375 protein-coding genes, 1 tRNA gene, 1 other RNA gene and 7 pseudogenes (1 of these 384 only partly in view) are annotated in these 461373 nt (G+C 71.5%); 171 read left to right on the top strand and 213 right to left on the bottom strand.

Translation table 11 applies throughout. The features are described from left to right. Positions 1 to 186 precede the first annotated feature (186 nt). Together WMF44_RS35030 and WMF44_RS35025 are read right to left on the bottom strand one after the other, a co-directional pair. Complete coding sequence (locus WMF44_RS35030) at positions 187 to 798, bottom strand: TonB family protein (RefSeq protein WP_437294389.1); 612 nt, start codon at positions 796 to 798, stop codon at positions 187 to 189. Positions 799 to 853: 55 nt separating this feature from the next. Further along, positions 854 to 3166, bottom strand: coding sequence for an ArnT family glycosyltransferase (locus WMF44_RS35025; protein WP_437294388.1), 2313 nt, complete (start codon positions 3164 to 3166; stop codon positions 854 to 856). Between the two features lie 120 nt (positions 3167 to 3286). On the opposite strand from WMF44_RS35025, the gene WMF44_RS35020 reads away from it, so the two are divergent. Further along, positions 3287 to 4090 carry a Uma2 family endonuclease gene (locus tag WMF44_RS35020; RefSeq protein ID WP_437294387.1) on the top strand — a complete coding sequence of 268 codons (804 nt, stop codon included), beginning with the start codon at positions 3287 to 3289 and terminating at the stop codon, positions 4088 to 4090. 22 nt (positions 4091 to 4112) lie between these two features. On the opposite strand, the gene WMF44_RS35015 is transcribed toward WMF44_RS35020, so the two are convergent. After that, a complete protein-coding gene (locus WMF44_RS35015) occupies positions 4113 to 5693 on the bottom strand; it encodes an ATP-binding protein (RefSeq protein WP_437294386.1) in 1581 nt (526 codons plus the stop codon). Positions 5694 to 5781: 88 nt separating this feature from the next. Next, complete coding sequence (locus tag WMF44_RS35010) at positions 5782 to 7302, bottom strand: serine/threonine-protein kinase (RefSeq protein ID WP_437294385.1); 1521 nt, start codon at positions 7300 to 7302, stop codon at positions 5782 to 5784. A 395-nt stretch (positions 7303 to 7697) separates the two neighbouring features. Between WMF44_RS35010 and WMF44_RS35005 the strand changes: the two genes are divergently transcribed. The 6 genes from WMF44_RS35005 to WMF44_RS34980 all read left to right on the top strand — a co-directional run bounded on the left by WMF44_RS35005 (position 7698) and on the right by WMF44_RS34980 (position 13582). Beyond that, positions 7698 to 9458, top strand: a complete 1761-nt coding sequence (locus tag WMF44_RS35005; protein WP_437294384.1) for a hypothetical protein — start codon at positions 7698 to 7700, stop codon at positions 9456 to 9458. A gap of 39 nt (positions 9459 to 9497) precedes the next feature. After that, complete coding sequence (locus WMF44_RS35000; RefSeq protein ID WP_437294383.1) at positions 9498 to 10274, top strand: HmuY family protein; 777 nt, start codon at positions 9498 to 9500, stop codon at positions 10272 to 10274. Beyond that, complete coding sequence (locus WMF44_RS34995; protein WP_437294382.1) at positions 10256 to 11914, top strand: MXAN_6640 family putative metalloprotease; 1659 nt, start codon at positions 10256 to 10258, stop codon at positions 11912 to 11914. Before WMF44_RS35000 ends, WMF44_RS34995 begins: the two co-directional genes overlap by 19 nt. A gap of 150 nt (positions 11915 to 12064) precedes the next feature. After that, complete coding sequence (locus WMF44_RS34990; RefSeq protein ID WP_437294381.1) at positions 12065 to 12490, top strand: STAS/SEC14 domain-containing protein; 426 nt, start codon at positions 12065 to 12067, stop codon at positions 12488 to 12490. Between the two features lie 85 nt (positions 12491 to 12575). Next, positions 12576 to 13001: an STAS/SEC14 domain-containing protein gene (locus WMF44_RS34985; RefSeq protein WP_437294380.1), complete on the top strand. Its 426-nt coding sequence runs from the start codon at positions 12576 to 12578 to the stop codon at positions 12999 to 13001. Between the two features lie 155 nt (positions 13002 to 13156). After that, positions 13157 to 13582, top strand: coding sequence for an STAS/SEC14 domain-containing protein (locus tag WMF44_RS34980; protein WP_437294379.1), 426 nt, complete (start codon positions 13157 to 13159; stop codon positions 13580 to 13582). Between the two features lie 7 nt (positions 13583 to 13589). On the opposite strand, the gene WMF44_RS34975 is transcribed toward WMF44_RS34980, so the two are convergent. Further along, positions 13590 to 15194, bottom strand: coding sequence for a S8 family peptidase (locus WMF44_RS34975; protein WP_437294378.1), 1605 nt, complete (start codon positions 15192 to 15194; stop codon positions 13590 to 13592). Positions 15195 to 15507: 313 nt separating this feature from the next. Here WMF44_RS34975 and WMF44_RS34970 point away from each other — a divergent pair, with 313 nt between their 5' ends. Then, entirely contained in the window at positions 15508 to 16101 is a 594-nt protein-coding gene (locus WMF44_RS34970) for a hypothetical protein (RefSeq protein ID WP_437294377.1), read from the top strand. 140 nt (positions 16102 to 16241) lie between these two features. Here WMF44_RS34970 and WMF44_RS34965 read toward each other — a convergent pair whose 3' ends face one another. The 8 genes from WMF44_RS34965 to WMF44_RS34930 form a co-directional block, all read right to left on the bottom strand. Next, a complete protein-coding gene (locus tag WMF44_RS34965; RefSeq protein ID WP_437294376.1) occupies positions 16242 to 16889 on the bottom strand; it encodes a hypothetical protein in 648 nt (215 codons plus the stop codon). 476 nt (positions 16890 to 17365) lie between these two features. Next, positions 17366 to 17845: a hemerythrin domain-containing protein gene (locus tag WMF44_RS34960; RefSeq protein ID WP_437294375.1), complete on the bottom strand. Its 480-nt coding sequence runs from the start codon at positions 17843 to 17845 to the stop codon at positions 17366 to 17368. 313 nt (positions 17846 to 18158) lie between these two features. Then, positions 18159 to 18872, bottom strand: coding sequence for a pirin family protein (locus WMF44_RS34955; protein ID WP_437301651.1), 714 nt, complete (start codon positions 18870 to 18872; stop codon positions 18159 to 18161). Positions 18873 to 18990: 118 nt separating this feature from the next. Further along, positions 18991 to 19950, bottom strand: a complete 960-nt coding sequence (locus WMF44_RS34950) for a GNAT family N-acetyltransferase (protein WP_437294374.1) — start codon at positions 19948 to 19950, stop codon at positions 18991 to 18993. A gap of 70 nt (positions 19951 to 20020) precedes the next feature. After that, positions 20021 to 21196, bottom strand: a complete 1176-nt coding sequence (locus tag WMF44_RS34945) for a hypothetical protein (protein WP_437294373.1) — start codon at positions 21194 to 21196, stop codon at positions 20021 to 20023. Next, the gene (locus tag WMF44_RS34940; RefSeq protein ID WP_437294372.1) at positions 21193 to 21423 is read right to left on the bottom strand and encodes an acyl carrier protein; all 231 of its coding nucleotides are present in this window, start codon (positions 21421 to 21423) and stop codon (positions 21193 to 21195) included. The genes WMF44_RS34945 and WMF44_RS34940 overlap by 4 nt, the downstream gene beginning before the upstream one ends. Before the next feature lie 15 nt (positions 21424 to 21438). Further along, positions 21439 to 22248: an acyltransferase gene (locus WMF44_RS34935; protein WP_437294371.1), complete on the bottom strand. Its 810-nt coding sequence runs from the start codon at positions 22246 to 22248 to the stop codon at positions 21439 to 21441. Between the two features lie 342 nt (positions 22249 to 22590). Then, positions 22591 to 23625 carry a lysylphosphatidylglycerol synthase domain-containing protein gene (locus tag WMF44_RS34930; protein WP_437294370.1) on the bottom strand — a complete coding sequence of 345 codons (1035 nt, stop codon included), beginning with the start codon at positions 23623 to 23625 and terminating at the stop codon, positions 22591 to 22593. Positions 23626 to 23748: 123 nt separating this feature from the next. Here WMF44_RS34930 and gor point away from each other — a divergent pair, with 123 nt between their 5' ends. Continuing rightward, positions 23749 to 25173 carry a glutathione-disulfide reductase gene (gene gor, locus WMF44_RS34925; protein WP_437294369.1) on the top strand — a complete coding sequence of 475 codons (1425 nt, stop codon included), beginning with the start codon at positions 23749 to 23751 and terminating at the stop codon, positions 25171 to 25173. A 168-nt stretch (positions 25174 to 25341) separates the two neighbouring features. Then, a complete protein-coding gene (locus WMF44_RS34920; protein WP_012239178.1) occupies positions 25342 to 25932 on the top strand; it encodes a DUF420 domain-containing protein in 591 nt (196 codons plus the stop codon). Between the two features lie 33 nt (positions 25933 to 25965). On the opposite strand, the gene WMF44_RS34915 is transcribed toward WMF44_RS34920, so the two are convergent. The 13 genes from WMF44_RS34915 to WMF44_RS34855 all read right to left on the bottom strand — a co-directional run bounded on the left by WMF44_RS34915 (position 25966) and on the right by WMF44_RS34855 (position 40378). Continuing rightward, positions 25966 to 26748 (bottom strand): hypothetical protein, encoded by a 783-nt coding sequence (locus WMF44_RS34915; RefSeq protein ID WP_437294368.1) that lies wholly within the window; start codon positions 26746 to 26748, stop codon positions 25966 to 25968. A 217-nt stretch (positions 26749 to 26965) separates the two neighbouring features. Next, complete coding sequence (locus WMF44_RS34910; RefSeq protein ID WP_437301650.1) at positions 26966 to 27625, bottom strand: sulfite oxidase heme-binding subunit YedZ; 660 nt, start codon at positions 27623 to 27625, stop codon at positions 26966 to 26968. Between the two features lie 2 nt (positions 27626 to 27627). Next, entirely contained in the window at positions 27628 to 28683 is a 1056-nt protein-coding gene (gene msrP / locus WMF44_RS34905) for a protein-methionine-sulfoxide reductase catalytic subunit MsrP (protein WP_437294367.1), read from the bottom strand. Between the two features lie 47 nt (positions 28684 to 28730). After that, on the bottom strand, positions 28731 to 29513 hold the full coding sequence (locus WMF44_RS34900) for a DUF5995 family protein (protein ID WP_437294366.1): 783 nt from the start codon (positions 29511 to 29513) through the stop codon (positions 28731 to 28733). A 1157-nt stretch (positions 29514 to 30670) separates the two neighbouring features. After that, positions 30671 to 31444, bottom strand: coding sequence for a succinate dehydrogenase/fumarate reductase iron-sulfur subunit (locus tag WMF44_RS34895; RefSeq protein WP_437294365.1), 774 nt, complete (start codon positions 31442 to 31444; stop codon positions 30671 to 30673). Further along, positions 31444 to 33357 carry a fumarate reductase/succinate dehydrogenase flavoprotein subunit gene (locus tag WMF44_RS34890; RefSeq protein ID WP_437294364.1) on the bottom strand — a complete coding sequence of 638 codons (1914 nt, stop codon included), beginning with the start codon at positions 33355 to 33357 and terminating at the stop codon, positions 31444 to 31446. Before WMF44_RS34890 ends, WMF44_RS34895 begins: the two co-directional genes overlap by 1 nt. Positions 33358 to 33376: 19 nt before the next feature. Further along, positions 33377 to 34072 carry a succinate dehydrogenase cytochrome b subunit gene (locus WMF44_RS34885; protein ID WP_437294363.1) on the bottom strand — a complete coding sequence of 232 codons (696 nt, stop codon included), beginning with the start codon at positions 34070 to 34072 and terminating at the stop codon, positions 33377 to 33379. Positions 34073 to 34211: 139 nt separating this feature from the next. Then, positions 34212 to 35072, bottom strand: coding sequence for a response regulator (locus WMF44_RS34880; RefSeq protein WP_437294362.1), 861 nt, complete (start codon positions 35070 to 35072; stop codon positions 34212 to 34214). Positions 35073 to 35390: 318 nt separating this feature from the next. Next, positions 35391 to 36251 (bottom strand): urease accessory protein UreG, encoded by an 861-nt coding sequence (ureG, locus tag WMF44_RS34875; protein WP_437294361.1) that lies wholly within the window; start codon positions 36249 to 36251, stop codon positions 35391 to 35393. Between the two features lie 9 nt (positions 36252 to 36260). Then, complete coding sequence (locus WMF44_RS34870) at positions 36261 to 36923, bottom strand: urease accessory protein UreF (protein WP_437294360.1); 663 nt, start codon at positions 36921 to 36923, stop codon at positions 36261 to 36263. Positions 36924 to 37046: 123 nt separating this feature from the next. Beyond that, complete coding sequence (ureC, locus tag WMF44_RS34865; protein ID WP_437294359.1) at positions 37047 to 38762, bottom strand: urease subunit alpha; 1716 nt, start codon at positions 38760 to 38762, stop codon at positions 37047 to 37049. Then, positions 38759 to 39460 (bottom strand): urease subunit gamma, encoded by a 702-nt coding sequence (gene ureA, locus WMF44_RS34860; RefSeq protein WP_437294358.1) that lies wholly within the window; start codon positions 39458 to 39460, stop codon positions 38759 to 38761. The genes ureC and ureA overlap by 4 nt, the downstream gene beginning before the upstream one ends. Before the next feature lie 54 nt (positions 39461 to 39514). Continuing rightward, a complete protein-coding gene (locus tag WMF44_RS34855) occupies positions 39515 to 40378 on the bottom strand; it encodes an urease accessory protein UreD (protein WP_437294357.1) in 864 nt (287 codons plus the stop codon). 421 nt (positions 40379 to 40799) lie between these two features. On the opposite strand from WMF44_RS34855, the gene WMF44_RS34850 reads away from it, so the two are divergent. Continuing rightward, a complete protein-coding gene (locus WMF44_RS34850) occupies positions 40800 to 42146 on the top strand; it encodes a class I SAM-dependent methyltransferase (protein ID WP_437294356.1) in 1347 nt (448 codons plus the stop codon). A 99-nt stretch (positions 42147 to 42245) separates the two neighbouring features. After that, positions 42246 to 43361: an aminopeptidase gene (locus WMF44_RS34845; RefSeq protein WP_437294355.1), complete on the top strand. Its 1116-nt coding sequence runs from the start codon at positions 42246 to 42248 to the stop codon at positions 43359 to 43361. A gap of 1289 nt (positions 43362 to 44650) precedes the next feature. On the opposite strand, the gene WMF44_RS34840 is transcribed toward WMF44_RS34845, so the two are convergent. The 3 genes and pseudogenes from WMF44_RS34840 to WMF44_RS34830 all read right to left on the bottom strand — a co-directional run bounded on the left by WMF44_RS34840 (position 44651) and on the right by WMF44_RS34830 (position 46741). Further along, positions 44651 to 45169, bottom strand: coding sequence for a nuclear transport factor 2 family protein (locus WMF44_RS34840; protein ID WP_437301649.1), 519 nt, complete (start codon positions 45167 to 45169; stop codon positions 44651 to 44653). 45 nt (positions 45170 to 45214) lie between these two features. Beyond that, positions 45215 to 45361, bottom strand: a pseudogene (locus WMF44_RS34835) (AIR synthase-related protein); the annotation flags it as partial. Between the two features lie 105 nt (positions 45362 to 45466). After that, the gene (locus WMF44_RS34830; protein ID WP_437294354.1) at positions 45467 to 46741 is read right to left on the bottom strand and encodes a SpoIIE family protein phosphatase; all 1275 of its coding nucleotides are present in this window, start codon (positions 46739 to 46741) and stop codon (positions 45467 to 45469) included. 299 nt (positions 46742 to 47040) lie between these two features. On the opposite strand from WMF44_RS34830, the gene WMF44_RS34825 reads away from it, so the two are divergent. The 6 genes from WMF44_RS34825 (at position 47041) to WMF44_RS34800 (ending at position 53276) form a co-directional block, all read left to right on the top strand. Further along, positions 47041 to 48066 (top strand): LolA family protein, encoded by a 1026-nt coding sequence (locus tag WMF44_RS34825; protein ID WP_437294353.1) that lies wholly within the window; start codon positions 47041 to 47043, stop codon positions 48064 to 48066. Positions 48067 to 48074: 8 nt separating this feature from the next. Next, positions 48075 to 50102 (top strand): class I SAM-dependent methyltransferase, encoded by a 2028-nt coding sequence (locus tag WMF44_RS34820; RefSeq protein ID WP_437294352.1) that lies wholly within the window; start codon positions 48075 to 48077, stop codon positions 50100 to 50102. After that, positions 50099 to 51022 carry a ribose-phosphate diphosphokinase gene (prs, locus tag WMF44_RS34815; RefSeq protein WP_437294351.1) on the top strand — a complete coding sequence of 308 codons (924 nt, stop codon included), beginning with the start codon at positions 50099 to 50101 and terminating at the stop codon, positions 51020 to 51022. The genes WMF44_RS34820 and prs overlap by 4 nt, the downstream gene beginning before the upstream one ends. A gap of 237 nt (positions 51023 to 51259) precedes the next feature. Further along, a complete protein-coding gene (locus WMF44_RS34810; protein ID WP_044969688.1) occupies positions 51260 to 51478 on the top strand; it encodes a hypothetical protein in 219 nt (72 codons plus the stop codon). A gap of 481 nt (positions 51479 to 51959) precedes the next feature. Then, the gene (locus WMF44_RS34805; protein WP_012239155.1) at positions 51960 to 52430 is read left to right on the top strand and encodes a ferritin-like domain-containing protein; all 471 of its coding nucleotides are present in this window, start codon (positions 51960 to 51962) and stop codon (positions 52428 to 52430) included. A gap of 60 nt (positions 52431 to 52490) precedes the next feature. After that, a complete protein-coding gene (locus tag WMF44_RS34800) occupies positions 52491 to 53276 on the top strand; it encodes a leucine-rich repeat domain-containing protein (protein ID WP_012239154.1) in 786 nt (261 codons plus the stop codon). Here the strand turns inward: WMF44_RS34800 and WMF44_RS34795 are convergent. The 7 genes from WMF44_RS34795 to WMF44_RS34765 form a co-directional block, all read right to left on the bottom strand. Then, on the bottom strand, positions 53257 to 54987 hold the full coding sequence (locus WMF44_RS34795; protein ID WP_437294350.1) for a M23 family metallopeptidase: 1731 nt from the start codon (positions 54985 to 54987) through the stop codon (positions 53257 to 53259). The genes WMF44_RS34800 and WMF44_RS34795 overlap by 20 nt on opposite strands. Next, entirely contained in the window at positions 54984 to 55460 is a 477-nt protein-coding gene (locus tag WMF44_RS34790) for a hypothetical protein (protein ID WP_437294349.1), read from the bottom strand. Before WMF44_RS34790 ends, WMF44_RS34795 begins: the two co-directional genes overlap by 4 nt. A gap of 301 nt (positions 55461 to 55761) precedes the next feature. Then, entirely contained in the window at positions 55762 to 56379 is a 618-nt protein-coding gene (locus WMF44_RS34785; protein ID WP_437294348.1) for a DUF4276 family protein, read from the bottom strand. Further along, on the bottom strand, positions 56376 to 57569 hold the full coding sequence (locus WMF44_RS34780; protein ID WP_437294347.1) for an AAA family ATPase: 1194 nt from the start codon (positions 57567 to 57569) through the stop codon (positions 56376 to 56378). The genes WMF44_RS34785 and WMF44_RS34780 overlap by 4 nt, the downstream gene beginning before the upstream one ends. Before the next feature lie 163 nt (positions 57570 to 57732). Continuing rightward, positions 57733 to 58500 carry a glutaredoxin domain-containing protein gene (locus WMF44_RS34775; RefSeq protein ID WP_437294346.1) on the bottom strand — a complete coding sequence of 256 codons (768 nt, stop codon included), beginning with the start codon at positions 58498 to 58500 and terminating at the stop codon, positions 57733 to 57735. After that, a complete protein-coding gene (locus WMF44_RS34770; protein ID WP_437294345.1) occupies positions 58497 to 60596 on the bottom strand; it encodes an ABC-F family ATP-binding cassette domain-containing protein in 2100 nt (699 codons plus the stop codon). The genes WMF44_RS34775 and WMF44_RS34770 overlap by 4 nt, the downstream gene beginning before the upstream one ends. 158 nt (positions 60597 to 60754) lie before the next feature. Next, positions 60755 to 61381 carry a glutathione S-transferase family protein gene (locus WMF44_RS34765; RefSeq protein ID WP_437294344.1) on the bottom strand — a complete coding sequence of 209 codons (627 nt, stop codon included), beginning with the start codon at positions 61379 to 61381 and terminating at the stop codon, positions 60755 to 60757. Positions 61382 to 61889: 508 nt separating this feature from the next. Here WMF44_RS34765 and WMF44_RS34760 point away from each other — a divergent pair. After that, a complete protein-coding gene (locus WMF44_RS34760; RefSeq protein ID WP_437294343.1) occupies positions 61890 to 64184 on the top strand; it encodes a DUF3160 domain-containing protein in 2295 nt (764 codons plus the stop codon). Between the two features lie 501 nt (positions 64185 to 64685). Here WMF44_RS34760 and WMF44_RS34755 read toward each other — a convergent pair. The 4 genes from WMF44_RS34755 to WMF44_RS34740 form a co-directional block, all read right to left on the bottom strand. Further along, a complete protein-coding gene (locus tag WMF44_RS34755; protein WP_437294342.1) occupies positions 64686 to 66959 on the bottom strand; it encodes an ATP-binding protein in 2274 nt (757 codons plus the stop codon). Beyond that, a complete protein-coding gene (locus WMF44_RS34750; RefSeq protein WP_437294341.1) occupies positions 66956 to 68833 on the bottom strand; it encodes an ATP-binding protein in 1878 nt (625 codons plus the stop codon). Before WMF44_RS34750 ends, WMF44_RS34755 begins: the two co-directional genes overlap by 4 nt. 205 nt (positions 68834 to 69038) lie before the next feature. Next, the gene (locus WMF44_RS34745) at positions 69039 to 70145 is read right to left on the bottom strand and encodes a YihY/virulence factor BrkB family protein (RefSeq protein WP_437294340.1); all 1107 of its coding nucleotides are present in this window, start codon (positions 70143 to 70145) and stop codon (positions 69039 to 69041) included. A 121-nt stretch (positions 70146 to 70266) separates the two neighbouring features. Then, positions 70267 to 70608 (bottom strand): hypothetical protein, encoded by a 342-nt coding sequence (locus WMF44_RS34740; RefSeq protein WP_437294339.1) that lies wholly within the window; start codon positions 70606 to 70608, stop codon positions 70267 to 70269. A 125-nt stretch (positions 70609 to 70733) separates the two neighbouring features. Here WMF44_RS34740 and WMF44_RS34735 point away from each other — a divergent pair, with 125 nt between their 5' ends. The 3 genes from WMF44_RS34735 to WMF44_RS34725 all read left to right on the top strand — a co-directional run bounded on the left by WMF44_RS34735 (position 70734) and on the right by WMF44_RS34725 (position 75348). Then, entirely contained in the window at positions 70734 to 73616 is a 2883-nt protein-coding gene (locus WMF44_RS34735) for a TIGR03960 family B12-binding radical SAM protein (RefSeq protein ID WP_437294338.1), read from the top strand. A 120-nt stretch (positions 73617 to 73736) separates the two neighbouring features. After that, positions 73737 to 74426, top strand: a complete 690-nt coding sequence (locus WMF44_RS34730) for a sensor histidine kinase (protein WP_437294337.1) — start codon at positions 73737 to 73739, stop codon at positions 74424 to 74426. Positions 74427 to 74484: 58 nt separating this feature from the next. After that, on the top strand, positions 74485 to 75348 hold the full coding sequence (locus WMF44_RS34725; protein WP_437294336.1) for a Uma2 family endonuclease: 864 nt from the start codon (positions 74485 to 74487) through the stop codon (positions 75346 to 75348). A 23-nt stretch (positions 75349 to 75371) separates the two neighbouring features. Here WMF44_RS34725 and WMF44_RS34720 read toward each other — a convergent pair whose 3' ends face one another. The 5 genes from WMF44_RS34720 to WMF44_RS34700 form a co-directional block, all read right to left on the bottom strand. Next, a complete protein-coding gene (locus tag WMF44_RS34720; RefSeq protein ID WP_437294335.1) occupies positions 75372 to 76574 on the bottom strand; it encodes a vWA domain-containing protein in 1203 nt (400 codons plus the stop codon). Positions 76575 to 76576: 2 nt separating this feature from the next. Beyond that, a complete protein-coding gene (locus tag WMF44_RS34715) occupies positions 76577 to 77416 on the bottom strand; it encodes an AAA family ATPase (RefSeq protein WP_437294334.1) in 840 nt (279 codons plus the stop codon). A gap of 46 nt (positions 77417 to 77462) precedes the next feature. After that, positions 77463 to 78602, bottom strand: a complete 1140-nt coding sequence (gene clsB / locus WMF44_RS34710; protein ID WP_437294333.1) for a cardiolipin synthase ClsB — start codon at positions 78600 to 78602, stop codon at positions 77463 to 77465. 110 nt (positions 78603 to 78712) lie between these two features. After that, the gene (locus tag WMF44_RS34705) at positions 78713 to 79186 is read right to left on the bottom strand and encodes a helix-turn-helix domain-containing protein (protein WP_437294332.1); all 474 of its coding nucleotides are present in this window, start codon (positions 79184 to 79186) and stop codon (positions 78713 to 78715) included. Then, positions 79183 to 79578, bottom strand: a complete 396-nt coding sequence (locus tag WMF44_RS34700) for a hypothetical protein (RefSeq protein ID WP_437294331.1) — start codon at positions 79576 to 79578, stop codon at positions 79183 to 79185. The genes WMF44_RS34705 and WMF44_RS34700 overlap by 4 nt, the downstream gene beginning before the upstream one ends. Before the next feature lie 686 nt (positions 79579 to 80264). Between WMF44_RS34700 and WMF44_RS34695 the strand changes: the two genes are divergently transcribed. Next, positions 80265 to 80828, top strand: coding sequence for an ExbD/TolR family protein (locus WMF44_RS34695; RefSeq protein ID WP_437294330.1), 564 nt, complete (start codon positions 80265 to 80267; stop codon positions 80826 to 80828). A 30-nt stretch (positions 80829 to 80858) separates the two neighbouring features. On the opposite strand, the gene WMF44_RS34690 is transcribed toward WMF44_RS34695, so the two are convergent. The 10 genes from WMF44_RS34690 to WMF44_RS34645 form a co-directional block, all read right to left on the bottom strand. Beyond that, positions 80859 to 81440 carry a hypothetical protein gene (locus tag WMF44_RS34690; RefSeq protein ID WP_012239127.1) on the bottom strand — a complete coding sequence of 194 codons (582 nt, stop codon included), beginning with the start codon at positions 81438 to 81440 and terminating at the stop codon, positions 80859 to 80861. A 29-nt stretch (positions 81441 to 81469) separates the two neighbouring features. Then, the gene (locus tag WMF44_RS34685; protein WP_437294329.1) at positions 81470 to 82306 is read right to left on the bottom strand and encodes a hypothetical protein; all 837 of its coding nucleotides are present in this window, start codon (positions 82304 to 82306) and stop codon (positions 81470 to 81472) included. Beyond that, entirely contained in the window at positions 82303 to 84246 is a 1944-nt protein-coding gene (locus WMF44_RS34680) for a BatD family protein (RefSeq protein ID WP_437294328.1), read from the bottom strand. Before WMF44_RS34680 ends, WMF44_RS34685 begins: the two co-directional genes overlap by 4 nt. After that, the gene (locus tag WMF44_RS34675) at positions 84243 to 85343 is read right to left on the bottom strand and encodes a tetratricopeptide repeat protein (RefSeq protein ID WP_437294327.1); all 1101 of its coding nucleotides are present in this window, start codon (positions 85341 to 85343) and stop codon (positions 84243 to 84245) included. Before WMF44_RS34675 ends, WMF44_RS34680 begins: the two co-directional genes overlap by 4 nt. Continuing rightward, positions 85330 to 86484, bottom strand: a complete 1155-nt coding sequence (locus tag WMF44_RS34670; protein WP_437294326.1) for a vWA domain-containing protein — start codon at positions 86482 to 86484, stop codon at positions 85330 to 85332. The genes WMF44_RS34675 and WMF44_RS34670 overlap by 14 nt, the downstream gene beginning before the upstream one ends. Further along, positions 86481 to 87626 carry a VWA domain-containing protein gene (locus WMF44_RS34665; RefSeq protein ID WP_437294325.1) on the bottom strand — a complete coding sequence of 382 codons (1146 nt, stop codon included), beginning with the start codon at positions 87624 to 87626 and terminating at the stop codon, positions 86481 to 86483. Before WMF44_RS34665 ends, WMF44_RS34670 begins: the two co-directional genes overlap by 4 nt. Further along, positions 87623 to 88876 carry a hypothetical protein gene (locus tag WMF44_RS34660; protein WP_437294324.1) on the bottom strand — a complete coding sequence of 418 codons (1254 nt, stop codon included), beginning with the start codon at positions 88874 to 88876 and terminating at the stop codon, positions 87623 to 87625. Before WMF44_RS34660 ends, WMF44_RS34665 begins: the two co-directional genes overlap by 4 nt. Then, positions 88873 to 89781 carry a DUF58 domain-containing protein gene (locus WMF44_RS34655; RefSeq protein ID WP_012239120.1) on the bottom strand — a complete coding sequence of 303 codons (909 nt, stop codon included), beginning with the start codon at positions 89779 to 89781 and terminating at the stop codon, positions 88873 to 88875. Before WMF44_RS34655 ends, WMF44_RS34660 begins: the two co-directional genes overlap by 4 nt. After that, positions 89778 to 90764: an AAA family ATPase gene (locus WMF44_RS34650; protein WP_437294323.1), complete on the bottom strand. Its 987-nt coding sequence runs from the start codon at positions 90762 to 90764 to the stop codon at positions 89778 to 89780. Before WMF44_RS34650 ends, WMF44_RS34655 begins: the two co-directional genes overlap by 4 nt. Positions 90765 to 90874: 110 nt before the next feature. Beyond that, a complete protein-coding gene (locus WMF44_RS34645; protein ID WP_437294322.1) occupies positions 90875 to 92221 on the bottom strand; it encodes a serine/threonine-protein kinase in 1347 nt (448 codons plus the stop codon). 223 nt (positions 92222 to 92444) lie between these two features. On the opposite strand from WMF44_RS34645, the gene WMF44_RS34640 reads away from it, so the two are divergent. Continuing rightward, positions 92445 to 93554, top strand: coding sequence for a hypothetical protein (locus WMF44_RS34640; RefSeq protein WP_437294321.1), 1110 nt, complete (start codon positions 92445 to 92447; stop codon positions 93552 to 93554). Then, on the top strand, positions 93551 to 95248 hold the full coding sequence (locus tag WMF44_RS34635; protein ID WP_437294320.1) for a hypothetical protein: 1698 nt from the start codon (positions 93551 to 93553) through the stop codon (positions 95246 to 95248). Before WMF44_RS34640 ends, WMF44_RS34635 begins: the two co-directional genes overlap by 4 nt. Positions 95249 to 95295: 47 nt before the next feature. Here WMF44_RS34635 and WMF44_RS34630 read toward each other — a convergent pair whose 3' ends face one another. The 4 genes from WMF44_RS34630 to WMF44_RS34615 form a co-directional block, all read right to left on the bottom strand. Further along, complete coding sequence (locus WMF44_RS34630; RefSeq protein WP_437294319.1) at positions 95296 to 96861, bottom strand: dipeptidyl-peptidase 3 family protein; 1566 nt, start codon at positions 96859 to 96861, stop codon at positions 95296 to 95298. Between the two features lie 36 nt (positions 96862 to 96897). Continuing rightward, positions 96898 to 97833, bottom strand: a complete 936-nt coding sequence (locus tag WMF44_RS34625) for an SDR family oxidoreductase (protein WP_437294318.1) — start codon at positions 97831 to 97833, stop codon at positions 96898 to 96900. Beyond that, positions 97830 to 98693: a lysophospholipid acyltransferase family protein gene (locus tag WMF44_RS34620; RefSeq protein ID WP_437294317.1), complete on the bottom strand. Its 864-nt coding sequence runs from the start codon at positions 98691 to 98693 to the stop codon at positions 97830 to 97832. The genes WMF44_RS34625 and WMF44_RS34620 overlap by 4 nt, the downstream gene beginning before the upstream one ends. Positions 98694 to 98884: 191 nt before the next feature. Continuing rightward, positions 98885 to 99019 (bottom strand): hypothetical protein, encoded by a 135-nt coding sequence (locus tag WMF44_RS34615; protein ID WP_437294316.1) that lies wholly within the window; start codon positions 99017 to 99019, stop codon positions 98885 to 98887. A gap of 81 nt (positions 99020 to 99100) precedes the next feature. On the opposite strand from WMF44_RS34615, the gene WMF44_RS34610 reads away from it, so the two are divergent. Further along, complete coding sequence (locus WMF44_RS34610) at positions 99101 to 99571, top strand: GNAT family N-acetyltransferase (RefSeq protein ID WP_012239112.1); 471 nt, start codon at positions 99101 to 99103, stop codon at positions 99569 to 99571. Here WMF44_RS34610 and WMF44_RS34605 read toward each other — a convergent pair. From WMF44_RS34605 to WMF44_RS34595, 3 genes are all read right to left on the bottom strand, one after another. Beyond that, complete coding sequence (locus WMF44_RS34605; protein WP_437294315.1) at positions 99538 to 99858, bottom strand: hypothetical protein; 321 nt, start codon at positions 99856 to 99858, stop codon at positions 99538 to 99540. The two genes, WMF44_RS34610 and WMF44_RS34605, sit on opposite strands and share 34 nt — an antisense overlap. 380 nt (positions 99859 to 100238) lie before the next feature. Then, positions 100239 to 101987 (bottom strand): protein kinase domain-containing protein, encoded by a 1749-nt coding sequence (locus tag WMF44_RS34600; RefSeq protein ID WP_437294314.1) that lies wholly within the window; start codon positions 101985 to 101987, stop codon positions 100239 to 100241. A 206-nt stretch (positions 101988 to 102193) separates the two neighbouring features. Then, positions 102194 to 104092, bottom strand: coding sequence for a radical SAM protein (locus tag WMF44_RS34595; RefSeq protein WP_437294313.1), 1899 nt, complete (start codon positions 104090 to 104092; stop codon positions 102194 to 102196). 153 nt (positions 104093 to 104245) lie between these two features. Here WMF44_RS34595 and WMF44_RS34590 point away from each other — a divergent pair, with 153 nt between their 5' ends. The 4 genes from WMF44_RS34590 to radC all read left to right on the top strand — a co-directional run bounded on the left by WMF44_RS34590 (position 104246) and on the right by radC (position 108637). Further along, complete coding sequence (locus WMF44_RS34590) at positions 104246 to 106543, top strand: HEAT repeat domain-containing protein (protein WP_437294312.1); 2298 nt, start codon at positions 104246 to 104248, stop codon at positions 106541 to 106543. Further along, positions 106540 to 106962, top strand: coding sequence for an exodeoxyribonuclease VII small subunit (xseB, locus tag WMF44_RS34585; protein WP_437294311.1), 423 nt, complete (start codon positions 106540 to 106542; stop codon positions 106960 to 106962). The genes WMF44_RS34590 and xseB overlap by 4 nt, the downstream gene beginning before the upstream one ends. A 16-nt stretch (positions 106963 to 106978) precedes the next feature. Continuing rightward, complete coding sequence (locus WMF44_RS34580) at positions 106979 to 107707, top strand: competence/damage-inducible protein A (RefSeq protein ID WP_437294310.1); 729 nt, start codon at positions 106979 to 106981, stop codon at positions 107705 to 107707. A 150-nt stretch (positions 107708 to 107857) separates the two neighbouring features. Then, on the top strand, positions 107858 to 108637 hold the full coding sequence (radC, locus tag WMF44_RS34575; protein ID WP_437294309.1) for a RadC family protein: 780 nt from the start codon (positions 107858 to 107860) through the stop codon (positions 108635 to 108637). Here radC and WMF44_RS34570 read toward each other — a convergent pair. Both WMF44_RS34570 and WMF44_RS34565 read right to left on the bottom strand, forming a co-directional pair. Next, positions 108634 to 109842, bottom strand: coding sequence for a tetratricopeptide repeat protein (locus WMF44_RS34570; RefSeq protein WP_437294308.1), 1209 nt, complete (start codon positions 109840 to 109842; stop codon positions 108634 to 108636). The two genes, radC and WMF44_RS34570, sit on opposite strands and share 4 nt — an antisense overlap. A 91-nt stretch (positions 109843 to 109933) precedes the next feature. Continuing rightward, entirely contained in the window at positions 109934 to 110680 is a 747-nt protein-coding gene (locus WMF44_RS34565; RefSeq protein ID WP_437294307.1) for a hypothetical protein, read from the bottom strand. 285 nt (positions 110681 to 110965) lie between these two features. Here WMF44_RS34565 and WMF44_RS34560 point away from each other — a divergent pair, with 285 nt between their 5' ends. The 4 genes from WMF44_RS34560 to WMF44_RS34545 all read left to right on the top strand — a co-directional run bounded on the left by WMF44_RS34560 (position 110966) and on the right by WMF44_RS34545 (position 116536). Continuing rightward, positions 110966 to 112303: a Stp1/IreP family PP2C-type Ser/Thr phosphatase gene (locus tag WMF44_RS34560; RefSeq protein ID WP_012239102.1), complete on the top strand. Its 1338-nt coding sequence runs from the start codon at positions 110966 to 110968 to the stop codon at positions 112301 to 112303. Positions 112304 to 112476: 173 nt separating this feature from the next. Beyond that, positions 112477 to 114057, top strand: coding sequence for a hypothetical protein (locus WMF44_RS34555; protein WP_437294306.1), 1581 nt, complete (start codon positions 112477 to 112479; stop codon positions 114055 to 114057). 62 nt (positions 114058 to 114119) lie between these two features. After that, positions 114120 to 115586: a hypothetical protein gene (locus tag WMF44_RS34550; RefSeq protein ID WP_437294305.1), complete on the top strand. Its 1467-nt coding sequence runs from the start codon at positions 114120 to 114122 to the stop codon at positions 115584 to 115586. Positions 115587 to 115591: 5 nt separating this feature from the next. Further along, entirely contained in the window at positions 115592 to 116536 is a 945-nt protein-coding gene (locus tag WMF44_RS34545; RefSeq protein ID WP_437294304.1) for an RluA family pseudouridine synthase, read from the top strand. 23 nt (positions 116537 to 116559) lie between these two features. Here WMF44_RS34545 and WMF44_RS34540 read toward each other — a convergent pair whose 3' ends face one another. The 5 genes from WMF44_RS34540 to WMF44_RS34520 all read right to left on the bottom strand — a co-directional run bounded on the left by WMF44_RS34540 (position 116560) and on the right by WMF44_RS34520 (position 124194). Further along, positions 116560 to 117468 (bottom strand): M23 family metallopeptidase, encoded by a 909-nt coding sequence (locus WMF44_RS34540; RefSeq protein WP_437294303.1) that lies wholly within the window; start codon positions 117466 to 117468, stop codon positions 116560 to 116562. A gap of 129 nt (positions 117469 to 117597) precedes the next feature. After that, on the bottom strand, positions 117598 to 119898 hold the full coding sequence (locus tag WMF44_RS34535; protein ID WP_437294302.1) for a CapA family protein: 2301 nt from the start codon (positions 119896 to 119898) through the stop codon (positions 117598 to 117600). Positions 119899 to 120381: 483 nt separating this feature from the next. After that, positions 120382 to 121491 (bottom strand): HPP family protein, encoded by a 1110-nt coding sequence (locus WMF44_RS34530; protein WP_437294301.1) that lies wholly within the window; start codon positions 121489 to 121491, stop codon positions 120382 to 120384. Between the two features lie 118 nt (positions 121492 to 121609). Beyond that, positions 121610 to 123520 (bottom strand): hypothetical protein, encoded by a 1911-nt coding sequence (locus tag WMF44_RS34525; protein WP_437294300.1) that lies wholly within the window; start codon positions 123518 to 123520, stop codon positions 121610 to 121612. 131 nt (positions 123521 to 123651) lie between these two features. Continuing rightward, a complete protein-coding gene (locus WMF44_RS34520) occupies positions 123652 to 124194 on the bottom strand; it encodes a hypothetical protein (protein ID WP_437294299.1) in 543 nt (180 codons plus the stop codon). Between the two features lie 30 nt (positions 124195 to 124224). On the opposite strand from WMF44_RS34520, the gene WMF44_RS34515 reads away from it, so the two are divergent. Next, on the top strand, positions 124225 to 124824 hold the full coding sequence (locus tag WMF44_RS34515; protein ID WP_437294298.1) for a hypothetical protein: 600 nt from the start codon (positions 124225 to 124227) through the stop codon (positions 124822 to 124824). Between the two features lie 11 nt (positions 124825 to 124835). Beyond that, entirely contained in the window at positions 124836 to 126695 is a 1860-nt protein-coding gene (locus WMF44_RS34510; protein ID WP_437294297.1) for a hypothetical protein, read from the top strand. Between the two features lie 79 nt (positions 126696 to 126774). Here the strand turns inward: WMF44_RS34510 and WMF44_RS34505 are convergent, their stop codons facing one another. The 6 genes from WMF44_RS34505 to WMF44_RS34480 all read right to left on the bottom strand — a co-directional run bounded on the left by WMF44_RS34505 (position 126775) and on the right by WMF44_RS34480 (position 131460). Further along, positions 126775 to 127023, bottom strand: coding sequence for a hypothetical protein (locus WMF44_RS34505; RefSeq protein WP_012239092.1), 249 nt, complete (start codon positions 127021 to 127023; stop codon positions 126775 to 126777). Positions 127024 to 127249: 226 nt separating this feature from the next. Further along, positions 127250 to 127732, bottom strand: a complete 483-nt coding sequence (gene rraA, locus WMF44_RS34500; protein ID WP_012239091.1) for a ribonuclease E activity regulator RraA — start codon at positions 127730 to 127732, stop codon at positions 127250 to 127252. Positions 127733 to 127796: 64 nt separating this feature from the next. Then, a complete protein-coding gene (locus WMF44_RS34495; RefSeq protein WP_437294296.1) occupies positions 127797 to 129188 on the bottom strand; it encodes a sigma 54-interacting transcriptional regulator in 1392 nt (463 codons plus the stop codon). Positions 129189 to 129316: 128 nt separating this feature from the next. After that, positions 129317 to 130243 (bottom strand): Grx4 family monothiol glutaredoxin, encoded by a 927-nt coding sequence (grxD, locus tag WMF44_RS34490; RefSeq protein ID WP_437294295.1) that lies wholly within the window; start codon positions 130241 to 130243, stop codon positions 129317 to 129319. 153 nt (positions 130244 to 130396) lie between these two features. Then, positions 130397 to 130915 (bottom strand): hypothetical protein, encoded by a 519-nt coding sequence (locus tag WMF44_RS34485; protein WP_437294294.1) that lies wholly within the window; start codon positions 130913 to 130915, stop codon positions 130397 to 130399. A 143-nt stretch (positions 130916 to 131058) separates the two neighbouring features. Continuing rightward, the gene (locus tag WMF44_RS34480; protein ID WP_272095406.1) at positions 131059 to 131460 is read right to left on the bottom strand and encodes a hypothetical protein; all 402 of its coding nucleotides are present in this window, start codon (positions 131458 to 131460) and stop codon (positions 131059 to 131061) included. Between the two features lie 152 nt (positions 131461 to 131612). On the opposite strand from WMF44_RS34480, the gene WMF44_RS34475 reads away from it, so the two are divergent. Both WMF44_RS34475 and WMF44_RS34470 read left to right on the top strand, forming a co-directional pair. Beyond that, the gene (locus WMF44_RS34475) at positions 131613 to 132254 is read left to right on the top strand and encodes an RNA polymerase sigma factor (protein ID WP_437294293.1); all 642 of its coding nucleotides are present in this window, start codon (positions 131613 to 131615) and stop codon (positions 132252 to 132254) included. Further along, complete coding sequence (locus tag WMF44_RS34470; protein WP_437294292.1) at positions 132251 to 132511, top strand: hypothetical protein; 261 nt, start codon at positions 132251 to 132253, stop codon at positions 132509 to 132511. The genes WMF44_RS34475 and WMF44_RS34470 overlap by 4 nt, the downstream gene beginning before the upstream one ends. 67 nt (positions 132512 to 132578) lie before the next feature. Here WMF44_RS34470 and WMF44_RS34465 read toward each other — a convergent pair whose 3' ends face one another. Next, entirely contained in the window at positions 132579 to 135596 is a 3018-nt protein-coding gene (locus WMF44_RS34465; RefSeq protein ID WP_437294291.1) for a beta-propeller domain-containing protein, read from the bottom strand. A gap of 485 nt (positions 135597 to 136081) precedes the next feature. Here WMF44_RS34465 and WMF44_RS34460 point away from each other — a divergent pair, with 485 nt between their 5' ends. Further along, positions 136082 to 136951, top strand: a complete 870-nt coding sequence (locus WMF44_RS34460; RefSeq protein WP_437294290.1) for a hypothetical protein — start codon at positions 136082 to 136084, stop codon at positions 136949 to 136951. A 196-nt stretch (positions 136952 to 137147) separates the two neighbouring features. Here the strand turns inward: WMF44_RS34460 and WMF44_RS34455 are convergent, their stop codons facing one another. After that, entirely contained in the window at positions 137148 to 140009 is a 2862-nt protein-coding gene (locus tag WMF44_RS34455) for an Hsp70 family protein (RefSeq protein ID WP_437294289.1), read from the bottom strand. Between the two features lie 201 nt (positions 140010 to 140210). Between WMF44_RS34455 and WMF44_RS34450 the strand changes: the two genes are divergently transcribed. The 4 genes from WMF44_RS34450 (at position 140211) to WMF44_RS34435 (ending at position 145831) form a co-directional block, all read left to right on the top strand. Beyond that, a complete protein-coding gene (locus WMF44_RS34450; RefSeq protein ID WP_080599074.1) occupies positions 140211 to 140720 on the top strand; it encodes an OmpA family protein in 510 nt (169 codons plus the stop codon). Positions 140721 to 141179: 459 nt separating this feature from the next. Next, complete coding sequence (locus WMF44_RS34445) at positions 141180 to 141833, top strand: hypothetical protein (protein WP_437294288.1); 654 nt, start codon at positions 141180 to 141182, stop codon at positions 141831 to 141833. 218 nt (positions 141834 to 142051) lie between these two features. Next, entirely contained in the window at positions 142052 to 143023 is a 972-nt protein-coding gene (locus WMF44_RS34440; RefSeq protein ID WP_437294287.1) for an aldo/keto reductase, read from the top strand. Between the two features lie 366 nt (positions 143024 to 143389). Then, entirely contained in the window at positions 143390 to 145831 is a 2442-nt protein-coding gene (locus WMF44_RS34435) for a GH36-type glycosyl hydrolase domain-containing protein (RefSeq protein WP_437294286.1), read from the top strand. A 119-nt stretch (positions 145832 to 145950) separates the two neighbouring features. Here the strand turns inward: WMF44_RS34435 and WMF44_RS34430 are convergent, their stop codons facing one another. Beyond that, positions 145951 to 147327: an amidohydrolase family protein gene (locus tag WMF44_RS34430; RefSeq protein WP_437294285.1), complete on the bottom strand. Its 1377-nt coding sequence runs from the start codon at positions 147325 to 147327 to the stop codon at positions 145951 to 145953. Positions 147328 to 148099: 772 nt separating this feature from the next. Here WMF44_RS34430 and WMF44_RS34425 point away from each other — a divergent pair. Then, positions 148100 to 148552, top strand: coding sequence for a hypothetical protein (locus tag WMF44_RS34425; RefSeq protein WP_437294284.1), 453 nt, complete (start codon positions 148100 to 148102; stop codon positions 148550 to 148552). 178 nt (positions 148553 to 148730) lie between these two features. Here the strand turns inward: WMF44_RS34425 and WMF44_RS34420 are convergent, their stop codons facing one another. From WMF44_RS34420 to WMF44_RS34405, 4 genes are all read right to left on the bottom strand, one after another. Then, on the bottom strand, positions 148731 to 149609 hold the full coding sequence (locus WMF44_RS34420) for a transglutaminase family protein (RefSeq protein WP_437294283.1): 879 nt from the start codon (positions 149607 to 149609) through the stop codon (positions 148731 to 148733). A gap of 17 nt (positions 149610 to 149626) precedes the next feature. Further along, complete coding sequence (locus WMF44_RS34415; RefSeq protein WP_437294282.1) at positions 149627 to 151504, bottom strand: Hsp70 family protein; 1878 nt, start codon at positions 151502 to 151504, stop codon at positions 149627 to 149629. Further along, the gene (locus tag WMF44_RS34410; RefSeq protein WP_437294281.1) at positions 151501 to 152145 is read right to left on the bottom strand and encodes a DUF2760 domain-containing protein; all 645 of its coding nucleotides are present in this window, start codon (positions 152143 to 152145) and stop codon (positions 151501 to 151503) included. The genes WMF44_RS34415 and WMF44_RS34410 overlap by 4 nt, the downstream gene beginning before the upstream one ends. 101 nt (positions 152146 to 152246) lie before the next feature. Beyond that, positions 152247 to 152858: a hypothetical protein gene (locus tag WMF44_RS34405; protein WP_437294280.1), complete on the bottom strand. Its 612-nt coding sequence runs from the start codon at positions 152856 to 152858 to the stop codon at positions 152247 to 152249. A 390-nt stretch (positions 152859 to 153248) separates the two neighbouring features. Here WMF44_RS34405 and WMF44_RS34400 point away from each other — a divergent pair, with 390 nt between their 5' ends. From WMF44_RS34400 to WMF44_RS34390, 3 genes are all read left to right on the top strand, one after another. Further along, positions 153249 to 153461, top strand: a complete 213-nt coding sequence (locus WMF44_RS34400) for a twin-arginine translocase TatA/TatE family subunit (protein ID WP_044966375.1) — start codon at positions 153249 to 153251, stop codon at positions 153459 to 153461. Positions 153462 to 153557: 96 nt separating this feature from the next. Next, positions 153558 to 156704, top strand: coding sequence for an MXAN_5808 family serine peptidase (locus WMF44_RS34395; protein ID WP_437294279.1), 3147 nt, complete (start codon positions 153558 to 153560; stop codon positions 156702 to 156704). 122 nt (positions 156705 to 156826) lie between these two features. Continuing rightward, positions 156827 to 157381, top strand: coding sequence for a TerB family tellurite resistance protein (locus WMF44_RS34390; protein ID WP_437294278.1), 555 nt, complete (start codon positions 156827 to 156829; stop codon positions 157379 to 157381). A 75-nt stretch (positions 157382 to 157456) separates the two neighbouring features. Here the strand turns inward: WMF44_RS34390 and WMF44_RS34385 are convergent, their stop codons facing one another. Further along, entirely contained in the window at positions 157457 to 157762 is a 306-nt protein-coding gene (locus WMF44_RS34385; RefSeq protein ID WP_437294277.1) for a hypothetical protein, read from the bottom strand. Positions 157763 to 157844: 82 nt separating this feature from the next. On the opposite strand from WMF44_RS34385, the gene WMF44_RS34380 reads away from it, so the two are divergent. Further along, a complete protein-coding gene (locus WMF44_RS34380) occupies positions 157845 to 158816 on the top strand; it encodes a uroporphyrinogen-III synthase (RefSeq protein ID WP_437294276.1) in 972 nt (323 codons plus the stop codon). On the opposite strand, the gene WMF44_RS34375 is transcribed toward WMF44_RS34380, so the two are convergent. Then, a complete protein-coding gene (locus tag WMF44_RS34375; RefSeq protein ID WP_437294275.1) occupies positions 158804 to 159619 on the bottom strand; it encodes a hypothetical protein in 816 nt (271 codons plus the stop codon). The two genes, WMF44_RS34380 and WMF44_RS34375, sit on opposite strands and share 13 nt — an antisense overlap. A 93-nt stretch (positions 159620 to 159712) precedes the next feature. Then, positions 159713 to 162478: a tetratricopeptide repeat protein gene (locus WMF44_RS34370; RefSeq protein WP_437294274.1), complete on the bottom strand. Its 2766-nt coding sequence runs from the start codon at positions 162476 to 162478 to the stop codon at positions 159713 to 159715. 634 nt (positions 162479 to 163112) lie between these two features. On the opposite strand from WMF44_RS34370, the gene WMF44_RS34365 reads away from it, so the two are divergent. The 3 genes from WMF44_RS34365 to pdxA all read left to right on the top strand — a co-directional run bounded on the left by WMF44_RS34365 (position 163113) and on the right by pdxA (position 166716). Beyond that, entirely contained in the window at positions 163113 to 164558 is a 1446-nt protein-coding gene (locus WMF44_RS34365) for a TldD/PmbA family protein (RefSeq protein ID WP_437294273.1), read from the top strand. Positions 164559 to 164761: 203 nt separating this feature from the next. After that, positions 164762 to 165616, top strand: coding sequence for a winged helix-turn-helix domain-containing protein (locus WMF44_RS34360; RefSeq protein ID WP_437294272.1), 855 nt, complete (start codon positions 164762 to 164764; stop codon positions 165614 to 165616). Further along, entirely contained in the window at positions 165613 to 166716 is a 1104-nt protein-coding gene (pdxA, locus tag WMF44_RS34355) for a 4-hydroxythreonine-4-phosphate dehydrogenase PdxA (protein WP_437294271.1), read from the top strand. Before WMF44_RS34360 ends, pdxA begins: the two co-directional genes overlap by 4 nt. Before the next feature lie 42 nt (positions 166717 to 166758). Here pdxA and WMF44_RS34350 read toward each other — a convergent pair whose 3' ends face one another. The 4 genes from WMF44_RS34350 to WMF44_RS34335 are packed head-to-tail and all read right to left on the bottom strand — an operon-like array spanning position 166759 to position 169420. After that, on the bottom strand, positions 166759 to 167751 hold the full coding sequence (locus tag WMF44_RS34350) for a ketopantoate reductase family protein (protein WP_437294270.1): 993 nt from the start codon (positions 167749 to 167751) through the stop codon (positions 166759 to 166761). A 60-nt stretch (positions 167752 to 167811) separates the two neighbouring features. Continuing rightward, entirely contained in the window at positions 167812 to 168264 is a 453-nt protein-coding gene (dtd, locus tag WMF44_RS34345; protein WP_437294269.1) for a D-aminoacyl-tRNA deacylase, read from the bottom strand. Positions 168265 to 168266: 2 nt separating this feature from the next. Continuing rightward, entirely contained in the window at positions 168267 to 168740 is a 474-nt protein-coding gene (locus tag WMF44_RS34340) for a hypothetical protein (protein ID WP_437294268.1), read from the bottom strand. Continuing rightward, a complete protein-coding gene (locus tag WMF44_RS34335) occupies positions 168737 to 169420 on the bottom strand; it encodes a hypothetical protein (protein ID WP_437294267.1) in 684 nt (227 codons plus the stop codon). Before WMF44_RS34335 ends, WMF44_RS34340 begins: the two co-directional genes overlap by 4 nt. Before the next feature lie 795 nt (positions 169421 to 170215). Here WMF44_RS34335 and WMF44_RS34330 point away from each other — a divergent pair. From WMF44_RS34330 to WMF44_RS34300, 7 genes are all read left to right on the top strand, one after another. Next, a complete protein-coding gene (locus WMF44_RS34330) occupies positions 170216 to 171661 on the top strand; it encodes a DUF882 domain-containing protein (RefSeq protein WP_437294266.1) in 1446 nt (481 codons plus the stop codon). A gap of 12 nt (positions 171662 to 171673) precedes the next feature. Next, a complete protein-coding gene (locus WMF44_RS34325; protein ID WP_437294265.1) occupies positions 171674 to 172246 on the top strand; it encodes an NUDIX hydrolase in 573 nt (190 codons plus the stop codon). A gap of 175 nt (positions 172247 to 172421) precedes the next feature. Beyond that, positions 172422 to 173630: a serine hydrolase domain-containing protein gene (locus WMF44_RS34320; protein ID WP_437294264.1), complete on the top strand. Its 1209-nt coding sequence runs from the start codon at positions 172422 to 172424 to the stop codon at positions 173628 to 173630. Positions 173631 to 173880: 250 nt separating this feature from the next. Then, on the top strand, positions 173881 to 174279 hold the full coding sequence (locus WMF44_RS34315) for a hypothetical protein (protein ID WP_437294263.1): 399 nt from the start codon (positions 173881 to 173883) through the stop codon (positions 174277 to 174279). 87 nt (positions 174280 to 174366) lie between these two features. Continuing rightward, the gene (locus WMF44_RS34310; protein ID WP_437294262.1) at positions 174367 to 174741 is read left to right on the top strand and encodes a hypothetical protein; all 375 of its coding nucleotides are present in this window, start codon (positions 174367 to 174369) and stop codon (positions 174739 to 174741) included. Then, the gene (locus tag WMF44_RS34305; RefSeq protein ID WP_437294261.1) at positions 174734 to 175522 is read left to right on the top strand and encodes a Smr/MutS family protein; all 789 of its coding nucleotides are present in this window, start codon (positions 174734 to 174736) and stop codon (positions 175520 to 175522) included. The genes WMF44_RS34310 and WMF44_RS34305 overlap by 8 nt, the downstream gene beginning before the upstream one ends. Beyond that, a complete protein-coding gene (locus WMF44_RS34300; protein ID WP_437294260.1) occupies positions 175519 to 176235 on the top strand; it encodes a hypothetical protein in 717 nt (238 codons plus the stop codon). Before WMF44_RS34305 ends, WMF44_RS34300 begins: the two co-directional genes overlap by 4 nt. 22 nt (positions 176236 to 176257) lie before the next feature. On the opposite strand, the gene WMF44_RS34295 is transcribed toward WMF44_RS34300, so the two are convergent. Together WMF44_RS34295 and WMF44_RS34290 are read right to left on the bottom strand one after the other, a co-directional pair. Next, entirely contained in the window at positions 176258 to 177094 is an 837-nt protein-coding gene (locus tag WMF44_RS34295; RefSeq protein ID WP_437294259.1) for a hypothetical protein, read from the bottom strand. A gap of 25 nt (positions 177095 to 177119) precedes the next feature. Then, a complete protein-coding gene (locus tag WMF44_RS34290; RefSeq protein ID WP_437294258.1) occupies positions 177120 to 178136 on the bottom strand; it encodes an isocitrate/isopropylmalate dehydrogenase family protein in 1017 nt (338 codons plus the stop codon). A gap of 317 nt (positions 178137 to 178453) precedes the next feature. Here WMF44_RS34290 and WMF44_RS34285 point away from each other — a divergent pair, with 317 nt between their 5' ends. Continuing rightward, the gene (locus tag WMF44_RS34285) at positions 178454 to 179320 is read left to right on the top strand and encodes an OmpA family protein (protein ID WP_437294257.1); all 867 of its coding nucleotides are present in this window, start codon (positions 178454 to 178456) and stop codon (positions 179318 to 179320) included. A 78-nt stretch (positions 179321 to 179398) separates the two neighbouring features. Here the strand turns inward: WMF44_RS34285 and WMF44_RS34280 are convergent, their stop codons facing one another. Next, positions 179399 to 180235 carry an AraC family transcriptional regulator gene (locus WMF44_RS34280; RefSeq protein WP_437294256.1) on the bottom strand — a complete coding sequence of 279 codons (837 nt, stop codon included), beginning with the start codon at positions 180233 to 180235 and terminating at the stop codon, positions 179399 to 179401. A gap of 76 nt (positions 180236 to 180311) precedes the next feature. Here WMF44_RS34280 and WMF44_RS34275 point away from each other — a divergent pair, with 76 nt between their 5' ends. Then, the gene (locus tag WMF44_RS34275) at positions 180312 to 181094 is read left to right on the top strand and encodes a class I SAM-dependent methyltransferase (protein WP_437294255.1); all 783 of its coding nucleotides are present in this window, start codon (positions 180312 to 180314) and stop codon (positions 181092 to 181094) included. Between the two features lie 50 nt (positions 181095 to 181144). Here WMF44_RS34275 and WMF44_RS34270 read toward each other — a convergent pair whose 3' ends face one another. Further along, positions 181145 to 182878 (bottom strand): hypothetical protein, encoded by a 1734-nt coding sequence (locus tag WMF44_RS34270; RefSeq protein ID WP_437294254.1) that lies wholly within the window; start codon positions 182876 to 182878, stop codon positions 181145 to 181147. A gap of 402 nt (positions 182879 to 183280) precedes the next feature. Next, the gene (locus WMF44_RS34265) at positions 183281 to 185830 is read right to left on the bottom strand and encodes an alpha/beta fold hydrolase (protein ID WP_437294253.1); all 2550 of its coding nucleotides are present in this window, start codon (positions 185828 to 185830) and stop codon (positions 183281 to 183283) included. Between the two features lie 219 nt (positions 185831 to 186049). Here WMF44_RS34265 and WMF44_RS34260 point away from each other — a divergent pair, with 219 nt between their 5' ends. Beyond that, on the top strand, positions 186050 to 186382 hold the full coding sequence (locus WMF44_RS34260; RefSeq protein ID WP_437294252.1) for a transcriptional regulator: 333 nt from the start codon (positions 186050 to 186052) through the stop codon (positions 186380 to 186382). A gap of 25 nt (positions 186383 to 186407) precedes the next feature. Here WMF44_RS34260 and WMF44_RS34255 read toward each other — a convergent pair whose 3' ends face one another. Further along, positions 186408 to 187406, bottom strand: coding sequence for a hypothetical protein (locus tag WMF44_RS34255; RefSeq protein ID WP_437294251.1), 999 nt, complete (start codon positions 187404 to 187406; stop codon positions 186408 to 186410). A 344-nt stretch (positions 187407 to 187750) separates the two neighbouring features. On the opposite strand from WMF44_RS34255, the gene WMF44_RS34250 reads away from it, so the two are divergent. Next, the gene (locus WMF44_RS34250) at positions 187751 to 188341 is read left to right on the top strand and encodes a hypothetical protein (RefSeq protein ID WP_437294250.1); all 591 of its coding nucleotides are present in this window, start codon (positions 187751 to 187753) and stop codon (positions 188339 to 188341) included. Positions 188342 to 188478: 137 nt separating this feature from the next. Beyond that, positions 188479 to 189912, top strand: coding sequence for a cytochrome P450 (locus tag WMF44_RS34245; protein WP_437294249.1), 1434 nt, complete (start codon positions 188479 to 188481; stop codon positions 189910 to 189912). Positions 189913 to 189966: 54 nt separating this feature from the next. On the opposite strand, the gene WMF44_RS34240 is transcribed toward WMF44_RS34245, so the two are convergent. The 5 genes and pseudogenes from WMF44_RS34240 to WMF44_RS34220 all read right to left on the bottom strand — a co-directional run bounded on the left by WMF44_RS34240 (position 189967) and on the right by WMF44_RS34220 (position 193140). Then, positions 189967 to 191283, bottom strand: coding sequence for a cytochrome P450 (locus WMF44_RS34240; RefSeq protein WP_437294248.1), 1317 nt, complete (start codon positions 191281 to 191283; stop codon positions 189967 to 189969). A 124-nt stretch (positions 191284 to 191407) separates the two neighbouring features. Beyond that, on the bottom strand, positions 191408 to 191839 hold the full coding sequence (locus WMF44_RS34235; RefSeq protein WP_437294247.1) for a Nif11-like leader peptide family RiPP precursor: 432 nt from the start codon (positions 191837 to 191839) through the stop codon (positions 191408 to 191410). 217 nt (positions 191840 to 192056) lie between these two features. Beyond that, positions 192057 to 192272, bottom strand: coding sequence for a hypothetical protein (locus WMF44_RS34230; RefSeq protein WP_437294246.1), 216 nt, complete (start codon positions 192270 to 192272; stop codon positions 192057 to 192059). Continuing rightward, a pseudogene (locus WMF44_RS34225) lies at positions 192269 to 192583 on the bottom strand (ArsR/SmtB family transcription factor); the annotation flags it as partial. The gene WMF44_RS34230 and the pseudogene WMF44_RS34225, both read right to left, overlap by 4 nt. Positions 192584 to 192660: 77 nt before the next feature. After that, a complete protein-coding gene (locus WMF44_RS34220) occupies positions 192661 to 193140 on the bottom strand; it encodes a VOC family protein (protein WP_437294245.1) in 480 nt (159 codons plus the stop codon). Between the two features lie 238 nt (positions 193141 to 193378). Between WMF44_RS34220 and WMF44_RS34215 the strand changes: the two genes are divergently transcribed. Beyond that, positions 193379 to 194710, top strand: coding sequence for an aminotransferase family protein (locus tag WMF44_RS34215; RefSeq protein ID WP_012239035.1), 1332 nt, complete (start codon positions 193379 to 193381; stop codon positions 194708 to 194710). A gap of 107 nt (positions 194711 to 194817) precedes the next feature. Then, positions 194818 to 195645 carry a Uma2 family endonuclease gene (locus tag WMF44_RS34210; RefSeq protein ID WP_437294244.1) on the top strand — a complete coding sequence of 276 codons (828 nt, stop codon included), beginning with the start codon at positions 194818 to 194820 and terminating at the stop codon, positions 195643 to 195645. A 116-nt stretch (positions 195646 to 195761) separates the two neighbouring features. Here the strand turns inward: WMF44_RS34210 and WMF44_RS34205 are convergent, their stop codons facing one another. From WMF44_RS34205 to WMF44_RS34180, 6 genes are all read right to left on the bottom strand, one after another. Continuing rightward, complete coding sequence (locus WMF44_RS34205; protein ID WP_437294243.1) at positions 195762 to 197045, bottom strand: RNA polymerase sigma factor; 1284 nt, start codon at positions 197043 to 197045, stop codon at positions 195762 to 195764. Between the two features lie 95 nt (positions 197046 to 197140). Continuing rightward, a complete protein-coding gene (locus tag WMF44_RS34200; RefSeq protein ID WP_437294242.1) occupies positions 197141 to 197566 on the bottom strand; it encodes a YciI family protein in 426 nt (141 codons plus the stop codon). Positions 197567 to 197764: 198 nt separating this feature from the next. Next, positions 197765 to 198739 carry a tetratricopeptide repeat protein gene (locus WMF44_RS34195; protein WP_437294241.1) on the bottom strand — a complete coding sequence of 325 codons (975 nt, stop codon included), beginning with the start codon at positions 198737 to 198739 and terminating at the stop codon, positions 197765 to 197767. 23 nt (positions 198740 to 198762) lie between these two features. Beyond that, positions 198763 to 200367, bottom strand: coding sequence for a serine/threonine-protein kinase (locus WMF44_RS34190; protein ID WP_437294240.1), 1605 nt, complete (start codon positions 200365 to 200367; stop codon positions 198763 to 198765). Between the two features lie 143 nt (positions 200368 to 200510). After that, positions 200511 to 201203: a VTT domain-containing protein gene (locus WMF44_RS34185; protein ID WP_012239029.1), complete on the bottom strand. Its 693-nt coding sequence runs from the start codon at positions 201201 to 201203 to the stop codon at positions 200511 to 200513. Between the two features lie 224 nt (positions 201204 to 201427). Beyond that, a complete protein-coding gene (locus tag WMF44_RS34180; protein WP_437294239.1) occupies positions 201428 to 202954 on the bottom strand; it encodes a deoxyribodipyrimidine photolyase in 1527 nt (508 codons plus the stop codon). A 441-nt stretch (positions 202955 to 203395) separates the two neighbouring features. Between WMF44_RS34180 and WMF44_RS34175 the strand changes: the two genes are divergently transcribed. The 3 genes from WMF44_RS34175 (at position 203396) to WMF44_RS34165 (ending at position 207655) form a co-directional block, all read left to right on the top strand. Continuing rightward, a complete protein-coding gene (locus WMF44_RS34175; protein WP_437294238.1) occupies positions 203396 to 204595 on the top strand; it encodes a hypothetical protein in 1200 nt (399 codons plus the stop codon). Then, positions 204592 to 205350: a ferritin-like domain-containing protein gene (locus tag WMF44_RS34170; protein ID WP_437294237.1), complete on the top strand. Its 759-nt coding sequence runs from the start codon at positions 204592 to 204594 to the stop codon at positions 205348 to 205350. The genes WMF44_RS34175 and WMF44_RS34170 overlap by 4 nt, the downstream gene beginning before the upstream one ends. Positions 205351 to 205516: 166 nt before the next feature. Continuing rightward, entirely contained in the window at positions 205517 to 207655 is a 2139-nt protein-coding gene (locus tag WMF44_RS34165) for a S9 family peptidase (RefSeq protein ID WP_437294236.1), read from the top strand. 8 nt (positions 207656 to 207663) lie between these two features. Here the strand turns inward: WMF44_RS34165 and WMF44_RS34160 are convergent, their stop codons facing one another. Next, entirely contained in the window at positions 207664 to 208131 is a 468-nt protein-coding gene (locus tag WMF44_RS34160) for a response regulator (protein WP_437294235.1), read from the bottom strand. 176 nt (positions 208132 to 208307) lie between these two features. Next, the gene (locus WMF44_RS34155; protein ID WP_437294234.1) at positions 208308 to 209108 is read right to left on the bottom strand and encodes a TerC family protein; all 801 of its coding nucleotides are present in this window, start codon (positions 209106 to 209108) and stop codon (positions 208308 to 208310) included. Between the two features lie 434 nt (positions 209109 to 209542). Here WMF44_RS34155 and WMF44_RS34150 point away from each other — a divergent pair, with 434 nt between their 5' ends. Together WMF44_RS34150 and WMF44_RS34145 are read left to right on the top strand one after the other, a co-directional pair. Then, complete coding sequence (locus WMF44_RS34150; protein ID WP_437294233.1) at positions 209543 to 211684, top strand: hypothetical protein; 2142 nt, start codon at positions 209543 to 209545, stop codon at positions 211682 to 211684. Between the two features lie 76 nt (positions 211685 to 211760). Further along, positions 211761 to 212141, top strand: coding sequence for an STAS/SEC14 domain-containing protein (locus WMF44_RS34145; protein WP_437294232.1), 381 nt, complete (start codon positions 211761 to 211763; stop codon positions 212139 to 212141). Between the two features lie 48 nt (positions 212142 to 212189). On the opposite strand, the gene WMF44_RS34140 is transcribed toward WMF44_RS34145, so the two are convergent. Together WMF44_RS34140 and WMF44_RS34135 are read right to left on the bottom strand one after the other, a co-directional pair. Next, the gene (locus tag WMF44_RS34140) at positions 212190 to 214496 is read right to left on the bottom strand and encodes an Rv1355c family protein (RefSeq protein WP_437294231.1); all 2307 of its coding nucleotides are present in this window, start codon (positions 214494 to 214496) and stop codon (positions 212190 to 212192) included. A gap of 84 nt (positions 214497 to 214580) precedes the next feature. Continuing rightward, positions 214581 to 215009, bottom strand: coding sequence for a hypothetical protein (locus tag WMF44_RS34135; RefSeq protein WP_437294230.1), 429 nt, complete (start codon positions 215007 to 215009; stop codon positions 214581 to 214583). Positions 215010 to 215662: 653 nt separating this feature from the next. On the opposite strand from WMF44_RS34135, the gene WMF44_RS34130 reads away from it, so the two are divergent. The 5 genes from WMF44_RS34130 to preA all read left to right on the top strand — a co-directional run bounded on the left by WMF44_RS34130 (position 215663) and on the right by preA (position 222297). Further along, positions 215663 to 217111 (top strand): CoA-acylating methylmalonate-semialdehyde dehydrogenase, encoded by a 1449-nt coding sequence (locus WMF44_RS34130; RefSeq protein ID WP_437294229.1) that lies wholly within the window; start codon positions 215663 to 215665, stop codon positions 217109 to 217111. Further along, positions 217111 to 217983 (top strand): nitrilase-related carbon-nitrogen hydrolase, encoded by an 873-nt coding sequence (locus WMF44_RS34125; protein WP_012239016.1) that lies wholly within the window; start codon positions 217111 to 217113, stop codon positions 217981 to 217983. The genes WMF44_RS34130 and WMF44_RS34125 overlap by 1 nt, the downstream gene beginning before the upstream one ends. 76 nt (positions 217984 to 218059) lie before the next feature. Then, the gene (hydA, locus tag WMF44_RS34120) at positions 218060 to 219463 is read left to right on the top strand and encodes a dihydropyrimidinase (RefSeq protein WP_437294228.1); all 1404 of its coding nucleotides are present in this window, start codon (positions 218060 to 218062) and stop codon (positions 219461 to 219463) included. A gap of 47 nt (positions 219464 to 219510) precedes the next feature. Then, a complete protein-coding gene (locus tag WMF44_RS34115) occupies positions 219511 to 220905 on the top strand; it encodes an FAD-dependent oxidoreductase (protein ID WP_437294227.1) in 1395 nt (464 codons plus the stop codon). A 3-nt stretch (positions 220906 to 220908) separates the two neighbouring features. Continuing rightward, entirely contained in the window at positions 220909 to 222297 is a 1389-nt protein-coding gene (gene preA / locus WMF44_RS34110) for an NAD-dependent dihydropyrimidine dehydrogenase subunit PreA (protein WP_437294226.1), read from the top strand. Between the two features lie 67 nt (positions 222298 to 222364). On the opposite strand, the gene WMF44_RS34105 is transcribed toward preA, so the two are convergent. Continuing rightward, positions 222365 to 225982 (bottom strand): DNRLRE domain-containing protein, encoded by a 3618-nt coding sequence (locus WMF44_RS34105; protein ID WP_437301648.1) that lies wholly within the window; start codon positions 225980 to 225982, stop codon positions 222365 to 222367. 391 nt (positions 225983 to 226373) lie between these two features. Between WMF44_RS34105 and WMF44_RS34100 the strand changes: the two genes are divergently transcribed. Next, positions 226374 to 226808, top strand: a complete 435-nt coding sequence (locus WMF44_RS34100) for a hypothetical protein (RefSeq protein WP_437294225.1) — start codon at positions 226374 to 226376, stop codon at positions 226806 to 226808. 21 nt (positions 226809 to 226829) lie between these two features. Here the strand turns inward: WMF44_RS34100 and WMF44_RS34095 are convergent, their stop codons facing one another. Further along, positions 226830 to 228053 carry a hydroxymethylglutaryl-CoA synthase family protein gene (locus WMF44_RS34095; protein WP_437294224.1) on the bottom strand — a complete coding sequence of 408 codons (1224 nt, stop codon included), beginning with the start codon at positions 228051 to 228053 and terminating at the stop codon, positions 226830 to 226832. 358 nt (positions 228054 to 228411) lie between these two features. Here WMF44_RS34095 and WMF44_RS34090 point away from each other — a divergent pair, with 358 nt between their 5' ends. Beyond that, positions 228412 to 229755, top strand: coding sequence for a hypothetical protein (locus tag WMF44_RS34090; RefSeq protein WP_437294223.1), 1344 nt, complete (start codon positions 228412 to 228414; stop codon positions 229753 to 229755). A gap of 63 nt (positions 229756 to 229818) precedes the next feature. On the opposite strand, the gene WMF44_RS34085 is transcribed toward WMF44_RS34090, so the two are convergent. From WMF44_RS34085 to WMF44_RS34070, 4 genes are all read right to left on the bottom strand, one after another. After that, positions 229819 to 231504, bottom strand: coding sequence for an SUMF1/EgtB/PvdO family nonheme iron enzyme (locus WMF44_RS34085; protein WP_437294222.1), 1686 nt, complete (start codon positions 231502 to 231504; stop codon positions 229819 to 229821). A 170-nt stretch (positions 231505 to 231674) separates the two neighbouring features. Then, positions 231675 to 235598 carry a serine/threonine-protein kinase gene (locus WMF44_RS34080; RefSeq protein ID WP_437294221.1) on the bottom strand — a complete coding sequence of 1308 codons (3924 nt, stop codon included), beginning with the start codon at positions 235596 to 235598 and terminating at the stop codon, positions 231675 to 231677. Positions 235599 to 235818: 220 nt separating this feature from the next. Beyond that, on the bottom strand, positions 235819 to 239598 hold the full coding sequence (hrpA, locus tag WMF44_RS34075) for an ATP-dependent RNA helicase HrpA (protein ID WP_437294220.1): 3780 nt from the start codon (positions 239596 to 239598) through the stop codon (positions 235819 to 235821). A gap of 58 nt (positions 239599 to 239656) precedes the next feature. Next, positions 239657 to 240697, bottom strand: a complete 1041-nt coding sequence (locus tag WMF44_RS34070) for a LysR family transcriptional regulator (RefSeq protein WP_437294219.1) — start codon at positions 240695 to 240697, stop codon at positions 239657 to 239659. Here WMF44_RS34070 and WMF44_RS34065 point away from each other — a divergent pair. Together WMF44_RS34065 and WMF44_RS34060 are read left to right on the top strand one after the other, a co-directional pair. Continuing rightward, positions 240660 to 241622, top strand: a complete 963-nt coding sequence (locus WMF44_RS34065; RefSeq protein ID WP_437294218.1) for an NAD(P)H-binding protein — start codon at positions 240660 to 240662, stop codon at positions 241620 to 241622. The genes WMF44_RS34070 and WMF44_RS34065 overlap by 38 nt on opposite strands. Positions 241623 to 241695: 73 nt before the next feature. After that, complete coding sequence (locus WMF44_RS34060) at positions 241696 to 242493, top strand: DUF1566 domain-containing protein (protein WP_437294217.1); 798 nt, start codon at positions 241696 to 241698, stop codon at positions 242491 to 242493. Positions 242494 to 242632: 139 nt separating this feature from the next. Here the strand turns inward: WMF44_RS34060 and WMF44_RS34055 are convergent, their stop codons facing one another. After that, on the bottom strand, positions 242633 to 242869 hold the full coding sequence (locus tag WMF44_RS34055; protein WP_437294216.1) for a hypothetical protein: 237 nt from the start codon (positions 242867 to 242869) through the stop codon (positions 242633 to 242635). 383 nt (positions 242870 to 243252) lie between these two features. On the opposite strand from WMF44_RS34055, the gene WMF44_RS34050 reads away from it, so the two are divergent. Further along, a complete protein-coding gene (locus WMF44_RS34050; RefSeq protein ID WP_437294215.1) occupies positions 243253 to 244821 on the top strand; it encodes a hypothetical protein in 1569 nt (522 codons plus the stop codon). Between the two features lie 106 nt (positions 244822 to 244927). Here WMF44_RS34050 and WMF44_RS34045 read toward each other — a convergent pair whose 3' ends face one another. The 4 genes from WMF44_RS34045 to WMF44_RS34030 form a co-directional block, all read right to left on the bottom strand. Further along, a complete protein-coding gene (locus tag WMF44_RS34045; RefSeq protein ID WP_437294214.1) occupies positions 244928 to 245950 on the bottom strand; it encodes an alpha/beta hydrolase family protein in 1023 nt (340 codons plus the stop codon). 618 nt (positions 245951 to 246568) lie between these two features. Then, positions 246569 to 248377, bottom strand: a complete 1809-nt coding sequence (locus WMF44_RS34040; protein ID WP_437294213.1) for a glycosyl hydrolase family 28 protein — start codon at positions 248375 to 248377, stop codon at positions 246569 to 246571. Positions 248378 to 248739: 362 nt separating this feature from the next. Then, complete coding sequence (locus tag WMF44_RS34035) at positions 248740 to 248979, bottom strand: hypothetical protein (RefSeq protein WP_437294212.1); 240 nt, start codon at positions 248977 to 248979, stop codon at positions 248740 to 248742. A gap of 54 nt (positions 248980 to 249033) precedes the next feature. Next, a complete protein-coding gene (locus WMF44_RS34030; RefSeq protein ID WP_437294211.1) occupies positions 249034 to 249888 on the bottom strand; it encodes a Kelch repeat-containing protein in 855 nt (284 codons plus the stop codon). A gap of 386 nt (positions 249889 to 250274) precedes the next feature. Between WMF44_RS34030 and WMF44_RS34025 the strand changes: the two genes are divergently transcribed. After that, positions 250275 to 251183: an alpha/beta hydrolase gene (locus WMF44_RS34025; RefSeq protein ID WP_437294210.1), complete on the top strand. Its 909-nt coding sequence runs from the start codon at positions 250275 to 250277 to the stop codon at positions 251181 to 251183. On the opposite strand, the gene WMF44_RS34020 is transcribed toward WMF44_RS34025, so the two are convergent. Beyond that, the gene (locus WMF44_RS34020) at positions 251131 to 251739 is read right to left on the bottom strand and encodes a terpene synthase family protein (RefSeq protein ID WP_437294209.1); all 609 of its coding nucleotides are present in this window, start codon (positions 251737 to 251739) and stop codon (positions 251131 to 251133) included. The two genes, WMF44_RS34025 and WMF44_RS34020, sit on opposite strands and share 53 nt — an antisense overlap. A gap of 614 nt (positions 251740 to 252353) precedes the next feature. Here WMF44_RS34020 and WMF44_RS34015 point away from each other — a divergent pair. Continuing rightward, entirely contained in the window at positions 252354 to 252533 is a 180-nt protein-coding gene (locus WMF44_RS34015; RefSeq protein WP_437294208.1) for a hypothetical protein, read from the top strand. Positions 252534 to 253194: 661 nt separating this feature from the next. Next, positions 253195 to 253986, top strand: coding sequence for a hypothetical protein (locus WMF44_RS34010; RefSeq protein ID WP_437294207.1), 792 nt, complete (start codon positions 253195 to 253197; stop codon positions 253984 to 253986). 153 nt (positions 253987 to 254139) lie between these two features. On the opposite strand, the gene WMF44_RS34005 is transcribed toward WMF44_RS34010, so the two are convergent. The 3 genes and pseudogenes from WMF44_RS34005 to WMF44_RS33995 form a co-directional block, all read right to left on the bottom strand. After that, positions 254140 to 256341 carry a hypothetical protein gene (locus WMF44_RS34005; RefSeq protein ID WP_437294206.1) on the bottom strand — a complete coding sequence of 734 codons (2202 nt, stop codon included), beginning with the start codon at positions 256339 to 256341 and terminating at the stop codon, positions 254140 to 254142. Between the two features lie 177 nt (positions 256342 to 256518). Next, positions 256519 to 256875 (bottom strand): annotated as a pseudogene (locus tag WMF44_RS34000) (LLM class flavin-dependent oxidoreductase); the annotation flags it as partial. Positions 256876 to 257452: 577 nt separating this feature from the next. After that, on the bottom strand, positions 257453 to 258658 hold the full coding sequence (locus tag WMF44_RS33995; protein WP_437294205.1) for a hypothetical protein: 1206 nt from the start codon (positions 258656 to 258658) through the stop codon (positions 257453 to 257455). Positions 258659 to 259062: 404 nt separating this feature from the next. Between WMF44_RS33995 and WMF44_RS33990 the strand changes: the two genes are divergently transcribed. Next, positions 259063 to 259212: a hypothetical protein gene (locus WMF44_RS33990; protein WP_437294204.1), complete on the top strand. Its 150-nt coding sequence runs from the start codon at positions 259063 to 259065 to the stop codon at positions 259210 to 259212. A gap of 3 nt (positions 259213 to 259215) precedes the next feature. Here the strand turns inward: WMF44_RS33990 and WMF44_RS33985 are convergent, their stop codons facing one another. Then, positions 259216 to 259983: an SDR family oxidoreductase gene (locus WMF44_RS33985; RefSeq protein WP_437294203.1), complete on the bottom strand. Its 768-nt coding sequence runs from the start codon at positions 259981 to 259983 to the stop codon at positions 259216 to 259218. 138 nt (positions 259984 to 260121) lie between these two features. Here WMF44_RS33985 and WMF44_RS33980 point away from each other — a divergent pair, with 138 nt between their 5' ends. Continuing rightward, complete coding sequence (locus WMF44_RS33980) at positions 260122 to 261105, top strand: AraC family transcriptional regulator (RefSeq protein WP_437294202.1); 984 nt, start codon at positions 260122 to 260124, stop codon at positions 261103 to 261105. Between the two features lie 169 nt (positions 261106 to 261274). Here WMF44_RS33980 and WMF44_RS33975 read toward each other — a convergent pair whose 3' ends face one another. Continuing rightward, positions 261275 to 262348, bottom strand: coding sequence for a ferritin-like domain-containing protein (locus tag WMF44_RS33975; protein WP_437294201.1), 1074 nt, complete (start codon positions 262346 to 262348; stop codon positions 261275 to 261277). 598 nt (positions 262349 to 262946) lie between these two features. Between WMF44_RS33975 and WMF44_RS33970 the strand changes: the two genes are divergently transcribed. Continuing rightward, a complete protein-coding gene (locus WMF44_RS33970) occupies positions 262947 to 265466 on the top strand; it encodes a Kelch repeat-containing protein (protein WP_437294200.1) in 2520 nt (839 codons plus the stop codon). Positions 265467 to 265660: 194 nt separating this feature from the next. Here WMF44_RS33970 and WMF44_RS33965 read toward each other — a convergent pair whose 3' ends face one another. Next, positions 265661 to 266182 carry a tetratricopeptide repeat protein gene (locus WMF44_RS33965; protein WP_437294199.1) on the bottom strand — a complete coding sequence of 174 codons (522 nt, stop codon included), beginning with the start codon at positions 266180 to 266182 and terminating at the stop codon, positions 265661 to 265663. Between the two features lie 412 nt (positions 266183 to 266594). Here WMF44_RS33965 and WMF44_RS33960 point away from each other — a divergent pair, with 412 nt between their 5' ends. Further along, complete coding sequence (locus tag WMF44_RS33960) at positions 266595 to 266969, top strand: tyrosine-type recombinase/integrase (RefSeq protein WP_437294198.1); 375 nt, start codon at positions 266595 to 266597, stop codon at positions 266967 to 266969. A gap of 624 nt (positions 266970 to 267593) precedes the next feature. Continuing rightward, on the top strand, positions 267594 to 268166 hold the full coding sequence (locus WMF44_RS33955) for a CAP domain-containing protein (protein WP_437294197.1): 573 nt from the start codon (positions 267594 to 267596) through the stop codon (positions 268164 to 268166). Positions 268167 to 268410: 244 nt separating this feature from the next. Here the strand turns inward: WMF44_RS33955 and WMF44_RS33950 are convergent, their stop codons facing one another. Continuing rightward, the gene (locus WMF44_RS33950; RefSeq protein ID WP_437294196.1) at positions 268411 to 268566 is read right to left on the bottom strand and encodes a hypothetical protein; all 156 of its coding nucleotides are present in this window, start codon (positions 268564 to 268566) and stop codon (positions 268411 to 268413) included. 291 nt (positions 268567 to 268857) lie between these two features. After that, positions 268858 to 269076, bottom strand: a complete 219-nt coding sequence (locus WMF44_RS33945; protein ID WP_437294195.1) for a hypothetical protein — start codon at positions 269074 to 269076, stop codon at positions 268858 to 268860. A 171-nt stretch (positions 269077 to 269247) separates the two neighbouring features. On the opposite strand from WMF44_RS33945, the gene WMF44_RS33940 reads away from it, so the two are divergent. The 3 genes from WMF44_RS33940 to WMF44_RS33930 all read left to right on the top strand — a co-directional run bounded on the left by WMF44_RS33940 (position 269248) and on the right by WMF44_RS33930 (position 275356). Then, on the top strand, positions 269248 to 274275 hold the full coding sequence (locus WMF44_RS33940; protein WP_437294194.1) for an AAA family ATPase: 5028 nt from the start codon (positions 269248 to 269250) through the stop codon (positions 274273 to 274275). Between the two features lie 134 nt (positions 274276 to 274409). Continuing rightward, complete coding sequence (locus WMF44_RS33935; protein WP_437294193.1) at positions 274410 to 274679, top strand: hypothetical protein; 270 nt, start codon at positions 274410 to 274412, stop codon at positions 274677 to 274679. Between the two features lie 77 nt (positions 274680 to 274756). Then, positions 274757 to 275356, top strand: a complete 600-nt coding sequence (locus WMF44_RS33930; RefSeq protein ID WP_437294192.1) for a hypothetical protein — start codon at positions 274757 to 274759, stop codon at positions 275354 to 275356. A 285-nt stretch (positions 275357 to 275641) separates the two neighbouring features. Here WMF44_RS33930 and WMF44_RS33925 read toward each other — a convergent pair whose 3' ends face one another. From WMF44_RS33925 to WMF44_RS33915, 3 genes are all read right to left on the bottom strand, one after another. Next, complete coding sequence (locus WMF44_RS33925) at positions 275642 to 277117, bottom strand: hypothetical protein (protein ID WP_437294191.1); 1476 nt, start codon at positions 277115 to 277117, stop codon at positions 275642 to 275644. Beyond that, positions 277117 to 278349, bottom strand: coding sequence for a KGGVGR-motif variant AAA ATPase (locus WMF44_RS33920; protein WP_437294190.1), 1233 nt, complete (start codon positions 278347 to 278349; stop codon positions 277117 to 277119). Before WMF44_RS33920 ends, WMF44_RS33925 begins: the two co-directional genes overlap by 1 nt. Positions 278350 to 278441: 92 nt before the next feature. Further along, the gene (locus tag WMF44_RS33915; protein ID WP_437294189.1) at positions 278442 to 278888 is read right to left on the bottom strand and encodes a hypothetical protein; all 447 of its coding nucleotides are present in this window, start codon (positions 278886 to 278888) and stop codon (positions 278442 to 278444) included. A 567-nt stretch (positions 278889 to 279455) separates the two neighbouring features. Here WMF44_RS33915 and WMF44_RS33910 point away from each other — a divergent pair. Together WMF44_RS33910 and WMF44_RS33905 are read left to right on the top strand one after the other, a co-directional pair. Further along, entirely contained in the window at positions 279456 to 279803 is a 348-nt protein-coding gene (locus WMF44_RS33910; RefSeq protein ID WP_437294188.1) for a transcriptional regulator, read from the top strand. Further along, complete coding sequence (locus WMF44_RS33905) at positions 279800 to 280348, top strand: RNA polymerase sigma factor (protein ID WP_437294187.1); 549 nt, start codon at positions 279800 to 279802, stop codon at positions 280346 to 280348. The genes WMF44_RS33910 and WMF44_RS33905 overlap by 4 nt, the downstream gene beginning before the upstream one ends. A 465-nt stretch (positions 280349 to 280813) precedes the next feature. Here WMF44_RS33905 and WMF44_RS33900 read toward each other — a convergent pair whose 3' ends face one another. After that, positions 280814 to 281446: a hypothetical protein gene (locus WMF44_RS33900; RefSeq protein WP_437294186.1), complete on the bottom strand. Its 633-nt coding sequence runs from the start codon at positions 281444 to 281446 to the stop codon at positions 280814 to 280816. Between the two features lie 253 nt (positions 281447 to 281699). Beyond that, a pseudogene (locus WMF44_RS33895) lies at positions 281700 to 281880 on the bottom strand (IS1 family transposase); the annotation flags it as partial. A 95-nt stretch (positions 281881 to 281975) separates the two neighbouring features. Between WMF44_RS33895 and WMF44_RS33890 the strand changes: the two are divergent. The 6 genes from WMF44_RS33890 to WMF44_RS33865 all read left to right on the top strand — a co-directional run bounded on the left by WMF44_RS33890 (position 281976) and on the right by WMF44_RS33865 (position 288656). Continuing rightward, a complete protein-coding gene (locus WMF44_RS33890) occupies positions 281976 to 282737 on the top strand; it encodes a hypothetical protein (RefSeq protein ID WP_437294185.1) in 762 nt (253 codons plus the stop codon). A gap of 240 nt (positions 282738 to 282977) precedes the next feature. After that, positions 282978 to 284111 carry an IS1 family transposase gene (locus tag WMF44_RS33885; protein ID WP_437294184.1) on the top strand — a complete coding sequence of 378 codons (1134 nt, stop codon included), beginning with the start codon at positions 282978 to 282980 and terminating at the stop codon, positions 284109 to 284111. Between the two features lie 665 nt (positions 284112 to 284776). Continuing rightward, entirely contained in the window at positions 284777 to 285721 is a 945-nt protein-coding gene (locus WMF44_RS33880) for a hypothetical protein (RefSeq protein WP_437294183.1), read from the top strand. A gap of 418 nt (positions 285722 to 286139) precedes the next feature. Further along, complete coding sequence (locus WMF44_RS33875; RefSeq protein WP_437294182.1) at positions 286140 to 287615, top strand: DUF4041 domain-containing protein; 1476 nt, start codon at positions 286140 to 286142, stop codon at positions 287613 to 287615. Between the two features lie 95 nt (positions 287616 to 287710). Further along, the gene (locus WMF44_RS33870; protein WP_437294181.1) at positions 287711 to 287923 is read left to right on the top strand and encodes a hypothetical protein; all 213 of its coding nucleotides are present in this window, start codon (positions 287711 to 287713) and stop codon (positions 287921 to 287923) included. A 205-nt stretch (positions 287924 to 288128) separates the two neighbouring features. Continuing rightward, positions 288129 to 288656 carry a hypothetical protein gene (locus tag WMF44_RS33865; protein WP_437294180.1) on the top strand — a complete coding sequence of 176 codons (528 nt, stop codon included), beginning with the start codon at positions 288129 to 288131 and terminating at the stop codon, positions 288654 to 288656. 357 nt (positions 288657 to 289013) lie between these two features. Here WMF44_RS33865 and WMF44_RS33860 read toward each other — a convergent pair whose 3' ends face one another. Genes WMF44_RS33860 through WMF44_RS33850 form a run of 3 tightly spaced genes read right to left on the bottom strand, consistent with a single transcriptional unit; the run spans position 289014 to position 292108 of the window. After that, positions 289014 to 289691, bottom strand: coding sequence for a hypothetical protein (locus WMF44_RS33860; RefSeq protein ID WP_437294179.1), 678 nt, complete (start codon positions 289689 to 289691; stop codon positions 289014 to 289016). After that, on the bottom strand, positions 289688 to 290623 hold the full coding sequence (locus WMF44_RS33855) for a PEGA domain-containing protein (RefSeq protein WP_437294178.1): 936 nt from the start codon (positions 290621 to 290623) through the stop codon (positions 289688 to 289690). Before WMF44_RS33855 ends, WMF44_RS33860 begins: the two co-directional genes overlap by 4 nt. A gap of 15 nt (positions 290624 to 290638) precedes the next feature. Next, on the bottom strand, positions 290639 to 292108 hold the full coding sequence (locus WMF44_RS33850; RefSeq protein ID WP_437294177.1) for a serine/threonine-protein kinase: 1470 nt from the start codon (positions 292106 to 292108) through the stop codon (positions 290639 to 290641). 457 nt (positions 292109 to 292565) lie between these two features. On the opposite strand from WMF44_RS33850, the gene WMF44_RS33845 reads away from it, so the two are divergent. From WMF44_RS33845 to WMF44_RS33835, 3 genes are read left to right on the top strand one after another with little or no spacing between them, the layout of a single operon-like run. Beyond that, positions 292566 to 293216: an Isoquinoline 1-oxidoreductase subunit gene (locus tag WMF44_RS33845; protein ID WP_437294176.1), complete on the top strand. Its 651-nt coding sequence runs from the start codon at positions 292566 to 292568 to the stop codon at positions 293214 to 293216. Next, positions 293213 to 293671 (top strand): (2Fe-2S)-binding protein, encoded by a 459-nt coding sequence (locus WMF44_RS33840; RefSeq protein WP_437294175.1) that lies wholly within the window; start codon positions 293213 to 293215, stop codon positions 293669 to 293671. The genes WMF44_RS33845 and WMF44_RS33840 overlap by 4 nt, the downstream gene beginning before the upstream one ends. A gap of 2 nt (positions 293672 to 293673) precedes the next feature. After that, a complete protein-coding gene (locus tag WMF44_RS33835) occupies positions 293674 to 295953 on the top strand; it encodes a molybdopterin cofactor-binding domain-containing protein (protein ID WP_437294174.1) in 2280 nt (759 codons plus the stop codon). Positions 295954 to 296311: 358 nt separating this feature from the next. On the opposite strand, the gene WMF44_RS33830 is transcribed toward WMF44_RS33835, so the two are convergent. Next, positions 296312 to 297382 carry a hypothetical protein gene (locus WMF44_RS33830; RefSeq protein WP_437294173.1) on the bottom strand — a complete coding sequence of 357 codons (1071 nt, stop codon included), beginning with the start codon at positions 297380 to 297382 and terminating at the stop codon, positions 296312 to 296314. Positions 297383 to 297999: 617 nt separating this feature from the next. Between WMF44_RS33830 and WMF44_RS33825 the strand changes: the two genes are divergently transcribed. After that, a complete protein-coding gene (locus WMF44_RS33825; protein ID WP_437294172.1) occupies positions 298000 to 300621 on the top strand; it encodes a transglutaminase-like domain-containing protein in 2622 nt (873 codons plus the stop codon). 90 nt (positions 300622 to 300711) lie between these two features. On the opposite strand, the gene WMF44_RS33820 is transcribed toward WMF44_RS33825, so the two are convergent. After that, on the bottom strand, positions 300712 to 301134 hold the full coding sequence (locus tag WMF44_RS33820) for a LytR/AlgR family response regulator transcription factor (protein ID WP_437294171.1): 423 nt from the start codon (positions 301132 to 301134) through the stop codon (positions 300712 to 300714). Positions 301135 to 301449: 315 nt separating this feature from the next. Next, a complete protein-coding gene (locus WMF44_RS33815; RefSeq protein ID WP_437294170.1) occupies positions 301450 to 301929 on the bottom strand; it encodes a hypothetical protein in 480 nt (159 codons plus the stop codon). 1813 nt (positions 301930 to 303742) lie between these two features. Here WMF44_RS33815 and WMF44_RS33810 point away from each other — a divergent pair. Then, positions 303743 to 303922: pseudogene (locus tag WMF44_RS33810) on the top strand (hypothetical protein); the annotation flags it as partial. Between the two features lie 52 nt (positions 303923 to 303974). Here WMF44_RS33810 and WMF44_RS33805 read toward each other — a convergent pair. Further along, entirely contained in the window at positions 303975 to 304412 is a 438-nt protein-coding gene (locus WMF44_RS33805) for a GNAT family N-acetyltransferase (protein ID WP_044966307.1), read from the bottom strand. A gap of 204 nt (positions 304413 to 304616) precedes the next feature. Here WMF44_RS33805 and WMF44_RS33800 point away from each other — a divergent pair, with 204 nt between their 5' ends. The 3 genes from WMF44_RS33800 to WMF44_RS33790 are packed head-to-tail and all read left to right on the top strand — an operon-like array spanning position 304617 to position 307294. Beyond that, on the top strand, positions 304617 to 305309 hold the full coding sequence (locus WMF44_RS33800) for a DUF969 domain-containing protein (protein WP_437294169.1): 693 nt from the start codon (positions 304617 to 304619) through the stop codon (positions 305307 to 305309). Next, entirely contained in the window at positions 305306 to 306262 is a 957-nt protein-coding gene (locus tag WMF44_RS33795) for a DUF979 domain-containing protein (RefSeq protein ID WP_437294168.1), read from the top strand. Before WMF44_RS33800 ends, WMF44_RS33795 begins: the two co-directional genes overlap by 4 nt. Before the next feature lie 12 nt (positions 306263 to 306274). Then, entirely contained in the window at positions 306275 to 307294 is a 1020-nt protein-coding gene (locus tag WMF44_RS33790; RefSeq protein ID WP_437294167.1) for a DUF2891 domain-containing protein, read from the top strand. Positions 307295 to 307354: 60 nt separating this feature from the next. Here WMF44_RS33790 and WMF44_RS33785 read toward each other — a convergent pair. Next, positions 307355 to 307429 (bottom strand) — tRNA-Gly (locus WMF44_RS33785). A gap of 250 nt (positions 307430 to 307679) precedes the next feature. After that, positions 307680 to 309314, bottom strand: a complete 1635-nt coding sequence (locus tag WMF44_RS33780; RefSeq protein WP_437294166.1) for a sigma 54-interacting transcriptional regulator — start codon at positions 309312 to 309314, stop codon at positions 307680 to 307682. Between the two features lie 150 nt (positions 309315 to 309464). Here WMF44_RS33780 and WMF44_RS33775 point away from each other — a divergent pair, with 150 nt between their 5' ends. The 3 genes from WMF44_RS33775 (at position 309465) to WMF44_RS33765 (ending at position 313075) form a co-directional block, all read left to right on the top strand. Further along, a complete protein-coding gene (locus WMF44_RS33775; RefSeq protein WP_437294165.1) occupies positions 309465 to 310637 on the top strand; it encodes a cytochrome P450 in 1173 nt (390 codons plus the stop codon). A gap of 54 nt (positions 310638 to 310691) precedes the next feature. Next, positions 310692 to 311945, top strand: coding sequence for a hypothetical protein (locus WMF44_RS33770; protein ID WP_437294164.1), 1254 nt, complete (start codon positions 310692 to 310694; stop codon positions 311943 to 311945). Between the two features lie 341 nt (positions 311946 to 312286). Further along, positions 312287 to 313075, top strand: a complete 789-nt coding sequence (locus tag WMF44_RS33765) for an ATP-grasp domain-containing protein (RefSeq protein WP_437294163.1) — start codon at positions 312287 to 312289, stop codon at positions 313073 to 313075. 155 nt (positions 313076 to 313230) lie between these two features. Here WMF44_RS33765 and WMF44_RS33760 read toward each other — a convergent pair whose 3' ends face one another. Further along, positions 313231 to 314283, bottom strand: a complete 1053-nt coding sequence (locus WMF44_RS33760) for a peptidase dimerization domain-containing protein (protein WP_437294162.1) — start codon at positions 314281 to 314283, stop codon at positions 313231 to 313233. Positions 314284 to 314838: 555 nt separating this feature from the next. Between WMF44_RS33760 and WMF44_RS33755 the strand changes: the two are divergent. Together WMF44_RS33755 and WMF44_RS33750 are read left to right on the top strand one after the other, a co-directional pair. Beyond that, positions 314839 to 315699, top strand: a pseudogene (locus tag WMF44_RS33755) (serine/threonine-protein kinase); the annotation flags it as partial. A 247-nt stretch (positions 315700 to 315946) separates the two neighbouring features. Continuing rightward, complete coding sequence (locus WMF44_RS33750) at positions 315947 to 317647, top strand: nSTAND1 domain-containing NTPase (RefSeq protein ID WP_437294161.1); 1701 nt, start codon at positions 315947 to 315949, stop codon at positions 317645 to 317647. A gap of 159 nt (positions 317648 to 317806) precedes the next feature. Here the strand turns inward: WMF44_RS33750 and WMF44_RS33745 are convergent, their stop codons facing one another. From WMF44_RS33745 to WMF44_RS33710, 8 genes are all read right to left on the bottom strand, one after another. Continuing rightward, the gene (locus WMF44_RS33745; protein ID WP_437294160.1) at positions 317807 to 318451 is read right to left on the bottom strand and encodes a hypothetical protein; all 645 of its coding nucleotides are present in this window, start codon (positions 318449 to 318451) and stop codon (positions 317807 to 317809) included. A gap of 3 nt (positions 318452 to 318454) precedes the next feature. Continuing rightward, on the bottom strand, positions 318455 to 318937 hold the full coding sequence (locus tag WMF44_RS33740) for a hypothetical protein (protein ID WP_437294159.1): 483 nt from the start codon (positions 318935 to 318937) through the stop codon (positions 318455 to 318457). A gap of 47 nt (positions 318938 to 318984) precedes the next feature. After that, positions 318985 to 321402, bottom strand: a complete 2418-nt coding sequence (locus WMF44_RS33735) for an ATP-binding cassette domain-containing protein (RefSeq protein ID WP_437294158.1) — start codon at positions 321400 to 321402, stop codon at positions 318985 to 318987. Positions 321403 to 321410: 8 nt separating this feature from the next. Beyond that, complete coding sequence (locus WMF44_RS33730) at positions 321411 to 321830, bottom strand: DoxX family protein (protein WP_437294157.1); 420 nt, start codon at positions 321828 to 321830, stop codon at positions 321411 to 321413. After that, entirely contained in the window at positions 321827 to 322267 is a 441-nt protein-coding gene (locus WMF44_RS33725) for an SRPBCC family protein (protein ID WP_437294156.1), read from the bottom strand. The genes WMF44_RS33730 and WMF44_RS33725 overlap by 4 nt, the downstream gene beginning before the upstream one ends. Next, positions 322264 to 322593 (bottom strand): ArsR/SmtB family transcription factor, encoded by a 330-nt coding sequence (locus tag WMF44_RS33720; RefSeq protein WP_437294155.1) that lies wholly within the window; start codon positions 322591 to 322593, stop codon positions 322264 to 322266. The genes WMF44_RS33725 and WMF44_RS33720 overlap by 4 nt, the downstream gene beginning before the upstream one ends. A 166-nt stretch (positions 322594 to 322759) precedes the next feature. Further along, entirely contained in the window at positions 322760 to 323161 is a 402-nt protein-coding gene (locus WMF44_RS33715; RefSeq protein WP_437294154.1) for a VOC family protein, read from the bottom strand. Positions 323162 to 323290: 129 nt separating this feature from the next. Then, positions 323291 to 324517: a serine hydrolase domain-containing protein gene (locus tag WMF44_RS33710; RefSeq protein WP_437294153.1), complete on the bottom strand. Its 1227-nt coding sequence runs from the start codon at positions 324515 to 324517 to the stop codon at positions 323291 to 323293. Between the two features lie 189 nt (positions 324518 to 324706). Here WMF44_RS33710 and WMF44_RS33705 point away from each other — a divergent pair, with 189 nt between their 5' ends. Then, on the top strand, positions 324707 to 325333 hold the full coding sequence (locus tag WMF44_RS33705; RefSeq protein WP_437294152.1) for an acyl-CoA-like ligand-binding transcription factor: 627 nt from the start codon (positions 324707 to 324709) through the stop codon (positions 325331 to 325333). 132 nt (positions 325334 to 325465) lie between these two features. Next, entirely contained in the window at positions 325466 to 325870 is a 405-nt protein-coding gene (locus WMF44_RS33700; RefSeq protein ID WP_437294151.1) for a RidA family protein, read from the top strand. Between the two features lie 42 nt (positions 325871 to 325912). Here the strand turns inward: WMF44_RS33700 and WMF44_RS33695 are convergent, their stop codons facing one another. The 4 genes from WMF44_RS33695 to WMF44_RS33680 all read right to left on the bottom strand — a co-directional run bounded on the left by WMF44_RS33695 (position 325913) and on the right by WMF44_RS33680 (position 327944). Further along, on the bottom strand, positions 325913 to 326791 hold the full coding sequence (locus WMF44_RS33695) for a hypothetical protein (RefSeq protein ID WP_437294150.1): 879 nt from the start codon (positions 326789 to 326791) through the stop codon (positions 325913 to 325915). Positions 326792 to 326963: 172 nt separating this feature from the next. After that, positions 326964 to 327122, bottom strand: coding sequence for a hypothetical protein (locus WMF44_RS33690; protein WP_437294149.1), 159 nt, complete (start codon positions 327120 to 327122; stop codon positions 326964 to 326966). 142 nt (positions 327123 to 327264) lie between these two features. Then, on the bottom strand, positions 327265 to 327579 hold the full coding sequence (locus WMF44_RS33685; RefSeq protein WP_437294148.1) for a DUF3817 domain-containing protein: 315 nt from the start codon (positions 327577 to 327579) through the stop codon (positions 327265 to 327267). Next, complete coding sequence (locus WMF44_RS33680; RefSeq protein WP_437294147.1) at positions 327576 to 327944, bottom strand: hypothetical protein; 369 nt, start codon at positions 327942 to 327944, stop codon at positions 327576 to 327578. Before WMF44_RS33680 ends, WMF44_RS33685 begins: the two co-directional genes overlap by 4 nt. A 301-nt stretch (positions 327945 to 328245) precedes the next feature. Between WMF44_RS33680 and WMF44_RS33675 the strand changes: the two genes are divergently transcribed. Then, on the top strand, positions 328246 to 329280 hold the full coding sequence (locus WMF44_RS33675) for a GlxA family transcriptional regulator (RefSeq protein ID WP_437294146.1): 1035 nt from the start codon (positions 328246 to 328248) through the stop codon (positions 329278 to 329280). On the opposite strand, the gene WMF44_RS33670 is transcribed toward WMF44_RS33675, so the two are convergent. The 3 genes and pseudogenes from WMF44_RS33670 to WMF44_RS33660 all read right to left on the bottom strand — a co-directional run. Then, positions 329214 to 330338 (bottom strand): hypothetical protein, encoded by a 1125-nt coding sequence (locus WMF44_RS33670; protein WP_437294145.1) that lies wholly within the window; start codon positions 330336 to 330338, stop codon positions 329214 to 329216. The genes WMF44_RS33675 and WMF44_RS33670 overlap by 67 nt on opposite strands. A 351-nt stretch (positions 330339 to 330689) precedes the next feature. Continuing rightward, a complete protein-coding gene (locus WMF44_RS33665) occupies positions 330690 to 331247 on the bottom strand; it encodes a hypothetical protein (protein WP_437294144.1) in 558 nt (185 codons plus the stop codon). Positions 331248 to 331368: 121 nt separating this feature from the next. Further along, positions 331369 to 331734 (bottom strand): annotated as a pseudogene (locus WMF44_RS33660) (RNA polymerase sigma factor); the annotation flags it as partial. A gap of 281 nt (positions 331735 to 332015) precedes the next feature. Between WMF44_RS33660 and WMF44_RS33655 the strand changes: the two are divergent. The 3 genes from WMF44_RS33655 to WMF44_RS33645 are packed head-to-tail and all read left to right on the top strand — an operon-like array spanning position 332016 to position 336358. Further along, positions 332016 to 333095, top strand: a complete 1080-nt coding sequence (locus WMF44_RS33655; protein WP_437294143.1) for a hypothetical protein — start codon at positions 332016 to 332018, stop codon at positions 333093 to 333095. Next, positions 333089 to 334750, top strand: coding sequence for a hypothetical protein (locus tag WMF44_RS33650; protein WP_437294142.1), 1662 nt, complete (start codon positions 333089 to 333091; stop codon positions 334748 to 334750). Before WMF44_RS33655 ends, WMF44_RS33650 begins: the two co-directional genes overlap by 7 nt. Positions 334751 to 334774: 24 nt before the next feature. Beyond that, complete coding sequence (locus WMF44_RS33645) at positions 334775 to 336358, top strand: hypothetical protein (RefSeq protein ID WP_437294141.1); 1584 nt, start codon at positions 334775 to 334777, stop codon at positions 336356 to 336358. Between the two features lie 256 nt (positions 336359 to 336614). On the opposite strand, the gene WMF44_RS33640 is transcribed toward WMF44_RS33645, so the two are convergent. After that, on the bottom strand, positions 336615 to 337082 hold the full coding sequence (locus WMF44_RS33640) for a hypothetical protein (RefSeq protein WP_437294140.1): 468 nt from the start codon (positions 337080 to 337082) through the stop codon (positions 336615 to 336617). Between the two features lie 1490 nt (positions 337083 to 338572). On the opposite strand from WMF44_RS33640, the gene WMF44_RS33635 reads away from it, so the two are divergent. Then, on the top strand, positions 338573 to 338806 hold the full coding sequence (locus WMF44_RS33635) for a hypothetical protein (protein ID WP_437294139.1): 234 nt from the start codon (positions 338573 to 338575) through the stop codon (positions 338804 to 338806). Positions 338807 to 338900: 94 nt separating this feature from the next. Here the strand turns inward: WMF44_RS33635 and WMF44_RS33630 are convergent, their stop codons facing one another. Beyond that, positions 338901 to 339644 carry a hypothetical protein gene (locus tag WMF44_RS33630; RefSeq protein ID WP_437294138.1) on the bottom strand — a complete coding sequence of 248 codons (744 nt, stop codon included), beginning with the start codon at positions 339642 to 339644 and terminating at the stop codon, positions 338901 to 338903. A gap of 1109 nt (positions 339645 to 340753) precedes the next feature. Next, positions 340754 to 341098, bottom strand: a transfer-messenger RNA (tmRNA) gene (gene ssrA, locus WMF44_RS33625). Between the two features lie 347 nt (positions 341099 to 341445). Here ssrA and WMF44_RS33620 point away from each other — a divergent pair. Next, positions 341446 to 341736 carry an oxidative damage protection protein gene (locus WMF44_RS33620; RefSeq protein ID WP_272095228.1) on the top strand — a complete coding sequence of 97 codons (291 nt, stop codon included), beginning with the start codon at positions 341446 to 341448 and terminating at the stop codon, positions 341734 to 341736. 108 nt (positions 341737 to 341844) lie between these two features. On the opposite strand, the gene WMF44_RS33615 is transcribed toward WMF44_RS33620, so the two are convergent. Further along, positions 341845 to 342627: a hypothetical protein gene (locus tag WMF44_RS33615; RefSeq protein WP_437294137.1), complete on the bottom strand. Its 783-nt coding sequence runs from the start codon at positions 342625 to 342627 to the stop codon at positions 341845 to 341847. Positions 342628 to 342960: 333 nt separating this feature from the next. Between WMF44_RS33615 and WMF44_RS33610 the strand changes: the two genes are divergently transcribed. Together WMF44_RS33610 and WMF44_RS33605 are read left to right on the top strand one after the other, a co-directional pair. Next, positions 342961 to 344061, top strand: a complete 1101-nt coding sequence (locus WMF44_RS33610; RefSeq protein ID WP_437294136.1) for an esterase/lipase family protein — start codon at positions 342961 to 342963, stop codon at positions 344059 to 344061. Positions 344062 to 344147: 86 nt separating this feature from the next. After that, positions 344148 to 345923, top strand: a complete 1776-nt coding sequence (locus WMF44_RS33605; RefSeq protein ID WP_437294135.1) for a hypothetical protein — start codon at positions 344148 to 344150, stop codon at positions 345921 to 345923. 169 nt (positions 345924 to 346092) lie between these two features. On the opposite strand, the gene WMF44_RS33600 is transcribed toward WMF44_RS33605, so the two are convergent. Next, entirely contained in the window at positions 346093 to 347367 is a 1275-nt protein-coding gene (locus tag WMF44_RS33600; protein WP_437294134.1) for a BamA/TamA family outer membrane protein, read from the bottom strand. A gap of 510 nt (positions 347368 to 347877) precedes the next feature. Here WMF44_RS33600 and WMF44_RS33595 point away from each other — a divergent pair. After that, positions 347878 to 349494, top strand: a complete 1617-nt coding sequence (locus tag WMF44_RS33595; RefSeq protein WP_437294133.1) for an NTP/NDP exchange transporter — start codon at positions 347878 to 347880, stop codon at positions 349492 to 349494. 2 nt (positions 349495 to 349496) lie between these two features. On the opposite strand, the gene WMF44_RS33590 is transcribed toward WMF44_RS33595, so the two are convergent. From WMF44_RS33590 to WMF44_RS33570, 5 genes are all read right to left on the bottom strand, one after another. Then, the gene (locus tag WMF44_RS33590) at positions 349497 to 351083 is read right to left on the bottom strand and encodes a GDSL-type esterase/lipase family protein (RefSeq protein ID WP_437294132.1); all 1587 of its coding nucleotides are present in this window, start codon (positions 351081 to 351083) and stop codon (positions 349497 to 349499) included. A gap of 33 nt (positions 351084 to 351116) precedes the next feature. Further along, positions 351117 to 352634: an FHA domain-containing protein gene (locus tag WMF44_RS33585; RefSeq protein ID WP_437294131.1), complete on the bottom strand. Its 1518-nt coding sequence runs from the start codon at positions 352632 to 352634 to the stop codon at positions 351117 to 351119. Positions 352635 to 352937: 303 nt separating this feature from the next. After that, the gene (locus WMF44_RS33580; RefSeq protein WP_437294130.1) at positions 352938 to 353624 is read right to left on the bottom strand and encodes a TIGR00266 family protein; all 687 of its coding nucleotides are present in this window, start codon (positions 353622 to 353624) and stop codon (positions 352938 to 352940) included. A 15-nt stretch (positions 353625 to 353639) separates the two neighbouring features. Then, the gene (locus tag WMF44_RS33575; RefSeq protein WP_437294129.1) at positions 353640 to 354308 is read right to left on the bottom strand and encodes a TIGR00266 family protein; all 669 of its coding nucleotides are present in this window, start codon (positions 354306 to 354308) and stop codon (positions 353640 to 353642) included. Positions 354309 to 354328: 20 nt separating this feature from the next. Continuing rightward, positions 354329 to 355024 carry a TIGR00266 family protein gene (locus WMF44_RS33570; protein WP_437294128.1) on the bottom strand — a complete coding sequence of 232 codons (696 nt, stop codon included), beginning with the start codon at positions 355022 to 355024 and terminating at the stop codon, positions 354329 to 354331. A 159-nt stretch (positions 355025 to 355183) separates the two neighbouring features. Between WMF44_RS33570 and WMF44_RS33565 the strand changes: the two genes are divergently transcribed. After that, the gene (locus WMF44_RS33565) at positions 355184 to 357754 is read left to right on the top strand and encodes a protein kinase domain-containing protein (RefSeq protein ID WP_437294127.1); all 2571 of its coding nucleotides are present in this window, start codon (positions 355184 to 355186) and stop codon (positions 357752 to 357754) included. A 63-nt stretch (positions 357755 to 357817) separates the two neighbouring features. Here the strand turns inward: WMF44_RS33565 and WMF44_RS33560 are convergent, their stop codons facing one another. The 3 genes from WMF44_RS33560 to WMF44_RS33550 all read right to left on the bottom strand — a co-directional run bounded on the left by WMF44_RS33560 (position 357818) and on the right by WMF44_RS33550 (position 361458). Then, a complete protein-coding gene (locus WMF44_RS33560) occupies positions 357818 to 358339 on the bottom strand; it encodes a hypothetical protein (RefSeq protein ID WP_437294126.1) in 522 nt (173 codons plus the stop codon). Positions 358340 to 358348: 9 nt separating this feature from the next. After that, complete coding sequence (locus WMF44_RS33555) at positions 358349 to 360241, bottom strand: ABC1 kinase family protein (RefSeq protein WP_437294125.1); 1893 nt, start codon at positions 360239 to 360241, stop codon at positions 358349 to 358351. Positions 360242 to 360315: 74 nt separating this feature from the next. Continuing rightward, entirely contained in the window at positions 360316 to 361458 is a 1143-nt protein-coding gene (locus tag WMF44_RS33550; protein WP_437294124.1) for a serine hydrolase domain-containing protein, read from the bottom strand. A gap of 152 nt (positions 361459 to 361610) precedes the next feature. On the opposite strand from WMF44_RS33550, the gene WMF44_RS33545 reads away from it, so the two are divergent. The 6 genes from WMF44_RS33545 to WMF44_RS33520 all read left to right on the top strand — a co-directional run bounded on the left by WMF44_RS33545 (position 361611) and on the right by WMF44_RS33520 (position 371023). Further along, complete coding sequence (locus WMF44_RS33545; protein ID WP_437294123.1) at positions 361611 to 362474, top strand: protein-L-isoaspartate O-methyltransferase family protein; 864 nt, start codon at positions 361611 to 361613, stop codon at positions 362472 to 362474. 855 nt (positions 362475 to 363329) lie between these two features. Next, a complete protein-coding gene (locus WMF44_RS33540) occupies positions 363330 to 364547 on the top strand; it encodes a type II secretion system F family protein (protein WP_437294122.1) in 1218 nt (405 codons plus the stop codon). Further along, positions 364547 to 366010 carry a sensor histidine kinase gene (locus tag WMF44_RS33535; RefSeq protein WP_437294121.1) on the top strand — a complete coding sequence of 488 codons (1464 nt, stop codon included), beginning with the start codon at positions 364547 to 364549 and terminating at the stop codon, positions 366008 to 366010. Before WMF44_RS33540 ends, WMF44_RS33535 begins: the two co-directional genes overlap by 1 nt. A gap of 377 nt (positions 366011 to 366387) precedes the next feature. Further along, positions 366388 to 366981: an MlaC/ttg2D family ABC transporter substrate-binding protein gene (locus tag WMF44_RS33530; protein ID WP_437294120.1), complete on the top strand. Its 594-nt coding sequence runs from the start codon at positions 366388 to 366390 to the stop codon at positions 366979 to 366981. Positions 366982 to 367059: 78 nt separating this feature from the next. Next, positions 367060 to 369603: a tetratricopeptide repeat protein gene (locus tag WMF44_RS33525; RefSeq protein ID WP_437294119.1), complete on the top strand. Its 2544-nt coding sequence runs from the start codon at positions 367060 to 367062 to the stop codon at positions 369601 to 369603. A 139-nt stretch (positions 369604 to 369742) separates the two neighbouring features. Beyond that, positions 369743 to 371023 carry an aspartate kinase gene (locus WMF44_RS33520; RefSeq protein ID WP_437294118.1) on the top strand — a complete coding sequence of 427 codons (1281 nt, stop codon included), beginning with the start codon at positions 369743 to 369745 and terminating at the stop codon, positions 371021 to 371023. A gap of 80 nt (positions 371024 to 371103) precedes the next feature. Here WMF44_RS33520 and WMF44_RS33515 read toward each other — a convergent pair whose 3' ends face one another. After that, the gene (locus WMF44_RS33515; RefSeq protein ID WP_437294117.1) at positions 371104 to 372804 is read right to left on the bottom strand and encodes a hypothetical protein; all 1701 of its coding nucleotides are present in this window, start codon (positions 372802 to 372804) and stop codon (positions 371104 to 371106) included. 369 nt (positions 372805 to 373173) lie between these two features. On the opposite strand from WMF44_RS33515, the gene WMF44_RS33510 reads away from it, so the two are divergent. The 4 genes from WMF44_RS33510 (at position 373174) to WMF44_RS33495 (ending at position 375429) form a co-directional block, all read left to right on the top strand. Next, positions 373174 to 373512 carry a hypothetical protein gene (locus tag WMF44_RS33510; protein ID WP_437294116.1) on the top strand — a complete coding sequence of 113 codons (339 nt, stop codon included), beginning with the start codon at positions 373174 to 373176 and terminating at the stop codon, positions 373510 to 373512. Positions 373513 to 373519: 7 nt separating this feature from the next. Then, positions 373520 to 374242 carry a hypothetical protein gene (locus WMF44_RS33505; RefSeq protein WP_437294115.1) on the top strand — a complete coding sequence of 241 codons (723 nt, stop codon included), beginning with the start codon at positions 373520 to 373522 and terminating at the stop codon, positions 374240 to 374242. After that, positions 374239 to 374802, top strand: coding sequence for a TlpA family protein disulfide reductase (locus tag WMF44_RS33500; protein ID WP_437294114.1), 564 nt, complete (start codon positions 374239 to 374241; stop codon positions 374800 to 374802). Before WMF44_RS33505 ends, WMF44_RS33500 begins: the two co-directional genes overlap by 4 nt. Positions 374803 to 375042: 240 nt before the next feature. Then, on the top strand, positions 375043 to 375429 hold the full coding sequence (locus tag WMF44_RS33495) for a VOC family protein (RefSeq protein ID WP_437301647.1): 387 nt from the start codon (positions 375043 to 375045) through the stop codon (positions 375427 to 375429). A gap of 84 nt (positions 375430 to 375513) precedes the next feature. Here the strand turns inward: WMF44_RS33495 and WMF44_RS33490 are convergent, their stop codons facing one another. From WMF44_RS33490 to WMF44_RS33475, 4 genes are all read right to left on the bottom strand, one after another. Then, positions 375514 to 376350 carry an SHOCT domain-containing protein gene (locus tag WMF44_RS33490; RefSeq protein WP_437294113.1) on the bottom strand — a complete coding sequence of 279 codons (837 nt, stop codon included), beginning with the start codon at positions 376348 to 376350 and terminating at the stop codon, positions 375514 to 375516. 89 nt (positions 376351 to 376439) lie between these two features. Next, positions 376440 to 377717 (bottom strand): aminotransferase class I/II-fold pyridoxal phosphate-dependent enzyme, encoded by a 1278-nt coding sequence (locus tag WMF44_RS33485; protein ID WP_437294112.1) that lies wholly within the window; start codon positions 377715 to 377717, stop codon positions 376440 to 376442. Between the two features lie 159 nt (positions 377718 to 377876). Beyond that, positions 377877 to 379832, bottom strand: a complete 1956-nt coding sequence (locus WMF44_RS33480; RefSeq protein ID WP_437294111.1) for a 2-hydroxyglutaryl-CoA dehydratase — start codon at positions 379830 to 379832, stop codon at positions 377877 to 377879. A gap of 71 nt (positions 379833 to 379903) precedes the next feature. Continuing rightward, positions 379904 to 383512, bottom strand: a complete 3609-nt coding sequence (locus tag WMF44_RS33475) for a BadF/BadG/BcrA/BcrD ATPase family protein (protein WP_437294110.1) — start codon at positions 383510 to 383512, stop codon at positions 379904 to 379906. A 275-nt stretch (positions 383513 to 383787) separates the two neighbouring features. Between WMF44_RS33475 and WMF44_RS33470 the strand changes: the two genes are divergently transcribed. Continuing rightward, positions 383788 to 384495 carry a TetR/AcrR family transcriptional regulator gene (locus WMF44_RS33470; RefSeq protein WP_437294109.1) on the top strand — a complete coding sequence of 236 codons (708 nt, stop codon included), beginning with the start codon at positions 383788 to 383790 and terminating at the stop codon, positions 384493 to 384495. A gap of 53 nt (positions 384496 to 384548) precedes the next feature. Here WMF44_RS33470 and WMF44_RS33465 read toward each other — a convergent pair whose 3' ends face one another. Then, positions 384549 to 385277 carry a glutamine amidotransferase gene (locus WMF44_RS33465; protein WP_437294108.1) on the bottom strand — a complete coding sequence of 243 codons (729 nt, stop codon included), beginning with the start codon at positions 385275 to 385277 and terminating at the stop codon, positions 384549 to 384551. An 80-nt stretch (positions 385278 to 385357) separates the two neighbouring features. On the opposite strand from WMF44_RS33465, the gene WMF44_RS33460 reads away from it, so the two are divergent. Next, complete coding sequence (locus WMF44_RS33460; protein ID WP_437294107.1) at positions 385358 to 386005, top strand: YkgJ family cysteine cluster protein; 648 nt, start codon at positions 385358 to 385360, stop codon at positions 386003 to 386005. Positions 386006 to 386012: 7 nt separating this feature from the next. Here the strand turns inward: WMF44_RS33460 and WMF44_RS33455 are convergent, their stop codons facing one another. After that, complete coding sequence (locus tag WMF44_RS33455) at positions 386013 to 386378, bottom strand: hypothetical protein (protein WP_437294106.1); 366 nt, start codon at positions 386376 to 386378, stop codon at positions 386013 to 386015. A gap of 119 nt (positions 386379 to 386497) precedes the next feature. Continuing rightward, positions 386498 to 387079, bottom strand: coding sequence for a hypothetical protein (locus tag WMF44_RS33450; protein ID WP_437294105.1), 582 nt, complete (start codon positions 387077 to 387079; stop codon positions 386498 to 386500). Between the two features lie 196 nt (positions 387080 to 387275). Between WMF44_RS33450 and WMF44_RS33445 the strand changes: the two genes are divergently transcribed. From WMF44_RS33445 to WMF44_RS33435, 3 genes are all read left to right on the top strand, one after another. Further along, positions 387276 to 387533: a hypothetical protein gene (locus WMF44_RS33445; RefSeq protein ID WP_437301646.1), complete on the top strand. Its 258-nt coding sequence runs from the start codon at positions 387276 to 387278 to the stop codon at positions 387531 to 387533. 63 nt (positions 387534 to 387596) lie between these two features. Continuing rightward, positions 387597 to 387830 (top strand): hypothetical protein, encoded by a 234-nt coding sequence (locus WMF44_RS33440; protein WP_437294104.1) that lies wholly within the window; start codon positions 387597 to 387599, stop codon positions 387828 to 387830. Between the two features lie 386 nt (positions 387831 to 388216). Beyond that, entirely contained in the window at positions 388217 to 388531 is a 315-nt protein-coding gene (locus WMF44_RS33435; protein ID WP_437294103.1) for a hypothetical protein, read from the top strand. Positions 388532 to 388610: 79 nt separating this feature from the next. Here WMF44_RS33435 and WMF44_RS33430 read toward each other — a convergent pair whose 3' ends face one another. From WMF44_RS33430 to WMF44_RS33420, 3 genes are all read right to left on the bottom strand, one after another. Next, on the bottom strand, positions 388611 to 389045 hold the full coding sequence (locus WMF44_RS33430) for a hypothetical protein (protein WP_437294102.1): 435 nt from the start codon (positions 389043 to 389045) through the stop codon (positions 388611 to 388613). Further along, a complete protein-coding gene (locus tag WMF44_RS33425) occupies positions 389045 to 390631 on the bottom strand; it encodes a S1C family serine protease (protein WP_437294101.1) in 1587 nt (528 codons plus the stop codon). The genes WMF44_RS33430 and WMF44_RS33425 overlap by 1 nt, the downstream gene beginning before the upstream one ends. 268 nt (positions 390632 to 390899) lie before the next feature. Next, the gene (locus WMF44_RS33420) at positions 390900 to 392222 is read right to left on the bottom strand and encodes an ADP-ribosylation family protein (protein ID WP_437294100.1); all 1323 of its coding nucleotides are present in this window, start codon (positions 392220 to 392222) and stop codon (positions 390900 to 390902) included. Between the two features lie 175 nt (positions 392223 to 392397). On the opposite strand from WMF44_RS33420, the gene WMF44_RS33415 reads away from it, so the two are divergent. The 7 genes from WMF44_RS33415 (at position 392398) to WMF44_RS33385 (ending at position 399358) form a co-directional block, all read left to right on the top strand. Then, positions 392398 to 393300, top strand: coding sequence for a JmjC domain-containing protein (locus WMF44_RS33415; RefSeq protein ID WP_437294099.1), 903 nt, complete (start codon positions 392398 to 392400; stop codon positions 393298 to 393300). A 149-nt stretch (positions 393301 to 393449) separates the two neighbouring features. Further along, positions 393450 to 393623, top strand: a complete 174-nt coding sequence (locus WMF44_RS33410; RefSeq protein ID WP_437294098.1) for a hypothetical protein — start codon at positions 393450 to 393452, stop codon at positions 393621 to 393623. 234 nt (positions 393624 to 393857) lie between these two features. Further along, a complete protein-coding gene (locus WMF44_RS33405; protein WP_437294097.1) occupies positions 393858 to 394670 on the top strand; it encodes a multinuclear nonheme iron-dependent oxidase in 813 nt (270 codons plus the stop codon). Continuing rightward, on the top strand, positions 394667 to 395311 hold the full coding sequence (locus tag WMF44_RS33400; protein WP_437294096.1) for a hypothetical protein: 645 nt from the start codon (positions 394667 to 394669) through the stop codon (positions 395309 to 395311). Before WMF44_RS33405 ends, WMF44_RS33400 begins: the two co-directional genes overlap by 4 nt. A gap of 46 nt (positions 395312 to 395357) precedes the next feature. Then, complete coding sequence (locus WMF44_RS33395) at positions 395358 to 396641, top strand: glycosyltransferase (protein WP_437294095.1); 1284 nt, start codon at positions 395358 to 395360, stop codon at positions 396639 to 396641. 59 nt (positions 396642 to 396700) lie between these two features. Then, complete coding sequence (locus WMF44_RS33390; RefSeq protein WP_437294094.1) at positions 396701 to 397300, top strand: 2OG-Fe(II) oxygenase; 600 nt, start codon at positions 396701 to 396703, stop codon at positions 397298 to 397300. A 75-nt stretch (positions 397301 to 397375) separates the two neighbouring features. After that, positions 397376 to 399358: a radical SAM protein gene (locus tag WMF44_RS33385; protein WP_437294093.1), complete on the top strand. Its 1983-nt coding sequence runs from the start codon at positions 397376 to 397378 to the stop codon at positions 399356 to 399358. Positions 399359 to 399509: 151 nt separating this feature from the next. On the opposite strand, the gene WMF44_RS33380 is transcribed toward WMF44_RS33385, so the two are convergent. Genes WMF44_RS33380 through WMF44_RS33370 form a run of 3 tightly spaced genes read right to left on the bottom strand, consistent with a single transcriptional unit; the run spans position 399510 to position 401723 of the window. Beyond that, complete coding sequence (locus WMF44_RS33380) at positions 399510 to 399731, bottom strand: helix-hairpin-helix domain-containing protein (RefSeq protein WP_437294092.1); 222 nt, start codon at positions 399729 to 399731, stop codon at positions 399510 to 399512. 50 nt (positions 399732 to 399781) lie between these two features. Next, entirely contained in the window at positions 399782 to 400741 is a 960-nt protein-coding gene (locus tag WMF44_RS33375; RefSeq protein WP_437294091.1) for a helix-turn-helix domain-containing protein, read from the bottom strand. A 13-nt stretch (positions 400742 to 400754) separates the two neighbouring features. Further along, positions 400755 to 401723 carry an NAD(P)-dependent alcohol dehydrogenase gene (locus WMF44_RS33370; RefSeq protein ID WP_437301645.1) on the bottom strand — a complete coding sequence of 323 codons (969 nt, stop codon included), beginning with the start codon at positions 401721 to 401723 and terminating at the stop codon, positions 400755 to 400757. 213 nt (positions 401724 to 401936) lie between these two features. On the opposite strand from WMF44_RS33370, the gene WMF44_RS33365 reads away from it, so the two are divergent. The 3 genes from WMF44_RS33365 (at position 401937) to WMF44_RS33355 (ending at position 404502) form a co-directional block, all read left to right on the top strand. Next, positions 401937 to 402257 carry a hypothetical protein gene (locus tag WMF44_RS33365; RefSeq protein WP_437294090.1) on the top strand — a complete coding sequence of 107 codons (321 nt, stop codon included), beginning with the start codon at positions 401937 to 401939 and terminating at the stop codon, positions 402255 to 402257. Positions 402258 to 402698: 441 nt separating this feature from the next. Then, positions 402699 to 403844, top strand: a complete 1146-nt coding sequence (locus tag WMF44_RS33360) for a hypothetical protein (protein ID WP_437294089.1) — start codon at positions 402699 to 402701, stop codon at positions 403842 to 403844. A gap of 67 nt (positions 403845 to 403911) precedes the next feature. After that, positions 403912 to 404502 carry a Uma2 family endonuclease gene (locus WMF44_RS33355; protein ID WP_437294088.1) on the top strand — a complete coding sequence of 197 codons (591 nt, stop codon included), beginning with the start codon at positions 403912 to 403914 and terminating at the stop codon, positions 404500 to 404502. Between the two features lie 420 nt (positions 404503 to 404922). Here WMF44_RS33355 and WMF44_RS33350 read toward each other — a convergent pair whose 3' ends face one another. Then, on the bottom strand, positions 404923 to 407379 hold the full coding sequence (locus WMF44_RS33350; protein WP_437294087.1) for an SUMF1/EgtB/PvdO family nonheme iron enzyme: 2457 nt from the start codon (positions 407377 to 407379) through the stop codon (positions 404923 to 404925). Positions 407380 to 407634: 255 nt separating this feature from the next. Here WMF44_RS33350 and WMF44_RS33345 point away from each other — a divergent pair, with 255 nt between their 5' ends. Together WMF44_RS33345 and WMF44_RS33340 are read left to right on the top strand one after the other, a co-directional pair. Beyond that, a complete protein-coding gene (locus WMF44_RS33345; RefSeq protein ID WP_437294086.1) occupies positions 407635 to 408192 on the top strand; it encodes a DJ-1 family glyoxalase III in 558 nt (185 codons plus the stop codon). 82 nt (positions 408193 to 408274) lie between these two features. Next, the gene (locus tag WMF44_RS33340) at positions 408275 to 409078 is read left to right on the top strand and encodes an SDR family NAD(P)-dependent oxidoreductase (protein ID WP_437294085.1); all 804 of its coding nucleotides are present in this window, start codon (positions 408275 to 408277) and stop codon (positions 409076 to 409078) included. Between the two features lie 42 nt (positions 409079 to 409120). On the opposite strand, the gene WMF44_RS33335 is transcribed toward WMF44_RS33340, so the two are convergent. After that, positions 409121 to 409693: a Uma2 family endonuclease gene (locus tag WMF44_RS33335; RefSeq protein ID WP_437294084.1), complete on the bottom strand. Its 573-nt coding sequence runs from the start codon at positions 409691 to 409693 to the stop codon at positions 409121 to 409123. 231 nt (positions 409694 to 409924) lie between these two features. Between WMF44_RS33335 and WMF44_RS33330 the strand changes: the two genes are divergently transcribed. Continuing rightward, a complete protein-coding gene (locus tag WMF44_RS33330) occupies positions 409925 to 411673 on the top strand; it encodes a carbon starvation CstA family protein (RefSeq protein WP_437294083.1) in 1749 nt (582 codons plus the stop codon). A gap of 3 nt (positions 411674 to 411676) precedes the next feature. Here the strand turns inward: WMF44_RS33330 and WMF44_RS33325 are convergent, their stop codons facing one another. The 4 genes from WMF44_RS33325 to WMF44_RS33310 all read right to left on the bottom strand — a co-directional run bounded on the left by WMF44_RS33325 (position 411677) and on the right by WMF44_RS33310 (position 415402). Then, positions 411677 to 412723, bottom strand: a complete 1047-nt coding sequence (locus WMF44_RS33325) for a Glu/Leu/Phe/Val dehydrogenase dimerization domain-containing protein (protein WP_437294082.1) — start codon at positions 412721 to 412723, stop codon at positions 411677 to 411679. Positions 412724 to 412842: 119 nt separating this feature from the next. Further along, positions 412843 to 413952, bottom strand: coding sequence for a hypothetical protein (locus WMF44_RS33320; RefSeq protein WP_437294081.1), 1110 nt, complete (start codon positions 413950 to 413952; stop codon positions 412843 to 412845). Positions 413953 to 413969: 17 nt separating this feature from the next. After that, positions 413970 to 414623, bottom strand: coding sequence for a metallophosphoesterase family protein (locus WMF44_RS33315; protein ID WP_437294080.1), 654 nt, complete (start codon positions 414621 to 414623; stop codon positions 413970 to 413972). Next, positions 414620 to 415402 carry a hypothetical protein gene (locus WMF44_RS33310; protein ID WP_437294079.1) on the bottom strand — a complete coding sequence of 261 codons (783 nt, stop codon included), beginning with the start codon at positions 415400 to 415402 and terminating at the stop codon, positions 414620 to 414622. Before WMF44_RS33310 ends, WMF44_RS33315 begins: the two co-directional genes overlap by 4 nt. A gap of 160 nt (positions 415403 to 415562) precedes the next feature. Here WMF44_RS33310 and WMF44_RS33305 point away from each other — a divergent pair, with 160 nt between their 5' ends. Together WMF44_RS33305 and WMF44_RS33300 are read left to right on the top strand one after the other, a co-directional pair. Next, positions 415563 to 417086, top strand: a complete 1524-nt coding sequence (locus tag WMF44_RS33305; RefSeq protein ID WP_437294078.1) for an AlkA N-terminal domain-containing protein — start codon at positions 415563 to 415565, stop codon at positions 417084 to 417086. Beyond that, entirely contained in the window at positions 417067 to 417594 is a 528-nt protein-coding gene (locus WMF44_RS33300; RefSeq protein WP_437294077.1) for a methylated-DNA--[protein]-cysteine S-methyltransferase, read from the top strand. Before WMF44_RS33305 ends, WMF44_RS33300 begins: the two co-directional genes overlap by 20 nt. On the opposite strand, the gene WMF44_RS33295 is transcribed toward WMF44_RS33300, so the two are convergent. From WMF44_RS33295 to WMF44_RS33280, 4 genes are all read right to left on the bottom strand, one after another. Continuing rightward, positions 417559 to 418869 carry a MopE-related protein gene (locus WMF44_RS33295; RefSeq protein ID WP_437294076.1) on the bottom strand — a complete coding sequence of 437 codons (1311 nt, stop codon included), beginning with the start codon at positions 418867 to 418869 and terminating at the stop codon, positions 417559 to 417561. The two genes, WMF44_RS33300 and WMF44_RS33295, sit on opposite strands and share 36 nt — an antisense overlap. 90 nt (positions 418870 to 418959) lie before the next feature. Then, positions 418960 to 419679, bottom strand: a complete 720-nt coding sequence (locus tag WMF44_RS33290) for a thioredoxin-like domain-containing protein (protein ID WP_437294075.1) — start codon at positions 419677 to 419679, stop codon at positions 418960 to 418962. Continuing rightward, positions 419676 to 420374 carry a hypothetical protein gene (locus WMF44_RS33285; RefSeq protein ID WP_437294074.1) on the bottom strand — a complete coding sequence of 233 codons (699 nt, stop codon included), beginning with the start codon at positions 420372 to 420374 and terminating at the stop codon, positions 419676 to 419678. The genes WMF44_RS33290 and WMF44_RS33285 overlap by 4 nt, the downstream gene beginning before the upstream one ends. Positions 420375 to 420381: 7 nt before the next feature. Further along, on the bottom strand, positions 420382 to 421728 hold the full coding sequence (locus WMF44_RS33280; RefSeq protein WP_437294073.1) for a vitamin K epoxide reductase family protein: 1347 nt from the start codon (positions 421726 to 421728) through the stop codon (positions 420382 to 420384). Between the two features lie 264 nt (positions 421729 to 421992). Here WMF44_RS33280 and WMF44_RS33275 point away from each other — a divergent pair, with 264 nt between their 5' ends. The 4 genes from WMF44_RS33275 (at position 421993) to WMF44_RS33260 (ending at position 425380) form a co-directional block, all read left to right on the top strand. Beyond that, positions 421993 to 422571 carry a hypothetical protein gene (locus WMF44_RS33275; protein WP_437294072.1) on the top strand — a complete coding sequence of 193 codons (579 nt, stop codon included), beginning with the start codon at positions 421993 to 421995 and terminating at the stop codon, positions 422569 to 422571. A 33-nt stretch (positions 422572 to 422604) separates the two neighbouring features. After that, positions 422605 to 423234, top strand: a complete 630-nt coding sequence (locus WMF44_RS33270; protein WP_437294071.1) for a hypothetical protein — start codon at positions 422605 to 422607, stop codon at positions 423232 to 423234. Positions 423235 to 423295: 61 nt separating this feature from the next. Further along, positions 423296 to 424330 carry a CAF17-like 4Fe-4S cluster assembly/insertion protein YgfZ gene (gene ygfZ / locus WMF44_RS33265; RefSeq protein ID WP_437294070.1) on the top strand — a complete coding sequence of 345 codons (1035 nt, stop codon included), beginning with the start codon at positions 423296 to 423298 and terminating at the stop codon, positions 424328 to 424330. Positions 424331 to 424423: 93 nt separating this feature from the next. Next, positions 424424 to 425380: a hypothetical protein gene (locus WMF44_RS33260; protein ID WP_437294069.1), complete on the top strand. Its 957-nt coding sequence runs from the start codon at positions 424424 to 424426 to the stop codon at positions 425378 to 425380. Between the two features lie 93 nt (positions 425381 to 425473). Here WMF44_RS33260 and WMF44_RS33255 read toward each other — a convergent pair whose 3' ends face one another. From WMF44_RS33255 to WMF44_RS33215, 9 genes are all read right to left on the bottom strand, one after another. Next, positions 425474 to 426250: a PP2C family protein-serine/threonine phosphatase gene (locus WMF44_RS33255; protein WP_437294068.1), complete on the bottom strand. Its 777-nt coding sequence runs from the start codon at positions 426248 to 426250 to the stop codon at positions 425474 to 425476. Positions 426251 to 426558: 308 nt separating this feature from the next. Then, a complete protein-coding gene (locus WMF44_RS33250) occupies positions 426559 to 426912 on the bottom strand; it encodes a hypothetical protein (protein ID WP_437294067.1) in 354 nt (117 codons plus the stop codon). A gap of 659 nt (positions 426913 to 427571) precedes the next feature. Then, entirely contained in the window at positions 427572 to 428432 is an 861-nt protein-coding gene (locus WMF44_RS33245; protein ID WP_437294066.1) for a helix-turn-helix transcriptional regulator, read from the bottom strand. Positions 428433 to 428498: 66 nt separating this feature from the next. Then, entirely contained in the window at positions 428499 to 428690 is a 192-nt protein-coding gene (locus tag WMF44_RS33240) for a hypothetical protein (protein WP_437294065.1), read from the bottom strand. 1186 nt (positions 428691 to 429876) lie between these two features. Further along, entirely contained in the window at positions 429877 to 430671 is a 795-nt protein-coding gene (locus WMF44_RS33235; RefSeq protein WP_437294064.1) for a PP2C family protein-serine/threonine phosphatase, read from the bottom strand. Positions 430672 to 430877: 206 nt separating this feature from the next. Further along, positions 430878 to 432449: a PGRS family protein gene (locus tag WMF44_RS33230; RefSeq protein ID WP_437294063.1), complete on the bottom strand. Its 1572-nt coding sequence runs from the start codon at positions 432447 to 432449 to the stop codon at positions 430878 to 430880. Between the two features lie 19 nt (positions 432450 to 432468). After that, entirely contained in the window at positions 432469 to 433626 is a 1158-nt protein-coding gene (locus tag WMF44_RS33225; RefSeq protein ID WP_437294062.1) for a PEGA domain-containing protein, read from the bottom strand. A gap of 52 nt (positions 433627 to 433678) precedes the next feature. Then, a complete protein-coding gene (locus tag WMF44_RS33220) occupies positions 433679 to 434497 on the bottom strand; it encodes a hypothetical protein (protein ID WP_437294061.1) in 819 nt (272 codons plus the stop codon). Beyond that, complete coding sequence (locus WMF44_RS33215; RefSeq protein ID WP_437294060.1) at positions 434498 to 436615, bottom strand: protein kinase domain-containing protein; 2118 nt, start codon at positions 436613 to 436615, stop codon at positions 434498 to 434500. It lies immediately after the preceding gene. Between the two features lie 404 nt (positions 436616 to 437019). Here WMF44_RS33215 and WMF44_RS33210 point away from each other — a divergent pair, with 404 nt between their 5' ends. Both WMF44_RS33210 and WMF44_RS33205 read left to right on the top strand, forming a co-directional pair. Then, positions 437020 to 437322 (top strand): hypothetical protein, encoded by a 303-nt coding sequence (locus WMF44_RS33210; RefSeq protein WP_437294059.1) that lies wholly within the window; start codon positions 437020 to 437022, stop codon positions 437320 to 437322. Continuing rightward, on the top strand, positions 437319 to 438011 hold the full coding sequence (locus WMF44_RS33205; protein ID WP_437294058.1) for a sigma-70 family RNA polymerase sigma factor: 693 nt from the start codon (positions 437319 to 437321) through the stop codon (positions 438009 to 438011). The genes WMF44_RS33210 and WMF44_RS33205 overlap by 4 nt, the downstream gene beginning before the upstream one ends. A 6-nt stretch (positions 438012 to 438017) precedes the next feature. On the opposite strand, the gene WMF44_RS33200 is transcribed toward WMF44_RS33205, so the two are convergent. The 3 genes from WMF44_RS33200 to uppS all read right to left on the bottom strand — a co-directional run bounded on the left by WMF44_RS33200 (position 438018) and on the right by uppS (position 441281). Continuing rightward, a complete protein-coding gene (locus WMF44_RS33200) occupies positions 438018 to 439343 on the bottom strand; it encodes a Glu/Leu/Phe/Val family dehydrogenase (protein ID WP_437294057.1) in 1326 nt (441 codons plus the stop codon). A 253-nt stretch (positions 439344 to 439596) separates the two neighbouring features. Next, positions 439597 to 440418 (bottom strand): phosphatidate cytidylyltransferase, encoded by an 822-nt coding sequence (locus WMF44_RS33195; protein WP_437294056.1) that lies wholly within the window; start codon positions 440416 to 440418, stop codon positions 439597 to 439599. A gap of 2 nt (positions 440419 to 440420) precedes the next feature. Beyond that, positions 440421 to 441281 (bottom strand): polyprenyl diphosphate synthase, encoded by an 861-nt coding sequence (gene uppS / locus WMF44_RS33190; protein WP_437301644.1) that lies wholly within the window; start codon positions 441279 to 441281, stop codon positions 440421 to 440423. A gap of 58 nt (positions 441282 to 441339) precedes the next feature. On the opposite strand from uppS, the gene WMF44_RS33185 reads away from it, so the two are divergent. Further along, positions 441340 to 442722 carry a 3-keto-5-aminohexanoate cleavage protein gene (locus tag WMF44_RS33185; RefSeq protein ID WP_437294055.1) on the top strand — a complete coding sequence of 461 codons (1383 nt, stop codon included), beginning with the start codon at positions 441340 to 441342 and terminating at the stop codon, positions 442720 to 442722. After that, entirely contained in the window at positions 442719 to 445445 is a 2727-nt protein-coding gene (locus WMF44_RS33180; RefSeq protein WP_437294054.1) for a hypothetical protein, read from the top strand. Before WMF44_RS33185 ends, WMF44_RS33180 begins: the two co-directional genes overlap by 4 nt. 48 nt (positions 445446 to 445493) lie before the next feature. Here the strand turns inward: WMF44_RS33180 and WMF44_RS33175 are convergent, their stop codons facing one another. Both WMF44_RS33175 and WMF44_RS33170 read right to left on the bottom strand, forming a co-directional pair. Next, positions 445494 to 446231, bottom strand: coding sequence for a sigma-70 family RNA polymerase sigma factor (locus WMF44_RS33175; protein ID WP_437294053.1), 738 nt, complete (start codon positions 446229 to 446231; stop codon positions 445494 to 445496). A 380-nt stretch (positions 446232 to 446611) separates the two neighbouring features. Then, positions 446612 to 447784, bottom strand: a complete 1173-nt coding sequence (locus tag WMF44_RS33170) for a DUF882 domain-containing protein (protein WP_437294052.1) — start codon at positions 447782 to 447784, stop codon at positions 446612 to 446614. A 294-nt stretch (positions 447785 to 448078) separates the two neighbouring features. On the opposite strand from WMF44_RS33170, the gene pilM reads away from it, so the two are divergent. From pilM to WMF44_RS33145, 5 genes are all read left to right on the top strand, one after another. Further along, entirely contained in the window at positions 448079 to 449140 is a 1062-nt protein-coding gene (pilM, locus tag WMF44_RS33165) for a type IV pilus assembly protein PilM (RefSeq protein WP_012238809.1), read from the top strand. Next, positions 449137 to 449781, top strand: a complete 645-nt coding sequence (locus tag WMF44_RS33160) for a PilN domain-containing protein (protein WP_012238808.1) — start codon at positions 449137 to 449139, stop codon at positions 449779 to 449781. The genes pilM and WMF44_RS33160 overlap by 4 nt, the downstream gene beginning before the upstream one ends. After that, positions 449781 to 450419 carry a type 4a pilus biogenesis protein PilO gene (locus tag WMF44_RS33155; protein WP_437294051.1) on the top strand — a complete coding sequence of 213 codons (639 nt, stop codon included), beginning with the start codon at positions 449781 to 449783 and terminating at the stop codon, positions 450417 to 450419. The genes WMF44_RS33160 and WMF44_RS33155 overlap by 1 nt, the downstream gene beginning before the upstream one ends. Beyond that, entirely contained in the window at positions 450416 to 451069 is a 654-nt protein-coding gene (locus tag WMF44_RS33150) for a pilus assembly protein PilP (protein ID WP_437294050.1), read from the top strand. Before WMF44_RS33155 ends, WMF44_RS33150 begins: the two co-directional genes overlap by 4 nt. 154 nt (positions 451070 to 451223) lie before the next feature. Then, positions 451224 to 453536, top strand: a complete 2313-nt coding sequence (locus tag WMF44_RS33145; protein ID WP_437301643.1) for a type IV pilus secretin PilQ — start codon at positions 451224 to 451226, stop codon at positions 453534 to 453536. A 39-nt stretch (positions 453537 to 453575) separates the two neighbouring features. Here WMF44_RS33145 and WMF44_RS33140 read toward each other — a convergent pair whose 3' ends face one another. Then, entirely contained in the window at positions 453576 to 454514 is a 939-nt protein-coding gene (locus WMF44_RS33140; protein WP_437294049.1) for a LysR family transcriptional regulator, read from the bottom strand. 179 nt (positions 454515 to 454693) lie between these two features. Between WMF44_RS33140 and WMF44_RS33135 the strand changes: the two genes are divergently transcribed. The 4 genes from WMF44_RS33135 to WMF44_RS33120 all read left to right on the top strand — a co-directional run bounded on the left by WMF44_RS33135 (position 454694) and on the right by WMF44_RS33120 (position 460683). Next, entirely contained in the window at positions 454694 to 456031 is a 1338-nt protein-coding gene (locus WMF44_RS33135; protein WP_437294048.1) for a wax ester/triacylglycerol synthase domain-containing protein, read from the top strand. A gap of 11 nt (positions 456032 to 456042) precedes the next feature. Then, positions 456043 to 457872 carry an NAD(P)/FAD-dependent oxidoreductase gene (locus tag WMF44_RS33130; RefSeq protein ID WP_437294047.1) on the top strand — a complete coding sequence of 610 codons (1830 nt, stop codon included), beginning with the start codon at positions 456043 to 456045 and terminating at the stop codon, positions 457870 to 457872. 185 nt (positions 457873 to 458057) lie between these two features. After that, positions 458058 to 458726, top strand: coding sequence for a hypothetical protein (locus WMF44_RS33125; RefSeq protein ID WP_437294046.1), 669 nt, complete (start codon positions 458058 to 458060; stop codon positions 458724 to 458726). A gap of 364 nt (positions 458727 to 459090) precedes the next feature. Continuing rightward, complete coding sequence (locus WMF44_RS33120) at positions 459091 to 460683, top strand: peptide chain release factor 3 (RefSeq protein ID WP_437294045.1); 1593 nt, start codon at positions 459091 to 459093, stop codon at positions 460681 to 460683. 42 nt (positions 460684 to 460725) lie between these two features. Here the strand turns inward: WMF44_RS33120 and WMF44_RS33115 are convergent, their stop codons facing one another. Then, positions 460726 to 461373: the 3' end of a DUF885 domain-containing protein gene (locus WMF44_RS33115; RefSeq protein ID WP_437294044.1), read on the bottom strand. It continues 1212 nt past the right edge of the window; 648 of the gene's 1860 nt are visible here — the last part of the coding sequence; its start codon lies beyond the right edge, outside the window; the stop codon is at positions 460726 to 460728.

Below are 461373 nucleotides of genomic sequence, written 5' to 3'. Positions count from 1 at the left end.
GCGGACCCCTGGCGAGCCGCCGAAAGCACCAGAGCGAGGCGCCATGGTGTCTTCCGGGCGGGGCTTTTCGCAACGCGAAATAGCGGTTCTCATGACAGACATCGGGGTCGACCGTGCATGCCATGGCCTCGTGGTGTGACGTCGCACCGTGAGGCGCTGTAAATTTCGAGCCTGACGCGACCTTCCTCAGGGCTGCACGAGCTCGACGCCGCTGAACTCGATGGGAAAGGTGATGACGGTCGTCACCCCGCCTTGCGGCGAGGGGAACTGCATCTTCTCGAAGGCATCGGCCACGCAGCGATCGACCTGCTGATTCTTCGCCGTCGACCTCACCACGTCGGCCCTGTTCACCCTGCCGGTCGGACCGATGGTCGCCTTGACGGTCACCTTCCCCGTGAACTTCGGCGAGCTCTTGACGCCGATCTTGTAGCACTCGTCGAACAGCTCGCCGTGCTTCTCCACGACGTCGCGGACCTGCATCTCGGAGATGTTGCCCCCCAGCGTGCCGGTCGCGGTGGCCGCGCCGGGCCTCACGTTGCCGTCCGGTCTCGCGGTGGCCCGCGGCGGCGGGGGCGCCTCGACCGGCGTCGCCGCCGCGGGGGCCTGCGCGTCCGGCGGGGGCGCCGCGGGCTTCGGCTCCGGGGGGGCCGAGGTCGTCGAGGTCGTCGGTTCCGGGGACGCCGAGCCGGTCGGCCCCTCCGACGCGGGCTGCGCCGGCGACTGGGCGGCTGGCGGCGGGGCGCCGCAGCCCGCCGCGAGCGCGAGGATCAGAACCAACCCTGTTCGGCGAGAGCTCATGCCCGAAGGTAAAACCCGAACGCGGGGCCGTGTCCACGGGGATAGCGGCGCTCGCTCAGCGCAGCCGCAGGACCTCGACCTCCGACGCGCCGCCGCGATCCACGAGCTTCGGCGCGCGGCCGCGCTCGCGCGCCGTCATGGACGCCCAGAACACCTCCGTCCCTGGCCGCTTCCGGATCGGCACCGGATCGGCATAGAGGAAGCCCGTCCTCCAGCGCTGCGGCGAGATCGCCGTCGGCAGGCCGACCTCGCGGACGACCGGGTCCGCCATCGTCGTGGACAGCGGGGCGCGCTCGACGACCCGGGAGCGCACCGCGAGCACAACGTCGCTCGCCGCCGGGCCCCCCGCGCGCACGAAGATCGTGAGGAGCGAGCGGGCGCCTTCGTGAAATGTCGTCCCGAGCAGCTCCGTGCCGTCGTCGAACCGCGCCCCGATCGGCGCGAGCGCGGCGCTGATCTCGGCGAAGAGCGCCGCCGCGCGCGCGCCGTCGCCCGCGCCGAGCGCCATGTTGTGCGCGATCCGCTTCTGATCCAGCGTCTCCGGCGGCGTGGCCGGCGGCTCCGCCGGCTGTCCGAAGTGCGCGCGGAGCTCCCACGTGAGGAACGGATCCGGCACGATCTCGCGCTCGGGCTCGGTGCCCGAGACGAAATACCAGGCGAGGAGCCCCGGCTCTCGCTCGCGGAACGAGAACGCCTCGATGCCGCTCGCGCCGCTTGCCGAGAGCGTGCGCGCCCCGGCGCCCGCGCCGAGCGCCCAGAACGGGCCCACCGCCGTCACGTCGAAGCGCTGCGCGAGGCTCGCCTGATCCCGGTCGAGCAGGAACCGCGTGTCCACGAGGTAGGCGCCGCGCGGCGGCGCTTCCTTCGGCGGGGGTCGGTTGGGCGTCACGACGCGCCCGCCGAGCGCCCAGACCTGGGCCCAGGTGGCCTTCATGCTCTCGTGCATCGCGACGGGCGCGCCGGTCGGCGTCCCCGGCAGCCTCGGCGCGAGCCATCGCAGGAACGCCGTCTTCGCCCCGTCGGAGTCGATGAGGTGCCCCCGCTCGTTGAAGCGCCCGCCTGTCTCGCGCGCATAACGCAGCGCCGGGAGCCCGTCGCGCAGGATGGCGGCGAGCGGCACGAGCCACAGCGCGAGCGCCGCGAGCGCCGGCCCGCCCGACGGCGCGTCGAGCGCCCGCCCGCCCGACGGCGTCGCGACCCGGGCGGCTCGCCGCGCGGCGGCGGCGCGCTCCACGAGCGCCGCGCCGGTGTCGACAAGGGCGGCGGCGGCGAGGGCGAAGTAGGCCGCGAAGTAGTGCGGCCAGAAGATGTGGATGTCGGCGCCTTGCCGGAAGACGACGTACTGCACCGCCGCGGTCGCGAGGTAGAGCAGCGGCAGCGCGTCGTGCTCGCGCCGGAGCAGGACGAGCCGCGCCGCGCAGACGATCGCGGCGAGCTTTCCGGCGGCGATGGCGATCGGCGTGAACGAGAGCTCGAGCCAGTACCGCCGGCTCTCGAGCACCTTGCCGAGCGGCTCGGCGTTCCCCGAGGAGCGGAGCCCGTAGCTCGTCAGCAGGTCGCCGAGCTTGCCGGCATGGTGGAAGAGGGCCAGGTAGAGCGCGGCCGTCAGCGCGGCGATCGAGGCCGTGAGCACCCACCACGCGGCGTAGCGCCGCTCGGGGAGCGGGCCGAAGACGCGCCTCGGGAGCAGGTAGGCCCGGATCGCGCCGAACGCGAGCAGCCCGCCCGTGAGCACGAACGCGGGCCAGTCGGCGTGCATGCCGAGCGCGAGCCCGAGCGCGCTCACCGCGAGGTAACGGCGCCTGGATGTCTGTAACAGGCGGACGTAGCCGAAGAGCCCGAGCAGCGTCCAGGCCATGACCGGGACCTCGAGCGCGTTGAAGTTCGCGAACGAGAGCGTGATCGGCAGGACGACGAACGACGCCGCCGCGGCGGCCCCTGCGGCGGGGCGGTAGACGCTCCGGCCGAGGGCGTAGAGCAGGGGCGGCGTCGCGGCGCTCAGCAGGACGGCGGGCAGGCGGCAGATGACGTCGTGCCGCCCGAAGACCTTCATGAACGCGGCCGTCGTCCAGAAGATCCCCCACGGGTGGTGGCAGTAGTACATCCCGGGCGCCGGCCGGCTCGCTGTGTACTCCCACACGGGTCCGGGGATCTTCCAGCGGAGCATGTTCTCCGCGATGATCCCGACGCTCGCCGACGACGCGTAATGTCCGGCGAGGACGGGTCCGAACATCTCCCACGCCGCCGCGAGCGCGAACCACGCCGTGGCGAGCGCGGTGACGGCGAGCGCCGCGCGGGTCTCGCGGCGGGACGCGGCGGGGAGGCCGCGCAGGTCGGTCGGATGGGGGGCGAGGCGCGGGGGCAGCAACGTGGGCGCAGCCTATCTCGTCGGCGGCGTCGCGCGGCCAGGAGGCGCGCCGAGGAGCGGGCGCCGCGCGCCGCTGCGGCGCGGGTCGATGCGCGCGCCCCCGTCGGGTAGGATGGGGGCATGTCGACCGAGGCGCACAGGCAGGTCCATCGGCGGGCGCACCGTGACGGCAAGGAGCGTGATCCGACGTTCTATCCCGTGGAGAAGAAGATGGGGGAGGACTCCCTTCAGACGTGGATCGTGGAGCTCCTCCGTCCTCTCATCGAGCGCTGGTACGAGGCGCTCGGTCGGCCGAGGTTCGTGGGGGCGGACCAGTTCATCTATTATCGGCAGTTCAATCCTTCCAAGGTCGTGGCCCCGGACGTGTACGTGCTCCCTGGCGTGCCGCCAGGCCGGCGCGTGCGGAGCTGGAAGGTGTGGGAGACGGGCATCGCCCCGAGCTTCGCGCTCGAGGTCGTCTCGTCCGACGAGCCTTACAAGGACTACGTGGACGCGCCCGAGCGCTACCGGGAGCTCGGGGTGAAGGAGCTCGTGATCTTCGATCCCGACTGGGAGCGGGGCCGCGATCGGGTGCGGTGGCAGCGCTACCGGAGGCTGAAGACGCGCGGCTTCGTCCGGGTGGAGACGACGAACGTCGACCGGATCCACGCGCGCGTGCTCGGCTGCTGGCTGCGGGTGATCGGCGCGGGCGAGGAGGCGCGCCTCCGGCTGGCCACGGGGCCCGACGGCGAGGAGCTCTTCCCGACCGCCGCGGAGGCGGAGCGCGCGGCGAAGGAGGCCGAGCGCGCGGCGAAGGAGGCGGAGCGCGCGGCGAAGGAGGCGGAGCGCGCGGCGAAGGAGGCGGCGCTGGAGCGCGTGGCGGCGCTGGAGGCCCAGATCGCGAGCGCCGCGGGGGCGAGGGGCAAGGGACCCGGGGCGCCGTGAGCCTCGCGCGGCCCGCGGCCGTTCAGGCCCGGAGCAGCGTCACCCGCCGCCCCGACGGCGTCCGGGCCTCCTCGATCCGCGTGCGCGCCTCGACGTCCCCGGCCGCGGCGCGGCGGTCGAACAGCACGAGCACGCCCTCGTCGAGGCCGAGCTGGGCGAGGTAGCCGTCGAGCTGCGCGAGCCCCTTCGGCGTGGGATCCTTCTCTCCCTCGCGCCAGACCTTGAGCTCCAGCGCCGCGCGCTGCACGGCGCGTGACCCGTCCGGCGCGCGGCAGGGCCACCGGATCAGGAGGTCGATCCTCCCCCGGCCGAGGCCGTACTCCCGCTCGATCAGCCCGCCTCCGTTCACCACCCGCTGCAGGAAGGCCATCAGCACGAGCTGCGGCGCGACCTCGTGGTAGCCGAGGTTGCCGGAGAGCGCCTCGCCGTGCTCCCTCCAGAAGGCGGCGAACTCCCGGAGCAGGCGCGCGACGTCGAGCTGGCCGTCGGGCAGCACGAAGCTCCTCGGCTCGGCCAGGATGACGGGCTCCACGTCGCCGGCGAGCACGCGGGCGATGACCTCGCGGTAGATCGGGTTCGCGATGCGCGCGGGGTTGTCCGGCGCGATCAGCCCGAGATCGCGGGCGTACTGGAGATCGTCCTGGTAGGCGTCGCCGACGATCGCGAGCGTGCCCGAGAGGATCGGCTCGAGCACGCGCCGGACGCGCGGCTCGTGCAGGCGGGCGACGAGCGAGTCGAGGTGGGTGGCGCGCGCCAGGATGAGGCGCTCCTTGGCCGTCTCGACGTGCGCCGCGGTGATCGGCTCGCTCGCGGGCACCGCGAGCTTATCCACGATCTCGCGGGCGAGCGCGTTGACCAGCCACGGCTGCCCGGCCGTGAGCGCGATGGCCCGCTCGACTGCTCCTTCAGCAAAGACCTGGCCGGTGTCGGCCGTGTGCTGGGCGTAGAGCTCGCGCACCTCGTCAGGGTCGAAATCGCCGAGCTTGAGGGACTCGAGCTTGACGTTGAACGGGCTGGCCGTGCCGAGGCGGCTCGGGTCGCCGCCGCTCGCCGCCTTGTACTCGCGCACGTCGCGCAGCCCGCAGAGCACCACCGCGGCGGGAAAGTCGGCGGGTCGATCGGGAAAGCCGGCGCGCAGCTGGCGCAGCACGCTGAGGAGGCTCTGGCCTCGCAGGGCGTCGATCTCGTCGAAGAGCAGCGCCAGCGGCCGCGGGCAGGCGCGGGCCCAGGCGCGCAGCGCGATCTCGACGCGGTGGCCCTCCGGGGCGTCGGGGAAGGCAGGCGGATGCAGCGCGGGGGGGAGGGTGAGCTCGGCGCGCGCCCGGAGCGAGCTGAGCAGGATGCGCTCGGCCGCGCCGTAGTCGTCGCCCGCCGCCTCACCCGCCTCGCAGGAGAAGTGCAGCGCCGCCCAGCGGCCGGCGGCGGTGAGCTGATCGGCGAGCGCGCGGAGCGCCGTGGTCTTCCCCGTTTGCCGTGGCGCGTGGACCACGAAATAGGCGCCTTGCTCCACGAGGCCACGCGCCTCCGGCAGGCGCCGTTCGGCCGGGATCATGTAGTGCAAATCGGGGCGGCAGGGGCCGGCCGTGTTGAAGCGGCGTGCCATGCGCGCAGCTTGCGTCCCGGAGCCGGGGGGCCGCAAGGGCCGCGTGCGGGGCGCCTGCTCCTCTCTGCTCCTCTCCGCCTGGGCCCTCTCAGGCCGAAACTTCCTGGGTCGGCGCCTCCATCCTCGCCAGCTGCGTGACGTGATCGCGCCAGAACCGCTCCGCGTCCCGCGCGCTCCACCCGGCGTCGTCGGCGAGCTCCCGCACGGCGCTGGCGAGCTCTTGCATCGACTGGAAGCGCGCCGTCGGATCCTTCTCGAGGCAGCGGAGGACGACGGCCTCGAGCTGCGCAGGGAGCGGCTCCTTGCGGCGGGCTGACGGCCGCGTCGGCCGCTGCGAGAGCTGCGCCGCGATCACCTGCGCCAGCGAGCTGCCTTCGAACGGCGGACCACCTGTGAGCAGCGTGTAGAACGTCACGCCGAGCCCGTAGATGTCGCTGCGCGCGTCCGCCTGCTCACCGCAGAACAGCTCGGGCGCCATGTACTCGGGGGTCCCGCGGAGCACGCCCGTGCTGGTGCCGGAGACGGGCTCCCCCCTCGGGACGACCCGCGCGATCCCGAAGTCGAGCAGCTTGACGAAGTCGTGATCGTCGCCGACGCGCGTCACGAACAGGTTCTGCGGCTTGATGTCCCGATGGATGACCCCTGCGTCGTGCGCCTCGATGAGCGACTCGCACGCCTGCGCGATGAAGCGCACCGCGCGCTGCGCCGGCATCGGGCCGTACGCGGCGAGCAATGCGCCGAGATCCGCGCCCGGGAGATACTCCATGGCGATGTAATAGATCCCATCGTCGCTCGCGCCGAAGTCGAAGATGCGAATGGTGTGAGGATTGCTCAGCACGCTGGCGGCGTGAGCTTCGCGCTGGAACCGCCTCAGATCGGCGGGCTCCGGCGCTTCTTGCGTGCGGAGCAGCTTGAGCGCCACCTTGCGGCCCAGCGTCTCGTCCCACGCGAGCCAGACCTCGCCCATGCCTCCCTGGCCAATCCGCGCCTCCAGCCGGTACCGGCCGAGCTTGCGGGCCTGGTAGACCTGCTGCTGCGCTGACCAGACAAGGTGGCCCGAGAGCGCTCCCACGAGGGCCGATGCGAGCACGAAGACGTAATGTCCGGCGACGCCCGCCAGCTCCGGCACGTCGAGCAGCGACGCGCGGATCGACACGGAGAACACGGCGGCGATGCCCATCACCAGCGGGTACGTGAGCGCGAGGAGCGCCAGAGACCGCAGCGCCGACCACCAGGGGGCCGGCACGATGACGCAGCGGACCAGCATGAGGACGGAGAGCCCATCCATGTAAATGCTGCGGATCCCGCCCAGGTCGAGCGCCATCGCCGAGATGAACAGGGCGGCTCCCAGAAAGAGCAGGTCCCCGGCGCCGGCGATGCGCCGGAGCGAGACGTCTCTCCTGAGCGACATCCGGTAGACGGCGACGATGGCGGCCTGCTCCGCGAGCCGGAGCGCGGCGAAATGCCAGAGGGGCGCGCTGGGATAAACCCACGTCGCCATGTACAGATCCAACAGGAAGAAGCCAGGCCATACCCACAGGCCGATGTACGCCGCGCGCTGGACCGCGCGGCGCTGGCTCTCGCCGTGCACGGCGCGCTCCGGACGCATGGCGCGGCGTATGGCGTTCCTGTCCAGCACCGCCCTGTGAGCCGCTGACGTCGGCGTGCCGTCGAGAGCCTTCACGGTCGGTGCGGTCCCTATGCCCATCGTCGTCCCCTGTCTCGCGGCGCGCTGGAGGCTCCTCGATTACTCTCCCGGGTGGAGGCGGGGGGCAAGACGCCGCGCGCGGCGCGCAGACTCCGTACCAGGGCGCTTCATCCCGTCAGGGCTGTGCCATTCGAGGAAGCCTCCAGAGGTTTACCGGGAGGACGGCGCGACATGCGGGGCAGCCCGCGATCGTCGCTTGCCTTCGCGATCGTCGCCGTGCTCGACGACGAGGACGAGCCGCCGCTCCGGAGGCCCGCGCGGTCCGTGGCGATGCCCGGTGGTAGGCTCGCCGCACCTTGGACACCCGGTCTTCCACGACGGCGCCCGCTCCCGCGCGCCGCGCGCTCTCCGGCCTGCTCCGCCGCGGCGTGGGCGCCGCGCGCCGCGCGCCCCTCAGCGCGGCGCTCGCCCTCGTCGTCGTCGCCGCGTCCGTCTATGTGATCGCCGTCCCGCTCGCGGTCGTCCGCTATCCGCCGATGACCGATCTCCCGTTCCACGCGGCCGAGACGGCGGCGTTCAGGCACTACCTCGACCCGGCGTGGCACTTCCGCGAGCAGTTCACGCTCCAGCCGCTCGCCGTCCCGTACATGTCCATGTACGCGCTCGGCGCCCTGCTGATGCTCGTCCTCCCGCCCGTGGCCGCGGTGAAGGTCGCGGCGGCGGCGATGCTCGCGCTCCTGCCCGCGGGCCTCGCCGTCCTCTTCCACGGCCTGAAGCGGAGCCCGCTCCTCGGCGTCCTCGGCCTGCACCTCGTCTGGTGCAACCTCACCCACTGGGGCTTCCTCAACCACATGGGCGCGCTCGGCCTCTTCGCGATGGTCGTCGGCCTGACGCTCCTGCTCCTCGAACGCCCCTCGCGCGGCCGGCAGATCGCGCTCGCGCTCGCGCTCGTCGCGCTGTTCTTCACGCACATCTTCCGCTTCCCGTTCGCGCTCGCCGCCGTCGTCGGCACGGCGATCGTCGTCTTCCCGGCGACGCGGCGGCTCCGCCCCATCGCGCTCCCGCTGGCGCCCTCGCTGGCCCTCTTCGCGGCGTGGCTCGTGGTCCGGACCGACACGCTGCACGCAGCGCCCATCGCGCCCGCGCTCCACTGGGAGCGGCTCCGCGAGGTCCCGTCGCTCCTCTTCACGAGCTTCACCGACCCCGCCGAGGCGGCGGCGGCCGGCAGGGCAGCGCGCTTCGTGCTCGCCGCGCTGCTCGTCTGCGCCGCCGGCGCCGCCGCACGGCTCGCCGGCGCCGGCGGCGATGCGGCGCGCTCACCCGAAGGCGCCGGCGGCGATGCGGCGCGCTCACCCGAAGGCGCCGGCGCCGATGCTGCGTGCTCAGCCGAAGGCGCCGGCGCCGGCGCGGCGCCCTCGCCCGCGGCGGGCGCGCCGCGGTGGTCCTTCGCGCGCCTCGCCGCCCTCGTCCCGGTCGCCTGCGCGATCGTGTTCCTGGGCCTGTTCCTGAGCCTGCCGCTGCAGATCGGCCTCTGGTGGTACGTCTACCCGCGCGAGATCGTCGCCGCGCTGTTCCTGGCCCTCGGCGCCTTCCCGGACCTGCCGCGATCGCCCTGGCTCAAGGTGCCGGCCGTGCTCGCGCTGTCGGCCGCCGCGGTCTTCCTCGGCGCCGTGGCCCGCGACAACTACCGCCGGTTCGACCAGAGCACGCGGGACTTCGACGCCATCATCGCCCGCATCCCGCGGGCGCCGAGGCTGCTCTACCTCGTCTTCGATCACGGCGGATCGACCCGGACGACGACGCCGTTCATCCATCTCCCCGCCTGGGTGCAGGCCACGCGAGGCGGCTGGCTCAGCTTCCACTTCGCCGTCTGGGATGCCTCGCCCGTCGCCTACAGGCCCCGCGAGGAGCCGGGCGCCGTCGTCCCGCCGCCCACGCCGCTCCGGTGGGAGTGGACGCCTTCGGTATTCGACGTGCGCCGCCACGGCGCCTTCTTCGACTGGTTCCTCGTCCGCCGGCGGGCAGGGGCGAATCACCTCTTCGCGAAGGATCCGAGCATCGTCGCCGTCGACCACGTCGGAGACTGGTGGCTCTACCGGCGCAGCGGCGCGCCCTAGCGGGCACGTCGGCTCCGACTTTTTGTTACCATGTCGCCCATGCGCACCTCGCCTGCGTCTCCCCTCGTCGCCGCCGGCTTCGCCCTCCTCGCCGTGTGCGCCTGCGGCTCCGAGGACCCCGTGGACCCTGGCGGCGCGCTCCCCGCCGGGCCCGTCTGCACGGAGCCCACGCCGGTGCCCTGCGAGGACGAGGTCTTCCAGCAGATGAACCTCCAGGACACCGTGGCGCCCGGGGAGATCGTCAACGAGCAGGACGGCGCTGGCATCCGCTCCCTCGTCGACGCCACCGCGGGCGGCCCCTTCGCCGCCGAGCCCGACGCCTACGTCTATGCCCGGTTCACGGACGCCGGCCTCGAGAAGGTCGAGATCTCCGACGAGGCATCGCTCCAGTCCATGGACTGGGACATCGCCTTCCGGCGCTACATCGTGCGCATCAACAGCGGCCACTCCGGTCCGTCCTGCGTCACGGCGGCGCGGCTCCCGGGCACCCCGGACTACGATGGGATCACCGAGGCGCCCGCCGAGCCGAGGCTCCGCAGCGACGAGTATTTCACCGAGAGCTGCAAGCTCATCCCCGACGGCTCCGGGCTGGACTCCCCGGCGACGGCGCTCTCCGGCTACTGGACCTACCCCGGGTGCGTGAAGATGACCGGCCTCGTCTACGTGCTCCAGCTCGCCGACGGCCGGCGCCTCAAGCTGACCGTCACGCACTTCTACAACGAGCAGACGCAGGCGCAGTGCCAGGAGGCAGGGACGGTCCCGATGGAGGACACCGGCTCCGCCAACTTCCAGATCCGGTGGGCGTTCCTGCCGTGACGCGGACCGCCGGCGCGGTGCCCGCGTGGCGCGGCGGCCTGGCCCGCGCCGCGGCCCCGTGGCGCCGCCTGGGCCGCGCGGCGGCCTGGCTCGCGCCGACGCTCGCGGCCTCGCTCGCGACGGCGCTCGCCGGCTGCGGCGCGGACGACACGGCCGCGCCGCCGCTCGACGGGCCCGCCGCGGCGCCGCTCGAGCGGCCCGATTCGCGCGGCACGAGCCTCCAGTTCCGGTTCGATCCGGACGACGTCGTCGAGACCTTCGCGTCGGCGTCCGGGAGCTTCCTCGTCCATTTCGCGCGCGAGGGGCGCTGCGCGGTGCCCGCCGAGGACGGCGACGCGACGGGCGTCCCCGACTTCGTCGAGGAGGTCGCCGCCGTCTACGACGAGGTCATCGTCCACTACCGAGACGTCCTCGGCTTCCGGCCGCCGAGGAGCGACGAGGACCTGCCCGACAACGGCGGCGACGGCCGCTTCGACGTCTACCTCGTCGACTTCGCCGGCGTCGGCGACGGGGCGTTCCGCGTCGACGCCTGCGCCGAGGACGCCGGGGACCGCTGCGCCGGCTTCATGACCCAGGAGAACGACTACAGCGGCTACGGCTATCCGTCGACGCTGACGGCGAACCGGATCCTCGGGAGCCACGAGCTCTTTCACGCGGTGCAGGCGGGCTACGACCACGGCCAGGACACGCTGATCACGGAGGGGACCGCGGTCTGGGCGACCGAGTCGTTCGACCCCTCGCTGAAGGACTTCGAGGGTTTCGTCGACGGCTACCTCGCGAACACGGATCGGTCGCTCGACGTGCCCTTCACCGGCCCCGTGGACCCCTTCAGCTACGGGAGCGCGCTCTTCTTCCAGTTCCTCGAGGAGCGCTTCGGAGACGGCACGGTCCGCGCGCTCTGGGAGCGCCTCGAGGACGGCGCGAACGGCGAGGCGGATCCGGTGTGGTTCGAGCAGCTCGACCCCTTGCTCTCGTCGCGGGCGCAGACGACGTTCGCCGAGGCGTTCGTGGAGTTCGCCGCCTGGAACCTGCTCACCGGATCGGCCGCGGATCCCGGGCGCTCCTACGCCGCCGGGGCCGGCTACCGCGGGCTCGCCCCGGAGGAGGTCGCCGCGCCCTACGCGGACGGGCTGCGCGTCTTCCACGCGTCGGCGCAGTACTTCAGCGTCTCCCCCGCCGGGCGCGCGACCATGACGGCCGCGCTCGCGGCGCCCTCGGGCGATCCGGCGCAGCTCTCCGGCCTCGCGCTGCTGCTCGCGCCGCGGCGCGGCCGCGTGTACGGCGAGGTGGTGCGCGCCGGCGACGTCGCCTCCGGCGCGGCGCTGATCGATACGGCGGGCGCCGACGACCTCGCCGTGATCGTGGTGAACGGCCTGCAAGAAGGCGAATCGCGCAAGCCGACGCTGTGCATCGGCGCGCCGGACGAGGTCGCCGCGTGCCGGGCCGCCGCGGAGGCCACCGGTGGAGGCGGCGGCGGCGGCGAGGCGCCCGCCGAGGGCGCAGCGGGCGGCGTCGACGACGACGGGTGCGGCTGCCGCGTCGTGGCGCCGGCCGCCGCGGCCGCGCGCTCCGCCGCGTCCTTCGGCTGCGCGCTGGGCGCCTCGCTGCTCGCGCTGGCCGCGCGCCGGCGCCGGCGCTGAGCGGGGGCTCACGCGCCGCGCCACGCGCCGCCGCTCGGCGGCGGCGCGTGGCGCGGCGCTCGGTGAGGTGCGTCACCCGCCAAGCGCTCTCCCGCGTCGGCCCCGCGAGCGCTCGTCGTGCCGTGAGCCGGATGCGCTAGCCTGCGGGAGATGAGCGAGCCCCGTTCCGAGGACGCATGCCCTTTCCTCCGCGAGGACGCCGACGGCATTCTTTGCTTCGCCATCGAGGGCGATATCTCGGAAGAGATCGCGCGCTCTCTCTGCGCCGTGTTCCGGCGCGTGTCGGAGAGTGGTCGCGAGGTCTTCGTGCTCTCCGACTCCCGCCGCGTCGGGACCCTGACGCCGGCGGCGCGCAGCGCGCTCGCGGAAGAGCTGCGCGGCGTGCGCTTCGGCGGGGTCGCGGTCTTCGGGGCGAGCTTCTCCCTGCGCGTCGTGACAACGCTCGCCTCGAGGAGCGTGCAATTCTTCACGGGCGAGGTCTATCCGCTGGCGTTCTTCGACACGGAGGGCGAGGCGCGCGCGTGGCTGCTCGCCCAGCCAGACGCGCTCCGGACCACGCCGCGGCAGGGCGCATGACGCCCGCCGCCCTCCGGGGCGCGCGCCATCGGCGCAGCGCCGGGGCGCAGAACGCGCGTCGCGGGGACGCGCTACCATGCCTGCCATGAGCGATCCCCGTCCGGCGGGCGCGCGCTTTGAGCTCCGCGAAGAGCCCGATGGCCTCCTGGTCATCGCGACCGACGGCGATGTCCTGGAGGACAACGCGCGCGCGCTCGTGGACGCCTTCCAGCGCCTGACGGACAGCGGCCGCGAGGTCCTGGTGCTCGCCGACGCGCGTCGCTGCGGGGCGGTCGCGCCGGCGGCGCGGAAGGTGTACCTGGACGGGCTGCGCTCGGCGCGCCTCGACGGGATCGCGGTCTTCGGAGCGAGCTTCTCCATCCGCGTCATGGCGACGCTCATCGTGAAGAGCATCAACCTCCTCACGAAGCGGCTCCCCTTGCTCGTGTTCTTCGAGACGGAAGCCGAAGCGCGCGCGTGGCTCCTCAAGCAGCGGGGAGCGCTCCGGGCCGGGCGGCGGATCCAGGCGTGACGTCACCCTCGGCGGCGAGCGGGCGACCCGGCGCATGCGCGGCCCCGGGCCGCGACCCACGCGCTCGATCGGCCGCTTCGCCGTTCATCGCGCGGGTGGCGTCCGTGATCGAGCGAACGTCGTACCGCCGCGCAAACGAGCTACCGTGCAACGCCATGAGCGACCCCCGCATCGACGACGCAAGCATGGCCCTCCGCGAGGACGCCGAGGGGATCCTGTGCACCGCCATCGAGGGCGATATCTCGGACGACACGGCGCGCGCGATCGCCGCCGCGTGCAGGCGCCTGTCGGAGAGCGGCCGCGCGGTCCTCGTGCTCTCCGACGCGCGCCGCACCGGCACCATCTCGGCGTCGGCGCGCAAAGTGATGGCGGAGGAGCTCCGCGGCGTGCGCTTCGACGCGATCGCGCTGTTCGGCGCGAGCTTCGCCGTGCGCGTCGTCTCCACGCTCGCCGCGAAGAGCGTGCAGCTCCTGACGAGGCAATCCTACCCGGTCGAGTTCTTCGAGACGGAGGGCGAGGCGCGCGCGTGGCTGCTCGCCCGGCGGGACGCGCTCCGGGCCGGGCGGCGGCCTGGAGCGTGACGTCCCCTCAGCGGCGCGCGCGGGCCGCCCCGCGCCGGCGCGCCGCAGCGGCCAGGCCGAGGAGCGCCGCCGCCGCGAGGCCTCGCCGCTCGCCTGAGCCCGCGCCGGCCGAAGCGCACGCGCAGCCGGCGCGCTGGTCGCCGGCGCCCTCGCCGCCTCCCGAAAGCGGCGGCGGCTCGTCCCCGAGCACCTCCGTGAGCGCCGCGACAGGGTCGATGATCCCGTGCCCGAAGATGGGATCGTGCCCGCTCTCGTCGGGGACCGCGTAGGGCGCCAGCCGCGCCGTCCGGATCATGACGTCGTAGAGCTCGCCCGCCGTCCGCTCGGGGGCGGCGCTCACCAGCAGCCCCGCGACGCCGGCGGCGACAGGGCACGCCGACGAGGTGCCGCCGAACCGGTCGGTGTAGTCGCTCGCGTCGTCCCCCTCGCTCCCGGCGATGTCGGTGCTCAGCGTCCCCGTGGGCGCGACGAGGTCGATGGATCTCCCGCGGTTCGTGAACGACGTCGCGTCTTCCAGGTGGTTGACGGCGCCCACGGTAAGGACGCCCCGCACGGCCTGGAGCTCGTCGTCGAGGATCTCCCTGTCGTCGTTGCCGGCGGCGAACAGGACGAGCGCCCCCTTGCCGTTGCGCCCGGCGTCGAACAGGCGGTTGATCGCGGCCTCGACCACCCTGGGGACGGGCATCGGGTCGGCGTACCCCCAGCTGTTCGACACGACGGCGGCGTTCACCTGCAGGGCGAACTCGAAGGCATCGACCGAGGCGGAGATAGGCCTCGGCTCGTCGTCGATCAGCCGCACGCACCGCAGCCTGCAGGCGGGGCAGCCGCCCGCGATGCCCACGCCGTTGTTGGTGTCGGCGGCGATCAGGCCCGCGCAAGCCGTCCCGTGGTTCACGCTCCGCTCGCCCGGCTGGTAGGTGGGGTCGTCGTCGTCGTCGATGACGTCCAGGCCTGGATCCATCTTCGCGGCGAGGTCGGGGTGATCGAGGTCGCAGCCGGTGTCGATGACGACGATGGACGTGGCCGCGTCGCCCTGCGTGCGCCCCCAGGCCTCTTGCATCCGGAGGTCGTCGAAGTACCACTGGTCGGGCAGGCGCGGGTCGTCCGGCGCGAACGGCGCGCCGTGCGCCTTGAGGCGCACGTGGAGGTCCGGGATCGCCTCGCGCACGGAGGCCGGCCGCGCCGCGCCCTGGAGGCGCTGGGCGAGGTCGAGGCCGTCGCCGCCGCCGGCGTCCCTGACGAGCCACAGCCCGATCGAGGGCATCAGCGGCCTCACCACCTTCACGCCCGCGGCGCCGAGCGCGTCGAACGCGTCCAGCGCTCCAGGCTCGACCTCCACGATCGCGGTCTCGCCGACGCTCGCCTCGACCGTCCGGCCGCCTGGATAGCGGAGCCGCACCGGCGCGAGCGCGCGCGGCGTCGAGGACGCGCCCAGCGCGGCCGGACCGAGCCGCTCGACCGCGACGCGGCGCCCGCCGTCCATGAACCACGCGTCGCGCGCCTCCTCCGCTTCCTCGCGCACGGCCGCGCGCGGGCTGGCGAGGCCGTCGCCCGCCATGGCGGCGAGGAGGAGCGCCGCCCGGGAGAGCACGATCGAGGGCTTGTGTCGCATCGCTCTCCTGGATCTACCGGAGCGCGCGGCGTCCTACCAGGGCCGCCCCGGAGCGGCGCTCGGGCGAGGAAGATGCAGGCCGTCAACCGGCGCTCGGACAAGGAGGATACAGACCGCCAAGACGCCAGAAGACGCCAGGAAGAGAGGTGTTTCCGGGGTCTCTTCGTGTCCTTGCCGACTCGGCAGTCTCTCGCTTCGAGCGCCGGGGACTCGATCCCTCATTCAGGTCCGCAGCGCGTACGGGGTCGCTCCGGTCGTCGCGAACGTGCCGCTGTATTCTCCAGAACGGCGGCCGTCTGATAGGCATGATTTCATGCGGATCAGGCTTCATCGATTGATGTTCGGTACGGTGCTCGGCGTCTCGCTCGGATGCGGCGGGGGCAACGGCGAGCCCGCTGGAGATAGCGGCGGCGCACCGCTCGGCGAGTTCGAGTGTCGGGTCGGGGCGGATTGCAACAACAACACGTGCAACCGGCTCAGCGATGCCGCCTGTTATGAGGTGCGAGGCGCCGGCTGCGCATCCGACGAGGACTGCGCCGGCATCGACGGCCAAAGCGGCGGCGGGGGAGCGGGAGGCGGGGGAGCGGGAGGCGGCGGCGCAGGCGCGCCGATCATCTGCGAGACGCTGCATTTCACGTGCCCCCTGGCTATCCAGCGGCGGCTGATGCCCACCTGCGTCCGCGGCTGCGAGACGGACGCCGACTGCCCTTCGACGCTGGCGTGCGCGCCGGATCATCGGTGTCGGGCGAGGGCGTGCGCCGCTGAAGCGGACTGTCCGAAGAACCACGTGTGCGACACGACGGGCGGCGCGTGTACCCGCACGGCGTGCTCGAGTGACGCCGATTGCGAGGGCTTCTGCGTGCTCGGGAGGTGTGAAGAGAAGCCGGGGATGTGCTTCCTGTTCTGACCCGCTTCGACATGGGCCCGCGGCGGCGGAGCTCCCGCAGGTCCGTCCCTGGCTCCGCGCCCGCGGCGGGCCCCGGGGAGAGCGCTCGTCGCGCGGGGCAGGGACCGGCGGATGGTTGAACGGACCTGGGCGGCGAGGGACTACCCCTTCCCTGCGCCCCGGATCACCATCGACACGAGCAAGTCCCTCATCTTCGAGAGCTCGTCCCGCACCGCTCCGTCGTCGGGGAGCGACGCGAGGCGCAGCGTGACGCGCTCCAGGAACTGCTGCCTCGCCCTCTCGAAGCCCGGCACCTGCTGGTCGTGCAGCGCGCAGGTCACAAGCTCGTGGTCGAGCAGCCGCCAGAAGAACTTGCCGTCCACGGTCGTGGCGCCGAGCCTCCCCGTGAAGCCGACAACGGCCCGCGCTCCCGCGTCGAGGAGCCTGTCGAACAGCGGACCGCTCGCGGTCTCGCCACAGCAGAAATAGAGAACGCGACCGCGCGCCCAGAGCTCGATCTCCTGCGCCGGGCTCTCGTGCGACAGCAGGATGCCGTCGGGCGACTCGTCGTCCACAACGCAGCTCGTCTTGCCGTGGGACGACACGACGATCGCCCGGAAGGGATTGCCGGCGCTCTCGGCGCGCGCGATCTGGCGGAGTATCCTCCTCCGCTCCGCGCTGGCGCGTCCGAACGGTACGACGGAGAACTGCTCTCCCATACGCCCGTAGAGCTGCGTGCGTCCGGCCGCGAACCAGGCGCTCTCCGGGTCGAAGGATGTGTCAATCGAGAGTACAGGTCGAGCCGTCATCCTACCTCCGTCAACGATCGCCGGTGAGCGCTGGCCATCGCTGTCCCGCGCGCGGGATGGATGAGCGCCCGCTGCGCCGACTGGCCGGCGTGCGGATCAGGCCCTGCCCCTCGGCTTCTTCGCAGCATGCCCTCTTCCCGCGGCCATTCCGTACTCCTGCCACGAGACTCGCAGCAGTCTAGAATAACAACCGTAGGGAAACTCCTACTAGAAAAATCGCGTCCGCTCGGACGAATTTCTCAGGTCTCGCTGCCTTGTATCGTGGCGCTTGCGCCTGCGTGCGGCTCAGGTTTTTACGTCCGCGCCTGGTTCGCGTTCGCGGGTGTCGCAGGAGGGTATCGTTTCTAACAGTTCCAACGGTTCCAACGGTTCCAACGGTCTTCGCCTCGGAGCTGCGTGTGCGGGCGCCGTGTCCGGGCGCTCACGGCGCCGGGGGCCATCGCCGGGGACAGGGCGCTGGAGAGGCGGCGCACGGCTCAGGGGAGGGACGCCGCTGCGTCGGTCTGGCCCAGGACGAGCCTGCGGGGCTCCCCCTGCTGCAGCGCGCGCATCCTCGCGTGCATCTCCTGCCCGAGCGCCTCGCGCGCGCCGTCGTCAAGGAGCTTCCTGACCCTGGGGAACAGGTGCTCTTCCTCCTCCTTGTGGTGATGCTCGAGCTGCTCGGCGAGCACATGGAGCTTGGGCCCGAACGTCTCGTCCGCGGCGTCGAGGGCCACGAGATCGGCCAGCACGCGCTTGATGGACAGGTGCTCCTCCAGCGACTCGAGGAGGAACTCCTCGGTGCGGCGAGCCCGGACCGCCGGGTAAAAGTGCTGCTCCTCGATCGTGATGTGGGTGGCGAGGAGATCGGCGGCCGCGGAGAACTGCGCTGCGGTGACGGAAGATGCCTCCTTCAGGTCGGAGAATCGCTGCTCGAGCTCGCGGTGGTGGTGTTCGAGGAGATCAATCGCGTCCATGAGATCTCTATGGAGCAGAGTCCGCCTCCCAGCAAGCGGGAGAGGCGCGCTGAGCCTGCCAGATCGGCAATCGCAGCTCCAGCTGCCTCCCGGCGTGGAGCCGCGGCGCGGCGGCGACATGGTGGGTCCGAGGACGCCGGGCGGAGAGGGATGATGAGCATGAGGGTGTGTCGGGTCGCCGCTCGCAAGGTGCCTGTTTGCCACAGGGGGTTTCCTTGCAGGCGGCAGGCCCCTCCTGACGCCGGCGATCATGACCTCGATTTCCCGCCGCGCCGTCGGGGAGCCGGCGAGCGGAGGGCGCGAGCGCCGCCGATCAGGCGAGGTCGAACAGCAGCACCTCGCCCGCGCCCTTCCCGACGAGGTGGAGCGACTGACCAGCTCCTCCCGCGCCGGGCGCGCCGATGGCCGCCGCGTCGCCGGCCTCGAGCAGCGTCCTGTTCAGCTCGACGCTCCCGCGCGCGACGTGGACCCAGGCGTTTCGACCGGCCGCGAGCTCGTAGCGCGCCTCTTCGCCTTGCCCGAAGAGCCCCGCGAACAGGCTCACGTCCTGGTGGACCGTGACCGAGCCCTCGCGCCCGTCCTGCGAGGCGACGAGCCGCAGCTTGCCCTGGCGCTCTTCCTTCGAGAACGCCTTCTGCTCGTAGCTCGGCGTAATCCCGCGCCGATCGGGCACGATCCAGATCTGCAGCAGGTGAGTCACGCCCGCCTTCGAGGTGTTGTGCTCGCTGTGGTACACGCCCGTCCCCGCCGACATGCGCTGGACCTCGCCAGGGCGGATGATCGACCCGTTCCCCATGCTGTCCTTGTGCGAGAGCTCCCCCTCCAGGACATAGGTGACGATCTCCATGTTCTGGTGCGGGTGCATGCCGAACCCCCGCGACGGGGCGACGCGGTCGTCGTTGATGACCCGCAGCGCACGGAAGCCCATGTGCTCCGGATCCTGGTAGTCGGCGAACGAGAACGTGTGGAACGACTGCAGCCACCCGTGGTCGGCATAGCCCCGCTCGCCAGAGCGCCGGATCACCATCGAAGAAGTGTTGTTGGCCATGACCTCACCATGCGCCCGCCAACCCATCTTGTGAATCGGCATTGTTCTGATGGAAACCATCTGCAACGTAGATGGTTTCCCCTGGGACACGGTGGTGTCAGACGACCTCGAGGTTGGTCGTCTCGGCGTCCAGCCAGGGCCCGCCCTTCGGGTGGATGACGAACGCGTCGAAGGTCGCGGCCGTCGCGCGCACGCCGGCCGGCCTGAGCTGGTCCTGGGGGACGATCGCCAGGTTCGGCGCGCTCACCGTCGGTGCGGTCGCCTTTCCGCCGAAAGCCTCCGACGCCGCGCGCATCACCGCCGCGAGCCGATCGGCGGTCGGCTCCGGCAGGAAGAGCGTGCCGAGCGTCGCCACGCGGTCGATCCCCCGGGCGGTCGCGATCTCGGACAGGAACACCGCCGCGGCGCCGACGGCCTGGCCCGCCTCCTCGACGAGCAGCAGCCGGCGCGGCCGTGGATCGCGGAGGGCGTGCTCGAGGTGCGCCGCGTCGGGCGCCGCCCACAGCACGCGCTCGCCGCTGCACGCCGCCATCACGGCGAGCACGTCCTGCACGGTCGATGCCGGCGCGGCCACGGCCCGCGGCGGCGCGGCGCTCGCCCGGGGGAGAAAGCCGTGGTTCCGGCACGCGGTGAGCCGCTTCAGCTCGAGGCCCACCGCCGCCACCGCCTTGAAGAGCACGCGCTGCGCGGGCGCGGACCGCGCCTCCACGAACACCGCGATGGGCAGGTCGGTCGTCCGGAGGCCGGCGAGGAGCTCCGTGTACAGCCGGCTCGCCAGCCCTTGCCCCTGGAACTTCGGCCGCACGCTCACGAACGAGAGGACATATCCCTCCGACGTGGCGCCCCGGAACCGGAACCGGCGCGGCGCGACGCCGATGAAGCCGGCCGGCTCGCCGCCCTTTCGCGCGAGCACGGCCTGCGGCGCCGGGCCGGGGAAGCCGAACTGCCATCTCAGGTAGCCGGCCGTGTAATGGAGGGTCGGCGGAGGCCACGCCTCGCGCAGCACGAAGCTGGCCTCCTCCGCCGCCGCGATCGGATCGACGCGCTCGAACTGCATGGACGCGAAGCCTCTCAGATCCCCCGGGAAACGGAACTGCGAGCGAGCGGCGAAGCGGCGATGCGCCGCTCTACAGGGTCGCCATTTCGGGCGCGCGCCGCACGACATCGGGCCAGCCGGCCGGATCGCCGCCGTGCTGGGCCAGGAACGCGTAGACCCACCGCTCCAGGCCGAACGCGATGCACACGCTGTGCATCGGGCCCGCGCCCTCGACATCGCAGCTGAACGCGCGGCCGAAGAAGTCGGTATGGTAGTTCAGCGAGCCGGCCGCCACGCGCTCGCCCTCCGGGAGCATCAACGAGATCTCGTATTTCGTCTCGCTGCTGATCTGGAAGTACGTCTTGGCGGCCGCGTCCGGCGCGATGAAGAACGGGTCGCTCGCCGTCCGGATCTCGCCGGCGAGCCGGTGCTCGTCGAGGTAGCGCGCCACGATCTCGTTCCCCTGCTCGCGCAGCGCGAGGACGTCCTCCCGCGACCCGAGGAAGACGATCTCCCGCATCGTGAACTCCCAGAGCCGCCGCAGGTCGACCATCTTGCTCGACTCGTAGCGGAAGCAGCGGCCCGCGAGGGCGTAGCGCGCGCCGCCGGCCGGCAGCACCCGGCCCCGGTTCGCCGCGTACACGTGGTAACAGACCGCCGGCGAGAGGCACACCTCCGGCGGCGCCATGTCGCTCAGCGCGCGCTCGTCGAGCGTGTCCCGGTCCTGATGCCGCGCCCGGAAATCCTCGATGAGCGGCATGTCCTCCGGCAGGTGGCACGTGAACGTGACGATGTGCGGGAACGAGCGGAAGTAGTCGCACTTCGCCAGCGTCGCCGCCGGGATCAACGTCGGCACCAGGATCGGGCTCGGCGAGAACGGCGCGCCGAGCGCCTCCAGCGAGCGATCGAAGTAGCGGTAGAGCCGCAGCGGGATGCCCTCGAGGGCGACCTGGCCCTGGCCCATCTGCGTGATCCCGCCGGGGAGCGCGCCGCCCCGGAACTCCACCCGATCGCACGCCGGGCTGCGGTACACGAGCTTGCGCGTGAGCTGGCGCAGGCTGCGCTGCATGGTGCGCGCGAGGCCCTCCGCCGCCTTCGCGAGGTCGGCCGCGCGCTCCTCGGGGGCCTCGAACTCCAGCGCGGCGCCCTCGCGGACGAAGCGGATGTTCGCGATCTCCTTCGAGAGGAAGGCGATCTGCTTGGGGATCTCCTCCTGCGCCATCTCGGTCGCAGGCGCCGCGAGCTCGACGGTGACGACCCTCCTCACGGCGCGAGCTCCTGGATGAGGGAGCTCAGCGCGCGCGGCGTGCGGGCCACGCTGAACCGGTCGTCGGGGAGCGCCACGTTGAACCGGTCCTCCAGCTCGGTGAGCAGCTGGAGCGCTCGAACCGAGGAGAACCCCGCGTCGTAGATGTCGTCATCGGGCTTGATCTCGGCGGGCAAGCGGCCGACCGTGACGATGACATCGATCACCTTCTCCACCTCGATCATCATGAAAGAACTCCAGGGTTAAGATGCGCTGTCGGAGCCCGAGCGACGCGCAGCGTCGTCCGCGCCGTGCCTTCTCGCACTGGGATCGGCGCGGTCCGCCGCGGGCCCGATGGGCGGCGGCGGCTCGGTCGTCCGGAGTGATGCCACCCGTCGGGCCGGATTGCCAGCGACGACGGTGTACGGAGGGACATCGGCCATCACGATGGAGCCCGCCGACACGACGCTGCCCTCGCCCACCGTGACCCCCGGGAAGATCGTGGACCGGGTCCCGAGCCAGACGTTGTCCTCGATGACGACCGGCCGCACCTCGGCGTCCGAGGGAGGCAGGCCCCGCCTCCGGGCCTCCGGATCGCTCGGGTGGCCGCTCGAGTCGAGGATGAAGACGCCCGCCGCGATCATGCAGTGCTTGCCGATGGTGACCGACTTGCCGACGACGATCCGGCAGCCGTGCCCGATCCCGGTGTTGTCGCCGATCCGCAGCGTGGGGCGGTCGCAGAACCGCGCGGCGAAGATGAAGTCGGTCTTGCCGTCGAGCACCACGTTATCACCGAGGATGATGTCGCCGCGCCCATTGATGAAGTGGATGAAGGTCCCCGTCCGGACACCCTTGCCGTACTGCACGCAGTGCGACTTGAAATGCGGCTCGCAGACGAGCACACGCGCACCGAAATAGTACACCTCGCGCGCGGCCTCGAACGCCATGCGCATCGGGACCACGATCGGCCGCGGCGCGGGCAGGGTGAAGCTGCGGACCTGCCGGCGCACATGGCGCAGGGCGCGGGCGACGTCGTGATCGGAGGAGGCGAGGAAACGAACCAGATTCTTCATAGAGGGTCGCTCGGCGCGGACTGGTCCAGTCTGCGATGTTCACCGGGTCGCACGCGGCCAGAAGGACGAAACGAACGGAGGCCGGAGACTATAACCCGAAACTCGCCACGCCGAACCTGCTCTTGGCCGACCTCTCTCTCTTCGGCCTCCGCAGGGCCTCTTTGGTCTCTGCTGGGTCTCTGCTGGGTCTCTGCCGGGTCTCTGCCGGGCCTCTTTGGTCTCTGCCGGGCCGCTCTTCCGCCTCTCTCTGCCGCTCTCTGCCCCCATGGCAAACGATGCGCCAATCGACGTTGGCGAGTAGCCTGGTTGCAAGATTTCGTAATAACGTGACGGCGAGCCGCGTTACGCCGCGTCATGGCCGGGCGGGGGAGCGTCCGCGGGGCGCTTTGCCTCCATACGGGGCAAAACGCCCCGGAGCAGGGCCAGGCCGAGCGCGGCCTCGACGAGGGTGAGCGCGACGGCCCACGTCGTCGTCGAGGCGGCGATGGCGGCCAGGCGTGCGTCGCGCGTCGCGCCGGCCGCGAAGCCCTCGAAGAGCGCGGCGGCGAGCACGTCGCGCGTGCCGAAGCCTTGCGGCGTGATGGGGAGCGTCACCGCCACCATCAGGATCGGGATGTACGTGAGGGCGGCTCCGAGGGGAACGCGCACGTCGAAGAACCAGAAGGGGAGCCAGGTGCCGGCGAACAGGACGAGGAGATGCGGGATGCGCGCGGCGAGCGCGACGAGGTGGCCGCGCACGCCCGCCTCGAAGAGCGGGGCGAGGAGCTTCGCGCGGGCGAGCCGGGCGGGGCGCAGCGCGAGGATCGCGAGGTAGAGCGCGCCCGCCGCGAGGAGCAGGGCGGACCCGGCGAGCGGCCCGCCGTTCGCGGGCACGGCGACGGCGCCGAGGAGGAGCAGGCAGCCGAGCCACGACGCGTACACGACGAGCGTCGCGCCGGCGACGCGCGCGAGCGGCACGGCGTGCACGCGCGCGAGGAAGACCGTGATGAAGGCCTGACCCACGTGGTGGTTGAGCAGCGACGGGAGGTAGGAGGCGCCGCGGAGCACGAGGAAATCGCGGAAGGCGACGGGCGCGATCAGGCGGCGGTAGACGAGGACGGTCGCGAACGTGTCGGCGCCGAGGAGCGCGAGGACGAAGAGGGCGGCGAAGGCGACGAAGAGCGGGGCATCGACGCGCGACAGGGCGGCGCGGAAGGCGTCGAAGTCGAGCCGGCCGAGGACGAACGCGACGAGCGCTGCCGCCAGCGCGAAGGGCAGGGCGCGGCGCGCGCGCCCCGCGAGGCGCGGCGCGGGACGCTCCTGCAGGTCGCCGTCGCGCGGGCGCGGGCGTGGTGACGGAGCGTCGGCGAAGGTTCCCGTGTGGGTCGAGGAGCGCAACGGCGGGACCGTAGCAGAATCCCCGCGCCGGTGGCCGAGCCGAAGCCGGAGGGAGCGGAGCCCGTCGCGCGCGACCGCACGGCGCGCGGCGACCGCGCCCCACATGGGGCATAGTCGTCCGCCATGTCCAAGTACGATTACGATCTGTTCGTCATCGGCGCCGGCTCCGGCGGCGTGCGCGCAGCCCGCATGGCCGCTTCCTACGGCGCCCGGGTCGCCGTCGCCGAGTCGCGCCACCTCGGCGGCACCTGCGTCAACCTGGGGTGCATCCCGAAGAAGCTCCTCGTCTACGCCTCGCACTACGCCGAGGACTTCGAGGACGCCGCCGGCTACGGCTGGACGGTGCCCGGCCACGGCCCGAGCGGGAACGGGCACGCCGGCCCGTCGTTCGACTGGTCGACGCTCCTCCGCAACAAGGACAAGGAGATCGAGCGCCTGAACGGCGTCTACGAGCGGCTCCTGAAGAACTCGGGCGCCGATGTCCGGCGGGGGCACGCCCGGGTCGTCGATCCCCACGCCGTCGAGATCGACGGCGCCAGGATCACCGCCGAGCGGATCCTCGTCGCGACCGGCAGCTACCCCTGGATCCCCGATCTCCCCGGGCGCGAGCTCGCCGTCACCTCCGACGACCTGTTCCACTTCCAGGCGATGCCGCGGCGGGCGGTCATCGTCGGGGGCGGCTACATCGCGGTCGAGCTCGCCGGCATCCTGCACGGCCTCGGGGCCAAGGTGTCGCTGATCCACCGCGGCCTGCACCTCCTGCGCGGCTTCGACGACGACATCCGCGCGTTCCTGGCCGCCGAGATCCAGAAGAAGGGGCTCGACCTCCGCCTGGGCGCGAGCGTCGAGAGCCTCGCGCGGCAGGGCGACGCGCTCGTCGCGACGCTCGCCGACGGCACCGAGCTCTCGGCCGACTGCGTGCTGTACGCGACGGGGCGCCTGCCGAAGACCAAGGGGCTCGGCCTCGAGGAGGTCGGGGTGAAGCTCGACGAGGAGGGCGCGGTCGTGGTGGACGACGCGTTCCAGACGTCGGTCCCGTCCATCTATGCGCTCGGCGACGTGATCGCGCGCGTGCAGCTCACGCCCGTGGCCATCGCCGAGGCGATGGCGCTCGTGAAGACGCTCTTCCGCGGCGAGCGCGCGCGCGTGGACTACGCCGGCATCCCGACCGCCGTCTTCAGCCAGCCGAGCGTCGGCACCGTCGGCCTGTCCGAGGCGCAGGCGCGAGAGCGCCACGACGTCGCCATCTACCTCTCGACCTTCCGCGCGCTCAAGCACACCCTCTCCGGGCGCGAGGAGAAGACGATGATGAAGCTCGTCGTCGACCGCGCGACCGACCGGGTGCTCGGCGTCCACATGGTCGGGCCCGACGCCGGCGAGATCGTCCAGGGGTTCGCCGTCGCGCTGAAGTGCGGCGCGACCAAGGCGCAGTTCGACGCGACGATCGGCGTCCACCCGACCGCTGCCGAGGAGTTCGTGACCATGCGCGAGCCGCTGCGGAACGCGGATCGCAGCCCCCCGATGGGGATCGCGCCGAGCTCCGCGTAGCCCGGGGTCCCACGGGGCGGCGCCGTCCGCGCCCGTCCGCTTCGGTCCGTCTGCGAGCGCTGGCGGTCGTCCCCGTCCGCTTCCGTCCGCTTCCGACCGCTTCCGACCGCTTCCATTCGCTGATCCGAGCTCGCTCGCTCGCGTTCGCGCTCGGCGCGCTCCTCTGGTATGGACCGCGCGATGTCGTCCCACGCCTCGAGCCACTTGAAGCCGGTCGGCCTGCTCGCCCGCACCAGCGACCGATCGTTCTACGCCTTCAATGCCGTGCTCTCCGCGGCCGCGCTGGCGTTCCTCGCCTACATCCTCATCATCCGGCGGGGCGCGGGCGGCGCGGATCTCCGCTTCATGCCGCCGCTGAACGCCGCCTTGAACGCGACGGCCGCCACGCTCCTCGTCGCGGGCTGGATCGCGATCAAGCGCCGCGCGATGGTCGTGCACAAGTACCTGATGGTCTCGGCGTTCGCCGCCTCGTCGCTGTTCCTCGTCGGCTACCTCGCCTACCACTTCGTCCACGGCGACACGAAGTACCAGGGCACCGGGCCGCTGCGCGCCGTCTACTTCGCCGTCCTCATCTCGCACATCGTGCTCTCGGCGGGCATCGTGCCGCTCGCGCTGACGTCGTTCTACTTCGCCTACAAGGCGAACTTCGCGAAGCACGCCAAGGTCGCTCGGGTGACGCTGCCCCTCTGGCTCTACGTCTCCGTCACCGGGGTGCTCATCTTTTTCATGCTGCGCGGAAGCACCCCAGCCGTGCCGTGACCGCCGCGCTGCGGCGCTTGTACCAGGGGCGCTCTAGAAGTCCTTGATGCTGCCGCGGCGCCCCTGGAACCCTCCGAAGACGTACCGGTAGGCCGAGAGCACGGCGTACGAGAGCTCCTCGTACTGGTAGATCTCCTCCATCAGCGGGATCGGGTCCTGGTAGAGCGTGTCGCTCGCCACGGTCCTGGGCCACGGCAGGCGGTCCGGGTCGGCGCCAGGGACGCCGGCCTCCCTCATGACCTTGAGGAACTCGTGGGCGAGGAGGCCCTGGCCGATGACGCTCGGGTGAACGCCGTCGAGGCTGACGATGCCGCCGGCCTTGCGGCGCCCGGCGCGATCGACGTGGTAGAAGCGGGTGTCCATCGGCGGCGCGACGTTGGCCGCGAAGTACGCGGGGAACTCGTACGACGGCTCGCCGCCGGTGCGCCGGTACGCGAGCCGGTCCAGGCCGCCGGAGACGTCGACGAGGTGATACCGGGGCGCGCGGTGGCGAGCGTTCCTCTCCTCGATGAGCCGGACGAGCTGCGCGTTGCAGGCGTCGACCGTCTCGTCGATGCGCCGCGCGTCCGCCGCGGTGAGGTGCGGCGCGCCCGCCTCGATCAGGCGGGTGCCTCGAGCGAGCGGGGGATAGGTGTAATAGGGGTAGTAGCGCGGGAGCCCGGGCAGCGGGTCGCCGACGCCCGTGGCGATCGGCACGATCGTCACGTGAGGCACGTTGGCCACGAACACCCGCCAGCCCGGGCTCTCGTTGCGCCGCATCAGGGTGTCGACCCGGTCGAGCAGCTCGCGGTACTCGGCGACGAAGTCGTCGGGCATCCAGAGGTTCCACTGCGCCCGGGTCCGCTCGTCGAAGCTGAGCGAGGCCGGCCGCCGCTCGGGCCTGTCCTCGGTCGCCGCGACGCTGAGGAGGATCGCCGAGCCGACCGCGTTGTTGGGGCCGAGCCAGAGGAGGAGGTTCTCGACGCCCCATGGTATCCGAACGCGCGGCGCGGCGCGGCAGGTTCGCCGCGCGGCGGCGGCGCGACGCTCTCGCTCAGCGCGGCGCCGCGCGTCTGTGCCGGACGGCGCTCACGATGCGCACGGCGAAGAGGAGCGCGAGCAGCGCCGCGTAGATCATCGGCTCTGTCGTGTCCTTCTTCACGCGGAGGAAGAAGTGCACGATCCCGAGCACGGCGGCGGCGTAGGCGAGGCGGTGCAGGCGCTTCCAGCGCGCGGCGCCGAGGCGCTTCAGCATGCGCGCGGTCGACGTCGCCGCGAGCGGGACGAGCACGAGGAGCGCAACGAAGCCGGCGAGGAGGAAGGGGCGCTCGGTGATGTCCTCGACGATCGCGCGCACGTCGAGGCCCTGATCGACGATCGCATACGTCAGGAAGTGGGCGCACGCGTAGAAGAACGCGAGCAGCCCGAGCGCCTTGCGGATACGCAGCGGAAAGGTCCAGCCCGACACGAGCTTGAGCGGCGTCGCCGCCAGCGAGGCGACGAGCAGCACGAGCGCGAGCAGGCCGAGCTGGTTCAGCGCCTCGGCGACGGGGTCCGGGCCGAGCGCCCCGGCCCCGGCGCGCAGGCCGAGCACGACCAGCGGGATCAGCCCGCCGGCGACGACAGCGGGCGGGAACCAGCCGAGCTTCCGGCCAGACGGCACGCCGGCGCCGACAGCGCGCGGCGGCGACATCGTCCTCGCTGGCGCGCGCATCATCAGAAGCTCTCCCGCAGGTCCATCCCGCTGTAGAGGCCGGCGACCTCCTCCGCATAACCGTTGAATGGCAGCGTGGGACGGCGACGCAGCTCACCGATCCTCCGCTCCGTCGCCTGGCTCCAGCGCGGGTGATCCACCGCGGGGTTCACGTTCGCATAGAACCCATACTCGTCCGGCGCGGCCCGGCTCCAGCTCGTCGCCGGCTGCCGCTCGGTGAGCTTGATGCTGACGATCGATTTGCACCCCTTGAACCCGTACTTCCACGGCACCACAAGGCGAATGGGCGCTCCGTTCTGGCCGAGCAGCGATTTGCCGTAGAGGCCCACGGCCAGCATCGTGAGAGGGTGCATGGCCTCGTCGATCCGGAGCCCCTCGACGTAAGGCCACTCGAGCACGTCGCTCCGCTGGCCGGGCAGCTGCTCTCGATCGAGCAGCGTGGTGAACTGGACGTACCGGGCGCGAGAGGTCGGATCGAGGCGCCTGAGCAGCGCGCCCAGCGGGAACCCGAGCCAGGGGATCACCATCGACCACGCCTCGACGCAGCGCATTCGATAGACGCGCTCCTCCAAAGGAAACCACCGGAGGAGGGTGTCGAGGTCGATGACCTCGGGCTTCTTCACCTCTCCCTCGCACGCGATGGACCAGGGGCGGAGCCTGAGCCGGCCGGCGTTCTGGGCCGGCTCCGACTTGCTCAGGCCGAGCTCGTAGAAATTGTTGTACGAAACGATGTCCTCGTAGGAGGTCCGCGCTTCGTCGGTGACGAACGGGTCTCTCGAGCCCGTCCCGGAGGGCGACGCGCCGGCGGCCGGCGGCCCCGGCAGCGCGGCCGCGCTGCCGAGCGGCGTGGCCGCGCTGCCGAGCGGCGTGGCCTCGCCGCCGGGGGCGCCGGCCGCCGAGAGGCGCGCCGCTCCGCCCGTGAGCCAGACGAGGCCGCCGCCGATGGCCGACGCGGTGCCGGCGAAGAGCGCCGCGTTCTTGAGGAGCTCGCGCCGCCGCAGGTAGAGCGCTGGAGGGGTGATCTCGCCGGCGGGCGGTTCCTTGGGCAGCTTGCTCATGCCCCCATTCTACGATCGGGCGGGGCTCCGGTTGCGGTCGGCCGCGATCACGCGGCCCTTGACAGGAGGCGGAGCGCCGTGTGCGGCGCCTGGTGGAGCGAGGGCAGCGCGAGCATCTGGGCGATGCGCGTGGAGCGCCGCTCGATCCCGCGGGAGAGCGCCGCCCGCTCGCTCCCGCCGCGCGCGGCGAGCAGCGCCAGGACGTCGTCCCAGACCCGCTCGCGCCACCGCGAGAGCATCTCCATCGACACCCAGACCGCGACCTCCGGCGCGGTGTCCAGGAAGAACGCGCTGAGGGGGCAGCCATGCCGCGCGGTGAGGCGCGCGAGCGCCTCGATGACCGAGGCGCGGAGCAGCGAATTGATCTGATCGTGATCGTGCTTGAGCCGCGCGAGCATCGCCCGGTCGGCGCCGTGCCCGAACTCGACGATGGTCGCGTGGATCCCGAAGATCAGGTCGTAGTTGATGTGGGCGCTGAAGCCGAGCAGCGCGTTCTGCACGGGGGGCGTGAACCGCGACGCCGTGCTCGCGTACGCGATGTGCCAGGCGCTGCAGTCCTGCGTCGCGCCCCGATCGTACCAGCCGAGCGTCTCGAGGTACCGCTCGCAGAACCGGCCCGCGAGGCGCGAGATCCACGCCGGCTCGAGGAACATGCCATCGCGTCGCCCGACCTGCGCCGCGACCGCGCGCGTGACGATACCGTAGACGTCGGTGAAGGCCGCTCGCCGATCCCCCGCGGCGAGGAGCCGATCCGTCACGGTGTCGAGAACAACGGCAGCATCGTGGACGCTCGTCGGATGCAGATTAAGGCCGTCGATGCAGCACCTCATGAAGTTCCCCTCCTACTTCTTCGCTCGTGCAAGAGACCTGTCTGATGTTCGAACTCCCGCATCCGACCAGCCTCGCAGACCCCGGTGCGCGCCGGCGGCGCGCAGCACGAACGGTGCAGCAGGGCGCCGTCAGGCGATCTGCCCGGCCCCGGTCGGTCTGGTTTGCGGTCCCGGTGCGCGTCGTTCCCATGTGGAAAGCGGATCTCCTGACCCGCCGGGAGAAAGGTCGCCGCGGCCGTTGCCTCTGGCTTCTCCTCCTGCCGGCCCTCCCCTCGAACCGGCTTCCGCAGAAGAGCGATACTCGATGCGATCCTCGACGCGCTCGCCGCGGGATGCCCCCCCTCGCTGCGGCGCTCTAAGTTCGACCTAGTCTACGACATGGTGTGGGGTGACCACAATTGTCTTATGACGTCTGATCCCGTTCAGGACAATTTCGAGGTTATTCCAACTCGTGGCCTCGAACAAGTGCCTGTTGACCCTGACACGTTTCATTGCGGCGCGGGAGAGCGCCACGGCATCTTCGCGGTTGCGCTGCTACTGGAGCGACGGCTCGTCACACTCGAAAAGCCCCCACTGGCATGGGCGCGAGTCGCGACGAGATGTTCTCGAAACATGCCGAGTGCTTATCCCACGTTGACTGTACGGTTGGAGCGCGCGATGTGAAGATTGTTTAGGAAGTGCCTGAGTCGATGATCAGGAAATTCCCGGTCTGTTTTCCACAGGTGGCCTGCAAAATCTTGTGTTTTTGGTGAAAAATTGTACGAAAACGGGGTATGACGGCGGTCTCGTGCCACACCTGCGGCGGCCGTCGGGATCGTGCTGGCGCACCCGCGGCACCAGGGCTCGCCTGTCATGCCGCGGGGCCCTGTTCGGGTGGGCCTCGCGCCGAGGCGCTGCAGCCTGCGCCTGCAGGCACCGGGGGCTGGCCGTACGGGCGGTGATGGGCCGAAGGGCCGGCCTGACCCCGCGAACCCCAGGCGCACCCCTGGGCGCGGGGCATCGGGCGGCGAGCCGGTGGTCAATCCGGGGCGTGCCCGCCTTGGCGGCGGGTTGACGGCGACGGAGCGCCGCCGTTCATGACGTGCGGGAGGAGAGCGTTCGCTGTCGAGGAGAGGGGAGGCGCCGCCGGCTTCGGGCGAGGCCGGCGGTGCGGCGCCTCAGCCGGTGCCGCCCTTGGCCTGCACGTCGCGGTGGACGAGCGTCGCGCGCAGGTAGTCGCGGTTCATCTGCGCGATCATGTCGAGCGGGATCTCCTTCGGGCAGACCGCCTCGCACTCGCCGACGTTCGTGCAGTGACCGAAGCCCTCGACGCGCATCTGGGCGACCATGTTGAGGCTCCGCTGATCGCGCTCCGGCTGGCCCTGCGGCAGGAGGTTCAGGTGCGTGAGCTTCGCCGCGGTGAAGAGAGAGGCGGACGCGTTCGGACAAGATGCGACACAGGCGCCGCAGCCGATGCACGCCGCCGCGTCCATGGCGCGCTCGGCGACCACCTTCGGCACCGGGATCGCGTTCGCGTCCGGCGCGCTGCCCGTCGACACCGAGACGAAGCCGCCCGACGCGATGATCCGGTCGAACGCGCTGCGGTCCACCGCGAGGTCGCTTACCACCGGGAACGCCTGCGCCCGCCACGGCTCGAGCCACAGCACGTCGCCGTCCTTGTAGTGACGCATGTGCAGCTGACACACCGTCGTCCCACGGAGGGGGCCGTGCGCCTGGCCGTTGATCATGAAGCCGCACATGCCGCAGATGCCCTCGCGACAGTCGTGATCGAACGCGATTGGCTCCTCACCCTTGAGGATGAGCCGCTGATTGAGCACGTCGAGCATCTCGAGGAAGGACATGTGCTCGCTGACGTCGGGCACCTCGTACGTGACGAACCGGCCCGCTTCGTACTTGCCCTTCTGCCGCCAGACATGGAGGGTGAGGCGCATTATTTGTAACTCCGCTGCGTGGGGTGAACCTCGTTGAACTGGAGCGGCTCCTTGTGGAGCTCCTGGGCCTGACCTTCACCTCGCCATGCCCAGGCGGCGACATAGGAGAAGCGCTCGTCGTCGCGCTTCGCCTCGCCCTCGGGCGTCTGGTGCTCTTCGCGGAAGTGACCGCCGCACGACTCCTCCCTGTCGAGCGCGTCACGACACATGAGCTCCGCCAGCTCGAAGAAGTCGGCGACGCGCGCCGCCTTCTCGAGCTCCTGGTTCAGGCCGGTGCCCGTCCCCGAGACGCGGACGTCGCGGTGGAACTGCTCGCGGAGCTCCGGGATCCGCGCGAGCGCGCCCTTGAGCCCGGCCGCGTTGCGCGCCATCCCGCACGCCTCCCACATGATCTTGCCGACCTCGCGGTGGAACGAGTCGGCCGTGCGCGAGCCGTTCGCGCCGAGCAGCTTGTTCAGCCGCGCGCTCGCGTCGCGCTCGGCGTCCCTCACGGCGGGGTGGAGGTCGTCGATCCGCTCGAGCTTCGTCGACGCGAGGTAATCACCGATGGTGTAGGGGATGATGAAGTACCCGTCCGCCAGGCCCTGCATCAGCGCGCTCGCCCCGAGCCGGTTCGCGCCGTGGTCGGAGAAGTTCGCCTCGCCGAGCACGTACAGGCCGGGGATCGTGCTCATCAGGTTGTAGTCCACCCAGAGCCCGCCCATCGTGTAGTGGATGGCCGGGTAGATGCGCATCGGGACGCTGTACGGGTCGTCGCCCGTGATGCGCTCGTACATGTCGAAGAGGTTGCCATAACGCTCGGCGATGGCCGGCTTGCCGAGGCGCCGGATGGCGTCCGAGAAGTCGAGGTACACGCCGAGCCGCGTCGGCCCCACGCCGCGGCCCTCGTCGCATACCGCCTTCGCCGCGCGCGACGCGACGTCGCGCGGCACGAGGTTGCCGAAGCTAGGATAGCGGCGCTCGAGGTAATAATCGCGCTCGCCGTCGGGGATTTGCTCCGGCGGGCGCGTGTCGCCCGGGTTCGCGGGCACCCAGATGCGGCCGTCGTTGCGGAGCGACTCGCTCATGAGCGTGAGCTTCGACTGGTAGTCGCCCGAGACCGGGATGCACGTCGGGTGGATCTGCGTGAAGCAGGGGTTGCCGAAGAGCGCGCCGCGCTTGTGGGCCCGCCAGATGGCCGTGGTGTTCGACCCCTTCGCGTTCGTCGAGAGGAAGAAGACGTTGCCGTAGCCGCCCGACGCGAGGACGACCGCGTCGCCGAGGTGCGTCTCGAGCGCGCCGGTGATCAGGTTGCGGGTGATGAGGCCGCGCGCCTTGCCGTCGATGACGATGAGGTCGAGCATCTCGGTGCGCGGGTACATCTTCACCTTGCCGAGGCCGATCTGCCGCTCGAGGGCCTGGTAGGCGCCGAGGAGGAGCTGCTGCCCCGTCTGGCCTCGCGCGTAGAACGTGCGCGACACCTGCGCCCCGCCGAAGGAGCGGTTCGCGAGCACGCCGCCGTACTCGCGCGCGAACGGCACGCCCTGCGCGGCGCACTGGTCGATGATGTTCACGCTGATCTGCGCGAGCCGGTACACGTTGGCCTCGCGCGCGCGGTAGTCGCCGCCCTTCACGGTGTCGTAGAAGAGGCGGTAGATGCTGTCGCCGTCGTTCTGGTAGTTCTTCGCGGCGTTGATGCCGCCCTGCGCGGCGATGCTGTGGGCGCGGCGCGGAGAGTCCTGGAAACAGAAGCTCTTCACGTTGTAGCCGAGCTCGGCCAGCGTCGCGCTCGCCGCGCCCCCGGCGAGGCCGGTGCCGACGACGAGGACCGTGTACTTCCGCTTGTTCGCCGGGTTGACGAGCTTCAGGTTGAAGCGGTGCTGGTCCCACTTCTTCTCGATGGGACCTTCGGGGATCTTCGCATTGAGCTGCATGATGACGGAGGCTCCGGGCTCAGCGGACGATGCCGAACAGGACGGCCAGCGGGACGGATGAGAAGCCGACGAAGAGCAGGATCGACGACGCGGCCGCGAGCTTCTTGAGCGCCGGCGTGTAGCGCGGATGGCTGAAGCCCACCGACTGGAACATGCTCCACGCGCCGTGGTAGAGGTGCAGCGCGAGCAGGCCCATGGCCACGACGTAGGCAATCGCCGCGGGCGCCGAGCCGAAGCCCTTCACGACGTTGTCGTAGGCGTCGAGCGGCACGAAGTCGGGGTGCACGGTGCCCGTCGTCAGGTGGAGCAGGTGATAGACGATGAAGGCGGCGAGCACGCCGCCGCTCAGCAGCATCGTCCGCGCGGCGACGTTCGGGCGCCGCTGCCCCTTCACCTGGTAGGGGACCGGCCGGGCAGCGCGGCTGTGCTGCGCGAGCGTCACGCCCGTGTAGACGTGGACGATGAGGGAGGCGAGGAGGACGATCCGCGTCCCCCAGAGCAGGGAGGGCGTCCCGTGGAGGAAGGCGGCATAGTCGTTGATCTTCTCCCGGCCGAGGAAGACCTGCAGGTTGCCGGTCATGTGGCCGATCACGAAGCCGAAGAAGATGACGCCGCTCAGCGCCATCGCGATCTTCTTGCCGACGAGGTCCCGGTAGAAGGTCGCGGCGCGCTGGGCCCTGGCGGGGAGAGTCGATGGTGCAGCGGTGGGGCTCATCGCTCCCCTCCTTTAGTGGGGTGCGAACGCGTTCGCCAGAGGGAATCTTGAGCTCGATCGCCGAAGAATTTGCGGGCGCTCGCCGCGGATCTCGGCGCGCTCGCCCCATCATCATCCATCCCGCGCGCCCGCGCGGGCGTCAGGCGGCGCAGGGGCCGAGCGAGCGCCGTACCTTGTGGCCGTAAAAGGCGAGCGCGAGCTCAATCGCGAAGATGCCGATGGCCTGCTCCTCCTGGCTGGTGAACGCCGGCAGGCGCTCGTCGCGGAGCACGACGAGGCCGCCAAACGAGCTCTCGCCCAGGCGGAGCGGCGCGACGATGGCGGCGCCGAAGCGATCGCCCTCTGCGGTGCAGAGCAGATCGGGCGCGTCGTCCGCGGACAGGCGGACGGGCGCGAGCGCGCCCTCGATGCGCCCGGCGAGCCGAGCGATGAACGCCGCGGACACCTCGGCGCCGGAGGCCGCCTGGTAGATGGCGGCCCCTTGATCGAGCGCCAGCGAGAGCGCCGCGCCGGTCGTATAGACGACCTTCGCCGCGAGATCCACGGCGCGCTCGGGGAAGTCGTCCCGCGAGAGGGACGCGACGAGGGCGGCGCTCGCCTGGTGGACGGCCGCCACGGCGTCGAGGTGGGTGCGCAGCATCGCCGCCTCGAGCATCCGCTTCAGGTCCTCGATGTCGTAGGGCTTCTCCAGCATGTCGTAGGCGCCGCGCTCGATGCATTCCACGGCGGCCTGCGCGCTCGAGTACGGGGCGCCGACGATGATCTCGAGGTCCGGGCCGAGCGCCTTGAGCGCGGCGATGGTCCCGGGGCTCTCCATGCCGAGCGCCCCCACATCGGCGACCACGAGGTCGAAGCGGCGCGCCTTGACGAGCTCGAGCGCCGCGAGCCCGCTCTCGGCGCAGGTGACGTCGAAGCCGCCCTGGCCGAGCTCGAGCGCGAGCCTGTCGAGGACCCTCTTCTCGGCGTCTACCACCAGCACATGGGGTCGGGCCTGGCTCACTGATGCCTCCTCCTCTGGTCTACGACGGGTGCGCCGCGCCGCCTCGCCATCCGGCGCTGCCGTGATCGCGCGGCGACCGCGGCGGTCGTGGTGGAAGCCGCTCCGCCCGGCGGAGCCCTCTCCGCCCTCTACCACCCGTCCGAAGTCCGCCTACGGTCCAATAGAACCGGTATTCCAGCGAAACGGAAGTCGAAGCGGCGTTGCCGCTCTCCTCCTTTAACAGGGCGCGACGCCGCGCGCCCGGCGCAGATGTGCTCCGGTATGCCGACTCCTGTGGAGCGTGAGCGCTTCTCGCAGCGGGAGGCGCGCGATAGGGGCCTATTTCGCGGGAGGCGCCGTGGTGGTCGCGCGGCGCATGGCGGAGAGGATGTGGTCAATGATCTCGGGGACTCCCTCGCTCCGGTTGCACTGCGCGAACAGGAACGGCCCGTCGCCCCGCATCCTCCGGGCGTCTCGCTCCATGACGCCGAGGTCGGCGCCGACGTGCGGAGCGAGATCGGTCTTGTTGATGACGAGCAGATCCGACTGCGTGATCCCCGGTCCGCCCTTGCGCGGCACCTTGTCGCCGCCGGCGACGTCGATCACGTAGATCGTGTAGTCGACGAGCTCCCGGCTGTACTGGGCGGCGAGGTTGTCGCCGCCGCTCTCGACGATGAGGAGCGCGGGCGCGACGTGATCCATGAGGTCGTCGAGCGCGACGAGGTTGTGGCTGATGTCCTCGCGGATCGCCGCGTGCGGGCAGCCTCCGGTCTCCACCGCGCGGATGCGCTCCGGCGGAAGCGCCTTGTTGCGGTGCAGGAACTCGGCGTCCTCCTGGGTGAAGATGTCGTTCGTGACGACGCCGAGCGGCATCCTGTCGCGCAGCGCGCGGCAGAGCGCGAGCACGAGCGCCGTCTTGCCGCTGCCGACGGGCCCCCCGATCCCCACCGTGAACGCGCGCGCCGAAAAATCGCGGTCCTTCGGCGCCTCCCGCTCGCTGAAGAGCCCCGGATGCGCCCAGTGCTCGTGCGTGTGCCCGTGCGCGTGCGCGTGCGCGTCTCCGTGCGCGTGCGCGTGCGCGTCTCCGTGCGCGTGCGCGTGCGCGTCTCCGTGAACGTGGTCGTGAACGTGGTCGTGGTCGTGGTCGTGGTCGTGGTCGTGGCCGTTGTGCCCGTGCCCGTGCTCCCCGGGGTCGTGCATGCTGTCACCTCACGATTGAAAGAGACGCGAGTAGAGCCGATCCTGCGTGGCCCCGAAGAGATCGAGGAGCGGCGCCGGCTGCGCGAGCTCGTCGACGCCGTGATCTTCACACTCATGGAGCACCGCGTCGAGGAGCGGCGCGCTCTCGAGTTGCAGTCGTTGTGCCTCCAGCGGCCCGATGAGCCCGAGGCGCACCGCCGCCGAGACGACGCCGCGGAGCGAGGCGTGCAGGTAGACGGCCTGCGCGTCCTCGCGCGGGACGCCGAGCGCCGCGAGGGTCGCGCCGAACGCCGGCGCGTGGTGGCCGAGCGCCTCCCGCGCCCGCACGGCGGCGTCGAGGCGGCGGATCTCGGCGGAGGGGAAGACGCGCGCGCTCGTCGCGAGGAACGCGCGGCCCTGCGTCCGGCTCGCCCGGTTCGCGACGTGGTTCACGAGGAAGGCGTCGCAGGCGTCGTCGACGGCCGCGATGTCGAGCGGGCGCTCGTGCGCGGCCCGCACGAGCGGCAGCGCGCCGAGGCCCACCTGCCAGAGCGCGCTCGCGACGAACGACGAGAGCGCGCTCCCGGGTCCGACCTCACCGAGCTGCACCGCCGCCTCCAGGCCTGCGGAGTGCGCGAACCCTCCGACCGGGAACGCGGAGTCGGAGAGCTGGAGGAGGAGCCACCTGTTCATGCGCGCGGATGGAAGCAGACGGAAGCAGACGGAAGCAGACGGAAGCAGACGGAAGCAGACGGAAGCAGACGGAGCGAAGGGTGAACCCGCAGGCGCGGAGCGGCCGAGCGCGGGCTCCCCGCCTCAGAAGAGGCAGTACCTCTGCGCGAGGGGCAGGATCTTCGCGGGGTCGCAGCGGAGGAGCTCGCCGCCGGCCCTCACCTCGTACGTCTCTGGATCGACCGTGATCGGCAGGAGCGTGTTGTTGAGGCGCATGTCGGCCTTGCCGATCTTGCGGCACCGGCGGACCGCCGAGAGGCGCTTCTTCAGGTCGAGCCGGCGGATGCTCCCCTCGTCCATGGCGCGGCTCGACACGAACGCGATGCTCGTCTCGCCGACCGCCGCGCCGAGCGAGCCGAACATCGGGCGCATGTAGTACGGCTGAGGCGTCGGGATCGACGCGTTCGGATCGCCCATCTGCGCCCAGGCGATGAGGCCGCCCTTGATGACGAGCTCCGGGCGCACGCCGAACATCTGGGGCCGCCACAGCACGAGGTCCGCGAGCTTGCCCGGCTCGACCGACCCGATCTCGTGGGACATGCCGTGCGCGATGGCCGGGTTGATCGTGTACTTGGCCACGTAGCGGCGGATCCGGAGGTTGTCGTTGTCGCCCTGCTCCTCGGGCAACCGGCCGCGCTGATCCCGCATCTTGTGCGCGGTCTGCCACGTCCTCGTGATCACCTCGCCGACGCGGCCCATCGCCTGGCTGTCGCTCGAGATGATGCTGATCGCGCCGAGGTCGTGCAGGATGTCCTCGGCCGCGATGGTCTCGCCGCGGATGCGGCTCTCGGCGAACGCCACGTCCTCCGGGATGTTCCGGTCGAGGTGGTGGCAGACCATGAGCATGTCGAGGTGCTCGTCGAGCGTGTTGACGGTGTACGGGCGCGTCGGGTTCGTCGAGCTCGGGATGACGTTCGGCTCGCCGCAGATGCGCAGGATGTCGGGCGCGTGCCCGCCGCCCGCGCCCTCGGAGTGGTAGGAGTGGATCGTCCTGCCCTTGAACGCCGCGATGGAGTCGTCGACGTAGCCCGACTCGTTCAGCGTGTCGGTGTGGAGCGTGACCTGGATGTCCTCGTGCTCGGCGAAGCCGAGGCAGCAGTCGATGGCGGGCGGGGTCGTCCCCCAGTCCTCGTGCAGCTTCAGCCCGACGGCCCCGGCGCGCACCTGCTCGAGCAGCCCCTCGGGCGACGAGGTGTTGCCCTTGCCCGTGAGGCCGATGTTGAGCGGCAGGACGTCCGTCGCCTGCAGCATCAGCGAGATGTGGCGGGCGCCCGGGGTGCACGTCGTCGCGTTCGTGCCCGTCGCCGGGCCCGTGCCGCCGCCGACGAACGTGGTGACGCCCGACGCGAGCGCCTCGTACCCCTGCTGCGGGCAGATGAAATGGATGTGCGCGTCGACGCCCCCGGCCGTGACGATGTGGCCCTCGCCCGCGATGACCTCCGTCGTCACGCCGACGATCATGCCCGGCGTGACGCCGGCCATCACCTTCGGGTTGCCGGCCTTGCCGATCGCCGCGATGCGGCGGCGCTTGATGCCGATGTCGGCCTTGTAGACGCCGGTCCAGTCGACGATGAGCGCGTTCGTGATGACGCAGTCGAGCGCCTCGTCGTTCGAGGCGCCGGCCATCTGCCCCATGCGATCGCGCAGCACCTTGCCGCCGCCGAACTTGCACTCGTCGCCGTACGACGTGTGATCCCGCTCGACCTCGGCGATGAGGCCGGTGTCGCCGAGCCGCACCCGGTCGCCGACCGTCGGCCCGTAGATATCGACATAGTGCCGCCGCTGCATCCTGTGGCTCATGCCTGCTGCTCCTCCCGCGCGGCGTGCGCCGCCCCGTGCGGGCCGACCTGCACCAGCGTGATCGTCTTCTCGTCGCCCGGCTCGAAGCGGACCGCGGTGCCCGCGGGGATGTCGAGCCGCATCCCCGCCGCCGCCGCCCGGTCGAACTCGAGCGCGCGGTTCGTCTCCGAGAACGGGTAGTGGCTGCCCACCTGGATCGGCCGGTCGCCCAGGTTCTTCACGGGGAGGGCGAGCCGCCGCCGGCCGGGGGAGAGCTCGATCTCGCCGGGCTTCACGAGCACCTCGCCGGGCGCCGGCTCGGCCGTCACCTCTGCCTGGCCTGCCGGCTGGAAGAGCGACACGTCGGGCACGGGGAGGAAGCTGCCGTACAGCGCGAGCGCGAGATCGCCGTGCTCGAGCGCGATCGGGTGGTGGACGGTGACGAGCTTCGTCCCGTCGGGGAAGGTCCCCTCCACCTGGACCTCGGCGATCATCTCGGGGACGCCGGCCATCACCTGCGCGCGTCCGAGAAGGCGGCGGCCGACGTCCATGAGCTCGGCGACGCTGCGGCCGTCGCGGATCAGCTCGAGGATCTGCGTCGCGATGAGCGCGACGGCCTCCGGGTAGTTGAGCCTGACCCCGCGCGCGAGGCGCTTCTGGGCGAGGACGCCCGCGCCGTGCAGCACGAGCTTGTCGAGATCACGAGGCGCAAGGTGCATGTTCGCCCTCTCTCCGGCGCGGCGACGCCGCGGCTTTGCCGGCGCGGCGCGACGCTACCACTTTCGTGCGAACGGATCATCACCGAGCTCACCCGCGAGGAAGCCGAGCGCGCCGCGGAGGAAGCCGGCCACGCGCTCGACGCTCGTGCCCGCGACGCGCACGACGGCGCCGCCGCCCCGGAGCGGGCTCGCCGACGCGACGAGCTCGGCGCGCCGCTCGGGCGGCGGCCGCGGCGCGAGCAGCGCCTCCGCCGCGCTCGCGGCGCGCGGGCCGAGCGCGACGAGCGTCGCGAGCGCGTCGAAGCGCCCCATGCGCTCGGGCAGCGCGCCGTGCGCGGGATCGAGCCGCGTCGCGTCGAGCAGCACGGCCCGCCCGCCGCGGCTCACCCGGACGCGCGACGCGTACCGGTCGAACGCCCAGCGCTCGCCTCGCGCGCTCCGGCCCGAGGACAGCGCGTCGACGAGCACGAGCGACGCGTCGTCGGCGAGCGCGACGTCGATGTCCTGCTCGTACCGCGAGCCCGCGAAGCAGACGACCGGATCGGGGATCGCGACGAGGAGCCCGCCTGCTTGAACCTCGGCCTCGAGGCGCTGGCGGCTGACGAGGGGCGAGCGGTAGACCTTGGTCGAGGCCTGGGTGCTGAGCAGCGCGGCGGCCCCGCGACCGACGCGCGCGTGGAGGTGGAGCTCGTCGCCGCCGACGAGGCCGCCGCCGAAGCTCGCGACGAACACCCACGCTGCCTGCCCGTGGTTCTTCGGAGCGAGCAGCTTGAGCGGGCTCCTGGCGAGCGCCTTCTCGAGCACGGTGCGCGCTCCGACTCGCGCGAACACGAGCTCACCGCTGCCGGCCTTCCCCGCGCGCCGCGCGGGCGGCGGCGGGTCTCGCAGGGCGGCGGCAGGATCGCTGGGCGTGCTCACGGGCCGGCGTGCGTACCACGGACCGCGCCCCGGGCGCGAGGGAGCACAGGCGCGTACCGGGCGCCAGGGGGCGCGGCGCACACAGGGGATGCGCACGTCACGCGACCAGGAACACGACCAGGAAGGTAGGGAGAAATTCGAGTCATCTTCCCGATTTCCCTCCTTCGCCGGGAACATGAAACATCCCGGACATGTGAGCATGCTGTCAGGGCTCTCCCGAACACCACTACGGTGCTACCAGCGAGCCAGCCACTGCGTTCCTCCTGTCCCTGACGACAGCGCGTGTCCTGGGTGTCCGCCGGCCGCCGTGGGCGTTACGTGACTCGTTGTGATGTCGTTTGCATGGATGACATGTTGCTTGACGGGAAAGCCCAGCTCGGGTCAGCTCGTCGGGCGGCCGGGGGGCCGCGGAGGGGGTCCGATGTTCATCGTCAGGAAGGGCGAAATGCCGCCGTGGTCTCGTCGGTTCAAGGAAGCGGCGTCGCGCCTGCTGGAGCGCCACGGCGGGACCCCGTTCGAGCTGCGCTTCTGGGGCGGCGAGCGGCTGCGCTTCGGCGCGGGCGCGCCCGAGTTCGCCGTGACGTTCAGGACGCGTCGGTCGCTCTGCGAGGCGGCGCTCCGGGGCACGCTCGGCCTCGGTGAGGCGTATGTCCGGCGCGAGGTCACGTTCGAGGGAGATCTCGAGGACTCGCTCGCCGGGCTGTTCCAGCTCGCGCGGTCCGTGGAGGCGCGCCTGCCGCGCCTCGTGCCCGCGTCGTCGTCGTTCGACCGCGGCCTCTCGGGCGTGCTCGACGCGCTCCGGCTCGGGCTGCTCTCCGGGGCGGCGAAGCGCGAGAGGCTCGCCGTCGAGCGTCACTATGGGCTGGGCAACGACTTTTACCCTCTTTACCTGGACAGGCGCCTCCAGACGTCGTGCGGCTACTTCAGCGCTCCGGGCGAGACGCTCGACGACGCGCAGGCGCACAAGATCTCCCTCGTCGCGCGGAAGCTCGCGCTCCGGCGCGGGCAGCGGCTCGTGGATCTCGGCTGCGGATGGGGGCACCTCATGTTCCACGCCGCGGAGGCGTACGGGGTGCAGTGCCTCGGTATCACCCTCTGCGAGAACCAGGCGAGGTACATCCGCGAGCAGGCGGCGGCGCGGCGGCTCCCGGTCGAGGTCCGCGTGATGAGCTGCGACGAGCTCGAGGACGAGCCGCGGTGGGATCGGCTCGTCTCCCTGGGCTCGATGTGCCACGCCGGCGAGCGCCGGATCGAGGTGTTCTATGACAGGGTGAAGGCGCTGCTCGCCCCGGGCGGCGTGTGCCTGCTCGAGAGCGTCACGAGAGAGCAGGAGTCGTCGCGGACTGACCCCTTCCTGCAAAAGCACATCTTCCCGGGGTACTGGCCTCCTTCGCTCCAGGGGATGGCGACGCGCGCCTCGGCGCGCGGCCTCGACGTGCTCGACGCGGAGAACCTGCGGCGCCACTCCGCGCTCACGGCGCGCTGCTGGCGCCGTAACTTCCTGGAGAACAGGGAGAAGATCGAGCGGGTCACCGGCTTCGACGGCGCCTTCATGAGGACGTGGGAGTTCTATCTCGCGTGCGCGGCCGCCGCGTTCCGCAGCGGGCACCTCGGCGCCATCCAGATGGTGCTGGCGAACGGGGCTCCACGCGACTACCCCCTCGCACGCGAGCCCCTGTATGCCACGGAGGAGCACTCGTTGCGGGAACGCGCGCCGATCGTCCCGACCGTGCAGCTCAGTTCGTGGGGGGCGGCGCTGCCGTCCTGATCTGTCGGGCGCGCCCGCGCGCCCCACGCGCGCCGGTGGGGCGCGCGTCCATCGCGCGGAAGAGCTTGTTAAGCCCGCGCGGCCAGCTATCAGCTAAGGATGAGCGAAAGGCTTGCGGCCAGCGCCCGTCGCGGCGCCGCGCCCTCGTGGTCCGTGTCGCGCCCTCGCTCCGCGGCGCGCCTGGTCTGCGCCGCCGCGGGGCTCGTCGCGCTCTGTCTCCTGCTCGCGTCGTGTACCCAGGTCCGCTACATCGCGCAGGCGAGCGTCGGCCAGCTCTCGATGGCCTGGCGCGCCGAGTCGCTCGAGGACGCCGCCTTCGACGCCCGCAAGCCGTGGCGGACGCGCGCGCTGCTGCGCGAGGTCCCGCACATCAAGCGCTTCGGGGAGCGCCACGGGCTGACCCCGACCGGCAATTACAGGACGTATGTCGAGCTCGATCGCCCAGCCGCTGTCTGGGTGGTGAGCGCGTGTGAGCCGCTGCGGTTCCGCTCGAAGACGTGGAGTTTTCCTATCGTGGGTACGGTCCCCTACATGGGGTGGTTCGATCTCAAGGATGCCAAGGCGTTCGCGGCGCCGCTGAAGGCGGCCGGCTGGGACGTCGACGTGCGTCCGGCGGGCGCCTACTCGACGCTCGGCTGGCTCGAGGATCCGGTCCTGTCCACGATGATCTCGGACGGGGACGAGGCGCTCGGCGATCTCGCCAACGTGGTGCTCCACGAGTCGCTGCACGCGACGCTGTACGTGAAGGGGCAGACGCGGTTGAACGAGAGCCTCGCGAGCTTCGTCGGGGACGAGCTCACCAAGCATTACCTGGACGAGCGGGTGGGCCCCTTCTCCGCGGAGAAGACGGCCTACATGAGGGAGCTGGAGAGGAGCGAGGTGCGGACGCGCGCGCTGCACGCGGCCTACGTCCACCTCAATCGGCTGTATGCGTCCCCGGCGCCCGACGCCGAGAAGCGGGCGGAGAAGGACGCGGTGCTCGCCCGGCTCAAGGCCGACATCGGGGCGCGGCGTCCGATCAACAACGCGTCGCTCGTGCAGTTCCGCGTCTACAACTCGGGGACTCCGGAGCTCCGGGCGCTGCTCGCGACCTGCGGTGGCAGCTGGCCGAGGTTCCTGGGCGCGTTGCGGAGGCTTGAACGCCACAAGTTCTCCGCGCCCCAAGAGAACATCGCCCGGGTGGTCGAGCCGCTCATCGAGGCCGGCTGCAGGTAGTCCAGCGAGCTGCGCTGTGCGCCGCGAGCTGCGCTATGTGCCGTGCGCTGCGCCATGTGCCGTGCGCTGCGCCGATGTGCGGTGAGCTGCGCGCCGCGCTGCGTATTGCGGGCTGCACCGCGTAGCGCGCTGCGCCTTTGGCGGGGAGTACGCCGTCGAGATACGACGCAAAGCGTCGATGGCAGTCGTCCTGTCCTGGTGCACTTCTTCGCTTCCACGGTGCAACGCGGGGCGTCCAGCGGCTCGGTGATGAACATATTCATGTCCAGGTAGTATTTGCGTTCTGGATCTGAACCCATCCCTGGATCGGACCAGTCCCTGCGGAAATGTATGACCGGCCCTGGCCTCCTGGGTCGCGCGCTCGCCTCGTGAGGGAGGGTTTCAGCGGCAATTTTGGCTGCTGGGCGCCAGGACCGCGGCTCCTTCGCCGTTGGCCCGCCGGTTGCTCTATGTATCCACCAGATGTCGCCCCTGCTCGTCGTCCTGTTTCAATGGACACTCGAAGGGGGGGACCCCTGGCATGACCTTCGCAATGCTGCCCCGGTCTTCGGGGGAGACGCCAAGCGAGGTGATCGGCGGCGCTAGCCGAGCGATCGCGACCCCGCCGTCACCCGGATGCCATGGCCCTTGCGGTATCGGGCTCCTTGATTGACTTGTCGCCGGGTGCCGGCGGAGAGCTTCGGTTCACGTGACGACAGACGCCTTACGAGGCGATTAAGGAGGGATGGCGCGAGGCACGCGCGACGCGCGTCGCCAATTGAGTTGGCTTAGCATGACCAGCTTGTCAGACCTCGGTCTGAGCTTTTCTTATCTGTTGTGCCGCTCTCGATGTTGACCCTGCTTCCCGCTTCGCTTCAGCTTCTCCCCTGCTTTGCTTGAGCTTGCTCGTTCGGTTCCGGTTTCCGCTTTGCACTTCGCTTCAGCTTCATCTTTCGGATTGACTGGCTTCTCGGATTATCTTAATCTTCCGCCCGTCTTCGCTTTGTCTTCGCTCTTTACTTGATTGCGCTTCGTATTGCTTTCCTGACTTCTCTCTTCTGACTTCTGATCTCTTCTGATCGTGGGCCTCTCCAGGACTCCGGTGGACTCCCCTCCACCGGCGCTCCTGTGCGGTCCCGGTGGGTCCGCGAAAGCGGGCCTCAGGCCGGCGGGTTCTTCCCGACCGGCCTTTCTTTTTTTGTGCGCACGAGCGCTTCCCTGGCGCGCCCTCGACGCCGTGAAGCTCGCTGTTGGCTGCGTCTCGGGCCTGAGCGCGGTTGTCCGCGGCCGACGTCAGAGTCTGAGCGCGGTCAGCGGCCGTCGTCGCCGGGTGTGTGCCTGGGGTGGACGGTGGCAGAGACGATCTTCCACTCGCCGTCGATCTTCTCGAGCCGCAGCACCACGGGCAGCTCGTCGCGCCGGACCTCGTGCCCATGCCGGGCGCCCGTGACCGTCGCGGTGGCGGTCACCTCCGCCGTCATGCCGGCCGGGTCGACCTGGATCTCCGTGCCACCCAGGCTCACCTCCGCGGTCTGATAGACGACCGCCGCCTGGGTCGCCGCATTCGCGAGCTCGTCGCGGCCGCGGAGGCTGTCGCCGATCTCGGCGATGCGGGCGCTCGCCTCCTTCGCGAAGATCTCGGCGAACTCACCGCGAATGCGGCCGTGGCGCACCAGCGGATTCCGCTCGCCGTCGTCGATGCGCACCGCGTTCTCGAGCTGGGTGAGCCGGTCGCGGATCCGCTCCTCCTCGGAGGGCGACAGCAGCAGCGCCGCCGCGCCGAGGACGGCGCCGGCGGCGATGAGCCCGAGCGGGATCCAGCGTTTCATCCTGCAAGTATAGGCGAAGGCGCCGCGCGAGCGCGCGAAACCGCAGCGGCCGGTGTCGGTCACCTTGCCGATGATCGCCGCGTCGAGCTCCCACTTCGTGCAGATCTCGATGACGCGCGCCTCGCACCCGGGCTTCGCGACGAGCAGCATGCGCTCCTGCGACTCGCTCAGCAGCATCTCGTACGGCGTGAGCCGGGCGCGCCCATCGTGAAGACGCCGCGCAGGATGCCGCCGACGCCGGTGGCCGCGCCCTGGTAGGGCTCGATGTACGACGGGTGGGCCCCGCTCGGGTTCGCTCTAGGCGTCGCGCTTCACGAGCAGCGCCGTCAGGTCGTCGATCTGCTTGGCCGAGCCGGCGAAGCGGCGCACCTCGGCGAGGAGCGCGCCCAGGATGTCGGACGTGGGGCGCGCGTGCAGGCGGTGGATGAGGTCGCCGACGCGCTCCTTGCCGAACACCTGCCCGGCGGCGTCCTGGTACTCGTAGAAGCCGTCCGTCAGCAGCACGAGGAGATCACCCGGGGCCATCACGAGGGGCGGCATCGGGGGCAGGTCGAGATCCTTGAACATGCCGAGCGGGACGGTCGACGGATCGCGCCACACGACCTGGCCTTCGGCCGCCCGGTAGTGGAGCAGCGGCCCCTGCCCGGCCGCGTGGAAGCGGAGCTGGTGCGTCGTCGGGTCGAGGATGCCGAGGAACGCCGTGATGAAGCGGTCGTTCGGCAGGTCCTCGATGAGCTGCTGGTTCACGTGGTGCATGAGCGCGTCCATGTCGGCCGAGAGGCGCAGGCCGATGCGGAGCATCGCGCGGAACTGGGTCACGCTGAGGGCGGGGCCGATGCCGTGGCCGGCCGCGTCGGCGAGCAGCAGGAGCATCGGCGACATGTCCACGCGCTCGTCGAGCCGGATGACGTCGTAGATGTCGCCGCCCGTGTCGTCCGCCGGCTTGCTGAACGCCGACAGCGAGTAGCCGGGGCAGCGCGGCAGCCGCCGCAGCAGGATGTTCTGCTGGATGTCGCGCGCGATGGTGAGATCGTGCTCGAGCTTCAGCTTGATCATGCGCTCCTCGAGCAGGAGCGTGCGCTGCACGGCGACGGCCGCCTGCGCCGCGAGCAGCTCCGCCACGTCGCGCTCGTCCGGGCCGAAGTGGTCCGCCTTCGAATTCAGCATCTGGAGCACGCCGACGAGCTTGTCGTCGAGCCCGATGAGCGGCACCGTGATGAGGGATTTGGTGTGATACCCCGTCCGGCGGTCGATCTCCTGATTGAACCGCGGGTCGGAATAGCAGTCGTCGACGAGGATGGTCTGGCGCTTGCGCGCGCACTCCCCGGCGATGCCCTTGTCGATGCTGACGCGGATCTGGGCCTCGCCCGTGGCGACACGGGAGTAAAGCTCCTTGGCCTCCTCGTCGTAGAGGAAGACGCTCCCGCGGTCGGCGCCTATCACCTCCCGCCCCGTCTTGATGATGAGCTCGAGCAGCTCCGTGAGATCACACGGCGCCGCGAGCTTGCGCGAGACGTCCAGGATCAGGATGAGCGACGACGCATCGATCAGGGAGGGAGTGCCGGCGCGCATGCGGCCGGAGAGTTTGGGCTACGTGGAAATAGGGGTCAAGACATGGTCTCGCCCCGGGTGCTCGAGACGCCGTCGTCGCCAGCGCGTGCCCCGGCGCGCGCCGGCGTTCCTGGCCGTTCCTGGCCTCGGCGCGGCCCAATTTTCGAGCGACGACGGCCGCGAGCGCCCCGGCGACGCTGCGAGATCGCCGTCGATGCCGCCGGCGCGGGGCTCGGGGCGGTGGTGGAGGTCGGCGCTACCACCTCGGCCCTACCTGTCCTAGAACACGCGACGCACTCTCCTTGAAAGCGAGCTCTTCGATGAACCGCCTCCGCCTCGTCGCCCTCGTCCCGGCCGCTGCCCTGGTCGTGGCGGCCTGCGACGCGCCGCCCGCGCCCGCCGGCGCGGCGCCCGACGCCTCGCCCTCCGCCGCGCCGGCCCAGCCGCAGCCGGTCGACGCGACGCCGCAGCCGGCCGACGCGCCGCCGCAGGCGAGCGCCCCCGCGGCGGCCGCCGGCCCGGGCGCTCCGACGACGGACGCGGGGGCGCCGGCCGACGCGGGCGTGCCGGCGGAGGACGCGGGCCGGAAGCGCGAGGACGCGGGCGCCGCGGCGGCGGCGCGCGACGCGGGGACGCCCGCCGGCGACGCGGCGGCGCGCGACGCGGGCGGAGGGCGCGCCGAGGCGCCGGCGGCGACCTCCGCGCCCGCGCCCGGCACGGCGGCGCCGCCCGCGGTGCCGCCCGCCGAGGTGGGATCCGCGGATGCCGTCGCGGCCGAGGTCGACGCGATCTTCGTGGGCAAGAATACATATTCCGCCCGCTTCAAGCAGGAGCACACGCAGAAGGTCTCGGGGGCCGTCAAGAAGCAGAGCGGTACGCTGTCGGTCCAGAAGCCGGACAGGATCTCGTTTCGCTACGATCCGCCGAACCAGAACCGCATCGTCTCCGACGGCGTGTCGCTCAAGGTCTACGTCGCCGAGGACCGGCAGATGTTCGTCACGCCGGTGCAGAACTCGGAGTATCCGGGCGCCCTCTCGTTCCTCATGGGCCACGGGCTCCGCCCGTCGTTCACGTTCACCTTCAACGACAAGGCGAAGTTCGAGGGCGGCCCCGTGCTCGTCGGCAAGCCGCGGGCGCCGACTCCCCACTACGACTTCGTGATGTTCTATATCGACAAGGCGCTCCTCGCGAAGAAGGACCCTGGCGTCGTGCGCCGCGTCCTCATCGTCGACGCGCAGGGCAACCGGAACCGGTTCGACTTCGAGAACGCGTCGCAGCCCGCGTCGATCGATCCGGCGGAGTTCCAGTTCACGGCGCCGCCCGGCACCGACGTCAAGCAGAACTGACAGAACTGATGACCCCGCGCCTCTCGCTCTCGGAGCTCTTTCCCGACATCCATCCGGAATGGATCCTCGCCGAGGATGGCGATCTCATCGTCGTCGACAAGCCGGCTGGCCTGTCGACGCACGCGCCGGAGGCGGAGCGGATCGACGACATGGTGACGCGCCTCCGCGCCTTCCTCCGCGGCCGGGGCGACGCGGAGGCGTACCTCGGGATCCACCAGCGGCTCGATCGCGACACGTCGGGCGTCCTCCTGTTCACGCGGCGGCGTGAGGCGAACGCGGCCGTCGCGCGGCAGTTCGAGGGGCGCACGGTGCAGAAGACGTACGTCGCCGCGGTCTCCGGCTTCGGCGATCGCCCGCCGCGCGGCACCCTGCGGCACCGCCTCGTCCCGGCGCCGGGAGGTGCGATGCGCGCGCTCGCCGAGACCGGCGGGGCGCGAGAGGAACGGGCCGCGAGGCGGGAGGAGCGGGCCGCGAAGCGAGAGGATCGGGCCGCGGGGCGAGAGGATCGGGCCGCGAAGCGAGAGGATCGGCCCGCAGGGAGAGAGGATCGGGCCGCGAGCGGCGTGCTGGCGATCACCCGCTACCGCCTCCTCGAGCGCCGCGGCGACCGCGCCCTGCTCGAGCTCCGGCCCGAGACAGGCCGCACGCATCAGCTGCGGGTGCAGCTCGCGGCGATCGGCCTCCCCATCGCCGGCGATCCGCTCTACGGCGGCCCCGAGGCCCCGCGCCTGCTCCTGCACGCCGTCGAGCTCCGCCTCGATCACCCGGCCACGGGCGCGGCCGCGGCCTTCCGCTCGCGGCTGCCCGCAGTCTTCGAGGCGTGGCTCGCGGCCGCGCCGGCGGACCCGTACGCGGGCGGCGTCGCGGCCGTCGAGCGCGCCATGCGCGAGGCCGCCGAGCGGCGGTACGGGATCGCGCGCGCCGGCGACACCACGGCGCTCCGGCTCGTCCATGGCGCGGGCGACGGCCTCCCCTCCGTCTCCGTCGACCTGTACCGCGAGCACCTCGTCGTGTCGCTGTTCGGCGCGGGCGACGGCGAGCCGGGCGCGCCGCCGCGGGACCTCGTGCTCGACGCGGCCCACCGGCTCGGGGCGAAGGGCGTCTACCTCAAGGCGCGCCCGAAGCACGCGAGCGTCATCGTCGACGCGCGGCGCGAGGAGTTCGCGCCGCGGCACGCCGTCCGGGGGGAGGACGCCCCGGAGGAGTTCACCGTCCTCGAGCACGGCTTGCCGTTCAAGGTGCGGCTCGGCGACGGGCTCTCGACCGGCATCTTCCTCGACCAGCGCGAGAACCGGCGGCGGGTGCGGGAGCTGGCCCGGGGGGCCCGGGTGCTGAACCTGTTCGCCTACACGGGGGCGTTCACCGTGGCGGCCGTGGCGGGCGGCGCGCGCGAGAGCGTGACGGTCGACGTGTCCCGGGGCGTGGTCGCCTGGGCGCGCGACAACCTCGCCGCGATCGGCGCGGACCCGGCGGCGCACGTCGTTGTCGAGGCCGACGTGTTCCCGTGGCTGAAGGCCGCCGCCCAGTCCGACCGGCGCTTCGACCTCGTCGTGCTCGATCCGCCGAGCTTCGCGACAACGAAGAAGAGCCGCTTCAGCGCTGCGAGCGATTTCGGCGCGCTCGCAGCGCTCGCCTTCCGCGTGCTCGCCCCGGGCGGCAGGCTGCTCGCCTGCACCAACCACCGCGGCATCGCGCGCGCCAGGTTCCGGCGCCATTTGCACGAGGCCGCGCGTGAAGCAGGATGCGACGTCGTGCAGATGAAAGATCTCCCCGATCCCGTCGATTTTCCCAGCGAACCAGGCGCGGAGTCCCACCTGAAGAGCGTCCTCGCCAGCGTGGCCGCGCCGCCCGCGCGGGCCCGAGAGGGCGCGCCGTCCGTCAAGGCCACGCCGCCCGCGAAGGCAGCGAAGGCCTCGCCGTTCGCGAAGGCAGGCAAGGCCTCGCCGTTCGCGAAGGCAGGCAAGGCCGCGCCCGCCCGGGGCGCGCGCCGAGGGCCCGCCGCGCCGGCCCGGACGACCCGCCGAGGTGCGCGATGAGCCAGCGGCGCCTGCTCATCACGATCAGCTCGTACAGCTACCTCGAGCCTGCCTTCCTGGCCGCGGGCGACTTCGAGCGCGGCCTCGTCGAGCGCAAGAGCTTCCCCGACGGCGAGCGCTACCTGCGCGTCGCGGTCGACTGCTGGGGGCGCGACGTGGTCCTGCTCGGCGGCGCCCCTCGGGACCTCGACTGGCTGGAGATCTACGACCTCGGCTGCGCCATCTCGCGCGCGGGCGCGCGGTCGCTCTCCATCGTGATGCCTTATTTCGGCTACGCGACCATGGAGAGGGCCGTGAAGCCGGGCGAGGTGGTGACCGCGAAGACGCGGGCGCGGCTCATCTCGGCGATCCCCTCGTGCGACGCGGGCACGCGCATCTTCCTCTTCGATCTGCACACCGATGGCATCGAGTTCTACTTCAGCGACTCGCACGTGACGCGCCACCTCTACGGCGCTCCGCTCATCACGCAGGCGATCCGCGAGCTGATGGGCGATCGCCCGTACGTGCTGGCGGCGACGGACGCCGGTCGGGCCAAATGGGTGCAGAGCCTCGCCCGCGGCCTCGGCGTCGAGCCGGCGTTCGTGTACAAGGAGCGGAGAGGCGATGGCGTCGGCGTGACCGGCATCAACGCCGATGTCTCGGGCCGCGAGGTCGTCATCTACGATGACATGGTCCGCACCGGCTCATCGCTCGTCCAGGCGGGGCGCGCCTACCTCGCCGCCGGCGCATCCAAGGTCCACGCCGTCGCGAGCCACCTCGTCTTGCCGGGCGACTCGCTCGAGAAGATCAGGGCGGCTTCCGTGTTCACGACGCTGCTCGGGACCGACTCGCACCCTGGCAGCCAGCAGCTCGCCGACGCGCCCGGCGCCCTGCGCTCGGTGGCGCCGCTGCTGGTGCGCGCGCTCGAGCGGGAGACATAGGGCACCTCCGGCGAGGCCTCTGACGATGCCTCTGACGATGCCTCTGACGATGCCTCTGACGATGCCTCTGACGATGCCTCTGACGATGGACGATCCGAGCTGCCGAGGATGTTCGGACGACGACCGGAGAGAGGGAGAGCGCCGAGCCCGGCGCCGAATTCCCTTGCCGGCGCCGATCGGCGCGTGGATGCTCTCGCGGCGAGCGCGGCTCGCGCAGAAAGGATGAGCGTCGAGGCCATGGACGAGCTGGTACGGCAGGTCGCAGAGAAGGTTGGCATCTCGGAAGACAAGGCCCGCGTGGCCGTGGAGACGGTGGTCGGCTTTCTGAAAGAGAAGCTCCCCGCGCCGCTCGCGGCCCACGTCGAAACCGCGCTCGGCGCGGCGGCCCCCGCCATCGCCAACCTCGACGTCGGCAGCCTCGCAGGCTCGCTCGGCGGCCTTTTCGGCAAGAAGTAGCGGCATCTCCGCCGAGGGCGCCGCCGGAGCGCTCTCGACCGAAGTCCATCTCTCCTCTCCCGATCCTGACCTGGACAACGCCGCCTTCGCGCTTCGGGTGGAGGCGCGCTCATGTCCAGGACGTGCTCGCGCTTCGCTGCCTGGCGCGGCGTGAGCATGCGCCGATCGCGCCCCGGCGCGTCACGGCTCCGTCCTGGTCCGGCGCGCGCTCGACCCGGCGCCGCGACAGCGGCCTCGATCTGGGTTGAGTCTTCGCATCCCCTCGAGCGCGGGCCCTGGGGCGGGCCGTCTCGGGCGCGGCGGCGGGCGACAAGCGTGGAGAACCGCGGGATTCCTGGACGACGCGCGCGCAGCGATGGATAGCGGCTGCACAGGCGGGCTCCGGCACCGGGCTTGCGAGCATCGAAGGCCTGGAGAAGCACCCGCCCACCTCCCTCTTCACGCGGGCGGTCCGCTTCCGCGAGGAGAGGAGCGATATTCCATGGCGTCCGTGATCGGCGGCGAAGCCGCGTTCATCGGGTCCTTGACCGAACTGATCGAGCTCAACTGGTCCACGGTGGACGCGCTCGCAGCAGCGCTCTCGCGGATGAGCCGACCAGGCGACAAGAGCCGGCTCGCGGGCTTCCTTCACGATCACGAGCGTCACCTCGAGGTGCTCGCCGCCCTGGCCCACGAGCTCGGCGAACCGCCGGTGGAGAGCGCCGTCCGACCCAAGCTGAGGAGCAAGGCGCTGACGAACGGGATGGTCGGAGATCGCGCGATCCTCGAGGCGATGAGGCATTACGAGGAGGACAGCTGCGCTGCTTACGAGCGGATGATATCGTTCCGTGAAGGCCTCTCCGAGCGCGCGCGCGACGTCCTCCGGCACTCGCTCGCGGTGGAGCGGCGCCACCGGGACTGGTTCTCCGAGCAGCTCGACTCGCGACAAGGGCTTTTGCTGTTGCCGCTGTAGCGCGCGAGCGCGCTTGGGAAGACGCGGCCCTCTTCCGTCGTCTCGTGTATCATCGCGGCGATGATTCGCCCTTTCGTCCTTGCGTCCCTTGGCGTCGCCCTTCTCCTGCTCGGCTGCGACGAGCCCCCGAAGCCCGTCGCGGGTGCGGCCTCGGCCGCGCCTTCCGCTGCGAAGCCCGCCGACGCGCCTCCCGCCGCGAGCCCCGCGGCCACGGCCAGCGCGCCGCCGAAGAAGCAAGAGGTGGTGTGCACGAAGAGCGATCCGGTGACCTTCTCTCATCCGGCGCTCGAGGCCAGGGTGCGGCAGCAGCTCCAGAAGCCCGAGGGGCCGATCAAGCGCGCCGAGCTCAAGAACATCAAGACCATGAACCTGTCGGACGCCCAGGGGCTCGACGAGCTCGATCCGTGCCTCTTCCCCGAGCTCACGGGCGTCAAAGGGCTCTACCTGCCGCCGGGCAAGATCGACGACCTCCGCCCGATCAAGGGCCTGCTCCGGCTGGAGTCGCTGCGCGTCTCGGCGACCCTGGTCAAGGACCTCTCGCCGCTCTCGGGCCTGGTCAAGCTCGACCGGCTCGACATCGGCCGCACGCCCGTCGCCGACCTCTCGCCGCTCGCCGGCCTCACCAGCCTCACCGAGCTCCAGCTCGATGAGACCGAGGTGACCGACGTGAGCCCGCTCGCCGGCCTGAAGAAGCTCGAGATGCTCCAGATGAAGCGGACGCGGGTGAGCGACGTGTCGCCGCTCCGGGAGCTCAAGAGCCTGAAGAACGTCTACCTCGAGGGCTCGCGGGTCGAGGACGCGAGCCCGCTCCGGTCGATCCCCGGGATCAAGATCCACGAAGGCTGAGGCGGCCGGCCCTCGCGCCGCCGCGTGCGGGCCGCGCGGAGCGCCGTCGCCTGCGGGCCGCGCCGAGCGCCGCCATCGCGAAGAGGCCGAGCTGCCAGTCCGACCCAGCGGAGCCCTCGGCGCCCGCGCCGGCTGCGCCGCACTCGCAGCGCAGCTGCCCGTGAACGCCGAGGTTCGTGCCGGGCGCGCCCTCCTCCACGCCTCCCGTGGCTGGAGCGCCCCCGGAGCCGGCCTCGCCAGCCCCGCCGGCGCCCGCGCCGCCGCCTTCGCCCGGCAGCGGCGGCGTGTCGATGACGTGGAGCGCCGGCCCGGAGCCCCGCACCAGGAACGGGCGCGGCCGCAGCGCCGGCCCGAGCGGCAACGCAGCGAGCCTCGCGGCCGGCCACACGACGGCCTCGCCCGGATCGAGATGCCACGCGCCCGCCACCTCGGCATCCGGCACGGCCCGCCGCTCCGCGCCGTCGATCAGCCAGAGGGAGGCCGCGCCGTCGTCGCCGCGCACGAGCAGCGGCGACGAGGGGAACACGTCGCCCTCCGGCAGCGCCTGGAGCGCAGCGTCCGGCGCGATGGCGACGTCCCAGAACCGCGAGAACCCCCAGGCGTCCAGCGCGCCGTCGCTGCCGAGCGGCCGCCTCACGCCGGAGGGCAGATCGAGCGGGCACTCGAGGGGCCTCGGGCTCCCCTCGAGCTCCACCTCCTCGCCGCTCGATCCGTCGACCCCGTAGGCGTGGACCGCGTGCTCGCCCCCGAGCAGGCTGAGCGGCATCGGCGCCTCGAAGCCGTGCGCGCACGAGCCGAGCGGCTCGCAGAGATCGTCGCGGCGCACGTCCGCGGGGAAGCTGTAGCCCTCCGCGCCCTCCTCGGTCGCGGGGACGTCGAAGTAGAGCCGCGCGTCGCCGGGCGCGCTCTCCGCGTCCGGGTCGCGGGTCCATCCCGCGAACCCGCTGCAGCCGGCTGTCTCGAGGGCGCCCTCGGGGGGCTCGTTGAGCAGCGCCTCGTACGAGGCGACGAGCGATGTGTAGGGCGGCACGTAGACCACGCCGACGCCGCTCACGGACTGCCGCACGTTGAAGTGCAGGTGAATGGTCGTCGGCGTGCTCCCGTAGACGTTGGACACCCGCCCGATGCGCTCTCCCCGCGACACGTCCTGGCCGGGCGAGACCTGGACGTCCGACATGTGCAGGTAGTCGTAGCGAGTCCCGTCCTCGCCGGTCAGGTAGACAGAGTAGCCGCCGACGCTCGTGATGGTGCCATCCACCACCGCGACGACCCAGTGTCTCCCCGCCTCGCATGTCGCCGGCCGGATGTCCTGACCCTGGTGCCCTGTGCCGGAGGGGCAGAGGGGCATCTCCCACGAGCGCGACTCGCAGTAGTTGTCGCGCCACGGATAGGCGTAGTTGTCCGTATCGCACTGTCCACCGGCCGGCCCCGCGCTCCCGCCTTTGCTGTAGACCTGGGAGTTGGCGAACGCCGGGCCCTCCTCGAGCGGAAAGCGCATGGAGGGCGCATACACGATGTCGTCGGCGCGCCCCTCTCCCGAGCCTGAGAGGAGCTCGCCGGCCGGACGGTACGAGAACGGATCGGCCGCGGCGGCGCGCGGCGGGAGCGCGACCGCGAGCGCGAGCGTGGCTGTCGCGACCAGCGAGGCGAGCGCGGCGGGGCGGAGGCGCGGCGGGCGGGGCGGGCGGGGCGGGCGGGGCGGCGCGATCATGGCATGTCTCCCGCGGCCCTGGGCTCGTCGCCGCCCACATAGACGAGCTCCGAGGCGAGCTCGAGGACGAGCGCGTCCGAGGCGCAGGCCGGCGCCTCCGGGGACGCGCACTCGACGTCGAGCGCGTACGACACGCCGTTCTCGGTCCACGACGCGCTCCAGATACCCTCGTTCGCGGTGACGAACGCCGGCGCCCCGCGCACGGCGCGGGGCCCCCGGAACGGTGGAATGCTTGGATACTTGCGCGAGAGGCGGCTCATCGTGAGCGAGACGGTGATCGCGTCCGTCTTTGCCCAGAACGAGGTCCAGTGCTCCCTGGCGACGAGGACCGGCGCCGCGAGGAGCTCGCGCCGCGATGGCACGAGCACCGGGACCCGCGAGGCCATTGCGGCGCGGGCCGCCGTCTCCGGGAGCGCCGCGAGCGCGCTCCGGTCGACCGAGGCGGAAGGGGGCCACGTAACGGCGGAGATCACCGGGGTTGCCGCCGCGGACAGCGGCTGGGCGGCCGCTGGATCGGGCGGCGTCTCGGCGGGAGGCGCGGCCTGGTCGCACGCGGCGACCGCAACAGAGAGGAGGATAACAACAGCAGTGGGCGCGCCGCGCATGAGGCCTCGCGGAAGGGGACCCTCTATTCTAGTCGAAAATCGGCAGGCCTGGCCAAGAGGTGGTGGGGGGCGCAAGATGTCGTCGGGATGTGACCGGGACGACTTCACGCTTTGCGTGGTGACGCCCTGGAGAACCGTCCGAGGAGGCCTCGGATCGGCGTCCCCCCATTCAGCCGCCGCGCGCCATCGCCAGCATGTCGTCCAAAAGGAGCTTGAGGTGCGGGCACTTGTCGTAAGCGACGCCGGGATCGAGCGTCCGGAACAGGTTGGTGCCGTCGATCACTTTCTTGTATCCCCTCTTCAGCTTCTGGCGATAGAGGCGATCGAGGAGCTTCGCGGGCGGCATGTCGAAGTTGACGGTCTCCGGCTGCGCGCACTTGCCCGGGAGCGCGCCGCGCACCTCCGCTGGAAGAATGGAGGGACTGGACAGTAGCCATGCCTCCGTCTCGTGCACCGCAAAATGCTGACGGTACCTTGGATTCTGCACCTTGCTCTCGATATCCTTCTTGAACCATGCGTATCGCTCGTGCACGGTGGCGCTGTCCGAAGGATAGATGGTCGGGCCGTACAGATCGAGCACGCCGACGGCTCCCACGACACCCGTGCCCGCTTTGCCGGTCAAGTTCAGCTCCACCTTCTTGGCGATCTCGTCATAGAAATTGGGCCAGCCGTCGAAGCGAACAGTCTTGATGCCGATGGGCTGCGGCGCCCGCTGGTCGAGCCACCGCTTCAGGAATTCAGGTAACGCCTTCTCGGTGTGGCCCTCGACGAAGAGGACGATCTTCATACCATCCCCTCGAGCTCTCTCGAGCGGAACAGCGCGCCCAGCGTGTATTGCTCGAGCCACCTGCGGAGCTCATCCCCATCGACGATCGATAGACGTGTCTCACCGTCCTGCCAGCGCGCCACCGTGGTCACTGGAGGCTCCCCGGCGAACGCATCCAGGAGCTGGTCGGAGTGCGTGGTCAAGACGACTTGGGAACGCTCTGCCGCGTCGGCGGCGAGCTCCGCCACGATGGGCAGCATGCTCGGGTGGAGACCGACCTCCGGCTCGTCGATCGCGATGAAATCGGCGGGGCTGGGGCTCGCGAGGATGGCGAGCAGAAGGAGAAAGCGGACCGTGCCGTCCGACAGATCTGCGGCCGACTGCTCTGTTCGCAGAGACCTCCACCGGACACGGAGCTGTACCCGCTGGTCCGCGGCCGGCGGGAAGACGAGCTCCTCGTAATCCTGGCCGAACGCGGCGCGCATCGCGTCATCCACCACCCTCTTGAAATCGCGGCTCCCCGTGTAGAGCGTGTGGAGCACCGGGATGAGGTTCTGCCCGTCCGCGGCGATACGGCGGTCCATCCTCGCCACGGCGGCCTGCCTGAGCGGCGCCTGCTGATCGACGTGCACGTCGTGGTAAATCGACCAGCCCGATAACACGTCGCGGAACCCCAGCACCTGCGCGTTCCCGAACGGTCCTGCCAAGAGTGACAGCAGCGTCTGGTCGTCGGGCACGCTTCCATCGTGCGCAGCCAGCTTGCGCTCCCGAGCATCGAACATCACCGCGTGGCCAGGACGCCTCTCGAGGAATTTCTTCGGTTCAGCCTTCTGGCCAATGTCCTTGAGATGATAGTTCGCTAGCTGCTCATGCTCGATCCTGTACGCGCTCGTCCCACCGAGCCTCCGGAGGCGCAGCTCGTACGTCAGCGCCTCCTTGACGCGGTCTCGTGCTTCGCCGAGCGGGTCCGTCTTCACCGTCCAGGAGATCTCCTGCGCCGTGCCGTCCCAGAGGAGAGGACCGATGCCACCCCACCTCAGTACCTCCTGAGGCAACTCGCCCAGCGCGCTTCTCTGGAGCACCGCGAGCGCACGAAGCAAGTTGGACTTGCCAGAACCATTGGGACCGATGACGACGTTCAGCCGGCCAGGCTGCCATGTCACGTCACGCAATGAGCGGAATCCAGCGATGCTCAGCTTCTGGATACCCACGGCTCGATCCTTTCTGTGAATTCGCCATGCCGGGCGCGCTGGTCTGCGGGACAGGAGCTACCGCCGGCGCCATCATCGAAGAGGTCGGCGTGTTCGCGCTCGTTGTAACATCGCACCCTGGAGCCCGGCCAGCGCTGGGCCCTCGCTGCCGGCTGTTAGCGCCTCAGAGCGTTGTCCCGCCCGCCGCGCGCGCGAGCGCCTGGTCGATCGCCCCCGGGCTGAACCCGACGAGGATCTGCCCCCGCACGTCGATGATCGGGATGCTGCCGCCGCGCTGGTGGCTCTTCGCGAGCTTGTCCTGCATCTCCGCGGCCGCGCCCGCGTCCTCCTCGATGTCCTTCACCACCGCGGCGATCCCCTTCGAGCGCAGGTAGTCCGCGGCCTGGTGGCACGGCTTGCACCACGAGGCGCCGTAGATGATCACCGTGACCCCCGCGAGGTGGCTCGGCGCGCCCGGCGCGCCGGCGCCCGCAGAGCCGCCGGGGCCTGGCGTCGCCGCGGGCGGCGGCGCCGTCTTCGCGATGTGCTCGGCGCGCCGCTTCTCCAGCAGCGACTCCCATTCCCTCCGCGGCATCGTCCGGACCGCATACGTGCCGTCCGGCCGCTTCTGCGTCAGATCGGCGACGTAGAACGCGTCCCGCGTCCCCTCCGTCCGGTCCGAGAGCATGGCGCGCACGAGCGCGCGGCCCTCGGCCGGCACGTCGGCCGGGTGGAGCTCGACGTGCGTGTCGCCCTTCTCGTCGATCCACGTCAGCATCAGGTTCGCCGTGTCGTCGCGGAGCTCGAGCGGCGGCAGCTCGGCGACGGCCTGCGCGGGCGCGGTGCCGTCGTCGCGCTTCTCCTTGCACGCCGGGCCGAGCGCCGCCGCGGCGAGCGCGAGCAGCACCCCCGCGATCCGCGCCCCCCGCGCGCCCCCCGCCCGCCGCTTCACGCCTCGCCTCCCGCCGTCGTCGCCGAGGCCCCGAGCTCCTCGCTGAGCGCCATCCACTCCGCCATCGCCGCGTCGACGCGCTTCGCGAGCGCCTGCTCCTCGCGCGCCGCCGCCGCGAGCTTCGCCCAGTCGCCGCCCGGGTCCTGCTTGAGCGCCTCGCGCATCTCCGCGAGCCGCGACTCGCCCGCCGCGATCTCCGCCTCCAGCTCCTTGACGCGCTTGCGCTTGCGCTCCGCCGCCCGCGCCGCCGCCTTGTCGCTCTCGAACGCCCGCCGGCGCGCCGCCGCGTCGCCCGCGCCCGCGTCGTCCGGCGGCGGCATCGTCGCGCCGCTCCGCCGCACCGCGCGGCCAGACGCCTTCGCGCCCCGGTCCGCCGCCTCCGCCTTCGGCTCCTCGCGCGGCGGCGGCGCGCTCGCCGCCTTCCGCGCTCCGCGCGCGCCCTTCGCCCTCTCGCCCTCCTCGCGCGCGCGCTCCGCCTCCTCCGCCTCGGCCGCGAGCTTCTCGAGGTTGTCGCGGTAGTCGCGGAAGCCGCCGGGGTAGATGTCCACGCGCCCCTCGCGCACCGCGACGACGCGCGTCGTCACCGCCTCGAGGAACCTGCGGTCGTGCGAGACGAGCAGCACCGTGCCCTCGAAGCCCGCGAGCGCCTCCTCGAGGATCTCGGCGGCGGGGATGTCGAGGTGGTTCGTCGGCTCGTCGAGGAAGAGCAGGTTGCGCGGCTCGAGGAGCAGCTTGCCGAGCGCGAGCCGGCTCCGCTCGCCGCCGGAGAAGCCCTGCACCTTCCGGAGCGCGTCGTCGCCGTAGAACCGGAAGCGCGACAGGTACTGGCGTGTCGCGTCGACGTTCATGTCGGCGCGCACGCTGCGGATCTCCTCGACCGCGGTCCTCGACGGGTCGAGCGAGCCGAGGTGCTGGTCGAAATAGCCCTGGCAGAGGTTCGTCCCGCGCCGCACGTCGCCCGCGTCCTCGGGCGCGCCCGCGCCGGCGAGCAGCTTGAGCAGCGTCGATTTGCCCGTCCCGTTGGGCCCCACGATGCCGACGCGGTCGCCGCGCCGCAGAAGGAGGTCCACGCCGGAGAAGAGCGCGCGCCCGCCGCGCGAGGCGCCGAGCCCGCGCGCGTCGAGCACGATGTCCCCGCTGCGCGGCGCGGGCGCGAACCGGAACCGGACCCGCTCGGCGGTCGCCCACACGTCCTCGGGCCGGTCGATCGTCTCGAGCTTCTCGAGCATCTTGCGCCGGCTCTGCGCCTGCTTCGTCTTCTGGCCGGCGATGTTGCGCCGGATGAAGTCCTCGGTCTTGGCGACGAACGCCTCCTGCCGCTCGGCGAGCTCCCGCTCCCGGGCGAGGTCCTCCTCGCGGGCGACGGCGTAGTCGCTGTACCTGAGCGGGTAGGCGCGGAAGCTGCGCTGCCCGAGCTCGAACGTGTGCGGGCAGACGGCGTCGAGGAACGCGCGGTCGTGCGAGACGCAGAGGAGCGCGCCGCCGAGGCCCGCGAGGTGCTTCTCGAGCCAGGTGATGGTCTCGATGTCGAGGTGGTTCGTGGGCTCGTCGAGCAGCAGGAGATCGGGCTCGATGGCGAGCACCACGCCGAGCTGCAGGCGCCCGCGCTCGCCGCCGGACAGGCTCGCGACGGGGCGATCCATGTCGGCGGGCGAGAACCCGAGGTGGGCCGCGATGATCTCCACGCGGCGCTCGAGGTCGTCGCCGCCGGCGATGTGGTAGCGGTCGGTGAGATCGCTGAGGCGGGCGAGATCGGCCTCGCTGCCGCTGGCGGCCGCGTGCTGCGCCGCGGTGAGGGCGTGGCGCAGCTCGAGCACCTCGGAGAACCCGGAGAGGAAGGCGTCGAGCACCGTGCCCTGGGCCGCGAGCTCGTGCGACTGCCGGAAGTACGCGAACCGGATCCCCTTGCGGATCACGACCGAGCCCGTGTCGGGGGTGAGCTCGCGGGCGACGAGGCGGAGCAGCGTCGATTTGCCCGCGCCGTTCGGGGCGACGAGCGCGGCGCGCTGGCCTTGCTCCAGGGAGAAGGTGATGCCCTGGAAGAGCCTGTCCGCGCCGTAACCGAAGCTGAGGTCGGCGACCTGGAGGACCGTCATTGCGGCCGAGTTCTAGCATGTGTCCGGCGCGCGCAAGGGCGCTCGGGGCGCGGGGCCCGAGTTCGCGCGGACAGCGTGGATGACCGTGAGCGCTCGCCGCGCGGGCGACGAAGAGGCGGGGCGCGCCTCGCCCGCCCGGGCGAGCGAGGCGCTCGGGCTCAGGCCTCGGCCATGACCGCCTTCACGGCCGGGCGCTCCATGATGCGGCCGAGCCACCCCTTCAAGTTCTTCAGCTCGGAGATGTCGATCTTGGCCGCCTGAAGGCCCCAGCCGAGCACGGACGCGAGGTCGAGATCCACCAGGGTACAGCGCTCGCCGGTGACGTACTGGCGGCCGTCGAGGCGGCCGTCGAGGATGCGGAGCAGGCCGCGCGTCTCGGTCATCGCCGCCTCGGCCTGCTTCGCGTCCTGCTGCTCCTTGGGGAACCAGTCGCTCGTGTTCTTGATGTAGCGGAACAGGGCGCTGGTCAGGTTGACCTGGCCCCAGACGAGCCACGTCAGGGCCATCAGCTGCTCGGGCGAGCCGGGGGCCGGCCACAGGCCCTTCTCGACGCCGTAACGCTCGCCGAGGGCGATCTGGATCGCCGCCGACTCGAACATCGGGGTGCCGTCGATCACGAGGGTCGGCACCTGGCCATTGGGGTTGAGGGCGAGGAACTCCGGCTTCTTCTGCTCGCCGGCGCGCAGATCGACCCGGACGGCCTCGTGGGGGACACCGAGCTCGGCGAGCGTCAGGCGGATGCGCCCAGCGCTCGATTGGGGGGAGTAATAGAATGTGATGGTCATGGTTCGTCTCCGGCGCCCCTTGTAGTTGATCCGATTCGCCGCCGTCACGCTCATCGTGCATGGGGCCGCCAGGTTTCCTCGGGGCCCCGTCGAAACAGCGGTGTTCCCACTTTGTCATGGGGAGCAAGAAATCGACAGAATCGGGCGGGAAGCGCGGGTGAGCGAGGGGGGCGCTCAGGCGCCGATCGGCGTGAACGCGAAGAGGACAGTCGTCAGGACAACACGAGCGCTTCTTCTCTCCGGCCGTCTTCACGGTTTCACCACGCCCTCTCCGCGCGAAGCACAGATCTCGAATGATCCCACCTGATCCCGGCGCGGTGACATCGTGCGAGTCCTCTTCGGCAGCGCATCCTCGCGATGGTGCCGTATCCTGCTGCGTCGGAGCAGATCTTTCCTGTTGCGGGCGAAGAGGGGAGCGCGCCTCGCTCCCGCGGCACCGTCCTTGCCCGCAGCGGGGGCGCCGCGCCCCGCGCACTGCACTGGAGGCGCGCTCTGGAAGGAAAACACGATGCGCAAAATGCTTCTTCACTTTCACGTCGTTCCGATCCTCCTCGCCCTCGCCGGCGGCTGCTCCGGCGAGAGCAACCAGCAGCCCGACACCGGCGGCACGCAGACGGGCGGCACGCAGACCGGCGGTACGCAGTCGGAGCAGCCGCCGGCGCCGCTCGGGCCCGAGCAGCAGGCGGAGCTCAGCGCGCTGCTCGACGAGAAGGAGTCCTCGGCGAACATGACCGCGGAGGACTTCGCCTCGAGGTACGCCGTCCCCTTCGCCTCGGGCCTGCCCTACGCGCCTGCGGACGCCGAGGGCCTCTCGGTCGTCCAGGGCACCTCGCTCGCCCTCGACCAGGACGAGCTCGCGAAGCTCTCCGCGAACGGCTTCGTCATCTCGGAGAAGAAGACCTTTCCGACCTTCGCTTACGGCTACGCGAGCATCTACGCGCTCGACCTGCCGCTCTACGTCTCCGCCGACTCCATCCTGTACGCGGTCCACCGCTCGTACGACGCGATCCTGAAGGGCGTGGAGCTCGCCGCGCTCGCGCCCGAGCTAGGGGCGATGCTCGAGGAGATGCGCGCGCGGCTCGCCGCAGGGGCCGGCGGCGAGCTCGGCGCCGAGGCGCGCGCCGACGCCGACCTCTTCACGGCCGTGGCGCTCTCGTTGCTGAACGACGCGCCCGTCGCGCCCGTGGCGGGCGCCGACGCCGCGAAGATCGACGAGCTCGTCGCGGGCGCCAAGGCCCACCAGGGCGCGGGCGACGTGCGCCTCTTCGGCTCCGAGCGGATCATGGACTTCTCGCAGTTCGAGCCCCGCGGCCACTACACCGACTCGCCGGCGCTCCAGCGCTACTTCCGCAGCATGATGTGGCTCGGCCGCGTCGACTTCCGCTTCCTCGAGACCCAGCAGGACGGCACGCAGCTGCTGCAGCGGCGGCAGCTCGAGGGCGCCTATGTGCTGCGCGCCCTCGCCGACGAGACGACCCTCGCCCGGTACACGCGCATCGACGACGCGGTCCAGGCCTTCGTCGGCGAGAGCGATTACATGACGCTGCCCGAGCTCGACGTCCTGCTCGCGGACCTCGGCCTCGCCGGCGCCGACGGCCTCGCCGGGCTCCCGGACGAGCAGATCATCGACGTCGTGGTGAAGAAGGGCCACGGGACGCAGCGGATCTCGAGCCACATCATGATCAACGGCCTCGGCAAGGGCACGATGCCCCTCTCGTCGAGCTTCGCGCTGCTCGGCCAGCGGTACGTCGTCGACTCGCACGTCTTCTCGAACGTGGTCTACGACCGGGTGAAGAGCGGCACCGTCAAGCGCATGATGCCGAGCCCGCTCGACGTGGGCTTCGCCGCGCTCGGCAACGATCAGGCGGGCCTGTTGCTCGCGCCCGAGCTCGGGAAGTTCCCCTACGCGCCGGACCTGCACATGATGCGCGTGCTCGTCGACGCGCACCCCGGCGACTTCTGGAGCAAGAACCTCTACAACCACTGGCTCGGCGCGCTGCGGGAGCTGTCGCCGGCGAAGGCGCTCGCCGACGACGCGGGGCTGCCGGCGGTGGCGAAGACCGAGGCGTGGGGCCGGCGCCTCCTGAACACCCAGCTCGCCTCGTGGGCCGAGCTCCGGCACGACACGCTGCTCTACGCCAAGCAGTCGTACACGGGCGGCGCCACGTGCGAGTTCCCGGACGCCTACGTCGACCCGTACCCGGCGTTCTTCGCGCGCATCGCCGATCTGGCCGAGCAGGGCGCCCGCGTGGTCGAGACGCTCGATCTGTCGGGCGGGCCATCGCTGCCGGGCGCGCCGTCGTCGTCGCTGCTGGAGCAGCGGGTGCCGGCGTACTTCGCGCTGCTGCAGCGCGTCGCGCGGACGCTCGGCGAGATGGCCGAGAACGAGCGCGCCGGGGTGCCCCTCACGGCGGAGCACCTCGATTTCATCAACCAGGCCGTCCGGATCCAGAGCGGCTGCGGCTCGGACGTGGGGGCGGATGGCTGGTACGCCGAGCTCTTCTTCGACATGTCCCAGACCGTGATCCAGGACCCGACGATCGCCGACGTGCACACGCAGCCGACCGACGAGGGCGGGGCGCCGGTCGGGCGCGTGCTGCACGTGGGCACCGGCCTGCCGCGGCTCATGGTCGTCACCGCCGATCCCTGCGGCACGCCGCGCGCCTTCGTGGGGCTCGCCTCCTCGTACTTCGAGAAGATCACCGGGGACTTCCAGCGCATGACCGACGAGGCGTGGGCCGGCGAGCTCCACCAGGCGACGCCTGACGACGTCGCCTGGATGAAGGACCTCGTCTCCCGCTGACCTCGCGTTCAGGGCTCGCGGCCGCAGGATCGAGCCCTGAGGTCTGTGCCGTGCTGTGCCGGCCAACGCGCCCATGTGTCTGTGGGATCACGCCCGGCCCGTTCCACGACAGCCTCCGGTTTGAGCTCAACTTTGCCGGCGGCTCCGGCCAGGGTGGTAGGGTTCTTTGGCCGAAAGTGGGATCTTTTGAACCGCCAAGACGCCAGAAGACGCCAAGAAAAACACAAAAGTCTTGGCGTCTTCTGGCGTCTTGGCGGTTCCAGCATTCTGGCCGGGTGGGGTAACTACCCCGGCCACCCCGGACAGCCTCTGGTTTGAGTTTCAACTCTCCCGGCGGCTCCGGACAGCCTCCGGTTTGAGTTTCAACTCTGCCCGGCGGCTCCGGACAGCCTCCGGTTTGAGTTTCAACTCTGCCCGGCGGCTCCGGACAGCCTCCGGGTGAGCTGAACGCAGCCGCCACGGTGGCCTCGCGCGCCGCTCCCCGGCGGCGCCGGGCGCGCCTCACGCGGCAGCGGCCGCCGCCAGGAACGCCTGCGAGAGCTCCGACGGCGCCGGCAGCGCCGCGCTCGCGAGCCCCCGCCGGGCCACCGCGAGCCAGCGCATCGGGTCGGCGACCGCGCCGCTCGCGATCGCCGCGAGCAGGCGGCGGCGCATCCAGTCCTTGCGGCGGTAGAAGCTCGTGCCGTGCTCGGCCGTCGGGCGCGGGACGTAGCTCGCCAGCGAGACGTGCGTCTTCTCGTGGAGCAGGAGATCCGCGAGCGCCGTGAAGGCGACCGCGTCGTCGCGCAGGAGCACCGCGGTGAGCAGCGCCCGCACCCGCGCCGACGCGAGGTTCACGCTGATCCCGCTCCCGTCGGTGTGCGCCATCTCGTCGGGGCCGTAGAGGTCCTGGTGCACCCAGATCGGCGACGCCGGCAGGTCCGCGGACTCGGAGATCGCCGCGTCGAGCCGCTCGATGATCGTCATGGCCGCGGCCACGGCGCGGACGCCGGGCACGTCGATCGCGGTCTTGAGGAGCGCCTCGCGCGAGGTGCGGGGCATCGGGCACGGCGCGGCGCCCGGCGCCCGCGGAGGCGCCCCGGCGGCGGCCTGGAGGGGCTGCGACGCCGCGCCCTCGCTCGCGAGGCGCCGCCAGAACGCCTGCGCGAGCGGCTCGTCGAGCGCGAGGTACACGAGATCCCCGGGCCGCACGCCGGCGGCCTCCCGCCCCATGGCGGCCTCCGGCCCCGGACCGGAGGCGCCGAGCGGCCAGCGGGCGGTGCTGCGGACGTGGCTCGACGACAGCGACGGCGCGGCCTCGAGGGGGCGGAGCGCGCCGGTCCGGTGCGCCTGGAGCAGCTCGCGCAGCGTCAGCGGCGCGCTCCGGTAGTGGACCTGGCCGAGCGGGGAGAGCGCCGCGCCCGAGGGCCGCTGGCCGGTGTCGGCGACGATCGACCGGAAGAGGGGCGCGTCGAGCAGCCCGCTCGCGAAGCGGATGACCTGCTCGGGCGCCGCCACCGTGGGGGTGCGCGCGACCGGATCGAGCTCGTCGACCGCCTGCGCGGACGCGATCGTGATGCTCTCGCCGAGCAGCGCCGCGTGGAGGAGCCGGTCGAGGACCGACGAGAGGCGGTGATCGACCGCGCGCAGGAGCTCGCGGTCGTACAGGGCGTCGCGCAGGACGAACCGCTCGAAGGCCGCGACGAGCGCCGCCTCGACCGCCGTGGACGCGGTCGCCGCGACCGCCGAGCGGCCCTTGTTGAGCGGCACGCCGAGCGGCAGCTCCGCGACCAGGCCGAAGCCCGCCGCCATGATCGCCCGCGCCAGCTCGCGGTGAAGCCCGAGCTCGGGGCCAGGGAACGGATCGATCCGCGCCGTCACCGTGAGCCCCTTCTGGGTGATCGTGAGCTGCGGCTCGATGCCGTCGCCCCGGCCCACGAACAGCTCGACCGCGCCGCAGAGCTCGCCCGACGGCGGGAGCCGGAGCGGCACCTCCGCGGCGCGGCGGAGGCGCCCGCGCGCCGAGTTGACGAGCGCGCCGTCCACGTAGATCCGCGCGACGGTCGCGTCGACAAGCCCCACCGCCGCGGTGACCTCCGCGGCGAGCGCGGGCCGCGAGATCGGCTGCGCGAGCGACAGCCTCACCGAGGTGCCCGTCGCCGGGCGGCGGGGCGGCTCGGAGGCGCGCTCGTCGACTCGGCGCGCCGGGGCGCCCGCGCGGCCGCCGTCCGCGTACGGCGCGGGCGGGGGGCGGGGCAGGGACAGGAGCGTCCACGAGAAGTCCTCGTAGGGCGGCCCCCCGCCGAGCGGCGCGACGAGCAGCCGGTGCCCGCCCGAGGGCGTCGCCGTGACCACCTCGATCCACGGCGCGATCTCGAGCACGGAGAAGAAGCCGATCCCGTGCTCGCCGATCGCGTCGGGCTCGCCCGCCTTGCCGCTCCGGAAGGGCACGAGCAGGTCGGCGAGGAGCTCGGTCCGGCTCATGCCGCGGCCTTGATCGGTGACCGAGATCTCGCGCCCGTCCTCGGACGAGCGGACGTCGATGCGGGCGCCGGGCGGCGACGCGTCGAGCGCGTTCTGGAGCAGCTCGCGGAGCGGGCCGATCCGCGACGACGCCTGCGCGTAGATGGTGCGGGAGAGGATGCGCTGCGCGAGGTCGGGCACCGTGGCCTCGCCGCGGCAGGCGGCGACGAGCGCGAGGCGCTCCGCGCTGCTCGCCTGCAGGTAGGCCTCGGCGCGCCCGTGGATCCGCACGAGCAGGAGCTCCGAGAAAAGCCCGTACGAGATCTGGGTCATGGCTCGCCTCCAGACGTCCTTTCGCCGGGCCGGGGCGCCGCGAAGGCCGCCCCGTCCACGGGTTCGCCGACGATGAGATCGCGCTCGAGATCGGCCTCGCGCACCCCGGAGGCCCGGTCGAAGGCGGCCCGCAGCGCGTACCAGTCGCTCCAGCCCGAGGGGCGCCGCACGGCCGCGCTGTCGTCGCGGATGAGCAGGAGCCGGCGCGTGCCGAGGCACGGCAGCGGCCCCGCCGGCCGCCGCCCCGGCGCGTCGGGGAGCGGCGGCGCGCCCGGCGCCCGGCGCGCCGCCGCGCCCGCGCCGCGGTCCGGCTGGAGCCGGCTCCGGCAGAGGGCGACCATCGTCGTGTGCGGGCTCGTCGCCCGCGCGACGAGCAGCGGCAGCCCGGAGAGGTCGCCGCGGCGCCGCGCCAGCGCCGAGAGCGTCTCCGGCGCGTCGATCTCGAGCTCGTCCTCGAGCAGCTCGCGCTCGCCGGGCAGGTGCGGCTGCCACTCGCGCTCCGCCCAGAAGCTCTCCGGCACGAACAGCCGCTCGGCCACGCTCGGCCCGAGGAACCCGAGCAGCGCCTCGCGCCGCTCGGGGGTCACCATGCAGCGCCCGGGGCCGAGCAGGGCGCGCGCGAGATCGAGGGCGACCTCGTCCCAGCCCGCGGATTGCAGCATGAGCGCGCTGATCTGGGCGGCCATCTCGGCGAGCCTGTCGCGCGTGCGCCGGCCCTCGCCGCTCGCCGCCGCGAGCTCGATGAGGCGCCGGTAGAAGGCCGTCGCGACCGCGGTGAACTCCGGCCCGACCTTGAGCGCGTCCCGCCCCTCGGTCAGCTCCACGGCGGCCGGGAAATCGATGAGCGCGAGCTCGGCGAGGGCGAGGCAGGCGTCGACCTTGACCCCGGCATGGAAGGTGGCCGCCGAGATGCTCGGGAGCAGCCCTCGCCCGCCGACGTGGAAGCGCGCGAGGAGCGCGTCGCCGAGGTGGGTCCGCGCCTCCAGCGCGGCCGCGCCGGGGGCCTCTGGCGCGACCGCGATCCGCTCCTGGATGAGCTGCCCGCCGGAGATCAGCCGGCCGTCGTTCACGGCCGCGCCGTCGATCAGCACGAGGGCGCGGCTCGCGGGGAAGAAGTGGAGCGCGTCGCGCAGGTACGCGCGTACCGTGGCCGTCTCGAGCAGCGCCGAGGTGACGCGCACGCGCGTCCCGAGCAGCGGCGCGATCCGGCGCACCGAGCACATCAGGGCCGCGGTGAGCTCGGGCGACGCGCGGCCGCGGGCTTGCCCGGGCTCCTCCGAGGCGCTCGCAGGCGCGCTGCCCGCGTCGCCCGCGCTGGGCCAGGCCACGACGCGGATCGCCCATCCCTCGACGCCGTCGCCGGTGGTGACGTGCAGGCTGAAGCTCTCCGGATCCGAGAGCCCCAGCCCGAGCACGGAAAAGAACCCGACCCCGAACCGGCCGAGATCGATCCCTGGCCGCTTGTCCGTCGCGAACGGGATGAGCAGCCGTGAGAGGATTGCCCGGAGCCCCATGCCGGCGCCGGCGTCGCTGACCTCGACGCGCCCGTCGGTGACGGCGACGTCGACGACGGGCTGCGGCGCGCGGGCCGCGTCGGCGGCGTTGAGCACGAGCTCGATGAGCGGCCGGAGCGGATGCCCGAACTGCCGGCAGATCTCCTCGTCGAGGATCTTGAGCAGGTAGGCGCGGTCGATGGGCGGCTCCGCGAGGTCGCGCTGCCCCGCGCACAGCGCCTCGAGCGCGGGGCGGTGCAGGCCGACGGCGACGAGCTCGTGCAGCGCCCCCAGAAAGTACAGCCCGGCGTCGCCCGGCAAAGGCGCGGCGCGTCGGTCGCCGCCGCCCCCGTCACCCCCCGCTCCGTAGTGCGCGTGCACGCTCGACTGCTCCCCCTCACGCCCGCCCTCGACATGCCCCTGCGCGAAGTGCGCGCACCCACCGTGCGAATGCGCGCCGAGTGAGCGCCGAGTGGCGGACGAGCGACGGCGCTTTCACCGCCCGTGCCGAGCCGAACCGTCGGGCGTCGACCGTCCGTCCTTCAGCGCGCGGCCGCCGGGGGCGTCGGCCTCTCGCCGCCTCGACTTACCCGGCGGCTTGGTGCTCGCGCGGCGAGCTCGGTGCGCCGCGCGCTTCGTCCTCGTCCGCGCTGCCCGCGCCCTGGGCGTCGCCGAGCCGCGCCGCGGCCCCGCGGGGGAGCGCTGCGCCCTGGGGGAGGGTGGTGCTCAGGGGCAGCGGCGTGACGCTCAGGGGCAGCGGCGTGACGCTCTGGGGCAGCGGCGTGACGCTCTGGGGCAGCGGCGTGACGCTCTGGGGCAGGTCGGAGAGCTCGGGCAGGTTGGAGAGCTCGAGCGCGCTCCACTTGCCGGGGGGCGGGATCGACGTCACGCCGGCGCGCTCCCGCTCCAGGCGCGCGTTCAGCTCGCCCCCGATGAGCAGCGCGAGCGCCAGGAGCCACAGCCAGAACAGGAAGATCGCGACGGTCGCGAGGCTCCCGTAGAACGTGGCGTAGCGGCCGAGCGTGGCGACGTAGAGCGAGAAGAGGGTCGACACGGCGGACCAGAGCACCACCGTGAGCACCGCGCCCGGGAAGATCCGGCGTCGCTCGATGTTCGGGCGCTGGATCGAGATCCTGAAGAAGGCGGCCACCATGCAGATGACGAGGCCCCCGGGGAGGGCGAAGGCGACGATGCGGGCGCCTGTCGATCCGGAGAGCGAGCCGATCAGCACGCCCACGCCGGCGACCACGGGCACCACGGCCAGGCTGGCCATCACGCACGCCGCCGCGATCGCCCTGCGCACGTACCAGGGGCGCTCGCGCGTGTTGTAGATCGTGTCGAACACGCCCATGGCGGTCGAGATCCCGGAGGACGTGATCCAGAGGAAGCCGGTGATGCTGATCGGCGCGACCGCCGACGACTGCGAGAGCCGGATGAGCTCCTCCGAGACGAGCTTCGCGACGTCCGGGGGCGCCGCCTGCAGGATGGGCCGCACCACCACATCCGACCACTGGTGGATCCGGCTGAGCACATAGCCGGCGAAGGCGGCGAGCGGGATGAGGCTGAGGAACGCGTCGAAGGCCATCGCGCTCGCGGCCCGCGGCCCGTTGTGGCGATCCAGGCTGACGATGACGCTCCACACCGCCTTCGCTGCGCGGTGGTGCGCGATCTGTTGCCGGATCCGAGCAGGCACGGAGGGCAGCGTCGCTCTCCCTCGTGCGGGGCGCAATACCATCCACCCCGCCGCCGCGCGCGGCTCATCTCGGGACGGCGGCGATGTCCGCGCAGCGGCGCTGCGGCGCTCCGGCGCGCGCCTAGGCGTCGGTGTTCCTGTCGGCGGCGAGGAGGCTCTGTACGGCGTAGGGCACCGACTCGACGCCGGCGAGCTCGGCGAGGGCGTAGGCGATGTGCTCGCGGCTCGCGTGCGGCGGGATGCCGACGATCGCCCAGGAGCCGCCCTCACCGCGCTGCAGGTTGCTCCCACGCTCGACGCGCATCGCGGCGAGCGCGGGGTAGACGGCCACCGTCATCCGCTTCGGCCGGAGGCGGTCCAGCGTGCGCATGGCGAAGGCGATCCGGTCGAACTCGCTGGGGTCCCGGTACTCGACGTGCCGCGCCCTGTCGATCTCCACATGATGGGCATCACGCTCGCGCACGTCGGGAGCATAGCCCAAGCAGGCCGCCGCGCCGCTCCGGCCTGCGGCCCCGGACGGCGGCTCGAGCTGGCTCGAGCGAGCCGCGGGTGCCGGCGCCGGCCGGCCATGCTACGCGCCGAAGCGCCATGGACAGCCTCCCCCTGCTCGCCGATCACCCGTACGCCTCCTTCCTGGATCAGGTCGAGAAGCCCGCGCGCTACGCGGGCGGCGAGGTCGGCTCGGTCGTGAAGGACTGGGCGTCGGTCGAGGCGCGCGTCTGCCTGGCATTCCCGGATGTCTACGACATCGGGATGAGCCACCTCGGCTTCAAGATCCTCTACAAGCTGCTGAACGACGACCCGCGCACGCTGGCCGAGCGCTGTTATACGCCCTGGGTCGACATGGAGGCCCAGCTCGTGAAGCGCGGGCTGCCGCTCGTGTCCCTCGAGTCCGCGCGCCCGCTCAGGGACTTCGACGTCGTGGGCTTCTCCCTGCAGTTCGAGCTCACGTACTCCAACATCCTCACGATGCTGCACCTCGGCGGCGTCCCGCTGCGCGCGGCGGACCGCGGCGAGGACGACCCGATCGTGATCGCGGGCGGCCCGACGGCGACCCACCCCGAGCCGATCGCCCCCTTCCTCGACGCCATCGTCATCGGCGACGGCGAGGAGAAGGCGACCGAGGTCGCCCTCGCGTGGGCGCGGCTCAAGCGCGAGGGCGTGCCGCGGCGCGAGCGGCTCGTCGCGATCGCGCGCCTCGGCGCCGTCTACGTGCCCTCGCTCTACGCGACCCGGCGCGATCCCGACACCGGCTTCGAGGTCGTGGACCGCCCGCTCGCCTCCGGGATCCCGTTCCCGATCGAGCGCGCCCTCGTCGACCTGAACAGGTACCCGTTCCCCGACGAGAGCCCCACGGGCGGGCCCGAGGCCATCTTCGACCGCATGTCGATCGAGATCGCCCGCGGCTGCACCGAGGGCTGCCGCTTCTGCCAGGCCGGCATGATCTACCGGCCCGTCCGCGAGCGCGATCCCGAGCAGATCGTCGACACCGTGATGCGCGCGGTGCAGAGGTCCGGCCAGGACGAGGTCTCGCTCACGGCGCTGTCGACCGCCGACGTCTCGTGCATCTCGCCGCTCATCAAGAAGGTCACCGAGCGCCTCACCGCCGAGCGCATCTCGCTCGGCGTCTCGTCGCTGCGCGCCTACGGGCTCGAGCCCGACCTGCTCGACGAGCTCAAGCGCGTGCGCGCGACCGGCCTCACCTTCGCGCCGGAGGCGGGCTCCCAGCGGATGCGCGACGTCGTGAACAAGAACGTCACGGAGGAGCAGCTCCTCGAGACGGCCGAGCGCGTGTTCAGCCGGGGCTGGGGCAAGATGAAGCTCTACTTCATGATCGGCCTGCCGACCGAGACCGACGAGGACGTGCGCGGCATCGTCGAGACGGGCGCCCGCGCGGCCGGCGCCGGGAGGAGGGCTGCGGGCAAGGGCAAGCCGGTCGACGTGACGGTCAGCGTCTCGACCCACGTGCCGAAGCCTCACACGCCCTTCCAGTGGGCGGCGATGGACACGCTCGGCGAGGTCGGGCGCAAGCAGCAGCTGCTCAAGGACACCGTGCGGCCGTACCGCGCCGTCACGCTGAAGACCCACGAGGCCCACGCCAGCGTCCTCGAGGGCATCTTCGCCCGCGGCGACCGCCCCCTCGCCGACGTGCTCGAGCGCGCCTGGCGGCGCGGCGCCCGCTTCGATTCGTGGGAGGACAAGCTCGATCTCGCGGTGTGGGAGGAGGCGTTCACGCACGTCGGCGTCGACCGCGAGAAGTACCTCGGCACCCTCCCGGTGACGGCGCGGCTGCCCTGGGATCACATCGACGTCGGCCTCGAGGAGGGCTTCCTCGCGAAGGAGTACAGGAAGGCGCTCCAGAGCCGCCTCAGCCCGCCGTGCGGCAAGGTCGCCGGCATGTTCGTCCACCACACGAACCTCGACGACGCCAGGGCCGACGCGCGGCGGCTCGTCTGTTACGACTGCGGCGTCGCCTGCGACATGACGCAGATGCGCGAGGAGCGGCTCACCTTCCTCGATCGGCTCGGCGCCCACCGGCGCTCGCTGCCGGTGCTCACCGACGCAGGCGCCGCGCCGCCCGTGGCCGCCGCGGGTCCCTCCGGCGCGCCTGCGCCGAAGGGCCGCGGCGGCTTCCGCTACCGCTTCCGCTTCGAGAAGGCCGGGCCGATGGCGCTGCTCGGCCACCTCGACGTCGTGCGCGAGCTGCCCCGCGTGCTCCGGCGCGTCGGCGCGCCGATGACCTACACCGCGGGCTTCCACCCGAAGCCCGACATGACCTTCTCGCCGGCGCTCTCGCTCGGCGTGATCAGCCTCGACGAGTACGTCGACCTCCGCCTCGAGCGCGATCTCGATCCCGCCGCGCTCGACGCGCTCGTCGCCGCGATGTCGGCCGCGAGCCCGCGCGGGCTCGTGTTCAGCGGCGCCGTCAAGCTCGGCCCGGAGGACCCTTCCCTGAGCAAGCTCATCGCCGGCGCGCGCTACGCGCTCGCCTTCGCGCGCTCCGCGATCGGCGGCGACGCGGAGGCGCTCCTCGCCGCTCGCTGCAGCGCCGCCCTCTCGGCCGCGTCGCTCCCGATCCGCCGGGAGATCGACCGGCTCGCCAAGATGGTCGACGTGCGCCAGTACCTCGTGCGGGCCGAGGTCGGCGGGCCCGAGGTCCACGCGGCGCTCGCGCGCGCCGGGCTCGTCGGCGATCTCGTCGCCCTCGAGGTCGAGGTCGACATCCGCGGCTCGGGTGCGGTGAAGTCGTCCGAGGTCGCGGCGGTGATCACGGGAGAGCCGGGGGAGGCGCCGGGCGCGATCACGCCGCCGCCGCACCGCGCCGTGCGGCTTCAGCTGTTCGGCCGTACCTCGCCGGCGGGCTCCGCAGCGGGCGAGCGCTTCTCGCTCTTCGATCTCGAGCGGGCGCGCCGCGTCAAGCCGACTCCGGAGCGAACACCGGCCCTCCCGCTCGCCGCGGACGCCGAGTGAGCCAGCCCGGGACGGTCGTGTCGTAAAGATCCTCCCGGCGGCGGTGACGGGGCGCGGTGCACGAGGCGCGGAGCGCGCGCGGGCGATCGCTCGGGGATCGGCTACGCTGCGCTTTGCTTTATGGAAAAGGAGGCTCACGAGGCGGCGTGCTGCGCGGCGCGCCTGGCCGCGGCGGGGGCGGTCGGCGCGAGCGTCGCCCACGAGCTGCGCAACGCCCTCGCGGTCGCGGAGTCGTCGCTCTACCTGGCGCAGCGCGACCTCGACGATCGGCCTCGCCTGCTGCGCCACCTCGACCGGGTGACGTGCGAGATCCGCAAGGCGCACGAGGTCATCGGCAGCGTCCTCGGGCTGGCGCGCGGCGAGCCGCTGCGGCGCGAGCCGGCGCACCTCGGCCGGCTCATCGAGGGCGCGCGGCACGCGCTGGTGCTGCCCACGGCCGTCCGGTTCGAGGTCGCCGTCGCGCCGGCCGACCTCACGCTCCTGTGCGACCCGATCCTGCTCGAGCGCGTCTTCTCGAACCTCTACCTCAACGCGATCGAGGCGTTCGACGAGGGGCCCGGCGGCGTGATCGTCACGCGGGCGTGGAGGGGCGACGAGCGCACGCACCTCGAGATCGAGGACAACGGCCCTGGCGTTCCTCCGTGCGTGGCCGACCACCTCTTCGAGCCGCTCGTGACCGCCAAGGTGAAGGGGACCGGCCTCGGCCTCGCGCTGAGCCGGGTCATCGTCGAGGCGCACGGCGGTGAGATCACCGCGACGGCGGGCCGGTGCGGGGGCGCGGCGTTCCGCATGTGGTTGCCGAACGCGTGACGGGCGCGCAGCGCGGCGCGCTCCCCGGGGCGCATCCCCGGCGTGCTATCGTCCTCTCATGCAGGTGAAGCACCGGACGGCGGAGCGCGGCCCTTTCCGCGCGGAGCACCTCCGCGCGGGGGATCCGTACGAGCTGTCGAACGGCCACCCCGTCTACTGCGCCCCCACGGGGGGGCGTGCCTCGGGGCCGAACCACCTGGGCAGCTCGGTCGTGGGGTGGGACCCGGCGGTCAAGGAGGTGGGCGTGGACACGGGATACTCCCCGGAACCGGGCACCCTCCGCGCGCCGGACGTCGCGGTGGGGAACGTCCCCGACAGGCCGGGCTGGGTGAAGGGCGTGCCGGAGCTCGCGATCGAGTACGCCGACGTGGGGCAGGACGAGGAGGCGCTGAAGGAGAAGATCGCCGACCTGCTCGCGGCCGGTACGAAGCTCCTGTGGGTGGTGCGCCTCACCGGTCCACGGCGGGTCGAGGTGCACGAGCCGCGCCGGAAGGTGCGCGTCGCGCTCCCCGGGGAGCTGCTGAGCGCGCCGGGCATCCTGAAGAACGCGGTCCGGGTCGAGGCGCTCTATGACCGCAGCGAGGCGGAGAAGAGCACGCTGACCAACCTCCTCCAGCGGCGCGGATACGAGGATCTCGACGCCGTGCTCGATGCAGGGCGCGAGGAAGGCCGCGAGAAGGGGCGCGAGGAAGGCCGCGAAGAGGGGCGCGAGGAAGGCCGCGAAGCGGGGCGCGAGGAGGGGATCCTCGAGGGCAAGCGCGACGCGCTGAGGCGTGTCCTCGCGCGGCGAGGATTGCGGCTCACGAAGGCGGCCGCGGCGAAGATCTCGTCGTGCAGGAGCGAGCGCGAGCTCGACCGCTGGCTCGATCGCGCCCTCGTCGCGTCGGCCACGGCGGAGGTGTTCGGCCGCGCGGGCCGTTGACCCGGGCCCGCGCGCCGCACGGCTCAGGCGCGGCCGCGGCCGCGGACGAGCTCGGCGATCGCCTCTCCCAGGCCCTCCAGCGTGAGCGCGAACATCGGGAAGATGCTCTTGATCGCGTCGACGGTCGGGTGGGGGTAGGGGCCGATCCCGTCCGGGTTCAGCCACACGGCGCGGTCGAAATGGTCGCGCAGCATCATCAGCCAGGCGACGCCGGGCAGCCGCGCGTCGGGATCGAACGAGGAGCCCGCGCCGCCGCCGGAGCCCGACGAGCCGAGCAGCTCGTAGGGCGCCATCGAGGCGTCTCCGACCATCACGAGCTTGTGGTGCTTGCCGCACTCGCGGAGGAGCTCGCGCACCGGGACGGGGTCGAGGAGCCCCTCGGTCCTGAAGACCCTCTCGTAGACGCAGTTGTGGAAGTAGTAGCTCCTCAGCTCCTTCCAGTGCGTCGCGCGCTTCGCCGCGCTGAAGAGCTGCGACACGAGCGCGGCGCTGGGATCCATCGAGCCGCCCACGTCCATCATCAGGATCACGCGCGTGTTCGGCCGGCGCGGGGGCCTCGTGACGATCTCGATCTCGCCCGCGTTCCTGGCCGTCGCGTCGATCGTCGCCTCGATGTCGAGCTCGCGATCGCCGCCCTCGCGCGCGAAGGCGCGCAGCTTGCGCAGCGCCACCTCGATCTGGCGCACGTCGAGGGTCACATCGCTGCGGTAGGGGTGGTAGCGGCGGGCGTCGGCGTTCTGCACGGCGCCGCTGCGCCCGCCCGCGGGGCCGCCGACCTGGATGCCGCTCGGATGGAAGCCGCCGCGGCCGAACGGCGAGGTGCCGCCGGTCCCGATCCACCGGCTGCCCCCGTCGTGGCGCTCGCGCTGCTCGCGGAGGCGCTCCTCGAACCGCCGGAGCACCTCCTCCAGATCGAGCTCCTCGATCATCGCCCTCTCCTCGTCGGAGAGGGCGCGCATCTTGATGGGATCCCGGAGCCACGAGAGGAGCTCCTCCGTCACCGCCTTGGCCTCCACGTGCACGCCGCGGAAGTGCTGGGCGAACGCCAGATCGAAGTCGTCGAGGTGCGCCTCCGAGTGGACGAGCATCGCCCGCGCGACGTGGTAGAAGCCCTCGAGAGAGCTCTCGTGGAGGCCCGCGGCGAGCGCGCGCGCGAGGCCGACGGCCTCCTGGGCGCCGACCGGGACCTTGCGGGCCCGGAGCTCGTAGAGGAACGCGACGAACATCGCTACGACCGGAACCGCCTGCCGCCCGCCAGCTGATCGGCCAGCGCGACAAGGTCCTGCTCCTTCTTGAGCAGCGCGCCGAGGAACGGCAGCGCCTTGTCGAGCTTCACCTCGCCCACGCCCGCCCTCCGCAGGACGGCGATCCAGTCGATGAGCTCGCTCGTCGAGGGGCGCTTCCGGATCCGGGTGTTCTTCCGGATCTCGTAGAAGACCTGCATCGCCTGGTCGGCGAGCGCCCGATCGAGATCGGGGTGGTGGACGTGGAGGATCTCCCGCATGAGCTCGGGCTCCGGGAAATCGATGAAGTGGAAGACGCAGCGGCGCAGGAACGCGTCCGGCAGCTCCTTCTCGTTGTTGCTGGTGATGATGACGACGGGCCGCTCCCGCGCGGCGATCTCGTCGCCGGTCTCGGTGATGCGGAAGCGCATCCGATCGAGCTCGTGGAGGAGATCGTTCGGGAACTCGAGGTCCGCCTTGTCGACCTCGTCGATGAGGAGCACGACGCGCGCCGGGGCGTTGAACGCCTTGCCGAGCGGGCCGAGCTTGATGTACCGGCGGATGTCGCGGACATCGCCGTCGCCGAAGCGCGCGTCGTAGAGCCGCTGCACGGTGTCGTAGACGTAGAGCCCGTCCTGGGCCCGCGTGGTGCTCTTGACGTGCCAGGGGATGAGCTCGGCCGACAGGCTCCGCGCGATGGCCTCGGCGAGCAGCGTCTTGCCCGTGCCGGGCTCTCCCTTGACGAGGAGCGGCCGCTCCAGGACCAGCGCGCAGTTGACGGCGGCCTCGAGCGCCTCGCTCGTGAGGTAGCGTTCGGTGCCGCGGAAGCGGCGGAAGTCGGACATGCCGGAACGGTAGCACCCCCGGTCGAGCGCGGCGGACCGCGCGGGATCAGAGCCAGTCGCGCGCGAGGTAGGCCGTCCACGAGGCGGCCCGCTCCCAGAGGGGGCGCTCGGCCCAGCGCGCGGCGGTGATCTCGTGGCAGTGGGCGAGGTCGTCGGCGAACATCCGCTCCATCGCGCCCGCGAACCCGCGGTGCGAGACGACGGCGTTCACCTCGAGGTTCATGCGGAGCGACTGGCTGTCGAGGTTGGTGGAGCCGACGGTGGACCAGAGGCCGTCGATGACCGCGGTCTTGGCGTGAAGGACGCGGCCGCGCCACTCGAACATGCGGGCGCCGGCGTCGAGGAGGTGGCCGTAGATCGCGCGCGACGCGAGCAGGACCGCGGGCACGTCGGTGGTGCCGGCGACCATGATCCTGACGTCGACGCCGCGGCGGGCCGCGGCGGAGAGCGCGTGGATGATCCGGAGCGGCGGCAGGAAGTACGCGTTGGTGATGAAGATCCTGCGCCGGGCGCGCTCGATGGCGTGCCGGTAGGCGTCGCGGATGCCGTGGCGGTGCCTGCGGCGGGGGAGGTCGTTGCTGATGATCTGGACGGCGGGATCGGGCCTGCGCTCGGCGTAGCCGTAGCGCTCGTCGTCGATGGGGGCGCCGCCCGTGCGCTGCCACGTGCGCAAGAAGAAGTACTGGAGCTCGGCGGCGGCGGGGCCCTCGATGCGGAGATGGGTATCGCGCCAGTCGGCGCCGCCATCCTCCAGAGCCGCGTAGTCGTCGGAGAGGTTGAGGCCGCCCGTGAAGGCGATCGCACCGTCGACGATGAGCGCCTTGCGGTGGTCGCGGCGGGCGACCTTGCCGAGCGGGGCGGAGAGGTCGAGGGGGCGGAAGGCGTGGGGCCGGACGCCGGCGCGGCGGAGCCCGTCGAGGAAGGACGACGAGACGGAGGAGCCCCAGGCGTCGAAGAGGACGTTCACCTCGACGCCGGCAGCCGCCCGCTCCATGAGCGCCTCGGCGAAGCGCTGGCCGGTCCGATCGACCCGGAGGATGTACGTCTCGAGGCAGATCGTGCGCCGCGCGCGGGCGATGGCCTCGAGCATGGCCGGGTAGGTCTGCGCGCCGTCCTTGAGGAGCGCGAGGCGGTGCGCGCCGACGGTCATCTCGGCGAACGCGGGCGCGGGAGGGGGCTGGGACATGCGGCGGGGGCCAGGCTGCCCGGGACGAGGCGGCGCGATGATAGCGCGGACGGGCGCGTGACGTCCCGGCGTGATGCCTGGCCGGCGTCGGTCAGCGGTGGGCGCCCCGATCAGCCCGTCTTCTCGATGTACGTCATCACCAGGTACAGGATGACCTGCTGATCGGTCGGGTTCCTGTACTGATGGGGCACGTCGGCGTCGAACATGATCGCGTCGCCGGTCGCGAGCACATGGCGCTCGGCGCCGACGACCATCTCCAGCGTCCCGGCGGTCACCACGAGGTTCTCCACGGTGCCCGGCGGGTGAGGATCCGCGTGTTCGGTGGCGAGGGGCGCGAGCGTGATCTCGTAGAACTCGACGGTCCTCGGCACGTCGAACGGGAACAGCGCGCGGGACGTGAACGAGCCGTCATGCGACGTCAACACCTTGGCGCGCGCGGCCAGGATGAGCGATGTGCCGCCGAGCGACTGGTCGCTGATCAGCGCCGAGAAGGGCACGCCGAGCGCCCGCGCGATCTTCCAGAGCACGTTGATCGTCGGCGTGCTCTGGCCGAGCTCGATCTGGCTGAGCATCGCCCGGCTCACGCCAGACGCCTTCGCCAGCCGCTCGAGGGAGAGAGCCCACGCTTGGTCCGGAGGCGACGCAGGTTGGCCCCGACGATGCCAGTGAGCGCCGAGGAGGCGTCCTGCGGCGCCATCTCGTAGGCCCAGGCGTCTCCAGACGCCTCGTCCACGTCCCGCTGCGGCGCTTCTCCGTTGGTTCCGTTGGTGCGGCTGGAGTACGATCTCGCGGGGCCAGCGAAGCTCTCCGGCCTGTGGTGCGAGCGCGGTCCAGCAGGCGAAGCGGGGTTCCTCGTCGATGCGGCGGACGCTTGCACGCCGTTCTGATAGCCCTCCACGGGCAACGACGCGCCGAGCCCATCACCGGAGATCAGCCCGGGTGAGCTCCGTGGCGTGTTCTGACGGACGGATTTCATCGCACCTGCCAGATGGGCATCCACGTGAAGATCGGGAACCACCAGAGGACGACCGGCATGGTCAAAGAGCTTCCCGATGGCATCGGCCTGTCGCTCTCGGGAACATGCTTGTTCCGAGCCGCCCTCCGCTGCTGCCGGTATTCCTCGAGGTCGATCACTTGAGCACTCTGGGGGCGCATCCGCTTCACCTCCAACCCGTAGGCACATCATCCGTTATAACGGATTGTCTGTCAAGAGACAGCTCGGCCATGACGCATGAGGGGCGGTACGCTGCGTTGACCCGAGGACGGCGCGGCGCCCTCTCGTCCGCGGCGCAAGGCTGCCGCATCTTCGCTTCCGCCGAAGAAATCGAGCTTTTCGTCCGCCCTTTCCATGTTCAGGGCGTCCGATGATGAGGCTGCTTGGTAACGACGCGTTGCGTCGTTCTTGACTGGGCGGCTCGAAGCGCCTCCGAAATAGTGGACGATGCGGAGCGTGGGCCGCCCGAGGGATCGCGCGTCGCGCTCTGCCCTCATCGGGATCGCCGGCGCGGCCCACGCGCGCGAGCGGTTCACCGGTGGCGGGGGGAGAGGACGTTGGTGCTTTCCAGGAACATCCGGCGCGCGCCGCGCTCTGTCGTCCTATCGCAGCGCGGCCGCGGAGCTGGCGAGTGCGCGACGACAACACGAGCACACAAGGAGGCAGCCATGGCGGGCGTCGACGTGGGGGGTGGCGAGAGGCGGGCGCGAAACAGCGAGATCAACATGATTCCGTTCATCGATCTGCTGATGGTGACCATCGCCTTCCTGCTGATCACGGCGGTGTGGGTCACGAACTCGCGGCTCAAGACCAGCGCGGAGGTGCCTGCCGCCGCGGGGTGTGGGGAGGAGTGCCAGAAGGAGCCTCTCAGGACGATGCACGTCCATGTCGGCGAGGACCGGTTCAACCTCGTGTGGAAGCAGGGCGCGACCGTCCTGAGCGAGGTGAGCGTCCCCAAACGTCCTGTCGAGATCGGCGGGGCGGGAGCCACCGCGATCCGTTACAGAGAGCTCGGCGATGCCATCCAGCGCGAGTGGGAGCGGAGCGGCGAGCACCGCGCCCCGAGCGACCGCCGCGCCGACCAGGCCGTGCTCCACAGCGACAACAAGACGCCGTTCCGTGAGCTCGTCGCCGTGCTCGACGCGATCAACGCCCCGCGCCGAACCGTCCTCCTCGAGGACGGCCGCAGCGCCGAGATGCCAGCCTTCCTGGCCACCTTCTCCGCACGTTAAGGGCGGTGGTCGCGGGACGGGGGGAACGCGTTATGCGGTGAACTCGGTCGTCAGCGCTACCCAGTTCGAGGGCGGGCGGACGGCGTAGCTCAGCGCAAGGACCTCGATCAGCACCACCCGGTAGATCGCGTGGACGTCGTCGACGTCGACCTCGTGCGCGTTCGCCTCGAGCGCCGCGTCGAGGTGCTCCTGCACGAAGGCGAGGACGTCGGGCTGCTCCATCGCGATGACGTCGTCCGAGTCGACCGCCTCGGCAGGATCGTGAAGGCGGATCTGCTCGTCCAGGTTCAGCGACTCCTCGACGCCCGTGAGCGCCGTCTCGGTGACCTCGTCGAGGTCCTGACCGAACAGCTCGTCGAAGGCGAGCCAGATCGCCAGCGTCAGGAAATAGCCGAGGGCGAGCGCCGTCTCGTCGAGCGGGCCGGACAGCACCGAGGAGATCCGGTCCGCGAGCGCAGGCTGCGTCTGTTCGAAGCGCGTGAACGCGTCGTCGAGCTGCTTGCGCGAGTCGTCGTCATCCTCGGCGAGCTGATCCTCGATCTCGGACAGGACGCGCGCCGGCACCTGAGCGTACGAGGGGACGGGGCGAATGGCTGCGCGGCGTACCCACACGCGGACAACCTAGCACACGATGGCGCGGCTCATGGAGCGAGCAACCGGATGCTCGACGCCGGAGCCCAGCCCTCCGTGGCGCCCCAGCGGACCTCAGCGAGCCCGCCCGATCTCCTGCCGACCTCGACCGACGCACCCTCGGGGATCGCGCTCTGCTCCGCGCGGGGCAGCGCGCGCCCGTCCTCGTCGAGGAGCCGGACCTCGGGGACCACCACGACGCCAGCCCGGGTCGTGAGGCGGAGGTGCCGCGCCGCATAGGTGAGCGGCACCAGCGCGAGCAGCGCGACGAGCGCCGTCGGCGCAAGGACGCTGCCCGCGACGTGCGCGGGACCGGCAGGGCGGCGCCGCAGGACCACGCCCAGGGCGAGGAGCAGCGACGCGAGGAGCGCGGCCGCCGCCCAGGTGCGCTCCGAGGCGAGGCCGACGATGACCCGGCCGAGCGTCGGGCGCACGTCGACCGCATCCGTGGCGCGGCGCGAGCGCTGGCGGGTGATCTCGGCGCGCACGAGATCCAGCGCGCGATCGGCGTCGGGGTCGCCCGGGCGGAGCCGCAGCGCCTCCTCGAACGCGGCCGCCGCCCGGCCGAGGTCTCCCGGGCGATCCGCGCCCTCGCGCACGCGCGTGACGTAGGCGAGCCCGCGGTTATAGCTCGCGTCCGGGTGCACGAAGCCGCGGTCGGCGAGCAGCTCGAACGTGTCGATCGCCGCGCCGTACTCGCCGCGGCCGAGCGCGGCCGTGCCCTCCTGGAACAGCGCCTCCGGGGGCTCCGCCGGCTGCGCGCGCGCCTCGCTCGACGGCAGCGCCGACGCGAGGCTTCCGGCGAGGAGGAGCGCGCCGGCGAGGAGGCGCCTGCGGCGGCCGTTCATGCGGGCTTCCATCGCGAGAGCTCGGTCACGACGGCGCGGCTCTGCTCGACGAGCGCCGCGGCGGCGGCGCCGCCGCCGTCCTGCGCGGTCGGTTCGAACCGGATCGCCTCGCACGCGGCCAGCGCCTCGCAAGCGCGCGACGAGAGCGGCCCGGGGACGCCGCGCCGGCCGAGCTCGCCCGGGAGCTCCGCGAGCAGGACGCCGCGCGAGCGGAGACCCGTCGCGGACTCGATCGCCCGGTGCACCGCGCGCTCGATCGCCGCGGCCGTCGCCCCGAGATCCCCCTGCGCGGCCGCCTCCTCCGCCTCGCGCTGGGCGATCGCCGCGAGCCGGGCGGGCGAGGTCGCGCCCGCCGCGCGGCGATCGCGGGCCCGGCGCAGGAGCCGATCGCCCGCGCCGAACAGCGTCACGACGAGCGGCGGCGCGGCCAGGAGCAGCCAGAACGGCGCGCCGTCGAGGGGCAGCGTCGCGGGCGGGGCGTGCGGGCCGAGCGACGCGCGGAGCCCCGGCATGCCGGCGAACGGCTCGCCCCGGCCAGCGCCGTCGCCCTCGGCGCGAGGCGCCCTGGACGGAGGCCCGGACGGCGCCGGAGGAGCCACCGGGGTCACCTGGACGACGCCGAGCTCGGCGCGCTCGACCACGTAGCGCTTCTGCGCCGGATCCCAGTAGGGGAGCTCGATCTTCCCGAGATCGACCGCGCCGCTCTCCTGGATCCGGACGACGTAGCCGAACGATCGGGTGCCGCCGATCGCGCCGCCGCGCGGCTCGATCGCGTCGCGCTTCTCCGGGTCGAGCCACTCGAGCCCGGTCCGCTCCGGCACCCGGAGCGACTGGGGGAAGTTGCCGGTGCCCGCGACCTGCACGGTCACGGCCACCGAGCCGCCCTGCTCGATCTGGCGCGGCTGCACCGTCGCCTTGAGCGTGAACTGACCGACGTCGCCGACGACATAGCCGGACGGGCGGCCGGCGAGCGGCGGCTCCGTGACCTTGACGACGACGTCGTTCGATTCGCGCAGCACGCGCGCGCCGATCCGGCGCCCGCTGATGCGCGTCTGCATGCTGCCCGTGTGCAGCTCGCCCGTCTTCAGCGGGAACAGCGCCAGCTTGTCGACGAGGCGGGCCGCGTAACGGTGCCCGCCGACCCGCGTGTACACGGGGCGCTCGTTGCGGGGGTCCTCGAGGAGCGGGTGGCGGAGGAAGTCCGCGGCGGGCGCCGCGCGCGGCTCGGTCATCTCGGCGTTCTCGCGGAAGTACAGGTAGAACGAGACCGTGACCTGCTCGCCGACCACCGCGGCCGTCTTGTCGGGGATGGCGCGCAGGAACACCACCGGGTCCGGCTCGCGCGGCATCGCCAGCTCTGTCGCCTCGGGCTCGGGCTCGTCCTGGGGCGGCTCGTCGTCGAAGAGGCCGCCCGAGCCGCCGAACGGCCACGGAAAGCCCTGCAGCGGGCCGCCGGGCAACAGGAACGGGTTGTTCGGCCGGCGAGTCCGCCCGCTCGCCGGCGTGACCTTGATCATGATCGGAGCCGCCGGCAGCCGCCTGCCGTTCCACGAGATCGTCGGCCCCGGGATGGTGTAGCGGCCGGGCTTGTTCGCGACGATCTGCCACGTCGCGCTGATGCCCAGCTGCGTGATCATGACGCCGCCCCCGAGCTGGGTCTTCATCTGCGTCCCGATGCTCGGGCCGGAGACGATGGAGAGGTCGGGCGGGACACGCAGCTCCGGATCGGAGGGCATGCCGGCGCCGCGCTCGACGAGCGCCTTCACCTCGACCGTGAACGGCTCGCCGACCTCGACGTCGGTGGAGCTCGCGCGCGCCGAGAGCTCCGGCTGCTGCTGCGCGCGCGCGCGGAGCGGGGCGATCAACGCGAGCAACGCCACGAGCAGCGCGGTCGCGAGCGGCGCGAGGCGCGGGGGGGCGAGCGCGAGCGGGCGCGTCACTTGTCCTCCATGCCGCGGCCGCGCCGCATACCGGCCTTGTTCTTCGCTTCCTGCTCCTGGTACGTCGGCGCCTCCTCGAGCTGGTCGAGGATGCGATCGTCCTGCCGACCGGTCTGCGGCGGCTCCTGGGGCTGCTCGCGCGGCGGCTCGGGCTGCTCGGGTGAGCCGGCGTCGGGCGTCTGGTCCTGCGGGCCAGCGTCAGGGCTCTGATCCTGATCGCCGCCGTCGTTGCCCGCGTCCTGGTCACCGCCGTCGCCGTCGTCGCCCGCGTCAGGCTCTCCGCCGTCGTCGCCCGCGTCCTGGTCGCCGCCGTCGTCGCCCGCATCGGGCTCGGCGTCGGGCTCGGCGTCCGGCGGCGCATCGGGCTCGGCGTCCGGCGGCGCATCGGGCTCGGCGTCCGGCGGCGCGGCGTCCTTCTGGTCCTCGATGCGCCGCAGGGCGATCGCCCGGTTCCAGGCCGCGTCCCGGCCGACGCCGTCGCCGCCGGCCTCCTCGAGGACGCCGGGGATGATGGCCAGCGCCTGGTCGTAATACGTCACGGCGTCCTCGTACTTGCGCCGCAAGAACTCGAGGTTGCCCGAGAGGTAGCGGGCCCGCGCGCGCAGATCGGCCGGCACGCTCGGATCGGCCCCGATCGCCTTCAGGAGGATCAGCGCGCAGTCGATCTCGATCCCGCGCAGCGCGTCGCGCTGCTCCTGCTCCGGCCCGCCGTCCGCGAGCTCCTCGTCGCCGAACCGATGACCGTAGCGCTCGGCCAGGTGGAACAGCGTCAGCCCGAGATCGAACGAGCCGTTCGGCTTCTGGCGCACGGAGTCCGGCAGCCCGATGCCGGCGTCGCTGCACGGGCCCGTCCCCAGGTAGCTCGCGAGGGCCTGCTCGGCAGACTCGAGGTTGCCCGCGTCGAGATCGCGGATCGCCTGGTCGACCGCCGGCGCGTTCCGCTCGAACGGGGACGTCGGATCCCACCCGCTGCACCCGGTCGCCGCAGAGAACGCGGCCCCGGTGAGGCACGCGGCGGCGAGCCCGATCGCGATCCACCGCCCGCGGCGCGCGAAGAACCCGGCGAGATCCACGCGCTTGCGATCACGACGCGGCATGCGGCCCTCCCGCGTTCCCCCGAGGCGCCTGCCCCGCTCCCGCCGCGAGGTCCGCGCCGAGCGGGCGCCCCTTCAGCAACGCGGCGCGCTTCGGCGCGGCCTCGGGGCGCGTCGCCACGAAGCGACGGCGCGGAGCGTCCTTGAGGAACACCTCGGCGATGAGGAGCAGGATCGCGAGGCCGAGCGGGTAGAAGTAGACGTCCGCGTAGACCGTCTCGACCCGCTCCGAGAGCTCGCTCTTCATCTGCCGCCGGAGCTCCGCGGCGATCGTCTCGATGCCCGTGGTCCCCTTCTCCGCGCGGATGATCTGCCCGCCCGGCGTCGCCTGCGCGATCGACGCGAGCTGCTGCTCGCCCGACAGCGACAGCTCCGTCGTGAGCGGCTTGCCCTGGCGATCCGTCCGCCACCCGACGATGCGGCCGTCCTGGCCGATCTCCGGGATCGGCTCCGGCGTGCGCCCGCCGATCTGAACGACGTGGATCGTCGTGCCCTGGGCGCCGATCGCCTGGGCGACGCTCAGCGGGTAGCCCTCGAGGTCCTCGCCGTCCGTGACGAGCAGGATGATCCGCTTGTGCTCGGCGGACTTCGGGTCGCGCTTCAGGAGCTCGTTCGCCTGGTCGAGCGCGCGCGCGATCGCCGTGCCGCCGATCGGCATGTCGTTCGGGTCGAGCTGGCGGAAGAACTGCGCGATCGCCGCGCCGTCGGCGGTCAGCGGGAAGCCCATCGGCTCGCCGGCGAACGCGACCGCGCCGAAGCGCGCGCCCTCGAGATCCTTGATGAGGCGGGCGACCTCGACCTTCGCCCGGAAGATGCGGGACGGCTCGACGTCGCGCGCGTACATGCTCTTCGAGTAGTCGAGCACGACCACCACGTCGACGTTGGTCGCCGGCACGAGCCGCGTGCCTTTGCCGTACTGGGGGCGCGCCGCGGCCACGAACGCGAGCGCCGTCGCGAGCACGAGCAGCACGCCCTTCCAGGCGCGGCGCTTCGCTGGATCGGCGGTCGTGAGCGCCTTCACGCGATCCTCGTCGCCGAAGCGCTTGATGGCGCGCGCCACGCCGAAGCCGCCCAGGATGAGCAGGAGGCCGATCAGCGCGGCGAACGCCGTCCCGAGCAGGAACCAGGGGGCCGCAAAGTTCACGGGAACCTCCGGAGCAGCCAGGCGCGCAGGAGCGCGTCGAGCCCGATCAGGAACACCCCGGGCAGGAGCAGGAACGGGAAGAGATCCTCGTACGCGGCGCTCGACGCCTCGAAGCGGGTCTTCTCCAGCCGGTCGAGCACGTCGTGCATGCTGTCCGCGAGCGCCTTCGCGTCGGTCGCCACGTACGACGCGCCGCCGGTCTTCTGCGCGATCTCCTGGAGCAGCGCGGGGTTCACCGGGAAGCGGTGGCGCACGTAGCGCGGCTGCCCGAAGAGATCGATGCCGTCCTCGACCTCGACCTCGTCGTCGGTGCCGATCTGGATCGTGTAGACCTTCGCGCCGAGCGAGGTCGCGAGGTGGGTCGCGTACTCGGGGGAGATGGCCCCGGCGTTGGAGTCGCCGTCGGTCAGGAGGATGACGACCTTCGACTGCGCGTCGCTCCTGCGCAGGCGGGCGACCGCGGTGCCGAGCGCGTCGCCGATAGCCGTCGCGCTGCCGTCGATCACGTTGAGCGTCATCTGCGAGACCATCTGCGTCAGCAGGTGGTAGTCGAGCGTCGGCGGCGACAGCACGTACGCGGCCTTGCCGAAGACGACGACGCCGAGGCGATCGGTCCTCCTGCGGCTGATGAAGTCCTGGAGGACGAGCTTGGCCGTGTCGAGCCGGGTCAGCCGCTTGCCGCGCGGCAGCTTCGGCTGGCCGGGCAGGTCGCTCGCCCGCGCGTCGAGGATCGCGCGCATCGAGCCCGACAGGTCGAGCGCCACGACGATGTCGATGCCCTTGTCGTCCGAGCGCTGCTCGCGGAGCACGCTGACCGGCCGCCCCATCGCGAGGACGAGCAGCGCGAGCGCCACGGCGCGCAGCACGCCCGGCACGTCGCGCAGGTGGCTGCGCAGGCCGCGCGGCCCGCGCGCGAGCGGCGCCACCGTGCCGAGCCGGAGCCGCGGCCTGCGCGCGTCCTCCGCGAAGATGCCCCAGTACCAGACGACGGGCACCGCGATGAGCGCGAGCAAGAACCACGGGTTCTGCCAGCTCGCCGAGGACCAGGCGTCGCGGCGGGCGAGGTAGGGGTACACGCAGGCGAGCGCGGCGACGACGAGCGTCGCGATGAGGGCGAGCGCTGCGCGCTTCGTGCGGCTCAAGGCGCCTCCTCCGGCGCCCGGGACGGGCGAGCGGGCGGCTGCTGCCCGCCGGCGGGTGAGCTCCGGGGGCCGGCGCCGTCGCCGGGCCGCGCCGCCGGCGGGGTCGTGCGGTGCACGATGTTCTCTCCGTCGTCGAGCGCCGTGAGGCAGTCGGCCTCGCTCGGCTGGAGGCGCGCGAACTTCACGAGGTCGCAGTCGGCGAGGAACCGCGCGATCTGCGGCAGCACCGGCACGGGCGGGCGCACCCGCGCGAGCAGGTCCCGCATCTCGTCGCTCGTCGTCTCGAGGCCGTCGAAGCCGTACCGCGCGCCGAGGTACTTGCGCACGCAGTCGCTCACGCGGTCGAAGTACTCGCCGGTCCGCCCCTCGCCGAGCAGGTCGGAGCGCCGGAGCGCCTCGAGCTCCTCGAGCGCGGCGATCCACGGCAGCTTGGGCGGCGGCGCGGCCACCACGCGGGGCCGGCGCAGCCAGCGCCGCACCAGCCACGCCACGAGCAGCCCGAGCGCCGCGCCGATGAGGATGCCGGCCGTGAGCTGCTTCGCGAGCACCCACTCCTCGCGCTGCGGCCGAGGCGGCGGGTTCGGCTTGACCTTGGGGTCCCGCTCGTTGGCGATCGGGTCCTCGATCACGATCTCGTGCGGCCGGGTGCAGACGGTGACGAGCTCCCCGCTCGCGCGGGACACGGCGATCGGCACCGGCGGCAGCAGGAGGGCGCTCCTCCCCGGCTCCTTGGGCAGCGGGACGAACGGGATGACGAGCCTGGTCGTGGCGCCCGTGTCGGTCGCCGTCGTCGTGCTGGTCGGCCCCGCGCCCGCGTCGGCCTCCGGCAGGACGAACCCCGCCTTCTGGATCGCGCGCGCGGCGTCGCTGTCGCCCTGGACCTTGAAGCCCTCCGGCAGCACCGTCTCGCCCTTGCCGTGCGTGACCGTGATCTCGAGGTGGGCCGCGTACCCGCTGAACCCGTTCCTCGGGAACGTCTCCTCGATCCGGGGGCGCGTCGCGCCGGGCGGCACGTGCTCCGCGCACGAGGCCCACACGCTCTCGCCGCGCCCCGTGGCTGCCGGCGCCGCGGCTGCCGGCGCCGGGGCCGGCGGCGGAGGCGGGGCGTCGTCCGCCGCCGGCCCTCCGGCGCCGCCGGCGTCCGGCTGCGATCGTGCCGGCGACGCGCACGCGAGCGCCGCCGCCAGCGCGGCCCACGCGAGCGGGCTCGCGCCGCGCGCGGCGTGGACCGCCGAGCGACGCGCCCTCATCGCCTGAGCCTCCGCGCCCGCTTGGCGAACAGGTCGCGCAGCGGGCTCACGAAGCTCTCGCCGGTCTTCACCACCACGGCGTCGAGCGCGAGCTTCTTGAACAGCTTGTCGCGGTCGCTCCGGAGCTTGCGCATGGCGGCGCGGTAGTGGTCGCGCACCGCCCGGTCGCCGGTGTCCACCACGACCTCTTCGCCGGTCTCCAGGTCCTCGAACGTCGCGAGCCCCACGTCGGGCAGCTCCTCGTCGCGCGGGTCGACGAGCATCACCGGGATCACGTCGTGCTTGGCGCTCGCGAGCGAGAGCGAGCGCTCGAAGCCGGAGGCGAAGAAGTCGCTGATCACGAAGGCCACGCTCCTCCGCTTGGCGACCTTCACCAGCGTCTCGAGCGCGAGCTTCAGGTTCGTCCCCGTGTACTTCGGCTCGTGCCCGAGGATCTCCCGGATGACGCGCATCACGTGTTTGTCCCCCTTCTTCGGCGGGACGAGCTTCTCGATGGCCTCGGTCGCGAGCACGAGGCCCACGCGATCGTTGTTCTTGATGGCGCTGAAGGAGCAGAGCGCGGCGATCTCGGCGGCGACGCGCGCCTTCGACGCGCGCCGCGTGCCGAACTGCTCGCTCTGCGAGGCGTCGACGACCAGCATGACGGTCATCTCCCGCTCCTCGACGAACACCTTCACGAACGGCTCGCTCATGCGGGCCGAGACGTTCCAGTCGATCCAGCGCACGTCGTCGCCGGGCAGGTAGGCGCGCACCTCGCGGAACGACAGCCCTTGCCCCTTGAAGACGGACGAGTACGTCCCGGAGAGCTGCTCGTTGGCGAGCCGCTGCGTCCGGATCTCGATGCGCCGGAGCTGCTTCAGGAGCTCCGGCGGCAGCGGGTTCTTCGAGCCGGAGGCCTTGATCACGGCACCTCGACCACCTCGAACACGCGCCGGACGATCTGCTCGGACGTGACCTCCTCGGCCTCCGCCTCGTAGGTCAGGACGACCCGGTGCCGGAGCACGTCGGGGCCGATCGCCTTCACGTCCTCCGGCGTGACGTAGCCCCGGTGGCGCAGGAAGGCGTGCGCGCGCGCCGCCAGCGCCAGCGCGATCGAGGCGCGCGGGCTCGCCCCGTACTCGATGAGGCTGCTCAGCTCTTTCATGCCCTTCTGCCCGGGCTCGCGCGTCGCGAAGACCACGTCCACGATGTAGTCCTTCACGCGATCGTCCATGTACACGTCGCGCACGACCTTGCGCGCGGACACGAGCTCCTCGGGGGTCGTCACCTTCGCGGCCTTGCCCTCGACCACCCCCGTCGTGCGGTCGATGATCTGCCGCTCCTCGGCCCGGGCGGGGTACCCGACCTTGACCATGAGCATGAACCTGTCGACCTGCGCCTCCGGGAGGCGGTAGGTCCCCTCCTGCTCGATCGGGTTCTGGGTCGCCATGACAACGAACGGGCTCGGCAGCGGGTACGTCGTGTCGCCGATCGTGACCTGCCGCTCCTGCATCGCCTCGAGGAGCGCGCTCTGCACCTTCGCCGGGGCGCGGTTGATCTCGTCGGCGAGCACGAGGTTCGCGAAGATCGGGCCCAGCTTGGACGTGAAGTCGCCCTTCTGGTGGTTGAAGATGACGGTGCCGATGAGGTCGGCCGGCAGCAGATCCGGCGTGAACTGGATCCGCGAGAACTTCGCGTGGATGGCGTCGCAGAGCGTCCGCACCGTGAGCGTCTTGGCGAGGCCCGGGACGCCCTCGAGGAGGACGTGCCCCCCGGTGAGCAGCCCGATGAGGATGCGCTCGATCATGTACGTCTGGCCGACGATCACCTTGCCGACCTCGGTCAGCAGGGTGTCGATGAAGGCGCTCTCTTTGGCGACCAGCTCGTTCAGGGCGCGTACGTCGTGCATAACGGGTGGGAGCTCATAGCAAGCCCGGCCGCCCGAGGACAACCGGCGCCGATCGAATATTCCTCGGCGCGAGGCGGGGCCGCGGCGCGCGCCCCGCGGAACGGGGCGCGCTAGAAGCCGGGCTCGCGGAACTTGGCGCGCCCGGTCTCGGCAGGCGATCGGGAGCGAGGCGGGCTCGCGCTCGCGGCGGGGGTGGAGGACGGCGGCGCCGCGGGCGCGGTGGACGGGGCCGGCTCTGACACGCGCGCGGGCTCCGGGGCGCGCGGCTCGGCGGTGGCGACCCCCGGGCGCGGCTCCACCGTGACGGCCGGCGCCGCGGGCACCGCCACGGGCGGCGCGCCGGGGCCCTCCCCGAGGCCGATCCACAGGAGCGTCGCCGCCCCGAGCAGCGCGCCCGAGGCGACCAGCGCCGCCGCGGTGGCGATCGTCCGGGCGCGGCGGCGCGGGTCCAGGCGCGCGGGGGCGCGCCCCCTCGCCCTGCCGTCCGCGGCGCGCAGGGCGTCCTTGATCAGCGCCGTGCGACGTGAGGCGCGCGCGGCGAGCGCGTTGCGGATGTACCCCGTGACCTCGCCAGGGCGGCTGCCGAGGGTGGCGTCCACTTCCTCGAGCGCGTCCGCGAGCTCGGCCATCGTCGCGAAGCGCTCGGCCGGATCCTTGGCCAGCGCGCGCATCACCGCCGCCTCGAGCGCGGGGGGGTACCCGGGGACGAGGGGGCCCGGCGGATCCACCGGCTCGGGCCGCGCGATGCGCGCCATCGTCGCGAGGTCGTGGCTGGCGGCGAACGGGTGCGTGCCCGTCGTCAGCTGATAGAGCACGATCCCGAGCGCGAAGACGTCGGACCGCCGGTCCAGCTGCTCGCTATAGACCTGCTCGGGCGCCATGAAGAGGATCTTGCCCTTCATGTGCCCGGTGTTGGTCGTCGGGTTGTCCACCTGCGCCATGGCCTTGGCCACGCCGAAATCGGCGATTTTGACCGAGCCGTCCCGCGTGATCAGGATGTTGTGCGGCGAGACGTCCCGGTGAACGAGCCCGACCAGCGCGCCGTCGTCGTCCCGTAGCTCGTGGGCCGCATGCAGCCCCCGCGCCGCCTCGATCGCGATCCTCACCGCGACGGGCAGGGGGAGCGGGCTGCCCTGCTTGCGGGTGCTGCCGCCGAGCAGCGCCACGAGCGCGTCGCCGTCGATCCACTCCATCACGAAGTAGAGCACCCCGCTCTGCTCACCTTGATCCAGGATCGCGCACACATTGGGGTGCTTGATCCGGGAGGCGATGCGCGACTCCGTGAGGAACATGCGCTTGCAGCGCGGATCGCTGGAGAGCGCCGGCAGCATCGTCTTGACTGCCACGATCTTGTCGCCCGCCGCCCCGCCGCGCTCTCGGGCCGCCCACACCGTCCCCATTCCGCCCTGCGCGATGGCGATCAGCAGCTCATAGCGGCCGAGAAGCTGGCCTGGCACAAGATCGACGGGCGCTATCACGGCTCGTACCTGCGACTCCTGTGTCGTCGTGAGTCCGACCATGCTGAAGCTCTCACCGACAGTGGAAGAGCTTTCCAGGCGGGTCGTGCAAGAGCGTTCCAGGATCGGACGCCAATCTCAAACAATTTTCCAGTTGTCGAGGATCGGTCGGCGTGAGTACGGTTAGACTGCCTCTATCGCTTGGTGATGGAAGGAGGCGTGGGTGAAGCATCGGATCACCATCGGCGGAGTGGTATTCTTCGCCCTGGTCGGCGTCGGTCCGGCTGCGTTCGCCGAGCCTTCCCCGGAGGACGCCGGCCGCGCGCCGCCGGCCGCGGCCGCGAGCGACACCGCGGCTGTGGCTGCGCCCCACAAGCCGAGCGCCGCGGAGCTCGCGTCCGCGCGGCGCCTCTTCGCGCTCGGCCTCGCCGCGGAGGACAGCGGCCAGTGGGCAGAGGCGCTGGAGACGTACGAGCGCATCAGCAAGATCGTCGTGTCCCCGCCGCTCTGGTACCACCTCGGCGTCTGTCACGAGGCGCTCGGTCACGTCGTCGAGGCGCTCAACGCATTTGAGCTCGCTGCGTCCGGCGCGACAGCGCGGAACGAGATCGCGCTCGCCAGGGAGTCCCGGGCACGGCTGGAGAAGCTTCGCGTGAAGACGTCGCAGATCGTCCTGCGGCTGCCCGAGGACGCGACCGGCGTGCGCGTCGAGATCGACGGTGAGCCGATCCACGCCGCGCTCGTCGGCGCGGCCATCCTCGTGAGCCCGGGGGCGCGGCGGGTCGTTGTGGCGGCCGAGAACTATGCGGCGCGGTTCGACGCGACGGTGCAGGCCGAGACGGGCGCGGTCGTCGAGCTGCGGGCCGAGCTCGGCCGCAAGCGCTCGCTCGCGGTCCCGCTGTCGAGCGCGCCCGCGCGCCGGGCGCTGCCCAGCGCGCCCGCGCCCGGCCCGCGCATCTCGCCGGTGGTCGTCGTGGGGACGGCGGCCGCGCTCGCCGCCGGCGCCGTGGTCACGGGCGCCATGGCGTACGACGTGCGGCACAGCTTCCTGAAGAAGAACGAGGACCCTGCCCCGGGCTCGCTGGGCGAGCGGCAGGCGCTGCGCGACCGCGGGCAAGCGCTCGCCGTCACGAGCACGGTGCTCACCGGGGCCGCCGTCATCGCGGGCGGCTTCGCCACCTACCTCTTCTGGCCCTCGTCCCCCTCGCCCGCGGCTCCTCCGGACGCCGCCGGGCGGCGGCCCGCGCCCGCGCCGCGCATCCCCCGCCCGACGGCGCTCTCGCCATGGGTCGGCGCGGACGGCGCCGGGGTCGCCGTGCGGGGAGCGCTGTGAGCGGCGCACCTCGCCCTGGAGCCGGCGTCGTCGCCGCGCTCGCCCTCGCCTGCGCGGGCCTCGGCGCGTGCGCCTTCATCGCGCCGTTCCCCGACGTCGCGGCGGATCCCGTGCCGGTGGGCGAGGGGGGAGGCGGCGGCGGCGCCGGCGGCGGGGCGGCCGGCGGCGTCGAGGTTCAGGAGATCTGCGTTCCCCTCACCGAGGCGGACTGCTACGCGGGGCCGCAGGGCACGCAGGGCGTCGGCCTCTGCGTCGCCGGCGTCGCCGCGTGCAACGACGACGGGACGGACGTCGGCGCCTGCGTCGGCCAGGTGCTGCCCGCGTTCGAGAGCTGCGCCACGCCCGAGGACGAGAACTGCGACGGGCGAGCGTGCACGGGCGACCCCGTGCACAGCGTCGCGCTCGGCGGGGCCGGCGCTCAGCAGGGCCTGGGCGTCGCCGTTTCGGCCGACGCCGTCGTGGTGGTCGGCTCGGCGTCGGGCAGCACCGATCTCGGCGCGGGCCCGTCGGACGAGCTGGGCGCGCTCGGCGAGCCGGACGCTTTCCTCGTCTCGTTCTCCCGCGACGCCTCCAGGCGCGAGGGTCGCTTCCGGTTCGGCCGCCGCTTCGCGGACAGCGTCGCCCGGGCGGTCGCGCTCGCGCCGGGGGGCGACGTGGTGCTCGCGGGCAGCGCGGCCGGCGACGTCGATTTCGGCGGCGGCGTGCTCGAGGGCGCCGGCCGCCGCGCCGACGTCGTCGTGGCGCGGTTCGACGCGACCGGGGCGCACCAGTTCAGCCGGCGGTTCGGCGACGACGCCACGCAACACGCGGCGGCGGTCGCCGTGGACCAGGCGGGGAACGCCTTCATCACCGGCGAGTTCTCGGGCACGCTCGACTTCGGCGAGGGCCGCCGGGGCGAGCGGTTCACCCTGGAGAGCCACGGCAGGAGCGACGCCTTCCTGGTCAAGCTCGACGCCGCCGGCCACGTCGAGTGGGCCAAGCGGTTCGGCGGCCAGGGAGATCAGGCCGGTACCGGCGTCGCCGTCGACGGCGACGGCGACATCGTCGTCGTCGGCTGGTTCAGCGGGGAGGTCGATCTCGGGGGCGAGAGGCCGCTCACCACCGACGCAAAGACCAACCTGTTCGTCGCGAAGCTCGACCCCTCGGGCGATCACGTCTGGAGCAAGGCGGCCGAGGCGACCAACGCGGCCGAGGCGCTCGGCGTGGCCGTCGATGGAGCGGGCAACATCCTCGTGACCGGCTCGTTCCGGAGGGCGATCTCCCTCGGCGAGTCGCTGCTCACGAGCAATGGAGACAAGGACGTCTTCCTCATCCGTCTGGACGACAACGGCGTCCTGCAGTGGTGCGAGGACTTCGGCGACGACGCCGACCAGGAGGGCGCCTCCGTCGCGGTCGATCTCGCGGGCAACATCCTCCTCACCGGCTCCTTCCTGGGGAGCCTCGACATCGGCGAGGAGGCGCACTCGGCGGTGGGCGCCGCCGACGTGTTCGTGGCGAAGCTCGACCCTGCCAGCAACCCGATCTGGCTGCGCTCGTTCGGCGACTCGGGCGAGCAGCGCGGCGCCGCCGTCGCCGTCGATCTCCTCGGTGATGGCTGGGTGACCGGCCGCTTCGACGGCGTCCTCGATCGCGGGGCAGCCACGGCCGTGAGCCAGGGCGCCGGCGACGCGTTCCTCGTGCAGATCGGGCCGTGAGCGCCGCTCGCTCGCCGTGAGCGCGGCTCACTCGCCGTGAGCGCGGCTCACTCGCCGGCGAGCGGGTAGATCGGCCGGATGTCGATCGGGATCCCCTCGAGGCCGCCGAGCGCCTGCTGCATCGGCGCCGAGACCTCGCCGTATCTGGCGAGGAGCTCGCCGGCGGCCTGCCTGTCGCCGCGGTGCTGCACCATGCAGAGATCGCGGACGAGGCGGGTGATGGCGGCCTCGAGCTCCTCGGCGTCGACGGTGAACCGCCGTGTCGCCGGGTCGAAGCGGGCGGCGCGCTCCTCGAGGAACCGGTTGATCTGGAGCGCGGCCCCCTTGCCGTGCGCCTCGGCCACGCCGAATCGGGTGCTCCTGAAGAGCCCCGCGAAATAGGAGATGAGGAGCTTCTCCCTGAAATCGGCCGCGAAGTGGCCTCGCTGGATCATGAAGAGGACGTTGTAAGCGCCCATCACGTCGGCCTTGGCCTCCTCCAGCGCGGAGTAGGTCGGGCCGAGCGCGATCCGCACCTCGACCCGCTCCCCGCTCGCGGTCGTGAACGCAGGGCCGAGGCTGTGAGAGAGCTCGTGGAAGAGCGTCTCGTTGAAGAACGCGTCGGAGGACAGGTGATCGAGCTGCGCCGGGTCGAGGATGCGCTCGGCGATAGGGCGCATGATCAGCTCGAACTTCGTCTCGATGACGTTGCGGAGCAGGACCTTCTTGGCCCCCTTCTCGGCGCGGACGCGCTCGTCGTTCGGCAGGTTGAACGCGATCGTCTGGACCGACTTGCGGGCGTCGCCGGCGCTGAACACGAGGTCGACGACCTGGATGGGGCTCTCGCCGCCCCGCGCGGTCTTCACGTCCTCGGGGACAGGCAGGTTGCGCTCCATCTCCGGGAGGAGCTCCTTGTACTTCGAGAGCTTCCGGGAAGCGTCGGGATCGCTCACCGTGACGAACGACTCGAACGAGGCCTTGAGGCCGAGGAGCTCGTCCTCGTAGGTCTCGTAAGGGCCGATGGTCACCTCGACGCGGCTGTCGAGGTCCATCCAGTCCTTGTCGGATGCATAGTAGTCGTCGGAGCGGAACGCGGCGGCCCGGGACCTCAGGAACCGCCGAAGGCTCTCGCTCGCGGTGAGCGCCGCGGCCTCCTCGAGGAGCGCGCCGGCGGGGCCGAGCCACGCGGCGTAGGCCTGGCTGTACGGCACCGCGACGAGCCGGCCCTGGTCCCGGCGGATGAGCGTGAACAGGCTGTTGAAGGCCTCCTTGTCGCCGGGGTGCTGCTCGACCCACGCGTTGAGCTCGTCGGCCGAGAGATCTTCCGGGTAGAAGCCAGCGCCAGGCGGATGGGGCCTGTCGATGGCGAAGGGGCGGTGGTGATCCTGCCTGTCCCACGGGCCGCGCATGATGTCGAAGTAGGCGAGCCTGTCCCGCCCCTCCGGTGTGCCGTCCGCGACGAGCTCCTCGCGGAGCTCCGGGTTCCCGGCGTAGGCCTGCCGATCGAACACGGGATCGAGCTGCCGCGAAGCCTCGATGAGCTTGCCGAGCGCTCTCCTCTCCGGCTCGGGCAGATCGTCGATGTCCGCGGTGAGCCTGGCCGGCGCGAACTGCTTGACCTTCTCGGACAACATCGGGACCTCCTTATCTCATGAGATGAACTCCCCGGCTCAGGGGCGGCTCGCTGGGACGGGGTGGGCGTCGCGGTACTCGCGGATGGCCTGGGCTTCGTCGATGGCGTGCTTGAACCCGGTCGCGGCGCGGAACGCGGCGCCGTCCACGACGACGGGGTACTTGATGTGGGTCAGCGCCGCGCGCGGGAGCTTCGGCAGCCCGAAGCGGCCGAACGCGTTGCGCAGCACGAACTCGGGGAGGGGCACCGCCACCCGGCCCGCCGCGCGGATGATGAGCGACAGGGGCACAGGCTGCGGGCCAGAGACGTTGTAGACGCCGCGGATGCGCTTCTCGAGGGCGAGGCAGATGGCGGTCACGACGTCCTGCTCGTGCATGAACTGGAACAGCGGGTCGAACCCGAGCACGTACGGGACGCGGGGGCCGCGGAGGAAGCTCGCCAGCGTGCCGTGGCCTGTCGGGCCGAGCGTGTAGCACATGCGAAGGACGGTCGTGCAGAGCTCGGGAGCGCGCCAGAGCGCCGTGCAGGCGTAGAGATCGGCCGCGACGAGGTCGGCGAGCTCGGGGAAGGTGGACACCGCCATCGGAGGATCCTCCTCCGTGTGGTAGAGCGGCGACTCGGGGCCGGCGCCGTAGTAGGTGTGTCGGCCGACGAAGATCACGTGTTCGACCCCGCAGGCGCGGCTGTTGTCGAAGACGACGCGCGTGCCGCCGAGGTTGATCCGATACCGCTCCTCCGTCTGCTCCACGAGGTGCGTCACGGTCGCCATGTGGATGACGGCCTGGGGCCGGCTCTTGCGGAACACGTCCTCCGCGGCGCGCTTCTGCAGATCCACGTTGTGCATCTCGATGCCGGCCGGCGCGGTCGGCCACGGCCGCCTGTCGATGCCGATCACCTCGTGCCCCTCCTCGAGGAGGCGCGTCGCGACCATGCGGCCCAGCTGGCCGGTGATCCCTGGGATGAGGACCCTCATGCGTGCTCCTTCGATGAGGCGGGCCTGGGCGGCGTGGCGCCGCGCCAGTCCAGCGAGAGCTTCCCGCGGCGCCGCTCTCGCCCGGCCTCGATGAGCTCGGCGATCCTCGCCTTCACCTGCTCGACGTGGCCGAGGATCACCTCGTCTTCCTCGGCGCCGGTCCCGGCGAACGTCATCGGCTCGCCGTACGTGATCTCCAGCTGGACCGGCAGCGGCGCCGGGACGAGGTACGGGGTGATCGGGATGTACGGCACGCCGAACAGCCGGCCGATCGTGTACGAGTTGGCGATGGTCGGCACCGCCTCGCCGCCGCCGACGAAGCCGAAGGGGATGACGGGCGTCCTCGTCTTCATCGCGAGCCGGACGAACCCCGATCCGAAGTGCACGAGCGAGTTGCGCTCGCTGTAGAGCTTGGCGGTGCCGCGCGCGCCCTCGGGGAACACCATGAGCAGCCGCTCGTCCTCGAGGAGGCGGCTCGCGTGCTCGGGGAGGCCGGTGAACTGCCCTGTGCGGCTCGACCAGAGCGAGGTGAAGGGGAGGCGATTGATGAACTTCTCCGCCATCCCCTCGGCCAGGCGCGGAGGATCCATCGCGAAGAACATCGACGCGACCACCATCGCCCCGTCGATGGCGACTCCCCCGCAGTGATTGCCGACGAGCATCGCCCGCCCGCGCGCGGGGACGTTCTCCAGGCCCGTCACGCCCACCGAGAAGTAATGATGATAGAAGAAATCCAGGAGGGAGAAGAAGAGACCCAGGTGCTTCCGGGAGATGCCGTAAGGATCGACCCCGAAGCTGTTGAAAGGGATCTCCAGCCGCTGGACGCGCTGGGCAATCGAGTCGCTGACGAGCAGTGTCAAGGGTCACCCTCCGGGAGGCTTCGGCGCCCGGAGGGTATGCGCGATCGGGCGAGGAGCACAACCTCCGCCAACCGGCGCAAGTGGCAGCCGGCGCGGCGGAGCCATGGACCACGCGCCGAGCGCCGGGCGCGCTCGTCGAGGATCGCTCCTCGAAACATAACGCGCCGCGGCGACGCCTTCGCGACCGGTCGTCACCGCGCGCTCGTCGCTGGATCGAGGCGCCGCGCGTCGTGCGCGTGGTGCGCGTCGTGCGCCTCGTGCGTGTCGTGCGCCTTGTGCGCCTCGTCATTGAGCAGCCGTGCTGCCCGCGGTATGGGGTCGGCCATGTCGATCCGATGCCGCGCTTCCGCGCTTTCCTGCCGTTCGGCCGGAGAACGTCCCTGCGACGCCCGCCGGGAGGTCGCCTCGTGACAGCGCTCGTGATCCGCCGGGCGGCGCCCACCGATGCCGCGCTGATCGCGGCGAACAACCGGGCCATGGCGCTCGAGACGGAGGGCAAGGTGCTGGATGCCGCCACCACCCTCCGCGGCGCTGCCGCGCTGATCGCGGATGCCGCCAAAGGGTTCTATCTGGTCGCCGAGCACGCGTCCGAGATGGCCGGGCAGCTGATGATCACCTACGAATGGAGTGACTGGAGAAACGGTACTTTCTGGTGGATCCAGTCCGTTTATGTGACCCCCGCGCAGCGGCGCAGCGGGGTCTTCCGGGCGCTGTATCGGCGAGTCCACGAGATGGCGGCGGACGCGGGGGACGTATGCGGTATCCGCCTGTACGTGGAGACAGCGAACGCGCGAGCGCAGTCGACGTATGTCGCGCTCGGAATGCGGCGCTCGCACTACGAGCTCTACGAGCTCGATTTGGCCTTCGGCTCGTCCTGAGGGGTCCGGCTCTCCTGGTTCGAACCAGGGGGGACGACCGCGGCCATCGACGGCCAGGAGCCCTTGACGAGGGCTCGCATCGCGGCCGTCTTCAGCGCCACCTCCCCGGGATCGAGGAAGACGCCGAGGGCCTGGCGGATGTGAGGGAGCGTGCGGATGAGATCGGCTGGCGTCATCGCTTCGGGCGGTGACACATCGCTCCGCTCGCAGGCCTCCTGGATGATCTTTCTGGCGAACGCGGGTGCGAGGCCACAGCACTCGACGACCTGCTCAAAAAGCGAGCGCATGAGCTGGTTCCCCCCGGGGTAACGTCCGACGACCGGCGCGTCTTTCACTTGGGCGAGCACATACCGCCCCACGACAAGAATAGCCTACCTCCCCTATCGCGCTCGTGAGGCGACCACTGACGTTCTGCTGTTTTCCGTGAGCATGTAGGCGACGCTGCGGCGCGTTCAATGTGCGATAGCGCGACCCGACGTCGCGCTATGGGCGCCGAGGTCGCGGGTGCCCGCGGTCGTCGGGGTGTTGGACGTGTCTCCATGGTCGGAGTGTTGGACGATGCGGCGAAAAGGATCATGGCTCGGCCCGGGGAGCGCGCTGGATCCATGCGCACGTACCGTCGTGGGCTGTCTCCGCGGTGACGTCGTGCGTCACAGCCCTGTGTGCGTCACAGGCCGGATGGCTTGAAGGTCGTCCGCGGAGCGCTCCGCTTCGGCTCTGGCGCCTTTGGCGCGGTCTTCGGCGCCGCGCTCCGAACGGTCGATGAGCGGGTGGCCGGCTTCGCCGCCGGGGCCGTGGATCCGCTGGTCGTGCGCGTGTCGGGCCGGCTCGTCCTCGGCTTGACGGCTGCGGGCGGGGTCGCTCTGGAGCTCGGGCGCGGGGCGGGACCCTGGGCGGCTCCGCCGGGAATCACGCCCTGAGCGGAGCTGTCGGGAACAGCGCCCTGAGCGGAGGGGACCGCGGACCCGGCCGGTTCGCCGGAGTGCCCGAGCGCAGCCGCCTGGACCGGCCCGCTGGCCGCCGCGGCCGCGGGGACGAAGGACGAGATCCGGGAGACAGAGGCGCCCTCCGCCGTGAAGGGAGCGGCTGGCTCGTGCTGGCCGACGGCGAGAAAGGCGCCCGCTCCGACCGCGAGCGCGACCGCGCAGGCGCCGGCGAGCACGCGGCGGCGCGCGATGTGGTGCCGGCCGCGCGAGACGGCCTCGGAGACGACGGCGCCCAGCCCCGGCGCGCTGCCCTCGGCGCCCGAGCTGTCCTGCGCCACCTCGACGCTCCGCTGGGTCGAAGGAGCGCGCTGGCTCAGGGGCAGGCGATCGCTCAACGGAGCGCGCTGGCTCAGGGGCAGGCGATCGCTCAGGCGATCGCTCAACGGAGAGCGCGTGGTCAGGGGCAGAGGATCGCTCAACGGAGAGCGCTGGCTCAGCGGCGATCGCCCCGACCTGGGCGCCGAGGCGGGAGCGCCTCGCGCGCTGACCGGCGCGGTGAGGCTCTCCGGCGGCCCGCGCAAGCCGACCTCCTTGATGAGCGCCTCCACCGCCCGGGGCGACGACACGGCGAGGCCCGGCGTCTGCGCGGCCGCCTCTTCCAGCGCCTCGGCGAACGCCGCGGCGGTCGGGAAGCGATCGTCGGGGTCGGTGCGCAGCGCGCGCAGGCAGATCTCGTCGATCGCGGCCGGCACCGACGGGACCACCCCGCGCGGCCCCGCGGGCGCGCCCTGGAGGATCTGCGCGAGCAGCGCGCCGTCGTTGTCGGCCTTGAACAGGCGCTCCTCCGTGAGCATCTCCCAGAGCACCACGCCGGCCGAGTACACGTCGCTGCGACGGTCGACGTTCGCGGCCCGGATCTGCTCGGGCGCCATGTAGGCGAGCTTGCCCTTGAGCGCGTTGCCCCGCGTCGACATGAGCCTCGTCTCGGCGCGGGCCACGCCGAAGTCGGTGATGCGCGCGATGCCGTCGACGCCGACGAGCACGTTCTGCGGCGAGACGTCGCGGTGCACGAGGTGGAGCGGCTCGCCCTCGCTCCCCGTGAGCTCGTGCGCGGCGTGGAGGCCCGCGAGCACGTCGAGGAAGATGCGGAGCACGATCCCGAGCGGGACGGGCCGCTTCGCCCGCGCGCACGTGCGGAGCAGGCTGTGCAGCGACGGCCCCTCGATGTACTCCATGACGAGGAACAGCGGGTCCTCGACGAGATCGAACGTCGCGACGACATTGGGGTGGCGGACCCGCGCCGCGAGGCGCGCCTCGTCGAGGAACATCGCGACGAACTCGGGCTCCGCCGCGATGTGCGGGTGCATCATCTTCAGGGCGACGAGGCGCTCGAACCCGCCGGCGCCCAGGGCCCGCCCGAGATACACCGTCGCCATGCCGCCTGACGCGATGGCGCGCAAGCTCTCATAGCGGCCCGCGTGCAAGGTCACGTGACCAGACTACACCATGCGTGGTGCGTTCTCCACGACTCCCGCGCCGCTCACGCGAGCCTCCTCCCACACGGCCGCGAGGAGAACCGGATTCTGTGTCGATGTGAGGTGCCCTGCGACTGATCGCCGAGCCCAGGGGCACCGAGCCCAGCGGCTCACGTGGCCTGTCTCTCGGCGATGCGGGGCCGCGCGGCGTGGGAGCGCGATCAGCTCACGATCGGCAGCCGCCTGGCCGCGCGCCGTGGCCGTGCGTGCGCGCCGCCCTGCTCGCGCTCGCGCAACGCAAGGTCGTGCTCGATGATCGTCAGGGGGTTGTCGTAGGCCGGTAAAGGAAGATCCTGATTCTTCGCATAGACAGGGTGCCTACCGTGCTTCTTGTACCACTCGGCCACGGTGGCGTTGGCCTTCATCTTCTCGAGGATATTCCGCCATCCAGCCCCTGTGTTGTACGCGCAGAAGCTGATCTCGCCGAGCTGCGTTCCGTACGGAATGATGCACATCTCGGTGCGGCGGAAGTCGTAATTGAACAGGTCCTGGAACCACATGCCCGCGACGAAAAGGACCCGCCACTCGTACTCGCGGGCGTCGCCCTCGCCGGCGTGCGCGGCGCCCGTCTGGCTCATGAACTGCTTCACGAGCGTCGCGAGGTGGAAGCCGGGCGGCGCCTTGTCCGGCTGGTAATGGCGCAGCAGCGCGGCGACGACCTGCGCCTTCGTGAGGGCGCGGCCGCGCCCCGCGTCGAAGATCGCGCGCAGGTCGGAGAGCAGCCCTTCGACATCGATGAAGTCGAGCAGCGGGACCATCTGCTTCGTCTTCTTGTGGACGAACAGCGCGGTCCCTATCCCGCAGTTCGGGTGGCAGCCGCAGTTGATCTGCCCCCAGTCCTTGTCGGGGCCGTCGAGGAGGTCGGTCACGTTGCCGAAGGGGCTGAGCGCCGACAGGGGGAACCAGTCGCGCAGCGGGTCGGTCACGCCGGTCTGCCGGGCGATGTCGTGCGCGAGGTGGCTCAGCGTATACCGCTGCTTCTCGCGCAGCTCGTCGGAGATGTCCTCGTCGCGGCCGGTGAAGCTGACCGGCTGGAAGCTGACGACGGTGATCTTGTCGGCGTTCTGGACCGCAAAGTCGATGATGGGCCCCACCTGATCGTTGTTGACCCCGTTGACGATCGTCACGACCAGGATGACGTCGATCCCGGCGGCCGAGAGCTCCTCGATCGCGCGCAGCTTCACGTCGTAGAGGTTCCCGATCTTCCGGTGGCCGTTCGCGGCGTTCGTGACCCCGTCGAACTGCAGGTACGCCATCCGGAGGCCCGCTTCCTTGGCCTTCCTGGCGAAGCCTGGCTCGTCCGCGAAGCGGATCCCGTTCGTCGCGCACTGCACCGCGAAGTACCCCTTCTCGCGCGCGTACCGGATCGCGTCGAGGAAGTGCGGGCTCAGCGTCGGCTCGCCGCCGGAGAACTGGATCGACATCTGGCGGCGCGGGCGCACCGCCGCCGCGTCGTCCAGGATCCTCGTGATCTCCTCCCAGGAGAGCTCATGCACGTAGCCGACCTGATTGGCATCCATGAAGCACGGGTCGCACATCATGTTGCAGCGGTTCGTCAGGTCGACCGTGAGCACCGCGCCGCGACCGTAACGGATGGTGCTCGAACCGTGGTCGTGGATCCTGTCCTTCGTCATCTCGACGTCGCGGCCGCCGAAGAGGCGCTCGATCCGGGCCAGGAACGCCGGGTCGATCGAGATCGTGTCCGAGAAGAAGCCGTGCTTCGGGCACGTCTTCTCCATGACCACGCGCCCTTCGCGCGCGACGATGCTGGCGCGGATCTCCCCGGGCTTGTCCGTGATGAGCTTGGTCCAATCCGCCCTGCCACTCAGGATCTCGGCGCGCGCCTCCTTGACGCAGCGCGGGCACAGGCTGTCCGTCTCGCGAGGCCAGCCGAGCGGGGGCTTCGTGCGCTCGCCGCCCCTCGGGATCGGCTTGTCGCTCCACTTCGGGTGAAACGGCCTGGGCTCGCCGCCGAGGCGGCTCAGTCGCTGCAAGACCGGCCACGCCTTGCCGGCGGAGACCGTGATGGCCTTTTCCAGTGTCCGTACCAGGTCGATCAAGCGTCACCTCTCTCACAGCCGCATTTCGCGGCTGCACGGTAGGTCGACCTAGCGCGTGCTTCCATCAAATTCCAGGCTGTCGCGCGGCGCTGACGCGGCTCGGCCTGGGGCGTGACAGCGGGCCGTCGATCGCGGGATAGTGCGGCGCAGCGAATGCGATTCCTCCCTGGAACCCCCCGCGCCCTGGGCCTCGCCGCGGCGCTCGCGGCCACCGCGATGGCGGGCCCGGCGGCGCCTCAGCCGGCTTCGCGGACCGCCCGGGCGCCGCGGGCCGCGGAGGAAGGCGGCAAGGCGCCCGCGAGGGCCGAGGCCGGCGCGACGCCGCTGCGCGGCAGCCTCGGCGTGCCCGTCGGCGAGCGGCTGCTGTCGTCGAGCGACCCGGCGGCGCGGCTCCGCGGCATCGAGCGCCTCGGGGCGATCGGCACCGAGGAGGCGGTGAGCGCGCTGCTCGCCGCGCTCGAGCAGCACGGCGCCCCGGGGTCGCGCGATCCAAGGACGCGCCTCGCGGCGGTGCGGGCGCTCGCGCCGCACGCGCAGCGCGACAGCGTGCGCCAGCAGCTCGCGCGCGAGCTGTCGGAGAGCGCGCCCGCGCGCGGCGCCGCCTCGCCGCTCGGCGAGGTGCTGCGCGGCACCGCCGCCCTCGCGCTCGCGCGCACGGGCGAGCGGCGCGCGCTCGGCGTGCTCGTGAACGCGATCGTGCAGGGCGGGGCCGCGGGCGAGGCCGCCGCGCGCGCGATCAAGGCGCACCCGCCCGCGTCGCTCCAGCTCCTGCTCGGCAGCCGCAAGCGGATCGAGCCGGCGCTCGCGCGCTTCCTCGGCGATCTCGGCGATCTCCGGGCGATCGCGGCGCTCCGGCCGATGCTCGAGGGCGGCGACAGGGCGGCGCAGGTGGCCGCGGCGCGCGCCCTCGCGCGCCTCGGCGACGAGGCGGCGCTGGCGAAGGCCCGCGCGTGGCTCCGCAAGCCGGAGCCGGGGCTCTTCGAGCCGACGGCGGAGATCCTCGTGTACCTCGGCGCGCCGGAGGCGGCGGACGCCGTGGCCGCGCTGCTCGGATCCGAGCTCGGGCGGATGGAGGGGCTCAGGCTGGCCGAGCTCGGGCCGGCGGAGCGGCTCGCGCCGGCGCTCGCGCGCGCCCTCCCGCTGCTCCCGGACGACGCGCGGCCCCGCGCGGTCGCGGCGATCGGCCGCGCGGGCGGCGCGGAGGCGGCGCGGCAGCTGCGCCGGATCCTGAACGAGCGCCCCGAGCTGGCGACGGCGGCCGCGTTCGCGCTGGCGACGATGCCGGGGGCCGAGGCGCGGGCCGCGGTCGCGGAGCTCTTCGACGGCCCGCGCGCCGCGAAGGACGCGGACCTCCGCAGGCTCGGCCTGCGCGCCGGGGTGGTCCGCGGGCTCGTGCTGCGCGACGCGCCCGAGGCGCTCGAGAAGCGGCTGCTCGCCGCGCTCGCCGCGCCGATCGGGTCGAGCGATCGCGCCGTCGGGGTGTTCGGCGCCGTGGCGCTCGGCCTCCGCGACGCGGTCGATGTCGTCGGCGCCTGCTCCCCGTCCTCCTGCGATCGCGCGGCGGTCCACGCGGCGGCGCGCGGCGCGCTCGCTCGGGGCGAGCGCGCCCTCGCCGCCCTCGCGCCGCTCTTCGCGGCGCTCGCGGCGCCGGGCGGCGACCCGGCGCCCGGCGCCGCGAGCGCCGCGAGCGCCGCGAGCGCCGCGAGCGCCGCGAGCGCCGCGAGCGCCGCGAGCGCCGCGAGCGCCGCGAGCGCCGCGAAGAGCGGCGACGCAGCGCTCGACGCGGCGGCGATCTCCGCCGGCGTCGCGCTGCTCGCGGAGCCCGGGGGCGGGGCGATCGCGACCTCGCGGCTCGCCGCGCTCGCGGAGGCGGGCGGACCGCTGTCGCCGCTCGCGGCCCGAGCGCTCGCGTCCCGCGACGACGAGGTGGTCCGCGGCAGGATCGAGCGGCTGCTCGAGGGGAGCGATCCCGTCGTGCGCGCGCACGTCGCGCTCGGCCTCGGGAGCGACCCGATGCCCGACAGCGTCTCCCTTCTCGCCCGCGCGTACCGCTTCGAGGACGACCCCGCGGTGCGCCGCGCGATCGTCCGCGGCCTGTCCCGGCGCGCCGAGGTGCAGCGCAGGCGCGTCCTCGTCGCGGCGCGGGATCTCGATCCTGACGAAGGGGTGCGCGCGCTCGCGCGGGCCGCCCTCTCCGGCGCCGGCGCGCGGGCGCTCGACATGCCGCGCTCCGCGCTGGCGACGGGCGTCGTGTGGGTGGCCATCGTCCCCAACGACCGGAGCGCGTCCGGGAGCGCTTCCTCGCGTCCGGCACGGCTCGTCCGGCCGGATGGGCTGGCGGTCCCCGTCGTGGCCGATCCCGACGGCGTGCTCCTCGTGCCGGCGGTGCCGCCCGGCGCGAGCGCCGTCCTGCTTGCGCCGGCCGCACCCCCGGGGGACGCTGGCTCATGACGACGATGAGCAACGCGACGGACGAGGGCGGCGCGGGCGTGGAATCACGCGTCGAATCACGCGTCGAATCACGCGTCGAATCACGCGTCGAATCACGCGTCGAATCACGCGTCGAACCGAGCGCGGAGCCCGGCGCCGCCGGGGCGCCGGCGAAGGCCGAGGCCGACCGCGCTCCGCGGAGCGGCGACGCGGGCGCCGGCGCGATGTCGTTCGAGGAGTCGACGCGCCGCCTCGCGAAGATCGTCGCGGAGCTCGAGGGCGGCGATCTGCCGCTCGAGCGCGCGCTCTCGCTCTTCGAGGAGGGCATCCGCCTCTCGCGGTCGGCGCAGGAGCGCCTCGATCGCGCGGAGAAGCGCGTCGAGGAGCTGCTCGGGATGGACGCCGACGGGCGCCCGGTGACGCGCGAGTTCGAGAGCTGAGCGGAAGAAGGGTGACATGAGGACCGCAGCGGCGCTGATCATCGGCAACGAGCTGCTCAGCGGGAAGATCGCTGACGAGAACCTGGTCGTGCTCGCGGGCACCCTGCGCGCGCTCGGCGTCAGGCTGGAGCGGGCGGTCATGGTGCTCGACGAGCTCGAGGTGATCGCCGCCGAGGTGCGGGCGCTCGCGGCGTCGCACGACTGGGTCTTCACGAGCGGCGGCGTGGGCCCGACGCACGACGACCTGACGATCGCGGGCGTCGCGCGCGCGTTCGGCGTGCCGGTGGTCAGCGCGCCCAACATCGAGAGCCTCCTGCGCGATTACTACGGCGATCGGCTCACCGAGGGGCACCTGCTCATGGCCCGCATCCCGGAGGGCGCGCGGCTCGTGACCGGCGGCAGCGCCGCGTGGCCCGGCGTGGTGATGCGCAACGTGTGGATGCTGCCCGGCGTGCCGCAGATCTTCCGGGCGAAGCAGGCGCTCATCCAGGCGGAGCTCTCGGGCGGGGCGCCGTTCGTCTCGCTCGCGGTGTTCACGACCCTCGACGAGGGGCAGCTCAAGCCCATGCTCGACCGCGTTGTCGAGGCCCACCGCGACGTCGATATCGGCTCTTACCCGAGGTGGTCCGGCGTCGAGTACCGCACGAAGCTCACGTTCGACGGCCTCGTCGAGGCGAGGGTGCGCGCGGCGCGCGACGCGTTCGCCGAGAGCCTCCCCGCGGAGACGATCGTCCGCGTCGAGTGACGCGCGCGCGTCTCCGTTCCCGCTCCGGGCGACGGCGCGACTGCCTGGCGGCCGCCACCCTCCGCCGCCGGTCCGCCGCCTCGCCGGCGCGCGCGCCCCCGCGGCGCCCCGGGCGGGCAGGCGGGCCCGCCGCGTGCTTGTCGCTCGCGCATGAGCCCGTGGAAGCGCGCCCCCCTGCTGCCCGATCATCTCCCCGAGACGTGCACCGACGACCCCTCGGCGCTGGCCGCCTTCGTCGGCCCGCGAGAGCGAGCGCTCGAGGAGGGGATCTGGTCGCTGGGCGACGCCGACCTGCTCGCGATCGTGCTCGGCACAGGGCTGGTCGGCACCCCCGTGACGCTCGTCTCCGCCGCGCTCCTCTCGCGCTTCGCCGGGCTGGAGGGGCTCGCGCGGCTCGGCCCGCACGCGCTCGCCGAGCACCCCGGCCTCGGGCTCGCGAAGGCGCTCCGGATCGCCGCGTCGCTCGAGCTCGGGCGGCGCGCCTTCGAGCGCGCGGTGCGCCCGCGGCCTCCGGTGCGCACCTCGGCCTCGATCGCGGCGTGGTGCGCGGCGCAGCTCGGCCCGCTCGATCACGAGCAGATGTGGGTGATCTCGCTCGACGGCCGCAACGGGATGAGGGGAGCGCGCAGGGTCGCGCAGGGCGGGCTCCACGGGTGCTCCGTCACGGCCAGGGACATCCTGCGCGCCGCGCTCTCGGACGCGGCCTCGGCGCTCGTGCTCGTGCACAACCACCCGAGCGGCGACTCGGCGCCGTCGCCCGAGGACGTGGCCATGACCAACGCGGTCGCCGCCGCCGGCGAGGTGATCGGCGTGCCGCTCGTCGACCACGTCATCCTCGCGCCGGACGGGCACTACTCCTCGCTGCTCGATCTCGGGATGATCGCGCCCGGCGACGCGCCGCGCGGCGCCGCCCCGCCGAGCCGAGGCTAGGCGCGCCGGCCGACCAGGAGGCCGTGCCGCTCGCCGCCGGGCGCCCCTCCGGTGCCCGGCACGCTCGCGAACCGCAGCGTCGCGCCGCCCCAGTCGACCGACGGGCTCCCCTTCAGCAGCGAGGTATAGAGCGCGCTCGCCTGCGTCATCGGGCAGCCGATCGCCTCGCGCACGAGCGTGAGCGACGCGCCCGTCGCGTAGCTGACCGGCGCCTGCCGGCCGTCCTCGCCGATCACCGTGACCTTGAAGACGTCGTCCTCGGCGCGCGCGGCGCGGTCCGGATCGGTCAGCGCGAGGTGCAGCGCCTCGATCGCGCCGCTCCCGGGGCCATTGTTCGGGGAGTCGAGGGTCACGTGGAGCTCGAGGAGCGGCGCCGTGTAACGGACGATCTGCCGCGCCGCGCCCTCCGCGGTCGCGGGCGCCGCGCGCGCCTCGCGGCGCCTGAGCTGCGCCTCCATGACGAGCGCCGACCGCGCGAGCTCCCGCTCCGTCTTGCCGAGCAGCCGGCGCGCGCGCATCTCGGCGAGCGCGCGCTGCAGCACCTCGCGGTTCCTCGCCGCCTGCTCGTGGCTCCGCTCGCGCGCGAGCAGCGCCTCGAGCTCGCCCAGCGCTCGCTCGTGCTCCCCGATCGACGCGAGCGCGTCCGCGAGCGTGAGCCGGGCGTCGGCGAACGAGGGCGCGCGCCTCACCGCCTCGCGGTAGGCCGCGATGGCCGGCGCGATCTCCCGCCGCGCCTCGTGCGCGAGCCCGAGCGCGAAGGCCGCCCGCGCGTCCTCCGGCGCCGCCTCGCACGCGCGCGCGAGCCAGCGCGTCGCCTCGTCGTAGAGGCGCAGATCATAGAGCACGACCCCGAGCTCGCGCAGCGCCCGCGGATCGGGCGGCTCGATCGCCGCGCCCCGCCGGAGCTCCGCGGCCGCCTCGTCGAGCCGGCCGAGGCGGACCAGGGCGCGGGCGTAGGCGAGGCGCGCCTCGATCTGCTCCTTTCCTCCGTCCTCCCTTCCGCCGAGCTCCACCCCGCGCGCGAGCGCCCTCGCCGCGTCCGCCCAGCGCTCTTCCACCGCGTACGCGGCCCCGAGCGCGAGCCACGCCCCCGCGTCGTCCGGCGCGCCCGCGACGTGCCCCTCGAGCCCGGCGATCCCGCCCGCCATGTCTCCGCGGCCCAGCAGATCGAGCGCGCGCGCTCGCTGCGCTCCGGACGACGTCATCGCGGCAGCGTACGCCGGCGCGGCGGCGCGGGTCGAGCGCCCGAGCGGGCGGGGCCTCACCCGCGATGGGGCCTCACCCGCGCCTCCGGCGTCAGTAGCCCCGCGGGAGATCGCCCGCCAGGCACGAGACGGTGTTCGGCGCCCCGCGCGAAGACCACTTGGCGCCGGTCGGCACCCCGCCGTCGAAGCGCACGCCCTCGTGTGGATCCCACGACGGCGTCTCGCCCGGGCGAAGGGAGTGCGTCCCGCTCTGGTAGAACGCGATGATGTACGTGTGCCCCGCGACGCGGCAGCCGAGCCGCCTCGCGAGCGCCTGCGCGAAGGATCGGCCGGTGTGGCCGAAGGCGCTGCAGCAGCGGAGCCACACGAGGGCGTCCGGCCCCGCGAGCTCGGCCTTCAGGGCGTCGAGCGCCTCGTCGAGCGGCGAGCCGGGCCGGAGCGCGGCCTCGTCGAGCCGCGTCGCGCCCATGCGCATGTACCCCCAGCCGCCGTGCCCCCAGGCCTGCAGCGACGCGATCTTCCGGCCGCGCTCCCGCGCCGCGCGCGCCGCCCAGCCGAGCGCCTCGGCCCAGCTCGCGGCGGACTGCCACGCGTCGGCCGCGCCCGTCATGCGGTGCAGCAGCGCGCCGGCGCGCCAGATCGGCGTGAGCCCGATCGTCGCGCCCACGGCCTCACCCAGGACCTCGAGGTCCCCGGTCTCGGCGGAACCGGCGGAACCGGCGGCGTCGGCCGCCGCTGGGTGCGCGCGCGCCGCCGCGCCATCGCGCCGCCTCGCGCCGTTTGCCCGCCGCGCGCTACCCCACCCGACGTCGGTGTTATCGAAGAGGACGAGCCGCATACAACCCCCCATTCTACGCGCTCCGAATGTACCGCCGCTCGTAACCGCGGCCACGCGGTCGATTCCCCACCCGCCCCCCGAGCGCCTCCCGACGCCGCTCCTCCTCGCGCCGCGCCGCGCCGCACGCGCCGCACGCGCCGTACGCCAGCGGGCGCACGCCCCGGGCGCGGCGAGGGCGCGATGGACGGGAGGAGGTCGTCCGTCGACGTCCTCCACCGTCTAGTTCGCGGTGGGCGCAATCGGTAGTGATTTCCTCCCGCGCCCTCGGTTAGCCTGCCCGAACCGATGGGCCTGTCCGAAAACATCAGGTTTTATGCGGCCACCGACGTCGGCCGCATGCGGGACCACAACGAGGACAACTACCTCGTCGACAAGAAGCTCGCGCTCTTCGTGGTCGCCGACGGGATGGGCGGGCACGCCGCTGGCGAGGTCGCGAGCGCGCTCGCCGTCCGCATCATCCACGAGGAGCTGAAGAAGGAGCGGGACCTCATCGAGAACCAGGCGCGCAGCAACGTGCGGCGCGCCGCGATGAAGGAGGTCCTCAGCCTGCTCGAGCACGCCGTCCAGCGCGCGTGCGCCCGGATCCACGAGGAGGCGAAGGCCGACACGACGAAGCGCGGCATGGGCACGACGCTCTCCGCGCTCCTCATCGCCGGCTCACACGGCTACATCGCGCACGTCGGCGACAGCCGCATCTACCTCCTCCGCGAGGGGCGCATCCAGCAGGTCACCGAGGACCACACCGTCTACAACGAGCTCATCAAGCGCGGCAAGCTCACGCGCGATCAGATCGAGAAGGTCGCGCAGAAGAACGCGATCACGCGCGCCGTCGGCGTGTACGAGCGCGTCGAGGTCGACACGCTCACGATCGAGGTGCTCCCGGGCGACCAGTTCCTCCTCGCGTCGGACGGCCTCCACGGGTACATCGCGCACACCGCGGAGCTCGAGCCGTTCTTCGAGGAGGAGAACGGCGAGATCGCCGCGAACGGCCTCATCGATCTCGCGAACAGGAAGGGCGGCAAGGACAACATCACCGCGATCCTCGTCCGGCTCGGCCAGGGCGACCACCGCGACAGCGTCCGCGCCCGGCTGCTCGCGCTGAAGCGCGACGTGCTCGCGAAGATGCCGCTCTTCGCGCGCCTGCAGGAGCGCGAGATGCTCCGGGTCATGCAGGTCGCCGAGGTGCTCTCGTTCGAGCCCGGCCAGATCGTGGTGCGCGAGGGCGATCGCGGCGACGAGCTCTTCATCGTGCTCTCGGGCCTCGTCCGGATCATCCGCGGCGAGTCGGTGCTGAGCGAGGTCGGCCCGGGCGAGCACTTCGGCGAGATGGCCCTCATCCGCAGCATGCCGCGCTCGGCCACCGTCTCGGCCGTGGAGCAGAGCGAGCTCATCGCCGTCCGGCGCGCCGATTTCTTCGAGATCCTCCGCAAGGAGCACGAGCTCGCCGTGAAGCTGCTCTGGCAGTTCCTGGGGGTGCTCGCCGACCGGCTCGACCAGACCTCGCGCGACCTGAGCACCGCCCGCGAGGAGCTCGCCGCGGAGGACATCACGAGCGAGATCTTCCCCGACAGCGAGGAGGGGAAGAGCCCGTTCGCCCCCGAGGAGCGCTCCTCGGCGCGCTGAACGGCCCCCCGCGGCCGCGCGGAACGGAGCGGAACGGCGCGGAACGGCGCGGAACGGAGCGGATTGCCGCGGCGGGAGCGGCGGGGCGGGGCCGCGCGAGCCGGGCGAGCGATTCGCGGATTGACACCCTCCTGCCCCGGCCGGTAGCGTCCGTCCGACGGATAACCATGAGCATGCACGGCAGAACGTACTGCGAAGGCCATCTCGCTCGCGTCGCCATCAACGTGGCTGGGGGCTCGGCGTTCGCGTCGCTCGCGGCCCTAGCGGCGGCTCTCCTCGCGGCGTCCCCCGCGGCCGCCGACGAGCCGCGGAGCGCCACCGAGCCGCGGCTCATGATGGAGACCGGCGAGATCACGAGCGTCGTCGACGCCTTCGACGACGGCGACACCTTTGATCTGAACTTCAGCTTCGGCTTCGAGTACGCGTCGAAGAGCGCGAAGATCCGGCGCGAGACGAGCATCGCCGGGCCGGGGCTGTCGTCGGGCGGCTACACGTCGAACCTGCTCAACGTGGCGACCTACAACGAGGCGACCTCGAAGCTCAACCTGCGCCTCGACGTCGGCCTCTACCGGGACCTGGCGCTCTACCTCAGGATGCCGCTCATCCTGAACCACGCGCGCGAGCTCACCGATCTCAACGGCAGCGCCGGGACGGAGGCGCAGGCCGTCGCGCTCGCGGGGGCCCCCGGGGAGCAGCTGTTCCAGATGCCCTTCACGTCGCCGAACCGGAGCGGCATCGAGTACCTCGCCGTCGGCCTCGACGTGAACATCATGAACCAGGCGCGCGACCGGACGAAGCCGACCTGGCTGTTCGGGATCGAGGGGCGCTTCCCCGTGAGCGAGCCGATGCACGCCTGCACCGAGTCGCCGAAGAGCGGCCAGGTGAAGTGCGCCGATCCGTCGGACGTCAACCGGAACAACAGCAGCGACAGCGAGTTCGATGGGCAGAGGATCGCCCAGCGCGACCCCGGCGTGTCGCGCGGCACCATCGGCCTCGAGGTCCACACGTACCTGTCGAAGCGGATCAAGTACGTCGAGCCGTACGGCGGGTTCAAGGCGCTGTTCGAGTTCCAGCAGGAGTCGAGCGACTACGGCCTCACCGACCTGAAGACGTCGCTGGTGAACCACCCGCCGCTCGTCGGCAGCGTGATGCTCGGCGTGATGATCGTCCCCTGGGAGAACCGCGAGAAGTACACCGGGCTCACGCTCGATCTGCGCTTCACCGGCGAGTACCACTCCGAGGGGCGCGACTACTCGGAGCTGTTCGACGCGCTGGGCTCGAGCGACGCGGGCTCGCTGCGCCAGCCGCAGTGGGCGGCGTTCCGCGACAACGACGCGTACGACCCGGACCTGTGCAGGACGGGCGACGCGAGGGCCTGCTCGCCGTCGATCGTCGACCAGGGCTCGCAGCGGACGTACTTCACGGGGCTCAGCGACGTCCAGCCGTACGGCTCGTACCGCGCCTCGGCGAGCGTGACGTGGCGGGCGGCCGAGCTCGTGAAGTTCCAGATCGGCGCGGGCTTCCGCCACGACGGGGGGCACGGCATCGGCGGCGACCAGCCGTGCAACTCCCAGTTCAAGGACAGCCTCGGGGCGGCAGGGCCTTGCCGCCGCCAGGACGCGGACGGGCGCCTCACCGTCACCGGCAGCCCGAACCCCAACTACCGCCCGACCATCAACGCCGTCGGCCGCCGCTTCTACGTCAACGACAGCAACACGTTCGACCTCTTCGCGAGCGGCACGTTCATGTTCTGATCGACGCCCCGAGCGGCGTGGCCACCGCGGCGAGCGCCGCCGCTGGCCGAAGCAGCAACCCCATGATCGACCCCAGGCACCTCCGCGGTGGCGCGGGCGCCCTGGCGCTCGCCGCGGCGCTCGCCGCGGCGCTGCCAGCGTCGGCTCAGCCCGAAGGCGCGGCGTCGCCCGCGCGCTCCGGAGGAGACGAGCGACCGTCGCCGTCGCCGGGACCCGATCGGCCGTCGCGATCGGCCGTGGTGCTCGCGACCGCGGTCACGCCCGAGGCCGAGGAGCGCGCCGCGCCGCTCGCCAGCGCGCTCGACGCGCTCCTGTCGGACACGGCGCAGGACCTCGGCCTGTCGGTGGATCTGGCGGGCCGCGTCGCCTCGCGATCGCGCCCCGACGAGGCCGAGCTCATCGAGCGCGCGCGCTCCGGCGACGAGCTCTTCATCGCGCCGAGCCTCGAGCTGCGCGGCGACGAGGTGGAGCTCAGGCTCGCCGTCGCGTCCGGCGGATCGAGGTCGCTGAGGGTGCGGGTCGAGCGCGTCGCGCGGGACGACCTCGCGGTGCGCGCCGCGGTGATGCTCCGCGATCTCCTGGCCGAGCTCGACGCCGGCGCCGCCGCGGCCCCTGCGTCGGCCCGCGAGGCGCCGTGCCCCGAGCGGTGCCGCGGGCGCCTCGCCACGCCGGCGCGCAGCATGGGGAAGGCGACGCTCGCGGCCAACGCGACGCTCTACGGAGGCCTCGTGGGCTTCTCGATCCAGCGATCGAGCGGCTCGGACGATCCGCGCCTGCTCTATCCGCTCCTCGCGGTCGGCGCCGGCATCGGGCTCGGCGGCGCGATCATCATCGCGGAGGAGTGGGACGTCGGCGTGGCCGACGCGTGGTACCTCGGGTCCGGCACGTGGTGGCCGACGCTCGCGGGGCACCTGATCTACGAGGGCCGCTTCGCGCAGCACGCGGCGGATCCGGCCCAGGAGCGCTGGGCGTCCGGGCTGATCGGCGGGACCGCCGGGATCACGCTGGCGGCGCTCGGGCTCTCGCTGGGCCGGATGTCCGAGGGCGGCGCGCTGATGGCGCAGTCGGGCGGCGGGCTGGGGCTCATGCTGGGCGGGCTCGTCGAGTGGGCGGGGCGGGGCGACGTGCAGCGGACGCCGATCGCCGGGATGGGCTACGGCGCGGCGCTCGGCTGGCTGGCGGCGGCCGCGGCGGCCACGCAGCTCGACGTCACGCCGTCGGAGATCCTGGCGATCGACGTGGGCGCGATGCTCGGCGGGCTGGGCGCCGCCGCGCTCGCCAGCCCGCTCGTGTTCGACTCCCCGACCCAGGCGCAGCAGCGGGCCTGGGTCGGCGCCACGGCCGCGGGCTTTCTGCTCGGGGCGGGCGTCGCGTGGCGCGTGACCCGCCCTGCCGGCGCCGGAGCTCGCAGCGCGGGCCCCTCGTGGAACCGGTTCGGCCTGCCCATGCTGGGAGTGATAGGAGAGAGCGTGGTCGGGAGCCGGCGAGCGCCCGCGCTCGGCCTCGGGTGGCAGGGGGCGATTCCGTAGGAGCTATGAAGATCACGATCACCGAGCTGGATGCAGGGACGCGCCTCGACAAGCTGCTCGTGCAGCTTCTCCCCGGGCTGGGGCGTGCGGGCGCGAAGCGGCTGTTCTCCGAGGGGCGCGTGCGCGTCCTCGGCGTGGGGAAGAGCGGCGCTGGCCGGCGCGCGTCGAAGGGCGACGTGGCGGCGGCCGGCGAGGTGCTGGAGGTCGACGTCGAGCCGACGGAGGCCTCCGGCGCCGCGACGCCGGATCCTTCCGCGCCGCTCGACGTGGTGCTCGAGCGCGACGACCTCGTGGTGGTGAACAAGCCCGCCGGGGTGCCGACGGCGCCGCTCCACCCGGGCGAGCGCGGGACGGTCGCGAACGCGCTCGTGGCGCGGTACCCCGAGATGGCGGGCATCGGCTTCTCTCCGCGGGAGCCCGGGCTGTGCCACCGGCTGGACACGGACACGAGCGGCCTCGTGCTCGCGGCGCGCACGGCCGCGGCGTTCGCGGCGCTCGGCGCCGGGCTGAAGGAGGGGCGGCTCGACAAGCGCTACCTGCTGATCTGCCAGATCGGCGATCTTCCCGAGATGGGCTCGATCGAGGTGCCGCTCGCGCCGCACCCGAAGGACAAGAAGCGGGTCTACCCGTGCATCCACCCGCGCGACGTGGCGCGATACGCCCCGAGGCCGGCCGCGACGATGTACAAGCGCGTGCGGCAGGTGGGGCTCTGGGAGCTCGTCGAGGCGCGGGCCCCGCGGGCGCTGCGGCACCAGATCCGGGCGCACTTCGCGTCGGTGGGGCACCCGCTGGCCGGCGACGTGCTCTACGGCGGGCCCGCGGTGGAGGGGCTGAGCCGCCACGCGCTGCACGCGCACTACATCGGGTGGGGCGGCAGCGACGTGGTGCCTGCGTTCGTTGTGACGTCGTCGCTGCCCGCGGACATGGCGGCGCTGGTCGGCGAGGCCTGAGCCGCGCGCCGCGCCGCGTCGCCTCAGCGCGCGCGCGCCTCGACGACATGGCCGTCGACGTCGCGCGCCCGCGCCGTGATCTGGAGGTCGTCGGCCGACGCCGTCCCGCCGAGGTCGCTGAAGCGGAACGCGATCACGTACGCCGCGGACTGCGCGTTGAACTTCGCCGGCTCGATCCGGATGCCTCCGAGGCTCTGTTCGTCGATGGTCGCGGCGTCTCCCTCCCCTGTGTACTTGCGGTTCCACTCCTCGTAGTCGAACACGCGCTCCTCGATGACCTCCCCGGTCGATCGGCTGGACGTCGCGACCGCGAGCTCGACGAGGCCCGGGGAGATGCCTGGCAGGGTGGCCTCGACCTCGACCGAGACGCTCGACGTGGAGTCCTCGTCGGTGCGGCGCACGGAGAGCGCCGGGGGCAGCCCGCCCGGCATGGGGAGGAAGCGGAGCGGGTGCACGCAGTACACCTTCTCGTGCCCTCCCTCGCGGATCTCGAAGTGCAGGTGGGGGAACAGGCTGCTGGCGGCGAGCCCGGTATAGCCGATGTGCTGACCGCGCCCGACCTGATCGCCGGTCTCGACGAGCGGCATCGCCAGGTGGATATAGGTGCTGTAGAGGCACGCGCCCGGCGGATCGCAGTGCTCGATCTGCACGACGACGTCCTCGAAATCCTTGTAGCGGCCCGCGCGCAACACCTTTCCGTCGGCGACCGCGTACACCGGGGTGCCCATGACGGTGGGGATATCGATGCCGCGGTGAAAGTCGTAGACGCCATCGCGCGAGGCCTGCAGGCGGGGACCGAAGCTCGACGACATCGGCTGGATCTCGTCCGTCCCCCCGATCGGCCACACGAGGTCCGGGCCTTCAGGCTCCGAGCCGCAGCCGGCAGCGAGCGCGGAGAGGGCCAGCACGGGCGCGAGATACGATGGCTTCATGGTGGCGAGTCCGTGGCGCGCGGGCTCCGCGCAGGTGGCGAGTCCACGGCGCGGCGCCCACACGCAGGCTATCGAAGCGGCGCGCGGAAGTCGAGCTCAGGGGTGCTGTGGTGGATCCATCCGGCGCGCTCAGGGCGTCGCCGGGGCCAGCGCGTACGACCGGTGCGTCATCGTCACGCCGAGGCTCGTGAGCGAAGGATCCGCGGCGGTGCAGCGCACGAAGCTCCAGTCGTTCGGCGTGGCGAACGCGAACCCGAGGGAGCTGTCGGCGACGGTGCCCTCCCACTCGATGAGCGACACGTCGTCGAGGAACGAGGTGGCCTCGCCGCTCGCCGGCACACCCGCCCTGAAATAAAACCGGACGGAGCCCGCGTTCGCCGGCGGGGTCAGGTCGACGGTGAACGGCTGCCAGCCGTAGGTGCCGGCCGCGCGCGTGAACACGACGCTGTTCGACAGGCTGGTCCCGCCGCTCGTGTACCAGTAGACCTGCACACGCATCTGGCCGGCGTTGTTTCCCTTCATGTAGCCGGTCAGGGTCAATTTACGGCCAGGCTCGAACTTGACGCGGTTGTTCATGTAGGTTGCGGCCTCGGTCGTGTTGCTCGACTTGCGCAGGAACACCATCGCGCCGGTCCCGCCGTGGACGACGCTGTTCTCGATGTAGCGGTACTCGCTCATCGACCACATCGAGCCTTCGTGGGAGGTGTCGTCGACGTCGCCGTCCTCGAAGTCGCCGTAGAGCATGATCTCCCGGCCGTAATCGCAGCTCGCGGCGGCCGTCGTCCGGACGGCGGCGAGCGAGTCCGCCGGGTTCGAGCGCAGGTGGGCGAGGGGGCCTGTGCGGCGGCTCGTGAGCGGCACGGTCCGCGTCTCGACCGCATCGCTCGTCGTGTACTGCGAGGGGCCGCTCGCCGCGGCGGCCCGCGGGCCGCTCGGGAACACGACCGCACCGGTCAGGCCGTCCGCCGCCTCGCCGGGCGCGGGCGCCGCCGGCAGCGTCGTGGAGAGGTGGCCGATGTGGCGGATCGCGCGGCCGAGCCAGGCGCCGCCCACGAGCTTCGGGACGTAGTCCTCGTTCTGGAACGGGATGAGCTGCACGCGGTGCACCGCGCGGTTGCCGCTCGCGTCCTCGTCGATGTCGATGGCGGCGAGGTACGACTGGAACGTCTCGAAGACGTCCTGATCGAAGACCATGTTGCCGAGCGACATGAAGACATAGCGGGGGCCGGCGCCGGCGTTGTACAGCCCGATCCCGTGGATCGTGTGCGGGTGGTGCGCCACGACCATGCCGGCGCCCTTCTGGACGAGCTGCGTGAACCGCCGCCGCATGCCGGACGACGGATAGTCGCTGTACTCGATGCCTCCGTGCAGCACCGGGATGGCGAAGCGCCCGACCGCGTCCTCCGCCATGAAGTCGCTGATCTCGGCGAGGCTGAGCTCGAGCGCGCCGGCCTTGGGAGGGGGCCCGTCGGAGGCGGTGAGCGTGTACTCCGGGAGCGTCGTCCCGTCGTTGACGAGCTGGTTGAACCCCTGGAAGGCCACGTCGACGCCGCCGAGCGTCCGGTAGAGCACGGTGCCCTTCGCCATCGTCTCGTCGAGCCCTGCGCCGAACCAGTCGAGGCCGGCGTTCGGGACGGCGGTGAGCGTGTCGGCGACGCCTGCCCCCAGGTAATCGAACATGTGGTTGTTGCCGAGGCTCACGGCGTCGACGCCGGAGAGCGCGAGCGCCCTGGCCGTCTCGGGGTAGGAGAAGAACGTGAACGACTTGTAAGGGTGGGGCGTCTGCGGGTTGGCGGTGACGGGGCACTCCAGGTTGACCTGGGTGTAGTCGGCCGACGAGAGGACGTCGCGCAGGAAGGCGAGGACGGCGCTCGCGTCGGCTTGCCGTGTCGCGGGGCGGATCAGATCGCCCTCCTCTCCCTCGATGCCGTCCCCGTCGCTGTCGATGAAGCGCCGACCGAACATCGTGTCGCCTCCCACGAGGATCCGGGCGCGGCCCGCGCGCTGCTCGGTCAGCACGACGCGGCCGACCCCGGCGGCCGCCTCGGCGAGCGGCAGGTGCAGGTCGGCAGGGACGATCTCGCTGTAGTACCCGTCGACCTCGACGCGCAGCAGGACCGAGCGCCGCGCGAGCGCCGCCAGCGTGAACGCGCCCGCGCCGTCGGTGAACGCGATCTCGCCGTGGTTGACCGCGCCGCTCCCCCAGCCGATGGCCGTCACCTCGGCCCCCGCGATCGGCGACCCCGCCTCGTCGACGACGACGCCGGTCACGTCGATGGGGGCCGCCGCGTAGGTCGCGTCGTACGCGGCCTCCGTGGCGTCGAACTGGAACGCCGCCGACGCATCGCTTGCGGCGAGCCAGGCGCAGGCCGCAGCGCACACGGACAGCGGCGTGGAGGTGATGACGCGGACAAGGGGTCTTTCTGCCATGTTCGCTCCCGATCGGTTGGGGCCTGTTCGAGGACGGATGACCTCAACAAGCGTGATGGGCGCCAGAGCGCCTTCAGAGCCGGCTCGACAGGTGCGACACGTGCAAACGTGTAAACGTGCAGATGTGCAAATGTGCCGTGTGACCAAACTCCGAGGTGACCAAGGCCGACGATGGGGTCGCGAGCGTCGATTGGCCGCTCAGTCCTCGCTGAAAAGGCCGCGAGAGCGCCGACCCATGCACGATTCGATCCGTTTCAGCGATGGCGCTGGAGACAAAGACGATTGTCTCGACACTATCATGCTTCGATCATGGCTCGCTATACGCTCGAGTGGAGCAGCCGGCGATTTGTCGTCTTGTCGTTTCGTGGTTTTGTCGTCTTGCCGGCGTAGCAGGGTGTTCCTGCGCGTGAAGGCGTGTGCATGGATGGTGCGCTGTGGCGATGCGCGCCTGTGTCGCATAGGGGCGTACTGCCCCTGGGCGCACTACCCGACCAGCGCCGAGCCCTTGGCGAGCTGCGCGCGGCCGATCACGGCCAGGAGATCGGTTTGGGTCACGATGCCGCGCAGGCGCATCCTGGCGTCGACGATCAGCGCTTCGTGCACGCGCCCGCGGGAGAGGAGCTGGAAGAGCTCGTTGATCGGCGTGTCCTCGCCGGCGGTCTCGAAGTAGATGGACGGCAGGTCGCGCACGGTGGCCTCGGGCATCGCGGACGCGATCGAGACGTCGATCGCGCCGTGCACGACGCCTCGCTCGTCGACCACCGGCAAGACGCGCAGGGCGCGCTCGCGGAGGCGGCGGAGCGCGAGCGCGCTCGGCTCGTCGGGGTGAATCGTGACCAGGTCGCGCGACATGATCTCGCCGCAGGTGACGCCCCCGCGCAGGCGCCGGTGCGCCTCCTCTTCAACGTGCCGGACGAGGGCGATCAGATCGTCGCGCTCGACGTCGAGCGGCGTTCCGAGGCGCTCGAGGGCGGCGTCGATGTCGTTCGGCGAAAAGCCGACGCGGAGCTCGGGCGGGGCGTCGGCGGTGCCGTGGGGCGAGGCCGGCAAGGCCACGACGTGCGGGTAGCTGCGGCGCACCAGGTTGTTGAACACGATCCCGGCTGCCACGAGCAGCAGGGAGTTGATGGCGACCGGCATGAGCGCGAAGTGATAGCCCAGGCCCGTCACGGCGGGGCCGCCGATGACCGCCGTGAGCGCCACCGCGCCCGCGGGCGGGTGCAAGCACCGGAGCAGGCTCGTGACGGCGATGGTGACCGCGACCGCGACGGCGCCGGCGCACAGCGGATCGGGGATGACGCGAGCCGCCGTGACGCCGATGACGGCCGCCAGCACGTTGCCGCCGAGCACGGACCAGGGCTGGGCGAGCGGGCTCGCGGGGACCCCGAACACGAGCACGGTCGAAGCGCCGATCGGCGCTATCAGGAGCGGCGCGCGCGCGGTGGGGCCAAGGCAAGCGTGCATCACGAACCCGGTGGCCAGCAGCCCGAGCAAGCCCCCGGCAGCAGCGTAGATCCGCTCGCTGACGAGCAGCGGCGTGCGCATGGGCTGGAACCGCGTAAGAAAGCTCGAGCTCGCAACTCCGAAGCTCATCGCGCGGCCATATATCGAGATGTTCGCGCGCTGTCTACGAATGCTTACGAAGGTTCACGAACGCTGACGAGGGGCTCGCGGGTCGCCAACGCATGTCGGGACGGGGGCTGACCCGGCGCTACGCCGCGGCGGAGACCGCCTTCTTGCGGGGGCGCGGCGCGCGGGTCGCGCCGGACGGCTTCGTCGGCGTGGCGCCCGCGGGCGGGGTGGACACGGCGCGGACCAGCGCGGCGGCGATGGCCGCGGTCATCCTCGCGGTCGGCAGGCGCGGCGTGAACGCGAGCACGCGCTCGCCGGGGCGCCGGCCGCGCGAGGAACGGCCGCTCTTCGCGAGCCCCTCGACGGCGCGCTCGCACGGCGAGCCGGGGGCGACGCGCAGCAGGACCTCGGGCAGCCCGATGGCGCCGCCGGCGCCGGGCGCGTAGACGACGCCGACCTCGATCCCGACGAAGCCGGGGAGCGCCGCGCGCGGCGAGAGGCCGAGCCGGAGCTCGTCGGCGTCGGGGCTGCCGTCCGGGATGCGGAGGCGGCCGACGACGCGGAGCTCCTGCGCCCCAGGCGCGGCGCCGGCGGGCGCCTTCCGCAGGCGCCGCACGCGCCGCGCGACGTCGCGCAGGAACGCGACCGGCCGCGCCGCCGGATCGGCGGGGAGCTCGGCGAGCCGGCCGGTGCAGAAGATGGCGAGCAGCGCCGTCGCGTCGAGCGCCAGCAGGTGGGCGTGGTACGGCGAGGCGGCCGCCACGGCGTGGACGCCCGCGCCGAGCCCGGCGAGCAGCGCGACGAGCAGCGCCTTGCCGGCGCGCGTCGAGACGTCGAGGTAGACGCCGCGCGCCCGCGGCGGCTCGCGGAACGCCTCGGCCTCCGCGATGGGGAGCCACTTGCCAGGGCGCCGCAAGGTCGCGGCGGCGCGCTCCGGGCGGGGCGTGCGGTGCGCCGCGAGCGCGGTCGCCGCGGCCACGAGCGCGGCGCCCGGCGTGCCGTCCCTGAGCAGGAGCTCCAGGGCGACGCCGGCGACGAGCGCGAGCCCCGCGAGCGCGGCGCGCGGCGCGAGCGGGATCGGGACGAGGGGCCGCGGCAGGGCGCCCGCGGCGCGCGCGAGGCGCTCGTGCTCGCGCGCCTTGAGCGCGACGAGGGCGCTGTAGAACGCGAAGAGGACCACGCCCGCGGCCACGTAGAGGGTGCGGCTGCGATCGGGGCTGCCGGCCGCGGCGTCCGAGATGCGGCCGAGCGTGTCGGCCCCGGGCTTCGCCGCAGCGGGCTCGGGCTGGAAGGCGCGCGCGTCGGCGCGGATCGCCCACCGGATCGGCTCGGCCTTGGGGGCGTAGGGGCGGAGCAGCTCCAGCTCGTCCTTGTCGAGCGCGCGGCGGAGCGTGGAGAGCGTCGTGGGCGCCGGGAGCGCGTCGGCGGACGGCGCCTCGCCCGCCTCGCCGGCGCGCGCCTCGTCGACGCGCGGCTCGTCGGGCGCGGCCGGGAGCGCGACGGTGAGCCGCGCCGAGTCGTAGCCGTCGTCCCAGATGGGGCCGCTCCAGGAGACGCGGGAGCTCGGGCCGTCCTGCTGGATGAGCCCGCGCTTCATGAGGTCCGTGCGGTAGCGGAAGAAGAGCACGAACACCCCGCGGCTCAGCCCCTTGCCGTCGAAGCGGGCCCGCATCGCCGCCGGGCGGCGCGTGCCGTCCTCGCGCGGCCGGAGGTCGGGGGGCAGGAGCTCGATCGCGACCGGCGTCGCGGACGCGAGCGAGCCCGCCTCCGCGGCCTTGAAGGGCACGGCGTAGCTGCCCGGATCGAGCTGGGCGTCCGGGTCGACGCCCTGGATGTCGAGCCCGCGGAGCGGCCCGCCCGAGATCTTCAGCGTGACCTTGTGCTCGACCGTGGCGGCGCCGGCCCGGTCGATCGACAGGCGCACGTCGTCTCCGGCGATGTGCACCTCGACCCACGCGCGCGCGGGGAGGGCGAACGCGATCGACAGGAGCGCCGCCAGGAACGGGAGCAGCAGCGCCGGCCCGGGGCGGCGGGCGATGCGAGAGGGCATGGTGCAGGAGTCCCACGTCGCCGCGCGCGGGGCCAAGTTCCAGGGACGCCGGCCGTCCCGCGCGGGCGCCGCGCTCACCCGCCGGGCCGGCGTCGCGCGCGGATTTGGCGACTACGAGGCGAGGGCGTCTATCAGAAGACGACGCCGAGCGAGAGCGACCCCATGAGCTTGATCTTCCCCGCCTTCTCGTAGAAGGAATACTGGTAGGGGCCCGCGGTGATCGTCACGGGATCGGCGAGCGCCACGCCGATCCCGAAGCCTCCCGACATGGCGAATCCGCCGTCTCGGCTGAGCACGTTGGTGCTCCCCACCATGCCGCCGAGGACGACGCTGCTCACGTCGCCGCGGCCCTCGAGCCGCCCTGGAGGGGTGATGACCGCCTCGAACGACTCGTAGCCGAGGCGTCCTTTCACCCAGAAGCCCCGCAGCGCCTTGCCTTCGACGTAGACACCGATGTCGGCCGCGAGCGCGTAGCCGGTCGTGTCGAGCGACGCGTCCTCGAGCGAGCCCCAGATCCACGACGGCGCGATCCCGAGGGTGAGCGGCCCGATGACGGCGACCTCGCCCTCGAAGGTCATCTTTCCGAACAGGAGATCCAGGGCGTTGTAGCGGACCGACCAGCGGCAGCAGGTGGACTCGGGGGGCTTCGGGGGCGGCGGGGGCCCGGCCGGCAAGGTGTAGCCCGGACCATAGCCGGGCGGCTGTTGGGGATAGCCTTGCTGAGGGTATCCCTGCTGAGGGTAACCTTGCTGAGGATATCCTTGTTGCTGAGGGTAGCCTTGCTGCTGAGGATATCCCTGCTGCTGCGGGTAACCTTGCTGAGGATACCCCTGCTGCTGCGGGTAACCTTGCTGAGGGTATCCCTGCTGCTGATGGTAGCCTTGCTGAGGATATCCCTGTTGCTGAGGATACCCCTGCTGCTGAGGATACCCCTGCTGCTGCGGGTAACCTTGCTGCTGAGGATATCCCTGCTGCTGCGGGTAACCTTGCTGAGGATACCCCTGCTGCTGGGGATACCCGGACGGCGCCTGGGCAGCTCCGCCGGGCTGCGCCTGGCCCTGCGGGAGCGGCTGAGCGCTCTGTTGCGCTGTCGCCGCTGGCGCGAGGAGGAGCGCGCCGAGGCCGAGAAGGAGGCCGCAAGCCGCCGGGCGGAGAGCTGCCCTGGAGGAGGGCGCGCGCGCGGGGCCCAGACCCGTGGTGAAAGCGCAATCCATGGCGGTGGACTGTACCGAATCCCGAGCACGCCGGCTACACGCGCGCCGCGAACCGTCGCCGCGCTCGCGCGCGCGATCTCCAGCCTGTAATCTCCGTCCCGATGCCGCCAGTCCCCGAAGTCGTCGCCGTCACAGAACTCGCGCCCGGAAGCGCCGCCACGAGCGGCGCCGCGGCCGTGCCGGCGATCTCTACGCCGCGCGCTCCGCGCGGCGCCGAGACACCCCCGGCCGAGCTCGATCGTGCGCTGTCCGAGCTGGGCGACGCCGCGCTCGGGTTCGCTCGCATGCCGGCCCTCGAGAAGGCCTCCCTGCTCCGCTCGTCGCTCCCGGGCCTGCTCGCCGCCGCGCGCGCCGAGGTCGAGGCGTCGTGCGCCGACCGGGGGCTCGATCCCGGCTCGGCGGCGAGCGGCGAGGCGTGGCTCGCGGGGCCTTGCGTCACGCTCTCGCAGGTGCGCCGCCTGGCCGAGGCGCTCGAGGACATCGCCGCGCGCGGGCGGCCCCGGCTCGGCCGCGGGGCGGTGCGCGCCCGCGCAGACGGCCGGATCGAGGTGGAGGTGTTCCCGACGCGCCTGAAGGACGCCGCCCTGCACGGGCCCCTCCGCGCGCGCGTGCTGATGCAGCCCGGGGCGACGCGCGAGAGCGTCCGGGAAGAGCAGGCGCGCTTCTACCAGCAGCGCGACCCCGAAGGGGGCGTCGCGCTGGTGCTCGGCGCGGGCGACGTCGCCGGCGTCCCCCTCCGGGAAGCGCTGCACAAGCTCTTCGTCGAGGGGCGCGTCGTCGCGCTCGCGATGAGCCCGCGGAGCGCGCCCCTCGGCGCGCTGGTCGAGCGCGCCCTCGCGCCGCTCGTCGCGCGCGGGCTCCTCCGCTTCGTCTACGGCGGCGCCGCGTCGGGCGCCTACCTCGCGGCCCACCCCGCCGTCTCGGAGGTCCACGTCACCGGCCCGGCGGGCGCGCACGACGCGCTCGTCTGGGGGCCTCCGGGCCTGACGCAGGCGCGCCGGCGGGCCTCGGGAGAGCGGCTGCTGGACAAGCCCATCTCCTCCACGCTCGGCGGCGCCAGCCCGGTCCTCGTGATGCCGTGGCTCTACGGCGGCGACGAGCTCTGGTTCCAGGCGAGGTGCCTCGCGAGCCAGGTCGTGAGCGGCGCGTCGCACGGCAGCCACGCCGCGAGCGTCCTCGTGCTGCCCAGGGGCTTCACGCAGCGGCCGCTGCTCTTCCGGATGCTGCGCCGCGCGCTCGCCGCCGTGCCGCCGCGGCGCGCCGCCCACCCGGAGGCCGAGGCGCGGTACGCCGCGCTCACGGCCGGGCGCGCGCCGATCGAGCCCGAGCGCCTCGAGGCCTCCGCCGACGTGCCGCTGCCGTGCGGGGTCGCGCGCATCGGCGCGCCAGGGCCGGGCGAGCTCCCCTGGACGCTGATCGCCGGGCTCGCCGCGTCGGACGCCGCCGAGCCGCTGTTCTCGACCGAGCCGCTCGGCGGCGTGCTCTCCGTCGTCGAGGTCGGTTCAAGCGATCCGGCGGAATTCCTGGAGGAGGCGACCCGCTTCTGCAACGATCGGCTCCGGGGCAGCCTCGGCGCGACGATCGTCGTGCACCCGATGAGCGAGGAGGACCCCGCCGTCGGGGCCGCGCTCGACCGCGCGCTGCTCGATCTCCGGTACGGCGTGATCGCGGTGAACCAGGCGCCCGCCGCCGCGCACGCGGCCGTCGTCCCGCCCTGGGGGGGCCACCCGGGCTCGACGCTCGCCGACATCCGGAGCGGGCTCGGCTTCGTACACAACACGGCGATGCTCGCGCAGGTCGAGAAGACCCTCCTGCGCGCGCCGCTCACCGCCTTCCCGCGGCCGCCCGGCTTCTGCGATCACCGGCGCTCCCACGTCGTCGGGGAGAGGCTCGCGGCCTGCGCGGCGGATCCAGGGTGGGGGAGCGTCGCGCGCGTCGTGGCGGCCGCGCTGCGGGGCTGACCCGGCGTCGCGCCCCCACCTCGATCTCGTCGCGATTCCGTCGCGATTCCGTCGCGATTCCGCCGCGGTGACCCGGCGATCAGGAGGGGAGCGACGAGCGGAACTCCTTCACCTTCTCCACGATCTCGCGCAGCGCGTGCCGCGAGGCCTCGGAGACGTCGTCGGCCAGCTTCTCGGCGTCGAGGAGCTTGGGCTCCAGCTTGTCCCACGCGTCCTTCGCGTCCATGCCGGCAAGGTGGAGCCTGACGCGGATCTCGTCGCGCAGGGTCTGGAGCGACTCCAGGCTCTTGTTCAGATCGCTCTTCAGGTCCGATGTGATGTTGCCCATTCTTGTCCTCCCGATTCTACGAGTGTTGATCGCTCCTTCCCTGCTCATGATGCATTGGCCGCGCCAGTTGGCGCGCTTCGACGCGGCGCGCGACGTTCACGCGTCCTGACCGGATACGAGCCCATCCATGACCGGGCGCAGCCGCCGCGCGCCCTCCTCTCGAGGTGTGGCAAAAGCGCCCAGGGACGTGCGTTTTGCCGCACCTCGGACGCGCGCGCGCGGGCCTTCAGGCGAGTTGCGCCTGCGCGCAAACGATGCCGTCATGATCGGCATAGACGAGCTCGCCAGGAACCCACGTGACCCCGGCGAACGTCACGGCGATGTCGCGGTCCCCCGCGCCCTTCTTGGCGCTCTTCCTCGGGTGGGTCGCGAGGGCCTTCACGCCGATCGGGATCTGGCCGATCGCCTCCGCGTCGCGGATGCACCCATGAACGATCACACCGGCCCAGCCGTTCTTGTGGGCCATGGCGGCGATGTTGTCTCCGAGGAGCGCGCAGCGGAGGGAGCCGCCTCCGTCCACGACAAGCACCCGCCCCTGGCCGGGCTCTTCGAGCGCCTTGCGGACGAGCACGTTGTCCTCATGGACCTTCACCGTCGTGATGCGCCCGTGGAACAGCCGCGCTCCGCCGTAATCCCGGAAGATCGGATCGGCGACGAGGACGTCCGGGTGCTCGTCGCATAGATCCGTGGTCCTGATCTCTGAGCTCATGAAGACCCCCTGTCCGCCTTCCTGGGGTGTCGACCGCCGGATTCAACCGCTCATCCGCCGCCGGTCACGAGGGCTCGTGGCGCTCGCCGTCCTTGGCGGAGGGGAGGGAGGCGCCGCCCTTGCGCTTGCCCGCGCCGGCGAACGCCGCCGAGTCGACGCCATGCCGGGCGAGCCACCGGCGCAGCTGGTTCCGGTGCATCCCGAGCGAGCGCGCCGCCCGCGTGACGTTCCCCTGCTCGCGCCGCAGCGCCGTCTCGATGGCGAGCCGCCGCATCTCCGGCGGCGCCGGCGTGCGCCTCGCGACCTCCGTGATGTCGAGGCCCGCGGACGGCGCGAGATCCGCCACCTCCACGGCGGTGCGCCCGGCCGCGAGCGCCGCGAGGCCCGCCTGCCTCACCTCGCAGAGCAGCTCCCGCACGTTGCCCGGCCACGCGCGCAGCGCGCAGCACTCCAGGAAGCTGGCCCCCGGCGCGAGCCGCGCGCCGGTGCGCCTGAGCTCCGCCGCCACCAGCCAGGGGAGCTCCTCGAGCCGCTCCGTCAGCGACGGGATCCGCACCTCGGGCCGGCCGATCCGGTAGTAGAGGTCGTCCCGGAACCGGCGCGCCGCGACCTCGGCCTGGAGATCCTTCAACGTGGCCGCGCACAGGCGGAACTCCACCTTGCGCGGGCGCGTGTCGCCGAGCGCGACCACCTCCCGGGTCTCGAGGACGCGGAGCAGCTTCGGCTGAACCGCCGGATCGAGCTCCGCGATCTCGTCGAGGAACAGCGTGCCGCCGTGAGCCGCCTGGACATAGCCGTCGGCGTCGGCGGTCGCGTCCGAGTAGGCGCCGCGCCGCGCCCCGAAGAACAGCCGCTCCGCGAGGCCCTCCGGGATCGCGGCGCAGTTCACGGCGACGAAGGGGCCGCCCCGCCCCGTCGCCGCGTGGTAGGCGCGCGCCGCGAGCTCCTTGCCCGAGCCGCTCGGCCCGGTGAGCAGCAAGGTATCCCCGCGCATCCCCGCGCGGTGGATCGCCTCGCGGACCTGCCTGAGCGTGGGGCCGACCAGCCCGTCCTCGTGCTCCAGGACCCCGCCGCGCTGGAACGGCTCGATGTCCGCGGTGAAGCGCAGCAGCGTGCTCCCGAGCCGGATCACGCGCGGGGGCGACGAGAAGACCTGATCCTCGACCTGCGCTCCATCGACGAAGGTGCCGTTCCTGCTGCCGAGATCGGTGATCCGGAGACCCGCGCCCGACAGCGCGACGCGGGCGTGCCGGCGCGACACCTGCTCGTCCTCGACCACCACCGTGTCGTCCGCCGCTGCGCGGCCCAGCACGACCGCGCCGCCCTCGAGCGGGATCGGCGCGCAGGCAGGCTGGCCGCGGGCGAAGATGACCACCAGGCCAGGCGTCGCCCCCTCCGGCGACGCCGACGGCGCGGTGTCGGACGCCCTGATCGTCGACTGATCGTCGGCACCCACACCTTACGCATACATGATCCCACGCCGGCCCTGAAGGCTCACGGATATCGGCCGTTGTGGTTGAAAAATTCTATCGAGGCGCGATGCCCGCGCCTCTCTCGTCGTGGGTGTGCCTCTGGCCGAGGCGCTCAGTACCGCGGCACCGAGGGGTCGACATCTTGCGACCACGCATCGATTCCGCCCTGGAGGTTGTACAGGTTCCTGTAGCCCTTCGTGAGGTAGTGCTCGGCGGCCGCCTGGCTGCGGCCGCCGTGGTGGCAGTGGAAGACGATCCGCGCGTCCTTCGCGAGCGTCTCCAGGTACCGCTGCCCTGCCTGATCGAGGTGACGGGCCCCCTCGATCGTGGCGATCTTGCGCTCCTGCTCGGTCCGGACGTCGAACAGCTCGATCGCCTCGCCGCTGCTCAGGAGGGCCTTGAGCGCGGTCGACGAGATCTGCTTGACCTTCGGCGGCTCGTTCGGGCTCTCCAGCTTGAAGCCGCCGCCGGAGGGGCCCTCGACGAAGTCGATCGACAGCCCCTCGGCGCGCCGCGCGCTCGCGCGGTCGAGCAGGAACACCGCCCCGCCCGCCTGGGCCTCGACGTCGCCTGCCTGCCGCGGGCCGAAGTAAAGGCCGTAGTTGTAGGACGGGTCGATCTCGATGTGGACGAAGTCGGCCTCGGACTCCCTCGCGGCCGCGAACGCCGCGAGCGCCGCCGCGGTCACGCGGAGCGTGGGCGGCGCCTGCGCCTCGCCCTGCGCGAGCCCGAGCGCCTTCACGAGCTCCCCGGTCGCGTGCAGCTCCTTCACGATGTCGCAGCCGCCGATGAACTCGCCGCGGACGTAGAGCTGCGGGATCGTGGGCCAGCTCGAGAACTCCTTGATGCCGTCGCGCAGCGCGGGATCCGAGAGCACGTCCACCGTCTGGTACTCGGGGAGGTGCTCGTCGAGGATGGTCACCACCGTGGCGGAGAACCCGCACTGCGGCATGGTGCGCGTGCCCTTCATGAACAGGACGACATCGCTCTCGCGGATGATGGTGGCGATCCTGGCCCGCATGGGCTCGCTGAGGCTCATGTGCTTGCTCTCCCTGCGCGGCGGTGGCGGTGCGGTTGGCTCCCGCGCGCGTCCGCGGGCCTCTCGCTAGCATGAGCAAAGCACGGCAGCGAGGCCCCCGAGCCCGCCTCGCCCGCGTCGACCGAGGGCGGAGCGCGCCGCCTCCCTGCGCCCTCAGCGGCCGAGCAGGAGCCCCAGGACCGCCGCGATCGCGGCGAGGGTCGCGATGACGGCCGGCGCGCCGAGCTCGGCGCCGAGCCTACGGAAGCGCCCGCCGCTCGCCGTCGGAGAGCGCGCGAGCGCGTCCGACGGGGGCGGCGTGACGCGGAGCACGCCCGGCGACGCCGCGCTGTCTTCGCGGAGCTCGACGAGGAGCTGATCGAGCGGGGCGTGCTCGCCGAACGGGCGCACGAGGCGGAGCGTCACGCCGCCGCCGAGATCGGGGGGGAGCCGGAGCCGCAGCGTCCTCGCGGCGAGCTCCGCTGGGGCGCGGTGGGCGCCGCTCCGGGCGCAGCTGTCGCAGCCGCCGCCGTCGCAGCGGGCGCAGGTGACGCGGGCGGGCACGGCGATCTCGATGTCGGCGCCGTCGCGCGCCCACGCCGCCGGGACGGCGATCGCGAGGCGGCCTCGCGAGCCCTCCGAGGCGTCGAGGCCATCGCGGTCGATCAGCTGCGCGAGCTCGGCTCTGCCCATGGACCTTGTGTGCCGCACCCGGGCCCCGGCGCCAAGCGCCGGCGCTGGGCGAGGCCCGCCGCCGCGCTCCCGGCCGCCCCCTCCGCCGGGGAGCGTGCGTCCTCGCGGCCGCGCGGCCGTGCGGCCGCGCAGCCCGCCGGCGCTCACGAATGCGCGTCGCGCGGCTCGCCGCGGCGCGCGCCGCCGTCCGCCGGCGCCCGACCGGCGCGCAGGACGCCCACCGCCGAGAGCAGGCACGCGATGGCGAGCAATAACCCCCCGAGCGACCCGGGCCGCGTGCTCTCCTTCAGCCCCACGACGAGCACACGCGCGAGCTCGCCGTCAGGCACCTTCGCCGGGTCGGACAGGTAGCTGAACACAGCGCCGAGGTCGATCCACGTCGCGTGGATCGTCGCGACAAGCGTCGTCAGCCCCATGGCTGCGATGAACCCGAGCTTCCCGGGCTCCGGCCGCCGGGCGAACTGCAGCCCCGCGCCGACCGTGACCATCCCGAAGACCAGGATCGGCCACATCCCCCAGCCGCCCTCGACGAAGAAATCGAACATCGGTGCCTCCCTCTCGTCTGCTCTTCTCTGCCTGCCGCGTGTCGTCGCCGCCGCCGTGTGCGCCGGCCTTCACGAGCCCCAACGCGGCGCCGCGGATCCCGTGACCGGAAAACTTCCTTGTCACGCCCGCGGCCCTCGCGCGTTATGCCGGCGTGGAGAGGGAGGGCGCAGCAGCTCCGTCCGACGCCGAGCTCGCGGCGCGCCTGAGGCGCCGCGATCCGCGCGCCTTCGACGCGCTCTATGCGCGTTATAACGTCCGGATCTTCAGCTTCCTCGTGCGCCTCTCCGGCCGGCGCGACGTCGCCGAGGATCTGTTCCAGGACACCTGGCTCGCCGTCGCGCGCCACGCCGGCCGGCTCGCCGAGGACACCGATCTCGCCGCGTGGCTGTTCACGATCGCCAGGAACCGCTACCGGAGCCACCGCCGCTCCGCGTTGATCGACCTCGCCCGCGCCGCGCTGTTCTCCCGCGAGCCCGCGCCGGCCGCGCCTGAGCCCGAGGGCGCGGCGGACGCCCGAGCCGACGTGGCGGCGCTGGAGGCGGCGCTCGGCGATCTCGCGGCGGTGCACCGCGAGGTGTTGCTCCTCGGGGCCGTCGAGGGGCTCGACACGGCGCAGGTCGCCCAGGTGCTCGGCATCCGCGAGGACGCCGCCCGCAAGCGCCTGTCGCGCGCCCGCGCCGAGCTTGCGGCTCGCCTCGAAAGGCGAAATGCTGAGCGGCCCCGGCGGGGATCGACGACCTCGATCTCCGCCGCGGACGCGACGGATGGACAGACGCGAGGAGGTTCTCGATGAAGCCGTTCTCAGGAGAGGATCCTCTGGCGAGGGGCCTCGCCGATCTGCCGCCGGTCGCCCCGCTCGACCCGGCCCGTGCCGACGCGGTCCGGCGCCTCGCCCGCGACGCGCTGGTGGAGGCGGAGCGCCCCGCGCCGAGCGCGCGGCTCTCGCTCGCCTGGTCGGCGGTGATCCTGCCGGGGCTCCTGCTGAGCTCGGGCTGCGCGTACGTGTGGGATTCGGTGCAGAAGATCGGGCAGATCTACGGGGGAGGGTAGCGGCCGGGCGGCGCCTTCGCCGCGCCGCCCGTGACGAGCCGCGCGGGGTGAAGCGGCGGCGCGCGGATCAGTCGCCGAGGTCGACGACCTCGAGCCCGTGGTACCAGAGCGCGCAGAGCGCGGTGTCGCCGGAGATCGTCACCTGCGAGACGTACGACGAGAGCTCGCCCTTCATTTCGAGCGTCAGCTCGTCGAGGTCGGCCGCGTCGAGCACCGAGAGCCCGGGCGGGTTGTAGCCGGCGAGGAGGAGGCGCGTCCCGTCCACGGCGCGCGGCCAGCCGGCGTCGGGGGTCGAGAGCTCCTTCGTCGCGACGTCGATGCTGCCTTCCGTGAGCCCGCTGGCCACGAGGATCCCGGACGTGTACGCGCCCACGCCCACCGCGTCGCCCACGGCGTAGTACCCGGAGGTGTACATGAACACGCGGTCATCGCCCACGAACACCTGGTCCAGGCGGGTGCCGTCGTCGAGCGTGTGCTCGTCCCGGAGGCGCGCGCTCGCGCTGCCGACGTCGAGCAGCTTGAGGGTGTGGCGCGTCCCGCGGCAGACGCCGGGCCCATCGTAGTTCTGCTGGTTCGCCGGCACGAACTCGGCGTAGTAGCTGAACGCGCTGTAGCACTCCCGGTAGCTCGCGACCTCGAGCTCGACCGTCTCGTAATCGACCGTGAGCGCGCGGTCCGACGCGCCATCGAAGGCCAGCAGCGAGCCGGGCACGTTGACCGGCGTCCGCACGACCGCCGATGAGGGATCGGCCACGTCGATGCGGTCGATGTAGAAGCGCGCCCTGGAGGCGTCGTTCGACAGCGGCACCCAGTGCGACGTCAGCACGGTGGTGCCGTCGAGCTGCAGGCCCGTGTAACCGGCGGCGTCGGGCAGGGGCAGCGAGCGGTGCGTCGGGCTCGACGGGTTCGAGAGGTCGATGATCTCGAGCGACGGATCGCGGGGCTGCGGCGGCGGGGCGCCGCTGCCGTCCTCGTAGTAGTAGTACTGGTCCTCGACGTTGCGGAGCACGAGCGCGCTCCCTGCCTGGACCACGGCGGCGCCCGCGGAGACGATCCTGCCGTAGTACCCGTTATAGTAGAGCGCGTTGCTGGTGAACGGCAGATCGCGCTGGCTCGCGATCCGGGGGGCTTCGGGGTTCGTGAGATCGATGACGGCGAGGCTCGTCTTCGTCGTGTCCGTGTACGAGGGCCAGAGCAGGTAGGCGTATTGCCCGTGCGCGAAGAGCTGCGCGCTGGAGAGGCCGGATCCATAGCAGTCGCTCTTCGATCCGGAGGCCAGCGTCGAGAGGTCGAGCTTGCCGATCGGCTCGGCGCGCCCCGGGTCCGCGGCGTACACGACCTCGAGCTCCGCGGCCTGGGTCCACCAGTCCGCGCCCATGCGGACCACGAGATCGCCGGTGGCGACCGTGTTGCTGACGACCGTCGCCAGGGCCAGGTCGGCGGCCTCGACCGGGGCGTCGCGATCATCGATGTTGAACGTCCCGACCTCCTGGTCGGAGACGGCGAAGAGCCGCGTGTCGTGGACGAAGGCGCGGCGCGCCTGGCCGCGCGCCGGCGCCGAGCCGCGCTTCGTGAGCGTGTCGGCCGTGAAGTCGATCAGCTGGACGCCGCTCTCGTACGAGCCGCAGCCCTCGGCCTCGTCGATGTCCCAGCCGCTGTACGGCACGAGGACGAGATCGTCGAGGATGGTGAAGGCCTTGTGGATCTGGTCCTGGCCCTCGGCGAAGCTCGCCCAGTCGCCGCCGAAATGGACGCGCTCCAGCATCGTGGGCTTCGTGAGGTCGGAGACGTCGAAGAGCGAGACGTGGAGCGAGCCGCCCGTGGCGGCGTTGTCGAAGCCGAGGGCGAGCAGCCGGTCGCCGCGCGGCTCCATGTGGTAGACCCAGCCGGGCATCTCGAGCTCGCCGAGCTGGGCGGGGTGCTCTGGATCGCTGAGATCGATGGTGAAGAGCGGGTCGGTCTGCTCCGCCGTGATCGCGTAGGCGCGGTCGCCGTCGAAGCGCACGGAGCGCAGCGTCTCGGGCCTGGGCAGGGTGAGCTCGGTGAAGCCGAGGGGCGTGAGCTCTTGCGAGGACGCGACGGCGAAGGTCTGGACGCCGGGCAGCGCGTCGGTCCGCCAGAGGCCGGGCTGGCTGACGACGCGGAGGACGCCCTCGTGTTCGTCCATCTGCCAGCGGCTCTGGATCTGGCCGACGGCCTCGACGCTCGCGCCCTCGACGAGCGCGCCGCCGGGATCGGAGATGTCGACGACCTGGATGGTGGAGTGCCCCTCGTCGGTGCCGTCCCACTCGATGCCCGCGATGTACATGCGGTCCTGGGTGACGCTCACGCTGCGCTGCCACCCGTAGTCGTTGGGGTCGTCGTCGTAGCTCAGCTGATCGACCACGGCGATCTCGGCGGGGGCGCCGACGGCCAGGGAGGTGATCGTGGTGTTCCGCGACTCCTTGCACCCCCAGCAGCCGCCGTCCTCGAACGTGACGGTATAGAGCACGTCGCCGACGATGCGCGAGTCGGAGATGGCGCCCGGCAGGTCGAACGAGCCGATCTGCTGGATGTCCGCCGGCTCGGAGACGTCGAGCGCCTCGATGTGGCTCGATTGCTCATAGGAGTACTCGCCGGTGGCCGCGTCGTAGATGTATTGGGTCCACGACGAGAACATCGCGTAGACGATGCCGTCGCGCAGGTACATCTCGAAGGGGATCCCGCTCGCCCGGTAGCGCCCGAGGAGGCTCAGCCGGTCGCGCTTGGAGATGTCGATGATGCTGAGCCCCGAGTACTGCGAGAGCGCGTAGAGCTTGCCGTCCTTGACCTGGATGATGTCGGCCTCGGTGATCGCGCGCTCGGCGTCGCCGTCGGCCGGGGGCGCGGTCGGGTCGCCGTCGCCTCCGGTGCCCGCCGAGCCCTCGCCTCCATCGTTGGCCGTATCTCTTCCACCGCCGGCCCTCGGATTGTCAGAGATGAAATCGGTCGAGCCGGTTTCGGAGGAAGGCCCCGTCGAGCCTCTCCCGCAGCCGGTGAGTCCGGCCGAGACCGCCGCCGTCGCGAGGACGAGCCAGCCGGCGTAAGTTCGAGACAGGAAGGTCATTGTTCACCTCGTTGAGGACGAGACACAGGGCGTCATGTCGGCGCCGGTGCGCGTGCGCTGTTCAGGTCCCGTGTTCGGCGCTATAAGCAAAATAAGCAAAAAGTGGGCCATGATGAATCCCACGAAAAATCCAAGGAATTTGCGGGTATTACCGCGGCCTGTGCCAGAGTGTGCGGCCGGCGGGCTGTCGGCGGTCAGGGGGCCTGCCCGCAAGGCGTGCGCCGTGGTGATGGTCGATGCCCTGATCCCGGGGCGAGCTCTCATGACCTGGAGGCGGCTCACGCGGCTTGTGGGCAGCTGCTCGTCGCCGCGGGGGCATCGCGTCTGCGCGCGAGGATGCGTGGGGGGGCGCCGGCGCCGTGCTTGGCACGGGGTGTGAATCCTGGCGCCCGCGGCTGCCGGATGGCAGGTTCGTCTATCTCTTGATAGGAGGCTTGACGATGGATCTTTTCAGCAAACGTCACCGACTTGTCGTTGCGATGCTCATGCTCTTCGTACCTTTGCTCACGGGTGCCAAGGGCAAAGGCTGTCAGGGCCCGATCGAGGGCGGGGGGGCTGGCCCTGGGGGAGGTGGGGTGGCGGGCGGCGAGCCGGCCTCGTGCCAGGTGACCGGCTGCAGCGGGCAGGTCTGCGCGGACGAGGACGTGGTCACGGACTGCGAGTACCGGGAGGAATACGCGTGTTACAAGGAGCACGGCGTGTGCGAGCGGGGCGCGTCGGGCGAGTGCGGCTGGCGGGAGACGCCGGAGCTCGATGCGTGCCTTGGCGGCGGCGAGCCTGCGTCGTGCGTGGTGACCGGCTGCAGCGGCCAGGTCTGCGCCGACGCCGACGAGGACGTGGTCACGACCTGCGAGTGGCGCGATGAATACGCGTGTTACAAGGAGCACGGCGTGTGCGAGCGGGGCGCGTCGGGCAAATGCGGCTGGCGGGCGACGCCGGAGCTCGAGGCGTGCATTGGCGGCGGCAAGCCTGCCCCGTGCGTTGTGACCGGCTGCAGCGGTCAGGTCTGCGCGGACGAGGATGTGGCCACGACCTGCGAGTACCGTGAGGAATACGCGTGTTACAAGGAGCACGGCGTGTGCGAGCGGGGCGCGTCGGGCGAGTGCGGCTGGCGGGCGACGCCGGAGCTCGAGGCGTGCCTTGGCGGCGGCGAGGCTGCGCCGTGCGTGGCGACGGGCTGCAGCGGGCAGATCTGCGCGGACAAGGGTGTGGATGTCGTCACCACGTGCGAGTGGCTCGAGGAGTACGGGTGTTACAAGGAGCACAGCGTGTGCGAGCGGGGCGCGTCGGGCAAATGCGGCTGGCGGGCGACGCCGGAGCTCGAGGCATGCATCGGGGCGGCTGCCGGCGAGTAGAGCGGGGTGCAGTTCAGGGGCCGACTTCGCCGCTGACCGCTGCGGCGGCGATCTCTGCCATGATCACCCGCCGAGCGACGGAATCTCGACCTGTGATCGCCTGAGCCCGAAGGTGGCTTGCGGGCGTATGGACAGCGCCTGCTCTTTCTGGAAGTGAGGCCGCCAGTAGGCCTCGAAGCGCGCAGAAGGGCTTTCCCTACTCGCTCACAAGCCGCAGCCCCACGGGCAGCCCCTCGCCAAAGAACGCCGCGCGCTCGGACTCCTCGACGGCCACCACCTCGCGCACCGCCTTGAGCCAGGCCTCGGGGGCGTCCACCTTGACGAGCCGCCGCTCCACCTCACCGCGGACCCGGTCCGAGACGTCGCGCGCCCGGTCCCCGGTCCTGCGCGCGAGCTGCACCGCGGCCGGCGCCGCGGACGGCAGCTCCTGCCACTTCTCGCGCAGCAGGTGGTCTATCCACCGCTCGGCCGCCGCCGGCGACACCACATGGTGGACGCTCGCGTACGCCGGAACGCGCGCGCCCAGGCGGCCGATCGCCGCCCAGAGCCGCGCGTCGCGGTCGGTCCATGTGCGCTCCAGGATCCACGCGCCGAGCTCGCTCCGCCGGCCGGCGGGCACGCGCTCGAGCGACGCGCAGAGCTCGAGCAGATCGTCGAGCGCCTCTGGCTTCACCCCCCTCGGCTTCTTCAGCCGCTGCTCGGCCGGGGCCAGGAACGGATCGGCCAGATCCCGGATCGCGACCTGCTGTGGCTCGTCGAGGCCGGCGGCGATGCGGCGCCAGGCGATCCAGAACTGCTGCCAGGAGCGCGCCTCCTGCGGGAACGCCAGCCGCTCGGCGAAGAGCGGCGCGAGCGCGGCGACGCGCGCCGGGTCGCCCGCGTCGCCGAACCCGGGGCGGAGGCAGTAGCCGGCGAGCGACCAGAACACGCGCTCGTGATCGGCCGAGCGCCGCCGCGAGCGCGCGCTCGGGACGAGGGTGTCGAGCAGCGCCCGCGCGGTCTCCGTCGTCCAGGTGGCGCGCTCCCCGAGGACGCGCTCGAGCTCGCGCACCAGGTTCTTCGCCTCCCGCGGCGCCACGTCGGGCCGCCCTTTGCCGAACACCCGCTCGATCGCCTCCCGGGCCTCGTCGAGGCGCTTGCCGCCCGGCGCCGCCGCGGCGTGAGGCCTCGCCAGCGCCCGCTCCGCCGGGGCGCCGCCCTCGGCCTCGGCGGCGCGCGCGTCGCGGCCGTCCTCGCGCAGCTGGAACGCCAGCCGGAAGCGGCGCGGCGCCGCGGCGCCCACCTCGACGCAGGCGAGATCCAGGGTGCCGATCGCGGTGAGCTCTCCCTCGATCTGCACCCGCACCTCCGCCTGCTTTCCGGTCGCGGCGCGCGCCGCGTCCCCCGCGTCGAACGCCACCGCGATCGGCGGCAGCGCCTCGAACCGGTCGTCCTCGAGGGGGACGAGGTCGCCCGCGCGATCGACGCGCGCGTCGTCCGACGCGAACAGGTCGAACCGCACCGGGCGCCCCACGACGAGCGCGAACGTCCGCCCGGCCGCCGCGTGGACGCTGCCCTCCTTCGCGCCGCGCGGCACGACGCAGACCGCTGGCCGCGGCCCCCCGCCGGCGGGCGGCTCGAGGCCGACGTAGTAGCCGCGCGCCGCGCCCCCCTCGATGCGCACGCCGCGGCCCGCGAGGGCGAGGCCATACGCGACCGCGCCCCGCGCCACCGCGAGGTCGGGATCGGCGTGCGGGAGCAGATCGAGCGGCGGGCCGCCCCAGCGCTCGACGACCCGCGCGAGGCGCTCCGCGACGCGGCGGGCGCGGAAGACGCCGCCGTTCAGGAGCAGCGCGGTCGGCCCTCGCGCCTCCGGGGCGTGGCGCGCGAAGAACCAGGCCACGTGCCGGGTGATCGCGACGTCGCGCTCGTAGGGCAGGCCGAACGCGACGAGCCCGCTCCGCCCGCGCTGCGGCCGGGCGTCCCGCGGCGCGTCCGGGAAGAAGCCGTCCAGCACGACGCCCTCGACCTCGTCGCGGCCGAGGCGCGTCGTCAGCGCGCCGCCCACGAGCCGCGCGCCGTGCGAGAGCACCGTGACCGGCGCGTCGTCCGGCGGCGAAGGCGCGGCGCCGCCGGCGCCGCCGGACGAGACCTCGCCGCCGAGCAGGCGCTCCTTGGCGGCGCGGCAGGCGAGCACGAGCTGGCCGAAGCGCGCCGGGTCGAGCTTCTCCCCTGCGCCCACGAGGCGCGGCTCGCAGAGGTGGGCGAGCGCGAGGTCCATGTTGTCGCCGCCGAGCAAGAGGTGGTGGCCGACCGCGACGCGGGAGACCTCGGGGTGGCCCTTGGCCGCGCCAGCGCCCCGGGCGACCCGGATGAGCGACAGATCCGTCGTGCCGCCGCCGACGTCGCAGACGAGGACCATCGCCTCGCCGCCCGAGCGGTCGAGCAGGGCGTCGAGGCCCTCGGCGCCGGCGAGCCGCATGAAGTCGTAGAACGCGGCCTGCGGCTCCTCGAGGAGGCGCGCCGAGAGGCCGGCGCGGCGGGCGGCCTCGACGGTGAGCTCGCGCGCGACTTCGTCGAACGAGGCCGGGACGGTGAGCACGACCTCCTGCGCCGCGAGCGGGCGCTCCGGGAAGGCGTCGTCCCAGGTGCGCCGCACGTGGGCGAGGATCCGCGCGCTCGCGTCGAGCGGCGAGACGCGCGGCAGGGCGGCCGCCTCCTCGGCCGCGCCCCAGGGCAGGATGGGCGCCGTGCGGTCGACGGCGGGATGGCAGAGCCAGCTCTTCGCCGAGGCGACGAGCCGCCCGGGGATCTCGCCGCCGCGCCGGCGCGCGTGCTCGCCGATCGCGAAGGGCGCGTCGCTGAACGGATCGGCGGGCGCCTCGCCGGGGAGGGGCGCGTAGAGCAGGGACGGCAGCAGCGGGCGCGCCTCGATCTCGGTGGCGGTCACGAGCTGCGGGATCGAGAAGACGCGGATCGCGCCGGGGCCGGCGTCGCGCTCGGCCCACGCCACGACGGTGTGCGTGGTGCCGAGGTCGATTCCGACGATCAGGCTCGGGCTCTTCGCGGGGGCGGACATGCGTGCGCGCAGCAACGATACCGGATCGCCGCGGCGCATTCCGCAGGTCCGGCGTGGCCGCGCGCGCCCGCGCGGGGGGGCGTCGCCGGGCGCACCGTGGCCTCACCGGTCGTCCGGCCGCGCGCGCCCGGGCGGGAGTCGGCGGCCGTCGGCGCGCTTCTTCCGGTTCTTCCGGGCGATTCCCCGTGCTAGAGCCGCGAAATGCGAGCGAACCGAGCGATCTGGCTTGTGGTCCTGGGCGCCCTTGCGGCGGGGTGCGGGTCGGCGAAGACCGAGATGTCGGTGGCGGCGAGCGCGGCGCCCCCGCCTCCTCCTCCGCCCGTGGCCGTCCAGCCGGCGGCGCCTGCCGAGGCGGTCATCGAGGGGGATCGCATCAAGATCGCCCGGCCCATCTTCTACGACCTCGACAAGGACGAGATCCGGCCGGAGTCGTTCTCGGTCCTCGACGCGGTGGCGAACATCCTGCGGACGCACCCGGAGATCACCGCGCTCACGGTCGAGGGGCACACGGACAACCAGGGCAGCGTGGAGCACAACATCAAGCTGTCCGAGCGCCGCGCGAACGCCGTGGTCCGCTACCTCGTCCAGCGCGGCGTCGCGACGCCGATGACGGCGCCGGGGTATGGCGCCGGCGCGCCGCTCTGCTTCACGAACGACGAGGGCTGCCGCGCCATGAACCGGCGCGTGGAGTTCCGCATCAAGTCGAAGTGACCGGCTGGCGACCGATCGAGGCCGCCCGCTCGTCGCTCTGGCTCCGACACGCCCCGCCCCGCGCCTGCTCCCCGGGCATCGGAACAACAGGCCAGGTTAACAAGCCCCTCATTCGAAATCGACCGACTATCGTCTCATCGTTGTGTCCCGCGAGGCGCACGACGCGAGAGGATGCCTGTCCTTCTGTGCGCCTGTGGGACAAGGGACTCCCAAAGATGATCGTGCTGCAAATTTGTATTGAACGGCGCCTCTCGATCGGACTTAATCTATCACGGGAATCCGCGCGCTGAATGCGACGCGCCAGTCCGAGCAACTCACTGCATTGCAAGGTGGATCATGGCGAGCGTTCATCGTCGTATGCTGGAGATCGCTTGTCTCGTCCTTCCGGGGCTCGTGTGGCTTTCCCCGCGCACCGCGGCTGCGCATCACGCCGACCATCTCAGGTGGGCGGAGAGCCTCGTGGACAACATCAGGCCTGAGAACAACGAATACAACTCGAGCCCCAGCTTCATCAGCTGGACCGGTGTGGCCGGCGCGCGGCGCTACGCGAACCGGACGCAGTGCGCCACCTTCCTGACGGAGCTGCTCAAGCGGGGCTACGGCTTCACCGAAGCGTCGCTCAAGGGTTGGCTGGGCAGCCGGAGCCCGAGCGCGGCCGCGTACTACGACGCCATCGTCGAGGAGAACGGATTCGAGAGGATCCACGATCCCAAGGACGCGCGCGCCGCCGACATCATCGCCATCCGCTACCCCGCTGGCGAGTCCTCGACCGGGCACGTCGCGATCCTCCGCCGGGCGCCGAGGGCGAAGCTCCCCGCCAGCCCTCTCGTCGCGGGCACACTCCAGTTCGAGGTGAGCATCGTCGACTCGACGAGCACGCACCACGGCTCGTCCGACTCCAGGTACGCCGCGAGCGGCCGGGGGGCCTCCGGCGCTGGCTACGGGACGATGCGGCTCTACACGAACACCTCGGAGACCATCGTCGGGCACACCTGGAGCACGGCCGCTGTCACGGCCTATTACCCCACGACGGTGCGCCAAGTGGTGATTGGCAGGCTGGTGTTCGAGGACGACGATCGGCCGGACGACGACGACTCCGACGACCGGCGGTAGCGAGGGACCGACGGCCACTTCCGAGCGCCCAAGGCTCGTCCCTGACGGTTGCCCCTCGCTCGGCTGCACGCTGAAGACGGCGTCCGTCCCCCGGGCCGCGGCCTCGATGAGGAGAGCGGCGCACCGCCGTCGCTCGCCCGAGCCGCGTGACTGCATGGATCCAGGCCTCGGTTTACGTTCGACCTGTCGGTTGGTAGAGTCCTCTCCAGGAGGGCCGTATGCGCGAGCCGAGCGAGACGGGAAGTGCCGACGGTGGCCGTCGTGGCGTGCTGGGAGCGGTCGCCACGACCGCAGCGGCCGTGGCGGTCGGGGCAGCCGGCTGCCCGTCACCGGCGGCGCCTGCGGCCGGCGAAGCGCCGGCGCGCACGCTCGGGCGGACCGGCGCGCAGGTCGAGCCGGTGTCGCTCGGGGGCGAGGGGATCCTCCGGACGACCGGCCGTCACCGCGAGGCGGTGCCCGTGATCCTGGAGGCCCTGCGCCTCGGGGTCAGGTACTGCGACACCGCGCCTGCATACCAGCAGAGCCAGGACTACTACGGTGAGGCCTTCCGCGCCGCCGGCCCGAAGGCGCGCGAGCAGGTCTTCCTCGCCTCCAAGACCCACGCGCGGGATCGCGACGGCGCGCTGCGGCTGCTCGACGACAGCCTGCGTCGGCTCGGGACAGACCACCTCGATTCATGGCAGCTGCACGATCTGCGGGAGATCGAGGAGCTCGACGCCATCTTCGGCAAGCGGGGCGCCATCGAGGCCGTGGAGCAGGCCAGGGCGGACGGCCGGGTGCGCCACGTCGGGATCACCGGCCACCACGACCCGCAAATCCTCCTGGAGGCGATGCGGCGTTATCCTGTGGATACCGTGCTCTGCGCGGTCAACCCCGCAGATCCGGCGCGGCTCCCGTTCCTGACGACCGTGGTCGAGGAGGCGCGGCGGCGCGGCGTCGGCGTCATCGGCATGAAGATCATGGCCGCGGGCCGCCTGCTCCAGGATCGCGCCGCGGGCGCGGCCGAGCTCATCCGCTACGCGGCGAGCCACGCCGACACGGTGATCATCGGCTGCTCGTCGATCGCCGAGGTGCGCGAGAACCTGGGCGCGCGGTCCCTCTCCTTCCCGATGCCGCCCGCCGAGCGCGCCGCGCTGGAGGCGCGCGTCGCGCCGCGCGCCGGCCGCTACGACACGTTCAAGGCCGGTTGAAGCGGCGGATACGCGGCTCCGCGAGCAAGGCGCGGCCCGCGGAGCTGCGATGTGCAAAATTTTTCCTTCACTGGAATCATGGGTTGTCTGCCGCACACGAACCATGCGCCAACACGCGCCAACACGCGGCGGAGCGCGGCGGACGCGGCGGACCCGACAAAGCGCGACGGAGCGCGGCGTTCTTGCTGGCAAAACGCGGCGAGCGCGCTCCCAGGCCCCGTTGACAAGCGGAGGCGCCGGGGTCTAGAGTGGCGGCCCTCTGAGCTCGCTCGGAGGCCCCAGGCCTGACAATCATCGGCTTATCCGACCCGGGGCAGCGCTGCCTCCGGGTTTTTTTCTGTCGCTATCCACGGAGACCGCGCGTCCATGAGCAATCAGTACGGCCACTTCGACGACGAGAGCCGCGAGTACGTCATCACCCGGCCCGACACGCCGCTGCCCTGGCTCAACTACCTGGGCTCGGACGAGATGTTCGGCCTCTGCACCAACACGGCGGGCGGCTACACGTTCTGGAAGGACGCCAAGCTGCGCCGGCTCACGCGCTACCGGTACAACAACGTGCCGATGGATCTCGGCGGGCGCTACCTGTACGTGAACGACGGCGGGGTCGTGTGGAACCCCATGTGGAAGCCCCTCAAGACGGCCCTCGATCGCTACGAGTGCCGCCACGGCCTGGGCTACACGAAGATCACGGGCGAGAAGAACGGCGTCGAGGTGGAGGTGCTCTACTTCATCGTCCCCGGCGAGAACGTGGAGATCTGGCGCACCCGGGTCACCAACAAGAGCGGCTCGAAGAAGGACATCCAGCTCTTCTCCTATCAGGAGTTCTGCTTCTTCGAGGCGCTCAACGACATGACGAACTACCAGCGCACCTACTCCATCGGCGAGGTGGAGATCGAGGGGAGCGCCATCTACCACAAGACCGAGTTCCGCGAGCGCCGCTCCCATTACACGCTCTTCGCCTGCACGCGCGCCATCGACGGGTTCGACACGAGCCGTGACGCCTTCTGCGGCAGCGTCCACCACGGCCTCCACGAGGCCCAGGTGCCGGCCAAGGGGAAGGCCACGAACTCCAAGGCGTTCGGCTGGAACCCGATCGGCAGCCACCAGGTGAACCTCTCGCTCGAGCCCGGCGCGAGCGAGACGATGAGCTTCGTGCTCTCGTATGTGGACCACGGGGACCTGCCCAAGTTCAAGGCGCCCTTCGTCCTGAACAAGCAGAAGGGCAAGGAGATCCTCGCCAAGTACTCCGCGCCCGGCGTCGTCGACGGCGCGTTCGCCCAGCTGAAGGCGGACTGGGCCGGGATCCTCTCGAACTTCCAGGCCGACTGCCCGGACGAGCACGCGACACGCATGCTCAACACCTGGAATCAGTACCAGTGCATGGCGACCTTCAACCTCTCTCGGTCGGCCAGCATGTACGAGACCGGCATCGGCCGGGGCATGGGCTTCCGCGACTCGAACCAGGATCTCCTGGGCTTCGTGCACCTCGTCCCCGAGCGCGCCCGCCAGCGCATCCTCGACATCGCCGCCACCCAGCTCAGCGACGGCACCTGCTACCACCAGTACCAGCCGCTGACGAAGAAGGGGAACGCCGACATCGGCGGCGACTTCTATGACGATCATCTGTGGCTGATCCTCTCCACGTGCGCGTACATCAAGGAGACCGGCGACAAGGGCATCCTCAAGGAGGCGGTGGGCTACGCCGACAAGCCGGGCTCCAAGGAGGACCTCCTTCACCACCTGGAGACGTCCATCGCCTACACGATGAAGAAGCGGGGCCCGCACGGCCTGCCGCTGATCGGCCACGCGGACTGGAACGACTGCCTCAACCTGAACTGTTTCAGCACCGAGCCCAACGAGAGCTTCCAGACCGCGGGCGACGTGAAGGACTCGAAGGCCGAGTCCGTGATGATCGCCGGCCTCTTCCTCTATGCCAGCCGCGAGATGGCCGGCCTGTACGACTGGATGGGCCAGAAGTCCGAGGCGGCGCGCATGCGTGAGCAGTACGCCGAGATGCTGGCCGTGGTCGAGAAGGAGGCCTGGGACGGCGAGTGGTACCGCCGCGCCTACGACGCCGAGAGCCGGCCGGTCGGGAGCAAGGAGAACGAGGAGGGGAAGATCTTCATCGAGAGCCAGGGCTGGTGCGTCCTGGGCGGCGCCGGCGCGGACAACGGCCGCGCCAAGCAGGCGATGGAGAGCGTGCACAAGCACCTCTACACGAAGAACGGCATCGTTCTGCAGCAGCCCGCGTACTCGACCTATCACCTCGAGCTCGGCGAGGTCACCTCGTATCCGCCGGGCGTGAAGGAGAACGCAGGCATCTTCTGCCACAACAACACCTGGATCCACCTCGGCTGGTGTCTCCTGGGCGAAGGGGAGCGCGCGCTGGAGTACTATCTCTCCATCTGCCCCTCGGCCAAGGAGAGCCAGATCGAGACCTATCGCGCCGAGCCCTACGTCTATGCGCAGATGATCGCCGGCAAGGACGCCCCGGTCTTCGGTGAGGCCAAGAATGCCTGGCTCACCGGCACCGCGGCCTGGACGTTCGTGTCCGTCAGCCAGGGGATCCTCGGCGTGCAGCCCCAGTACGACGGCCTGAAGCTGGATCCCTGCGTGCCCAAGGCGTGGAAGAGCTTCTCCATCTCCCGCCGCTTCCGCGGCGCCACCTACGAGATCAGCGTCAAGAACTCGGGCGTGTGCAAGGGCGTGAAGAAGCTGACCGTGGACGGCAAGACCGTCGCGGGGAACGTGATTCCCCTGTCGCCGGCCGGCTCGACGGTGCGCGTCGAGATCGAGATGGGCTGAAGGCCCGCTGTCGGAGCGCGCCGCGCGATGGCGGCGGCGCGCTCCGCGTGCGCTCGTCCTTTTCGCGCGACTCCACGCGACGCGCGCGCCGAGCCCGCGGCGGCGAGCGCGCGTGCGGCTCACTCGGCCTGAGCCGGGCCGACCCACCTCCCGTTCAGCATCACCCGCTTCACGCGGCGCATCGCCCGGATGTCCGCGAGCGGGTCGCCTTCGATCAGGACGAGGTCGGCGAGCTTGCCCGGCTCGACGCTGCCGAGCCGGTCGTCGGCGCGGAAGTACCTGGCGTTCTCCAGCGTGCCAGCGACGAGGACCTCCATGGGCGAGAGGCCGCTCTCGACGAGCAGCTCCATCTCGTGCTGGTAGGCCCAGCCTCGCTCGGCGCCCGGCGCCTTGCCGTGGGAGCCGACGACCACCCGCACGCCGGCGCGGCGCGCCGCGAGGGTGAGCTTCATCATGTTCTCGAAGCCGCGCACCTGGGTCTCCGTCGCGCCCGCGTCGCCGGCGCGGCGCTCGAAGATGGCGAGCGTCGGGGTGAGGAAGGTGCCCCGCGCCGCGAGCAGCCCGAGCAGCGCTCGGGTCCGCGGCGCGCCGAGGGAGATGCCGCGAAAGACCTCGAAGCGCCCCGGGAAGCGCGCGTCGTTGTCGGCGATCACCGACTGGCGGTAGCGCTCCGCCTCGCGCGGCGGCACGAGGGCCGTGCCGAGCGACGTGATGTGCTCGATGCCGTCGAGCCCGGCGCGGACCGCGGCCGCGGCGTCCACGGTCTCGAGGTGCGCGACGGCGATCACCCCGCGCGCGTGCGCGGCCTTGGCGACCTCCTCGACGAGCCCGAGGGGCAGGCGGAAATAGACCTTGATCGCCGACGCCCCGCGCTCGACCAGCTGATCGACGGCCCAGCGCGCCTCGGCCGCGTCGCGCACCAGCATCGCGCTCTCCGGATAGGCCGGATACGGCGCGTCGAGCAGCGGCCCCGCCAGGAAGAGCCGCGGCGTCGGGCCGAGCTTGCGCGCGCCGTCGTACGCCTCGATCCAGCTCCCCGGCTCGCGCAGCGAGGTGACGCCGCGCTGCAGGACGACCCCGGGCAGCCCGTCGTCGCCGTCGAGGTGGAAGTGCGCGTCGATGAGGCCGGGCAGCACCGAGAGCCCCGCGCCGGGGACGACCTCCGCGCCGGCAGGGACGTCGGTGGCGGCGCGCGCGCCCGCGGCGACGATGCGGTCGCCGCGGACCACGACGACGGCGTCGCGCACGGGCGGCCCTCCCCGGCCGTCGATGAGCGTGGCCCCGACGATCGCCGCGCAGCGCGCGGCGTCCGGCCGCGCGACGGCGTTGATCTCCCGTGGGGGCGAGAGCTTCGGCCGCCCTTCCGGCGAGGGCCATTGCACGGACGTGCTCGCGCAGGCGCACAGGCCCGCGAGCGTCGCCGCCAGACACACGCGCAGCACGCGCAACACGCGCAACACGCGCAACACGCGCAACACGCGCAGACGAATGCTCATCGTGCCCTCCCCCCGTGACGCGCGACGAGCCACGCGCGTCGCTGCGCGGCGCGCGTGGGGCCGTATCGCTGGCGCCCGTCGCGCGCGACCGCAGCGCGAGGCCGGGCTCTGCGATCGCGCGCGACGCAGGCGCCGCGCCTCTGATCATAGCAGATCCGTGCTCCAGGGCCGCTGTCACGAGCGCTTTCCAACTTCCACCTTCAAGTCGTCGAAGGCGCGCGCTCCCGGCGGCGTCCGCCGCCATCTCCAGATTCGCGCGAGGCATCGAGATGGCGCAGGGCTGCGGTCAGCGCGCGGCGCGGGCGGCGGCGATCCCGGCGACGGCGCGGCGTTCCGTGGAGCACAAGGAGGCTCGGAACTCGCGACTTGCGGGATTCGGTGCCACGCTTGCGACGGGCGTGCGCCGCGAGCCCTCCGCCACGGCGATGCGCGCGGTTCGCGACGCGCGATCTCGGTGCTATTTCATCGGGGCGTCGGAGTCAGGCGATCCCCGAGCCGCGGGGGCTCGGTGGGCTCGTCCTCAACGCGCATGCCATGGTGTTTGGGGTCGCTCGACCGGGCGAGGCGCGGACAGCTGTTTTCGCGCGTCGCATGGAAGATAGTTGAGCGTCACAGCCTGGGTGGAGTAGTGTGCCGCCGCCGGCACGCGGGGGTTGTCGCGACCGGCGAGTCCCGGTGGGACTGACAGACGAAGCGACGATCGACGACGGGCGCTCGTTCGAGCGCGCCGGAGGACAACATGCGTAACATGAATCTTGTCAGCATTGGCTCGATGGCTCTCATCCTTGGCGCGACCGCCTTCTCCGCGGGGTGCGGGGACGACACCGAGACGACGGGCTCGGGCGGCGGGACCACCGCGAGCAGCTCGGCCGGCGAGGGCGGCGGCGGCGGCACGGGCGGCAGCGGCGAGGGCGGCAGCGGCGAGGGCGGTGGCGGCGGCACGGGCGGCACGGGCGGCAGCGAGGAGTGTGTGACTTGCTCAGCGCCTCTCGTGGCCGGCGCCGACCCGGCGGACCTCTGCGAGTCCTCGATCCCGAAATACCAGGCGGTTACGCAGTGTATCTGCGAGACGTGTGGCGTGGCGGAGGGCAACCCCTGCTATGTCGCGTGCACAACGGACGAGCCAGCGGACGCCGAGTGCGAGGCGTGCGGCACCGCGGCGGCTACCACCGCTGAGGGCGCGTGCATCGAGCAGGGCACCGCCTGTCTCCAGGACGGCCAGTGATCGCGACGCGCCGAGGTCTCGCGGATCCGTCCGAGCGACCTTCGGCGCTTCGCGCTGCGGCCGCAGGGAGGGGCGGGAAGCCTGCCTCGCCCGCGGCCGCCGTTTCGCGCTCTCCGCTGTCGCCGTGGGCTCGGCGCGACAGGCGCCTGTCGGCGGGCGGGCGATCCCGCGGAGAGACCTAGTCGACCTCGCTCACCGTCACATCGACGTTCATTGTCTCGGCGGCGGCGGTGTAGAGCGTCCCCGCTGTCGGCGTTGCGTCCATGTAGTTGCGGCCGTAACCGACCCGCACGTGGTCGAGGCTGGCCAGCACGCCGTTCGTGGGGTCGAACCCCTTCCAGCCGATGTTCGGGATGTAGAGCTGCACCCACGCGTGGGTCGCGTCGGAGCCGCCGCGGCTCGCGCCGACGTTGCCGGTATAGAGATATCCGCACACGTAGCGCGCCGGAATGCCGAGGAGCCGCGCCATGCAGATGAACAGGTTCGCGAAATCCTGGCAGACCCCGCGCCGGTTCACGAAGACGTCATACGGGGTGGTCGCGAGGTTCGTCGAGCCCGGCACGTACTGGTACTCGCGGAAGAGCGTCAGGTTGATCGCGAAGAGCGTCTCCATCAGGTCCGCGTCGTTCTTCTCGACGAACGACATGGCGTAATCGAAGAGCGCCTGGAGCTGGGTGTCGGGGAGCTCCGCCGGGCGCACGTACGGCGCGATGATCGCCTGCTCCCACGGCATCCAGACGAGGGGAAACGCGGGGCGCATCTTCTTCTTCGCGAACGCGAACGGATCGGCGTCGCAGAGCTCCACGATCGAGTCGGCCGAGATCGTGAGCACGGTATAAGGGGCGGTGATCTCGAAGCGCGTGACCCGGTTACCGAATACGTCCTCGAACTCCATGGTGGTCACGCAGGGATCGATCGTGAGCGTGTGCGAGAGCACCCGTTGATCCCGGTCGTGCACCGGGCAGAGATGCAGCTTGTGCACGCTGCGCTCCACCGGGCGATCGTAGGTATATCTCGTCGAATGGACGACGCGGAGCCTGCGAATCGTCGGTGCCATGTCGGGCACCCCCGCGCTCACGCCTCGGCGCGCACCGACAGCTCGATCCGCCAGCGCTCGTTCGGCTTCTGCGCCTCCCGGGGGATCGCCTCCAGGAGCAGCGTCCCCACCTCGGTGACCGACGCGCGCAGCTGCACCGGCACCATGTCGCCCTCGCGGCGACCCTCGGCGGGCAAGGTGACCTCGATCGGCGAGAGCTCCTCGAGCTCTCCGGGCTTCCAGCTCTCGAGCTCGGTCCCGGCCTGGTCATCCCGGCGCACCGACGAGCTGAAGAAGCGAAAGCGCACCGGCTCGCCGACCACCACGCCGAACTCCTGCGGCGGCAGGGTCGCCTCGGTGCCTTCCTCCATGCCGAACGGCGCGAGGCAGAGCGCCGTGATCGGCGGCTCCAGGCCGGGCACCGCGGGGACGGCCCCCTCGATGCCCACGTAGTAGGCCCGCGCCGTCCCGCCGCGGATCCGGAGCCCGCGGCCGCGCCGCGCGAGGCCGTAGGCGGCGGCGCCGCGCGCGACCGCGAGATCCAGGTCGTCGCTCGGGAGCACCCGCGGCCGGGGCGCGCCGTCCTGCTCGAGCCAGGCGCCGAGCGTCGCGACGAGCCGCTCGCGCAGCGCCGCGCTCTTCATGACGCCCCCGTTGAAGAGCACCGCCGTCGGGTGCAGGAGGAGCGGCGCGCGGCCGGGCTCGGCGTTCGCCTCTCCCTGCGGGGCGAAGCCCGGAAGCTTCGACGTCGCGCCGGCCTGCCGCCCCAGGAACGCGGCCAGGTGGCGGGTGATCGCCGGGTCCTGCGCGTACGGGAGGCCGAGCTGCGTCAGGCCGGCGCGCGCGCGGGTCGCGGGGCGCGCGGACGAGGGGACCTCGGGGAAGAACCCGTCCACGAGCGTCCGGGTGATCTCGTCGCGCGTGAGCTCGGTCCGGATCGCCGCCCCGAGCAGCTTCGAGCCGCGGCCGGCGATCGCGATCGGCGCCTCGTTGATCGACGGATCGCCGAGCAGCCGCTCCTTCGCGACGCGCGCGGCGTGGGTGAGCGACGTCATCTGCCAGCGATCGAGCTCCTTGCCCTCGGCGGCGAGCTTCGCCTTCACGACGTGCGCGAGCGCGAGGTCCATGTTGTCGCCGCCGAGCAGGATGTGGTCGCCGACCGCCACGCGGACGAGCTCGAGCGAGCCGTCGCGCGGGACCGCGGCGATCGCGGAGAAGTCGGTGGTCCCGCCGCCGACGTCGATCACGAGCAGCACGTCGCCCGGCTGGAGGTGCTTGCGCCACGCCTCGCCGGCCGCGTCGATCCAGGCGTACACGGCGGCCTGCGGCTCCTCGAGCAGGGTGAGGTCCTCGAACCCCGCGGCGCTCGCGGCCTCGACGGTGAGATCGCGCGCGGCGGCGTCGAACGACGCGGGCACCGTGATCACGATCTCCTGCTTCGCGAGGGCGAGCGCCGGATCGTCCTTCGCGAACAGGTGATCCCACGCCTCGGTGAGGTGCTCGAGGTACCGCCACGACGCCTCGACGGGCGAGATCTTCTCGATGTCCTCGGGCGCGCCGAGCGGGAGCGTCGATCCGCGCCGGTCGATGCCAGCGTGGCTGAGCCAGCTCTTCGCGCTCGAGATGAGGCGCGCCGGCGCGTCGACGCCGCGCGCGCGGGCGTGCTCGCCGACGGCGAAGCGCCGCTCGGCGTCCCAGGGCAGCGCCTGGGGGCCCTCGCTCTCGTGAGGGATGTACATGAAGGAGGGCAGGAGCGGCCGCGCCTCGAGCGTCCCCTGCGCCACGAGCTGCGGGGCCGCCATCACCTCGGGCGACGGCGTGAGCCGCGCGTCGGCTCCGTCCTCGGGCAGGCGCGCGTAGGCGAGCGCGCAGTGGGTGGTGCCGAGATCGATGCCGATGATGTAGCGCGCGCTCATAGCTCGACCTCCGCGGGGGCGATGATGCTGGCGTCGTGGCCGGCGACCGGCGTCGGCAGCGAGACGTCGTCGGCGCGCCAGCCCCGGTGGCGCAGCACCCCTCTGTAGGGCGCGGTCCCGGACACGTTGCCGATCAGCTTGATCTCGGAGGGGTTGTAGCCGGCCTCGAGCGTCACCTTCTCCCCCTCGTCCTCGCGCCGCACGGGCGCGAGCTTCGCGTGGCTGCGCAGCGCCTTGCGGCAGCCCTCGTGGACCATCCTCGCCGCCACGCCGACGTCCGCGTCGCCGAACGAGGCGATGTCCTGCTCGAGGAAGTCGACGAGCCGCCCCTCGCGCTGGAGCAGCGAGAGCAGCTGGAGCGCCGAGCTCACCGCGGGCGCGGCGTGCGGCGCGGGGGCGGCGACCGGCGCCGGCGCGGGCTCGCTCGCCGCCGCCGCCGCCGCGGCCTCGGGCGCGCCGCCTGTGCGGTCTCGCTCGATCCGTCGCGGCTCAGCGCGCTCGGCCGGCGGCAGGGCGACGGCAGAGCGCGCCTGCCACGCCCGCGCGGCGAACTGGGAATCGAACAGCACGCGGAAGAAGCACGCGAAGGCGAACCAGAGCCGCGTGGACCAGGGGAGCGGAGGATCGTGGAGGTCGGCCACGGCGAGAGCCTAACGCCGAGCGTAGGGATCGGCACAGAGACCGGCGCGCGGGGCAGGGGGGCGCCTGCCCCGCGCCGCCGCCCGGGGCGACCCCGGGCCCCTCAGAAGGTCGCCCGGAGGACGGGGACGCGGACCTCGTGCCCCTGCGCCACGCCGAACTTGAACATCTCGTCCTGCGAGTAGAGCGGCTTGAACGAGAGCGCGGGCACGCCGAGCGCGACCCGGCGCGGCGTGATGTCGACGAGGCCGAGCCGGGGCTCTTCCCGGCGGGACCGCCGGAGGATCTGCGCGGCGTCCGTCGTGAGCTGGACGTTGATCCCCGGCTGCGGGGGCTCCGCGGCCGGCTCGTTGCGGATCGGCTCGCTCTGGTCGGAGTCGGGGGGCTTGTACGCGGTGGCGTTCAGGGTGACGACGAGGGTCGGGATGACCAGCGCCATGCCGCCGGCGAGCATGTAGAGCGGCACCTCCGCGGGCGGATCCGCCGCCTCGACGAAGTAGCCGGCGACGCCGCCGCCCACCGCGCCGAGCCCGCCGAACACGAGGTACGGCCAGGCGCGCTCGACCCCGATCGCCCCCATGGTCAGCATCACGACCTCGCCGCCGAGCAGCGCGCCGCCGACGATCCCCTTGCCGTCGACGCTCACCGTGTCGCCCTCGCTCGCCTCCTGAGCGCTCGCGCGCCCGGCGGCGCCGGCGAGCACCGCCGCGGCCACCGACGCTCCTGCCAGACAATGCGCTGCCTTTCGATTCAAGCGGTTCATCGGCATCGTGTTTTCCCCGTGTCGACTGTCGCGAAGCCTGCGAGGGCTCGAGCCATGGATCACCGCCGGCCTCATCCGAGGTTGGCGTCCGGGCCGGCCGGCTGGCGATCCCGTGTGGGTCGTCGAGCCGTTCTTGATTTGTGAACCGCTGGCGGAGTGAACGGGTGCACACGCGCCTCGTCTCTCCTCCAGCGAAGCCGGTGCGCGAGCCTAGCACGGGTCTCAGCGCTTCGAACCGCTGCATTGCCGGTGCGGAGGATGGGTGGTATGGGTCGACGCAAACCGGGCCGTGGCCCGCCGACCTGCCGCCGAGCGCGCGGCAGCCTTCAAGGGATCAACGCTATGGGCCGCATCGGACCGCTCGAAATCGCTCTCCTTATCGGCCTCGCCTTGCTCCTCTTCGGCGCGGGGAGGATCGCTGACATCGGGAAGGGGATCGGCGAGGGCATCCGGAATTTCAAGAAGGGGATCCGCGACGACGAGGAAGAGGATCCCGCCAAGCAGCTGCCGGCGAAGCCCGAAGAGAAGCAAGAAGACACGCAGAAGCCCGTGTAGCGCCCGCGCTGGAACGCGGCGCTCGGGGGCGATCGGGGCGATCGCGCACCGACGTCGGTCGACGCTCGCTGGAGCGCGTCTATACTCGATCGCCGTATGCCTCACCGACCTCTGGAGCGCATCGCCAAGGCGCTCGTCGTCTCCGCCGCGTTCCCGCTGGCAGCGTACTTCGTCCTTCAGTTCGGCCCTGGCGGGCTCTGGCGCGGGTTCGAGCCGGCGCTGGCCGTCACCGGGCAGGTGGCCAAGGCGCCGTACGACCTCACGCGTCTCGAGGCTGTCAACGAGACGCTGAAGATGATCCGGGACAAGTACGTCGAGCCGGATCGCGTCAAGCCGAAGGAGATGCTGCTGTCGGCGCTCAACGCCGTCCAGCGCGACGTCGCGCAGGTGATCGTCCTCAACGAGGACCCGAACGAGGTCACCGTTCGCGTCGAGACCAGCGAGAAGAAGTTCCGGATCGACAACATCCAGGGCCCCTGGGACGTCTCCGCGCGCCTCCGCGAGGTCTTCACCTTCCTCCAGAAGAACCTCCGCGGCACGGAGGTCGATCTGCGGGACGTCGAGTACGCCGCGTGCAACGGCATGCTGCACACGCTCGACCCGCACTCGTCGTTCCTGAGCCCCGAGGCGTACAAGGAGATGAACCTCTCCACGTCGGGCGCGTTCGGCGGGCTCGGCGTCGTGATCTCGATCCGCGACCAGATGCTCACGGTCCTGAACCCGATGCCCGACACGCCCGCGGGCAGGGCGGGCCTCAAGCGGCTCGATCGGATCGTGAAGATCAACAACGAGTCGACGCTCAACATGCCGCTCGACGACGCTGTGCGGAGGCTCCGCGGCGATCCCGGCACCCCGGTCACCGTGTGGGTGACCCGCGAGGGCGACGGAGGGTGGCAGGGGCCGAAGGCCTTCGAGCTGACCCGCGAGGTGATCAAGGTGAGGTCCGTCGAGTCGCGCGCCCTCGATGGCGGCGTCGGCTACGTCCGGCTCAAGACGTTCCAGGCGACCTCGACCGCGGAGCTCGACGCGGCGCTCGACGGGCTGCGCAGCAAGGGGCAGCTGAAGGGGCTCGTGCTCGATCTGCGCGGCAACCCGGGCGGCCTGCTCGATCAGGCCGCGCGCATCGCCGACAAGTTCCTCGCCGACGGCGTCATCGTGTCCACGGTCGGCGCCTCCGAGGGGCGCGAGGAGAAGCGCGCCAAGGGGCCGGGCACCGAGCCGCTGTACCCGATCGTGGTGCTCGTGAGCGGCAACAGCGCGAGCGCGAGCGAGATCGTGGCCGGCGCGCTGAAGAACAACGATCGCGCCGTCATCGTGGGCTCGCAGACGTTCGGCAAGGGCAGCGTGCAGCTCGTCTTCCCCGACGTCACGGCCGAGAAGGCGGCCCTCAAGCTCACGATCGCGCAGTACCTGACGCCGGGCGACATCTCCATCCAGGGCGTCGGCGTCACGCCGGACATCGAGCTCGATCCCATGACGGTCGACGAGCTCGAGATGGATCTCACGGTCCAGAAGGACGGGCTCCGGGAGCGCGATCTCTCGGCGCACCTCTCGAACGCGCGCGCGGCGGCCGCGGGCAAGCCGTCCGAGGTCGTCCGCTACCAGCTCACGAGCGCCGACCGCGAGAAGATGCGGGAGCGCGGGGGCGACATCGACGAGGACTTCTCCGTCGACTTCCCCATCCGCTTCGCGCGGGAGCTCGCCGCGCGGATGCCGCCCTCCACGCCGAGGCTCCAGCAGCTCCGGGCGATGCACGACTACATCGAGCAGGTCGGCAAGGAGGAGCTCGGCAAGGTCGCGGCCGAGCTGACGAAGCTCGGCGTCGACTGGTCCGACGCGCCCGAGGGGGTCACGCCGGCGGCGAAGTCCGAGCTCGACGTGAAGGTCGAGACCGATCGCCCGAACGCCGAGGTGACCGCGGGGCAGCCGATGGAGCTCCGGGTCACGGTCAAGAACAACGGAAAGCAGCCGGTCTACCGGCTCCGCGGGACGACGGAGAGCGACAACCCGTACTTCGACAGCAAGGAGCTCATCTTCGGCAAGATCGGCCCTGGCCAGACGAAGAGCGCGAAGGCGCCGCTCGGCTGGTGTGAGGTCGAGGGGCGGAAGGTCGGCTCGACGAAGCCGAGGAAGGCGAACGAGAAGCGCGTCTGTTCGATCCCGATGGACGCCCTCTCGCGGAGCGACGGCCTCAAGGTGAAGTTCGAGGTCGCCGCCGCGCCGGAGCCGCCGGCGGTCGAGATCCGGCCCACGGTGCGCGCGCTCGACCGGCCGCTCTTCCAGTACGCCTACCAGATCGCGGACGACCGCGAGGGCAACGGCGACGGGCTCATCCAGAAGGGGGAGCGGGTCAGCATGTACCTGACCGTCAAGAACGTCGGCAAGGGGCCGTCGTACGAGACGCAGGCGAACATCGCGAACCTCTCGGGCGACGGGCTCATGCTGCACGCGGGGCGCTTCGACATCTCGAACATCAAGCCGGGCGACGTGCGCAAGGTCGTCTTCAGCTTCGACGTGGAGCAGCAGCTGTCGGAGCCCGAGGCGACCCTCACGCTCTCGGTCGGCGATCGCGATCTCCGCGAGTTCGCCAGCGAGAAGGTGAAGATCCCGATCTCGCCGCGCGTCCAGCTGACCGGCGGCGGCTCCACCAGGAAGGCTGGGGCGGAGGGGGCGACCCTGCTCCCGTCGCCCGAGGCGAGCGCGCGCGGGTTCGGCCGGCTCCCGGCGGGCGCCGTGGTCAAGGTGCTCGGCGAGGCGCCGGGCGGGTTCCACAAGATCGACCTCGGCGCGGGGCGCTTCGCGTTCGTCGCGGCGCGCGAGGTGGCCCCTGGCGGCGGGCCGGCCCCGGCGGCGGTCGCGTTCGAGGACCTCTACTCGCACGCGCCGCCGACGCTGGACATCGCCGCGGCGGCGCTGGCGACGACGGCCGGCACCGTGAAGATCACGGGGACGGCGTCGGACAGCGAGCGGCTGCTCGACACCTTCATCTTCGTCGGGTCGCGGAAGCTCTACTACAGGTCGAACCGCGACGGCGCCGACCCGAAGAAGGCCGAGTTCGCGTTCGAGGCGCCGCTCCGGCCGGGGGTCAACGTGATCACCGTTGTCGCGCGCGAGACGCCCGACACCACGACGCGGCGCACGCTCGTGGTGCGCAAGGACGGGCCTGACGGCTCGATCCTGAAGACCCCGAAGTCCGACAACCCCGTGGACGATTGGATTGCGGACCGCGGCGGCGAGGAGTAGGCCGCTGGAAAATGGACGAAGGCGAAGACAGCCACGGCGACATGGACGACCGCGGTGACGGGCGTGACGGGCGGGGCTCCGCCGGGCTGCCCTGCCCGGCGAGGATCTGGTAGCCTCATCACGTGGGACTCCTCGCCTGGCTCGGCCTGAAGCAGGGGGGCTCGTTCCCGAACCTCGACGCCCTCCTGACGGAGCTCCGCGCGGCGCTCCCGGACGACGAGGCCGTCGTCCTCCGCTACATCGCCACCGTCATCGTCCTGCTCGGCAAGGTCGCCTGCGTCGACGGTCGCTTCTCCGACAAGGAAGACGAGCTGCTCCGCGAGCTGCTCACGCACGTCGACGGGCTCGCGCCGAGCGGCGTCGAGGCGGTGTTCAACGCCCTCCAGGGCAAGCTGCCCGCGCTCCAGGAGGGCGAGGTCGACCGCTGTTACCGCGAGCTCAAGGCGCTCTGCAACGCGAGCGAGCGGGTGGAGGTCGTGCGCCTCTTGATCCGGCTCGCGGCGGCGGACGGCGCGCCCACGCCGGCCGAGCGGGCCGAGATCGAGCGCATCGCCGAGGAGCTCGGCGTCTCGCTCGCCGACATCGAGCCCGACCTCTCCGTCGAGGCCGGCCATCCGGCTGGCTCCCCTGCGCCGCCGGACGACCGGAGCGATCCCGGCGGCGAGCCCCCGGCGTGAGCCGGGCGCAGGCGCCGCTCGGCTGATCCGTCGCGCGCGTCGCGCTGCTGCCGGGCGTCCGTGGCGCTCGGCCGATCAGTCGCGCGCGTCGCGCTGCTCGGCGCTGCCCTCGGGGCTCGGAGCGCGGCTCGCGAGGCCGAGCGCCCGCCGCTGCTTCAGCGCCGTGAGCGCCACGAACAGGACGAACAGGACAGCCCCGAGCACCGCCACGAGCACGCCGAAGTTGAAGAGGTAGTGCGCGCCCTGCGCGCCCCCCACCCCCATCAAGAAGATGCCGAGCAGCGCGATGCCCGCGCCGATGACGGGATCAGGGCCGACGTCGTTCTCCGACGCCGCACGCGAGAGCCCGCTCCCCTGGACCCCGGAAGCCTCGTTGCTCATCGGATGGCTCACACGGAGGAGCTTAGCAAACTGGTCCACCGCCCGAAACCCGCCAGCGCCGGACCCGGGCTATGCTGCGCGGGTGAGCACGCCCACCCACCCACGAAACGACCGTCCGTCTCCGCCCGCGCCGTCCGACTTCGCCGGGCGCCGCGTCATCTGCTTCGAAAGCCGCCGCGCCTCCGAGATGGCCTCGCTGATCCAGCGGCATGGCGGCGTGCCCGTCACGGCGCCCACGCTCCGCGAGGTGCCCATCGAGAAGAACGAGCGCGCCCTCGACTTCGCGCGGCGCCTCGCGGGAGCCGAGTTCGACCTCGTGATCCTGATGACCGGCGTCGGGACCCGGGCGCTCGTGGCCGAGGCGGCGCCTGCGCTCGAGCCGAACCAGGGCGGCGGCGAGGCGTCCGGTGGCGACGGTGACGCGGACGCCCAGGGCGTATCTCTCCTGGCGGCGGCGCTCTCGTCCGTGCAGGTCGTCGTGCGCGGCCCCAAGCCGGCCGCGGCGCTGCGCGAGCTGGGCCTGACCCGCTTCACCACCGTCCGCGAGCCGAACACCTGGCGAGAGATCGTCGAGGCCGTCAGCGCGCTCGGCGACCTGCGCGGAAAGCGCGTCGCCGTCCAGGAGCACGGCGCGCCGAGCCACGAGCTCTACGCGAGCCTCTCGGCGGCCGGCGCGCAGGTCACGCCGGTGCCGGTGTACCGCTGGGCGCTCCCGGAGGACACGGCGCCGCTCCGGCAGGCGCTCCGCCTCATGGCGGACGGCGGCGCGGCGATCACGCTCTTCACGAGCCGCGCGCAGGTCGAGCACGCGCTCCTCGTGGCGGCCGAGGAGGGGCTCGTCGAGCGGCTGCGCGCCGCGCTCGCGCGGGGCGTGGTGGCGTCCATCGGGCCGGTCTGCACGGAGGCGCTGCGCGCCGAGGGGATCGAGCCGGATTTCGAGCCCGAGCACCCGAAGATGGGCCACCTGGTCAAAGCGGCGGCCGCGCGCTCGAGCGAGATCCTCGTCGCGAAGGGAAATCGGGGCGACGCGCCCCCGCCGGCTCAGTCTTCGTAGTCGTCGTACGCCTCGTCCTCGTCGGCGGAGCGCGCCACGGTCGCCGGCCGGGGCGCGGGGCCGAGCGCCGCGCCGGCGGCCGCGCGCTCCTCCGTGTCCGCGTGGCCCCTGTCGATCAGCTCGGCGCGGTAGAGCACGCGCCCGTCCTCCGCCGTGATCTCACCGCCCACGTCGCCCCAGACGAAGTCGTCGCTCTGGAGCGTGCGCATCGTCGCCTTCGTCTTGCCGATGCGCACGCGGAAGCTCGTCCGCTGGCACGGGATGGAGGAGCCGCCGACCTCGACGTTCACCGCCTCGCTGCCGAGCACGTCCTCGTTCTCGTCGGCGGCGAGCGCGGTCTTGGCCATCATCGCGTCGTAGGCCGAGAGGGTCGCCGGCCGCTCCGCGCCGTCGTCGATCCACGCCGCGCCGAGGATCTCGCCGCGCCTGCTGGGCTCGTCGCTCATGCGGACCCGCAGCGCCTCGGTCTGCTTGCCGTCCGCGAGGGTCACGTCGACAACGAGGACGTCCCCCTCGCGCGCGACCACACGCTGCGTGAGGAGCAGCGGCGTCTTCCTGAAGCTGCCCGAGAACCGGTAGGCAACATAATCGCCGGGCTTACGCGCGCCGGGCGCCTCCTCGGCGATCGGGCCGCGCTCGTCGAGCGAGCCCTTCGCGCGCTGCGGGACCTCACGCCGCGCTTGCGCCGCCACCTTGGCGGAGGCGTCCTGCGGGCGACCGGAGCGAGCGTTCGTCTCGATCCCGGCGCCGCAGCCGGCAGCCAGGACCGAGGTGAGGGCGGCGAGGAGGAGCGGTCGGTTCATGCTCGTCCGGTACCGGAGAGCGCCCGCCATGGCCCAATTTCTGGCGGTTCCAGGGCACGCCCGCGCGACCGCGCGACCGCACGCGAGCGGTGGTCAGGGCAGCTTGCCGCTCGGGAGCATATCGTCGAAGGCGGCGTCGAACTCGTCCGCGATCATCTCGGCGCCGACGGCGCGCGCGGCCGGCTTCGGGACGTCGATGCGGCGCAGCCGCTCCGCCACGCTGCCGCGCGGGTCGCTGTAGCTCGGGCTCATCCGGGCGACGCGCTGGAAGTAGTAGAGCGCCTGCTCGGGGACGCCGCGCATCTCGTAGGCGTTCGCGATCTCGTAGGTCAGCGCGAGCTCCTGCTCGACCGTCTTGTGCGAGGCGTGCAGCCCGCGGATGAGCGCGTCGATGCCCGCCTCGATGTTGCCCATCTGGAGGTGGGTGACGCCGATCATCGACTGGCAGACGCACTCTCGCCCGGGGTCGCGGGCGGCGAGCTCGAACTCGCCGATGGCGTCGGCGTAGAGGCCCATCTCCTTGTAGGCGACGCCGAGATCGTAGTGCGTCGACGCGTCGGACTCGGAGATCTGCGCCGCGACGCCCGCCTTGAACTGCTCGAAGACGCTCTCGACGCTGATCTGCCGAGGATCGTCCTGGACGCCCGTCACCGAGCCCGGCACGACCTCGAGCTCGTCGATCATCTTGAGCGACTCGGCGATGTCGAACGCGCGATCCTCGTCCGGTCGCTCGCTGCCGCGCGGGACGGCCCGCGTGCCGCTCTCGTTGTCGGTCGCCGCCCGCACCACCCCCCGCGCGTCCGAGGCCAGCTCCGTGACCTCGCGCAGCCGCTCCATCAGGAGCGGGTGGTTCGGCAGCCGCGCCAGCTGCTCCTCGAGGATGTTCCGCGCCTCGTCGAACATCCCGTGCTGCGCGAAGAACTCGACCTCCTCGAGCGCGTCCTCGTCGAGCGCGTCCGCGCGCCGCAAGGAGCCCGGCGGCACGGAGCGGCCCGACACCGGCCGGACCGACGCAGGTCGGCCCGGCACCGGGCTGTACAGGGCCGGCGGCGGCGCGGCGAGCACGGGAGGGGGAGGTATCGAGGACGCCGGGGGCGGAGCCTGGGACGCAGCGACGGCGAGGGGGTGCTCAGGCACGCGGCTCGGGTTGACCGACGCCGTCTCCTCCTCCTCGTCGTCGATGGCCTCGAGCTCCTCGACGTCCTCGAGCTCCTCGACGTCCTCGATCGGGAAACTCGGCAGCGGGGGCTCGTTCGCGAACGGATCGTCGAGGTGCGTGACGAGCTCGGGCCGCCGGGGGAGCGCCTCGACGACGCCGTCTTCATCGAGGGTGTACGCGGGCAGCGGCGCGTCGGGGTCGTAGAGGTCCTGGCTCGGCACCTCGGACGCATACGCGTCGTTCTCGCCGGCCGTCAGCGAGGCTCCCGGCCCGGCGGCGTCTTCCTCCGCGAGCTCCTCCTCCTGCGGCACGGCGTAGCCGAGCAGGTTGAGCAGCTCCGTGGCCTGGGCGTTGCCGGGATCGAGGAGCAGCACCTCGTCGAGGAGCCTCGCCGCGTCGTCGACGGCGTCCTCGCTGGCCAGCTGCTGCGCGAACGCGAGCATCTGCTCGACGGCGGCGTCCTGGTCGCCCGCCTCGATGAGGACATCGCAGAGCTTCTCGCGCAGCTCTCGAGCGGCCGGCAGCCGGGCGACGCCGCCCTTGAGGAGGGCGACCGCCTTGTCGTACTGCCGGTCGCGCCGGAGGCTCTCGGCGTGCGCGACGAGCTGCCTCGGGCTCGCGATCGGCGACGTCGAGGGCTGCGACGCGCGGAGCGGGATGGGCATCGCGGAAGCGGGCTCGTCGTCCTCGACGTCGAGCTCCTCCGCCTCCTCGTCGTCGTCCTCCTCCTCGAGCTCGACGTCGATCGACGCGCGCGTGTTCCTCGACGAGGGCGCGATCTGGGCGGCGAGCTGGCGCACGCCCTCGTCGTTCGGGGCGCGCATGATCAGGGCCGAGACGAGCGCGGTGAACTGGTCGACCCGCCCGGCTTCCTTGGCGATGCGCGCCGACTCCTTCTGCACCTCGATCGCCTTGGCCGGCTGCCCGAGCAGGTCGAAGGCGCGGGCGAGGAGCGCGAGCGTCTCCAGGTCCTTCGGGTTCTCCTTGAACGCGATCTGGAGCTTGGTCAGGGCCGACATCCCGTCGCTCGGGTCGCCGCGATCGAGGTAGATCTCGGCGGCCATGCGGGCGAATCGGGCGTCGGGGCGGTGCTGCAGCAGGCGCTCGACCACCTTCAGCGCGTCGTCGCGCCGCCCGAGCTTGAGCAGGAGCTCGGCCGCCGTCCCGAAGCGCTGGATCGCGGCGTCGTAGTCGCGGACCCGGATCAGCGCCTCCGCGAGGCGGAGATAGGCGAGGGGGTTGTTCGGGTCGAGGTCGACGACCCGCTTGAAGATGTCGATCGCGTCGCGGTCGCGCCCCGCGCGGAGCAGGCGCGTCGCGACCTCGTCGTAGGCGGCGAGCGCGTCGCTCGTGAGCCCGAGCTGCGTGTAGATCTCCGCGAGGCGCGGGACGATGTGGCCGAAGCGATCCTCGTACTGCGGGACGTGCTTGTGGATGATCTCGCGGATCTGCTTGTAAACGGCGATCGCCTTGAGCGCGAAGCCCTGAAGCGAGTAGAACTGGCCGACGCGCTCGTAGGTGGTGATCGCCTCGACGTACTCCTCCGTCTTCAGGTAGAGGTCGCCGATCTTGAGCAGCGTGCGGACGTCCTTCGGATCGTCTGCGACCAGCTTCTGGTACTCGGCGATCGCCTTGTCGAAGCGCTTCCGCTCGACAAACTTCTGCGCGGTCTGGAGTACCTTGTCGCGATCGACCGCCACGGCGATGGGAATCTCCTGCTGAGGGCAGCAAGGCGTTGCTCGGGCGCCTCGTCGGCATCCCTCACCTCGCCTAAAAAACACCTAGCCAATCCCGCCACCACGTACAAGCGCGCGGCACCGGAAGTTCCGGAAGCTACCGCGAAGGTGCTTGTTTGCAGTGTGCGGCCCCCCGGGGGCCCTTGTCTGGCGACGCGGCGACCGCCTGGCGCGGTGGCCGCGAGCCCCCGCCCCGGTCGGACGCTGGGCGGGTCCGGTCGAGGCGCGTCGAAGAGCGCGCCCTACGCTGTAGGAACGCGCTGAACGGCCGGGGATTCACGAAGATCGCGGGGAAGGTGGCGAGCGCCGCCATTCCCGCGAAGACAGCGTTAAGCCTAGCAGTCGAGCGGCCTTGTTGCACATTTCGTGCGATCTTCCCCGACCCGCCGCTGCTCCGCGGGTGACCCCGCGATCGCGGCGTGCGCGCCGGGCATGGGCGCGCGGGCGATGTATGCGCGCCGCGCCCGATGAAAGGGCAGGGGGCAGGTCGCGAGCTCTGCCGTCGCCGGGGGCGAGCGCGGGCGCCGGCGGGAGGGCGCTCCGGAGCGCCGCCGCCGTTTCTCGACCGTCCCGGCGAATGGACCTAGAGTTGGGCACCATGTCGCGCAGCCAGGCCTACCGTGCCCCGTTCGCTCCTGGAGAGGAAAATGCCGTCGACGCCGCGCTTTGCGAGCGGCTCCTCTCGGTCGCCCTGTCCAAGGGTGGTGATTACGCTGACCTCTTCTTCGAGTACCGCGCCGGAGGCGGGTTCACCTTCGACGAAGGGATCCTCAAGGCGGCCTCGCGTGGGGTGTCGATGGGGGTCGGCGTCCGCGTCCAGCGAGGAGACGCGACCGGGTACGCGTACACGGAGGACCTCACCTGGGAGGCGATGCGGCGCGCCGCCGAGACGGCGGCGCAGATCGCGACGGGCTCGGGCGGCAAGGAGAAGATCGAGCTCAGGCGCCGCGAGCTGCCGACCCGCTACGAGCTGCCCAGCATCTCGCTCGACGCCCCCGGGCTCGCGAAGCGCGCGCTGCTCGAGCGCGCGAGCGCCGCGGCGCTCGCCTACGATCCCAGCATCGTCAAGGCGGAGGCGAGCTTCGTCGAGGAGGTGCGCGAGGTCCTCGTGGCGACGAGCGACGGGCGGATGGCGCACGACGTCCAGCCGCTCATCCGCTTCGGCGTGCGCGCGCTCGCCGAGCGCAGCGGAAAGCGCCAGGAAGGCTCGAGCGGCGGCGGCGGGCGCATGACGACGGCCTACTTCGAGGGCAAGTCGCCGGAGTGGCACGCCGAGGAGGCCGCGCGGCAGGCGGTCGCGATGCTCGACGCCCGCGACGCGCCCGCCGGCGAGATGAACGTCGTGCTCGCCCCGGGCGACAGCGGCATCCTGCTCCACGAGGCGGTGGGGCACGGGCTCGAGGCGGACTTCAACCGCAAGGGGACCAGCAACTACGCGGGGCAGATCGGCAAGGACGTCGCGAGCCCGCTGTGCACCGTGGTGGACGACGCGACGCTCCTCCAGTCGCGCGGCACGATCAACGTGGACGACGAGGGCCACGAGCCCGAGCGCAGCACGCTCATCGAGAACGGCAAGCTCGTCGGGTACATGCACGACCGGCTCTCGGCCCGGCACTTCGGGCTCACGCCGACCGGCAACGGGCGGCGCGAGAGCTTCGCCGCCGCGCCGATGCCCAGGATGACGAACACCATCCTGCTCGCGGGCCCGCATGATCCCGAGGAGATCGTGAGGTCCGTGAAGCGAGGCGTCTTCGCGAAGAAGTTCGGCGGCGGCCAGGTCGACATCTCGAACGGCGATTTCGTGTTCTCTCTGACCGAGAGCTACCTCATCGAGGACGGCAAGCTGACCGCGCCCCTCAAGGGCGTGAACCTCATCGGCAACGGCCCCGAGGTGCTCCGGCGCGTCACCATGCTCGGCCACGACGTCGCCGTCTCCGACGGCATCTGGACGTGCGGCAAGGACGGACAGAGCGTCCCCGTGGGCGTTGGCTGCCCCACAATCAAGATCGATCTCATCACGGTCGGCGGAACGCGGATCGGCTGATTTTCAAGGCTGGAACGCCAGGCGGAAGGTAAGCCCCGCAGCGGTATTGGTGGGTTTAGCGCGGTGCGTCTTGCCGGCCCGTCGTGACACCCGTATACGGGGCGTTCATGGCGCGTCGCTCGTTCATAGCCATCGTTGGACACGGACCGGATCTGGAGCGCGACGAGGGTGCCGCATCGGTCTTGCGCTCGCTGGGCGCTGACGTGCGAACCCTGGATCTCTGGGATGATCCACCGCGGCTCTTCCACGACGACGAGAGCAAGGCGCGGGCGATCGTCGTCGAGGCGCTCGACAGGCCGGACCTGGCCGCCGCGGCGCTGCGCGCGCTGCGCCGCGAGCCGCGCCTCGAGGAGGTCGGCGCGCTGGTCGCCGTGAGCGTCGCGCAGATCGCGCGGATCGAGCCGTCCAGCGGCTTCGACGACTTCCTGCTCGTGCCGTACGTGCCCGCCGAGCTCTACGCGCGCGTGCGCCTCGTCGAGTGGCGCCGCAGCGAGTTCGCGACCGAGGAGCGGGTGAAGGTGGGCGCGATCGTCATCGATCGCGCGGCCCACGACGTCTCGGTCGGCGGCATGCACGTGCCGCTCACCGCGAAGGAGTTCGCGCTGCTCTCGTACGTGTGCGAGCGCCGCGGAAAAGTTGTGTCGCGGACAGAGCTTCTTCGCCGTGTCTGGGGCAGCCAGTACGAGGGCGGCGCGCGGACCGTCGACATCCACGTGAGGCGTCTCCGGGCGAAGCTCGGCGCGGCGCTGCCGCTCGTCACGCTGCGCGGGGCCGGGTACCGCCTCGAGTCGCCGATCCCCGGCGCCGGTGGTCCCGAGGGCGGCGACGCGAGCAGGGCGCTCCAGCGGGGCGGGGCCGGCGAGGAGGCCCAGGGCGACGAGCGCGGGGAGCTGCGCGACGAGGACGAGGACGAGGACGAGGACAGCGACGACGAGGGCGACGAGGACGAGGGCGAGGGCGAGGGCGACGAGGAGGAGGCCGCGCAAGCCAAGCGGCGAGCGGCGCCCTCGGGGAACGACGCCACGCCGTCCGGGCGCGAGCGGCGCATCACCCGATGACGTCGCCGGTTCGCCGCGGCGGCGCGCGAACGACCGCCGCCGGTGCGGCGCGCGGCGGCGGTCGCTCACGCCCCGCCGGGCCGCCGATCGTCGCGATCAGCGTCGGGTGCCCCAGCGGGGTGGGCCCCGAGGTGGCCGTGGCCGGCGCGGCGTCCGTCGAGGGCGCGCGCTGCGTGCTCGTCGGCGACGAGGCGATCATCCGGCGGGCGGCGAGGCTCGTCCGGGTCGCGGCCCGCCGGCTCGTCGTCGTCGATGGGCGCGCCGCCATCGAGGAGCTCGCGCCCGGCTCGATCGGGCTCTGGGCGGGCAGCGCGCGGCTCTCGCGGGCGAGCGCGTTCGGTCGGCCCGAGGCCGAGGACGGCGCGGCGCAGCTCGCGTGGATCGACGCGGCGACGGACCTGGTCCGCGAGGGCGTCGCTGCGGCGCTGGTCACGGGGCCCGCGTCGAAGCACGCGATCGCCACGAGCGGCGCGCCGGGGTCCGCGGACTTCCTCGGGCACACCGAGCACCTGGGCCGGCGGCTCCGCGCGCGCGAGGTCACGATGGCCTTCGCCTCGGGCAAGCTCGTGACCGCCCTCGTGACGACCCACGTGCCGCTGCGCGAGGTGCCGGACGCGGTGAGCCCGCGCGAGGTGGCGCGCGCCGCGGTGTGGCTCGCGCGGCTGCTCGGCGATCTCGGCCGCGAGAGGCCGCGCGTGGCCGTCGCCGCGCTCAACCCGCACGCAGGCGAAGGCGGGCTCCTCGGCGACGAGGAGCAGGTGCGGATCACGCCGGGGATCCGCCTCGCGGCGCGGCGGCTCTCGCGCTCGGGCCCGGCGGCGGAGCTGACCGGGCCCGTCGGCGCGGAGACGGCGTTCCGGCTCGCGGCGCGCGGCGCGCTCGACGGGGTCGTCGCCATGTACCACGACCAGGCGACGATCCCGAGCAAGCTCCTGGGCTTCGGCGAGGCCGTGAACGTCACGCTCGGCCTGCCGATCGTGCGCACCAGCGTCGACCACGGCACCGCGTACGATCTCGCGGGCACGGGGCGCGCCGATCCGCGCGGCATGCGCGAGGCGATCGTGCTCGCGGCGCAGCTCGCGGCCGCGCGCGCGCGCTGACGCAGCGACGCGGCGCCCGCGCGCAGCGCAGGAAGCCGCGGCTCAGCGCGCCCGCGGGCGGCCGCCGAGGTGCGCGAGCAGCCGCTCGAGCGCCGGCATGCTCACGCCGCGCTCTCGGCCCATCTCGAGGATGGTGGCGCCCATCGCGAGGTGCTGCGCGTGGAGCTTGGGGCCGAAATGCACGTCGAGGAACCGCAAGAACTCCGGGGCCAGCAGGCGCACGAGCGCGACGCCCGGCTTGAGCGTGAGCGGCCCGATGAACCGGAGGAGGAGCTTCGTCCACGGGGCCACCTTGCCCAGCCGGTCCGCGAGCGCGACGGACTCCCTGGTGGCCTCGATCACGGTGCGGAGCACGCCGTCGTTCTCGAGGAGGGCGCTCGCCCCGCCGCCCGCGTCGATGGCGGCGATCAGCGGGAAGAACGCGGTCGTGGTGGCCACGTTCTGCGCGCCCACGTCGGGCTCGAGCCGCGCCGGGACACCGGCGCTCGTGAGGCGGCGCGCGAGCTCCTCGAGCGGCGGTCGCTCCGCGGGGGCGCCTCCCTCTTCGTCGATGAGCGTGGGCGCGAGCTCGGTGATCCAGGCGCGGACCACGCCGCGCTCGTCGAGGTAGCCCGAGACGCCCGGCATCGCGGGGGTGATGCGGCGCTGGGCGGCCTCCTCGAGGTCGGCGCGCTGCCTGGGCAGGAGCGGCGTGAGCACCACGGCGGGCGCGGCCGGGCCGCCGCGGAGCAGATCCGCCACCGACCTGCCGCCCGCCGCGCGCTGCGCGGCGCCGCCGGGGTCAGCGCGCGGGACGAGCTGATCGAAGCGCACGGTGATCAGGACGACGTCCGCGTCGGCCGGGATCTCGGCCGCGAGGCGCGGGCGATCGAGCGTGTCGCGTCGATCGGCGCCGTTCACCTGCTCGACCACGAACGGCCGTACGTCGCCGGCGCGCTCGGGCCGGACCACGAACGTGACGTCGTCTCCCTGGGCGGCGAGGCGCACGCCGTAGATCCGCCCGAGCGCCCCCGCGCCCACGATGGTGACCCGCATGGCTCCCCCGTAGCCTGCGCGGCGCTCGGGGAAAAGGGGGTGGCCGTCGCCGCCGATCCCTCAGAACGTCCGCTTCGAATCGATGAGGATGGTGACCGGGCCGTCGTTCTCGACGAACACGCGCATGTCGGCGCGGAAGCGGCCCGTGGCGACCGTGAGGCCGCGGGCCCGCAAGGCGGCGACGAAGCGATCGTACAGCGCCTCGGCGCGCACGGGCTCCATGGCGCCGTCGAAGCTCGGCCTCAGGCCGCGCCGGACGTCTCCGAAGAGCGTGAACTGGCTGATCGCGAGCACGCCGCCGCCGCGCACGTCCGCGAGCGCCCGCGACATCTTGCCGGCGTCGTCGCTGAACACGCGGAGGCCCGCGATCTTGCTCGCGACGTGGTCGGCGTCGGCGTCGTCGTCGTCCTTCGCGGCGCCGACGAAGGCCACGAGGCCGCGCTCGATCGCGCCGACCACCTGGCCCTCGACCTCGACGCGCGCGCCGAGCGCGCGTTGAACGACAGCGCGCATCGCTAGCGCTGCGCGGCCGCGCTTCGACTGGGCGCCGCGGCGGGCTCCGCCCCGGTGCCCGCGCTCAGCCCGAGCTCGCGCATCAGCTTGGCCGTGAGCTTGAAGTAGGTGCTGCGATCGTACGGCTGGTTGAGGATGTGGAAGTCCTTCCGCACGAGGCCCACGCAGCCGAAGCAGTAGGTGCAGCCGGTGCAGTCGACCGAGCGCACGAGGTACGACGACTGCGTGCACCGCTCGGACGCGACGCAGTGGCTGCACGCGATGAGATCGCGGCAGCCGCGGCAGTGCGTGCTGTCCGAGGAGCGCTGGGTGTCGACGCAGTAGTGGCACCGCTGCAGCGCCTTCGAGTTGCGGCAGAACGTGCAGTCGACGCAGCGCTCGCACGAGACGCACGCGACGCACCGCTCGTTGCCGGTGCCCGTCTCGAACGCCTGGATCAGCTTGCGGAGCTCGGCCTCGAATTCCGCGCGCGTCATTCCGCCTCGCCGCTCGCTTCGGAGACGCCCCCGCCCCCGCCGCCCCGGGCCGCGCCGTCCGGGGCCGGGGCCTCGGGCCTGCCGCTCACCTGGCGGCGCAGCCGCTCGGCGGCCTCGCGCGTCGCGGGCTCCTCCGCGAACTCCTCGATGCGGCGGAGCCGCGACTCGAGCACGGCGCGCCGCTTCGGCAGCTCGCCGACGAGGATGCCCGCGAGCTCGTCGATCGCCTCCTGGATGCGCTGCTCGTCGCTGTGCTCGAGCAGCTGCAGGTACACGTCCTGCTCCGCGGGGAAGGCGTGGCCGGCGCGGAGGAACTCGTTCGCGGCCTTGGAGATGTTGGGCCGGCCCGACGCGCAGAGCAGCTTCGACAGGAGCCGCTGGCGCTCGACGGCCTTCGGGTCGCTCTGCGGAGGCGGCGCGAGGACGATGCGCCCCGGCGCCTTGGACGCGGCGTCGCGTCCGGACTTGACGCGCCCGCCCTTGCTGTCCTCTGCCTCCGGCTCCTTGCGCGGAGAGAACAGCGCCTCGAGCGCGGCGCGGTGTTGCTTGGCTGCCCGCCGGTCCTCGCCGGTCTGCGTCGGACGCGGCAGCCCCGCGCTGTTCGGCTGACCACGGCCATAGGCCGTGTGGAGCTCGGGATTGTGCCAGACCTTGGTTGCGTCTCTACGAATTCGCCGCATGTCGTGCCCCTGGTGACCTCGGAGCGATCATGGACGCGCCACCGGGTTCGGCTTCCGCATCCCGCGTGTGGCGCCCCGCTTGCATCGATGTTGTGGTGAATGAGGCTGGTGCGTGTTGGGCCGGGCGCTTCCCCCGCGATCCGCGATGGCCCGGACGATGTTGCGCAAGGGACGCGACGCCTATCTCCGCGCTGATCACGCTGGTTGCGTTGATCGTGAAGGTAGGGCCACGCCGCAGTGCGTGGTGCGCCGGGCGATACCCGACCGCGGACCGCGTGACGAGGGGCTCTGCCCCCATGCACCCCGGAGCCGCGCTCACGACCCGACCGCAGTCGCGAGGCAGCTGGGTTCCTACCACAGCCTTTGGTCAGCGCCGCAGAAAATTGGGCTGCCCTCCGCACTTCATGCCATTCCTGTCCTCAGGGTTCGGTCCCTTCTGAGCTTGCCTTCCGAGTCTCCCTTCCGAGGTTGCCTTCCGAGCTTGCGAGCTTCCGCGAGGGGCGTCTCGGAGACGCTGTTTCGAGGTTGCCGGTCTCGTCCCAGGTCGATTCAAGAAGCGGACCGCTGACTGCCCTTCCCAATCCCACATCCTGCGGACGGGCGGCGACGCCGTGTCTGGGAGAACCGCTCCTTGGCGGATGGCACTCACACCCGACCCGACTGGAGCTTTCCATGATGAGCCTTCGATCCGTGAGCAGTGAAGGCGCGGCGCCGCGGGACGCAGGGGGAGCTGTGCGCAGGGGGGAGCCTCGTGCGCGCCTGAGGCGCGCTCGCGCGGCCGCGCTCTCGGCGCTGGTGAGCATCGCGGTGCCGGCGATCCTGGCGGGGCCCGTCTGCGCGGAGCCGCTGCCCAGGGCGCACGCCGCTGCCGGGAGGTCCGGGGAATCGGGGGAAGAGAAGAGCGAGCAAACCCGTCGGGATCGGGCGCCGGCGAGCCCCGCAGGCGCGGAGCAAGCTCCGCGAACGAAGACGCGGGAGAGCTCGCCCGATCGTCGCGCGAAGAGCGCCGCGGCGGCGACCGGTGACGAGAAGACGAGCGGGGCGGGGGGCCGGAACCGGAAGGGGAAGGCCCGTACCCGCAGGGAGGCGCCGCACGCGGCTGCAGGCGCGGAGGAGAACGCGGGCGGCTCGGCGAAGGCGGGCGGCGGGAAAAAGGCGGTCGCCAAGAAGAAGGCGGGCGGCGAGAGGAAGAAGGAGAAGAGGCGCGCGGCGCGCACGGCCGAGAGCAAGCGGCGCGGGGCGAAGAAGGGGATGGAGCGGGAGGCGCCTCCGAAGCCGTGCCACGGACCGGTGCTGTCGATGGATCGCAGCGGGCTGGAGCCCGAGCGCCTCGAGCTGGTCGACTGCAAGGGGAAGCCGCGCGAGGAGGCCCGGCGCGCGCTCTCCTTGCTTGCGCGCCCGTGGGGCACGCCGCGGCCGATCCTGTCCGACGAGGGCGCCCCTGCGCGGAGGCCGGAAGCGGCGAGCCGCAAGGGGCGGCGCGCCGGCGATGCGCCGCGAGCCGCCGGGAGCAGGGCGAGCGGGGTGCAGGCAGGGGAGATCGCGCCCGGCGTGCGGCTGCTCGATCCCGGGCTGCTCTCCCGCATCGACGCGCTGGCGCGGCGGTACCCGGGCCGGCTCGTGTCGCTCGTGAGCGGGTACCGGCCGCAGAGCCAGGGCAGCCTGCACCAGACGGGCCGGGCGCTCGATCTGCGCATCGCCGGGGTGCGGAACGACGAGCTCGCCGCCGCCTGCCGCGCGCTCGCCGACACGGGCTGCGGGTACTATCCGAACAGCTCGTTCGTGCACGTCGATGTGCGCGCGCCAGGGACGGGGAGCGTCTCGTGGATCGATGCGTCCGGACCCGGCGAGGCACCCCGCTATGTGACCGCGTGGCCGCCGCCGCAGGACGAAGGGCGAGGGGCGACCGAGGGGATGTCCGGCGAGGACGCGGAGGAGGTGCTCCGGCGGGAGCGCCGCGAGAAGGAGAAGTCCGCGAGCGCGGCGCCGGAGAAGATGGCGGGCCCTGCGCCGGACAAGGCGAGCGCGGCGCCGGAGAAGGCGAGCACGACGCCGGAGAAGGCGGGAGCGCCGGAGAAGGCGAGCACGACGCCGGAGAAGGCGGGAGCGCCGGAGAAGGCGAGCGCGACGCCGGAGAAGGCGGGAGCGCCGGAGACGGCGAGCACGACGCAGGAGAAGGTGGGAGCGGTGACGGAGAAGACAGGAGCGGTGCCGGAGAAGGCGGCGAGAGGCACGCCGTAGTAGTGAGGCGGGATGGGTATCATGATTCCTCGCCGGCACGCCTCGGCGCTCGCCGGTACGTTCGGTCCGCTCGCGATCCATCGCCATGAAGTCATGGCTGCGGGCGCGTCTTATCCCGCCTTCACGCTGGAGCTCGCCGACTGGATCTCGGTGGCCGCGATCACGGATGAAGGTCAGTTCGTCCTGGTGCGGCAGTACCGGCACGGGGTCGACGCGGTGACCATCGAGACGGCTGGCGGCCTCGTCGATCCAGGGGAAGAGCCGGCGGCCGCTGCGCCGCGCGAGCTCCTGGAGGAGACGGGGTATGCTGTGGAGTCGCTCGAGACGCTCGGGTGGGTACACCCGAATCCCGCGCTCCAGGCGAACCGCTGCTTCCTCTACCTGGCGCGCGGCGCGCGGCGGGTCGGCGAGCCCGAGGGCGATGAGCACGAGAGCACGGAAGCGGTCGTGATGAGCGCAGAGGACGTGAGGGCGGCGATGCAGGACGGCCGGATCAGCCACTCGATCGCCGTGATCACCTTGCTGCGGGCGCTCGCCGTCGCGCATGATTCGTGGGAACGGCCTGTCTGCCGACTCACGCGATAAGCTGCGTTATCGACGTCCTGCGTGAGCGAGAGCACCCGCATCTTCGCGGGCCGGTTGACACGGTCGGACCCGTCGCGTCTCGATGCCCGTCCTTCGCGGGCCGCCCCTGGAGATCGGGAGCGGCGCCGCGGAGCGCAGCAATGGACCTCACGGGGAGGCCATGGAGACCCGATCGATGAGCCGTGTCCTTCGGCCGACCGCTCTCTTCTCTTCTTGGATTGGTGTTGTCCTGCTCGCGGGGTGTACGAGCTCCTCGCCCGCTCCGCGCGACGTGGTGGCCACCACGGACGACGAGGGCCACGGGAGCGTCGGCGTCGGGAGCGTCGCCGCTGGACCTGGCGGCCCAGACCCTGCGCCGGGCGCCGGCTGCGACGATCTCTCGGTCGAGCTCCAGAGCGCGCTCGACGCGGCCGTGGATGCGCAGCGGCTCCCCGGCGCGGCCGCCGCCGTGCACCTCGGCGGGTGCAGCTGGCTCGGCGCCGCGGGGGTCGCGGACACCGAGGCCGACGTGGCCATCCAGCCCGGAGATCTCTTCCGCGCAGGGAGCATCACGAAGACCTTCGTCGCCACGCTGGCGCTGATGCTCCGCGCGCAAGGCCGGCTGTCGCTCGACGACGCCGTCTCGGCGTACGTCGGCGGTGTCCCCCGCGGAGAGCAGATCTCCGTGCGACAGATCCTGAACCACACGAGCGGCGTCTTCGACTACACGGAGCTCGACGCGTTCTGGACCGCGGCCCTCGACGAGCCGACGCGCGCGTGGACGCCCGCGGAGCTCATCGAGCTCGCGGCGTCGAGGCCGCCGTATTTCGAGCCAGGGCGCGGCTTCGCCTACTCCAACACGAACTACATCATCGCCGGCCTGATCGTCGAAGCGGCCTCGGGAGAGCCCATCGGCGAGCTGCTCCGCGCCCGCGTCCTCGAGCCGGCGGGGCTCGCGCACACCTACCTCGACGGCGCCGAGGAGGCCCTGCCCGGCCTCGTGCACGGTTACGGGCGGAGCCGGGGGGAGCTCGTCGAGATGACCTCCGCGATCGACGCGTCGGCGGCCGGCGCGGCGGGCGCGCTGGTCTCGACCACGGGCGATCTCACGCGCTTCTACCGCAAGGTGCTCGACGGCACGCTGCTCGGCCCCGCCGAGCTCGAAGAGATGACCGCGTGGGTCGACGCGCCCCTCGGCGAGGTCACTGGGTACGGCCTCGGGCTGTCGCGCCGGGAATCTCCGCTCGGCGTCCAGGTCGGGCACGACGGCGGTATCTGGGGCTTCACGTCGTCGTCTTATTACACGGTCGACAAGGATGCTTCTATCACCGTGCTCGTCAATCTCGAGGGCGGCGATGTCGGCAGGATCGTCGATGATCTGTCGAATGTCCTGATCACGCCCTGAGCCGGGAAGGGGACAGTTGCGTCGCTATCGACGCGCACGCGCGCAGGCGGGTGCCGGTCGCTGTCCACCGCGCGCACACGCGACGCCCCGCGGCGTGCGAGGCGCGGCGCCGATCCACGATTGTCAGGAACCCGCGCTGCCGTTCGCGACACCAGCGGTCCGCCGCGAACGGGCCTCACCCTTGCATCGCCATGGACGCAGCCCGCACGGGATGATTCCCGGCAGGACGCTCGCATCGCGAAAGGATTCCGTGATGAAGCTGGTGAAAGCGCTCGGGGCCCTGGCGCTGTCCGGAATGGCGCTCGGCACCGCGCAGATGGCTGCTGCGGAGAGCACGACGCCCATCGAAGATCTCGTGCTCGTCGAGGAGATGACGAGCTCGGACTTCCCCGACGCCAGGATTCCCCCGGATGATGCCCCATATCATGGGCATTTCCGGCCGTTCAGGCCATTCGGGCCGCACAGGCCGTATGGGCATTTTCGGCCGTTCAGACCCTTCAGGCCGTATGGGCATTTCCGGCCGTTCAGACCCTTCAGGCCGTACGGGGGCTTCCACCCCCACGGGCGGCCCCATGACCTCGGGCGATCGGATGCAACGCCGGCAGAGGGCAGCCCCGGGCCGATCATGCGCCTCGAAGAGCCTCGCTGACCTCGATCCAGGGGCGGCGCCGGGGGCGGGTGGGTCCCCGTTCCTCGCGCCGCGCAGCGCCCGGCCCGATGGCGTATGCTGCGCCCGATGCGCTCTCACGACGCGGGCCGCCCAGGCGCCCCGCCCGCCGCCCCCTCGCCCGCGGAGCTCTTCCATCGCATCTTCGCGCTGCTCGCCGACATGGAGGGAGCGCAGAGGGCCAAGGTCATCGACCTCGCGAGGCGCCTCATCCCCACGCTCACGGCCGAGGACATCCGCAACCCGCACGACTTCCCCGGCCTCGACGACCCCGACTGGCACTTCGAGGACGGGCAGCTCGCCGGCATCGAAGCCGTCCGGTTTGCACTCCGCGGCCTAGCGAGCGATGTTCTGGGGGATGGCGAAGGGCGCGAAGCGCGAGAGAGACACGAGAACGACGGCCAGCCCGGAGCGAGCCGCGAAGGCGGCGCGCAAGGTGAATGAGGCGTTCTATCAGCCGTTCTCCACGCTCCGGCAGCTGAACAAGGCCAAGCCGGCGCCCGAGGCGAAGCCCAAGGCGACGGCGGCCTCGACCGAGGCGAAGCCCAAGGCGACGGCGGGCTCGCCCGAGGCGAAGCCCAAGGCGGCGGCCTCGACCGAGGCGAAACCCAAGACGAGATCGCCCGCGCCCCCGGGCGCAGGCGCGGCGCCGCGGGCAGGCGCCGAGCCTGCGCCGCGGCCCGTCGACCCCGAGACCTTCGCCATCTACATGGCCGGCGTGCGCGTGCTCGAGGATCGCGCGACCCGGATCCCGGTCACCGCCAGCCGCGTCGAGCGGGCCGCGCTCCCGACGATCGCGTTCGATCCGGACGAGGACGCGCGCTCGCGCATGCGCTCGCTCGTCATCGAGGGGATCAAGTTCGAGACGACGGACGACAGCGAGCGCATCGAGGGCCGGCGCCTCGACGTCGATCCGCGCGAGCTCAGGCGGCTCCGCCGCGCCCGCTACGCCGTCGACGGCACGCTCGATCTGCACGGCCTGAGGCTCGAGGCGGCGCGCGAGGCCGTCGAGGCGTTCGTGTGCAAGCGCCAGCGCGACGGCGACCGCGTCGTCGCCATCGTCCACGGCAAGGGCAACCACTCGCCCGGCGGCCACGCCGTGCTCCGCGGCGAGATCGCCGCCTGGCTGAGCAACGGCCGCGTCGCCCGCCACGTCGCCGCCTTCGCGACGGCCCCGGACGCGGAGGGCGGCGCAGGCGCGTTGCTCGTGCTGCTCACGCGATGAGGCCGGAGCCGCGCGCCGAGCCCGAGGGAGCGCCGGGGCACGCGCCGCAGCCGGAGGCGCGCGCGCGCCTCGCACGCCGCGCCCTCGCGCCGGCCGCCGCGCTGCTCGCCCTGGTACCCGCGTGCGCGCCCGCCCCGGCCGCGCCGCCCGGGCCGCCGAGGCCCGCGCCGCCCGCGCAGGCGGCGTCGACGCTCGACGACGGCGAGCTCGGCGAATACCGCTCGGATCGCTTCGATCTCCGGCTCCCCCTGCCCGACGCGCGCGGCTTCCGCGTCGAGGACGGCGAGGGCCCCTGGCTCGTCGCGACCCACGCCGCGTCGTCGACGTCGCTGCTCGTGCGCACCTGGCGCGAGGACGGCCGCGCGAGCCGCGCGGCGTGCGAGGCGCGCGCGCGGCTCTGGCGCGACCTGCCGCGCCCCGGCGAGGGCCTCACCGCCGCCGAGCGCCGGATCGACGTGCCGGAGGGGTTCGACACGGTCGTGGCGATCGGCGTCGCCGACTCCCCGCCGGGAGCGCCGATCGACGGCTTCGCGGTCGCCTTCGGCGGCTCCGGCCGGCGCTGCTTCGCCTTCGTCGCGGAGACGCGCGCCGCGGGGCCCTCGGCGGAGCAGCTCGTGGCGGAGCGGCTCGCCGTGGTGGTCGAGATCTCGCTCGGCGGCCTCCGCCTGCTGCGCGAGATCGCGCCCGCCGTGCCGCGCGAGCCGCCGCCGTGAGCCGGCGCGGTGAGCCGCCGGTTCAGCGGTACACGCCGCTCCGCGCGCGGGACTCGAGCGCCGCGGCGAGCTCCTCCTCGCCGATCGACCAGGCCTCGGCCGACAGCGCGCGCGCCTCGACGGGCTGGAGCGCCTCCACCGCGTGCGGCGCGAGGCGCAGCCGCGACAGCGACAGGAGGCGCTCGAGCGCCTCGGACGCCACGCCGCCCTGGAGCTCCTGCCGCCACGCGCGATCGATCGCCTCGAGCCGCGCGGGGCTCTTCCACGCGTCGGCCATCACCACGCGGCCGAGCCGCGCGTCGATGGCGTCGATCCCCGTGGGCAGCGCGACGATCGCCTGCTGCGCCGCGCGCGCCGGGTCGCCGAGGCCCAGCGAGAGCAGCGCGCGGGCCGCTTCGAGCAGCCGCGCCTCGTCGGGCCGGAGCGCGGCCCGATCGATCGACGGGAGCCGCTCCAGCGCGGCCGCGTAGCGCTCCCGGCGCGCGGCGTCGATCACCGCGGCCAGCGCGCGCAGGACCCTCGCCGTCGGGGGCGAGAGCCACGGATCCCCGCCGGCGCGCGGGCGCTGCGCCGGGTCCTCGAGGTCGAGCGCGGCGGCGCGCCACACGGACGCGCGCGCGTCGAGGACGGCGCGCGTCGCCTTCACCGCGAGCGCGAAGAACAGGGCGGCCGGGAGCAGGCCCTTCACGCCCCAGATCTCGCTGAGGAAGTAGCTCGCCGCGACGAGCGACGAGAGCGCGAGGAAGAGCCGCAGCCGCCGCCGGCGCCTCGCGTCGTCGCCCGAGGCGCCGGCAGCCCCGTCCGTCGCGCCGACGAGCTCGGCGCACCACTCGAGCAGCCACGTGAAGGCGGATCCCACGTCTGCGGGATCAGGATGCCCTCCGCTAGGCCTCCGCGCGAGGCCTTTCGATCTCCGCGCAGAGCGCCCGGGTGAAGTCGCTCGTGCTCGCGGCGCCGCCGAGGTCGCGCGTGCGCACCTCGCCGGCCCGGTAGAGCGTCGTCAGCGCCCGCTCGATCCGATCGCCCGCGTCGTGCTCGCCGAGGTGCCGCAGCATCATCACGGCGCTCTGCACGAGCGCCGTCGGGTTCGCGTAGCCCTTGCCCGCGATGTCCGGCGCCGACCCGTGCACCGCCTCGAAGACCGCCGCGTCGTCGCCGATGTTCGCGCCGGGCACGACCCCTAGCCCGCCGACAAGGCCGGCCCCGAGGTCCGAGAGGATGTCGCCGTAGAGGTTCTCCGTCACGATCACGCCGAGCCGGTTCGGATCGCGGACCATCGTCATGGCCGCCGCGTCGACGATCATCTCGCCGAGCTGGATCTCGGGGTGCCCCACGGCCACCCGCCGCGCGCAGTCGAGCGCGAGGCCGTCGGAGATCTTCATGATGTTCGCCTTGTGGACGATCGTCACCTTGCTCCGGCCGTGCTTCTTCGCGTACCGGAACGCGAACTCCGCGATGCGCGTCGAGCCCCGCTCGGTCGTGAGCTTGATGCTCTGGGCCACGCCGGGCAGGATCATGAGCTCGAGCCCGGCGTAGAGCCCCTCGGTGTTCTCGCGCACGATGACCATGTCGACGTCGAACCGCGGGTCGACGCCCGGCAGGCTGCGGATCGGCCGCACGTTCGCGTAGAGGTCGAGCGTCTGCCGGAGCGTGACGTTGACCGAGCGGAACCCGCCCCCGATCGGCGTCGTCACCGGGCCCTTCAGGGCGATCCGGTTCTTCCGCACGGCGTCGATCACGGGGAGGGGGAGCGGCGAGCCCGTCAGCTTCGCGACCTCGATGCCCGCGTGGTGGATCTCCCAGTCGACGGCGACGCCGGCGGCGGAGACCACATCCTGAGTCGCCGTCACCACCTCCGGGCCGATGCCGTCGCCCGGGATCAGCGTGATGCGATAGGCCATGGGCCGTCCCATTAGCAGGTGCGCAGGCGGGAACAATGGACAAGCGCGCCTGTGTTGCGATGGCGCATACACGCGCCGCGTCAGCGCGCCGCGCCTGGCGGACGCGGTGACGGGGCGCGGCGACGGAGAGAGGCGCGCGAGGCGGCGGGTCGGGCGGCTCGATACGGCCTTTTACAATCGCGCGCGACCTCGGTAGGGTACGCGTCCGCACGGCCTGACAGGCCGCTGTCACCTGGAACCGGGCGCGGGCCGAGCCATCGGCCCCAGCTCATGTTCACCAACTAGAGTGAAGGAGCGTGCTCATGCACCCTCGTGTCTTGAAAGGTCGCAGAACCGCCTTCGCGGCCTTCCTGCCTGCCGTGATCGCGTCGTCCTCGCTGGGGTGCGGCTACTCCGAGGAGGAGTGGAAGGCCCAGCTCGACAAGTACAACCGCCTTCAGAGCCAGCACCAGACCACGGAGGGCCGCCTGGCCGAGACGCAGAAGGAGCTCGAGGCGGCCCAGACGAAGGTCGCGGAGCTGACGAAGCAGCTCGAGGCGGCCGGGGTCGACATCGGCAAGCTGAACGAGAACCTCCAGGCGACGAGCACGCAGGTGTCGCAGCTGAGCTCGACGCTGGAGGAGCGCGAGAAGGCGCTCGCCGAGTTCAAGGCCCGCGCCCGCCAGCTGGAGGCGATCAAGGCGCGGTTCGAGACGCTCAAGAAGAAGCTGGACGAGCTCACGAAGCTCGGCCTGGCGGTGAACATCCGGAACAACCGGATGGTCATCTCGCTGCCGGGCGACGTCCTCTTCGACTCCGGGCGCGAGACGCTGAAGAAGGAGGGCAAGGAGATCCTCCTCAAGGTGGCGACGGTCGTCAAGAACGACAAGTCGCTGCTCCAGCGCGACTACCAGGTCGCCGGCCACACGGACAACAAGCCGCTCGCGGGCGGCCAGTTCCGCGACAACTGGGGCCTGTCGCTGATGCGCGCCCGCGAGGTGCTCGTGTTCCTCGTCAGCCCGGCCGACGTCAAGGGCGGCGGGGGCGCGCTCCCCGTCGCGAACTGGAGCGCGGCGGGCTTCGCGGACACCGATCCGGTCGCGACCAACGACACCGACGAGGGCCGGCAGAAGAACCGCCGCTGCGACCTCATCGTGGTCCCGAGCGTCGAAGAGATGCTCGACCTCCGGGCGATCACGCAGTAATCCGCGATCTCGCGGCGCGCGCCGCGGGGGGCCGCCCGCACGCGGCGAGCGCCGCGAGATCGCGTCAGCGCCGTCAGGTCAGCTCTTGTGTCCGCCGTCCGGCGATGGCCGGGCGGTCCTGCGAAACTCGCTCGGCGTCTGGCCGGTGACGGCGCGGAACGCGGCGGCGAACGCGCCGAGGCTCTGGAAGCCGACGTCCAGCGCGACCTGCGTGACGCTGGCGCTCGGGCTGGAGAGCAGGTCGATCGCCCGGAGCACGCGCGCGCGCGTGACGAAGCCGCGCCACGTGACGCCGGTCTCCTCGCGGAACCGCCGCCGCAGCGTGCGCTCGGTCGCCCCTGCGAACGCCGCGGCCCGCGGGAGATCGGCGCTGGAGACGTCGCGCAGCGCGCACTCGATCGCGCGCTGCACCGGCCGCGTCTTGCCGCGGGGCAGCCGGTACGTGGCGCCGCGATCGAGGAGCGGGCCGATGATGTCCGCCATCGCCGCGAAGAACGTGTTGGCCGCGGGGTCGTCCGGACGCCGCGCGACAGGCCAGCGGCGCGCGTAGATCACCATCTCGCGCAGGAGCGCGGGGATCTCGAAGATCCTCACCGCCGCGAGGGGGGAAGGGAACGCGGCGGGCTCGAAATAGATCGAGACGATGGACGCGTCGCCGCAGGTGGTGGCGTGCCGCTCGCCCGCGGGGATGAGCGCGGCGAGCTGCGGGGGGAGCAGGAAGGACGCGTCCTCGACCTCGAGGCGCGCCGTGCCGGCCAGAGGACAGAGCAGCTGGTGCCGCGCGTGGGCGTGCCAGCCGTACACGGCTCCCCGCAGCTCGTCTTCGTAGGAGAACGCGCGCGCGTGGGCATGGTCGAGCCCGAGCCGCGCGAGGTGCTCGGTGGTCTCCGTCGGGGTCAGGACGCGGGCTTGCAAGGCGTGGCCTCTCGGCGGTGATCTTTGTCCGATCGCCGGCAGCCGTAAAGCCGGAGCGCGTCCATCTTCGAGCGCCATGAAGCAAGCGACTCCCGCGGCGCACGATGCGCTGATACAGGAACAGTTCACCCGCCAGGCCAGGCCGTTCGCCGAGGTCCGGGCCCACTCGGCGGAGTCCGCCATGGGGCTGCTGCTCGACGCGCTCGCCCCGGCGCCGAGCGACGCGGCCCTGGACGTGGCCTGCGGGCCGGGGATCGTCGCCTGCGCGCTGGCGCAGCGCGTGGCGAGCGTGCGGGGGCTCGACATCGTCCCGGCGATGCTGGACGAGGCGCGGAAGAGGCAGGCGAGCCTCGGCCTCTCCAACGTCACCTGGGAGCTCGGCGACGCGAGCCGGCTGCCCTATCCGGACGAGAGCTATCGCCTGGTCACGACGCGCTACAGCTTCCATCACCTGCTGGAGCCGCTCGTGACGCTGCGCGAGATGGCCCGCGTGTGCCAGAGGAGCGGGCGAGTCGCCGTGATCGACGTGGCGCCGGCCGAGGACAAGCGGGCGGCGTACGACGCCGCCGAGAAGATCCGCGATCCGTCGCACGCGAGCGCGCTCACCGAGCGCGAGCTCGGCGCCCTGTTCGACGCGGCGGGGCTGGAGATCGAGGCGACGACGCGGTACCGGCTCGAGGTCGAGCTCGAGGCCACGCTCCGGGCCTCCTTCCCGGAGCCCGGCGGAGCGGACCGGCTCCGGGCCCTCTACCGCGCCGACGTCGGCGTCGACGCGCTCGGCGTGGGCGCAGAGCTCCGGGGGGACGAGGTCCACTTCGCCTATCCGATCGTCATCCTGGTGGGCCGGAAGCGCGGCTGAGCCGGGAGGCGCCCTCTGCCCGGCGAATCGAGGCGCCAGGGCTCCGCGGCTCAGGGGAGCGCCGCTGCCGGGCAGGAGGGATCGGTCGTCGCCTCGACGTCGTCCACGTGCAAGGCCTCGTCGTCGAGCGGCGCATCGCAGGTGCCGCTGGCTCTTATCTTGAAAGAGATCGGCTGGGGCATGCCCGCCGTGCGCGGATCCAGGCAGATCGTCTGTTGCGTCCAGCGCTCGCTGGCGGCCAGGGCGCCCCCTGGCGTCGAGGAGGCGGTCGCCGCGAGGAGGTGGCTCGTGCGGTACCAGAACTTCAGCGCCGGACCGGCCGTCCCCTGAGGCTCGGGGACGGTGAACACGGTGGAGGCCGAGGGCTCGCGGCACGGCTTCCGCACGGACAGCGAGAGCGAGACGTCGCCGGCGTGCGCGGCCGCCGCGTCGACCGCGAGCCTGGCGCTGCCGCGCGCGGGGTCCTCCGCGTTGAGGACCCATGTCGGCGAGAGGCCCGCGTCGGCGCCGGGGTTCTCGAAGCCGGGGTCGAAGATCGGCGCGTCCCCGGGGCAGCGGTCGTCAGAGACGATGGCGAGATCATCCACCGTGAAATCCCGCTCGTTCTCGTCCATGCACGGCTGGCTGTGCCGGTTCCGGAAGGCGAACGCGAGGCGGTGCGCCATGCCGAGCGCCCACCGAGGCAAGCAGGCATGCGAGACCTGCGCCTCGCCCGTGCCCGTCAGGGCCGTCAGCCGGTGCGCGCTCAGCATCACGTCGACGATGGCCCCTGGGCTGCCACGGCTCCAGATGCGGAGCGCCGGGCTCGGCAGCGCGGCGGACGGCAAGGGCGCCGAGAGCGTGCCCTCGAGCGAGGGAGCCTGGCAGAACAGCGTCGTGGCGAGGTGTCCGCCCTTGCCGCCGCCCTGGCCCAGGCCGCGCTCGATCTCGGAGACGCCGCCCTCGGGGGTCGCCCTCCAGCCGGCGGCGCCTGCTTCGAAGTCGCCGTTCAGCACCTGGCCAGGCGGCGGACACTCGTTCATTTCATCAGGCCGAAGGGCGACGTCATCGAACGTCAGCGTGAAGTCCTGTCCGGTGTCCTCATCACACAGGGGAGAGCGCCGTGCGGGCCCGAGGAGCAGCTCGATCGGCCTGCCGTAGGCGCGCTCTCCCAGGCACACGCGTTGCGGGGAAAAGGACGAGGAGGGCATGAGATCGAGGTCGGTGATCCCTCCGTCGATCCGGACCCCGACCCCCGGCGGGCCGAGGCAGTCCATCGCGAGCTCGCAGCCGATGCGCGCGGCGAACGTGAGGAGGAGCGGCCCGGCGCACGCGAGGTCCGGCATCGAGAGGCGCTGATAGAAGCCGGCCATCTGGCACACCGCGTCTCTCCCGATGATGCCGGCCCCGGGGTTGCCGTTGCCCTCGACCTCGGGGGAGACGAGCGCTGCCCCCGTGGTGCCCCACGCATCCGAGCGCTGGAATGAGGGGTCCTCCGGGCCTCCCCGCCAGTCGCAGTCGCCGTCGACCATCGGGTCATCCTCGGCGCTGGTACACTCCGAAATACATACGCTGTCTGTGCAGCGGAGCCCGTCGTCGCACTGGCCCAGAGGCCCACAGGGACAGCCCTCCTCACCAGGAGGGCAGTCGGCGCCCCCGCCCCCGCCCGCGTCCTCGCCGCCCGCGCTCTCGGCGCCGCCCGCGCTCTCGGCGCTGCCGTCGCCTTCCGCCCCGCCCGCGCCCGCCGCTGCGCCGGCAGAGCCCTGCTCCGTCCCGGAGCAAGCGCTCGCGAATGCGCCAAGCACGGCAGCGATACAGCAGGTCAGCGGGGGCGACCATCCCATCATCAATTCAAGCTAGCGGGGGAATCACGGGATCGCAAGGCAGACAGGATGTTTCCCTTTTTCCGGAGAGATATCGAGATAAGGAGAACTCTCAAGTCGTATCGGGCGAAGCCGGAGACGCGGACGTCCGCACGCTGAACTCGAGCTCATCAGCTCATCAGTCCATCAGCGCATCGGCCCATCGGCCCATCGGCCCATCGTAGCGCGGGCAAACATCGGTTGAGGAAGCGCAGCGAGCGCGGGCGTCCGAGAGACCGGCGCGCGTCCGGCGGCTCGTGTTGCGAGCCCAGGAGTGTCCACGAGAGCTCCGCGGCGCGAGCCGGGCGACGACGCACCGCGTGCCTGGCCCCCGCGCCGAGCGCGTCAGCCGCCGGAGGCGGCGCCGAGCGCGGCGGAGGGCGCGAGGCTCGAGAGGGGGCTCCCCCCGGCATCCGCGCCAAGGAAGGCCCGCAGCTCGGCGAGCAGCGGACCTGACTCGCCGACGAAGGGGAGGTGATCGTCGCCCGGCAGCTCGACGTGGCGCGCGCCGGGGATGCGGCCGGCGAGGTCGCGCCCGGCCGCCGCCGGGACGGCCCGATCGCCGGCCCGGTGCAGCACGAGCGTCGGGGCGCTCACCCGGCCCAGCGCGGACCGGACGTCCGCCGCCGCGTGTGCCCGGAGCATGCGCGCCGCCCCGCCGGGGCTCGCGCCGTGGCGCAGGTACGCGGCCCAGAAGCGCCGGAACGCGCCGTCATCCGCCGCGGACGGGGCCAGGCGATCGAGGAAGAGCGGCTCACCCCAGCCGCTCCGCAGCGCGCGCTCGGCCTCCTCGGCGTCGTCGCCGGCGAGCCCGAAGAGGCACCCCGGCCAGGCAGACATCTGCGCCGCGCTCCCGAGCGCGATCAGGGCGCGCGCCCGGGCCGGGTGCGCCGCCGCGAGCAGCGCGCACGGCGCGAACCCGGCGCCGACGCCGAGGAGCGCGCCGCGCGCCACGCCGGCCGCGTCCAGCACCGCCAGCAGATCCTCCGCCTGCTGCTCGGCCGGAGCGCCCGCGCCCTCGCGCTCGCTCATCCCGGTGCCGCGCTGGTCGAGCACGATGAGGCGCGCCCACGCGCCGAGCTCGGCGAAGAACCGGGAGACGAGCGCGCCCTCCCACGCGGCCTCCACGTGCGTCACCCACCCCTGGACCAGCACCAGATCGATCGGCCCGGCGCCCGCGGTCCTGTAGGCCAGGCTCGCGTCGGCGCTCGTGGCGAAGCGGGTCTCCGCGGCGTGCAGCCGCGCGGGCGCCCGCGTGGAGGAGACCACCCCCTCCCGCGCGGCCTCGAGCCCGCGCCGCATCGCCTCGGCGACCTGCGCGTACGCGCCCGCCCAGGCCCGCGCGGTGACGGGCGACCACGCGTCCCCTTCGAGCTCCTCGAGCGCCTCGAGCAGCGCGCGGCCCACGGCGTCGAAATGCTCGGGCAACGCGGCGTACGCCGCGTGGCGGCGGCCGAGCGCCTCGAGCATCTCGACCAGCTTGTCCGGCGCGCGCAGGTTGTCGACGACGAGCTGCAGCGCCGCGGCGAGCTTGAGCCGCTGCTCGCGCATGTCCGGCGGGAACAGCGCCCGGAGCGCCGGCTCGCGGGCGAAGAGCCGCTCGTAGAAGCGCGTCACGAGCGCCTCGGCGCGCGGGGCGAGGCGCTCGAACGAGGCGCGCACGACGTCCGCGCCCGCGTCCTGCCCGCTCGCGGGGGACGACGCGGGGCGCACGATCTGGAACGCCCGGCAGAGCGCCTCGGTCTCCTCGAGCGCGGCCTGCACCTCCTCGGCCGACGCGAAGCGCGCCTCCGGCTCGCGCAGGACGCAGCGATCGATGACGGCCGCGAGCATCTCCGGGACGTCGGGGCAGATCGAGCGCAGCGGCGGGAGCGCCCGCGCCGTCACCCAGCTGGCGATCGCGTGCACCTCGAGCCCCGCGTGAGGCAGCCGGCCCGCGCACAGCTCGTAGAGGACCAGCCCGAGCGCGTAGACGTCGGAGCGGGGCGTGCCGGCGGTGCCCGTCCAGAGCTCGGGCGCGAGGTAGAGTGGCGTGCCCATCATCATGCCGCCGTCGGTCAGGCTCGCGGTCCCGACCGTGGAGGCCGCGTCGAGCGCCACCGGGATCGCGGTCGTCAGGGCGGACATGTCCGCGAGCGCCCACGGCGAGGGCGGCGCGGAATTCGGCGCGGCGCGAGGGCCGGCGTCGAGGGCGGGGGCGCCGGGCCGGTCGGCGAGCTTGGCGAGGCCGAAGTCGAGCAGCTTCACCTCGCCGCTCGCGTCGAGCATCACGTTCGCCGGCTTGATGTCGCGGTGGAGGACGCCCCGCCGGTGCGCCGCGGCGAGCCCGCGCGCGAGGCCGAGCGCGAGGCGCAGCGCGGCGGGCCACGGGATCGGCTTCGGGAGCAGCTCGAGCGGCTCGCCCTCGACGAACTCGTAGGCGATGTACGGCCGCCCGCGCACCTCGCCGATCCGGTAGACGGCGACGACGTTGGGGTGCTGGAGGCGCGCGATCGCGCGGGCCTCGACGCGCAGCCGCTCGATGGTCCTGGGATCGGGGCTGTCCGCCGCGACGAACTTGAGCGCGACGGGCCGGTCGAGGACCTCGTCGTGGGCGAGGTACACCTGCCCCATGCCCCCGCGGCCGAGCGGCCGCACCACGCGGTAGTCGTCGAAGGCCGAGGGCGGCGCCCAGGAGAGCGGGGGCGACGGCGGCCGCTCGCTCTCGCCGAAGCGCTGGTGCGTCGCGTGGAGGAAGAGCGGCGCCCCGAGGTCGCTCTCGCTCGGGCGCGTCGAGAGCCGCGCGCGGCAGCCGTCGCAGCCGGCCACGTGCCCGCGGATGCTCGCCGCGTCGTCGTGCGGGAAGTTGCCCGCGAGCCAGGTGGCCAGGGCGTCGTCGGACGGGCACGGGATCATGCGCTGCTGTTCTCCGGAGCGGCATTCTCCGTGCGCGCTGTGGGCAGCGCAATGGCCGCGCGGTCTGTGCCGCGCTGCGCTGCCCCGCCGTCGTGAGAGGCGGCACCTGTGCGCCTGTCCTGGCCGTGCGGCGCTGGTGCGCGGCGCGAGCCCAGCGCGCGAGCCGCGAGCGATCGGCGCTGGACCGGCGCCGCCGCGGTGTCACGCTCGCGGAGAGCGATGAGCGACCCGAAGCCACCGCCGAACCCAGCGCCCCGGTCGGAGACGGTGCGGCAGGCGCTCCTGGAGGAGCTCCGCAGGGGAGCGGCGACCGCGTGGGAGCTCTCCACCCGCCTCGGGATGCGGGAGCGCGACGTGGCGCCGCACCTCGAGCACCTCGCGCGCTCGTTGCGCGCGCGCGGCGAGCGGCTCTCGGTCGCGCCGGCGCGCTGCCTGCGCTGCGGCTACGCGTTCGACGAGCGGCGGTCGCTCGCGAAGCCGAGCCGCTGCCCGGCGTGCCGGGGGGAGCGCATCGAGGCGCCGCGGTTCCGGATCGACACGGGCGAAGGGTGAGGCTCCCCGGCGGCGGCGGCGCTCCTCACAGGGCCGGTCGATCGGGCGGCTCCGGGCGCCCGCGCCGCGCGGCGCGGGCCTCCACCTCGCCGAGCAGCCGCCGGCCCGCGCGCTCGCCCGCGCCCGCGAAGAAGGCGCGGGCCTGCGCGAGGTCGCCGTGCGCCGCGTAGAGCTCGACGAGCTCTCGCTCCGCGGCCTCGTCGATCGTCGCCTCCAGCGAGCCGGCGCGCGCGGGGCCGAGCTGCACGATGGCGCGCAGCGCCCTCATGGCCCCCTCGGTGGCGCTTCGGCCGCCGAGGCCCCGCAGGCTCCACGACTTCACGTAGAGAGCGCGCTTGCGGAGCGGCGCCCCCGCGGCGCCGCGGAGCGCGCCGTCGCAGGCGATCACCGCCTCGTCGAGGCGCCCCGCGGCGAACGCCAGGTCGGCCAGCGCGAGGTAGGCCTCGGCCGCCTCGCCGGACGCCGGGTGCTCGAGCGCGAGCTGGCGCAGCCGCGCCTCGGCGCCGCGCGCGTCCCCGCCGTCCTGGAGCGCCCGCGCGAGCGCGAGGAGCGCTCGCGGCCGCTGCTCCGCTGCGCGCAGCGCCGGCGCGTCGACGAGCGCGGCGCAGGCCGCCGCGACGCCCGCCCGCAGCCGCGCGGCCTCTGCTTCGAGCGCCGCCCGCCGCGCCGCGCCGCGCGCGCCCGCCGCGCCCGCCTCCGCGGCCTGGTCGAGCACGAAGAGCTGCACGCCGATCACGCGGTAGCGCCCCGCGAGCGACTCCGCCTCACGGAAGATCGGCTCTGCGGCCGCGCTCGCGCCGGCGTCTGCGCCGTCCGCGCCGCCGCGCGCGGCGGGCGCCGGCGCTCCAGCGCTCGCGCCGGGGTGCGCGCCGCCGCGCGCGGGGGGCGCCGGCGCTCCCTGCGCGGCGCACCCCGCCGAGGCGAGGGTGAGCGCCATGAACGCGGCGACCCGCCGCGCCGCGGCGCTGCGCCGCTCCGTGAGACTGCTGGCGGTCTTCGCTGCGCGCTCCACAACCCGTGACACTTCTTCTCCTCGTGACTCGCCGCCGGCAGAGAGGGCGAAACGCCGCGCGCTTCGTGCCGAACGGCGCGGGAAGATAACCGCGGACGCCCCAGGGACCAGGGCAATCCACGGCGGACGCGCCGATTCTCCCCCTGAACCACGCGGAGAACAGCGCCTTTCGAGCGCCTTGCGCGGCGGCGCACACGCGGCGCGCGGGGCGCGCGGGGCGGAGCGACGCGCCGCAGAGCACGCACCTCCAGCACGCTCCGCCTCGGCCCATGCATTGCGTCTCGGCCTGCATCGCTCCGCGCCCGGACCGGCGCTTCACACCGGGCGGGGGGCGTATCCGGATGGAGAGTCACGACATGGCGACAAAAGTGAACTGCCTCCCGTTCACGATCCCCACGATGCCGCGCCTCGGGCTCGCCGACCTGGAGGCGCGCTTCCGACGCCTCTCGCTCCTCATGTACGACACGAAGGTTCCGATCGCGACGCTCGAGAAGGAGGTCTATCCCTACCTTGCCCGTGGCATCGAGTTCGTCAATCCATGGCGGCGCGTGCGCGGGATCGAGACGTACCAGGTCGGCCTCTCTGGAGCTCGCGTCGGCGGCCGCTTCGACCTCGACGTCTCTCAGCTGAGCGTCCGGCTCTCCGAGCGGCGTGACGCGGGCCGCGCCCTGGTCGACAGCACCTTGTACCTGCGGCTGTTCCCGCGCTGCGCGTACCCCGTGCGGGTGATCCTGACCTACGATTTCTGCATGATCGACGGCGGCGAGAGCTTCGAGATCACGCGCCACGAGGAGATGTGGCGCATCGGGGACATTCTTCGTAGCGCTCCGCTGCTGGGCCGCTCCTACGATGTCTTCCGTTCCTGCTCGGGTTACCTCTTCACCGGCGTGCTGCTCCTGTCCCGCGCGGTCGCTGTCCGTCCGCCTGGCGCCGAGGCCGCGACCTGAGCGCGGGCGGGCGATCTCTCGGAATCGACGGAACCGAGGGAACCGAACGCCGGCCCGCGTGTCGGAATGTCCCCGGCGCCCTGGTCTTCTCCGGCCCGGGACATCCGACAACCCTCGTTCACCCACGGAGCAGCTCGATGGGAAATCTGCCGCCCGGGCCGAAGTCGCTCAGCCTTGTGGATTTCATTCGCGCAGGATTCATTTCCTCCGAGCCCGTCTTCAGGCGCTACGCCGCCGAGTACGGCCCCACGTTTCGCCTGAGGTCGCCGAACGGGATACTGACCATCACGGGTGATCCGGAGGCGATCCGCGCGGTCTACACGGCCGACCCCGACGAGTTCGATGTCTGGGGTGTCCAGCTGACGGAGCCGGTCTTCGGGACCTCGTCGGTGGTCGTGACGGCGGGCGCGCGGCACCGGCGCGATCGGCGGCTGCTCGCCCCGCCGTTCAGCGCCGGCGCGATGCGGGGTTATGGCGGCGCGATCGCGGAGATCAGCCTGGACGTGGCGTCGCGGTGGCGGCCGGGCCGCTCGTTCTCGATGCTCGCGGCGACCCAGGCGATCGCGCTCGACGTGATCGTCCGCGTGGTCTTCGGCGTGCGGGGCGAGGCGCGCGTCGGCAGGACCCGCGAGGCCGTGCTCGGGCTCATCGAGTCGCTGAGCCCGAGCTTCATGATCATCCCTGCGCTCCGCCGCGACTTCGCCGGCTTCGGCCCCTACGCGCGCCACAAGCGCGCGGCCAGGGCGCTCGACGCGCTGCTCTTCGAGGAGATCCGGGCGAGGCGCGCGGAGGGGGACGCTTCGCAGGACATCCTGGGCCTGATGATGAGCGCCCGCCACGACGACGGCGCGGGCATGAGCGAGGTCGAGATCGCGGACCAGCTCCGGGCGCTCCTGTTCGCTGGCCACGAGACGACGGCCATGTCGCTCGGGTGGGCGATGTACTGGCTGCACCGCGAGCCGGCCGTGCTCGCGCGCCTCCTCGACGAGCTCGACGCGCTCGGTCCCGCGCCCGAGGCGGACGCGCTCGCGTCGCTGCCGTACCTGGAGGCGGTGTGCCTGGAGGCGCTCCGCCTCCACCCGCCGGTGGTGGACGTCGCCCGCGTCGTGAAGAGGCCGTTCCAGCTCAAGGGCTATACCATCCCGGCCGGCGAGGCGATCGCCGCCTCGCCGCTGCTCCTGCATGGCCGCGAGGATCTCTACCCGTCGCCTGGGCGATTCCGCCCTTCGCGGTTCCTCGATCGGAAATTCACACCCTTCGAGTTCATCGCCTTTGGCGGCGGCGCCCGCCGGTGCCTGGGCGCGGCGTTCGCGATGTACGAGATGAAGGTCGCCCTCGGCACGATCCTCGGGAGATACAGGCTCCGGCTCGAGAGCCAGGCGCCCATTCACCACGTGCGCCGCGGGCTCACCATGGGGCCGAGCGGGGATGTGGCGATGATCCTGGAAGGGGAGCGTGAGCGATCGAGGGCGGAAGGCCGCCCGGCTGCGGTCCAGGGCAGCCCCGCGGAGCCGGCGCTCCGGCCCGCCGCGCCGCAGCCGGCAGGGCGGTGCCCGATGGGCTTCTCCTGAGCGCCGCTCACCCGGTCTCCTCGCGCGCGGCCGGCCGGCCGCGCGCTCTGGCCTTCATCCCGTCAGCTCGTGCTCGCGCGGACGCCGAGCCGCCCTCCGGCGGCGCTCCACGACGAGCGGCAGCCCATCCCGCGGCACGAGCGCCCGCCGGCCGCCTGCGCCCGCTTCGTACCCTGCGGGCAGCTCGAACCGGAACTCCCGCACCAGTGCCGCCAGCATGAGCTTCATCTGCAGCACGGCGGTCCGCTCGCCGATGCACTTGCGCATCCCGAGCCCGAAGGGGATGAACGCCGAAGGCGGGCGCTCCTCGTGCCATGGCGAGCCCGGCTCGAAACGCTCCGGGAGGAACTCCTCCGGGCGCTTCCAGTACCGCGGAAGCCGCTGCATGACATACGGGCTCACGAGCACCTCGTCTCCTGCGCTCACCGCGTGGGGCCCATGGCGGAACTCCCTCCGCGCCTCGCGCGCCAGCACCCATACGGGCGGGTGCAACCGCAAGGTCTCCTGCACCACCGCCGACAGGATCGAGGCGCGCTCCACCTCCGCTTCCTGCGCGTCGATCCCGTCGAGCTCCTCCTCGATGCGCCTCCGCACCTCCGGGCGCTGCGCGAGCTCGTAGAGCGCCCATGCCGACGCCGCGGCCGTCGGCACGTGCGTCACCAGCATCATCACGACCTCGTCGATCATGGCTTGTTCATCCATCTGGCCGGCGTCCACCGCGCGCACGAGCGGATCCAGCAGATCGGTTGTCCCGCGGTTCCCGGCCGCCTTGCGGTGCTCTGCCGCCGCCAGGATGGACGCCGCGAGCGCGTCCCTCGCCTGGCCATAGGCCATCTCGTCGTCTGCGGCGTGCCCGAGCCACGCTTCCACCCGGGGCAGCTCGGTCGCGATGCGCTCCACGACCTGCTCTCCCGACTCCCCGAGCAGCAGCATCGACGCGCTCCGCAGGGCGACGTCCTCGAGCACCGGCAGCACCGCGCGCGCCTCGCCTGTGCGCAGCCGCGCGAGCGCCTCGCGCACCACGCGCGCGGCGCCCTCGGCGCGCGCGAGGAGCGCCTCCCGATGGAACGCCGGCGCGAGCGCCCTCCGGCGTTCCAGGTGCTCACCCCCCTCGAGGCGGGCGACGCTCCGCGGATAGGCGTCCTGCATCCGGTGCGGCGGCGTCTTGTCCGTGAAGCCCTCCCGATCCGCGAATATCCCTTGGATCGCGGCCGGATCCGCGACGGCAAAGCACCTCTTCAGCCCCAGCCGGAACTGGAAGAAATCGCCGTGCGCCAGCGCGCCGTCCAGCAGGAAGGCGAGGGGATCCGCGCGGAACTCCGGCCAGGAGCCGTGCAGAGGGTGCCCTTTCGGACCGGGGGATCGGATCATGGCCAGTTCTCCTGAGAGCGCAGCGCCGTCGTTTGCATGCGAGAGGGTGACGAGGAGAACGGCGCCTCCCTCCGCGGCTGCGGCGGAGGTCGCCGTCCGGAGCGCGCGGGGGCGCGCGTGTCGTTCAGGAAGGCAGCGGAGCGCCGGCGTCCGAAGGAGCGCGGAGGCTCAGGTACACGGCCGCATGGCTCAGGTCCGAGGGCGCGCGGAGGCTCAGGTACACGGCCGCATGGCTCAGGTCCGAGGGCGCGCGGAGGCTCAGGTAGATCTCGGGATACCCGAAGTCATAGGCCGAGGCGAAGGACTCCGCGCGCACGTGCTCCTCGTAAGCCCTCGCGAGCTCCTGCGCGGTGCACGAGCAGCCCGCCTCGGCGGCGATCGCGAGGATGCGCGTCATGTCGCCGTCGGCCTCCGCCATCTTCTCGGCGAGGCGCTGATCCGCCTCGACGCGCGCCAGAAACGCGCGTGCGTCGCTCCTCTTCACGTCGTTCACGACTCCTGCGCTCGTCCCCTGGTCCATGCTCGAAACATCGGTGGTGGCGAGTTGTCCGTCCATGTGCGCAAACCTCCTTCGGGGGCCATCGAGGCCACGGAGCCACGGCGGCGTGCCGCGCTGTCCGTCGTCTCCATCCGCCTCGCTTCACCGCCAGAGCAGGTCTCGCGCCAGCCCCGCGGGCCCGCGAAATGGCCGGTGACGGCGGGCGCCATGGGGCCGGTTGCGCGCGCCGCTGCGCGGGTTGCGCGAGGGCTCGCGCAATCCGCGCAGCCGTGGGTTATCCCCTGGTTGCGCGCTTCTGCGCGGCGCGCCGGATGATCGGCCCAAGGACCTGCGCGAGCAGCCACCACGGGCCGCGCGGCTCGTGGCATCCGCGCCGCGCGTCCGCCGGCGGGGCTGCCCCGGAGCGCGCGAGCCGGTCGAGCACCGCGGGGAGCGTCCGGCCGTAGATGGTGCGGTTGCCGGCGCGGGTGATGCGCAGGTCGCGTCTCATGATCTGCCCCCCCTGCGCGCGATGTCCGCCTCGCGATCGAGCCGCGCGCCGAGCGCGTCGAGCTTCTTCGCCCAGAATCGCTCGTAATGAGCGGCCCAGTCGTAGACCGCGCGCAGCGGCGCGGCCTCCACGTGGTAGAGCCGCGAGCGCCCCTCCCGGCGGGGCGCGACGAGCCCGGCGTCCCGCAGCACCCTGAGGTGCTGCGAGATCGCCGACTGGGTCACGTCGAACATCGCGCACAGCTCGGTGACGGAGCGCTCCCCGCCGGTCAGCGCGTCGAGGATCGCGCGCCGCGTGGGGTCCGCGAGCGCGCGGAACGTCTCGTCCGGGGAGCGCGCGTTCGTCTCCTCACGTCACCTCACGCCACCTCGCGCCACGTCGCACGACCTCACGTTGCCGCGGGGAAGTGCTTCTTGGCGCCGGCGTCGAGCTCCTCCTGCGTGGCCGCCTTCTTCCGCGTCGCGAGCGACCAGCGGTGGCCGAACGGGTCGGTCACGATGCCGTATCGGTCGCCCCAGAACATGTCCGCGAGCGGCATCTCGACGCTGGCGCCCGCCTCGACCGCGCTCTTCCACGTCGCGTCGACGTCGGGCAGATCGAGGTGGAGCGTGACCGCGGTGCCGCCGAACGCCTTCGGCGTGCGGCTCACCCCGCCGCACTGCTCCGGGAAATCGTCGCTGAGCATCACGAGGCCGCCGTTCACCAGGAGGGCCGCGTGGATGAGCTTCTTGCCGTCCGGCGTCGGCTGTTCGGCCACCACCGTCGCGCCGAACGCGCGCCGGTAGAAGTCGATGGCCGCGCGGGCGTCGTCGACCGTCAGGTAGGGCGAAACAGGGGGAGGAGCGGGGGGTTCATGGCGCGTGGTCATGCGCCGCACCATATTAGTGAGCTCTACTATGTCAACCGACCGGCACGCGGCGAGCTCGCCCGCTCATGGACGGATCACGACCGTCCCTGGTGACGGGATCGCGCGCGGCGCCGCGAGCGCGCTGCACGGAATCGCGGGCGCGGCGCGCGGGAGCGGGCGAGCGGCGCCGGGGAATTCGCGTGCGAGGAGGTCTGATCACCCTCTACGCTGAGCGCCTCCTCGAACCGCGAAGGTTGCCATGAGCGATGACATCGTCGAGCTGACCACGAAGCACACGTACGGCACCTGGCGCGCCCAGCGCGGCTGGAAGCCGATCCATGTCACCCGCGCGGAGGGCTGCGCGTTCTGGGACGCGTCCGGCAAGCGCTACCTGGACCTGTCCTCGCAGCTCATCTGCTCGAACCTCGGCCACCAGAACGAGGCCGTGATCGAGGCCATCTGCGCGCAGGCGAGGCAGCTCGCCTACATCAGCCCGGCGCACACGTGCGAGGTGCGGGCCAGGGTGGCGCAGAAGCTCCTGGAGGTGATGCCGAAGGGGCTCGACAAGTTCTTCTTCGCGACGTCGGGCACGGAGGCGAACGAGGCGGCGTTCAAGATGGCCCGGCTCTACACCGGCAAGCACAAGATCATCGCGCGCTACACGTCGTACCACGGGTCGACCGCGGGCTCGGTCGCGGCGACCGGCGACTTTCGCCGCTGGTTCATCGAGCCGGCCGGCAAGATCCCGGGCGTGGTGTTCGGCCCGGAGGTGAACTGCTACCGCTGCCCGCTCGGCCGGAGCCACCCCGAGTGCGGCGTCGCGTGCGCCGACTACCTGGCTTACATGATCGACCACGAGGAGAACGTCGCGGCGGTGATCGTCGAGCCGGTCGTGGGCACGAACGGCGTCCTCATCCCGCCGGCCGACTACCTGCCGAAGATCGCCGAGGTCGCGCGGAAGCGTGGCGTGCTCCTCATCGCGGACGAGGTGATGAGCGGCTGGGGCAGGACCGGAAAGTGGTTTGCGGTCGATCACTGGGGCGTGGTGCCGGATATCCTGACGACCGCGAAGGGCGTGACGAACGCCGCCGCGCCGCTCGGGGTCGTCGCGACCTCCCGCGCGATCGCGGACTACTTCGACGACAACATGTTCGCGCACGGCCACACCTACGAGGCCCACCCCCTCACGCTGGCCCCGGTGATCGCCGCGATCGACGAGTATCGCCGGCTGGACCTCCTCGACCGCGCGACGAAGATGGGAGACGTCGTGGGCGCGAAGCTCCGCGCCCTCAAGGAGAAGCACCCCTCGATCGGCGACGTGCGCGGGATCGGCCTGTTCTGGGCGGTGGAGCTCGTGAAGGACCGCGCGACCAAGGAGCCGTTCAACGTGCCGCAGGACAAGGCGGCTCGGCGGCCCCTGGTGGTCGACGCGGTGGTCGCCGAGGCGGCGAAGCGCGGGGTGTCCCTCATGGGGTGGGTGAGCCACCTGCTCGTCGCGCCGCCGCTCATCATCAGCGAGGCGGAGATCGACGAGGGGATCGCGGCGCTCGACGCGGCGCTCGACGTCGCGGATCAGCGGCTCTCGGGCTGAGGACCTCGAGCGCGAGGCGGCCCTTCACGGGCCGCCGGAAGAGCACGTCTGCGCCTGCGGCGGGCGCGCCCGGCGAGGGGGCGCGGCGACGTGCTAGGATCGTGGGCATGACTGCACGCACGAACGGCCTGCCGACCCGTCCGCCCCGGAACACGGGGCCGATCGAGCTGCGCGATTTCGGCCCGACCGGCCGCCGCCTGGGCACGCCCGACGACTGTTACGACGGCAGCCCGTGGGAGCTGCACCGCGGGGAGCTGATCGAGCAGATGGGGAGCAAGGATATCCATGGCATCGTGATGGCGCTCCTCGCCGCCCTCTTCCGCACGCACGCGCGCGCGGGCTTCACGGTGATGACCGACGTGTACTGCGATCTCAGCGACCCGGCAGGGCCGTCGCTCCGGGCGCCGGACGTCGTGGTGGTGGGCGATCTCTCGTCGCCGCGGAACGACGCCTACCGCGGCACCCCGGTGCTGGCCGTGGAGATCCGGGGCACGCAGTCGAGGCGCTACCTCGAGGAGAAGGTGAAGCTCTACCTCGAGCACGAGTGGCCGTGGGTGTGGATCGCGCACGCGGAGCGGCGGGAGCTCGAGGTCGTGCGGCCGGGGACGGCGTCGATCACCTATCGCCCCGGGGCTGAGGTGCCCCTCCTGCCGGAGCTGGGCAAGCACGGCCTCGGCGCCGTGCCTGTCGCGGCGCTGTTCGAGGAGCGCGACGCGGCGCGGTTCACGGACGAGTGGGTCGAGGCGCGCACCCAGGCGCGCACCCAGGCGCGCGCGATCCTCGCGGTGCTCTCGGCGCGGGGGCTCGCGGTGCCGGAGGCGGTGCAGGCGCGGGTGCTCGCGTGCGGCGAGCCTGCAGCGCTGGAGCGATGGCTCGTCAGCGCGGCGACGGCGGCGAGCGGGGCGGCGTTCGCGGCGGCCGTGGATCGAGGGTGAGCCGGCGGCTGTCCGCCGCTCGGTAGGGGCGGCGGCCGAGCGCCGCGCCCTTCGGGGAGCGCTCCTCGGCGCGGAGCCAGTCCGTCGCCGCGACGGCGGCGCCGACCCCGCCGTTGTCACCGCGACGGCGGCGCCGAGCCGCCCGCGCACGCGGCGGCGCGCGCGAGGAGCAGGTCGCGCTCGCGCGCGTTGCGCGTGAGCGACGCCGCGCGCTCGAGCTCCGCGCGCGCCTCGTCGAGGCGGCCGAGCTTCGCGAGGAGGTCGCCGCGCACGCTCGGCAAGAGGTGGTAGCTCTCGAGGGAGCGCTCCGAGGTCAGCGCGTCGACGACGGCGAGGCCCGCCGCCGGGCCGAACGCCATCGAGAGCGCGACGGCGCGGTTCAGCTCGACGACGGGCGACGGCGTGACCTGGGCGAGCGCCGCATAGAGCGCCGCGATGCGCGCCCAGTCCGTCTCCTCCGCGGTGCGCGCGCGCGCGTGGCAGGCGGCGATCGCGGCCTGGAGCGCGTAGGGACCGCGCGCGCCGCCGAGCGCCTCGGCGCGCTCGAGCGCCGCGAGGCCGCGGCGGATCAGCAGGTGATCCCAGCGCGCGCGGTTCTGCGCCAGGAGCAGGATGGGCTCTCCCGACGGTCCGACCCGCGCCCTGGAGCGCGACGCCTGGATCTCCATCAGCGCGACCAGGCCGTGGACCTCCGGCTCCCGCGGCGCGAGCTCGGCCAGGATGCGGCCGAGGCGGAGCGCGTCCTCGCAGAGGGCAGGCCGCATCCAGTCGCCGCCGGCCGTCGCCGAGTAGCCCTCGTTGAAGACCAGGTAGATGACCTGGAGCACCGACGAGAGGCGGGGCGCGAGCTCGGCCCCGCGGGGGACCTCGAAGGGGACGCGCGCCTCGGCGAGGGTCCGCTTGGCGCGGACGATCCGCTGGGCGACGGTCGGCTCCGGGACGAGGAACGCGCGCGCGATCTCCTCGGTCGTCAGGCCTCCGAGCAGGCGGAGCGTGAGCGCGACCTGCGCCTCGGTCGAGAGGACCGGATGGCAGGCCGTGAACACGAGGCGCAGGAGGTCGTCGCCGACGTCATCGTCGTGCGCGGCGTCCAGATCCGGCGCGGCCAGCGCGTGCTGGGCCTCGATCTCGTGGCCGAGCTCCTCGTGCTTGCGCTCGAGCCGCTTGCTCCGGCGGAGCTCGTCGATCGCGCGGCGCTTCGCGGTGGCCATGAGCCAGGCGCCCGGCTTGTCCGGGACCCCCGACTCCGGCCACCGCTCGAGCGCGGCGACGAGCGCGTCCTGCGCGAGCTCCTCGGCGAGGCCGACGTCGCGCACCATCCGCGCGAGGCCGGCGATGAGCCTGGCCGACTCGATGCGGAAGACCGCGTGGATGGCGCGATGCACGTCGGGGGCCGTCACGGCGCCCGATCAGAACACCTTCCGCCGCCAGCGCAAGCCCCCGCCGCCGGCGCACGCCCCCCCGCCGCCGGCGCACACCCCCGAGGCGCGCGGGGCTACTTCTTCTCCGCCAGCTGCGCGCGCAGGCGCTCCTCCTGCTCCCTGAGCTCGGGCGTGAGCGCGGGACCGAAGTCATCCGCGGTGAACACCTGGCGAATCTCGATCTCGGACTCCTCGTTCATGGGGTTGGGGCAGCGCTTCACCCACTCGATGGCCTCTTCCTTCGACTTCACGTCCCAGATCCAGAAGCCCGCGATCAGCTCCTTCGTCTCGGCGAAGGGCCCGTCGACGACGGTCCTCTTGTCGCCCGAGAACCGGATGCGCGCGCCCTTCGTGCTCGGGTGGAGCCCCTCGCCCGCGACCATCACGCCGGCCTTGACGAGCTCTTCGTTGAACTTCCCCATCTCGGTGAAGAGCTGCTCGCTCGGCATGACGCCCGCCTCGCTGTCCTTGGTGGCCTTGATCAGGATCATGAATCGCATGGTCGTGTCTCCTTGCTTCCTTGGTGGAGCTGGGCTCCGGAGGGTCTCTTGCCCGGGGCGAACCGTGGCTTCATCGTCACGACGAACGGCGGGGCGCGGGATCGACACGCCGGGCGATCTTTTTTCGAGATACTGTCAAGTACGCGTAATTGTTGATGATTGTAGCAGCCGGCCCGCCCGCCGCGCCGGTCCGGGCCCTCAGAAGCGACTGCGCAGCAGCGCGCCGCCGCCGCCCGGCAGGATCGCGGGCGTGAGGGCGACCGAGCTGCGCTGCTCCGGCGCCGTCAGGAGGAGCACCAGGCCAGCGCCGATCCCGACGAGGCCGACGGCGCCGAGCACGGTGCTCGTGGTGGTGAGCGTCTGGCCCCGCGCGCTGAGGGACATGCCGTCGTCGCTGCAGCGCGAGGGATCCGGGCATTCCTTCTCGAGGTCGCCCTTCGTGCCGAGCGCGAGCCCACCCGTGATGAGGCTCCCGCCCACGGCCGCGGCGCCGACGCCGCCGATGACGAAGCCGAGCGTGCGCTTGAAGCTCGAGGGAGCGGCGGGGGTGGGGGGCGGGCCCGAGGAGATTGCAGGGGCCTGCGGCGCGTCGGGCACAGGGACCGGAGGCGGCGCGGCGGCCGGCGGCGGCTCGAGGCGCACGACGCTGCGGGCACCCTCCGCGAGGGTCACGGGCGCGTCGGTCTGCCGGCCGCCGGGCCATCGCGCGACGACGGCATGGTTCCCGGGGTCGAGCGGGAGCTCGCTGCCGATGCTGGCCTGCGGCAGCGGCGCTTGATCGAGGAGCAGCTCCGCCGGCGCCGGTGCGCCCTCCGGGAGCTCGACGACCAGCTTGGGCACGCGCGGCTCGAGCTCCCTGATGCGCTGCTCGGTGATGGGCAGACGGGGATCGCCGGGCGCCAGCTGGGTGAGCAGCTCCTTGAAGTGCTGCCATGCGCTCGCCACGCGCCCGAGATCCGCTTCACACTGGGCCAGGTTGAGCAGCGTGCCGCGCGACGGATAGGTCGCCTGGCTCCGGCGGAAGAGCGGAATCGCGTGCGCGCAGCCTCGCGCTTCCACCGCTGCGCGGCCCTGCTCGAAGAGCTCCTGTGCCTGGGCCTTCGGATCCTTGGGCTGCGCGGAAGCCGAGTGGCTCATCGCGCAGAGGGCGGCGCAGAGGGCGGCGCAGCGCATCGCGCGAGTACCTCTTGTTCGTCTCAGTCCCATTTGTTCCAAGGATCCTCGGGCTTGTTCTGCGTCCTGACCTGCGAAGACGACGGCGGTCTGGCCGTGCTCACGGCGTTCGCGCTCGCCTTCACCGGCGGCGTCGCCGCTGTCGAAGATGCCGCTGCCTTCGCTCGTGCGTCCGGGGAGGCGCTCGCGACCGGCGCTGCGCTGGCCTCGAGCGCAGCGCTCGCGGTCTCCATCGCGGCGACGGTGGGGGTCGCCGTCACCCCGCCGGCCGCGCCGGGGGCGCTGGCCGCGCCGGGGGCGCTGGCCGCGCCGGGGGACGTCGGCCCGAGCTCGGTCTCCGCGCTCGATGAGGCCACGGGCGAGTCGCTGTCCGGGGACGCGCTCGGCGTCAGCCGCCACGCAAGGAAGATCCCGGTCAGGAGGAGCGCGCTGGCGGCGCCTGCCAGCAGCGCCACGCGGCTGCGCGGCGCCCGGCTCCGCGTCGTGTTGCCCCAGGAAGCGTGCGGCAGCGTCGCGTGCGCCGCTCCCGCCACCTCGCTCCCGGGCGACGACGGCATGTCCGGGCGGTCCGGCATGGGCGCCGTCGCGGCCTCGGCCGCTCCGGATGCTCCACGCCACGCGGGCGAGGACGCGCCGAGCGCGCCGGGCGCCGCGGGGGGAGCGCCCACCGGCGGGTACCCGCCGCGGGAAGCACGCTCCGGCAGGATCCGGTCGATGCTCTCGAACGAGAGCCGCCCGCGCTGCGTCCCGAAAGGCGCGAGCACGCGGCCGATCTCGGCGACGCTCTGGACGCGGGCGCCCGGGTCCTTCGCAAGGCACCGGCCCACGAGCTCCCCGACGGCGGGCGGCAGGTCCGGCCGCAGGGCCAGGACGGCGGTGGGCGTATCCATGATGATGGCCGCCGTGACCGCGGTGATGCTGTCGCCCTCGAACGGGTGCCGCCCGGTGAGCATGCGATACAGGATCACGCCGAGAGCCCAGATGTCCGTGCGCACATCCGCGTATTTCAGGCTGCGAATCTGCTCCGGCGACATGTAATGGATGGAGCCCATGATGAGGCCCGTCGCGGTCAGGCTCGCCTCCTTGACAGAGTCGCCCGTGGCGGTGAACTTCGACAGGCCGAAGTCGAGGACCTTGAGGAGGGGAGTCCCGTCGGGGCGGCGGGTGAGGAAGAGGTTCTTCGGCTTGAGGTCGCGGTGGATGATGCCGCGCGCGTGGGCCTCGGCGATCGCCTCGCAGGCCTGGAGCACGTAGTCGGCGGCGTCGGCGAGCGGGAGGACGCCGCGGGTCTGGAGCACCTGGCCGAGATCGTCGCCGGTCAGGTACTCCAGCACCATGTAGGCGGCGCCGGTGCCCAGCGTGCCCATGTCGAGGACACGCGCGATGTGCTGTCCGTCGAGGGCCGCGGCGGCGCGGGCCTCGCGGAGGAATCGAGCGCCGGCGTCGGGGAGCGCGGCGGCCTCGGGGAGGAGGAGCTTGACGGCGACGCGGCGCTCCAGGACGACGTCCCAGCCCGCGAAGACCACGCCCATGCCCCCCGCGCCGAGGACGCGCTCGATGCGGTACTTGCCCGCGAGGACGTCGCCGGGAACGGGGACGCCGGAGGGGACGGCGGGCTGCTGCGCCATGGTGAGAGGAGAGCGTAGCGGGGAGGTGGCGCGGAGTACAAGGGGCGGGCGGCCTCGGTGGCCGCTCGCGAGCGCCCGATCCGGGAGGGCTCGCGCGATGACGTACTCGACGCGATCCGGTCGCGACGTCCGCCGGAGAGCGCCTACGGCTCGGCCTCGATCCGCGCGGCGTCCTTCTTCTGCTGGAGCCTGTGCTTGATCGCCCCGAAGACGACCGGCGCCACGGAGACGAAGATGATCAGGTAGACGACCCGCTCGATCTGCTTGGCGTCGAAGACCTTGCCAAGGAAGTAGCCGAGGAAGGTCATCGAGAAGACCCAGAGCACGCCGCCCACCACGTTGAACATGGCGAAGCGCCGGTACTGCATCTGCCCCACGCCCGCCACGACCGGCGCGAACGTCCGGGCGAACGGCATGAAGCGCGCGAGGATGATCGTCTTGCCGCCGTGCTTCTCGTAGAACTTCTGCGTCGCGATCAGGTGATCCTTGCGGAACAGGAGCGACTGCTCGCGCGTGAAGATCTTCGGGCCGGCGCGCCGCCCGATCGAGAAGCCCACCGCGTCGCCGATGATCGCCATCGCCATCAGCGTGACGTTCATCAGGAGCAGGTTCTGGAAGTTCGGTAATCCGAGCGGGTTGATGAGCCCCGCGTTGACCAGCACCCCGGCGGTGACGAGCAGCGAGTCCCCGGGCAGGAAGAACCCGATGAGCAGCCCCGTCTCGGCAAAGATGATGATCATCAGGACGGGGTAGCCGCCCCACTGGAGCAGCGACTCGAGCTCCCTCAGCCTGCTGAAAAATTCACGGAGGAGATCCACGGCCGCTCGATAGCTCACCTCGGCGGCCGCGTCGAACCCCGCGTGCGCCCCGGCCGCCAGCGCGCCGCCGGCGTCCAGCGCCGCCGTTCACACGGGCGCCGCCGGCGGTGCGTCGCCCTGCATCGCTGGCCGCCCCGCCGGGCTACTCCCGCGGGGGAGCTCCCCGGCTGGACTCCCCGAACCCGAGGGCGAGCTCCCCCCGGCGCGCCGCCCGCGGCCCGCGCCGCCGGTGGCCGCGCGCGCTACGGCGTATAACGCGCCAGGTACTCCTTGAGGTGCAGCTTCCGGGCCGTGTTCTCGGACGACATGTAACGTATCGTGCCGAAGATCTCCCGCTCTGGACCCCAGGCCCGATCGTAGCGGCCGAGCACCCAGAAGATGCCCGAGGTCGAGTTCGGGTCGCGGCCGTCGAGCGCATACCGGTCGTTGAGCTCGATCATGATCTCGAGCGCCTCGCGCGGCGTCCGCGACCACTCCAGGATCTTCTTGCCCCAGAGCATCCGGAGGTAATTGTGCATTCGCCCCTCGCGGAGGAGCTCGACCTGCGACGCGTTCCAGATCCGGTCGTAGGTCGCCCCGGCCGCGAGCGCCTCGATCGGGTAGACGCGCGGGCGCCTGTCGCGCGCGTGCTTCTCGAGCGTCGCGAGCGCCCAGTCCGGCAGAGACTCGTACTCGGTCGGATCGCGCTTCCACGAGGGGCGCGGCCCGTCTCCCTCGCTCGCCCCGAGCGCGAAGGCGTTGAACCCGAGCTCCCGCCAGGTGACGAGCTGCTCGAGGAACGCCTCGGCCGAGGCGCTCATCCCCCAGAACCCCTCGCGGCTGCCGCTCGGCCGCTTCACGCCGTCACCGAGGCGGCCGAGCCGCTCGACGCGGAAGGCCTCGCGCCGGGCGACGGCCGCGAAGACCTCGTGCGCCGCGAGGTGGCCGAAGTGCAGGTACGGCGACAGGCCGCTCGTCGCGCCGGCGTCGGGGTGATCGCGCTCTTCCTGGTAGCGCGGCAGCCGGTCCGCGACGAAGCGCGCGAGCGCCTTGCCAGCCGCCTCCGGGCCGCCCCGGCAGGGCGCCGGCGGGACGGCGTGATCGATGGGGAGCGCGGAGAGCGCCGCAGGGTCGCCCCCGAGCAGCGCCGGCGAGGCCGCGGGCCACCTGCGCGCGATCGCGCGGGGGAGGGGCGCTGCAGGCCGGAGCTTCGCCCGCTTCAGCGGATCGACGGCCGGCTGCGCGCCGAGGTGCTCGCCGATCACCCGCTGCCAGAAGATGCGGAACGAGCGCGCGGTCGTGAACACCCGATCGGCCGCGCGCATCGGCAAGAGGCCGTTCGAGTCCACCTGCTCGAGGCGGACCGGCGCCTGCCGCGCCGCCGAGGCGACCATGCGCGGGAGGAAAAAACAGGGGTAGTCGTCCGTGACCACCACGCACGCCCGCGCCGCGAGCGCGCCGAGCAGGCCCTTGCCGGCCCCCTCGGCGGGCTCGACGTAGAGGTGATGCGCGACGCCGGCCGCCGCGAGGCGGCGCGCGTTGTCGGCCATGCCGTCGATCACGAAGCGATGGATCCTGTCGCTCGCCCAGCGGTAGCCGCACCGGAGCGCCTCCAGCACGACGAGCGGTCGATCGAGCGCCATCGACCAGGCGATCGCGCGCTCCAGACCGAAATTGTACCGTGTCCGGCGGCTCGCGATCATCCAGTAAAGGACGTAGTCGCCGCCCTCGCGGACAGGCATCGCGTTGCGGGTGCGGAGACGGAGCTCGGGGACGCTGCTGGAGATCACGACACCTCCTCCACGACCGGCCCGCCAGCGCGCCGCCGCGGGGCCGGCGAACTGCTCTCTTCCGGACGAGCGGTGCTCTAGAGCGACAAACGGGTTGAAACCACAAGAAAGAGGAGAAATTTCACAGGGAGGCGGGGAGGCGGGGAGGCGGGGAGCGAAAGACGGCAAGAGGGAGAAATTCATTTTCTTCTTCCTCCCCGCCTCCCCGCCTCCCTGTGAAATTTCTCCGGGTTTCAACGTGATCGGTGCTCTAGCACAGCACGGACGCGGGCGCGCACATGCGTCTGGCGGATTCATGTGGGAAAGGCCGGCGCGCGGACCCGGCCTCTCGGGATAGGCCCACGCTTGCGCCGTGGTGAAGGCGGCTTCAGGTACCGCCGCAGCGGTCGTTCATCGGCGCACCAGCACGGCGTACGAGCACGACGCGCGAGGAGGGGCAACATGGCTCTTGATCTCCTGAGAGAGCGGGGGACACCGCTCGACCGCCAGTCGTTCAACTGGCGTGATCTCGTCCAGGTGCCGTTCAGCAAGCTCGACGACGACGCGTTCACCCGGGTGCGCGTCATCCTGATGAACGGCATCGAGCTCGAGAGCGTGCGGTTCCTGCACAGCTTCGCGCGCATGAACCGGGATCTGCGGCGCGTGCTCGCCCAGGTGCGCCGCGTCGATCACCACCAGACCACGGTGGTGAACTGGCTCAACCCGCCGGATCAGTCGCCGCTCGAGACCACCATCGGATACGAGCAGGTCGCGATCGAGATCACCGCGCACGTGGCGCTCGCCGAGCCGGACCCGTACCTCGCGCAGGTCTATCGCTTCGGCATGCTCGAGGACTACGATCACCTGTATCGCTACGCGGCGCTCCTGGACCGCCTGGAAGGCAAGGACGCGAACAACATCCTGCAATCGTACACCGACGTGACGGCGGGGCGCCCGACCGCGGTGGAGCACCGCGCCCCCGAGGACGACGTGCGCGCGCCGTACGACCGGCGGACCGCGAACGGGATCACGAAGCTCAACGCGCTCACCATCATGGCGGCCGAGCAGCAGACGCACAACTACTACGTCAACGTCGGGCCGTTCTTCACGGATCCGGTGGCGCGGCTGCTCTACGCCGAGATCGCCTCGATCGAGGAGCAGCACGTGACGCAATACGAGGCGATCATCGACCCCGAGGAGACCTGGCTCGAGAAGTGGGTCCTCCACGAGGCCAACGAGGTCTACAACTACTGGAGCTGCCTCCAGCAGGAGCAGAACGCCCGCGTGAAGCGGATCTGGGAGCGGTTCCTCGACTACGAGCTCGGGCAGCTCCACGTGGCCATCGAGCATTTCAACCGGATCGAGAAGCGCGACGCGGCCGAGATCCTCCCCGCCTCGCTCCCGGACCCGGTGTCGCACAAGAGCCACCGCCAGTTCGTGCGCGACGTGCTGTCCACGGAGGTGCAGCTCCGCGCCGTCGGCGAGGACATCGTCGATCCGAGGGTCGTCCCGGAGAGCGCCGCGACGATCGCCTACCGGCAGCAGATGAACTCCGCCGGCTCCCCCTCCGAGATCGTGGCCGCGGGCTACCGGTTCACGCCGGGCACCGAGCTCTCGCGGCGCGCCGAGAAGATCGACGGACAGAAGGAGGCGACGCCATGAAACAGATCAAGATGGGGACCAACACCACGGGCATCGCGACCTCTCCCATCGACAGCAAGGAGCTCATCGAGTTTGCGCAGGTGATCCCGCCGAGCTCCCCCGGGAGCGAGGCCGAGGCCGCGGCGGTCAGGAGCGAGTACGCGAGGGAGTCGGGCACGGTCGGGAGCGTGCCGCCGCCGGCGAGCCTCAAGGGGGTCGTCAAGGCAGCCGGGGAGCTCATCCAGGGCAGGCCCCCCGCGCTGCTCATCGACAAGCTCGGTGAGCGCCTCCAGTTCGAGCGCTCGGGCACGCGCCTCTACGAGGCGATGATCGCCAAGCACGACGCGGAGGGGAGCTTCGAGGGGGGCCCGACGCGCGCCGACCTCGAGGCGATCCGCGACGACGAGCTCCGGCACTTCGCGCTGCTGAAGCGCGCGATCGAGCGGCTCGGGGCCGATCCGACCGCGATGACGCCCGGCGCCGACGTCATCGGCCTGGCGTCGTCCGGCGTCCTCGCGGTCGCCGTCGAGCCGAGGATCAACCTCGGGCAGAGCCTGCAGGCGTTGCTCGTCGCCGAGCTCACGGACAACGACAGCTGGCGGATGCTCATCGACCTGGCGATCGCCTACGGCCAGGACGAGATGGCCGCCGAGTTCCGCGTGGCCGAGCAGCACGAGGCGATCCACCTCGAGCGCGTGCGAGCGTGGCTGTCGAGCAAGCTCGCGCTCGACGCGCGCGGCGAGCCCACCAGCACGACACCGCAGCAAGCCGCCTGACGCGGAGCCGGCACACTCCCCCAGCCCAGGCGATCCGGGCTGGGCGGATCGCGGGCGCTTCGGTGCGGCCCCGTAGACCGGCCTCCGGGATCTCGGTTATGACGCTCGGCGCGCGGGCCCGGCGCATGCGGGGTGCCGCCAGCGGCTCCGCGCCCCGGGTGAACCCATGGACTTGCCCCAGAAGCTCCGATCGCTGTTCCTGCTGCCCCTGATCGCGCCGCTCGCCTGCGGCGGCGCTCCGGCGTCCGCGCCGCCGCCTCCCGGACAGGCCGCCGCGCCGGCCCCGGCAGCGCCTGCAACCCCGGCGGCCGCGGCCCCGGCGGCCGCAGCCCCGGCCGCGCCGGCGAAGGCCGGGCCGCGCGCCGACGCGACGCTCATGCCGCGGCGCATGCTCTTCGGCAACCCGGATCGCGTGTCCCCCCAGATCAGCCCGGACGGCCAGCGGCTCGGGTTCCTCGCGCCCTCCGACGGCGTGCTCAACGTGTGGGTCGGCCCGGCCCAGGCGCCGGCGTCGGCCAAGCCGGTCACGAAGGAGCAGAGCCGCGGGGTGCGGACCTTCCTGTTCCCTTACGCGAGCGACTACGTCCTCTATCGCCAGGACAAGGCCGGCGACGAGAACTGGCACATCTACGCCGTCGAGCTCAAGACCGGGCAGATCAAGGACCTCACCCCCTTCGAGGGCATCGCCGCGATGTTCGAGGGGATGAGCCCCAAGATCCCGAACGAGATCCTGATCGGCATGAACGATCGGGACAAGAAGGTCCACGACCTCTACCGCGTCGACGTGCGCACCGGCGAGCGCAAGCTCGTGCGGAAGAACGAAGGGTTCGTCGGGTTCGTCACCGACCATGACTTCAAGGCGCGGCTCGCGTCGCGGATGACGCGCGACGGAGGCCAGGAGTTCCTCGACCTCACCGGCAAGGAGCCGAAGCCCTTCGTCGCGTTCGGGCCCGAGGACGCCGTGACGAGCGAGGCGGTCGGCTTCGACGCGGCCGGCAAGACGCTCTATTTCCGGGACAGCCGCGGCCGCGACACCTCCGCGCTCGTCACCCTCGATCCGCGGACCGCGAAGCCCGCCGTGCTCGCCGAGGACGCGAAGGCGGATGTCAGCGCCGTGATCGTCCACCCGAAGACGGGCAAGGTCCAGGCGGCGGCCTCCGAGCGCGAGCGCAAGCGCTGGCAGGTGCTCGACAGGAGCATCCAGCCGGATCTCGACGCCCTCCGCGCGGTCGCCGACGGCGAGCTCGACGTGCTGAGCCGGTCGCTCGACGACAAGCGCTGGACCGTCGGATACACCGTGTCGGACGGCCCGGTCCGGTACTACCTCTACGACCGTGACGCGAAGAAGGCGACGTTCCTCTTCACGAACCGCGCCGCGCTCGAGTCGCAGCCGCTCGTGAAGATGCGGCCCGTGGTCATCAAGGCGCGCGACGGCCTCGAGCTCGTGAGCTACCTGTCGCTGCCGCGCGCCGCCGACCCCGACGGCGACGGCAAGCCGGAGAGGCCGCTCTCGATGGTGCTCCTCGTCCACGGCGGCCCCTGGGCGCGCAGCTCCTTCCGCCTCGATCCGATGCACCAGTGGCTCGCGAACCGCGGCTACGCCGTGCTGAGCGTCAACTTCCGGGGCTCGACGGGCTTCGGGAAGAGGTTCGTCAACGCGGGCGACCTCGAGTGGGCGGGCAAGATGCACAACGACCTGCTCGACGCCGTGGAGTGGTCCGTCGCGCAGGGCATCGCCGACAGGGCTCGCGTGGCGATCATGGGCGGCAGCTACGGCGGCTACGCGACGCTCGTCGGCCTGACCTTCACGCCGGAGACCTTCGCCTGCGGCGTCGACATCGTCGGCCCGTCGAACCTCGTGACCCTGCTCCAGTCCATCCCGCCCTACTGGGCGCCGATGGTCGAGCTCTTCGCGAAGCGGGTCGGCGACCCCCGCACCGAGGACGGCCGCGATCTCCTGCGCACGCGCTCGCCGCTCTACCGCGCCGACCAGATCAAGCGGCCCCTCCTCATCGGCCAGGGCGCCAACGACCCGCGCGTGAAGCAGGCCGAGAGCGATCAGATCGTCAAGGCGATGACGAGCAAGCGGATCCCGGTCACGTACGTGCTGTACCCCGACGAGGGCCACGGCTTCGCCCGCCCGGAGAACTCGATGTCGTTCAACGCGATCGCGGAGACGTTCCTCGCGCAGTGCCTCGACGGCTCCTACGAGCCGGTCGGCGGCGACTTCAAGGGGTCGAGCGTCACCGTCCCCGTGGGCGCCGAGGTCGTCCACGGGCTCTCCGCGGCGCTCCCCCGGCCCTGAGCGCGCCGCTACGTCCGCTGCGTCGACGCGGTCCGCGTGCGCCGCCGCGCCTCTGGCTCGCTCACCGGGGGCGCGCTCGTGAGGTCGTCGAGCGTCTCCAGCAGCTGCTCCAGATCGAACGGCTTGTTGATGATCCTCGTCGCGTCCGGGTGGTTCGGATCGATGCAGAAGCCGGGATCGCTGAGCGCGGTCACGAGCACCACCGGCGCCGCCCTCCCCTCGGCCGTGAGCGTCTCGATGAGGCGCGGCCCGTCCAGGAACGGCATCACGCAGTCGATGACGATGGCGTCGGGCGGCGCCTGGGAGCGCAGCCGCTCCAGGGCTTCCAGGGGGTCGGTGTACCCCTCGACCTCGTATCCTTCCGCCAGCAACACCTCCGCCAGCGTCTCGACGATCGCGTCGTCGTCGTCGACGACGACGATGCGCCGCTGCCTTCCTCGCTCTGAGTCTCCTTGGTCGTCTCGCTCGTCGCTCACGCTCACGCTCACCTCGGTGGAGAACCCCGGTGTCACTTCTGGGACCGGCCGCTCTCGCCGTCGACCCTCGTAGACCACCTCTGTGCGAATTGTTTACAGGCTCTCCCGGTGCTCGCTCCAAGAGCCCCGGCCTCCGCCGCCTCTCCGGCTCTTCCGCGGAGATCCCGGCGCGGGGCTCAGCCCCCTGGCGGAGCCTGCTCGTGCGCCGGCGACAGGTCCGGAGAGCTCCCCAGCCGCGTGCGCAGCTGGACGGGCCGCTGGCGCACCCGGAGGCGCATGTTGATGAGCTCGACGCCGAGCGAGAAGGCCATCGCGAAGTAGATATACCCCTTGCTGATGTGCTGGCCCATGCCGTCGGCCATGAGCACCACGCCGATGAGGAGCAGGAAGCTCAGCGCGAGGATCTTCATGCTCGGGTGGCGCTGGATGAACGCGCCGATGCTCCCGGCGAAGACGAGCATCACGCCCACCGCGATGAACATGGCCACCATCATGATCGAGATGTCCTGCGCCATGCCGACGGCGGTGATGACCGAGTCGAGCGAAAAGACGATGTCGAGCAGCACGATCTGCGCGATGACGGAGGGGAACGACGCCTTCGCCTTCGCCTTCGGCTGCTCTTCCTTGGGATCGTCGACCTCGAGTTTATCGAACATCTCGTGGGTCGCCTTGCCAATCAAGAACACACCGCCGGCGAGCAGGATCAGATCACGCCCGCTGAAGGCGTGTCCGAGCAGGCTGAACAGGGTAGCCTTGAGTCCCATCACCCATGAGATCGCGAGCAGGAGGAGCAGCCGCATCCCGAGGGCGAGCAAGAGGCCGATGCGGCGGGCGAGCGGCTGCTGCTCCAGCGGCAGCTTCGCCGTCATGATGGAGAGGAAGACGATGTTGTCGATTCCAAGCACGATCTCCAGCGCGCTGAGGGTTGCCAGCGTGATCCAGCCGTCGGCGTGCAGAAAGGCGCTCATGTCGGGCATCGGGGTGGCGCTTTGTAGCATGGACAGCCGTGGCCGCCCGTCACGTCCGGACCATCGCCCCGCTCTCCGGTGGATCCTGGGCGATCTTGCTCCCGTGTTCAGGGCGCGTGGCGACGGCGATTACGACGGATGCGTGAACGCAAGTACGTCAACGGCGTCAACGGCGTCAACGGCGTTGACGTCGACGACGGCGACCCTGCAGGGCGACACACGGCGGCACGGGCGGCGCTTGACGCGGGATGTTGACATCCGGTACAGAGGATCTGGAAGTGCGCGCAAGTGGATCTGCCTCCTTCCCGGCTTCCAGGTGAGCTCCTGCGGGGTGTTGGCGAGCTCGCCGAACAGCGCCGTGTTTCCTCGCCATGGTGGCGAAGCCGCCTCGTTGCCTGTTCCTCACCTGGAACGCGTGGCCTCACGACAGAGGGGGCGCTCGCGTGACCGTGGTTCCGAAGGTCGGCTTCGGGCAGGACGCGCGCTGGGCCGCCGGCGGCGGCGCTGACGGGGGGCCTCTGGATCGGGCGCTCCTCGGGGGAGATCCGGCGGTCAGGGTGCCGGAGGCGTGCTGGCTGGACGGCGGCGCTGCCTGGCTGCGCATCGAGGGGCGCGACCTGAGCCACCCGATCGTCCTGCTCGGTTCGATGGGCGCCTGGATCGAGCCCGACTACCGGACCTCGTTCCCCTTCGGCAGCGTCGTCCGGGTGCGCCTGTACGCCGGCGACGTCGAGATCGGTCCGCTCTCCGCCGTGCTGGTGCTCCAGTCGATGGGCCTGCGGGGGCCGCTCATCGGGCTGTCGTTCGAGGACGGAACCCCCTCCCGCGCGGCGGGGCAGATCCGCGACGTGCTGCGCGCCCTCGTCGACGCGGGCACGGCCAAGGCGGCCGCGGCGAGCCTGTTCAGGCCCTCGGCCACGGACGCGGGGCAAGTGCGCGAGATCATCGACGACCCGAGGAGGGTGCGCAACATCCTCGGCTTCCTGCTGCGGAGGAAGGGCGTCGTCCGCCGCGCCGCCGAGAGCGCGCCGCCCCTCTGCGTGATGCTCGGCGAGGTGGGGGCCGGGACGGTCACGTGGTTCGGCATCAAGGGCTGGAGCGAGGACGCCGCTGTCGAGATCGCCGGGCAGAACTCCGTCTTTCGCTTCAACGTCCGCGCGGACGAGGTGCGCCCGGGCGAGCTCGTCTCCGCGCTGCCGGCGCGCGTGGAGCGCCTCCGCAAGAGCCTGCTGCAGCGGGGCGTCGAGGCCGATCTCACCGCGCGCTTCCTGCACCCCGAGTGGCTCCACATCCCGCCGATCGAGGCCGATGTGGTCGACGTGTCCTTCTCGGGCCTGCGGATGGCGCTGACGAGGGGACACCCGCCGCTGCTCCCCAGGCACAAGCTCTCGCTGGAGCTCCCCGACGGCGACGACGGCGTCGTCCACCTGCGGGGCGAGGTGCGGTCGGTGTCGGCCGTGGAGGGCGCGGACATCCAGCTCTGCAGCGTGCACGTGACCGCCGCGCGGCGCGAGGACGAGCGGCGCTGGCTCAGGCTCGTGTCCCGCATCCTGCACGCGACGACCTACGGGGGGACCGCGTGGCAGGCGGAGCTCTGGGATCTCTTCGACTCGTCCGGCTATTTCAACCTCTCCGGGCGGCGGCCGGAGCACTTCGAGGCCATCAAGCCGAGCTTCCTGACCATGGCGCAGAAGGCCGCGGCGGTGCCGCACCTCCTGTACAACGTGGCGTGTCTGTCCGAGCACGGGATCGAGGGCAATTTCTCGATCATGAAGCCATACCACAGCACGTGGATGATTCATCAGCTCGCGAAGCGGCCGAAGTCCGCGTCGAACCTGAGCTCCCGGCAGGTGCTCCGCGACATGTTCACTCGCTGCTTCGAGCACGCGATGGCCGACCCGGAGTGCCGCTGGATCATCGCCTACGCGGAGGCGCACGTCGCGTGGAACGAGCGATCGCTGTTCGAGTTCGCCCGCGCGCGCCACGAGACGGGCCACGTCCTGTCGCTGCCTTTCCGCCTGATGGGGGTGGACGCGCGCGCCGCGCCGCGCGCGCCGCGCGAAGCCGGCGGGCCGATCGAGATCGGCGAGCCGACCCCCGGGGAGCAGGCGGCGCTGCTCGGCCTCCTGTGCGCGACGTCGCCGCGCATGTACGCGGAGGCGCTCGATCTCGTGCCCGGCAGGCTCGGGATGGGGCCCTGCGTCGAGCGCTGGCGCAGCGCGGGCCTGGAGCGGGAGCGCGTGCTCCTCGTGGCGCGCCAGCACGGAGAGCCGCTGGCGGTCGCGGTCCTCGAGCTCGGCGAGCTCGGCACGAACCTCTTCCGCCTCCTCGACTCGGTCCGCGTCTTCCCGATGCGCCCCGGCGGAGACGCCGCGCTCGGCCCGCTGCTCGACGCGGCGTGCGGCTGGTTCCGCAGCCACGACAGGAAGTCGTTCATCTACTTCGGTGAGCGTGGCAAGCTGACGTTCGATGGTCCTGCCGGCTTGCACGACCTCGGCGAAGGACGGCTGTGGATCGTCGCCAGGGAGATCGTCCCGGAGTTCGTGGAGCATGTCTACCGGCTCACCGAGCCGAAGCCGCGATAACGGCCTGGATCAGCGGCGGCGCGACGCTATGGTCTCTCGGTCTCAGTCTCGCTCTCGGCTCTCCAGGTGAGGCGGCATGTACCAGCTCAAGATCGACCTCATCAACGCGCTCATCGAGGTCACGTTGCAAGGCGTCGTGCGCACCGAGGAGGCGCAGGCGTACGCCGCGGACTACAAGAAGGCCCTCGGCTCGCTCTATGGCCGGAGGATCCGCGTCCTCGTGGACTTCCGTGGCTTTTCCATCGCCTCCGAGGAGGCGACGGAGCTCCTCCGCGACATCGCGGCGACCTCGACCGCGATGGGGGTGATCAGGGCCGCCGAGCTCGTGCAAAGCGATCTCGCGGCGCTGCAGGCGAGCCGGATCGCCCGTGAGGCGGGGACCGCGCAGCTCGTGCGGGTCTTCAAGGACGAGGCAGCCGCGCGCAGCTGGCTCTTCGGCGATCGCCCGGCGCCGTGAGGGCCGGCGCTGCGCGGGCCGCCGCGGCGCGCCGCCCGCGCCGCCCGCTCAGCGCACGACGAGCACGTCGTCGATGGGGCGGCGGAGGGAGCGCGCCGACACGGGGCCCGCGAGCGACAGGCGGAAGAGCAGGACCTCCGCGGTCGCGTCGTCGACGTCGAACAGCCGGAGATAGCGCTCCCGGAGCCCGGTCGCGGCCTCCGCGGTCTCCGCGTCGAGCCCCTCGCCGCGGCCCCGGATCAGCCGCGCGAACAGGTAAGGCAACGTCGTCATCGGGTAGACCGCGATGCCCAGCTGCGTCGCGGTGAGCCACGCGCGCTCGACCGCCCTGCCGCCCTGGAAATAGTCGATGAGCCGGGCGCGCGGCAGGGTGATCAGCCCGACGGCCGCCGCGCAGCGGATCGCCTTCTGCGCCATCCTCTCGAGCCCCCGGCCGCCGCCCCAGCGCCGCACGAGCTCCAGGGCGCGGTAATCCCGGCAGATCTTGAACCCCGCGAGATCGGTCGGCGAGAGCTCGAGCGTGCCGACGAACAGCCCGTCCCGGCGCGCCTCGGCCTCCGCCTCGGTCCAGCGGACCTCCCGCATCATGTCGGCGTGGGTCTGCCTGGCGAGCATCCGGAGCCGATCGCCGGCGCCGATGAGGGCGCCGATCTCGTCGAGCTCCGCCGGCGCCTCGAGCAGCCCGAGGCGCGCCCCGGGGATGGACTCGACAGCGGCGCGGAGGGCGGCGCGGTGCTCCTCCGCGAGCGGCGCCCGCTGGCCAGGGCGCCGGTTCGTGTGCCGGAGCCCGATGGCGTCCGCGAGGCCATCCATGGCGTGCTCCTCGGCGCCGGGGGTCGGCGCGCCGAAGAACGCGAACGTGGCGACCAGGTCCTCGTCGCCCTCGCGCGGGAACGGCGAGACGCGCACGCCGAGCCCCTCGCGGTGCGCGGCGAGGACGACGTTCTCGGCGGCCGCGCCGAGCGCGACAACGCCGCCCGCGCCCTGGAAGTCGGCGAGCGACTCGGAGCGCGCGCGGTCGTGGAACAGCCCGAGGCGACGGCCCTCGTGGACCCAGAGCCAGGGCTGGCAGTTGCCGCCCGAGGGCGCCGCCACGCCCGCCGCGACGAGCCGCCGCAGCCGCGCCGGGTCGAGCGCGACGGCGCCGGCCTCGGCGGCCGGGAGCGGGCCCGCCGCCGCGGCGAGGGCAGGGCCCGGCGCGCGCGGCGCGCCCGCGGCGGCCGGCTCCCCCTCGGGGCCGCTGATGAGCTCCTCCAGGTCGACATAATACCGCCCTGACCGCACCGGCTCCCCGAGGGCGATCCGGCGCGCCGTGTCCGCGGCCGCCGCCCCGCCGTGGACGACCGCCGACCCGAGCTGAGGCCATGTGCTCACCGACTGCTGCACCTCGATGAGCGACGCGCGGAGCCGGAGCGAGATCGCGTCTTGCCCGATGATCTGCATGACATAAGGCACCTTGTCCTCGGTCGACAGGCCGCGGACGCGCTCGGGCGTGAGATCGCCGACGAGCCCGTGGAGGATCGGCCGATCGCCCTCCAGATCGAAGCGCTCGACGTCGATGAGCCCCCGGTCGCTCGTCTCCATCACGACCGGTATGCGGCGGGCGCGCGCGCTCGCCCGGAGCAGGAGCTTGATATCGAGGCTGTCGCACTCGTCCACGAGGACATCGAGCTTGCCCCCGTCGAGCAGGAAGCGCTCGATATTGTCCTCCGTGACCCCCTCGGGGAAGCACGTCACGTGGAGGAACGGATCGAGCTCGGCGATCTCGCGCGCCGTGGCGACGACCTTCGGCAGGTCGAGGTTGTGCGCGCCGGTCCGGATCCGGTTCAGGTTCGAGAGATCGAGGTGGTCGAAGTCCGCGAGGCGCAGCTCGCCGGCGCCCCGCTCGAGCGCGATGGTCATCGCCACGGACTGCCCCACCGAGAGGCCGACGACCCCGATGCGCCGGCGGGCGAGCGCCGCCTGCTCCTCGCCGCTGATCTTGTGCTTGTTCCGGTCGGTCCGCAGCTCGACGAACTCGGCCTCATCGAGCAGGTGCACGAGGCGGTGCGACCATGGATAGTAGACCCAGACTCCATAGGCCTCGACGGGGGCGCCGTTCAGGTGCTCTCCCACGAGCCGCGCGACGTCCCGCTCACCGAGGCGCTCCCGGGGGTGGCGGGTCTTCACGAGATCGGCGAGCTGCCGGTCGATCGTGTCGAAGATCTCGATCCGGGCGTCGTCGTGGAGCAGGCGGCCGAGCTCCTCCGCGTCGTCCTCGCGCGCCGGGCGAAAGAAGCGGGGCCGCCACGCGCCGTTCGTGGCCTCTCGCGCCGCTCGCGAGGAGATGAGCTGCTGCCAGCGGGTCGTGTTCATCGCGGTGGTTCGGTCCCCCTCCTGCCACCCTCCTACCACCCCCGCGCCCCAGGCGTCGCCGCGATCTCCCCGGCGGCCCGCGGGTCAGCGCGGCGCGCGGGACGGCCGGCCCTCGATCTCGAGTCTCATCTTCGTGACCTTGTGTTGCACCTCGGCGGCCTCAGGCCCGGTGATCTCCAGATAGCGCAGCGCGGCCACGACGTCGCTGCCCCGGAACGCCTTGACCCGCGGGTTGAACCAGCTGAGCGCAGTCCCGATCTGCCGGACGAGGAGCGCGTCCGTGCAGATCGCCACCGTGAGCGCGGTCTTGCTCACGTAGTCGTTGATGGATGCCCGCTGCTTCGCGTTGGGGCCCCCCCCGGCGGTCACCACGAGAGTCTTCGTGCAGGTGGGCGGGAGACTGCCCGCCGCCTGCATATACCCTTCCCATTCCTCGTCGCTCGGCGGTTCCCTGCCGTGGACGGCGATGAGCACGTGCTCCGTCGTGTCGAACAGCATGCTGGGTTTCGTCATCGTCTCACCGAGCGCGCACCGATCTTACGTCGATCTTACGTCTGCGCACCGCCGAGCCGCCAGCGCGCACAGCCACCCCCTGGGATAGTCGTGCGGCTGGCCACCGGGCAAGGATCCGCGAGGTCCATGGGGTGCACCTAGGACGGTTCGATCGACGGAGCAACGACCGCGCGCGACTTTCGATGCGGTGCTCCGGTGGACGGGCGACGGGCCGCGCCGCGCCGCGCTTCGGCGCGACTCCCTCGTGGCGCGGGCGGCGGCGAGGGAGTCGCGCCGGGCCGCCTCGACGTGGGGCATCGCGGCGGATGGAGTCGCTCGAGCGGCAGGGTCCTCTCGTGCGCGTCGCTCGCGTCGTTCGCGCGGCCCACCCAGGGCATACCCGAGTTATTTCCAAAGTATTTCATGACGTGCTGCTGGGCAGTTGCACGGTGGGCCGCCAGCTGCTCTGTGGTCTATACTACGGGATGTGCGCTGGGGATCTTCCGTAGGCCGGTGCGGTGTGCGCGCCGCGTCGCACCGAGGCTTGACGGATGGCCCCCACCGCATGTAGCGCTCGATCGGTGGGCTGTGATGCCCAGCAGCCAGGGGCGGCGCCCGGCCTGTTGGTCGGGGCTGCCGAGTGACGACCTCGCCGGGGGGAAAGGTTTTTCACGATGCGTGTGCTGGAAAACTTCGTCGGCGGAGCCTGGTCTCGAGCCTCGGGGGCGACGCGCCTCGAGGTGAAGAACCCGGCGACCGGGGAATCTCTTGCGGAGGTGCCCCTCTCGACGGCGTCCGACGTCGACGCGGCGGTGAAGGCCGCGCAGGCGGCGTTCCCCGGCTGGAGCGCGACGCCGCCGGTGCAGCGGGCGCGCTACCTCTTCAAGCTGCGCGAGATCTTCGACGCCCATCGCGACGAGATCGCGGCGATCTGCACCTCCGAGCACGGCAAGACGCTGACCGAGGCCCGGAACGATTTCGGCCGCGGCATCGAGAACGTCGAGCACGCGGCCGGCATCCCGGCCCTCCTGATGGGGCAGGCCCTCGAGGACGTCGCGTCCCGGATCGACTGCCACACGATCCGCCAGCCGCTCGGCGTCTTCGCCGCGATCACGCCGTTCAACTTCCCCCCGATGGTGCCGCTCTGGTTCCTGCCGTACGCGATCGCGACGGGGAACACGTTCGTGCTCAAGCCGTCGGAGCAGGTCCCGCTCTCGCAGCAGCGCATCTTCGAGCTGATCGAGCAGGCCGGGCTGCCGCCCGGCGTGGTGAACCTGGTCCACGGCGGCCGCGACGTCGTGAACGCCTTCTGCGCGCACAGGGACATCGCGGGCGTGTCGTTCGTCGGCTCGTCGGCTGTCGCGCGCCACGTGTACAAGAGCGCCGCGGAGGCGGGCAAGCGGGTCCAGGCGCTCGGCGGGGCGAAGAACTTCCTCGTCGTGATGCCGGACGCCGAGCGGCAGATGACGGTCGCCAACGTGGCCGAGTCCATCTACGGCTGCTCCGGCCAGCGATGCCTGGCCGGCAGCGTCGTCGTGTGCGTCGGCGACACCTACGAGGCCGTGCGCGACGGGCTCGTGCGCCACGCGAAGGGGATCGTGCTGGGCGACGGCTCGAAGCCGGGCGTGACCATGGGCCCGGTGATCTCGGCGGCGCACAGGGACCGGGTGCTCTCGTACATCAACCAGGGCGTGGCGGAGGGGGCGACGCTCCTGCTCGACGGCCGGGACGCGAGGGTCGAGGGGTATCCGGACGGCAACTGGGTGGGGCCCACGGTCTTCGACGACGTGCGGCCAGGGATGGTGATCGCGACCGAGGAGATCTTCGGGCCGGTCGCGTGCCTGATGCGCGCGAACGACCTCGACGAGGCGATCGCGATCGCGAACCGGAGCGAGTACGGCAATGCGGCGTCGATCTACACGTCGAGCGGCCGCGCGGCGCGCGAGTTCCAGCACCGCGTGGGTGCCGGGATGGTCGGCGTGAACATCGGCGTCGCGGCGCCGATGGCCTTCTTCCCCTTCGGCGGCCAGAAGGGCAGCTTCTTCGGCGATCTCAAGGCGCACGGCCCGACGGCCATCGACTTCTACACCGAGCGCAAGATCGTCATCACGAGGTGGTTCTGATGGCACGGAACGTACTTGGCGGGCTCATCCAGTGCTCCACCCCGATCGGCGATGACGGCGCCTCCGTCATGGCCATCCGGGACGCGATGTTCGAGAAGCACCTGTCGTTCATCGACGAGGCGGGGAAGAGGGGTGTGCAGATCCTCTGTTTGCAGGAGGTCTTCAATACACCTTACTTCTGTCCCTCGCAGGACGCGAAATGGTGCGACGTGGCCGAGCCCGTCCCCGGCCCGACGGTCGAGCGGCTCGCGGCGTACGCCAAGAAGTACAAGATGGTGATGATCATCCCGATCTACGAGCGGGAGATGGCGGGCGTCTACTACAACACGGCCGCCGTGGTCGACGCCGACGGCACGTACCTCGGCAAGTACCGGAAGACGCACATCCCGCACACGAACGGGTTCTGGGAGAAGTTCTTCTTCAAGCCGGGGAACCTCGGTTATCCCACGTTCCAGACGCGGTATGCGCGGATCGGCGTCTACATCTGCTATGATCGCCACTTCCCGGAGGGGGCGCGGCTGCTCGGCCTGAACGGCGCCGAGATCGTGTGGAACCCCTCGGCGACGGTCGCCGGGCTCTCCCAGTACCTCTGGAAGCTCGAGCAGCCCGCGCACGCCGTGGCCAACGGCTACTTCATCGCCGCCTCGAACCGCGTCGGCACCGAGGCGCCGTGGAACATCGGCAAGTTCTACGGGACGAGCTACTTCTGCGACCCGCGGGGCAGCTTCCTCGCGACGGGGAGCGAGGACAAGGACGAGCTCGTCGTCGCCGAGATGAACCTCGACCTGATCGAGGAGGTGCGGAGGACGTGGCAGTTCTACCGCGATCGCCGGCCCGAGACGTACGGCGAGCTCACGGAACAGCTGCCCTGAGGGCCCGGGGCGGCGGGAGGGCGGCGCCGCCTCCGGAGGGGACCCGCCGCCCGGCGCTCACCCGCGGAGGAGCAACATGGGCATCCTGATCAAAAACGGCGAGATCATCACAGCGAGCGACCGGTTCGTCGGCGACGTCTACTGCGAGGACGGGAAGATCGCCGCGGTCGGCGCGGGGCTGTCGAAGGAGCGCGCGGGGGACACGGTGATCGACGCCTCGGGGCAGCTCATCTTCCCCGGCGGGGTCGACGCCCACGTGCACATGGAGCTGCCGTTCATGGGGACGGAGAGCTCCGATGATTTCGAGACAGGCACGGCGGCGGGCGTCGCCGGGGGCACGACCTCGATCATCGATTTCGTGATCCCGGCCCGAGGGCAGGCGCTGCTCGACGGGCTCGCGATGTGGAACGAGAAGGCGAAGAAGGCGGTCTCCGATTACGCCTTCCACATGGCCGTCACCTGGTTCGGCGACGACACGCTCGAGGAGATGGCCGTCTGCACGCGCGAGCACGGCATCCCGTCGTTCAAGACCTTCATGGCCTACCGCGGGGCCATCGGCGTCGACGATCCGGAGCTCATCCAGGTGATGCAGGCCGCCAAGGGCCTCGGCGCGCTCGTGACCGTGCACGCCGAGCACGGCGACGCGGTCGTCGCACTCCAGAAGAAGCTCCTGAAGGAGGGCAAGACCCACCCGCGGTACCACGCGCAGAGCCGCCCCGCGCCGATCGAGGGCGAGGCGACGGGGCGCGCGATCATGCTCGCCCGGATGATCGGCGAGCCGATCTACATCGTCCACCTCACCTGCAAGGAGGCGCTCGCCGCGGTCACCGAGGCGCGGAGCCGGGGCCAGGTGGTCATGGCCGAGACGTGCCCGCAGTACCTCCTGCTCGACGACTCGGTGTACGAGAAGCCCGGCTTCGAGGGGGCGGCCTACGTGATGAGCCCGCCGATCCGGCCGAAGGGCCACCAGGACGCGCTGTGGGCCGCGCTCTCGTCGGGGCTCATCCAGACGGTGGCGACCGACCACTGTCCCTTCAACCAGGTCGGCCAGAAGGACATGGGCAAGGACGATTTCTCGCGGATCCCGAACGGCGCCGCCGGCATCGAGAACCGTCTCGCCCTGCTCTGGACCTACGGGGTGCTCGCGGGGCGGATCGACGTCCACCGCTTCGTCGATCTCTTCTCGACGCAGCCGGCCAAGATCTTCGGGCTGTACCCGCGCAAAGGCTCGATCGTGCCGGGCGGCGACGCGGATCTCGTGGTCTTCGATCCGAAGGGGACGAGCACGATCTCCGCGAAGACCCACCATCACCGGTGCGATCGGAGCATCTTCGAGGGCTTCGAGGTGAAGGGGAAGCCGACGCACGTCATCGTCAACGGCCGGGTCCAGTGCGTGGACGGCAAGCTCGACGTGGAGCGGGGCGCCGGGCGCTACCTCCCGCGCCGGCTCGGCCCGACCCAGGGAGCCCAGGCCTTCTAGTCACCACCCACCACGCACCATTCGAGAGGAGCCGCGCGAGCGCCAGCATGACCCGAGCCCCGATACGCCTCTCAGCCCTCCCGTCCGGCCGGATCGAAGAGCGATTCGAGGACAAGAGCCCGCGCTACAACGACGCCGAGGCGATCGCCGAGGCGAACCGGTGCCTCTATTGCGTCGACGCGCCCTGCGTCAAGGCGTGCCCGACGGCGATCGATATCCCGACGTTCATCCGGAAGATCGCGGCCGGTCAGGTGAAGGGCGCGGCCCGCACCATCCTCACGGCCAACCTGCTCGGCCAGTCGTGCGGGCAGGCCTGCCCCGTCGAGGTGCTCTGCGCGGGCGACTGCGTCTACAACGGGTGGGGGCGCGAGCCGATCGCGATCGGCCGCCTCCAGCGCTACGCTGTCGAGTCGGCCCTCGCGCGCGATCCGCGGATCTTCCGGGCGAAGCCGCCCACCGGCAAGAGCGTCGCGCTCGTGGGCGCGGGGCCCGCGTCGATCGCCGCGGCGGGCTACCTCGCCCTCGAGGGGCACCGCGCCGTGATCTTCGAGCGGAAGGCCATCCCCGGCGGCCTGAACACGCTCGGGATCGCGCCTTACAAGATGAAGGGGCACGAGGCGCTCCACGAGCTCGAGTGGGTCCTGTCGCTCGGGGACATCGAGCTCCGCGCCGGCGTCTCGGTCGTCGCGCAGGCGGCCGGGCCGGGGGAGGTCTCCGCGCGCGACCTGGTCGCGGAGTACGACGCGGTCTTCCTGGGGCTCGGCCTGGGCGCCGACGCGCGCCTCGGCCTCCGCGGGGAGGACGGCGACGGCGTTGTGGGCGCGACAGCGTTCATCGAGCGGCTCAAGGCCGACCCGGGCCTCGACCTCGCGGGCGTGCGGCGCGCGGTCGTCATCGGCGGCGGCAACACGGCGCTCGACGTCGCCCACGAGCTCTCGCTGCTCGGGGTCGACGTGGCCGTCGTGTACCGCCGCTCCGAGGCCGAGATGTCGGGCTACGCGCACGAGCTCGAGGGCGCGCGGGTCGCCGGCGCGCGCCTCGTCGAGAACCGGGTGCCGGTCGAGGTGGTGCGCGAGGGCGGCAAGGTCGTCGCGCTGCGGATCGCGCCCGCCGACACGGGCGCGGGCCCCGCGCCGGGACCGGCCGGAGAGGAGCTCCTGCCCGCCGACCTCGTCGCTGTCGCGATCGGGCAGAGCCGGGCGACGCAGGTGGCGCTCGCGTTCGAGGGGGTGGTGCTCGACCCGAGGGGGCGCGTGGTGGTCGACCCGGCGACGCACCGCACGGGCAACCCGAAGGTGTACAGCGGCGGCGACTGCGTGAACGGCGGCAAGGAGGTCGTCAACGCGGTCGCCGAGGCGAAGATCGCCGCGCGCGCGATGCACGAAGCGATGATGACGCGGGCGGGCGGCGCGGCGCCCGTGCCCTCACCGCAAGGGAGCTGAGCGATGGCCGACCTCTCTATCGACTTCGCCGGGATCAAGAGCCCGAACCCGTTCTGGCTCGCCTCGGCGCCGCCGACCAACACCGGAGATCAGGTCCGGCGCGCCTTCGACGCCGGCTGGGGCGGCGCCGTCTGGAAGACGCTCGGGAACCCGATCGTCAACGTGTCGAGCCGGTTCGGCGGCATCGACTACGGCAACACGCGGCTCGTGGGGCTCAACAACGTCGAGCTCATCACCGATCGCCCGCTCGACGTGAACCTCAAGGAGATGCGCGAGATCAAGCGGCGTTACCCGGGCCACGCGCTCATCGCCTCGCTGATGGTCGAGACGAAGGACGAGTGGCGCGAGATCATCCGCAAGGCCGAGGACACGGGCGCCGACGGGCTCGAGCTCAACTTCGGCTGTCCGCACGGGATGTGCGAGCGCGGCATGGGCTCGGCCGTCGGCAACGAGCCGGCGGTCCTCCAGGAGATCGCGCGCTGGGCCGTCGAGTTCGCGACGACGCCGGTCATCGTGAAGCTCACGCCCAACGTCGGCGACATCCTGGAGCCGGGCGAGGCCGTGCTCCGCTCCGGGGCGCACGGCATCTCGCTGATCAACACGGTCAAGTCGCTCATGGGCGTCGATCTGGAGCGGATGGTCCCGCTCCCGCGGGTCGGCGGCGCGTCGACGAACGGCGGTTATTGCGGGCCCGCGGTCAAGCCGATCGCGCTCCACCTGCTGAGCCAGCTGGCGCGCCACCCCGGCGTCGGCCGGCTGCCCATCTCCGGCATCGGCGGCATCTCGAACTCCCGCGACGCCGCCGAGTTCATCGCGCTCGGCGCGACGAGCGTCCAGGTCTGCACCGCGGTGATGCATTACGGCTACCGCATCGTCGAGGAGATGATCGAGGGGCTCGGCGACTGGCTCGACGACCACGGGATGCGCTCGGTGAACGAGCTGCGCGGCAGGGCGATCCCGCAGGTCCAGGAGTGGGGCGAGCTCGACCTCTCGTACCGCGTCGTCGCGGACATCAGCGCCGACAAGTGCATCGGGTGCCAGCTCTGTTACGTCGCCTGCATGGACGGGGCGCACCAGTGCATCCACCTGCCGGGGAGGACGGAGGCGGAGGCGCGCGCGGCGGGCCACACCCACCTCCCGAAGGTCCTCCCGGATCGCGCGGTGACGGCGGATCCGAGCGGGGACGCGGCGCCGTCGCGGATCCCGTTCGTCGACGAGGAGGAGTGCATCGGCTGCAATCTGTGTGCGCTCGTGTGCCCGGTGCCGGGGTGCATCACGATGAGGGAGGTGCCTTCTGGCAAGCCCCCCGAGACGTGGAACGACCGTGTCCAGAAGGGGACGGACTTCGTGCCCGGCGGGCTGGAGTCGACCGCGCGCGCGCGGAGCTCGTGATCCCGGGCTCCTGGCCAGGCGGCCAGGAGCCCGCGACGACGGCGAGCGCGCCGGGGCGCTGCCCGGGCTACGGGGCGAGCTTCACGACGATTGCGTCCTCGTGGTCGTACGTGCCCACGCCGATCACGTTGCCGGCGCTGTCCACCGCCAGATCGAAGATCTGGCCGCGGTCCGCGCTGCCCATCGGGTCGACCGACCACAGCACGGCGCCCGACGGCGAGAGCTTCGCGATCGCGCCGCGGGGGTTGACGAACACGTTGCCGGCGCTGTCCACGGCGACGGAGCTGATGTCCCAGGTGCTCGAGAGCGTGCCGAGGCCGCTCGTATCGACGCTCCACAGGGGAGCGCCCGAGCCGGTGAACCTGGTCACGGTCGTTCCCAGGGCGACGACCAGGTCCCCGGACCAGGTCGCGGCGACCTCGCCGTCGCCCGGCGCCCCGGAGACAACCTGGCTGAAGACGTGATTTCCGGCCGCATCGAACTTCGCCAGGTACGTGCCCTGAGCCGCGGGCGAGCTCGCCAGCAGTCCGCCGCCGAGGTCGAGCAAGCCGTTGAAGCTGCCGAGGACGATGACGTTGCCCGCGCCGTCGAGGGCGACGCTCGTCGGGGCGCTGTCGTACGGGTTCGCCGCGAAGGTCCTGGTCCAGATCGGCGCGCCCGCCGCGCCGAGCTTCGCGACAAGGAGCTCGCTGCCCGGCGCGCCACCGAGGGGGCCGGTGCCGAGATCGACCGGGTCCCAGAGGACGCTGGCGAGCGCGGCGTCCGAGCCGGCCTGGGCGACCTCGACCTGGTAAAGGCCCTCGACCTCCGCGACGAGCTCGCCCCACGCGCTGTACCGCTGCAAGCCGGAGTCCGAGCCCACGAGCAGCTCGCCGGCCCCCGACGCGGCGACGCTCAGGACGGTGTTGCCGAGGAGCGGGCGCCTGTTCCACTGCCCGTACCCCGCGGGGTCGAGCTTCACGAGGAACTGGGTGTTCCACAGCTCCATGGGGGCCGGCGCGCCGTTCTCGGCGAAGTCGACCGGGCCATAGGCGTAGCCGCCGAAGATCACGTTGTCCGCGCCGTCGACCGCGACGGCGCGCGCGCGCATCGACTCGTACCAGCCGTTGATGAAGCGCCTGCTCCAGAGGACACTGCCGGAGGCGCACGGCGCGCAGCTCGGGCCCCCGCAGTCCACGCCGGACTCGGCGCCGTTCTGGATCCCGTCCTCGCAGGTGTCGTGGTAGCAGATCGTGAGCGCCGGCCGCTCCGCGCTGCTCCCGCTCTCGCTGCTGCGCAGCGAGCTGCGGGTCACCGTGTCCTCCTCGATCAGCACGCCGTGGTTGGCGAGCTGGCCGCTCACCCAGGCCTGCGCCAGCGCGGTCACGTCGACGTTCCGGAAGCCGGTGGTGCCGCCGGGCCCGCCGGTGACGAAGGAGGCCGCGATCGCCGGATCGAACTGGCCGCCGCCGCCGAAGTTGCCCCACGTGACGCCCGACTCCGTCCACGCGGCGGTGGCCCGGTGGACGCGCACGGTGCTGCTCTCGATCTTGTACGTCTGGTACAGCGACAGCGTCGCCGAGGCGATCTCGGCGCTCGCCGGGACGCTGGCGAGGTTGAACCGGAGGAGGCTCCGCCGGACGCCGCCCGTGCCGGTGCCCGTCGAGAGCGCGGTGCTGGCGCCGTCGTTCCACGTGGGCGATGCCTGCCAGAGCGTCGCGTCGGCCACGTCGCCGCCGAGGCCGCGCCGGAAGGTCACGCACCGCGGGTCGCACGCGTCGCCCTGCCCGTCGGCGTCGCTGTCCACCTGCGACGGGTTCGCGGCGTCAGGGCAGTTGTCGTCCGCGTCGATCACGCCGTCGGCGTCGCCGTCCTGCGCGAGCTCGAACGCGTACGCGGGAGAGCCAACGATGACCGAGCTCCCCGACATCGCGACGGTCTTGCCGAACCCGCCGCCGGTCGGTCCGCTGCCGGCGAGCTTCGCCTCGGCGCCCTCGACCCACTCGCCCCCCGTCGGCACGAACACGTACGCCGCGCCCGCGTCCGGTTGATCGAAGCGATCGGCCAGGAGCGCGCCGACGACCGCCGCGCCGCCGGAGACCGCGACGGCGCCTCCCAGGCCGTCCCCGGTCCTGCCGTCGCCCGCGATCAACCTGGCCTCCCGGATCCAGCCGCTCGCGCCGCGGTCGAACGCGTAGGCCATTCCCCGCCCGAGGCGGTACCACGGCATCGGCGGGCTGTCGGTGCCCGGCGCGCCCACGACGATGCGCCCGCCCGAGATCGCGACCGAGCTGCCGAAGCGATCGTACGTCTCCGGCGGGTGCGCCGCGAGCCTGTGCGCGTCGCCCCAGTCGCTCGCCTCGAAGACGTACGCGGCGCCCACGCCGTCGTCCTCCATCCACCACCTGTCCCCCGGCGAGCCCACGACCACCGTGCCGCCCTCGATCGCGACGGGCGGCGCGCTCCAGGCGTTGGCGCCGGCCGGGGCGACGAGCTCGACCTCCTCGCTCCAGGCGCCGCCGCTGCGGGAGAACACGTAGGCCGACGTCTCGGCGGAGAGGACGGCCCGGTCCCCGTCGACCGCCACCGCCCCGCCCGCGGGGTTCGACGGCCCTCCGCTCGCGACGAGCTTGGCCTGCTCGGACCACACGCCCCCGCTCCGCACGAACACGTAGGCGGCGCCCGCGCCCCCGGTGCCCCAGGGCGCCCCGACCACGGCGGTGTCCGCCGAGATCGCGACCGAGGCGCCGAAGCCGTCGCCCGCGGCCCCGTCGGCCGGGACGAGCCTGGCTTGTTGCGTCCAGGCGCCGCCGCTCTTCACGAACACGTACGCCGCGCTCCCGGGCGCCCCGACGATCGCGGTGTCGCCCGACATGGCGATCGCGTCGCCGTCCAGGTGGATCGGGGTCGAGCCGTCGACCGCGATGAGCGCCGTCCGCTCCGAGGCGGCGAGCGGATCCACCGTCACCGGGTACGCGGCCCCGGCGGTGTCCACGCGCAGCGACAGCGTGCGCTCGCCCGGGCCGAGCTCCATCCACGCGGGCAGCGTCCGCCCCGCGGCGTCGGTGGCGTGGAGATCCGTGTACCGCATCGCCACCGCGCCGGACGCCTCGCGCAGCGCGACCCCGTCGCCGCCGGCGAGCGGCGTCGCGCGGAGATCGCCGCCCAGGGCGAGCTCGATGACGAGGTCCTGGTCCCCGGGGGCGAGGCAGGGCGGCGCCCCGGGCACCGTGAAGCCCTGCTCCAGCCCGAGCGGACCGTTCACGTACCACTCCACGAGCCCCTCGCCCGGCGACGCGCCCTGCCGGCGGAGCTCCACGCGGTTCTCCGTGGCGGTCGGGGCCGCGCGCGGCACCTCGCGCAGATCGCCCGCGCAGCCGTACCGGGCGGCGGCCATCGAGAAGCTCCACCGCGCCTCGCCCTCCGGGGCGATCCGCACGCCCGACGCGCTGAAATCGGCCGCGAGCCGGTGCGCCGGGTTCGGCGCGCGCAGGCTCGCCTCGTTCCCGCCCGGGGACGCCTCGATCACCCGGTAGCCCTCGGGCGCCGACGCCTGCACGGCCGCGATGTACGCCGCCCGCAGGCGCGCGGGGCCCGGCGCCGTGTCGGTCGCCGCGGGCGCCGCCGCCGCGCCGTCCACCGGCGGCGCGGGGTCTCGCGGCGCCTCGGTGGAGGCGCAGCCCCCCACCATGGCGGCTGCGGCCATCACCTGTCCCATCCTCCCTATTCGACCTCGCATAGGCTGGATCTCCCTCTGGCTGGCTCTCCTCCGCGCGGGCGCGCCGGGCGCCGGAGCGCTCCGCGCCGGAGGGCAGCGAGCTCGCGGCGCCTCATCGCAAGGTCCGCGCCCTCGCCGCGGACGGGGGCCGCGCCCTCGCGATGGAGGAGGGGCGCAGCCGTCGCCGCGCGGCCGGCGTTTGCGAGCGACGCGCGGGCGCGTCCGATTTCGTGACACGCGCGGCGCGGTGACCGGAACAAACAACACGGAGGGCAAGAGCCCTCGCTGGAGGAACATGGTCCCGAAAGACGCAGCGACGATCACCCCGCGGAATCGCGGTCTCACGCCGAACGCCCAGGCGAAGCAGGGGCGGGCGGGCATGTCCGATCACGATGAGCGGGCCGAGCTGCTCGCCGAACACCGCCCGGAGCTCGCGCGCCTGCTGCAGAGCCTCCCGGCCCGCGGCAGCGCCTCCGCGCCGCTGACGGGTTATCTCCTCTCCTTGCGAGAACCGACGGGTTACCTCATCGCGATCGGCCTGCAGCAGCGCGACCCGGCTCTCGAACCGGAGCGCATGCTCCGCGCCGCCCTGGCCGCGGGCGAGCGCGCGCCGATGCTGGTCGGCGTGATGGCGCGCTCGGCGATGGCCGAGAGCATCGCGCCGCTCGCGCCGGTCACGCGCGCGGTCGCCGCGCGCCTGAAGCGACCGGTCCCCTCCGGCACGCTGCGGGTCGTCGTCGCCGCGGCCGGCGGGGCGGAGCTCTTCACCGTGAAGCTCTCGGAGCTCACGTCCCCCTCGTCCAGCTCCGGCTGAGCGAGCTGCCCGCTCCGGCGCTCACTCGTTCGCGTAGACGCGCCGCTCGCTCGAGTCGAGCCCCAGGTACACCACCCGGCCGTCGAGGCTCGCGCCCCCGCGCTCGGCGCCCTCGGGCGCCGGCCGGCGGTCGGCGGCCTCGTCGCCTTGGCGCAGCGCCTCGTACTCCGCGACGGAGGCGCGACGGCACCCGTCGAGCGGGGCGTCGATCTCGAGGGCGCCCACGAGCGCCCCGGCCTCCGGCCCGATCCTGCCCGCGAAGAACTCGGCGCAGCAGCCCGAGCCGTAGCTGAACAGCCCGACGCGCTGCCCCTCGAGCGCGCGGGCCTCCGCGTTGAGCAGGGACGCGAGCGCCAGGTAGAGCGAGCCCGTGTAGATGTTGCCGATGCGCGACGGCAGGTCGAGCGACGGCTCCACCTCGACGGCGAAGCTCTCGTCGGCGGCCTGCTCGGTCAGGCCGTCCATCGCCAGCCGGTGGCGGTGGGCCTTGCGGGCCATCTTGCCGTAGGGGACGTGGTAGCAGGTGCGCGCGAGGGGATCGCCGTCGCCCGCCACGCGGCGCCAGTCGCCGTAGGCCCCGGCGAGGGCGTCGAGGTAGCACTGCACCGAGTAGTGGCCGTCGACGAGCGCCTCCTTGTGGTGGAGCGGCCGCCAGAAATCGTAGACGTCGCGCGCGTACGTGCCGGTCTGGCCGACCTCGATCTCGAGGAGGCGCGGGCGCTCGCGCACGAGCAGCGCCACGGCGCCGGCGCCCTGGGTGGGCTCGCCCGCGGAGCCGAGCGCGTAGCGCGCCACGTCCGAGCACACGACGAGCGCGGCGCGGCCCCGGGCCGAGCCCGAGGCGATCCAGTCCACCGCGTTGAGGAGGCCCGCGGTGCCCCCGAAGCAGGCGTGCTTGGCCTCGAAGACCCGGCACGCGCTCGGCAGCCCGAGCAGGCCGTGGAGGAAGGAGGCCGCCGGCTTCGCGTGGTCCACGGCCGTCTCGGTGCCCACGACGCAGAGCCCGATGTCCGCGGGGCTCGCGCCCGACCGCTGGAACAGCCGGCGGGCCGCGTTGGCGCCGAGGGTGATCGGATCCTCGTCGGGCGCGGCGATCGCCATCCGGCGGGTCCCCAGGCCGGTCAGGTACTTGGAGGGCGCGATGCCCCGCGCCTCGGCGAGCTCGGTGAGCTCGACGAAGCGGCGGGGGACGGCGAGCGCGATCGCATCGATGCCGATGCGAGGAAAGTCATGACGTAGGCTCATACCTGCATCCTAGGGGCGCATTGTGCAGAGACCATCCAGCCCACGCGGAGCGTCCGAGGAGCCGAGGCGCCCGACGCGCCGCGGCGCCGCTTTGCAGCTGGCGCCCTCGCTTCGCGCTGCGCGTGGAGCGTGGCGCTTGGCCACGTGGCCGTGCCCGCGCCTCCATCCGCCGCGCCTCGCCGTGCGCACCACGTGGAATGACAAAGACGCTTCCATGACACATGTCATGGGACAGCCTCCGAGAAAAATCGCGGTCAGGTCAAAATCGTCACCACATCTCGTTGCAATTGTGCAATCTGAAATAGCGCGTTCATGCGCCCTAGCGGTCGAGGTTCATGTGAAGCTCTCCCGGTCTACCATGGTGGTTCCGCTTCTTGGGTTGGGTGTTCTGGTGATGACCGGCGCCGCAGGGTGCTCCTGCAGCACCGGGGGGGAGGGCGACGCGGGCGCGACGGCTGGAGCGAACGTCGGTGGAGCCGGCGACGCGGGCGGGGGCGGCGAGGGCGGCGCGGGCGGGAGCGGGGGCGGGGGCGGCGAGGGCGGTGACGACGGGGGGATGATCGGCAACGGCTCCAGCGGCTCCAACACGGGTGGCAGCGGCCCCGTGACGCCCGATACGGCCTGTGTCGCCACGGTCGCCGAGGCCACGCTCACGAAGCGGCCGGTCGACATCGTGTTCGTCATCGACAACTCGCCCAGCATGGCGAACGAGATCATCAGCGTACAGAACAACATCAATGAGAGCTTCGCCTCGATCATCGGCGAGAGCGGCATCGATTACCGCGTCATCATGATCTCCGCGCACGGCACGGCGGAGGAAGACGACTCGATCTGCGTCGGCGCCCCGCTCAGCACCGAGAGCTGCTCCCCCGTCCCCGAGGCGCCGGGGAACAACCCGCCCGTCTTCTACCATTACAGCCACGAGATCAGGAGCAACGACGCGCTCTGCGTGCTCCTCGGGAGCTACAACGGCGGCCTGCCCGACGAGCACGGCGTGGCGCCGTCCGGGTGGTCGGAGTGGGTGCGCGAGGACTCGTTCAAGGTGATCACCGTGATCACCGACGACCACGTGGGCTGCCAGTCGACGCATCTCCCCCGCAACATCTATATCGACGACACGCGGCAGCCCTGGGAGGACGTCGCCACGGACTTCGAGGAGCTGCTGTTCGGCCTGGACCCGGCGGTCTTCGGCGACGCGACCGCGCCCAACTACGTCTTTCACAGCATCGTCGGGCTCCACGAGAACACGACCGCCACGGACGCCTACGCGCCCGACGCGGACGTGGTCGAGGAGACGTGCGGCACCGCCGTGGAGCCGGGCACGGGCTACCAGACGCTCAGCAAGAGGACGGGCGGCCTCAGGTTCCCGCTCTGCCAGACGGAGTCTTATGACGTTGTGTTCCAGGCGATCGCGGAGGGCGTCATCACGGGCGCGGTGGTCGCGTGCGAGTTCGCGGTGCCGGACTCGCCGCCTGGGGAGATCATCGACCTCTCGACCGTGGTCGTCCAGTACACGCCCGGCGACGGGAGCGAGCCGCAATCGTTCGCCCAGGTGGCGAGCGCGGCGGCGTGCGCCCCGGGCTCCTTCTACATCGAGAACGACATGATCACGCTCTGCCCCGACGCGTGCCGGCTGGTCCAGGACGACGCCATGGCGGCGGTCGACGTCCTCTACGGCTGCGATCCCGAACCGACGCAGTGAGCTCGTCGGCCGGGCGGCGGCGCCGGTGAGCGCCGCCGCCTGGCGCGTACCCGGCGCGAACGCTCAGAGACAGCAGCGGAAGCCGATGTCCGCAGACGGGGTGAGGCGATCCTGGTCCAGGAGCGCATCGCACCTGGCCGCCTTCAGCGTGTCGTGCGCGATGTCATCGTCGTCCTGCTGCGAGGCCCGCGAGCCGCCGCGGACGAGGCAGTTGCCCTGCGCGTCGCAGGAGTTCTCCCACTCCGCCACGTTGCCGCTCATATGAAAGAGGCCCGTGATTCCGCCTTCGCAGGCCGAGATCGGCGGGATCGGGCTCGGGGGCACGGGCTTCCTGGCGAAATCGCCGATCGGGTCGTCCACCTTGCAGGTCGCCTCGCTATAGAGATCGCTGTACGGGTATTCGTTCACGCCCTGGCCGGAGCATGCGTTGAACCACTCGCTCCGCGTCGGGCTCGCGAAGTCGGCTGGCGAGCTCGCGCCTCCGCCGATCCTGCCGCAGAGGTGTTTGCCCATGTAGGAGCAGTACGCGTAGGCATCGCACCAGTCGACGTAGGTGACGGGCACTCGCCCCTCCGTGTAAGGCCACCCGCCCGAGGGACGGTAGATGTTCCCCGCGCACTCCGCCGGCATGCCGGCGAGCACCGGGTTCGCCTGGAGGAAGAGATCGTACTCTTGCTTCGTCACCTCGTATTGATCGATGCAGTAGCTCCCGCCGCCGCTCACGGGCGAGATCACCATCCACGCCGGGCACGCGCAGACGCGGTTCGTGGCGTTGCAGATCGACGTCGCGCAGTCGGCGTTGCCGCTGCAACGCTGCCCCGCCGGGCACCGGGTGCTGCACCCCTCCGTGCCGCCGCAGTCGATGTCGGTCTCCTTGCCGTTCTTCACGCCGTCGCTGCAGGTCGCGGCCTGGCAGACCTGCTCGTGGCAGACGAGCTCGATACAGTCGGTCGATTTGGAGCACGCGTCGCCGGGCGGGCAGCCGGGGCAGATCCCGCCGCAATCGACGTCGGTCTCCTGGCCGTTCTTCACCCTGTCGCTGCAGGTCGGCTCCAGACACTGGCCGTTCACGCAGCTCGACGACTCGCAATCCGAGCCCGCCGCGCAGCCCTTGCTGGTCTTGCACGGCGGACACGCCGGGTTGTCGTCGCGCGGCGCGGCGCCGCCGCCGCAGTCGGTGTCCGTCTCGTCGCCGTCCTTCACGCCGTTGTCGCACCGCGCCGCCACGCACGCGCGCCCGGCGCCGCCGCTGCCCCCGCCGCCCTCCTCGCACCGCCCTGAGAAGCAGTCCGCGGCTTCCGCGCACGCCTGATCGACCCGGCACGGCGTTGCGCAGGCGCCGCCGCAGTCGACGTCCGTCTCGTTGCTGTCCTTCACGCCGTTGGAACAGCTCGGCATGCCGGCGCCGCCTTGCCCGCCGGCGCCGCCTTGCCCGCCGGCGCCGCCTTGCCCGCCGGCGCCGCCTTGCCCGCCGGCGCCGCCTTGCCCACCGACGCCGCCCTGCCCACCGGCGCCGCCCTGCCCACCGGCGCCGCCCTGCCCACCGACGCCGCCCTGCCCGCCGGTGCCGCCCTGCCCACCGGCGCCGCCGCCCTGCCCGCCGGTGCCGCCGCCCTGCCCGCCGCTGGTCGTGGCGCCGCCCGAGGGCAGGTCCCCCGTCGTAGGAGGCCGGAATGTGTCTTCGCTGCTGCACGAGACAGACACGGCGAGGGCCACGAGGGGAATCAGAACGACGGACGACCTGAGCATGGAGCTGCCTCCCTGTGTTCGAACACGAGGTCAGAGATAGAGGCTCAGCTTACTTGCGACGTCTCCTGTCCCGGGTGACAAAAAGATGCTCCCGCCCGACGGCCGGAATCACCGCCATGTGGGCTCCGCCGGACGCCGTGATCGCCTCTCGCCACAGGGCGGCTGACGCTTCAGGGCCCGTTTCCGTCGAGCCAGCCTTGCGCGAGCTCCAGGATCCGCGCGTTGTCGGGGACATCGCGCAAGAAGCGCTCGCGCCAGACGGGATCGCCGATCCTCCCGGCCCGCACGAGCAGGCCGTTGCGGGCCAGGGCGATGGCGCCCTTGGCCTCGGCCATCTGGCCCGTCGCGGCCAGCGCCTCGGCGTGGACCAGGCGCACCAGCGGGCCCTCCTCGTCACGGCGGCCCGACTCGAGCAGGGACAGGGCCTGCGTCGTGGCGGCGAGCGCCTCGCCGGCGCGCCCGAGATCGAGCAGCGCGCGCGCGCGCGCCGCGATGGCCGCGGGGAGCCGCTCCGGCACCCCCCGCGCGAGCGCCTCGGCCGCCTGCGCCTCCGCCTCGGCGAGCGCGGGCTCGCCCGCGAGGAGCAGGACGCGCGCGAGCTGGAGCCGGCTCTCGCACTCCCGCCGCCTGTCGCCGCGGCGCTCGAGCGCCTCGATCGAGCTCCGCAGCGCCGCCCTCGCCGCGTCGACCTCGCCCGCGTGGGCCAGCGCGAGGCCGAGGTTCTGCAGCGCGTTCGGGACCCGGTCGTCGAGCGCCATCCGCTCCGCCTCCTCGAGCCCTGCGCGCAGCACCCCCGCCGCCGCCTCGAAGTACCCGAACTGGACGTAGCAGAGGCCCATGTTGAGCCGCGCGCGGCACGCCTCGCGGCGATCGCCGATGTCCTCGAACGCGGCGAGCGCCGCGCCCATGCTCGCGATGCAGGCGCTCGGATCGCCGTTGTGCTGCCGGAGCAGCCCGTGCAGGTAGAGGAGCTTCGCCTCGATCATGAGATCCGCGGCCGACGCGTCCTCCGTCGCGCGCTCGACCGCGTCGATCAGCGCGTCGACGCACGCGTAGCGGCCGCCGAGCAGGAGCACGATCGCCCCCTCGAGCAGGCAGGCGTTCCTCGCGATGCGCGCGCCGTCGAGCGGCTCGGTGCCGAGGACGACCATCATCCAGCGCTCGACGCGCTCGTAGTGGCCCTGCTTGTGCCCCGCCCCCGCGAGCTGCGTGAACGCCGAGAACCACGCCACCGAGCCCGGCACGAGGTGCCGCGTCGCCTCGATCCCGCGCTGCTCCGCGAGGGCCGGCTCGCCGCGCCAGAGCAGCGCCTCGGCCTCGACGAGGCGGAGCGCCCCCACCGCGGCGGGATCCGGCCTGCAGGCGATGCCGCGCTCGGCGCAGGCGATCGCCTCGGCGAGGTCGTTGCCGCGGAGCGCGCTGTCGGCGGCGCGCAGGTACCACTCGGCGGCCTTCTCGGGCTCCTCGCCGCGCTCGAAGTGCTCGGCGAGCGCCCTCGGATCGCCCTCGCCGGCTGCCTCGAGGAAGCTGCCCGCGAGCGCGTGGCCGATGCGGAGGTCGCGCGCCGTCAGCATGCCGTAGGCCGCCTCGCGGACGAGCGCGTGGCGGAAGCAGTACTCCGCGTCGTCCCGCGGCCGCCCCTCGCCCCGCCGCACGATCACCTCGCGCCGGAGCAGCTCCGCGAGGACGTGCGCGATGTCGGCGCTCCCGAGGAGCGCCGCGACCGCGCTCGACCTGAACGTCTCGCCGAAGATGCTCGCCGCTCTGAGGAGCCGTCGCGCCTCGGCGTCGAGCGTCTCCAGCCGCGCCTGCACCATGGCCACCACCGTCTCCGGCTGGCCCTCGCTGTTGCCCTCGGCGGCCGCGCGGATCTGCTCCTCGAGGAAGAACGCGTTGCCGTCGGCGCGCTCGACGAGCCTCCCCACGAGGTCGTGCGTCGCGTGCGCGCCCAGCGCCTCGCGCACGAGCCGCTCGCTCGCGCGGCGCGGGAGCGGCGTGAGGTGGAGCTCGTGGGCCAGCCGGCCCTCCCAGAGCTTCGGGAAGAGCCGGCGCACGTCGGGACGCCCCAGCGCCAGCACGAGCAGCGGCATGTCCTTGAGCTGGCGCAGCGCCTCGTCGACCATCGTGACGGTGGGGAGGTCGCCCCACTGGAGATCCTCGAGCACGAGGAGCACGGGCCCCGCGCGGCACGCCGCCCGGAGGAAGCCCTCCCAGGCGTGGCGGAGCTGGTCGCCCATCAGGACGGCGTCGCGCCGCGCGAGCCGGAGCTGCACGTCGTGCTCGTCGGGGAACGGCGCGCCGACGAGCTCGCCGAGGAAGGCCGCGACGCGGGGCGCGTCGGTGCCCCCGTAGTGCTCCACGCGGCTCCGGACCTTGCGCTGCCGCGCCTCCAGGGGCTCGCCGTCGGCGACGCCGAGGGCGTCCCGCAGCGCGCTCGCGAGCAGGCCGAAGGCCGCGCCGGCGCCCATGGGGTCGCCCTGGCCGATCCAGACCTCGATCCTGTCTCCCCGCTCGCGGAGCTTGCGGATGAGCTCCTTTCGCAGGCGCGACTTGCCCATCCCGGCCTCGGCCGTCACGAGCACCGCGCCCGCGGCGCCCTCGTCGATGCAGCGATCGACCTCGGCCACGAGCATGGCGAGCTCGCGCTCGCGGCCCACGTAGGTGGTCGGCTTGCCGAGCAGCTGCGCGGTCCGCTCGTCGCGCGCCCCGTGCAGGACGCGGCCCGCGGCGTCCTCGGTGACGTCGAACCGCATACCGATGAGGCCCGCTGTCACCTCGTCGATGCGGACGCCGGCGGGGAGGGAGCGGTCGTCGTGGGCGGCGAGCATCTGGAAGGCGCGGTCGATGAGCTCGCCGACGGGCACGCGCGCCGAGAGCTCCGCCCGGCCGGTGGCGAGCGCGACGGGCGCGCCGCCGAGCAGCTCCTGCAGCGCGAGCGCGCACCGGGCGGCCCGCGCCGCGAGGTCGGTCGGCGCGCCCGCGCCGGACAGCACGATGAGCGGCGAGCGGCCCTCGAGGAGCTCGAGCTCGCCGCGGTACTGCTCGGCCACGTCGTGCAGCTGCCAGAGCTCTGCCTGGCGCGGCTCCGCCGCGGCGCATGCGTCGTCCTGGTGCGGCTCCGCCGCGGCGCCTCCGTTGCCCCGGCGCGGCTCCGCCGCGGCGCATGCGTTCATGGCGCGCTCCCGGGTGACCACGAGGCAGGTCACGCGTCGCTCGCCGGTCGTGAGCTCCACGGCGCGCGGCGGGAAGGAGCGGGGCCCGCCGACGCTGCTCTCGGGCGCGCCGATCGTGGCGAGCTCGGCCGCCACGGCGCCGCCGTCGGCCGGCCGATCCAGCGGGGATTTCGCCAGCATGCGGGCGACGAGATCGTCGAGCGCGGCGGGGGTGCCGGGCCGGAGGTCACGCGCGCGGGGTGGCTCCTCGAGGAGGACCTTCATCAGCACGGCGAGCCCGGCGTTGCCCTGGAAGGCGGCGCGGCCGGTGAGGCAGCGGTAGAGGATGCAGCCGAGGGCGAACACGTCGGCGCGGGCGTCGACGCTGATCTCGCCGCGCGCCTGCTCGGGGGCCATGTACCCGGGCGTGCCCAGGACGAGCCCGGCGGCCGTGAGCGGCTCGTCGGCGACGGCGCGGGCGAGGCCGAAATCGATGAGGTGCACGCGCTCGAGCGAGCCGCCCTCGAGCAGCAGGTTGCTCGGCTTCAGGTCGCGGTGGACGAGGCCCAGCCTGTGGATGGCGCCGAGCGCCCTCGCGACGTGCACGCCGAGCTCCAGGGTCTCCTCGAGGGTGAGGCCCTGGCGGGTGAGCCGGTCGGAGAGCGTCTCGCCGTCGAGCCACTGCATGGCGAGGAACGGCTGCCCCCACGCGGTGGCGCCGTGCGCGACGTAGCGCACGACGCCGGGCACCCGGGCGGCCGCGAGCATCTGGGCCTCGCGCGCGAAGCGGACGAGGTGCTGGGCGCTCTCGGTGGTCAGGAGCTTGATCGCGACCGCCTCGCCGGTCTCCTGATCGCGGGCCCGGTAGACGGCCCCCATCCCGCCCGAGGCCGCGAGGTGCTCGATGCAGAACCGGCCGTCGATGATGTCACCTGCCTGCATCGCTCACCGCGGACTCGGACGAGGCGCCTCGCCGGCGCGCAGCCTGCCAGCGAGGCGAGCGCTGCGTCCAGTGCTCATTGGGGCGCGCGTCGCGGCCAAGCGGGCGTACGTCTTAAGGAAATACCCGATCGAGGAGACCGGTGGCGGCCGTGCGTCGGAAGGCGCGCGGCGCGATCCTGGAGCCCTGTTCGGGGCTGGGATCGAGCGCGTCCCTGCGCGGCTATCCCAGCAGCCGCTTCCACTGCTCCGTGAGCCGCTGCGGCGAGACAGGGACGGCCGCCTTCAGCTCGGGCGCGAAGAGCGACACCCTGAGCTCCTCGATCAGCCAGCGGAACGACTCCAGCTCTTCCGCGGGCACCCCCTTGTCGCGCAGCCCCTGCTGGTGCTTGAGGTAGTCCTGCCAGAAAGGCAGCACCTGCGCGGCCTTGCTCTGGTCCTTCTGCGGCCCGTTGGGCAGCCGCTCGAGCCGGATCTGCGCGGCGCGCAGGTACCGGGGCAGGTGCGCGAGCCGGTCGACCGGGGCGCGCGAGAAGAGCCCGACCGGCAGCAGGAAGTCGACCTGCGTGCGCACGTCGTCGAGCGCCGGCCTCGATGCGCCCGGCTTGCCCGTCATCGACCGGAGCATCGCCTGCACGCGGTCGAGCTCGACGCCGATCTCCCGCGCGAGCCCCGCGAGCTTCCCGAGCACGCCCTGCAGCGACCCGCGGCCCTTGTCGAGGCGCGCCTGGAACGCGGCCTTCGTCCTCGGAAAGGCGCCGGGATCGCCGAGCTGGAACGCCTCGTCGAGCGCGCGCAGCGCGATCTGCCGGGCGAGGCCCGGCTCGCCCGGGGCCACCTTGGCGGCGAGGCCGCTCACGGCCACGGCGCTCCGCAGCGGCTGCTCGAGCTGGCTCATCTTGCCCCCGAGCTGCAGCAAGAGGAGCCGCCGCAGCCCGGCGCGCGTCGCCTCGGCCGCCGCGGCCCTCGAGGCGAGCACGCGCACCGACACGGACGTCTCGCCGTCGACGAGCGCCGGGTAGCCGAACACCTTGTGGCGCCCGGCGTCGACCTGGACGCGCTCGGGCAGCGCCTCGACGCTGAACGACGTGAGCCCCTCCCGCTCCAGGCCCGCCTTGCCGACCCTCGCCCAGGCCTCGCGCGCCCGGCCGGACAGCCGCTCCTTGAGCTCGCGGAGCTCGCGCCCCTCGCCGATCACCCGGCCGTCCTCGTCGAGCACGCGGAAATAGAAGCGCAGGTACGGCGGCAGATCCTGGGGCCGGAACGCGCCTTCGGGCACGCGCTCGGCGGTGCGGTCCTCGACCGCGCGCGCGAGCGCGGCCCGCAGCGGGCCCTGGAACGGCCGCAGCTCCGCCGCGATCTCCCGGGCGACCTCGCGGAGGGGGGCGAGCGGGACGAGCGCCTTGCGGAGCGATTTCGGCAGCGACTCGAGCAGCTGCGCGATCTTCTCGGCGTGCCACCCGGGGATCATCCACTCGAGCTCGTCGGGATCGGCCTGGGGCAGGAGCACGAGCGGCAGCGAGAGGGAGATGCCGTCGTCGTCCTCGCCCGGATCGAAGCGGTAGGAGAGCGGCACGGCGGCGCCGTAGAGATCGAGCGCATCGGGGAAGCGCTCGGGCGTGAGCTCCGCGGCCTCGTCGAGCAGCACGTCGGCGAGCGACAGGTGGAGCGCCCGCGGGTCCTCCGCCTCGGCCTCCTTCCGCCACGCCTCGAACGTCTTGCCGTTGTAGACGCCCTCGGGCACACGCCGGTCGAAGAAGAGCTCGAGCGCGTGCTCGTCGGCCAGCATCTCGCTCCTCCTCGCCTTGTCGCGCAGCCGGCTGACCTCCTCGAAGAGCCGCCGGTTCGCCTCCATGAACGGCGCGCGCGTCGCGTACTCCTGCCGGACCAGCGCGTGGACGAGGAAGATCTGGCGCGCGGACTTCGGGTCGATCGCCCCGAAGTCGACCCGTCGATCCCGCGCGATCGGCAGCCCGTACAGCGTCACCTGCTCCCGGGCCATCACCGCCGCCGGCTTCGCGGCCCAGTGCGGGTCGCTGTGGCTGCGCTTGCAGAGCGGCCCGGCCGCGGCCTCGATCCACGCGGGATCGAGGGCCGCCGCCATCCGGGCGAAGAGCTGCGACGTCTCGACCAGCTCGGCGGCCATGATCCACGCGGGCGGCTTCTTCGCGAGGCCCGACGACGGGTGGAGCTGGAAGCGCGTCTGCCGGGCGCCCAGGTACACCTTGTTCTCCTGGTTCCACATGCCGATGCGGCTCAGCAGACCGGGCAGGAGCGCGCGGTGGATGGCGTCGCCCTTCGCGGGCGCGTCGTTCGGCGAGAACCCCATCTCCTTCGTGATCCGGCTGATCTGCCGGTGCACGTCGGCCCACTCGCGCATGCGGAGGTACGAGACGAAATGGTCGCGGCAGGCCTTCCTGAGCTGGTTCTGGGTCAGCCGGCCCTGCGCGTCCTGGTAGAAGCTCCACAGCTTCAGGAGCCCCACGAAATCGGAGGCCTCGTCCTTGAACTTCCTGTGCGCGTCGTCGGCCTGCTTCTGGGCGGCGAGCGGCCGCTCCCGCGGATCTTGCACGCCGAGCGCCGCGGCGATGATCAGCACCTCGGCGAGCGCCCCCTCGCTCTCGCCGCCCAGGACCATCCGGCCGAGCCGCGGGTCGAGCGGCAGCCGCGCGAGCTTCCTGCCGATGTCCGTGAGCTCGCCCGCGCCGTCGAGCGCGCCGAGCTCCTCGAGGACCCGGTAGCCCTCGTCCACGGCGCGCTTCGACGGCGCGTCGAGGAAGGGGAAATCCTCGATGGCGCCGAGCCCGAGCGCCTTCATCTGGAGGATGACGCCCGAGAGGCCGACGCGCAGGATCTCCGGATCGGTGTACGCGGGCCGCGACCTGTCGTCCTGCTCGTCGTAGAGCCGGAAGCACACGCCGCTCTGCACGCGGCCCGCGCGCCCCTTGCGCTGATCGGCGCTCGCGCGGGAGATGGCCTCGATCTGGAGCTGGGTGACGCCCGTGCGCGGGCTGTAGCGGTTGACGCGGGCGAGCCCGGAGTCGATGACGTACACGATGCCCGGGATGGTGAGCGACGTCTCCGCGACGTTGGTCGCGAGCACGATCCGCCGCCCCGGCAAGGACTGGAACACGCGCTGCTGGTCGCCCTGAGGGAGCCGCCCGTAGAGCGGCAGCAGCGTCGTGTGCGGCAGGCCGTGGCGCGTGAGCTCGGCCATGGTGTCGTGGATCTCGCGCTCTCCCGGGAGGAAGACGAGGATATCCCCGCGCGGATCGATCGAGGTGATCTCCTCGACCGTGGCGGCGACGGCGTCGGCGACCTCGGCCTCTCCGCTCTCCGGGCGGCGGTGGATGACCTCCACGGGGTACGTGCGGCCGGAGACCTCGATGACCGGGGCGCCGTCGAAGTAGGCCGCGAACCGGTCGGTCTCGAGCGTCGCGGAGCTGACGATGACGCGCAGATCCGGGCGCCTCGGCAGCAGGCGCTTGAGGTAGCCGAGCAGGAAGTCGATGTTGAGGCTGCGCTCGTGGGCCTCGTCGATGATGAGCGTGTCGTAGCCCGAGAGCCGCGGATCGCCCTGGATCTCGGCGAGGACGATGCCGTCGGTCATGTACTTGACGTAGGTGGCCGGGCTCGTCCTGTCCGAGAAGCGGATCTTGTAGCCGACCTCCTTGCCGAGCTCGACGCCGAGCTCCTTGGCGACGCGGGCCGCGACGCTGGTGGCGGCGATGCGGCGCGGCTGGGTGACGCCGATCCGCGCGGAGAGGCCGCGGCCCATGGCCAGGCAGATCTTGGGGAGCTGCGTGGTCTTGCCCGAGCCGGTCTCGCCCGCGACGATCACGACCTGGTGCGCCTCGATGGCCCGGGCGATGTCGCGCACCCGCGCCGAGATGGGCAGCTCCTCGGGAAAGCGGACCGGGCCCCCCGACGCGGGCGGGGACGAGGTCCGGCCGCCGGGGGAGGGCGGGGCGGGGGGCTGCTCTTGCGGAACGCGGTGGCTCACGGTGGGGCGAGGGGGTAGCACCTCCCGCCGCGGGGCGCCGTTCGAAGCCGCTCGCTCGTCACTCCGCGCGCCCGGGAAAGCCGCGGCCGAGCTCGCGCACCACCTCGCTCACCAGCTCGCGCAGCCAGCGGTGACGCGCGTCCTGGTTGAAGCGCCGGGCCCAGGCCACGCACATGGGCAGCTCGGGCGTGCTCACGGGACAGGCCTGACGGTGCAGACGGGGAGCGAGCACGCGCACGATGTCGTCGGGCAGCGTGGCGACCAGATCCAGCTCACGCACGAGCGTGATGGCTGCCTGAAAGCCCGGCACCGTCACCGCCACGCGCCGGCGCTTGCCCAGGGCGCGCAGCGCGTCGTCGACGTAGCCGCCCTCTTCGCCGCCTGGCGACACCAGCGCGTGCTCGGCCGCGAGGAACGCTTCGAGCGTGAGCTTCTTACGCTTGCGTGTGACCGTGACGAAGCGGCGCGTGTACTGCGCGCTTATCACCAGCTCGTCGAGCATGGGAATGCGAACCTGCCCCCGCAGGTCGGGCATCACCGCCAGATCGACCACGCCGCGCACGGCCTCGTGCGCGCTCTCGAGCACCAGCGGACGCACGCGGATGTCGAGCCCGGGCGCCGCCGCGCGCATGCGCTCGAGCAAATGGCTCGCCAGGACGGCCTGCATGTCGTCGCCGAGCGCGAACGTGACCACGCCCTGGGCCGTGTGCGGAACGAACGCGCTGGGTGGACCGAGCACGCGCTGGGCGCCCGAAAGGAGCGAGCGCGCCTCGGGCAAGATCTCGCTGGCCCGCCGGGTGCGCACGAGCTTTCTGCCCGTGCGCACGAGCAGCTCGTCGCCCGTGGCCTGGCGCAGCTTCTCGAGCGTGCGACTCATGGCGGGCTGGCCGACGCGCATGCGGCGAGCGGCCAGCGTGACGCTCTCGGTCTCGAGCAGGGCGAGCAGGGCAGGCAAGAGGTCGACGGGGGCATCCATGCTTTGTAAGCATACATGATAGGCCGACAATCGATTGTCGGCATGCTCGAGAGCAGGACATGTTGAGGACCGAGGAGAGGTTCCCATGTCGAAGCGCAGAGAAACGGAGAGCCCCAGGCACATCGTGGTGGTCGGCGCTGGCCAGATCGGCACGCCCCTGGTGGAGCAACTGGCCGCAGATGGCCACCGGGTCACGTGGTGCAGCCGCACGAAGCCCGCTTCCATGCCCATGGGCGTGGAGCACCGTTCGGTCGACGCTCGCGATGGCGAGGCGCTCGCGGAGATCGCGCGTGGTGCGCACGCCATGATCGCCGCGGTCAATCCCGCCACCTACGACGCCGACGTCTGGGCCGAGACCTTGCCTCCGCTCCACCGTGGCCTGATCGCGGGTGCGAGCCGCGCCGGTGTGCGCCTGGTGCTGCTCGACGCGCTCTACCTGTACACCTTGCGCGAGGGCCCGCTCTCGCCCGACACGCGCCATGCGGCCGAGACCGAGAAGGGTAAGATCCGCATGCAGATCGCCGACCTGTACACGGCAGCGCAGCGCGCGGGCATCTTGCGCGCCGTGATCTTCCGCGCCAGCGACTTCTGGGGGCCCGATCTCAAAAGCGCCCTGCTCACGCGCGACGGCCTGCGCGGGCTCAAGAACGGGAAGCGCCCGATGCTGATCGGCGACCCCGACGCGCCGCACGCCTTCACGCATCGCGACGACGTGGTGAACGGCCTCATCAAGCTGGCGTTCGCGGGCGACGATGTGGAGGGCAGGGTGTTTCATGCGCCGGTCATCCACGTGAGCCAGCGCGAGCTCGTGCAAGCGGTGGCCCATGCCATGCACGTGGCGGTGCGCCCGATCGTGGCCAAACGCTGGCTCCTGCGCGTGGCAGGCCTGTTGTCCAGGTCGGCGGGCGGCATCGTGGAGATGCTGCCACAATGGGAACAACCTTACCTCGTGGACGACTCGAGTTACACCGGACGCTTCGGCACGCGGGCGATCACGCTCCAGGAGGGCGTTGCACAGCTGGCCAAGCTCACCGCGGCCCTGAGCTGACCCACGCGACCCCAGCCGAGGTGGCTGGCTTCAGCGAACCGAGAAGAGCTCGAAGTCGGCCCACGCTCCGCCTGTGAACTTCAGCTCTCTGTGCTTCAGCGGATGGTTGTCTCGCGACAGGAGGCGCTCGCCCACCGCACACGCCAATCGATTGGAATTGCCTCCTGCTCGTCGGACGTCAATTCTTCGAAAATCCGATCGAAGCGCAGCCATCCCTCGTTTCTACCAGCCGCACGCAATTTCTGCGACGGGGAATGGTCTCGACGGTGAGACCCCATCTTCATCCCGCCGGCTCCGCACCCGAGGCTGGCCAACCGACGGCGTCGGCTTCGGCCGGGAAAAGCGGTCGGGAAACCCTGAGCGGCTCTTTCGCCTTGGCAGCGATGGAGGCCTTCGTGTGCGATCGCCCACCAGCGCGGGCCCGGACAGGGTGCGGTGCGTTCGCGGGGGAGGGGTCCCCGACAGCGACGGCAGTCGCTACGAGCTCACACCTGACTTGGCGCGGGACTTGGGCACCGGCCTCACTTGGACGCGAGCAACGAGCAAGCAAACTTACGCTGATGCCGCTTCGATGTGTGCAGGGTTGCAATTGGATGGGGGTGGTTTTCGAGTTCCCAGTTTGAAGGAGCTGCATACTCTCATCTTCGACTCAAAGCCAAATGGTCCATGGATCGACCAAAGCGCCTTCCCCAGCTTTCCAGCAGCGGTATCCGGGCATATCATCTTCTGGACCTCGTCGCTCGAGGCCACCGACTCGAATTCGGCTTGGATGCTCGACTTTGCCACCGGTACCGCCGAGGCGACCGCGGCCACGGCAAGTTTTACCCTGAAGAGCACGCTGCACGTCCTCTGCGTCCGCTCGCGGCCGTAGCGCATAACGCAGGCGGCGACCCCGTGGTTGGGGCAACCTGACCCTGGTTCGCCTGACGCCTCGTTCATGGGTCGAAAGAGCGGGCCCGCGCGGCGCAGCGCACGTCAAGGGGCGCATCGGGGGGCCGCAGACGCTCGAGTCAAGGGTCGGGGAGCGTGAGGACCTCTCTCTCCCCGCGCGCCTGGAATGCGGCGAGATCTTTCACGCCGAGCACGCTCTTCAAGGTCTCGGTGCCGGTGGGGTCCTCCTCGTAGCCCTCTACGAAGGCGTGGTAGAACGTCTGCAAGCGCCCCTGTTCCTGGAGGTTCTGCCAGTTGCGCAGCCCGGTGTGGATCGAGCTCGCCGCGCGCGATGCCCAGCACGCACGCCGCCGCATGAGCGCTCGTCCACGGCTGCCCCTGTCGAGTGCGCCAGAACCAGCAGAGTCCCCGTCCAGCGCTCCGCTGGACCGCGCGGGGGGCGGCGGTCGCTCGGGACGCGCAGATGGCGGGACTGCGCGTGTCCGCGCGGTCGTCCCTGGTACAGGGTCATCCCCGGGTGAGGGAGGGTCCTGTGGTAGAACACGTCGGCCAGCCGAAATCTGTGCTCCGCAGGCCAACGGCACGTAGTATTCGCCTCGAATGAAGGCTTTCATGTCCACGTGCGCCCGAACCCCGCGCGCGGCTCCATCTTCCGCCTGCCGCGCGTGGATCGGTGTGCCCGATCGCGAGGGGCGTCCGGCGGGATCCGGCGCGATGCGCCGTGTCCTTGCGAAGGGCCATGCTCCCCGCTGAGCCGCTCGACGAGGCGCCCCTCACCGCCGGCGAGGCTCCCATCGGACAGCGGTCGACGCTGTTCCTCATCGTCTCCTACCGGCACCCCGACAGCGAGCAGGGCGCCTTCGATCTCGAGGCGTTCGAGCGCCGACTCCTCGCAGAAGGCAACTTTCGCCCGAAGCGCATCGACGATCCCACGCTGCTCCCGCACCTGAACGTCCAGGTGCAGGGCGGTCGCCTCCTCCGCGCCTACGAGCCCACAGCCCCGCTCGGCAACCTGTTCGACCCACGCGCGCGCTGGGTCTTCGAGCGCCCGCCGAAGCCGCGGAGGGCCGCCGCGCCTGCCTCCGCGGATGAAGCGGACGGGGACGAATCGAGGGCTCCGGTCCAGAAGAAGCCGTCCGAGAGGGGCAGCGATCCGGGCATGCCGTTCAAGGTCGTGGTCCCACCGCGGCTCTACGTGATCGAGACAGGCCATGTCTTCGTGGTGCTCGGCGTGCGCCCGACGACGCTCACGCTGGGCGCGTTCCAGGACTTCTACACGGCGGTCGTGCGGCGGGGGTACAACCACCTCTTGCCGGAGCGCATGCCCCGGCGGAAGGCGGGGCGAGACGGCGAGACGCGGCCGCACCCGCTCGTCGCCATGGCGGAGAAGGCCGCGATCAAGGGCACGACGCTGCGGGACTGGCTCACGCTGCTCGTGCCAGGCCTGCCCGTCGAGGCGCCGATCGGCAGCTGGCCAAACCCCATGGCCGTGAACGTCCTCTTCACGGAGGCGATGCCGGGCCCGGCGGATCGCTACCGCCTGCGGCTCTCGCACGGCAGCGATCAGCCGATCGAGCCCTCGCAGGAGGACTGCCGCATCGAGGGGCACAAGGCGATGTGGGAGCCCTCCGCGCGGGAGCTCTGCCTGTTCTCGCCCATCGGGGTGACATGGCTGCTCTGGCCGCTCGACCCGCCAGGACAGCTCGGGCAGTTCGACATGGCCGTGCTCGAACGATATGTGTACAAATGGATCCTGGTCGAGCACGAGCGGCTCTTCCTCTTGAACCTGTCGAGCCAGTGCGCCCGCCTCTCGAGCCGTCCCGACGCGCGCGTCTTCGGTCGGATGCGGCTGTCGCTGCTCCAGTACACCGCGAGGTTCAGCGTCGGCCACATCAGCTCGGAGGAGCGGCACGATCGGTTCTACTGCGGCCTGCGCGCGGCGCTCGACATCGGGGGTCTCTTCGACGAGGTGAAGGCGGAGATCACCGAGATCGACGAGTACCTCTCGGACCGGCGGGCGGATCTCCTGAACCAGGTGCTCGCGTTCTTGACGCTGGTCCTCACGCCGGTCGGCCTGGTGATCGGGATCTTTCAGCGGGAGACGCTGCCCGCCTTCGATTTCGAGCTCGCGCGGCTCGCGATGCCGGGGGCATGGCCACTCTGGAGAGCGTGCCTCTTCCATGGGCCGCTGTGGCTCCTCGTCCTCTCCGCGGTGGCCGGGACGCTCGGCTTCGTCCGCCTCCTCGGGATAGGGACGCTGCGATCGCTCTTCGCCCGCGTGCTGCGCGGCAGGGGCGCGGACGACTGAGCGTCACGCCGCCGGCGCATGGCTGGAATCGGGGACGAAACATCGGAGGCTCGATCGCGATGGCATCCTGGGGGATGACCTCCCGGACGCCGGCGTCCCGGTGGTGTCACTGCTGCGCGCGAAAGAACTCGATGCTTTGCCTCATCGCCTCCGGGACGGAGGTGGAATGATCCCCTGCGACCGGCACCACCTTGACGTCGAGCCCGCTGCGCTGCGCCAGGAGGGCGAGCCGCTGGCTCGCGGGGCCGAAGAAGTGCTCCCCGCCGGACAGCCCGTGGTACAGCCGCACCGGGCACCGAAAGCTCGTCGCATAGGCAACCGGCGAGCGGATCTGGAACTCCCGTATGTCGTACGGGCTGAAAGGGATGAGCCTGGTTTGACCCGAGGACCAGTCGATCTGGTTGGGCGACCCGGAGAACGACGCGGCGGCGCGAAACCGGTCGGATCCCATCGCTGCGAGGAGGGTGAGTGTCCCTCCCACGCTATGGCCTGCGACATGGAGGCGATCGGGTTGCACATGGGGCAGCCTGGCCAGGGCGTCGGCGGCGGCGAGCACGTCGTCGACCTCGTGGAAGAACATCGAGAACCCGCCGGGGAGGCCGTTCTCTCCTCGGAGCATGGGCATGAGGACGACGAAGCCCGCGTCGCGATAGGGCGCCGCCATCTCCCAGTCATCGAGGGCGAAGGCGAACCCACCATGCAGGAACAGGACCGCGGGCAGGCGGCGTCCGTCGGCCGGGGGCTCGCTGACCCATGCCTTGAGCTTGAGGCCGCCGGAGAGGTAGGATATCTCGCGCGCGCCCGGGGGCGGCGGGACGTTCTGGTAGCTCTGAGGTGCCGGATCCGTGGAGATGAGCTTGGTCTTGAACTTCGCGCGCGCCTCTGCATAAGGCTCGTCCTGCAGCTCGAGCCCTGGGGAGACCGGGGGCAGCGACGCGGGCTCCGGCGCCGGCTCGGCGGTCTCCGCCGCGATCGGCGCGGCCGGCGCCGGCTCGGTGCGAGCTGGCGCGGTGGGCCCGCGAGCTCCTGGGGCAGCGCGCGGCACCTCCTGGCAGGCGAGCGCCGCGAGCGCCGCGAGCGCCGCGAGCGCGATGATGGGTCGAAGCCGAGGGCGCGTGGTGAGGGGCATGTCCAAGCCATGAGCTATATCAACCATCGTAGTTCGTGGCAGCCCTTCAGATGAGGCGTCCTGTGGACGCACCTGTGCCTACACGCGCGGCGCCGTTCCGGGCGCTCAAAGGCCTCGTGACGCCGAGTGGAAGACGAGAGAGGGGAGGTGGGTGCGCCGCACCGGGGCGGGCCTTCATCTCGGCGTCCCGGTCGCTGCCGACCCCGACGCGCCCGGTATGCCAGATGCTGTGGAGAGGAGAGAGTCCGTACATCGAAGAGGGCTGGCCCCGGCCCTGGCCGGCCCGTGCGACCAATTTGCCGAGGGTTGGAAGGAGAATCCAATCTTGTTCGTGGTAGGTTCACGCATTGCGCGAGATCGCCCCTACGGGCACGACGGTCCTTCGGCGTGCCCATGGATGGGTCGAAACAGCGGGCCCCGTGCGGCGCAGAGCGTGCAAAGGGGCGCATCGGCGTGCTGCGGGCACACATCGCCCTCCGGGAGTTGGCCTGGCCCGGGATGTTCTTGCGGCTACGCGGCGTCCCCGAGCACCTGGCCCGCGCGAGCAACAGGCGCTGCCTGCCCACGCAACGAGTGTCTGGGAAAGCCAACCCAGGAGGAGCTGGCTTTCGGCGTTTGTCACTTGAACGTGATGTTGGACACGTACTGGTTCACGTTCCAGCCGTTTCGACTCGTGACCTTGTTGCCCTGGATGGTGAAATTGTCGAAGTGAATCCCATTGAAGTTCACGGTGCTCGACTTGCCGTGAATGTAGATCTGTTTGTTCACGGCAGAGGCGACATTGTTGATGAACACTTCCTTGACCGTGGCCCGGTTGGGAGCGTTGCGCCAGGTCGCCGTCGCATCTTCTTCGAAGTCGATGATCTTGTCGTCGACCGTCTCAATCCTGACGTCCTGCCAGGTGATGTTCTGGATGACAGCGGTGTCGTCCGCGTTGATCCCGAGGGCCCGGCCGGCCTTGACGACATCGATGTCTTTGAAGGTGATATCCTCGATCAGCTGACCGTAGGTCTTGGTCCCGATCTTCGTCGCCGCTGAGTTGCTGTAGGCGACCACCTTCTCATAGAGGATGCCCTTGGTGTCCAGCTTGCCTTCTTCCTCGCGCTTCGGCGACATGCTGTCGTCGCCGCTGTAGATGAAGGCATTGTAGAGCTTGCCGTTCGTGGAGCAGTCGAAATCCACCCCGTCGGTTTGGTTGTAGGCTGTCGTGGTGGGACGGCGATTGATCACCTTGAAGTTCTGGATGGTCACCCTGTCGCTGTCGAAGATCAGCGTGTTCCAGAAGACTGGATCGCGCACGACGATGCCGTCGACCAGCACGTCCGTGCTGTCGTCGATCCGGAGGGTGTTGATCTTGAAAGAGGGTGTATCGTTGTCGGTGCCGCGGATCCTCGAACCGTTGCCGTCGATCACTCCCCGACCGAGGATCTTCGTGTTGCTCACCTTGTTCATGTGAACCACGCCGTGGGAAGTGTTCTCGACGGCCGGTGCGCCCGTGCGATTGTAGTCGCCCGTGCTGGTCGAGCCGTCCAGGATGGCGCCGGCCGCCAGATACAATGTCATGTCGCTCTTCAGCCACAGCTCCCCGGTCTTGTAGCGTCCGGGAGGCACGTACAGGATGTTCTGCGCGGATCCGGCGGTAGCATCGATGGCGGACTGCACCTTGGAGGTGACGAGCGCAGCGCCCGTGTTGTCCACGTCGTAGTCTGCGAGGTTCTTCACGTCGGCATCGCCCAGCTTCGGCGGATCGACCTCCTGGTCGTCAATCAGGATGAACAGCAATTCCTTCGAGGCGATCTGCAGAATCAAGTAGTTGGGCCCGCTGTCGAAGGTGAGCGTGTCACCGCTCTTGGTCGCCGACAGCATTCGGCTCTTCGGGCTCAAGGTGTAGGAGTTGAAGCCGCCGTTCACCGTGACGGCGACGGTCGCCTTGCAGCCGCTCGCCACGCCGAAGTGGGCGTAGTGCACCTGCATCTCCTGGCCAAACTTGGTCATCTTTTCGACGAATTGCGTCGCCCCGTTGGCCGTCACCGTATAGAGCGGGCTCTCAGGGGCGCCGGGGAGGGTAGGGTAGGTGATCACTGCCCCATCGGAATCGCAATCGATGGGCGCGGCCCCGCCGGAGCCTTCACCCGTCTCACCGCCCGAACCCGAGGTAGCCCCGCCATCCGCGGTACTGCCGCCCGCGCTGGTTGCACTTCCGCTTCCGCCTGCGCCATTGCCGCCGACCTCACCCCCGCCGGTGCCTGCTCCTCCGCCGGTGCCCGCTCCTCCGCCGGATGTGACGCCGCCCGAACCTGGAGGACTGACCGTGCCGCTGCTGCTCGTTCCGGCTCCGCCGTCATCGCCGGTTCCGGAGCAGCCTGCTCCGAAAGCCAGCGAGACGCCCACTGCGACGCCCACCACCCAAATGTGAGAAAGTTTCATCTTTGCTCCTCCGAACCGCAGCGGCCACCTCGGCGCTCGCGCGTCGAGATTGCAGTGACGCAAACGGATAGGACAAGCAAACGCGGTTTCACAAAGTCAACGTTCACATGGCCGCTTCTGGATCGTTCAGCCCGACTGTATGAATTCATTGGCGGGACGTGCCTTTGCGATGAGGAAGGTCTTCCACGCCTGAAATCACCGCGACGTAGCACCAAGCAAGGCATCCTACCGTATAGCTGTACCCTACTGAGCTCGTCGAAACGGCCGCCGTCGCGGTTCGCGGCGCGTCGTGACGGCGGGCGCCCGCGACCGTTGCGGTGTGGACACGGGCCTCCGAGCTTCTCGTTCGTGAAGTCCTGCGGTCAACGAGTCGGTTTCACGTCGTTCATCGGGGACGCGCGCTGCGCCGGGCGCACGAGGTGCTCTGCCTCGATCAGCGTCTTCAGCCGCCCCATCTCCTCGCGCACGTCCCTCGCCAGCCATTCACGCAGGAACGGATCCATCACCCAGCGCCACGGCGCGAAGAAGCGGAAGCGCTCGGTATGCACAACGCGGGTGCCCACGGCGGTCTCGTCGAGATCGAAGCCGGTAGGCGAATCCATTCGTGAGCGCCTCGGCAGGGTGAATGGTCCCGCTCGCGTCCTGGAACGCGGGCTTCATCCCGCCGGTGTAGAGCACGCGCCCGTCGCCCAGGGTGACCAAGAACGAATCCGTGCGAACGTCCGGCTGGTCTGTCGTGGTCCATTGGTCGCGCCCCGGATCGTAGATATCGCAGCGCGTGGCGTCGCCCAACCAATGGGCCCCGTTTGCCACGAGCACCCGACCGTCGCGGAGAAGAACGGCCTGGTGTGCCCATCGCGGCTTTGGCAGGGGGGTGACTGCCTTCCACGCTGTGCGCGATGGTCGAAGATATCGACGTTGTCGATCGCTCCAGCGCCATAGACATTTCCGCCAATGAGGATCGCGCGGCCGTCGCGCAGCTCGACCAGCGCCGAGTAGAACCTTGCCCGAGACAAGTCGGTGAGCGCCGACCAGCGATTGGCGCGCGGGTCGTAGACCTCGGCGCCGCGCGCGACGTCGCCCCGGTCCCTTCCACCTGCGACGAGCACGCGACCGTCACGGAGCAGGATCGCCTCGTGACGCCGGCGGGCCTCGTGCATCGGCGCCGCCTCCGTCCAAGTCCCGGTCTTCGGGTCGAAGTTCTCGACTCCGGCGAGGGCCGGCGGATCGACCGTCACGCGTTCCAGTCGCGTGCCGCCTGCAACCAGCACTCGGCCGTCGGAGAGCTTGGTGGCGGTGTGCTCGGCGCGCGCCTGGTGCATGGAGGTCGCGGGATGCGCCGACTGCAGATCTTCGTCCACGATCAAGGCCGACTCCGAGGTGACCTGGCTCCAGTGCGCATCCGAGACATGGCCGCCGGTGATGAGCGCGCGCTCGTCGTCGAGCAGAGCGATTGCAGGCTTGGCTCGATAGGGTTTGATCTCGCCGGCGAGCCGATACGTGCCGCGCACCGAGACGAGGGGTGGGAGCTTGGCAGGGGGCAAGCTCGTCGGGTCGGGTGCGGGGGCCGACGCTGCGGGCCGCGCGTCGATCGAGGGCGCGGCCTCCGCTGCGGGAGGTATTGGCCGCTCGAACGCGCGCGGCTGACCGCACGCAGGAAGCCCCACGAGAGCGGACACAGCGCACCAGGAAACGACTCGAACCGCGCGCATGCAGGACGCCAGCATAACACGTGCCGAGGGTGTCGTGCGGCCTGCGGGGCGTGAGCTCGTCATTCCCCATGATCGAACCCCGCCAGTGGAGCCCTGCAGCGCAGTCGACTCTGCGGACGAACGCAAGAGGCCGCGCGTGGATCTACGCGCGGCGTCGCCCCCGCGATCGGAGTACGGTTGTACCGATGCGCCACCCGCCGGCCGATCCCCTTCGCTTGCGCCTGCTCCTCTCCATCGGCGTTGTCCTCCTGGCGGGGCCTGGGTGCAGCCGCGAGCCGGCGCCGGCGCCCCCAGCGGGGCCTTCGGCCGCGCGTCCGTCCTCGGAGACGCCGTCAGCGGGGCCGGTCGCGCCTCCGCCGCCGGCGGGAGCGCGGGGGAGCACCACCCGGGGCGAGATCGCGGGCGTGCGCTACCTCGAGCACATGACGGGCGGGGCGCGACCCGACGAGCGGGTGCCGATGATCGTCGCGCTGCACCCCATGGGCGGGGATCCCGCGGACTTCCTGCATATGCTCCGGCGCTACCGCCGCCGCGCCCGGCTCATCCTCCCGTACGGCCACCCGAGCGGCGGGATGTACATCTGGTACGACTCCGTCCGCGAGGACGTCGCAGCCCCCGTGGTCACACGGGAAGCCGATCGGATCGCCGCCGCGCTCGTCGCCCTGGTCGCCGCCCGCCCCACTGTCGGCAAGCCCCTCGTCACCGGCTTCTCGCAGGGCGGCATCATGACCTTCGCCCTGGCGGTCACCCACCCCGAGGCGCTGGCGGCCGCCTTCCCCATCAGCGGCCTGCTCCCGCCGTCGCTCTACCCGTCGGCGGCGCTGAGCTCGGAGCCGCGCCCGGCGACGCTCCCGCCGGTCACGGCCTTCCACGGCGCCTCCGACCTGGCGGTGCCGGCCCAAGGCGCGCGCGCCTCGATCGCCGAGCTGCGGCGCGCCGGGTACACAGCGGAGCTGCGCGAGTATGTCGGGGTCGAGCACGACACCTCCGACGAGGAAATGGGCGAGATCTTCGAGCGGATCGGGCGGGCCGCCGACGGCCTCAATGTTCTACGACCTCATCCGGCAAGAACAGATCGCCGGCATACTCGATGAAGTCCCAGAACTCGTACATGGTGGAGGTGTGCATGCGCATACCCTCGAACACCGCGCGGCTGGGTACGCGGTCGAGCTGGCGGTTTTGCGCTTCCCAGACACAGCCATCGATGTAGTTTTCGACGTGGCGGATGAGGCGCCGCCGCCAGAACCCAGGACAACCATCGCCGATGCGTCGCCAGATGTCCGCCAATGCTTGGGCAAATGGCGCATGCCCAGCGGCAGCCGTGGGCCCTCGCAGCACCCCGTACACATCGAACAGCAGTCTCGAGACAGCCTTCGGTTCGGCGCCGTTCAGCGACGTGTTCTCGCACACATCATCGAAGAAGAAGAGCCAGCTGTAGTAGTCGCAAATCGCCCGAAGCCTCTCGAAATGCGCATCGGGGTAACAATGCGCGGCGAGCGCCGAATAGCTGCGCACCTTGTCGAGCGTTCGTGGCGATTCATCGGGGAGCAGGCCGCACTTGCGAGTCCATTCGAGGCAATCGTTCGCGAGCTGTGCCGCCTGCAGGTGAGGCGGCGTGGCGGGAAAAGGACAAAGTAAAGCTCGATGCACGGCTTCCTCCTCGACACGGATTGGAAGCTGCTTGGCCCATGCGCTGGAACCGTTGGCGCTCCCACTCCGAGAGCCGTTCGTACCACGAACCGCTTCCGACCGCAGCAGGTGGCCGGCGCATTGAATGAATTCCCATGCCGCCCAACGCCGAGACAATCCTACGCAGGTCTCGGCGGAGCCGACGTCAGTGAACGACAGCAGCAGGGTACAGCTGTACGGTAAGATGCTCGCCGTTTGGTGATAAATATCGGTAATTACAGGAGTTTTATGCGTGGAAGACCTGCCTGGCCGCATAAGGCGGGCTCTGTCAATGAGCTCGTACAGTCGGACTGCACGAGCCAGGAACGGCTCCGAGAATCTTGATTGGGCGTCGCCTGGGCCCGGCGGGAAGTCACCCGTTTCGAGCGCGGCGTCCGCGCGCAGGTAAAAGAAGTCGGATCGCTGCGTGAAGAAGTGTGGCGCGGCGAACCGAAGTGGCGGGACCGCGCGCGTCGCGACGCCTCGTTCATGGATCGAAAGAGCGGGCTCCGCGCGGCGCAGAGCGCGCCATGGGGCGCATCGGGGTGCCGGAGGCACGCCACGGCGGCGGTCACCGCTGCTCGCGAAAGAACTCGATGCTTTGCCTCATCGCCTCCGGGACGGAGGTGAAATCCTGCGACATGGAGGCGATCGGGGTGCACATGGGGCAGCCTGGCCAGGGCGTCGGCGGCGGCGAGCACGTCGTCGACCTCGTGCGGTGGGCCCGCGAGCTCCTGGGGCAGCGCGCGGCACCTCCCGGCAGGCGAGCGCCGTGAGCGCCGTGAGCGCCGTGATGGGTCGAAGCCGAGGGCGCGTGATGAGGGGCATGTCCAAGCCATGATCTATATCAACCATGGTAGTTCGTGGCAGCCCCTCAGATGGGGCGCCGTGTGGCGCACCTGTGCCCACATGCGCGGCGCCGTCCCGGGCGCTCGAAGGCCTCGTGATGCCGCATAGGAGATGAATGCGTCAATCGGGACAGCCGCAGGAACCACGAGGATAGCGTAACAGGAACAAGCCAGGCGGACGGGCGGAGCGGGCTTTCATCAAAGCCTTTCCTTGTCATCCAGATGCTGGCGAGTCTGTACATCGAAGAGGGCTGGCGCCGAGGTGCAAGGCTTGCCCTCCGGTATCCGTCCTGTACGAGGACCAGCTGCATCCACACCGGTCGAATGGCATGGAGCGCTGGAGACGCCATTGCGTCGTCCCAGACCGAACGCCTCGACGATGCGCCCGTCCCCGCCGGCCCTGGCGTGCCAGCGCGACCAATTTGCGGAGGGGGGAAGGAGAATTCAATCCTGGTTGTGGTAGGTTCACGCATTGCGCGCCTGCCCGATCGACGATGCAGCTCCGCTCGCATCCTTCGGCGGAGCCGTCCTCGAGCGCCGCGTAGACACGCAGGTGAACATTCTCGTTGATGGGGGCCCGATGATACGGATGAAGATTTTTGGATTGTTGATGGCCGGCCTCTCGCTCTCGCTCTCGCTCGTGGCATGCGGCGATGGCGAGGGGAGCAATGGGGGCAAAGCCGACGACAACACCGGCGGCGGAAGCGACAGCGGCGGCGGAAGTGACACCGGCGGCGGGACCGATACCGGCGGCGGAAGCGACAGCGGCGGCGGAAGCGATACCGGCGGCGGAAGCGATACCGGCGGCGGGACCGATACCGGCGGCGGAAGCGACAGCGGCGGCGGGACCGATACCGGCGGCGGAAGCGACAGCGGCGGCGGGACCGATACCGGCGGCGGGACCGATACCGGCGGCGGGACCGATACCGGCGGCGGGACCGATACCGGCGGCGGAAGCGACACCGGTGGCGGGACCGACACCGGCGGCGGGGATGCTCTCGACGGCGAGCAGCTCGGCGAGCTGACGGCCGCAGAGGCCCAGCAGGTGTGCGACGACGTCGCCGGGTCACTCGAGCTCTCGAAGGAGGACCTGTGCGACCTCGCCGGGGTGCTCGCCAGCGTCGTGGATGGAGCGGACTGCGAGACCGCCAGGGCGGATTGCATCAGCGCTCCGGAGGCGCCCGAGTCGGCCGGTTCGTGTGACACGGCCGGCTTCGCGGGGTGCACCGCCACGGTCGCGGAGCTCAAGGCCTGCATGATCGCCACGGGCGACGCCTTCGAGGCGATCACGTGTGCGTCGTCCATCGACGACTTCTCGCCGCAACCCGCGGCGTGCGCGGCCGTCAACGTGAAATGCCCGGGGCTCCTCGCAGGCGCCTGAGCGCTCGTGAGATCGCCCCTGCGGGGACGGCGGTCCTGCCGGCGCGCGCGTCCGGGATCTACGCCGCGGCGATGCTGGGTTCGCTGGCGACCGCGATCCTGCCGTGGCGGCGCGAGCCCGCGCCCCGAGCCGCCCAGGCGTCTCAGGATCGCGTCAAAGGGTCGTGATCGTCACGTCGTCGAAGCGCACGTCGCTCATCGCCCACGAGAACAGGGCGACCGAACCCCACGCGTACGTCACCTCGCTTGACACCGCCAGCACCACCTGATCATTGACCTTGATCCGGTGCGTCGTCCCCTCGCGCTCGACCCGCACCGTCATCCATGCGTTCTGCGGCGGCACATAGCTCGTGTTGACCGCGAGCTCGGTGAAGACGCCGTCGTCCACCCGGACCAGGCGCGCGACGCTCAAGCTCGCGTCGAACATCACCCGGTAGTAGCTCGAGCCGGTGTCGTTGATGGCGTACATGAGGCCGAAGCCGTCGGGGTCGCCCGCGTAGATCTTCGCCGAGAGCGCTCCCTGCCCGAAGGCCGTGCGGGGCGCGACGAGGTAGGTCCCGCGCATGTCGACAGCTCCGTCGGCCGCGGTCTGGGGGTAATCGAACGCGCCGCCCGTCTCGGTCGCCGCTCCGCCTACCCCCTTCCAGCTCGACGAGCTGTCGGTGATGCCCTCGTTGATCACGGTCCAGACGCCCGGCGCGACGCCTTGATCGAACGTCTCTCTGAAGGGGATGGTGCCCAGCTTGGCCACGTTGACCGAGCTCAGGTCCACGGTGACGACGGAGCCGGCCGCCTTCCCGCATGAGGTGGTCTTGATCTCCTCCCAGAGGACGTAATCGTGGGAGACCCAGGTGTGCCGCACCGACTGCAGGTTGACGTTCTCCACGGGGTAAAGCGACTGATCCTGGAGGCTCGCCGCGTAGATACCCTCGTATTCCTCCGTGAGCGTGCTCTTGGCGAGGTTGGGCAGGCCGTAGAGGCCGCCCCACGTGTCGTTGTGGAGGTCCTCCCATTTCTTGTAAGAATGCCCGCTCACCGAGGCCAGCCTGTATTGCCAGCCGAAGATCGAACCCGAGGAGAAATCGATCACGTCGAAGTCGTTCAAGGACTGAGAGGCCTGCTCGCTCACATCGAAGCTGAAGCTCGTGGACGGCCCATCGACGCCCACGCCCCCGCCGACCGAGAACCCGTTCGACGTGGTGAACGTCGAGGACTCGTTGGCCGAGTGGGGCCTGTGGGCGTAGGGCGAGAGCCCCGCCGACAGGGGGCGAATCGAGTGCTGGAGGGTCTCCTGGAAGTAGCCGCGGTTGTTCCCCGAGTTCCACTTGAGCCCGCCGGGGTTGTACTGGGTGCCATTGCCCGCGAAGACGACGTATTTGCCCTCCGGCGCGTTGGAGGCGAGGAGCGTCACCGTGAAGTTGCGGTCGATGACGGAGCGCTGGCCGTCGTCGCCGCACTCCCAGGTGATGGAGGTGGGCGTCACGTTGTACGAGCGGTAGGTGCCCTCGGGCAGAGGCTCGGTCACGAGCTGCGCGAGCGCGTGGGCCTTGTGGTCCGCGAGCAGGCCCTTGATCTCGGCGAGGAGCTCGCCCCGGGCGGGTAACGCCGTCTGCGCGACCTCGGACCTCGAGGCGATCCGGGGCTTTGCGTCGATGGTGATGGGCTCGGCCTCGGGCGCCGCGTCGAACAGCGCGTCGAGCTCGGCCTCGCTCCTTTCGAGCTTCTTTCCGAGCTCGGCCCGCTCGTCCGCGGTCATCCGGGCGTACGTCGCCTTCGCGGAGGCCGGCAAGCGCACCGAGCTGTGCTCCTCGGTCTCCTCGCCGGTGACGTCGCCGAAGACGCGCACGTCGAAGCGCTGGCCGCCCGGGCTGGGCGCCGCGTAGACGACCTGCGCGGACATCCCGATGCCCAGCGCCAGCGCGACCTTCTCGGCGTCGCGCGCGTTCTCGAGGATCACAGGCACCCCCGCGAGGCGCGCTGCCCGGAGCAGGGACCCGTAGGAGCGGATGTCGTCGGCGCTCGCGGCCTCGGCGTCGATGAGCACGGCGGACGCCTCTGCCACGCGGCTCGCGGGGCTCGGATCCGCGATGAGGTCCGCCCGGAACCTCGAAGGGGCGCCGTCCATGAGCTCCGCGAGCAGAGGGGCCTTTTCGCGTCGAATGGACGTGAGAGCGATGACAGGGCCCGTCGTGACATCGGTGGGCTTCGCGGCCGGGTCGCTGGGCTCCGCGGCGCCCGGCTCGGGGTCAATGAAAGGATCCGCCTGGGTCTCTGGGGCAAGGTCCCCGCAGCCCGCGACGGCCAGGAGGGTGAGGGCCAGGGGAGAGAGGCGAGCCAGAAAGGTGAATTGTCGCATGGAGGTCCTCCCGGAACATTCGTTGCAGGGTGAGGTCGGACGCGCGGGCGGTGGGGGCGCCGATGCCCCTCGCTCCACGCGCTTCAACCCTCTTCCGTGAACGGAGAGGAAAACCCGACACGGGCTCGGTCGATTTCTGGATCGACCGAGCCCGCGCTCTCCGAGCCCCGCGGCGCGCTACGGAGGCTCGATCGCGGCGGGGGTCGGGAAGAATCGGTTGGGGGGCCGCGCGAGCCCCAGGTTCTCGCGCAGCGTTCGCCCTTCGTACTCACGCCGGAACAGGCCCCGGCGCTGGAGCTCGGGGACGACGCCATCGACGAAATCGTCGAGGCCGCCCGGCAAGTAGGGGAACATGATGTTGAAGCCGTCGCAGCCGTCCTGGACCAGCCACTCTTCCATCTGGTCCGCGATGGTCCCGGGCGTGCCGACGAACGCGAGCCCCCCGAAGCCGCCGAGGCGCTGCGCGAGCTGCCGCACCGTCAGCCCTTCTCGACGCGCCAGCGCGATCGCGCGTTCGCGCCCGCTCTGGCCGGCTGTCGCCATGAAGAACGCGTCGAAGCGAGCCTGCTCCAGGCGTTGCGCGAAGCGCTTGAGGTGCGCGAAGTTGAAGTTCGCGTCCGGGTAGGCCCCTGGGTAGCGCCAGGCGCCGGTGTGAATGCTGACCGGGCGCATGAACGCGCCCAGCTTCAGGGTGCGTGCGGCCACCGTTGAACCCCGAGCCGCGCGAGCGGCCACTCCGAGCATTTCGCCGTCATACGGCATGTCTACTATAGCGGATTATTAAACGTTATGACGGATGGTGGCCCGACCCGGGTTGGCCGATCAGCGGTGGCACGGCGACCTGACCCAGGTTGCGGCCGGCGACCCGACTCAGGTCCCGTCGGCAAAGGCGCGCTCGAGCGACAGCCGCACCAGGCCGTCCCGTTGCAGCTCGACGCGCTCCTGCGCGATCGGGGGCCGCAGGACGTAGCGCAAGGGCGCCTCCCTCGACGCGGCACGGTGCGCGCCGGCGCGTGTCGCCGCGTGCAAGGTGAAGCCATCCAGCGAGGCGCGGTGAGCAAGCTGGGGCCGAACGTCGAGCCCGCCGCTCGGGTCGACTCGCTGACGGAGCCTACGGAAACTCGCGCACCTTGACCGCGCGTGTCGTGCCCGGGTAGGCGTCGTTGTAGTGCTCCACCCCATAAAGCAGGATCTCGCCGTCGGGATCCACATAGATCCCGGCCCCTGCATCGAAGGCGCAGTAGCGCTTGTTGCCCGTGGCCGAGCTGCTGCAGGACATGTGTCGGCTGGCCACCTCGGTGAAGCCAGGCACGAAGGTCGCGCTGAGGTCCACACGCCACAGGTCGACCCAGTCCTCGTCAAACCATTTGTTCCTGTGCGTGCCAGCGACAAAGAGCTGCCCGTCGCACTGGGTCACGAGCTGCAAGCCCTGGTATTCCGCGCCGCCAAAGGGCGTCGAGACGCTCGCCTGAGATATCCAGGTGGAGCTCGAGCTGCCGAAATAGGGCATCGCCGCCTCCGAGGACACGAACACCTCGACGTCGTCCGAGTTGTGGCCAAAGACGAGCGCGAGGTAGCGGCCAGAGGAGAGCAGCGTGAGGCTCACCGCTCCCGCATTGACCGTCTGACCTCGCGTTCGCAAGACCAGCGGGCTCCACTGGGGGTTCAGGGGATTCGACAGCCTGGCGATGCGAAAGCCCGCCGTCGCCCCATCGTCGTTCTTTTCGAAAGGCACGATGACGTACTCGCCGTTCACCTGAAGGCCGCCCGAGTGATCGTACGGCATCCCTGAGTCGTCGGACTGGTAGTGCACGATCGCGTCGCTGCAGGACGGGAGCCGGGAGGGAGAGGCATTCCGACCCAGCAGCCACGGGTTGTTGCTCAGCGATCCGAGGCGCACGACCTCGAAGCCCGGGCGTGCGTTCCCCTGAACCGAGGTCGTCACCAGGAAATAGTTGTAGTCACGCGCGAGCCGCTGGATGCCCTGGTGGTGAATGAGCCCGGTGCCCGTCGTGGGCGCATACGTGCTGCAGGCGTCGCTGCCGCTGCGGTAGGCCATGACATAGTTCGGGTCGTAGAGCGCGTTGATGCTCCTGGCGGCATCGTTCACGCAGCGGTTCGTATAGGGGTTCGTGTGGTCCGCGTGGGCCCAGCCCCAATGGGAGCTCAGCCCCTGGTAGGCCACGCCCACGTCGTCGAGCGCTGGCTCGGCGGTGCTCTCATCCGTCCCACCACAGGCGACGAGGGACAGTGCGCCGACCGCTGCTAGAGCGAGCGACCAGATCCTGGATTGGAGACTACATCCACCGTTCTTCATGGCGTCCTCGGAAAGAGAGGTGTGCTGGGCATGCGAGCAGAAGGTCGGGTCACGTGTTCTTCTTGTTGAATAGGGGCTAACCAGGCAACAGCGCCGCCGGGATGGGCGGCATCGCCGGCTGAGAGGTCGCTGCGCGTCGCTGTGAACGCCGCGAAGGTCCCGCCGTTTGACGCTCAGCCGTGTCCCGTGTTTGCAGCGCTCATGCCAGGGTGGCAGCGCGCGGCGTCCGCCAGCGATTTCCAAGAGGCATTGAGCCCCGATCGCCCCAGGCGAACAAGCCGGCGCCTCGCCCCCGCCACGCTCCAGCGCTCCTCGGCGGCGCGCAACGAACCACACCTGCGCGGATTGAGCAACAACAGCGCAACGCGCTTGCGACCATCCGCCGGCCATCACGGCTCGGCTGAATGCATGGCGGCAGCCTGTTCCAGGCGGTCCAGGTGAAAGTCGACGCCGGTCACGTGCCCCCGCCGCGCGAGGACGGCCGGCGCTACCTCGTCACGCCGCTGGATGACTTCCGCGCGGATGGCGAGGTCGGCAGCCCGATGAAGGCCTGACCGTCAGCGCGCCGTCATTCCGCCGTCGACGCGGTAGTTCCCGCCGGTCAGCCACCTGCCGCGATCCGACGCGAGGAGCGTGACGACCTCCACGACGTCGTCGGTGGTGCCGAGGCGCCCGAGCGGCACCTGCTGGACAAACGCGTCGGCCGGAATGCCCATCCCGTCGGTGAACGTCTTCCGCAGCTCGTCGGCGCTCGCTGTCGCCACCGGCCCCGGCGTCACGACGTTCACGCGGACGCCGCTCGACGCGAGCTCCACGGCGAGCGTGCGCGAGTAGGTGTCGAGCGCCGCCTTCGCTGCGCAGTAGTGCGCGAACGGGCCGTACGGAATCGTCGCTGCCGTCGACGAGATGTTCACGACCGCGGCGGCCTTCGAGGCGCGGAGCGCCGGCAGGACCGCGTTCGTGAGGCGAACCGCGGCGAGGAGGTTGAGCGCGAGGGTGTCTTGCCACTCCTCGTCGGGGATCGTCGCGGAGCCTCCCAGAAACCCGCGCGACCCGCCCGCGTTGTTCACGAGGATGTCGAGGCCGCCGAGGGCCGCGAGCGCCTCTTCGGCGATCGCCTTCACCCCTTCGCTCGTGCGGACGTCGCCCGAGATGAACGTCGCCGCCGCGGGGGTGACGTCGCTGCGCGAGCGCGCGGCGACCGCGACCTTGGCGCCGGCGTCGAGGAGGCGCTGCGCGATCGCCGCGCCGATGCCGCGCGAGCCTCCGGTGACGAGGGCACGGCGACCGATGAACTCCCTCGAGAGATCGAGCTTGCTGGACATGATGTTCCTTTCGTCGAGAACGACGCGTCCTTCATACGGCTCGCGATCCGCACGAACCATGCGAAGGCGTCTGGGAAAGTTGCGAAATCGTCCGCACGGCTTGGACGCCGCGGCCCGCGCCCATTACGCTGTCGAGCGATGGATGCCTTGAGCGCGGTGCTTGCCCCGGTTCGACTGCGGCGGACACGCTGGGTCTCCACCGTCGGGCGCGCGCCGTGGGGCGTCGCCCTGCCGGAGGTCAAGAGCTGCATCCGGTTCCACTACGTGGTGCGCGGCAGCGCCTGGCTCAGCGTCGACAAGACGGACGAGCCGCGCGTCGCGCTCTCCGGCGGCGATCTCGCGGTGCTTCCGCTCGGCCACGCCCATGCGCTGCGCGACCATCCGCGGAGCACCCCCCGGAGCTTCGCCGAGCTCGTGCGATGCGCCCCCAACCCGACCCATGACGTCATCCACATCGACCTCGGCACGAAAGGCCCGGAGACGACCTTCATCACGGGCGGCTTCGTGCTCGACGATCCGCTCGCGACACCGATCCTCGCGACGCTGCCACCGCTCATCCGGATGACTCCCGACGCGGAGCAGGCGGTGCCGTCGTTCCTCGAGAACATCCAGTTCATCACGCGCGAGATCGAGACGAACCGGCCCGGGTCCGAGATCGTCCTCCTCCGGATGGCGGACGTCATGTTCATCCAGATCCTCCGCGCGTACCTCGCGCGCTTGCCCGAGGACGGCGGCGGCTTCCTCGGCGCGCTCCGCGATCCGAGCATCGCCGCGGCGCTCGGCGCGATGCACCGGCGCGCCGAGGAGCCGTGGACGGTGGCCTCGCTCGCGAAGGAAGCGGGCCTCTCGCGCTCGGTCTTCGCGGCGCGCTTCACCGCGCTCGTCGGCGAGCCGCCGCTCGGCTACCTCACGCGGCTCCGCATGCAGAAGGCCGCGGTCCTCCTCCGCGAGGGCGCGCCGCTCGCGAAGGTCTCGCGCCTCACCGGCTACTCGTCCGAGGCCTCGTTCAGTCACGCGTTCCGGCAGTGGGCCGGCATGGCCCCCGGCGCGTGGCGGCGGCACCTCAAGTCGCGCGATCCGAGCGCGGCTCCGGACGGAGGGCGTCGAGCCCTCCGTGCTTGAAGGCGTAGTACCAGCGCTCGAGCGCGGAAGTGAACGAAGCCTTGTTGCTGGGCGAAGTGAAAGAAGCCCTGCCGAGCCCCATCCTGCCCTTGCAGGCCGGTCCGATCAGCTTGGTGCAGATGTGGATCGAGCCGCAGGTCGCCGGACGTGCGTTGCACGACGGTCACACTCATTCGAGGAGAAGGCCCGGTTGACCGCGGAGCGCGCCCCCATCGGCGGATTGGTCTGCGAGTCCCTGGCCAAGCGCTGAGAGCGCCTCGCGCGCGAGCGCGCGTGCGAGCTGCACTGCGACGGCTGGTGAGGGAAGCCCGAGAACATCGGCGAAGAGAGCCTCCCCGCGTTCGCGCGCGCTCTGCATCAAGAGCTCACGGAAGGCGCGGCGCATGGCGTGCCTTACCCGACGAAGCTCGTCCTTCGTGAGCTGCGACGCGCACCAGGCATGGATGTCCCAGGCCAGCTGCCCGTGATGCGCCTCGTCGCGCGCAATTTCGTACATGACGTGGCGCACGTCCTCGTCGCTCACGTGCACGGCTTGGTTGGCGGCGACGAGCGCCGCGAACGCTTCGAATACGCATCCCTCCGTCGCATTCTCGATAGCGAATTCGAGGAGAGAGCGGCCTCGTGCTCGAGCCTCGATGGGGATGTCCACCGGACGGCCGCCGCGGCGGTGCGCCAAGATCCGCATCATTCGGGCATGGCGCACCTCCTCGGCAGCCGCGCCGAGGGCCCGCTCGGAGAGCTGGTTCGGCGCCCCGAAGGCCTCGAGCTCCTCGCGGAGCGCGAGGAAGCTGTGCACGCTGCCCTGCTCCGCGGAAGCGGCACGGGCGAGCCACGCACCGAGCGCGTCTCGCCCGCCCCCGCGCGCACCGTGGGTCCAGTTCGCGTGACGCCTTCCTTCACACAGGTACACGGTGGTCATGTCGCAGCGGATGGTCACGCTCTCTTCGGCTGCGGAACCCGCGGCGCCGCCCGCGCCCGCTTGCGGGAGCGGGTCGACGACGGCGCAGTCATGCACGCCCTTCACGTTGAAATTCTCGAAACGAAAGGCCTCGGTGCAGAGCCGCTCGCACTCGGAAGGCTCGAGCGTGCCGTTTTCGCCGAGGGAAGCGCGCAGCTCCGTCAGGGGGACGTCCTTTTCGCTCTCACCACGCGCAGGCTGGTTGTCGCAGTCGCCCGTGTCGAGGCACCCGGGAACGAGCGCTGCGATCAGGGCGACGAGGGAAAAGCGGGCGTGATTGGACATGGTTCACCTCAAGGAAGCCCGCAGATGGCGGTCATGACGTCCGGATGGTCGAGGCGAGCGCCCTCGGCGCATTGCGTCTCACTGTGGCGATAGCCGTAGTTGCAGCGGACGATCTTGTCGTGCGGATAGGAAACCGTAGAACTTTCGCCCGTGTCAAGCCCCGCGGGGACGGCGCCTGGCGAGCCGTTTTTGTTTTGGCCCATCAGACACCCGCTTGCCCCGCAGGGCGCCCTCCGCCGCTGCGTCGCCCGCCGTGAAGGGCTCGCGGCATCACCGATCCCACCGTATGGCCACGCTGCGCGCGTGGACGCATGGGCTGGCTTTCTGGAGAGCGCGGAGGGGCGAGAACTCATGGCCCTGTGTCCTGGCGCTCGCGTTCTACCCGGGAACGCGAGCGGAACCCTGCACGACTCCCGTGCTCGCCGCTTCCCCGCAGGAATTCGACGCCCGGAGAGGCGCCCGACCGCCGGGGGGGCGCGGCGCCGTGAATGCCACGTCTGCTCCGAGCATCCAAGGACGCAACCAGAGCGCAACCCGCCCTTGGGTCGCGAGGCGCGAACCTCCGAGCCGAGCATCGTTTACTTTCCGGGAGATGCCGATGCGTCATCACCGAGTCCGCCAGCGTCACGATCGAGCCGGTCTGCCGGAGCGCGCGCGAAGAGCCGTCGACAGGCACGAGCATGACGAGCCGGCGAGCGGCGCTCGGGAGGCGCGGGCTCGGGCATGTACCCGGAGGGCCGGGGCGGCAGGCCCGGCGTTCCTGCTGCTGGCTGCGCTCGGGGCGAGCCCCGGCTGCGCCGGCGCCGGCGAGGGGGGCTCGGAGGCGCACGCCGCGCTGCGGGAGGCGTTCCCCGAGCATGCGGCGGCCCTCGAAGGCGCCGAGCGCTTCGCCGCCATCCCGGGGAGCGGCTTCGAACTCCCCGGGATGGCGGCGCGGCGCCGGCTCCGGCTGCGGCTCCCGGAGCGTGGGGAGGGCGCTCTTCGCTTCGCCTTCGCCGACGGGCTCGCGATCGACGTCCGCGAGGCGAACGCGCACGGCGCGGGGCGGCTCGAGGAGGGCAGCGTCGCGTATGCGCTGCCGGGGGGCGCGTCGTTCTGGACGGCGACCGAGGACGGCTATGAAGAGTGGCTGTTCTTCAGCGCGGGAGTCGAGCGTGGGCGGCCGGCCGCGCGGTGGAGCGTCAGCGGGGCCTCGCCGCGGCTGCGCGGCGACATCGTGGAGGTGGTCGACGCGAGCGGCGCGGCGCGCGTCCGCGTGTCCGCGCCCGCCGCGTACGCGGCGGGAGGGCGGCCCGTCGCCACGCGGCTCAGCGTCGAGGGCGGATCGATCGCCCTGTGGGTCGACGCCGCGCCCGGGGTGGCGCTGCTCGTGGATCCGAGCTGGGTCGCGGCAGCATCGATGAACCGCCCGCGCGCAGGGCAGCAGGCGATTCGCCTCCTGGACGGCCGGGCCCTCCTCATCGGCGGAGACCCGAAGGCCTTCGGCGAAGAGCCGAGGGCCGACTCCGCCGAGCTCTACGATCCGGCGACGGACACGTTCATCCCCGCGGGCACGATGACGGACGACCGGAGCGGCCATTCGACCACGCTGCTGCAGGACGGCAGGGTGCTCGTCGCCGGCGGGTGGAGCTGGATCTCGGCCAATACTTCCACCCTCGTCGACACGGCGGAGGTCTTCGATCCTGCGGCGGGCACCTGGACGGCCGTGGCGTCGATGCCCAGCGTGGGATCGGGACACGCGCCGCTCTTGCTTCAAGACGGGAGCGTCCTGGCCTTCAGCCCCTCCGGCGCCGAGATCTACGAGCCTGCCGTCGACACGTGGACTGCCAGGTCCACGCCGGGCATCGCGGGGTGCTGTGTCACCAGCACGCCGCTCCCGAGCGGGAAGGTCCTCGTCACGGGGTCGCCAGGCGCGCACGGCGCCAATCAGGCCGCGATCTATGACCCGGCGGACGACACGTGGGCGCCCGCCGCGACGATGAACGCTCGTCACGGAGACGGTTACGAGGCGACGCTGCTCCATGATGGAAAGGTCCTCGTGGTGGCGACCTCCTGGAACGACCGCAACGCGGAGGTCTACGACCCCGCCGCGGACACGTGGACCGTCGCCCCGGGGCTGCCTCACATCCTGCGGCAGCCTTTCGGCGAAGGGGGCTACGTGGACAGGCCCCTCCAGGGGCGGACGATCACGCTCTTGCCGGACGGACGCGTGCTCGTCGCCGGAGGGTTCGAGGCATTCTGGGAAGACTGCCGTCCCGGCGTCAGCCAGGGGTGTTTCTACACCGAGGAGCACACGAACGTGACCCACCTCTACGATCCGTCGAGCGGCAGCTGGACGGCCGGGCTGCCCATGTCCACCGTGCGCAGCTACCATTCGGCGACGCTGCTGCTCGACGGCAGCGTGCTCGTCGCGGGCGGTCAGGTCTTGCCGACGTATACCCCGGATGAAGGGCGCACCACGAGCGCCGAGCGCTTCATCGTGGGAGGCGCTGCCTGCGCGTCTGCCGCCGAGTGCGCAACCGGCTTCTGCGTCGACGGTGTCTGTTGCGGATCGGCGTGTGACGCAGGCCCATGCGATGCCTGCTCGGTCGCCGCGGGCGCGGCGTTCGATGGAGTCTGTGCGCAGCTCACGGGCCCTGTGTGCGACGACGGCGATGCGTGCACGCAGGGGGATAGCTGCAGTGGCGGCGTCTGCAGGGGCACTCAAGGAGAGGCAGACGGGTGCGGGACCGGTGAGGGCGGCAGTGGCCCGGCTACGGGCGGCGGCGGTACGGGGGCTGGCGGCGGAGCGGGCGCTGGCGGCGGCGTTACGGGCGCCGGCGGCGGCGGAGCGGGCGCTGGCGGCGGCGTTACGGGCGCTGGCGGCGGCGGAGCGGGCGCTGGCGGCGGCGGAGCGGGGGGCTCCAACGCTGCTTCGGCAGGCGCCGGCGCGACCGGCAGCAGTTCCTCGTCATCCGCACCGAGCGGGGGATCCGCACCGAGCGGGGGTGGCTGTAGCCTCAGCGGCACGATGCCGAGCTCCACACCCCACGTGGGCCTGCTCTCGACGTTCGCCCTGATGTGCCTGCGGTGGCGACGGGGAGCTACGTCGCGCAGAGCGCCGAGGAATGCTCGCTAACGCGTAGGTAAACCTGCGCGAAGGCAGCGCGCTGCTCGACGAGGTGAGCGGGCGCGACCTGCTCGGCATCCTCGGGTTGCGCAACCGGGAAGAGGCGATGGTGCTCCGCAACGCCATCGTGACGTACGCCACGCCGCTCGGGAACGAGGCACCATCAGCAGAAGAACTGGGTTGGCCATCTAGGCACCTGCCATTCATTGTTCAATCTCACGGAGGGTCCTGGGTTGTCGTCTCGAGCCGTCGGCCACTTGGTCGATCCGCTCTTCAAGAGCCCTTGAGATCGGGTCCTTGGGGTCCTGCCTGCGGGCATCCGCGATCACCCCACGCGCTCGCTGCACCTGCCCGTCGAGAAGTAGCGCCAGCGCGAGATTGGCCCGAAGGCCCGCGTCCTGCGGCGCGAGCTTGGTGAGGCGGTCCGCGATTGTAACTGCATCTCCGGACTTGCCGAGCTCCAAGCACTCGACGACGAGCTCGCGCCCGACATCCGGATTCTCGGGCTGAAGAGCGTAGGCGGACGCGAATGAGCCATGCGCCTGTAGATGGTCATCAAGCGCCTGAAATGCCTTGCCACGAACCCACAGAGCCGCCCAATTTGACGGGACGAGGCTCAGCGCCCGATCGAGACATGCAATGCCGGCCTCCAGGCGCATCGCACGTTCCGCGTCCTTGGCCGCCGCTCGGCCGTGCAAAGTCATGTACGGATTGATCAGATCCACGCCGCGCTTGTACACGACATCATGGTCCGCGGGCAGGGAGTTGCAGCCGACGTCCGGAGTGGGCGCCTGAGTCGGAGCCGTAGGGCTTGTATGGGCACTCGTATCTCTGTCCTGACGACACGCGACGCCGAGGAGCGCGAGCAACAGAACGAACAAAGAGCGGTAGTTCATAAGGGCATGGCTGACGTCGCAATTGGCTGTGATGCATGACGTACCTACGAATTCACATGCAGGCCGCGAGCCGTGGTGCCCTATCTCCATATTCCCGAGGATAAGTCGCGGCCCATCATGGCCTATCTCCGCAATCCCGCAGATAGGCCGCGACCTTCCGCAGCCTATCCGCGGGATCGCGGAGATAGACCGCCGCTGCGTACCTACGTGTTCCCGCTGCCAGGTCTCGGACGGCGACGGCGTGTCGTCGCGCAAGATTCGCGCCGACGGCTGGGTGCCCATCCGCTTCCACAATGGCAAGCCCCCACGGCAGATGGGCGCGGAAGAGGTCACGGCCTTCCTTGAGGAATTTGCGGTCGCACGCCGCCCCGTCGCATCCACGCAGAACCAAGCAGCGCAAAGGGCCGTGCACGATGCCGGGCGCGCGGCGGAGCTGGCCAAGCGCGCGACATGCCGACCTCTCCGCCACAGCTTTGCGTCCCACCTGTTCGAGGCGGGCATCGACGTCCGGACGATCCAGACGCTGCTCGGCCACCAAGATGGGCGGACCACGATGATCGACATCCACATCGTCGACCGCGGCCCGCTCGGCGTCATCAGCCCCCTTAACCGCTGACCGCCGGGGCAGCGGGGAGCGCCTCGAGCTCCGACCCCACCCTGTCGTCCCAGCCCCGCTCATCGTGGAAGGTAGCGTACCTGACGGCTGCGCCGCCTTGTCAAGGAGACCAACGCTTGCTCGACGCGACGCGGCTCGCGGCGGCCTTCGAGCTCGGCCGCCGCGCCCATGCCGCGCCCACGCCGCACGGGCTCGCCGAGGTGCGCGCCTCACCGACGCCGCGCGCGTGGCCCCTATTTCTTCCCCACGCGCCTCTTCATCGCCGCGAGCTCCGCGTCGATCTCGGCGTCCATGTCCCTCGACGGGAGCTTCCGGGCGGAGCTCGGGGACGGCTTCTCCGGAGGGCGCAGTCGACACGCGCGCCGTTCGCGTGATGCGTGTCGATCGAGTCATTGGATGTTCCCTCGTTGCCTTGAAGGACCTATGCGCGCAGGTAAAAGGAGCCGGAGGATGGCCGGATTTTTCACCCGGCTGGATAATGGCTATCCCGACGTCCGGCGCCATGCCCGGACGCCGCCGTCCACACGGCTGTAGGCTTATCGGTACAAGGTCTGTCGTGAGGTGACATAGCCATCATCGAATAAATTGTTGCGGCGCGCGGCCGAGCTGTAGGACAATGGTTCCGTGAATACGCTCGGCTCACGTCTCCACGGGTTCGCGCTGTTCTCCCTGATGCTCGCCCTCGCTGCCGGGTGCGGCAGCTCGTCCGACGACGCCGACGCCCCGGCGAGCGGCGAGGGCGACGACGAGCCGCCGCGGATGGTCGGGATGACGGCGGCCCACAACGCGGCGCGCGCCGCGGTCGACCCGCCCGCCGATCCGCCGCTGCCCCCGCTCTCGTGGTCGTTCGAGCTCGCCGCGGTGGCTCAGGCCCATGCCGACAAGTGTGTGTTCCGCCACAGCGCGAACGGCTACGGAGAGAACCTCTTCGCGACGTCGAGCAGCGCCTCACCCGCCCCCGAGGATGTCGTCGGCTCGTGGATCAGCGAGGCGGTCAGCTACGACCTCGCGAGCAACGCCTGCAGCGCCGCCACGTGCGGCCATTACACCCAGGTGGTCTGGGCCGACTCCCTGCAGCTCGGCTGCGGGATCGCCAGCTGTGCGGACGGCTCACCGTTCGAAGGGGTCAGCGCCTGGCAGTTCTGGGTGTGCACTTACGATCCTCCCGGCAACTTCGTCGGCCAGCGCCCCTACTGAGCCGGGTGCGCAGCGCGCCGTGAGCCGCCCGCGTCTCGTAGGATTGCGGCGGACGTTCCTGGAGGGTGGCGCAACCGCTCGCCGCCGCCGCCGCCGCCACCAGCAGGACCAGCACCCCTGCGGGCGACCATCTCGTCGAGGTGACGAAGGTCGACCTGTTCTCACGGCGGCGGGCTGAAGTGAAGCGAGCCCTCGACCTTCGTCGCTCCTGGACACCTCAAGGTATCGGTGAGCGTCTCGAGGTTCAGGGCAACCATCGCTCGAGGGCACTGAGCCCGCTCAAGTCGACGAGCGCATCGGAGCCAAAGGGATCGGAAAACTGGTAGCTGTCTCCGCCGACGCAGTACCAGCGGTCACCGCTCGGCGAGGGCACGCGCAAGAGGCCCATTTCGACGTTCACGGCTTCGTTCGTGACGCCTGGCGTCGGGCGAGCGCCGCTCAGGAGCAAAGGGTCAGGCCTTCGCCCGTGCGAAGACGAACCATGTCCCGACTGTTCCACGTGGCTTCCCATTCGGCGCGGTCGATCTTGCGATACGTGACCTCGCTCCCTCCCAACGTCCCAGCGGAGCGCGGGGGCTGCCCGTCGTTGCTCGTGCCGCCGGGTTCGCCGCTGCACGCGCTTGCGCAGAGGGCTAGACCGAGAACCAATGCAAAGCGCATTCGCCAAGCCTTCATTTCAGGATACATCGAGTCAAAGCGACGCCAGATGTGGATTGCGCCGCAGGTCGCCGGACGTGTGTTGCACGACGGTCACCGCGCCGCGCTTGGCCGCGCCGAGCGCGCCTCGGCGCACGGCGCGCTCTTCATACAACCGCTCCACGCTCTCTACGAAGAGGCGCGTTGGCGCGCTGAAGAGCGCGCCGTCCTGGGCCAGTATGCGCGGCCACGTTAATCTGCGATTTCCATCCACGGGCCTCGGGTCGGCGAGACAGCCGGCGGGGTGGCGCGATGCGCTGAGGTGGATGCTTTACCCGGTCGCGCCATGTCACGTACGTTCAGGACGTACGCTCGAAAGCGGTGGCGCGATCGATGACTCGCGCGGCGGCCGGGCGCGACGCTCGACGGGTCACGAGGCACAGTCATGGCAGAACAGGGCGCGTACACGTTCACCGCGAAGCTGCATGAGGGCGCGGGCGTGGTGATCCATCGGGCCGTCCGCGCCCGCGACGGCGCCCGCGTGGTCGTCAAGATCGGCAAGGGCGGGCCGCTCGCGCCGGCGATCCACGGCGCGCTTCGGCGGGAGTTCGCGGTGCTGCGATCGCTCGACCTGCCGGGCGTGATCAAGGCGCACGCGCTCGAGACGATCGGCGACGAGCTCGCGCTGGTGCTCGAGGACTGCGGCGGTCGCTCGCTCGACGTGCTGTTCCACGCCGGCGCCCTCGACCTCGCGGCGGTGCTGGCGATCGGCGTCGAGGTGGCGGGCACGCTCGACCTGCTGCACCGCTATCCGCTGCTGCACCGCGACATCAAGCCGCACAACATCGTCCACGACCCGGCGACCGGGCAGGTGAAGCTGATCGACTTCAGCCTGGCGATCGCCGGCGGCGAGGACGAGGCGTCGCGCGTCGATGCGGGCGCGGGGATGGCGGGCACCCTGGCGTACATGTCGCCCGAGCAGACCGGGCGGATGAACCGGCCGGTCGACGCGCGCTCGGACCTGTACTCGCTCGGCGTGACGCTCTACGAGCTCGTGACCGGGGTGCTGCCGTTCGAGGCCGGCGACGCGATGGCGCTGGTCCACAGCCAGCTCGCGCGCGTGCCGGTCGCCCCGGCGGTGCTGATGCCGAAGGTGCCGGCGGTGCTGTCGGACATCCTCATGAAGCTGCTCGCCAAGGCGGCCGAGGATCGCTACCAGAGCGCGGCCGGGTTGCGGGCCGACCTGCAGCGCTGCGCGGCCGCGTGGGAGGCGACGGGGACGATCGAGCCGTTCGCGCTCGGCAGCGCCGACCGGCCGTCGACCCCGCGGATCCCGCCGCGCCTGTACGGACGGCAGCAGGAGGTCGACGTCCTGCGCGCGACCTTCGCCGGCGTCGCCGCCGGCGCGCGCACGCTGCTGCTCGTGCGCGGGCCCGGCGGCGCCGGCAAGTCGGCGCTGGTCCAGACGCTGGCGGCGCCGGTCGCCCGCGGCGGCGGGTTCTTCGTCGCCGCCAAGTGCGATCAATACGACCGCGGCGCGCCGTACGCCCCGATCGCCACGGCGCTGCGCGAGCTGTGCCGCACCCTGCTGACGGCCGCGCCCGAGGCCCTCGATGCGTGGCGGCGCGCCCTCGCGTCCGCCCTTGGCAGCAGCGGCAAGCTCCTCACCGATCTGATCCCCGAGCTCGAGCTCATCGTCGGCCCGCAGCCCGAAGTCCCGCGGCTCGGCCCGGCCGAGTCGCAGAACCGCTTCAACCTGATCTTCACCGCCCTGCTGCGGGTCTTCGCCGCCGCCGACCACCCGCTCGTGCTCGTGTTCGACGATCTGCAGTGGGTCGACCCGGCGTCGCTGCGCCTCTTGCAAGAGATGCTGCTCGACGCCGAGTGCAGGCACCTGCTGGTGCTCGGCACCTGCCGCGACGACGACGTCGGCCCCGGGCACCCGCTGCCGGCCGCGCTCGCCGATCTGCGCGCGGCGGGGGTCGAGGTCGGCGACGTGCCGCTCGGTCCGCTGGCGCTCGCCGACGTCGAGGAGCTGCTGGCGGACACGCTGGTGATGGAGCGGTCGCAGGTCGCCGCGCTGGCGCGGATCGTCGGCGAGAAGACCCACTGCAACCCGTTCTTCATCGGCCAGTTCCTGCTGCTGCTCGTCGAGGACGGCCTGCTGCGCTGGGACCCCGCCGCGCGCCGGTGGGTGTGGAACGACGCGCAGGTGCAGGCGCGCGACGTCACCGACAACGTCGTCACCCTCGTCACCAGCAAGATCCGCCGCCTGACCCCCGCGGCCCAGCGGCTGCTGCAGCGGGCCGCGTGCGTCGGCTATCGCTTCTCGTGGCGCGTGCTCGCGGCCGTCGGCGGCGACGACGGCGACGACGCGACCGCGGCGCTCGGCGAGCTGGTCCGCGAGGGCCTGATCGTGCCGCTCGCCGGCGGCGAGGGCGACGATCTCCACCGCTTCCTCCACGACCGCGTGCAGCAGGCCGCCGGCTCGCTGCTGGCGAGCGAGGTGCGGGAGGAGACGCACCTGCGCGTCGGCCGGCTGCTGCGCGACGCGTACCCGGCGGGCGTGCCCGACGAGGCGCTGTTCGAGGTCGTCGGCCACCTCGACGCGGCGCTTCCGCGGATCGACGGCGACGAGCGGCTCGAGCTTTCGCGGCTCAACCTCCGCGCGGGCCGGCGGGCGCGCGCGGCGACGGCCTACCACGCGGCGCGGCAGTACTTCCAGGCCGGCTGCGAGTGCCTCGGCGCCGACCCGTGGGCGCGCTGGTTCGAGCTCGGGTTCGCGCTGCGCGTCGAGCTGGCCGAGTGCGCGTACCTGTGCGGGGCGTTCGCCGAGGCCGACGCGCTGTTCGAGGAGGCGCTCGCGCGGGCGCGCTCGCGCGAGGAGCGGGCGCAGGTCCACGACCTCCGCGTCCTCCTGCACGCGGCGATGGGCGACTTCGCGGCGGTCGTCGCGGCCGGGCGCGCGGCGCTGGCGATGTACGGCTTCGGCCTGCCCGACGAGGGCCCGGCGCTGCAGGAGGCCGTCGCGGCCGCGTTCGTGGCGGCCCACATGAACCTCGGCGAGCGGCGGATCGGCGCCCTGCTCGACGCCCCGCCCGCGCGCGACCCGGACGTCGAGGTCGTGATGCGGCTCCTCGCGTCGATGTCGGGGCCGGTGTTCGTCGGCAGGCCGGCGCTGTTCCCCCTGATCGTGCTGCACATGGTCAACCTGTCGCTGCGCCACGGCAACGTCGACGGGTCGGACTACAGCTACGCGGTGTACAGCCTCCTGCTCGCCGGCGTCACCGGCGAGCTCGGCAAGGCCTACGAGTTCGGCGAGCTCGGGGTCAAGCTCAACGAGCGCACCGGCAACCTGCGCACCCGCTGCATGGTGCACTTCTTGTTCGGCACGTCGGTCGTGTTCTATCGCCAGCCGTATTCGGCCGGCGAGGAATACCGCGATTCGGCGCGGCGCGTCGCGCTCGAGGTCGGCAACTTCGCCTACGTGTCGTTCTACTGCCTGCAATCGGCCGCGCTGGCGCTGATCGCCGACGCCGACATCCGCGGCGCCGAGGCCCGCATCGACGATGTCACGGCGCTGCTGCGGAAGACCCGCGACGTCGCGTCGACGGCGGTGGTCGAGTTCATGCGCCGCGTGGTCGTCAACTTGATGGGCGAGTCGGCGACGAGCGCCCTCGACGGTGACGGCTTCGATGAGGGCGCGTTCGTCGCCCACATGCCGTCCGGGGGGCTCGTGCCGTGGCTCTACGCGGTCAGCAAGCTGCGCCTCGCCTACCTGTACGGCGAGCACGAGCGCGGGCTCGAGCTCGCCGTCCGCGCCCGCGAGCTGCACGAGAGCGGCGCCGGGGCCGGGCACATGTACTCGCCCGAGCAGTACGCCTATTCGGGCCTGGTCGCCGCGGCCCGCTGGGACGCGGCCGGCGAGGCGGAGCGCGAGGCGCTGGCGCGACGGCTCGAGCGCGAGCGCGCGGCCCTGCGGCCGTGGTCGACGAGCAACCCGTCGCAGTTCGCGGCGCTCCAGCACCTGCTCGACGCCGAGGCGGCGCGCCTGGCCGGCCGCGACGCCTCGGCGATCGCGGGCTACGAGCAGGCGATCACCGAGGCGCAGGCGCGCGGGTTCGTGCTCCACGCGGCGCTGGCGAGCGAGTGCGCGGCGCGGCTCTACCTGCGCCGCAACCGTCGCGCGCTGGCCGGCGCCTACCTGCAGGACGCCCACGTCGGCTTCGCCCGCTGGGGTGCTGCCGCCAAGGCGAGCCAGCTGCAGCTCACCCGCGCCGACCTGCTCGCCCCGCCCGCGCCCGCGCGCGCCGGCCACAGCACGGGCCGCTCGACGACCACCACCCGCAGGCTCGGAGGCGGCTCGCTCGACCTCGAGGGCCTGATGCACGCCGCCCAGGCGGTCGCCGGCGAGCTGGTGCTCGACCGGCTGCTCGACCGCCTGATGCGGATCGTCATGCTCCGCGCCGGCGCCCAGCGCGGCTTCCTGCTCGTGCCGCAGGGCGAGGACCTGTCGATCGCCGCCGAGATGCGCACCGCGCCCGACGAGGTCCGCGTCGGCCTCGACCAGCCGATGCGCGACGACGCCACCCTGGCGACCTCGGTGGTCCGCTACGTCGCCCGCAGCCGCGAGGGCGTGCTGCTCGGCGACGCCGGCGCCGAGCCCCGCTTCGCCCGCGACCCCTACGTCGCCGGCCAGCGCCCGCGCTCGGTGCTGTGCCTGCCGCTGCTCCTCCAGGGCCGGCTGTCGGGGATCCTCTACGTCGAGAACAACGCGACCAGCGACGCCTTCGCGCCCGAGCGCGTCGAGCTGCTGCAGCTGCTGTCGGCGCAGGCGGCGGTGGCGATCGAGAACGCCCGGCTGTACGCCAGCGTGCAGCAGGCCCGCGGGCAGCTCGAGCAGCAGGTCGAGGCGCGCACACACGAGCTGCAGACCGCGCTCGCGCAGCTCCAGGCGGTCAACTCTGACCTGGTGCGCCAGGGCGAGGCGCTGCGCGAGGCCCACGCGCAGACGCGCCGCGAGATCGGCGAGCGCGAGCGGGCCGAGCGCGAGCGGTCGGCGGCGCAGGCGGAGATCTTGCGCGTCCAGGAGGAGCGCCTGGCGGACATGGCGGCGCCGCTGCTGCCGATCACGGAGAGCATCGTTGTGATGCCGCTGATCGGGGTGCTCGACGACGCCCGCGCGTCGCAGGTGCTGGCGACGGCCCTCGAGGGCTCGGTCCGCACGCGCGCGCAGGTGGTGATCCTCGACATCACCGGCGTGCGCCAGCTCGACGCCGCCCCGGCGGCGATCCTCGCCCGGGCCGCGAGCGCGCTGCGCCTGGTCGGCGCCCAGGCGATCCTCACCGGGGTGCGGCCCGCGGCGGCCCAGCTGCTCGTCCGCGACGCCGCCGGGCTCGACGGCCTGCTGACGCTCGGCACGCTGCAGAGCGGCGTGGCCTACGCGCTCGCCCATACCCGCGGCCGCGGCTGAGGCGCCGGCGCCGCGGCCGGGGCATCTTGGCCGCTCCCGCGCGCCTCGCCGGCGTGTCGGCTCCCGGCGCTCGCTTGTCAGGCGGGCAGGGGCGGACTTCGTTCGCGCGGTGATCGCCGCACCCACCGCCGACGGTGTTCCATGTCAACCAGCGCGTGAGCATGGCATTGCTAATGCAAAGTCGCGGCATCTTCTTCGCGCCGAACGCGACAGGCGCGAACCGCGCCATGGGTGAGCTCCGGGTCACGGGGAACGTGAACGGGCCCAAGGCGATTCCGGCTGATCAACGAAAAGCCATGGAGCTCCAGAATCAACAGATAGAAGAGGCAGTGACGGCGGCAGGCGTCGAGGGCATGCGACGGTTGTCCGAACGCTGGTCGATCACGCGAAGTGCGCCCCCTTGACCTGGCGTGCGCCGCCGCGTAACCATCGCCTCCGGTGGCTCCAGCGTGGAGCGTGGGTTCTCTTGGAGGAGTTGTTCATGCAGATGTATTACTTGATCCCGCTCGTGTTCATGGCGGCCGTTTTCGCGTACTCGATGTACGCCCGCAAGAAGGCGTTGGCCGATGCCGCCAACATGACCCCGGAGGAGATCGAGCAAAAATTCAGCGACTTCTACGCCCAGTATTACGAGCTCCAGCCCGGCGAGCGCGTCATCGGCAACTGGAGCGGAGTCGAGTACCAGGCGCCCGCCGGCACGGCTCGCCGCATCGCCGGCGGAGTCCTCAACGCCGCATCTGCCGCCGTGATCGGCGTCTCCACCTACGTTCCCAACGTTCACGTCGGCCTCACCAACCGCGGCCGCGTCCTCGTCTCTCGCGAGTACAGCGACTTCGGCAAACGCGGCAACTTCAAGCATCTCGCCGCCTTCGATCAGGGCACCCGCGCCTTCAACCAGGACGCGACGTATCCCGGCCAAGACATCGGCCCCCGCCCCGGCAACCCCTTCAACCCTCTCGTGAGCCTCGAGTTCATCCAGCTCCGTTCGCCGAGCGGCGACACCTACGAAGCGTGGCTGTCCCCGCAGGGCAGCCGCCACGGCCAGAACGGATTCAGCTCGATCTTGCAGTCGCTCGGTTGAGCGCGGCGAGCCGGGCGACGCTGACCAAACCACTCATCCCTGCCCGTCGCGCGTCACGTGGCGCGCGAGGCGGGGTTTGATCGCAAGGCGGTCGGCAGGTGCTGGACGCGCTGCGCGCGGCCGACCGCGCAGCGGGGGTCGAGCTCCGGGAGAGCGCGCTCGTGGAGCGGGACATGCCGCGCCGGACGAGCTCGGGCCAGCACCTCACGGTCGCGTCGGCGGACGACCGGCCGCGGGGAGCGGGCTCTCTTGAAAGGGGACCGCTCGTCCTGCGAGGCCGATGCGTCAGTCCTTCGCGACGCCCCCCCGCCGTATCAGGCCGAGCCCCTTGAGGTAAAGATCTGGCACGTCGAAGCTCGCGTCCGGGCGCTGGCGAAGCACTCCCAGGTCGACGAGGCTCTGGATCACCTCCTCTGGGTCCTGCCCCGGCGGTCGGATCTCCTGCGCTGAGGCGCCCCAGGTCCGGTCGAACTGGTGTCCGACGAGCTTCATGAGTTCTCGCCGGTTCCACGGCACTTCCCGATCTCGCTGCAGGCGCTCACCAAGGCCAGCAAGCCACGCGAATTCATGCGTCTGCGCCTGCTCGACGTACTGTTCGGACACGCGATCGAGCGCATTGCGGACCGACACGTGGTGGAGCAGGTGGCTCCCGACGGCGCGCGGCTGGGCACGCTCGATCTCCGCCGCGAACTCGATGAGCCACACGAGCGTGCGCGGCAGCGCCCGTCCGTTGCCATCGCGCAGGTGATCGAGAATCCAGGTGAACGCGAGCCCTTTCTTGTTGTTCGCACCCATGAACTCCGACACGAGACGGTTGACGAACAGCCTCGCGTCGCGAGCGTCGATCAGCGCCGGCAGATGGCCGAGCACATCGTCGTCCACCACCGGGACGACGGGCGCGAAGTGCTCGTACAGCCGCTCCTCGCCATTCCCGTCGCGCTTGTTCAGGATGTGTTTGATGAGAGCCGCGTAGAGATTCTTGTCGCTCCACTGAAGCTCGACCCGGTTCGCCGCAAGCTTCGCGACGTCCGCTCCCGCGATCTCACGGTGATGTCGATAGAAATCCGACCGGAGAAAGACCTTCGGTCGGATGCGCCGCCAGCGACGGGCATAGGCAGCCCACAGGCTCACGAGCCCGCGCACGAGGACGCCAAGGGCGTGCCAGTCGTCCAGCACGAGCGTATCGAGCTCGTCGTAGGCGACGAAGATCCAGCGGCCCTCCTTCGCGAGCCGCTCATCGAGCGCGTCCAGCGCCGCAGCGGCGGCGAGCGCGTGCGGCCGGTACGCGTCGAGACATGCCGCCGCGTCGACACCGGGGGCCATCAGGAGGTCCTGCATGGCCACGCGAGATGTATCGTCCAAGTGGTCGCTGAGCAGGCGGACGAGGTAGGCGAGCCAGACTCCGACGACATCGTCGCGTTCGCGGCCGTGTGCGCGCGCGAAGCTACGCCATGCCGGCTGAATGGGGCCGCCTCTCCCGAGCGTCTGGACGGTGCGCCACTCGACGTGCCCGACCGGGGCGCGGAGCCCTGGGATGCGCCGGACGAGCGCTGCACGGACGCTCTCGTCCTCCAGCGCGCGGACGAGCTGCGTCTTTCCCGCCCCGCGATCGCCGACGATCAGGACGACCTCGGGCTCAAGTGCCCGCGCGTGCTCGGCGATGGGCAAGATTACGCGCGGGTCGGACACCTCCGCCTGGCCGGCGTTCAGGCTCAGCGACGCAAGAAGCGCAGCACGCGAGGACTTCGTGAGGTTCGGCATCAGGCGTCTTCAGTGCGGGGGGGCGCGAGCCGGCCGTCCAGGCGCTTGCACAGCTTCTCGTAATCGGACTCCTTGGCGAGCACGTCGGCGATCTGATCGATGGTCTCGAAGAACGCCAGCTTGCCGCGGTACGAGATCGGAACAGGGACGTGCGGGGCGACGCTGCTCGCGAGGTCGTCGAGCGACCAGAGCCGGTCCTCTTCATCCGCCTGCTTCGCATAGTACTCCTCGCGGAACGTCTTCTCTACGTCCGCCGCGAAGCTCGCCTCGGCGATCGCCCCAACCTCGGCATTGTCGGGCACCATCGCCTGGACGATCACGCACTCCACTTGCGGCAGGCCGCGGCGTGCCTGCTCGAAGCCGAGGCGCCGCACGATCCGCGAGAGGCCGGCGAGGCTCTGGGCGCTCGTCGTCGCGAACAGCACGTGGAGGTGCGCGAAACCCGAGAGCAGCAGACCCGCCGCGGGCGAGAGGCCGGCGCGGCCGTCGATCAGGATCGCGGAGGGTCGCTGCTCGTCCTCTCGGATTCGCTGCAACAAACGAAAGAGCGGGTGCCGTGACAGGTCGGCCCCCGCCTCTAGATCGATGCGCGAAAGCTTCGTCAGGTAGGCGTCATCGAGCATGCCAGCCGGATAGACCTCGATCCTACCTTCGCCGGTCACGCCCTCGCGCGCGCAGACATGGCGATAGTCGCTGAGGGGGAGATCGTCTTTCGCTTCGAGGAGGAAGTCGACCACTCCCCATCGCGCAGTCGTCCCCTGGCCGTCCGCGTCGAGTAGCCGGCCGACCCCGGGCGCGTCGAGATCGAAATCGACAACGGCGACACGTTCACCCGCGCGGGCGCGCGCGATGGCGTACGCCGCGAGCGCGGTCGTCCTCCCGACGCCACCTTTGAAGGAGTGAAACACGATGACGGGAGGCCCCTCGGAGGCAGACCATATGGGCTGACTCTTCTCGATTGGCAGGAACCACGCGGTCCGGCTGCGATGCCGATCATTCAGGCGCAGCGCGTCGGACGGCACGACGGAGACGCCCTCCGCCCACGCGGTGTCATAGAGCAGCCGGTCCTCCGGCGGCGCCGACGTCCCGGCGAGCCATACGTCGCCTGTCCAGTACTGCGCGCAGGCCTGTCGGAGCCTCTCATCCACGCTGGCGCGCAGCGCGGCGTCGTCTCCGGTGACGTCCGGCCAGACGACGACGCGCACGCGACCGAACAGGTCATCAACGATCACAGCACGCTCGATGCCAAGCCCAGCAGCGTGGAGGTCCCGCATGACCTCCACCGCGGACGATCGTGCTTCGTCGAGATGGATTCGCCGCATCGTCAGATGACTCCATCCGCGCGCATCGCGAGGACTGAGCAGGTGTAGGCCACGCCGGCCCACTCGTGATACGAGCGTCCTCGTTCCGGCGTCACGGTGCCGGACGGCGCGTACCGCAAGACCTCGCTCCACCCGAAGACCGCCGCCGTCGGGGGGAGATCCGGCAGGTATCGAGCCCCCTCCGGCCCTACGAGGGTTGTCGCGAGCTTCCGCAGGTCGTGTCCACCATGTTGCTTCGTGCTTAGCATCTTGTGCCAGCTTGCCAGCTTCGTGGCGTCGTGGCTGCCGGTCGCTGGATCGAAGCTCCTGTCGTGGAGAATGACCGACTTTAGGGCACACTCGACGACGTAACCGCTCAGGTAGCCGGTGCCGTCATGGCGGCCCGCGTCGAGAAGCGCCGTGGCGTCAGCGAGGTGCTTCCCCGCGGCATCCGGGTGATCATCGTTCATCACGCGCAGCTTCGACATGAGCTCCCTGACTCGATTCCGCTCCCATCGGAGGCCAACTGGGGACCGCTGTCAACCCCAGGGCCCCTGGGCCGCGCTCGTGCGAGCTCCGCGGGACCATGCTGGAGCGGGCCGCTCCGCTGGATTTGCCCGTGCTGTCCCCCTATCTTTCCGTTCCGGTGGTCACACGCGCCCGCTTCGCGCCGGGTAGAGCTGTAAGAACCTGTCGCTCGGCGGATCGGTCGAGTCTGGAGGAGGCCAGCCGGCAGCCCCTGCGGGCAACGGGAACGGTCTGGGGGGAGGCAGCCGGCAGCCCTGCGGGCAACGGAAACGGTCTGGGGGAGGCAGCCGGCAGCCCTGCGGGCAACGGAAACGGTCTGGGGGAGGCAGCCGGCAGCCCTGCGGGCAACGGAAACGGGTAGTGGCTAAGGTTGGGTGATTCTGGCCAAGTTTGGCCAGATGCACGGACGTCGTCGCTAAGCTTCGGCCCCGAAGTAGGTGCGGCCCGCGGGTGTTCCAGCACCCCGGGCCGCGTGGCCGACACCTCACACGTAGCGCGAGGTCCCGACGATGCTGACCGTAGTCCGTTCGCCTTCGGGCGAGCAAGAAGGCGAAGGTGCGCCCGCGCGCCGCCGCTGCAACTTCGTCACCCGTTCCCTGACCGACACCGAGCGGATGCGGCTGCGCGCCGCGCTCCGCAACCTCCGGGCCTTGTACGGCTCGTGGTCCTGCTTGGCCGAAGTGGCGGGCATGAAGGTCCGCACGCTCCGCGCCATCGCCACGGGCGAGAGCGCCGGCTCGCACGGCAGCGCCATGCGCGCCGCGCGTGCTGCCGGCCTCACCATCGAGCGCCTGCTCGGCCGCCCCGTCGCAGCCGACAAGTGCGAGCACTGCGGCGCGCGCCGGGGTGCCCCATGAGCGCATGGGGCCCGCATGCTGGCCCCGCTCGCGTCCTGACCATCGTCGAGATCGCCGCGCAGGAACCGCTGATCCGCAGCGCCCTGCGTGGTCTCGGCGTGCGCGCCGTCGACCTCGACGACGTGGTTCAGGACGTGGTGCTCGGGGCGTGGATGAGCTCGCAGGCCGGGCGCTACCGACCCGACCGCACGCGCGAGCCTCTCGACGCGCTCAAGCGCTGGCTGTTCGGCGTGTGCCGCTTCCACTGCACGCATTACCACGAGCGCGCCTTCCGACGCCGCGAGGTGCCCGTCTTCGACCCCTGGGCAGCCACGGGCGAGGAGCGCGTGGACCCCGGGCACGTCGGCGAGCGCATCGACGCCGGTACGGCGCTGATGGCGATCGCCGGGATGCCGCTCTGGGCTCGCGAGGTGCTCGTCCTCGCCGCGCTCGGCCACGGCGGCACCGAGATCGCCAGCATCCTCCGCATCCCGCTCGGCACGGCTGGCAGTCGCCTGCGGCTCGCGCGCGCTCGCCTCGCTCGCAGGCTCCGAAGGCGGCGATGAGGAGCACCGATCCACAAAACGACGAACGGCGCCGCCGGCCTGAGCCGTGGCGCCGCTGCCGCCTCCCCTGCGTGCCCCCGCTCGGTTCCTGGCGCTGAGCCGACGGCTTAGCGGAGCAGGCGCGGGGTCGGTCTCCGCCTCGGCGGCTGCCGCGGCTTCGCCGACTTGTCCGGCATGGGGCGACGCCCCTCGTGCCGAACGCGCGACTTCTTGCCGCGCTTCGGGGATTTTTTCATTGTCAAAGATCTCCAACAGCCAAAACATGCGTAGATCCCGCCAGTTCCGCGTAGGAGGACCTTGACTCGGTCGCAGGGAAGCCGTATCCCTACGCCCTGGGTCTGCTTCGAGTCGTTGGTCCGTCACTACGCGGAACAGCACGAAGAAAGCAGCATTGAAGGCTCCTCGGCTGCCACCTTGGGGCCTTCGCTCTTTCGGACGGCTTGGTCCAGCGGCGCTGTCCTGGTCCTACACGTCGTCCTCCTGGTCAGAGGGCTCGTCCGTCACCGATGGGTTCACGCCCTGAGGCGGTTCCGACCGGAGGAAGTACAGCCACATGTCCGTCTCGGGGTCCTTGCGCGCGCGACCGAAAGGACCGCCGCGCTTCGCGGACCGGCTGAGAACCTGCTGGACGTAGTCGTGCTTGATAGCCGGATAGAGCGCTTTCAGCGCGTCCAGGATTTGGTTTGCGGTCATCTGCCGCGATGAAGCGGTGCGCAGGACCTGCGTAATCCTGTTCGTGGGCCCCGCATCGATCGCCTGCGCAAGCGCAAACGCTTTCGTGAGCGCTCCGGGCCCCGGACCGCCAGGCGGAGGGCGCCCAGGTCCAGACGCGACGGGCGCCGGAGGCTGGTGCGAGGCGGCCGCGTTAAACGCCGGCGCAGCCGGCGGCATCGCGGGTGGCAGCGGCGCCTCTTCTGCGACCCGCTTCGCGGTGTCCACAACCCCGTGCGGCGTATCGGGCATCTGCTCAACCACCAGCTCTAGGCCGCCTACGATGCGTTGGCTGGTGGCCTTGTCAAAGCGGAGCAGGCACTCAGCCATCTCCCGCTCGACGCGCCGCACCTCGCGCTCGTGCTCCAGTCGCTTTCGGATGTCCATCCTGGTCCAATGATTGGCTCGATCTGTCCGTCGGCGCAAGTGCCAACTGATCATCCGGTGAGCAAAGGCCACCATGGTAGACCAATGAGTAGCCATCGTCTACGTGGCACAACACTTGCCTAAGATAGCATTCTAGCTATCAGCGCTACCAATGGCCTCCGCGCGCCCAACCCAATTTGACGCGATGCGTCTTGGTTCGCTCGTCTACTGGGAGCCTATAGGTCGGCCCTGAGTGCTCCTGGCTCGGCGCGGCATCGACGAATAAATTCAACTGCACCATCCGTCTCGGCTGCGGCGCTGGCGGCGGGGGCTCCGGTTCCGATGGCGCGGCCGCGCGCAGTGGGGGGCGACAGGCGCAGCCGGCGGCAGCTGACCAACCGGAGGAGCCCGCGGCTGTGGCATGGCTCTGACGTGGTGGGGGCGGGCGTCCCGGCACGGCGCCGAGCGTGACGCGCACCGCGCAACCGATCCGCGGCCCAGAGGACGAACGTCCTGCCAGCCACGAAGTTGGGTGCTAGGGTCCGCGCCGATGGAAGCCGTACTGCGAGAAGCTAGTCTGGTGATCCTGTTTTTCTTGGGCGGCGGCGGCGTGACTGCGCTGCTGCTGTACATGAGCAAGTCGGCGATCGCAGTTGCTGTCGAGCAGGCTGGGAAACGCGAGATCGCCAACCTCCAAGGCGAGCTCGCTCTGAAGCTCGAAGCATCCAAGGCGCAGTTCGCGAGAGACCTCGAAGCGACACGCCAGAGTTTTACAAAGGATCTCGAAGTAGAGAAAGCGCGCATTCAGGCCGGTTATGCCGAGTCCATGGAGCGCCTCAAAGCGCAGTTCTCCCGCGAACTAGAAGAAGACAAGCAGCGTTTTGCTCGCGACGTGGAACGCGAGCGCGCCCACACGGCTCAGCAGCTCGAATCGTTTAAGGCATCGCTTTTATTGGCTGCTGAGGTGCGGAGACAGGCTGCGGCGAAGAAGGTGGAGGCACTGCTATATCTGGTCGATATCGGCGAGCCGCTGTTGCGTACCGTCATCAACGCCAGGTCTAATCACATAGACGATCACAAAGATTCGATGCAGAAAATCTATGAGTTCATTTATGCGGTGAGAAGCCGGCAGCACTTCTTCTCTAAAGAAGCTCTAAAGATTCTTCATGAGTACCCACCGAGTTTAATGCGTGCCAGGGCGGACTTTGACAAGAGATCAGACGTCGAGTCTTTGGACCGTGCCATAGAGTCGTGCAATAGGCTAATCGATCTGGCACGGGCGGAGCTCGGGGTCTCGTCCGATGCGACCTAGACCTCTGCGGTCCCAGCGCAACGCGCCACCGCGGCTGTGACATACCCCGTCCTGCCGGCATCTCCCCCGCGCCCTTCCGAGCGGTTTTCCTCGGCAAAACCGCTATAATCAGAGGACCTTAGACGAAAACGCCCCGTCTCGGCTGGCACCAAGACGGGGCTGCGGAACATCCGGCGGTGGCCCGCCGAACGCGCTTCGCACCGCGAGCATGCGGCCACGTACGGGGGAAGGCAAGGGTCCGTGGCGAACGAGCTCCCACGCGAGCGGCGGCTTGCCGTGCTCGCGGCCTTGGTGGACGGCAACAGCGAGCGCGCCGTCGAGCGCATGACCGGCGTCAGTCGGCCGACGATCAACCGATTCGCCCTCTTGGCTGGGCAGGGCGCTGCCCGCCTTCATGATCGGCGCGTGCGGGACCTGTCCTGCTCGCTGATCAGCTTCGATGAGCTCTGGGGGTGGGTGGCGAAGAAGCCCCACCGCGTGGACCCGACCGAAGATGCGGTCGACATCGGCGAGGGGTGGATCTTCGCTGCGATCGACGTGTCGAGCCGGCTCTGCGTCTCGTTCTACGTCGGCAAGCGGGACCAGGAGAGCACCGACCGCTTCATCGAAGACCTTCGCGCGCGGCTCGTGGTGATGCCGCAGCTCATGACGAGCGACGGGTTCGCGCCGTACGTGTCGTCCGTCGGGACGAGCTTCGGCGCGTCGAGCACCTTCGCGCAGACCGTGAAGCACTACCGCAAGGGGAGCCGCCGCGGGCCAGACCATCGGTACGAGCCGCCGCGCGAGCCGTTCATCGTCAAGCGGGCGGTCTTCGGCGCGCCCGACATGGCCAAGGCGAGCACGGCGCACTCCGAACGCCTGAACCTCACCATGCGGCACGTCAACGGCCGTCTGCGCCGCCTCTGCCTCGCGTTCTCCAAGAAGATGGAGAACCACAGGGCGGCCGTCGCGCTCGCCTACACGCACTACAACTTCTGCCACGTGGTGAAGACGCTCCGCGTGACCCCGGCGATGCAGGCCGGGGTGACCGACCACGTGTGGAGCGTGGAGGAACTCCTGGACGAGCTCATGTCCGACGCGCCGAGCGAGAAGCCCATCGCCCGGCCGCTCGCCCACGTGAAGCCGGAGGGAGCGGCCCGAGAGCTCCCGGCAGGACGCGGGTTCTTGCGCGTGGTCCAAGGCGGCGCCGCACCGAACCCACCCGTCGCCCCTGCGCCACCGCCGCCCGCACCGGTGCCCGTCGCCGCGGTCCCGAGCGCGGCTGCGCCCGTCGAGCCGACCGGCCAACTCGACCTGCTCTCGTGGCGCCCGAAGCCCCGGAAGCCGGTGCAGTTGTCGCTGTTCGGGGATCCGCCGGAAGAGGAGCAAACTTAGCCAGATCAAGGGCCTGGCCAAACTTGGCCACTACCCGGAAACGGTCTGGGGGAGGCAGCCGGCAGCCCCTGCCGGCAACGGGAACGGTCTGGGAGAGGCAGCCGGCAGCCCTGCGGGCAACGGAAACGGTCTGGGAGAGGCAGCCGGCAGCCCTGCGGGCAACGGAAACGGTCTGGGGGAGGCAGCCGGCAGCCCCTGCCGGCAACGGGAACGGTCTGGGAGAGGCAGCCGGCAGCCCTCCCGGCAACGGCAACGGTCTGGGGGAGGCAGCCGGCAGCCCTCCCGGCAACGGAGACGGTCGGCCGCGAACCGCCGCACGTGGATGGCACGGTGCGTGCCGACATGCGTGCTGATAGCTGCCAGACGCCGTGATGAGAGCAGCATGCTCGACGCCACCCCGCCGCGCGCCGGGCACATGACACCTTCATGCGACTTCTCGCGAACTTCGCGGGGCCCAGTCCATGATGCAAGATCCCGACGAGGGGCGGCACGCCGTCAGAAAATCAGCCGGCATGTCGATTGACGGGTGCGCGGGGGTGATTATCCCTGCCCGGAACGTCCGGCGTGCGCCTGGCGTTCTCAACACGTCCAGCGCGCGGGGGTGGAGCGCGTCGTGCCTGTTCTCCGCTGCTCCGCGACGACGAACAACGAGAGGTCATCCCCTCATGACGAAGCCTTCTCCGCTCAAGAAGAAGCCCGCTCCCAAGAAGCCCGCGGCCCCGCCCCAGGCGGCGGCGGCGTTCGACAAGATCCTGCCCGAGATCGAGGCGCTGAGCCCGGATCGGCTGATCGCCATCAACCTCGATATTCCCCGGGTCGTCTCCCAGGTGCTGGGCGTGCTGCCCGGCCTCCTCGCGCTGCGCTCCGCCATCGTGGAGCACGTGCCGACGCACGATGTCGCGTTGCTCGACCGGCTCGAGACCTACGCGCTGGCCGCGTGGTATGCGCACCTCGCGTGGCTGTCGAGCGGAGGCGCCGAGAACGCGCTGAAGCCGCTGCTCGCGGAGGCGGCCCCGCTGCGCGAGAACCTGCTGAGCGACGCCGAGGCGCTGGCTCGGCGCGGCCTGCTCGACGCGGACACGGTCGCGGAGATCCGCGCGGGGCTGGGGCACATCGACATGGCGAACGACCTGGTCGCGCTCTCGGCGCTGTTCACTGCGAGCTGGGCGGAGGTCGCCAGCAAGACGGCGGCGACCGAGGAGGAGGTGAGGCGCGCCGGGGAGATCGGGCCGCAGCTGCTCGCGGCCCTCGGCGTGCGGGAGCACGGCAAAGGCCCCGGGCCGACCGAGGCCGCGGACAGGAGAGCGCGGGCGTTCTCGCTGCTCATCCACGCCTACGACCAGACCCGCCGCGCCGTCGCGTACCTGCGCTGGGACGAGGAGGACGCCGATACGATCGCCCCCTCTCTCTACAAGGGCCGCACTGGCCGCGCGACGGCGCACAGCGACACCGTCGCCGCCCCGGGCGACGAGTCGCCGGCTGAACCGGCGGCGCCCGGCGCTGCGACCCCCGCAGCGCTGAACGGCACGGCGGCCCCTGCTGCGCTGAACGGCACGGCGGCGCCCGCGGTGCCCGGCGCCGCGCCGAACGGCACGGCGCCTACCGGCTAGACACCGCCGCCCGCCTCCGCGGCGAGCGCTTCCCGCTCCCAAGGATCGGCTGCCCAGGCGAACGCACCGGCGGAGAACAGGCAGACTCCCCCGCTTGCGGTGCCGTTCGCGCACCCGGCGTCGCCCTCCGGCCGAGCGGCCCGGCCGCGGTGCAGCCGGCAGGATCGCCGGTCTCCACCGCACGGCACCCCGCATAGCCCTCGGGCGACGGCATTGCCTGCGCGAGCGCCGCCCCGAAGCGGTGTGCGCTTGCGTATGGCCTGGTGCGCGCGGACGCGATGGCAGGCGACCCTATGGCGATGAATACCGAGAGATGGCTCCGCCGTCGGCGCATCCAAGATCGAATTTGAGCTGGGACGCGCCGCGCGGGGCGAAGTACCCTGGAGGCGCGGCGCCCAGCCGGCCGCAGGGGAGCATCGTGGAGCTCGTTCTCATTCTCGTCGTCGTGGTTGCGCTTGCGGCTGCGGCGTTCTTCGCGTCCAAAGCGCACAAGGCCAGCGGCTCGCTCCGGCAAGTAGAGAGCTCGTTCCGGCAAGTAGAGAGCTCGCTCCGGCAAGCGGAGGCGTCGCTCCAGCGCCTGAGCCGCTACCAGGCGATCGCCGACGCCGAAGCGGCCGCGGCCGAGGTCTCTGCCAGCGCCCAGCGGGAAGCGGAGCGCGTCGTCGCCGACGCGAACCGACGCGCCGAGGAGATCGCCGGCGCAGCGCTCACCGCGCAGCGGGACGCGAAGCGCCTCGAGCAGACCGCACAGGCGATGAAGAACGTGATCGAGGGCTACGGTGATCGCTATGTGATGCCGACCGCTGGGCTTCTCGACGAGCTCGCCGAGGAGTTCGGGTTCGCCGAGGCAGGACAGCGTCTCAAGGCTGCTCGTGGGAAGAGCCGCGACATGATCCGCGACGGCACCGCGGCGACATGCGACTACGCAGAGGTCAACCGACGCACCACGGCGATCTCCTTCGTGCTCGACGCGTTCAACGGCAAGGTCGACACGATCCTCTCTGACGTTCGGCACGACAACTTCGGGACATTGCAGCAGAAGATTCGAGATTCGTTCGTGCTCGTGAACCAGGGCGGACGCGCTTTCCGTGGCGCGCGCATCCTGCCCGACTACCTCGAGGCGCGGCTCGAGGAGCTCCGATGGGCAGTGGTCGCGCAGGAGCTCAAAGTGAAAGAGCGCGAGGAGCAGAAGCAGCTCAAGGAGCGTATTCGGGAGGAAGAGCGAGCCCAGCGCGAATTTGAGAAAGCAAGGAAGGAGGCCGAGAAGGAGGAGGAGACGCTCCGGAAGGCAATGGAAAAAGCGCGCCGGGACGTGGAGAAATCGAACGACGAAGAGCGCGCCAAGTACGAGCAGAAGCTCCTCGAGCTCTCCGAGCGGCTCCGCGTGGCGGAGGACAAGAACCAGCGCGCCCTCTCGATGGCGCAGCAGACCAAGGCCGGGCACGTATACATTATCTCGAACGTCGGTTCGTTCGGGGAGCACGTCTACAAGATCGGTATGACACGGCGGCTCGAGCCCCTGGACCGCGTCCGGGAGCTGGGTGATGCGAGCGTGCCGTTCGAGTTCGACGTGCACGCGATGATCCCGAGCGGGGATGCTCCGGCGCTCGAACGCGCCCTCCACCAGCGGTTCGTGCGGAACCAGGTGAACAAGGTGAACCCCCGCAAGGAGTTCTTCCGTGTCCCGCTTCACGAGATCCGTCAGGAGATCGAGGGGATGGCTGTGGAGGTGATGTGGACATTGGCCGCTGAAGCGCGGGAATTTCGAGAGACGCAGGCCGTCGAGCGCGCGATGGCGAACAAGACGTTCGACGAAGCCGCCTGGCTGGAAGCGCAGGCGAAGGCCGAAGCCGCATCCACCGTCGAGCGCGATCTCGCTGAAGCGACCGCCTGATCTCGTCGCTCAACGGATTCTGGCCGAAGCAGTCGGCGCGCTTCCGGTGATAAAGAAGCGGTCCCTTGAGCCCTGATGTGGCACAGCAGAGGCCCATGCTCCTCCGAACCCCCAGGTCGGCGGCCGCTGCGTCGGTGCTGGGGGAGCGGCCTGGAACGTCGGTCGGCTCGCCGAGCGCGGTGATGAAGCGGGCGATGTTGCTTGGCTCGGTGATCATGGCGACGAGCTTCATCCTGCCCTTGCAGGCCGGGCGCTCGAGGACATCGAGCGCCAACCTGCGGCGCAGAAGCCCGGCCCACGGCCGGTAGCCGGATCTGGTGTACTGTGAGGACCTCTCGCGCAACGCGTCCTCGGGAGCGTCTGTCTTTGTTTCCTTCGCCGGCACGTCGGCGCCGTGGGCGAGGCGCCGTATCGGTTCTCCATCGACCCGTGGCGCACGCGCGACGACACGCTCGTGAGCGACGAGAACGTTCGGTGGTGGTGGCGCGCGAGCGCGCGTGCGAAGCTGGGTGCGTGCTGCTCGACTTGTCGCCCCTGTTGCACGGCGCGGATGGCGGAGCGATCCGCGTCGCGGGTCTCCGAGCAGGTGAGCCCGCGGCGCAGAGCGATCGCGCGCTCCTGACGGGCGCTGAGGAGGACGCGCCGGCTGAGGCCCGCAGGTACGCGAACGAGACCGTGTGCCGGAGGGGCGTGGACGGGCAGTTCGTGGAGGTGCCGCTCGAAGAGCGGGTCGATGCGGTCCTGCGTCGAGGTGGATGGCTTCGTTGCGGGCAGATCGCGGTGAGCGTTCGAGAGGGGCTGGCGGAACGGATCTTCGTGCGCGGGCCTTCGCTCACGACGCTGAAGATGACGAAGGAAGACGACATCGCGCGGCTGTTCGGACCAGCCGTGGGCCACGAGCGCTCGCTCGGTTGCCGCATTCACCATTACCCGGCGCGGAGGCTCGCGATTGCCTGGCACGATCGGAGCGGGGCCCTCGAGCACGTCTGTCTCGGCGGCCCGCCTTGGCAGGAGCCCAGGTTGGGGGGCGCGCGCTCCTGACGGAGCTCCTCGGGGCGTCGTTCGTGTTCGAGGGAAGGGAGTGGGCGGAGCCGTCCGAGGGCTCGGCTCGGGTTCGCTACCGGCGCGTGGCGGCGCTGGCGCGCGCTCTCGGGTTGGGTGAGCCATCGAGCCTCCTGAGAGGCGGGTTCTTGGAAGGCAGCGTCGACGCGGGACGACAGCGCGTCTTCGATGAGCTGGCGCTGGCGGGGCATCGATCAGGTTGGACAGCCCGTATCGTCAATGATCCAGGTTGTTATTGGCTCTCGTTCGCCCATCGCCGCGAGCGCGTAGCGTGCAGCGACACGCCGCACAGCGCGGTCGTTCCACGCGGCCTGCCCTTCGCGAGGCGGGATCGAGCTAGTCGCCGTCCGCGCACGCCGGCTTGGGGCAGCGGCCTTCCAGGATGTCGCGGCACACCTTGTCGCGCGCTTTCTTGTCGACCGCGCCGAGCGCTGCGTAGATCTGCTGCGTGCTGCACCCGAGCGAGCCCTCGGCCATGAGCGGGCCGCACGCGTCGAACACCTCCGGCGCCGGCAAGGCGGCGCAGAGGGCCTCGCAGGCCGCGATGTCCGCGAGCTCGATCGGGCATATGGCCGCGTAGAGCACGCACACCGCCTCGCACCGCCCGACGCACCCGGCGCCGCCCTCCGGGCCGAGCGGCCCGGCCGCGGTGCAGCCGGCGGGATCGCCGGTCTCCGCCGCGCGGCACCCGGCATACCCCTCGGGCGACGGCATCGCCTCGCAGACGGTGCAGCACGCCTCGACCGACGGGTACTGCGGCGTGAGCTCGCAGAGATCCATCGACCGGGCGCAGTGCGCCGAGCACGCGGCGATCTCGCACGGGCCAGCCTCCTGCGCGGGCGGAACCCAGCTCTCCGGGCTCCCATCGCCGGCGTCGCCCGCGGCGGCGCCGCTGTCGATGCCGTCGCCCTCGGCCGAGGTGGCGCCGTCCTCGGCGTCGGGCAGCGGGGCGACGACCTGACACCCGGCGAGCCACGCGGCGAACGCGCAGGCGGCAGCGCGGCGCGCCCTCACAGCGTGCCTCGCATGCTGATGTAGCCCGGACCGACCGCCCAGGTGACGCTCGAGGCCGGGGTCTTCGAGCGCTCCAGGCCGAGGGTGATGCCGCCGACGGCCGCGCCGGCGATGGCGAGGCCGAACCCCACGTTCGAGACCCAACCCAGGGCGTTCGCGTCGCCTCGCGCGTCGGAGGAGCAACCCGAGGCGCCCTGCCGGCACGCCTCGGCGAGGTCGCTCCTCGCGCTCAGGTAGGCCGCGCCCACGCCGAGCCCCACCGCCAGCCCGGCGCCCGAGGCCACGAAGCCGCCGATGGCCCACGGCGAGACGCCGTCCGGGCGGGGCTCCGGGGTGAGCGTGACGTCGATCGCCGTGATCTCCCGCTCCGGGACGTAGACCCGCTGCCGGGCGCCGGCGTAGCCGTCGGCCTCGACCTCGACCCAGTGGTTGCCGGGATCGATCAGGGCCCCCTCCGAGGAGGCCTTCACCTCCTGGCCGTCGATCCGGAGCCTGGCCCCGGCGGGGCTCGGCATGAGCCGCACCTTCAGCCGGGGGATGCGGTCGTCGAGCTCGTCGCGCAAGGCGGCGGCGCGGCGCCGCGCCTGCATGAACGGCCAGGGCTCGCCGGGGAGCGCGCGCGACGAGGCGATCGTGGACGCGAGCTCGCGCGCCTCGCTGAGCCGGCCGATCGCGGCGAGCGCCTTCGCCACCTCGATGGAGGTCGAGGGCACGCGGACGAGCTGCTCGGCGCGCTGGTAGGCGCGGAGCGCCTCAGCGTACCTCCTCAGGATGAAGAGCTCGTCGCCCAGGTACACGAGCTCCCGGGCGTCGCGCCGCGCCTTCTCGTCCGCGGCGCCGCCGGCGGTGTCCGCCGCGTCGCCGGCCAGCGCCGGCGGCGACGCGAGGATCAGGCTGGTGATCATCAGCAGCGTGCTGGGCCGGGGGCGCATGGATCTCCTCTCCTGTCAGAAGCCGAGATCGCGGCGCCAGCGCGTGCGCGTCGCGGCCGTCTTGACCGGCGTCGCGGCCGGCGCGGCGAGCGCCGCCGGCAGGGCGCTCCGGGCGCCAGACACGGCCGGCATCCTGGCGTCGGCGGCCGCCCGGGTCGCAGGCTGCGCCGTGGCCGCGGCCTGCGCCGTGGCCGCAGCCCGCGCCTCGGCCTGGTGCGGCCTGGCGTCGTCCTGCGCCGTGGCCGCCGCTCGCGCCGCGACCTGCGGCGCCGTGGCCGCGGCCCGCGCCTCGGGCAGCGGGCCCCTCGTCTCGCACTGGGCCGCGGGCTCGGCGGCGGGGGCGGCGCGCCCGGGCGCTCCGCCGGCCACCATCGCGAGCGACGCGGTCTGCGCTGCCGGCGCGGTCCGCGTCACGCCGGAGGCGACACCGGAGGCCCCCACCCACGCCAGGGTGCTGAGGCCCATGACGGCGCCCGCGGCCAGGGCCCAGGTGCGCGCCCGCGCCCGCTGCCGGGGCGAGCTCGCGCCCAGCGTGCCGAACGGCATGAGCGTGGTCACGAGGGACGAGTAGCCCTCGCCCGAGCCGAGGGCCTCGCGCGGGGGCATGAGCTCGGTCTGGGCGGGCCGCGCGGCGGCGACGTGGGCGACGCCGGAGACGGCCGCGTCCAGCGCCTCGAGGACGGCGCGGGCGCTCCGGGCGCGGCGCGCCGGGTCGGGCTCGAGCAGCGAGAGGACCCAGGCGTCGATCGCGGGCGGCACACCCGGGGCGAGCCGGGACGGCGGCGGGGGCGGCCCGCGGTCGATCGCCACGGCCACCGCGGCGACGGTGGCGCCGCCGAAGGGGATCTGCCCGGTCAAGCAGAAGTAGGCCACGACGCCGAGGGCCCAGAGATCGCTGTGCGGTCCGACCCGCGCGCCGCCCGCCATCTGCTCGGGCGACATGAAGTGCGGCGTCCCCAGGATGGCGCCCGTGACGGTGAGCCGCTCGGCCTCCTCGGTGGTGTTCTTGGCGATGCCGAAGTCGAGCACCTTCACGAAGGGCTCGCCCTCGCCCTCCACGAGGAAGATGTTCTCGGGCTTGATGTCGCGGTGAACGATCCCCGCCTCGTGCGCCCTGGCCAGCGCGGCGCAGAGCTGGCGGAGGATGGACACGGTCTCCTCGAGCGAGAGCCGCCGGCGGCGCTCGACCCGATCTTGCAGCGTCTGCCCTTCCAGGTGCTCCATCACGATGTAGGGGACCCCCTGGTCGGTGAAGCTCACATCGAACACGCGCACCACGTGCGGGCTCTGGATGCGGGCCGCGGCCTCGGCCTCCCGGTGGAGGCGCACGACGGCCAGCGGGTGGTCCATGTACATGTCGCGGAGGAACTTCACCGCGACGTGGGTCCTGAGCGCGACGTGCTCGGCGAGCCAGACGCTCCCCATCCCTCCCTGGCCGAGCGCGCGGATGAGCCGGAGCTGGGAGCCCACGTGCATTCCGGGCATCGGCCCGCGCTCCGAGCTCGACGCGGTGTGGCAGCCTGCCTCAGCTGGGGCGATCAGGCAGGGCGATGGCTGGGTGGCCTCGCCTATTCCTAACGTCTTGCTCATGCCGGAGCTGGCTTGCACGCCGCGAGCCATCGCTCCGGCGGAGGGGTTGCCGGGACATGCGCCGGCGTCGAGGTGTCCTGTCGTGGCGTCGAGCCGCGCTGCGTGGCGCGCTCGTGACAGTTCGCTACAGGCGCGGCGGCGGCTGCGCTGCGCGCGCTGTCGACGCCGGATCGAGGACGTTTCACGGCCGCCGTCATCGCGCGCTCCACGCGTCGCCCTGTCGCCGGAAACCGTGACGTAACACGAACTGCGCTGTCAGTGGACGTCAGTGGACGCGACGGGGGGCGCGCCGAGGGCGCGGGTCGAATCGGGCTTGTCGTCCGCGCGCCGAGTCACCAGGGTAGGCCGGGCGATGCAGCCTCTCCTCCTCTGTTCCCTGCTGGCTGGCGTCGGCCTCCTCGCCGCGGCGTGCGACTCGCGTCCCGCGGAGGCGCCCAGGCCGGTCGTCCTTCCGCCCGTCGCCCCGGGCGAGCTCCGCAGTCCGGAGGCGTTCGCGGCGATCCGGGACGACGACGCGCGCGCGGCCTCGCTCTTCCTCGAGGCGAGCAAGGTGCTGCTCCACCCGCGCTGCGTGAACTGCCATCCTCACGATGGCGTCCCGCGCCAGGGCGACGCCGGCGAGCGCCACAGCCCGCCGGCCGAGCGCGGTCCGAACGATCGCGGGGTGGCGGCGATGGAGTGCACGTCGTGCCATCAGGCGCAGAACCTCGAGCTCGCCCGCGTCCCCGGGGCGCCGGGCTGGCACCTCGCGCCGGCGGAGATGGCGTGGCTCGGGCGGTCGCCGGCGGCGATCTGCGCGCAGATCAAGGATCCGGCGCGCAACGGCAAGAAGACGCTCGCGCAGATCGTCGAGCACTCCAACCGCGACGAGCTCGTCGCGTGGGGGTGGGCGCCCGGCCACGGCCGCACGAAGGCGCCCGGCTCGCAGGCGGCCTTCGGCGCGCTCGTCGACGCGTGGGTGAAGGCGGGCGCGGCGTGCCCGCCCGAGGAGTCCCGACCATGATCATCCTGAAGGTGAACGGCGCGGAGCAGAAGCTCGACGTGGATCCGGACATGCCGCTCCTCTGGGTGCTGCGCGACGTGCTCGGCCTCACGGGGACGAAGTACGGCTGCGGCCAGGCGCTCTGCGGGGCGTGCGTGGTGCACCTCGACGGCGAGACGGTGCGCGCCTGCGTGACGCCGGTGAAGCGCGCCGCGGGCGGCTCGGTGACGACGATCGAGGGGCTCAGCCCCACCGGCGATCACCCGCTCCAGCGCGCGTGGGTGGAGCTCGGCGTCCCGCAGTGCGGCTTCTGCCAGGCGGGGCAGATCATGAGCGCGGCCGCGCTCCTGCGGAAGAACCCGCGGCCCTCGAACGACGACATCGACAGGTCGCTCGCCGGCAACATCTGCCGGTGCGGCACGTACACGCGCATCCGCGCGGCGGTCCGCAAGGCCGCCGGCCTTCCCACGGAGTGAAGATGGAACAGCAACGGGTCGTCCTCCTCCGCCGCTCCTTCCTCGCGGGGCTCGGGCTCGCGGTGGGCGGGCTCGCGCTCGGGGTCGCCGAGGCCGCGCCGCCCGCGCCGGCCGTGCCGCCTGCGCCGCCCACGTCCACAGACGCGCAGGCGCAGCCGGGGCTCCGGACCGGGGTGTTCCTCCACATCGCGCCCGACGGGACGGTGTCGATCGTCTGCCACCGGTCGGAGATGGGGCAGGGGATCCGCAGCTCGCTGCCGGTCCTCGTCGCCGACGAGCTCGGCGCGGACATGGCGCGGGTCAAGATCGTGCAAGCCGACGGCGACAAGGCCTTCGGCGATCAGAACACCGACGGCTCGCGCAGCGTGCGCGGCGGCTACGAGCCGATGCGGCGCGTGGGCGCGACGGCGCGCGCGATGCTCGTCGCGGCCGCGGCCAGGAAGTGGCGCGTCCCCGCCGCGGAGTGCGTCGCCCAGCAGCACGCGGTCCACCACGCGAAGTCGAAGCGCTCGCTGGACTTCCGCGAGCTCGTGGCCGACGCGGCGAAGCTCCCGGTGCCCCGCGCGGAGACGATCGCGCTCCGCCCCGCCTCGGAGCTCAAGCGCGTCGGCGGCCTGCTCCCGCTGCTCGACGGCCCGGCCCTCGTCACGGGCGCGGCCCAGTTCGGCGCGGACGTGCGCCTGCCCGGCATGCTCACCGCGGTCATCGCGCACCCGCCGGTCGTTGGGGGCAAGGTCGTGCGGTACGACGGGGCGCGCGCGCTGGCGGTCCCGGGCGTGAAGAAGCTCGTGGAGCTGCCGGCGCCGAAGGGCGGCGGGGTGGGGTTCCAGCCGCTCGGGGGCGTGGCGGTCGTGGCGGACACGACGTGGGCCGCGATGCGCGGCCGCGCGGCGCTGGAGATCGTGTGGGATCACGGCGCGAACGCGTCGTACGACTCGGCGAGCTACCGCGAGGCGCTCTCGCGCGCGGTGCGCGCGCCGGGCAAGGTCGTGCGCAAGGTCGGCGACGTCGACGGGGCGCTCAAGGCGGCGGCGCGCACGGTCGAGGCCGAGTACTACGTGCCTCACCTCGCGCATGTGGCCATGGAGCCGCCCTCGGCGGTGGCGAAGGTCGACGCGGGCGGCTGCGTGGTCTGGGCGCCGACGCAGAACCCGCAGGCGGCGCGGACCGAGGTGGCGCGGGCGCTCGGCGTCGACGAGGCCAAGGTCACCGTGCACGTGACGTTCCTCGGCGGCGGCTTCGGCCGGAAGTCCAAGCCGGACTACGTCGCCGAGGCGGCGCTGCTCGCGCGCGAGCTGGGCGTGCCGGTGCGCGTGCAGTGGACCCGCGAGGACGACGTGCAGAGCGGCTACTTCCACAGCGTCAGCGCGCAGCACCTCACGGCGGGGCTCGACGCGAGCGGCAAGGTGACGGCGTGGCTGCACCGGACGGCGTTCCCGCCGATCCCGTCGACGTTCGACGCGAAGGTGAAGACCCCGAGCGACAACGAGCTCGGCCTCGGCGTGCTCGATCTCGCGCTCGCGGCCCCGAACGTCCGCGCCGAGGCGTGCGACGCGCCGGCGCACGTCCGGATCGGGTGGCTCCGGTCGGTCTGCAACATCTTCCACGCCTTCGCGGTGCAGAGCTTCATCGACGAGATCGCGCACGCGCGGCAGGCGGATCCGCGCGAGGTGCTGCTCGAGGTGCTCGGCCCTGCCCGGAAGGCGACGCCCGCCGAGCTGGGGGTCGACAAGGTCCCGAACTACGGGGCCTCGATCGAGCAGCACCCGGTCGACGTGGGCCGTCTCCGGCACGTCATCGAGCGGGTGACGGAGCTCTCGGGGTGGGACGCCGCGCGCAAGGCGGGCCGCGCGCTGGGCCTCGCCGCGCACCGGAGCTTCCTCACGTACGTGGCGGTCGTCGCCGCGGTCTCGAAGGACGCGCTCGGCAAGGTGAAGGTCGACGAGGTGTGGCTCGTGGCGGACCCCGGCACGGTCATCAACCTGGACCGCGTGCACGCGCAGATGGAAGGCGCGGTGGTCTTCGGGATGAGCATCGCGCTCCACGGCGCCATCACGATGAAGGGCGGCGCGGTCGAGCAGACGAACTTCCGCGACTACCCGGTGGTGCGGAGCCCGGAGGTGCCGGCGCGGATCCACGTGGAGATCGTGAAGAGCGACGCCCCGCCCGGGGGTGTCGGGGAGCCCGGGGTGCCGCCGGTGGCGCCCGCGATCGCGAACGCGGTGTTCGCCTTGACGAAGACGCGCGCCCGCGAGCTCCCGCTGCGGCGCCTGGGGCTGTGACGGGAGCGGCCGCGGCGGGCCCCTTCTCGTGAGGCGGCATCGCTGCCATGTCGGCCGCCGGAGCCCGCGCGCCCATGCACGCGAGCACCCGCAGCGCACGTGCCTGCGCCGCAGCCGAGCCGCCCCGGAGCACATCCACGAGCCGCTCGCGATCGAGCCTCTTCAGCCACGCGGCCAGCCAGCGCTCCGGCGGCACGCGATTCCCGAGCGCCGAGAGCGCCGTGCTGACCGCCTCGCGCACGCGCGAGCGCGCCCTGTTTACGGTGCTCGCCATACCGATCCACGCGCTGCGGAGGCGCCGTGCAGCCGGTGAGGGCGCGGAGGCGGGGTTCGTCACTCGCCCATGTTGCCCTTTCCGCTACAGGACCAGCCCCAGCACCCGGGCGGCGATCTCTGGCTCGACTTCGAAGAAACAGAATCGGCGTATCAGCTGGCTCGCGAGCGCGCTGCCCCTGAGCTCGATCGATGGATCAAGCACGGGGTTTCGGAGCGCAAAGCGATCGAGGGTCTCTTCGCCGAATACGGTGTGAAATGGATTGCTCCTCAGCACCGAGCCGGACCGCTGCGCCTCGAGGGTGAGACCCGCCTCGATTTCCGGTACCATGCACCACGCCTCGCGCCATCGGACCCCGAGCTTGCTCGGTAAGACCTTGGCGGATTCGACAAGCGCTCGCTCGGACATGAGGACACAGCGGTCGAGCCGCGCCGCGAGCACGTCTCGCTCCACCCCGAGGTCGCGGAGCCTCGCCGCATCCTGCCAGATGAGCGCCCCGAGCCGCTCGTCCGTCCGGATGAACTCACACCCTGACCACCCACCCGCGCGTATCCTCGCGTGGATCTGTTCGATGGGAGCGCCGATGTACTCCTCGATCGCCGCCTCGATGTCGTGCGGGCTCCAGCCTTCGAGGTCCATGGGTAAGACGTCCGGCAGCGGTGTCGCGCGTGGGCTGCCGAGCGCGTCGCACATTTCCGGCGGCAGCTCGGGCGGAACCGGCGCTCGGGCGAGACGCGTCGCGAAAAACTCGGCTGCCCACCTCGACTGCTCCGCCCGATAGCGCCACACGAGATGCCAGCAGAGCCGGAGCCCGAGCACTGGATTGAACGCGCGAACGATCGCCTCGATCGGGGAGCGGCGCACGCCAGGAGGGTCGTTCTCACTGGGGAGGTCCGCTCTCACCAGGTCGTCGAGGTCGGACACCGATTCACTCCCATCCGATCGAGCGACGGCCAGCTCGGACAGGCCGGCTATCATCCGCTCCTCGAACTCTCCCTCATGATCCTGGATGAACTTCGCGAGGACGCGGTCATCATCCGAAGTCGACTCGATGTGCATCGTGCCGCTGTCGACAGCTCGGATGTTGTCCATCACGCGACCCCTGAAGAACGCCCAGGCGTCATCGACCGTCTTCAGAACGATGCTGTTGCTCATCGGCGTTCACGCAATGTACACGGTATGCCCGACCGGCTCAATCCGGGTCGCATCGGCGCCCCTGACGCGCGAGCGAGGACGTCGCAGCGCCTGCGCCGGTCATGCCTCGTCGATCCCACGCCTCGGCCGGCCAGCGAGGGAGCCCCGCCAGCGCTCCGAGCTCGAGCCTCGTTCCGAGCTCCCTCAACAGCCCGTCAGGCATCTCGCCGGCCAACACGCGCATCGCATCGCCGGAAAGCTCCGCCAGCGCGGCGCCGACGCCCGCCCCGCCGCGTCAAGGAGACCGAGGCAGGAGCGTACGGGCCCCCGATGCCATGACAGATGCATCGGCGAGGAGGTCCCGCACGCCGCAGCTCGCGCCAGCGCGCCGGACCGCACGCCAGCGCCGCAGCGCTCACGCCACGCCCGCGCGAGGCGACGGCGATGACATGCAGAGGATGCATGGCGGACATGCAGATTCCGATTTTGAAAATGTATTTACAATGCTCCAGATGTCCGTCGGATCTACTCCATGCTGGGCACCGCGCGCCCACGAGCGAGCTGGCCTGCCGCGATGGGCATCTCACGCCGTACGCCCGCCCGAGCGCGCGGGGCCCAGCATCTCCGAGGAAGGCATCATGATCGACACCAGCATCTCGTCGACGCAAGTCACGTCTCGTCGCACCCGGCGCGCCGCCCGTCACGGCGACGCTCTGGCCCTCTTGTTCCTCGGCGCGCTCGGCCCGGTCGTCGGATGCGCCGACGACGAGCTCGCGCTCGAGACCCCGGTCGAGACCTCCGCTCAGGAGCTCGCGAGCTTCCCCAACATCCCGGACGAAGCGCTCCAGAAGACCCTGGCGCCTCTCCGGGCCCTCGAGGCCCCTGGCAGGGTCTACCTGAAATCCGTCGAGCAGACGCTCTCCGGCTCGGGGACCTTCACGCAGATCGTCCACGTCTATCAACCCGACACGAACGGGGAGAGGATCCGGTTCGAGGTCGCCGCGAAGACGTCGACGGGGCAGGTGGACACGAGCCACAGGTTCGAGGCCGTCAAGGCCATCTCGCGCCCGGGAGAGCCGGACCAGAGCGTTCACGACCAGACGAACAGCAGCGGCCAGCGCGTATACGAGCTCTCCAGCTCACGCCAGGGCTGGTACCGCTTCGAGTTCAGCTACGTCGCCCCGAACGCGGGCCGCACCCTGAGCTTCAAGGCGACCGACGTCTCCGGGAACTCTCTGAAGATCGGCTGGGTCGACCCCCCGAGCGCCGCCGTGCAGGTCAAGGCCAAGGTCGCCGTGGATGGCTCGGCGTCTCCGGTGTTCCTCAAGGGAGGCGCCTACCGGAACACCGCTCCCAGCCAGTTCGCCCATGCCGACAACGTGAAGCTGAACGGCAACCTGCTCTATCGCCGCGGGTTCGATCAGGGTCGTTACAACTTCCCGCTGGGGCAGCTGAACGCGGCGGAGCACACGCTCGAGTTCTCGCTCGGCGCCAGCAGCTACAATCCTGCCAAGTTCTGGTTCGGCGTCAGCGAGAAGAGCTTCGCGCCGACGGGCGCCAAGACGAGCTGGGACCGGGTCCAGTTCCTCTACCAGGGCGCGATGCGCACGGGCGACTACGACGCCTGGAGCGAGGGCGTGGCCTTCGCGCAGGGCTCCACCGTCACGAACGGGGTCCGTCCTCCGCCCGTCCGCCGCGGCACGACGTTCTCGGTGGCCGTCGAGGACTCGAGCCTGAACGGGACCCAGAACGCGACGCTGCGGATCATCTCGGACGCCACGGGCGCGGAGGTCCCCTGGGCGAAGTCGCTGCCCGCCGAGGGCGACTACAGGGGAGGGATCTTCACGAGCGGCGCGTTCTCCAGCCGGAACCGCGAGCACTGGCGGATCACCGTGCCGGGCGACGCGCCCGTCGGACGCTACTTCGTGCGCGCCTTCGCCCCTTCGGGCGCCCGGATCGGTCAGGACGTCGTGTTCTACGCGATCCACAACCCCTATCCGCTCGTCGACAGCGGCGCCATCTCCAAGGCAGAGCTCGAGACGTACGGCTACGACGAGGACGAGGACGGCGTCAACGTGCACGGCGCGTACGGCAGCGATCAGGACAACATCCGCGACCACTTCACGGTGCTCTACGAGTGGTCGCCGCCGTACGAAGTGCACACGAAGCTCTCCGCGGCGTTCCGCCGGACCACGGACGAGTCGAAGTTCTCGTTCCTGGATCACGCCGTGGCGGCAGCGCAGGGGACGACGAGCGAGTTCGAGACCATGCGCCGGCTGTATCGCCTCGTCACGCAGCGTTACCGGTACAGCCAGGCGACCAACCAGGGCGATGTGTCATCCATCTTCCTGAGCGATGGACTGGATCCCGCCGAGTCGCTCCAGTACGGAAAGCCCAACTCGCAGCTCACCTGGGAGGACGGCATTGGGGGCGTCCAGTGCTACGACTACGCTCCGGTCCTGGCGGCCATCGCCCGCAGCGCGGGTGTCCTCTCCCGGGTCGTGTCCAGCGACGGCAGTCTTGGCGGCTGGGGGAACCATTTCTTCACGGAGGCCTACATCCCCACCGTGCCCCACCACGGCGGCAAGCGGTCGAACAGCAGCTCGGCCCCGGACAGCGACACCGGTCCCTGGTACGTCTTCGACGCCACCAACCCCGATGCCTCCGGCAGCGTCCCGTATCAGTTCCTCTGGGAGCGCTACTCGGAGGGGATCGCGCCGCAGGCGCAGTACGGCAAGGCGGCGTTCGTGCTCTCGGGGTACAAGCCTCTCGGCACGACGACGAACACCGTCACCTGGGATCCGCTGGGCCCCACGGACGACGTCGGCGCGGACGACGTCCTGTCCCTGCAGGCCGCGTACGAGTCCGGACCGGACTTCTGGCTGACGCAGAGCGGCGTCACGGGCTACCTCGGGCGCGGCGAGAAGGACGTCTATCGCATCAGCAAGGCGACCACGGGGGCAAGGGCGGTCTCCGTCAGGACGGTTGGCGGGAGCACCCTGCAGCCCGTGCTCTGCGTGGGGCCCTATGTCGATCCCAACGGCCCCCCCGTCGTGAACGAGCCCGACATGGCGCCCAGGTGGACCGTCTCCGTGCCGGCGCGCTGCGCGGATCGGGCGACGACCTATCCCCTGCCCGAGGGGGAGTCGTACGTCGTCGTCTTCCACGACCATGGCCAGCCGGATGACGCCTACCCCGACCCGAACGACAGGCTCAAGCTGGGAGACTCGGTCCAGTACGTCCTCGACCTCCAGTTCTGAACCTGCCGAGGCCCCCTCCCGCCACGGCAGAGAGCCCTGGCGGGAGAGGGGCCGCGGACTGCCCGCCGCAGTGCGCCATGAGCGGCGGCGCTAACGCAGCCCGAGCAGCTGCTTCAGCGCTGGCAAGGAGCGACGGCTCACCGTCACGGTCTGACCATCGGAGAGGTGGAGCAGCGCACCACCAGCGTCCGGCGTCAGCGCCCGCACTGCGTTTGCACGAACGAGCTCGGCCCGGTGCACGCGGACGAAGCCGAAGGGCGCGAGGCGCTCCTCCAGCGTGCTCAGGCTCTCCCGCAAAAGATGCTCCTCGCCGTCGAAGAGGAAAGCCGTGTACTTGTCGTCGGCGCGAAAACGCGTGACGAGGAGCGGATCGAAGAAGCGGACCTTGCCCCCTTCGTGCACGGTCAGGAGCGCGGCCGTGCTCACCCCGGCGGCCGCCTCGGCGGCGCGCTCTCCAGGCGCTGGAGCCGCCGTCACCGGGGGCGGCTCCGGTGGACGCGCCGAGGTGGGCATGTCCACCCGCTCCGAGCCTTCGAGCGAGTAGCGAAAGAGCTTGGCGAGCCGCCCCAGGGTCTCCTCGGCGAGCTCGCGATCGGCGGCCAGTAGGGTACAGCTATACGGTAGGATGCCTTCCGCTTGGTGCTACGTCGCGGTAATCCCAGGCGTTTCAGGCGTGGAAGACCTGCCTGATCGCAAGGCCCGTTCTGTCAATGAGCTCGTACCGTCGGACTGCACGAGTCAGGAACGGCTCCGAGAATCTTGACGTTGCGGAACGCGTTTGCTTGTCCTATCCGCCCATGGGTCTGGGCCCACGTACGCCTTAGCGCATCACTCCACGCCCTGCGCGGCGCGCTCTTCAAGTAGCTGGATGCGCTGATGATCTGTGTCGTCGTCCACCGCGACCCAAGGAGCCAGCGGATCGTATGCCGTGACACCCCAAACCGGCAGCGGTGCTCCTTGGCCAATTTCTGCAAGACCAGCTCGCTGGATTTCGTCGCCAGCGTCCGACAATCTGTAGCGGGCCTCTTTCATGAAGTTTTCAGGCTGACAGGGCTCGCTCTCCAGGGCGGCCTTGTCCCCACGGTGCCCGGCCCACTGGCGCAGCCGCATGGCAAGGAAGACGTCGCCGGTGTGGGTTAACCACTTACGCAACTCGTTGCCAGCCGATGAACGTCGAACAAACACGTTCACGGGCGTCGACCACTGTTTGTCGAGACACGAGAACAGCAGCTCATCGAACCGAGATAGAGCCAGTGCGCGCCCGTCCATCCGAGGAAAGAATCCCGCCTGATAGGTGCTCAGCTCCACGAGGTCCTTACTCCATCGACCGGCGCGCCCCCCCACGGCCGACAGAACAGGAGATCGACCGGACACCTTTCGCCAACAGCGCGCCATCTCCTGGGCGCGCGTCAGAGAGAGCGCGCGCGCGTCGTCCTGATATCGGCGCGCGTCGGCCGGCGTCAGGCGGATGCTTCCACACCCAAACCCGGCCTCCGTCGCGTCGCCCAGGATGACGATCTCTATATCCGGTTGCTCGGGCCGTTGGTGAAGTCTCCACGCGCAGAGACCCCACAGCGCCACCGCGTCGCTCCACAACCGCGACGTCCAAGCGACTACCCGCTTGCGCGACTGGACCGCCCCGAGCATCTCACGAAACGATGCACGAAATCGCGTTCCTTCCCGCCCACGAAATCCCCAGAAATCATAGCGCCGCTGACAGTGGACCTCGGGATCCGAGGCGCATGGCCCTACCAGCAAGTTGTCGGGCACGAACGCCACAGGGACGCGAAGCCCGCGCCGGACCGCTTTCCCAATTTCCGCAGATGTAGCAATATGAATCATCTTCGGAACCTCAGAATTTGCAGCCGCGGCATACATCCGATGGAGAATCTCCGGCGTTACACCGTTCCCAACAACGCTGACACACCGTCTTGCCGGCGCTCTTCCTTCGGCATGACGTCGGCCCGTTATCGACACAATCCTGGTACTTATCGTCACAATCCTTGTTTTCCGCGCGCTGACAGCTCTCCCGACAGCTACGATAATTCGCGTAAGCGCTATCACTGCATGCACTTCGCTGGGCTTCGCTGTCAGATTTGCCACACGCAGCAGAAGCCGCATCGTGGTCCGCCTGGCACTTCTCGTGGCATGGGCTCTGGGTCGCGATGTTGCACTCTGGAGGAGGTGGTTCGATGCCCTGCGGCTCCAATACAGGCCCGAAGCCTCCCGACCCTGTCGGGCCGAACCCGTAACCGCCGACCCCTGTTGCGGTGATGATGATGCCGCCGGCGCCGCTTTCTCCCTCACTCCTGAGGTAGCAGTCACCGACATCAAAGTTGCACCCAGCTAGACCGAAGCATAGAACAGCCAACAGCTTGTTCATTTAGAATCTCCCCCGAATCTCCAGATAGGCCCAGCAGTTGCCATCACGGCCACGCTGCCAGGAAGAACACGACTGCTCCCGCCAGCCCAGTCCACGTTGAGGCTCGTAGATGCCCCCAGACGCCCAGCGAAGTACCAGTCGGACTGTGCGCGCCCGCCTGGAGCAAGCCCCATCACGCGGTCACAGATCACGGCACCGCATACAGGCATCGAGTAGAGCGACAGGGATGGACCAAGGCTGACGTTGCCCGTTTTTGTCACGTACCCAACGGTAACCGCCGTTCGATCGTAGACCCCTACGCGTGTCCCCGGAATGACGCTGAGCATGTTGTGAACTTCGATCCGGAAGTCCCTCTCTTTTTGCCAGAGCCAGCCGGCGAAGGGGCTCACGGCCAGCTTGGGTTCGGTCCCGATCTGGATCCCGCCCACGCTCACACCACTGCTGAACTCGAGTGCCTGCGCCGACGCCGGAACAAGGACGAGCGCACATGCGCAAAGCAGGCAGACGTTGCCTTGTGAGCGCATCGACATGGTGGTGAAGGTCCCCCGACCGAGCCCCGACACGCGCCGCGTGGGGTCGCTAACAGTTTTTCCGGGTGTGATTCGGGCGTCAAAGAAAAGTTGAGAATTTTGGCTCGTCGATAGGAAGACCGTCCCGGGCGCCAGTAGGCGGGTCCGCGCGAGGTGCTGCTCGAGGTGCTCGGCCCTGCCCGGAAGGCGACGCCCGCCGAGCTGGGGGGTGGTGCGGAGCACGGAGGTGCCGGCGCGGATCCATGTGGAGATCGTGAAGAGCGACGCCCCGCCCGGGGGTGTCGGGGAGCCCGGGGTGCCGCCGGTGGCGCCCGCGATCGCGAACGCGGTGTTCGCCTTGACGAAGACGCGCGCCCGGGAGCTCCCGCTGCGGCGTCTGGGGCTGTGACGGAGCTTCGGGCCGGGCAGCGCGCCGCTGCTCACGATGTCCCCCTTTTGCCCTACTGTTGATAGATGTCCTTGATGTTGATCTCCATGAAGTTGTCCGGCTTCGCGAGGGGCGTGAAGCCGAACTGCCGGTAGAGCCCGTGCGCGTCCGCGGTGGCGAGCAACGTCCGCCGCAACCGGAGCCGGCCGAGCGCCTCGGTGACGTGGGCGATCAGCGCTTTCCCGTACCCCTTTCGTTGCTCCGCCTGGACGATGAACACGTCGTCCAGGTACGCGAACGTCGCCTGGTCGGTGATCACCCGGGCGAACCCGATCTGCGCGCCCGCCTTGTAGACGCCGAAGCAGAGCGATGCCTCGATCGCCCTCTCGACCACCGCCCGAGGAATGCCCTTGCTCCAGTAGGCAGAGGCGAGGACGGTGTGGATCAGATCGAGGTCGAGACGCGATTTGTCCGACGAGATGACGAGTTCTTCGTTTGTCTGGTGGTCCACGCTGGCGATCCTCCATTGAGCTGCAGGCTGCGGGCCGAGCCCTCGTGGCCTTGCCGGCGACCCCTGTGTCCGTCGCCTCGGGGCACGCCATCCGAGGCGCCGGCCGGCGTCAAGGAGAGGCGGCCGGCCGCGCTGCGCTGCGCGCGCTCATGGGCGACGCCGTCGCTGGCGTGCCACGGTGGCTGCGAACACGGGGGAAGAAGCATGCTCACGTTCCTCGGGGTCGTGGTCGTGGTCGTCGGCTTCGTGGCCCGGATCCATCCGCTCCTGGTCGTCGCGGCGGCCGCCATCGTGACCAGCCTCTCCGCGGGGATGGGCCTCATCGAGGGGATCTCCGTCCTGGGCAAGGCGTTCAACGACAACCGTTATGTGAGCCTGGTCTGGCTCGTCCTGCCGGTCATCGGCCTCCTCGAGCGATCGGGCCTCCAGGAGCGGGCGCGCGCGCTGATCTCGCGGGTGAAGACGGCCACGACCGGGCGCATCCTGCTCGTGTACTTCGCGGTGCGGCAGCTCAGCGCGGCGCTCGGCCTGACCTCGCTCGGCGGCCACGCGCAGATGGTCCGCCCGCTGATCGCGCCCATGGCCGAGGCGGTGGCGGAGAACCGGTACGGACCGCTGCCGGACAGGACCCGCTGGCTGATCCGCGCCTCGGCGGCGGCGGCCGACAACGTGGCGCTGTTCTTCGGAGAGGACATCTTCCTCGCCATCGCGTCCATCCTGCTGATCAAGGCGTTCCTCGAGCAGAACGGCATCTTCGTGGAGCCGCTCCAGCTGTCGGTCTGGGCCATCCCCACGGCGGTGCTGGCGCTCCTGATCCACGGGACTCGGCTCCTCCTGCTCGACCGGCGGCTCCACCGGGACCTCGCCCGCGCGGACGCGGGGAAGGCGGCCGAATGATCACGCTCGATGTCGTTTACGTCGTGGGAGGGCTGTTCTTCGCGGCGTCGGCCGTCCTGAGCGCGGTCGACCGCGAGAACTCGAGGCGATGGAAGAACACCCTGTTCTGGGGTCTCCTGGCGATGAGCTTCCTCTTCGGCTCGCGCCTCGGGGATCTCGGCAACGGGGTGCTCGTGATCTCGCTCGTGCTCCTCGCGGGCGTCCGGGGCCTGGGCCAGGGGCGCCCCGCCACCACGACCCCCGAGGAGCGGCGCGAAAGCGCCGAGCGGCGCGGCGACCTCCTCTTCGTCCCGGCGCTGATCATCCCGGCGACCGCCCTCCTGGGCGCGCTGGTCCTCAAGCGGGTCGAGATCCGCGGCGCGCCCTTGCTCGACCCGAAGCAGGCGACGCTGATCTCGCTCGCCCTCGGCGTGGTGCTGGCGCTCGTGGTCTCGGTGGCCTGGTTGCGCCCGCCGCCGCTCGCGCCTCTGCAGGAAGGCCGGCGCCTGCTCGACATCGTGGGCTGGGCGGCGATCTTGCCCCAGCTCTTGGCCGCGCTCGGGGTCGTGTTCGCGGCCGCGGGCGTGGGGGACGTGGTCGGCGAGCTGGCCGGGAGCGCGCTCCCGAGCGGAGGCCGCCTCGCCGCGGTGGCCGCGTATACCGTGGGCATGGCGATGTTCACGGTGATCATGGGGAACGCCTTCGCGGCGTTTCCCGTCATGACGGCGGCCGTGGGGCTCCCCCTGATCGTGCGCCGGCTCGGCGGCGACCCGGCGATCATGAGCGCCATCGGCATGTTGTCCGGCTTCTGCGGGACGCTGATGACCCCCATGGCCGCGAACTTCAACATCGTTCCAGCGGCCCTGCTCGGCTTGCCCGATCGCGACGGCGTGATCAAGGTCCAGCTCCCCACCGCGCTGCTCCTGCTGATCGGGAACACGCTCCTCATGTACCTGCTCGCCTTCCGGCGCTGAGGTCGCCATCGCATGACGCACGCCCTGACACCGGACATCGCCTCGCGTCTCGCCGCCATCGCGCTCGGGCACGTGACGCGGGAGTACCCGAACAAGCTCGATCACGTCATGACTGGCCCCGGGGACGTGAAGGGCCCGCGCGACCTTCACCCCATCTTCCACGGCAGCTTCGACTGGCACTCGTGCGTTCACGGCCACTGGCTCCTCGCGCGGATCCACCGCCTCTTCCCTGGCGTGCCCGGCGCCGCGCCGGTCCGCGGGCTGCTCGACGCGCAGCTCACGGGCGAGAAGGTCGCCGGCGAGCTGGCCTATCTGCAGCGGCCGTCGAGCCGCGGCTTCGAGAGGCCTTATGGGTGGGCGTGGCTGCTGATGCTGGCGGCCGAGCTCTCGCGGTACGAGACCGAGGAGGGGCGGCGCTGGTCGGCTGCGCTGGCCCCGCTCGGCGACGCGTTCGCCGGACGGCTCCTCGAGTACCTGCCCAGGGCCACGTATCCGGTCCGCGCCGGCGCGCACACGAACAGCGCCTTCGCGCTCGCGCTCGCGCAGGAGTACGCCGCCGTGAAGGGCGATGAGCGGCTGTCGCTGCGCTGCGCCGAGGCCGCGCGCGCCTGGTACGGCCGCGACGCGGACTGCCAGGCGTGGGAGCCCTCGCAGGACGATTTCCTCTCGCCCTCCCTCGTGGAGGCCGAATGCATGCGCCGGGCCCTGCCCGGACCGGAGTTCCGTGGCTGGTTCGCGCGGTTCCTGCCGCGGGCGGCGCGCGGCGAGCCAGCGACCCTGTTCGAGCCCGCGACGGTCAGCGATCGCAGCGACGGCAAGATCGCCCACCTCGACGGGCTCAACCTGAGCCGCGCCTGGTGCTGGCGCTCGCTCGCCGCCGCGCTGCCCGAAGGGAACGCGGTCCGCGCCCGCGCCCTCGACGCGGCGGAGCGGCACCTCGACGCCAGCCTGCCGCACGTCGCCGGCGACTACATGGGCGAGCACTGGCTGGCGAGCTTCGCCCTCCTCGCGCTGGGCGAGAGCATTGATTGACGCGCCACGGGCGCCGCGGAGCGGTGCTCAGCGGCGGCCGGTGTTGCAGCGTCTATGTCGTGGAGCGGGAGACGGGATTTGAACCCGCGACGTCAACCTTGGCAAGGTTGCACTCTACCACTGAGTTACTCCCGCAAACGGCGGTCCCAGCGCTCAGGAAACCACTCTCGTGCGGCGTGAACAGCGATGAGGCCGAGCGCGCCGGGACCTCCTCGGAGGTCGTTTCCGTCGATGGGCGCGGAGGAGTACCAACCGACGTCGCCCTAGTCAAGCACCGATGTGCTGGTCGTGGAGCTTCTCGGGAACGGAGAGCTGGGCCCCATGGTTTTCCGGGATCCGGCACCGGCGGGGCCCGGTTGTCGTCGAGGGGACACCTCGCACGCCTCTACCCCGCGCCGCGGGCGTACCTCCTGAGCTTCCGGTAGAGCGTCGACGCGCCGATCCCGAGCTCCGCGGCGGCGCGGGCCTGGTTGCCGCCGTGCCGCTCGAGCGCCGCGAGGATCGCGCGCCGCTCGACGCCCTCCAGCGTCCGCGCGGCCGGCTCCTCGCCCCCGCCGTCGCCGGTCGGCGCGGCGCCGCGGACGTCGTCCGGCAGGTCGTCCAGATCGGCGGCGCTCCCCCGCGCCAGGGCGACCGCGTGCTCCACGGCGTTCTCCAGCTCGCGCACGTTGCCGGGCCACCCGTGGCGCTCCAGCGCGCCTTCGGCCTCCGGCGTGAAGCCCGCCACGGGGCGATCGAGCCGGCGCGACGCCGCCCCGAGCAGCGCCCGCGCGAGCGGCAGGACGTCCTCCCGGCGCTCGCGGAGCGGCGGAAGGCGTATCTCGATGACCCGCAGCCGGTAGTAGAGGTCCCGCCGGAAGCGGCCCGCCGCGGCGTCGGCCGCGAGATCGCGGTTCGTCGCCGCGAGGATCCGGGCGTCGACGGGGCGGCTCGTGTTCTCGCCGACGCGGCGCACCTGCCGCTCCTGGAGCGCGCGGAGGAGCTTCGCCTGCACCCCGGGCGGGGCCTCGCCGACCTCGTCGAGCAGCAGCGTGCCCCCGCGCGCCGCCTCGAACAGCCCGGCGCGGTCGTGGGTCGCGCCGGTGAACGAGCCGCGCGCGTGCCCGAAGAGCTCGCTCTCCAGCAGCGTCTCGGTGATCGCCGCGCAGTTGACCGCGACGAACGGGCCCGCGGCGCGCGCCGACGCGCCGTGGATGAGCCGCGCCACCCGCTCTTTCCCGGCGCCGCTCTCGCCCGTGAGCAGGATCGTCGAGTCCACCGGCGCGACCCGCCGCGCGCGGTCGAGCGCCCGCTGCATCGCCGGGCTCTCCGCGACGAGCGGCGCCGGCGGCTCGCCCCGTGGCGCTGCAAAGGGCAGGGCGCTCGCCTTCGCGCCGAGCGCTCGCCCCGTCGTCCTACGCGGCGCGGGTTGCGCGGGCTCACCGAACGACGGGTCGAGGTCGCTGTCGCGGAAGAACGGCAGGTGCTCCTCCAGCGCGCCGCCCCACGCGGCGCGCGTCCGGCCCTGGAAGTGGCAGACGTCGTCGCCCCGGCCGATGCACCGATCCTCGATGACGTAGACCGCCTCGCCCGTCGCCCGCGTCATGTAGCCGCTCGCGATGCCGGCGAGCATCCAGCAGACAGGCTCGTCCGCGCGGCCGAGGCGCAGGAGGTGCTGTTCTGCCTCGTACGACGAGAGCAGCGTGGCGCCGCGCGAGGCGAGGGGCGTCGTGTCCCCGGGGGCGAGCCGGATGAAGCCCTGCAGCGTGTGGAGCAGGGCGCCCGCGCCGTGCAGCTCGGCCTCGCTGTCCCAGGCGAGCCGGGACACCATCGCCTCCGCCATCCGGGCGCCGTGCTCGACGCCGAAGCGCGTGAGCACGGCGCGCGCCCCCGCGTACCCCGCGAGCCGGACGAGCTCCTCGCGCAGCGTCCCGAGCGCCCCGGCGTCGAGGATGACCGCGCGCTCCCCGGCGAAGCGGACGACGCCGCCGCGCGCGTCGACGTCGAGCAGCTTCCGGATGTCGAGATCGGCTGCGCGCATGGGACGACCTTTCAAGGCGACAGGAGTGACCGGTCACCCTGACCGGCGGGCTCGCGAGGCGCCACGGACGAGCCCCGGATCTCCCATGGAAAGCGGCCTCTCCCGCGCGGGCCCGGCGTGTGCTCGGGCCGTCGCGGGAGGTCTCTTCGCATGAGCGAGCGCGTGGACATCATGACACCCGCCTTCCGGGCGGATCCTTATACGCCGTACGCGGCGATGCGCCGCGAGGCACCGGTCTGCCAGGTGGATCCTGGCGGGATGTGGGCGGTGAGCCGGTACGCCGATGTCGCGACGGTCCTGCGGACCCCGGAGCGGTTCTCGTCCCAGGGGTTCCGGGCCGCCTGGCAGCCGGCGTGGGTGGGGCACAACCCGCTCGCGAGCTCGATCCTGGCCATGGATGGCCCGGATCACGCGCGGCTCCGCGGCCTGGTGAGCCGGGCGTTCGGGGCGCCGGCGATCGCGCGCATCGAGCAGCGGGCCCGGGATCTGTGCGAGCGGCTCGCGGGCCGCCTCGACGGCGAGGTCGACTTCATCGCCGCGGCCGCGGCGCCGCTGCCGGCGTTCGTGATCAGCGAGCTGCTCGGTCTGGATCACGCGCTAGAGCCGCACTTCAAGCGGTGGATGGACGACCTCCTGTCCGTGACGCCCGAGCCGGCGAGCGCCGAGCACGCCGCCCGCGTCCGCGCCACGATCGCGGAGCTCGACCGGTACATGGCCGACGTCATCGCGGCCCGCAGGCGATCGCCCTCCGACGACCTCGTGAGCGAGCTCGCGCGCGCCGGTGAGCCCCTCGGCGACCGCGAGATCATCGATCTGCTCGTCAGCATCCTCGGCGGCGGCCTCGAGACCACGACCCACTTCCTCGGCAGCTCGATGCTCCTGCTCGCGGAGCGCCCCGCGGAGCTCGAGCGGCTGCGCGCCTCGCCGCAGCTCATCCCGAGGTTCATCGAGGAGATGATGCGTTATGACGGCCCGACCCAGTCCGTCCCCCGGCTCACGACGTCGGACGTCGCGCTGGCCGGCGTGACGATCCCCGCGGGCTCGCTCGTGATGGCTCTGGTCGGCTCGGCGAACCGTGACGAGCTGCGCTTCACGGATCCCGATCGGTTCGATTTGCACCGCGGCCAGCCGAGCCTGACCTTCGGGCACGGCGCGCACTTCTGCCTCGGCGCGGCGCTGGCCCGGATGGAGGCGAAGGTCGCGCTCGAGGTGCTGGTCCCGAGGATCGGCGAGGTGACCCGCGCGCCCGGCGAGATCCCCTACAACCGCACGCTCACCGTGCGTGGCCCCGTGTCGCTCCCGCTCCGCTTCAGGCCGGCCTGACATGCCAACAAATTGAGGGGATTTGTCAGGTCCTGTTCTGCACAATGGCTGTCCATGCGATATCGAGCGTTCCTGCCGCTGGTCTTCGCTCTGCCGGCGTGCGGCCCTGCGGTCGCGCCCTCGCCTGCCGCGGGCGCTTCGTCCGCCGTGGCCAAGGCGGCGGCCCCCGCGGCGCCGTCTCCGTCGGCGCCGGCCGCGGGCGTCGCGCCCGCGCCTGCCGCGAGCGCCGCGCCGGCGCCGCAGAGCGCCTGTGCGCTGGAGCGCGGCTTCCACGGCACGATCGGGCCGAAGCTCGAGGTCTTTGCGCGGCTCGAGCGCGACGGAGGGGCGGTGCGGGGCCGTTACTTCTATGCCCACGTCGGCGTCGACATCCCGCTTTCCGGGTCTGTCACCGACGCCGGCGAGCTCGCGCTCGTCGAGGGCAACCCGGCGCGCCCGACGGGGCAGTTCGCGGGCACCTGCCGGGCCGACGGCCACCTCATCGGGACGTGGACGAGCCCGCGGGGCGCCTCGCTGCCGTTCGAGCTCGCCTCGGTCGGCGCGCGCGACGTGCTGCTCGTGGCCACGAAGAAGCGGGCGCGCCGCTTCCCGCCGCGGCCGAACCCCGATGGCCCGTCCGACGGCATCGGGATCCCCTTCGAGCCTGGCGAGGCGTGCAGCGAGGAGCTCGCCTGGCCCGAGGTCTTCGGCGCCGCGACGGCGACGAGCGAGGCGGCCCTCAACCGCGCGCTCGAGGGCGGCGCGTGGGTGTTCGAGCAGGGGGACGAGGCGAGTCTGCGCGCGTGCAAGACGGGCGAGCGAATGGCCGCGTCGCGCACCTTCGAGATCGCCCTCAACGAGAAGGGGCTGCTCGCGGTCCGCTCCCACGATGCAATGCGGTACGAGGGCGGCACGCACCCCTGGGATCCAGGGCCTGAGCGCTGGCACGTGCTCGACACGCGCACGGGCGCGCCGGTGACCCAGCTGCTCGACCGGTCCGCCGCGTCGAAGAAGGCCCTGCGGCCCTTGCTGGAGCGCTGCCTCGCGCCGTTTGCCGACGGCGACGCGACCGTGCTCGAGCTGCTGCGGGAGCGCGTGAGCCTCGACAACCCGGATCTGCTCTTCCTGCCGACGCCCGCCGGGCTGAAGCTCGCCGCGACCGGATATCCGCCGCCGCTGCGCGTGTTCGAGGGGGATGGCCCCATCCTGACGTGGGCGGCGCTCGCCGGCGCGGGCGCGGTCGGCCCGAGGAGCCCGCTCGCTCGCCTCTTGGAGGGCCGCAGCGCGGCCGCGGCGGCGGACCCGTGCGCGAAGCAGGGGTCGCCCTGAGCCGGACCCGATCGGGCCTGTGAACCCGACCCGGGTTGATGCGACAACCGACAACCCGACGCGGGTTGTCGCCGACCATGGCGAGGTTGCTGATCGACTGCGATCTCGGCTTCGATGGCGTCCCCATCGTCGCGAGTCTCCAGGACGGGCTTCGGCGCTTGTTGTCCAGCCGCAACGGCGATCGAACGATAGGCGCCGCCGGCGGCCTCGCCGCCGGCGCCCAGAGACGGGATCCGGCGCGCCGCGACGAGCCGCGAGAGCGCTGAGGTTCAGCCGGCCCGGACGAGCGTCAGTGGACGTTCGACCCCGGTGCTGGCGAGCACCGTGCTACATCCGAGCGCGTGCCGACGCTCGTCCTCTCGCAGCGCTATAGCCCTGACTCGAATGCGCTGTTCGCCGCTGCCCTCGCGGCCGGCTGGGACATCGAGCGACTTCGCTCGTTCCGCTGCCCCGAGGGCCTCGCGGCGCGCGACCCCGTGCTCTACGGCGAGACCATCCTCGCCGACGCCATCATGGACGACCTCGAGGTCGCGCTGCTCGAGCCGACCGCCGACTGGCTGCCCCGCCTGCCCCAGCGCCACCGCCTTCGCAGCGTGCGCCTCGCGACCTTAGAGGATGCGCTGGCGCTCCGTGAGCCTTCGTTCATCAAGCCAGCGGATGAGAAGCTGTTCCCCGCGCGCGTGTACGCGGACGGCGCCGCGATGGATCCGGACCCGCGGTTGCCGCTGGATCTGCCCGTCCTCGTGAGCGAGCCCGTCGTGTTCGAGGTGGAGTTCCGGTGCTTCGTGCTGGAGCGCGAGGTGGCGGCGCTCTCGCCCTACATCCGCGGCGGGGAGATCGCGCGCAACGCGGCGGGCGACTGGGAGGCGGATTCAGCGGAGGTCGAGGCGGCATCCGCGTCCATCCGCGCGGTGCTCGCCGACGCCGACGTCGAGCTCCCGCCCGCGGTGGTCGTGGACGTCGGGCGCATGGCAGGGCGGGGCTGGGGCGTCGTCGAGGCGAATCCCGCCTGGGCCTCGGGGCTCTGCGGGTGCGACCCGGCAAGGGTGCTCCCCGTGCTGCAGCGGGCAACCGTGCCGCGCAGGATGGTCTCGGAGGCAGAGCAGCGCTGGCTGCGGCGTGTCGGGTGAGGGATCTGAAGCGTCCCCTCGAATTTCAGGGAAGCTCACAGGGAGGCGGGGAGGCGAGGAGGAAGAAGAAATGAATTTCTCCCTCTTGCCGTCTCTCGCTCCCCGCCTCCCCGCCTCCCTGTTCAATCTTTTTTTGCTAAAACCGTCAGCGAAATTCACGCCATCTTGGCGAACCACCGATCGAGGATGGTTTGCGCCCGCGCGAGCTCCGAGAGCTCCGCCACCTCGTTGAGAGCGTGCATCGTCCGCTCCGCCCCCGGTCCGAAATTCGCCGCCGGGATCCCGAGCGTCGTGAAGCTTGCCACTTCCGACCAGGTTTGCCGGGCCTCGACGCCTTGAACGCCGCTCTGTTCGAGCGCTGCGATGAGCGCGTGGTTCCGGTTCGGCGGCGCCGGACGGGAGAGCTCCTCGAACCGGACGGCCCCCACGCGGTCCACGAGCGCCATCAGCCGCTCTTGCGAGGTATGGGAGCTCGTGCTCGGACCGTACGTGTGGTGCACGTTCACTTCCAGGTGGTCTGGCACGACGCTGCCGGAGCGGCCCCCGTGCGCCGAGGTGGCGTTCATCATCTCGTACCAGGTGAGGCCGTCGACGACGTCGGGTACGGGCTCGAACGCGGCCAGCTGAGAGAGCACGCGCGCGAACTTGTGAATCGCGTTCACGCCGGCGCCGGGCAGCCCGCTGTGCCCCGTGCGGCCTGCAAACGCCAGCGTCGCGTGCGTCGAGCCTCCCGAGCCGAGCTGAAGCTTGTTGTCCGTGGGCCTGAGCACCAGGGCGAAGTCGGCCCCCCGGAGCTCGGCGTCCTGCTTCATGACCACCCTGAGCTCGCTCGCGTCGAAGCCGCACGCTCCGCGCGCGTGAAACACGAGGGTGATATCGGCGTGCACCTGCGGCCGGCGCTCGGCCAGATCGAGCATCAGGCAGAGGCCGCTCTTCTCTGCGGCTCCAGCGCCGAGCGCGCGGTTGTTCTCCGTCCGCGCTTCGCCTCGTTGCCCTGCGTTCGCCACGTCGAGCTGCCCGACGAGCAGGATCTTGGGGCCTCCCGACCCGCGCGTCAGCGGCGCGACCAAGGAGTCCCCGTAGCGGCGCGGCGATGAAGCCAGGGGGAGCGCCGCGAGCCGTTGAGCCAGCTCGTCGGCCAGGTTGCGTTCCTCACCCGTCGGCGAGGGGATCCTGCACAGCCACAGCAAATTGTCGAGCAGCTCCACGTAGACCTCCGATCAGAAGAAACGATGCGCGCCGGCTCCTCGGCGCTCCTCGGTCTGGACGCAGCGTGTGCGCCAGCGATCGAGTCGCTCAGCGTCGACCCGCTGGCCGCAAACCGTGCAGCACACCTCGGGCGCGCGCAAGAAGTACGTGACCGCCTGGCCGAAGGCATCGTGATGGTCCGTGCGGCGCCGGTTACGAGGGTATGCTCGCACATGTCCTCTGTGAAGTGATCTCATGACAGGTCCACGTGTACACGGCCGCTTTGGACGCCTATGCTCTCGTCCGTGCGGTAGCCGCCGTGGTCGTTCTATTCTGATGATGGTGTCATTTTGTGAGGAGGGTGGAAGTTGTCGACCGAGCTGAGCTTCCCTGAGGCGATCGATCCAGCGTCCGACGCGGCGCTGCTCGATCATGCAGGACGCTCCGGCACCAGCATCGATACTATCGCGGACACGGCCCGCGGCAGCACGGACCTCGCTGGCGCAGCGCTCCCGGCAGCCGTGCTGGCCGCCGCCTCGGAGAAGGTCGAGGTTCCTTCGGCGGGCGTTCACGGGATGATCCGCGACACGGTGACCAGCGCGAGCGCTCCGTCCTCGCTCTCCCGGGTCGATCCGCTGCCTTCGGCGGGCGCATGCATCGGCCACTATGAGCTCTTGCGCGAGCTTGGACGGGGCGGCATGGGCACCGTCTTTCTGGCGCGCGACACCCGCCTCGCTCGCCTCGTCGCGATCAAGCTCCTCACGCGGCTGAGCAGGCGCGGTCTACAGCGCTTCCTGATCGAGGCGCAAGCCACGGCGCGCTGCAAGCACGAGCATATCGTGACGATCCACGAGGTGAACGAGCATGACGGATATCCGTACATGGTGCTCGAGTACATCGAGGGACAGAGCCTCCGCGCATGGATGAATCAGCGCAGGCCTGCGAACGCCGGCGAGGAGGCGTCGACGGCGCCGGTGCCGCCCAGCCTGGCCGTCGACATGATGGTTCCCGTCGTGCGCGCGCTTTCGGGCGCACACGCGTCCGGCATCATCCACCGCGACCTCAAGCCCGAGAACATCATGCTGGAGGTGTCGGGGGCGATCAAGGTGGTCGATTTCGGCATCGCCAAGCTGCGCGAGGACGAGACGAGCCTCGCCCTCGCGATGGATCGCTCGGCCGCCGGGGAGCCGCGCGTGACCGGCGAAGGCGCGGTCGTCGGCACGATGCCTTATATGTCCCCCGAGCAGTGGAAGGGAAAGGACATCGACCAGTCCAGCGATATCTGGGCGGTCGGCGTCATGCTCCACGAGCTCGTGATCGGCGCGCACCCGCTCGCGCCGTTGAACCATGCGAAGCTCTTTGGCGTGGCGCTCCTCGACGAGCCGATGCCCGCTGTCGGTGCGCACCACCCGGAGCTCGGCGCGATTGGCGCGATCATCGATCGCTGCCTCTGCAAGCGGAAATCCGAGCGGTTCGCCTCCGCGCAGGAGCTCTTGACCGAGCTCTTACCCCTCCTGCCTGGGCGCCGGGAGATCCTCCTCGGCAGCGACGACAGCCCGTTCGCTGGCCTGTCGTCGTTCCAGGAGGCCGACGCCGACCGCTTCTTCGGCCGCGCGCAGGATCTCGCCGGCGTCGCGGCGCCTCCGGAGCCAGCCGCTGCTCGCGATCGCGGGCGCGTCGGGCGTGGGGAAGTCGTCGTTCGTGCGGGCCGGGGTGATCCCCGCGCTCAAGCGCTCCGGGGAGGGCTGGGAGGCGCTCGTCCTGCGTCCGGGGCGCGAGCCGATGGAAGCGCTCGCGCACCTGTTCAACCGCGCTGCGGCGACGCCGAGCGCAGCCCCGCTGGCGGCTGCTCCGCAGGGCAGCGCGGGGGCAGACGCGGCCCTGGTCGAGCGGCGGCTGCGCGCTGAGCCCGGGCTCCTCGGAGCGTCGCTGCGCGCGTGGTCGGACGGCGCGCAGCGACGCCTCTTGCTGTTCATCGATCAGTTCGAGGAGCTCTTCACGCTCGGCACGCCGGCTGGCGAGCGTGAGGCGTTCCTCGCGTGCCTCGCGGGGGTCGCCGACGACGCCTCCTCACCCCTCCGGGTGGTCCTGGCCGTGCGAGCGGACTTCCTGGAGCGGCTGGCCGAGCACGAGCGGTTCGTGGCGATCATGACGCGCGGCCTCGTGTTCCTCCGGCCGATGGGGCGCGAGGGGCTTCGTGAGGCGCTGATGCGGCCGATCGAGGCGGCGCGGCACGAGATCGAGGATCCCGCGATCATCGAGGGGTTCCTCGACGCGCTGGCGACGACGCGCGGCGCGCTGCCGCTCTTGCAGTTCACCGCGGCCCGGCTGTGGGAGATGCGCGATCGGGGGCGCCGGCTGCTCACGCGGGCGAGCTACGAGGCGCTCGGGGGTGTGGCGGGCGCGCTGGCGAGCCACGCCGATACGGTGCTGGCAGGGATGAGCGAGCGCCGGGCGAAGCTCGCGCGGGCGGTCCTGGAGCGGCTGGTGACGCCGGAGCGGACACGGGCCGTGGCCAGCCTGGGCGAGCTCTGCGAGCTGCCCGGGGATCGCGGCGAGATCGAGCGCGTGGTGGAGCTGCTCGCCGGCGGGCGGCTCCTGGCGATCGAGACGGCGAGCGACCGCGCGGGCAGCACGGTGGAGATCGTGCACGAGTCGCTGATCGAGCGGTGGCCGACGCTCAGGCGCTGGCTCGATGAGAACCAGGAAGACGCCGTGTTCCTGGACCGGCTGCGCACGGCGGCGCGGCTCTGGGATGCGAGCGGTCGGGCCGCGGACACGCTCTGGCGCGGCAAGGTGGCCGAGGAGGCGCGCCGCTTTCGCGAGCGCTGTCGGGGGGAGCTGCCAGAGCGGGAGAGGCTCTATCTGGACGAGGTGCTCCGGTTCGCCGATCAGCAGCAGCGGGGGAGGCGACGCCTTGTGTCTGGGATCATCGCGGCGCTGTCGGTCCTGGTGATCGCGGCGGGCGCGGGGATCGTGAAGGTGGTCCGTCAAAACCGGGTCATCACGGCGCAGCTCCACGAGATCCAGAGCGCCGAGGACACGCTGAAGCAGGCGCTCGTGAGCGAGGAGGCGGCCCGGAGCGCGGCGGAGAGGGCGCGGCAAGACAGCGAGGCGGCGCGGCAGGACAGCGACGCGGCGCGGCAGGACAGCGAGGCGCAGCGGGGGCGTGCCGAGCGGCTGCAGCGCGAGGCTGACGAGGCCCGGAATCGCGCCGAGGCCGAGGCGGAGAGGGCCCGCATCGCGGCGGGCGAGGCGCGGCGGGCGCGAGACATGGCGCGGAGGTCCGAGGCGGAAGCACGCCAGGCTGAGATGAAGGCCACCGAGGAGGCGCAAAGGGCCAAGGCGGAGGCCGAGGCCGCGCTGCTGCGCCAGCGCCATTAGAGCGGCGGTCACCCGCTTCGGATACGGGCCCATCTCGACGTTTTCGGTGCTCAGCGCACAGGAGTGCGCTTCCGCGCCGAAAACGCCGATCTGGACCCGTCTCCTGTGCGGGTGACCGCCGCTCTGCGACGCTCGCACCAGGCTCAGCTGAAAACCGCTCTAGCTCGCGGGGCGCACTGGCGTAGCAAGATCGAAGTCACCGTATACCCAGATCCCGGCGGCGTCGTAGAGCTTCGTCAATGCTGGTTTGGAAAATCCGCTCTTCCCCCACGGCTGGAGATCCCCGTCGAGCTCGCAGAATGAAAGATCTGTTGCCCCAGCGGCCTTCAGCCTCTCGGCCCGCACCAGCACCGCAGCCAAGATCGCTTGGTCGAACGGCTTGACGAACTCGAGCTCGCCGCCGCTCAGGTCGATCGCCCGCTCCAGCATGGCGTCGTCGAGCGCGAAGACATCGAGCCCGGGGTGCTTGCGCAGCGACGTGAGCATCGTGTCGAGCTGCTTGAGCTCCTCTTTCACGCTGCTCTCGAACATGCTGAGCACCCGTAACGCCGTGGCCTCCTCGTCGATCGAGATTCTTCCGTTCGCCTTGCCCCAGCGCAGAAACTGGCGAATGGCATCTGCTTCGTGCCGAGGCTTGAGCTCCTGGATCGGACGACGTGCCTCGTTCAGGCAAATGGACGGAAGATGAAGCTCGAGCTCTCCCGCGGCAGCACGGTTGAGAAGATCAACCGCTGCCCTTTTCTTGTGATGCGCAGGCGCAGCATAGTCCACGACCCAATTGGTCTCGACGAAGACGTGCCGCATCGTTCAGGTCCCGGTGCGCCTCATGCTCGCACGCGGCCCAGCCGCACGCACCTCTCCTTGCTCCAGAGCGGGCACCACGTGATCCTCGACGGCCTCACGCAAGTCTGGCGCCAAGGCGGCCAGATTGGATGGATTCGTGAGCCCCTCCAACCAGCGCTGGACTTCGTCCTCGAATTGAACCCCGCGCAGTCCTGGCTCTTCAATCGCGCGAATCGTCGACGCCACGCCAGCTTCGAAGACGCCCGCCGTCGAGAACGCCCCGACCAGCTCCACCGATCCTTCCTCGTAGCTCGCAAACGTATCGCGGTAGATGCGCACTGCGTCCGGCGTGACGAGCATCCCGGTAGCGTAGCCATGGCGCACCATGTACGCCTTGAGCTGTTGTTCCGACGCCTGGAGATCGTGGATCGACAGCTTCACCTCGACGACGAGCGAGCGGCTCGTTCCGTCGCGGGAGGTGACCAGAATGTCCGGAGCGAACGACATGCACGCATTGTAGCACGTCAAGCTCCCACGGGGAAAAGCGGGCTCGCTCAGCGAGCTTGGCGAGACGCGGCAGCCTTCGGCTGGCTTCCGACGAACGCCGCCAGGTGCTCGCCGGTCAGCGTCGAATTCGCGGCCACCAGGTCGGCCGGGGTGCCTTCGAACACGATCCGCCCGCCGTCGTGGCCCGCGCCCGGCCCGAGGTCGATGATCCAGTCGGCGTGCGCCATCACCGCCTGGTGGTGCTCGATCACGATGACCGACTTGCCGGAGTCGACGAGCCGGTCCAGCAGCCCGAGCAGCTGCTCGAGGTCGGCCAGGTGCAGCCCGGTCGTCGGCTCGTCGAGCACGTAGACGCCGCCGTCGGCGCCCATGTGCGTCGCGAGCTTGAGCCGCTGCCGCTCGCCGCCCGACAGCGTCGTGAGCGGCTGGCCGAGCCGCAGGTAGCCGAGCCCCACGTCGGCCATGCGCTGGAGGATCGCGTGCGCGGCCGGCGTGTGCCCCTTGCCGGCGCCGAAGAAGCCGACCGCCTCTGCGACCGACAGATCGAGCACCTCGGCGATGTTGAGCTTGCCGAGGCGGTACTCCAGGACAGACGCCTGGAACCGCCGGCCCTCGCAGTCCTCGCAGACCGTGGTGACGCCGGCCATCATCGCGAGATCGGTGTAGATCACCCCGGCCCCGTTGCAGGTCGGACAGGCACCCTCGGAGTTGGCGCTGAACAGCGCGGGCTTCACGCCGTTGGCCTTCGCGAACGCCTTGCGGATCGGCTCCAGCAGATCGGTGTATGTCGCCGGGTTGCTCCGCCGCGAGCCGCGGATCGGGGCCTGGTCGACCGACACCACCCCGTCACGGCCGGACACCGAGCCGTGGATCAGCGAGCTCTTGCCCGACCCCGCCACGCCGGTCACCACCACCAGCACGCCGAGCGGGATGTCGACATCGACGTTCTTCAGGTTGTGCGCGCGCGCGCCGCGCACCTTCATCACCCCCGACGGCTTCCGCACCGACCGCTTCAGGGAGGCCCGGTCGCTCAGGTGACGTCCGGTGAGCGTGCCGCTCGCCCGCAGCCCGTCGATGGTGCCCGTGAAGACCACCTCGCCGCCGGCGGTGCCGGCGCCGGGGCCCAGGTCGACGACATGGTCGGCGATAGCGATCGTCTCCGGCTTGTGCTCGACCACGAGGACGGTATTGCCCTTGTCGCGCAGCCGCAGCAGCAGCTCGTTCATCCGCTGGATGTCGTGGGGGTGCAGCCCCACCGTCGGCTCGTCGAAGACGTAGGTGACGTCGGTGAGCGACGACCCGAGGTGGCCGATCATCTTGGTGCGCTGCGCCTCGCCGCCCGACAGCGTGCCCGACGGCCGGTCGAGGCTGAGGTAGCCGAGGCCGATCTCGACGAACGAGTCGAGCGTGTGCCGCAGCGTCGCCAAGAGCGGCTTGACGGACGGCTCGTTCAGATCACGCACCCACTTGGCCAGGTCGTTGATCTGCATCGCGCAGGCGTCGGCGATGTTGATCCCCTTGATCTTCGAGGACCGGGCAGCCTCGCTGAGCCGCGTGCCGCCGCACTCGGGACAGGTGGAGAACTTGATAGCGCGCTCCACGAACGCCCGGATGTGGGGCTGCATCGCGTCGACGTCCTTGGACAGCATCGACTTCTGGATCTTCGGGATCAGCCCTTCGTAGGTCAGGTTGATGCCCTCGACCTTGATCTTGGTCGGCTCCTTGTGGAGCAGGTCGTGGAGCTCCTTCTTCGTGAACTTGCGGATCGGCTTGTTCGGGTCGAAGAAGCCGCAGCCGTTGAAGATGCGCCCGTACCATCCATCCATCGAGTAACCGGGGATGGTGAGCGCACCCTCGTTGAGCGACTTGCTGTCATCGTAGAGCTGGGACAGATCGAAGTCGGAGACGGATCCCATGCCCTCGCATTTCGGGCACATGCCTCCGTTGACCACGAACTCGCGCTTCTCGGTCTTCTTCCCGCCGGCCTTCTCGATCGAGATCGCCCCGACCCCGCGGACCGACGGGACGTTGAAGGAGAAGGCGTTGGACGAGCCGATGTGCGGCTTGCCGAGGCGGCTCCACAGCACCCGCAGCATCGCGTTGGCGTCGGTCGCCGTGCCGACCGTCGAGCGGGAATTGGCGCCCATCCGCTCCTGGTCCACGATGATCGCGGTCGTCAGCCCTTCCAGCACGTCGACCTCGGGCCGGGCCAGCGCCGGCATGAACCCCTGCACGAACGCGCTGTAGGTCTCGTTGATCAGCCGCTGCGACTCCGCCGCGATGGTGCCGAACACAAGCGACGACTTGCCCGATCCCGAGACGCCGGTGAACACCGTCAGCCGCCGCTTGGGGATCTCGACGCTGACGTCCTTGAGGTTGTTCTCCCGGGCGCCCTGGACCCGGATCCAATCGTGGCTGTCTGCGGCGTGCTGTCTGTCTGCGGCTTGCTGCTTGGAGGAGGCCATGGTCGCGATCATGTCATCAACACCGACGGTCTGTGAAGGGGTTCCGGCAACCTGCGCGAGTCCGGCCGCAGCGCCCACGACGCCACCGCCAGCGCGAGGACCACGAGCGGCGCGATGATGTGGCCAGCGTTGCTCGTGGCGTCGCTGGCGCCGACGGCGGCCCAGGCGAAGGCGGCGCCGGTGAGGTCGAACACGAGGCCCGCGTACGCCCACTCCTTCAAGCGCGGAAATCTCGGCGCCAGCAGCGCGAGCGCGCCGAGGATCTTCCAGATGCCGAGGAGCGTGACGAAGTGCAGCGGATAGCCGAGGCGCACGAAGCCGTCGACGCTCGCCGGCGCGTGGAGGACGTGGGCCACGCCGCCCGAGACCATGGACGACACGACAAGGCCTGTGGTCACCCAGTAGGCCACGAGCCTCGCGCGGCTCATGAGATCCTCTCGAGCAGGTCGACGAGCTTCCCGCCCATCATCTTCCAGCCGTAGCGCGCGCCGCCGAAGTTCTGCTTCTGGTCCGGCTTGAAGCCCGACTGCACGAGGGACAGGCGCGTGCCCGACGCCGTGGGCGTGAGCGTGAACGTCACGACGGTCTCCAGGAAGGGGACGCTCCACGTATAGCTGAGCTTCCGATGCGCTTCGATCTCCACGAACCGGCAATTCACGGTGCCGTCCCAGCCGGGGTACGGCTGCGTCTTGAGGGTGAACGCCGCCCCCGGCTCGAGCTGGAGACCGATGGTGGGCAGGAGCCACTCCGCGAGCAGCGCCGGTTCGGTGAGCGCGCGCCACACCTTCTCCGGCGAGTGCTTCAGATCGAACTCGAACGAAATGGATTCGGTCTGCGATTGTGCGGTCGTGTCGGTGAGGTTCATTCGTCCATTTTCTCCAGCAGTTGTTCGAGGCGATCGACGCGCTCCGTCCAGAAGGCGCGGTAGTGCGTGATCCAGTCGACGAGCGGCTTCAGCCCGCGCGGCTCCACCCGGTAGTAGACACAGCGCCCCTCGCGCCGGCCGCTCACGAGGCCGGCGTCTTTCAACGTGGCGAGGTGCTGCGAGATCGCCGGCTGCGAGATGTCGAAGCGCGACGTGAGGTCCTTCACGGCCGCTTCGCCGCGCGTGAGCGACTCGAAGATCGCCCGGCGGCTGGGGTCCGCCAGCGCCTGGAAGATCTTGTCTTCGACCACGGCCGCGCTCTGCATCCACGACTTATAAGCCGCGGCTTATTGATTGTCAAGCGCGCGGATCCGGCTGTCTGGGCGCGTCGGCGCCGTGGGGCATGGTGCTGCGAAGCAGCCAGCTCTCCTGGTACGTGGCGGGGCGCACGAACGCGGGGAGTGTCTCCTCCGCCGCCGAGATCCGTGCGGCTTACTGTCCGGCCTTCGGATCCATCCACGCCACCTCCCAGTGGTGCCCGTCGAGGTCCTCGAAGCTCCGGGTGTACATGAACCCGTGGTCCTCCGGCGGCCCCGCCTCCTTGCCGCCGCCGGCGAGCGCCTTCGCCACCATCGCGTCGACGTCGGCACGGCTCTCGCACGAGAGCCCGAAGGCCCCCTCCACGTGCGTGGCAGTGTCGCAGATCTCCTTCTTGGTGAACGTCTTGAAGAACGGCTCGACGAGCAGCATCGCGTAGGCGTGCTCGCCGATGAACATGCAGGCGGCCTGCCCGCCCGTGACCTTCGGGTTGAACGTGAAGCCGAGGGCCTTGAAGAACGCCACGGTGCGATCGAGGTCCTTGATGGGCAGGCTGACGAAGAGCTTGTGGGACATGAAAATGTCCTCCTTCCGCGACATGGACCCCCGGCCCGCGGAGAAATCATCGGTCGCTCGAAAAAATCTTCGCGCCCTGCTCCGGCAGCTCCAGGGGCGAGGCCTTGCGCCACTCGCCGAGCAAGGTCGTCAGCGGTCGTCGGCCGACGCCAGGGCCTGGAACTGGGTGATGGCTTCGTAGACTCCCAGGCCGATGCCTCTGCTGAGCTGGTCCCGCTCGACCATGTTATGTGCCAGAAAGATCAGCACCGAGTCGTCGTCGGCGTCCGCGCGCCACCAGCCTCCGAAGCCCCCTGGCCAGCCGACCGCGCCCTCGCGGCCCCCGCACACCGTGGGCTCGGCCTTCTTCGGATCGAGCACCACGGCGATGCCCATCCCGAACCCGTGACCGCCCCGGAAGAGCGGCATGCCTCCCACTTCAGCCGTGGCGCGCTGCTGCTCGGTGAGACGGTTGGAGGTCATCGAGGCGAGGGTCTCGGGCCGCAAGATACGCACGCCATCCACGGCGCCTGCTCCCAGGAAGATGCGCGCGAACGCGAGATAGTCGTCCAGCGTCGACCACAGCCCCTGGCCGCCGGAGACATAGGCCATGTCATCGGGCCGTTCAGGGACCGTCGAGCCGCCTGGGCAGGTGAGGCGCGCGGCGAGGCGGCCCGAAGCATCGAACCCGCAGTTCTTGACGCGCCGGTCCCGCTTCTCACGTGGCACGATGAAGCCGGTGTCGGCCATGCCGAGCGGATCGAAGATCCGGCGCTCGAGCACGTCGCCGAGCGGCGCGTCCTCGATGCGCGCAATGAGCAACCCGAGGAGATCGGTCGAGTGACCATAGTGAAGGGTGGCCCCCGGCTGGTCGATCAACGGCAAAGCAGCCAGCCGCGAGATCCACTCATCGGGCGCCACGTGGCTGTCGATGTCGCCTCCCAGCGCCTCCGCATAAGCCTCCGCGATGGGACCACGATGCAACGCCCCGTAGGTCAGCCCCGAGCGGTGCGTCAGCAGATCCTCGAAGGTGATCGGTCGCTCTGCCGGGTCGGTCTCGTCGAGCGGGCCCGTGGGAGAGCGCAGGACGCGCATGTCGCTGAACTCCGGTGCCCAGCGAGCGATCGGATCGGTCAGCGCGAAGCGCCCCTCCTCGAACAGCATGAGCGCCGCCGTCGAGGTGATCGGCTTCGTCATCGACGCGATGCGGAACAGGCTGTCATGCTCGAGGGGCAGCTTGGCCTCCAGGTCTCGCCACCCGACAGACGCGCGCTGAACCACCTTGCCGTCACGCCAGACCATCGTTGCTGCGTTGGCGAGCGCGCCAGCGTCTACGATCGCTCCGACGGCCCGCGCGATCGGGTCTCCTCCGTTCATTCGTTCCCTCGATTCATCCCATGTCCGGCCAACGTCGCGATCCGCTGCGTCGCAGGGCCCAGCGGCGGGTTATAACATGTGGACGGCGAGGCACCGCGGCCAACCTTCGTATTCCCGCGACCACGGTCGCGACGCTCCGCGGCCTTCAGGGAGGAGCACCCGAAGCGTGCGCGTGGTACCTTGGCCCCCATGAAGGAGGCTGGCGCCCCGGGGCTCAGGGAACGCAAGAAGGAGCGCACGCGCGCGCAGATCATCGAGACCGCGATCGAGCTCTTCCTGAAGAACGGCTACGAGCAGACGACGCTCGATGACGTGCTCGGGGTGGTCGAGGTCTCGCGGAGGACGTTCTTCCGCTACTTCGAGTCGAAGGAAGACCTCGTGATCGCGTGGATGGACCAGTTCATCGAGGCGGCGCGCGAGGCGGTGCGGGCGCGCCCGCCGAGCGAGCCGCCCGTCGTGGCGCTGCGAAACGCCGTCAAGACGATCGTGAAGTTTCACGAGGGGGATCTGCCCCGCTTCGCCCTGATCCAGCAGTTCGTCGCGCGGACGCCGGCGATCCGCGCGAGGCAGCGCGAGCGGCTGGGACACTGCGGGGAGGAGATCTGCGAGCCGCTGGCCGAGCGCATGGGCCTGGACGCGCGGCACGATCTCGCGCCGCGCGTGCTGGCGAGCTGCGCGATGGCGGTCGTGCAATCCGCGATGGACGCGTGGATCGCGCGCGGGGCCACCGAGGACCTGCCAGAGCTCGTGGACGAGGCCTTCCAGACGCTCGCGCGCGAGTTCGCCCGCGGTGGGAGCGGCACCTCGCCGCAATGAGCGCCGGCTCGGTCGTTTCCTCCTGAGGCGCGCCGCCGGTTCGTCCGCCGGCAGTTCCTCGTGCGCCTTGACAGCCAATCGCGCGCACGGCCCTTGACCTCCTCGAATTGTGTTGCTTTTCCTTCCCCCTCGATGCGCCTGGTCAAGATCAACCCGCCCGACGTCCACCGGACTCCCGGTTATCACCACGTCACGATCGTCGAGGCAGGCCGGCTGGCCTTCCTCGCCGGCCAGTGCCCGCTCGACCTCGACGGCAACGTGGTCGGCGCGGGCGACTACCTCGCGCAGGCCGACCAGGTGGCAGCGAACGCGCTGACTGTTTTGAACGCGGCCGGGGCGCGGCCCGCCGACGTGGTGCGCTCGGTGATTTACGTGGTCAGCGACGACGACCAGGTGCTGGGCGCGGTGTGGCAGCGACTGAACGACTCGGCGCTCGGCCCGGCCTTCGGTACGGCCAGCACCCTGCTCGGGGTCGCTTCGCTCGGCTTCACCGGTCAGCTGGTCGAGCTGGACCTGACCGCCGCGCTTCCCGGTTGATCCAGCGCTCCGACGTCACGCTCCCTGACCGAGGACCCTCGTTCAGCGGAAGGCGAAGCGGTCGACCGTGATCGTGTAGCTGAGCTGTTCGCCGCGCTCGATGCGGCCACCGAGCGATAGGTTGTGCTCCTCGCCGCTCGTCGCCACGTACTTCGCGTCGGCCGCCACGAACGTGCACGCACCCTCGATCGGCTGCGGGCGCTCGGAGAGGCAGCCGTGGCCGTCCTCGCCGACGGGGCGACAGACGCGGGTGTCGAGCTTCAGCGCCTCGACCTCCTCGCGCGAGAACAGGCGCTCCTCGTAGGTGATCTTCATGGGCTTCTCGCAGCGAACGTAGATGGGCAGGTACTGGTGCTGCGCGTCCCGGTACACGACGCCGTCTTCGATCTCCTCGCGCGTGCCCGTGGCCACGTCCAGATAGCCCTTCAGGCGGACCGGCGCCTCGACCGCAGCGGGGAGCCCCTCGGCGGGCATCGCCTCGGCGTGCGGGTGATCGCCGGCGTAGACGAGGACGTTGAGGAAGCGGTGCCGCGCGCCGTCCCCGGCGGGGCCGAAGATCTCGCTGACCGCGTCGCACCGTGCGGCCTGCTCGGCGGAGTGGCTCTCCATGTTGTCCCCGATCGACTCGAACCCGAGCTCGTAGACGCCCATGCTCGCTCCCCAGCCATTGTCGTTCCTGGACGCGGTCAGGCCGGCGGCGTCGTTGTCTGGGGCAATCCAGAGGTTGTTGGTGGCGAGCGCGGGGACGTGCGCCAGCGAGCGAACGAGGGAGCCGTCGTCGCCGCAGCCGCGCCCGATCTGTTCATAGGTGGTGTCTACCTCCGCCGGAGTCGACGGGGTTGCCGGCGCCGCGGTGCCCTCGGCGTTCGTGTCGCCATCCGCTCCGCCGCAGCCCGCGACGAAGATGAAAGGAGCCCCCACGAGAACCAGCGAACGAAAGCAATTCCTCATGACAGCGGTGAGAGCAAAGCTCGTACCTCCCCGATCCATGCGAATTTTCCGTCCAAATCGCAGCGCGAGACGCGACGCGTGAACGGGGCGCCACACCTCGGCTGCTTACGACGTGGCCGGCGTCATCAAGACCGTCGGTGCATCACACACCCTGGATCCAGCGTTGAAGCAAGGACAGCCCAGCTGGATCGACGGTTTCCGTGGCGACCGGCGGCATCCTCGCCAGGAACACCCCGTCGCGGTGGAACCGGCGGAACAGCGGGCTCGCCTCGGGATCGCCCGGCCTGACGAACCGACCCACCGCCGTCCGGTAGACCGGCGTGAGCTCGGGCTTCTCGAGCCGATCGACGCGCAGCGAGAGATCGAAATCCAGGCGCGGATCGGGGCGCTCGTCGAGGAGAGCGCGCTGCCGTGGCCATCGTCAAGAGGCCGATGCCGCGGCGTCAGCCATGGGGCGCGGTCCCCGCCTCGCCCTCGATCTCGCGCTTCAACGTCCGATCCAGCGCGAAGGTCCCGCCCGGTACGAGCGACGCGAGGAGCGCCGTGAGCGAACGGCGACGCGGCCACTCGCGCTCGGTGGCCGCGCGAAACAGCGCGGAGACGAAGAGGAGAAAGAAGAGCCCGTGGGCGCTGCCGGCGATCCGGACCGCGACCGGCAGGCCGAAGATGTATTTGAGCGGCATCGCGACGGTGAGGAGGACCAGGAACGACAGCCCTTCCAGGAAGCCGACGACGCGCAGGGTGCGAAGCGCGCTCATGATCGGACGTCAGACCAGGTGGGCCGAAAGACCATCATCAGCAGCACCACGAAGAGAGGGGCGAAGGTCGAGACGAACGCGCCGAGCGTGCGCCGGTCGCGCGCGACGCTGTGAACGAGGGCGAGCTGCGAGACCAGCGACAGGACGAGCCCTGCGATGACCCAGAGCTCCATCAAAGGGACCTGCAGCTGCGTGGTCAGCAGGTATCCCGCGATCCACGTGACGACCAGCCCCGGGGAGGCCACGGCGTGGACGGCGCGCTTGCGATCGGCGTGCGCCGTGGCGACGAAGCTGCCAATGAGGCCGCCCGCGTACAGGATGACGCCCAGGAACTTGATCAACCGTAGAATCTGGTAAGCGGGCATGAGGGGGCTCCATGGCGCGGCGCGAGGCGCTCTTCACGGTTCGCCTTGTCAAGATGACCTCGACGACTCCGAGGCGTGAGACGGCCGGAGGGGCTCGCAAGCGCGGGGATGCCCCGGATGCCAGTGGCATCGAGCCGTCATCGCTCGGCGTATGGCACGGGTGGGATATGGCACAGCGGGGACGGCCCCGCGAGGGGCGTTCGTGCCAATCTTCGACGGCTTCTGGCCAGCCCGACGTCCCGGACCCGCGGCGGATCATAAAACCGTTGGCATGAAGTGGATCATCAAGCATCTTTCAGCCATGCATGTCGTGGCTGTGGTCGTGATGGACGGGGTCATCCCCTTCGACCTGTCGACGCCCTGCGAGGTGTTCGGGCGTGTCCGGCTGCCCGGGGGTCGGGCCGGGTATCAAGTCCGTGTTTGCGGGGTGACGCGCGAGGTGAGCGCCGGAGCGTTCGATCTCCGGGTGCGCTGCGGCCTCGACGAGCTGGCGCGAGCGGACACCATCATCCTTCCGGGCGTCGCCGGGGTGAGCGCCGCGGTCCCGGAGGCGCTCTTGCACGCGGTCCGCGCGGCGGCGGCCTCGGGCGCCCGCGTCGCCTCCATCTGCACCGGGGCGTTCCTCCTCGCCGCGACCGGGCTGCTCGACGGGCGCCGCGCCACGACCCACTGGCTCGCGGCGGACGAGCTCGCGCGCCGCCACCCGGCCATTCGCGTCGACCCGAAGGTGCTTTACGTGGATGAGGGGCAGTTTCTGACGTCGGCGGGCGCCGCGGCGGCGCTCGACCTCTGCCTCCACATGGTGCGGCTCGACTACGGCTCGGCCGTGGCCGCGGACACGGCGCGGCTCTCGGTGATGCCGCTCGAGCGTGACGGGGGGCAGTCGCAGTTCATCCTCCACGAGCCGCCCGCGCCGGACGGCTCGTCGCTCGAGCCGCTGCTGCGGTGGATCGAGGAGAGCCTCGACAAGCCGCTCACGCTCGAAGACATCGCGCGGCGCGCGGCCCTCAGCGTGCGCACGCTGAGCCGCCGTTTCCGCGAGCAGACCGGCACCACGCCGCTCCAGTGGCTGCTCCGTGCCCGCGTGCGCCGCGCGCAGCAGCTGCTCGAAACGACGGCGCACTCGGTGGAGTCGATCGCAGCGAGGGTCGGGTTCGGCTCGCCGACCGCCTTCCGCGAGCACTTCCAGCGGCTCGTGACCACGAGCCCGCAGGCGTACCGCCGCGCCTTCCGCGCCGCGCCGCTCAAGGCGAACGGCGCGATCCGCCCTCAGTCTTCGGCCCTGACGATGAACCCGTCCGAAGACGATCCCGGTCGTTTGTTGATGGCCAGGTAGACGCCGCTCGTGTCGGCCGCGATGTGGGAGATGGAATCGTCGGTCTTGACGAGCTGGGTGGGGTTCTTCCCGTCCACGCCGACGCGCCACAGCGCTCCGGACGAGGCCCAGTAGAGCGCCTGTGCGTGGGCGACGAAGAAGGTGCCCTCCACGTCGGGGGACGAGAGCACCTCGGTCGGATCGCCGCCGGATACGGGCACGCGCCAGATCGCGCCGGGGCTCATGTAATAAATGAACTCGCCGCTGATCGCGAAGCCCAGGAGGGTGCCACCGCCCACGGTCACGGTCACCTGCGGCTCGCCGCCGGTCCGGGGGGAGCGCAGGATCTCGTCCTTGTCGAAAAACTCGACGGATTGCCAGTAGACGAACCCGGAATCCAGGGCCAGCGTCGTGCTGGAGATGTCGCCGGCTGGACCATGCACGACCTCGTCCCCGGCGTCGAGCCCGACGCTCCTGACCTCGAGCGGCCCCGAGCGCCCTTCCTGGGTGAAGAACACGCGCTCGCCATCGGTCACGACATCCTCGATGCGGCCAAAGTCGTCGACGAACGTCACCAGATCGAACACGGCACCGCCCGATTTCGGCATCGCGCGGACCCAGTGCGTGACCGAGTTTTCGGCCCAATACACGTTCTTCTCGTCCACCGCGACGGACAGGGGGACATTGGGTGAATTGTAGATCTCCTCGCGCCCTCCCCCCGCCTTCGCCACGCGCGCGACGGCGGTGTGTGTGAGCTGCTCGACCCAGTACACGTGCGACGCGTCGACCGCGATGCCGTGATCGATGGACACGAGCTTCCCGGCGTGCGCGAGCACCGTGCAGCCGCCGGCCGACACGCCCACGGGGAGGCACGCGCCATTGCAGGACACCTGCGCTTCTGGGCAGTCGGCGGGCCCCTGTCCGTCCCCGCCGGTCTCGCTGCCCGCGCTCCCGCCGGCCCCGCCCTCGCCCTGCCCCCCAGCCCCTTGCGCTTGCTCCCCAGCGCCCTTGTCGTCGCCTCCACAACCAACGATCATCGACATCACCACGACGGTGCTCCCGAACCAATTCAGCCGCATACAACTCTCCTGTTCCGAACTGCCGACCTGTACGCGCCCGCCGGCGCACGTTTTCGTCGCCGGGGTCGCGCTGTCGCGGCGTTCGACGGTCGCGGGAGCGATCCATTCGACGCCGTGCGTCGCGCTCGCTCCCGGGCGATCGAGGCACCCGAGAAGGCCGCTCCCGACGCCGCCCCGCGGGGTGATCGCCGGCGATACCCGTGACGTGTGCCTATGCTCCGCCACGGCTTCCTTGCGTGTCATGAACGTGCTCGTTCTCCTGGCCCGGCGCAGGGCGGAGCTCGGCCTGGCGTCGCTCGAGGACGCCGTTGTCTCCACCACTGGCTATCTGTCGCCAGGGCCGCAGCCGATTCAGCGAAGTTGCAGCAGCAGCGCCTCGCGCTCCCGGGCCAGCTGACCCCGAGGGAACTCCATGGCGTGCATGTCGAGCAGGCGTCGCGCCTCGACGTCAGCTCTGGCGTTGTAGGCCTCAATGGCCTTGCGCGCCTGGAGGATCAGGTCCTTCTCGCGCTCGCTCGCGACCGTGCGTACGGCGCGGACGGGCGGCGAGGAACGTGCAGCTGTTGCGGCCGGCGAAGCGGGTTTGCCGTTCTTTGCGGCCGGTGCATTCTCGCCGGGTGCCGGGATGCCGCCCTGCAGCGGCGGCGAGGCCGCGGCGACCGCGCGGCGTGCGTCTGGCTGGTCGAGGGGCGGCGCGGTGTGCTGCTGCGGGCGTGTGGCCGCATCGGCGTGGATCGCTGCCGGCCGTAACTGCGGGGTCGTACTGGCCGAGCTTGACGAGTGTGGCGCTGTCGCGACGACGGTGCCTGTCAGCACGACGAGCGCAGCCTGCGCGAAGACCGTTGCCCCGACCTTCTGCAGGCGCAGCGCGGTTGTCCACCACGAGCGACGGAACAGGCCGAACGCCACAGGGACGCAGGGCACCTTGTCCCAGCCCCCCGAATTCTTGCTGCGCCATCCAGCGCCGCTTCGCCTCCTCCAGCTGCTCGCGTGCCCTGCGGTGCTGGCTCCTCACCGTGTCCAGCTTGAGCCCCATTTCGGCGGCGATCTCGGCGAGCGACTTCTCCTCGAGCTCGTGCTTGATCAAGAGGTCGCGGTACTTGGGCTCGACCTGCTCGATCAGGTCGCGCATGGTCGCTTCCCGCTCCTGCCTCCGGAGCAAGGCTTCCGGGCTCGGTTGGTCCCCGCGGAGGTCGTGCTCGTCGAACGGGGTCAAGACCTCACCCCGACGGCTCGCGTCCCGCAGGTGGCTGCGGGCGAGGTTCAGTGCGATGGTGACGGAGTACGGCGCTGGATCTGCGCCCGTCTCGATCCGCGCTCTCGCCTCCCAGTCCCGCAGGAGCGTTTCCTGCGCGAGGTCCTCGGCGTGTCGCGCGGGGACACCGACCCGCCTGATGAGGCGGCGGAAGCGCTCGAAGTGGGGGGGAGTTCGTGCTGGCTTTGCCCACAGCTGGTAGCACCCCTGAGCTGGCCCGAAGGGTTCAAGAAAGAGAAGGGTCGGTCAACTTTGGTCGGATAATGTGCGCTATTGTGGAATGCGTACCTGGGCGGCTCCACTGCTCGGCGGGTCGACCGGCGCCTTTGCGTCGTCGGGCCGATCATTGCCTGGCAAAGTGTTCCTTCCCTGCGAATTTGTCGCGGTTGACGCCGCGCGCTTTGCGTAAGTACGGTCCCCGCATGCGTGACGTTGCGCCTTCGTTGTTGTTCTGCCTGATGCTTGGCGCCGCTGGTGTCTACACGAGCCCCGCCAGCGCCGAGGACATCTATTCGACGCTGGAGCGAAGCGGCAGCTCGACGGTGAAGGACCATGTTCGCCGTGCGCAGACAGCCCGTGACGGAGGTCGGTGGACCGAGGCTCACGGCGCCTACGATGCGGCGCTCCAGGCGACAGACCCGGCGTCGAACACGGAGAAGGAGCGCGCGGAGATCGCCGGAGAGCTCGGCCTGTGTGAGCTCGAGCTGCGCAAGTACCGTGATGCTGCGGAGCATCTCGCCTGGAGCCTCGAGCAGCGCAACGTCCTGCCCCTTGAACTACAGCTGCGGTTCGAGGCCGGGCAACGCAAGGCAGCGTCGCATGTCGCGACCCTCTACCTGTCTGTCGACCCGCCGGACGCCGAGGTGCTCATCGACGGAAAGCCGATCAGCGCGCCAGCGCGGACCTACAGGCTATTCCTGGAGCCCGGTCAGCACATGGTGCGGGCCCGGTTGGCGGGCCATGAGGAGGCGTTCGCGTCGTTCGACGCGCAGGCCGGGAAGCCGACGACCATCTCGCTGCAGGTACCGCGCGCCGCAGCGCCGGGCACCCCTGCGAAGGGAACCTCAACCAAGAGCTCCGCGCCAGGCGCCTGGGCGTCGTCTTCCGTGGAGCCGTCCTCCACGGCGTCGACGCTGCGCATCGCTGGCGCGGTCGTGGCAGGGGCGACGATGGCAGCCGGCGGCGGGTTGCTGATCTGGAGTGCCTACACCGAGGATGAGCTCCGCGACCGAGCTACCGCGCTGCGTGGCGCAGACGAGGACGCGAGCCGATGTGCCCGCCCGGACGCACCGCGCGCGTGCTCGGAGCTGCGTGACCTGCAAGGGAAGCGGGATCTCCTGAAGAAAGCCGGCTGGGTGACCCTTGCGTCCGGCGGCGCGATCGGTGTGCTGACGCTCGCGTCTCTGCTCGTGGACCGAACCTCGCCGCCCAGCGATGGCGTGCGTGTCGTTCCGACGGTGAGCGGACAGCACGCGGGGCTGATACTAATCGGTGCATGGTGACGAACGTGGAGCTCCAGGTCATGGATACCTCATCGAAAAGTCGGCGCGGGGTGGCTATCATGGTGCCCATCGCGCTCGCGTACGGAATCGCTGCCTTCTTGTGCGGGTGTTCCTCCGGTCCGGATAGGGTACCCGTCTGCGACGATGACCCCTTGGTGAGAACGCCGGAAGACGGATGCGGTATTTTCGTTAGCTCAAGCCTGGGAGACGACGCGAACCCCGGCAGCCGCGCGGAGCCGGTGAAGACCTTCTCGAAAGCCCTCGAACTTGCAGACATGGGCAGCCACCGCGTCTACGCGTGCGCGGAAACTTTCGAAGAAACGCTTGGGTTTTACGGCATAAGCATCTGGGGCGGGTTCGACTGCGCGAACGGCTGGCGGCACCTCGGTGCCAGCGCGAGGACTGTCGTTGCTCCGGAGGGGCCCGTCCCGCAGGTGGTGCGGTTTGGCGGACAGGGACTTACGTTTGCCAACCTGCGGTTCCTGGCCCCCGACGGCAACGATGTGGACCACGTCCAAAAAGGATCCGTCGGGATAGCAACCCTCCAAGGGGTCCAGCTCAAGCTCATGGCGAGCGAGGTCATCACCGGGCGTGGTGGAAAGCCGGGCGGAAGCTCGATTCCGATCTACCTCCGTGATGGCAGTGAGATCGAAGTGATCGACAGCCGCATCGTCGCTGGAGACGGAGCAGACGGCGAGCCTGGAGCCGCGGCTGAGGGCGCGGCAGCATCCGATGGAACGCCAGGACACTCGGGGGCGGACGCGTGTACGGCGGACGCCATGGCAGGGACGCCGGCCGTTACGACCGAGTGCGACGACGGGCGATCGGCCAGCGGCGAGGGCGGCCTCGGGCTCGTGGATCGGGGCTCCGGAGCTGGGAACGGGGAGCCTCTCCCAGATCCCAACCCGACCGGCGCCGGTGCCGGAGGCGTGGGCCAGGTGGGAAGTACGGCGTGCAGCGATGGGCAGCGCGGCCTCGACGGTGCCGTTGGTGCGCAGGGTCAAGGAGGGAGGCGCCCAGGCGCCGTCAGGTGGGGTGTTACTCTGGGCAAGGGACAGGACGGCAAATTCGGGCGCCCTGGCCAGGGGGGCGGTGGGGGCGGTGGCGCGAGGGGTGGTTCCATGGCCTGCGGCGCAGGCCCGATCGGGGGTGCATTCGGCGGTTCTGGCGGCTCTGGCGGTTGCGGCGGCAAGCCGGGGAAAGGTGGCTTTGCCGGGGGCGCGAGCATCGGCATCGCCACGAGGGGGTCCAAGATCAAGATCCGTGGGACGACGATCGAGACGGGACGCGGCGGCCGGGGTGGGGCGGGCGGGGCGGGGCTGCCGGGGGGTAGTGGAGCCCCCGGCGGCGATGGCGGACGAGCGGTGCCTGACACACTTCCAGGGTGCCGCGGCGGCGATGGTGGCAACGGGGGGCCCGGAGGCGGCGGAGGCGGCGGGCTCGGCGGCCATTCGGTTGGCATCGCGTATCTGGGGGCCACGGAGGTGACGCGGGAGGAGGTCGAGGCGACGTTCGCGCTCGGAACCGCGGGCAAGGGTGGACCTGGTGGCGACCCAGGCGCCACCGAGAGCGCGGGTGACGATGGCGTGGTGGCCGAGTTTCTTCCCTTCGTTACCGACGATCCGAACGACCCAAACCCCGCTGCGCCAGAGTAGGTGGCATCGATACGAGGAGAGAGGATGATGAGCTCACTGTCGAGGCGCAACCGGTGGCATGAAGCGTCCGAGGAATGGCCTCGGCTGCTTGTTGTCGCCATGTCTGCGGGGATCGGGACGCTCGGGTGCAGTGCTGATCCGGGAGCTTGGGAACCTTGCGAGGAAACGCTCACGTGCACACCGGTGGTAGACTGCAATGCCGATCACGGTATTCCCAGCCGGCCGGTCGACTGCGAGGGTATCTATCTGACCGTGGATGGCCGCGACGATGATCCGGGCACGCGAGAGAATCCCGTGGCCACCTTCGCGCGTGCGTTCGATCTCGCCCGCGACCATGGAATGCGCGTCTACGTGTGTGCCGATCGTTTCAACGTAGAAGTGCGCGTGCCAGCAGGTATGAAGGTATGGGGTGGGCTCAATTGTCGCGATCCCCGTAAACATTGGCCGCTGCATCCGCTCGGCGAGCTCACCACGATCGCTCCAGGACCGAACCGGATCCCGCTCACCGTTGCGGACGATGCTGCCGAGTCCGAACCCCGAAGCTCCGTCGCCACGGCGCTCACCAGGATGCGGATGGTCGCGCACGACGCCACGGTTCCGGGCGGCTCTTCCATCGCCATGCGCGCTCTGCCGGGCGTGACGGTGGACGTGCGCCTGAGCGAGATCGTGGCCGGTGACGGTGCAGATGGGGCCATTGGCGCTGACGGAGGCGCCGAATCAGCGCGGGAGGGGGCACCAGGGAACCCGGGAGCCGTAGCGTGCTCTGCTGATGTCGTGACGGGAGGGGCGCGGGGCACCACCTCATGTGACGACGGTGTTTCCTCAGGCGGGATGGGCGGCGTCGGTACCAAGGGCGATGGTGGCGACGGCGAAAGTGGCGACCCTTTGCCAGTCACCAACCCGATGGCGTACGGCTTCGGTGGAACCGGGCAAGACGTCATGTCCTGCACAGATGGAACGCGCGGCATGGTGGGGGATGACGGCGCGAACGGCAACGGTGCGTCAGGGCAGGGGAGGCTCACAGACACGGGGCTAGAAGGCAGCGCTGGCGAGGATGGCCAGACGGGGCAGCACGGCTACGGCGGCGGCGGTGGAGGCGGCTCGCGCGGCGGAGCCATGTTCTGCGGCACAGGAGCGGCACAGGGCGGCGCTTCGGGCGGTTCCGGCGGTGCTGGCGGCTGCGGCGGCGAGCCCGGCAAGGGCGGCGGTCCAGGCGGATCCAGCATCGGGATTCTGTCTTACCACGCCAGCGTCCACGTGAGTAAAACCAGCATCATCACGGGTCGGGGCGGCAACGGCGGGCGAGGCGGAAAGGGCCAGTACGGCGGCGTCGGTGGGTACGGCGGCACTGGCGGAGGTAACAGGGCTGGGTCGCAGCCAGGCTGCCGTGGTGGCGATGGCGGGAAAGGCGGCAACGGCGGCCGGGGCGGGGGAGGTCACGGAGGACACTCTCTTGCGGTGGCACATACCGCCGACCTGGGCCCCAACGTCGAGCCCGACTCTCCTATCAAGTTCGGCATCCCTGGTGACGGTGGAGGCGCTGGCGATCTGAACGCGAACCCGGGCAAACCCGGTTCCGCTGCGATCTCAATGGGCTTCCAAGACTAGGGGATTCCAGCCAATGGCATCCCCATATTGTCGGCGGCGTTGACCTCCGCGCCGCGCCGAAAGGACCGTCGCCGATCACGATCCCGCCAGAGGCGATCCTCCCCGAGAGCGGGCTGATCTCCGAAACGTCCCTCCACGTGCAACTGCCCACCGCTCGGCTCACCCGCGAGCGACGGAGGGGCGCCGCAGGCGCCACGGAATCGCTCGTCGGTGAGCAGCCGTGCGTTGGGCAGCTTCGTGTACGCTTTCGGAACCATTACTTCTGCCGGAACTGCGGAGCGATGCCGATGCCGACTTCTTCCCGTAGCCACTCTAGGAGATGGCCGGCCTCCAAGCTAGAGTTGCGAGTCTCATGGCCGCCACGGCTGCCGAGCTTAACTTCCCGGTACGCGTCGGATCTCTCCCACAGGTAGGCCTCGCAGCCGGCGCTGCCCAGATCGCGCGCCATGTGCTTCTCCTCGATTCGACCGCCTCGAGCGATCTCCGCCTTCTTCCGCATGTCGGCCAGCTGCGCAGGAGGAACGCGGCGCGACTGGAGGACGGGATTTCTGAATCGCTCTCTCAGCCCGGTCTCCAGATAGAGTCCGTCCCCGGCGGGTTGGGGATCCCAGGGCCTTCCCAGGTCGTAGAACCAAATTCGGCCCTGATCATCAAGGACGTTCCCGTAAGCCTTACTGCCCCAAGCAAAACTCACGTAGTAGCAGGAAAAAAGCGGCTTGCCCATTCTCACTCCCTTCGAATTCGGGTCCGCCTCGAGGATCGGAGGGGAGCGAGGCGTAGGTTGAGGTAAATCGTCCGCGACTCGTGGCTGAAGCGTGGGCTCCGGGCTTGGTTCCACCTCGCCGGAGGACCTCTCGGGATCCTTGTTCGCGGACTTCGCTACAGAAGGCGCGTGCGACGGAGCAGCTGGTTCGCCACTTCCGGACTCCGACTGTTCCCGTCGCGCGCAGGAAGCCGCTACAAGACTCGATGCAAGAGCCGCTGCGATGTAACCGAGGAAAACCTTGGTGCGAGTCATGCGTCTCCCGAAGTAGATGGCTGTCCCGTCGCCTGCCCGACGTCGCAATCAGTTGCGTCGCAGGGCCTAGCGGCGGATCATAGCATGTAGGCGGCGAGGCGCCGCGGCCAATCTCCGTATTCCCGTGAATAGCTCGCGAAGCTCCGCGGTATATCGGTGGATTCCCGTGAATAGGCAGCGACTTCCGCGACCTATCTGCGCATCTCCGAAGATGGGCCGCCGCTCCGCGTCCCGTATCGCCGACCCCGGCGCGCGCCGCGAGGGGCCACGCCCATGGCGACCGATGGGCGGTTCCCCCGGCGCGGCGGGTAGCCCAGGCTGAGGCGACGTCGAGGCGGCGCGCATCGCCCACGAGACCATCGGCGCCTGCTTCGGCACGCCCGGCGCCGACATGAGCGGCGTCGTTCACCTCGGGGCTCGGCGCAGCCGCCCTGGCGGGTAGCGCCAGCCGGGGTGGCGCTCGCGGCGAGCGATATCGAGGCAGCGCTCCTCACCCACGAGAGGACCGGGCCGCTGCTCGGCGCGCGTCTGGCGCGGAGCCGGGCAGGACGATCGATCTTGCGGTGGAGCGCACACGGCAGGGTGGCTAGCCGAGGGCGTCAGCAGCTTCATGGGTCTCTTGAGCGGCCAGCGCTCTGCGCGCTCGTAGGACCGGGCGGCGCAACCCCACTCGCCGGCGGGTGCGGTCCGCGCCGAGAGAGCGTCTCCCTGGTCCTGATTACCGCTCGATCCACCCTTGGGATGTGCTCTGCCGAACGCCTACGGCCACCCCCATGGCCACGTCTCTCTGCGAGGTCAGCGGAGATACCGTCCCGTGCCAAGAGGAGCCTGCACGGCAGCTTCGTCTCCGCCAGGTTGGGGGATCGGGGTCGCCGCCGGTCCACCTGTATCCGGCCCGGCTCCACTGGTCCCGGCTTCCAGTAGGGTGGATTCGGGATCCGGCTCGCGGGCCCCGAGTCGGCCATCCCCCCCGTTCCGTTCCGCCGGTTCGGCTATGGCTATCCGCTGCCGATGCCCCGCCTCACACCGTCCAGCCCCGCCCAGACCTCCGCCAAACTTTGTCAGGTCACACAAAAGCAAGAAGACACGGCTCTCGCCGTGTCTTCTTGGTGGAGGCGCCGGGAATCGAAACGCCTGCCGAGGGACGGGATCCGCAGGGATCGCGTAGGTTTCGGCATGAGTCGGGAGCGGCAACGGTGCCGTCGACGGCGGCTAAGTGCGCGAAACCGCGTCAGGCGGACGAATCGTGGACGAAACCGGCGGACCCGCGGACGCTGCTGCTCAGCCAGCTCGCGGAAGGCATGCGGGCGGCGCTCGCCGCGGGCGACGTCGAGGCGGCTCGCATCGCCCACGAGACCATCGGGCGGCTGCTCGCTCGGGCGGCTGCTCGCTGCAGCAGAGACAAGGAGGTCGAGCACTCCGGCGCGTAAGCGGCCTAGCGCCTGCGGCATCTACCGCGGGCGCGGAGCGCCCGTCGGCAGCATGCCGCCGTTGGGCGGCTTGGCGCGGCACGAGCGGGATCTCTCACCAGCCCCAACGAGTACGAAAGAGCTGGGGCATCGGCATTGGCTTCCCACTGATCTGCCGATACTGCTTAGAGTCGAACCGCCACCGCTGCTGTGCGGCCAGCTTCTTGGGACCGCAAACCCGCTTGTACTCCTCCCAGCGGCACCGGGCCTGATGGACCGTGAGCACGATGTCGTCGGGGCCGGACGCGCGCCTTTGCTGCGACACTGCTACACTGACAACGTCATCGTCCTCGAGACCCATGCCGGACGCCACCCACTCGAGCCTATCGTCGAAGACGAGTGACAGCTGAGTGCCCTCAAGACGAAAAAGACTCAAGCGCGTCGTCCCGCCCATCATGCCGTAGGACCACGGCGTTCGCATCCCAAGCAGAGTTTCGTCACCTTGAAAAGAGTACGAACGGGAATCGAACTCGGTACGCCCATAAAGCAAACCGTCGGGATCCCAGCCTGGCACTGTGCCCCGCGCTACCAACGTAAGCGCAGTTCCCGAACGCTCTAGCACGGCGAGCCGCGGGTTCACCCGGCAACCTCCGCAGACGAACTCCGCGTCCGCATCTTCGCCAATGTAGTGCGCAACTACCAGTAGCGTCCGCGCCGAAAGGACCCACTGCCGAACGCGATCGACACGTACAGTACCTCCTGCTGCCGCCGAACGCTCAACCGATGTGTCAAAGTCCGGAAAAATCGCTACGAGCACGTCGCACAGCGTGAACTCGGCGAAGGAGTGAGGGAGGAGCAAAGGCTCCTCCTCTCGGAAGGCGCGGCGGCACGCCGGGATGCGCGGATCCGCACTTGGTGGGCTGCCGGTGGGCTGCCGGCCATCCGCAGCTTCTGCAGTTTGGGCCGGTGTTGGCGCTGCGTCTTCTGCGACAGCCCGTTCTCGGTCGCGGCAGCCAAGTCCGGCGACCGCGGCGACAGCGAGCCAGGCGAGAGCGGCCGCCCGTCGGAGTCCGCGTCCGGCTGTCGTGGTCATATCTTTAGGTCTCCGTGTGCGTAACCGTGGTCCGCCCAACGTCGCAATCAGTTGCGTCGCAGCGCCTAGCGGCGGGTTATACAATGTAGGCGGCGAAGCGCCGCGGCATATCTGCGTATTCCCGCGAATAGGTCGCGACGCTCCGCGGCATATCTGCGTATTCCCGTGAATAGGCAGCGACTTCCGCGACCTATCTGCGCATCTCCGAAGATAGGACGCCGCTGCGGAGACCCGGCGAGGGCGGGGCATCGGCAACCCCGCGGATCCTGGCACCTGGTGGGGCGAGGGCGGCGTCGCGGTCGAGATACTCCAGGGTCGCCAAGCGCGATGGTTTCCCGTTGGAGCGTTCTGTGGAGGGTACGGGCGGCGTCGTCATGCTTGGAGTCCAGAGCGTTCGCGAAGATTGACAACGAGACGTCCGTCTCGTTGACAGAAGATCCGACGGCACAACCCTACGCGCCGACGGATGCGGTCCGCGCCGAGAGCGCGTCTCTCCGGCCCTCATGGCCGCTTGAGCCATCCTCATGGCCACCTCCCTCTGCGAGGTCAGCGGAGATACCGTCCCGTGTCAAGAAGAGCCCGCTCGGCAGACTCGTCTCAGGTGGGTAGGGAGATCGGGGTCGCCGCCGGTCCACCTGCATCCGCTCCTGCTCCACTGGTCCCGGTTTCCAGCAGGGCGGATCCGGGATCCGGTCGCGGGCCCCCCAGTCGGCCATCCCGCTCCGTTCCGTTCCGTTTCGCCGGTTCGGCTGTGGCTATCCGCTGCCGATGCCCCGCCTCACACCGTCCAGCCCCGCCCAGACCCCCGCCAAACTTTGTCAGGTCACCCGCAGATCCCACAAAAGCAAGAAGACACGGCTCTCGCCGTGTCTTCTTGGTGGAGGCGCCGGGAATCGAACCCGGGTCCGCAAGGCATCCAGTCTACCTTCGTTCACGTGCGTAGTCGCCATGCGCCGGCGACGGCGTTCGTAGATTCGGCTACGACCTATCCCTCACTGAATCTCGGCCGCGTTATCGAGGGCGTCCTCACGCGACCCAGCCCTGTGGTTGACACCCTTAGAGTACTAGGACGACCTTCTCCTCGGATGGCTTAGCGGTTATTAGGCCGCGACAGCGTATGCGTTGTCGTTCGCACTTGTAACGTCCCGCTTGATAGGCGGAGCAGGAGCCGCCAGCACGCAGACAGACCTTCAGTCCCCACGTCGAAGCCGATCGCCCCCTCGTGGTTCGTTCAGACGGACCGAATATTGCTAGAAACCGTGCTGCCGTCAACCCCTCGGCGCCAGATCGTTCCGTCGCTGACGCCGTCGCGGACGGCGCCGTGCGTCGGTCGGGGCTCATCGGTCCGATCCTCCCGGCTTTCCTGCCTGCTGCTGCCTCCAGGCACCTCCGTCAGCCTTGCCCTCCGCCCCTGCCTCAACCTGCTGCCGCCGCTCGCCCGCCAGCTCGGTCGGGCCCCTCTCTGGCCAGCCCCGCCGGCTGACCTCGCCGGCACGCCTCGCGCTCTCGACGGCTCCTCGCGGGTCGGCTAAGAAGCCCGCGAAAAGGAAAAGGAGTCGGGCAACTTATGGCGAGGATGGTCCAGTGCGTGAAGCTCGGCCGTGAGGCGGAGGGGCTGGAGAAGCCGCCGCTGAAGGGCGAGCTGGGCAAGCGGATTTTCGACAACGTCTCGAAGGAGGCGTGGCGGATGTGGCTCGAGCACTCGAAGATGCTCATCAACGAGTACCGCCTCGACCTCATCTCCGAGGCCGGCCAGCGGATCTGGATGACCGAGCTCGACAAGTACTTCTTCACCGGCGGGAACGAGGCCGCGCAGCTCCCGCCCGACTACGTGGCGCCCAAGGACAAGCCGGAGTAGCCGACCGCGACCGCGGTACCCCCGCGACCGCAGTCCCCCGCTCCCCATCGGCCCGGCGGCGCTCCCACCCACCCCATCCGGAAGCGCCCCGCCCCCGCCCGCCGCCCCTCAGGGCAGCGGGCCCGGAGCCGGCAGCGCTCCGCCCTTGCGCACGTACTCGATCAGCGCCGCCGCCATCTGCTTGTCGACCTTCTCGCACTTCGCGGTGACCGCCCCCATCGTCGCGCCCTTGCACTCTCTCTTCCGCTCGATGATGAGCTTGCCCGTCTTCTCGTCGGCCAGGAACGCGTCGCGCGTCTTCTGATCGAGGCTCTTCCACGGGATCGCCGCGAACTTCGGCTTCGGCGGCACGTGCTGCCGGACCTCCTCCGCCATCAGCGTGGCGCACGTCCCGTCCCATCGCAGGACCTCGTAGCCGCCCCCGGCTCCGCTCACGACCATGCCCCCGGTCTCCGGCTCCCGGTGATAGAGGATCAGCACCTCCTCATCGAAGACCAGCTTGTCGTTCGAGGACGACCCGCCGGAGGCGTTCACCGCGTCGGTGTCCCGCGTCAGGTACCCGCGCGTGAACGGCGACCCCTTCGCGAACAGGGTGAGCGCCACGTCCGGATGGAACCCGCTGCAGAGACGCTTCACGAACGCCACCGGCGGCAGACACTCGTTGCCCCGCTGCTCGCACGTCGTCGGGATCTGCCGTGACGCTTCCGCCGCGGCGTCCTCCTCCTTCTTCCCACCTTCACCCTCCGCCGCCTCACCCTCCTTCGCGGCCGGCGCCGCAGCCGCCACCTCGGCCTCCGCACGATCCGGCTCCGACGGAGGAGGCGCCGCGCCACCGCAAGCGGCCAGGGTACCCACCAGCACAAGCGCAAACGAGCTCTGGACAGATCGCATGGCCCACGAACCTACCGGAGCCAGCCCGCCCCTCCGCATGGAAAAATAACGCCGACCCGCGACGCAATGCGCCAACACGGCGTCAAAACCCGTGGCGCATAGCTGCAAGTCGACCGCCGCTCGCACCGCCGCCCGCGACGCAATGCGCTGCACACCACGAATGGTTCAAATTTCCGACAGCGCTTGACATCAGCATCCCATCAGCAGAGTCTGAGCTGATTCCGGCAGGAGGTGGTCGTGCTGGATCTTTCTTCGTCGGCAGTCTCGTCATCGTGTGTTGGCGGTTCGCGTAAGTGCAAGTCTCACACGGGTGCTCGTCGAAGGCGACGGCGGGTGTCCGCTGCTCTGGGAGGGTGGGTGATGGTCGCCTCGTGTGTTCTCCTCGCGGGCTGCAGCGCGGCCGGGGAGCAGTTCGATCCGCCGGCGAGCACCGGCGAAGTGCTCACGGGCGCGGGCGGCGGCTCCGCCTCGGGCGGCTGGGCGAGCTCTTCGGGCTTGTCGGACGACCCGGACGACCCGGGCGAAGTCGGCGGCGGCTGGCCGTCGGGCAAGCTCGGGCCGCCGTATCCCATCGTGCTCGCTCACGGCTTCTTCGGATTCGAGGACTTCGCGGGCGCGGGATACGTCAGCTACTTCTACAACCTCAAAGAGGCCCTCGCCGAGAGCGGCGAGACGGTCTTCACGCCCGCCGTCGACCCGTTCAACAGCTCCGAGGTCCGCGGCGCGCAGCTGCTCGCGCGGATCGAGCAGATCCTGGACGCGACAGGCCACGAGAAGGTGAACATCATCGCCCACTCGCAGGGGGGGCTGGACGCCCGCGTTGTCGCGCACGACAGGCCCGATCTCGTCGCCTCGATTGTCACCGTCGCCACACCCCACCTGGGCTCGAAGGTCGCCGACGTGGCGCTCGAGCTCGTCGCCCACGAGCGCCTGCAGGACATCCTGGACGATCTCATCAACGCGATCGGCGCGCCGCTCTACGATCAGATAGGCAACGAGACGAGCGTCTTCGCGGCGCTCGAGCAGTTCTCGACGCCCGGCATCGCGGAGTTCAACGCGAGGTTCACCGATTCCCCCGGGGTGTTCTATGCCTCCTTCGGCGGGCGGACGAACCGCGCGCGCGGCGGCAGCGACTGCTCGACGCTCACCCCGGCGCCCTTCGTCGCGCAGTTCGACGACGGCCTCGATCCGGTCCACCCGCTGCTGTCGCTGACCGAGACCCTGCTCGACGGCGGCATCGGCGAGTCGTTCCCGAACGACGGCCTGGTGCGCGCGCGGGACGCGCGGTGGGGGGACTTCTGGGGCTGTATCCCGGCCGACCATTTCGACGAGATAGGCCAGCTCTTCGGACAGAGTCCTGGCGCCGGGAACCCCTGGCTCTATATCGACTTCTACCGCTCCGTGATCGCGCGGCTCCGGCAAGAAGGCTTCTGACGAGCCCGCGCTCGCCGGCGCTTGCCCGCGCTACCCCGCCGAAAACCGCCCCGAGCGGCCGCCCTCTCCACTACCATCACCCGCCGATGCTCACGGCGCCGCTCACCCGCGCTCTCCCGCTGCTCGCCCTGCTCAGCGCGGCGTGCAGCGGCGACGTGCGCCGGTTCCCCCTGCGCGATCCGGTCTGGCGCGACGCCGACCTGAGCCCCGTCTCGCTGCCCTGCCGGCCCGATCCCGAGGCGCCCAGCGACGATCCGCAGCACCGCCTCTGCTCGCCCGCTCCCTACGAGTCCTCGTTCGCGTGGGACGCCGCCGACAACCTCGTCTTCCGGCCGGTGACGCGCTTCTTCGCCGTGGAGCCAGGGGGCGAGGCGGCCAACGTGAACAGCGTCGACGAGGTGCCGGACTCCAGCTGGTTCACGAACCGGATCGGCAAGCGGCCGCTCTCCGCCGAGGAGCTGGTGCGCGGGCCGTGCGGCGACAGGACGCTGGATCCCGAGGCGCCGGACGGGTCCTGGGTCATCGACATGGGCAAGCCGAACGGCGCGAACCCCGGCTTCCGGATCAAGGTCGAGGGCGTCGGCAAGTTCATGCTCAAGGCCGACCCCTCGGACCAGCCCGAGCGGGCCACCGGCGCGACCGCCATCGCGGCGCGCCTCTACCACGCCGCCGGCTTCTGGGCGCCGTGCGACAGCGTGGTCTACCTGAAGCCGTCGGTCCTGAAGCTGTCGCCAGGGCTCACCGTGACCGACAACAGCGGTGTCGCCAGGCCCTTCGATCAGGCGGCGCTCGACGGCGTGCTCGCCAAGGCCTCGAAGCGTGGCGGCCGGGTCCGCATGGTCGCCTCGCGCTGGCTCCCGGGCCGCGCCCTCGGGCCGTTCCGGTACGAGGGGACCCGGGAGGACGATCCGAACGACGTCATCCCGCACGAGGACCGGCGCGACCTGCGCGGGGGGCGCCTGCTCGCCGCCTGGCTCAACCACTTCGACTCGCGCGAGCAGAACTCGATGGATGTCTGGCTCGCCGAGGACCCGAAGGACAAGGACGCGTCGCCGGGCCACGTGCGCCACTACACCATCGATCTCGGCGACTGCTTCGGCAGCGAGTGGGAGTGGGAGGAGATCTCGAAGCGCCTCGGCCACGCCTTCTACTTCGACGCCGAGTACGCGCTCCTCGACTTCGTGACGCTCGGCATCCCCGAGCGGCCCTGGGACCGGGCGAGCCACGATCCGCGGGGCGACATCTTCGGCTTCTTCAGCGATCGCGATTTCCGGCCGGAGGCCTGGCGCGGCGGCTACCCCAACCCGGCCTTCGGGCGGATGACCGAGCTCGACGGCGCCTGGGCCGCCCGGACGCTCGCGCGCTTCACGCCGGAGCTCATCGAGGCCGCCGTGAAGACCGGCGACTTCACGGCGCCGCGCCACACAGCGTTCCTGATCGGCAAGCTCCTCTCGCGGCAGCGCGCGATCATGGCGCGGTACCTGACGCGCCTGTCGCCCATCGCCGACGTCGCCCTGGCCTCGCCGGCGGCGCTGTGCGGCGTCGATCTCGCGCGGCGCACCGGCGTCGCGCGCCCGCAAGACCTCCGCTACGAGGCCGCGATGTACGCCGGCGACTCGCTCGCCCTGCGCGCCCGGCCTGTCGTGCGCCCCTCGCCGGACGGCCGCGTGTGCCTCGCGCTCCCCCACATCGCCGCGGACGGCGGCGCGCCCGACGACGCGCCCTCGCGCTACGCCATCATCGATGTCCTGAACGGGCAGGCCCCCGGTCCGCTGCGCGCCCACCTCTACGACCTCGGCCCGCGCCGCGGCTACAAGCTCGTCGGCATCGAGCGCCCCGAAGACGCCGAGCCGCCCAACTGAGGTCCTCACCCTGACAATTGCCCTCATTTTCAGAGAGAAATTGAACAGGGAGGCGGGGAGACGGGGAGATTTTTGGGATCTTACTCCCCGTCTCCCCGCCTCCCTGTGAATTTCTCCGAAAGTTCGAGGGGAGGCTTCAGGTCCCCGCCGGACATTCGCTGTCGCTCGATCAGAAACCGTGGGTGGCGCCGATCATGAACCGCAGCTCCTGCAGGCCGGCCCCCTGCTCGAAGGTCTCGGTCGCCGAGCCGATCAGGACATCGATGGAGTGGTCACGCTCGCCTCTCGTGCGCAGGCCGAGCACGAACGACATGCGGAGAAGGTCGAGATCGAAATCGCGGAGGTGCTCGCCGAACACGTTGCCCGCGGCGACCTGCACCGTGCCGTCGACGAACGCCCAGACCGGATAACGGTACTCGAGCGTCGCCGCGGCGGCGCTCCGCCCGCGGAGGCGCCCCTCGCGGAAGCCCCGCATCGGCGCGTCGCCGCCGAGCTCGGCGAGCTCGGTGAAGGGGACCTCCGCGGCGCCGAGCGGGTCGGCGAACGCCGCCGAGAGCACGAGGCTCACGATGCGATCGTGCCCGGTGAGGTCGACGAACCCGCCCAGCGAGCCGCCATAGCGGATCCACCGGCTCTCCAGCGGCCGCTCCAGGTCGACGGCGTGCTCTCCGGACAGCTCCAGCCGGACGCCGTTGCCCCGCGCCGGGCGCGGCAGGCGCGAGTCGAGGCCGGCGCGGCCCCCGATCCGGTAGGCCGTATATCCGGTGTCGTACGACGGGGGCATCGGATAACGGCCGCGCGCGACCCGGACGCCGACCGTCCGCCAGCAACAGACGTCGTGGAAGTCGACCGTCTTCGCGCCGGTGATCGCCTCGACGAAGCTGAACGCCCCGAAATCGGCGTGGAGCGTCGCCGTCCCCTCGACGCTGCGGGCGTTGTAGCGGGCCCGGTCGCGCTCCAGCGAGCTCGGGCCGATCCCGGAGAACAGCCAGTCAGGCCGGGTGTCCGCCTCGCCGCGGAGCTTCAGGTGAGCGCGCTCTCCGAGGGGGATCCGGTCGGCGATCGTGAGCCTCCACCAGTCGACCCCGCCGGTCGCGGCGTGGACACGGAGCTCGTTGCCGGGGACGAACAGGTCATCATAGAAGAAGTAAACGCCGATGCTCTCGCGAAAGCCGAAGTCGAAGAGCGCCGTCGGGACGATACCGATGTTGTCGTTCGGCCCGAAGGTGAAGATGTCCTTGAGCTCCCTGAGCCACTCGCCCTGCTCCGCCGCGACGGTGAGCGCGCCGAGCGGCCGCCGGACCAGGTACTCGCTGGCGAGGTAGGCGGGGAAGAACACGACGCGCGGCACCCAGAGCAGCGCGTCGCCGGCGCTCGTCACCTCGTCCGGGCGACCGTCGTAGTCCGGCACAGGGCGCTTCGCGCCGGGCGCCAGCGGCGCCACGGCGGAAGGTCGTGGCGGTCTAGCAGGCTCTGCCTGCGCGCGAGGAGCCGCCGGCGTAGCAGGCTCTGCCGATGTGCGAGGCGCCGCCGGTGGCGCCCCCGGGACCACGGGCGGCGGCGCGGCGCCCCCCGCCGGAGGCGCGGCCTGTGCCTCGGCGCACAGCGACAGCGCGGCGCAGCTCGCGAGCGCGGCCACGCGCCGCCGAAATGCCGTGCCGAGCGCGCGCGTCGGTCCCTTCTCGTTGGTGCCCAATCCGCCTCGCCTCTCGCACGGAAACACGTCGCGGCGCGGGAGCATAGCGGAGTTCCCGACCCGGGAGACGCCTGTCTGCGCGGCGCGCCTGTCGCGCGTCCACGCGACTGCGCGGCGGGTGCGGCGGTTCACACGCCCGGCGGCGAGAGGGAGGTTGCCGGCCGGGACCAGGCTCGATAGCCTCCCGCGCTCGGCATCTCGGCATCGGTCCTGTGCCGGTGCCGCCAGAACGGCGGTTTTCCGGGCATGGAGCGGCGGGTGGCGAGCACAGGCGAGAACGAGACACGGGCCCGGGGCGTGCTTCACAGGCTCCTCGCGATCTTCGCCGAGGTGAAGCCGCGCGAGGTCTTCAGCGTGCTCGTCCTCACGCTGAACGTATTCCTCCTGCTCACGGGCTATTACCTCCTCAAGGTGGTCCGCGAGCCGCTGATCCTCGCGGGCGGCGGGCTCGAGATCGGCGGGCGGCGGCTCGACCTCGACGGCGCCGAGGTGAAGGCCTACGCGGCGGCGGGCCAGGCGCTCCTGCTCGTGGGCGTGGTCCGCGCCTATGGCGCCCTGGCCAGGCGCTTCGGGCGCATGCAGCTCACCACGGCGCTCACGCTCTTCTTCGCCTCGAACCTCGTCCTCTTCTTCCTCCTCGCGCGCCTCGGCGTCCCCCTCGGGGTGCCCTTCTATCTGTGGGTGGGCTGCTTCAACCTCACCGTGATCGCGCAGTTCTGGTCCTTCGCCAACGATGTTTACACGCCCGAGCAGGGCAAGCGGCTCTTCGCCATCGTCGGCATCGGGAGCTCGCTCGGCGCCATGCTCGGCGCGCAGATCGCGAAGCGCGTCTACGTGCCGATCGGCCCGTACAACATGATGCTGCTCGCGGCGGGCGTGCTGCTCGCCTGCCTGGGGCTCACCTACCTCGTCCACCGCGACGACCTCGCGGGCTCGAAGGGCGCCGCGGACAAGGCCGACGCGCCGCCCGGGGGCGCGGCGGGCGGCTTCAAGATCATCGCGGGCGACCGCTATCTGCTCCTCATCGCCGGCCTGACGCTCGTCCTCAACTGGGTGAACTCGACAGGCGAGTACATCCTCGATCGCACCCTGATCGAGTCCGCCACGAGCGCGCTCCACACGGGAAGCGAGCAGCGCGGCGCGCCGGACGCGGCCCCCGCCGGCGCGGCCCCGGGCGCGCCGCTCGCGGCGGGCGCGCCGGTCTACCTCGTCGATCCGCAGGCGTCGCGCCTGCTCGAAGGGAAGATCGCCGCCGTCAAGGGCGGCGCGTTCGACGTCGAGGCAGGCGGCAAAGTCGTCGAGGGCGCCGGGGCGGGGCTCGTCCACCCGCGCACCGAGAAGGGGAAAAAGGCGGCGCTCGGCGCGATCATCGGGACCTTCAAGGGTGATTTCTTTTACTGGGTCAACACGTTCGGCGTCGTCCTGCAGCTCTTCTTCGTCTCCCGCATCTTCAAGTACCTCGGCGTGCGATTCGCCCTGTTCATCCTCCCGGCCATCGCGCTGCTCGGCTACGCGTCCCTCGCCGTCCTGCCGGCGCTCGCCGTCGTGCGCGTCGCGAAGATCGCGGAGAACAGCGCCGATTACTCCATCCAGAACACAGCGCGGCAGGCGCTCTTCCTGCCGGTCGGCCGCGACGCCAAGTACAGCGCCAAGGCGGCCATCGACACCTTCGTCGTCCGCGCGGGCGACGTGCTCGCCGCCGTGGGGGTGATCGCCGGCCAGGTGCTCGCGCTCTCCACACGCCACTTCGCGATGGTCAATATCGCCCTCGCGCTCGTGTGGCTCGGCGTCGTGGCCGGCATCGCCCGGGAGCACAGGCGCCGCGCCGCGGACGAGCCGGCGGCGCCGAAGCCCGACGACCTCGAGGCCGCGTAGCCTCAGGGCCGCGCGGCGCTCGCCTTCCAGCCCTCGTAGGCGTCCATCAAGGCCAGGTACAGCCAGCGGCCGATGACCTCGGCCCCCGCGCCCGACGGGTGCGCGAGATCGGCGCCGCCGAGCCCGCGCCGGGCCCAGATCCCCATCGAGCCCGAGCCGCCCATCGCGCCGAAGGTGTCGAAGTAGCCGCAGCCGACCTGCCCGGCCACCCTGCGCTGGATCGCCGCGAGCTTCGGGATCACCGGGCGGCTCCGGTACACCTCGCCCTTCTTGTCGGCGCGGTCCATCGGGCCCACCAGCAGGCACGACGACCCGGGCAGCGCCGCGGTCACCTGCTCGAGCACCGCCTTCATCGTCGACTCGTATTGATCGAGCGGGAACAGCTCGCCGTCCTCGCTCTCGTTCATGCCGTAGTGGAACACCGTCAAGGACGGGCTCCGCGCGCGCAGCTGCTCGGCGAAATGGGCGTCGTCGCTCTTGTCGAGGAAGCGGATGCGGCAGCCCTGGATGCCGATGGCGTCGAGCACCACCCCGGGCGTGTCCCGCTCCATCCAGACGCCGAACGCCCGCACCCCCGGGCCGTGCGCCCGCACCTCGATGGAGTGCGGCCCGTCCGGGACCTCGTAGGTCGCGATCGCCGAGCTGGCCGCGTCGGCGCGCGTGTCGATCATCTCGCGGCTCTCGCCGTCGATCTTGACCTCCATCCGCCCGCCCTCGGGGTGCTTCAGGTAATCGACGGCGAACCGCGAGACAGCGCGCCCGTAGGTCCCGGACTCCGCGGTGCCGAAGCGCGAGAACACCCCCGCGCCCTGCGAGCGGAACGACACGCCGCCGAGCCCGTAGAGCCCGTCCTTGGCGAACGGGCCCACCACGCGGCTCACCTGCCAGCCCGGGCCGGCGAAGCGGACAACGTCGTTGTGGAAATATCCCGGCCAGGCGTTCGCCATCAGCATGAACCCGTGGCCGGCGTCCCCGAACCGCTTCTGCAGCTTGCGCCGCAGCGTCGCCGTCACGAAGTCGCTCGCCACGATGGAGTCGCCGAAGTAGGTGATGCGCGCGATCGACTGCGGCGCCTTGCGCTCCACCGCCGCGAGCGCGCGGAAGAACGGCGTCATCGCCTCGCCGCTCGGGTCCTCGATCGGCCGCGGCGGCTTGCCCTCGGAGGCGACCGCCGCCGGCATGAGCTCGGCGGCCGCGGCCGGCAGCGCGACCTCCTCGGGCTGGCGCAGCTCGGCCTGCTCGGTGGTCTCGGTGACGAGCGTCGTCTCGCCGACCGACGCCACCGGCGCCGGCGCCGGGACCACGACGAGCCCCTCTCCCTCGGGCAGCGGCGTGAGCAACCGCAGCCGCGACAGGCTCGGGTGCGCGTAGGGGACGAGCACGAGCAGGGCGAGCGTCGCCATCGCCCGGGCAGCCGGCGAGGCGAGCCCGTTCCGCGCCGGCGAGCTCACGGTCACGGCGCCTCCCTCGCGCCCGGCCGGAGGCCCATCGCGCCCGCCCGGCGGGGGCGCCTCGTGGACGTGGGCCTCGCGCGCGTCCGGCGCGTGGACGGCCGGCTCGTGAGCCGTGGTGCTGCTCCTGGAGGTCATCGACGCACGTGGGAAGAACGATGGAAGCGGCGGCTACAGGCCCTTCTTGTCGAGCTTGTCCAGGGCCGCCGTCGCCTTGTCGCGGCAGACCGCGTCGCCCTGGTGGATGCAGATCGCGCGCAGCAGCTTGATCTCGCTGGCCGACGCCTTCCCGTTCCAGACCTTCGGCTCGAGCGCCCGCCGCTGCGCGGGGTACGAGCTCGAGTCGAGGCCAGAGCTCGCCGGCGCGGCGCCCGAGGCCGAGGGCGCCGGCGCCGAGGCCGAAGCCGAGGGCGTGGGGGCAGGTGCAGGCGCAGGCGCAGGCGCGGATTGCGGCAGCCAGGACGCCGGCGAGCCGACGTGCTGCGGCGCCGGCTCCGGCTCGGGCGGCGCCTCGGGGTCGACCTGCCGCCGCATCTCGGCCACCCGCGCGCGGAGCGCCGTCGGGACGCCCGTCGTCTTCGCGATCTCGTTGAGCAGCGCGAGCTTCTCCTCCTTCGTCCCGGCCTGCTCGACCTGCCGGAACATCCCCTCCGCCCAGCGCTCCTCGATCTCCTTGAAGCGCGGCGTCTCCCGGACCGGCGACGTCTCGGCGATCTCCTGCAGCTTCCGGTGCGCGGCGTCGATGTCCCCCGAGCGGAGGTGCTCTTGCGCCGCGTCGAGGATCTTCGCGTCGTCGCCCGCCTGCGCCGCCACCACGGGCCTCACGTCCGGCTCGGGCGTCGTGGACCCGTGCGACCGGGCGCGCGTGGCCACGATCACGGCGATGACGACGATCAAGGCGACCGCGAGCAGGAGCCCCATCGCCTTGCTCGCCCCGCCGAGCGAGCGGGACGACGGCGCGGAGGGGGCCACGCTCCCGTAGGCGCCCGGCGCCACGCCAGGCCCGCCGTCCGGCCCCGCGCGAAAGATCTTGCCAGCAGCGACGAAGCGGAGGCGGACGTCGCCGAGCTCGAGCGCGTCGCCCGCCTCGAGCAGGCCCCGCTTGAGCTCGACGCCGTTGATGCGGACGCCGTTCGCGCTCTGCTTGTCGACGACCTCGTAGCGGCCGCTGCCGAGGCTGATGAGCTCGGCGTGCAGGCGGCTCACGGAGCTGTGGTTGATCGAGATGGTCGCGTCCTCGGAGCGCCCGATCGTGAAGCGCTCGCCGTCGAGCGGGAACTCCGCGCCGGGGGTCGGGCCGACGACCATGACGAGCCGGTTCGGGCGGGTGTGGAGCGGCAGGTGCGCCGTGCTGCGGCTGCCCGGCGGCGGCGTCGGGCTCGTCACGGCGGACGAGAGCGCCTCGTCGACGATCTCGATGCGGTAGTCGCCGAGCTGCACGAGGTCGCCGTGGCGCAGGTGCTGCTCGCCGGTGACGCGCCCGCCGTTGACGTACGTGCCGTTGTAGCTGTCGAGATCCCGGATGACCCAGCCCTGGCCGTTCTTGGCCAGCGTGGCGTGGGTGCGCGAGACGTTGCGATCGGTCAGCCGGATCGAGTTCGACTCTCCGCGTCCGAGCGCGTACTCCTCATGGGCGAGGGGGAGCCCCGTCTGTTTCCCCTCGTCATCCTCGATCGTCAGCTTCCACATAGCGGGTTCGGGGTACTCGGGCGGGGCCAGGCTCGCCCCGCGAGCCCTTGTGGATCCGTGGCACCTACCGTTCGCCGTACGAGCCTCCTCAGCGAGGCGGGACTACTTTAGCGAGTCCGCCTCCGGGAAGGCAATGACGGCGCGCGGCCCATGGCGGGCGGCCGGGACCGCGCCGTCGCCAGCGCCGAAATCCACGAGCGCGCCTCGGATCGCCGCGCGCCGGGCAACCGCCGGGCGGGCCAGGCAGGCCGCCCGCCGGCGCGGCGATCCCGGAAGGCCTGGCCGGACCTCCGGCGGCCGGAGCTAGTGGCCGCCGCCCACGGGCCGGAACGGATGGAGGAACGCCGAGAGCGCCCCCGGGTTCCGGGTCTGCAGCCAGAGCCTCCCGTGCCCCTGGAACTCGCAGACGAGCCCCTCGCCGGACAGGAACAGGCCCTTCAGGCCCGACAGCTTGCGCACCTGGTACCTCAGGCCCTCGGTGAACGCGAGCAGATGGGTGTTGTCGCAGAGATAGCCCTCGTGCTGGCGACCGACGTCGATCGCGTGGATACCGCCGTAGCTCGAGAACCAGATCTGCCCCTCGCCGTACGCCCGGAGCAGCGACAGGCCGCCGGCGAAGAAGCCCTTGGCCCCCTGCCACTTCGTGTCGAGCGTGATGCCGGGCGTGGAGGCGAGATAGGCGCCCGACTGGAGGAACACCTCCATGCCCGAGCGCAGCACGAGGCGCTCGATCGAGCCCTCGGGGGCCGGCGCGAGCCGCATCGACTGCATGGGCGCCGTCGCCGTGAAGGTGCTCTGGAAGAGGCTCTCTCCGGCCGTCATCCTGCGCTTGAGCGCGCTGGCGAGCCCGCCCTGCAGGCTGGTCTTCATGTCGATGGCCGCGTCGCGCGCGACCATCGCGCCGCTCTCCGCGACGATCTGCTCGCCGGCGTGCTCGAAGGTCACGTGGAGCACGCCGAACTCGGGGTTGCCTCGGATCTCGTCGCGCACGCCGTCCCCCGATCTCTAGGGCTGCCGCGGGGCGAGCCGCGCGCCGATCGCCGCGCCGTACCTGCCGGCGTTGCGCGACTGGACCCACAGGCTGCCGTTCCCCTCGACGTGGCAGACGAGGCCCTCGCCCGAGAGCCACGTGCCGAGCCACGTCGACGTGTTCTTGCCGATCCGGCAGGCGAGCGTCGACTCCCACGCTGCGATGTGCCCCGTGTCGATGACGACGTGGCCTCTCACCTCGAGCTCCTCGAGCGCGCCGAACGCGCCGATGATCATCCGCCCCTGCCCGGCCGTCTCCAGCGCGAAGAGCCCCGCCCCCGAGAAGAAGCCGCGCAGGCCGGACGAGCGCGTCCTCACGTCGACATCGGGGCTGGACGCGACATAGGCGCTGCTCTGGACGCACCATTGCCGGTCACCCACCTCCAGCACGGCCATGTCCCCGGACAGCGGTGTCGCGAACAGCACCTCTCCGCGCCCGCCCTCCGCGGCGAACGCGTTCCTGTAGAACGACTCTCCGGCCAGCATCCGCTTCAGGCCCGACATGAGGCCGCCCGACTGCGTCTCCACGCGCACGTTCGTCGACATGCCCACGAGCGCGCCGCTCTCGGCGAACACGCGCTCGCCCGGGTCGAGCCAGCACTGCGCGAGGGCCTGGGAGGGACGGTAGAGGAGATTCACCTGCATCGGACGTCTCCGCCGCTCCCTCAGGGCGGGAGCAGCGGCGCGAGCCACCCCACGAGCGCGCCGGCGCTGCGCGACTGGATCAGCACGCGGCCGCGGCCCGAGAGCTCGCACACAACGCCTTCGCCAGAGACCATGAGGCCCATGAGCCCGCCGCCAGGGCTCCTGATCTTGAGCGCGAGCGACGCGTCGAACCCGACGAGGTGCCCGCTGTCCACGACGAGCGAGCCGTCGCAGGCGAGCTCCTCGATCGCCCCGTAGCTCGTGATCCAGAGATCCCCGACGCCGGAGGCCTCGATGAAGAAGGCGCTCTCCCGCGCGAGGATGGCGCGCAGCCCACCCCAGCGCACCTTGACGTCGACGTCGCCCGCGCTCGCGAGGTACGAGCCCGCGCCGAAGAGCACCGTCTCTCCCTGGAGGCGGACGTGCTTGATGCCGCCGCTGAGCGGCGGGGCGAGCCACACCCACCCGCCCTCCGGCGCCTCGATCCGGTTCACGAAGAACGTCTCGCCCCCCGCGAGCTTCCGGAGCAGCGCGACGAAGAACGCCTTGAGCCGCCCGAGCAGCCCGGCCCCGCGGCCCGCGTTGAGCCGGACCTCCGTCCGCAGGCTCGGCGACCGCGCGACCATCGCGCCCGCCTCCGCGAGAAGCGCCTCGCCCGGATCGAGGGTCACCTCCAGCAGAGAGGACGACGGCTCATGCTTGGTGCGATGCTGCATTCGTCCACCCGCGGAGCGCGTACATATAACGGAGCGACGCCAGGAGCGGAAGCGGGAAGAAGGTATGTCGAGGTGAGCAGGACGCGGCGAATTTCATGTTTTCTGTCCGGTGGTTCGCTCGCGCTGACTTCTCCCCTCCAGCGTGGGTAGACTGAGCGGGTGAGCGACAGGCGACTGACGGCCTCCGAGCCGACGCCCCGCAGCGAGCCGAGCCATGGGTCTGGCTTCGTCGCGGCGCCTCAGCGCATCGCCGGGCGCTACGAGATCCTCGGCCTGCTCGGCACCGGCGGCATGGGCAGCGTGTACCGCGTCCGCGACGTGGAGCTCGACGAGGTGGTCGCCCTCAAGATGCTCCGCCGTGATCTCGCTGACTCCGCCGGCATGCTCGAGCGCTTCCGGCAAGAGGTGAAGCTCGCGCGCCGCGTCACGCACAGGAACGTGGCGCGGACGTTCGACTTCGGCGACCACGACGGCGAGAAGTTCCTCACGATGGAGTGCGTCGAGGGCGAGTCGCTGCACAGCGTCCTCGCGCGGACGGGCCCGATGCCGTCGCAGCAGGCCATCGGCATCGGCTGCTCGCTCTGCGACGGGCTCGGCGCCGCGCACGCGGCGGGCATCGTGCACCGCGACCTCAAGCCCGAGAACGTCCTCATCGACAAAAACGGGCGCGTCGTCATCACCGATTTCGGCATCGCGCGCACCTCGTCCGGGCCGAGCGCCGGCGAGTCGCAGGGCTTCGTGCTCGGCTCCCCCGCGTACATGTCGCCGGAGCAGCTGACCGGCGAGCCCGACCTCGACGCCCGCACCGACATCTACGCGCTCGGCATGATCCTCTTCGAGTGCCTCACCCACCGGCGCGCGTGGCCGGGCGCCGGCGCGATCGCGGCCGCCATGTCCAGGCTCAAGTCCCCGCCGCCCGACCCGCGCTCCGTCCGTCCGGACGTGCCCCTCGCCGTCGCGGACGTCGTCCTGAGGTGCATGGCGATCCGCCGTGAGGACCGCTACGCCAGCGCGGCCGAGGCCCACCGCGCGCTGCTGCTCGCGCGCTCGCGCGTGTCGATCGCCCCGCAGCCGGCGCAGTCGCTCGTGTCCGCCATCGCCGCGTCCTCCACCACGGCCGCGCCGACGGCGCCGCAGCCGATCGAGCAGAACCCGACCCGGGTCGCCGCGTCGTCCGTCGAGGCGGTCACGGCGCCGCAGCGGCGGCTCAACTCGCCCACGCTGGCGGCGCCCGTGCCCACGCCCGCGCCGACGCCGACGTCGTCGCTGAAGACGGTCGCCGTGCTCCCGTTCCGCAACGTCGGCGCGCCGGACGACGAGTACCTCGCCGACGGCTTCACCGAGGATCTCACCGACACCCTGTCGATGACCGCCGGCCTCAAGGTCCGGCCGCGCGCGGCGGTCTCCCGGGTGCGGCTCGACGGCCGCGATCCCAGGGATGTCGGCCGCGAGCTCGGCGTGCAGGTCGTCGTCGAGGGGTCGATCCGCCGCACCGGCGGCGGCGGCTACGCGCCGGATGGGCCGCGCTCGCAGCCCCCCGCGCCGTACTCGCGGCCGGCGTCGCGCGCGCCGTCTGGCGGCGTGCGCGTCACCGTGCGCGTCATCGGCGTCGAGGACGGGTTCCAGCTCTGGGCGAAGCGGTTCGACAGCTCGCCCGAGGCGCTGCTCACGGTGAGCGACGACGCGGCGGGCGCGATCGCCGCGGCGCTCACCGTCGACGCCGCCAGCCGCGAGCGCGAGTCGCCGAGCGACCCGCGCGCGATCGACCTGTACCTGCGCGCGCGCCACCAGATGCGGCGCCTCTGGTACGGGGACGCCGCGCCGGCCGTGGCGCTGTTCGAGGAGGCGCTCTCGTTCTCCCCGAACGATCCGAGCATCCTGTCCGGCTACGCGATCGCCTTCGCGCGGCTGATGGGCGCGCGGGGCGAAGGCGCGGCGCAGTTCGCGAAGGCGCAGCAGGCCGCCGAGCGGGCGATCGCGCTGGCCCCCGCGCTCGGCGAGCCGTGGGTGGCGCTCGCCACGGTCCGCTTCAGCGCGGGTGATCCGGTCGGCGCCGTCCCGGCGCTGCGCAAGGCGCTCCAGTGCGCGCCGAGCCTGGCGAAGGCGCACGAGCTGCTCGGCCGCATCCTCCTCGAGGCGGGGCTCGTCGACGAGGCGATGTTCCGGCTCGACACGGCGCTGGTGCTCGATCCGAGCGAGCCGTTCCCGCGCTGGGAGCTGGCGCGCGGCCGCGCGCTGCTCGGCGACTGGCCGGCGGCCGGCGTGCTGCTCGACCTGCCGGCGGAGGACCCGTCGAGCCGCTTTCACAAGGCGGTGATGCGCGCCCGCTTCGGGCTGTGGCGCGGCGCCGCGTTCCCCATCGACGATCTGCCGCTCGCGACGGAGACCATCCCGATCCAGTACGCGCGCATCTACCGCGACGTGCTCGCGACGTCGCGGCTCTCGGACGAGCAGCGGGCGTTTTTGAGCGCGAAGGCGGACAGCTCCGAGCCGGGCAGCCGCCTGCGCCCGCTCTTCTTCCAGATGTACGCCGAGATCCTCGCCTTCCTCGGCGACGACGACGCGCTCTTCCGCGTGCTCGCCGGCGCGGTGGACGCAGGGCTCTTCGACGCCTTCTGGATGCAGCGCTGCACGGTGCTCGACCGCGCGCGCGCGGACGCGCGCTTCGCCCCGCTCCGCGCGCGCGTCGAGGAGCGGGCCGCGGCGATCATCGCCGCGTTCAGGGCCTGAGCGCCGCGGCGTCGCGGCGTGCATCTCAGCGCGCGCGGCATGCGAGCGCCTCGCGCGCGGCGCTCAGCTCCTGCGCGCGTTCTTGGCCGCCTTGGAGACGGCGGGCATCAGCAGGTCGCCCTCCACGTGGCCGGAGACGTCGAGGATGGTGCGCCCCTCCGCGTCGCGCCCGGGGCGCTCCCGCGTGTAGCGCTCGGCGGGCGCGGCGAGCACCACGCCGAGGTCGCGCGCGGCGCCGGTGAGCTCGGCCGAGAGCGCCTCGTCGACGAGGCGGGCCCGCTCGCCGCTCGACGAGCCGGCGGGGATGGCGACGGCCACCGAGCCCGCGACGACCCCGTCCTTCGCGAGCAGCCCGTGCGGCGAGCCGGTCGTCTGCGCGAGCTTCAGCGCGACGCGCGCCGCCTCGCAGCGGTCGCGCGCGGCGGCGAGCGACGCCGCGCCGCGGCGGAGGATCTCGCGCGCTTCCTCCGCGGGAGCGCCGCGGTACGTCTCGGCGAGCTCCGCGTTCTCCTCCCTGATCCGCGTCACCTCGGCCTCGGCGGCCGCGACGTCGGCCTCGTACTGGGAAAGATCGATCGAGCTCATGGCGTGTCGTCACCCTCGGTTCGTGAACAGGAGGCTCCCTGCGAGCAGCGCGCCGGCCGCAGCGGCGCCGTACAGGCAATAGCGCGCGAGCGCCGCCTGGCCAGCCAGGTGCAGCTCTAGCCCCGCGAAGCCGGCGGCGATCGCGAGCGTCGCGTAGATGAGCTGGCGCACCCCCGTATAGACGAGCGACGCGGCCTGCGCGAGGCCGCGGATCTTCACCTCGGCCTCGCCGCGGTTGGCGCGCGTGAGGTACTTGCGCAGGTCGTCCGGGATCGTCAGCGCCTTGATCCCCATGTCCTTCGCCGCCTCGAGGGCGATCTGGGCCCAGTCGCGGCTGCCGAGGACGAAGTCCTGCAGGTAGGGGCGCACGACGTCCATCGGGTTCAGGTCCGGATCGAGCTGCGTGCAGACGCCGGTCAGGAGGAGGAGGGTGCGCTCGAGCAGCACGAAGTCGCGCGGCACGTGGAACGCGCCGGAGAGCTCCTTCAGCCCGATGTTCATGCGCCGGAGGTCGATCAGGCTCTCGATGCCCTTCTGCGGGTCGAGCTTGATGTCCTTCAGGTTGAACGACTCGAGCTTCACCTCGTCCTGGAAGCGCTGGTGGAAGAACTCGACGACCTTCTCGCTGACGTCGACGGCGTCCCGCCGCGAGAAGAAGCGCATCTTGCGCAGCGCCTTGATGATCCCCTCGGTGTCGCGGCGGATCACGGCCTCGAGGAACTCGGGGATGCCCTCGCGCATCTCCTGGGAGAGCTCGGCGACCGCGCCGAAGTCGAGCAGGACGAGCTCCCCGCCCGGCCCGACCAGCATGTTCCCCGGGTGCGGATCCGCGTGGTAGATGCCGTCGATGAAGATCTGCTGGCAGAAGACCTGCACGATCTGCCGGGCGAGCGCCTTGCGATCGACGCCGTGCGCGTCGAGCGCCGCGACGTCGCCCACCTTGATGCCCTCCACGAACGTCGTCGTCATCACCCGGCGCGTGCAGTAGGCCTCGATGGGCCGGGGGAACCGGACCTGCGGCTGCTTCGCGAAGTTGTCCGCGATGCGCACGATGTTCCTGGCCTCGCGCACGAAGTCGAGCTCCTCCAGGATCATCGAGCGGATCTGGTGGTAGTAGGCGTCGAGCCCCTGCACGGGGACGAACTGCGCGACGATCGCCATGATGCGGCGGATGGTGCGCAGGTCGAGGCGGACGATCTCGTCGATGTCGCGGTGCTGCACCTTCACGGCCACGCGCGTGCCGTCCATGAGCCACGCCTCGTGCACCTGGCCGAGCGACGCGCTCGCGAGCGGCTCCCTGTGGAAGCGGGCGAAGACCTCGCCGATGGGGCGCCCGAGCTCCTCGGCGATGCGCGCCTCGATCTCCTCGTAGGGGCGCGGCGGCACCTGGTCCTGGAGCCCCTCGAGCCCCGCGCGCAGGGTCGCGGGGAGGAAGTTCGCCATGATGCTGAGCATCTGGCCGACCTTGATGAAGAGGCCCTGGAGCTCGACGATCGTGCGCTCGATGCGGCGGGCGTTCCTCGCGTGGACCTCGTCCACGCGGTTGTTCGCCCACGTCTCTCCGAGGAGGCGGCGGAGGAAGAAGAACCAGAGGTAGCTCGCGAGGACGGTGAACGTCGTCAGGTACGCGCGGATGAAGCGGCCGCTCTGCGCGGCGTTCTGGCGCAGCGAGCTCTGCCTCGCGGCGGGGGTCTGCGCGCGCCGCGGCGCCCTCGCGGATCCGGGCGGCGGGGCGTGGCCCGCGCCGGGAGGCCTCGGCGCGCCGTCCGCGTCGCGCGCGCCCTCGTGCTCGCGCTGGACCACGCCGGGGCGCGGCGTGCCGTCCGCGCGCGGCGGCTCTGCGGGCGAGCGAACCAGCCCGGAGGACGGGCCCAGCTCTTCGGGGACGGCGCCGTGGGACACCGCGGCAGCCTAGCATCGCTCCGCGCCGGCCCGCGAAAACGCGGGAGCGATGCGGCGCGCCATCCGCCCTCGCGTCATCGCGCCTGCGCCATGGCCTCCGCGATCGCGTCATAGACGGCGGGCCGCGCGCGACGGATCGCGTCGGAGGTGCGCGTCGGGTGGACGCGGTTCGTGAGCAGCACGCCGACGAGCTCCGCTTCCGGATCGATCCAGAGGCTCGTCCCGGTGAAGCCGAGGTGGCCGAAGGTCTGCGGTCCGAAGCGCGCGCCGGAGCTCGGCCTCTCGCCGCTCCTGCCGTCGAACCCGGCGCGCAGCGACCCACCCGGGCGCGGCGTGATCAGCCGCGCCACCTCGTTGCGCGAGAGCCACTCCGGCCGCTCGCCCGCGAGCGCCTCGAGCAGCGCGACCCCGAGCCGCGCCACGGACATGGCGTCGCCGAAGAGGCCCGCGTGCCCGGCCATCCCGTCGCGCGCGATCGTCCAGGCGTTGTCGTCGTGCACCGCGCCGCGGATCACGCCCCCGCGGAACGCGACGTCCTCGGTGGGGACGACGCGCTCATCGAACCGCGGATCGCGCCGCCGGAGCGCGCGGACCGGCGCGACAGCGAGCCCGAGCGGCCCTGTCACCTCCCGCGCGACGACCTCGTCGAGCTCGGCCTCGCCGCGCCGCGCGACGGCGGCGCCGAGCAGCAGGTACCCGAGGTCGCTGTACACCGGCGGGAACCCGCTGGCGGCCGGATCTCCCTCGCACTCCGCGCGGCGCCCGTTCGCGCACTCGAGCAGCGCGCCGAGGGGATCGATCGGCGCGTCGTCGCCGGGCGGATGGAGCGGGCGGTGCGCCTCGAGCCCGGCGCGGTGAGCGGCGAGCAGCTCGAGCGGCACGCGCGCCGACCGCGTGCCGGCGAGCTCCGGCAGCACCTGCCCGAGCGGCTCGTCGAACCTCACCTTGCCGGCGCGGGCGAGCCTGGCGAACGCGAGCGCGGTGAACGGCTTCGTCACCGACGCCAGATCGAAGATCGCGTCGCCCGTCGCCGCGGCCGGCGTCGCGCCGCGGGCGCCGGCCGGCGGGCTGTCTTCCTGCCACAAGCGTCCAGCGGCGCCTGCTCCGTACCGGACGTTGTCTCGCGTGCGCACGGCTGCGGCGACGCACGCGCATGGCGCGGCGCGGTGCGCTTCGATCGCGAGCGCTGCGATCGGCGTGAGATCGACGGGGGTCATGGCCGAGGATGAGGAGGGCTGGGCGCCCGTGTCAAACGAGCTCTGGCGGCGGGCGGGATGAGCCGGGCGACGCGTGGACAATCGCGACGCGTTCCGTGAAAGATCGAGCCGCACCGGCGGTCCTGCTTCAGGATCTCCCCGTGGCTTCTCCCGTGGGCACCGAAACACGCGCCGCCGTCGCGCCGCTCGCCGCGCTTGCGGCGAGGTACGACGATCGCCGGCCCGATCGCTGGGAGCCGGTCCCCGAGTGGCTCGACGCGGCCATTGCGTGCGACGTCGAGCTCGCCGAGGCTGGCCGCGTCGCGCGGGCGCCGCTCGTGGCCGAGCTCGCGCGCCGCTTCGAGTTTCTTGCCCACTACCTGGACGCGATCCTGCTCGTGCCGCGCGAGCGCTTCGTCCTGCCGGAGGATCTCGCCGCGTCGGCGGACGACACGCCGTTGCCGCTCGACCGCGCGGGGCACGCGACCGTGAGCGCGCCGCACGCGTACCTGCTCACGTACAGCCTGCTCGATCTCGGTCCGGGCGATCGCCTGCTCGAGCTCGGTACGGGCACCGGATACGGGGCGGCGCTTGCGCGGCGCATCGTCGGCCCGACAGGGCGCGTGGCTTCGATCGAGATCGACCCCGTGCTGCACGCGCGCGCGGTGCGGCTGCTCGGCGCGCGGCCCGATCGCCGGGAGGGCGACGATGCGCTTGCGGCCAGCGCCGCCGGCCCGTCCGACGAGGGCGCGGGCGTCACGCTGCTGTGCGGCGACGGGCGCTCGCTCGCCGAGCGCGTGCTCGCGGGCGAGCGGACATCGCCGTCGGAGCGGCCCTGGAAGGTCGCGGTGACGTACGCGTTGACCGAGCCTCCCACGGCGCTCGAGGCGCAGCTCAGCGACGGGGGCGTCCTTGTCGCGCCGGTCGGCGCGTGGGAGGGCCACCAGGAGCTCGTGCGAGTCGAGCGCCGGCAGGGCGCGCTCCTCCGCGAGGTGCACGGCGCGGTCCGCTACGTGGCGGAGCGCGGGCACAGCTAGCTCTCGCAGCGGCCACGCACCGACGCCTTCGCCGTCCGGTGTTGACCCATCCGGACCAGACGCCCCGTTCTCTGGACAACCGGAGCCATCGCACGATCCCGTGCCCGGCGACCCGTTTCGTCGGATGAACCTGTGCCATGCCGATGCGACACACCCATCGTGTCCAGATGTCCCCCCCACGCTGTCCAGATGGCACACGCTCCTGTCCAGATGGCACATGTTCCTGTCCAGATGGCGCATGCTCCTGTCCAGATGGCACACGCTCCTGTCCTGATGTCCCACCATTCCGTCCAGGTGATCCGCCCATCGTTCCCGTATGCGCGCTGTGGTGAGCCGTGCCCGTGATCCAGGGCCTCTGGATCGGATAGGAGCTGTTGGGCTGGATCGAGGTGAGCGCCGGCGGGGGTCTCCGCGCGGCGGGGGCGGGTGGGCGCGGCGAGCACCGACCGAGGTACCATCCGGTGTCAGGGGGCGCGGCGTCTCAGGCGCGCCTTGTGTGGCGCGCGACGAAACGTTCCAGGTGGCGTGGCCCGAAGGGAGACATGCCGGGCGGTGTTCTCAGCGTAAGCTCTCCTGCTCCGGTCTTGGCGGATGGCCGAGCGCCCGCCCGCCCCCGCCGCGCGGAGACCCCCGCCGGCGCGTGCTGTTCGGCGCGGCGCCCTCTCCCTCCCTCTCTTCCTTCCCCGTCCCCCGTCCCATCGCACCGCCCCCCACCGCCCCCCTTGCCGGATCAGAGAACGCGCCACCGTCTTTGACCCTGGACCGCCCGGAACTTTATCCTGGCCTCCCCAAGGCGGGGCCGCCCCTGCGCGTCGGCTAGGCCCGTCGTGGATCAGGGAGAAGACCGGGAGCACTATGGCGGAGTTCGTTTGGGAGGCGCGCGGCCGCACCGGAGAGATCCGGAAGGGCACCATGGAGGCCGAGAACGAGGCGGCGGTGCAGAACCGCCTCCGCGCTCAGCAGCTCAACCCCACCCGCGTCAAGAAGAAGGGGGCTCAGCTCAGCTTCAACCTGAGCTTCGGCTCGGGCGTCGAGCCGAAGGACCTCGTCAAGTTCATCCGCCAGTTCGCGACGATGATCGACGCGGGCCTCCCGCTGGTCCAGTGCCTCGAGATCCTGTCGAACCAGGAGCCGAACAAGGTCTTCCAGGCGGCGCTGAAGGACATCAAGAACACCGTCGAGCAGGGCGCCACGTTCAGCGACGCGCTCCGGCGCCACCCGAAGATCTTCGACGACCTGTTCGTCAACCTCGTCCAGGCCGGCGAGGTGGGCGGCATCCTCGACAGCATCCTGAACCGGCTCGCGATCTACATCGAGAAGCGCGTGAAGCTCGCGCGCCAGGTGCGGGGCGCGCTCGCGTACCCGATCGCCGTCATCGTGATCATGGTCGTCGTCATGGTCGTGCTGATGTCGTTCGTCATCCCGTCCTTCGAGACGATGTTCGCGGAGTTCGGCGCCAAGGACGCGCTCCCGCAGCTCACGAAGATCGTCATCGCCGTCTCGAAGGCGTTCGTCACCTACCTCCCGCTCATCGTCGTCCTGACCGCGGCCGCGGCCTTCGGCGCGACCTACTTCTACCGCTCGCCGTCCGGCAAGCGGATGGTGCACCGCCTCATCCTCAGGCTCCCCATCATCGGCCCGGTCATGCAGAAGATCGCCGTCGCGCGGTTCTCGCGCACGCTCGGCACGCTGCTCGGCTCCGGCGTGCCGATCCTCGACGCGCTCGACATCGTCGCGAAGACGGCCGGCAACGTCGTCGTGGAGGAGGGCCTCATGTACTCCCGCCAGAAGATCTCCGAAGGGAAGAACATGGCCGAGCCGCTCGGCGAGATGAACGTCTTCCCCGGCATGGTCGTGCAGATGGTCGCCGTCGGCGAGCAGACCGGCGCCCTCGACACGATGCTCAACAAGATCGCCGACTTCTATGAAGAGGAGGTCGACGTCGCCGTCGCCGCGCTGACGTCGCTGCTCGAGCCGCTCCTCATGGTCATCGTCGGCGGCATGGTGGGCATCGTGCTCATCTCGATGTACCTGCCGATCTTCGATCTCGCCGGCAAGATCAAGGCGGAGTGATGTCGACCGCGGCCTCCCCGGCGAGCCCCGGCGGCGAGGCCGGGGCGCCGCGAGAGCACGCCGGGGCCGCGCCGCCGCGCGACGCCCGCGCCTCGACGCCGGCGATGCTGCTCCCGTCCGGCGCCCCCGGCGGCGCCGAGGCGCCGCTCGCGAGCCGGCTCACCTGGCTCATCGCGCTGCGCCTCGCGGTGCTCACCGTCTTCCTCGTCGTGACCGCGGCGGTGTACCTCGGCGGCTTCACCCCCGGGAGCTTCTCCAGCAACGTCGCGCTGGTCACGGTCGCCGCCGCGTACGGCGTCTCCGGCATCTACGCCGTGTTCCTGCGCATGAACCGCGCCCTCCGGGCGATCGCGCGGGCGCAGCTCGTGACCGATCAGATCACCTGGACCGCGCTCGTGTACATCACCGGCGGGGCCTCGAGCGGCGCGACGTCGCTCTACGGCCTCACCTGCCTCACGGGGGCGATCCTCCTCGGGCTCCCCGGCGCCATCGTCGCCGCGGCGTCGGGGGCGGCGGCGTACCTCGTCCTGTGCGCGGCGCTCGGGCTGCACCTCCTCGGGGTGCCGCCGGATCAGCCGGCCGGTGCGTACGCGACGCACTGGGGCGAGCTGCGGTACCCCATGTTCGTCAACCTGCTCGCGATCCTGGTGGTCACGCTGCTCGCGAGCTACCTGGCGGAGCGGCTGCGCGCGACGGGCGGCCGGCTCGTGCAGGCCACCGCGCGGGCGGAGCAGGCCGAGCGGCTCGCGGCGCTGGGCCGCCTCGCCGCGGGGCTGGCCCACGAGATCAGGAACCCGCTCGGCTCGATCGCGGGATCCATCGAGCTCCTCCGCACGGGCGGCACGCTCTCCGACGAGGATCGCAAGCTCTGCGAGATCATCGAGCGCGAGACCGCGCGCCTGAACGACCTCGTCGGCGACATGCTCGATCTGTCGCGCCCGCGGGTGCCCACGCTCGAGGGCGTGGACCTCTCGGCGACGGCCCGCGACGTCGTCGTGCTCGCGGGGCGCTCGGGCCGCGGTGGCGACGTCGAGGTGCGCTTCGAGGGGCCGCCGTCCGCGCCGGTGACCGCCGACGCGGCCCAGATGCGCCAGGTCGTCTGGAACCTCGTGCGGAACGCGATCCAGGCGAGCTCCGCGGGCGCCGTCGTGACCGTGCGCCTCTGGCGCGACCCGAGCGCCTGGCTCCTGGAGATCCGCGACCAGGGGCGAGGCATCCCCGCGGGCGCCCGCGATCGCCTCTTCGACGCGTTCTTCACGACCCGCACGCACGGCATGGGCATCGGCCTGGCCGTGGTGAAGCGGATCCTCGACGATCACGGCTTCGCGATCGAGGTGGACAGCCGCGAGGGCGAGGGGACCGCGTTCCGGGTGAGGGTCCCGGACCGGCCGCCGGAGCCCTGCGGCGCGGAGCGCCTCGCCGTCGCCGCGGAGCTCTCCCCGCGATCGCGCCCGGCGGGCTGACGCGGAGCCCGCGCGGCCGCGGTCGATGCCTCGTCACATCGGACGCGTGGCGCTCCGTTCACGCCCCGGTGCGCCGCGCACGAGCTTTTCCCGGCGCCCAGCCGAGAGATCGCGGCCGAGCCCGCCGCCGCGCGTGAATAGGCCGCGGAGGCCGTCGTCTGCCCCTGGGGAGCGGGCCAGCGCAGTCGGATTGCTGTCTCTTCTCGCGGTGTTCATGGAGAGCAGGGATGCGACGTCGCCGGGCCACCGGGCCCTGCGTCCGACCTGGCAGGCCGTTTGCCATGCCGTTTGCGGATGGACAGGGTGAGCAGTAGAAGCCTCCCGAGGCGCGCTCGCTGCCCGCAGGCACAGAAGGAGAACCATACGTGACACGCAGGATGAACCATCTCTTCGCGGCGACGTTCTCGCTGCTCGCGCTCACGCTCGGCCCGGTGGGCCTCGCCAGCGCCGGGCCGGCGACGGACGTCGTCAAGGCCAAGCAGACGGCCCTGTTCGACCTCCTGAAGAAGGGGGGGGTCGAGAACCAGAAGAAGGTGGGCGCGGTCTTCGACGAGATGCTCGATTACGCGGCGCTGGCGGAGGCCTCGCTGGGCAGCGAGTGGGCCGCGCGGACCGACGCCGAGAAGCAGCAGTTCAGCGAGCTCCTCAAGCAGCTCGTGCGCAGGGCCTACGAGCGCAACCTGAAGAAGACGCTCGACTTCAACGTCGAGTACCTCAGCGAGACCGACAGCGGCGGCGTCATGACGGTCAAGACCAAGGCCGTCTCCAGGAAGGACGCGCGCGAGGAGCCGGTCGAGATCGCCTTCAAGCTCTCCCAGAAGGGGGGCGCCTGGCTCGTGAAGGACATCGTCACCGAGGGCGTCAGCCTGGTGGGGAGCTACCGCTCGCAGTTCACGAAGATCATCAAGAAGGATGGGTTCCCGGCGCTCATCCAGAAAATGAAGGACAAGCTCGCCAAGGGCGAGATCTGACCCGCCCCGCCGCGCCTCGTCCGGCGCGATCGCCGTGAACTCGCCTGAAATGCCGCCGGGTTGATACCCTTGGCGGGTATGGCTGCTGGACAGAGGCGCGGCCGGCCGGCGCGCGCGCTGGGCCTTGCGCCGTCGATCCGCGCGCTCGCGCCCGGCGGCGGCGCGGCCCCGCGCCCGCCCGACGACCGCCCTGTCCTCCGGCTCGCCGTCAGCAAGGGCGCGCTCGCCATCGAGCTCGGGGAGCCGTTCGCGCTCGGGCCGCTCCGCGTCACCGAGCTCGTGGTGCGGCTCGCCGGGATCCGGTTCCCTGTCGACCTCTCCGGCGGCGTGGCGCGCTTCCGGCACCGGCGCGGCCAGCTCGTCCGGCTCTCCGTCGAGGCGCAGGGGACCGAGCTCGCCGGCTGGGCCGCGCCGCGGCTCCGCGGCCTCCTCGGCGACGGCGCGCCGCAGCTCCTCATCGCGCCCATCGAGGACGGCGCGCTGGTCGCGCTGCGATCCGGCGAGACGGCGCTCGCGTTCGACGTCGCCGTGGCCCCGGGGGAGCGCGCGCTCAGGCTCCTGCCGGAGCGCGCCCGCGGCATCGGCCTCGCCGCCCCGCCGCACGCGCTCGCGCTGCAGGCGCTCTCGATGATGGCGGGCGCGCACGGGCGCCTCGTCGAGGGCGCGATCGTTCTGGACGCCGCGGTCGAGCGGATCGTCCGACTGCTCCTGCCCGCGGCGGGCGCGAGGGCGCCCGCGGTGGAGGGGGTGCAGTGGGCCGTGGTCACCGCGGAGGCGGGCCGCTTCCGCGCCGAGGGCGCGCTCGGCGCGGCGCCCCCCGCGCTGGGCGACCGCGCGCTCCGGGCGCTCGAGGCGGCCGAGCTTGCGGGCGCCGCCGACGAGCTCGCGTCCGCGGGCGGGCTCGACGAGGCGCGGCGCGCCTACCTCGCCGCGCTGGAGCGCGCCCCGCGGCACCCCGAGATCTCCTCGCGCCTCGCCTGGCTCGACCTCGTGATCGGCGAGCGCGCAGAGGGGGCGCTCTCGACCGTCGTCGACGCCATGCCCGCCGTGGACGCCGGCCTCCTCGGCGGCGCGCTCCTCGAGGCGGTCGGCGATCACGACGGCGCGTTCTCCGCGCTCGCGCGGGCCGCGCACGCGGAGCCTTACGGCCCGCTCGCCGCGCTCGCGTGGCTGCGCGCGGCGGCGCTCGCGGACGCCGTCGACGTGCGCCTCGACGCGCTGAACCTCGGCGTGGCGCGCGCGCCCGGGATCGAGGCGCTGCGGTGGGCGCGATTCCACGCGCGGCTCGACGTCGCCGACGTGCGCGGCGCGCTCGCGGACGCCGAGCACCTCGAGGCCTCCGCGCGCGGCGCCGAGGCGCGCCACGCCGTGTCGCGCAGGGCCGCGGAGGCGTTCCTCGCGCGGGGCGACGTCGCCGACGCGCGGGTGCTCTTCGAGCGGGCGCTCCGCTACGCGCCGGAGAGCCCCGACGTTGTCGCGGGCCTCGGGCGCTCGCTGCGGGCGGCGGGGGAGGGGAGGCGCGCGCTCGACCTCCTCGCCCGGGCGCGCGCCCTCGCCGCGCGCAGCGGCGCGCCCGCGTGCGCGCTCGATCTGGAGCTCGGCCGCGGCCTCGCGGAGATCGCGGGGGATCTCCCGGCGGCGATCGCGCGCGTGCGGAGCGTCCCGCCCGGCGCGCCGGAGGCGCTGGAGGCGCGGCTGCTCGAGGGCCGCTGGTGCGCCGGGCTCGGCGATCTCGGGGGAGCGTCGGTCGCGCTCGGGCGGCTGCGCGACGCGGTGGAGCTCGCCCTCCAGGGCCGCGCGGACGACGCGGGCCCCGCTCGCGCGAGGGGAGCGCCGTTCGGCGACGGCGCCGCCGCCGTCGCGGCCCTGCTCGCCGAGGCCGCCGAGATCGAGGAGCGATCCCGGGGGGATCTCCTCGCGGCGCAGCGACAGCTGGGCCTCGCGCTGCGCCTCCGGCCGCGCGATCCGGGCATCAACGCCGCGTTCCGCCGCGTCTCGGGCGAGATCGCGCCGCCTGTCGCGCCTGCCCCGGCGGCGCCGCCCGGCCCGGTCCAGCGGCCCCGCGCGGCCGAGCAGCGGATCGAGGTCCACGTCGCGGCTCCGCGCCGGCGCACGATCCCGCCCGAGCCCGTGGTGATCGCCCCGGCGCCGATCAAGCCTCCCCCTGTCCCCCGCGCGCCGGCCGCCCCGCCCAGGGCCGCGCCGATCGACCCCGGGACCATCGACGAGATGCCCACGCTCGATGGATCCGACACGTCGACCGACCTCACGGCGCCCATCCCGAGCAGCGTCACGCTGGCGGAGGGGCAGGTGCCGTTGGCCCGCGCGTTCGGCGTCGACGACGAGCTCCTGGCCGAGCGGCTGGCCGATCGGCTCCGCGCCGATCCCGCCGACCAGGGGGTGGCGATGGCGCTCGCCGATGTGCTCGAGCGGCTCGGTCGCGACCTCGATCTCCTCGCCCTGCTGTCGGCGCGGATGGAGGAGGGGGACGACGCCGTCCGCCTGGAGGTCGCGCCGCGGCGGCGCGACGTGCTCGCGCGGCTCGCCGCTCGGGCGCGGGCCGAGGGGCGCGACTCCGAGGCGGAGCTCTACGAGATGCTGCTCCAGAGCGAGCCCGCCTGAGCGCGCCCGCCTGAGCGCGCCCGCGCGGTCTGCGCCCGAGCGGTCTGCGCCCGAGCAGCGAGCCGCGCGCTTGGCCCACGCGCCGCGCCCGTGATAGCCCGAGCTCTTGCGCAGCGCGCGCAGCGCTTGGAGGTGCAGCATGGCCGAGCAGCCGTCGAACCGCGCCCAGCAGGAGGGCTCGCCGTGCGAGCCGGGTGCCTCGCCCGCGAAGGCGGGCCGTCCGATCATCGTGCAGAAGTACGGCGGCTCATCGGTCGCCGACGTCGACAGGATCGGCAAGGTCGCCGAGCGCGTCGTCGCCGCGAAGCGCGCCGGCAACGACGTCGTCGTCGTGGTCAGCGCGATGGGCAAGACCACCGACGGCCTGCTCGCGCTCGCCCGGCAGGCGGCGAGCGCGGCCGCGGATCCTCCCCGGCGCGAGCTCGACATGCTGCTCTCGACCGGCGAGCGCGTGTCGATGGCGCTCCTCTCGATCGCCATCCAGGCCCGGGGCTTCGAGGCGATCTCGTTCACGGGCTCCCAGTCCGGCATCCTCACGAACGATCGCCACTTCGACGCGCGCATCATCGAGGTCCGCCCGTTCCGCATCGAGGACGAGCTCGCGCGCGGCCGCATCGTGATCGTCGCCGGCTACCAGGGGATGAGCTACCGCCGCGAGATCACGACGCTCGGCCGCGGGGGCTCCGACACAACGGCCGTGGCGCTCGCGGCGGCGCTCTGCGCCGAGCGCTGCGAGATCTACAGCGACGTCGACGGCGTGTACTCGGCCGACCCGCGGGTCGTCCCGGACGCCCGCCACCTGCCCGAGCTCGACTGCGCGGTCCTCCAGGAGATGGCCGAGTGCGGCGCGAAGGTCGTCTGCGCCCAGGCGGTCGAGTGGGCGCGGCGCTCCGGCGTGGCCCTCTACGCGCGGTCGACCTTCGACGCCGGCCCCGGCGCGCGGGAGACGGTGGTGCGCCGGTCCGCGCCGGGCTCGGCGCCTCCGGCGCTCGCGGCGCGCGCGATCGTCGCCGAGGGCAACGTCGTCCTCGCGCGGGCTGACGGCGGGCTCCGGCTCGACGAGGTCCTCCGCGCGGCGGGCGATCTCGGGCTGGGCTTCCGGGATCTCTCCTTCGGTCACGGCGGCGGCGCGTTCGTGATCCCGCTCCTCAACGTGCCCGAGTGGCAGGGGGCCAGGCGAAAGCTCGCCGCGCTGCTGCCGTCGCTCGAGCTCGTCGAGGGGCTCGCGGCGGTCAGCGTCGTCGGCGACGGGCTCTCCGCGACGGCGGAGCCGCTCGCGCGCTTCGTGGAGGTCCTCGCGCGCGCCGGCATCGCGCCTCGGTTCACGGTCGCGGGCCCCCTGCGCCTCGGCGCCCTCGTCGGCGCCGCGGACGTCGCGGCCGCGCAGCGCCTGCTGCACGCGTCGTTCGTCGGCGGCTGAGCGCGCCGCGCGCGAGGCGAGCGATGTGCGAGCGCGGCGAGCCGGCGCTCGCGCGCCGCCCGCGCGGCGGAGGACGACCGTCAGTGCTTTCTCTGTCGCGTGAGCGCGACGAGCCCCGCCCAGCACGCGACCCACACGACCTCGCGCGACGCGTCCCAGGCGATCGCCGCCGGTCCGATCGACGCGGCCTCCTCGTCGGGGGCGCCCGGGGGCGTCGCGCCGAGCTCGGCGACGAGCGTCGGGGCGGCGTTCGACGGCACGTGGACCAGCTGCGCCCGGCGCTCACCCTCGCGCGCGACGAGCGCGAGCAGCGGCGACGCCTTGTGGTCGCCCGCGAAGGCGAGGGCGGCGACCACCGCGAGCCCCTCCAGCACGCGGAAGGTCTCGCCGCCGTTGCGCGACACGCAGAGGAGCCCGGCGCCGGAGATCGCGATCGAGCGCCCGCCGGCCGCCGCTGCGAGCCTGCAGTCGTCGGCCTCGGCCGCGCGCCGCGCCGCCCCCGACAGCGGCACGACCGGCGAGCCTTCGTCGTCGCCGCGGAGCCGCTCGAGCTGCGGTCCTTCGGCCGCGCTCGTGAGCGCGACGATCACCCCCTCGCTCGCGCTCATCCGGAGCACGCCGTCCCGCAGCGCGGGCCCGGGCGACAGGGAGAGCGCGCCCTTCGACGACGTCGGCGCGCCGTCGCGGCGGGGCGAGCCCGCGGCCACGGCGGAGGCGGTCTCCGGCGGCGAGACGACCGCGCCGGCCGCGGGCGACCACAGCGTCTTGCCGGCCAGCACCCACAGGCGCCCCGGCGTCGTCGCGAGCGTCACCGGCGCGCCGCCCGAGCCCCACGCGCCGAGCGGGCTCGCGCTCTTCCCCCGGTCGTCGCTCAGCAGCAGGTTGCCGCGGCGCGTGGCGATGAGGATCGCGCTGTCCGACAGCGCGATCGAGGAAGCCGACGTGTCGATGCCGGCGCGGCGCGCGGAGAGCGCCCCCGCGTCGACGACGAGCACGGCCCCGCGCTCGCCGCCCGCACGCTCCGCGCGGCGCGGGCGGCCTCCCGATCGCGCGGCGGGCTCGCTCGTCAGCCCGGGCTCTGCGCCGGCGCTGCCCGCGACGACGTAGCCGCCGGCCACCGCGAGCGTGCTGCACGGGACGGCGGCGCCCGCGTCCTCGACGACGACCCAGGGCAGCGCGTCCCAGACGGGGGCCTGGTCGTCGGGCAGATCGGGCAGCTCTGCGAGCAGATCTTCGCCCTCGTACGCGCCGTCCTGGTCCGCGTCGAGCGCCGGCAGCTCCCCCTCGTCCACGTCGTCCGCCGGGTCCTCTCCCGTCCCTTCCGCGCCGCCGTCGTCGCCGTGCGGCCCGCCGTGATCGTCGAGATCGTCCTGCTCGGCGTCGCTCTGCTCGACGGCCTCATCGGACAGCCACGTGCTCGCGTCGGCCTCCGCGATCCCCTCGTGGAGCGCCCCGACGTCGACGCCTTCTTCCGCGGGCTCGTCCTCTCCGGTCCCGCCGTCGTCCACGGCGAGCTCGACGCCGATCTCGAGGTCGCTCGCGTTCGCGTCGTCGAGCCCCTGCTCCGCGTCGTCGAGCGTCTGCAGGAGATCGTCGAAGCCCTCGTCGCCCCCTTCTTCCTCGTCGTGCCCGAGCGGCGGCAGGTCGGTCAGCTTGCCGTCGTTCTCGTCGTTCTCGTCGTGCTCGCGCTCGTCGTCATCGACGGCGGTCTTCGGCTGCGGCGCCGGGCACGTCTCGCGGCGCTCCTCCATTCGCTCGCTGCAGGCTCGTGAGGCTGACATCGGCGGGAGTGTAGCGCCCCTCGCGGCGCTTTCGCCCCGCGCGGCGATCCCCGAGCGCTCCGTGGGCCCCAGAGCCCGCCTGCCCCGGCTCGCGGCGGTGGCTCTCGTCGGCTCCCGTCGGCTCTCGTCTGGCTCGGGCCCGCGGCCCGTCGCCTCCCGACGACGCCGCCGGCGAGCCGCCCGTGCGAAGGAGGAAGGGTGAAGGTGAGCGGCCCGACGATCTCGCGCCGCTTTGGCGGGCTAGAGAACGCCGCGGGGCCCGCGGATCGAGGGAGGAACGCGGCCTCTTGACGCGGCGAGGGGGCTGGCCATCCCCGCCGGGTGTGCCCGCTGGATCCCTCCGGCGAGCGGTGCTTAGCTCCGCCGTCCATGGGCCGGAACGACAGCAATTCCAGGCGAGTCGCGTCCGCGTCTCCGGCCGGCGGGCAGCCATCGGGCGCCGCGGAGCAGCTCGGGCCCGCGCGCGGCCCCCTCTCGATCGCGGATGCGAGCGCCGGGATGCTGGTGCAGCACGTCCTGGTCCACCCAGCGGACGTCGTGTTCGTGAAGAGCATCGTCGAGGCGAGCGACGGCGTCGCGCTCCTGTTCGCGGATCGCGGCGGAGAGCTGACGCTCGTGGCGCCGCTCGGACGGGGCGACGAGTTCGCCGAGCTCGTGCGCGATCTGGAGCGCGACGTCGGGGCGCGTCGCCGCGACGCGCTGCGCTGAGGGTGGCATGACGGAGCGCCGCGACCCGAGCTCGGTCGATCTCGTCCAGGAGCCCTCGCTGGACGCCGCCGCGCCCGACGGCGCGGCGCAGGGCCTGCCCGCGTCGTCGGGCGCGCTGCTCGATCCGCGCATCCTCGCCGCCTGGCGGGAGTGGCTCGCCGCGCTCGCGACCGACGCCGAGGCGGCCATCGCCGCAGCGCACGTGTACGGGGAGCTCGGCCCCGAGGCGCGCGAGGCGTGGCTCGACGTCCTCGCGGAAGACGCGCCCAAGCTGCAGGTGCCCGCGGTGGCGATCTATGCGCCGCTCCTGTCGGTCGAGAGCGACGCCGGGCGCCGCGAGCGGATCGAGGTCGCGATCGAGGGGGGGGAGCATGCGCCGCGCCCGGCGGGCGGCTTCGCGCTGCGCGGCGTCGCCGCGGGGGGCGATCGCGTGGTGGCGCTGGTGACGCCGCTCTACCTGCGCTTCGTGCGGGTGCTCTGGTGTCGCTATCTCCCCGAGGATGGCATCGCCTGGGCGCGGCACGATCCCATCGTCCGCGCGGAGGACGCCCCGGGTCCGGGGATCCTGCTCGACGGCGCGCAGCTCGAGGCCACGCCGATCAAGCTGGTCATCGAGGAGCTGTGCCATGCCGTCCTGGCGCAGCGGCGCAAGGGCGCCGAGCTCCCACCCTCGCTGCAGCTCTGCGCCGATCTCTTCGACGCCCACCTGGAGGGTGATCCGCTTCCATGAGGCCGCTCGCGCCGGTGTGCACGCCGCTCCTGCTGCTCGCGATCGGCTGCGGCGGGGGCGGCGACGCCGTCCGGGAGCCGGCGGCGGGGCCGCCGCTCGCCGCGGCGGCGCCGGTGCCCGGCCCGGTGCGGAGCTTCTCGTACGAGACCCTCGACGGCCGCGAGCTCTCGACCGGGTCGCTCTCGGGCAGGTTCAGCGTGATCGGCTTCGTCGCGACCTACGATGTGGCGTCCCAGGCGGAGGCGCGGTTCCTCGCGGGGCTGTTCCGCGATCACACGCCGCGCGTCAACGCGGCGCTCCTCGTCCTCGAGGCGAGCGAGAACCGGCCGCTCGTCGAGGCCTTCGTCGCGGCGCTCAAGCTCCCGTACCCGGTGGCGCTCGCGGACGCCCCGACGATCGCCGGAGAGGGGCCCTTCGCCGGGCTGCACCACGTGCCGAGCGTCGTCGTCCTCGACGCAGGGGGCCGGGAGGTCTTCCGGCACGTGGGTCTCATCACCCAGGAAGCGCTCGAGGAAGTCCTCCGCGGCCTCGAGCGCGCGAGCGCGCGGCCCGCGCGGTAGGCAAGGCAGCGCTGCCCGTCGAGATCGCGGCGCCGGGCGGAAAATCGCGTGTGGACGAACCATGGGGGCGGCGTCCGAGCGGCCGTGGCGCGCGCTGCCGACTTCCTGCTGAGGATGGCAATTCCGTGTGGCCTATTGGAATGCTGTTCACGGCGTTGCGTGGTGCGCTTTGCCGGGAGGAGAGATGCAGTCCCTTTTCTTCAGCTGGGGCGGTCTGCCTGGGCGATGATGGCGCGCATGATGATCGACCACATCGGTTTTCCAGTCTCGGATTATGAGCGGAGCAAGGCCTTCTATCTGGCGGCCCTGGCCCCCCTTGGCTACGGGCTCGTGATGGAGATAACGCCCGAGATGACCGGAGAGGCGGGCACCCACGCCGGCCTCGGGCCTGAGGGGAAGCCCGACTTCTGGATCGGCACGGGAACACCGCTGCAGGGCGGCTTGCATGTCGCCTTCGTCGCGAAGACGCGGGCCGACGTCGACGCGTTTTACCGCGCCGCGCTCGCTGCTGGAGGCGTCGACAACGGTCCGCCGGGGCTACGGCCGCAGTACCACCCGGGCTACTACGGCGCGTTCGTGCGTGATCCTGATGGGCACAACATCGAAGCGGTCTGTCACGGCGGGTGACGGTCGACGGAGCATGGCGAGCGCTCCTCTCCGGCGCTCGCCGCCCGCCCCTCCTCGCCCTCGGCGACCGTCCTTTGCTCGTGCTCAGAGCCTGCCGAGGAGCTCTGTCTTCTTCGCAGCGAACTCCTGCTCGGTGATGAACCCCTTTTGCCGGAGATCGGCGAGCCGCTCGATGGCGGCGAAGATATCCCCTTCCTGCGCCGGAGCAGGGCGGGGGGCGTCCGCCTGCACCGGAGCGGCCGCTTGCGCCGGAGCGGGCGGGGCGATCGGCGCCTGCTTCACGGCGAGGTCGCCGGAGATGATTGGCAAGCTCAGCACGCTCACCACGCCGTACTGGCTGGTGAACGTCACGGACGCCCCCGACCCTTGCTGCTGCGACACGCCGCCGATCTGGTGATCGAGCGTGTCATAGACGCTGACGCGCCCGTTGACCTCGACGGCCAGGCGCCGCGCGCCGGGGAAGTAGGCATATCGGACGTTGTTCTGCGATCCGCTGGAGCTCGGCACGCCGAGCTCCCCGGGCCACCAGCTGCCCGAGCCCCCTCCCGAGCCCGGGACGAACAGGCTGACCGGCGATCCCCCAAGACCTCCACTGCCACCTTGCTGCTGCTGCTGACCGCCCTGCGATGGATAGCTCGGGGGCGCTGGAACGAAGGGCTGGCTGGCCAGCAGGCTGGACAGCTCGGAGCACAGGCCGTCCACCTTGGCCTTGAGACCGTTGTTGAACATGTCCCCGACCATGGTCATGCCGCCCTGCATCCACTGCCCGCCGCCGCCCAGCTCGGGGTGGTAGAACTGCGCCATCGTTCCATGGCCGTTCACGAGCGCCTGCAACAGCGTCATCACCGCGTCGGTGCTGACGAAATAGCGCTGTGACAGGTCGGAAACTCTCTGCTGACCTTCGAGGGTGAGTTGCTGCATGGTGAGGCGCTCCGGGAGGAAGCGCCCACCCTTGCACTGCGGTGCGTTGATCGCAATGCGAGCGAGCGACGATGACGGCGATACGGCGATCAGCCAGCGAGCTTGCGGACGCTCGCGAGCTGGACACAGACCGCGACGACGTCCATGGCGACGCGGATCTGCTCCAGCGGCGGCATCGAGGGCGCGACGCGGATGTTGCGGTCGCGAGGATCGCGGCCGTACGGGTACGTCGCGCCGGCGCCGGTCAGCTTCACGCCCGCCTTGTTGGCCAGGCGCACCACCTCCTTCGCACAGCCGTCGAGGGTGTCGAGGCTGACGAAGTAGCCGCCGCGCGGCGAGGTCCAGGTGGCGATGCCCTTGCCGCCGAGCTCGCGCTCGAACGTGGTCGTCACCGCCTCGAACTTGGGCCGCATGAGCTCGGCGTGCCGCTGCATGTGGCCCAGCAGGCCCTTGTAATCCTTGTAGAAGCGCACGTGCCGCAGCTGGTTCACCTTGTCCGGACCGATGGTCTGGATGCCGAGGTGCTTCTTCGCGTCCGCCACGTTCGCGGGGCTCGACGCCATGGCGGCGACGCCGCTGCCGGCGAACGAGATCTTCGACGTGGAGGCGAAGACGATCGGCCGGTTGGGGTGGCCCGCGGACTGGCACGCCGGCACGATGTTCGCGAGCTTGTCTCCCTCGGCGTAGAGGTCGTGGACCGCGTAGGCGTTGTCCCAGAAGAGGCGGAAGTCCGGGGCCGCCGTCTTCATGGCCGCGAGCCGGCGCACGACCTCGGCGCCGTACGTGGTGCCCGTGGGGTTGGAGTACTTCGGCACGCTCCACATGCCCTTGATGGCCGCGTCCTCGGCGACGAGCTTCTCGACCTGGTCCATGTCCGGGCCGTCGTCGCGCAGGTCGACCGTGATCATCTCGATGCCGTGGTGCTCGCAGATCGCGAAGTGGCGATCGTAGCCGGGGCTCGGGCACAGGAACTTCACCTTGGGCTGCTTCACCCAGGGGCCGCTGCCGTCGGGCACGCCGTGGATGAGCGCGCGGACCACCGCGTCGTGCATCATCGTCAGGCTGCTGTTCCCGCCGACGATGACCTGCTCCGAGGGGACCTCGAGCATCTCGGCGAAGATGGCCTTCATCTCGGGCAGGCCGTCGAGGCCGCCGTAGTTGCGTGTATCCGAGCCGTCCGAGGCGATGAGGTCGCCCGCGCCGGGCAGCGCGAGCATGCCGTTCGCGAGATCGAGCTGCTCGGACGACGGCTTGCCGCGCGTCATGTCGAGCTTGAGGCCGCGGGCTTCAAAGGCAGCAAAACGCGCCTCGAGCTCACGGGTGAGCGAGGCAAGAGCATCGGGAGACAACGAGCGCAGTTCGGTCATGGCGCGCGATATCTAGCAGAATTTCGCGCGTGCGTCGCGGCCGGACGGCGCGGCGGGCGGGGCGGCGCGGCGCGCCGAGCGTGGAGAGGCGCGGCGAGGCCGAGAGGGCCGAGGGGGCCGCCGGGCGCAGCTCGCCCGGCGGCGTCCGCCTCGTCCGCCTCACTCCGCGGCGATGGGCTCCACGCTGTTCGCCCCGTGGCTCACGTGGCGAACCTCGGGGTTGTTCTCGAAGTACGCCTTGCCGGCCAGGCGCTTGACCAGCGGGCTGAACCGCTCCGCGGCCTTGCCGCCGACGATGTCGCGGAGCAGCGCGACGTCCTCGCGCGCCCGGGCGAGCGTCTCCGGGTCCGTGAGGAAATCCTTCGCCGCCTTCGCCTTGGCCGGGGCCGCCATCACGGCGTCGCGGAGCGCGCCCGCCGCCGCCCTGGCCTTGCCCACGGCGCGCTCGGCGGCCGTCTGCTTGATGAGCGGCGCCACCTCGTAGACGAGGTTGGCGGCCGAGCCGGCGACGCGGTGCGGCGCGTGGTGGAGCGGGCTCGCGTACTTCGGGTTCCTCGCGAGGAACGCGCGCACCTCGGCCTCCGTGACGCCCGCCTCCTCGTAGGCGCGGGTGAGCTCCTGCTCGGCCAGGATGCGCGCCTTGAACATGTACATCTGGATGCGCGAGTAGAAGTTCGTCGCGCCGTCGCCGCTCGTCTCCACCGCGCAGAAGATCGTCCCGGGGTAGCGCGACGTGATCAGCGACTGGACGCCGTCGGAGACGCCCGACGAGGGCATGCAGCCGAACGGCTTCACGCTCACCGTCACGTGCGCCTTCGACTTCACGGCGTTCACGATGAGCTTGCCGACCTCCATGTGCCCCTCGCCGCCGCGGAGGTCGTTCGAGTAGTAGTCCTTCGCCACCTCCGCCACGAGCTCCATGTCCGGAAGGTGGTAGTCGAGCAGGCCGAGCGGCAGCGCGAACGCCTGGAAGCCGACGCGCAGCGCGCCCTCGGCGAGGCGCATCGTCGCGAGGCGCTTCGCCACGCCGAACTCGTCCAGGCTGGCGAGGCCGTAATTGCCCTCGTCGGCGCCGCGCAGGTCACGCCGCTCGCGGGTGTCTCGGGCGCACTCCCAGATGTTGTAGAGCAGCCACGCCGTCGTGAGCTGGATGTCGTTCTCGCCGCCCTCGCTCTCGAGGAACTTCTGCAGGGCGTAGTTGCCGTCGCCCTCGGTCGTCATCGCCCAGAACTCGCCGATGATCGACGTCTTCGCCTTGGGCCGGAGCTTGTCCACCCGGACGCCCTCGAACTCCTTGCGCGCCTCGTAGAGCGCCTTGAACACGTTCGTCTGCTCGTAAAGCGCCTTGTAGAGGATGCGCTTCGCGCTCTCCATCGCGCGGTTCGTCGCGCCCGGCTCGACCTCGTAAGGCCGGATCCGGTAGCCGAGCGCGTTCAGCGTGTCGCCGCAGACGATGGCCTTGATGATCGCGATGAAGAACGCAGGGTTCATCTCGAGCCCGACGTCGTCGCCCGTCGCCTGCGAGAGCCCGCCGGTCTGCTGGAAGAGCATGACCCGGAAGCCGTCGAAGCCGGCGTCGCGGAGCGCCTTCCTGTACTCGGTCACGTACATGCCGAACCGACAGGGCCCGCACGCGCCCGCCGTCAGGAACACGTAGTTCTTGATGATGTCCTCGGTGGACATCCCCTGCTTGTCGCGCAGGTCGATGAGGTACTTCACGAGGCCGCCGACCGTGAAGTACGTCGGGTTGCACTGGCCGCGGTTGCCGAACTCCTTGCCTGTCTGCAGCCCCGCGTTGTCGCTCATCCCGAAGTAGTGGACGTTGTAGCCGAGGCCCTTCAGCGCGCCCTCGCACAGGAAGTCCTGCGCGGCGGTGAGGCCGCTGATGAGGAGCGTCACGCTCTCGCGCTCCTTCTTCGTCATCTTCGGCTTGAGCATGTTGTCGACCCACTGGCGCCGCTCGGCCTTGAGCCCGAGCCGCTCCCGCTCGGCCTCCTCGAACGCCCTGAGCTCCGCCTCGATGTCGACGTCGGTCTTGATGGATCGCGTCTCGCCCGCCAGAGGAAGGCGCGTCTTCTGCGTGGTGGTCGTGCTCGTCGTGCTCGTGTGTTGCATGGCGTGGCTTCCCTTCGCTTGGATGCTGGAAGGGGCGGCCCCGCCGTCCCCCCCTCGACCTTCGACGTGGTTCAGGCTTCCAGGGGGACGACGGTCCCGTCGGACTGCTTCTTCTTGAGCTGCACGAGGCCCGTCTTCTGGGCCTCGGGCGGCGAGACCGGCGCGACGTAGCTCCGGACCTTCTCGGCGAGCGCGGCGATCTCCCGCTCGAGCGCGGGATCCGTGATCTTGCGCGCCGCCTGCTGGTCGCGCTTCAGCTGGAGCAGCTCGAGCCGCTTCTCCTCGATGCGCTGGACCAGCTGCGCCTTCTTCTTCGCCGCGTCCTCGAGCGCCTCCTCGTGCAGCTTGAGGCTGTGCGCGTACGTCTTCACGCGGATCTTGATCGACCCGCCCGGCTTGTTGGCGTCGATGTCGTGCAGCGCCGCGTACGGCGTGGCGCTCGAGCTCACGATGCTGTCGATGATCCCGTACGTCGGCGCGTCGTGGCCGCACTTGAAGCTCGAGAGATCGAGCAGGACGACGTTCGGGTGGCGGGCGGCGAACTTGGCCGCCCAGACCTTCTGCGCGCTGTTCGCCGAGTAGTTCTCCGGCCAGACGTCGTTGATGTCGAGCGGGTGCTGGCCCGTCGCGATCTCGTCCTTGAAGTACCGCGCGAGGTACTCCATGTCGCGCGGGATGGACCGCACCGAGAGGATCGGATAACCGAGCACCTGGAACTCCTCCGGGATGCCGTGGTTCAGGCCCGGGTCGGAGTGGTACGGCCGGCCGATCATCAGGATGGCCACCCGGTTCTCGGACTCGACCGTCTCGAGGATCGCCCGCCCCTTGTCCTGGAGGTCGCGCTCGAACTGCGAGAGCGCCCGCATCCCCTCGCGGTGCGCGTGATCGCTCTCGTCCTCGGTGATGCCGAGCCGCGGGCCCCAGGTCTCGAACATCCGGCGCGCCGTCAGCGTCATCTCGGAGAACGTGAGCGCGGGGTCGAGGTACTCGATGCCGCGCGTCTTGAAGAAGTCGACCTCCTTCGTGAACGCCGCCTTCATGACGTCCGGCACGCCCGCGACGATCGGGCAGCTCGTCTTGTCCATCACCCCTTCGCCGAAGCTCGGCACATGGGTGAGGATGGGGAAGAAGATGTAATGGAGCTTCTTCTCGTCGCTGTGGTGGTGGAAGAGCAGGTTGTGGACATGGGCCTGCGCCACCTTGGACGGGAAGCACGGATCGATGGAGCCGTACTTGCCGCCCTCGACCCACATCTCCTCGCTCGTCGCGTCGCTGAAGACGACGTTCTGCTTGGGGACGCCGAGCGCCTCGAAGTAGGCGCGGTAATACGGGCCTGTCGAGTAGATGTTGAGCACGCGCGGGATGCCGATGCGGACGCGGCGGAGGCGCTCCCGCACCTCGATGCCGCTCCGCCGGAACGGGCGCGTCGTCTCCACCCGGCGGATGCCGAGGAAGCCCTTCTTGACGACCGTGTCCTTCACCGGCGCGCCGTCCTCCGGGAGCGGGGCCGTGTCGTAGAAGTGCCGGAAGGCGAGCTTCGACTCGTAGTCGACGAGGTTCGGGAACTGCTTCGCGATCTTCTTCCGCTCGGCGACGAGCGCGAGCATCGCCTGCTCGCTCTCGACCGTGCCCTTCTCGCACGAGAAGCCCGAGATGTAGCGGCTCGTCGTCCCGTCAGGCCGCTTCGTGTCGATGAAGGTCCGCTTGCACTCGTTCGGGCAGAAGTGGCAGACCGTCTCCTCGTCGTTCTTCGTCGTGTATTCGAGGGCGATCGCCGCGTCGATCCCGATGAACGTCGACCGGCCCTTGCGCTTCACGACGCGGAGCGTCTCGAACGCGGCGCCGAGCGCGCCGGCCTCGCCCGTGTGCGGGTGGACGAACACCTCGGCGCCGGGGACGCGCTCCTTGATGTAATCGACCTGCGCCTTGACCGCCGCGAGGTTGTACTGCGTGCCGCCCTGCAGCACGTAGCGCGTGCCGAGCGCCGCGAGCCGCGGGATCTGCACGACGTACTGCCACACGTTCTTCGGCAGCACCTGGGCGAGCCCGGCGAGCAGCTCCTCCTTCGAGAAGCCCTCCTTCTGGAAGTTCACGCGGTCGGTGTCGAGGAAGACGGCGCAGCCGTAGCTGAACTTCGGCGCGAGCTCGGCGCCGAACGCCGTGTCGGCGTACTCGGTCACCTTCAGGCCGAACTGGTCGGCCATCGCCTGGAGCAACATGCCGTTGCCCGCAGAGCACGAGTTGGAGAGGCGGAAGTTCGCGATATCGCCGTTCTTCATGAACAGGACCTTGATGTCCTGTCCGCCGATGTCGCAGATGACGTCGACGTCGCCGAAGAACTTCACCGCGCTCATCATGTGGGCGACGGTCTCGACGATGTTGACGTCGGCGCGCATGCACTCCTGGAGCACGTCGGCCGCGTACCCGGTGCCGCCGAAGCCGAGCACCTCGAGCGTCGCGCCCTGATCGAGCACGTACTGCCGGAGCTGGGAGAGCAGCTCCTTCGCGTCCTGGATCGGGTTGCCCTTGGAGAGCTGGTAGGCCTTGCAGACGATGTTCCCGTCCTCGTCGATGAGCACCGCCTTCGACGAGGTGGAGCCGCCGTCGAGGCCGATGACCCCGCGCACCACCTGGCCGGGCTCGAGCTTCATCGGCGAAAACCGCGGGATGCTGTAGAGCTTCCGGAACTCGTCGACCTCGTCCCGGGTCTTCACGAGCGGCGGGCCCGCGCTCTCGCCGAGCCGGGCCTTCCTGCCGTTCGTCATGTACTCGACGAGCCCCGCCTTGCCGCCGTAGCGGCCGACCTCCGGCGCCTCCTTGAGCCCGTAGACGCACGCGCCGAACGCCGCGTAGTACTGCGCGTTGTCCGGGACGAAGATCGTCTCCTCGACCGGCTGGTCCTTCGGCCAGTCGTAGCCGCGCTCGTCCCAGGTCTCGGGGATCCGCTTGCGCCAGCACTCCTGGAGGAAGGGGAGGTAGGTGTTGGGGCCGCCGAGCAGGATCACCTTGTGCTTCAGCGTCGAGCCGCGCGTCAGCACCGACAGGTTCTGGAGGACGATCGCGTCGGCGAGCGAGCAGAGGATCTCCGTCGAGGGGATGCCGCTCTTCACGAGGTTCACGATGTCCGTCTCGGCGAAGACGCCGCACTTCGCGGCGACGTGGTGGAGCTTCGAGTCGTCGAAGTGGATCTTCACCACCTCCGTCGAGGGGAGGCCCACCTTGATCATGCACTTGTCGATGGTGGCGCCCGTGCCGGAGGCGCACTTGTCGTTCATCGACGGCGCGGCGGTCTTGTCGCCCGTCTTCTCGTCCCGCTGGAAGATGATGATCTTCGCGTCCTGCCCGCCGAGCTCGATGACGCTGCCCACGTCCGGGTGCAGGCTTTCGACCGCGAGCGTGACCGCGTTGACCTCCTGCACGAACTTGGCGCCGAGGCCGGGGCAGAGGGGCGCGGCCCCGGAGCCCGTCATGAACACCCGCCAGCTGTCCCTCGGCGACGCGGGGAACGACGCCTCGATGGTCTCGAGGAGCTCGAGCACCTTCTCCGGCTGCTTCGTCTGATGCCGCTGGTAGTCGCTCCAGAGAATCTCGAGCGTCTGCGGATCGAGCACGACGGCCTTCACCGTCGTCGAGCCGACGTCGATGCCGACCACGACCGGATCCTGGATCTGCCTTCCCATCGGGGCTCCTCCCACCGCCGTCGCCGGTCCCCAGCGTCCGACTGACTGGCTGGTCAGTCGTGATGGCTACAACGGGATGCCCGGGAAATCAAGCAATCCGGTGCGTCTTGGTCGCCGCGCGACGCCGTTTTCCGGGCATCTCGGGCCGTCGCTGCGTCCAGGGTGCAAGGTTCCGACGCCGCGCTCGGTTGCGGCGGGTTGCGTCGCCCGCACGGCGCCGGAGGGGAGACATCGGTCCCCAGGTGGCGGGCCGGTGATGGTAAAGCGACCGGCCCATGGACAAGGCCGAGCGCCGCCAGGCGCTCCTCCGCGCCGCGCGTACCGTGTTTTCCGAGAAGGGCTATCACGAGGCGAAGGTCGACGACATCGTCGCGCTCGCGAAGGTCGCGAAGGGGACGTTCTACCTCTACTTCCCCGACAAGCGCTCGGTGTTCGGCGAGCTCGTGCGCGGCCTCTTCTCGCGGCTCGGCGGCGCCATCCTGCGCGTGGACCCGTCGGCGGACGTCGAGGCGCAGGTCAAGCACAACATCCGCGCGATCGTGGCCGTCCTGCTCGACGATCCGGCGCTGACGAGCATCCTGCTGTCGCACGCGGCCGGGCTCGACCCGGCGTTCGTCAAGGAGCTGCGGGCGTTCCGCCAGGAGGTGAAGCTCCTGCTGCAGCAGAGCCTCGCCGAGGGGCAGCGGCTCGGCGTCATCGAGCCGGGGGACACCGAGCTCTACGCGACGTTCACGATCGGCGCGCTGAAGGAGGTGCTGTTCGAGAACGCCCTCGAGGAGCAGGCCCGCCCGCGCGAGCGGATCGTGACGGCGCTCCACGATTTCCTGCGGCGCGGCTACCTCCGGATGGACCCCGCGGCCGGGCTCGCGGCGCGGGGCCCGGAGGGCGAGCGCGCCGCGCCCGCGACGGGGGACGCCTCCGGCGAGGCGCCGGAGCGGGTGAGCCCGTCGCGCGGCCGGCGGGCCAGGTCGAGGGGCAACTGACCGGCGCGTCAGTCAGGGCGGGGACTACCCAGGTCAGGTCGGCGGCGTAGGGATCAGGCGCCGCGCACGACAACGTGCCGGATGAAATTGTGCAGCGTCCGTGTGCCGAGCTGATCCGGCGCGATGGGGGCGAGGAGCGCGGGGACGTCGCGGCCCTCGGCCTGCAGGATCTCGCTCCGCCACGCGATGTAGCCGGCGATGACGTCGTGGTCCATCTCGGGGTGGAACTGCACGCCGTAGCACGCGCTCGTGAAGCGGATGACCTGGTGGTCGTCGAGCTCGGTGAACGCGAGGCTCGTGGCGCCCTTGGGCAGCGTGCCGACCGTGTCGACGTGGGTCGCGTGCGTCTCGAAGCTCGACGGCAGGCCGTCGAAGAGCGGGTCGTCGGCGCGGCGCTGGACGCGGATCCTGCCGATCTCGCGGCCGCGCGGGTTGCGGACGACCTCGCCGCCGAGGGCCTGGGCGAGGATCTGGTGGCCGAAGCAGATGCCGAACGTGGGGGTGCCGGCGTGCACGACGCCGCGCAGCCACGCCTCGCAGCGGAGCATCCAGGGCTCGCGGTGGGGGACGTTGGCCGACGAGCCGGTGACGACGAAGGCGGCGGTCTCGGGGGCGCCGGGCGCGGGGAGCTCGTCCGTGCGGGCGTCGACGGTGGCGTATCCGCCGCTCCAGCTGGCGCCGATCGTCTGCTCGATCAGGTCCGCGAACTGGCCGCGTCGCTCGAGGACCGGGGGGACGGGCTCACCGGTCTTCACGATGACGATCTTCTTGCGATGTCGCACCCTTCCACCATAGCGCAGCGCCGCCGCCGGGCGAGGGCGGGGCTTGGCAGCGCGGGGCCGGGGCGCGAAGATGCGCCCCGATGTCCGCATACGTCGTGTCTCGCCCCATCTGGCGTCGGTTTCGCCCGCGTTTCCTGAGCCGCGCGGCGGCGCACGTGAGGGCCGGCGGGCACGCGGCCATCGTGTTGCCGGACGAGCGGGTCGACCTCCTGCTCTCCATCGGCGAGGACGGGAAGCTCACGGAGCTCGGGCTGTGGTCGCTCCTGTCGATCGAGCAGCAGCGCTTCCGCCGCGTGGGCGAGGGGCCGGCCAAGGGGCTCGCGACGGCGCGGGTGAAGCGGCAGTACGAGGGCTCGGTCCTCGACTGGTGCGAGCGCGACAGCACGCACCCGGGGGCGATCCGCGAGGTGGCGCTCGACTGCCTGGCCTGCGGCGCCTGCTGCCACGACGCCAACGTGCTGCTCGACGAGGTGGACCTCGCGCGCTTCCGGGGCGCCGGGCGCGGCGACCTCACGGGGCGCGCCTACGTGCGGCGGGCGCGGGACGGGAAGATCACGCTGCGCTTCGCGGCGAGCGGGCGGTGCCAGCACCTCTGCGAGGACCGGCGCTGCGCCATCTACGAGATCAGGCCGGACAACTGCCGCGCGTTCGTCGTGGGGAGCGAGGCGTGCCTGTCGGCGCGCGAGGAGACGCTCGGGATACGGGACGGGGCGCCCGCGGAGCCGTGAGCGCGCTTCAGAACAGGAGCCGGACGCTTCCGCCGAGCGGACCGAGATGCAGCTCGGCCTGGGTCGTGGCGCGATCGAGCTTCATCTGACCCGTGATCCAGAGCGGTACACCCGTGAGGGCCATCGCGCCTCCGACGCTCATGAGCACGGTGGGAAAGACCCATGCGCGAGACGCGCAACCGCAGGAATCGTCGCCGCGCGGCCGGGTGAGGAAGAACATGCCTGCTCCGACGGAGCCGACGACCAGCCCGCCCACGGAGAGGCCGGTGCCCACGTCGCGCCGGGTGGTGTCGACGGCGGGCGCTGGCGCCGTCGACTCGGCGTGCGCGTTGCCCACGAGCAACAGGATCACCCCGAACGCGGCGAGACGCATGCCGTCGAGGATCCCTGGTCGCGGCGTGCCCGTCAAGACGAGGAGGGGTCTCTCGATCGGTCGAGAACGTGGCGCGCGGGAACGCGAGGCTCGAGGCCACGATGCCCTGGGCCGGGCGCTCACGTCCGGACGCTCGTGAGCTGGCCCGCGATCGCGGCCTCATGGAACGCCGAGAGGTCGTGATGGGCGGCCGCCCCGTCCGGCAGGCCGTGGGCGGCCAGCCAGGCGACGCCTTCCTCGATGCTGGCGAAGACACGATGTGGAAACTGCTGGCGTCCCAGGGCGTTGAGCCCCGTGACGATGCTGCGCACGACGGACGCACGAAAGCCCGATCCGATGTGGATCACCGCCGAGTGGGACACGATACCATCCACCGAACCCAGCATTCCGGCGAGCGCGCTGCGGCTGCGCGTGTCGGGTACGATGGCTTCAGGGGTCACGACCTGCAGCAGCCACACCTTGCGGGACGGGGAGCTCGCCTGCGCCCCCAGGATCGCCGTCTTCAGGGAGGCGGCGTGGTGCGGGTGGGTCGTCTTCATCCACACCGCGGTGGCCAGGGAGCTCCAGTAGCCTACCGCGACATCCGCTGTCGCCTCGACGACCTGACAGCCCGCGTGTAGCGGGTGCTGCTCACCCGCCTGGGTGAGCGACCGCTGCGGTGCGTCGCTGAGAGGTCTCCGTGACGTCGACGATCTGTCCACTACGCTCGATTCTACGCGAACCCGGCGAAGAACACGGCGAAGAACACGGCGAAGAACACGGCGAAGAGTGGCCACGAGGGAGCCGTCCGACCGATGGGAACACACGGGGGCACCTGAACGAAAGAACATGTTGTGAGGTTCCGGAGGGTCGGTACGATGCCAGGTGATGCGGCTTGGGTACTGGCTCGTCGTTGGAATGGCGATGTTCGCGGCGTCCTCGGCCAGGGCAGACGCGCCGAAGACGGACGCCGCGATCCGGAAGGCCCTTATCGCCGAGTCACGAGCGGCGTACAGCGGGAGCTGCCCGTGTCCTTACGATACCGATCGAGCGGGCAGGCAATGCGGCAAGCGCAGCGCTTACTCGCGGCCGGGAGGCGCGGCGCCTCTCTGTTATGATCGCGACGTGACGAAGGAGATGATCGCCGAGTACCGCGCGCGCGACGCGGGTCCTTAGAGCGACGGTCACCCGCTTCGGATACGGGCCCACCTCGACGTTTTCGGTGCTCAGCGCACCGGAGTGCGCTTCCGCGCCGAAAACGCCGATCTGGGCCCGTCTCCTGTGCGGGTGACCGCCGCTCTGCTCGGCATGGTGCTGAGGGGGGCGGAAACCGGTCGAGCCAGGGGGCGCCGCGCCGTTGCCGTCGTATTGGTCGCCGGCGCCAGTCTCACCGCCGATGGAATCATTGCTGCAACCAAGGTTGTCATTGGCAAGGACCGCGAGCCCGAGCGCGAGCAACGTGATCGACCTTGATCACACGGTCCTTCCCTTTCGTGATGGTCTTCGCCTGAATCGACGGCTTCCTCGCCGTCGCCCCGCGGAATCGCATACACTGCACGCATGAGCCACGTCGTGATGCAGGCAGCGGAGTTCTCGACGGTCGCCGCGGCGGAGCAGGCCGCGGCGGAGCTGCGGCGGCTCGTCGCGGACTACGTCACCTACGAGAAGACCGCCGACGCGCCGTGGAGCGAGGGCGCCGTGCCCGCGCCGCTTGTCGAGCTCGGCCGGCGGCACGGCGTGCCGTGGCCGGGCGACGCAACGTCGCGGTTCCTGCTCACGGGCCTGTTCAACGACGAGGCGAACGTGCTCAGCGTCGATCGCCTGGTGTTCTTCTGGGGCGGCGGCTTCGGCTGCGTGAGGTGCTGCTGCGCGGGCTCGGCGCGGTGCGCTGCACCGACCTGCCGCGGCTGGTGGTGCGCGTGGACGATCCGCAGGCTCGCGCGGCGGCGTCGGGCGAGTTCCTCGTCGAGGAGGACTTCGAGGAGCAGTTCACGACGACGTCGGACGACGCCGTGCTCGACCGTGCGCTGTTCATCATCACGTTCGAGCGCGACGGCGACCGCGTTCACCTGACGTTCGACGACTCGGGCGTGCAGGAGTGGGCGTTCGTCGCGATGCTGCCCCAGCTCTCGGGCGACGATCCCGCGCTGCGCGCCCGCGCGCGGGGACCTTGAGTTGGAGAGGGTTCCCTCGGAGATTCGGCTCCCTCACCCCCCGAACCTCGGCCCAGAGCACGCGCGATGCGGCGGCGCCTCAGAAGTACGCGCAGGCGTCGGGGCAGTCCATACGGTACGGGCAATCATCTATCGCGCTGCAGTACGTGTCCTCGGGGCACTCCAGGGAGGATTCGCACAAGAACACGCAGCTACCGCGGTAGCAGGTGGCGCCCGCCACACACGCCGTGTCGGAGGTGCAGCCCGTGTTCGCCTGACACGCGCCGAGCGTGTCGATCGTGGAGCCCTGGCAGAGCTGACCCGCGGGGCAATCGCTGTCGGCGGTGCACGTACCGGGCGTGCTGCACTCACCCGGGTTGTTCGTCCCATGCCGGAAGACGCAGATCAGGCCTTCATTGCACCAGTCGTTGTCTTCGCAATCGCCGCCCAGCGGTCTCGTCGGCGCCTCTTGCAAGAGCAGGCACCCTGCCGGCAGAAGAATGAGCAGCGCAGCGCTCAGCGTGCGGAGCAACATCAGAACGTCCCCATGATGGAAAGTGAGGTGAGGCCGATGCCGGGCGCGCCGACACCGGCAGCGATGGTGCGGCCCGGCGTCGAACGCCCCCCGGTCGCGGGCGGCTTCTTGTCCGGCGCAAAGACGTAGGAGCTCAGCACCATGCCCGCGCCGAGCCCGGCGACGGCCCAACCCACGGTGTTCCAGGTGCGGAGCGTGCCGAAGCTAGAGGGCGTACTGCCGATGAGCGCGGTCGTGCCGACCGTGGCGCCGCCGGCGACGAACGCCACCCAGCCCCAGCCGTTCGTCGTTCCGACCCAACCCGGCGTCTTGCCGGGCGCGTCCTTGCCCACATAAAACCAGGGCGGATCGGGCTTGTCGGCCACGCCGCTGAGCGCGAGCCCGCCCGACACCGTCGCCGTTTTGCGCTCGACCTTGAGCGCCCCTGTCGCCTCGCCGAAGCTCAGCCCGAGCGACGAGAGCGCGGTGGCCGAAGGCACGCCGAAGCCCAGGCCCTCGATGCCCTGCCCGGTCGCCTTGAACGTCATGATCGCGACCACCTGACCCTTGTCGTCGACCAGCGGCCCGCCGCTGTTGCCTGGGCTGATGCTGGTGTCGGTCTGGATCAAGCTGTTGCCGTCGAACGTGCGCTGTCCGCTGACGATGCCGCGCGTCACGGAGAACGACTGCCTCTCGCCGCCGGGCGCGCCGAGCGCGAACACGTCGTCGCCGGTGCTGGGGGGCGGCATGCGCAGCGTCAAGCACGGCGTTTCGCGCGAGCCATCCTTCAGCTGCAAGAGCGCGACGTCCGACTGCTCGTTGACGCGCATCACGGTCGCCGGAAACTCCTTGCCGTCGCGGAAGCGCACCACCACCTCGGGCGTCGTCGCCACGTGCGCCGCGGTGAGCAGCAAGCCGTCCGGAGAGATCACGACCGCGCTGCCGACGCCGTCGTCGAGCTTGACCAGCGCCGTGGCGTTCAAGACGTCCTCGCTCATCTTCGGCATTGCCAGCGTGCGGGCCGGGCAGCCGCGCATCTCCCCGGGCGGGAACTCGGGCGCGGCCGGCGCCTCCGCAGGGGCGCCCGAGCCCCGGAGGGCCTGCACGAACATCGGCCGGGCGAGCAGCGAGCGCAGGCTGCCGAGCAGCAGCGCGTTGCCGGCCGCCGCGCGGTCGAGCTCGCGCATCTCCATCTCCTCGTGGTTCGACGTCATCTGATAGACCACGGTCTTGGAGGCGCGATCGAGCACCTCCCACGTGATGGTGATGCCGCAGGTGAGGCCTCGCTCGTCGGCGCAGTCCGCCGCCGTCATCGTCCCGGCAAGGACGAAGGCCGCCTCGCTCGAGCGATCCTGGTTCAGCGCCAGGTTCTCGCGGCCGAGCGCGCGATAGCCGAGCTCGCGCATCTCCTCCAGGAACATCACCAGGAACTTTTCCTTGACGATCAGCACGTCGTCCAGGTTCGGCGCCTTCAGGATCACGTTCGAGATCGTGATCGTCCCGAGCTCGCTGCCGTTCACCTTGATCGGCTCCACCGGCCGCACCGACTTCGCCTCCGCGAAGCGCGGCGCCAGCAGCAACGCCGAGACGCCGAATCCGGTCAGCAAACCGCGGCGCAACCAAACCCCGAGGGTCCGCAATTGGTTCATCCCGTGCTCACGAAATCCTGAAACCTAGCCTCTGAGCTGCCTCTCCGCGCTCGCAGCTCCGGCCGGAAGCCATTTCCAGCGACCAAGAAGCCCTATGCTCCTCGGCAGCGCCCACGATATCCACCTCAGGCGCGGTGTCGAGCCCCATTGCTCAGCCCGCCGCCGCGCCTGTTCCTCGGCCGACGGGCCCCGCGCATCTTGAACGGCTTCTGAGCCGTTCGCAGCCCTAACGTCCGCCGTCCTCCTCACCCGGCCCGAGGAACACCCCCACGCTCCGGAGATCGCGGTGCGCATAGTGCACCTTCACGGTCTCCGCGTGCGCGCGCCGCCCGAGCTTCTCGTACGCCATCACCAGCAGATCGAGCGCGGCGTCGCGGTGCTCGTCCGTACCGAGCCAGTGCAGGTCGAGCCCGAACGTCAGCGCCGCCGCGGGCCGCCCCTCGGCGCAATCGCGCTTCGCCGACTCGATCCACTTCCGCACGCGCGGCGGCTGCGTCTTCCACGCCTTCACGCGCTCATCGGGCGAGCCCACGCGGATGCTCCCGGCGCCGGGCGGCAGCGCGGGCCCGAACGTGCCGAGGGTCGGGATGCGGTCCGCCTCGAGCCACCGTTGCGCGGGCGGGTCCCCGGCGAGGGCCTCGCGGTCGGCCTCCTCGAACCATTCCATGGCGGCGAGCGCGGCGTACACCGGCAGCGGCGCCGGCTCCTCCTCGTAAGGGTCTGAGATGCGCTCGCGCGCGCGGGCAGCGAGCACGGCGAGGGGCGTGGGCTCGCTGTCTCTCCAGGTCTCCGCGGAGTCGCGGGCGTAATTGTGCGCGATGCACGTCGGCGGATCCGCGGGGTCGTCGTACCAGAGGCCATAGTGCAGCCCGTCGGAGTCGCCCCACATCACGGTGACCAGCTCGGGCGGGTCGGCGCGGAACCGGCACTCGAGGCGCGGGTCGAGCCCGCCGCGCGTTTTCCGCTCGAGCCCGCCGTCCTCGAACCAGATCATGATCCCGCCCGGCGAGCGCCCGAGGTGGCTCATCCCCTGCCGCTCCGTCTCGTCGAGGCTGCGCCAGAACGCCGCGAAGGTCGCGAGGTAGCGCGGCAGCCGCAGGCCATAGACCTCGTTCATTCGCCTGGCCGCGGCCTCGAAGCGGGCGTTCATCGACGCGAGCGCCTCGGCGCGGCGGCGCGCCCCGAGCTCGTCGGTCGCGAACATGCCCTCGGTGTAACGCGCCGGCGCGAGGCCCACCGTCGCCTCGAGCGGCGCGTCGAGCTGCGAGGCGACGCCGCGGGATCTGAGCCCGTCGAGCGTCGCTGCGAGCTCGTCGAGCGCCGCCGCGGGCTCGCCCATCCGCGAGAGCGGCACGACGATCAGCTCGCCGGACGGCCCTCGGTTCGTGCGCGCCTCGAAGAGGCTGAACTCCGCGACGAGGCCGAGCCCCGGCGCGAAGTGCGGCGGATCCCAGCTCGCGAGCCTGGCGCGCTCGTCCTCGACGGGGAACATCGTCTCCCAGCGCTCGCGCGCGAGCGCGAGCGCTGCCTCGATCTCCGGGTCGCTCATCGCGTTCGCCATCCTACGCGAAGCCGGCCCCGCCGGGAGCCGAGGCGGACCCGCTGGGCGCCCGCCGCCCCCCCGAAGGGTCTGTCGCCCCGAGGTCCCACGCGTAAGCCATGCTTGACAGGACCGACCGCCATGGCATCTCCTGTCCTCCGCGGCGTTTTTCATGCCTTGCCCCATGGAGTCGCTGATCCACGGCTCGCTCGACGATCTCCTCAGCGCCGCTCGTACCTCCGGGGGCTCGCCGAGCCGGCCCCTCGCCTCACCGCCGAAGGGCGGGGTCGCCGACCTGCCCACCATCGCGGCGGTGCTGGACGCGATAGCGGAAGGCCGGGTGCATCCCGAGGGAGTGTTCTTCATCGACGCGACGTCGGAGTACGTGGACGCCAGGCGCTTCCTCCGGGCGGAGCCCGACGCTGCGCTCGACGGCGCGGCGGTGCGGCGCTTCTTCGAGGTGGAGGGGGGGAGCCTGCTCCTCGCGGGGGTCCAAGACTGCTTCCCGGCCGTCGGTGCGCTCACAAGCGCCCTGTCCGGAGCGCTCTTGGCCCAGGCCAACACGAACCTTTACCTCACGCCGGGCGGGGCGCAGACCTTCCCCCGCCACTGGGACACCCACGACGTGGTGGTGCTCCAGCTCGAGGGGCGCAAGCGGTGGATCATCTACGAGCCCCTCCTCGAGGCGCCGCTGCACCGCCACCACGCCTGCCGCACCGCCGAGCTCCACGAGATGACCCCGCGCTGGGGCGAGATCGAGATGCAGCCGGGTGGCGCGCTGTACATCCCCCGCGGCTATCTCCACGAGGCGACCGCTGTAGGGGGCCCCTCGCTCCACATTTCCACCGGGATCCACCGGATCACCTGGCACCGCCTCGTCGAGGTGATGGTGGCTGACGCGCTGCGGGAGTGCGCCGAGGACCTGACCTTCCGGGGGGACTGCCCCGCTGGGGGGGCGCACCTCGCCGCAGCCATCCGAGAGGGGATCGCGCCCCGCGTCGAGGCGCTGGTGAAGCGGCTCCACGAGATGGATGCAGCGGAGGTGCTCCAGTCCCTCACCGAGCCGGCCGACGGGGAGCAGAGCTAGGAGCCAGGAGCCAGCCCAGGGCCCGCTCGCGCGAGGCGCTTCTTCTTGCGGACAGGTGCGAATTCTCGGTAACTTGTGAGGGCCACCTCTCCTGCGGCCGCTGCACCGCCGCGCACTGTTCATCGCCCACTGCTCCAAGGAGACAACGGATGTCTACGACGCCCCGATCCAAAAAGGTGAACGTCCCGAAGCCCGCCGCCAGCGCCCACGTCTGCCGGCATGATCCGACGCCCGTCACGCGGAAGATCAGCATCCCCAAGCCCGCCGCCAGCGCCCACGTTTGCCGGCACGACCCGACGCCGAGCAAGAAGACCAAAATTTAGCTGTAGTGCTGGAGGTGCGTCGCCATTCCCTCCGGCCGCTGGGTGACACGACACGCCCCGGAGGGGACGATCGCCTGCAAGGACTCCCCCTGCATACCGCGCGATTTCGCCCGTCCCGACCCACGTCGTCGCACGGCGACGGGCGAGCCGGATTCACGGATTCTCGGGCAGACGTCGTGGACCCGAGGGACCTCTCATCGCCCGCGGCAGCGGCCTCCTCACGGGAGTGATCCGATGGCTGTTCACATCGGCATGAGCTACCATCCGGCGCTTCACGACCTGCTGTGGCGAGCCAGGGATGAGGGGCTCGTCGACTTCCTGGAAATACAGCCGGAGCGATACATCTACAGTCACTTCGAGAGGGGCCAGATGAAGCGGCTACTCTCCGATTTCGGCGCGCCGTACTGCTTTCATTTCGCCTGCAACTCGCTGGGCAGCGCCGACTATCGCCTCGACCGCAACGCGCGGCAGCGTCGAGACATCGTCAATCGGTTGGCCCCGCGCTGGTGCTCGGATCACATGACGTCCTGCCGCATCGGCGACTTCGACATCGAGAAGAACCTGCCTCTGCTGCGGACCGACGAGACGCTGCAGATCCTCGTGGAGAACATAAAGCTCTTTCAGGAGGGCCTCGCTGCGCCGTTCCTGCTCGAGAACATCGCCACGATGTGGGAGCTGAGGCGATCGACGATCGCCCACGACGACTTCTTTGCGCGGGCCGTCGAGATGGCCGACTGCGGCATCCTGCTCGACCTCCACAACCTGTACGCCGACCAGCTCAACCACGGGCTGGACCCGAGGGCGTTCATCGATCGCATGCCGGCGCACCGTATAAGGCAGCTCCACCTCGCCGGAGGCTCGTCGCACGACGGTTACTATTATGATGGCCACGATCACGAGGTCCCCCAGGTCGTCTTCGAGCTGCTGGAGTACCTCCTGGCGCGGGTGACCCCGGATGCCGTGATCCTGGAGCGTGAGGCGCGCTTCAAGGACCTCCCCAGGGTGTGGGATGATCTCGTCCGGATTCGAGGGATGTGCCAGCGATGAGCCGCACGAGCGTCGCCCGCTGGCAGGAGCGCTACCTGAGGAGCCTCGTCCAGGGTGGGCCTGTCGAGGGAGCTGAGCTCGGCGACGAGCTGTCCCAGTACAGCGAGTCGTGCCTGGCGAGCATCGCCACGTCGTTCAGGGCTTCGATACAGCGCTCGGTCAAGAGCCATTACCCGGTGTTCTGCGGCCTCACGGCGAGGAGGCGTCGGCTCTGGGACTGCCTCTATTCTCAAGTCAGCATGGATACCGATCGAGGAGCCATGATCAAGAAGATCTTCGGCGTCCTGTATTCATGGGCGGAGCGCCTGGACAGCGCATGTCTCTACAGAGACCTCCTGAGGGTGGAGCGGGCGGTCGCTCTCGCGCAGTTCCATCAGGCGCGGCCCCGGATCACGGGGCGCCTCAGGATAGACACCTCCCGCTTCGGGATCCATGACAGCGGCCACCTCTACTGCATGAAGCTCGCCTCGAACGTCATGGACCTGTATCCAGCCATCGATCGCATCAGCGTCCTTCAGGGCAGAGGAGAATCCATCTACGCGATCTACTACTCCCGCGACAGGCAGAGCGTGATGACGCATCGGCTCTCGAAGCAAGCCGCCGAGGATCCCTGCAAGCTGCTGAGAGGTGAGCTGAGCTGAGGCGGACGCCGGGCACGCCTGCGCCAGCAGCGAGGAGATTTGCGCGATGAAGATCTGCATCATCAGCAAGTTCCCACCCATTCAAGGGGGTGTGAGCACCCGGACCTACTGGATGGCGTATGCGCTCGCCAAGCGCGGCAATCAGGTCTGGGTCGTCACGAACGCCGACGAAGCAGAGGCAGACTGCCGGATGGTCATGACCCCATCCGACAAGCGGCGGCTGCAGATCCGCTTCGCGAACGGCGGCTCCGTCCGCTGCGTCTCGTCGGAGCGTCCTCTGTACGACCTCTACGTCCCCTGGGCGAACCCGTACGTGACCAAGCTGGCCTCCATGGCGACGGATATCGTCAGGGAACACTCCTGCGATCTGATCTACGCCTACTACCTGGAACCGTACGGGATGGCTGCCTCTCTCGCGGCGCAATGGACGGGGGTCCCCTGCGTCCTGGCGCACGCGGGAAGCGACATATCGGTCCTGATGACGAGGCCGTGGCTGAGGACCTCCTACGCCGAGATCCTGAAACGGGCGCACAGGGTCGTGACGGCGAAGCACTTCGATGACCTCTTCGTGGGGCTCGGCGTGAAGAAGAGGCGGCTCTACCACCTCGGCTCCGACTCCCTCCCCACGCACTGCTTCCGCCCCGGCGCGCCGAGGCTCGACGTGAACGAGCGCCTGGCGGAGGCGCTCGCCGGCAACGGCTGGATCCATGCGTGCTTCCGCGAATCCGCCCCGAAGACCTTCGATCCCCGTGTCCCCACGCTCGGGATGTACGGCAAGATCGATCACGCGAAGGGCATGTTCGACTTCATCCGGGCGCTGGGGATGGTGAAGCGCCGGCGCGTCGACGTCCAGGCGATCATGATGTGCGGCGGCGCCGAGGGGAGCTGCCGCGAGCTCGCCGCGTTCATCCGCGAAAACGGGGTGGAGGAGAACGTCTGGCTGCTCCCGTTCATGCCGAACTGGGTGATCCCGAGCCTCATCAACGCCACCACGGCGACGTGCTTCCTGGAGCGAGACTTCTTCATCGACTACCACACGCCGGGCGTACCGAGAGAGGTGCTCGCGTGCGGCGGCTGCCTCGTCCTGTCGGGTGATATCCACGAGAAACGAGGTTACAAGGAGGGCCTCGTGGACGAAGAGAACTGCCTCCTCGTGCGGGATCCGAGGGACCACGAGGCGCTGGCCAGCAAGCTCGAATGGGTCGCGCGCAACCCCAGGGAGGCGGAGAAGCTCGGGCGTCGTGGTCTCCTGCTCTCGCGCATGTGGGAGGATTTCGACGAGTACATGGAGGATTTACATACCATGTTCCATGGATTCGTCAGCGCGTAGGGCTTCACGGCGCTCCTCCTCCCGGATGCTGGCCTCTGTTCCCTGAGACATCGCGGGCGATGAAGATACAAGAAACGACGGTCAACGGACGCAAGGTCATCCTCGTGGATCACCTCTTCCGCAAGAAGAAGATCGAGCAGATCTACCGGACGCTCTCGGAGTCCTACGTCTACTACCGAGGGCAGCTCAGCTCGAGCGCGGATCATTTCCCGAAGATGGTGGCGCACTTCGTGGACCTCGACGCGTTTGAGGCGCTCTTCTTCTACGAGGACGTCGCCGGTCTCATGAGGCAGTGCTACGCGGACGTGCCCCACTATCTCTACAAGGCGTACGTCAACCAGACGTGCTACGGCGACGTCAACTACCCGCACGTCGACTGCAAGCCGCGTCGCCGAGACGTGACGGTGCTCTATTACGCCAACCCGCGCTGGGACCGCGAATGGGGGGGAGAGACGATGCTCTACGACGACTCGGGGGCCTTCAACCTGGCCGTCTTGCCGGCCCCTGGGCGCGTCTTGATCTTCCCGGGCGCGACATGGCACTGCGCGGGCATTCCGAGCAGGGTGTGCCCCGTGTCGCGGTTCACGCTGGCCATGAAGTATACGCTGTCCGCGAAGGACGCCCGGGAGGTTCGCTCGAGCAGGCCGCGAGATGCGTGATCGAGGCGCTATGTCCAGGGAGAGAGCGGCGATTCGCGGCGCGGGAAACACGAATTCAATCGATGGGTGGTCGCCATGAGGATCAAGACGCACCTGGTGTCGATGCCGTGGGCCGATGTCTATGTTCCCTCGGTCCAGCTCGGCGCGCTGAAGGCGCATCTCGATGTCGCGTTCCCCGGCCGCTTCACGACCAATACGTACTCTGCATTCTGCTCGGTGTTCCTCGACGCTGGCGAGTCGGACCTGTACTCGGAGCTCTCGGAGTTCAGGGAGTTCCCGTACTTCCTCCTCGCTCTGGAGCGGTTCATGAGGCCGCGCGGGTCCGTCGAGGGGGCACCCTCCCTCGACGAGCTGCTCTCGATCGTGAACGCTCCGAAGCGCGGTCGCGTCAAGCTCACGAAGCGCTCGCTGACCCGCCTGAGGAACGCGACGCACAGGTACATCGACGCAGCGCTGGGGCCGGAGCTCATCCGGAGCGGCGTGAACCTGATCGGCTTCACGCTCAATTACAACCAGGTCTATTCGTCCATTTACTGCGCCCTCTACCTGGGCCAGCGGTACCCGGAACACAGGTGCGTCTTCGTGTTCGGTGGGGCGAGCGCGGCGGCGCCCAGCGTCGCCGACGCGCTGAAACGGCTAGGCATCCGCGGGTTTGGTGTGCTCGGAGAGGGGGAGAAGAAGCTGGAGCGGCTCGCGGCCGCCTACCTGCGTACCCCCCTCAGCGAGATGGATCGTCTCCACGACAGCATCCCCGGCGAGGTGCAGGGGATCTATGACATCCAGACCAACCAGATGGATCTCTTCAGGAGAGATCCGGCGAACTTCGCTTCGCAGCTCGCATCCATCCGAGACCTCGGCGTCCCGGATCTGGAGGAGTACTTCCGGGCCGTCAGGAGGGTGTTCCGGGGCGCGGAGGCGATCCGACCGTTCAGCAAGAACGTGATGCTCCCCGTCGAGGGGAGCCGGGGATGCTTCGCCAAGTGCGATTTTTGCGGCATCAACGTCAACTGGGAGGGCTTCAGAAAGCGGCTCGCGGCGGACATCGTCAAGGATGTGCTGTCCATGACCAAGCGCTACGGGGTGCGGCGTATCCTGTTCATGGACAACGTCTGCGACACGTGGGCGGAGGGTTATGCCGATGAGCTGATACGGCTCAACATCCAGATTCCGGCGACGATGGAGCTCCGGGCGCACCACCCTGAGAGGTTCTGGACGAAGCTGGCCCTGGCCGGGGTCGACGCTGCTCAGGTCGGGATCGAGTCGCTGGCCTCGTCCCTGATCCGACGAATGAACAAGGGGACCAGGGCGCGGCAGAACATCCTCGTTCAAAAGTGGCTGAAGGAGCTGGGCATCCGCTCGCTCTCGAACCTGATCATCGGGCACCCCCGCTCGACGATGGATGACATCGCCGAGACACAGCGGATCATCAAGGAGACGTCCCACCTGGGGAGCTACAGCCTGTCGGATTATACGTTGTCTTATGGAAGCCCTCTTTTCAACCAGCTCGGTCCTGATGAGATGGCGCGGCTCAGGCCCGATACCTATCTGGAAGGACTGGAGGGCGTCGAGCGATTCCTCGTGCCATACTACGGCTACTCGGCGCCCGAAGCGTGGTTCGAGCCCGGCGTGATGGAAGGCTGGCGTAGCTTTGCCGGATGGTACGAGGAGCACGTCCAGCGGGAGCGTGGGATACCAGCCATGGAAGTTCACAGGGTGAGCCCGGGCGAGCTGCTCATCAGGGACGAGCGCTCCGGGGATCTCGTCGAGACGGTTCTCGATGGAGAGCTCGCGTGCATCTATGATCTGTGCCACGCCGGCATGGAGCCAGGGCGAGCGGCAGCGGCCGCCGGGCTCCAGCGGGAGAAGGTCCTGCGGCTGCTTGGTGAGCTCGTCGAGCGGCGCCTCGCGCTCGAGGTGGAAGGCCACGTCATCTCCCTGGCGCTGAGACCCAGGGATGAATTGCTCCGGAATCACTACGTAGCATCGGCAAGCCGGGAGACGGAGGCGACGAGGCCCACGGAGGCGAAGCCGCAGGCGAGGCGACTCTCGCTGATATGATGGCAGCGGAATCCTCGTGGCGGCGGCGCCGGCTCCCCGCGGCGCCGATCACGCATCACACCCCACGCGGCGCCCTCGTTCGCCAGGCATGCTCGCCTCCTCCGCCCCCCTTCGCTGTCGCGCGCGGGATGCGGCGCCTGGACGACGAGGGCTACGCGTCTTTGGCAAGAGACTTTCCTTCTGCTTCGAGGGCAGCCTTGATGACCCCGATCGCCTTGGGGCCCACGCCATGAAGCGCCATGAGCTGGGCTTCCGTGAGCCGAGCGACCTGGTCCAGGCGAGAGACGCCGGCCGAAGCGAGCGCCCGCAGCGCCGGCTTCCCGATGCCCTTCGGAAGTGGAGATTCCGATCGTTCTTTCGTTCTGCTCGGCATGCGCCTCGCTCCTTGTCGGTTGTCCCCTGCTCCGTGTGCGGCGGGTGAGATCACGCCGAGGTCTCGCGACGCGTAGTCGGCCCCTTCGCCGCACGTCTCCATGCGCCGGGCGACTGTCCGGTCTTCTGCCGGAAGAGCTTCGAGAAGTGCTGCGGGTGCTCGAATCCGAGCGCGTAGGCCACCGCGCTCGCGCTCGCGTCCGACGCGAGGAGCCGCGCCTTGGCGGCCTCGATGAGGGCTCGGTGGATGTGGTCGCGCGCGCTCGTTCCCGTCTCCGCGCGGAGGAGATCGCTCAGGTAGTCGGGCGAGTACCCGAGCGCGCGCGCGCAGGATCGAACCGTGGGGAGCCCGCCTTCGACCTGCGCGGCCGACGCGAAGCACGCGTCGAGGTGGCGGTCGAGCCGCTCCGCCACGCCGCCCGCCCGCGCTCGGATTTCGAGCTGGCGCGCGTAGGCGCGCTGGCAGTACGTGAAGAGGAGCTGGAGCTGCGCCGAGAGCACGTCCGGCGCGAACGCGTCGGGAGGGACCGAGGACTCGCGCTCGATCTGCCGGACGAGGCCCGTGAACGTCTCTCGCTCCGGCCGTGTGAGGTGGAGCGCCTCGTGCGTCGCGTAGCCGAAGAACCGGTACTGGTGCATCGCGTCCGAGAGCGGCGTGTCGCGCAGCACGTCGGGGTGGAAGACGACGGTCCAGCCCTCCCCCTCGTGGGCGAGCTCGCTCTCGCCGCCGATCGGCGTGATCACCTGGCCCGGCGACGCGAAGACGATGATGCCCGCCTGCCCGTCGTGCACCTGCCGCCCGAACTCGGCGTGGCATTCGTCCCCGCGCTTCAGGCTGATCACGTAGAGCCCGGACTCGATGGGGCGCCCGAGGATCGGGATCTCGATGCGCAGCGGCTCCTGCCACGACGCGGCGATCACGGAGACCAGCGGATGCGCGGGCGGCGGGCGCCCGATGAGCCCGTGGATCTGCGCGATCGACCCGAGCCTCAGCGCGTCGCGTGTGCCCACGCGAATCGGGGTATCACGCGCCTACCTCGATCACAACGTTGCCCCGCTTGCGCCCCGTCTCGACGTACCTGTGCGCATCCGCGATGGCCTCGAGCGCGTAGCGCCTGTCGATGACCGGCCGGAGCGCGCCGCGCGCGACGAGCTCCGAGACCTCGGGGAGCGCTGTCTTCTTGTCGACGGACATCCCGAAGACGAGCTTCCTGCTCCCGAAGAGCCGGCTCCACGCGTCGCGCAGGTAGAGCTCGGCGCCCCCGACCGTGATCAGGTACCGGCCTCCCCGCGCGAGGCAGCGCCGCGCGCGCGCGAACGAGCTCGCGCCGACCGTGTCGAACACGACGTCGAACGCGTCGGCGCGCGCCGCGTAGTCGTCTCGCGTGTAGTCGACGACGTGGTGCGCGCCGAGCGAGCGCACGAGCTCGGCGTTTCGCCCGCTGCAGACCGCCGTCACCTCCGCGCCGAGGTGCCGCGCGATCTGGACGGCGGCCGTGCCGATGCTCCCGGACGCGCCGACGATCGCGATCCGCTCGGCGGTCCGGAGCCGCGCCCGGTCGCGGAGGAAGTAGAGCGCGGTGGTCGGTCCGTCGACGAGCGAGCACGCTTCTTCGTGGCTCAGGCCGGCGGGGGCGTGCGCGATCGACGCGTCCTCGGACAGGCACACGTACTGCGCGTACCCGCCGGACCCGAACCCGGTGAAGCCGAACACGCGATCTCCGGGGCGGAACCGCGTGACGCGCCGGCCGGCGCGCTCCACGGTGCCGGCGACCTCGATCCCGAGCACCCGGAAGCGCCGCCGCGGCCGGAAGAAGCCGAGCACGACCCGCGCCATGAGCGTGTCGCCTCGCCGCATCATCTGGCACGCCGCCGTCGCCGTTGTCGCGTGCACCCGGATGCGCACCTGATCGTCCCGCGGCTCCGGCGCGGGCATCTCGCGCAGCTCGAGGACCGAGGGAGAACCGTATCGCTCGTAGACGGCTGCCTTCATCTGCATAAGGAGCAGACTAAGGACGCGGCGGGTGTGCCCGAAAGCATCGGATCCGGGAAAGATGGATCTCTTTCCGGGATGTGCTCGGCGCGGGCGCGCCGGCGCGCTCCGAGAGCCGAGGCTGGTGCCCCCGCCTCACCCATGGTATCAGCCTCTGCGCAGCGCTCCGTCATGGTGTGTCCCATCGAGCTGGCGCTGCGCGAAAGGTCGTAGATGCGAAGAATTCACATCGCTCTGGGCGTGCGTTCACTGACAGATTCCATTGCGGATTACACGCGGCGCCTGGCGGCTCAGCCGCACGTGATCGTGCCTGACCAGTACGCGCTCTGGCGCACCGACACGGTGAACTTCTCCATCCGTCAGATCCCCGCGGGCGAAGCTCCGGCGTTGCGTCATCTGGGCTGGGAGGACGACGCCGCCAGCGCCTTCTCCGAGGCGCGGGATTGCAACGGGATCGTCTGGGAGGAGTTCGGTCCAGAGCAGCAGTTGCAAGAGATCCTCGGGCTCTGGCCTGACGCCCAGATCAAACGCTGACTTCGAGCTGACAACCAATCTTCCGGAAGGACCTCGACGGCTGGCGTCCTGAAGGACCCGCCTCGGCGGCCTGAGACCCCCCTCAGCGGCGCGCTCCTCGCTGGCCCCCCTCGCGCTGACACGCGGAGATGACGCCTGTCATGGGAGCGTGACAGCGAGGGTGTCATGAGCGCGTGACGGCGACGCGCAGCAACCCGGCCGCCGGTCGCGGCCGGCGTGCCGCGATCACGGCCTGATTGCGCCCGATCCGGCGTCTCGCCCCCGGAACAGGAGGCAGCGCCATCGCTGGACGCGCCGGGTGGCCGCGCGCGGCATGCGCGTTGCAAACGCCTTGTCAACGCCTTGTCAATGCCTTCAGCGCCTTGTCAACGCCTTGTCGCGGTCGCGCCGGGGCAGCGATGGCCGTTATCCAACATTGAGCTCGTGGAAAGGAAGCATGTCATGAAGAGCAATGTACTGCTGCTGGGATCGCTCGTCGTCGGTATCATGGGCGCAGGTTGCGCCGTGGGGTACGAGGCCGAGGAGGGCGAGGTGGGCGACGCCCAGCAAGCGTTCGTTTCCCATGCGTGGGCGTATGCGTGGGCGCACCAGGCGACGGGCTCGTTCACCGCGAGCTCGAGCTACTCGCGGAACTCCTCCGGAGACGTGTTCGGGCAGGGCGTGAACAACACCGTCACGCAGCTCGGTGCGGGCCAGTACCGCGTGCGGTTTCCGGACGTGGGCGCGGCGCCGGGCGGTCATGTCCAGGTCACGGCGTACGGCGCGGGCGCCGAGCGCTGCAAGGTCAATTCCTGGGTCAGGAGCGGCGATGACGTGGATGTCCATGTCAACTGCTTCACCGCCGGCGGCGCGCCGGTCAACACCCTGTTCAGCGTCGCCTATGTCCACAAGTCGGGCACCGGATCCTCGGACGAGGCGTACGTCTGGGCGAACGACCCGACGGCGGCGGCGTACACGCCCAACGCGACGTACCAGTTCAACTCGAGCGGCGCGAACAACACGATAGCGCGCGAGGGGGTGGGTTACTATGCAGTGACCCTGCCGGGTCAGACCGCGGGCGGCGCGACGGTCGAGGTGACGGCCTACGGCCCGGGCAGCGATCACTGCAAGGTCGGCAGCTGGGGGCAGTCCGGCGACGACGCGGTGGTCCGCGTGCGCTGCTTCGACAGCTCGGGCGCCCCGTCGGATAGCCAGTTCACCCTCAACTTCGCGCGCTCGAGGCAGGTGAACGGCGGGCTCTCCTACAGCTACGCCTGGGCGAACAACGCCACGGCGGCGTCGTACACGCCGAGCCTCTCCTATCAGGAAGGCTACATCGCGGGGGACCTGGGCGAGGTGGAGGCCGACATCACCGCGGGGCGCACGTCCGCAGGCCGCTACTCCGTCAGCCTGCCCGGCATGTCGGCGTCGGGCTCGAACGTACAGATCACGGCGTACGGCTCCGGACCGGAGTACTGCAAGGTCGTCGGCTGGTCCGGCTCCGAGACGAACACGAACGTCAACGTCGCCTGCTTCGATGCCAGCGGCGCGCCGGCGGACACGCGCTTCGTCCTCGTGTACACGGACGACAAGTTCATCGTCCTGTGAGCTGCAGGGCGGGGGGCCTGCTCCGGCCCGCCTTGCCTCGCCGTCCCACCCCGGGCACGCTTTGCCCATGGGGCAGCCCGGCGAGAAGCAGCGCCGCGCCACGTACGCCGACCTCGAGGCCGTCCCGCCGAACAAGGTGGCGGAGCTCATTCGCGGCACCCTGCACGTGTTCCCCCGTCCGGCGCCGCGGCACGCGCGCGCCAGCTCGGGCCTGGGGGCCGAGCTGACCGGCCCGTTCGACCATGGCAAGGGCGGCCCGGGCGGGTGGTGGATCCTGGACGAGCCCGAACTTCACTTCCCCGACCCGACGGCGCCTGGCGAGATCGACGCGCTCGTGCCCGACCTCGCCGGCTGGCGCCGCGAGCGCATGCCCGAGCTGCCCGAGACGGCGTACTTCGCGCTCGCCCCGGACTGGATCTGCGAGGTCCTGAGCCCGTCGACCGAGGACGTCGACCGCACGGAGAAGCTGCCGATCTATGCGCGCGAGGGCGTGCGGTACGCCTGGCTGGTCGATCCGATCGCGCGCACGCTCGAGGTGCTCTCTCTCGTGTCCGATCGAAGCTGGGAGCGCGGTCCGATCCACCGCGACGCCGCCCGCGTTCGCGTCGCTCCCTTCGAGGCGATCGAGCTCGACCTCTCGGTCCTCTGGGCGAAGTAGTAGCTCCTCGGTTGCCTGGCGACGGGAGGTTCCGTTCGACGCTCTCGGTACCGGCTCTCGTCGTGGTCGGTCAGCTGGGGCGGCGGCTCGGCGCCGACGTGGCGAAGGCCCCGGGCTCAGCGGCACCGAGACATCTCGGCCAGGAAACTGACTAAAATTAGACGTAATCCAAAGGATCAGCTCTGTATTCTGGCTAAATGAAGGCTCCGCTCAGAATTGAATCTCTCGGATCCAGGTGATCGAAAGCCACATCGAGAGAATCAACTCTGGGAACCAGTTCAACCTGCCCAGGATCCAGAGAGAACGCTCAGGAATCGAGCGAAACGGCCCGCCCGGGCCCTGTGGGGTCGGTGAGCCGTGGACGGACGGCACCGGATCCGGCCATGCCGCGCGGGAGGACCGGGGGCTCAGCGCTTCAGCTCAGGGCGCCGCCGCTCCCTGCTCGGCCGGCGCAGCCTGCTGCTCGGGGGCGGGCGGCTGCGCGGCGGCGCCCTCCTGCGCCGGCGCATCCATGGCGCAGCGGAAGCCGATCCAGGCGTGCGCCGTCACGGGCGCCGCGGCGGTGCGGTAGGTGGCGGAGAGCTTCTCGGGGCCGTCCAGGAAGCTGCCGCCGCGCACGACCTTGAGCGGGAAGGTCGGGTCGCCCTGCGGGTTCTCGCCGCCGGGCGGCGGGAAGACGAGGCCGTCCGAGACCCACTCGGACACGTCGCCGGCGAGATCGTAGACGCCCTCCGGGGTGCGATCGCTGGGGTGGGCGCCGGACGCGCAGGTCGCGACCTCGGTGCCGCGCGCGAGGCAGCCCTCGTTGCGATCGTAGCAGGCGCGCTCGCAGGTCGGCGCCTCGTCGCCCCACACGAACGCCCGGCCGGCGGCGCCGCGCGCGGCGACCTCCCACTCCGCCTCGGTGGGCAGGCGCCGGCCGCGGAAGCGGCAGTAGCTCTCGGCCTGGGAGTAGTCGACGCAGTTGATCGGGTGCCCGGTCGCGTTGCGGGGCTCGTTGCAGCGCCGCGTCCAGAGCTCGGCCTCCCGCTGCTCCTCGGGCGCCGCCGGCGCCTGCGCGCCGGGCACGAGCTCGGGCGTCAGCGAGACGTGATCCGCGGTCGAGCACATGCGCTGCTGCATGCAGGCCCGGTAGGCGCGGACGGTCACCTCGTTGCGATCGATGTAGAACCCGCGGGTGAGCGTCACCTGGCGCGCCTCGCCCGCGGCGCCGATCGTGGTCGAGATGGGCCCGATGAAGACCATGTCCGCGGGCGGCGCGGCGGGCGCGGCGGGCTCGGCGGAAGGCGCCGCGGCGGAGGCGCTCGCGGTCGGCGCGGCGCTGGCGGGCGCCGGCACGCCCGCCGCGGCCGTCGCGGCGCGCCCGGCGGACGACGTCGCGGTGGCGCGCGCGGCCGGCGCCTTCGCCGGCTTCTTGTCGGGCGCCCGCGTCAGGACGTACGCCGTCGCGCCGGCGCCGCCGAGCACGAGCGCCGCCACGAACCAGGGAAGCGCCGCGCGCGCGGCGCTGCGGCGCTGCGGCGCTGCGACCGGCGGCGCGGCGTGCGGCGGTCCGCCCGGCGCGGCCTGGGGGTGCGGGGCCGCGCCGGGGTGCGGGGCCGCGCCGGCCGCAGGGGGGCTGGCGGGCGCGACCGTCTCGATCATGGAGTCCTCGACCTGCGCGGTCCTGGAGCCCCCCGTCGCCAGCGCGCCGCCCCCGTCTCTCGCCCGAGGCGCCGCGCCGCCCGTCGCGCCGGCGGCCTGCGGCCCGCTCGCGCCGTGGCTCACCTTGACGATGGCAGGCCGCGCCGGGGCGGGCGCGTGCGCGTCGGCGAGCATCGTCGGCTCGCTCGGCCCGACGGCCACGCCGAGCCCCTGCGCGGCCGCGTACTCCGCGGTCGACTGCCCCGCCGCGTGCTCCCCGGAGGGACCGCCGCGACCCGCGAAGGACCCCGCGCGCTCGCCGTGCGCCGCGGCCGAGAGCGCGTCCCAGAACTCGCCTGCGCTCGTGAAGCGGTGCTTGGGCTCGATCGCGAGCGCCTTGTCGAGCACGCGCTCGATCGCCTCGGGCGCGTCCGGGAGCCCGCGCGCGCGCAGCGTGGGGCGCACCGCCGGATCGGCGGAGGCGACGTAGAGCTGCGTGGGGTCGTCCCCCTCGAGCGCGCGCCTGCCGCTCACGAGCTCGACGAAGATGAGCCCGAGCGCGAACACGTCGGTCCACGGGCCCGTCGCGCCGCGCGCCTTGTTGAACTGCTCGGGCGCGCCGTAGCGCGGCGTGAACGCGCTCGGCCCCTGCCGGGTCGCGGCGAGCGCCTCGGTGAACGTCGGGTGATCGGACAGCACCTTGGCGATGCCGAAATCGAGCACCTTCAGCGTCCGCGCCCCGCCGACGTGGGTGAGGAACAGGTTCGCCGGCTTCACGTCCCGGTGCGCGACCTTGTGCGCGTGCGCGACGGCGAGCGCGCGCGCGGCCGGGGTGAGCAGCTGGATCGCCTCGGCGATCGACATGCCGGCCTCGCCCCGCTCGCGCCGCTCCCGGAGGTATTGCCCGAGCGTCTGGCCCTCCAGCCACTCCAGCACCAGGTAGGGCACCCACACGCCGGCCTGGGTGGTGAACGCGCCGACGTCGAGCGCCTGCACGATGCCCGAGGTGGCCCGCGACAGCCGGTGCAGGATCCGCCCCTCGCCTCGCAGCGTCTCGAGCAGCGCGTCGCGCTCCGAGGCGTCGAGCGAGGCCGGCAGCTTCAGGCACTTGATCGCGATGAGCTCGCCGAAGCCCTCGTGCATCCCCCGGTAGACGACGCCGAACCCGCCGTCGCCGATGACGGCGGCGACGCGGTACTTCCCCTCGATGGTCTGCCCCGAGAGGCCAAACGGATCGTCGGACGGCTCCGCCATGCCCCGCTCCTAGCGCGTCGCCGTGCCCAGGCAAAGGGGCTTCCGCGCCGCCCGCCCCCGCAAGCTCGCGCGCGCTTGCATCGGCTCGCATCTGCTTGCATCTGCTTGCACCTGCTCGCATCTGCTCGCATCGGCTTGCATATGCTTGCATGCGCTCGCTCAGCCTGCGCCCGCGCAGCGCTCGGTTTCTACGCGGTTCACCTCCGGCTCGCGTCCGGCTTGCATCCGGCGGCCCGCGGCCCCATGCCGGCGCTCATGAAGACGCCGCGAGCGCTCGTGATCCTTGCCGAGGGAGCCGAGGAGATGGAAACGACGATCATCGTCGATGTCCTGCGCCGCGCCGAGGTCGAGGTCGTCCTCGCCGGGCTCGATGGCCCGGGCCCGGTGCGCTGCAGCCGAGGCGTGCGCCTCGTGCCGGACGCGGATCTCTCGGCGGTGACGGGCGACTTCGACGTGGTGGTCCTCCCGGGCGGCAAGGGCGGGGCCGACCGGCTGGCCAGCTCGCCGGCCGTCGGGGAGCGCCTTCACGCGCAGGCGCAGGCGGGCCGCATCGTCGCGGCGATCTGCGCCGCGCCGATCGCGCTCGCGGCGCACGGGCTCTTCCAGGGCCGCAGGATGGCGTGCCACCCGTCCGTGAACGACGTGGTGTCGGCGCACGGCGAGCTCCTCACGAGCCCGGTCGTCGAGGACGGGCTGCTCGTCACGAGCCAGGGGCCGGGCACAGCCATGGCGTTCGCGCTCGCGCTCGTCGCGCGGCTCCGGGGCGAGGAGATCGCCGCGAAGGTGCGCGCGCCGATGATGCTGACGGCCTGAGCGAGATCGGCGCTCGGCTGGCCGAGTTTCCTCTAGGCTACCCAGGACGTCGGATCTGCTTTCCGCGTTCACGGAGGTCGAGATGAAGCTTATTTCCAGGAGCGCAATTGTCACCGGGGGTGGTCAGGGGATCGGTCGCGAGATCGCGAGAGACCTCATGAGTCGCGGCAGCAACGTGCTGCTCTTCGGCCGGACGGCGGCGAAGGTCGAGGCGGCGGCCGAGGAGCTGAACCGCGCGGCCGACGGCGCGGCGCGCGCGCTGCCCTTCCTGGGCGACGCGTCCCGCGCCGAGGACGTGTCGCGCGCCGTCGAGGCGGCGACGTCGGCGTTCGGATTGCCGGGGATCCTCGTGAACAACGCGGGGATCGCCACGCTCGCGCTCCTGACGGACCTGCCGGAGGAGGATTTCGACAGCGTCCTCGACACCAACCTGAAGGGCCCCTTCCTCTTCATGAAGGCGGTCGCCCGCGGCCTCATCGCCGCGAAGCAGCCGGGCGCCTTCGTCAACATCAGCTCCATCAACCAGGTGCTGGCGACCGACGGCATGTCGCATTACTGCGCCTCCAAGGCGGCCCTCGCGCAGCTCACCAAGGTGGCCGCGTCCGAGCTCGGGCGCCACGGCATCCGGGTGAACGTGGTGGCGCCGGGGCTCATCCGGACGCCGCTCGTCGACGGCATCGGATTCACGGCGGGGCTCAGCGCCCAGAGGTTCCTCGAGCGCACGCCGCTCGGTCGGATCGGGGAGACGACCGACGTGGCGCCCGTGGTCTCGTTCCTCTGCAGCGAGGAGGCGCGCTGGATCACCGGCGATACGGTGTTCGTCGACGGCGGGAACAACCTCCACGGCCTGCACAGCTACTGGGACACGATGAACGCCAGCCGCTGAGGGCGGAGCGTCTCCGCGGAGACCCGTCGCCCTCCAGCGAGGCTATGCGCCCTCGTCCCAGAGCGGCGCGAGATCGAGCTCGATCGCGTCGAACGGCTCGGCCCGCACCCTCACGCTCCCGTGGAACGTGTCGACGAGCAGCCACTTCGCCCCGAGCAGCCGGAAGACCTCGAGGGTCCGCAGCTCTGGATCGGCGAGCCACACATGGCTCACGCCGCTCGCGGCGTAGAGCGGCATCTTCTCGCTGCGATCGGTCGCGGCCGTGCTGTCGCCGGAGAGCACCTCGCAGATCCAGTCCGGGATGACCGTGAGAGGCCCTTTCCTGGGCGCCGCGAAGCGCGTGCGGTGCCATCCGGCGAGGTCGGGCACGCGAATGTCGCCGCCAAGATCGATGCGCGGCTCGACACGGAAGACCCAGCCCCCGGGGCCGCCGTCTTTCCCGAACCGGAAGGGCCCCCCGAGCAGGCTGGTCAGGTTCGACTGCGCGGCCGAGTGAGGATCGTTCGGCCGCGGATGCATCACGAGCTCACCGTCGATGATCTCGCCGATGTAGCCCTCGGGCACGGCATCGAGATCCTCCCACGTCTTCGGCAGGTCCCTGGCGGCTTCGGCCATGGCGCCAGCATAGCCCAGCGGAAGGGGAGGGGCGGCGAGGCGCCCGCGGCGACCTGGGGCTCCAGCGCAAAGTGAGACCACCCCGGAGCGCTCCAGGTGAGGGCTGCTCAGGGCCGCTCCTGCCGATCCTCGCGAGCGCCAGGGTTGAGCCAAGCCGCCCGGCCGGCGCCCCTCCGTCGCCCCTCGTTCGCAGGACCACATCGGCGCCAGGATGGCCTTATACTCCGCCGCGTGCTGCCGCTGCTCGCCCTGACTGTCATCGTCGTGCTGTGCCTTGGCTACCGCTTCTACGGGCGGATCGTCGCGCGCAACTACGCGCTCGACGACGGCGCCGTGACGCCCGCGGTGAAGGTGAACGACGGCGAGGACTACGTCCCCACGAAGCCGTTCTACCTCTTCGGGCAGCACTTCAGCGCCATCGCCGCCGCCGGGCCGATCGCCGGCCCCATCCTCGCCGGCCAGGCGTTCGGGTGGCTCCCGTGCATCCTCTGGATCGCCATCGGCGTCGTGTTCATCGGCGCGGTGCACGACTTCTCCGCGCTCATCGCGAGCGTCCGCCACGAGGCGGAGAGCGTCGCCGAGATCGCGAAGCGGCACATCGGCCGGCGCGCCTGGCTGTCGATGATGATCTTCATCTGGCTCGCGCTGTCCTACGTGATTGTCGCCTTCACGGACATCACGGCGAGCACCTTCGTCGGCAAGACCGAGGAGTTCGAGGGCGGTACGTTCCAGTTCAACCCCGGCGGCGCCGTCGCCGCGGCGAGCGCCGCCTACCTCGGCCTCTCCATCGTCATGGGTGTCGTCGAGCGGTACCTCAAGCCGCCGCTCTGGCTCACCACGCTCCTCTTCGTGCCCGCGACGCTCGGCGTCGTCTGGCTCGGCACGAAGATCTCGACGGCCTTCGTCCTGCCGCTCGACAACCCGCAGCGCGCGTTCGGCCTCATCATCCTCGTCTACTGCCTCATCGCCTCGCTCCTGCCGGTCTGGCTGCTCCTCCAGCCGCGCGGCTACCTGGGCGGGTTCGTCCTCTACATCGCGCTCGCGGTCGGCGTGATCGGGATCTTCTTCGGGAACCTCCGTTATCCGGGGGAGTTCGAGCTGCGCCAGCCCGCGTTCACCACGTTCAACGCCGGCGGCGCGACCGGCATGCTCTTCCCGTTCCTGTTCGTCACCATCGCCTGCGGCGCCTGCTCGGGCTTCCACGGGCTCGTCTGCTCGGGGACGACGTCGAAGCAGATCTCGAAGGAGACGCACACCCACCCGGTGGGCTACGGCGCGATGCTGGCCGAGGCGTTCGTCGCGCTGATCGCGCTCGCGACGCTCGTCATCGTGGCGCAGGGGACGAAGCTGGGCGGGCCGGGCAAGATCTACGGCGACGGGATCGGCAAGTTCCTCACCGTCATCATCGGCAAGGAGCACTTCCTGTTCGCCGCGACGTTCGGCGCCATGGCGTTCTCCACCTTCGTGTTCGACACGCTCGACGTCTCGACGCGCCTCAGCCGCTACATCCTCCAGGAGCTCTTCAACTGGAAGGGGCGCGTGGTGTCCGCGGCCGCGACGGCGATCTCGCTGGCGCCGCCCACGCTGTTCATCATGACCGCGCGCCCGCCCGCGCCCGGCGTGCGGCCCGCGTACCTCGACTTCTGGACGCTGTTCGGCACGAGCAACCAGCTGCTCGCGGCGCTGACGCTCCTCGCGGTCACCGTCTGGCTGCACCGCGAGAAGCGGCGCATCTGGTACACGGCGATCCCGATGGTGTTCGTCATGACGATCACGGTGTGGGCCCTCATCCTCCAGGTGCGGACCGCGTTCGCCGCCGTGCGGACCGAGGGGCTCGCGCTGAACGCGACGACGCTGAACGGCGTCGTGGGGCTCGCGCTGATCGGGCTCGCGGTGTCGCTGATGGTCGAGGCGGTGAAGGCGCTCAAGAACGGCCCGGCCGCCGAGCCGGCGCCCGGGCCAGGGGCGCTGACGCGGTAGCGCTCACCCCGCCGCGGCGCGCTCCCGCAGGCGCGCCTCGGCAAGCCGCTCGGCGGCGAGCTGCGGCGAGACGCCGTCGCTCGCCGCCATCTCGAGGACCCTGAGGACCGTGTCGTAGATCGCCTGGACGCGCCGGTGGACCTCGGCGCGGGACCAGCCGAAGAGATCCGCGCCGCCGCTCAGCACGCCGCCTGCGTTGGCCACGACGTCGGGGACGTAGACGACGCCGCGCGCGGCGAGCGCGTCGCCGTGGCGCGGCTCGAGGAGCTGGTTGTTGGCCGCGCCCGCGACGATCTCGGCCCTCAGCTCCTGCACGGCGCGGTCGTCGAGGACGCCGCCGAGCGCGCACGGGGCGAAGATGTCGGCCTGGGCCGAGGTGATCGCGTCCGGCGGCACCACCGTGGCGCCGAGCGCGGCGGCGACGTGGCGGGCGCGATCCGGGTCGACGTCCGCGACGAGCAGCCGCGCGCCCAACCGGTGGAGCTCGGCCGCGAGCCGGCCGCCGACGCTGCCGCAGCCCTGGAGCGCGACGGTCCGGCCCGCGAGCTCGTCGCTGCCCCACCGGTGGCGGGCTCCGGCCTGGATCGCGCGGAGCACGCCCCGCGCGGTCCACGGCGACGGGTCGCCGCCCTCGCCGGCGAGGCCCTTCACGTGGCGCGTCTCGCGCCGGATGAGCTCCATGTCCGCGGGGGTGGTGCCCACGTCCTCGCCCGTGATGAACCTGCCGCCGAGGCGCTCGATGAAGCGCCCGTGCGCGCGGAACAGCCGCTCCCGGTCGAGCGGCTCCGCGCCGCCGCGGAGGACGACCGCCTTGCCGCCGCCGACGTCCATCCCGGCGAGCGCGTTCTTGTAGGTCATGCCGCGCGACAGGCGCAGCGCGTCCACGAGCGCCTCCTCGTCGCTCGCGTACCCGAGGAGCCGCGTCCCGCCGAGCGCCGGGCCCAGCGCGGTGCTGTGGATCGCGATGATCGCGCGGTATCCGGCGGGCTCGTCCGCGCAGAACAGCACCTGCTCGTGCCCCATGGCGGCGATCGTCTCGAAAAAATTCATACTTCGCGCTGAGCTTACCAGGTGGAGCAGGCGAGCCCGCCACGCGCACGGCCGTGTCAGGCTGACGATCGAGATGAGCCGGACCGTGACGCTCGCGTCCGCGAGCACAGCCATCGCTCTCAGTGATCGTAAATTCGTACCGTGACCGCTAGCCCGTCATGGGCACGACCGAGATCGCTCTCGACGCCCCTCGGGTTCTCGAACGACCCGTTCTCGTCGAATACGAGACATACGAGATGTCGCACGTCTGCGTGCTTCTTGTACTTGTTTGCATCCACGATGAGTTGCTCTCCGAGCTCCTTGGTGGAGAGCGATTTGCCGGCGTGCTTTAGCTCGATTGCCAGCCGATAGCGAGGTAATACGAAGTCGATTCGTGAAGCGCTTCCCGCATAGCTGGGGGTCCACTCTTCTCTGCGTACGTCGTCGAAGAATAAGCGTAGTAGCGAGTGGATCAAATCCTGGGCGTCGTATTCGTCGTTGACCTCCAGTGTGTGTCGGTTGCCGTGACGGCGTTTCAGCTGCCGACGCACCTCGCGAAAGCGCTCCCCGACGGTGAGCACGACCTTGACGGAGTCCAGGCTGGAACCTGCGAAGTCTAACCTCTGGCCGGAGTGCTTGGTCTCCAGCGTTCCATCCAGCAAGAGCCGCGTGAGCCGTGCGATGAGCGACGTCTTCTCCGTTACAGATCTTCGAATGTCGCCGTGCAAATCTTTCTTGAACCGATCGGCCTCCTCCGCCCCCGTCAGAAAGTGGCGAAAGTGGAATCCGTTCAGGAGGCCGATGCTCTTGAGCTTCGGATGATCGGCAAAGTCGTGGCCGTAGCCGAGCGTAACGACGTCATCGAGATCGATCTTCCGATGATCGGAGTGGTGCGACGGAGCTTCTTCGCTAAAGAGGTAGGCATAGCGGTTGGCGAGTGCACGGAAGCCGAAGTCGGCGGAATTCATGTTCCAGTGGACCAGCCTGGCGTCGGCATGTTTCTGCAAGAAGGAGAAATAGTTGTTTAGTACGTATTTCTCTCGTTCTGTGCTTTCGGAAGAGCGGTCTATTACAGAGTAGACGATGACTTCGCCGGAATTCACGCCTTCAAGTGCGATCGCGGATATGCTCGGCGGCTTGTCGCGAACCTCGTAAAAATCCTCGCAGGCGTAGTGGATCGCATAAATGAGCGATCCTGTGTCTCGCAGGCTCCTCAGTTCGTTGATGATTGAGTCGAACGTGCGATCCATCGTTGTTTCCTGCGCTCTTACACTGCGATGAAGGTCCGCTCCGGTAGAAGGAGCGCCGTTAGCGGACCATCGGCCATGCCGCAGCCCGTATCGATGCAGATTAGATTGGTGCTTTGATAGGGCTCGCCGCGCGCCTGGGGGTAGTGCCCACATACGACGAGCGGCCTTGGAAATCTCTCGGCCATGAAGATGCGTGAGCCGGCGCCATGGGCGAGCGCATCTCGCGAACGGATTTCTGGGCGCTCCGGATCGAAGCCGGCGTGAGCAATCAAGACCTCCTCCTCTTCCCAGCACGCATTCAGTCGCTCAAAGAAATCTCTGTGCTCGGGCGGAAATGCGCGAATGAACGCATGGTGTACGTCGCCTCGCGTTTCGCCCAGATAGGAGTGCAGCGTCGAGACGCCGCCCAGCTTTGCGAAAGCCGCAAAGTCCCCGCCGCGGAGGTACCTCAACAGAGCGAGATCGTGATTGCCGGCCAAGAAGTGGTACCGCCTCGGCTCGCGCTTCGATCGACAGATGAGCTCCTCGACGACCTCGGCGCTGTGCGGAGCCCCGTCGACGTAGTCGCCGACAAATACCATGGTGCGCTCGGACGGCTCCAGCCGATCGAGCATCTCCCGAAGCCTGCGCGCGTCGCCATGCACGTCACCGATCACGGCCAGCGGCTTCACGGCGCGACCCAGTCTGAAGGCGCAAGAGCGTACTCGATCGTCCCGCCATCCATGAGCAGACGGACGGCGAGGTCGGACGCCATCGGGAAGCGACGGTGCCAGCTCACGGCCAGGGCCTCGAGGCTCCCGAAGGCGTTCTTCGCACGGCCGCCGAGATGTTCGTCGAGCAGGACGAGCGCCTGCTTCCAGCGCATCTCCGCTGTCGTAGGGGATTGAGAGCGCTCGAAGAGCGCGGGGATCCGTCCGTCGCCGAGTATTGACGCAACCTGCCGCATGGCGAACGCTGGGCGTCCCTGCGACGCGCAGCGCAAATAGAGCAGCGAGCGCAGGATGAAGAGCGCAACGCGCAGGAACGCCGTCGGGCAGCGGGCCCGCTGCTCCTGCGGGACGTCGAGCACGGCAGAAGCCGCGCGCACGCCCTCCAGCACTCGGGCATAGTCAGGCTCATGCCACGCTCCGAGAGCGCTCCGTAAGGCTCCGGTGCGATCTCGGAGCACACGCCCCTCCGTGCGCAAATGGAGAACGAACAAGCTGCCACGTGTGGCCAGCTCGCGCAGGTGCTCCTCGGTATACACCGTCACCGACAACCTGCCGCTCTCGATCGCGGCGCGCGGGCGCTCATCGAGAGCCAAGAGGTCAACATCAGAGACGCCCCCGGCGTCGCCTCGCGCGACGCTGCCATAGAGCATGACTGCGGGGAACGACTCACACAGTGCCCGCACGTCCGGCAGATCGTCGAGGGAGGAGAACGACGCGGAGCTCAGGGTAGCAGCTTGCATGCGGGCATGCTCCAAACGCGACTACGATACCCTTGGGCCTCTCGGCGCGCAAAGCCTTCGCGGGTCGGGCCTCTCCCTCCGGGCCTGTGCTGGATGGCCGGGCGACCGCGTCCGAAAATGGCCAGCCGCGCGCCGGTCGCCGGGCTAGTTCCCACGGAGCATGCAGCTCGACGACGACGTCTGCTACCGAGCGCTCCGCACCCGCGATGCGCGCTTCGACGGCCGATTCTTCACGGGGGTGCGATCGACGGGCATCTACTGCCGCCCCGTCTGCCCGGCGCGGACGCCGATGCGGGCGAGCTGCCGGTTCTTCGCGACCGCGGCCGCGGCGCAGGAAGCTGGCTTCCGTCCGTGCCTGCGCTGCCGCCCCGAGGCGTCACCGGGGACGCCGGCCTGGCTGGGCGCCTCGGCTACGGTCTCCCGCGCGCTCCGCCTCATCGCGGAGGGCGCGCTCGACGAGGCCGATGCTTCGGCCCTCGGGGCGCGCCTCGGCGTGGGGGAGCGCCACCTGCGGCGGCTCTTCCAACGGTACGTCGGCGCCTCCCCGCTCGCGGTGGCTCAGACCCGGCGCCTTCTGTTCGCGAAGAAGCTCCTCGACGAGACCGCGCTCTCCATGACGGAGGTGGCGCTCTCGTCGGGATTCTCGAGCGTCCGCCGCTTCAACGATGCGATCCGCGCGGCGTACGAGCGTGCGCCGCGTGAACTGCGCGCCGTGGCGACGCGGCGGGGTGGGGGAGCGGCGCGAGCGGATCGCAGCGTCCCGGAGATCGCGCTGCGCCTCCCGTTCCGCCCACCGTTCGACTGGGACGCCCTCGCGGGCTTCCTTGGTGCGCGCGCGATCCCCGGCGTGGAGGCGGCCGAGCACGGCGCATACCGCCGCACGGTGCGCGTCGCCGGCGGGCACGGCGTCGTCGAGGTGCGGCCTGCGCCCGGCGAGGCTTGCCTGGTCGCCCGGCTGTGGTTGCCTTGCACGGAGGGGCTCATCCGTGTGGTGGAGCGCCTGCGGCGGCTCTTCGATCTCGGCGCCGATCCGCAGGCGATCGCAGCGCGGTTGGGCGTTGATCCGCGGCTCGCCCCCCGGGTCCTCGCGATGCCGGGCGTGCGCGTGCCGGGCGCGTGGGACGGCTTCGAGCTCGCGGTGCGGGCGATCCTGGGCCAGCAGGTGAGCGTCCGCGCCGCGACGCAGCTCGCGGGGCGCCTCGTCGAGCGGCACGGCGAGCCGCTCGCTGTCCGCGGAGGCCTGCCCGAGGGCGCCGAGGGGCTCCGCTTCGTCTTCCCGGCGCCCGAGGCGCTCGCCGCGGCCGATCTGACGGATCTCGGCCTGCCGCGCGCCCGCGCCGCGACGATCGCGGCGCTCGCGGCGCGCGTGGCCTCCGGCGAGGTCGCGCTCGACGCCTCGCGCGGCCTGGAGGAGACGGTGCGCGCGCTCTGCGCGGTCCCCGGCGTCGGCGCGTGGACCGCGCACTACATCGCGATGCGCGCGCTGCGCGAGCCGGACGCGTTCCCGGCCACGGATCTCGGCCTGCGGCGCGCGCTCGGCGGCGTCTCCGGCGCGGATCTCGCGGCCATGGCGGAGGCGTGGCGCCCGTGGCGGGCCTACGCCGCGGTGCTGTTGTGGACGGCGGACGCGCAGGGCGCGCGGCCCGCGGAGACGGAGGTATCGAATGGATCTCTTGCTGGATGAGGTCGAGTCGCCGGTCGGGGTCATGCTGCTCGCGGCCGGCGGCGGCGCGGTCCACGGGCTCGATTTCGCGGACTGCGCGCCCCGCCTTCGCACGTTGCTGGAGGCGCGCTACGGCGCGGTCACGCTGCGCAGCGCCGCGGATCCTCACGGCCTGTCCGGCCGGCTGAGGGCCTACTGGCGCGGCGATCTCGGCGCGCTCTCAGGCATCCCGGTCGAGCCCGGCGGCACGCCGTTCCAGCGCCGCGTCTGGGCGGAGGTCCAGCGCATTCCTCCCGGCGCGACGCGCTCCTACGGCGAGGTCGCGGCGTCCCTCGGGCAGCCGTCGGCGTCCCGCGCGGTGGGCCTGGCGAACGGCAGGAACCCGGTCTGCCTGATCATCCCCTGCCACCGCGTCGTGGGTGCCCGCGGCGACCTCACGGGCTACGCGGGCGGCATCGAGCGCAAGCGGTGGCTGCTCGCGCACGAGGGCGCCTCAGGGGAAGCAGGAGAGCGGCTCGTCCGCCACTAGGAAGAAGCCGCACTCCGTCGTGTCGGAGCAGCTATAAAACGCGTCGAGCTCCTCGCCGCATTGGTCCTCGCACACTTTGTCGATGACCCCGCGGCAGCGCTCCACGACGCAGCAAGACGCCACGGCCAGGCTCCGCTGGCACATCCGCGACGTGCAGGCCTGGATCTGATGGTCGACGCAGCCGGCGCAGTCGAACGACACACCGCGGTACGAGCGGGGAGCCGTGGTGTCCGCATCGAAGCAGTCGTCGACACACGAGCTCACCGTGCACGCGTCGATGCACGGCTCCGTGTCGGCCGAGCACCGCGGGAGGTGGGTGTCCGGCAGCGCCTCGATCGGCTCCGCGCACGCCTTCACGGCGCACGTGCCGTCCTCCCCGCACTCGCTGAGGACGTCCCGGCAGCTCGCGCCGTCGCAGCAGGGCTCGCCGACCCCGCCGCACGCCGTGCAGACGCCGTCGATGCAGTCCCCCTCGCCGCAGGCCTCGCCGCACGCGCCGCAGTGGCGCTCGTCCTCGGCGAGGTCGACGCACGTGGACCCGCACAGCGCGAGGCCATCCGCGCACGTGCACTGCCCGCCCACGCAGGTCGTGTCCGCGGGGCACGACGCCCCGCAGGCGCCGCAGTTCTCCGGATCGGACTGCACGTCGATGCAGTGGAACCCCGTGGCGGACTCGAGCGGACAGTAGCCCTGCCCGGCCGGGCACTCGCAGCGCCCGCTGACGCAGCGCGCGCCGTCGGCGCCGCAGAGGGCGCGGCCCTCGCCCTCGTCGGCCGTGCCGTTGCAGTTGTTGTCGGCGCCGTCGCACAGCTCGGCGAGCGTCGGGGCGTTGCGCGGATCGTCGTCGTCGCAGTCCGCGCCGCCGCAGATCAAGGGCAGCGCGTCGTCCCCGTCGCCGTCCAGCCCCTCGAAGACGCACTGCCGGAGCGACTCGTTGCAGCGCTCTTCCTGGGTGCACGGATCCGTGTCCGCGCAGTCGGCCGGCGTCGCGCACGCCTTGTCGTTGACGCAGGCGCCCCTCGCCCGATCACAGCGCCCGCCCGGACAGCGGGTGTCGTCCGCCTCCGACGCGCACCGGCCGCCGACGCAGCGGTCGATCGTACAGGGGACGCCGTCCGCGCAGTCCTGCGCGCTCTCGCAGGGATCGCCCGATCCTGGCCGCGGGGCGCCGCCGTCGCCGCCGTTGCAGCTCGCGAAGAGGAGCGCCGCCGACGCGACAAGCGAGGACAGACGAAAGAGAAAGGCGAACCGGCGTCTCAGCAGGGAGGTTTTCACGAGGGCGCTCCCGCGACGATAGGTTCGACCGCGACCTCCACTCAAGCCGAGCGCCGCTTTGCGACGGCGCGCCTCGAGGAGCGCCCCCGCCTACGGCTTCTTCGACCCCAGGAGCGCCGCGATCGTCGGATAGTCGCTGTCCTCGACGGCGCCCTGGATCACGCACGTCACCTGCCCGCTCGGCGCCGCGATGGCGTGGATCGGCAGCTCGGTCGTCTCCTTCACGCCGAGCGCCCGCAGCCACCCGGCCCGCTGGGGCCCGTCGGGCAGCCAGTACGAGGCGCGCACCCCCGTGCCCGGCTGCGCCTCCAGGAACCGCGACAGCTGCCGCTCGTCGTCGTCGATCGAGATGAACGCCAGGTCGACGAGCACGCCGGCCGCCCGCAGCTTCTGCTGCCACCCGAGCAGCCGAGGCATCTCCTCCAGGCACGGCTTGCACCACGCCGCCCAGAAGTTCACCCACACCCACTTGCCGACGCCGAACCCGATGTTCGCCGGCAGCTTCTCCGCGCCGCTGGCGGCGACCGCCGTGAGCCCGCCCGCCGAGGGCGCAGGCCGCGGAGACTGCCCCGCGCACAGGAGCCGCGGCGCGGCCAGCGCCGCCGCCGCCGTGGCGCTCGCCGGCGCCGTGGCGCTCGCGGGCGCCGCGGCCCCCGGCGCCGTCACCGCGTTGCTCCGCCCCTGGCCGGGCGTCGGGGGCGGCGGCAGATCGGCCTTCCTGTCCGCGTCGCACCCGCCCGCGAGCCCCGCGGCCACGGCGAGGGCCGCGAAGGCGCCCCGGAGGGCGCCGCTCTTCCTCGCGGGGCTCACAGCTGACAGTCCACCCACGAGACGAACGCGCTCCGGTTGATGGCCTCGGCCGTACATGCCTTGTTCTTGCGCGAGACGTTCCATTGGCAGTATTCCGCGCCGAGCTGCGCGAACTCGTTCCCGAGCCACAGCATCCCGACCTTCTTGTCCAGGTCCTGCTCCTTGAACTTGTCGGAGATGTCGAAGAACGCGCTGTTCGCGCGCTTGTGCGACAGCGTCCGGTTGAACTCCGGCGTCCCCGTCTTCGACGCGCGAGCGACGATGAAGAAATAGCGGGCGCCGCGCCGATCGAGCCACATCTCCTCGATCATCTTCTTGGCGTCGTCGTCGAGCTTCTCCGAGCCGTCGTCGAACATCACGACCCCGCCGCGCTGCCTCAGCGGCGTGAAGAGCGCGTTGAAGTCGTCGTCGCTGATCGACGCGAGCGTCTTCACGTCGGCCGGCTGGCACCCGCGCCGCGCCTCCGCACCGACGAGGCCGCACGCGTTGAGCACCCGCTGCAGCACCGTCTTGAACGCGGGCGTGCAATACGGCGCCTCGGCGTCGTTGGCGATGGCCACGGCCGGCTTCACCGCCGCGGCCACACCCGTCTTCAGGCGCTGCGACGCGGCCTGCACCTCGCTGTGCACCGTCACCCCGGACGCGACAAGAAGCGCGCACCCGGCCACGATCCCGATGATCCCTGCGCCTCTCATGATCTCCTCACTTCGTCCGGAGCGCCGGCGCGAGCTGCCTTATCGCGTACGACATCCCGATGTCCGTATCTTCGTCGCAGAGCCGCGTCGTGCCCAGGAACATCTGTGGCGTCGAGACAGGGAGCTTGTTGTCCACGATGTAGCGGAGCATACGGTTCAGCCGCAGCGCCGTCTCCTTCGAGTCCATGCATGCGTCGAGCCCCGGCCAGCGCTGCCGGATCGCCGCCTGCACGTTGGCGGTGCCCGCGCCCGCCTTCGCGCCCTCGAGCAGCGTCTCCTGGTTGTCGTAGGCCCACTCGAGCACATCCATCGCCCGGTGATCGCTGCACAGGATGGCCTTCGAGAGGAGGCACGAGCCCGGGTGCACCGGCCGGTCGAGCATCCAGTTGCACTCGCTGTCCAGCGGGAAGAGCACCAGCGTCGTGTCGAGCTTCTCCCACACCCCCTCGGACACGAGCCGCTGGTGGAACGCCTTGCAGGTCGGGCAGAGCGGATCGACGAAGAGGGTCGCCGGCTGCACCGCGCCCGGGCGCGTCACGTGGAGCAGCGCCCCGTTCGGCTCGGTCGGCTTCTCGAGCTTGCCGCAGCCGGTCATGTAGCTCGCGTAGCTCGGCAGCGCGCTCGCGTAGAGCAGCGCCGGCGTCACCGTGCACACGGCGAGCGCGACGAGCCACCCCGGCAGGAGCAGCAGCGAGCCCACCCGGCGCGGGGGGCCGGCGGGCGCCGCGGCGGCGCCGCCCGGCCCGTCGACCCCGAGGGGCGCCCCGGGCACGGTGGGCCCCACCCCGGCCGCGCCTGCCGACGAGGGCGCGCGCGGCGCCGCGCTGGACCAGGCCGCGGCGCGGGCCACCCTGCGGTCCTCGAGGAACGCCCAGACGCCGCCGGCCGCGAGCAGCGCCGACGAGACGTACATGCCGACGCACGTCTTGCAGAACACCCCGAGGCGCACCGCCGAGATGGTCGCCATCAGGAGCGACACGGCGAGCGGCGTGAGGCCCGCGACGAACAGGAAGTGCGCCGCGCGCCGCGGCGCGTGCTGGGCCGAGAGCAGCACATAGAGCGCGAACGCCGCGAAGAACGCGAACGCCCCGAGGGCGAACAGCGAGATGGGGATACCGCCCCAGAAGCTCTCGCGGAACAGGGCGGAGTAGGGGCTGTACATGGCCACGCGGCACGCGGTGTCGGCGCCCGCCTGCGCGCCGAGGCCCGGGACGAAGCTGCAGTGCAGGTCGTGGACCTGCCGGTCGAGGTGCCGGATGTAATCGAACGTCGATGAGGCGCTGAACGCGAGCCCCAGGAGCGACCCGCTGAGCGCGAGCGCCGCAGGCCCGCGAGGTCCACGACTGCCTGACATGGTCGAGTGGATTACGCGACGTCGGGCAACGCGTCAAATAAGGACGCCTGTGCGCGCGGGCGTCGCGCACGCGCACGCGCACGCGCACGCGCACGCGCACGTACACGAGCACGAGCACGTGCTGCGCTGCGCTGAGCCCGCCGGCGGGCTTTGCCGAGCCCGCCGGCCCAGCGGCGCGCGGCACGAGGCGCTGGTCGGCGTTGCCCACGCGATCGGCCGCTGCTAGGAGCCGGCCCGGGGGATTCGGGATCCCAGAGCCAACCGATGACGACCTCTGCACCCGGCGCGGCGAGCGGCGGGCCCCTTCCTGTGAAGCTCGGTCCGTTCGATGCCGAGTTCCTCGCGGACCTCCCTTACGACCCCTCGGTGCTCTTCTTCGACGAGCTCCTCGAGGTGGACGCCGAGAAGAGCCTCGTGCGCTGTCGTATGCCGACCGACAGGCCGATGCCGCTCGTCGACGCGCAGCGGGCGCATCCGTTGCTGCACCCGCGCCACATTGCCGGCGGCATCATGGTGCACGCGACGGGGATGCTCGGCTTCGTGCACGCCTACCACCTGCTCGGGCTGCGCCACCGCGAGGGCTGGATCGGTTATGGCACCAACATTCACCGGGTGGTCTTTCGCAAGCTGGTCCAGCCGGGCGCGCCCATCGAGGCGACGTGCGTGGCGACGCGCTCCCGGCTCGGCGTCAAGCGGCACATGATCCGCTATTCGTTCGAGTTCCGTCACGAAGGCAGCGTCTGCTACGAGGGCGATCAGACCGCCGTGTGGATGCGCGTGCAGGACGTCCCAGCCACGGATTCCCGACCCGCGCTCGAGGACCCGGAGCGATCCCTTGCTTGACCCGCGCGTTCGTCTCGTCTACCGGCCCTCCCCATGCAGGATTTCGATGCAGGATCGATCGTCCCGTCCACACGCGATCTTCTCCAGGTGATCTCCACCCGCAGGAAGAACATGGCTCTTGTCGGGCTCGTTGGCTCGGAGGCGCCCGCGGAGGACGCGGCGCGGCTGCATGAGCTCAACATCTCCGCGCTCGCGTTCGCCGAGGCGGGGCCCGCCATGCAGGGGGCCGCGCGGGCGACGAGGACGGTGCCGTCGCTCTGCCTGTCGCGGGTGGGCGATCGCGACGGCGCGCTCGCGGCGCGCTACCACGAGGCGGACGGGGTCTGCATCGACGCGACGCTGCCGCTCGACGACTGGGACCGCCTCGCGAAGGGGGCGAGGACGATGCGGATGCTCCCGCTCGCGCTGGCGGAGAGCAAGGAGGGGGCCGAGGCCGCCGCGAAGGTCGGCGCGCGCGCGGTCCTGGTCCGGTGCGCGTCGGCGGACGCGGTGATCGAGGCCGTGGCGTCGCTCCCGAGGGCGCTCACCGTCGTCGCCGAGGTGCCCTCGGCCGACGCCGACGCGCTCCGCCGCCTCGTGGGCCACGTCGACGCGGCGATCGTCCCGCCGGGCGTCCACAAGTCGGCCGAGTTCCCGGCGCTCGTCGCCGAGGTCGATCCCTGAGCGCTGAAAGTTCGGGCCGCCCCTCGACGGCGCGGGCTCCCTCCTCCACGATCCGGCCTCGATGAGCAACGCTCACGGACTGGAAGAGCGGCGGCGCGCGCTCCGCGAAGGGGCGCTCGTGCAGGCCATGCCCGAGCTCGGGACGCTGATCGTCACCGGCTTGGACCGGCAGACCTGGTTGAACGGCCTGGTCACCTGCGATCTCGCGCCGCAGAAGCCGCTGCCCGCCGGGGCGAAGGCCGCGCCTCCCGCGGGCGGCGCGTACGGGCTCAACGTGGGGAAGACCGGGAAGATCTTCGCCGAGGTGTGGATCGTGATCGCGGCCGATCGCATCTACGTCGGCGCGCTGCGGGAGCGCGTCGAGCAGCTCCGCGAGCTCTTCGACCGCCACCTCATCATGGAGGACGCCGAGGTCCAGGACGCCTCCGGCGAGCACGCCTGGGTCTTCGCCCACGGCCCGCGGTCCGCCGATCTCGCGGCGGCCGGGCGCGCGGCCGGCGCCGAGGCCGCGATCGTCGACTGGACCGGCCTCGGGGGCGCGCTGCTCGTGGCGCCCCGGCAGGCCGAGGGCGCCGTCCTCGAGGCGCTCCTCGCCGGGGGCGAGGCCCGCGCTGTCCTGCCGGTGACGGCGGCGGCGTGGGAGGTGCTCCGGGTCGAGAACAACGTGCCGCGGTTCGGGGTCGACTTCGACGACCAGAACTTCCCGCAGGAGGCGTCGATCGAGGAGCGCGCCGTCTCGTTCAGCAAGGGGTGCTACCTGGGGCAGGAGACGGTGTTCATGCTCCAGGCGCGCGGCCACGCCAAGAAGCGGCTCGTGCAGCTCGCCGTCGAGGGGGAGGGCGGCGTGCCCGCGGGCGCGGAGATCGCGCTGCCCGACGGCGCGGCCGTCGGCGCCGTCACGAGCCAGGTCGAGGATCCGCGCGGGACAGGGCTGCTCGCGCTCGGCTACGTCAAATACAAACACGCCGTCCAGGGCACCGCGCTCCGCGTCGCCGGCCGGGCGGCCGAGATCACGCGCGCGCCGAGGGCGGGGGGCGGGGCAGGGGTGGGGGGCGGGGCAGGGGTGGGGGGCGGGGCAGGTCGGGCCAAGGTCTGACCGAGGGAGTCCTCGGCGACTGGGCACGAACTCGACGTGATTGGCACGCTGTTTGGACTGGACTCTCGGCGCGGAGGACGATGAATTCGTCCGATGACCAACAAGAAGACGTCAGCGAAGGGCGACGTGAACGAAGCGCAGGACGCGGAGCTCGAGGCGACTCACGCGCTCGAGCTCCTCGCCGTGGCCGTCGGAGAGCCTCCCAAGTCGTCGCTCAAGGCGATCCTCGCCGGCACGACAGACGCGGATCTCGTCAGCGTCGGCAAGACGATCCTGTCGAGCAGGATCGTCACGGACGCCGCGCGGATCTACCGCAAAGCCTGGGATTTCTATCGACAGGCCACGGAGGAGCAGAAGCGGAGGCTCCGTGGGTTCTCGAAGCCGCTGCTCGCGCTCGCCGTCCAGCAGGCGCTCGCGCTGGAGAAGCTCGATCGGCAGCGCGCGACGACGAACACCTCGGCCGGCATCGCGAGGGCGGGCCAGGACAAGGCGTCGGAGGCGGCGCAGTCGAGGGCGATCGAGCTCCGCGACCAGGCCTATGACGCCCTCCGCGACGCGTCGGGCCGGGACGAGACGCTGCGGGCGCAGGTCGACGCCGCGTTCGGGACCGCCGCCACGAGCGAGACGCTCGCAGGCGGGCTTGAGCAGACTGCCAAGCTCCTCCGCCGCTGGCTGAAGGGCGGCGAGGAAGCGCTCACGGCGAGGCTCGAGCTCGCGAGCCTGGACGAGCCCTACGCGAAGGAGCTGGAAGCCGCGGCCAGGGAGCTCCGCGTCGCGGTGGCCGACGCGACGAACCGCCCTGTGGACGCGAAGGTGACCCAAGGTGCCCTCGACCGCGCGGACGGGATCAACATCCTGCTCATGGGCCAGATCATCCGCGCGTTCGACGGGGCGCACGGCATCGACCCCACGATTCCGCGGCTCGTGCCGATCTCGACACGTAGGCTGTTCAACCGCAACACGAGGAAGAAGGCCGAAGCGGCGGAGCCGCCGCGGGCGGGCAGCGACGCGACGCCCAGCGGAGCGGGCGTGGAGCTCATCGACGGTTAGCTCTGCTGCGGGAAGCTGCCCCGGATCAGCAGAAAAACCGCCAAGGCGCCGAGGCCGCCAAGAGCGCCTCTCTCTGCACCATCGCGCGCCGGGTCATCCGCCTCCCAGGCGTGCCAGGACGCACGTGATGTTGTCCGGCCCGCCGTGCTCGTTCGCGATGTCGACCAGCAGGCTCGCCGCCAGGCTCAGGTCCCGGTGCCTCCCGAGCACGCCCTCGATCCGCGCCTCGGGGACCGGGCCCCACAGCCCGTCGGAGCAGACGAGGAAGATGTCGCCCGGCTGGGTCGGTTCGACGCGTGACTCGATATCGACGCTCTTGTCGCACCCGAGCGCTCGGGTCACCGCGTCCGCCCGGCCGCTCAACGCCTCCAGCGCCGCAAGCGCGCCTTCGCCCTCGCGCAGTAGCTCCTCCAGCAGCGTGTGGTCCCGCGTCAGCCGCGCCAGCTTGCCGCCGCGCATGCGGTAGACGCGCGAGTCGCCCACGTGCGCGATGTACGCCATCCCCGGCGCGAGCAGCACGCCTGCGAAGGTGGTCGCCATGCCGCGGACCGCTTCTTGCCGCTGGCTCGCCTCGTAGATCTCCCGGTTCGCGCGCCGCACGCTCAGCACCAGCCTCACCTCGTCCCGGTCGTGTGCCGGCGCCGTGCCGTATGGCCACGTCTCCTCGAGAACCTCGTCTTCCCCGAAGCAGCTCTTGACCACCTCGATGGCCATGCGGGACGCGATCTCTCCGGCCGCGTTGCCGCCCAGGCCGTCGGCGACCATGAAGAGCCCCAGGCACGGCAGCGCCGCGAAGCTGTCCTCGTTGTGGCTACGGCGGCGGCCCACGTCCGAGTGCGCCGCCGCCTCGATGGCAAGCTGTGGAACCACCTTCGTCCTCCTCGTGCGCTCGTCCTAGAGACAGCCGAGCCATGGGCGCGCTGCGGTTTGCGACGCGCGTTCTCCTCGATGCGATCAGGCCGCGCGCGGCGCGGCTTTCGCTACATCGCTACCTCAGCGCAGTGGCAGCGCTGCCAGCTCCACGCTGCACGCGAGAATCCATCACCCACACCCGTCGCGAGGGCGAGCGGACTCCCCGGTGCGCTGCGATCGCAGGGCGCCGGTCCGTTCTCCGGGGTCGCGCGCCGCGGTGCTGCCGTGGGTCATCAGAGCGCGCGCGGCGCTCACACCCCCGTCGATCAGTTTTTCGTGTAGTCCGGACGACGCGGCCGCGCGAGCGCCAGATGCGCCGGCTTGCCGTCGCTCTCGCTGCGCGCCCGTGGAGTGTTGGCGGACGGCGTGGCGTCCCCGCCATCGTCCGGCGTCAGGAAGTTGGACCGCATCCCGGAGGGCGGCGCGACGTCCTCTACGTCTTCCCCTTGAGCGGCGCGCTCCGCTCTGCAGTCCTCGCAGAAGCGCGCCGGGTCCCACGCGATGTTCTCGAGACCCAGCTTCCGCAACCACGCGAGCTCCCACCTCTCCCGCGCGCTCACGTGGGGCACGTTTCCCGAGCGGGGCATGTTGGTGGTGTTGATCGGCCGGCGTTTGGGCATGGGTGCTCCTTCTCGGATGAGGCCGCCCATTCTGCCGTCGACGAAGCTGCTCGCCCAGGAGCCTCTCGCGAAATTCATCGATATTGCGCTTACTTGCCTTTGGCCGTCTGAGATTCTCACGGGGTGAGATGATTTTTCTCACTGTCCGCAGCGCTCGCCGGTCGCGAAGTTCCAGCAGCTCCCACTGCTTCCCGGCACGCCGGCGCTCTCCGGCGGATCGCCGGGAGCGGCGCTGCCGGTGTCGTCGGCCGTGCCGCGGGTGAGCTACACCGCCGGCGCTGCGTTCGGGGAGCCCGGCCACGCCGTGGGCGACAACGGGCGCCGGCGGCAAGACAACGGCCTCGCGTGGCAAGACAGCGCGTCCCAGCGGCAAGACAAGATGCGCCGGCGGCACGACAGCGGCCTCGCGGGGCAAGACAAGGGGCGCCGGCGGCAAGACAGCGGGTGTCAGCGGCAAGACAGCGGTCTCGCGGGGCAAGACAAGGGGCGCCGGCGGCAAGACAGCGGGTGTCAGCGGCAAGACAACGGCCTCGCGGGGCAAGACAAGTCCTTGTGGCGGACGCTTCGGCGGGCCGGGACGGGGCGCCTCGCTCGCCCCGTTGCGGCTCATCGTTCCGCGCCGGTCCGTCGCGTTGCCCGAGTGCGAGGCTCGGCTGCTCTCACCCATGGCGCCCTACTCCCGGGAGTGTCGTGTTCAGGGGAGAGCGCTCTGCTTCCTCCCAATCGGACGCACCGGCAGGGCTCGCCCCCCCTCCGTCGGGCTGTAGCGGGAAGCTTGTCAGCGGGGCAGCGCGACGGGCGAGCTCTTCCCCCGTGGCGGCGCGGACAGGGCGCGGTGGCCGGAGCTGCGGCAGGGGAGGCGGCGGGAGCTTCGCCCGCGGGCTCCTGGCCGCGAGTTCGGGAGACGGCACCACGGGCGGAGGCGTGTCGAGCGCGCGGGGAGGTACCGTCGCCGGAGCCGGCGGCGCCGTCTCGCGCTCGGTGGCGGGTGCGCCGACCCGGATCGCCACGGTGTCCTCCGCGTCCGTCCGGCGATCGTCGTGCAGCCGCCACAGGCGCTCCCAGTACCGCGCCGGCGTGCCGGTGAAGGTCTCCAGCTGCCGCGCGAGGCCGGGCGTCATGGGCAGGTCGCTCCTGAGCAGCTGCTCCACCTCCCTCGGCGATAGCCCCGTGCACTCGGCCAGCTTCCTCCTCCACGAAGGCGTCGTCGCGCAGAACGACTCGAGGACCCTTCCCGGCCAGGGGACGGGGCGCCCTCGGGCATCTCTCAGCTCGGCGAGCGCCGCATCGACGTGACAGTCCAGGAGGCGCCGGTAACGGTCCCGCTCCCCCGCTGCCTGCTCCTTCGCACCGGTGAGGGCTGCCTCCTCTTCATCGTGCGCGTGCTCGCGCGCCTCACGAAGCCCGCGCTCTCGTCCCAGCGCTTCGCGCGCGGTGACCGCGAAGCCGATCGCGACGCACGCGATCATCGCGAGCCCGAGCGGCGAGACGAGCCACATTGCACCCAGCATGTCTTCCATGTTCCCTCCTGAACCGTGAGCCTTCTTGTCCGATGCACCGCGGAGCCCGGCCTCGTGCTGCCCGACCTAAGGCATCCCCTCCCATCCGCCGTTCGTCGCGCCTGCCTCAGCGCGCCGCCTCGCCGCCGGTCCGTCGGCCCCCGCGCCCGCCGCGCTCCCGCCCCCCTCCCTCATCCTGCCCGCCGACGTCTGCGTCTCGGTCTTCGCCAGCGCCATCGCCAGCGTCACCGCGGCGGTCTCTCCCTTGCCGACGCGCACGGTCCTCTGCGCGGGCGCGTGGCCGTCGAGGCGCGAGCGCGAACGAGAGGTGCTTCGCGGCGAGCGCGTGCTTGCCCTGCTGGTAGGCCGCGCTGCTCCGGTCGTGCGCGTCGTAGGCCGGCCGCGCTTCGGCCTGGTCGCTGCGTGTGGCGAGCGCGCTTCCGAGCAGCAGCGCGAGCGCCGGCGCGGCGCTGCGAAAGGATCGTCGTCGCGTCGTTCTTCGATCTCGTGCTCGTGTCATCGCCATCGTGTCACCCATGCCTCATGGCGGGCACACGCCCGCCGTGTCGCGCCGGAGCCGGCACAACCCGCACCGTGTTCGATCCGTCCTTCGTCGCGCGCGGCGTCGCGGGCAGAGGTCCTGCCCGCGGCGTCCGCGCCGAGAGAGCGCGCTACCGCGCGCCGGTCACATCAAGCCGTCAACCCTCCGTGTGGGACTGCGCCCCGGCCGCGCGACCCGAGAGCGCTGCCTGTGGGCGGAGCGCTGCGGGCGCCGAGCGTCGCGCGATGGCGCGGCTGCCAAGCGGAAGCGAGGCGAGCGTCAAGAGAAAAAGGCGAGGAGGGAGTCGCTGTTCCTGGACTGCGCGCCGAGCGCGAGGGCTGAAGACGATCCAGCTGTCCCTCGGCCAACCCACCGGTGTGATGGACCACCCCCGCGCTGCGGTGGTGATCCGCCGGTCGTCCTGCCGAGCCGTTTCCGGTCTCCTCTACCTTGCTAGTTCCGGCGAGCGGCCCTGGTTCGCTGCACAATCGTCCGTCGGCCTCATTTTTTTCTCCGCGACCCCGGTGACGCTGTGCGTTGGAATACACGGCGAAGCCGTGGCGGCGGGCGGGGAGGGGAGCGGTGTGGCTAGGCTGTCGGAGACTCACGGCAGCTCCTGGGTGTCGGCGGCGAGGCCGTCCTGGCCGGCGTTGGTCGCGATGTTGTTGCTGCCGCCCGGACCGCCGGTGCCCACGCGACACGTGCTGGCGCGCAGCACAGAGCGACTGCGAGAAGACAGCTGCCCACCCCCGGCCCGTGCTCGGCCCTGCGGGCCTGCGGGCCTGCGCGCGGGACGGGAGGGGCCCCGAGCCGGCCATGCGTCCTCGAAGAGAAGCCGTCCGCGCGGGCGTGCACAGGCCGATGCTGCGCACCGAGCCGCCAGCCCAGAGCGACGCGGTGCCGAGGAGTGCTCATCGCCATGGCTCAGCGCCCTCCGAGTCGTGCGAGCACGCACGTCACGTTGTCTCGGCCGCCGTGCTCGTTGGCGAGGTCGATGAGCAACTCGGCCGCGAAGCTCAGGTCGCGGTGCGCTTCGAGGATCGCGGCGATGCGCCGCTCGGGCACCGGACCCCACAGCCCGTCGGAGCAGACGAGGAAGAGGTCGCCCGGCGCGGTGGCCTCGACGCGCGATTCGATATCGACGTCCTCGCCGGCCCCGAGCGCGCGGGTGATGACGTTGGCCCGCTCGCTGAGCGCCTCGACCGCCTCCCGTGCTCCGCCGCCGCCGCCGAGCGTGTCTTCCAGCACCGTGTGATCCCGAGTCAGCCGCTGCAGCGTGCCGCCGCGCATGCGGTAGACGCGCGAGTCACCGACGTGCGCGATGTAGGCCATGCCGGGCGCGAGCAGCACGCCGGCGAAGGTCGTCGCCATGCCGCGCTGCTCGTCGTACTGCTGGCTGGCCTCGTAGATGGCCCGGTTGGCGCGTCGCACGCTGAGCATGAGACGCACCTCGTCGCGGTCGCCAGGCGTCGAGGTCCCGACCGGCGCCGCGCCGCCGCGGGGCCAGATCTTCTCCAGGTCGTCGTCTTGCTCGAAGCAGCGCTGGACCACCTCGATGGCGATGCGGGACGCGACCTCTCCGGCCGCGCTGCCGCCGAGGCCGTCGGCGACCATGAACAGCCACAGGTGCGGCAGGGCCGCGAAGCTGTCCTCGTTGTGGCTGCGATGGCGGCCTACGTCCGATTGCGCCGCCGCCTCGATGGCGAGCTGTGGGTACACGATCGTCCTCCTCGCGCGCTCGTCGCCAAGACGAGCCGAGCCATGGCGCGCCGCGCTCGGCGGCGCGCGTTTCCTTGTTCCTGCTCGAGCCGCGCCGCGCGCGGCCTTCGTCTACGTCAGCGCGGCCAGCGCCGCGCGGTACATCCTCCCGAGCACGCCGAGCTCTGCGCCGCGCCAAGTGCGCGGTGTGTGGCTCGGCCGTGCGGTCATCGAAGCTCCTGCTCTCCAGCCGTCGCGCCGTCCTGGCCGGCGTTGTCGGTGATGTTGTTGCTGCCACCCGGACCGCCGGTGCCCGGGGCGCCGGGGGTGAGCGTGGTCTGGCCTTGCTGGATGACGGGGGTGCCTCGGAAGGCGATGGCGAGCGAGGGGCCGCCGAGGCCGCCGCCGCCGGGACCGCCGTTGCCGCCCTTGCCGCCTTGACCACCGGCGCAGCCGGGATTGGTGCCGCCGACACCGACGCCGCCCGCGCCGCCGATGCCTCCTAGGCCTCCCGCTTGGAGGTTGCCGCCCTTGCCGCCGTTGCCGCCGCGTCCGGCGGTGAGGGTGCAGTCGATGAGGGTGACGGAGGCGTCGACGCTGGCGAGGGCGATGCTGGCGCCGCCTGGAGCGCCGCCCCGTCCGGCCAGACCGCCGCAACCGCCGGCGCCGCCGCTGCCGCCGCTGGCGCCCGCACCGGGGACGCCGCCGGTGCAGACGGGGCCGCCCTTGGCGCCGCCACCGCCGCCGCCGCCCTGGCCGGGCGTGCCGGGCGTGCCGTCGCGGCCGGGTACGCCGGTGTAGCCGCTGGCGCTCAGCGCGCCGAGGCCGCTGGCGCCGGCGCCGGGGGGGCCCGATGCTCCGCTGAGGCCATCATCTCCTCGACCGTTGGGTTCTTCCCCAGCGCAGTCCCAGGCGCCGCTGACCGGCTCACCAAGACCACCGCGCGCGGTCTCTGCGGTGCCTTGGCTGGTCGCGCCATCACTGCCGTTGCTCACGTTGCTGACCCCACCTGCTCCGCCGATGGACAGCTCGCCGCCGCACCGGTTCTCGACCTGAGCTGCTCCGGGCAGCGTCGCGTCGGGTCCCTCCACGTCGTCGAGGTCGCTGCACGCGTCGACGCCGTTGCTGCCGGCCGGAGCGCGCTCCGGCGCCTCGCTCGGCGCGTGGTCGCCGTCGGCACCATCGGCGGCGTTGCCGGCGACGAGCGCGCAGCGCGCGAGCTCTGCGGTGGCGCCGTCGGCGAGCACGGCGATGGACGAGCCGCTCTTGGCCAGCGCGTCGGGCGCGCGCGCCTCGATGTCCTCGATGCGCGTGTTGCCCTCGCCGGGCGCGAGCGTCAGCGGGATCGCTTCGGCTTCCGGCGCGACGGTGGTCTTCGTCTGCGCGCCGATCCAGGTCCAGCCGTTCGCGCAGTCGAGGCCGCCGAAGAGGGAGATGCCGGCCGGGACCTCGACCGATTCGGCGAACGGCTCGGCGCACGCGTAGACGTCGCTGTCCGTCTCGCCGGCGCGCCGGAGCGCCTCGGCGAGCGTCTTGACCGGCTCGGCCTTGGTGCCCTTGCTGCGGTCGTTGCCGCTCGCGGCCACGAACACGCCGCAGCGGTCCGCGACAGCGCCGTCCGCTTCGCTAGGGATGCAGACGGAGGGCACGACGCTGGTGCCCCTGCCCCGGTACTTCTCGCAGGTGAGCATGAACTCGCAGTCGTCGGTCCGGTTGAACCACCAGCCGTCGCAGCCAGGCGCGAGCAGGATCAGCCCTAGCGCCGCGTGGACGCGTGCGTTCCGATGCAGTCTCGTCATCACGTTCTCCCTCGCTCCATCACCAGGCGGTCCACACGGAGATGCCGGCGCTGCGCACACCGAACCCGGGTACCACGCGTACAGCCGCACGCTCGGCTGCGCTCTCGCTCTCGCGAGGCCACAGCGCGAACGCGAGCGCCGTGAGGGCCATCGCTCCGGATGCGGCGTACGTCACGACCGCCGCGTTGCTCAGGTCATCGGAGCGCCTCGTGGTGTGCCTGAACTCGCGGCACGCTCCCGCGAACGCCGGCGACTCCAGGCACCCCCCGCCGCCCGCGAAGATCTCTTCCTGTTGGGATCTCGCCTCCGCGGTCGCATCGTTCGCCGCCACGGTCATTCCCACGCCGACGCCGAGTGCCACGGCGCTCGCCGCGCCGAGCGCGATCACCGGTACCCAGCTGCGCTGCTCGACGTGCGCTGGAACCGCGACGTTCTGCCCCGGCTTTGCCGCAAGCTCCACGGCGCTCGGGCCGTGCCCTCCCGCCTCACCCGCCGGCGCCCGCGCAGCGTCGCCGGTCGCCGTCTTCTCCCCCGCCTTCGCCTCGGCGTGGTCCTTCGCGGCGACCAACGTCAGCGCCACCGCAGCGGTCTCTCCCTTGCCGACGCGCACGCTCTTCTGCGCAGGCGCGTAGCCGTCGAGCCGCGCCTCGACGATATGCTCGCCGGGCTCGACGAAGCGCTCGCCCGCGAGCGGCGCCGTGCCTGCGGGCTTGCCGTCGACGAGGACCTCGGCGAGCGGGGCGCTGACGGTGACGGCGAGCGCGCCGACGTTGGCGCGTGACGTGGCGAGCCGCTGCTGGGCGGTGGGCTTGAGGTGGGCGACGGCGCTGAGGAGCGGCCAGTGCCGGAGCGCGAACGAGAGGTGCTCGGCGGCGAGCGCGTGCTTTCCCTGCTGGTAGGCCGCGCTCCCCACGTTGTACGCCACGTCGAACGTCGGCGTGAGCGCCCAGGCCTCAAGGAAGACCGCCTCGGCCTCCTTCCACTTCTTCTCCGAGTAGAGCCGCACGCCCTGCTTGTAGAGCGCGTCGGCGCGCGCCGTCGCCTCGTCGGGCGCCGCAGCCTGCGGCGACGCGGGCGCCGCGCCCTGCGGCGGCGCGGGCTGCGCGAGCGCGCGGCCCGCGGGAGCGAGCGCGCACGCGAGGGCGAGCACGGAAGCGAGGCATCGTCGGTTCATCATCAAGAGCTCCAGACCGGAATGAGTGTCCTGGGGCGGGCCTGCGCCGTCCCGTTCAGTGCATGATATCCGCCGCGATCTCGGGAGGCGCCGGGGAGACCTCCGCCGGAGGCGGGCGTGCTCCGGCCGGCGCGCGCGGCGCCGGGACCGCGGGGCGTGCGCTCGCGGTTGCCTTCGGCGGCGGTACCTCGCCGCTCGCGGCTGCCTTCGGCGGCGGCAGCTCGTCGCTCGCGCCTGCCTTCGGCGGCGGCGCTTCGTCGCTCGCGCCTGCGTCCACGGCCGGCGGCGCCCCTGGGCGCGTGCCTGGCTGCGCCGCCGCCGGCGCCCCGGTACTCGCGCCTGCCGCCGCCGCCTCGGCGCTCGGCCGCCCAGACGCCGTCATCGCCCCCGACGGCGCCACCGGCGCCGTGGAGGCGACCGGCGCCTCGGAGCGCCTGAGCCGGGAGAAGACCTGGTACGTCGCCAGCGGGCCCAGCACCGCGACGGCCAGGAGGACGGCGATGCGCCCGCGGGACGTGCCGCGCTGCCGATCCCGCGGCGGCGGCGCGGCGTCTCGCGCGGGACCCGCCCCGGTCTGCCCTCTCGCGACCTTCGCGGCCGCAACGGGCGCGATCGGCGCGCCGGACCCCGGCGCAGCGGACCCCGGCGCAGCGGGCGCCTCCGCCTGCTTGGGCGGCGCGACCACCACCGGGAACTCGAACGGCGCCTGCCCAGCCCCGTTCCCCTGCCGGAGATCGTCGAGCGCCCGGTCGAGCTCCGGGTTGTTGATCGCCTCCCGGTACCGCTCCTCCGCCAGCGCCGGATCCGCCGTCCGCGCGATGGTCTTCAGATCCGGCATGTACTTGCGGATGTCGTCGTCGTCCCTCGCGCCCATCTACGGCCTCCTCGGGTGCGGCTTCGGCGCCGGCGCGGGCTTCACGGGGGCGCGCCGCGGCGGGCTCTTCGGCATCGGGTAGAAGTCGTCGGGATCTTCGAGGAGGCGCTCCGGCCAGAGCATGTCGTCGTCGGAAGCGCGCGGAGACGACGGCCGCGCCGGCCGCGACGCGCGTCCGGTCGACGGCGCGGCCGGAGCGCTCCGGTGCGGGGCCGCGGGCGCCCGTGAAGGAGCCGCCGCAGGCGTCGCGGCGCTCGCAGCCGGCTCGGCCTCCGCCGGGGGCACGGCTCCGGCGGGCGGCGCGGCCGCCTCGAGCTGCGCCGCGGCGATCGTGGACGACGCCGGAGGTGGCGGCGGCACGTCGCTCGCGGCGACGTCCGCCGCGACCTCCGCCGTCGGCGCGGCCGGCGCAGCGGCGACCACGGCCGGGCTCGCCGCCGCGGAGCTCGCGAGCGCGGGCACAGGTTGCTCCGGCGAGCCCGCCTCGATGCCGCGCGCGACGAGGACGCCCGTCGCCGCCAGGGCGACGAACACCAGCCCGAGCGTCGGGGCCGTCGCGAAGCGCGGCAGCGCGCCCGGGACGCGCCGCGGTCCTGGCGCGGCAGACACGCCCGGCTCGACGTGCGACGCCCGCTCGCCCACCTCGGAGCGCCGCTCCGGAGGCGGCGCCGCCGCCGACATCCACGGCGACGCCGGCGCCGCCGGCGGCGGCGTCACCGCCCCAGGCGCCTCCCGGTGCGGCGGGAGGCCCTCGTGACTCGCGCGCAGCGCGTCCGGAGGCGCACGGAACGCCTGCGTCGCGATGTCAGGCTCCGACCGGGCGCGCGCCGGCCACGCGGGCAGCGGCAGGGTCGTGGGCATCCGCTCCGTGAACCCCTTGCCGCGCAGCTCGCCCGAGGCGCCGCCGCTCGCCGGCGCGAACGGCAGCGCGCTCGCGAGCGGCACGAGGCGAAGGGGATCGAGCGGCACCGTCGCGTGGACGGCGCCCGTCGGCGGGGCGGCCGGCAGCGCCGCGACGGCCGGCACCTCGGCGCCGGTCGGCCGGGCGGCGCTCGCCGTCGCGGCCGCCTCCGCCTCGCTCGCCGGCCGCGCGCCGGCGCCGCCCGAGCCGTCCGATCGGTCGAGATCTGCCGCGGAGAACGCCGCCTGGCGCGCCACCGTCCACCGCCCGTGCGCGAGGTGCTGCGCGAGCGCATGGGCCGGCGGCACCTGCCGCTGCAGGACACACTCGTCCACCAGCGCGCGGAGCGCGCTCTCCACCTCCGTGAACGTCTGGAACCGCGCGTTGCGGTCGATCGCGACGCACCGGGCCACGAGCGGCCACACGATCTCCGGGCAGTCGGGGACGAGCTCGTGCACCGGCACCGGCTCGGCGAGGAGGTGCCCCGCGAGCGTCTCCTCGGCCGTCGGCGGATCGGCGTCGTTGATGAACAGGTGCGTCCCCGTCAGCACCTCGTAGAAGATCGCGCCGAAGGCGTAGATGTCGGCGCGGCTGTCCGGCTTCTGGTGCGGGATCTTCTTCGCCAGGCTGTAGATCGTCTTCACCTGCTCCGGCGACATGTACCGGATCGTCCCCACGTCCGGCATGTCGTCGGTGTTCATGCCCCCGTCGGCGAACTTGGCGATGCCGAAATCGAGCAGCCACACGTGCCCCCGGGCGTCGCCCTCCGTGCCGATCATGATGTTCTCGGGCTTGAGATCGCGGTGCCAGATCTTCTTCGAATGGACGAACCGCATCGCCTCGGCGACCTGGAGCATGATGTACAGCGCGTTCAGGAAGTCGAAGCGGTACGCCCTCGTGAGCAGCCGCCGCAGCGTCCTGCCCTCGAGGAACTCCATGACGATGAACGCGACGTTGTCCGGCGAGACGCCGGCCCGCCGCATCGACACGATGTGCGGGTGCCGGAGCTTCGGGTAGAACTTGCACTCCTGCCGGAAGCGCCGCGCGAAGTCCTCTCGGCTCCGGTGCCGCGGCGACATGCACTTGATGGCGACGATATCCTCGGAGTACTCGTCGACGGCCCGGTACACCTCGCCCATGCCGCCGCGATCGACGACATCGGTGATGCGGTACTCCAGGAAGGTGTCGCCCGGCTGGAGCGGCGCAGGGAGGCTCATGCGCGGACCTCCGGGCGGTCGCGCCGAGAGGGCGTACGGGGTCTCCTGACTGCGGAGGCGAGTCGCGGGGGGCGACGGCGGGGGCGCATGCGAGGGCTCCAGGTGCAAGGGCTCCTACATGGAAATTCACCTCCTCGACCCCGGTTCAGACAGAAAAAATGCATGTGTCGTCCCGGGCTCGAGACAAGTCCAACCCTTTCCAGAGCTTACGTGCCGCTCGGGCTCCGGGGCGGAGCGCCCTGGGCGAGCCGCGCCCGGCCCCGCGGAGAAATCGTCACGCCGAGACCTCTTTTTCTGTCCGAACCCGCCGCGAGCCAGTGATTTATCTCAAGGAGGGACACGGCAGGCACCGCGTCCCCGTAGCCATCCGGGCAGCGCGCGGGACGGCGCGCATGAGGGCCACGATGAGAGATGACGCGTCGCAGGACGACACGCTGGCTGACGAAGGCGAAGATCCGGTGATCGAGGCGTGCCTTCGAGACGCCCTGGCTCCCTACACGAAGGCGCTCTCGCCGGAGCAGCTCCTGGGCTACCGGCGTTATCTCACGGTGTTCATCAAGACGCACCCCTCGGCCGCCCCGCTGTACGAGCGGCTCCGCGGGCGAGCGGCCCTCGACGCGAGCGCCGCCGTGCCGAAGGAGAGCGACGGAGACCACGAGGACGGTGCCCTGGTGTTGCCGGATGGCACGTGGGGAGAGCGCGGGTGAGCGAATCTGGGCCCCCTCGCGCGCCGGACCCGCGCCGCGATCCACGCGTCGTACGCGCTCTCCCGGAGGTGCGCCGCATCGCGCGAACCGTCGCGCGCACCTACGGCGTGCGTGCGCGCGACGTGATCGAGGAATGCGAGCAGATCGCCTGCCAGGCGCTCGTCGAAGCGTTCTCCGGGTTCGATGCGTCCCGCGGTGTGCCCCTCGTCCACTTTGCGTGGAAGCGGGTCGTCGGCGCGGTGAGGGACTGGATCGCTCGCGAGGCGCCGCCCTCGCGTGCCGGGGTCGACGCCGGGGACCACGTCGCTGACGCGCTCCGCTTCGAGGGCGATCCGTTCGAGAGCGACGGCGCGACGCTGGAGCGGCTCTCAGGCTCCTGCCGAGCGCTCGCCTTCGCCTGTTTCCTGGGCGACTGCCCCGAGCTCCTCGACGCCGGGCCGCACGACGCGCTCGTGCGCGCCGAGACCCTGGACGCGCTCGCCCAGGCGCTCGATCGCGCCGATGAGCGCGAGCGGCGCCTGATCGCGCTGCGGTACGCGGGCGACCTCTCCTGGGCGAAGGTCGGCGAGGCGCTCAGCGTTCACGAGAAGTTCGCGCAGAGGCTCGATGAGCGGCTCCGCGAGCGGTTGGGACGAGCCCTCCGCCAGCAAGGGATCTGCGAGGCCCCGCCCGCGGAGGGGGAGGAGTAACGCATCTCAGGGGAAGATCTCGCGCTCGCCATACACAGCGGCGAGCCGCTGCAGCGCCACGGCATAGGCGGCGAGGCGCAGCGTGCACTTCTTCTGCCGCGCCAGCTCGGTCACCTCGCGGTAAGCACGCTTCATGGCCTTCTCGAGGCGGGAGTCGACCTCCTCGAGCGTCCATGTCTCCGAGCGCTTGTTCTGCACCCACTCGTAGTAGCTCACCGTGACGCCGCCCGAGTTGGCGAGGATGTCGGGCAGGATATGGATCCCGCGCTCCAGGAGGATCTTCTCCCCCTCGGGCGTGCACGGCCCGTTCGCGCCCTCGGCCACGAGGCGGACCTGCAGCCAGCTCGCCTCCTCCACGCCGACCTGGTTCTCCAGGGCCGCCGGGATGAAGATGTCCGCCTTGAGCCGGAAGAACTCCTCTCGGCTGATCGGCTTGCCGGCAGGGTAGCCCGCGATCGAGCGGTTCTTCTTCACGTAATCCTGCAGCTTGTGCGGATTGAACCCTTCCGGATTGTAGAGATACCCCGTGTGATCGCCGACGGCGACGGTCGAGGCGCCGAGCTTCGACAGGAGCACGGCCGTGTTCGAGCCGACGTTGCCGAAGCCCTGCACGAGCAGCGTCGCGCCGCCGAGGTTCACGTCGTTGTCCTCGGCCCACTCGGTGATGCAGTGGACGACCCCCTGGCCCGTCGCCTTCTCGCGGCCGTACGTGCCGCCCGACGCCACCGGCTTGCCCGTCACGACGCCCTTCACAGCCTGCTTGAAGAGCTGGCCGACGGTGTTCATGTACGTGTCCATGGCCCAGGCCATGGTCTTCGCGTCGGTGCCCATGTCGGGAGCCGGGATGTCCGTCTCCGGGCCGATGTTTCCGCCGAGCGCATGGAAGAAGCGGCGGGTGATCCGCTGGAGCTCGGCGCGCGACACCTCGTTCGGGTTGAACTTGATTCCCCCCTTTCCGCCGCCGAGCGGCAGGTTCATGAGCGCGCACTTCCACGTCATCATCGCGGCCAGCGCCTTGAGGTCATCCAGCGATACCGTCTCATGGTATCGAATGCCCCCCTTGAACGGCCCGAGGAGGTTGTTGTGCTGGATCCTGTAACCCTTGAAGAGCCGGATGCTGCCGTCATCCATCCGTACAGGGAAATTGACGATGATCTCGTTCTTCGGCTGGCTCAGGATCGTGGTGATGTAACCCGGCAGCTCGATCAGCCGGGCAGCCTCGTCGAGATAACCCTGGACGACTTTGAAGAACTCGTATTTGTGCCTGTGGCTCGGAGCAGCAGGGACGCCCACAGGCGAAGTCGTGGTCTTGGTGCTGAGCTGTTCTTCCATGGCTATGTAACTTTCTAGTGCGCTGAGCCGTTCCGTTCAACGTCGGGCGCAACCATGCGATGCGTCATCGCGGCTCCGGACGGGCGGGGCGATGCGTCAGGCTGCCAGTGTGCGAGGAGGCGCCGCGTTGACGGCAGGAGAGCCGCGTCGGGGGCGAGGCCGCGGCGCGTGCGTGCGATGTGGGTGTCGCGCATCGATGGATGCGCGGTTCTTGGATGACGCACGGCGCACGGCGCGCCGCGCGCGACGCCGTTCAGGGCCTCGACCACAGGACATACAGATACGTGATGGTCCCGGTCACGAGCAGGGCATCGACGCGGTCGAGGATGCCGCCGTGGCCGGGCACGATCCCGCCAGAGTCCTTGATCCCGAAGGAGCGCTTGAACAGGGACTCCCCGAGGTCTCCCGCCTGACCGAGGCCGCCCGCGACGATCGCGAGCGCGAGCGCGTCCACGAGCGGCAGCGACCGGAGGAACCAGAAGTGAGCAAGGAGCGCGCCGATCACGGCGAAGAGCAGGCCGCCGAGCGCGCCCTCGACGGTCTTCTTCGGGCTCACGGCCTCGTAGAGCTTGCGCCGGCCGAGGAAGCGGCCTGCGAAATAGGCGCCGGTGTCGGAGAACCAGGAGAGCAGCATCGCCAGCACGACGAACGAGGGGCCGTCGGCGCCCCCGTCGCGGCGGAGGAGCGCCAGCGCGCCGAGCCCGCCGCCCACGTAGAGCGGGCCGAAGGTCATCGCCAGCACGCGCAGCGCCGCGGTGCGCATCTCGCCGAGGCGCACCAGCGTGACGAGCATCGCGACGAACGGGAGCAGGAAGATCAGCGCGAGGAGCGCGCCCGGCGAGCCGCTGAACCGCCAGATCACGCCGAGGACGGCGAGGGTGAGCGCGACGCCGATGGCCCGCGCGACGCGGTCGTCCGCGTGTGTCATCGCGAAGAACTCGAGCGCGCCGATGGCGGAGGCGACCGCGACGAGCGCCGCCCAGCCCCAGCTCGGGCCGAGGTAGAGGAGCGAGAGGAGCAGGGGAGCGGCCACGAGCGCGGTGAGGACCCGCATCGTGAGGTTGGAAGCAGCCAATCTCAGACCCCCGTCCGTGAGCCGTCGTGGGACCCGTGCGCGGCATGCGAGGCGGGCGCGGCGATCTCGCGCGCGCGCCACGGCCGCTCCGCGTCGAGCGCGCCCCGCGCGCTGGCCGGCTCCCCCCCGGCGCCGCCCTGCGCGCCGTGCGCGGGCGGCGGCGCGCCGTCGCGCCGCTGGTAGGCCGCGATGGCGGCGAACAGGTCGTCCTCGGTGAAGTCGGGCCACAGCCGCTCGGTGAACGACAGCTCGGCGTACGCGGCCCCGTAGAGCAGGAAGTTGGAGAGCCGCTGCTCGCCGCCGGTGCGGATGATGAGATCCGGCTCGCCGACGCTCAGGCTCGGCAGCCGCGCGGCGAGCAGCGCGCCGTCGATCGACTCCGGATCGAGCCTGCCCGCGACCGCCTCCATCGCGAGCTCGCGCGCCGCGGCGGCGATCTCCTCGCGCGCGCCGTAGGACAGCGCCAGCGCGAGCGTCATCTGGCGGTTCGTCGCGGACGCCTTCCGGAGCGGGTCCAGCACGTCGCGCACGCCCTCGGGGAGCCGGCTGATGTCGCCGATCGCGACCAGGCGGATGTCGTTCTCGAGGATCTCGCAGCGCTCGCTCATCAGGTACTCGCGCAGCAGCCCCATCAGCGCGTCGACCTCGTTCCGGGGCCGCGCCCAGTTCTGCTCGCTGAACGCGTACAGCGTCAGCGCCTCGACGCCGAGCCTCCGGCAGACGCGCACGATCCGCCGCACGGCGGCGCTGCCGGCCTTGTGCCCGGCCTCGCGCGGCTCGCCGCGCAGCTCCGCCCAGCGACCGTTGCCATCCATGATGATTCCGACGTGGCGCGGGAGATTTCTGGCTTCTACGAGGTTCATCGGCGGGGGCAGTTTCCTCTGTTGACTACCGACTGTCGACTGTTGAGTCTTCACGCCCATGAGCACAGGGGTTGGTCTCACGGTCACGCTGCGCGTCAGGATGGGCGCGCACGACGCACATTACGCGGGCGAGCTGTGCGATGGAGCGCGTATTCTCGCGCTCTTCGGCGACGTCGCCACCGAGCTCCTGATCCGTCTCGACGGCGACGAGGGGCTCTTCCGCGCGTACGAGGCGGTCGAGTTCCTCGCCCCGGTCCGAGCAGGCGATTTCATCGAGGCGACCGGGGTGGTCACCAAGGTCGGCGCCACGTCGCGCACGATGGCGTTCGAGGCGCGCAAGGTCGTCGCCAGCGTCCGCGAAGCCGGGGTGGCGCCCTCGGCGGCTGACGCGCTGGCCGAGCCGCTCATCGTCTGCCGGGCGCTCGGCACCTGTGTCGTCCCGAAGGAGCTCCAGCGTCGGCCGCGCCTCGTCCTGCCGGCGCTGTCGGCGCCGCCCCCGGACCACGCGCAGCTCCCGGAGCCGCGGCCGATCATCACGCCGCCCCCCCGGATCCTCGTCACGCCGCCGCAGAGCGCCCTCATCCTGACGGCCGCGATCGTCGGCGCGGAGACGACCCGGGCGCAGACGCCGCACCTCCCCATCACGGCGCGCGAGCTCGCCGAGGAGGCCGCCCGCTGCCGCGACGCGGGCGCCTCGGTGGTCCACCTGCACGTCAGGAACCCGGACGGGTCGCCGAGCCAGTCGCGGGCGCTGTTCGCCGAGGCGATCGCCGCGATCCACGAGAAGACGGACGTCATCGTCCAGACGTCGACCGGGGGGGCCGTCGGGATGGGCGTCGACGAGCGCGCCCAGCCGCTGCTCTGCAGCCCCGAGATGGCCACCCTGAACTGCGGCACGATCAACTTCGGCGACGGGATCTTCGACAACACCCGGCCCCTCATCCGGGACATGGCGGCCCGCATCCGCGCCGGGGGGAGCGTCGCCGAGCTCGAGTGCTATGAGGTCGGCCATATCCATGAGGCGCTCAGCCTTGTCGCCGAGGGGCTCCTCGCGGAGCCGCTCCACTTCCAGTTCGTCCTGGGGGTGCCCGGCGGCATCGCGGCGCGCGAGGACGTGCTCCGGTTCATGATCACCCAGATCCCGCAAGGCGCCACGTGGGGCGTCGCCGCCGTCGGCCGCCACCAGCGCCCGATGACCGAGCTCGCCATGCAGCTCGGCGGGCACGCGCGGGTCGGGCTGGAGGACAACATCTACCTGGACAAGGGCGTGCTCGCCGAGGGGAGCGCGCCGCTCGTCGCGCGCGCCGCCGCCTTCGCGCGGAGCGCCGGCCGCGAGGTGGTCGAGCCGGACCGCGCGCGCCAGCTGCTCGGGATCCGCCCGCGCGCCGCGGCGGCCCAGGCCGGCGGGGCCTCCGGAGGGAGCGCGCGCGCGCAGGGATGACGGACCGACCGCTCTCGCCGTGGATCGATCACCTGCGCGGCCGGCTCCCGATCGCGCTCGGCGTCGCTCTCCTCGGGGCCGTCGCGCGGCTCTCGACCCCGCCCCCGCCAGCGCGGACCGCGGACGCCATCGCCGGGATGCTCGGGGAGGCGATCGGCGGCGCCGTCAGCCCGGACGACTTCGTCTGGGAGGAGCGCGGCGGGTTCTTCTCCGACGCGCTCCTGGGCCGCCGGGTGCTGTTCCTTGGTGTTCCGCGTGTCCCGCGCGTCCCGGGTCCGGGCGCCGCGGAGCGTGGGCCCGACGCGGAGCGCGCGCCCGAGGGGCGCGGCGCCGCCGACCTGTACCGGGCGCGCGTTCGGCTCACCCGCTCCGGCCGGCCGGTGAGCCTGGACGGCGTGCGCAACCTGACCGACACGCCCCTCGGCGACGATCGCGGCCTCGTCGCCCGCGGCAGCCGCGTCGCGGTGACCACCACCGCGTTCGGCGTCGTGCAGGGGATCACGCAGCTCGATCTGGGCGGCGATGGGCGCGCGGGAGCGCGGCCCGCCGGCGAGCGGCTCCGCGCGGCGATCGACGGCTGGCTCGAGACAGGGAGCGTGGACGGCGCGTCGCGCACCGAGATCTCGTTCGACAACCCGCCCGCGTCCGCGCGGCTCGATCTCGTGGACGAGGGCCTCGTGATGGCGCTCGGGCCGGAGGCGGTCCCGGCGGCCCTCAACGCCAGCACCGGCGAGGTCGACACGGGCGGGCGTGATCCGTTCGTCGCCCGCGCGCACCACCTCCCGCGCCGCGTGCCCTCGTTCGGCGAGCTCGCCGGGCCGTCCGCCGAGCGCCTGCTCGGTCCGACGGCGGCGGCCGCGGTCGAGCGGCTCGCGCTCGCCGCGGATCGCGCGGCGGCGAGGCTGCGCGCCGCGCCGGCCGCCGCGTACGCGACCCGCGGCCCCGCGTCTGCCGAGCCCGCGCCGGAGGGGTGGCCTTCGCTCTGGCCGCCGCCGCCGGTCGCGCCGGTGGTCGATCCCCCGCTCCCGGGGGAGGGCGCCTGGGAGCTGGTGGCTCCCTCGCTCCCGCGCGCGCTCCCCGGCGTCGAGGAGGATCCGCAGCGCCCCTCCAGCCCGTTCGCCGCGACGACCCTCCGGCCCGATCCGCGGCGGCCAGAGCTGCGCGTCCACCTGCTCGCGATCGACACGCGGCACATCCGGTTCACCTTGCAGGCGGGCTACGAGGCCCCCAGGCCGACCGTCGGCCCGCGCGGCACGGGGCAGCTCCCCCACGCGTCGACGCTCCGCGGCGCCATCGGCCTCGGCGCCTCCACGCGCGAGCCGGGCGCGCCCCACGCGGGGACGGAGGCGCTCGGCATGGTCGTCGGCGGCCGCGCGCTCGTGCCCCCGCGCGACGGCGCGGCGACGCTCGGGGTCGACCTCTCGGGCCGGCCGTACTTCGGCGCGTGGCCGTCCGGCGGGGACGTCGAGCGCGTCCCCTGGGCGCTCTGGCAGCGCCCGGCGGCGAGCCCCGGCGCGCCCCGCGCGGAGGGATCCACGCGCTTCCCCTGGGCGCTCTGGCAGGGCCCTTCGCTCTTCGAGGCGGGGAGCGCCGCGGCCCCGCTCGCCCTCCTCGCCGCCCCTCCCGCGGAGCGCGCCCCGGCCAGCGCGACGCTCTCTCCCGGCGACGGCGACGACCTCGTCGTCGAGCGCGCGGCGCTGTGCATGACCGACCGCGGCTTCGTGGTCCACGCGTGGGGCAGCGCCCTCGACGCGGCCGCGCTCCGGGCGGCGCTCGAGCGCGCCGGGTGCCTCGCCGGCGTCTCGCTGGGCAGGGCGCCGGACCCCCTCGGCGTCGCCTTCCTGAGCCCCCAGCAGGACGGCGTCTTGACCGCCGAGCGCCTCTCGTCCGCGATGTCGATCGCGCCGCCGGAGCACGCGGCGGCCGTGTCGCCGCGCCCCTTTCTCTTCTTCGAGTCGCGCTGGACGGACGCTCCCCCGGCGCCGGACCTGTCGCTGCCGGGCGACAGCGTGGGCTGGGCCGCGGACGGCGGCGCGCAGCCGCCCCCAGCGTGGAGCCCGGCCGTGTACGCCGCCGCCACCGTGCACCTCGGCGCGCAGGTCCGCGTCCACGCCTTCGCTCCGGACCGGTTCCTGTTCCGGCTCCGCGCCGGCTCGCGCGAGATCTCGCCGCGGAGCGCGCCGAAGCTCGACGCCGAGGTGCCGGCCGACGAGCGGCGGCGGGTCCTCGCGGCGATCGGCGTCGGCACCGGCCGGCGGCGGGGCCCGCGCGGGCTCGCCGTGGGCGGCACCGTCGGCCTTCGCTTCCGCGGCGAGGGGGGCTTGCTGCTGGTCCGGGAGGGCCGCGTCGAGATCCGCCCGGCGGGCGGCGCCCCGCTCGCGCCGGGCGCGGACGCGACCGAGCTGCCGCTCACCGCCGATGACGGCAGGCTGCGGCCGGAGGCGCGCGAGATCGGGACCATGCGCCGGCGCAGCGCTGCCTGCGTTCTCGACGACGGCACGCTGCTCGTGGCCACGACCTCCTTCGACAGCGACGAGGCGACGACCGAGGCGCTGCTCGACCTCGGCTGCGCCCGCGTCGTCGCGCTCGATCGCGGCGCGCACCGCAACGCGTTCGTGCACCGGGCCTCCGGGGACCCCGCCCTCCAGCAGACCTACGAGGAGACCGCGCTCTTCGCGGTCGGCGTCGCGATGCCCGGCCGGGCGCGCCGGCTCGCCCCCTGAGCGCGGCCTTGGCCGCGCGAAGCGACGTAGAGGGAGCGCGGGCGGCGGTCAGGCGTGGGACAGCATGCCTCGCAGCATGCCGAGCGCGCGCGTGTGCAGCTGCGAGACGCGCGGCTCGCCGATCCCGAGCTCTGCGCCGATGTCCTTCAGCTTCGCCCCTTCGAAGTAGTACATGCCGATCACGCGCCGCTCCCGCTCCGGGAGCTGCGCGATCGCGAAGGACAGCGCCCGCCGGGTCGCCTGCGCCGAGATCGCCTCGATCGGGTCGTCTTCGCCGGACATGTGCACCGACTCCTCGGTCGGGGTCACCTCGCTCAGGCTCACGAAGACCGTCGCGCCGCCGGCCCTGCTGGCGGCCTCCGCCTCGACCGCCTCGCGCGCTCGCCGCGAGAGCCAGTCCTGCGCGCGGAGCTCATCGACGATCGCGCCGCGGATCCGGAGCTTCGCGTAGCCGGCGAACGTCTCGCCGTCGCTCCCGCCGTTCTTGCGGAGCGAGTCGACGAGCCCGAGCATCCCTGCGCTGAGCAGGTCGTCGCGCTGCACGTTGGGCGGCAGGTGGCGCGACACCTGCCGCACCAGCTTGCGGACGAGCGGGAAGTACCCCTCTAGCACCTCCGGGCGGAGCGGCGCGCACGTCGGCTCGTTGTCGCGCGGCCCGCCCGCGCAGGCCGCCTCGGTACAGCGCGGCGGGCTGCACGGGCCGCCGTCCGGCGCGATATCCGGCTCGCTGTCTGGCTCCAGCAGCTGCCACGGGCCCTCGTAGGTGCACGCCGACGTGACCTCCACGGATTCCCAAATTTCGTGCGCGCACCTTGACGCGGCCTCCGCGGACTCCCAAAGCTCGCGAGAGAGCGACGCGCCCGGCTCCTGCGCCGCGACGCTCGGCGATCCATCGAGGCCGAGCGCAGAAGGCGCCTCGATCAGCGCGTGCTCACACGGAACGACCGGACACGTCGCGCCAAAGGCGACCGGCTGGACGAACCCGCCCCCGTCACAGCACGCGGGGAGCGACATGGGAGGAGCGAGCCCCTCCCGCTGCAGTCGGGTCGATTGCTGCACGTGAGGTGGATTGGTGCCACAACTCTCGCAGCGTGCAAGGCAGAGCCGTGCAATTGTGTCTGGTGCGGATGTTCAGTGTGTGGATTATAGCCAGCGGCCGGGACAGCTCACCTCTTCCCGGGCGAAGTCTCAGGAGCAGGGGTGGGTGAACCTGACCCCAGGACCTTCTCCTTCCCGCTGCCGCTGCGCGCCGTGTCCGAGTTTGTCCCTGTAGTATTCATGGGTTGCGGCTGAGTGGCACGGGGCTCGCCTGACCCATAGACCTCTTCTTCTGCGGACACGGGGACATCGCGCGCCGCTTCATCGGCCGCGACAGAGCCCTTCGCTCCCGCGTAGCGCGGCGGCTCTCCAGGCCCCGAGTAATCCACCCAGTACACTTTATCTGATCTGACGTCCAGGTGAACGAACGTCGAGTTGGGATAATATCCGACACCTGCGTTGCGGAAACCTCGGCAGAAATCGCGGACCACGGTGTTGGGCACGCCCTCGACCATGAAATCGACGGCGCGACCGTGGTTGTGGTTGGAGTGCGGGGTGTACTGGGTGGGTGAGTAGGGGCGATAACCGCTGACGACGCGGAGGGGCCTGCCGCCGAAGTGGTCGCTCACCATGCCAATCAGCGTGGCGAGCCGGGGATCGATGGGAATCGAGGCGGTGGGGGACGCGCGCATCAGCCGGCTGAGCTTGGGGAGGGCCTTGGGCACGAGCCGCCCCTTCGGCGTGAGCAGCTGGACGTCCAGCCGCTCGGCGCCTCGCACCAGGCGGACCCACCCGCGGCGCTTGGGTCGCTGCGCATAGCGCTTGTTGGGCGGCATCGAACGGGGATCGGCCTTCGCCGCGTCCCTCTTCGTCGACCCCTTCCCCGGGGGACGAGCCCCCGCGTCGCGCTCCTTCGCGCTGGCGCCGCGGCTCCGCTCCCGCTCGTCGCGCAGCGCGGCGGCCCGGCCCTTGGCTCGCGCGGCGGGCTCACCCCGCTCCGGGATCACGAGGACGAGGCCCGGATGGATCCGCTGGCCACGCTTGAGCCCGTTCGCCTCGCGGAGCGCGTCGACCGTGATGCGGTACCGCTTCGCGATCTTGCCGAGCGTCTGGCCGGCGTAGACCGTGTGCTGGCCGTCCTCGGCGACCGCCGTGCCGGGCGCGGCGCTCAGGAGAAAGGCCGCCGCGAGGGCGGCGAGCGCACATCGCAGCCGCGATGGCCGCGATGGCGAAGAGGTGGGCTCCATCGCGGCCCCGGCGCGGGGGCCGATGCCGCAGAAACGGGAGAACTCCGGATGCATGAGGGGACTCTGACCTGTCGTCATCCGTGCCCGACGACCGAGCCCCGGACGGTGCTACCCTGGGCTAGCGCGCGCTCGCCGGCCCGAGCCGGCGGCGCCGCACCGCATATCGAACTTCGATAGGCGGGCGGGAGGCGAGCGTAAAGCGGTTTTTTGCCCAGCGATCGTCGGTGGTGCGAAGCTTCGCCAGAAGCGACCAGAGGCGATCACAGGGGATCGGGCGCCCGGGAGCCGGGCAACGCAGCCCGGGCTTCCCTTGCTTCACCACGGCGGGCGCGGAGCAGGACGGACGGGATGTCGGAAGGCAAGAACTTGATCGGGGTCGATATCGGGTCGAGCGCGATCAAGATCGCTCAGATCAAGGAAGGCCGCAGGGGCTATGGCCTCGTGCGGCTCGGTTACGCGCCGCTCGCGCCGCAGGCCATCGTCGACGGCCACGTCATGAACGCGCAGGCCATCGTCGAGGCGCTCGGCCGCGCCTTCTCCGAGGCCAAGATCCGCCAGCGCGAGATCGCGCTCAGCATCAGCGGCCAGGCGGTCATCATCCGCAAGATCACGGTGCCGCTCATGACCGCCGCCGAGCTGGACGAGCAGATCCAGTGGGAGGCCGAGCAGCACATCCCCTTCGACATCAAGGACGTCCACGTCGACTACGAGGTGCTGCGCCGGCGCCCCGAGGCCGGGCAGATGGACCTCCTGCTCGTCGCCGCGAAGCGCGACGAGATCAACGACTACACCCAGATCGCCAGGACGGCGAAGCTCAAGCCCATGGTGGTCGACATCGACGCGTTCACCGTCCAGAACCTGTTCGAGGTGAACCGCGGCATCCCGCCGGACCAGACGTTCGCCATCATCAACGTCGGCGCGAGCCTCGCGTCGATCAACATCGTGTCGCGCGGCGCGAGCGCGTTCACCCGCGACATCGGCAACGGCGGCAACTACATCACCGAGCAGATCCAGCGGAAGCTCGGCATCAGCTTCGAGCAGGCCGAGGAGTTCAAGTGCGCCAGCGTGACCTCGGGGCCGGGCGGCGTGCCCGCGCAGGTCATCGAGACCATCGAGCAGGTGTGCGACTCGATCGCGGGGGAGATCCAGCGCTCGCTCGACTTCTTCCTGGCGACGAGCGGTGAGGGCGACATGCACCGCATCTACCTGACCGGCGGCTCGTCCAACCTGCCGGCGCTGCCCGCCGCGATCGGGCGGCGCGCCCGGGTGGCCGTCGAGCTGATCCAGCCGATGGAGCGCATCACCGTGGAAGCGAAGGAAGTCAACCAGGAGCTGCTCCGGCTCCGGGCGGCGCAGTTCTGCGTCTCGCTCGGGCTGGCGATGCGCAAGGACCGGGAGAAGCGCTCGTGATTCGCGTCAACCTCCTCCCGCAGCGGCGCGGCACGCGCGGGGCCGCGCCCCAGGCGAGCCAGCGGTGGCTGCTCGTCACGCTCGGCGTCGTGATCCTCGAGATCGTCGCGCTCTTCCTCTTCCACCAGACGAAGGTCGAGGAGCTCGACGAGCAGAACCGGAAGAACTCGCTGCTGCAGAGCCAGATCCAGGACATCCGCACGCTCGTGGCGAACCACGAGGAGATCAAGAAGGCGCTCGAGGTGCTGCGCGCGCGCGAGGACGCGATCGCGAAGCTCCAGGCCGCGCGCAGCGGGCCGACCGCGGTGCTCCTCGAGCTCGCGCAGCTGCTCACGAACGGCAAGGGGCCGACCGCCGATCCGGACAAGCTCGCGCAGCTCCGCAAGGAGAACCCGCTCGCCGTCTACAACCCGTCCTGGGACAGCCGCCGGCTGTGGCTCACGAGCTACGTCGAGTCCGAGCGGACCGTGCGCGTCGAGGGGCTCGCGCGCGACGGCACCGACGTCTACGAGCTCGCCCAGCGGCTGAAGCTGTCCTCGTACTTCTACGACGTGCAGCTGCTCCCGGGGAAGAAGGAGAACGAGAAGGCGTCGCGGCTCGAGCTCGTCTCGTTCGCGCTGCAGCTGAAGGTGAGGTACTGATGGCCACGAAGCCCATGCCCGTGCAGGCCGGCTCGGCGCTCGACCGGCTGCCGCCGCTCGCCAAGCTCGGCGTCGGCGCGCTCTTCGCGGCGCTGGTCGGCATCCTGTACTTCGTCGGCTTCTACGCCGACGTCGACTCGCAGATCGAGAGCGCCGTGCAGAAGCAGGGCGTGCTCCAGGCGGAGCTCACCAAGGCGCAGGCGTCGAAGGCCGCCTACCAGAAGGACCTCGACGAGAAGACCCGCCGCGAGCAGATGAGCCGCGAGCAGAAGAAGATCCTCCCGGACGAGTCCGAGACGCCGGCCTTCCTCTCCGCCATCCAGGGCGTCGCGACCGTCTCCGGCGTCAACCTGACGTCATGGAGCCCCACCGAGGAGATCCCGCAGGAGTTCTTCTCCAAGGTGCCGATGCAGCTCACGCTCTCCGGCAAGTTCCACCAGGTGGCGAAGTTCTTCCACGGCGTGGGTCAGCTCGATCGCATCATCAACCTCGAGGAGGTCCAGATCAAGGATCCGAAGGTCGTGGGGAGCGACGTGGAGGTCAAGGTGGAGTGCCTCGCGACCGCGTTCCGCGCCGTGCGCGCCGGGGAGACCGCGACGAGCGGCGTGAAGCGTCGCAGCGGCGGAGGTGTCCGGTGAAGGCCGGCCGGATGATGCTGCTCGCCCTCGGGGCGACCACCGCCGCGGCCCTCGCGCTCGCGGGGTGCGAGGAGGACGTGCCGGTGACCTCCTCCACCAAGCCGCGCCCGCCCGGGGCGCAGGCCTCCGCCTCGCCGCAGCGCGCGTCCGCGGCCGGCGCCGGGTCCGCGGCCGCGGACGCCGGCGCGCCAGAGCTGCCGCCGCTGCCGCTCCGGGAGTTCCAGGAGGCCGACTTCTCCGAGAGCGACCGGAGCCGCGACCCGTTCCGGAGCTTCGAGTCGCTGTTCGCGACGCAGGCCCGGGGTCGGGTGACGATCCAGCGCCAGGTCCTCGTGGATCGCTTTGCGCTCGACGAGCTCAGGCTGGTCGGCGTCGTCTCGCGCGCGCCCGCCCGCGCGCTGCTCACCGACCCCACGGGGCTCGGGTGGGTGGTGAAGGTGGGCGATTTCGTCGGCAAGGCCGAGATCGTGCACGCGGGCGGCCCCACGGGCGTCGACGTGGCCGTCAACTGGCGCATCGATCGGATCCGCGACTCGGACGTCGTCTTCATCCGCGAGGACCCGTCGCACCCGGAGATCCCGCCGACCACGCGCGTGATCGCGCTGAGGCCGCTCGGCGAGGAGAGCGAGGCGGCCCTCGGCGGCCCGTGACCGCCACGAATTGGGCCCGCGCCGGGCACCCGAAGTAGCCTCCCGGCAGCGTGACGCAGATCTCGCGTCACCGCGAAGCGGGAGTGCAATGAAGAGCAATCGAGACTATCGCCCGAGGCGGGGCGCGCTTCGCCGTGCTGCGGCACTCGGGGTGATGTTGATCCTCGGCGCTCCTGCGGGAGACGCAGACGCCGCCGCCCCGATCAAGGTCAGCGACGTCAGGCTCACGGCACCGGACGAGGGCAAGGCCGAGATCGTGGTCGCGACGACCGGCGAGCCGCGCTTCTCGGCGCGGGTCGCGGACGGCGGCAAGCGGCTCCTCATCGACCTCGAGGGCGCCGAGGCAGGCGGGGCTTCCGGCGCGATCACGAGCGGCAACGCGATCGTGGCCGGGGTGATGACGCAGGGGTTCGGCAAGGCGACCCAGCGGACGACGCGGGTGCTCGTGCAGCTCGCGCGCCCGGCTGCCTACCGGATCCGCGCCGAGCAGGGCGCGCTCGTGATCGAGCTCGCCGCCGCCGACGCGACGGCGCCCATGGCGGCGCGGGCCCCGGCCGGCCCCGCGGCGGCGGCGCCGGAGCGCGAGCCGGCGGCGATCACCGACGTGCGCTTCGAGCACCAGGCGACGCTCGATCGGGTCGTCATCGAGCTCTCGTCGATCCCGAGCTACCGCGAGTCGACCGGCAAGGGGGGGCGCCGCGTCATCGAGCTCAGCGGCGTCCGGCTCCCCGACGCCCTCCAGCGCAAGCTCGACGTCGGCGCCTTCGGCGGCCCGGTGCGGGCCATCTCGACGTTCCGGCGCAACAGCGACGGCTCCAGGGTCGTCGTCGAGGTCGAGCAGGTCGAGGGCGCCTCGGGCGTGGTCGCGCGCGAGGGCAACGCGCTCGTGCTGAGCGTCGCGAAGGGCGCGCTGCCCACGGCGCTCTCGGGGATCGCCGCCGACGGCGGCGCGGCGAGGCGGACCCGCACGGTGGCGCGCGAGGCGCTCCTCGACGAAGGGGCGCCGAAGGTGGAGACCTCGTTCGAGGGCGCGGACGGGGGTGTGGGGGCAGAGCCCGGCTACGCCGGGCGTAGCCCCCACCGTCCGACGGAGAGCCAGGAGTCGCTCGTCGAGCCCGACCAGGCCGGCGCCTTCATGCCCGCGATCGCCGGGCAGCAGCGGCGGTTCACGGGGCGGCGCATCGACCTCGACCTGAAGGACGCGGACATCCACAACGTCCTCCGGCTGATCTCCGACGTGGGGCGGGTCAACATCGTGACCGCCGACAACGTGAGCGGCACGGTCACCATCCGGATGCGCAACGTCCCGTGGGATCAGGCGCTCGAGACGGTGCTCCAGGCCAAGGGCCTCGGCGTGGTCCGGCAGGGCAACATGATCCGCGTCGCCCCGATCGCCGATCTCAACAAGGAGCGGGAGCTCGCGATCGCGCGGCGCAAGAGCGAGCTCCAGCTCGCGCCGATCGAGACGCGGCTCATCCCGATCAACTACGCGGACGCGAAGGACCTCCAGGATCGCTCGAAGGACATGCTCTCGCCGCGCGGCTCGCTCGCGGTCGACGAGCGGACGAACGTGCTCATCGCGCGCGACGTCGCGGGGAACCTGAACCAGATCGAGGAGCTGGTCCGCTCGCTCGACACGCAGACGCCGCAGGTGCTGATCGAGGCGCGCATTGTGGAGGCGACGAGCCGCTACGTGCGCGACATCGGCATCCAGTGGGGCGGCGACGGGACGTTCAGCGCGGCGACCGGCAACCCGACGGGGCTCGTCTTCCCCTCGGCGATCGGCGTCGCCGGCGGCGCGACCGACTCGAACAGCCCGACCGGCGGCCTCTCGCCGTTCGCGAGCCAGGTGTCGAACCCGAACTTCGCGGTGAACCTGCCGGCCGTCGTCGGCGCCGGCTCTGGCGGCGCGCTCGGCTTCACGCTCGGCTCGATCAACAACACCGTCAACCTCGGCGTCCGGCTCTCCGCGGCCGAGGCGAGCGGCATGCTGCGGATCGTCTCGAGCCCGCGCATCCTCACGCTCGACAACCGGGAGGCGCGGATCAGCCAGGGGACGCTGATCCCGTTCTCGCAGATCAGCGCCCAGGGCGTGCAGACGACCTTCCAGGAGGCCAAGCTCCAGCTGCTCGTCAAGCCGCACGTCACGTCGGACGGCAGCGTCGCGATGCACGTGAAGATCAACCGCGACGACCCCGACTTCAACCAGACGTCGGCCCGCGGCGACCCCACCATCCTGAAGCGCGAGGCGGAGACCGACCTCCTGATCATGGACGGGCACACGGCGGTGATCGGCGGGATCTTCACCCGCAACACCGGCCGGAACCTCGATCAGGTGCCGTTCTTCGGGGACATCCCGGTCCTCGGCCTCCTCTTCCAGCGGCGCCGCGCGAGCGACACGCGGAACGAGCTCGTCATCTTCCTCACGCCGCGCATCGTGAACCGCGCCGAGGCGCTCGGCCGGTAGCCCCCGGGCGCGGCGCGCCTCGCCGCGCCCCGGACCCCCTCAGGCGCGCTTGCGCCGGGCCGCCTCCCGCGGGCTCGGGGCGGTGTCCGTCACGACGCCGCGCAGCCACGCCCGCGCGGGATCGCGCTCGGTCCGGCTGTTCCACGCCATCGCGATCTCGATGGGCGGCAGCTCGAACGGCAGGTCGAAGGTGCGGAGCGGCACCAGGCTGGAGAACGCCCTGCCCAGGCGTGTGGCCACGGTGGCCACGAGATCCGACGCGGTGATGGCGTGCGGCACGAGGAGCACGTGCGGCACCGTCATGGCCTCATGGCGCGCGATCCCGCGCGCCGTGATGAGATCGTCCGCGACCCCGTCGTGGGCGCCGCGCCTGGGGACGACGACGTGCGGGAGGGCCGCGTAGGTCTGGAGATCGACCTGCCCGCGCGCCGTGGGGTGGCTCATGCGCGCGAGCCCCGCGAAGCGATCGTCGAAGAGGGGCGCGCGGCGCAGGTCGGGGGGGAGGCTCTCCTGCGGGAAGACGCCGATCGCGAGATCGATCTCGCCGCTCCGGAGCGCGTCGGCGGCGCGGCCGTCGAGCGGGAGCAGGTGGAGCGCGAGCCTCGGTCCGCCCTGCTCGAGCGCCGCGTTGAGCCGCGGCAGGAGGACGAGCTCCACGTACTCCGTGGCGGCGATCCGGAAGGTGCGATCGCTCGTCGCCGGGTCGAACGCCGGCGTCGTCTCACCGAAGAGGCCCGCGAGATCGTGGACGATCGCGGTGACCTGCGGCGTCATCTCCTCGGCGCGCGAGGTGAGCGCCATCTGCCGGCCGACCCGGATGAGCAGCGGGTCGGAGAAGAGCTCACGCAGCCGCGTCAGCGCGTGGCTCATGGCGGGCTGGCTGAGGCCCACCCGGCGGGCCGCGAGCGTCACGCTGCGCTCCTGCAGCAAGGCGTCGAGCGCGATCACCAGGTTGACGTCGATCGCCGAAAGATTCACCCAAAGAATATACGATGAGTCATGTATCCATGGCATGGATACTTTCGTTTTCTTGCGCGGGCGCGCGGCGTGCGCGGCGAGGAGGCGTGATCCCGCGCCTGCGGGCGCTGTCGTGCGGCCCGCGTGGCTGCTAGGGTCGCGCGCGGCTCCCCCCTGATCGGCGGTGCCTTGCGGAGACCATGACATCGCCCGTTCTGCTCGGGGGGATCGACTTCTTCCACCTCATGAACGATCGCGCCATGCGATCGCGCGGCCAGGCGGGCAACCACTGCCTGTTCGTGATCGAGCTCGACGGCCGCGTCGATCTGGCGCGGCTCGCGGTGCGGCTCGAGCGCGCGACCCGGGCGCTCCCCGAGCTCCGGTTCCGGCTGGACAACAGCGTGCTCGGGCGGGCGGGGCGGCCCCGCTGGGTCGTCGATCACCACCGGCGCGCCCCCGGGCTGCGCCTCCACGAGGTGGAGGGCGAGCGCGAGCGCGCGGCGCGCATCGAGGCGCTGCTCGCGGACCGGACCTCCGCGGAGCGGCCGTGGGCGCTCGACGTCGTGCGCGAGGTGGGCGACGGCGATACGGTCGTGCTCCGCCACCACCATGCGTTGACGGATGGCAGGGGCGCGGATCGGCTCGTTGCCTGGCTGGGCTCCGGGAGCGGCGACGCGCCTGACGACCCGCCGCCGCGGCAGGAGCGGCACGACGCGCCGGAGCGCCTGCTGGCTGCCATGGACCGCGACGAGCGGGTCGCGCTGGCGCGCGCGTACAAGGCCCACGTGCTGTCGCTCGGCCGCGCGCCCATCCTGTCGCTCGCGCGCGCCTGTCCTCAGGTGCGGCCCTCGGCCTCCCGCGTCCTCCGGCTCACGCTCTCGGCGGAGGAGACCCGCGCCTTCGATCTCCGGGTGCGCCAGCGCGCGCGGCTCGCCGAGACGAGCCTCATGTTGATCGCGGCGACGCGGCTCGCCGACCGGGCGCTTGCGGGCCGCGGCTTCGCCCCGCCGCACCACGTGATCCCGCTGCCCCTCTCGCTCGACCCCAAGGGGGGGGCGCGGCGGCTCTTCGGCAATCACCTCACGATGGCCCTGCTCTCGCTCGGCCGCGACGAGCTCCACGACGACGCGCGCGCGGTGGCTCGCCTCGCCGAGCAGCAGCGGGCCGTGGTGCGCGACAGGCTCGATCTCGCCATGATCGCCGCGCTCGATCTGGCCCGCTGGCTCCCCGGCCCGATCTACCGCTGGCTGGGGGATCAGCCCTTCCAGGGTGAGCTCGCCTCGCTGATCGTCTCGAACCCCGGCGCGGTGACGGTGGAGCGGTTCGCGGGGCTCCCGGTGCGCTCGGCGTACCCGCTGCCCGCGGTCGTCGCGCCGCCCGGCTTCCAGGTGATCTTCAGCCGCTTCGGCGGTCGCCTCTCGGCGTCGATCATCCACGGCGACGGGCTGCTCCGCCCGGACGAGGCGGAGGTGATGCCGGGCGCGCTCCGCGCCGAGCTGCTCGGGGAGCCCGCGCCGCCGGGCGGGGGCGCGGTATAAGGGCGCTCGTCATGCGCACGTTCGATATCGTCATCATCGGCAGCGGCATCGCCGGCGGCTTCCTCGCGCGGCAGCTCCGCCTCGCGTGCCCCGACCTCGGGGTCCTCGTGCTCGAGGCTGCCGAGGCGATGGAGGACTACAAGGTCGGCGAGAGCACGGTGGAGGTCGCGGCGAACTACATGGTTCGCCGGCTGAACCTCGGCACGTACCTCTACCAGCACCAGCTGCCGAAGAACGGGCTCCGCTTCTTCTTCGACTCTCCGGGCAAGGATCTCCCGCTGCCCCGGATGAGCGAGATCGGCTCCGACCACATGCCGTTCCACCCGAGCTTCCAGCTCGAGCGCGCGCGGCTGGAGCGCGATCTCGTGACCATGAACCGCGCCGCGGGCGCCGAGGTCGAGCTCGGCGCCAAGGTGGTCGACGTCGCGATCGACGGGCGCGGGCGGCACACGGTCGTCTACGAGCGGGGCGGCGAGCGGCGCGAGGTCGCCTGCCGCTGGGTGTGCGACGCCTCCGGGCGGCGGCACGTGCTCTTCCGCAAGCTCGGCGTGAAGGTGCACAAGGAGGCGCGGCTCAACACGGCGGCCGCGTGGGGGCGTTACCGCGGCGTCGCGGGGCTCGATGCGGTCACCGACGCGGCGTGGCGGTCGCGCGCGCGGTACACGTCGCGCCACCTGTCGACGAACCACTTCATGTACGACGGGTACTGGATCTGGTTCATCCCGCTCGCTGGTGATTTGATGAGCGTGGGCGTCGTGTTCGACAAGGACCGGATCGGCGCGGGCAACGCGCCGGCCGGGGCGCTGCCCGGGCCGCGCACGCGCGCGGAGTTCGAGCGCTTCCTGGGCGCCCACCGCGCCGCGCGCGAGCTGCTCGAGGGGGCGGAGCTCGAGGATTTCCAGAGCTATGCCCACCTGCCGTACCACGCGGACCGGTACTTCTCGACCGACCGTTACGCCGTCACCGGCGAGGCCGGCGCGTTCACCGATCCCTTCTACAGCCCCGGCTCCGATTTCATCGCGACCGCGAACGAGTTCATCACGCAGATGATCCTCTCCGACGTCCGCGGCGATCGCGCCGGGTTCGAGGAGAGGGTCGCGGCCTACGACGCGTACTACCGGTTCAAGTACGACAGCACGCTCCGGCTCTATGAGCGCATGTATCCGGTCTTCGGCAGCTTCGAGCTCTATCGGCTGAAGTATCTCCTCGACTTCAACAACTACTACAACCTCGTCGTCTGGCCGTTCATGGCCGACCGGGTGACGGACGTGGGTTGGATCCGGGAGGAGCTCAGGTTCACCGATCTCGTGCTGCGCGCCCTCTCGACGATGGGCGAGCATTTCGCGTCGCTGGCGAGCGACCTGCGCGCGCGCGGGGAGTACTTCGCGCAGAACGAGGGGCGCTTCGCCAACGGGCTGAACGGCGTCGCGCAGCTGGAGACGCGGCTCGGCCCTGCCATCGACGAGCGGTTCCGGCGGGAGCAGGTCGACCGGGCGTACGGGAGCGTGTTCGCGGCGCTCGTCGAGAGGCGGCTCGGCGAGCGGGGCCTCTCCGACCGCGCTCGCCTCGTCTCGGAGCTCCCTCTGCCGCAGGTGCTCGTGTTCCGGGACATCACGCCCGAGCGGCTGGCGCGCCTCCTCCAGCGCATCGCCGAGCGGATGACGAAGGAGCTCCGTCAAGAGTTCCCGGACGCAGGCATCGAGCGGATCGAGCTCGGCGCGAGCGGCGTGATCTCCGTGACGGGGCCCGCCGAGGGGACCCGGGCGCATGCGGACGCCCTGTCCCGGGCGCGGGCGCTCTGGGACGCCTCGGCGGGATCGCTCGCTCACATCGCCCTCTGAGCCTGCTTTCGCGGGCTCCGGGACCGCGGTCGTCGCCGCCGCCGGCGAGCGCCTCGCGGCTACCTCGACAAACTCCCCGCGGTTTCTCCTGTACCCGCGCCCGTTCCGCAGTATCACAGCGCCCGATGCGGTGGAGAGCAGCAGGTGGGCGTCTGGGTCAGTGGGCCGTCTCCGTGGCGCTGTCGATGGGTGCTGTCGGCGCTTGCGTCGGCGCGGTCGCCGAGGGTGGTGCGCCGCCGCGGCAGGAGCCGCCGGAGCAGGGGTGGATCACGGCGGCGGCGCCTGACGCGGGCGGCGCTCCGCGCTGTCCGCACGGCGCGCTGGAGGATCCGCACCGTGGCTTCGTGCGTTGCCTCGAGCCGGGCGAGGCCGATGCCGGCTGGCTCCCGCCGTCGCCGCAGCCCGAGCCGCCCCCTCCCGACGGCGGCGCCCCCCCGCCAGACGGCGCCCCCCCGCCTGACGGCGGTGTTCCTGGCGACGCCGGCCCCATCGACGGCGGCGTGCCTGACGCATCGATCGTGTCGGCGCCGCTCCCTCTCGTGGAGATCAAGGAGCCCGAGTTCATGAACGGCGACGTCCCGAACGTGGCCAAGCGGCTCGAAAAGGTCGCCCCCGACCTGGCGAAGTGTGTTGCCGACCATGGCGGCCTCTCTGGCGCGTCGGGCAGCATCAAGATCCAGTTCCTCGTCCGGGTGCGTGGCCGTGCCGAGGGGGTCGAGATCCTCGACTCACGTGGCGTCACCTCCGACGCGCAGCGCTGCATCCGTCAGTTCCTCAAGAACAAGCCCATCGGCACGCCCAGCGCCGACCCCGTGGGCGTCACCGTCTCCCTCTCCCTTCGCGCCCCGAAATAACGACCCGTTACAAAGACCCAACCCGAGGCGTCCCACGCGCAACGCCCCTAGGATCACGATCCCCATCGGCCGCCCCCATCGCTTACAAAGATCACCTTACAAAGAGCCAGGGCGGGCGGGGGTGGTGCGCGAGCGGGCGGCGGGGGTGGGCCCCACGAACCCGAGGGCCGGCCTGCCCCGCAGCGTCCCCCTCTCTGACCGAGCCCCCCGTCCAGCGCGGCATTAGCCCCCCAAAAGGCCCGAGTTCGTGGGGGGACCCCCGCCGCCCGCTCGCGCACCACCCCCGCCCGCCCTGGCTCCGTCGCCCCCTGGGTTGACGCAGCCCCCACGGACTCTATCCTGCCGCGCCGCTGTGCCCGACCCGATGCTCACCCGCGAGATCGCCCGTCGAAAGACGTTCGCGATCATCTCCCACCCCGACGCTGGCAAAACCACCCTAACCGAGAAGCTCCTGCTTTACGGAGGCGCCATCCAGCTCGCCGGCGCCGTGAAGGCCAAGAAGGCGCGCGCCCATGCCGTCAGCGACTGGATGGAGATGGAGCGCGAGCGCGGCATCTCCATCTCGACCAGCGTTCTCCAGTTCCCGTACAAGGGCCGCCTCCTGAGCCTGGTCGACACCCCCGGCCATGCGGACTTCAGCGAGGACACCTACCGCGCGCTGATGGCGACCGACGCCGCCATCATGATCCTCGACTGCGCGAAGGGCGTCGAGACGCAGACGAAGAAGCTCTTCCGTGTCTGCAAGCTCCGGCAGATGCCGATCTTCACCTTCGTCAACAAGCTCGACCGCCCCGGGCGCGACCCGTTCGAGCTGATCGGCGAGGTCGAGGAGGTCCTCGGCATCGGCGTCTACCCGGTCACCTGGCCCATCTCGGCGGGCGGCAAGTTCCGCGGCGTCTATCACCGCGAGCGCAAGCAGGTCTTCCTCTTCGAGCTCGTCGCGCACGGCGCCGAGATCGCCCCGATGGAGGTCGTCTCGCTCGACGCACCCGAGCTCGTCGAGGCGCTCGACGAGGAGGGCGCCCGCCAGCTGCGCGAGGACATCGAGCTCATCGACGCCGCCGGCGACGCGCTCGATCGCGACAAGCTCGCCCGCGGCGAGGTCACGCCCATGTTCTTCGGCAGCGCCATCACCAACTTCGGCCTGCCGCAGTTCCTGGACGCGTTCATCGAGCTCATGCCCCCGCCCGCGCCGCGCGGCAGCGACAAGGGCCCCATCGCCCCGGACGACGACCGCTTCACCGCGTTCGTCTTCAAGATCCAGGCGAACATGGACCGGGCCCACCGCGACAGGATCGCGTTCCTCCGCGTCTGCTCCGGCCGCTACGAGCGCGGGATGAAGGTGCACCACGTGCGCCTCGGCCGCGACATCCGGCTCACCAACCCGGTGCAGTTCATGGCCCAGGAGCGCACGCTCGTGGAGGACGGCTTCGCGGGCGACATCATCGGCGTCTTCGACCCGGGGCTCTTCCTCATCGGCGACTCGCTCTGCAGCGGCTCGCCCGTGAAGTACGCCGCGCTGCCGCAGTTCCCGCCGGAGCAGTTCGCCCGCGTCGTCATGATCGATCCCATGAAGCGCAAGCAGCTCAAGAAGGGGCTCGAGCAGCTCGCGCAGGAGGGCTCGGTCCAGCTCTTCCGGCCGCCCGAGGGCCGGGAGGGCGAGGCCATCCTGGGGGTCGTGGGCGAGCTCCAGTTCGACGTCGTGAAGCACCGCCTCTCGGCCGAGTACGGCGTCGACGCCCGGATCGAGCGGCTCTCGTTCAGCCTGGCCCGCTGGGTCGAGGGCGAGCCGGTGCCCCTCGCCGAGCTCGAGTCGAACCTCTACGGCTACGGCGCCCTCGACGTGCACGGGAACGCTGTCGTGCTCTTCAAGGGCGACTGGCAGCTCGATGCCTGCCAGAAGGCGTTCCCCAAGGCCCGCTTCGTCGAGCTCGGCGGCTCGATCTCCCCGGTGTGATCTTCGCCGCGCGCGGCCCTCTCGGCCGCGCGCGGATCGCCGCTATTCCGAAAGCAGCGCCGGGAGGTGCCGCACGGAGGGCGAGCCGTGGCTGAGCAGGCGGTCGTGGTAGGCGCGCTCGGTGAAGCCCGGCTTGCGCTCGTGCTCGGCGCGCAGGCGCATCATCTCGGTGAAGCCGTGGAAGTACGTGGTGAGCTGCGCGCTCGTGAGCCGGGCGCGCCGCCACTTGCCGACGGCCTCGCCTTCCTCCTGAAAGGCGTCCTTCGTCATGAGCGAGAGCGCCTCCTCCTCGCCCATCGCGCCCGCGTGCACCCCGTGGTCGAGGAGGGCGTTCACCGACATGCGCAGCACCATCTTCTGGCGCTGCATCCGCACCTTCGGGCCGCCGAAGCCGTGGTGCGCCATCAGCCACTCGGTGTAGACCGCCCACCCCTCGACGAACGGGCCGCTCGAGAAGACCGCGCGGACCTTCGAGGGGAACTCGTTGTTGTGCATGAGCTGCAGGAAGTGGCCCGGCATCGCCTCGTGGACGGTGAGGTCGGCGAGCATGCTCGAGTTGTACTCGCGGTAGAACGAGTCCACGCGCGCCTTCGGCCAGTCCTTCGGCGTCGGCGCGATCGCGAAGAACGTCTCCTGCTTCGCCTCGAGCGGGCCGGACGCGTCGCAGTAGGCGATCGCGACGCCGCGGCG

Source organism: Sorangium sp. So ce426 (assembly GCF_051475585.1).
GTDB lineage: Bacteria > Myxococcota_A > Polyangia > Polyangiales > Polyangiaceae > Sorangium > Sorangium cellulosum_B.
Note: the sequence above shows the minus strand (reverse complement) of the source record. Positions and strands in the feature narration are given on the sequence as shown.

Coding starts and splice junctions, on each gene's coding strand:
- WMF44_RS35030 (WP_437294389.1), bottom strand. CDS start 798: ATGAGCTCTCGCCGAACAGGGTTGGTTCTGATCCTCGCGCTCGCGGCG.
- WMF44_RS35020 (WP_437294387.1), top strand. CDS start 3,287: ATGTCGACCGAGGCGCACAGGCAGGTCCATCGGCGGGCGCACCGTGAC.
- WMF44_RS35015 (WP_437294386.1), bottom strand. CDS start 5,693: ATGGCACGCCGCTTCAACACGGCCGGCCCCTGCCGCCCCGATTTGCAC.
- WMF44_RS35010 (WP_437294385.1), bottom strand. CDS start 7,302: ATGCGTCCGGAGCGCGCCGTGCACGGCGAGAGCCAGCGCCGCGCGGTC.
- WMF44_RS35000 (WP_437294383.1), top strand. CDS start 9,498: ATGCGCACCTCGCCTGCGTCTCCCCTCGTCGCCGCCGGCTTCGCCCTC.
- WMF44_RS34990 (WP_437294381.1), top strand. CDS start 12,065: ATGAGCGAGCCCCGTTCCGAGGACGCATGCCCTTTCCTCCGCGAGGAC.
- WMF44_RS34985 (WP_437294380.1), top strand. CDS start 12,576: ATGAGCGATCCCCGTCCGGCGGGCGCGCGCTTTGAGCTCCGCGAAGAG.
- WMF44_RS34980 (WP_437294379.1), top strand. CDS start 13,157: ATGAGCGACCCCCGCATCGACGACGCAAGCATGGCCCTCCGCGAGGAC.
- WMF44_RS34975 (WP_437294378.1), bottom strand. CDS start 15,194: ATGCGACACAAGCCCTCGATCGTGCTCTCCCGGGCGGCGCTCCTCCTC.
- WMF44_RS34970 (WP_437294377.1), top strand. CDS start 15,508: ATGCGGATCAGGCTTCATCGATTGATGTTCGGTACGGTGCTCGGCGTC.
- WMF44_RS34965 (WP_437294376.1), bottom strand. CDS start 16,889: ATGACGGCTCGACCTGTACTCTCGATTGACACATCCTTCGACCCGGAG.
- WMF44_RS34960 (WP_437294375.1), bottom strand. CDS start 17,845: ATGGACGCGATTGATCTCCTCGAACACCACCACCGCGAGCTCGAGCAG.
- WMF44_RS34955 (WP_437301651.1), bottom strand. CDS start 18,872: ATGGTGATCCGGCGCTCTGGCGAGCGGGGCTATGCCGACCACGGGTGG.
- WMF44_RS34950 (WP_437294374.1), bottom strand. CDS start 19,950: ATGCAGTTCGAGCGCGTCGATCCGATCGCGGCGGCGGAGGAGGCCAGC.
- WMF44_RS34940 (WP_437294372.1), bottom strand. CDS start 21,423: ATGATGATCGAGGTGGAGAAGGTGATCGATGTCATCGTCACGGTCGGC.
- WMF44_RS34935 (WP_437294371.1), bottom strand. CDS start 22,248: ATGAAGAATCTGGTTCGTTTCCTCGCCTCCTCCGATCACGACGTCGCC.
- gor (WP_437294369.1), top strand. CDS start 23,749: ATGTCCAAGTACGATTACGATCTGTTCGTCATCGGCGCCGGCTCCGGC.
- WMF44_RS34920 (WP_012239178.1), top strand. CDS start 25,342: ATGGACCGCGCGATGTCGTCCCACGCCTCGAGCCACTTGAAGCCGGTC.
- WMF44_RS34915 (WP_437294368.1), bottom strand. CDS start 26,748: ATGCCCGACGACTTCGTCGCCGAGTACCGCGAGCTGCTCGACCGGGTC.
- WMF44_RS34910 (WP_437301650.1), bottom strand. CDS start 27,625: ATGCGCGCGCCAGCGAGGACGATGTCGCCGCCGCGCGCTGTCGGCGCC.
- msrP (WP_437294367.1), bottom strand. CDS start 28,683: ATGAGCAAGCTGCCCAAGGAACCGCCCGCCGGCGAGATCACCCCTCCA.
- WMF44_RS34900 (WP_437294366.1), bottom strand. CDS start 29,513: ATGAGGTGCTGCATCGACGGCCTTAATCTGCATCCGACGAGCGTCCAC.
- WMF44_RS34895 (WP_437294365.1), bottom strand. CDS start 31,444: ATGCGCCTCACCCTCCATGTCTGGCGGCAGAAGGGCAAGTACGAAGCG.
- WMF44_RS34890 (WP_437294364.1), bottom strand. CDS start 33,357: ATGCAGCTCAATGCGAAGATCCCCGAAGGTCCCATCGAGAAGAAGTGG.
- WMF44_RS34885 (WP_437294363.1), bottom strand. CDS start 34,072: ATGAGCCCCACCGCTGCACCATCGACTCTCCCCGCCAGGGCCCAGCGC.
- ureG (WP_437294361.1), bottom strand. CDS start 36,251: ATGCACGACCCCGGGGAGCACGGGCACGGGCACAACGGCCACGACCAC.
- WMF44_RS34870 (WP_437294360.1), bottom strand. CDS start 36,923: ATGAACAGGTGGCTCCTCCTCCAGCTCTCCGACTCCGCGTTCCCGGTC.
- ureC (WP_437294359.1), bottom strand. CDS start 38,762: ATGAGCCACAGGATGCAGCGGCGGCACTATGTCGATATCTACGGGCCG.
- ureA (WP_437294358.1), bottom strand. CDS start 39,460: ATGCACCTTGCGCCTCGTGATCTCGACAAGCTCGTGCTGCACGGCGCG.
- WMF44_RS34850 (WP_437294356.1), top strand. CDS start 40,800: ATGTTCATCGTCAGGAAGGGCGAAATGCCGCCGTGGTCTCGTCGGTTC.
- WMF44_RS34845 (WP_437294355.1), top strand. CDS start 42,246: ATGAGCGAAAGGCTTGCGGCCAGCGCCCGTCGCGGCGCCGCGCCCTCG.
- WMF44_RS34840 (WP_437301649.1), bottom strand. CDS start 45,169: ATGAAACGCTGGATCCCGCTCGGGCTCATCGCCGCCGGCGCCGTCCTC.
- WMF44_RS34830 (WP_437294354.1), bottom strand. CDS start 46,741: ATGCGCGCCGGCACTCCCTCCCTGATCGATGCGTCGTCGCTCATCCTG.
- WMF44_RS34825 (WP_437294353.1), top strand. CDS start 47,041: ATGAACCGCCTCCGCCTCGTCGCCCTCGTCCCGGCCGCTGCCCTGGTC.
- WMF44_RS34820 (WP_437294352.1), top strand. CDS start 48,075: ATGACCCCGCGCCTCTCGCTCTCGGAGCTCTTTCCCGACATCCATCCG.
- prs (WP_437294351.1), top strand. CDS start 50,099: ATGAGCCAGCGGCGCCTGCTCATCACGATCAGCTCGTACAGCTACCTC.
- WMF44_RS34810 (WP_044969688.1), top strand. CDS start 51,260: ATGGACGAGCTGGTACGGCAGGTCGCAGAGAAGGTTGGCATCTCGGAA.
- WMF44_RS34805 (WP_012239155.1), top strand. CDS start 51,960: ATGGCGTCCGTGATCGGCGGCGAAGCCGCGTTCATCGGGTCCTTGACC.
- WMF44_RS34800 (WP_012239154.1), top strand. CDS start 52,491: ATGATTCGCCCTTTCGTCCTTGCGTCCCTTGGCGTCGCCCTTCTCCTG.
- WMF44_RS34795 (WP_437294350.1), bottom strand. CDS start 54,987: ATGATCGCGCCGCCCCGCCCGCCCCGCCCGCCCCGCCCGCCGCGCCTC.
- WMF44_RS34785 (WP_437294348.1), bottom strand. CDS start 56,379: ATGAAGATCGTCCTCTTCGTCGAGGGCCACACCGAGAAGGCGTTACCT.
- WMF44_RS34770 (WP_437294345.1), bottom strand. CDS start 60,596: ATGACGGTCCTCCAGGTCGCCGACCTCAGCTTCGGTTACGGCGCGGAC.
- WMF44_RS34765 (WP_437294344.1), bottom strand. CDS start 61,381: ATGACCATCACATTCTATTACTCCCCCCAATCGAGCGCTGGGCGCATC.
- WMF44_RS34760 (WP_437294343.1), top strand. CDS start 61,890: ATGCGCAAAATGCTTCTTCACTTTCACGTCGTTCCGATCCTCCTCGCC.
- WMF44_RS34755 (WP_437294342.1), bottom strand. CDS start 66,959: ATGACCCAGATCTCGTACGGGCTTTTCTCGGAGCTCCTGCTCGTGCGG.
- WMF44_RS34735 (WP_437294338.1), top strand. CDS start 70,734: ATGGACAGCCTCCCCCTGCTCGCCGATCACCCGTACGCCTCCTTCCTG.
- WMF44_RS34730 (WP_437294337.1), top strand. CDS start 73,737: ATGGAAAAGGAGGCTCACGAGGCGGCGTGCTGCGCGGCGCGCCTGGCC.
- WMF44_RS34725 (WP_437294336.1), top strand. CDS start 74,485: ATGCAGGTGAAGCACCGGACGGCGGAGCGCGGCCCTTTCCGCGCGGAG.
- WMF44_RS34720 (WP_437294335.1), bottom strand. CDS start 76,574: ATGTTCGTCGCGTTCCTCTACGAGCTCCGGGCCCGCAAGGTCCCGGTC.
- WMF44_RS34715 (WP_437294334.1), bottom strand. CDS start 77,416: ATGTCCGACTTCCGCCGCTTCCGCGGCACCGAACGCTACCTCACGAGC.
- clsB (WP_437294333.1), bottom strand. CDS start 78,602: ATGTCCCAGCCCCCTCCCGCGCCCGCGTTCGCCGAGATGACCGTCGGC.
- WMF44_RS34700 (WP_437294331.1), bottom strand. CDS start 79,578: ATGAAATCCGTCCGTCAGAACACGCCACGGAGCTCACCCGGGCTGATC.
- WMF44_RS34695 (WP_437294330.1), top strand. CDS start 80,265: ATGGCGGGCGTCGACGTGGGGGGTGGCGAGAGGCGGGCGCGAAACAGC.
- WMF44_RS34685 (WP_437294329.1), bottom strand. CDS start 82,306: ATGAACGGCCGCCGCAGGCGCCTCCTCGCCGGCGCGCTCCTCCTCGCC.
- WMF44_RS34675 (WP_437294327.1), bottom strand. CDS start 85,343: ATGCCGCGTCGTGATCGCAAGCGCGTGGATCTCGCCGGGTTCTTCGCG.
- WMF44_RS34660 (WP_437294324.1), bottom strand. CDS start 88,876: ATGAGGGCGCGTCGCTCGGCGGTCCACGCCGCGCGCGGCGCGAGCCCG.
- WMF44_RS34650 (WP_437294323.1), bottom strand. CDS start 90,764: ATGCACGACGTACGCGCCCTGAACGAGCTGGTCGCCAAAGAGAGCGCC.
- WMF44_RS34630 (WP_437294319.1), bottom strand. CDS start 96,861: ATGTTGTCCGAGAAGGTCAAGCAGTTCGCGCCGGCCAGGCTCACCGCG.
- WMF44_RS34625 (WP_437294318.1), bottom strand. CDS start 97,833: ATGAGGGTCCTCATCCCAGGGATCACCGGCCAGCTGGGCCGCATGGTC.
- WMF44_RS34615 (WP_437294316.1), bottom strand. CDS start 99,019: ATGGCCGACCCCATACCGCGGGCAGCACGGCTGCTCAATGACGAGGCG.
- WMF44_RS34605 (WP_437294315.1), bottom strand. CDS start 99,858: ATGCGCTCGCTTTTTGAGCAGGTCGTCGAGTGCTGTGGCCTCGCACCC.
- WMF44_RS34590 (WP_437294312.1), top strand. CDS start 104,246: ATGCGATTCCTCCCTGGAACCCCCCGCGCCCTGGGCCTCGCCGCGGCG.
- xseB (WP_437294311.1), top strand. CDS start 106,540: ATGACGACGATGAGCAACGCGACGGACGAGGGCGGCGCGGGCGTGGAA.
- WMF44_RS34580 (WP_437294310.1), top strand. CDS start 106,979: ATGAGGACCGCAGCGGCGCTGATCATCGGCAACGAGCTGCTCAGCGGG.
- radC (WP_437294309.1), top strand. CDS start 107,858: ATGAGCCCGTGGAAGCGCGCCCCCCTGCTGCCCGATCATCTCCCCGAG.
- WMF44_RS34570 (WP_437294308.1), bottom strand. CDS start 109,842: ATGACGTCGTCCGGAGCGCAGCGAGCGCGCGCGCTCGATCTGCTGGGC.
- WMF44_RS34565 (WP_437294307.1), bottom strand. CDS start 110,680: ATGCGGCTCGTCCTCTTCGATAACACCGACGTCGGGTGGGGTAGCGCG.
- WMF44_RS34560 (WP_012239102.1), top strand. CDS start 110,966: ATGGGCCTGTCCGAAAACATCAGGTTTTATGCGGCCACCGACGTCGGC.
- WMF44_RS34555 (WP_437294306.1), top strand. CDS start 112,477: ATGCACGGCAGAACGTACTGCGAAGGCCATCTCGCTCGCGTCGCCATC.
- WMF44_RS34550 (WP_437294305.1), top strand. CDS start 114,120: ATGATCGACCCCAGGCACCTCCGCGGTGGCGCGGGCGCCCTGGCGCTC.
- WMF44_RS34545 (WP_437294304.1), top strand. CDS start 115,592: ATGAAGATCACGATCACCGAGCTGGATGCAGGGACGCGCCTCGACAAG.
- WMF44_RS34540 (WP_437294303.1), bottom strand. CDS start 117,468: ATGAAGCCATCGTATCTCGCGCCCGTGCTGGCCCTCTCCGCGCTCGCT.
- WMF44_RS34535 (WP_437294302.1), bottom strand. CDS start 119,898: ATGGCAGAAAGACCCCTTGTCCGCGTCATCACCTCCACGCCGCTGTCC.
- WMF44_RS34530 (WP_437294301.1), bottom strand. CDS start 121,491: ATGAGCTTCGGAGTTGCGAGCTCGAGCTTTCTTACGCGGTTCCAGCCC.
- WMF44_RS34525 (WP_437294300.1), bottom strand. CDS start 123,520: ATGCCCTCTCGCATCGCCCGCCGCCCCGGGCCGGCGCTGCTGCTCCCG.
- WMF44_RS34510 (WP_437294297.1), top strand. CDS start 124,836: ATGCCGCCAGTCCCCGAAGTCGTCGCCGTCACAGAACTCGCGCCCGGA.
- WMF44_RS34505 (WP_012239092.1), bottom strand. CDS start 127,023: ATGGGCAACATCACATCGGACCTGAAGAGCGATCTGAACAAGAGCCTG.
- rraA (WP_012239091.1), bottom strand. CDS start 127,732: ATGAGCTCAGAGATCAGGACCACGGATCTATGCGACGAGCACCCGGAC.
- grxD (WP_437294295.1), bottom strand. CDS start 130,243: ATGAGCCTCAGCGAGCCCATGCGGGCCAGGATCGCCACCATCATCCGC.
- WMF44_RS34485 (WP_437294294.1), bottom strand. CDS start 130,915: ATGGGCAGAGCCGAGCTCGCGCAGCTGATCGACCGCGATGGCCTCGAC.
- WMF44_RS34480 (WP_272095406.1), bottom strand. CDS start 131,460: ATGTTCGATTTCTTCGTCGAGGGCGGCTGGGGGATGTGGCCGATCCTG.
- WMF44_RS34470 (WP_437294292.1), top strand. CDS start 132,251: ATGAAGCCGTTCTCAGGAGAGGATCCTCTGGCGAGGGGCCTCGCCGAT.
- WMF44_RS34465 (WP_437294291.1), bottom strand. CDS start 135,596: ATGACCTTCCTGTCTCGAACTTACGCCGGCTGGCTCGTCCTCGCGACG.
- WMF44_RS34460 (WP_437294290.1), top strand. CDS start 136,082: ATGCTCTTCGTACCTTTGCTCACGGGTGCCAAGGGCAAAGGCTGTCAG.
- WMF44_RS34455 (WP_437294289.1), bottom strand. CDS start 140,009: ATGTCCGCCCCCGCGAAGAGCCCGAGCCTGATCGTCGGAATCGACCTC.
- WMF44_RS34450 (WP_080599074.1), top strand. CDS start 140,211: ATGCGAGCGAACCGAGCGATCTGGCTTGTGGTCCTGGGCGCCCTTGCG.
- WMF44_RS34440 (WP_437294287.1), top strand. CDS start 142,052: ATGCGCGAGCCGAGCGAGACGGGAAGTGCCGACGGTGGCCGTCGTGGC.
- WMF44_RS34435 (WP_437294286.1), top strand. CDS start 143,390: ATGAGCAATCAGTACGGCCACTTCGACGACGAGAGCCGCGAGTACGTC.
- WMF44_RS34430 (WP_437294285.1), bottom strand. CDS start 147,327: ATGAGCATTCGTCTGCGCGTGTTGCGCGTGTTGCGCGTGTTGCGCGTG.
- WMF44_RS34425 (WP_437294284.1), top strand. CDS start 148,100: ATGGCTCTCATCCTTGGCGCGACCGCCTTCTCCGCGGGGTGCGGGGAC.
- WMF44_RS34420 (WP_437294283.1), bottom strand. CDS start 149,609: ATGGCACCGACGATTCGCAGGCTCCGCGTCGTCCATTCGACGAGATAT.
- WMF44_RS34415 (WP_437294282.1), bottom strand. CDS start 151,504: ATGAGCGCGCGCTACATCATCGGCATCGATCTCGGCACCACCCACTGC.
- WMF44_RS34400 (WP_044966375.1), top strand. CDS start 153,249: ATGGGCCGCATCGGACCGCTCGAAATCGCTCTCCTTATCGGCCTCGCC.
- WMF44_RS34395 (WP_437294279.1), top strand. CDS start 153,558: ATGCCTCACCGACCTCTGGAGCGCATCGCCAAGGCGCTCGTCGTCTCC.
- WMF44_RS34385 (WP_437294277.1), bottom strand. CDS start 157,762: ATGAGCAACGAGGCTTCCGGGGTCCAGGGGAGCGGGCTCTCGCGTGCG.
- WMF44_RS34375 (WP_437294275.1), bottom strand. CDS start 159,619: ATGAACCGACCGCTCCTCCTCGCCGCCCTCACCTCGGTCCTGGCTGCC.
- WMF44_RS34365 (WP_437294273.1), top strand. CDS start 163,113: ATGTCGCGCAGCCAGGCCTACCGTGCCCCGTTCGCTCCTGGAGAGGAA.
- pdxA (WP_437294271.1), top strand. CDS start 165,613: ATGACGTCGCCGGTTCGCCGCGGCGGCGCGCGAACGACCGCCGCCGGT.
- WMF44_RS34350 (WP_437294270.1), bottom strand. CDS start 167,751: ATGCGGGTCACCATCGTGGGCGCGGGGGCGCTCGGGCGGATCTACGGC.
- dtd (WP_437294269.1), bottom strand. CDS start 168,264: ATGCGCGCTGTCGTTCAACGCGCGCTCGGCGCGCGCGTCGAGGTCGAG.
- WMF44_RS34340 (WP_437294268.1), bottom strand. CDS start 168,740: ATGACGCGCGCGGAATTCGAGGCCGAGCTCCGCAAGCTGATCCAGGCG.
- WMF44_RS34335 (WP_437294267.1), bottom strand. CDS start 169,420: ATGCGGCGAATTCGTAGAGACGCAACCAAGGTCTGGCACAATCCCGAG.
- WMF44_RS34325 (WP_437294265.1), top strand. CDS start 171,674: ATGGGTATCATGATTCCTCGCCGGCACGCCTCGGCGCTCGCCGGTACG.
- WMF44_RS34320 (WP_437294264.1), top strand. CDS start 172,422: ATGAGCCGTGTCCTTCGGCCGACCGCTCTCTTCTCTTCTTGGATTGGT.
- WMF44_RS34310 (WP_437294262.1), top strand. CDS start 174,367: ATGCGCTCTCACGACGCGGGCCGCCCAGGCGCCCCGCCCGCCGCCCCC.
- WMF44_RS34300 (WP_437294260.1), top strand. CDS start 175,519: ATGAGGCCGGAGCCGCGCGCCGAGCCCGAGGGAGCGCCGGGGCACGCG.
- WMF44_RS34290 (WP_437294258.1), bottom strand. CDS start 178,136: ATGGCCTATCGCATCACGCTGATCCCGGGCGACGGCATCGGCCCGGAG.
- WMF44_RS34275 (WP_437294255.1), top strand. CDS start 180,312: ATGAAGCAAGCGACTCCCGCGGCGCACGATGCGCTGATACAGGAACAG.
- WMF44_RS34265 (WP_437294253.1), bottom strand. CDS start 185,830: ATGATCCCGTGCCCGTCCGACGACGCCCTGGCCACCTGGCTCGCGGGC.
- WMF44_RS34260 (WP_437294252.1), top strand. CDS start 186,050: ATGAGCGACCCGAAGCCACCGCCGAACCCAGCGCCCCGGTCGGAGACG.
- WMF44_RS34250 (WP_437294250.1), top strand. CDS start 187,751: ATGGCGACAAAAGTGAACTGCCTCCCGTTCACGATCCCCACGATGCCG.
- WMF44_RS34245 (WP_437294249.1), top strand. CDS start 188,479: ATGGGAAATCTGCCGCCCGGGCCGAAGTCGCTCAGCCTTGTGGATTTC.
- WMF44_RS34240 (WP_437294248.1), bottom strand. CDS start 191,283: ATGATCCGATCCCCCGGTCCGAAAGGGCACCCTCTGCACGGCTCCTGG.
- WMF44_RS34235 (WP_437294247.1), bottom strand. CDS start 191,839: ATGGACGGACAACTCGCCACCACCGATGTTTCGAGCATGGACCAGGGG.
- WMF44_RS34230 (WP_437294246.1), bottom strand. CDS start 192,272: ATGAGACGCGACCTGCGCATCACCCGCGCCGGCAACCGCACCATCTAC.
- WMF44_RS34220 (WP_437294245.1), bottom strand. CDS start 193,140: ATGACCACGCGCCATGAACCCCCCGCTCCTCCCCCTGTTTCGCCCTAC.
- WMF44_RS34215 (WP_012239035.1), top strand. CDS start 193,379: ATGAGCGATGACATCGTCGAGCTGACCACGAAGCACACGTACGGCACC.
- WMF44_RS34210 (WP_437294244.1), top strand. CDS start 194,818: ATGACTGCACGCACGAACGGCCTGCCGACCCGTCCGCCCCGGAACACG.
- WMF44_RS34200 (WP_437294242.1), bottom strand. CDS start 197,566: ATGCGATTCATGATCCTGATCAAGGCCACCAAGGACAGCGAGGCGGGC.
- WMF44_RS34195 (WP_437294241.1), bottom strand. CDS start 198,739: ATGCGCTGCGCCGCCCTCTGCGCCGCCCTCTGCGCGATGAGCCACTCG.
- WMF44_RS34190 (WP_437294240.1), bottom strand. CDS start 200,367: ATGGCGCAGCAGCCCGCCGTCCCCTCCGGCGTCCCCGTTCCCGGCGAC.
- WMF44_RS34175 (WP_437294238.1), top strand. CDS start 203,396: ATGGCTCTTGATCTCCTGAGAGAGCGGGGGACACCGCTCGACCGCCAG.
- WMF44_RS34170 (WP_437294237.1), top strand. CDS start 204,592: ATGAAACAGATCAAGATGGGGACCAACACCACGGGCATCGCGACCTCT.
- WMF44_RS34165 (WP_437294236.1), top strand. CDS start 205,517: ATGGACTTGCCCCAGAAGCTCCGATCGCTGTTCCTGCTGCCCCTGATC.
- WMF44_RS34155 (WP_437294234.1), bottom strand. CDS start 209,108: ATGCCCGACATGAGCGCCTTTCTGCACGCCGACGGCTGGATCACGCTG.
- WMF44_RS34145 (WP_437294232.1), top strand. CDS start 211,761: ATGTACCAGCTCAAGATCGACCTCATCAACGCGCTCATCGAGGTCACG.
- WMF44_RS34140 (WP_437294231.1), bottom strand. CDS start 214,496: ATGAACACGACCCGCTGGCAGCAGCTCATCTCCTCGCGAGCGGCGCGA.
- WMF44_RS34135 (WP_437294230.1), bottom strand. CDS start 215,009: ATGACGAAACCCAGCATGCTGTTCGACACGACGGAGCACGTGCTCATC.
- WMF44_RS34130 (WP_437294229.1), top strand. CDS start 215,663: ATGCGTGTGCTGGAAAACTTCGTCGGCGGAGCCTGGTCTCGAGCCTCG.
- WMF44_RS34125 (WP_012239016.1), top strand. CDS start 217,111: ATGGCACGGAACGTACTTGGCGGGCTCATCCAGTGCTCCACCCCGATC.
- hydA (WP_437294228.1), top strand. CDS start 218,060: ATGGGCATCCTGATCAAAAACGGCGAGATCATCACAGCGAGCGACCGG.
- WMF44_RS34115 (WP_437294227.1), top strand. CDS start 219,511: ATGACCCGAGCCCCGATACGCCTCTCAGCCCTCCCGTCCGGCCGGATC.
- preA (WP_437294226.1), top strand. CDS start 220,909: ATGGCCGACCTCTCTATCGACTTCGCCGGGATCAAGAGCCCGAACCCG.
- WMF44_RS34105 (WP_437301648.1), bottom strand. CDS start 225,982: ATGGCCGCAGCCGCCATGGTGGGGGGCTGCGCCTCCACCGAGGCGCCG.
- WMF44_RS34100 (WP_437294225.1), top strand. CDS start 226,374: ATGTCCGATCACGATGAGCGGGCCGAGCTGCTCGCCGAACACCGCCCG.
- WMF44_RS34095 (WP_437294224.1), bottom strand. CDS start 228,053: ATGAGCCTACGTCATGACTTTCCTCGCATCGGCATCGATGCGATCGCG.
- WMF44_RS34090 (WP_437294223.1), top strand. CDS start 228,412: ATGGTGGTTCCGCTTCTTGGGTTGGGTGTTCTGGTGATGACCGGCGCC.
- WMF44_RS34085 (WP_437294222.1), bottom strand. CDS start 231,504: ATGCTCAGGTCGTCCGTCGTTCTGATTCCCCTCGTGGCCCTCGCCGTG.
- WMF44_RS34080 (WP_437294221.1), bottom strand. CDS start 235,598: ATGCAGGCAGGTGACATCATCGACGGCCGGTTCTGCATCGAGCACCTC.
- WMF44_RS34065 (WP_437294218.1), top strand. CDS start 240,660: ATGTCGAAGCGCAGAGAAACGGAGAGCCCCAGGCACATCGTGGTGGTC.
- WMF44_RS34070 (WP_437294219.1), bottom strand. CDS start 240,697: ATGTGCCTGGGGCTCTCCGTTTCTCTGCGCTTCGACATGGGAACCTCT.
- WMF44_RS34055 (WP_437294216.1), bottom strand. CDS start 242,869: ATGCGGCGGCGTGCGTGCTGGGCATCGCGCGCGGCGAGCTCGATCCAC.
- WMF44_RS34050 (WP_437294215.1), top strand. CDS start 243,253: ATGCTCCCCGCTGAGCCGCTCGACGAGGCGCCCCTCACCGCCGGCGAG.
- WMF44_RS34045 (WP_437294214.1), bottom strand. CDS start 245,950: ATGCCCCTCACCACGCGCCCTCGGCTTCGACCCATCATCGCGCTCGCG.
- WMF44_RS34040 (WP_437294213.1), bottom strand. CDS start 248,377: ATGAAACTTTCTCACATTTGGGTGGTGGGCGTCGCAGTGGGCGTCTCG.
- WMF44_RS34035 (WP_437294212.1), bottom strand. CDS start 248,979: ATGGATTCGCCTACCGGCTTCGATCTCGACGAGACCGCCGTGGGCACC.
- WMF44_RS34025 (WP_437294210.1), top strand. CDS start 250,275: ATGCGCCACCCGCCGGCCGATCCCCTTCGCTTGCGCCTGCTCCTCTCC.
- WMF44_RS34015 (WP_437294208.1), top strand. CDS start 252,354: ATGCTTTGCCTCATCGCCTCCGGGACGGAGGTGAAATCCTGCGACATG.
- WMF44_RS34010 (WP_437294207.1), top strand. CDS start 253,195: ATGAAGATTTTTGGATTGTTGATGGCCGGCCTCTCGCTCTCGCTCTCG.
- WMF44_RS34005 (WP_437294206.1), bottom strand. CDS start 256,341: ATGCGACAATTCACCTTTCTGGCTCGCCTCTCTCCCCTGGCCCTCACC.
- WMF44_RS33995 (WP_437294205.1), bottom strand. CDS start 258,658: ATGAAGAACGGTGGATGTAGTCTCCAATCCAGGATCTGGTCGCTCGCT.
- WMF44_RS33990 (WP_437294204.1), top strand. CDS start 259,063: ATGCATGGCGGCAGCCTGTTCCAGGCGGTCCAGGTGAAAGTCGACGCC.
- WMF44_RS33985 (WP_437294203.1), bottom strand. CDS start 259,983: ATGTCCAGCAAGCTCGATCTCTCGAGGGAGTTCATCGGTCGCCGTGCC.
- WMF44_RS33980 (WP_437294202.1), top strand. CDS start 260,122: ATGGATGCCTTGAGCGCGGTGCTTGCCCCGGTTCGACTGCGGCGGACA.
- WMF44_RS33975 (WP_437294201.1), bottom strand. CDS start 262,348: ATGTCCAATCACGCCCGCTTTTCCCTCGTCGCCCTGATCGCAGCGCTC.
- WMF44_RS33970 (WP_437294200.1), top strand. CDS start 262,947: ATGCGTCATCACCGAGTCCGCCAGCGTCACGATCGAGCCGGTCTGCCG.
- WMF44_RS33940 (WP_437294194.1), top strand. CDS start 269,248: ATGGCAGAACAGGGCGCGTACACGTTCACCGCGAAGCTGCATGAGGGC.
- WMF44_RS33930 (WP_437294192.1), top strand. CDS start 274,757: ATGCAGATGTATTACTTGATCCCGCTCGTGTTCATGGCGGCCGTTTTC.
- WMF44_RS33925 (WP_437294191.1), bottom strand. CDS start 277,117: ATGCCGAACCTCACGAAGTCCTCGCGTGCTGCGCTTCTTGCGTCGCTG.
- WMF44_RS33915 (WP_437294189.1), bottom strand. CDS start 278,888: ATGAACGATGATCACCCGGATGCCGCGGGGAAGCACCTCGCTGACGCC.
- WMF44_RS33910 (WP_437294188.1), top strand. CDS start 279,456: ATGCTGACCGTAGTCCGTTCGCCTTCGGGCGAGCAAGAAGGCGAAGGT.
- WMF44_RS33905 (WP_437294187.1), top strand. CDS start 279,800: ATGAGCGCATGGGGCCCGCATGCTGGCCCCGCTCGCGTCCTGACCATC.
- WMF44_RS33900 (WP_437294186.1), bottom strand. CDS start 281,446: ATGGACATCCGAAAGCGACTGGAGCACGAGCGCGAGGTGCGGCGCGTC.
- WMF44_RS33890 (WP_437294185.1), top strand. CDS start 281,976: ATGGAAGCCGTACTGCGAGAAGCTAGTCTGGTGATCCTGTTTTTCTTG.
- WMF44_RS33880 (WP_437294183.1), top strand. CDS start 284,777: ATGACGAAGCCTTCTCCGCTCAAGAAGAAGCCCGCTCCCAAGAAGCCC.
- WMF44_RS33870 (WP_437294181.1), top strand. CDS start 287,711: ATGCTCCTCCGAACCCCCAGGTCGGCGGCCGCTGCGTCGGTGCTGGGG.
- WMF44_RS33855 (WP_437294178.1), bottom strand. CDS start 290,623: ATGCGCCCCCGGCCCAGCACGCTGCTGATGATCACCAGCCTGATCCTC.
- WMF44_RS33850 (WP_437294177.1), bottom strand. CDS start 292,108: ATGCCCGGAATGCACGTGGGCTCCCAGCTCCGGCTCATCCGCGCGCTC.
- WMF44_RS33845 (WP_437294176.1), top strand. CDS start 292,566: ATGCAGCCTCTCCTCCTCTGTTCCCTGCTGGCTGGCGTCGGCCTCCTC.
- WMF44_RS33840 (WP_437294175.1), top strand. CDS start 293,213: ATGATCATCCTGAAGGTGAACGGCGCGGAGCAGAAGCTCGACGTGGAT.
- WMF44_RS33835 (WP_437294174.1), top strand. CDS start 293,674: ATGGAACAGCAACGGGTCGTCCTCCTCCGCCGCTCCTTCCTCGCGGGG.
- WMF44_RS33830 (WP_437294173.1), bottom strand. CDS start 297,382: ATGAGCAACAGCATCGTTCTGAAGACGGTCGATGACGCCTGGGCGTTC.
- WMF44_RS33825 (WP_437294172.1), top strand. CDS start 298,000: ATGATCGACACCAGCATCTCGTCGACGCAAGTCACGTCTCGTCGCACC.
- WMF44_RS33820 (WP_437294171.1), bottom strand. CDS start 301,134: ATGCCCACCTCGGCGCGTCCACCGGAGCCGCCCCCGGTGACGGCGGCT.
- WMF44_RS33800 (WP_437294169.1), top strand. CDS start 304,617: ATGCTCACGTTCCTCGGGGTCGTGGTCGTGGTCGTCGGCTTCGTGGCC.
- WMF44_RS33795 (WP_437294168.1), top strand. CDS start 305,306: ATGATCACGCTCGATGTCGTTTACGTCGTGGGAGGGCTGTTCTTCGCG.
- WMF44_RS33790 (WP_437294167.1), top strand. CDS start 306,275: ATGACGCACGCCCTGACACCGGACATCGCCTCGCGTCTCGCCGCCATC.
- WMF44_RS33780 (WP_437294166.1), bottom strand. CDS start 309,314: ATGCGCGCAGCCGATCTCGACATCCGGAAGCTGCTCGACGTCGACGCG.
- WMF44_RS33775 (WP_437294165.1), top strand. CDS start 309,465: ATGAGCGAGCGCGTGGACATCATGACACCCGCCTTCCGGGCGGATCCT.
- WMF44_RS33770 (WP_437294164.1), top strand. CDS start 310,692: ATGCGATATCGAGCGTTCCTGCCGCTGGTCTTCGCTCTGCCGGCGTGC.
- WMF44_RS33745 (WP_437294160.1), bottom strand. CDS start 318,451: ATGCGGCACGTCTTCGTCGAGACCAATTGGGTCGTGGACTATGCTGCG.
- WMF44_RS33740 (WP_437294159.1), bottom strand. CDS start 318,937: ATGTCGTTCGCTCCGGACATTCTGGTCACCTCCCGCGACGGAACGAGC.
- WMF44_RS33735 (WP_437294158.1), bottom strand. CDS start 321,402: ATGGCCTCCTCCAAGCAGCAAGCCGCAGACAGACAGCACGCCGCAGAC.
- WMF44_RS33730 (WP_437294157.1), bottom strand. CDS start 321,830: ATGAGCCGCGCGAGGCTCGTGGCCTACTGGGTGACCACAGGCCTTGTC.
- WMF44_RS33725 (WP_437294156.1), bottom strand. CDS start 322,267: ATGAACCTCACCGACACGACCGCACAATCGCAGACCGAATCCATTTCG.
- WMF44_RS33720 (WP_437294155.1), bottom strand. CDS start 322,593: ATGCAGAGCGCGGCCGTGGTCGAAGACAAGATCTTCCAGGCGCTGGCG.
- WMF44_RS33715 (WP_437294154.1), bottom strand. CDS start 323,161: ATGTCCCACAAGCTCTTCGTCAGCCTGCCCATCAAGGACCTCGATCGC.
- WMF44_RS33710 (WP_437294153.1), bottom strand. CDS start 324,517: ATGAACGGAGGAGACCCGATCGCGCGGGCCGTCGGAGCGATCGTAGAC.
- WMF44_RS33705 (WP_437294152.1), top strand. CDS start 324,707: ATGAAGGAGGCTGGCGCCCCGGGGCTCAGGGAACGCAAGAAGGAGCGC.
- WMF44_RS33700 (WP_437294151.1), top strand. CDS start 325,466: ATGCGCCTGGTCAAGATCAACCCGCCCGACGTCCACCGGACTCCCGGT.
- WMF44_RS33685 (WP_437294148.1), bottom strand. CDS start 327,579: ATGAGCGCGCTTCGCACCCTGCGCGTCGTCGGCTTCCTGGAAGGGCTG.
- WMF44_RS33680 (WP_437294147.1), bottom strand. CDS start 327,944: ATGCCCGCTTACCAGATTCTACGGTTGATCAAGTTCCTGGGCGTCATC.
- WMF44_RS33675 (WP_437294146.1), top strand. CDS start 328,246: ATGCATGTCGTGGCTGTGGTCGTGATGGACGGGGTCATCCCCTTCGAC.
- WMF44_RS33670 (WP_437294145.1), bottom strand. CDS start 330,338: ATGCGGCTGAATTGGTTCGGGAGCACCGTCGTGGTGATGTCGATGATC.
- WMF44_RS33655 (WP_437294143.1), top strand. CDS start 332,016: ATGCGTGACGTTGCGCCTTCGTTGTTGTTCTGCCTGATGCTTGGCGCC.
- WMF44_RS33650 (WP_437294142.1), top strand. CDS start 333,089: ATGGTGACGAACGTGGAGCTCCAGGTCATGGATACCTCATCGAAAAGT.
- WMF44_RS33645 (WP_437294141.1), top strand. CDS start 334,775: ATGATGAGCTCACTGTCGAGGCGCAACCGGTGGCATGAAGCGTCCGAG.
- WMF44_RS33640 (WP_437294140.1), bottom strand. CDS start 337,082: ATGGGCAAGCCGCTTTTTTCCTGCTACTACGTGAGTTTTGCTTGGGGC.
- WMF44_RS33620 (WP_272095228.1), top strand. CDS start 341,446: ATGGCGAGGATGGTCCAGTGCGTGAAGCTCGGCCGTGAGGCGGAGGGG.
- WMF44_RS33615 (WP_437294137.1), bottom strand. CDS start 342,627: ATGCGATCTGTCCAGAGCTCGTTTGCGCTTGTGCTGGTGGGTACCCTG.
- WMF44_RS33605 (WP_437294135.1), top strand. CDS start 344,148: ATGCTCACGGCGCCGCTCACCCGCGCTCTCCCGCTGCTCGCCCTGCTC.
- WMF44_RS33590 (WP_437294132.1), bottom strand. CDS start 351,083: ATGACCTCCAGGAGCAGCACCACGGCTCACGAGCCGGCCGTCCACGCG.
- WMF44_RS33585 (WP_437294131.1), bottom strand. CDS start 352,634: ATGTGGAAGCTGACGATCGAGGATGACGAGGGGAAACAGACGGGGCTC.
- WMF44_RS33575 (WP_437294129.1), bottom strand. CDS start 354,308: ATGCAGGTGAATCTCCTCTACCGTCCCTCCCAGGCCCTCGCGCAGTGC.
- WMF44_RS33570 (WP_437294128.1), bottom strand. CDS start 355,024: ATGCAGCATCGCACCAAGCATGAGCCGTCGTCCTCTCTGCTGGAGGTG.
- WMF44_RS33560 (WP_437294126.1), bottom strand. CDS start 358,339: ATGAGCTCGATCGATCTTTCCCAGTACGAGGCCGACGTCGCGGCCGCC.
- WMF44_RS33550 (WP_437294124.1), bottom strand. CDS start 361,458: ATGACCCCCGTCGATCTCACGCCGATCGCAGCGCTCGCGATCGAAGCG.
- WMF44_RS33540 (WP_437294122.1), top strand. CDS start 363,330: ATGGCGGAGTTCGTTTGGGAGGCGCGCGGCCGCACCGGAGAGATCCGG.
- WMF44_RS33535 (WP_437294121.1), top strand. CDS start 364,547: ATGTCGACCGCGGCCTCCCCGGCGAGCCCCGGCGGCGAGGCCGGGGCG.
- WMF44_RS33530 (WP_437294120.1), top strand. CDS start 366,388: ATGAACCATCTCTTCGCGGCGACGTTCTCGCTGCTCGCGCTCACGCTC.
- WMF44_RS33525 (WP_437294119.1), top strand. CDS start 367,060: ATGGCTGCTGGACAGAGGCGCGGCCGGCCGGCGCGCGCGCTGGGCCTT.
- WMF44_RS33520 (WP_437294118.1), top strand. CDS start 369,743: ATGGCCGAGCAGCCGTCGAACCGCGCCCAGCAGGAGGGCTCGCCGTGC.
- WMF44_RS33515 (WP_437294117.1), bottom strand. CDS start 372,804: ATGTCAGCCTCACGAGCCTGCAGCGAGCGAATGGAGGAGCGCCGCGAG.
- WMF44_RS33510 (WP_437294116.1), top strand. CDS start 373,174: ATGGGCCGGAACGACAGCAATTCCAGGCGAGTCGCGTCCGCGTCTCCG.
- WMF44_RS33505 (WP_437294115.1), top strand. CDS start 373,520: ATGACGGAGCGCCGCGACCCGAGCTCGGTCGATCTCGTCCAGGAGCCC.
- WMF44_RS33500 (WP_437294114.1), top strand. CDS start 374,239: ATGAGGCCGCTCGCGCCGGTGTGCACGCCGCTCCTGCTGCTCGCGATC.
- WMF44_RS33495 (WP_437301647.1), top strand. CDS start 375,043: ATGATCGACCACATCGGTTTTCCAGTCTCGGATTATGAGCGGAGCAAG.
- WMF44_RS33490 (WP_437294113.1), bottom strand. CDS start 376,350: ATGCAGCAACTCACCCTCGAAGGTCAGCAGAGAGTTTCCGACCTGTCA.
- WMF44_RS33485 (WP_437294112.1), bottom strand. CDS start 377,717: ATGACCGAACTGCGCTCGTTGTCTCCCGATGCTCTTGCCTCGCTCACC.
- WMF44_RS33480 (WP_437294111.1), bottom strand. CDS start 379,832: ATGCAACACACGAGCACGACGAGCACGACCACCACGCAGAAGACGCGC.
- WMF44_RS33475 (WP_437294110.1), bottom strand. CDS start 383,512: ATGGGAAGGCAGATCCAGGATCCGGTCGTGGTCGGCATCGACGTCGGC.
- WMF44_RS33470 (WP_437294109.1), top strand. CDS start 383,788: ATGGACAAGGCCGAGCGCCGCCAGGCGCTCCTCCGCGCCGCGCGTACC.
- WMF44_RS33460 (WP_437294107.1), top strand. CDS start 385,358: ATGTCCGCATACGTCGTGTCTCGCCCCATCTGGCGTCGGTTTCGCCCG.
- WMF44_RS33455 (WP_437294106.1), bottom strand. CDS start 386,378: ATGCGTCTCGCCGCGTTCGGGGTGATCCTGTTGCTCGTGGGCAACGCG.
- WMF44_RS33445 (WP_437301646.1), top strand. CDS start 387,276: ATGGCGATGTTCGCGGCGTCCTCGGCCAGGGCAGACGCGCCGAAGACG.
- WMF44_RS33430 (WP_437294102.1), bottom strand. CDS start 389,045: ATGTTGCTCCGCACGCTGAGCGCTGCGCTGCTCATTCTTCTGCCGGCA.
- WMF44_RS33420 (WP_437294100.1), bottom strand. CDS start 392,222: ATGAGCGACCCGGAGATCGAGGCAGCGCTCGCGCTCGCGCGCGAGCGC.
- WMF44_RS33415 (WP_437294099.1), top strand. CDS start 392,398: ATGGAGTCGCTGATCCACGGCTCGCTCGACGATCTCCTCAGCGCCGCT.
- WMF44_RS33410 (WP_437294098.1), top strand. CDS start 393,450: ATGTCTACGACGCCCCGATCCAAAAAGGTGAACGTCCCGAAGCCCGCC.
- WMF44_RS33405 (WP_437294097.1), top strand. CDS start 393,858: ATGGCTGTTCACATCGGCATGAGCTACCATCCGGCGCTTCACGACCTG.
- WMF44_RS33400 (WP_437294096.1), top strand. CDS start 394,667: ATGAGCCGCACGAGCGTCGCCCGCTGGCAGGAGCGCTACCTGAGGAGC.
- WMF44_RS33395 (WP_437294095.1), top strand. CDS start 395,358: ATGAAGATCTGCATCATCAGCAAGTTCCCACCCATTCAAGGGGGTGTG.
- WMF44_RS33390 (WP_437294094.1), top strand. CDS start 396,701: ATGAAGATACAAGAAACGACGGTCAACGGACGCAAGGTCATCCTCGTG.
- WMF44_RS33385 (WP_437294093.1), top strand. CDS start 397,376: ATGAGGATCAAGACGCACCTGGTGTCGATGCCGTGGGCCGATGTCTAT.
- WMF44_RS33380 (WP_437294092.1), bottom strand. CDS start 399,731: ATGCCGAGCAGAACGAAAGAACGATCGGAATCTCCACTTCCGAAGGGC.
- WMF44_RS33370 (WP_437301645.1), bottom strand. CDS start 401,723: ATGAAGGCAGCCGTCTACGAGCGATACGGTTCTCCCTCGGTCCTCGAG.
- WMF44_RS33365 (WP_437294090.1), top strand. CDS start 401,937: ATGCGAAGAATTCACATCGCTCTGGGCGTGCGTTCACTGACAGATTCC.
- WMF44_RS33360 (WP_437294089.1), top strand. CDS start 402,699: ATGAAGAGCAATGTACTGCTGCTGGGATCGCTCGTCGTCGGTATCATG.
- WMF44_RS33355 (WP_437294088.1), top strand. CDS start 403,912: ATGGGGCAGCCCGGCGAGAAGCAGCGCCGCGCCACGTACGCCGACCTC.
- WMF44_RS33350 (WP_437294087.1), bottom strand. CDS start 407,379: ATGGCGGAGCCGTCCGACGATCCGTTTGGCCTCTCGGGGCAGACCATC.
- WMF44_RS33345 (WP_437294086.1), top strand. CDS start 407,635: ATGAAGACGCCGCGAGCGCTCGTGATCCTTGCCGAGGGAGCCGAGGAG.
- WMF44_RS33340 (WP_437294085.1), top strand. CDS start 408,275: ATGAAGCTTATTTCCAGGAGCGCAATTGTCACCGGGGGTGGTCAGGGG.
- WMF44_RS33335 (WP_437294084.1), bottom strand. CDS start 409,693: ATGGCCGAAGCCGCCAGGGACCTGCCGAAGACGTGGGAGGATCTCGAT.
- WMF44_RS33325 (WP_437294082.1), bottom strand. CDS start 412,723: ATGAATTTTTTCGAGACGATCGCCGCCATGGGGCACGAGCAGGTGCTG.
- WMF44_RS33320 (WP_437294081.1), bottom strand. CDS start 413,952: ATGGATCGCACGTTCGACTCAATCATCAACGAACTGAGGAGCCTGCGA.
- WMF44_RS33310 (WP_437294079.1), bottom strand. CDS start 415,402: ATGCAAGCTGCTACCCTGAGCTCCGCGTCGTTCTCCTCCCTCGACGAT.
- WMF44_RS33305 (WP_437294078.1), top strand. CDS start 415,563: ATGCAGCTCGACGACGACGTCTGCTACCGAGCGCTCCGCACCCGCGAT.
- WMF44_RS33300 (WP_437294077.1), top strand. CDS start 417,067: ATGGATCTCTTGCTGGATGAGGTCGAGTCGCCGGTCGGGGTCATGCTG.
- WMF44_RS33285 (WP_437294074.1), bottom strand. CDS start 420,374: ATGAGAGGCGCAGGGATCATCGGGATCGTGGCCGGGTGCGCGCTTCTT.
- WMF44_RS33280 (WP_437294073.1), bottom strand. CDS start 421,728: ATGTCAGGCAGTCGTGGACCTCGCGGGCCTGCGGCGCTCGCGCTCAGC.
- WMF44_RS33275 (WP_437294072.1), top strand. CDS start 421,993: ATGACGACCTCTGCACCCGGCGCGGCGAGCGGCGGGCCCCTTCCTGTG.
- WMF44_RS33270 (WP_437294071.1), top strand. CDS start 422,605: ATGCAGGATTTCGATGCAGGATCGATCGTCCCGTCCACACGCGATCTT.
- ygfZ (WP_437294070.1), top strand. CDS start 423,296: ATGAGCAACGCTCACGGACTGGAAGAGCGGCGGCGCGCGCTCCGCGAA.
- WMF44_RS33260 (WP_437294069.1), top strand. CDS start 424,424: ATGACCAACAAGAAGACGTCAGCGAAGGGCGACGTGAACGAAGCGCAG.
- WMF44_RS33250 (WP_437294067.1), bottom strand. CDS start 426,912: ATGCCCAAACGCCGGCCGATCAACACCACCAACATGCCCCGCTCGGGA.
- WMF44_RS33245 (WP_437294066.1), bottom strand. CDS start 428,432: ATGGAAGACATGCTGGGTGCAATGTGGCTCGTCTCGCCGCTCGGGCTC.
- WMF44_RS33230 (WP_437294063.1), bottom strand. CDS start 432,449: ATGACGAGACTGCATCGGAACGCACGCGTCCACGCGGCGCTAGGGCTG.
- WMF44_RS33225 (WP_437294062.1), bottom strand. CDS start 433,626: ATGATGAACCGACGATGCCTCGCTTCCGTGCTCGCCCTCGCGTGCGCG.
- WMF44_RS33220 (WP_437294061.1), bottom strand. CDS start 434,497: ATGGGCGCGAGGGACGACGACGACATCCGCAAGTACATGCCGGATCTG.
- WMF44_RS33215 (WP_437294060.1), bottom strand. CDS start 436,615: ATGAGCCTCCCTGCGCCGCTCCAGCCGGGCGACACCTTCCTGGAGTAC.
- WMF44_RS33210 (WP_437294059.1), top strand. CDS start 437,020: ATGAGAGATGACGCGTCGCAGGACGACACGCTGGCTGACGAAGGCGAA.
- WMF44_RS33200 (WP_437294057.1), bottom strand. CDS start 439,343: ATGGAAGAACAGCTCAGCACCAAGACCACGACTTCGCCTGTGGGCGTC.
- uppS (WP_437301644.1), bottom strand. CDS start 441,281: ATGAACCTCGTAGAAGCCAGAAATCTCCCGCGCCACGTCGGAATCATC.
- WMF44_RS33185 (WP_437294055.1), top strand. CDS start 441,340: ATGAGCACAGGGGTTGGTCTCACGGTCACGCTGCGCGTCAGGATGGGC.
- WMF44_RS33180 (WP_437294054.1), top strand. CDS start 442,719: ATGACGGACCGACCGCTCTCGCCGTGGATCGATCACCTGCGCGGCCGG.
- WMF44_RS33170 (WP_437294052.1), bottom strand. CDS start 447,784: ATGCATCCGGAGTTCTCCCGTTTCTGCGGCATCGGCCCCCGCGCCGGG.
- pilM (WP_012238809.1), top strand. CDS start 448,079: ATGTCGGAAGGCAAGAACTTGATCGGGGTCGATATCGGGTCGAGCGCG.
- WMF44_RS33155 (WP_437294051.1), top strand. CDS start 449,781: ATGGCCACGAAGCCCATGCCCGTGCAGGCCGGCTCGGCGCTCGACCGG.
- WMF44_RS33145 (WP_437301643.1), top strand. CDS start 451,224: ATGTTGATCCTCGGCGCTCCTGCGGGAGACGCAGACGCCGCCGCCCCG.
- WMF44_RS33135 (WP_437294048.1), top strand. CDS start 454,694: ATGACATCGCCCGTTCTGCTCGGGGGGATCGACTTCTTCCACCTCATG.
- WMF44_RS33130 (WP_437294047.1), top strand. CDS start 456,043: ATGCGCACGTTCGATATCGTCATCATCGGCAGCGGCATCGCCGGCGGC.
- WMF44_RS33125 (WP_437294046.1), top strand. CDS start 458,058: ATGGGTGCTGTCGGCGCTTGCGTCGGCGCGGTCGCCGAGGGTGGTGCG.
- WMF44_RS33120 (WP_437294045.1), top strand. CDS start 459,091: ATGCTCACCCGCGAGATCGCCCGTCGAAAGACGTTCGCGATCATCTCC.